At 40.1% G+C, this 461,373-nt stretch carries 409 protein-coding genes, 7 tRNA genes, 3 rRNA genes, 4 pseudogenes, 1 riboswitch and 1 other annotated feature (1 of these 425 only partly in view); of the genes and pseudogenes, 188 read left to right on the plus strand and 235 right to left on the minus strand.

Annotated elements, in window-relative coordinates:
• The 7 genes from dnaA (at position 1) to murQ (ending at position 9,494) form a co-directional block, all read left to right on the plus strand.
• The gene (dnaA, locus tag IPMB12_RS00005) at positions 1–1,383 is read left to right on the plus strand and encodes a chromosomal replication initiator protein DnaA (protein WP_166913721.1); all 1,383 of its coding nucleotides are present in this window, start codon (positions 1–3) and stop codon (positions 1,381–1,383) included.
• A gap of 18 nt (positions 1,384–1,401) precedes the next feature.
• Positions 1,402–2,505, plus strand: a complete 1,104-nt coding sequence (dnaN, locus tag IPMB12_RS00010) for a DNA polymerase III subunit beta (protein WP_166913723.1) — start codon at positions 1,402–1,404, stop codon at positions 2,503–2,505.
• Between the two features lie 54 nt (positions 2,506–2,559).
• Entirely contained in the window at positions 2,560–3,633 is a 1,074-nt protein-coding gene (gene recF, locus IPMB12_RS00015; protein WP_166913725.1) for a DNA replication/repair protein RecF, read from the plus strand.
• A 30-nt stretch (positions 3,634–3,663) separates the two neighbouring features.
• Positions 3,664–6,075, plus strand: coding sequence for a DNA topoisomerase (ATP-hydrolyzing) subunit B (gyrB, locus tag IPMB12_RS00020; protein ID WP_166913727.1), 2,412 nt, complete (start codon positions 3,664–3,666; stop codon positions 6,073–6,075).
• A 107-nt stretch (positions 6,076–6,182) separates the two neighbouring features.
• Complete coding sequence (locus IPMB12_RS00025; protein WP_166913729.1) at positions 6,183–7,361, plus strand: FAD-dependent monooxygenase; 1,179 nt, start codon at positions 6,183–6,185, stop codon at positions 7,359–7,361.
• 36 nt (positions 7,362–7,397) lie between these two features.
• Positions 7,398–8,519, plus strand: coding sequence for an anhydro-N-acetylmuramic acid kinase (locus IPMB12_RS00030; RefSeq protein WP_166913731.1), 1,122 nt, complete (start codon positions 7,398–7,400; stop codon positions 8,517–8,519).
• A gap of 48 nt (positions 8,520–8,567) precedes the next feature.
• Positions 8,568–9,494 (plus strand): N-acetylmuramic acid 6-phosphate etherase, encoded by a 927-nt coding sequence (gene murQ / locus IPMB12_RS00035; RefSeq protein WP_166913733.1) that lies wholly within the window; start codon positions 8,568–8,570, stop codon positions 9,492–9,494.
• Between the two features lie 62 nt (positions 9,495–9,556).
• Here the strand turns inward: murQ and IPMB12_RS00040 are convergent, their stop codons facing one another.
• The 4 genes from IPMB12_RS00040 to IPMB12_RS00055 form a co-directional block, all read right to left on the minus strand.
• Positions 9,557–9,682: an entericidin A/B family lipoprotein gene (locus tag IPMB12_RS00040; protein WP_166913736.1), complete on the minus strand. Its 126-nt coding sequence runs from the start codon at positions 9,680–9,682 to the stop codon at positions 9,557–9,559.
• Positions 9,683–9,753: 71 nt separating this feature from the next.
• A complete protein-coding gene (locus IPMB12_RS00045; protein ID WP_208293507.1) occupies positions 9,754–10,266 on the minus strand; it encodes a GNAT family N-acetyltransferase in 513 nt (170 codons plus the stop codon).
• A gap of 63 nt (positions 10,267–10,329) precedes the next feature.
• The gene (locus IPMB12_RS00050; RefSeq protein WP_166913738.1) at positions 10,330–10,677 is read right to left on the minus strand and encodes an antibiotic biosynthesis monooxygenase family protein; all 348 of its coding nucleotides are present in this window, start codon (positions 10,675–10,677) and stop codon (positions 10,330–10,332) included.
• 170 nt (positions 10,678–10,847) lie between these two features.
• Positions 10,848–11,882, minus strand: a complete 1,035-nt coding sequence (locus IPMB12_RS00055; protein ID WP_166913740.1) for a tagatose 1,6-diphosphate aldolase — start codon at positions 11,880–11,882, stop codon at positions 10,848–10,850.
• Between the two features lie 261 nt (positions 11,883–12,143).
• On the opposite strand from IPMB12_RS00055, the gene argR reads away from it, so the two are divergent.
• Positions 12,144–12,614 (plus strand): transcriptional regulator ArgR, encoded by a 471-nt coding sequence (gene argR / locus IPMB12_RS00060; RefSeq protein WP_166913742.1) that lies wholly within the window; start codon positions 12,144–12,146, stop codon positions 12,612–12,614.
• A gap of 75 nt (positions 12,615–12,689) precedes the next feature.
• Here argR and IPMB12_RS00065 read toward each other — a convergent pair whose 3' ends face one another.
• The 8 genes from IPMB12_RS00065 to rpmH form a co-directional block, all read right to left on the minus strand.
• On the minus strand, positions 12,690–14,015 hold the full coding sequence (locus IPMB12_RS00065; protein WP_166913744.1) for an HlyD family type I secretion periplasmic adaptor subunit: 1,326 nt from the start codon (positions 14,013–14,015) through the stop codon (positions 12,690–12,692).
• On the minus strand, positions 14,005–16,116 hold the full coding sequence (locus tag IPMB12_RS00070) for a type I secretion system permease/ATPase (RefSeq protein WP_166913746.1): 2,112 nt from the start codon (positions 16,114–16,116) through the stop codon (positions 14,005–14,007). The genes IPMB12_RS00065 and IPMB12_RS00070 overlap by 11 nt, the downstream gene beginning before the upstream one ends.
• Before the next feature lie 87 nt (positions 16,117–16,203).
• Positions 16,204–19,326: a calcium-binding protein gene (locus tag IPMB12_RS12185; protein WP_166913748.1), complete on the minus strand. Its 3,123-nt coding sequence runs from the start codon at positions 19,324–19,326 to the stop codon at positions 16,204–16,206.
• A gap of 176 nt (positions 19,327–19,502) precedes the next feature.
• On the minus strand, positions 19,503–20,294 hold the full coding sequence (gene nudC, locus IPMB12_RS00080) for an NAD(+) diphosphatase (RefSeq protein ID WP_166917628.1): 792 nt from the start codon (positions 20,292–20,294) through the stop codon (positions 19,503–19,505).
• 95 nt (positions 20,295–20,389) lie between these two features.
• Positions 20,390–22,024, minus strand: a complete 1,635-nt coding sequence (gene yidC / locus IPMB12_RS00085) for a membrane protein insertase YidC (RefSeq protein WP_166913750.1) — start codon at positions 22,022–22,024, stop codon at positions 20,390–20,392.
• 21 nt (positions 22,025–22,045) lie between these two features.
• Complete coding sequence (gene yidD, locus IPMB12_RS00090; protein ID WP_166913752.1) at positions 22,046–22,300, minus strand: membrane protein insertion efficiency factor YidD; 255 nt, start codon at positions 22,298–22,300, stop codon at positions 22,046–22,048.
• Positions 22,249–22,623 (minus strand): ribonuclease P protein component, encoded by a 375-nt coding sequence (gene rnpA, locus IPMB12_RS00095; RefSeq protein ID WP_166913754.1) that lies wholly within the window; start codon positions 22,621–22,623, stop codon positions 22,249–22,251. Before rnpA ends, yidD begins: the two co-directional genes overlap by 52 nt.
• A gap of 27 nt (positions 22,624–22,650) precedes the next feature.
• Positions 22,651–22,791, minus strand: a complete 141-nt coding sequence (gene rpmH / locus IPMB12_RS00100) for a 50S ribosomal protein L34 (RefSeq protein ID WP_166913756.1) — start codon at positions 22,789–22,791, stop codon at positions 22,651–22,653.
• A 466-nt stretch (positions 22,792–23,257) separates the two neighbouring features.
• Here rpmH and IPMB12_RS00105 point away from each other — a divergent pair, with 466 nt between their 5' ends.
• The 5 genes from IPMB12_RS00105 to IPMB12_RS00125 all read left to right on the plus strand — a co-directional run bounded on the left by IPMB12_RS00105 (position 23,258) and on the right by IPMB12_RS00125 (position 28,357).
• The gene (locus IPMB12_RS00105; RefSeq protein ID WP_166913758.1) at positions 23,258–23,506 is read left to right on the plus strand and encodes a GlsB/YeaQ/YmgE family stress response membrane protein; all 249 of its coding nucleotides are present in this window, start codon (positions 23,258–23,260) and stop codon (positions 23,504–23,506) included.
• Positions 23,507–23,780: 274 nt separating this feature from the next.
• Positions 23,781–24,557 (plus strand): 2-oxo-tetronate isomerase, encoded by a 777-nt coding sequence (gene otnI / locus IPMB12_RS00110; protein WP_166913759.1) that lies wholly within the window; start codon positions 23,781–23,783, stop codon positions 24,555–24,557.
• Positions 24,558–24,749: 192 nt separating this feature from the next.
• A riboswitch (Lysine riboswitch) is annotated at positions 24,750–24,929 on the plus strand.
• A 70-nt stretch (positions 24,930–24,999) separates the two neighbouring features.
• Positions 25,000–26,364 (plus strand): lysine-sensitive aspartokinase 3, encoded by a 1,365-nt coding sequence (lysC, locus tag IPMB12_RS00115; RefSeq protein ID WP_166913761.1) that lies wholly within the window; start codon positions 25,000–25,002, stop codon positions 26,362–26,364.
• A 165-nt stretch (positions 26,365–26,529) separates the two neighbouring features.
• Positions 26,530–27,921: a cysteine--tRNA ligase gene (cysS, locus tag IPMB12_RS00120; protein WP_166913763.1), complete on the plus strand. Its 1,392-nt coding sequence runs from the start codon at positions 26,530–26,532 to the stop codon at positions 27,919–27,921.
• Positions 27,922–28,159: 238 nt separating this feature from the next.
• Complete coding sequence (locus IPMB12_RS00125; protein ID WP_166913765.1) at positions 28,160–28,357, plus strand: hypothetical protein; 198 nt, start codon at positions 28,160–28,162, stop codon at positions 28,355–28,357.
• A 14-nt stretch (positions 28,358–28,371) separates the two neighbouring features.
• Here the strand turns inward: IPMB12_RS00125 and IPMB12_RS00130 are convergent, their stop codons facing one another.
• Positions 28,372–29,274 (minus strand): LysR family transcriptional regulator, encoded by a 903-nt coding sequence (locus IPMB12_RS00130; RefSeq protein ID WP_166913767.1) that lies wholly within the window; start codon positions 29,272–29,274, stop codon positions 28,372–28,374.
• A 316-nt stretch (positions 29,275–29,590) separates the two neighbouring features.
• On the opposite strand from IPMB12_RS00130, the gene IPMB12_RS00135 reads away from it, so the two are divergent.
• Positions 29,591–31,633: an NAD(P)/FAD-dependent oxidoreductase gene (locus IPMB12_RS00135; protein ID WP_166913769.1), complete on the plus strand. Its 2,043-nt coding sequence runs from the start codon at positions 29,591–29,593 to the stop codon at positions 31,631–31,633.
• 65 nt (positions 31,634–31,698) lie between these two features.
• Here the strand turns inward: IPMB12_RS00135 and trmJ are convergent, their stop codons facing one another.
• Positions 31,699–32,433, minus strand: coding sequence for a tRNA (cytosine(32)/uridine(32)-2'-O)-methyltransferase TrmJ (gene trmJ, locus IPMB12_RS00140; protein WP_166917629.1), 735 nt, complete (start codon positions 32,431–32,433; stop codon positions 31,699–31,701).
• A 156-nt stretch (positions 32,434–32,589) separates the two neighbouring features.
• Here trmJ and suhB point away from each other — a divergent pair, with 156 nt between their 5' ends.
• Complete coding sequence (gene suhB, locus IPMB12_RS00145; RefSeq protein ID WP_208293509.1) at positions 32,590–33,396, plus strand: inositol-1-monophosphatase; 807 nt, start codon at positions 32,590–32,592, stop codon at positions 33,394–33,396.
• Positions 33,397–33,992: 596 nt separating this feature from the next.
• Here suhB and pdxT read toward each other — a convergent pair.
• Together pdxT and pdxS are read right to left on the minus strand one after the other, a co-directional pair.
• Positions 33,993–34,562, minus strand: coding sequence for a pyridoxal 5'-phosphate synthase glutaminase subunit PdxT (gene pdxT / locus IPMB12_RS00150; RefSeq protein ID WP_166917631.1), 570 nt, complete (start codon positions 34,560–34,562; stop codon positions 33,993–33,995).
• A 5-nt stretch (positions 34,563–34,567) separates the two neighbouring features.
• Positions 34,568–35,455: a pyridoxal 5'-phosphate synthase lyase subunit PdxS gene (gene pdxS, locus IPMB12_RS00155; RefSeq protein ID WP_166913771.1), complete on the minus strand. Its 888-nt coding sequence runs from the start codon at positions 35,453–35,455 to the stop codon at positions 34,568–34,570.
• Between the two features lie 145 nt (positions 35,456–35,600).
• Between pdxS and pdxR the strand changes: the two genes are divergently transcribed.
• From pdxR to IPMB12_RS00175, 4 genes are all read left to right on the plus strand, one after another.
• Positions 35,601–37,031 carry a MocR-like pyridoxine biosynthesis transcription factor PdxR gene (pdxR, locus tag IPMB12_RS00160; RefSeq protein ID WP_166913773.1) on the plus strand — a complete coding sequence of 477 codons (1,431 nt, stop codon included), beginning with the start codon at positions 35,601–35,603 and terminating at the stop codon, positions 37,029–37,031.
• Between the two features lie 229 nt (positions 37,032–37,260).
• Positions 37,261–37,548 carry a hypothetical protein gene (locus IPMB12_RS00165; RefSeq protein WP_166913775.1) on the plus strand — a complete coding sequence of 96 codons (288 nt, stop codon included), beginning with the start codon at positions 37,261–37,263 and terminating at the stop codon, positions 37,546–37,548.
• Positions 37,549–37,633: 85 nt separating this feature from the next.
• Complete coding sequence (locus IPMB12_RS00170) at positions 37,634–39,136, plus strand: multicopper oxidase family protein (protein ID WP_166913777.1); 1,503 nt, start codon at positions 37,634–37,636, stop codon at positions 39,134–39,136.
• Between the two features lie 183 nt (positions 39,137–39,319).
• Complete coding sequence (locus IPMB12_RS00175) at positions 39,320–41,113, plus strand: ABC transporter ATP-binding protein (RefSeq protein ID WP_166913779.1); 1,794 nt, start codon at positions 39,320–39,322, stop codon at positions 41,111–41,113.
• A 273-nt stretch (positions 41,114–41,386) separates the two neighbouring features.
• Here IPMB12_RS00175 and IPMB12_RS00180 read toward each other — a convergent pair whose 3' ends face one another.
• The gene (locus IPMB12_RS00180) at positions 41,387–44,005 is read right to left on the minus strand and encodes an autotransporter outer membrane beta-barrel domain-containing protein (RefSeq protein WP_166913781.1); all 2,619 of its coding nucleotides are present in this window, start codon (positions 44,003–44,005) and stop codon (positions 41,387–41,389) included.
• A gap of 585 nt (positions 44,006–44,590) precedes the next feature.
• Positions 44,591–44,803 (minus strand): helix-turn-helix domain-containing protein, encoded by a 213-nt coding sequence (locus tag IPMB12_RS00190; RefSeq protein WP_166913783.1) that lies wholly within the window; start codon positions 44,801–44,803, stop codon positions 44,591–44,593.
• 143 nt (positions 44,804–44,946) lie between these two features.
• On the opposite strand from IPMB12_RS00190, the gene IPMB12_RS00195 reads away from it, so the two are divergent.
• Positions 44,947–45,198, plus strand: a complete 252-nt coding sequence (locus IPMB12_RS00195; RefSeq protein ID WP_166913785.1) for a helix-turn-helix domain-containing protein — start codon at positions 44,947–44,949, stop codon at positions 45,196–45,198.
• Here the strand turns inward: IPMB12_RS00195 and IPMB12_RS00200 are convergent.
• Complete coding sequence (locus IPMB12_RS00200; RefSeq protein WP_166913787.1) at positions 45,163–45,381, minus strand: helix-turn-helix domain-containing protein; 219 nt, start codon at positions 45,379–45,381, stop codon at positions 45,163–45,165. The genes IPMB12_RS00195 and IPMB12_RS00200 overlap by 36 nt on opposite strands.
• Before the next feature lie 819 nt (positions 45,382–46,200).
• On the opposite strand from IPMB12_RS00200, the gene IPMB12_RS00205 reads away from it, so the two are divergent.
• From IPMB12_RS00205 to IPMB12_RS00220, 4 genes are all read left to right on the plus strand, one after another.
• Entirely contained in the window at positions 46,201–47,076 is an 876-nt protein-coding gene (locus IPMB12_RS00205; RefSeq protein WP_166913789.1) for an integrase domain-containing protein, read from the plus strand.
• A 207-nt stretch (positions 47,077–47,283) separates the two neighbouring features.
• Positions 47,284–47,988: a hypothetical protein gene (locus tag IPMB12_RS00210; protein WP_166913791.1), complete on the plus strand. Its 705-nt coding sequence runs from the start codon at positions 47,284–47,286 to the stop codon at positions 47,986–47,988.
• On the plus strand, positions 47,981–48,439 hold the full coding sequence (locus tag IPMB12_RS00215; protein ID WP_166913793.1) for a DUF488 domain-containing protein: 459 nt from the start codon (positions 47,981–47,983) through the stop codon (positions 48,437–48,439). Before IPMB12_RS00210 ends, IPMB12_RS00215 begins: the two co-directional genes overlap by 8 nt.
• Positions 48,439–49,062, plus strand: coding sequence for a DUF4326 domain-containing protein (locus IPMB12_RS00220; RefSeq protein WP_166913795.1), 624 nt, complete (start codon positions 48,439–48,441; stop codon positions 49,060–49,062). Before IPMB12_RS00215 ends, IPMB12_RS00220 begins: the two co-directional genes overlap by 1 nt.
• A gap of 84 nt (positions 49,063–49,146) precedes the next feature.
• Here IPMB12_RS00220 and IPMB12_RS00225 read toward each other — a convergent pair whose 3' ends face one another.
• The 5 genes from IPMB12_RS00225 to tgt form a co-directional block, all read right to left on the minus strand.
• Positions 49,147–49,476: a hypothetical protein gene (locus IPMB12_RS00225; RefSeq protein ID WP_166913797.1), complete on the minus strand. Its 330-nt coding sequence runs from the start codon at positions 49,474–49,476 to the stop codon at positions 49,147–49,149.
• 36 nt (positions 49,477–49,512) lie between these two features.
• Positions 49,513–51,162, minus strand: a complete 1,650-nt coding sequence (locus IPMB12_RS00230; RefSeq protein ID WP_166913799.1) for an ATP-dependent nuclease — start codon at positions 51,160–51,162, stop codon at positions 49,513–49,515.
• Positions 51,163–51,231: 69 nt separating this feature from the next.
• The gene (locus IPMB12_RS00235) at positions 51,232–52,488 is read right to left on the minus strand and encodes a tyrosine-type recombinase/integrase (RefSeq protein WP_166913801.1); all 1,257 of its coding nucleotides are present in this window, start codon (positions 52,486–52,488) and stop codon (positions 51,232–51,234) included.
• Between the two features lie 159 nt (positions 52,489–52,647).
• Positions 52,648–52,724: transfer RNA gene (locus tag IPMB12_RS00240), tRNA-Pro, on the minus strand.
• Between the two features lie 54 nt (positions 52,725–52,778).
• Positions 52,779–53,915: a tRNA guanosine(34) transglycosylase Tgt gene (tgt, locus tag IPMB12_RS00245; protein ID WP_166913803.1), complete on the minus strand. Its 1,137-nt coding sequence runs from the start codon at positions 53,913–53,915 to the stop codon at positions 52,779–52,781.
• A gap of 234 nt (positions 53,916–54,149) precedes the next feature.
• Between tgt and IPMB12_RS00250 the strand changes: the two genes are divergently transcribed.
• Positions 54,150–54,830 carry a M48 family metalloprotease gene (locus IPMB12_RS00250; protein WP_166913805.1) on the plus strand — a complete coding sequence of 227 codons (681 nt, stop codon included), beginning with the start codon at positions 54,150–54,152 and terminating at the stop codon, positions 54,828–54,830.
• A 1-nt stretch (position 54,831) separates the two neighbouring features.
• Here IPMB12_RS00250 and queA read toward each other — a convergent pair whose 3' ends face one another.
• A complete protein-coding gene (queA, locus tag IPMB12_RS00255; protein ID WP_166913807.1) occupies positions 54,832–55,860 on the minus strand; it encodes a tRNA preQ1(34) S-adenosylmethionine ribosyltransferase-isomerase QueA in 1,029 nt (342 codons plus the stop codon).
• A gap of 134 nt (positions 55,861–55,994) precedes the next feature.
• On the opposite strand from queA, the gene IPMB12_RS00260 reads away from it, so the two are divergent.
• Positions 55,995–56,753, plus strand: a complete 759-nt coding sequence (locus IPMB12_RS00260; protein ID WP_166913809.1) for a M48 family metalloprotease — start codon at positions 55,995–55,997, stop codon at positions 56,751–56,753.
• A gap of 73 nt (positions 56,754–56,826) precedes the next feature.
• Here the strand turns inward: IPMB12_RS00260 and IPMB12_RS00265 are convergent, their stop codons facing one another.
• The 4 genes from IPMB12_RS00265 to ffh all read right to left on the minus strand — a co-directional run bounded on the left by IPMB12_RS00265 (position 56,827) and on the right by ffh (position 60,967).
• Positions 56,827–57,390: a LemA family protein gene (locus IPMB12_RS00265; protein ID WP_208293510.1), complete on the minus strand. Its 564-nt coding sequence runs from the start codon at positions 57,388–57,390 to the stop codon at positions 56,827–56,829.
• Positions 57,391–57,398: 8 nt separating this feature from the next.
• Positions 57,399–58,427, minus strand: a complete 1,029-nt coding sequence (locus tag IPMB12_RS00270) for a hypothetical protein (protein ID WP_166913813.1) — start codon at positions 58,425–58,427, stop codon at positions 57,399–57,401.
• Positions 58,428–58,523: 96 nt separating this feature from the next.
• A complete protein-coding gene (locus IPMB12_RS00275) occupies positions 58,524–59,549 on the minus strand; it encodes a hypothetical protein (protein ID WP_166913815.1) in 1,026 nt (341 codons plus the stop codon).
• Positions 59,550–59,593: 44 nt separating this feature from the next.
• The gene (gene ffh / locus IPMB12_RS00280; RefSeq protein WP_166913817.1) at positions 59,594–60,967 is read right to left on the minus strand and encodes a signal recognition particle protein; all 1,374 of its coding nucleotides are present in this window, start codon (positions 60,965–60,967) and stop codon (positions 59,594–59,596) included.
• Between the two features lie 100 nt (positions 60,968–61,067).
• Between ffh and IPMB12_RS00285 the strand changes: the two genes are divergently transcribed.
• On the plus strand, positions 61,068–61,637 hold the full coding sequence (locus IPMB12_RS00285; protein WP_166913819.1) for a hypothetical protein: 570 nt from the start codon (positions 61,068–61,070) through the stop codon (positions 61,635–61,637).
• A gap of 50 nt (positions 61,638–61,687) precedes the next feature.
• Here IPMB12_RS00285 and IPMB12_RS00290 read toward each other — a convergent pair whose 3' ends face one another.
• The 3 genes from IPMB12_RS00290 to gpmM are packed head-to-tail and all read right to left on the minus strand — an operon-like array spanning position 61,688 to position 65,297.
• A complete protein-coding gene (locus tag IPMB12_RS00290) occupies positions 61,688–62,497 on the minus strand; it encodes a divergent polysaccharide deacetylase family protein (protein ID WP_166913821.1) in 810 nt (269 codons plus the stop codon).
• Positions 62,494–63,711: a murein hydrolase activator EnvC gene (gene envC / locus IPMB12_RS00295; RefSeq protein ID WP_208293511.1), complete on the minus strand. Its 1,218-nt coding sequence runs from the start codon at positions 63,709–63,711 to the stop codon at positions 62,494–62,496. The genes IPMB12_RS00290 and envC overlap by 4 nt, the downstream gene beginning before the upstream one ends.
• A 47-nt stretch (positions 63,712–63,758) precedes the next feature.
• A complete protein-coding gene (gene gpmM / locus IPMB12_RS00300; protein ID WP_166913823.1) occupies positions 63,759–65,297 on the minus strand; it encodes a 2,3-bisphosphoglycerate-independent phosphoglycerate mutase in 1,539 nt (512 codons plus the stop codon).
• A gap of 212 nt (positions 65,298–65,509) precedes the next feature.
• On the opposite strand from gpmM, the gene IPMB12_RS00305 reads away from it, so the two are divergent.
• A complete protein-coding gene (locus tag IPMB12_RS00305; protein ID WP_166913825.1) occupies positions 65,510–66,901 on the plus strand; it encodes a hypothetical protein in 1,392 nt (463 codons plus the stop codon).
• Positions 66,902–66,903: 2 nt separating this feature from the next.
• A complete protein-coding gene (locus IPMB12_RS00310) occupies positions 66,904–67,932 on the plus strand; it encodes an SPFH domain-containing protein (RefSeq protein WP_166913827.1) in 1,029 nt (342 codons plus the stop codon).
• Between the two features lie 596 nt (positions 67,933–68,528).
• Here the strand turns inward: IPMB12_RS00310 and relA are convergent.
• Genes relA through coaD form a run of 3 tightly spaced genes read right to left on the minus strand, consistent with a single transcriptional unit; the run spans position 68,529 to position 72,621 of the window.
• Complete coding sequence (gene relA, locus IPMB12_RS00315) at positions 68,529–70,778, minus strand: GTP diphosphokinase (protein WP_166913829.1); 2,250 nt, start codon at positions 70,776–70,778, stop codon at positions 68,529–68,531.
• Positions 70,779–70,792: 14 nt separating this feature from the next.
• A complete protein-coding gene (rlmD, locus tag IPMB12_RS00320; RefSeq protein WP_166913831.1) occupies positions 70,793–72,118 on the minus strand; it encodes a 23S rRNA (uracil(1939)-C(5))-methyltransferase RlmD in 1,326 nt (441 codons plus the stop codon).
• A gap of 20 nt (positions 72,119–72,138) precedes the next feature.
• On the minus strand, positions 72,139–72,621 hold the full coding sequence (coaD, locus tag IPMB12_RS00325) for a pantetheine-phosphate adenylyltransferase (protein ID WP_166917633.1): 483 nt from the start codon (positions 72,619–72,621) through the stop codon (positions 72,139–72,141).
• Positions 72,622–72,714: 93 nt separating this feature from the next.
• Between coaD and IPMB12_RS00330 the strand changes: the two genes are divergently transcribed.
• From IPMB12_RS00330 to IPMB12_RS00365, 8 genes are all read left to right on the plus strand, one after another.
• Entirely contained in the window at positions 72,715–73,500 is a 786-nt protein-coding gene (locus tag IPMB12_RS00330) for a glycosyltransferase family 2 protein (RefSeq protein ID WP_166913834.1), read from the plus strand.
• Positions 73,490–74,290 (plus strand): glycosyltransferase family 2 protein, encoded by an 801-nt coding sequence (locus IPMB12_RS00335; RefSeq protein WP_208293512.1) that lies wholly within the window; start codon positions 73,490–73,492, stop codon positions 74,288–74,290. Before IPMB12_RS00330 ends, IPMB12_RS00335 begins: the two co-directional genes overlap by 11 nt.
• A gap of 142 nt (positions 74,291–74,432) precedes the next feature.
• Positions 74,433–74,525 (plus strand) — a sequence feature (Trp leader region).
• 22 nt (positions 74,526–74,547) lie between these two features.
• On the plus strand, positions 74,548–76,101 hold the full coding sequence (locus IPMB12_RS00340; RefSeq protein ID WP_166913836.1) for an anthranilate synthase component 1: 1,554 nt from the start codon (positions 74,548–74,550) through the stop codon (positions 76,099–76,101).
• Positions 76,101–77,729, plus strand: a complete 1,629-nt coding sequence (gene trpD / locus IPMB12_RS00345) for a bifunctional anthranilate synthase glutamate amidotransferase component TrpG/anthranilate phosphoribosyltransferase TrpD (RefSeq protein WP_166913838.1) — start codon at positions 76,101–76,103, stop codon at positions 77,727–77,729. Before IPMB12_RS00340 ends, trpD begins: the two co-directional genes overlap by 1 nt.
• Complete coding sequence (gene trpCF, locus IPMB12_RS00350; RefSeq protein ID WP_166913840.1) at positions 77,729–79,132, plus strand: bifunctional indole-3-glycerol-phosphate synthase TrpC/phosphoribosylanthranilate isomerase TrpF; 1,404 nt, start codon at positions 77,729–77,731, stop codon at positions 79,130–79,132. The genes trpD and trpCF overlap by 1 nt, the downstream gene beginning before the upstream one ends.
• A gap of 13 nt (positions 79,133–79,145) precedes the next feature.
• Positions 79,146–80,348, plus strand: a complete 1,203-nt coding sequence (gene trpB / locus IPMB12_RS00355) for a tryptophan synthase subunit beta (protein WP_166913841.1) — start codon at positions 79,146–79,148, stop codon at positions 80,346–80,348.
• Positions 80,335–81,153 (plus strand): tryptophan synthase subunit alpha, encoded by an 819-nt coding sequence (gene trpA / locus IPMB12_RS00360; RefSeq protein WP_166913843.1) that lies wholly within the window; start codon positions 80,335–80,337, stop codon positions 81,151–81,153. Before trpB ends, trpA begins: the two co-directional genes overlap by 14 nt.
• 290 nt (positions 81,154–81,443) lie before the next feature.
• On the plus strand, positions 81,444–82,931 hold the full coding sequence (locus IPMB12_RS00365) for an aldehyde dehydrogenase family protein (protein WP_166913845.1): 1,488 nt from the start codon (positions 81,444–81,446) through the stop codon (positions 82,929–82,931).
• A 127-nt stretch (positions 82,932–83,058) separates the two neighbouring features.
• Here the strand turns inward: IPMB12_RS00365 and IPMB12_RS00370 are convergent, their stop codons facing one another.
• Complete coding sequence (locus IPMB12_RS00370) at positions 83,059–83,493, minus strand: hypothetical protein (protein ID WP_166913847.1); 435 nt, start codon at positions 83,491–83,493, stop codon at positions 83,059–83,061.
• A 243-nt stretch (positions 83,494–83,736) separates the two neighbouring features.
• On the opposite strand from IPMB12_RS00370, the gene IPMB12_RS00375 reads away from it, so the two are divergent.
• From IPMB12_RS00375 to csdE, 7 genes are all read left to right on the plus strand, one after another.
• Entirely contained in the window at positions 83,737–84,192 is a 456-nt protein-coding gene (locus IPMB12_RS00375) for a DUF1097 family protein (RefSeq protein WP_166913849.1), read from the plus strand.
• A gap of 32 nt (positions 84,193–84,224) precedes the next feature.
• Positions 84,225–86,408 carry a primosomal protein N' gene (priA, locus tag IPMB12_RS00380; protein ID WP_166913851.1) on the plus strand — a complete coding sequence of 728 codons (2,184 nt, stop codon included), beginning with the start codon at positions 84,225–84,227 and terminating at the stop codon, positions 86,406–86,408.
• Positions 86,409–86,530: 122 nt separating this feature from the next.
• On the plus strand, positions 86,531–87,607 hold the full coding sequence (locus IPMB12_RS00385) for a LacI family DNA-binding transcriptional regulator (RefSeq protein ID WP_166913853.1): 1,077 nt from the start codon (positions 86,531–86,533) through the stop codon (positions 87,605–87,607).
• An 84-nt stretch (positions 87,608–87,691) separates the two neighbouring features.
• A complete protein-coding gene (ubiU, locus tag IPMB12_RS00390; protein ID WP_166913855.1) occupies positions 87,692–88,687 on the plus strand; it encodes a ubiquinone anaerobic biosynthesis protein UbiU in 996 nt (331 codons plus the stop codon).
• 31 nt (positions 88,688–88,718) lie between these two features.
• Complete coding sequence (locus IPMB12_RS00395; protein WP_166913858.1) at positions 88,719–89,594, plus strand: U32 family peptidase; 876 nt, start codon at positions 88,719–88,721, stop codon at positions 89,592–89,594.
• Complete coding sequence (csdA, locus tag IPMB12_RS00400) at positions 89,591–90,799, plus strand: cysteine desulfurase CsdA (protein WP_166913860.1); 1,209 nt, start codon at positions 89,591–89,593, stop codon at positions 90,797–90,799. The genes IPMB12_RS00395 and csdA overlap by 4 nt, the downstream gene beginning before the upstream one ends.
• An 11-nt stretch (positions 90,800–90,810) precedes the next feature.
• Entirely contained in the window at positions 90,811–91,212 is a 402-nt protein-coding gene (gene csdE / locus IPMB12_RS00405) for a cysteine desulfurase sulfur acceptor subunit CsdE (RefSeq protein WP_166913861.1), read from the plus strand.
• A gap of 19 nt (positions 91,213–91,231) precedes the next feature.
• On the opposite strand, the gene dolP is transcribed toward csdE, so the two are convergent.
• The 6 genes from dolP to IPMB12_RS00435 all read right to left on the minus strand — a co-directional run bounded on the left by dolP (position 91,232) and on the right by IPMB12_RS00435 (position 97,796).
• A complete protein-coding gene (dolP, locus tag IPMB12_RS00410; protein ID WP_166913863.1) occupies positions 91,232–91,813 on the minus strand; it encodes a division/outer membrane stress-associated lipid-binding lipoprotein in 582 nt (193 codons plus the stop codon).
• A 25-nt stretch (positions 91,814–91,838) separates the two neighbouring features.
• Entirely contained in the window at positions 91,839–92,426 is a 588-nt protein-coding gene (locus IPMB12_RS00415) for an SIS domain-containing protein (RefSeq protein ID WP_166913865.1), read from the minus strand.
• A gap of 18 nt (positions 92,427–92,444) precedes the next feature.
• Entirely contained in the window at positions 92,445–92,834 is a 390-nt protein-coding gene (locus tag IPMB12_RS00420) for a YraN family protein (protein ID WP_208293513.1), read from the minus strand.
• A complete protein-coding gene (locus IPMB12_RS00425) occupies positions 92,792–94,834 on the minus strand; it encodes a penicillin-binding protein activator (protein ID WP_166913867.1) in 2,043 nt (680 codons plus the stop codon). Before IPMB12_RS00425 ends, IPMB12_RS00420 begins: the two co-directional genes overlap by 43 nt.
• Positions 94,835–94,986: 152 nt before the next feature.
• The gene (gene rlmM, locus IPMB12_RS00430) at positions 94,987–96,084 is read right to left on the minus strand and encodes a 23S rRNA (cytidine(2498)-2'-O)-methyltransferase RlmM (protein ID WP_166913869.1); all 1,098 of its coding nucleotides are present in this window, start codon (positions 96,082–96,084) and stop codon (positions 94,987–94,989) included.
• Between the two features lie 254 nt (positions 96,085–96,338).
• Positions 96,339–97,796, minus strand: a complete 1,458-nt coding sequence (locus tag IPMB12_RS00435) for a hypothetical protein (protein WP_166913871.1) — start codon at positions 97,794–97,796, stop codon at positions 96,339–96,341.
• 593 nt (positions 97,797–98,389) lie between these two features.
• Between IPMB12_RS00435 and miaB the strand changes: the two genes are divergently transcribed.
• The 6 genes from miaB to ybeD all read left to right on the plus strand — a co-directional run bounded on the left by miaB (position 98,390) and on the right by ybeD (position 105,667).
• Positions 98,390–99,814, plus strand: a complete 1,425-nt coding sequence (gene miaB / locus IPMB12_RS00440) for a tRNA (N6-isopentenyl adenosine(37)-C2)-methylthiotransferase MiaB (protein ID WP_166913873.1) — start codon at positions 98,390–98,392, stop codon at positions 99,812–99,814.
• A 124-nt stretch (positions 99,815–99,938) separates the two neighbouring features.
• A complete protein-coding gene (locus tag IPMB12_RS00445; protein WP_166913875.1) occupies positions 99,939–100,982 on the plus strand; it encodes a PhoH family protein in 1,044 nt (347 codons plus the stop codon).
• A 16-nt stretch (positions 100,983–100,998) separates the two neighbouring features.
• Complete coding sequence (gene mrdA, locus IPMB12_RS00450) at positions 100,999–102,951, plus strand: penicillin-binding protein 2 (protein ID WP_228720381.1); 1,953 nt, start codon at positions 100,999–101,001, stop codon at positions 102,949–102,951.
• Positions 102,951–104,060 carry a peptidoglycan glycosyltransferase MrdB gene (gene mrdB, locus IPMB12_RS00455; RefSeq protein WP_166913877.1) on the plus strand — a complete coding sequence of 370 codons (1,110 nt, stop codon included), beginning with the start codon at positions 102,951–102,953 and terminating at the stop codon, positions 104,058–104,060. The genes mrdA and mrdB overlap by 1 nt, the downstream gene beginning before the upstream one ends.
• A 34-nt stretch (positions 104,061–104,094) precedes the next feature.
• Positions 104,095–105,327 (plus strand): serine hydrolase, encoded by a 1,233-nt coding sequence (locus IPMB12_RS00460; RefSeq protein WP_228720382.1) that lies wholly within the window; start codon positions 104,095–104,097, stop codon positions 105,325–105,327.
• 76 nt (positions 105,328–105,403) lie between these two features.
• Positions 105,404–105,667 carry a DUF493 family protein YbeD gene (ybeD, locus tag IPMB12_RS00465; protein ID WP_166917638.1) on the plus strand — a complete coding sequence of 88 codons (264 nt, stop codon included), beginning with the start codon at positions 105,404–105,406 and terminating at the stop codon, positions 105,665–105,667.
• Between the two features lie 351 nt (positions 105,668–106,018).
• Here ybeD and asnB read toward each other — a convergent pair whose 3' ends face one another.
• The 6 genes from asnB to IPMB12_RS00495 all read right to left on the minus strand — a co-directional run bounded on the left by asnB (position 106,019) and on the right by IPMB12_RS00495 (position 112,634).
• Positions 106,019–107,692 carry an asparagine synthase B gene (asnB, locus tag IPMB12_RS00470; protein ID WP_166913879.1) on the minus strand — a complete coding sequence of 558 codons (1,674 nt, stop codon included), beginning with the start codon at positions 107,690–107,692 and terminating at the stop codon, positions 106,019–106,021.
• A gap of 146 nt (positions 107,693–107,838) precedes the next feature.
• The gene (gene gltX, locus IPMB12_RS00475) at positions 107,839–109,269 is read right to left on the minus strand and encodes a glutamate--tRNA ligase (protein WP_166913881.1); all 1,431 of its coding nucleotides are present in this window, start codon (positions 109,267–109,269) and stop codon (positions 107,839–107,841) included.
• Positions 109,270–109,369: 100 nt separating this feature from the next.
• On the minus strand, positions 109,370–110,200 hold the full coding sequence (locus IPMB12_RS00480) for a carbon-nitrogen hydrolase family protein (protein WP_166913883.1): 831 nt from the start codon (positions 110,198–110,200) through the stop codon (positions 109,370–109,372).
• Between the two features lie 58 nt (positions 110,201–110,258).
• Entirely contained in the window at positions 110,259–110,546 is a 288-nt protein-coding gene (locus tag IPMB12_RS00485) for a GNAT family N-acetyltransferase (protein WP_166913885.1), read from the minus strand.
• Between the two features lie 156 nt (positions 110,547–110,702).
• On the minus strand, positions 110,703–111,665 hold the full coding sequence (gene pfkA / locus IPMB12_RS00490) for a 6-phosphofructokinase (protein ID WP_166913887.1): 963 nt from the start codon (positions 111,663–111,665) through the stop codon (positions 110,703–110,705).
• Between the two features lie 69 nt (positions 111,666–111,734).
• Positions 111,735–112,634: a cation diffusion facilitator family transporter gene (locus IPMB12_RS00495; RefSeq protein WP_166913889.1), complete on the minus strand. Its 900-nt coding sequence runs from the start codon at positions 112,632–112,634 to the stop codon at positions 111,735–111,737.
• Between the two features lie 201 nt (positions 112,635–112,835).
• On the opposite strand from IPMB12_RS00495, the gene IPMB12_RS00500 reads away from it, so the two are divergent.
• The 3 genes from IPMB12_RS00500 to trmL are packed head-to-tail and all read left to right on the plus strand — an operon-like array spanning position 112,836 to position 115,475.
• Positions 112,836–113,546, plus strand: a complete 711-nt coding sequence (locus IPMB12_RS00500; protein ID WP_166913891.1) for a response regulator — start codon at positions 112,836–112,838, stop codon at positions 113,544–113,546.
• Between the two features lie 33 nt (positions 113,547–113,579).
• Positions 113,580–114,953: an envelope stress sensor histidine kinase CpxA gene (cpxA, locus tag IPMB12_RS00505; RefSeq protein WP_166917639.1), complete on the plus strand. Its 1,374-nt coding sequence runs from the start codon at positions 113,580–113,582 to the stop codon at positions 114,951–114,953.
• A 21-nt stretch (positions 114,954–114,974) separates the two neighbouring features.
• Entirely contained in the window at positions 114,975–115,475 is a 501-nt protein-coding gene (gene trmL / locus IPMB12_RS00510; protein ID WP_166913893.1) for a tRNA (uridine(34)/cytosine(34)/5-carboxymethylaminomethyluridine(34)-2'-O)-methyltransferase TrmL, read from the plus strand.
• A 57-nt stretch (positions 115,476–115,532) separates the two neighbouring features.
• On the opposite strand, the gene IPMB12_RS00515 is transcribed toward trmL, so the two are convergent.
• Together IPMB12_RS00515 and sohB are read right to left on the minus strand one after the other, a co-directional pair.
• Positions 115,533–116,726 (minus strand): TPM domain-containing protein, encoded by a 1,194-nt coding sequence (locus IPMB12_RS00515; RefSeq protein ID WP_166913895.1) that lies wholly within the window; start codon positions 116,724–116,726, stop codon positions 115,533–115,535.
• A gap of 299 nt (positions 116,727–117,025) precedes the next feature.
• Positions 117,026–118,093: a protease SohB gene (gene sohB / locus IPMB12_RS00520; protein WP_166913897.1), complete on the minus strand. Its 1,068-nt coding sequence runs from the start codon at positions 118,091–118,093 to the stop codon at positions 117,026–117,028.
• 170 nt (positions 118,094–118,263) lie between these two features.
• On the opposite strand from sohB, the gene IPMB12_RS00525 reads away from it, so the two are divergent.
• Positions 118,264–119,973 carry a formate--tetrahydrofolate ligase gene (locus tag IPMB12_RS00525; protein WP_166913899.1) on the plus strand — a complete coding sequence of 570 codons (1,710 nt, stop codon included), beginning with the start codon at positions 118,264–118,266 and terminating at the stop codon, positions 119,971–119,973.
• On the plus strand, positions 119,973–120,386 hold the full coding sequence (locus tag IPMB12_RS00530) for an RnfABCDGE type electron transport complex subunit B (RefSeq protein WP_166913901.1): 414 nt from the start codon (positions 119,973–119,975) through the stop codon (positions 120,384–120,386). The genes IPMB12_RS00525 and IPMB12_RS00530 overlap by 1 nt, the downstream gene beginning before the upstream one ends.
• Before the next feature lie 203 nt (positions 120,387–120,589).
• Here IPMB12_RS00530 and IPMB12_RS00535 read toward each other — a convergent pair whose 3' ends face one another.
• From IPMB12_RS00535 to hemE, 3 genes are all read right to left on the minus strand, one after another.
• On the minus strand, positions 120,590–120,862 hold the full coding sequence (locus IPMB12_RS00535; protein WP_166913903.1) for an HU family DNA-binding protein: 273 nt from the start codon (positions 120,860–120,862) through the stop codon (positions 120,590–120,592).
• A gap of 167 nt (positions 120,863–121,029) precedes the next feature.
• Positions 121,030–121,620, minus strand: a complete 591-nt coding sequence (locus tag IPMB12_RS00540; RefSeq protein ID WP_166913905.1) for a YjaG family protein — start codon at positions 121,618–121,620, stop codon at positions 121,030–121,032.
• On the minus strand, positions 121,617–122,699 hold the full coding sequence (hemE, locus tag IPMB12_RS00545) for a uroporphyrinogen decarboxylase (RefSeq protein WP_166913907.1): 1,083 nt from the start codon (positions 122,697–122,699) through the stop codon (positions 121,617–121,619). Before hemE ends, IPMB12_RS00540 begins: the two co-directional genes overlap by 4 nt.
• 278 nt (positions 122,700–122,977) lie before the next feature.
• Between hemE and glmU the strand changes: the two genes are divergently transcribed.
• The 3 genes from glmU (at position 122,978) to argA (ending at position 127,781) form a co-directional block, all read left to right on the plus strand.
• Positions 122,978–124,342: a bifunctional UDP-N-acetylglucosamine diphosphorylase/glucosamine-1-phosphate N-acetyltransferase GlmU gene (gene glmU, locus IPMB12_RS00550; protein WP_166913909.1), complete on the plus strand. Its 1,365-nt coding sequence runs from the start codon at positions 122,978–122,980 to the stop codon at positions 124,340–124,342.
• Positions 124,343–124,386: 44 nt separating this feature from the next.
• Positions 124,387–126,216, plus strand: a complete 1,830-nt coding sequence (gene glmS, locus IPMB12_RS00555) for a glutamine--fructose-6-phosphate transaminase (isomerizing) (protein WP_166913911.1) — start codon at positions 124,387–124,389, stop codon at positions 126,214–126,216.
• Positions 126,217–126,449: 233 nt separating this feature from the next.
• A complete protein-coding gene (gene argA, locus IPMB12_RS00560; protein ID WP_166913913.1) occupies positions 126,450–127,781 on the plus strand; it encodes an amino-acid N-acetyltransferase in 1,332 nt (443 codons plus the stop codon).
• Positions 127,782–127,791: 10 nt separating this feature from the next.
• Here argA and mutH read toward each other — a convergent pair whose 3' ends face one another.
• Positions 127,792–128,481: a DNA mismatch repair endonuclease MutH gene (mutH, locus tag IPMB12_RS00565; protein ID WP_166913916.1), complete on the minus strand. Its 690-nt coding sequence runs from the start codon at positions 128,479–128,481 to the stop codon at positions 127,792–127,794.
• A 117-nt stretch (positions 128,482–128,598) separates the two neighbouring features.
• Here mutH and IPMB12_RS00570 point away from each other — a divergent pair, with 117 nt between their 5' ends.
• A complete protein-coding gene (locus tag IPMB12_RS00570; RefSeq protein WP_166913917.1) occupies positions 128,599–129,435 on the plus strand; it encodes a TerC family protein in 837 nt (278 codons plus the stop codon).
• A 63-nt stretch (positions 129,436–129,498) separates the two neighbouring features.
• Here IPMB12_RS00570 and IPMB12_RS00575 read toward each other — a convergent pair whose 3' ends face one another.
• The 5 genes from IPMB12_RS00575 to glnA form a co-directional block, all read right to left on the minus strand.
• Positions 129,499–130,044 carry an NADPH-dependent FMN reductase gene (locus tag IPMB12_RS00575; RefSeq protein WP_166913919.1) on the minus strand — a complete coding sequence of 182 codons (546 nt, stop codon included), beginning with the start codon at positions 130,042–130,044 and terminating at the stop codon, positions 129,499–129,501.
• An 82-nt stretch (positions 130,045–130,126) separates the two neighbouring features.
• Positions 130,127–130,792, minus strand: a complete 666-nt coding sequence (locus IPMB12_RS00580; RefSeq protein WP_166913921.1) for a Dps family protein — start codon at positions 130,790–130,792, stop codon at positions 130,127–130,129.
• Between the two features lie 181 nt (positions 130,793–130,973).
• Positions 130,974–132,461, minus strand: a complete 1,488-nt coding sequence (gene glnG / locus IPMB12_RS00585; RefSeq protein WP_166913923.1) for a nitrogen regulation protein NR(I) — start codon at positions 132,459–132,461, stop codon at positions 130,974–130,976.
• Between the two features lie 8 nt (positions 132,462–132,469).
• Entirely contained in the window at positions 132,470–133,519 is a 1,050-nt protein-coding gene (gene glnL, locus IPMB12_RS00590; RefSeq protein WP_166913925.1) for a nitrogen regulation protein NR(II), read from the minus strand.
• A gap of 68 nt (positions 133,520–133,587) precedes the next feature.
• The gene (gene glnA / locus IPMB12_RS00595) at positions 133,588–134,997 is read right to left on the minus strand and encodes a glutamate--ammonia ligase (RefSeq protein ID WP_166913927.1); all 1,410 of its coding nucleotides are present in this window, start codon (positions 134,995–134,997) and stop codon (positions 133,588–133,590) included.
• 418 nt (positions 134,998–135,415) lie between these two features.
• Between glnA and IPMB12_RS00600 the strand changes: the two genes are divergently transcribed.
• The 4 genes from IPMB12_RS00600 to cysE are packed head-to-tail and all read left to right on the plus strand — an operon-like array spanning position 135,416 to position 138,246.
• Complete coding sequence (locus tag IPMB12_RS00600) at positions 135,416–135,856, plus strand: rhodanese-like domain-containing protein (protein WP_166913929.1); 441 nt, start codon at positions 135,416–135,418, stop codon at positions 135,854–135,856.
• A gap of 23 nt (positions 135,857–135,879) precedes the next feature.
• Positions 135,880–136,368: a protein-export chaperone SecB gene (gene secB, locus IPMB12_RS00605; RefSeq protein WP_166913931.1), complete on the plus strand. Its 489-nt coding sequence runs from the start codon at positions 135,880–135,882 to the stop codon at positions 136,366–136,368.
• Between the two features lie 15 nt (positions 136,369–136,383).
• Positions 136,384–137,403 carry an NAD(P)H-dependent glycerol-3-phosphate dehydrogenase gene (gpsA, locus tag IPMB12_RS00610; protein ID WP_166913933.1) on the plus strand — a complete coding sequence of 340 codons (1,020 nt, stop codon included), beginning with the start codon at positions 136,384–136,386 and terminating at the stop codon, positions 137,401–137,403.
• Positions 137,404–137,451: 48 nt separating this feature from the next.
• Complete coding sequence (gene cysE, locus IPMB12_RS00615) at positions 137,452–138,246, plus strand: serine O-acetyltransferase (RefSeq protein ID WP_166913935.1); 795 nt, start codon at positions 137,452–137,454, stop codon at positions 138,244–138,246.
• Positions 138,247–138,310: 64 nt separating this feature from the next.
• Here the strand turns inward: cysE and IPMB12_RS00620 are convergent, their stop codons facing one another.
• The 4 genes from IPMB12_RS00620 to coaBC form a co-directional block, all read right to left on the minus strand.
• Entirely contained in the window at positions 138,311–139,207 is an 897-nt protein-coding gene (locus IPMB12_RS00620; RefSeq protein ID WP_166913937.1) for a mechanosensitive ion channel domain-containing protein, read from the minus strand.
• A 17-nt stretch (positions 139,208–139,224) separates the two neighbouring features.
• Positions 139,225–139,758: a nucleoid occlusion factor SlmA gene (slmA, locus tag IPMB12_RS00625; protein ID WP_166917640.1), complete on the minus strand. Its 534-nt coding sequence runs from the start codon at positions 139,756–139,758 to the stop codon at positions 139,225–139,227.
• Between the two features lie 102 nt (positions 139,759–139,860).
• Positions 139,861–140,319, minus strand: a complete 459-nt coding sequence (dut, locus tag IPMB12_RS00630) for a dUTP diphosphatase (protein ID WP_166913939.1) — start codon at positions 140,317–140,319, stop codon at positions 139,861–139,863.
• Entirely contained in the window at positions 140,303–141,511 is a 1,209-nt protein-coding gene (gene coaBC, locus IPMB12_RS00635; protein ID WP_166913941.1) for a bifunctional phosphopantothenoylcysteine decarboxylase/phosphopantothenate--cysteine ligase CoaBC, read from the minus strand. The genes dut and coaBC overlap by 17 nt, the downstream gene beginning before the upstream one ends.
• Before the next feature lie 221 nt (positions 141,512–141,732).
• On the opposite strand from coaBC, the gene radC reads away from it, so the two are divergent.
• From radC to IPMB12_RS00650, 3 genes are all read left to right on the plus strand, one after another.
• Positions 141,733–142,395: a RadC family protein gene (radC, locus tag IPMB12_RS00640; RefSeq protein WP_208293514.1), complete on the plus strand. Its 663-nt coding sequence runs from the start codon at positions 141,733–141,735 to the stop codon at positions 142,393–142,395.
• A gap of 67 nt (positions 142,396–142,462) precedes the next feature.
• Positions 142,463–142,681: a SlyX family protein gene (locus IPMB12_RS00645; protein WP_166913943.1), complete on the plus strand. Its 219-nt coding sequence runs from the start codon at positions 142,463–142,465 to the stop codon at positions 142,679–142,681.
• Between the two features lie 263 nt (positions 142,682–142,944).
• Positions 142,945–144,018 (plus strand): hypothetical protein, encoded by a 1,074-nt coding sequence (locus IPMB12_RS00650; protein ID WP_166913945.1) that lies wholly within the window; start codon positions 142,945–142,947, stop codon positions 144,016–144,018.
• A gap of 40 nt (positions 144,019–144,058) precedes the next feature.
• Here the strand turns inward: IPMB12_RS00650 and IPMB12_RS00655 are convergent, their stop codons facing one another.
• The 30 genes from IPMB12_RS00655 to IPMB12_RS00800 all read right to left on the minus strand — a co-directional run bounded on the left by IPMB12_RS00655 (position 144,059) and on the right by IPMB12_RS00800 (position 159,676).
• A complete protein-coding gene (locus IPMB12_RS00655; RefSeq protein ID WP_208293515.1) occupies positions 144,059–144,943 on the minus strand; it encodes a DMT family transporter in 885 nt (294 codons plus the stop codon).
• A gap of 249 nt (positions 144,944–145,192) precedes the next feature.
• Positions 145,193–145,579: a 50S ribosomal protein L17 gene (gene rplQ / locus IPMB12_RS00660; protein WP_166913947.1), complete on the minus strand. Its 387-nt coding sequence runs from the start codon at positions 145,577–145,579 to the stop codon at positions 145,193–145,195.
• 31 nt (positions 145,580–145,610) lie between these two features.
• Positions 145,611–146,600 (minus strand): DNA-directed RNA polymerase subunit alpha, encoded by a 990-nt coding sequence (locus IPMB12_RS00665; RefSeq protein WP_166913949.1) that lies wholly within the window; start codon positions 146,598–146,600, stop codon positions 145,611–145,613.
• A 25-nt stretch (positions 146,601–146,625) separates the two neighbouring features.
• Positions 146,626–147,246, minus strand: a complete 621-nt coding sequence (rpsD, locus tag IPMB12_RS00670; protein ID WP_166913951.1) for a 30S ribosomal protein S4 — start codon at positions 147,244–147,246, stop codon at positions 146,626–146,628.
• Positions 147,247–147,274: 28 nt separating this feature from the next.
• On the minus strand, positions 147,275–147,664 hold the full coding sequence (gene rpsK / locus IPMB12_RS00675; RefSeq protein WP_166913953.1) for a 30S ribosomal protein S11: 390 nt from the start codon (positions 147,662–147,664) through the stop codon (positions 147,275–147,277).
• Positions 147,665–147,680: 16 nt separating this feature from the next.
• Positions 147,681–148,037 carry a 30S ribosomal protein S13 gene (gene rpsM / locus IPMB12_RS00680; RefSeq protein ID WP_166913955.1) on the minus strand — a complete coding sequence of 119 codons (357 nt, stop codon included), beginning with the start codon at positions 148,035–148,037 and terminating at the stop codon, positions 147,681–147,683.
• Between the two features lie 174 nt (positions 148,038–148,211).
• On the minus strand, positions 148,212–148,325 hold the full coding sequence (gene rpmJ / locus IPMB12_RS00685; RefSeq protein WP_166913957.1) for a 50S ribosomal protein L36: 114 nt from the start codon (positions 148,323–148,325) through the stop codon (positions 148,212–148,214).
• A gap of 28 nt (positions 148,326–148,353) precedes the next feature.
• Positions 148,354–149,697: a preprotein translocase subunit SecY gene (gene secY, locus IPMB12_RS00690; protein ID WP_166913960.1), complete on the minus strand. Its 1,344-nt coding sequence runs from the start codon at positions 149,695–149,697 to the stop codon at positions 148,354–148,356.
• 8 nt (positions 149,698–149,705) lie between these two features.
• Entirely contained in the window at positions 149,706–150,140 is a 435-nt protein-coding gene (gene rplO, locus IPMB12_RS00695) for a 50S ribosomal protein L15 (protein ID WP_166913962.1), read from the minus strand.
• Between the two features lie 3 nt (positions 150,141–150,143).
• A complete protein-coding gene (gene rpmD, locus IPMB12_RS00700) occupies positions 150,144–150,323 on the minus strand; it encodes a 50S ribosomal protein L30 (protein ID WP_166913964.1) in 180 nt (59 codons plus the stop codon).
• 6 nt (positions 150,324–150,329) lie between these two features.
• Positions 150,330–150,830, minus strand: a complete 501-nt coding sequence (gene rpsE, locus IPMB12_RS00705; RefSeq protein ID WP_166913966.1) for a 30S ribosomal protein S5 — start codon at positions 150,828–150,830, stop codon at positions 150,330–150,332.
• A 14-nt stretch (positions 150,831–150,844) separates the two neighbouring features.
• Entirely contained in the window at positions 150,845–151,198 is a 354-nt protein-coding gene (rplR, locus tag IPMB12_RS00710) for a 50S ribosomal protein L18 (protein WP_166913968.1), read from the minus strand.
• Between the two features lie 9 nt (positions 151,199–151,207).
• Complete coding sequence (gene rplF, locus IPMB12_RS00715; protein ID WP_166913970.1) at positions 151,208–151,741, minus strand: 50S ribosomal protein L6; 534 nt, start codon at positions 151,739–151,741, stop codon at positions 151,208–151,210.
• 11 nt (positions 151,742–151,752) lie between these two features.
• On the minus strand, positions 151,753–152,145 hold the full coding sequence (gene rpsH, locus IPMB12_RS00720; protein ID WP_166913972.1) for a 30S ribosomal protein S8: 393 nt from the start codon (positions 152,143–152,145) through the stop codon (positions 151,753–151,755).
• A 20-nt stretch (positions 152,146–152,165) separates the two neighbouring features.
• On the minus strand, positions 152,166–152,471 hold the full coding sequence (gene rpsN, locus IPMB12_RS00725; protein ID WP_166913974.1) for a 30S ribosomal protein S14: 306 nt from the start codon (positions 152,469–152,471) through the stop codon (positions 152,166–152,168).
• An 11-nt stretch (positions 152,472–152,482) separates the two neighbouring features.
• The gene (gene rplE, locus IPMB12_RS00730) at positions 152,483–153,022 is read right to left on the minus strand and encodes a 50S ribosomal protein L5 (protein WP_166913976.1); all 540 of its coding nucleotides are present in this window, start codon (positions 153,020–153,022) and stop codon (positions 152,483–152,485) included.
• Positions 153,023–153,039: 17 nt separating this feature from the next.
• Positions 153,040–153,351, minus strand: coding sequence for a 50S ribosomal protein L24 (gene rplX / locus IPMB12_RS00735; RefSeq protein ID WP_166913978.1), 312 nt, complete (start codon positions 153,349–153,351; stop codon positions 153,040–153,042).
• A gap of 10 nt (positions 153,352–153,361) precedes the next feature.
• On the minus strand, positions 153,362–153,733 hold the full coding sequence (gene rplN / locus IPMB12_RS00740; RefSeq protein WP_166913980.1) for a 50S ribosomal protein L14: 372 nt from the start codon (positions 153,731–153,733) through the stop codon (positions 153,362–153,364).
• 199 nt (positions 153,734–153,932) lie between these two features.
• Positions 153,933–154,187, minus strand: a complete 255-nt coding sequence (rpsQ, locus tag IPMB12_RS00745) for a 30S ribosomal protein S17 (RefSeq protein WP_166913982.1) — start codon at positions 154,185–154,187, stop codon at positions 153,933–153,935.
• The gene (rpmC, locus tag IPMB12_RS00750; RefSeq protein WP_166913984.1) at positions 154,187–154,378 is read right to left on the minus strand and encodes a 50S ribosomal protein L29; all 192 of its coding nucleotides are present in this window, start codon (positions 154,376–154,378) and stop codon (positions 154,187–154,189) included. Before rpmC ends, rpsQ begins: the two co-directional genes overlap by 1 nt.
• Positions 154,378–154,788 (minus strand): 50S ribosomal protein L16, encoded by a 411-nt coding sequence (gene rplP / locus IPMB12_RS00755; RefSeq protein ID WP_024496508.1) that lies wholly within the window; start codon positions 154,786–154,788, stop codon positions 154,378–154,380. Before rplP ends, rpmC begins: the two co-directional genes overlap by 1 nt.
• 16 nt (positions 154,789–154,804) lie before the next feature.
• Positions 154,805–155,503 carry a 30S ribosomal protein S3 gene (gene rpsC / locus IPMB12_RS00760; protein ID WP_166913986.1) on the minus strand — a complete coding sequence of 233 codons (699 nt, stop codon included), beginning with the start codon at positions 155,501–155,503 and terminating at the stop codon, positions 154,805–154,807.
• Between the two features lie 17 nt (positions 155,504–155,520).
• Positions 155,521–155,853 carry a 50S ribosomal protein L22 gene (gene rplV, locus IPMB12_RS00765; protein WP_166913988.1) on the minus strand — a complete coding sequence of 111 codons (333 nt, stop codon included), beginning with the start codon at positions 155,851–155,853 and terminating at the stop codon, positions 155,521–155,523.
• A gap of 13 nt (positions 155,854–155,866) precedes the next feature.
• The gene (gene rpsS / locus IPMB12_RS00770) at positions 155,867–156,145 is read right to left on the minus strand and encodes a 30S ribosomal protein S19 (RefSeq protein ID WP_166913990.1); all 279 of its coding nucleotides are present in this window, start codon (positions 156,143–156,145) and stop codon (positions 155,867–155,869) included.
• A 17-nt stretch (positions 156,146–156,162) separates the two neighbouring features.
• Complete coding sequence (gene rplB, locus IPMB12_RS00775; protein WP_166913992.1) at positions 156,163–156,987, minus strand: 50S ribosomal protein L2; 825 nt, start codon at positions 156,985–156,987, stop codon at positions 156,163–156,165.
• 18 nt (positions 156,988–157,005) lie between these two features.
• Complete coding sequence (rplW, locus tag IPMB12_RS00780) at positions 157,006–157,308, minus strand: 50S ribosomal protein L23 (protein ID WP_166913994.1); 303 nt, start codon at positions 157,306–157,308, stop codon at positions 157,006–157,008.
• Positions 157,305–157,907 (minus strand): 50S ribosomal protein L4, encoded by a 603-nt coding sequence (gene rplD, locus IPMB12_RS00785; RefSeq protein WP_166913996.1) that lies wholly within the window; start codon positions 157,905–157,907, stop codon positions 157,305–157,307. Before rplD ends, rplW begins: the two co-directional genes overlap by 4 nt.
• A gap of 16 nt (positions 157,908–157,923) precedes the next feature.
• Positions 157,924–158,550, minus strand: a complete 627-nt coding sequence (gene rplC / locus IPMB12_RS00790) for a 50S ribosomal protein L3 (protein WP_166913998.1) — start codon at positions 158,548–158,550, stop codon at positions 157,924–157,926.
• A 32-nt stretch (positions 158,551–158,582) separates the two neighbouring features.
• Positions 158,583–158,894, minus strand: coding sequence for a 30S ribosomal protein S10 (gene rpsJ / locus IPMB12_RS00795; RefSeq protein ID WP_001181005.1), 312 nt, complete (start codon positions 158,892–158,894; stop codon positions 158,583–158,585).
• Between the two features lie 365 nt (positions 158,895–159,259).
• Positions 159,260–159,676: a copper resistance protein NlpE gene (locus tag IPMB12_RS00800; RefSeq protein WP_166917643.1), complete on the minus strand. Its 417-nt coding sequence runs from the start codon at positions 159,674–159,676 to the stop codon at positions 159,260–159,262.
• 278 nt (positions 159,677–159,954) lie between these two features.
• Here IPMB12_RS00800 and IPMB12_RS00805 point away from each other — a divergent pair, with 278 nt between their 5' ends.
• The 11 genes from IPMB12_RS00805 (at position 159,955) to IPMB12_RS00855 (ending at position 173,077) form a co-directional block, all read left to right on the plus strand.
• On the plus strand, positions 159,955–161,796 hold the full coding sequence (locus tag IPMB12_RS00805) for an SLC13 family permease (protein WP_166917644.1): 1,842 nt from the start codon (positions 159,955–159,957) through the stop codon (positions 161,794–161,796).
• Positions 161,797–161,869: 73 nt separating this feature from the next.
• On the plus strand, positions 161,870–162,820 hold the full coding sequence (gene fmt, locus IPMB12_RS00810) for a methionyl-tRNA formyltransferase (protein ID WP_166914000.1): 951 nt from the start codon (positions 161,870–161,872) through the stop codon (positions 162,818–162,820).
• A gap of 12 nt (positions 162,821–162,832) precedes the next feature.
• A complete protein-coding gene (gene rsmB / locus IPMB12_RS00815; protein ID WP_407704059.1) occupies positions 162,833–164,113 on the plus strand; it encodes a 16S rRNA (cytosine(967)-C(5))-methyltransferase RsmB in 1,281 nt (426 codons plus the stop codon).
• Between the two features lie 99 nt (positions 164,114–164,212).
• Positions 164,213–165,571: a COG3014 family protein gene (locus tag IPMB12_RS00820; RefSeq protein WP_166914004.1), complete on the plus strand. Its 1,359-nt coding sequence runs from the start codon at positions 164,213–164,215 to the stop codon at positions 165,569–165,571.
• 22 nt (positions 165,572–165,593) lie between these two features.
• Positions 165,594–166,217, plus strand: coding sequence for a penicillin-binding protein activator LpoB (gene lpoB, locus IPMB12_RS00825; protein WP_166914006.1), 624 nt, complete (start codon positions 165,594–165,596; stop codon positions 166,215–166,217).
• Positions 166,218–166,245: 28 nt separating this feature from the next.
• Positions 166,246–167,247, plus strand: coding sequence for a hypothetical protein (locus IPMB12_RS00830; RefSeq protein WP_166914008.1), 1,002 nt, complete (start codon positions 166,246–166,248; stop codon positions 167,245–167,247).
• 161 nt (positions 167,248–167,408) lie between these two features.
• A complete protein-coding gene (locus IPMB12_RS00835) occupies positions 167,409–168,719 on the plus strand; it encodes a Na+/H+ antiporter family protein (RefSeq protein WP_166914010.1) in 1,311 nt (436 codons plus the stop codon).
• A gap of 6 nt (positions 168,720–168,725) precedes the next feature.
• Positions 168,726–170,168: a serine-type D-Ala-D-Ala carboxypeptidase gene (dacB, locus tag IPMB12_RS00840; RefSeq protein ID WP_166914012.1), complete on the plus strand. Its 1,443-nt coding sequence runs from the start codon at positions 168,726–168,728 to the stop codon at positions 170,166–170,168.
• A gap of 193 nt (positions 170,169–170,361) precedes the next feature.
• Complete coding sequence (locus IPMB12_RS00845; RefSeq protein ID WP_166914014.1) at positions 170,362–171,366, plus strand: ABC transporter substrate-binding protein; 1,005 nt, start codon at positions 170,362–170,364, stop codon at positions 171,364–171,366.
• Between the two features lie 188 nt (positions 171,367–171,554).
• A complete protein-coding gene (locus tag IPMB12_RS00850) occupies positions 171,555–172,301 on the plus strand; it encodes an ABC transporter permease (RefSeq protein ID WP_407704060.1) in 747 nt (248 codons plus the stop codon).
• Positions 172,301–173,077, plus strand: coding sequence for an ABC transporter ATP-binding protein (locus tag IPMB12_RS00855; RefSeq protein WP_166914018.1), 777 nt, complete (start codon positions 172,301–172,303; stop codon positions 173,075–173,077). Before IPMB12_RS00850 ends, IPMB12_RS00855 begins: the two co-directional genes overlap by 1 nt.
• Before the next feature lie 11 nt (positions 173,078–173,088).
• On the opposite strand, the gene IPMB12_RS00860 is transcribed toward IPMB12_RS00855, so the two are convergent.
• Positions 173,089–173,718: a LysE family transporter gene (locus IPMB12_RS00860; RefSeq protein WP_166914020.1), complete on the minus strand. Its 630-nt coding sequence runs from the start codon at positions 173,716–173,718 to the stop codon at positions 173,089–173,091.
• Between the two features lie 4 nt (positions 173,719–173,722).
• Complete coding sequence (locus IPMB12_RS00865) at positions 173,723–175,183, minus strand: LTA synthase family protein (RefSeq protein WP_166914022.1); 1,461 nt, start codon at positions 175,181–175,183, stop codon at positions 173,723–173,725.
• 186 nt (positions 175,184–175,369) lie between these two features.
• Between IPMB12_RS00865 and IPMB12_RS00870 the strand changes: the two genes are divergently transcribed.
• Genes IPMB12_RS00870 through IPMB12_RS00880 form a run of 3 tightly spaced genes read left to right on the plus strand, consistent with a single transcriptional unit; the run spans position 175,370 to position 178,340 of the window.
• Positions 175,370–176,434, plus strand: a complete 1,065-nt coding sequence (locus IPMB12_RS00870; RefSeq protein WP_166914025.1) for an MJ1255/VC2487 family glycosyltransferase — start codon at positions 175,370–175,372, stop codon at positions 176,432–176,434.
• A gap of 31 nt (positions 176,435–176,465) precedes the next feature.
• Positions 176,466–176,972 (plus strand): type 3 dihydrofolate reductase, encoded by a 507-nt coding sequence (folA, locus tag IPMB12_RS00875; protein ID WP_166914027.1) that lies wholly within the window; start codon positions 176,466–176,468, stop codon positions 176,970–176,972.
• A gap of 9 nt (positions 176,973–176,981) precedes the next feature.
• The gene (locus IPMB12_RS00880; RefSeq protein WP_166914029.1) at positions 176,982–178,340 is read left to right on the plus strand and encodes an NCS2 family permease; all 1,359 of its coding nucleotides are present in this window, start codon (positions 176,982–176,984) and stop codon (positions 178,338–178,340) included.
• Positions 178,341–178,402: 62 nt separating this feature from the next.
• Here the strand turns inward: IPMB12_RS00880 and mutT are convergent, their stop codons facing one another.
• The 3 genes from mutT to IPMB12_RS00895 all read right to left on the minus strand — a co-directional run bounded on the left by mutT (position 178,403) and on the right by IPMB12_RS00895 (position 182,070).
• Positions 178,403–178,807 (minus strand): 8-oxo-dGTP diphosphatase MutT, encoded by a 405-nt coding sequence (gene mutT / locus IPMB12_RS00885; RefSeq protein ID WP_166914031.1) that lies wholly within the window; start codon positions 178,805–178,807, stop codon positions 178,403–178,405.
• A gap of 68 nt (positions 178,808–178,875) precedes the next feature.
• A complete protein-coding gene (gene secA, locus IPMB12_RS00890; RefSeq protein ID WP_166914033.1) occupies positions 178,876–181,581 on the minus strand; it encodes a preprotein translocase subunit SecA in 2,706 nt (901 codons plus the stop codon).
• A 132-nt stretch (positions 181,582–181,713) separates the two neighbouring features.
• Positions 181,714–182,070 carry a DUF2547 family protein gene (locus IPMB12_RS00895; RefSeq protein ID WP_166914035.1) on the minus strand — a complete coding sequence of 119 codons (357 nt, stop codon included), beginning with the start codon at positions 182,068–182,070 and terminating at the stop codon, positions 181,714–181,716.
• 94 nt (positions 182,071–182,164) lie between these two features.
• Between IPMB12_RS00895 and IPMB12_RS00900 the strand changes: the two genes are divergently transcribed.
• The 3 genes from IPMB12_RS00900 to IPMB12_RS00910 all read left to right on the plus strand — a co-directional run bounded on the left by IPMB12_RS00900 (position 182,165) and on the right by IPMB12_RS00910 (position 184,623).
• Positions 182,165–182,635, plus strand: a complete 471-nt coding sequence (locus tag IPMB12_RS00900; RefSeq protein WP_166914037.1) for a DUF721 domain-containing protein — start codon at positions 182,165–182,167, stop codon at positions 182,633–182,635.
• Between the two features lie 66 nt (positions 182,636–182,701).
• Positions 182,702–183,115, plus strand: coding sequence for a YhcB family protein (locus tag IPMB12_RS00905; protein WP_166914039.1), 414 nt, complete (start codon positions 182,702–182,704; stop codon positions 183,113–183,115).
• A 128-nt stretch (positions 183,116–183,243) separates the two neighbouring features.
• Positions 183,244–184,623, plus strand: a complete 1,380-nt coding sequence (locus IPMB12_RS00910; protein ID WP_166917645.1) for a Do family serine endopeptidase — start codon at positions 183,244–183,246, stop codon at positions 184,621–184,623.
• 55 nt (positions 184,624–184,678) lie between these two features.
• Here the strand turns inward: IPMB12_RS00910 and IPMB12_RS00915 are convergent, their stop codons facing one another.
• The 10 genes from IPMB12_RS00915 to nuoJ form a co-directional block, all read right to left on the minus strand.
• Positions 184,679–185,089, minus strand: a complete 411-nt coding sequence (locus IPMB12_RS00915; RefSeq protein ID WP_166914041.1) for a DUF3597 domain-containing protein — start codon at positions 185,087–185,089, stop codon at positions 184,679–184,681.
• Positions 185,090–185,245: 156 nt separating this feature from the next.
• Positions 185,246–185,321 (minus strand) — tRNA-Ala (locus IPMB12_RS00920).
• 122 nt (positions 185,322–185,443) lie between these two features.
• A complete protein-coding gene (gene secF, locus IPMB12_RS00925; protein WP_166914043.1) occupies positions 185,444–186,472 on the minus strand; it encodes a protein translocase subunit SecF in 1,029 nt (342 codons plus the stop codon).
• Between the two features lie 9 nt (positions 186,473–186,481).
• Positions 186,482–188,338 carry a protein translocase subunit SecD gene (secD, locus tag IPMB12_RS00930; protein WP_166914045.1) on the minus strand — a complete coding sequence of 619 codons (1,857 nt, stop codon included), beginning with the start codon at positions 188,336–188,338 and terminating at the stop codon, positions 186,482–186,484.
• 48 nt (positions 188,339–188,386) lie between these two features.
• The gene (gene yajC / locus IPMB12_RS00935; protein ID WP_166914047.1) at positions 188,387–188,716 is read right to left on the minus strand and encodes a preprotein translocase subunit YajC; all 330 of its coding nucleotides are present in this window, start codon (positions 188,714–188,716) and stop codon (positions 188,387–188,389) included.
• A 151-nt stretch (positions 188,717–188,867) separates the two neighbouring features.
• Positions 188,868–190,733 carry an NADH-quinone oxidoreductase subunit N gene (locus IPMB12_RS00940; RefSeq protein ID WP_166914049.1) on the minus strand — a complete coding sequence of 622 codons (1,866 nt, stop codon included), beginning with the start codon at positions 190,731–190,733 and terminating at the stop codon, positions 188,868–188,870.
• A 2-nt stretch (positions 190,734–190,735) separates the two neighbouring features.
• A complete protein-coding gene (locus IPMB12_RS00945; protein WP_166914051.1) occupies positions 190,736–192,358 on the minus strand; it encodes a complex I subunit 4 family protein in 1,623 nt (540 codons plus the stop codon).
• Between the two features lie 46 nt (positions 192,359–192,404).
• Complete coding sequence (locus tag IPMB12_RS00950; RefSeq protein ID WP_166914053.1) at positions 192,405–194,249, minus strand: NADH-quinone oxidoreductase subunit L; 1,845 nt, start codon at positions 194,247–194,249, stop codon at positions 192,405–192,407.
• The gene (nuoK, locus tag IPMB12_RS00955) at positions 194,246–194,548 is read right to left on the minus strand and encodes an NADH-quinone oxidoreductase subunit NuoK (protein WP_166914055.1); all 303 of its coding nucleotides are present in this window, start codon (positions 194,546–194,548) and stop codon (positions 194,246–194,248) included. Before nuoK ends, IPMB12_RS00950 begins: the two co-directional genes overlap by 4 nt.
• Positions 194,545–195,114, minus strand: coding sequence for an NADH-quinone oxidoreductase subunit J (gene nuoJ / locus IPMB12_RS00960; protein WP_166914057.1), 570 nt, complete (start codon positions 195,112–195,114; stop codon positions 194,545–194,547). Before nuoJ ends, nuoK begins: the two co-directional genes overlap by 4 nt.
• 221 nt (positions 195,115–195,335) lie before the next feature.
• Here nuoJ and ppc point away from each other — a divergent pair, with 221 nt between their 5' ends.
• The gene (gene ppc / locus IPMB12_RS00965; RefSeq protein ID WP_166914059.1) at positions 195,336–197,975 is read left to right on the plus strand and encodes a phosphoenolpyruvate carboxylase; all 2,640 of its coding nucleotides are present in this window, start codon (positions 195,336–195,338) and stop codon (positions 197,973–197,975) included.
• Positions 197,976–198,053: 78 nt separating this feature from the next.
• Here the strand turns inward: ppc and IPMB12_RS00970 are convergent, their stop codons facing one another.
• From IPMB12_RS00970 to rplU, 4 genes are all read right to left on the minus strand, one after another.
• On the minus strand, positions 198,054–199,178 hold the full coding sequence (locus IPMB12_RS00970) for an SEL1-like repeat protein (RefSeq protein WP_166914061.1): 1,125 nt from the start codon (positions 199,176–199,178) through the stop codon (positions 198,054–198,056).
• A 338-nt stretch (positions 199,179–199,516) separates the two neighbouring features.
• Positions 199,517–200,686: an Obg family GTPase CgtA gene (cgtA, locus tag IPMB12_RS00975; protein ID WP_166914063.1), complete on the minus strand. Its 1,170-nt coding sequence runs from the start codon at positions 200,684–200,686 to the stop codon at positions 199,517–199,519.
• A gap of 182 nt (positions 200,687–200,868) precedes the next feature.
• A complete protein-coding gene (rpmA, locus tag IPMB12_RS00980) occupies positions 200,869–201,126 on the minus strand; it encodes a 50S ribosomal protein L27 (protein ID WP_166914065.1) in 258 nt (85 codons plus the stop codon).
• A gap of 15 nt (positions 201,127–201,141) precedes the next feature.
• Positions 201,142–201,450, minus strand: a complete 309-nt coding sequence (gene rplU, locus IPMB12_RS00985; RefSeq protein WP_166914067.1) for a 50S ribosomal protein L21 — start codon at positions 201,448–201,450, stop codon at positions 201,142–201,144.
• Between the two features lie 380 nt (positions 201,451–201,830).
• On the opposite strand from rplU, the gene IPMB12_RS00990 reads away from it, so the two are divergent.
• The 6 genes from IPMB12_RS00990 (at position 201,831) to narL (ending at position 208,430) form a co-directional block, all read left to right on the plus strand.
• Positions 201,831–202,508 carry a Crp/Fnr family transcriptional regulator gene (locus IPMB12_RS00990; RefSeq protein WP_166914068.1) on the plus strand — a complete coding sequence of 226 codons (678 nt, stop codon included), beginning with the start codon at positions 201,831–201,833 and terminating at the stop codon, positions 202,506–202,508.
• A 74-nt stretch (positions 202,509–202,582) separates the two neighbouring features.
• The gene (locus IPMB12_RS00995; protein ID WP_166914071.1) at positions 202,583–203,335 is read left to right on the plus strand and encodes a nucleoside phosphorylase; all 753 of its coding nucleotides are present in this window, start codon (positions 202,583–202,585) and stop codon (positions 203,333–203,335) included.
• 27 nt (positions 203,336–203,362) lie between these two features.
• Positions 203,363–204,094 (plus strand): nicotinamide riboside transporter PnuC, encoded by a 732-nt coding sequence (gene pnuC, locus IPMB12_RS01000; protein ID WP_407704061.1) that lies wholly within the window; start codon positions 203,363–203,365, stop codon positions 204,092–204,094.
• A 145-nt stretch (positions 204,095–204,239) separates the two neighbouring features.
• Positions 204,240–205,847 (plus strand): bifunctional UDP-sugar hydrolase/5'-nucleotidase UshA, encoded by a 1,608-nt coding sequence (ushA, locus tag IPMB12_RS01005; protein ID WP_166917646.1) that lies wholly within the window; start codon positions 204,240–204,242, stop codon positions 205,845–205,847.
• A gap of 115 nt (positions 205,848–205,962) precedes the next feature.
• Positions 205,963–207,774 (plus strand): nitrate/nitrite two-component system sensor histidine kinase NarX, encoded by a 1,812-nt coding sequence (gene narX / locus IPMB12_RS01010; RefSeq protein WP_166914075.1) that lies wholly within the window; start codon positions 205,963–205,965, stop codon positions 207,772–207,774.
• Between the two features lie 8 nt (positions 207,775–207,782).
• Complete coding sequence (narL, locus tag IPMB12_RS01015; RefSeq protein WP_166914077.1) at positions 207,783–208,430, plus strand: two-component system response regulator NarL; 648 nt, start codon at positions 207,783–207,785, stop codon at positions 208,428–208,430.
• 73 nt (positions 208,431–208,503) lie between these two features.
• Here the strand turns inward: narL and cysG are convergent, their stop codons facing one another.
• Genes cysG through nirB form a run of 4 tightly spaced genes read right to left on the minus strand, consistent with a single transcriptional unit; the run spans position 208,504 to position 213,571 of the window.
• Positions 208,504–209,871: a siroheme synthase CysG gene (cysG, locus tag IPMB12_RS01020; protein ID WP_166914079.1), complete on the minus strand. Its 1,368-nt coding sequence runs from the start codon at positions 209,869–209,871 to the stop codon at positions 208,504–208,506.
• Positions 209,872–209,891: 20 nt separating this feature from the next.
• Positions 209,892–210,677 (minus strand): nitrite transporter NirC, encoded by a 786-nt coding sequence (gene nirC / locus IPMB12_RS01025; RefSeq protein ID WP_166914081.1) that lies wholly within the window; start codon positions 210,675–210,677, stop codon positions 209,892–209,894.
• A 24-nt stretch (positions 210,678–210,701) separates the two neighbouring features.
• Positions 210,702–211,031, minus strand: a complete 330-nt coding sequence (gene nirD, locus IPMB12_RS01030; RefSeq protein WP_166914083.1) for a nitrite reductase small subunit NirD — start codon at positions 211,029–211,031, stop codon at positions 210,702–210,704.
• Positions 211,032–211,042: 11 nt separating this feature from the next.
• Positions 211,043–213,571 carry a nitrite reductase large subunit NirB gene (gene nirB / locus IPMB12_RS01035; protein ID WP_166914085.1) on the minus strand — a complete coding sequence of 843 codons (2,529 nt, stop codon included), beginning with the start codon at positions 213,569–213,571 and terminating at the stop codon, positions 211,043–211,045.
• Between the two features lie 505 nt (positions 213,572–214,076).
• Between nirB and IPMB12_RS01040 the strand changes: the two genes are divergently transcribed.
• Positions 214,077–215,045: a hydroxyacid dehydrogenase gene (locus IPMB12_RS01040; RefSeq protein ID WP_166914087.1), complete on the plus strand. Its 969-nt coding sequence runs from the start codon at positions 214,077–214,079 to the stop codon at positions 215,043–215,045.
• Between the two features lie 939 nt (positions 215,046–215,984).
• On the opposite strand, the gene lysS is transcribed toward IPMB12_RS01040, so the two are convergent.
• Positions 215,985–217,496 carry a lysine--tRNA ligase gene (gene lysS, locus IPMB12_RS01045; protein WP_166914089.1) on the minus strand — a complete coding sequence of 504 codons (1,512 nt, stop codon included), beginning with the start codon at positions 217,494–217,496 and terminating at the stop codon, positions 215,985–215,987.
• Between the two features lie 10 nt (positions 217,497–217,506).
• Positions 217,507–218,605 (minus strand): peptide chain release factor 2 gene (prfB, locus tag IPMB12_RS01050; RefSeq protein ID WP_166917647.1). Its coding sequence is split into 2 segments (ribosomal slippage): positions 217,507–218,529 and positions 218,531–218,605, totalling 1,098 coding nucleotides; the frame shifts between segments, so codons are not numbered across the junction.
• Between the two features lie 128 nt (positions 218,606–218,733).
• On the opposite strand from prfB, the gene IPMB12_RS01055 reads away from it, so the two are divergent.
• Positions 218,734–220,749 (plus strand): LTA synthase family protein, encoded by a 2,016-nt coding sequence (locus tag IPMB12_RS01055; protein WP_166914091.1) that lies wholly within the window; start codon positions 218,734–218,736, stop codon positions 220,747–220,749.
• A 50-nt stretch (positions 220,750–220,799) separates the two neighbouring features.
• Here the strand turns inward: IPMB12_RS01055 and IPMB12_RS01060 are convergent, their stop codons facing one another.
• Entirely contained in the window at positions 220,800–221,423 is a 624-nt protein-coding gene (locus IPMB12_RS01060; protein ID WP_166914094.1) for a Fe-Mn family superoxide dismutase, read from the minus strand.
• Positions 221,424–221,614: 191 nt separating this feature from the next.
• Positions 221,615–222,982, minus strand: coding sequence for a nucleotide 5'-monophosphate nucleosidase PpnN (ppnN, locus tag IPMB12_RS01065; protein WP_166914096.1), 1,368 nt, complete (start codon positions 222,980–222,982; stop codon positions 221,615–221,617).
• Positions 222,983–223,288: 306 nt separating this feature from the next.
• Here ppnN and IPMB12_RS01070 point away from each other — a divergent pair, with 306 nt between their 5' ends.
• From IPMB12_RS01070 to qseC, 4 genes are all read left to right on the plus strand, one after another.
• Complete coding sequence (locus IPMB12_RS01070; RefSeq protein WP_166914098.1) at positions 223,289–224,479, plus strand: amino acid aminotransferase; 1,191 nt, start codon at positions 223,289–223,291, stop codon at positions 224,477–224,479.
• 143 nt (positions 224,480–224,622) lie between these two features.
• Complete coding sequence (locus IPMB12_RS01075) at positions 224,623–225,966, plus strand: MATE family efflux transporter (protein WP_166914100.1); 1,344 nt, start codon at positions 224,623–224,625, stop codon at positions 225,964–225,966.
• A 526-nt stretch (positions 225,967–226,492) separates the two neighbouring features.
• On the plus strand, positions 226,493–227,155 hold the full coding sequence (locus IPMB12_RS01080) for a response regulator (RefSeq protein WP_166914102.1): 663 nt from the start codon (positions 226,493–226,495) through the stop codon (positions 227,153–227,155).
• On the plus strand, positions 227,152–228,513 hold the full coding sequence (gene qseC / locus IPMB12_RS01085) for a quorum sensing histidine kinase QseC (protein WP_166914104.1): 1,362 nt from the start codon (positions 227,152–227,154) through the stop codon (positions 228,511–228,513). Before IPMB12_RS01080 ends, qseC begins: the two co-directional genes overlap by 4 nt.
• A gap of 472 nt (positions 228,514–228,985) precedes the next feature.
• Here the strand turns inward: qseC and IPMB12_RS01090 are convergent, their stop codons facing one another.
• From IPMB12_RS01090 to IPMB12_RS12200, 5 genes are all read right to left on the minus strand, one after another.
• A complete protein-coding gene (locus IPMB12_RS01090) occupies positions 228,986–229,363 on the minus strand; it encodes a diacylglycerol kinase (RefSeq protein ID WP_166914106.1) in 378 nt (125 codons plus the stop codon).
• 80 nt (positions 229,364–229,443) lie between these two features.
• Positions 229,444–231,618, minus strand: coding sequence for a YgiQ family radical SAM protein (locus IPMB12_RS01095; protein WP_166914108.1), 2,175 nt, complete (start codon positions 231,616–231,618; stop codon positions 229,444–229,446).
• Positions 231,619–232,078: 460 nt separating this feature from the next.
• Positions 232,079–233,041 (minus strand): acetyl-CoA carboxylase carboxyl transferase subunit alpha, encoded by a 963-nt coding sequence (accA, locus tag IPMB12_RS01100; protein ID WP_166917648.1) that lies wholly within the window; start codon positions 233,039–233,041, stop codon positions 232,079–232,081.
• A 163-nt stretch (positions 233,042–233,204) separates the two neighbouring features.
• The gene (gene dnaE, locus IPMB12_RS01105) at positions 233,205–236,684 is read right to left on the minus strand and encodes a DNA polymerase III subunit alpha (protein ID WP_166914110.1); all 3,480 of its coding nucleotides are present in this window, start codon (positions 236,682–236,684) and stop codon (positions 233,205–233,207) included.
• 166 nt (positions 236,685–236,850) lie between these two features.
• Entirely contained in the window at positions 236,851–237,897 is a 1,047-nt protein-coding gene (locus tag IPMB12_RS12200; RefSeq protein WP_166914112.1) for a bifunctional transcriptional activator/DNA repair enzyme AdaA, read from the minus strand.
• A 243-nt stretch (positions 237,898–238,140) separates the two neighbouring features.
• On the opposite strand from IPMB12_RS12200, the gene proS reads away from it, so the two are divergent.
• On the plus strand, positions 238,141–239,856 hold the full coding sequence (proS, locus tag IPMB12_RS01115) for a proline--tRNA ligase (protein ID WP_166914114.1): 1,716 nt from the start codon (positions 238,141–238,143) through the stop codon (positions 239,854–239,856).
• Between the two features lie 223 nt (positions 239,857–240,079).
• Here the strand turns inward: proS and hisN are convergent, their stop codons facing one another.
• From hisN to epmB, 8 genes are all read right to left on the minus strand, one after another.
• Positions 240,080–240,877 carry a histidinol-phosphatase gene (gene hisN, locus IPMB12_RS01120; protein WP_208293519.1) on the minus strand — a complete coding sequence of 266 codons (798 nt, stop codon included), beginning with the start codon at positions 240,875–240,877 and terminating at the stop codon, positions 240,080–240,082.
• Positions 240,878–240,908: 31 nt separating this feature from the next.
• Entirely contained in the window at positions 240,909–241,595 is a 687-nt protein-coding gene (locus IPMB12_RS01125) for an ABC transporter permease (RefSeq protein ID WP_166914116.1), read from the minus strand.
• Positions 241,595–242,290 carry an ABC transporter permease gene (locus tag IPMB12_RS01130; protein ID WP_166914118.1) on the minus strand — a complete coding sequence of 232 codons (696 nt, stop codon included), beginning with the start codon at positions 242,288–242,290 and terminating at the stop codon, positions 241,595–241,597. The genes IPMB12_RS01125 and IPMB12_RS01130 overlap by 1 nt, the downstream gene beginning before the upstream one ends.
• 48 nt (positions 242,291–242,338) lie before the next feature.
• Entirely contained in the window at positions 242,339–243,139 is an 801-nt protein-coding gene (locus IPMB12_RS01135) for a transporter substrate-binding domain-containing protein (protein ID WP_166914120.1), read from the minus strand.
• Positions 243,140–243,177: 38 nt separating this feature from the next.
• A complete protein-coding gene (locus IPMB12_RS01140; RefSeq protein WP_407704062.1) occupies positions 243,178–243,945 on the minus strand; it encodes an ABC transporter ATP-binding protein in 768 nt (255 codons plus the stop codon).
• A 30-nt stretch (positions 243,946–243,975) separates the two neighbouring features.
• Positions 243,976–245,112, minus strand: a complete 1,137-nt coding sequence (locus tag IPMB12_RS01145; protein ID WP_166914122.1) for an aminotransferase — start codon at positions 245,110–245,112, stop codon at positions 243,976–243,978.
• Between the two features lie 108 nt (positions 245,113–245,220).
• Entirely contained in the window at positions 245,221–246,195 is a 975-nt protein-coding gene (locus IPMB12_RS01150; RefSeq protein WP_407704055.1) for an ornithine cyclodeaminase family protein, read from the minus strand.
• Positions 246,196–246,335: 140 nt separating this feature from the next.
• On the minus strand, positions 246,336–247,355 hold the full coding sequence (gene epmB / locus IPMB12_RS01155; RefSeq protein WP_166914125.1) for an EF-P beta-lysylation protein EpmB: 1,020 nt from the start codon (positions 247,353–247,355) through the stop codon (positions 246,336–246,338).
• Positions 247,356–247,389: 34 nt separating this feature from the next.
• On the opposite strand from epmB, the gene efp reads away from it, so the two are divergent.
• A complete protein-coding gene (gene efp / locus IPMB12_RS01160; RefSeq protein ID WP_166914128.1) occupies positions 247,390–247,956 on the plus strand; it encodes an elongation factor P in 567 nt (188 codons plus the stop codon).
• A 137-nt stretch (positions 247,957–248,093) separates the two neighbouring features.
• Here efp and IPMB12_RS01165 read toward each other — a convergent pair whose 3' ends face one another.
• Positions 248,094–248,777: a hypothetical protein gene (locus tag IPMB12_RS01165; RefSeq protein ID WP_166914130.1), complete on the minus strand. Its 684-nt coding sequence runs from the start codon at positions 248,775–248,777 to the stop codon at positions 248,094–248,096.
• A gap of 477 nt (positions 248,778–249,254) precedes the next feature.
• On the opposite strand from IPMB12_RS01165, the gene xerD reads away from it, so the two are divergent.
• From xerD to mpl, 4 genes are all read left to right on the plus strand, one after another.
• Positions 249,255–250,160 (plus strand): site-specific tyrosine recombinase XerD, encoded by a 906-nt coding sequence (gene xerD, locus IPMB12_RS01170; protein ID WP_166914132.1) that lies wholly within the window; start codon positions 249,255–249,257, stop codon positions 250,158–250,160.
• A gap of 48 nt (positions 250,161–250,208) precedes the next feature.
• The gene (dsbC, locus tag IPMB12_RS01175; protein WP_166914134.1) at positions 250,209–250,919 is read left to right on the plus strand and encodes a bifunctional protein-disulfide isomerase/oxidoreductase DsbC; all 711 of its coding nucleotides are present in this window, start codon (positions 250,209–250,211) and stop codon (positions 250,917–250,919) included.
• A gap of 63 nt (positions 250,920–250,982) precedes the next feature.
• Positions 250,983–252,716: a single-stranded-DNA-specific exonuclease RecJ gene (gene recJ / locus IPMB12_RS01180; protein ID WP_166914136.1), complete on the plus strand. Its 1,734-nt coding sequence runs from the start codon at positions 250,983–250,985 to the stop codon at positions 252,714–252,716.
• A 27-nt stretch (positions 252,717–252,743) separates the two neighbouring features.
• Complete coding sequence (gene mpl / locus IPMB12_RS01185) at positions 252,744–254,123, plus strand: UDP-N-acetylmuramate:L-alanyl-gamma-D-glutamyl-meso-diaminopimelate ligase (RefSeq protein ID WP_166914138.1); 1,380 nt, start codon at positions 252,744–252,746, stop codon at positions 254,121–254,123.
• A gap of 726 nt (positions 254,124–254,849) precedes the next feature.
• On the opposite strand, the gene ettA is transcribed toward mpl, so the two are convergent.
• Positions 254,850–256,517, minus strand: a complete 1,668-nt coding sequence (gene ettA, locus IPMB12_RS01190; RefSeq protein ID WP_166914140.1) for an energy-dependent translational throttle protein EttA — start codon at positions 256,515–256,517, stop codon at positions 254,850–254,852.
• 200 nt (positions 256,518–256,717) lie between these two features.
• Here ettA and IPMB12_RS01195 point away from each other — a divergent pair, with 200 nt between their 5' ends.
• A complete protein-coding gene (locus tag IPMB12_RS01195) occupies positions 256,718–256,990 on the plus strand; it encodes a DUF2207 domain-containing protein (RefSeq protein ID WP_166914142.1) in 273 nt (90 codons plus the stop codon).
• Between the two features lie 115 nt (positions 256,991–257,105).
• Here IPMB12_RS01195 and IPMB12_RS01200 read toward each other — a convergent pair whose 3' ends face one another.
• A complete protein-coding gene (locus tag IPMB12_RS01200; RefSeq protein ID WP_166914144.1) occupies positions 257,106–258,308 on the minus strand; it encodes an MFS transporter in 1,203 nt (400 codons plus the stop codon).
• A 183-nt stretch (positions 258,309–258,491) separates the two neighbouring features.
• On the opposite strand from IPMB12_RS01200, the gene argD reads away from it, so the two are divergent.
• From argD to yihA, 3 genes are all read left to right on the plus strand, one after another.
• Positions 258,492–259,730, plus strand: a complete 1,239-nt coding sequence (gene argD, locus IPMB12_RS01205) for a bifunctional acetylornithine/succinyldiaminopimelate transaminase (RefSeq protein WP_166914146.1) — start codon at positions 258,492–258,494, stop codon at positions 259,728–259,730.
• A gap of 174 nt (positions 259,731–259,904) precedes the next feature.
• Complete coding sequence (gene mscL / locus IPMB12_RS01210; RefSeq protein WP_166914148.1) at positions 259,905–260,339, plus strand: large-conductance mechanosensitive channel protein MscL; 435 nt, start codon at positions 259,905–259,907, stop codon at positions 260,337–260,339.
• Between the two features lie 9 nt (positions 260,340–260,348).
• Complete coding sequence (gene yihA, locus IPMB12_RS01215) at positions 260,349–260,969, plus strand: ribosome biogenesis GTP-binding protein YihA/YsxC (protein WP_407704056.1); 621 nt, start codon at positions 260,349–260,351, stop codon at positions 260,967–260,969.
• A 95-nt stretch (positions 260,970–261,064) separates the two neighbouring features.
• On the opposite strand, the gene uxuA is transcribed toward yihA, so the two are convergent.
• Together uxuA and IPMB12_RS01225 are read right to left on the minus strand one after the other, a co-directional pair.
• Positions 261,065–262,249, minus strand: a complete 1,185-nt coding sequence (uxuA, locus tag IPMB12_RS01220; RefSeq protein ID WP_166914150.1) for a mannonate dehydratase — start codon at positions 262,247–262,249, stop codon at positions 261,065–261,067.
• An 85-nt stretch (positions 262,250–262,334) separates the two neighbouring features.
• Positions 262,335–263,087 carry an FCD domain-containing protein gene (locus IPMB12_RS01225; protein WP_166914152.1) on the minus strand — a complete coding sequence of 251 codons (753 nt, stop codon included), beginning with the start codon at positions 263,085–263,087 and terminating at the stop codon, positions 262,335–262,337.
• A 277-nt stretch (positions 263,088–263,364) separates the two neighbouring features.
• On the opposite strand from IPMB12_RS01225, the gene IPMB12_RS01230 reads away from it, so the two are divergent.
• From IPMB12_RS01230 to dhaK, 6 genes are all read left to right on the plus strand, one after another.
• The gene (locus IPMB12_RS01230) at positions 263,365–264,834 is read left to right on the plus strand and encodes a mannitol dehydrogenase family protein (RefSeq protein ID WP_166914155.1); all 1,470 of its coding nucleotides are present in this window, start codon (positions 263,365–263,367) and stop codon (positions 264,832–264,834) included.
• A gap of 12 nt (positions 264,835–264,846) precedes the next feature.
• Entirely contained in the window at positions 264,847–266,253 is a 1,407-nt protein-coding gene (uxaC, locus tag IPMB12_RS01235; protein ID WP_166914157.1) for a glucuronate isomerase, read from the plus strand.
• A gap of 59 nt (positions 266,254–266,312) precedes the next feature.
• The gene (locus tag IPMB12_RS01240; protein WP_166914159.1) at positions 266,313–267,620 is read left to right on the plus strand and encodes an MFS transporter; all 1,308 of its coding nucleotides are present in this window, start codon (positions 266,313–266,315) and stop codon (positions 267,618–267,620) included.
• Between the two features lie 171 nt (positions 267,621–267,791).
• On the plus strand, positions 267,792–270,167 hold the full coding sequence (locus IPMB12_RS01245; protein ID WP_166914161.1) for a glycoside hydrolase family 31 protein: 2,376 nt from the start codon (positions 267,792–267,794) through the stop codon (positions 270,165–270,167).
• A gap of 99 nt (positions 270,168–270,266) precedes the next feature.
• Positions 270,267–271,403 carry a glycerol dehydrogenase gene (locus tag IPMB12_RS01250; RefSeq protein ID WP_166914163.1) on the plus strand — a complete coding sequence of 379 codons (1,137 nt, stop codon included), beginning with the start codon at positions 270,267–270,269 and terminating at the stop codon, positions 271,401–271,403.
• Positions 271,404–271,406: 3 nt separating this feature from the next.
• Complete coding sequence (gene dhaK / locus IPMB12_RS01255) at positions 271,407–273,167, plus strand: dihydroxyacetone kinase subunit DhaK (RefSeq protein ID WP_166914165.1); 1,761 nt, start codon at positions 271,407–271,409, stop codon at positions 273,165–273,167.
• 296 nt (positions 273,168–273,463) lie between these two features.
• On the opposite strand, the gene IPMB12_RS01260 is transcribed toward dhaK, so the two are convergent.
• Together IPMB12_RS01260 and IPMB12_RS01265 are read right to left on the minus strand one after the other, a co-directional pair.
• Positions 273,464–275,848, minus strand: a complete 2,385-nt coding sequence (locus tag IPMB12_RS01260) for an autotransporter family protein (protein ID WP_166914167.1) — start codon at positions 275,846–275,848, stop codon at positions 273,464–273,466.
• Between the two features lie 211 nt (positions 275,849–276,059).
• Positions 276,060–276,281, minus strand: coding sequence for a substrate-binding domain-containing protein (locus IPMB12_RS01265; protein WP_166914169.1), 222 nt, complete (start codon positions 276,279–276,281; stop codon positions 276,060–276,062).
• A gap of 161 nt (positions 276,282–276,442) precedes the next feature.
• Between IPMB12_RS01265 and IPMB12_RS01270 the strand changes: the two genes are divergently transcribed.
• Entirely contained in the window at positions 276,443–277,429 is a 987-nt protein-coding gene (locus IPMB12_RS01270) for a zinc-binding dehydrogenase (RefSeq protein WP_166914171.1), read from the plus strand.
• Between the two features lie 106 nt (positions 277,430–277,535).
• Here the strand turns inward: IPMB12_RS01270 and IPMB12_RS01275 are convergent, their stop codons facing one another.
• The 6 genes from IPMB12_RS01275 to IPMB12_RS01300 form a co-directional block, all read right to left on the minus strand.
• Positions 277,536–279,065 (minus strand): L-serine ammonia-lyase, iron-sulfur-dependent, subunit alpha, encoded by a 1,530-nt coding sequence (locus IPMB12_RS01275; protein WP_166914173.1) that lies wholly within the window; start codon positions 279,063–279,065, stop codon positions 277,536–277,538.
• 51 nt (positions 279,066–279,116) lie between these two features.
• A complete protein-coding gene (locus IPMB12_RS01280) occupies positions 279,117–280,202 on the minus strand; it encodes a YkvI family membrane protein (protein ID WP_166914175.1) in 1,086 nt (361 codons plus the stop codon).
• 349 nt (positions 280,203–280,551) lie between these two features.
• Positions 280,552–281,106: a helix-turn-helix domain-containing protein gene (locus tag IPMB12_RS01285; protein ID WP_166914177.1), complete on the minus strand. Its 555-nt coding sequence runs from the start codon at positions 281,104–281,106 to the stop codon at positions 280,552–280,554.
• A 127-nt stretch (positions 281,107–281,233) separates the two neighbouring features.
• Entirely contained in the window at positions 281,234–281,494 is a 261-nt protein-coding gene (locus tag IPMB12_RS01290) for a hypothetical protein (protein ID WP_166914179.1), read from the minus strand.
• A 107-nt stretch (positions 281,495–281,601) separates the two neighbouring features.
• Complete coding sequence (locus IPMB12_RS01295; RefSeq protein ID WP_166914181.1) at positions 281,602–282,780, minus strand: TCR/Tet family MFS transporter; 1,179 nt, start codon at positions 282,778–282,780, stop codon at positions 281,602–281,604.
• An 89-nt stretch (positions 282,781–282,869) separates the two neighbouring features.
• Positions 282,870–283,325, minus strand: coding sequence for a carboxymuconolactone decarboxylase family protein (locus IPMB12_RS01300; RefSeq protein ID WP_166914183.1), 456 nt, complete (start codon positions 283,323–283,325; stop codon positions 282,870–282,872).
• A gap of 84 nt (positions 283,326–283,409) precedes the next feature.
• Here IPMB12_RS01300 and IPMB12_RS01305 point away from each other — a divergent pair, with 84 nt between their 5' ends.
• Complete coding sequence (locus tag IPMB12_RS01305) at positions 283,410–284,363, plus strand: helix-turn-helix transcriptional regulator (protein WP_166914185.1); 954 nt, start codon at positions 283,410–283,412, stop codon at positions 284,361–284,363.
• A gap of 306 nt (positions 284,364–284,669) precedes the next feature.
• On the opposite strand, the gene IPMB12_RS01310 is transcribed toward IPMB12_RS01305, so the two are convergent.
• A tRNA-Pro gene (locus tag IPMB12_RS01310) sits at positions 284,670–284,746 on the minus strand.
• Between the two features lie 5 nt (positions 284,747–284,751).
• A tRNA-His gene (locus IPMB12_RS01315) sits at positions 284,752–284,827 on the minus strand.
• A gap of 344 nt (positions 284,828–285,171) precedes the next feature.
• On the opposite strand from IPMB12_RS01315, the gene ptsH reads away from it, so the two are divergent.
• The 3 genes from ptsH to crr are packed head-to-tail and all read left to right on the plus strand — an operon-like array spanning position 285,172 to position 287,734.
• A complete protein-coding gene (gene ptsH, locus IPMB12_RS01320) occupies positions 285,172–285,429 on the plus strand; it encodes a phosphocarrier protein Hpr (protein WP_166914187.1) in 258 nt (85 codons plus the stop codon).
• A 46-nt stretch (positions 285,430–285,475) separates the two neighbouring features.
• Positions 285,476–287,188, plus strand: a complete 1,713-nt coding sequence (gene ptsI, locus IPMB12_RS01325) for a phosphoenolpyruvate-protein phosphotransferase PtsI (protein WP_166914188.1) — start codon at positions 285,476–285,478, stop codon at positions 287,186–287,188.
• Between the two features lie 42 nt (positions 287,189–287,230).
• A complete protein-coding gene (crr, locus tag IPMB12_RS01330; RefSeq protein WP_166914190.1) occupies positions 287,231–287,734 on the plus strand; it encodes a PTS glucose transporter subunit IIA in 504 nt (167 codons plus the stop codon).
• A gap of 56 nt (positions 287,735–287,790) precedes the next feature.
• On the opposite strand, the gene IPMB12_RS01335 is transcribed toward crr, so the two are convergent.
• The 6 genes from IPMB12_RS01335 to metA all read right to left on the minus strand — a co-directional run bounded on the left by IPMB12_RS01335 (position 287,791) and on the right by metA (position 296,105).
• The gene (locus tag IPMB12_RS01335) at positions 287,791–288,039 is read right to left on the minus strand and encodes a hypothetical protein (RefSeq protein ID WP_166914192.1); all 249 of its coding nucleotides are present in this window, start codon (positions 288,037–288,039) and stop codon (positions 287,791–287,793) included.
• Between the two features lie 177 nt (positions 288,040–288,216).
• A complete protein-coding gene (pgi, locus tag IPMB12_RS01340; protein WP_166914194.1) occupies positions 288,217–289,866 on the minus strand; it encodes a glucose-6-phosphate isomerase in 1,650 nt (549 codons plus the stop codon).
• Between the two features lie 142 nt (positions 289,867–290,008).
• Positions 290,009–290,362 carry a transcriptional regulator BolA gene (gene bolA / locus IPMB12_RS01345; RefSeq protein ID WP_407704057.1) on the minus strand — a complete coding sequence of 118 codons (354 nt, stop codon included), beginning with the start codon at positions 290,360–290,362 and terminating at the stop codon, positions 290,009–290,011.
• A 117-nt stretch (positions 290,363–290,479) separates the two neighbouring features.
• Positions 290,480–291,292, minus strand: coding sequence for a hypothetical protein (locus tag IPMB12_RS01350; RefSeq protein WP_166914196.1), 813 nt, complete (start codon positions 291,290–291,292; stop codon positions 290,480–290,482).
• Between the two features lie 9 nt (positions 291,293–291,301).
• The gene (gene metH, locus IPMB12_RS01355; protein ID WP_166914198.1) at positions 291,302–294,991 is read right to left on the minus strand and encodes a methionine synthase; all 3,690 of its coding nucleotides are present in this window, start codon (positions 294,989–294,991) and stop codon (positions 291,302–291,304) included.
• Between the two features lie 181 nt (positions 294,992–295,172).
• Positions 295,173–296,105, minus strand: coding sequence for a homoserine O-acetyltransferase MetA (gene metA, locus IPMB12_RS01360; RefSeq protein ID WP_166914200.1), 933 nt, complete (start codon positions 296,103–296,105; stop codon positions 295,173–295,175).
• A 357-nt stretch (positions 296,106–296,462) separates the two neighbouring features.
• Between metA and IPMB12_RS01365 the strand changes: the two genes are divergently transcribed.
• Positions 296,463–296,810 carry a fructose PTS transporter subunit IIB gene (locus IPMB12_RS01365; protein ID WP_166914202.1) on the plus strand — a complete coding sequence of 116 codons (348 nt, stop codon included), beginning with the start codon at positions 296,463–296,465 and terminating at the stop codon, positions 296,808–296,810.
• Between the two features lie 620 nt (positions 296,811–297,430).
• Here IPMB12_RS01365 and IPMB12_RS01370 read toward each other — a convergent pair.
• Positions 297,431–298,315 carry a helix-turn-helix transcriptional regulator gene (locus IPMB12_RS01370; protein WP_166914204.1) on the minus strand — a complete coding sequence of 295 codons (885 nt, stop codon included), beginning with the start codon at positions 298,313–298,315 and terminating at the stop codon, positions 297,431–297,433.
• A gap of 173 nt (positions 298,316–298,488) precedes the next feature.
• On the opposite strand from IPMB12_RS01370, the gene IPMB12_RS01375 reads away from it, so the two are divergent.
• Positions 298,489–299,055: a putative periplasmic lipoprotein gene (locus IPMB12_RS01375; RefSeq protein ID WP_166914206.1), complete on the plus strand. Its 567-nt coding sequence runs from the start codon at positions 298,489–298,491 to the stop codon at positions 299,053–299,055.
• Positions 299,056–299,176: 121 nt separating this feature from the next.
• Here the strand turns inward: IPMB12_RS01375 and ptsP are convergent, their stop codons facing one another.
• Positions 299,177–301,678 (minus strand): phosphoenolpyruvate--protein phosphotransferase, encoded by a 2,502-nt coding sequence (gene ptsP, locus IPMB12_RS01380; protein WP_166914208.1) that lies wholly within the window; start codon positions 301,676–301,678, stop codon positions 299,177–299,179.
• 408 nt (positions 301,679–302,086) lie between these two features.
• Between ptsP and IPMB12_RS01385 the strand changes: the two genes are divergently transcribed.
• The 6 genes from IPMB12_RS01385 to dhaL all read left to right on the plus strand — a co-directional run bounded on the left by IPMB12_RS01385 (position 302,087) and on the right by dhaL (position 308,617).
• The gene (locus IPMB12_RS01385; RefSeq protein WP_166914210.1) at positions 302,087–303,166 is read left to right on the plus strand and encodes a PTS fructose transporter subunit EIIC; all 1,080 of its coding nucleotides are present in this window, start codon (positions 302,087–302,089) and stop codon (positions 303,164–303,166) included.
• Between the two features lie 42 nt (positions 303,167–303,208).
• Positions 303,209–303,523 (plus strand): PTS fructose-like transporter subunit IIB, encoded by a 315-nt coding sequence (locus IPMB12_RS01390; RefSeq protein WP_166914213.1) that lies wholly within the window; start codon positions 303,209–303,211, stop codon positions 303,521–303,523.
• A 98-nt stretch (positions 303,524–303,621) separates the two neighbouring features.
• Entirely contained in the window at positions 303,622–305,922 is a 2,301-nt protein-coding gene (locus IPMB12_RS01395; protein WP_166914215.1) for a formate C-acetyltransferase, read from the plus strand.
• Entirely contained in the window at positions 305,888–306,784 is an 897-nt protein-coding gene (locus IPMB12_RS01400; RefSeq protein ID WP_166914217.1) for a [formate-C-acetyltransferase]-activating enzyme, read from the plus strand. Before IPMB12_RS01395 ends, IPMB12_RS01400 begins: the two co-directional genes overlap by 35 nt.
• 184 nt (positions 306,785–306,968) lie before the next feature.
• Positions 306,969–307,976, plus strand: a complete 1,008-nt coding sequence (locus IPMB12_RS01405) for a dihydroxyacetone kinase subunit DhaK (protein ID WP_407704063.1) — start codon at positions 306,969–306,971, stop codon at positions 307,974–307,976.
• 17 nt (positions 307,977–307,993) lie between these two features.
• Entirely contained in the window at positions 307,994–308,617 is a 624-nt protein-coding gene (dhaL, locus tag IPMB12_RS01410) for a dihydroxyacetone kinase subunit DhaL (protein ID WP_166917653.1), read from the plus strand.
• A 255-nt stretch (positions 308,618–308,872) separates the two neighbouring features.
• On the opposite strand, the gene IPMB12_RS01415 is transcribed toward dhaL, so the two are convergent.
• The 14 genes from IPMB12_RS01415 to fabZ all read right to left on the minus strand — a co-directional run bounded on the left by IPMB12_RS01415 (position 308,873) and on the right by fabZ (position 321,031).
• A complete protein-coding gene (locus IPMB12_RS01415; RefSeq protein WP_166914221.1) occupies positions 308,873–309,091 on the minus strand; it encodes a YccJ family protein in 219 nt (72 codons plus the stop codon).
• Between the two features lie 97 nt (positions 309,092–309,188).
• Positions 309,189–310,085 (minus strand): DUF1266 domain-containing protein, encoded by an 897-nt coding sequence (locus tag IPMB12_RS01420; RefSeq protein WP_166914223.1) that lies wholly within the window; start codon positions 310,083–310,085, stop codon positions 309,189–309,191.
• A gap of 238 nt (positions 310,086–310,323) precedes the next feature.
• Positions 310,324–310,590, minus strand: coding sequence for an HPr family phosphocarrier protein (locus IPMB12_RS01425; protein ID WP_166914226.1), 267 nt, complete (start codon positions 310,588–310,590; stop codon positions 310,324–310,326).
• Positions 310,591–310,599: 9 nt separating this feature from the next.
• Positions 310,600–311,238: a dihydroxyacetone kinase subunit L gene (locus IPMB12_RS01430; protein ID WP_166914228.1), complete on the minus strand. Its 639-nt coding sequence runs from the start codon at positions 311,236–311,238 to the stop codon at positions 310,600–310,602.
• Positions 311,239–311,325: 87 nt separating this feature from the next.
• Positions 311,326–312,342 carry a dihydroxyacetone kinase subunit DhaK gene (locus tag IPMB12_RS01435; RefSeq protein ID WP_166914230.1) on the minus strand — a complete coding sequence of 339 codons (1,017 nt, stop codon included), beginning with the start codon at positions 312,340–312,342 and terminating at the stop codon, positions 311,326–311,328.
• A 44-nt stretch (positions 312,343–312,386) separates the two neighbouring features.
• Positions 312,387–313,052 carry a class II aldolase/adducin family protein gene (locus IPMB12_RS01440; RefSeq protein ID WP_166914232.1) on the minus strand — a complete coding sequence of 222 codons (666 nt, stop codon included), beginning with the start codon at positions 313,050–313,052 and terminating at the stop codon, positions 312,387–312,389.
• A gap of 54 nt (positions 313,053–313,106) precedes the next feature.
• Entirely contained in the window at positions 313,107–315,170 is a 2,064-nt protein-coding gene (locus IPMB12_RS01445) for a BglG family transcription antiterminator (protein ID WP_166914234.1), read from the minus strand.
• Positions 315,171–315,241: 71 nt separating this feature from the next.
• Positions 315,242–316,633, minus strand: a complete 1,392-nt coding sequence (locus IPMB12_RS01450) for a PTS galactitol transporter subunit IIC (RefSeq protein ID WP_166914236.1) — start codon at positions 316,631–316,633, stop codon at positions 315,242–315,244.
• Between the two features lie 35 nt (positions 316,634–316,668).
• On the minus strand, positions 316,669–316,947 hold the full coding sequence (locus tag IPMB12_RS01455) for a PTS sugar transporter subunit IIB (protein WP_166914238.1): 279 nt from the start codon (positions 316,945–316,947) through the stop codon (positions 316,669–316,671).
• Between the two features lie 22 nt (positions 316,948–316,969).
• Positions 316,970–317,434, minus strand: a complete 465-nt coding sequence (locus IPMB12_RS01460) for a PTS sugar transporter subunit IIA (protein ID WP_166914240.1) — start codon at positions 317,432–317,434, stop codon at positions 316,970–316,972.
• 567 nt (positions 317,435–318,001) lie between these two features.
• A complete protein-coding gene (gene rnhB / locus IPMB12_RS01465; protein WP_166914242.1) occupies positions 318,002–318,592 on the minus strand; it encodes a ribonuclease HII in 591 nt (196 codons plus the stop codon).
• Complete coding sequence (gene lpxB / locus IPMB12_RS01470; protein WP_166917654.1) at positions 318,592–319,746, minus strand: lipid-A-disaccharide synthase; 1,155 nt, start codon at positions 319,744–319,746, stop codon at positions 318,592–318,594. Before lpxB ends, rnhB begins: the two co-directional genes overlap by 1 nt.
• A 25-nt stretch (positions 319,747–319,771) precedes the next feature.
• Positions 319,772–320,563: an acyl-ACP--UDP-N-acetylglucosamine O-acyltransferase gene (gene lpxA, locus IPMB12_RS01475; RefSeq protein ID WP_166914244.1), complete on the minus strand. Its 792-nt coding sequence runs from the start codon at positions 320,561–320,563 to the stop codon at positions 319,772–319,774.
• A gap of 21 nt (positions 320,564–320,584) precedes the next feature.
• The gene (gene fabZ / locus IPMB12_RS01480) at positions 320,585–321,031 is read right to left on the minus strand and encodes a 3-hydroxyacyl-ACP dehydratase FabZ (RefSeq protein WP_166914247.1); all 447 of its coding nucleotides are present in this window, start codon (positions 321,029–321,031) and stop codon (positions 320,585–320,587) included.
• A gap of 227 nt (positions 321,032–321,258) precedes the next feature.
• Between fabZ and fkpA the strand changes: the two genes are divergently transcribed.
• The 3 genes from fkpA to tusC are packed head-to-tail and all read left to right on the plus strand — an operon-like array spanning position 321,259 to position 322,801.
• Complete coding sequence (gene fkpA / locus IPMB12_RS01485) at positions 321,259–322,041, plus strand: FKBP-type peptidyl-prolyl cis-trans isomerase (RefSeq protein WP_166914248.1); 783 nt, start codon at positions 321,259–321,261, stop codon at positions 322,039–322,041.
• A gap of 33 nt (positions 322,042–322,074) precedes the next feature.
• Positions 322,075–322,443 carry a sulfurtransferase complex subunit TusD gene (tusD, locus tag IPMB12_RS01490; RefSeq protein ID WP_407704064.1) on the plus strand — a complete coding sequence of 123 codons (369 nt, stop codon included), beginning with the start codon at positions 322,075–322,077 and terminating at the stop codon, positions 322,441–322,443.
• 10 nt (positions 322,444–322,453) lie between these two features.
• The gene (gene tusC, locus IPMB12_RS01495; RefSeq protein ID WP_166914253.1) at positions 322,454–322,801 is read left to right on the plus strand and encodes a sulfurtransferase complex subunit TusC; all 348 of its coding nucleotides are present in this window, start codon (positions 322,454–322,456) and stop codon (positions 322,799–322,801) included.
• 4 nt (positions 322,802–322,805) lie between these two features.
• On the opposite strand, the gene ispC is transcribed toward tusC, so the two are convergent.
• The 9 genes from ispC to def all read right to left on the minus strand — a co-directional run bounded on the left by ispC (position 322,806) and on the right by def (position 334,045).
• Positions 322,806–323,993, minus strand: a complete 1,188-nt coding sequence (gene ispC, locus IPMB12_RS01500) for a 1-deoxy-D-xylulose-5-phosphate reductoisomerase (protein WP_166914255.1) — start codon at positions 323,991–323,993, stop codon at positions 322,806–322,808.
• 309 nt (positions 323,994–324,302) lie between these two features.
• On the minus strand, positions 324,303–325,691 hold the full coding sequence (locus tag IPMB12_RS01505) for a hypothetical protein (protein ID WP_166914257.1): 1,389 nt from the start codon (positions 325,689–325,691) through the stop codon (positions 324,303–324,305).
• Between the two features lie 723 nt (positions 325,692–326,414).
• Positions 326,415–327,917, minus strand: a complete 1,503-nt coding sequence (locus tag IPMB12_RS01510) for a hypothetical protein (RefSeq protein ID WP_166914259.1) — start codon at positions 327,915–327,917, stop codon at positions 326,415–326,417.
• Between the two features lie 562 nt (positions 327,918–328,479).
• On the minus strand, positions 328,480–329,037 hold the full coding sequence (gene frr / locus IPMB12_RS01515; RefSeq protein WP_166914261.1) for a ribosome recycling factor: 558 nt from the start codon (positions 329,035–329,037) through the stop codon (positions 328,480–328,482).
• Between the two features lie 21 nt (positions 329,038–329,058).
• Positions 329,059–329,799, minus strand: a complete 741-nt coding sequence (gene pyrH, locus IPMB12_RS01520; RefSeq protein WP_166914263.1) for a UMP kinase — start codon at positions 329,797–329,799, stop codon at positions 329,059–329,061.
• A 120-nt stretch (positions 329,800–329,919) separates the two neighbouring features.
• Positions 329,920–330,777: a translation elongation factor Ts gene (gene tsf / locus IPMB12_RS01525; protein WP_166914265.1), complete on the minus strand. Its 858-nt coding sequence runs from the start codon at positions 330,775–330,777 to the stop codon at positions 329,920–329,922.
• Between the two features lie 101 nt (positions 330,778–330,878).
• On the minus strand, positions 330,879–331,610 hold the full coding sequence (gene rpsB, locus IPMB12_RS01530; protein WP_166914267.1) for a 30S ribosomal protein S2: 732 nt from the start codon (positions 331,608–331,610) through the stop codon (positions 330,879–330,881).
• A 290-nt stretch (positions 331,611–331,900) separates the two neighbouring features.
• Positions 331,901–333,373 (minus strand): hypothetical protein, encoded by a 1,473-nt coding sequence (locus tag IPMB12_RS01535; protein WP_166914269.1) that lies wholly within the window; start codon positions 333,371–333,373, stop codon positions 331,901–331,903.
• A 165-nt stretch (positions 333,374–333,538) separates the two neighbouring features.
• Positions 333,539–334,045: a peptide deformylase gene (def, locus tag IPMB12_RS01540; RefSeq protein ID WP_166914271.1), complete on the minus strand. Its 507-nt coding sequence runs from the start codon at positions 334,043–334,045 to the stop codon at positions 333,539–333,541.
• A gap of 110 nt (positions 334,046–334,155) precedes the next feature.
• On the opposite strand from def, the gene dprA reads away from it, so the two are divergent.
• Positions 334,156–335,256 (plus strand): DNA-processing protein DprA, encoded by a 1,101-nt coding sequence (dprA, locus tag IPMB12_RS01545; RefSeq protein WP_166914274.1) that lies wholly within the window; start codon positions 334,156–334,158, stop codon positions 335,254–335,256.
• Positions 335,257–335,628: 372 nt separating this feature from the next.
• Positions 335,629–336,192 (plus strand): L-threonylcarbamoyladenylate synthase type 1 TsaC, encoded by a 564-nt coding sequence (gene tsaC / locus IPMB12_RS01550; RefSeq protein ID WP_166914276.1) that lies wholly within the window; start codon positions 335,629–335,631, stop codon positions 336,190–336,192.
• Positions 336,193–336,221: 29 nt separating this feature from the next.
• Here the strand turns inward: tsaC and IPMB12_RS01555 are convergent, their stop codons facing one another.
• The 9 genes from IPMB12_RS01555 to IPMB12_RS01595 all read right to left on the minus strand — a co-directional run bounded on the left by IPMB12_RS01555 (position 336,222) and on the right by IPMB12_RS01595 (position 347,093).
• Positions 336,222–336,995 carry a Cof-type HAD-IIB family hydrolase gene (locus IPMB12_RS01555; RefSeq protein WP_166914278.1) on the minus strand — a complete coding sequence of 258 codons (774 nt, stop codon included), beginning with the start codon at positions 336,993–336,995 and terminating at the stop codon, positions 336,222–336,224.
• Positions 336,996–337,043: 48 nt separating this feature from the next.
• Complete coding sequence (hda, locus tag IPMB12_RS01560) at positions 337,044–337,790, minus strand: DnaA inactivator Hda (RefSeq protein ID WP_166914280.1); 747 nt, start codon at positions 337,788–337,790, stop codon at positions 337,044–337,046.
• 117 nt (positions 337,791–337,907) lie between these two features.
• Positions 337,908–338,996, minus strand: a complete 1,089-nt coding sequence (locus IPMB12_RS01565) for a uracil-xanthine permease family protein (RefSeq protein ID WP_166914282.1) — start codon at positions 338,994–338,996, stop codon at positions 337,908–337,910.
• 119 nt (positions 338,997–339,115) lie between these two features.
• A complete protein-coding gene (upp, locus tag IPMB12_RS01570; RefSeq protein ID WP_166914284.1) occupies positions 339,116–339,742 on the minus strand; it encodes a uracil phosphoribosyltransferase in 627 nt (208 codons plus the stop codon).
• A gap of 99 nt (positions 339,743–339,841) precedes the next feature.
• Positions 339,842–340,453, minus strand: a complete 612-nt coding sequence (rsmG, locus tag IPMB12_RS01575) for a 16S rRNA (guanine(527)-N(7))-methyltransferase RsmG (protein ID WP_166914287.1) — start codon at positions 340,451–340,453, stop codon at positions 339,842–339,844.
• 1 nt (position 340,454) lies between these two features.
• Positions 340,455–342,359, minus strand: coding sequence for a tRNA uridine-5-carboxymethylaminomethyl(34) synthesis enzyme MnmG (gene mnmG / locus IPMB12_RS01580; protein ID WP_166914289.1), 1,905 nt, complete (start codon positions 342,357–342,359; stop codon positions 340,455–340,457).
• A gap of 886 nt (positions 342,360–343,245) precedes the next feature.
• Positions 343,246–346,053, minus strand: a complete 2,808-nt coding sequence (gene polA / locus IPMB12_RS01585; protein WP_166914292.1) for a DNA polymerase I — start codon at positions 346,051–346,053, stop codon at positions 343,246–343,248.
• An 82-nt stretch (positions 346,054–346,135) separates the two neighbouring features.
• Positions 346,136–346,780: a thioredoxin domain-containing protein gene (locus IPMB12_RS01590; protein WP_166914294.1), complete on the minus strand. Its 645-nt coding sequence runs from the start codon at positions 346,778–346,780 to the stop codon at positions 346,136–346,138.
• A gap of 43 nt (positions 346,781–346,823) precedes the next feature.
• A complete protein-coding gene (locus IPMB12_RS01595) occupies positions 346,824–347,093 on the minus strand; it encodes a YihD family protein (RefSeq protein ID WP_166914296.1) in 270 nt (89 codons plus the stop codon).
• Between the two features lie 81 nt (positions 347,094–347,174).
• On the opposite strand from IPMB12_RS01595, the gene mobA reads away from it, so the two are divergent.
• On the plus strand, positions 347,175–347,753 hold the full coding sequence (gene mobA / locus IPMB12_RS01600; RefSeq protein ID WP_166914298.1) for a molybdenum cofactor guanylyltransferase MobA: 579 nt from the start codon (positions 347,175–347,177) through the stop codon (positions 347,751–347,753).
• Between the two features lies 1 nt (position 347,754).
• Positions 347,755–348,240: a molybdopterin-guanine dinucleotide biosynthesis protein B gene (gene mobB / locus IPMB12_RS01605; RefSeq protein WP_166914300.1), complete on the plus strand. Its 486-nt coding sequence runs from the start codon at positions 347,755–347,757 to the stop codon at positions 348,238–348,240.
• A gap of 58 nt (positions 348,241–348,298) precedes the next feature.
• Here the strand turns inward: mobB and cobB are convergent, their stop codons facing one another.
• Positions 348,299–348,997, minus strand: a complete 699-nt coding sequence (cobB, locus tag IPMB12_RS01610) for a Sir2 family NAD+-dependent deacetylase (RefSeq protein ID WP_166914302.1) — start codon at positions 348,995–348,997, stop codon at positions 348,299–348,301.
• 121 nt (positions 348,998–349,118) lie between these two features.
• Here cobB and IPMB12_RS01615 point away from each other — a divergent pair, with 121 nt between their 5' ends.
• The 3 genes from IPMB12_RS01615 (at position 349,119) to typA (ending at position 352,424) form a co-directional block, all read left to right on the plus strand.
• A complete protein-coding gene (locus IPMB12_RS01615; protein WP_208293521.1) occupies positions 349,119–350,024 on the plus strand; it encodes a putative ABC transporter permease in 906 nt (301 codons plus the stop codon).
• Positions 350,021–350,485, plus strand: a complete 465-nt coding sequence (locus IPMB12_RS01620) for a GNAT family N-acetyltransferase (RefSeq protein WP_166914306.1) — start codon at positions 350,021–350,023, stop codon at positions 350,483–350,485. Before IPMB12_RS01615 ends, IPMB12_RS01620 begins: the two co-directional genes overlap by 4 nt.
• Positions 350,486–350,597: 112 nt before the next feature.
• Positions 350,598–352,424 carry a translational GTPase TypA gene (typA, locus tag IPMB12_RS01625; RefSeq protein WP_166914308.1) on the plus strand — a complete coding sequence of 609 codons (1,827 nt, stop codon included), beginning with the start codon at positions 350,598–350,600 and terminating at the stop codon, positions 352,422–352,424.
• Between the two features lie 109 nt (positions 352,425–352,533).
• On the opposite strand, the gene IPMB12_RS01630 is transcribed toward typA, so the two are convergent.
• The 3 genes from IPMB12_RS01630 to rpiA all read right to left on the minus strand — a co-directional run bounded on the left by IPMB12_RS01630 (position 352,534) and on the right by rpiA (position 355,694).
• Positions 352,534–353,343, minus strand: a complete 810-nt coding sequence (locus tag IPMB12_RS01630) for a hypothetical protein (protein ID WP_166914310.1) — start codon at positions 353,341–353,343, stop codon at positions 352,534–352,536.
• Positions 353,344–353,758: 415 nt separating this feature from the next.
• On the minus strand, positions 353,759–355,000 hold the full coding sequence (gene serA / locus IPMB12_RS01635) for a phosphoglycerate dehydrogenase (RefSeq protein WP_166914312.1): 1,242 nt from the start codon (positions 354,998–355,000) through the stop codon (positions 353,759–353,761).
• A gap of 34 nt (positions 355,001–355,034) precedes the next feature.
• A complete protein-coding gene (gene rpiA, locus IPMB12_RS01640; protein ID WP_166914314.1) occupies positions 355,035–355,694 on the minus strand; it encodes a ribose-5-phosphate isomerase RpiA in 660 nt (219 codons plus the stop codon).
• Positions 355,695–355,863: 169 nt separating this feature from the next.
• On the opposite strand from rpiA, the gene IPMB12_RS01645 reads away from it, so the two are divergent.
• Positions 355,864–356,766, plus strand: coding sequence for a LysR family transcriptional regulator ArgP (locus IPMB12_RS01645; RefSeq protein ID WP_166914316.1), 903 nt, complete (start codon positions 355,864–355,866; stop codon positions 356,764–356,766).
• A gap of 50 nt (positions 356,767–356,816) precedes the next feature.
• Here the strand turns inward: IPMB12_RS01645 and satP are convergent, their stop codons facing one another.
• A complete protein-coding gene (gene satP / locus IPMB12_RS01650; RefSeq protein ID WP_166914318.1) occupies positions 356,817–357,395 on the minus strand; it encodes an acetate uptake transporter in 579 nt (192 codons plus the stop codon).
• A 310-nt stretch (positions 357,396–357,705) separates the two neighbouring features.
• Here satP and dnaK point away from each other — a divergent pair, with 310 nt between their 5' ends.
• Together dnaK and dnaJ are read left to right on the plus strand one after the other, a co-directional pair.
• Entirely contained in the window at positions 357,706–359,616 is a 1,911-nt protein-coding gene (dnaK, locus tag IPMB12_RS01655; protein ID WP_166914320.1) for a molecular chaperone DnaK, read from the plus strand.
• A gap of 144 nt (positions 359,617–359,760) precedes the next feature.
• Positions 359,761–360,897 (plus strand): molecular chaperone DnaJ, encoded by a 1,137-nt coding sequence (gene dnaJ, locus IPMB12_RS01660; protein WP_166914322.1) that lies wholly within the window; start codon positions 359,761–359,763, stop codon positions 360,895–360,897.
• A 71-nt stretch (positions 360,898–360,968) separates the two neighbouring features.
• Here dnaJ and IPMB12_RS01665 read toward each other — a convergent pair whose 3' ends face one another.
• Positions 360,969–363,671, minus strand: coding sequence for a sigma 54-interacting transcriptional regulator (locus IPMB12_RS01665; protein ID WP_166914325.1), 2,703 nt, complete (start codon positions 363,669–363,671; stop codon positions 360,969–360,971).
• A gap of 204 nt (positions 363,672–363,875) precedes the next feature.
• On the opposite strand from IPMB12_RS01665, the gene IPMB12_RS01670 reads away from it, so the two are divergent.
• Genes IPMB12_RS01670 through IPMB12_RS01685 form a run of 4 tightly spaced genes read left to right on the plus strand, consistent with a single transcriptional unit; the run spans position 363,876 to position 366,879 of the window.
• On the plus strand, positions 363,876–364,187 hold the full coding sequence (locus IPMB12_RS01670) for a PTS lactose/cellobiose transporter subunit IIA (protein WP_166914327.1): 312 nt from the start codon (positions 363,876–363,878) through the stop codon (positions 364,185–364,187).
• Positions 364,188–364,203: 16 nt separating this feature from the next.
• Complete coding sequence (locus IPMB12_RS01675) at positions 364,204–364,506, plus strand: PTS sugar transporter subunit IIB (protein ID WP_166914329.1); 303 nt, start codon at positions 364,204–364,206, stop codon at positions 364,504–364,506.
• Positions 364,507–364,530: 24 nt separating this feature from the next.
• Positions 364,531–365,802: a PTS sugar transporter subunit IIC gene (locus IPMB12_RS01680; protein ID WP_166914331.1), complete on the plus strand. Its 1,272-nt coding sequence runs from the start codon at positions 364,531–364,533 to the stop codon at positions 365,800–365,802.
• Positions 365,803–365,820: 18 nt separating this feature from the next.
• Entirely contained in the window at positions 365,821–366,879 is a 1,059-nt protein-coding gene (locus tag IPMB12_RS01685) for a tyrosine-protein phosphatase (RefSeq protein WP_166914333.1), read from the plus strand.
• 207 nt (positions 366,880–367,086) lie between these two features.
• On the opposite strand, the gene grcA is transcribed toward IPMB12_RS01685, so the two are convergent.
• The gene (grcA, locus tag IPMB12_RS01690) at positions 367,087–367,470 is read right to left on the minus strand and encodes an autonomous glycyl radical cofactor GrcA (protein WP_166914335.1); all 384 of its coding nucleotides are present in this window, start codon (positions 367,468–367,470) and stop codon (positions 367,087–367,089) included.
• A 181-nt stretch (positions 367,471–367,651) separates the two neighbouring features.
• Between grcA and ung the strand changes: the two genes are divergently transcribed.
• Complete coding sequence (gene ung / locus IPMB12_RS01695) at positions 367,652–368,332, plus strand: uracil-DNA glycosylase (protein WP_166917655.1); 681 nt, start codon at positions 367,652–367,654, stop codon at positions 368,330–368,332.
• Positions 368,333–368,633: 301 nt separating this feature from the next.
• On the opposite strand, the gene tusB is transcribed toward ung, so the two are convergent.
• The gene (tusB, locus tag IPMB12_RS01700) at positions 368,634–368,915 is read right to left on the minus strand and encodes a sulfurtransferase complex subunit TusB (RefSeq protein WP_166914337.1); all 282 of its coding nucleotides are present in this window, start codon (positions 368,913–368,915) and stop codon (positions 368,634–368,636) included.
• A 191-nt stretch (positions 368,916–369,106) separates the two neighbouring features.
• Here tusB and tsaE point away from each other — a divergent pair, with 191 nt between their 5' ends.
• The 10 genes and pseudogenes from tsaE to IPMB12_RS01750 all read left to right on the plus strand — a co-directional run bounded on the left by tsaE (position 369,107) and on the right by IPMB12_RS01750 (position 379,010).
• Entirely contained in the window at positions 369,107–369,580 is a 474-nt protein-coding gene (gene tsaE, locus IPMB12_RS01705) for a tRNA (adenosine(37)-N6)-threonylcarbamoyltransferase complex ATPase subunit type 1 TsaE (RefSeq protein WP_166917656.1), read from the plus strand.
• An 87-nt stretch (positions 369,581–369,667) separates the two neighbouring features.
• A pseudogene (locus IPMB12_RS01710) lies at positions 369,668–370,393 on the plus strand (N-acetylmuramoyl-L-alanine amidase); the annotation flags it as partial.
• Positions 370,393–372,279: a DNA mismatch repair endonuclease MutL gene (mutL, locus tag IPMB12_RS01715; protein WP_166914341.1), complete on the plus strand. Its 1,887-nt coding sequence runs from the start codon at positions 370,393–370,395 to the stop codon at positions 372,277–372,279. The pseudogene IPMB12_RS01710 and the gene mutL, both read left to right, overlap by 1 nt.
• A 3-nt stretch (positions 372,280–372,282) precedes the next feature.
• Entirely contained in the window at positions 372,283–373,209 is a 927-nt protein-coding gene (gene miaA, locus IPMB12_RS01720) for a tRNA (adenosine(37)-N6)-dimethylallyltransferase MiaA (protein ID WP_166914343.1), read from the plus strand.
• Positions 373,210–373,474: 265 nt separating this feature from the next.
• Positions 373,475–373,735, plus strand: a complete 261-nt coding sequence (hfq, locus tag IPMB12_RS01725; protein ID WP_166914345.1) for an RNA chaperone Hfq — start codon at positions 373,475–373,477, stop codon at positions 373,733–373,735.
• A 34-nt stretch (positions 373,736–373,769) separates the two neighbouring features.
• Positions 373,770–375,065: a ribosome rescue GTPase HflX gene (hflX, locus tag IPMB12_RS01730; RefSeq protein WP_166914348.1), complete on the plus strand. Its 1,296-nt coding sequence runs from the start codon at positions 373,770–373,772 to the stop codon at positions 375,063–375,065.
• 20 nt (positions 375,066–375,085) lie between these two features.
• Complete coding sequence (gene hflK / locus IPMB12_RS01735; protein ID WP_166914350.1) at positions 375,086–376,276, plus strand: FtsH protease activity modulator HflK; 1,191 nt, start codon at positions 375,086–375,088, stop codon at positions 376,274–376,276.
• Positions 376,277–376,293: 17 nt separating this feature from the next.
• Complete coding sequence (hflC, locus tag IPMB12_RS01740) at positions 376,294–377,244, plus strand: protease modulator HflC (RefSeq protein WP_166914352.1); 951 nt, start codon at positions 376,294–376,296, stop codon at positions 377,242–377,244.
• A 32-nt stretch (positions 377,245–377,276) separates the two neighbouring features.
• Positions 377,277–378,575: an adenylosuccinate synthase gene (locus tag IPMB12_RS01745; protein WP_166914354.1), complete on the plus strand. Its 1,299-nt coding sequence runs from the start codon at positions 377,277–377,279 to the stop codon at positions 378,573–378,575.
• A gap of 63 nt (positions 378,576–378,638) precedes the next feature.
• Entirely contained in the window at positions 378,639–379,010 is a 372-nt protein-coding gene (locus IPMB12_RS01750; RefSeq protein ID WP_166914356.1) for a hypothetical protein, read from the plus strand.
• Positions 379,011–379,095: 85 nt separating this feature from the next.
• Here the strand turns inward: IPMB12_RS01750 and mdcH are convergent, their stop codons facing one another.
• The 7 genes and pseudogenes from mdcH to mdcA all read right to left on the minus strand — a co-directional run bounded on the left by mdcH (position 379,096) and on the right by mdcA (position 385,868).
• Positions 379,096–380,028 (minus strand): malonate decarboxylase subunit epsilon, encoded by a 933-nt coding sequence (gene mdcH / locus IPMB12_RS01755; protein ID WP_166914358.1) that lies wholly within the window; start codon positions 380,026–380,028, stop codon positions 379,096–379,098.
• Entirely contained in the window at positions 380,028–380,651 is a 624-nt protein-coding gene (locus IPMB12_RS01760; protein WP_166914360.1) for a malonate decarboxylase holo-ACP synthase, read from the minus strand. Before IPMB12_RS01760 ends, mdcH begins: the two co-directional genes overlap by 1 nt.
• A 167-nt stretch (positions 380,652–380,818) precedes the next feature.
• Positions 380,819–382,135: a purine/pyrimidine permease gene (locus IPMB12_RS01765; protein ID WP_166914362.1), complete on the minus strand. Its 1,317-nt coding sequence runs from the start codon at positions 382,133–382,135 to the stop codon at positions 380,819–380,821.
• Positions 382,136–382,234: 99 nt separating this feature from the next.
• Positions 382,235–383,041, minus strand: coding sequence for a biotin-independent malonate decarboxylase subunit gamma (gene mdcE / locus IPMB12_RS01770; RefSeq protein WP_166914364.1), 807 nt, complete (start codon positions 383,039–383,041; stop codon positions 382,235–382,237).
• Entirely contained in the window at positions 383,041–383,874 is an 834-nt protein-coding gene (locus IPMB12_RS01775; RefSeq protein WP_407704065.1) for a biotin-independent malonate decarboxylase subunit beta, read from the minus strand. The genes mdcE and IPMB12_RS01775 overlap by 1 nt, the downstream gene beginning before the upstream one ends.
• Before the next feature lie 90 nt (positions 383,875–383,964).
• Positions 383,965–384,189: pseudogene (locus IPMB12_RS12215) on the minus strand (malonate decarboxylase acyl carrier protein); the annotation flags it as partial.
• Between the two features lie 11 nt (positions 384,190–384,200).
• On the minus strand, positions 384,201–385,868 hold the full coding sequence (gene mdcA / locus IPMB12_RS01780) for a malonate decarboxylase subunit alpha (RefSeq protein WP_166914368.1): 1,668 nt from the start codon (positions 385,866–385,868) through the stop codon (positions 384,201–384,203).
• Positions 385,869–386,258: 390 nt separating this feature from the next.
• Here mdcA and IPMB12_RS01785 point away from each other — a divergent pair, with 390 nt between their 5' ends.
• Positions 386,259–387,698: an amidase gene (locus tag IPMB12_RS01785; RefSeq protein WP_166914370.1), complete on the plus strand. Its 1,440-nt coding sequence runs from the start codon at positions 386,259–386,261 to the stop codon at positions 387,696–387,698.
• A gap of 163 nt (positions 387,699–387,861) precedes the next feature.
• Positions 387,862–388,755 (plus strand): EamA family transporter, encoded by an 894-nt coding sequence (locus IPMB12_RS01790; protein ID WP_166914372.1) that lies wholly within the window; start codon positions 387,862–387,864, stop codon positions 388,753–388,755.
• A 60-nt stretch (positions 388,756–388,815) separates the two neighbouring features.
• On the opposite strand, the gene IPMB12_RS01795 is transcribed toward IPMB12_RS01790, so the two are convergent.
• Positions 388,816–389,736 (minus strand): LysR family transcriptional regulator, encoded by a 921-nt coding sequence (locus tag IPMB12_RS01795; protein WP_166914374.1) that lies wholly within the window; start codon positions 389,734–389,736, stop codon positions 388,816–388,818.
• A 256-nt stretch (positions 389,737–389,992) separates the two neighbouring features.
• Here IPMB12_RS01795 and citG point away from each other — a divergent pair, with 256 nt between their 5' ends.
• The 8 genes from citG (at position 389,993) to IPMB12_RS01835 (ending at position 398,860) form a co-directional block, all read left to right on the plus strand.
• Positions 389,993–390,892, plus strand: a complete 900-nt coding sequence (gene citG / locus IPMB12_RS01800; protein ID WP_166914376.1) for a triphosphoribosyl-dephospho-CoA synthase CitG — start codon at positions 389,993–389,995, stop codon at positions 390,890–390,892.
• 340 nt (positions 390,893–391,232) lie between these two features.
• Positions 391,233–392,771: ribosomal RNA gene (locus tag IPMB12_RS01805) — 16S ribosomal RNA — on the plus strand.
• A 66-nt stretch (positions 392,772–392,837) separates the two neighbouring features.
• A tRNA-Ile gene (locus tag IPMB12_RS01810) sits at positions 392,838–392,914 on the plus strand.
• Between the two features lie 96 nt (positions 392,915–393,010).
• A tRNA-Ala gene (locus IPMB12_RS01815) sits at positions 393,011–393,086 on the plus strand.
• 232 nt (positions 393,087–393,318) lie between these two features.
• A 23S ribosomal RNA gene (locus tag IPMB12_RS01820) occupies positions 393,319–396,215 on the plus strand.
• 132 nt (positions 396,216–396,347) lie between these two features.
• Positions 396,348–396,463: ribosomal RNA gene (gene rrf / locus IPMB12_RS01825) — 5S ribosomal RNA — on the plus strand.
• The 16S, 23S and 5S rRNA genes sit together here with 2 tRNA genes alongside, the layout of an rRNA operon.
• A gap of 390 nt (positions 396,464–396,853) precedes the next feature.
• Positions 396,854–397,543, plus strand: a complete 690-nt coding sequence (locus IPMB12_RS01830) for a response regulator transcription factor (RefSeq protein ID WP_166917657.1) — start codon at positions 396,854–396,856, stop codon at positions 397,541–397,543.
• 33 nt (positions 397,544–397,576) lie between these two features.
• Entirely contained in the window at positions 397,577–398,860 is a 1,284-nt protein-coding gene (locus IPMB12_RS01835) for an ATP-binding protein (protein ID WP_166914378.1), read from the plus strand.
• Here IPMB12_RS01835 and IPMB12_RS01840 read toward each other — a convergent pair.
• Positions 398,857–399,582: a M15 family metallopeptidase gene (locus IPMB12_RS01840; protein ID WP_166914380.1), complete on the minus strand. Its 726-nt coding sequence runs from the start codon at positions 399,580–399,582 to the stop codon at positions 398,857–398,859. The genes IPMB12_RS01835 and IPMB12_RS01840 overlap by 4 nt on opposite strands.
• 140 nt (positions 399,583–399,722) lie before the next feature.
• Between IPMB12_RS01840 and IPMB12_RS01845 the strand changes: the two genes are divergently transcribed.
• From IPMB12_RS01845 to IPMB12_RS01855, 3 genes are all read left to right on the plus strand, one after another.
• Positions 399,723–400,895, plus strand: a complete 1,173-nt coding sequence (locus IPMB12_RS01845; RefSeq protein WP_166914382.1) for a bifunctional tRNA (adenosine(37)-C2)-methyltransferase TrmG/ribosomal RNA large subunit methyltransferase RlmN — start codon at positions 399,723–399,725, stop codon at positions 400,893–400,895.
• A 17-nt stretch (positions 400,896–400,912) separates the two neighbouring features.
• The gene (locus IPMB12_RS01850) at positions 400,913–401,506 is read left to right on the plus strand and encodes a tetratricopeptide repeat protein (RefSeq protein ID WP_166914384.1); all 594 of its coding nucleotides are present in this window, start codon (positions 400,913–400,915) and stop codon (positions 401,504–401,506) included.
• 64 nt (positions 401,507–401,570) lie between these two features.
• Positions 401,571–402,134 carry a manganese efflux pump MntP gene (locus IPMB12_RS01855; RefSeq protein ID WP_166914386.1) on the plus strand — a complete coding sequence of 188 codons (564 nt, stop codon included), beginning with the start codon at positions 401,571–401,573 and terminating at the stop codon, positions 402,132–402,134.
• Between the two features lie 147 nt (positions 402,135–402,281).
• Here IPMB12_RS01855 and groL read toward each other — a convergent pair whose 3' ends face one another.
• The 3 genes from groL to IPMB12_RS01870 form a co-directional block, all read right to left on the minus strand.
• The gene (groL, locus tag IPMB12_RS01860; RefSeq protein WP_166914388.1) at positions 402,282–403,928 is read right to left on the minus strand and encodes a chaperonin GroEL; all 1,647 of its coding nucleotides are present in this window, start codon (positions 403,926–403,928) and stop codon (positions 402,282–402,284) included.
• 42 nt (positions 403,929–403,970) lie between these two features.
• Positions 403,971–404,264, minus strand: a complete 294-nt coding sequence (locus tag IPMB12_RS01865) for a co-chaperone GroES (protein WP_166914390.1) — start codon at positions 404,262–404,264, stop codon at positions 403,971–403,973.
• Positions 404,265–404,428: 164 nt separating this feature from the next.
• Positions 404,429–404,884, minus strand: a complete 456-nt coding sequence (locus tag IPMB12_RS01870) for an FxsA family protein (RefSeq protein WP_166914393.1) — start codon at positions 404,882–404,884, stop codon at positions 404,429–404,431.
• Between the two features lie 151 nt (positions 404,885–405,035).
• Here IPMB12_RS01870 and IPMB12_RS01875 point away from each other — a divergent pair.
• The 6 genes from IPMB12_RS01875 to IPMB12_RS01900 all read left to right on the plus strand — a co-directional run bounded on the left by IPMB12_RS01875 (position 405,036) and on the right by IPMB12_RS01900 (position 410,611).
• A tRNA-Phe gene (locus IPMB12_RS01875) sits at positions 405,036–405,111 on the plus strand.
• A 283-nt stretch (positions 405,112–405,394) separates the two neighbouring features.
• Positions 405,395–406,390 (plus strand): substrate-binding domain-containing protein, encoded by a 996-nt coding sequence (locus tag IPMB12_RS01880; protein ID WP_166914395.1) that lies wholly within the window; start codon positions 405,395–405,397, stop codon positions 406,388–406,390.
• Between the two features lie 254 nt (positions 406,391–406,644).
• The gene (locus tag IPMB12_RS01885) at positions 406,645–407,736 is read left to right on the plus strand and encodes a Gfo/Idh/MocA family protein (protein ID WP_166914397.1); all 1,092 of its coding nucleotides are present in this window, start codon (positions 406,645–406,647) and stop codon (positions 407,734–407,736) included.
• A gap of 17 nt (positions 407,737–407,753) precedes the next feature.
• Complete coding sequence (locus IPMB12_RS01890; RefSeq protein ID WP_166914399.1) at positions 407,754–408,629, plus strand: sugar phosphate isomerase/epimerase family protein; 876 nt, start codon at positions 407,754–407,756, stop codon at positions 408,627–408,629.
• A gap of 24 nt (positions 408,630–408,653) precedes the next feature.
• Positions 408,654–409,967: an MFS transporter gene (locus tag IPMB12_RS01895; protein WP_166914401.1), complete on the plus strand. Its 1,314-nt coding sequence runs from the start codon at positions 408,654–408,656 to the stop codon at positions 409,965–409,967.
• A 92-nt stretch (positions 409,968–410,059) separates the two neighbouring features.
• The gene (locus IPMB12_RS01900) at positions 410,060–410,611 is read left to right on the plus strand and encodes a gluconokinase, GntK/IdnK-type (protein ID WP_166914403.1); all 552 of its coding nucleotides are present in this window, start codon (positions 410,060–410,062) and stop codon (positions 410,609–410,611) included.
• A 115-nt stretch (positions 410,612–410,726) separates the two neighbouring features.
• Here IPMB12_RS01900 and rhuM read toward each other — a convergent pair.
• Positions 410,727–410,876: pseudogene (gene rhuM, locus IPMB12_RS12220) on the minus strand (RhuM family protein); the annotation flags it as partial.
• 264 nt (positions 410,877–411,140) lie between these two features.
• On the opposite strand from rhuM, the gene IPMB12_RS01910 reads away from it, so the two are divergent.
• Positions 411,141–411,602: a YehS family protein gene (locus tag IPMB12_RS01910; protein ID WP_166914405.1), complete on the plus strand. Its 462-nt coding sequence runs from the start codon at positions 411,141–411,143 to the stop codon at positions 411,600–411,602.
• 77 nt (positions 411,603–411,679) lie between these two features.
• On the opposite strand, the gene IPMB12_RS01915 is transcribed toward IPMB12_RS01910, so the two are convergent.
• The 8 genes and pseudogenes from IPMB12_RS01915 to IPMB12_RS01945 all read right to left on the minus strand — a co-directional run bounded on the left by IPMB12_RS01915 (position 411,680) and on the right by IPMB12_RS01945 (position 423,174).
• On the minus strand, positions 411,680–414,013 hold the full coding sequence (locus IPMB12_RS01915) for a membrane-bound PQQ-dependent dehydrogenase, glucose/quinate/shikimate family (protein WP_166914407.1): 2,334 nt from the start codon (positions 414,011–414,013) through the stop codon (positions 411,680–411,682).
• Between the two features lie 469 nt (positions 414,014–414,482).
• Positions 414,483–415,883, minus strand: a complete 1,401-nt coding sequence (locus IPMB12_RS01920) for an amidohydrolase family protein (RefSeq protein WP_166914409.1) — start codon at positions 415,881–415,883, stop codon at positions 414,483–414,485.
• A 49-nt stretch (positions 415,884–415,932) separates the two neighbouring features.
• Complete coding sequence (locus IPMB12_RS01925; protein ID WP_166914411.1) at positions 415,933–416,886, minus strand: carbamate kinase family protein; 954 nt, start codon at positions 416,884–416,886, stop codon at positions 415,933–415,935.
• 78 nt (positions 416,887–416,964) lie between these two features.
• Entirely contained in the window at positions 416,965–418,512 is a 1,548-nt protein-coding gene (locus IPMB12_RS01930; RefSeq protein WP_166914413.1) for a xanthine permease, read from the minus strand.
• Between the two features lie 159 nt (positions 418,513–418,671).
• Positions 418,672–420,093 carry a YlbE family protein gene (locus tag IPMB12_RS01935; RefSeq protein WP_166914416.1) on the minus strand — a complete coding sequence of 474 codons (1,422 nt, stop codon included), beginning with the start codon at positions 420,091–420,093 and terminating at the stop codon, positions 418,672–418,674.
• On the minus strand, positions 420,093–421,643 hold the full coding sequence (gene fdrA / locus IPMB12_RS12225; RefSeq protein WP_407704066.1) for an acyl-CoA synthetase FdrA: 1,551 nt from the start codon (positions 421,641–421,643) through the stop codon (positions 420,093–420,095). The genes IPMB12_RS01935 and fdrA overlap by 1 nt, the downstream gene beginning before the upstream one ends.
• 90 nt (positions 421,644–421,733) lie before the next feature.
• Positions 421,734–422,492, minus strand: a pseudogene (locus tag IPMB12_RS12230) (oxamate carbamoyltransferase subunit AllH family protein); the annotation flags it as partial.
• Positions 422,493–422,565: 73 nt separating this feature from the next.
• Positions 422,566–423,174, minus strand: coding sequence for an ankyrin repeat domain-containing protein (locus IPMB12_RS01945; RefSeq protein WP_166914420.1), 609 nt, complete (start codon positions 423,172–423,174; stop codon positions 422,566–422,568).
• A gap of 508 nt (positions 423,175–423,682) precedes the next feature.
• Between IPMB12_RS01945 and IPMB12_RS01950 the strand changes: the two genes are divergently transcribed.
• Both IPMB12_RS01950 and IPMB12_RS01955 read left to right on the plus strand, forming a co-directional pair.
• Positions 423,683–424,612 carry a LysR substrate-binding domain-containing protein gene (locus IPMB12_RS01950; protein ID WP_166914422.1) on the plus strand — a complete coding sequence of 310 codons (930 nt, stop codon included), beginning with the start codon at positions 423,683–423,685 and terminating at the stop codon, positions 424,610–424,612.
• A 57-nt stretch (positions 424,613–424,669) separates the two neighbouring features.
• Positions 424,670–424,885: a response regulator gene (locus IPMB12_RS01955; protein WP_166914424.1), complete on the plus strand. Its 216-nt coding sequence runs from the start codon at positions 424,670–424,672 to the stop codon at positions 424,883–424,885.
• On the opposite strand, the gene IPMB12_RS01960 is transcribed toward IPMB12_RS01955, so the two are convergent.
• Both IPMB12_RS01960 and IPMB12_RS01965 read right to left on the minus strand, forming a co-directional pair.
• A complete protein-coding gene (locus IPMB12_RS01960) occupies positions 424,882–426,204 on the minus strand; it encodes an ATP-binding protein (protein WP_166914426.1) in 1,323 nt (440 codons plus the stop codon). The two genes, IPMB12_RS01955 and IPMB12_RS01960, sit on opposite strands and share 4 nt — an antisense overlap.
• A 3-nt stretch (positions 426,205–426,207) precedes the next feature.
• Positions 426,208–426,900, minus strand: coding sequence for a response regulator transcription factor (locus IPMB12_RS01965; protein ID WP_166914428.1), 693 nt, complete (start codon positions 426,898–426,900; stop codon positions 426,208–426,210).
• Between the two features lie 228 nt (positions 426,901–427,128).
• Here IPMB12_RS01965 and IPMB12_RS01970 point away from each other — a divergent pair, with 228 nt between their 5' ends.
• The 3 genes from IPMB12_RS01970 to IPMB12_RS01980 all read left to right on the plus strand — a co-directional run bounded on the left by IPMB12_RS01970 (position 427,129) and on the right by IPMB12_RS01980 (position 432,161).
• Positions 427,129–427,917, plus strand: coding sequence for a MipA/OmpV family protein (locus tag IPMB12_RS01970; protein ID WP_166914429.1), 789 nt, complete (start codon positions 427,129–427,131; stop codon positions 427,915–427,917).
• Positions 427,918–428,055: 138 nt separating this feature from the next.
• Complete coding sequence (locus tag IPMB12_RS01975) at positions 428,056–429,135, plus strand: efflux RND transporter periplasmic adaptor subunit (protein ID WP_166914431.1); 1,080 nt, start codon at positions 428,056–428,058, stop codon at positions 429,133–429,135.
• Positions 429,135–432,161: an efflux RND transporter permease subunit gene (locus IPMB12_RS01980; RefSeq protein ID WP_166914433.1), complete on the plus strand. Its 3,027-nt coding sequence runs from the start codon at positions 429,135–429,137 to the stop codon at positions 432,159–432,161. The genes IPMB12_RS01975 and IPMB12_RS01980 overlap by 1 nt, the downstream gene beginning before the upstream one ends.
• Before the next feature lie 328 nt (positions 432,162–432,489).
• Here the strand turns inward: IPMB12_RS01980 and IPMB12_RS01985 are convergent, their stop codons facing one another.
• The 4 genes from IPMB12_RS01985 to IPMB12_RS02000 form a co-directional block, all read right to left on the minus strand.
• On the minus strand, positions 432,490–432,972 hold the full coding sequence (locus IPMB12_RS01985) for a GNAT family N-acetyltransferase (RefSeq protein ID WP_166914435.1): 483 nt from the start codon (positions 432,970–432,972) through the stop codon (positions 432,490–432,492).
• A 151-nt stretch (positions 432,973–433,123) separates the two neighbouring features.
• Positions 433,124–433,999, minus strand: coding sequence for a transporter (locus IPMB12_RS01990; protein WP_166914437.1), 876 nt, complete (start codon positions 433,997–433,999; stop codon positions 433,124–433,126).
• Between the two features lie 94 nt (positions 434,000–434,093).
• Positions 434,094–435,023, minus strand: a complete 930-nt coding sequence (locus tag IPMB12_RS01995) for an amidohydrolase family protein (protein ID WP_166914439.1) — start codon at positions 435,021–435,023, stop codon at positions 434,094–434,096.
• A 15-nt stretch (positions 435,024–435,038) separates the two neighbouring features.
• Entirely contained in the window at positions 435,039–436,247 is a 1,209-nt protein-coding gene (locus tag IPMB12_RS02000) for an MFS transporter (protein ID WP_166914441.1), read from the minus strand.
• A 323-nt stretch (positions 436,248–436,570) separates the two neighbouring features.
• On the opposite strand from IPMB12_RS02000, the gene gss reads away from it, so the two are divergent.
• Positions 436,571–438,478, plus strand: coding sequence for a bifunctional glutathionylspermidine amidase/synthase (gene gss, locus IPMB12_RS02005; RefSeq protein WP_166914443.1), 1,908 nt, complete (start codon positions 436,571–436,573; stop codon positions 438,476–438,478).
• A 154-nt stretch (positions 438,479–438,632) separates the two neighbouring features.
• A complete protein-coding gene (locus tag IPMB12_RS02010) occupies positions 438,633–439,208 on the plus strand; it encodes a hypothetical protein (RefSeq protein WP_166914445.1) in 576 nt (191 codons plus the stop codon).
• Between the two features lie 68 nt (positions 439,209–439,276).
• On the opposite strand, the gene IPMB12_RS02015 is transcribed toward IPMB12_RS02010, so the two are convergent.
• From IPMB12_RS02015 to IPMB12_RS02045, 7 genes are all read right to left on the minus strand, one after another.
• Positions 439,277–439,645 carry a NirD/YgiW/YdeI family stress tolerance protein gene (locus tag IPMB12_RS02015; RefSeq protein ID WP_166914448.1) on the minus strand — a complete coding sequence of 123 codons (369 nt, stop codon included), beginning with the start codon at positions 439,643–439,645 and terminating at the stop codon, positions 439,277–439,279.
• Between the two features lie 227 nt (positions 439,646–439,872).
• Positions 439,873–440,808 (minus strand): nitronate monooxygenase, encoded by a 936-nt coding sequence (locus tag IPMB12_RS02020; protein ID WP_166914450.1) that lies wholly within the window; start codon positions 440,806–440,808, stop codon positions 439,873–439,875.
• Positions 440,809–440,819: 11 nt separating this feature from the next.
• Positions 440,820–442,007, minus strand: a complete 1,188-nt coding sequence (locus tag IPMB12_RS02025) for an L-lactate MFS transporter (protein ID WP_166914452.1) — start codon at positions 442,005–442,007, stop codon at positions 440,820–440,822.
• Positions 442,007–443,587, minus strand: a complete 1,581-nt coding sequence (locus tag IPMB12_RS02030) for an acyl CoA:acetate/3-ketoacid CoA transferase (RefSeq protein WP_166914454.1) — start codon at positions 443,585–443,587, stop codon at positions 442,007–442,009. Before IPMB12_RS02030 ends, IPMB12_RS02025 begins: the two co-directional genes overlap by 1 nt.
• 344 nt (positions 443,588–443,931) lie before the next feature.
• Positions 443,932–445,320 carry a purine-cytosine permease family protein gene (locus IPMB12_RS02035; protein WP_166914456.1) on the minus strand — a complete coding sequence of 463 codons (1,389 nt, stop codon included), beginning with the start codon at positions 445,318–445,320 and terminating at the stop codon, positions 443,932–443,934.
• A 390-nt stretch (positions 445,321–445,710) separates the two neighbouring features.
• Positions 445,711–447,072 carry a sigma-54 interaction domain-containing protein gene (locus tag IPMB12_RS02040; protein ID WP_166914458.1) on the minus strand — a complete coding sequence of 454 codons (1,362 nt, stop codon included), beginning with the start codon at positions 447,070–447,072 and terminating at the stop codon, positions 445,711–445,713.
• A gap of 480 nt (positions 447,073–447,552) precedes the next feature.
• On the minus strand, positions 447,553–448,236 hold the full coding sequence (locus IPMB12_RS02045; RefSeq protein ID WP_166914460.1) for a FadR/GntR family transcriptional regulator: 684 nt from the start codon (positions 448,234–448,236) through the stop codon (positions 447,553–447,555).
• Positions 448,237–448,743: 507 nt separating this feature from the next.
• Here IPMB12_RS02045 and IPMB12_RS02050 point away from each other — a divergent pair.
• The 8 genes from IPMB12_RS02050 (at position 448,744) to IPMB12_RS02085 (ending at position 457,132) form a co-directional block, all read left to right on the plus strand.
• Positions 448,744–449,994 (plus strand): MFS transporter, encoded by a 1,251-nt coding sequence (locus tag IPMB12_RS02050; RefSeq protein ID WP_166914462.1) that lies wholly within the window; start codon positions 448,744–448,746, stop codon positions 449,992–449,994.
• An 86-nt stretch (positions 449,995–450,080) separates the two neighbouring features.
• On the plus strand, positions 450,081–450,560 hold the full coding sequence (locus IPMB12_RS02055) for a PPC domain-containing DNA-binding protein (protein WP_166914463.1): 480 nt from the start codon (positions 450,081–450,083) through the stop codon (positions 450,558–450,560).
• 93 nt (positions 450,561–450,653) lie between these two features.
• Positions 450,654–451,652, plus strand: a complete 999-nt coding sequence (locus IPMB12_RS02060) for a thiamine pyrophosphate-dependent dehydrogenase E1 component subunit alpha (RefSeq protein WP_166914465.1) — start codon at positions 450,654–450,656, stop codon at positions 451,650–451,652.
• Positions 451,649–452,632, plus strand: a complete 984-nt coding sequence (locus IPMB12_RS02065) for an alpha-ketoacid dehydrogenase subunit beta (RefSeq protein WP_166914467.1) — start codon at positions 451,649–451,651, stop codon at positions 452,630–452,632. The genes IPMB12_RS02060 and IPMB12_RS02065 overlap by 4 nt, the downstream gene beginning before the upstream one ends.
• 10 nt (positions 452,633–452,642) lie before the next feature.
• Entirely contained in the window at positions 452,643–453,890 is a 1,248-nt protein-coding gene (locus IPMB12_RS02070) for a dihydrolipoamide acetyltransferase family protein (RefSeq protein ID WP_166914469.1), read from the plus strand.
• A gap of 12 nt (positions 453,891–453,902) precedes the next feature.
• Positions 453,903–455,324, plus strand: coding sequence for a dihydrolipoyl dehydrogenase (lpdA, locus tag IPMB12_RS02075; RefSeq protein WP_166914471.1), 1,422 nt, complete (start codon positions 453,903–453,905; stop codon positions 455,322–455,324).
• A gap of 57 nt (positions 455,325–455,381) precedes the next feature.
• Positions 455,382–456,263: an NAD(P)-dependent oxidoreductase gene (locus IPMB12_RS02080; protein ID WP_166914473.1), complete on the plus strand. Its 882-nt coding sequence runs from the start codon at positions 455,382–455,384 to the stop codon at positions 456,261–456,263.
• A gap of 272 nt (positions 456,264–456,535) precedes the next feature.
• Complete coding sequence (locus tag IPMB12_RS02085; RefSeq protein ID WP_166914475.1) at positions 456,536–457,132, plus strand: flavin reductase family protein; 597 nt, start codon at positions 456,536–456,538, stop codon at positions 457,130–457,132.
• Positions 457,133–457,186: 54 nt separating this feature from the next.
• Here IPMB12_RS02085 and hxlB read toward each other — a convergent pair whose 3' ends face one another.
• The 5 genes from hxlB to IPMB12_RS02110 all read right to left on the minus strand — a co-directional run.
• Positions 457,187–457,747 carry a 6-phospho-3-hexuloisomerase gene (gene hxlB / locus IPMB12_RS02090; protein ID WP_166914477.1) on the minus strand — a complete coding sequence of 187 codons (561 nt, stop codon included), beginning with the start codon at positions 457,745–457,747 and terminating at the stop codon, positions 457,187–457,189.
• A gap of 111 nt (positions 457,748–457,858) precedes the next feature.
• Entirely contained in the window at positions 457,859–459,295 is a 1,437-nt protein-coding gene (locus IPMB12_RS02095) for a PTS mannitol transporter subunit IICB (RefSeq protein ID WP_166914479.1), read from the minus strand.
• 47 nt (positions 459,296–459,342) lie between these two features.
• A complete protein-coding gene (locus tag IPMB12_RS02100; RefSeq protein ID WP_166914481.1) occupies positions 459,343–459,771 on the minus strand; it encodes a PTS sugar transporter subunit IIA in 429 nt (142 codons plus the stop codon).
• 13 nt (positions 459,772–459,784) lie between these two features.
• Positions 459,785–460,993 carry a mannitol-1-phosphate 5-dehydrogenase gene (locus tag IPMB12_RS02105; RefSeq protein WP_166914483.1) on the minus strand — a complete coding sequence of 403 codons (1,209 nt, stop codon included), beginning with the start codon at positions 460,991–460,993 and terminating at the stop codon, positions 459,785–459,787.
• 20 nt (positions 460,994–461,013) lie between these two features.
• On the minus strand, positions 461,014–461,373 hold the 3' portion of the coding sequence (locus IPMB12_RS02110; RefSeq protein WP_166914485.1) for a ribulose-phosphate 3-epimerase. It continues 333 nt past the right edge of the window; only the last 360 of its 693 coding nucleotides appear in the window; its start codon lies off the right edge, out of view; the stop codon is at positions 461,014–461,016.

The following is a 461,373-nucleotide window of genomic DNA, read 5'->3' on the forward strand; positions in this document are numbered from 1 at the left end:
GTGTCAATATCTGTTTGGCAGCAGTGTTTAGCCCAATTACAAGAAGAGCTTCCAACTACTGAATTTAATATGTGGATCCGCCCTCTGCAAGCGGAGCTGGTAGATAATAAATTATATCTTTATGCGCCAAACCGTTTTGTACTTGATTGGGTAAAAAACAAATATATCCCAAAGATCTCTCAGCTTTTACATCTGTTATTTGATACTCAGGCACCATCCCTGCATATTGCAGTGGGTACTAAAGTCATAGCCGTTCAGCCGGAACCGGAACTTGCCCCCAAAAAGAGTACAGGTAACACTGAAACCAAACGTGTTATTCCTTCATGGCAGCAAAAAGAATCTGATCAGGCTGAACATACGTATCATTCAGGAATTAATCCTAAACATACCTTTGTCAGCTTCGTAGAAGGTAAATCTAACCAGCTAGCCGCAGCTGCCGCTAAGCAGGTAGCAGAAAATCCAGGTAAAGCATACAATCCTTTATTTATTTATGGTTCCACTGGTCTTGGTAAGACTCACCTGCTCCACGCGGTAGGTAATGAGCTGATGAATATTAAAAAGAACGCTAAAGTGGTTTATATGCACTCTGAGCGCTTTGTACAGGATATGGTAAAAGCCCTGCAAAATAACGCTATTGAAGAGTTTAAACGTTATTATCGTTCAGTCGATGCTCTGCTTATCGATGATATTCAGTTCTTTGCTAATAAAGAGCGCTCGCAGGAAGAGTTCTTCCATACATTTAATGCGCTGCTTGAAGGTAACCAACAAATTATCTTAACCTCCGACCGTTATCCAAAAGAGATCAACGGCGTTGAAGATCGTTTAAAATCACGTTTTGGCTGGGGACTGACAATTGCTATTGAACCACCTGAGCTGGAAACTCGTGTCGCTATTTTAATGAAAAAAGCAGAAGAGAACGGCATCAAATTACAGGAAGAAGTCGCCTTCTTTATTGCTAAGCGCCTTCGTTCTAATGTCCGAGAGCTGGAAGGTGCACTCAACCGCGTCATTGCTAATGCTAATTTCACCGGCAAAACCATTACTATCGATTTTGTTAAAGAAGCATTAAAAGATCTCTTGGCATTACAAGAAAAACTCGTCACAATTGAAAATATTCAGAAAACTGTCGCTGAATATTATAAAATTAAAGTGGCTGATTTATTATCTAAACGCCGCTCACGTTCTGTTGCTCGTCCAAGACAGATGGCGATGGCGCTGGCAAAAGAATTAACCAATAAGAGTTTACCGGAAATTGGCGATGCCTTTGGTGGGCGTGATCACACCACTGTCCTGCATGCGTGTCGTAAAATTGCCGAATTACGTGAAGAAAGCAGTGATATAAAAGAAGATTATTCTAATTTAATCAGAACCTTATCCACCTAACTGAATAAGAAATAGATTATGAAATTTATTATTGATCGTGAAAAATTACTAAAACCGCTACAACAAGTCAGCGCGCCTTTAAGCAGCCGCCCAACGCTACCTATTTTAGGTAACTTATTGTTACAAGTCAGCGATAACACGTTGTCGATGACAGGTACTGATCTCGAGATTGAGATGATCGCACGTCTGCCACTCATTGAGTCTAACGAGCCTGGTTCGACTACAGTCCCGGCCAGAAAGTTCTTTGATATCTGTCGTAGCTTACCGGGTGATGCCCAAATTTCTATTACGCTGGATGAAACTCGTCTATTGATTCAATCCGGTCGTAGTAAGTTTTCACTATCAACACTGCCGGCAGCAGATTTCCCTAATTTAGAAAACTGGCAAAGTGAAGTGGAATTTTATATTCCGCAAAAAGCACTAAAACACCTGATTGATGCAGTACAGTTTTCCATGGCTAATCAGGATGTTCGCTATTACTTAAACGGTATGTTGTTTGAAACAGAAGGTGACTTACTACGTACAGTTGCGACTGACGGGCACCGTTTAGCAGTTTGTTCACTTTCTGTCGGCCAAACTATTCCATCAAATCAGTCAGTGATCATGCCAAGAAAAGGCGTACTTGAACTGGTAAAACTGCTTGGTGATAATGAAGATCTGATTCATATTCAAATCGGTAGCAACAGCCTGCGTGCAAATCTGACTGATTTTACTTTTACTTCTAAACTGATTGATGGTCGCTTCCCTGACTATCGTCGTGTACTGCCGCGTAATCCTGATAAAACTCTGCAGGCATCTTGTGAAACACTAAAAAGTGCCTTTTCCCGTGCTGCTATCTTATCTAATGAAAAATTCCGTGGTGTACGTTTATATGTGAATAATAATCAGCTAAAAATCACAGCTAATAACCCGGAGCAGGAAGAAGCAGAAGAGATCGTTGATGTGAATTATTCCGCCACAGAACTTGAGATCGGTTTTAACGTTAACTATATCTTAGACGTATTAAATGTACTGAAGTGTGAAGAAGTACAACTGCTATTAACTGATTCGACCTCTAGTGTGCAAATTGAAGATGTTAAAGATCAGTCTGCTACTTACGTTATTATGCCAATGCGTTTATAAGACATCTACCTGCAAACTTGCCCGGCTAACGGGCAAGTGATTACCGAGCACATCATGGCGATTTCCCGAATACTGATTCATCACTTCCGTAATATTACTCAAGCTGATTTACAGTTATCACCTCATTTCAATTTTTTAGTTGGCGATAATGGCAGCGGTAAAACCAGCCTGCTGGAAGCCGTCTATATGCTTGGCCACGGGCGTGCCTTCCGCCATCAGCAATCCAATCGGGTGATTCAATATGAACAACCTGAACTGGTTCTGCACGGTAAAATTTTATTACAAGATCAGCAACATACTATCGGCTTGTCAAAGTCACGCAGCGGTGAGAATAAAGTCAAAATTGATGGTGATGAAGGATTTAAAATTGCTGAGCTGGCACAATTACTACCCATTCAACTCATTACACCAGAAGGTTTTGACCTGCTTAATGGTGGGCCTAAATACCGCCGTTCTTTTTTAGACTGGGGCTGCTTTCATCATCACCCGGCTTTCTTTAGTCTCTGGAATAATCTGCGTCGTTTAATGAAACAGCGCAATGCTGCACTCAGACAAGTCAGTCGTTATGATCAAATTAAACACTGGGATAAAGAACTTATTCCTATTGCTGAACAAGTCAGTCAAATTCGGGCTGAATATGCAGAGCAAATCGTTCCGGAAATCATAAAAACTAGCGCCAGTTTTCTGCCGGAGTATCAACTTGAATGTCAGTTTTATCAGGGCTGGGACAGACAAACATCTTATGCCGAGATTTTGGCTCACCAGTTTGAGCGGGATCGCCAACTTACTTATACCTCACTGGGTCCGCATAAAGCCGATCTGCGTCTGCGTGTTAACCATATTCCGGTAGAAGATCTCTTCTCCCGCGGGCAATTAAAGCTACTTATGTGTGCTTTACGTCTGGCTCAGGGTGAATACTATACTACTCAGTCAAAACAAGCCTGTATTTACCTGATCGATGACTTTGCTTCAGAGCTTGATCAGGATAAAAGACAGCTGCTTGCCAACCGCCTTAAAGCGACTCAGGCACAAGTATTTATCAGTGCTGTCAGTCAGGACCAAATAACCCATATGATCGATGAAAAGGACAAGATTTTTTACGTAAGATCTGGTATAATTTCCAATTAGTTTGCAGAAGAATGACTAAGTGAGAAATAAATGTCCAATTCCTATGATTCATCCAGTATTAAAGTATTAAAAGGACTTGATGCCGTACGTAAACGTCCAGGTATGTACATCGGTGATACCGATGATGGCACTGGTCTGCATCACATGGTTTTTGAGGTTGTTGATAATGCCATCGATGAAGCGTTAGCCGGTTATGCGGACGAGGTCATAGTTACCATTCACGCAGATAATTCTGTTTCTGTTATCGATGATGGTCGTGGTATTCCAACCGGTATTCACCCGGAAGAAGGCGTGTCCGCGGCTGAAGTTATCATGACGATCCTCCATGCTGGTGGTAAATTCGATGATAACTCCTATAAAGTATCTGGTGGTCTGCATGGTGTGGGGGTTTCTGTAGTAAATGCCCTGTCAGATAAACTTGAACTAGTGATCCGCCGTGACGGTAAAGTACATGAGCAAATCTACCATTTAGGTGTTCCTCAGGCACCACTTAAAGTTATTGGCGATACTGAAAAAACCGGAACTTATGTTCGTTTCTGGCCAAGTCCACAAACGTTTACTAATATCGAATTTGAATATGAAATTCTGGCTAAACGCTTACGTGAATTATCATTCCTAAATTCAGGTGTATCTATTTCTCTTATCGATGAACGTACTGACAAGCGTGATAACTTCAAATATGAAGGTGGTATTCAGGCATTCGTTGAATATTTAAATAAAAATAAAAATCCAATCCATCCAAAACCATTCTATTTCAGCGTAGAAAAAGATGGCATCGGTGTTGAAGTTTCACTCCAGTGGAATGATGGCTTCCAGGAAAATATCTACTGTTTTACCAATAACATTCCTCAGCGTGATGGTGGTTCGCACTTAGCCGGTTTCCGTGCGGCAATGACGCGTACCCTAAACAACTATATGGATAAAGAAGGTTATAGTAAAAAAGCTAAGATTAGTGCCACAGGTGATGACGCTCGTGAAGGCTTGGTGGCAGTTATATCTGTCAAAGTACCAGATCCTAAATTCTCATCGCAAACCAAAGATAAGCTGGTTTCATCAGAAGTTAAACCAGCAGTTGAATCATCAATGGCAGACAAACTATCTGATTACTTACTTGAAAACCCAAGCGATGCCAAAATTGTCGTTGGTAAAATTATCGATGCTGCCCGCGCGCGTGAAGCAGCACGTAAAGCCAGAGAGATGACTCGTCGTAAAGGTGCACTTGACCTTGGTGGCTTACCAGGTAAACTTGCCGATTGTCAGGAAAAAGATCCTGCTCTTTCAGAACTCTACTTAGTGGAAGGGGACTCTGCGGGCGGCTCTGCAAAACAAGGCCGTAACCGTAAGAATCAGGCAATTCTACCACTTAAAGGTAAAATCCTAAACGTTGAGAAAGCGCGCTTTGATAAGATGCTTTCTTCTCAGGAAGTAGCGACACTCATCACAGCTCTTGGTTGTGGTATCGGTCGTGATGAATATAATCCGGATAAAATGCGTTACCACAGCATCATCATCATGACCGATGCTGACGTCGATGGTTCACACATCCGTACTCTGCTTTTGACTTTCTTCTATCGTCAAATGCCGGAAATTATCGAACGTGGTTATGTCTATATTGCACAGCCTCCTTTATACAAAGTGAAAAAAGGTAAGCAGGAACAATATATTAAAGATGACGATGCGATGACTGAGTTCCAGATTAGTCTAGCGCTTGAGGGTGCAGCAGTACGCGTTAATGCGCATGCCCCTGCACTGGCTGGTGAACCACTGGAAAGACTGATTGCTGAGTTCCAACAGACAGAAAAACTGATCCATAAGATGGAACGTCGTTATCCAAAATCAGTTCTTAACGAGCTCGTTTACCAACCAGCATTAACCAGTGAAACACTTAGTGATCAGGCAAAAGCTGAACAATGGGCAAAATCACTCGTCGATACGTTAACTGAAAAAGAACAACATGGTAGTTCTTATAGCTACGTTATTCACCATAATCGTGAGCGTCAGTTATTTGAACCAGTGATGAAAGTGCGTACTCATGGCGTTGATACTGATTATCATATGGATCTCGCATTTGTACAAAGTAATGAGTATAAAAAACTAAATCACTTAGGTGAACAATTAAGAGGCTTGATTGAAGACGGTGCTACTGTTCAGCGTGGTGATCGTTCTCAACCAATTACCTCTTTTGAACAAGCTGTTGATTGGCTGATGAAAGAATCTCGTCGCGGTTTAGCGATTCAGCGTTATAAAGGTCTGGGTGAAATGAACCCTGACCAGCTTTGGGAAACAACGATGGATCCAAACAGTCGCCGTATGTTACAAGTGACTATCAAAGATGCTATCGGAGCTGATCAACTGTTCACGACACTTATGGGTGATGCGGTTGAACCTCGTCGTGCATTTATTGAAGAAAATGCATTAAAAGTGGCTAACCTTGACTTCTAAGGCTTGTTCGCTGAAAAAAGCTGCTTTTATGCAGCTTTTTTTATATTAATTATTTACTCATAAGCTGATAAGATAAGCGTCTGGCGAATATAACAGGTTAATGTACGGTGACAAATTTTGATGTAATTATTGTTGGTGCAGGAATGGTCGGCTTAGCGACAGCACAGGCCCTCCGTGATAGTCACCTGCGTATTGCTATCATCGATCCAAGCTCATCACTTCATGATGACTTACCACCTGAGCCCACTCTACGGGCTTCTGCTATCAATGCTGCCAGTCAGCGATATTTTAATGAACTTGGTATCTGGAATAAATTAATTCAAAGTGGCAGAGTACTTAGTTTCGATTCAATTAAAGTTTGGGAAACTACTGGTTTTGCCAAGCTGAGTGCGAAAAGTCAGGATTATCAATATCCTAATTTGGGTTATATCATTGAAAATAAACTAATTCAAAATAGTTTATATGAAAGTGTCATAGAAAATCCAAATTGCCAGCTACTTCCCTATCGTGTTAAACATATTCAAACGGATAATGAACTAAGCCAGGTAGAGCTGGATAATGGCGATAAATTATCAGCCAGACTAATTATTGCCGCAGACGGAGCTCACTCTCCGATCAGAACAGCGCTGCAGATTCCAGTGGTGCAAAGGCCTTATCGTCATCATGCGATCATTGCTACAATAGAAACAGAGTTACCACATCAAAACTGTGCCAGACAGATCTTCTATCCGGAAGGAATTATTGCTTTTTTACCTTTATGGCAACCTAATAAGCATTGTTTAGTCTGGTCGGTCAAACCCGAAGAAGCAGAAAGATTGTCAGTCTTATCACCATTACAGTTTGAACAAACACTTTCAGATTCGACCGGACTGACACTTGGACATTGCCACTTATTGAGCCCATTAGCCACCTTCCCTTTAACCGCCAGATATGCACGTCAGTTTGTTAAACATCGTCTCGCTTTAATTGGTGATGCAGCACATACTATCCATCCACTTGCTGGTCAGGGTGTGAATTTAGGATTACAAGATTCCCGTTTACTGGCAAAAACAATTAAACGTCTTCAGTCAAGCCATCTGGATATTGGACTGGTACCGAATTTACATCAGTTTGAGTCTGCACGTAAAAAAGATGCCATTATCATGCTGGCTGCTATGCAAAGCATTCAGGATATGTTCAATGGTAATGCACTCTGGAAGAAAACTATTCGCGGAGCGGGAATGAACCTGATTAACCATTTTCCGCTAGTGAAGAAAACATTAATTAAACAGGCGATGGGATTATAACTTTCACTCTATTTAAGTCAGTCGCTAAGGAAGATTATGACACAAAGTTCACTCTATATCGGTCTTATGTCTGGCACCAGCTTAGATGGCATAGACATCGCACTCATTGAATTTGATGACCATCATCTAATAAAACTTATCGCTGCCGATTGTTTTCCGATGCCTTTTGAACTGCGCGAGCAATTACTGGCAATCTGTACCAGTAAACAAACTACGTTACAACAACTGGGTGAGACAGATGCTCAGCTTGGCCATATTTATGCGAATACAGTTAATACTTTATTAGAAAAACATCAGATTGATAGACAGACAATTGGCGCTATCGGCTGCCATGGCCAGACTATTTACCATTCACCAAGTGGAAAATACCCTTTCACTATGCAAATTGGTGATGCCAATATTATTGCAGCTAAAACAGGAATTACTACTATTGCTGACTTTCGTCGTAAAGACATGGCATTTGGTGGTCAGGGCGCTCCGCTTGTGCCGGCTTTCCATCAAGAGTTATTTGCCAGCCCCACTAAAAATATTGTGGTACTCAATATTGGTGGTATTTCTAACTTTACAATTCTCTTTCCAAATCAAATGGTTACTGGTTACGACACGGGGCCTGGGAACTTATTACTGGATTCATGGACTCAGCAACATCTGCATAAACCTTATGATCAGGATGCCATGTGGGCAAAAAGTGGCAAAGTAAATCAGGAACTTCTAAAGCATCTGCTAGACGAAAAATACTTTCATCAGCCGGCTCCAAAAAGTACCGGTCGTGAACTGTTTAATTTATCCTGGCTGAACCGTAAATTAATGCCATTTAAGCTGTCACCACAAGATATTCAGGCAACTCTGGTTGATTTTACGGTAATAAGTGTGACCCATGAGCTGGAAAAACTCAGCTTTGATCAGTCCCTTCCCTGCGAACTGTTAGTTTGTGGTGGTGGTGCTAAAAACCCACTGATCATGCAACGGTTTAAAGAACAACTCCCTGACTGGACAGTGGCCTCTACTACAGAAAGAGGAGTTGATGTAGATTATGTAGAAGCAATGGCGTTTGCTTGGCTGGCATATCAAAGGCTACATAATTTACCGGGCAATATTCCTGCAGTGACAGGGGCAAGTAAATCTGTTAGTTTAGGCGTAATTTACCCGGCTGGTTAAAGCTCTATTTAGGAACTTATTTAACGGACATTTATCAGAGGTACGCTTATGACTCAATCAACGCTAATTCATGTTTTAGCTAGTCTGGTATCAGAAAACCGCAACCCGGACACTATGGATATTGATACTTTATCGCCATTAGAGCTTGTCAAAAAGCTAAATAATGAAGATAAAAAAGTCGCTTTAGCCGTTGAAAATGTTCTTCCAGAGATTGCTCAATCTGTTAAAGAAATTGTCTCTGCTTTTAAGCAGCATGGACGCTTAATCTATATTGGAGCAGGGACCAGCGGACGCCTTGGAATATTAGATGCCTCTGAATGCCCGCCAACCTTTGGTACTCCATCAGAAATGGTTGTGGGTATTATTGCCGGAGGACCAAAAGCCATTCAGTCAGCGATCGAAGGAGCAGAAGACGACGCGCAAGCTGGAGAACGAGATTTACGACAAATTAACCTGACTGATAAAGATGTCGTCGTTGGAATTGCGGTAAGTGGCCGCACGCCTTATGTTATTGGTGCACTAAATTATGCTAATCAAATTGGAGCACAAACTATTGCCCTTTCTTGTAATGCTGATTCAGAGATTACTAAAATTGCTGATATTGCTATCTCGCCAGTTGTGGGGCCAGAAGCGCTGACTGGTTCAACACGGCTAAAATCCGGTACTGCACAAAAAATGGTACTCAATATGCTCACCACTGCCAGTATGATCTTGATAGGCAAAAGTTACCAGAATCTTATGGTGGATGTTAAGGCAACTAACGAAAAGTTAATTGTACGTGCTGTCAGAATTGTTATGCAGGCAACAGGTTGTAGTGAAGCAGAAGCAAGCCAACTGCTAAAACAAACAAATTATGAAGCCAAAACTGCTATTTTAATGCAACTGACGGGCTTAAAAGCAGATAAGGCTACTCTGTTATTAAAAGAAGAACATGGTTTTTTAAGAAAGGCACTTAACAAGCATTTTCATTCATAATTTTTATCAAAAAAACCGCAATAATTGCGGTTTTATAATTTTAAACTGACAGAACAATGTCACTAGCTTGCTGCTTGTTCCAGTTTCTCACCACCGGCTTGAATATCTTGCCCAACACCTTTTACGGTATTACATGCAGTGAGTGATAGACTTAATATACATAACATAACAGCGATCCATTTCTTCATATTATCTCCTTGAATATATTAAAATTTTATCAAAAGAATAAGAACTATAACATCTATTCTCTATGTGAGTGTTACAACTTTAAAGAAACTCTCCCCATTTTGTCCTTCAATCCGTTAGGGATAAGTTCATAAGCCATCACATATTGAGTTGGAAGACCTTCCATATTATCGATGCCAAACTCAATACTAGCCCGGAAACCAAAGCGATGATAATAATTAGGGTCACCTACAACAATTACATTGGTATGCCCCATTTCTTTGGCTCGTTCAAAACTCTTTTCGATTAGTTCTGTCCCCAGTTTCTGATTTTGAAAATCAGTTGATATCGCAACAGGCGCAAGTAATAAAGATTCAAATTTCTGGGTTTTACCCTGAATAAAGAATTTGGTCAGCATAACATAACCAATAATCTTTCTTTCCCGCTCAATCACCAGTGCTAACTCAGGAATATATTTGTTACTTTTACGTAATTTGTTTACAATTTCTTGCTCAGTGCCATCTTTTACCGGCGCACTGGCAAACGAGTTCTTAACTAAATCATAAATTTGATCAAAATCTTTTTCTTGTTCAGAGCGAATTAACATATTAATTTCCTATAATCATGATGCAAATTAGACATCACTTTTAAACACTAATTGTTAATAAAATTAGTGTTTGTGATAGGATTTACTGTCTGTTGGCGCTTCCATTCTACGTTCTAAACCATAATCTCGTATAACCTGGGCGATACGTAATGTATAACCCGAAAAAATATGCTCTCGCCCAGCTTTTTGCGCTAGTCGGTGCTCCAGCGTATTACGCCAATTTACCACGGCCTCTTCATCACGCCAGAAAGAGAGAGATAATAATTTAGATGCATTAGATAAACTCTGAAAACGTTCTACAGAAATAAACCCATCCATTTTATCCAGCATTGGACGCAGCTGCGCCGCAATATCCAGATACTCACTATTTTTGCCTTCATGTATCTCTACTTCAAAAATAACTGCGATCATCCCTACGTTCCCTTTCTTTAATGTAGATTAGAGAGATAAACTAAACTCATTAATCGTTATTATATAACCATATTAGTTATGTACTTTAAAGAATACAAATACTTTCTATTTTTATGCGCTAAAGCAGTGAAAAAAATAGCGGCTAATGCCGCTATTTAAAAGAGAAATTATTAAAGGTTGGAATCAAACACTTCAATATTCTGCAAGCCACCGTAGGTATCATACCAAGGGGTAGCAAACTCTTTTAGAATCTGATTTAGCGTTTCTACGTTTTCACGACCAACAGTATCCAGCCATTTACGTAGCCCATCACGACCACCCTTAGCATAAGCATCAACACCTTCAAACCAGGTTGCACGTCCGCCTAAGATACCGCTGTATTTAGCTCCGTGTTCACCAGCAAAACGCAGTTCCTGATGGAATACTTTGGTTGGTACACCCGCACTTAAATAGATAAATGGACGAGTTGCAATATCACTGGCTTGTTTAAAGTATTGTGCAGCTTCTTTTTGCGAGTACACCGCAACTTTACCTTCATTAAAACCATCAACATAGTTGAACAGAACCGGTACTTCCACTTTTAAAATATCGATATGATATTGTGGCTTGGTGAATTCCCTGATTGTTTCAATCACTTTTCTTGGTTTGATTTTGGCAAACTCAGGACTTTTATCGTCAGTAATATCATTATCATAAACAATAGGTTCAACAAATACCGGAATATCCGCTGCACGCGCCTCTTCCCCTAAACGTTCAAGAAAAGCATGTTTTTTATCCTGAACTTCTTTTGGATCATCCGGGTTGTAATAAACCAGCACTTTTGCAGCATCTGCACCTTTCTTAATTAAGCGCTGCAAAGACTCTTCCGCCAGAAGTTCAGGTAAACGACCTGGAGTATTCACGTCATAACCGGTTTTTTCATAAGAGAGGATTAAACCTGCATTAGCGTTTTTCTTCGCCATACCTTTAAAGCCGAGTTCTTCGTCCAGCAAGATCGCACTGACATATTTGGTCAGTTCTTCAGAGACTAGCTCTTTAAACTCATAAGCCATTTCAATATTATACTTATCTTCGCCAACAGAAGCTTTTAGCATTTTGACCATCGAACCACGCTGGTCGATCGCCAGTGCAGCAATTACACCATCCTGATTAGATAATTGTTGCATACGATTAAATTTACCACGAGAAATTCTGGTTTTACTCATAAATAGATCCCTCCTTTATGTTTGGATAACTTTTATTGTATGCCTGTCAAAAGAGAACTACAACTTACTAGTGAGATAAATAATGATTTTCATTCAAGAATAGCACTAATCATTAACCCCTAAATTTTGTGAGGAAATCCATAATATTTAGCATAAAAAGGGCAATTAACGAAAATTTGTCGGGTTAACTTTGAATTATATTCATTTCTATTGCATAATTATTGCGGTTTCTATCGTTTGAACTTTAAAGGTGAATACAGTATGCGTACAGGGAGTAAGCAAGAAGATTTAGTCAAAGTATTTCGTGACCTGCTTAAGTTAGAAAAATTTAGCTCTCAACTAGAAATAGTACAAGCATTACAAGAACAAGGATTTGAAAACGTAAATCAGTCCAAAGTTTCCCGCATGTTAACCAAGTTTGGTGCTGTGCGTACTCGTAATGCCAAAATGGAGATGGTTTATTGCCTGCCGGCAGAAATTAGCGTTCCGGCTACTAGTAGCCCACTCAAAAATCTGGTGCTTGATATAGATTATAACCATGCAATGGTTGTCATTCATACCAGTCCTGGTGCGGCACAACTTATCGCGCGTTTACTTGACTCTTTAAGCAAATCAGAAGGTATTCTTGGTTCAATTGCCGGTGATGATACAATCTTTAGTACCCCAACCAAAGATTTCACTGTTGAACAGCTTTATGAAGCAATTCTGCTGGTCTTTGAGCAAGAACTTTAATCTTTTACTCATTCTAATCAATACTCTTATAAAAAGGCTTGATAACAATATCAGGCCTTTTTATATAAGCTATCATTAGCGCTGTTTACCAACATCATCCAGTGCTTCCATCATCGGACTAATCAAATAACTTAGTACAGTACGTTGCCCTGTTTTAATTTCAGCAGAAACGGCCATTCCCGGTTCAAGCTGTCGCAATGTACCTTCCACATCTAAATGATTATCTTCAAGCTCAACAACTGCTTTATAAACCAACCCCATATCTTTATCTTCAATAGCGTCAGCAGAAATATGCACTAGTTTGCCTTTAATCCAACCATAACGGGTAAAATCAAAAGTATCTACCTTCACCACAACTTCTTGTTGTCGTTGTAGAAAACCAACATCCTGATTACTGATCCAAACTTCAGCGTTAATTTTTTCATTTTCAGGCACAACTTTTAACAGCTCCTGTGGTGGTTCAACTACAGCCCCAGCATCACGATAAACTAATGATTCAATTTTTCCATTCACTGGAGACACTATCGTATACTGTTTTAAAACTGCATTCAGTTGTTTTAGTTGTGCTTCCAGCACTTCATTTTCGTTCAGTTTATCAATTCGTTCTTGTTGTGCCTGCCTGATCTTATCCGTGACATAAGATCGCAACTCTACATCAACTTTCTCATAATTTGCCTTCGATTCACTAATCTTTATTAAGGCAAAATCGACTGAGTATTTAGCTTCCAGATAAGCTTTCTTAATCTCTAACAAACTATCCTTACTGGTCATATCTCGTTTATAAAGCCCGTCTAAAGCATCATGTTGTACCTGATAAATTGGCAACAGCTCCTGAGCCATGTTGTATTGCATCTGATAACTATCAATCAACGTTTGCAGGATTCTTTTCTCTTGCTGATATACTTGCTTGGCTTCTCTGTCTGCAGCAATTTCTGCTCTTAATTGAATAAGAACCGGAGTACTTAAAGGATCATTTAATAGAGCAGGTGGAAATTGAATCTCTTCTAATTTATCTTCATACTGCAAATGAAGAGTTGCTAGTCTCTCAATATGTAAATGATTAATTCTTTGTCTGAGTTTATTTTCTTCTATCTGTGCTCGCAAGGACTCACTATTTAACTCGACGAGCACATCACCCTTTTGAACTCTATCCCCTTCTTTAACTCTTACTCCGACAATTTCGGCCAATACCGCCGTATTAACCGGACGAGATAGCTGACTCACCACAATTTTACCTCGAGTGATCGCAACAATATCTACTTTACTTTGTGAAGCCCAGATAACAGCTGTGACAATGAGTCCAATAATAATCCATAAAATAATACGCCCTAAAGGTGATGGCGGTGTTTCCTGCACCTCTAAAACAGCAGGTAAAAAATCACGATGAAATTTACTCTTCATTGACATCAACCCCATTTTGTAATTGATGCAAATTGTAATAAATTCCCTTTTGAGCAAAGAGCTCAGCATGACTACCTTGTTCTATTATCCGCCCATGTTCCATGGCAATGATACGGTGAGCTGTTCGCACTGTAGATAAACGGTGAGCTATAATGAATACAGTTCTGTTCTCACAAATTTTATGCATATTTTTTTGAATTGCTCTTTCAGATTCATAATCCAGCGCACTTGTCGCTTCATCAAAAATTAATAAGCGAGGTTTTGTAATCAATGCTCGGGCAATACCAATTCGTTGCTTTTGACCACCAGATAACCGGCTACCATTTTCACCAACTGGTGTGTCATACCCAAGAGGGAAGTCCGAAATAAACTCATTAGCGCCCGCCAAAGTTGCCGCTTCAATAACTTGTTCTAAAGAAGCATCCGGAACGGCCAAAGCAATATTGTCTCGAATTGTCCCATTAAACAGCTGCGTCTCTTGTAGAACAACACCAATTTGTTTTCTTAGCCACTGAGGGCTGGTTTGAGAAATATCGATACCATCGATAAATATTTGGCCTTGAGTTGGAATATATAAACGCTGTAGTAGTCTTGTAAGTGTACTTTTCCCTGAACCTGAACGCCCAACAATACCAATTACCTCACCTACTCGTACAGATAAGTTAACATTCTTAACCACCAGCTCTGCACCTGGTTGATAGGAAAAATCAACATTTAGAAACCTGACGGCACCTTTAATTTCAGAAAGTGTTTGCGTATTACTTTTCTCTTGTTCAGTTGGAGAATTTAATATATCCCCTAAACGTTTTACTGAAATAGATACTTGTTGAAAATCCTGCCATAGCTGAACTAATCTTAAAATTGGTGCAGTGACTTGCCCGGCAAACATATTAAAAGCAACTAAAGCCCCAACAGTTAACTCTCCAGCAATAACTTGCTGTGCACCGTACCATAAAATCGCCACGCTCGTGAGTTTACTGACATATTGAGAAATCTGCCCTGCAATATTACCTAAAGTTTGGGTCTTAAAGCAGCTTGTTACAAATGCAGCAATCTGCTCATCCCACCGGCGAGTCATATGATTTTCAACCGCCATTGCTTTAACAGGTTCAATTCCTGTAATACTTTCCACTAAAAATGCCTGATTCTTAGCACCTTGTTGAAATTGTTCATCTAAACGTTTTCTTAATACTGGTGTAATAAAAATGGATAACAAAATATAAGGAATAAGAGAAACGATAACAATTAAAGTCAGTGGAACACTATAAAATGCCATAATGATAAAAAACACAATGGCAAACAGAATATCCAGGCAAAGCGTCATTGCGCTACCAGTTAAAAACTCCCTGACAGTTTTTAGTTCATGTACTCTGGCAACAGTAATCCCAACTTGTCTTTGTTTAAAGTAGTTTAAGGGTAAAGCTAATAAATGTTTATAGAGTAAAGAACTAAGTGTGACATCAATACGTTGAGACGTGTGAGCTAGTTGATAATTTCTCAGACCACCTAAAATAATATCAAATGTGATAATGGCAAGCATTCCTATTGCTAATACATCCAGTGTAGTTAAGCTTTGATGTGCCAGAACTTTATCGACAACCACCTGAAAAAACAGCGGTGTCACTAAGGCCAGAATCTGAATAAAGAAAGAAGCTAATAAAACTTCACCCACCAGCTTTTTATAACGCATAAACGCTCTGGCAAACCACTGCAAATTGAATTCATGCTTAATCGAATCCCATGACATTCTGCGGGCAAACAAAAATGCAGCATATTGTTCCGGAGTATCCGGTTTAATTATTTCTGGTTGCTTTTGTCCTTGTGTTTGGATTAACCATTCACCATCTTTAATCGCTAACAACACAACATACCCTTTCTCAGGAATATATACGATCGCAGGTAAGGGTAATTTACCTATATTACGAGGCAGGTGTTTAATGTAACGACACTTTAAACCATTAGCTCGAACAGCACGAACAAATTGCAATTCGATATTGTGGCTTTTATCAACATAAAACTGTTCTTTTAATGCTTCTATATTAGTTGCAATACCCCAATATTGAGCAATCAGGCTATAACTGCCCCATAAATCATGATGCATGACTTTTCATCCGTCTAAAATTATTAGTTAAATATAAAAAATAGTGGTAAGACGCTCTTACCACTATGTATAGATCTTTATGATTAACTAATAACCTGGGGCATTTGCCCAGCTTTTATTAGAACTAGTCAGCATAGAGACACCAGCAGAAACATCACTACTATCATCAGAATCATTGGCCACAAAACCAACAATATTTTGTGTCAATAATTCAATTGACAGAGAACTACCTTCTATAGCAGCTACTGGTAATGCAATACCATCATTGAAATAGTTTGTGATATCTTCTTTTAACCAAGAAGTACCGTCAGAAAACTTAATCTCATCCAGTTGATAGTTATTACTTTTAAAATGATTTTTAATAGTAATCATATCATCACTACCAATAAAGCTAATGACTAAATCATTCCCGACCTTAGACAGAACTGTATTAGAATAATCAATACCGTCAGATAACTGTAGAACATCATGTGAAGCAGTTTGAGTATCATAATTATTAATAACGTCCTGCCCATCACCTTGATTAAAGATATAAGTATCTGAGCCTGATCCACCTTCAAGAGTGTCATTACCTGTACCACCAATTAAGGTATCATTACCTTTACCGCCAGTAATAGTATCATTCCCACCCTTACCATTCAGAATAGAGTCTTCATCTCCATAAGATTTCATTACCTGAGATGATTCATCGCCGGTTGAGAATATGGTTTTAATATCTTCTTGTTTCCAGATAGTGCCATCTGCAAAGTGAATTTCATCGATTTTGTAATTTTTATTAAAAAAGTAGTTCAAGATATTGATACTATCACTACTATTTTTAAAGCTAATTAAAAGGTCGTAGGTATTACGAGTAAAAATAATATCTTCAGGAGAAATACCCTCACCAAATTGAATAACATCTGTAGCCGAATCAGCATCACTGGCAAAATTGTAAATAGTATCCTGACCATCACCTACGTTAAATACATAAGTATCAGAACCAGCACCACCTTCAAGTCTGTCATTTCCGGTACCACCAACTAAAATATCATTCCATCGGCTACCTTTAATTGAATCATTACCACCCCTGCCATAGAAAGTAGTCGCTGTATCATCAAAAGCAACCATGTTTTCATCTAAGTCATTACCGGATAGGTATACTTGTTTAATATCTGCTTCTTTCCATATCGTTCCATCAGCAAAACGAATTTCATCAAGCTTATAGGCAGCACCAAAGAAATAACTCTGAATTGTGATGCTATCATTGCTTTGACCAAATTTAATGATTAAATCATACCCACTACGAGATAATAAAATATCGCTAGCGTTAATACCGAATCCTAACTGAAGGACATCAGTGGCTGAAGTGCCATCAGATGAGAAGTTAATAATGGTATCCTGTCCATCACCCTTATTAAAAATGTAGGTATCAGAACCAGCCCCCCCTTCAAGAGTATCATTACCAGTACCACCGATAAGAAGATCATTGCCTGTAGAACCCAGGATTTTATCTCCTATAATATTACTTCCGATAGAATTACTGGCAACAGCATCATATTCAAGCCATGAAAGATGAGGATATTCAGTAATTATCTCAGCTATCGATTTCTCAAAAGCCGCAATATAAGATGAAGAATATAAGCCTAAGTTCTTACAAACATCAAGGAATTCAACTAACTCATGAAAATCCTGTTTTGCCAGAATTTCTGCCTTAAATTTATCAAAATCGATATAGGTGTCATATGTTTTTGAATTAGGATCTATCGTGATAAATGAAAATGACTCTTTATTGGTATAATAGAAGAGCTGAGCTGCAGTATAATTTTTAAATTTAATAAACTCATCATGCAATACTTGTTCAGTATTAGCACCTTCAGACGTAAAACTCTCTTGAGACAGCTTTTCAATCAGCGCAACTTCTTGTGAGTTAGTTTTGATCATCTCAGCGAGAAGTACATCATCTACTTTACCCCAACGGAAAAGTATTTTTTCCAACAATAATGACCTTTGCTGTGCACTCCCTTCTTGTAAGTATTCATTTACTAGAGTAACAAGCTCATCATCTAATGCCATTTCACTCCACAAATCACGAACGTGCCCAAACCCTTTCGCATTTGGTAAAAGCTTGATTTCATCAGTAAGCTGTACATCAGAATTATCAACTCTCAGTCCTTCATCGACATCAAACCAGACATCAACGGCATCGGCGGTTGTTCCATCGGTAAATGTTACACTACCAACTTGCTTATGAGCATTACCATTAGAATCAACATATTGGGAATTAGCATAATCTACATTAATTGATTCAATACCAGCTTCTGATAAGGTCATCAACTCGCCTTCATCAGTTATGCCATTACCATTGCGATCCTGCCATACCTTTAATTCTGAAAAGATCGAATCCTTACTATCAATGATTCCATCACCATTTTCATCAAACTCAGCTAAAGCTTCGAAACCATTGCTGGCCTTACTTCCATCACTTAATAAAGTATTATTACCAAACAATTCTGAGCCATTATCAATAACTCCGTTACCATTAATATCTCTTACTAATAACCCATCAGAAGAAGATACCCAGGCAGTACTTTCTGAAAACCCATCACTACCATAGTCAAAAAAGACTCTGTCATCCACATCAGACGTACGAGCCACAGTCTCTACACCATTTTTATTTAAATCAATAATAATTGGACTGGTGACACCTGGTTTAGATGGTTCAGGTGTTTTATCTCCCGGATGTGGTTTTTCTGGATCTTCAGAATTTCCTGAATCATCAGGATTATCAGGATTGTCTGAACCATCCGAACCGTCCCCATCTTCTCCCTCTTTTTTATCTTCTTTTCTTGATTTTTCTTCTGCTTTATAGCGATCAATAAGCTGCTGAAGCTTGCCAAGTACATCGTCTCTCCACACTTGACGCAAGTCGTAGCCCAAATCCACTAATAGACTTATAGCAATTCCTGGTATCCCCAAGAGTCCGAGAGCAATATCGCGTTCGGAAGGAAATATTCCAGCTACTTCATCACCACTTGGCAAGTTGCCATTGAGCATGCCACTAAGAATATCTGCTAATTTATCTAGTTTAATCAATCCAAGGATTTTATTCTTGGTTAGCCCTACTATTCCTTGTTTAGTTGCCTCGATCAAAATATCGTTACAAAGTTTATCTATTGCTTCCTCAAGAGTCATTTTTGACTCTTTACCACCAGTTGCGACCGCTGTATTCATAATATTTCCAATTCCTTGTGATTATTTAAATTTTTGTTATATAAAAGCGTAACTAATTTAACTTAGTAGATAAAATTTTAAAACACAAAAATGAAGTATATTTTCACACAAATAAAAAGACCGAATACTAAATTAAAGTATTCGGTCTTTTTATATCTTATTAAACACTAAACCTTCTACTCACCAAACTCATCATACCGGCGGCAAAGCACAATCGTTTCTTCAATCAGACGACGGGCAATAGTGCCATAAGGAGGGATTTTTGGTAAATCATCATAGTGATACCAGTCAGCTTCCATCAGCTCACTTTTATCAATAGTGATATCACCACTATCATAATCAGCAAGATATGCCATCATTAAAGAGTTAGGGAATGGCCAGGTTTGGGAGCTCACATAACGCAGGTTTTTGATCCTGATACTTGATTCTTCAAACACTTCTCGTTTCACCGCGTCTTCTACCTTTTCACCAATCTCAATGAAGCCAGCTAATACGGTATATAAACTCTCTTGTTTGTGGCGTACATGTTTAGCTAGTAAAATCTTATTCTTATGGCGAATCGCCACAATAATAGAGGGTGAGATTTGTGGATAATAACGCTGATGACAGTTATTACACATGCAGCACCACTCAGTCGGACTTAAATACATCTTATGGCCACAGTAACCACAATATTTATGTGAGCGATAAAAGTCAGATAATTGAACGGCCCGCCCCGCTAACTGGAAGAAGCTATCATCCGTACTATCTAAAAGCGGCCTGATTGAACCCATGTATTTAGACATTTCACGGCAAATAAGCCAGGCAGTTTTACCTTCCCACTCACCAATTGGCTGAGCATCAACACCGGTAAAATTAAACTCTTTAGCTGTACCCATTGGGACATCGCCACCTGGCAGCCATAATTTACCATTCAGGCTGACAAACCAATAGCCTGACTCATCACCGGTTAATGGCAACGGTTGCATTTGCTGAACAATACTCACTTTTTTATCCCTTACTATGTACTACAAAAAAGAGCGACCAATCGATCGCTCTTGTTATTTTGTTTATTATTACGCGCTTACTTTTTCTTTCTTTCGTGTAAGCCTTTTCTTTCCAGCTCTTTATAAATAATTTGTTGCTGAACAATCGTAAACAAGTTACTCACTGTATAGTATAGAACCAGACCAGACGGGAACCATAAGAAGAATACAGTAAAGATTAACGGCATAAATGTCATTAGTTTTTGTTGCATTGGATCAGCAACTGGTGTTGGTGACATTTTTTGGATTAGGAACATCGTACCACCCATCAGTAGTGGCAGGATATAGTACGGATCCTGAGCCGATAAGTCATGAATCCAAAGTGCAAACGGTGCATGACGTAATTCAACGGTATTACCCAGCATATAGAATAATGCAAGGAAGATTGGCATCTGGATTATTAGCGGTAAACAGCCCCCCAGCGGGTTCACTTTTTCCTGTTTATACAGAGCCATTGTTTCCTGACTTAAACGCTGTCTGTCAGTCCCAAAACGTTCTTTTAGAGCCTGAACGCGTGGTTGTAATAACTTCATTTTCGCCATTGATTTGTACTGTGCGCGTGTTAGTGGGAATAAAATACCACGCACAATAAAGGTGATAATGATAATTGCCACACCCCAGTTACTCACAAATCCTTGAATAAATTTTAGTAAATGGAATAATGGCTGAGAGATAAACCATAACCAACCGTAGTCCACGATTAAATCAAGGTGCTTAGCCGTTGCTGCTAATTCGTTTTGGATCTCAGGTCCTAGCCATAATTTAGCAGAAATGGTTTGTTCGCTGTTAGGCGCAACTTCTGTATTTGCACCTTTGAAACCAATAACAGCCTGACTACCTTTATTTAGTGACTTAGTATAAAGGATAATATCTTCATCCTGAGACGGAACCCATGCAGTTGCAAAGTAGTGTTGTAGCATCGCTACCCAACCAACCTGAGTCTCAATTAGCAAGTTTTTACTCTTAATATCATCAAAGTCATATTTAGAATAGTTCTCACTTGAACTTGAGTATGCTGTACCACGGAACGCACTTAAACCAAGTCCGCCACCGCCTTCAGTCGTTGCCCCTTCAGGTAGTTCAACCGATTGCTTTAACTGACCATACATAGAAACTTCAAGCGTATTGGCTGTTTTATTATTTACAATATAATTAACACCAACTGCATAATCACCACGCTTAAGAACAAATTCTTTAGTATACACAACGCCATTCGCTGCAGTATAAGTCATCGGTACACGTAACTCGTCACTACCATCAGCTAAGGTAAATGTCGTTTGTGACACAGAATACATTGGGCGCTTACTACTGGTTTGTGTACTGTCCGGGCCATCACGACCAGCAAGTCCACTTTCTGCAACGTAAACAAAATCAGAGCGAGCATCAAGTAACTGGAATGGAGTGCCTGATTTTAATGTTTGATCATAAGCTAACAGTTGTGCTGCCTGAACATCACCACCATATGTATTAATTGATAATGAGAGTACATCACTTTTTACTGTGATTACACTACCTTGTTGGCCTGTTTCTGTATTACTTTCGTCGCCAATCACTTGCTGATTTAATTGGTTAGCACGCTCTGGTTTTGGAGCATGATCAGTTTGCCACGCTTGCCAAAGCAAGAAAGAGACAAAAAGTAATGCAATAAAAAGTATATTACGTTGAGATGTCATTAGTGTTTTTCTCTATTATTATCAATTTTTTGGTGGAACAGGATCATCACCACCTTCATGTAAAGGGTGACATTTTAATACACGTTTGAGCGTAAGCCAACTACCTTTTATCAATCCGAAGCGCCTAAGTGCAATAATTGCGTATTGTGAACAACTAGGTGTAAAACGACAATTAGGTCCAAGCAGCGGACTAATAAAGCGCTGATAGCCTCGAATCACAACGATTAAGCACTTGGCGCCGAAGGATTCTGAGCCATTCGTTTGATCCGGTTGCATAGTTTATCCAGTAGTTCAATAATTTGTTGATTACTTAATTCAAGCACAGCCGTTCTGGCCATAACCACATAATCTAAAGGCGGAAGTTCGTGCTGATGTAAGCGAAAATACTCTCTGACCAGTCGTTTGATTCGATTGCGTTCATGCGCATGCTTAATTTGCTTTTTAGCAATAGCAAAACCAACTCGTGGATGAGTGAGATTATTAAAACGCGCTAACAGAGTAATATAAGGAGAACCGGAACGCAAAGGATCCTGAAATACGAAGGTAAAGCTAGAGGGAGTCAGTAAACGTAACTCCCTGGTGAAAGTGAGCTTAACCACTCAACAATTCATGCAGCTAATTAAAAATTAGCTTGATGCAGATAAGCGCACTCGGCCTTTAGCACGACGACGAGCAAGAACTTGACGGCCGTTTTTAGTTGCCATACGAGCACGGAAACCGTGAGCACGATTGCGTTTTAAAACTGATGGTTGAAAAGTACGTTTCATGACGATTTATACCTGAATCAAATTTATTTATCGTAGAAAAGTTTCTACATTAATTAAGAGGTCGGAATTCTACATAGAAATGACCTCATAGTCAACGCTGAATTTAGATTATTGTACAAAATAAAATGCCAGCCTTGAAGTCGACACTATTATAGGCATTATGACACCTTTATGGTATCTCGTTTTACCAATTTAAAACGAGTTATTCATTTATGTAACCTTTCTCTTTGATATATCATCTCATCAACCTTCTCAGGAATAAGGCATCTGCAAATAGCCCTAAGTATTGCTATTACCTATCAAATTAATTGTATATAACCATTTGCTTTAGAACGTAAAAACAGTCTAAATATCAGTGTCTTAGTGGACTATATCTGTTATACAAAGCGTTTTAATTAATCATAACCAATTGATTAATAAGCAGATATTATATTATTTATTAACATGATTATTAAGGTAAGTTAACATGGGAATTCTTTCATGGATCGTTCTTGGCTTTATCGCCGGTCTATTAGCTAAATTTTTTATGCCAATTGCTGGTGGTTTAGGCTTCATTAAAACAATACTACTAGGTATTGTAGGCGCAATCGTTGGTGGTTATATCAGTACATTCTTCGGTTGGGGTAGTGTTAACGGATTTAACTTCTCAAGTATTCTTATCTCCTTCTTAGGCGCTGTACTTGTTCTATACGTATATCGTTTACTGAAAAAATAATATACTCACCCACTAGCCTTTCTATACAGAAAGGCTGGTTCCTCCCTCTTTATCATCCCAACTGAAATTTTATTTTGTGATATATCACAACTCTTTGTGAATCTCTCTGTTCGTTTGAATATCTCACTTCTGCTCTGAAACATTGTTTTTCCACTCTTCCCGCTCTGTCACCAAAGCACTATTAAGACTCAAAGTTATGTGAGAACAATCACATCAATGTGAAATAAGATGCCATAATATATCAGTCTCTGTTAATCACTTGCTGGTGTTATCAATGCCTAAATTTGCTGCTAATTTAACCACTATGTTTACTGAATATCCATTCTTAGAGCGTTTTAAAGCAGCAGCACAAGCAGGCTTTCGGGCTGTTGAGTTTCTTTCTCCATTTGAATATCCAGCTAGCGTTTTAAAACAAGAGCTCGATAATCATGGCTTACAATTAGTTTTGTTTAATACCACAGTCGGCAATACTGCCAAAGGGGAATGGGGACTTAATGCGTTACCGGGGCGAGAGTCAGATGCCAGAGCCAACATCGATCTGGCACTGGAATACGCTTTAGCTTTAAATTGTCAGACCATCCATGTTATGGCTGGTGTTGTGCCTGAAGGTCAGCAACAATATTTGTATGAACAAGTACAAGTCGATAATGTCCGTTATGCCGCAGATAAATATGCACCACATAATATCAGTATTGTGCTAGAAGCCCTGAGTGATGTTGTAAAACCTAACTATCTGTATGCCAGTCAGTACCATACCCTTAAGTTGGTAAAGCGCATTAATCGCCCAAATGTTTCAGTACAAATTGATCTGTTCCATGCTCAAATCGTCGATGGTAATCTGACTCATTTACTGCAAAACCTTAACGGTCATTTTGGGCATATACAGGTTGCCTCTGTACCTGATCGCCATGAACCGGATGACGGTGAAGTGAATTTTACCTATCTGTTTAACCTTTTAGATCAGCTTGGCTATTCAGGGTGGATTGGCTGTGAATATATTCCTAAGAACACAACAAAAGCTGGTCTGAACTGGATAAAACCTTATTTATAGTTCCTCACCTCTACCATACTCAACCAAACGTGATGTAAATATTTAAGCCTTCTCCATTTACCACCAACATATCTTAAACTTCAGCATTGATAATACTTACATTAAATCACAGGAAAATATCTGCTACCTATTGACACTCTTGCGATAATCATTAATGCTATATGCTGTTTACACAGGTGTTTTCACTTTAGTAAACAAAGAAGAGGCGCATTACTCAGGCAGATGATTTCAGGAGACTGGCTCCGTTTATCAATCATTCAGGGGATGTAATGCCGAGGTCAGGTAATTCCAGCTTATTACCCGATCGGCTACAAGGGCTGAATCCCTTGGGTTGTCACCTTACAATTTCTAAGGTGGAGCGCTTCCTGGTTAATGTTGTTGATCTCCTATAACCTTCGCTCTATCCTTGTACTAAATAAATGATATTCGATACGAGGAATTCATGAATAATGCTCAAATGATTATTGCCAAATTTGGTGGAACCAGCGTCGCTGACTACCCGGCAATGTGTAATAGTGCCAATGTCGTCCTTTCTAATCCAAATGTGCAGGTTGTCGTGCTTTCTGCCTCTGCAGGCGTCACTAACTTACTGGTCGCATTAGCTGAAGGCTGTAATAACGAAGTTCGTCAACAAAATATCGATAAGATCCGCGCTATCCAATACGCCATTATTGACAAGCTACCAGCAAATCCGGAGGTAAAAAAAGAGATCGACCGCCTGCTGGACAATATTACCTCTTTAGCTGAAGCCGCCAGTCTGGCGACCTCAAGTGCTTTAACCGATGAGCTGGTTTGTCATGGTGAGCTGATGTCTTCCCGCCTGTTTGTTGAAGTACTCAAAGAAAAGCAAAGCTCTGCCCGCTGGTTTGATGTTCGTCAGGTGATGAGAACAGACAGCTTCTTTGGTAAAGCGACTCCGGATTTTACTGCTATTAAACAGCTTTGTGATCAACATTTAAAACCTGTCATGAATAATAACATCATTGTCACCCAAGGCTTTATCGGTAGCGAAGCAACCGGTAAAACGACCACACTTGGACGCGGCGGCAGTGATTATACCGCAGCCCTGCTTGGTGAAGCGCTGCACGCAGGACAAATCGATATCTGGACAGATGTGGCAGGTATTTATACAACCGATCCGCGCATCACTTCCGGTGCTAAACGTATTGATGAGATCACTTTTGCTGAAGCTGCTGAAATGGCAACATTTGGTGCCAAAGTGTTACATCCGGCAACGCTGGTTCCGGCAGTCAGAAGTAACATCCCGGTATTTGTCGGTTCAAGTAAAGCGCCTAAAGATGGTGGCACTATCGTTTATAGCGCGAAAAGCATTCGCTCTGAACTACCAACATTCAGAGCACTGGCACTACGTCGTAAGCAAACACTTCTGACCTTACATAGCTTAAGTATGCTGCATGCACAAGGCTTTCTGGCTCAAGTGTTTAGTATTATGGCTAAACACAACATCTCGGTTGATCTAGTGACAACCTCAGAAGTTAGCGTGGCCCTGACTTTGGACACAACAGGCACAAGTACCGACGGTGGGCCGCTCCTAACTAAAGCACTGCTGGATGAGCTATCAACTTTGTGTCACGTACAGGTGGAAGATAACCTTTCTCTGGTTGCAATCATTGGTAATAAACTGACAGAAACCAAAGGTATGGCGAAAAAAGTGTTTGATACCATGGATCAGTTCAGTATCCGTATGAGCTGCTACGGAGCAAGTACACACAATATCTGTTTTCTGGTGAATAGTAATGATGCAGAAAACATTATTAAACAATTACATACTGCTTTATTTGAATAAATAAAAAATGCAATAAAATCAATATGTTATAATTAATTGATTTTATTGCATATTCCCTTCCTTATCGTCATTTTCCTCTTCTTCCTTTATATGCCATATTTCTTCTTACCTTAATCTTTGTTATATTGAGCGCCATCATAGAAACTTAATTATACGGATCATCTAATGCTCAAAATCTACAACACTCTGACACGTGAAAAAGAGGAATTTAAACCTATCCATGACAATAAAGTTGGCATGTATGTGTGCGGTGTCACTGTTTATGATTTGTGTCATATTGGCCACGGTCGCACCTTCGTTGCCTTTGATGTTATCACCCGTTACTTACGTTTTTTAGGTTATGACTTAACTTATGTACGTAATATTACTGACGTAGATGATAAAATCATCAAACGTGCGCTGGAAAATGGTGAAACCGGTGACCAACTGGTCGATCGCATGGCAAAAGAGATGTACGCCGATTTTGATGCCTTAAATATTCTCCGTCCAGATAGTGAACCGCGCGCAACCCAACATATTAAAGAGATCATCGAACTGGTTGAAACATTACTGGAGAAAAAACACGCGTATATCGCTGACAGTGGTGACGTAGTATTTTCTGTCGAATCTGATCCTAATTATGGTCTGTTGTCCCGTCAAAATTTAGAGCAGCTGCAAGCCGGAGCAAGGGTTGAAGTTGCTGATACCAAACAAAATCCCATGGACTTTGTGCTATGGAAGATGTCTAAGCCTAATGAGCCTTCATGGCCTTCTCCATGGGGAAATGGTCGCCCGGGCTGGCATATCGAATGTTCTGCGATGAACTGCAAAGAACTAGGCATGCATTTTGATATCCATGGTGGCGGTTCAGATCTGATGTTCCCGCACCATGAAAACGAAATCGCTCAGTCAACCTGTGCCCATGACGGTCAGTATGTAAATTATTGGATGCACTCAGGCATGGTTATGGTCGACCAGGAGAAGATGTCAAAATCACTAGGCAACTTCTTCACCATTCGTGATGTCTTAAAACATTATGATCCTGAAACTGTACGTTACTTCTTACTGTCCGGCCATTATCGCAGCCAGCTTAATTACAGCGAAGAGAACCTAAAACAAGCTCGTATGGCACTTGAGCGTCTGTATACCGCACTACGTGATACCGATAATTCTGTGGTTATCACAAAAAGTGACAGCTCATATGCAGAGCGCTTTAGTCAGGCTATGAATGATGACTTTAATACACCAGAAGCCTACTCGGTGCTATTTGAACTGGCCAGTGAAATCAATAAAGCTAAAGCAGCAAATCAAACATCTCGAGCTAATGAGTTAGCTGCTGAACTGCGCTATTTATCCAAAGTCCTTGGGCTTTTAGAACAAGATCCGGTACAGTTCTTACAAGGTGGTAACAACGATGTTGACGTGGCTAAGATTGAAGCACTCATCAAACAACGTAATGATGCCAGAGCCAGCAAAAACTGGGCGATGGCTGATGATGCCCGCGATCAGTTAAATGCCATGAATATTGTGCTGGAAGATAGTGCCAGTGGGACAACATGGCGTAGAAAGACAAACTAGTGTATATCAATGCAACAGTTATTATTCTGATTTTAGGACTTTTTTGGCTACTTGGAAGTGCACTGATAGCTTTCCTGATCTCGCTCTGTCCTATGATGCTAGATAAAACACCATGGTCATGTAAATCCTTTTTTAAAATCTACATTACGCTCTTTCTTGTTGGTCTGTTCATACTTTTAATAAGTTTAGCCGGACTCTGATTATAATAACAAATTAAATAAAAATGACAGGAGACCATATGTACCCAGATATTATTACCATTTTCTCACTATTCCTTATTGGTGCACTGGTACTTTGTTTGGTGTTTTCAGCCCTTTTCGCGTTACTCGAAATGATGATAAGAGGCGTTACTTTTGTCCCTTCTTTCGTTCGGGCGCTGGTAACAACCATTACTTTTTGTCTATTTGCCCTGATAATTACTATTGCATTTAACTAATCAATATCCGGTCACTAACTACTAATCAATAAATTAAAGAAACGATAATCGAGCAGAGATTGATAAAACCTTTGTGCAGCAGGCAGTAGCGGCCGCTCTTTCATCGTCGCAATATAGATATAACGCTGCCTTGCCTGATGTTTCAGAGGAATCACCTGTAGATTATACTCCTGAGGAATTGGGATTCTTGGCATAATACCAATACCATAATCAATCGAAGCCAGTCCGATCATGGCGTTCTCTGCTTCCACATAACAGGCCACTTTAGGCGTAATACCGGCTTCGCTAAGTAACTTATCAATAAAGGGTTTAATACCACTTTTTTCATTAAACAGAATTAATGGATAATCCGCTACCTGTTTCACATCCAACACATTGTTATACGCCAGCGGGTGATTCTTAGACATCACAAACACCAGTTCTTGCGATGTTAGCTGCTCAAAGTCGATATCCGGCTCATTCTCAACCCGGGAACAGAGCGCCATATCATATTTACCTTTCTTTAAATCTTCAATAATGCCAAGTGTAGAACTTTCATAAAATGAAAAAGTGATATTACGGTGCAATGGATTACTGATAAAAGCATTAATAATCTTTGGCAGAAAGTACGCACTTAAAGAATAGATAAACGCCAGTTCGATATGACCGTGTGACATACTGGTTAACTCTTTAATAAAACGCTCGCCATTATTAAGTTCAAGTAAGGCATTATCCACATAAGCCAGATATTGTTGCCCAAGCTTAGTCAGTTCAACATTACGTCCTTTCTTCTGAAACAGTTTAATTCCCAGCTCTTTCTCCAGCTCATTGATAGCATGACTTAAACTCGGCTGACTGATCGAAAACTGCTCTGCCGTTTGCGTATAGTGCTGTGTTCTGGCCAGTGTCTGAAAATATTGTAATTGTCGTAAATTCATCGTTACTCCTGATCATATCATCTGCCACAGAAAGAAATTATGTGATTTTTATCTCAATATTTGCATTAAATTTCAGAAATTTTCCTGCAGATTCGCTTAAAAAATTTCTTTTATAAAAACAGTGAGTTCACAAAATTTTGTGCCAAGCCTTGTCATTATAAGCCTTTCACTAAATCTGAGTTTCGCCCATCCAAAACCTATAGATATATTCTATAGGTTTTAAGGAAAATACTCATTAGTTTTATGAATAATAATCCCATAAACTTTGTGGCAATAGTTTCAGGTTAAAATTAAACATGATAATAAAGAGGAAGATATGAGCGATTTTTCAGCAATATTTCAACCTATCACCATCAAACGAACCACGATCAAAAACCGTATTGTAATGCCACCAATTGGCAGTAACTTTGCGACACTTAATGGAGAGTTTGTTGAAGAACATATTCAATACTATGAACAACGTGCCAAAGGTGGTACCGGGTTAATTATTCTTGAAAATGTGTGTATTGATTTCCCTTATGGAACAAACGGTACAACACAGTTACGTATTGATAATGACCAATATATTCCTGGTCTATATCGTTTTACTGAGCGTCTGCATAAACATGGCGCAGCTGTTGCAGTTCAAATTAACCATGCTGGAGCTTCTGCCTTCCCTGGACGTTTAAATGGCTTACAGGCTATCTCAGCGTCAAATATTCCATCTAAAACTGGTGGTGCGATTCCTCGTCCAGCGACTAAAGATGAAATTTTACATATCGTAAAACAATACGGTGCAGCAGCACATCGTGCTCAGCGTGCCGGCTTTGATGCAGTAGAAATCCATGCTGGCCACTCCTATTTACTTAGTCAGTTCTTATCTCCATTATTTAATAATCGTACTGATGAGTTTGGCGGTAGTCATGAAAACCGTGCCCGTATCATTCGCATGGTGATTGATGAGATTCGCCAATCCGTCGGACCTTTCTTCCCAATTATTATGCGTTTTAGTGCTGATGACTTTATTGCTGGTGGTAATACATTGGAAGATACCCTGCAAATTCTTGAGTACTTAACAGATGAAGTTGATATCTTTGACGTCTCTTCTGCACAAAATGATACGTTACAGTTCCAAATTGACCAGATGAATCTGCCTGATGGCTGGCGTTCATATATGGCTAAAGCAGTACGTGACAAATTTAACAAGCCGACGATTACTTCCGGTAACTTCCGCGACCCATATGTAGTTGCAAAGACCTTAGAAGAAGGTACTGCTGACTTTGTGGTGATTGGTCGAGGCCTCATTGCAGAACCTTACTGGGTTGAGAAAGTTAAAAATGGTGAACTAGATACGCTAAGAAGATGTATTTCTTGTAATATCGGCTGTGCTGATCACCGTATTGCTAAAGCAAAACCAATTCGTTGTACCGTAAATCCTGATATCGTCTCTTATGAAGACTACAAAAACTATCAGGTGAAAAAACCGTTAAATGTTGTTGTCATTGGTGGTGGTACTGCAGGTCTTGAAGCCGCATCTACCGCAGCTGAAATTGGTTGTAACGTGACTTTATTTGAAGCAAAACCATTCTTAGGCGGTTTGTCTATGATGATTTCTCGCTTCCCGTATAAGAAACGTATTGCAGATTTACCAAAATTCTTAATCAATCGCGCAAAAACATTAAAGAATTTAACTATTCATTTAAATAAAAAAGCGACGCTGGAAGATATTGAAAAACTAAGTCCTGATCTGGTGATTAGTGCAACAGGTTCTAAACCTTTACTACCACCAATCAAAGGTCTGTCAGAACAATTAACTGCACCAAATCGTAAAGTGTTCTCCATTTTTGATATCATGGAAAACTTTGAACAATTTACTGATATTCCAAATAAACGTATTGTGGTTATTGGTGGTGGAGCCGTAGGTCTGGACGTTGTTGAATACTTCTCTGAAAGTAAAGCCAAAGATGTATCAATTGTTGAGATGCAATCTGTTATTGGTAAAGACTTAGATATCATCGGTCGTATCTCTATGATGACAATGATGAAAGAAAACAAAGTCAATCAACTTGTTGATACCACTTTACTGGAAGTAAAAGAAAATAGCTTCTTAGTGAAAGATAAAGAGGGTAAACAATCCGAATTACCATTTGATTATGGATTTGTCTGCTTAGGTATGACACCAGAAAATTCATTCAGTAATACAATTGAACAACATGCTGCAGAAAAAGGTTACACCTTTGAGAAAATCGGTGACAGCCGCGCAGCACGTAAACTGATTGAAGGTATGCGTGAAGGCCGTGATATTATTGCTTCAATTCAACGTATTGAACGTGTGAAAGCTGGGGAAGTACGCGGTGTTTCACCTGTTAGTCCAGTGTAACTAGTCATTACATAGATCAAAATAGAGGCATTTGCCTCTATTTTTTTGCCTGTGATTTCTGATGATTATTTTATTTTTTTATGAATAGAGGTCAAAATCCCACGCAAAATATTGAGCTCCTGCTGCTCCACCCGGGAACGGTTAAACAAACGACGTAATCTGCCCATAATCTGTCCCGGATGATTTGGATTAATGAAATGAGTTTGTAGCAATGTTTGCTCCAGATGCTGATAAAAACGTTCCATATCAATCGTTGCCGGATATAATGATTCATCAGTATGCCCCACCTGCAGTGATAAAGGTTTGTTTTGCGCCTGTAACATCGCCATGCGGATTTCATACGTAAAAATCTGTACTGACATCGCCAGGTTCAGTGAACTGTAATCAGGGTTAGCAGAAATCCCTACATGATAGTGACATTTTTGCAGCTCTTCATTGGTAAGTCCTACCCGCTCACGACCAAAGACTAAAGCGACCGGCGCCTTAACCGCTTCCTGTACGATCTTTTGCCCGCACTCTCTGGAATCCAAATAAGGCCACTCCAAATTACGGGAACGAGCGCTGGTACCAATCACCAGTGGACAATCAGCGATCGCCTCCTCCAGTGAAGACGTGATCACCGCTTGTTTAACAATATCATTGGCACCAGCTGCTAAAGCAATAGACTGTGAGTCAGGTTTAACGACAGGGCTGACCAAATAGAGCTGAGAGAGCCCCATTGTCTTCATGGCGCGAGCAGCAGAACCGATATTGCCGGTATGCGATGTTTCGACCAGCACAATGCGGATATTATCCAGCAGAGAATTTTCTTTGTTATTCATTTAGTTATAACTTTTTACAAAAAATATAGTCGTTATCATATCACAGAGGTGGTCAAATCTCGACGATCTGTTATACTAGCGCCCGTTTACTTTGTCACTTCGACACGTTCTTTAACATCAATTGGAAGATAAAATATGAAGCACCCGATGCTAAATATCGCTATACGCGCTGCGCGTAAAGCTGGTAATTTGATTATTAAAGCCTATGAAAACCCGACATCTGTTTCTGTCGATGCGAAAGGCACTAACGATTTCGCGACTAACGTCGATCGTGCTGCAGAAGGTTTAATTGTAGAAACAATCAAACGCTCTTATCCTGACCACACCATCATTGGTGAAGAAAGTGGTTTAGCAAAAGGTAAAGACGCAGAAATACAATGGATTATCGACCCAATTGATGGCACGACAAACTTTATCAAAGGTATTCCTCATTTTTCTGTTTCCATTGCTGTGCGAATTAAAGATCGTACAGAAGTTGCTGTTGTCTACGATCCAATGCGTAATGAACTTTATACTGCAACACGTGGGCAAGGCGCACAACTTAATGGCTACCGTATCCGCTGTGGTAATGCCAAAGATTTAACCGGTACAATCATTGCTACCGCCTTCCCGTATAAATTAAGAAATCACACTGAAAGCTATTTTAACGTGCTACAAAAAGTCTTTGCTAAATGCGCAGACTTCCGTCGCAGTGGTTCAGCTGCACTGGATTTATGTTATGTTGCCGCTGGTCGTTTTGATGGTTTCTTTGAAATTGGTTTACAACCTTGGGATATTGCCGCTGGTGAATTGATTCTGCGTGAAGCGGGTGGTGTAATGACAGATTTTGCCGGTGGGCATAACTATATGGTGTCAGGGAATACTGTGGCAGCAAATCCAAAAGTGTTAAAAGATCTGATTACTACTATGCAAAGTGAGTTGAGTGATTCACTGAAGAAGTAGATTTTAGATTTATGATGTTATAAGCATGGTGTGGAGCGGGGAGCACGCCCCGCTAGCGTGATCTTTGGGTGTGGTTGTCAGTTCCATGGGTTTGATGGCCTACCACACCCAAGAGGCCCCGTTCGACAGGCTCACTAAGACCTCCAGGGTCTGGTCTCCATCAATCAAAACAAAGGATACTGGAAATAATAACTTCCTCTCTCAAGATTGACTCCTGATATGTATAAAAATTTCTTTTCTGGCTTCTTAGTTTCTTAAAATGATGTCGATTCTAATTTCTGATATATAAATAACTTATTATACGAACAATATTGATTAAATTGTTAAGTTAAATCAATTAATTGAATTAAGAAAGAGTATTTCAAAAGAATAATTTGTTGGAATAAGAAAAGGTATTTTTTTACTTTAATTTCATCTGTGAAGCTATGATTGATGGAGAGCGTACCTCATAGGTCTTAGCGAGTCCCCGAGCGGGTGCCTATGGGGTGCGGTAGGCCATCAAGTCTCACAGAATAAGCAACCACACCAACAAAAGCTAACACGATGCGGGGCGTGCACCCCGCCATAAACCCTGCTAACTACAAACACAAAACAAACTATCTTAAACACTCCCCAATAAAATACTCCATCATCCTGTCATCACCACTAAGCTCCGGATGAAAGGCCGTCACTAAAACATTACCACTTCGCGCAGCAACAATATTGTCCTCAACTTTAGCCAGAACGTCTACTCCACTTCCGACTTGAATAATCAGCGGAGCTCTGATAAATAAAGCAGGAAAAGCCTTTTGGCCAAGAACAGGAATATCTAAATCGAGCTCGAAGCTCTCTTTTTGCCGTCCAAAACCATTGCGGCGAACGGTACAATCAATCAACCCTAAACAGGCTTCCTCTTCTTCAATCCGCTCGGCGAGTAACACCAGACCAGCACAAGTACCAAATAATCCCTTATTATTACTAGCAAAAGCCTTAATCGCTTCGATAAAACCATATCTCTCCATTAAGCGGCGAATTGCCGTACTTTCACCACCTGGAATAATCAATCCATCAAGATCATTTAACTGCTCCGGTTTTTTGACTGCAATACCACGTACCTGCAAGCGGCTCAAGACGTTAAGGTGCTCTGTCACAGCACCTTGTAAAGCCAGAACACCCACTGTTTTCATCATACTCACCAGCCTCTTTCCTGCATTCTTTCTGCCGGAGCTAAAGTACTGATATCCAGCCCTTTCATCGCTTGTCCTAAATCTTTCGACAAACGACCAATTAACTCATAATCAGTGTAATGAGTTGTTGCCTGCACGATAGCACTGGCAAACTTAGCCGGGTTTTCTGACTTAAAGATGCCTGAACCAACAAATACACCATCAGCCCCCAGACTCATCATCAGTGCGGCATCAGCCGGCGTTGCAATCCCACCCGCAGCAAAATTAACTACCGGTAACTTACCAAGTGTCTTAATTTCTTTCAATAATTCATACGGAGCACCTAAGTTTTTAGCTTCTGTCATCAGTTCATCCTGACTCATTGCCACAATTTTGCGTATCTGACTATTCACTTTACGCATATGACGAACCGCTTCCACAATATTACCGGTTCCGGGCTCACCTTTTGTTCTGAGCATTGAAGCACCTTCACCAATTCGTCGCAGGGCTTCGCCTAAATCACGACATCCACACACAAAAGGTACAGTAAATTCACTTTTTAACAGATGGAACTCCTCATCTGCAGGCGTTAACACTTCACTTTCATCGATGTAGTCAACCCCCATGGCCTCCAGAATGCGAGCCTCAGCAATATGGCCAATACGGGCTTTAGCCATCACAGGAATCGATACTGCGTTCATTACCTCTTCAATAATCTCAGGATTAGCCATGCGAGCGACACCGCCAGCAGCCCGAATATCAGAAGGAACACGCTCCAGAGCCATCACCGCCACAGCCCCTGCATCTTCAGCAATTTTGGCCTGCTGCGCATTCACTACATCCATGATGACACCACCTTTTTGCATTTGTGCCATACCACGTTTCACACGATCCGTACCGACTGTTTTGTTCATCTTATTTTCCTTTTGGTTAAAGTGGATAAATTGATTGTTTTTCATACAAAAAATCTACTTTTTTTATGTTAGATAAAATAATCATTGACAAAAACAGCCAATTGGATTGTTTTTATACCATCCAATTCTAATTATAGAAAACATCATGTGGAAACTATCTGATAACCAGCATCTGCCGATTTATCAACAAATCATTAAACTGATTGAACAAAAAATTAATAGCGGCCAGCTGCTGACAGGTGAAAAGCTCCCGGCTGAACGTAAATTGGCTGAGTTACTAGGCGTCAATCGGTCCACTGTTATCAGAGCCTTTGATGAACTGGTAGAAAGAGGTGTGCTGATCCGCAGGCGTGGTAGTGGTACCACCATCAATCAGGATAAATGGGGTGTCGCTCCGCAGCAAACCACCAACTGGCGTCACTACGTTGATCAGAGCAGTTTTTTACCCGCTTCACCTTATATCCGTAAAACTCACGTTCTACTCAAAAACCCGGATAATGACATCTTAGACCTGGCCACTGGTGAACTTCCTTTAGACCTGATTCCAGAAATCACCATGCCGTCTTATTCCTGGCGGGATCTGATTGCAGAAGAAAAGAATGAAGAGATCGAAGGTTATTTCCCACTAAGGCAAACAATTCAACACCATCTGCTAAACAGGCAACAAATACTGGCACTTCCGGAGCAAATTCTGATTACCTCTGGTGCCCAACAGGCGTTGTTTATGATTACACAGTGTTTACTGCGCCCAGGAGATACAATCGCTATTGAATCACCCTCTTATTTGTATGCTCTGCCACTCTTTCAGTCTGCCGGACTGAGAATTGTGGCCCTCCCTATGGACAAAGAAGGTATACAACCTGATGATTTGGAACGGCTGTATCATAAATTTGCTATTAAGATGGTGTTTCTCAATCCGACACTCCAGAATCCAACCGGTCTGATGATGCCACAGCAGCGCAGGAAAGAGATTATTGCTCTATGTACTAAACTGAATTTACCTATTGTTGAAGATCACTCTTACGCTGAACTAAGCTTCGATCATACAGCTCAGCCGCCAACCCTTAAACAGCTCGATCATCAAAATGTACTCTATATTGGATCGCTGTCAAAAGTGATGGGATCAATGACTCGTATTGGCTGGCTGGTGGGTCCTGCTGCAGTGATTAAACATCTGGCTGAGGCAAGGCAAGAAATGGATTTTGGTTTAAGTATTTTCCCGCAGGTACTGGCAAATCATGTACTAAATAATACGTCCTTCCACCAGCATCTCACCAGACTCAGAGATACGCTTAAACACCGGTGTGATGATCTGATTAGCGCTCTGAATAATACTATTCAGGAAGATATTGATTTTGCTATTCCGCAAGGTGGGATGCACCTGTGGTGTAAACTCCATCCGTCTTATAACATCACCCGTGTAACACAAAAACTTTTGGAACAAAATATGCTGGTGATGCCAGCCGGTGTCTTTGGCAGTAAAGAAAATGCCCTGCGCTTAACATTTGCCAGACTTAATAAAGATGTGGCTCAGCTGGCAGCTTTCAGACTGCAACAGGTACTAAAAGATCCCTAAGCTGCAGCCTGACTGAATATCATAATTGGGTATCAATTATATTTTTTATAAATATTAATAGATGTCGTTTATACGCTAAAGCGCCTATAATAGAGAATATCCATTATCTCTCTTGTTATATATTCTTACTAAATTAAATATAACATATTGATTAATAAACAGTTTTTAATTAATATTTATGATAACAAAGCATATAAATATATTTCTCTTTTTGCTGCTGACATTTTTTATGTCTGTCGGTCATGCTTTGCCTGTCATTCATTCTTCATCAGGCACGTCTCCTGAGGATCATCATACTCAGCTAGTCTTCGCACAAAGTAACCATTGTGCTCAGGAACTCTCACCATCTGATAATAACTGCGCTCTGCATTGCATGACCTGTTTCTCATTATTACCAACTATTGAAGTAACAGTTAATCAACATCATCCACAAATAACCGCAACACCATTTACTGTTTACTGGACACCTAACGAGTTTCTGCCGGAACTGCGCCCGCCTAGATCCCATCAACGATAAATTTATTAATATCAAAACAACTATTTAAGGTGATATCCTGAGTAAAACGGATATTTAACACGACTTAATTAATAGGACATTTAATATGAATCGTCGAAATTTTTTAACGCGTCTGGGCGTTTTAGTCAGTACAGCTATCGTCGGGCGAGCTCTGGCTAATTCAGGTCATAATATGCCCGCAAATACCGGACATAATATGGGACACATGGGTGGTATGAACTCCATGCAAGGACATATGGGACAAAATAAGCTATTACCTGTTTCAGCCCTGCCAACAGGCACTCCACTGCCTACGCTCCCATTACTCAAAAATACCAGCCAGCAAGCTAACACTTTTGAGGCAACACTCCATGCCAGACCCATAAAGGTCACTCTGACACCAGAAATTACTACAGAATTTTGGGCTTACAATGACTCTATTCCGGGGCCATCAATTGAAGTTTTTGAAGGTGATACGATTAAAATTACTGTCAAAAATGATTTACCACAGCCTACTACCGTTCACTGGCATGGCTTACCAGTACCCGCTGATCAGGATGGTAATCCGCAGGATGAAATCCCGGTTGGTGGTTCACGCGTCTATACATTTACGCTACCGGAAGGCTGTGCCGGGACTTACTGGTATCACCCGCATGGGCATGAAACAGTAGCAGAACAAGCCTTTAGAGGGCTGGCTGGTACACTGATTGTCAGAGCTAAAAATGATCCTCTGGTACATCTGCCAGAACAACAGTGGCTGTTCTCCGATCTCAAATTAAATAGTGACGGCCAAATTGCTGATAACAGTATGATGGATTGGATGAATGGTCGTGAAGGCCAATTCACGCTGTTAAATGGCTCTCATCAGCCAAAAATCACCTTAACAGAAGCCACCCGAGTTCGGTTATGGAATGCCTGTTCCGGTCGTTATCTAAACCTTAACTTCCCGGGTTGTGACGTACAACTGGTAGGTACCGATGGAGGCCTAATGGAAAAGCCTTATGCACTTGAAATTTTACTGCTAAGCCCGGGTGAGCGTGCAGAAGTAATTGTCACACCAATTCAAACTGCAACAGCAATGCTGCAATCTTTTGCCTATGATCGCGGTAAAATGGGACCAAAAGTGATTGAAATCCCTCGCTTTCTGGCTGAAATGGGACTGACAGAATCAAAAGCACCAACACTTCCGTCAATACTGCGCCCTCTGCCACAGCTTGGCACTGCTACAGCATCTAAATACCTTGAGTATACTGAAGAGATGAAAATGGGAAGCGGTATGAAGTTCTATATCAATGGAAAGTCCCACGATATGGCTCGTATCGATCTAGTCAGTAACGCAGGTGAAGTTGAAGAATGGACAATCTTTAATAACTCCCATATGGATCATAACTTCCATATTCATGGTACTCAGTTCACTGTCGTTAATTATGAACTTGATGGCGATAAACGTTTACCAGACTATATTGGGCATAAAGATACCGTTAATCTTAGACCGTATGAAACTGTACGTATTAAAATTCGTCAGGATCTAAAAGGGCTTCGTATGTATCACTGTCATATTCTGGAACATGAAACGCTTGGTATGATGGGACAACTCAACGTTATCTAATCATTCAGCTAAAGTCGAATCCAAAGCGCACTGAGGTGCGCTTTTTTGCCAGTTTAAGATAATCGCTTTAATTCATAATCTTTACCAATTCAAAGGATTAGAAAATCTCTATTGATTACTTATAGTTATAAGAATATATTCTTACCTGTAACGTAATTTAAAGTTAATATTTGAGAAGTTATCATGTCTTTAATTGATCTGTTTCATAAACTGCGCCGATTCGTACATCCTTACAGGTTACTGGTGGTTGCTACCCTATTTCTGACTCTAGTCGGTGCTTTTACTGCACAGGTTAACGCATGGATACTGCGCTATGCAGTAGATAGTATCAGTGCGATTATCAATCATGGTCAGGGACTCAAAGCAGGTTATACCGTACTGATTACGATTACCTGTATTTTGCTCGGTAAAGAGGTGCTCAATACCTTTGTACAATTTGGGCAAAAGTACTTTGGGGAACGCCTGCGTATTCTGGTGGCTCAGGACTTAGCACAAGCCATGATCGAAAAGATCTTAACTTATCGGGTAACCTTTTATACTGATAACGATAACGAAGCCGGACGACTACAGACCCGAATTGACCGCGGTATCGCAAGTCTCACACGCCTCGTACAGATATTTTTTATTGAAATTTTACCACTGTTTGCCAACTCCATCATTGCGCTGATTATGATGTTCTACGCTAACTTCTATGTTGGCTTAATCGGACTTTGTATTATCCCGATCTATTTTTATGTCACTCACAGACAGGCACTTAAGCTTGGCAGCTGGCGACGTAAACAACGTGATTATCGTGAGACTAAAAGCCAGGGCATCATTAGTATCATTGAATCAATCATGGTGATTAAATCCTTTAACCGTGAGCAACTTGAATCCACTAAGCAACTAACTCTGCAAAAAGAGTTAACTGATAATCAGATGAAAACCCGTCACATCAGTTTTGTTTTTGATGGCATCAAATCATTTATTGAGCAGTTTGGAGTAGTACTCATCATTATTCTAACCGCTTTTTTAGTGCTTAATGGTCAGATGACGATCGGGGCTATTATGTTCCATATTTTACTGTTCAGTAACGTATCGGCACCGATTCGTCAGCTACATCGCATCTATGATGAAATGAATGATGGTCTGATTTATGCCGAAAGTTATTTTCAGATACTGGAAGCAGATAACGAAGCTGAACCATCCGGTCAGTATATTAATAAAAACCTCAAAGGTTTATTCGAACTCAAACAGGTTAATTTTACTTATCCAAATGGTAAGCAGGCCCTGCATGATATTAATATGCGTATCGAACCTAATAAAATTACAGCGTTAGTGGGGCTTTCTGGAGCCGGTAAAAGTACGTTGATTAATCTGTTAGATAAGTTCTATACCCCCGATTCCGGACAGATCTATTTAGATGGTGTTGATCTGGCTGAATATGATACTCATTTCCTGCGTGAGAATATTGGCTTAGTGTTACAACGCAACCATATCTTTAACGGTACAATTGAAGAAAATATCCGCTATGGTAATCCAAATGCCGATTTTGACACTGTGGTCGATGCTGCTAAAAAAGCCTTCATTCACGATCAAATTATGCTGCTACCCGAACAGTATCAATCTAAGGCACTGGAACTGTCTGGTGGTCAGCAGCAACGCATCGCCATCGCCAGAATGTTTATTAAAAATCCACCAATCATCTTTTTAGATGAACCCACAGCCAGTCTGGATGCTATTGCAACAGAACAGATTAAAAATAGTCTGGACGCGATTAAAAAAGATCGTACAGTGATTATTATTTCTCACAGTATTTCCCAAATCATCGATTCTGATTATATCTACGTGATGAAAGACGGCAGACTCATGGAAGGCGGTACGCATGAAGAGCTCTATGAACAAAACGGTACTTATAGTGAAATCTTTAACGCTATGGCCAGAAGTTTAAATATTGATAAAATTACTGATAAAATTGGGAAAATTCAAAATAAATAGCGTGGGAAAAAACTACAGATATTCTGATGAAAGATCCTAAGGCAAAGGTGCTCTGTCCATCCTGCAACAAAAACAATTTAGGCATAATAGATATACCAGCCGAAAAGAAAGAAGAGTTTGAACGACATATGATATGTGACCTATGTGAGATAGATAACAGATTCAGAATCACATTACCTAAATAGTGATAATCTCCACCATGGCGGTATAAAAAAACCTGTTCTCAAACAGGTTTTCTGATAAACAATTTACATTCGCTTCTTAATACCAGCTCTAGAACGCATATTTCAAGCCAAGCAATACACGAGAATCTTTATAATCATGCGAACCAATATTGTGTGAAAGATTCAACCAGGCAGAGAAGTTATCATTAAACTGGCCGTTAATCCCGGCTTTTAGCTGGAACTGATGACGGCTACCGTTTTGTTCAACTGTAATATCATCCATATTGAATGAGAAGTTAGTCGAGCGCATGATGTAGTTTGTCTCAACGAACGGCTTATAAGCGATATCGTTATATAATCCTTCCATCATAAAACGCATACCTAAGCGCCCTTCAACCGTATTATCGTGATCATAGCTAATCACGGTACCGTTTTCTTCTATGTGACCTTCCGGACGGGCATGCATCCAGATAACCTGAGCATTTGGCTGAATATAATATTTAAAGTCGCTATCACTTTGATCTAACTTAAATACATAACCACTTTCCAGAGACATATTCAGACCACGGATTTTGTATGTTTCCGTCATCAGACCTTCACCAGATACTTTATTATCAGTCCAGGCATAGTTGAACCAGCTATCAATATACAGGCCAGTTTTCTCTTCATCATTGGCAAACCAGTAACCATAAATACCTAAAGAGTAACCATCAGATGTACCAGTTGAGCGATAACCAGTGAGCTTGGAATCAGTATGACTACGTGTATAACCATAACCAGCCATTAAACCTAAATGTAGGGTATATTTTTTAGCTAAGGTAAAATGCGCCGCTTCAACACCCATTTGAGTGACTAAATAGTTACTGCGATTTTTTAATTGTTCAGAACCACTCAGGTAACTATTACGACCGGCACGTTGATTTAACCAAAATGTAGTAGTACGCACGTCTCCGGTAGCAATATCAACGTATTGACGTTCACCTGCACGATCGTTAAATGTTAAATTAAACATCGTATTGCTGGCGACTAAGTTAGTTAAATAACTACCTACTTCCGGACGGAAATTAGGATTTTGCAGATCACCACTAGTCAGATACCAGTTATTGCTGCTTGTCGCTACACCATCACCACGGGTAATGTCGTACTCATAAGCACCAGCAATAATACGACCAGACTTAGTAAATTCGCCATCTGACTGACCTTGTACTTCAATAATCTCAATACCATTTTGAGTCTGTGCGCCGGTACCACCAATATTATTAATCTTAACAGCAGTCGTTCCTGATGTATCACCAGTGATAACTAATTTATCAGAATCCGACGTATCATCACCAAGCACGGTATTTAAAGTAATTTTTGCACCATCACCATGATAATCGGTAGTCACTGTCAGTGTTTTAAAGATCCCGTCATCATGATTATAAATTAAAGAGGAATTATTCAGGCTAAGTTCTGTCACTGATGAATCACCCATCATCTCCCAGACAGAGTTGCCAGATAAATCAAAGTTAATAGTACCACCATTATTTGTCGCTGCGCCTTTTAAATAAGATGCACTATTAGCGGCAATATCAATAATGCCTGAGCTGCTAGCCAAAAAGTTACCATAAGCAACAAGACGAGCATTCTGTAACGTAATCGAGCTATTATTATCAGCAGTCATTGCTGTAATCGCGTTATTTTCTCTGTCATGCCCTAAAAAAGTATCACCATTCAGCGTGATAGAGGAATTGTTTGACGCTTGTACGTAGTAAGTATTACTAGAAAACTGATCGTCAGAGCTAACAAAGTCAATATAGGTTTTACCATTTGTAACCAATGAGCTGTTTAAAGCAGAGACAAGACCTGCCACATTGTTAACATTTTTATCCATTTGAATGGTAATATCAGTATTGTTTAGCTCAATACTGCCCTTATTATAGGCTTCAATTCCGACGGCTTCTGTGGCATTATCTTTGGCATGAATTGTCAGAAGAAAGTCACCCTCTGATTTGAATTTTCCGCCTTTATTGATACCAACCCCATAAAATGCTGTAACCGCGTCTTCACCGATAATATTAAGCTCAGTTGAACCTAATAAATTAATTTCACCACTATACGCAATAATAGCTTGTGCATATGTCACATTTTTAGCAGTTAAATTAATTAAGCTATCTTCAACAGTCAATGTGACTTTGTCAGAAGGTACGACAGCAGCTGAGGCAGCATTATCTCGAACATAATATGCCATTGCGATATACATATCTTCGACATTGAGTTCATTTTCTGTGAGACCTGTCAATGTGACATGATTAGATGTGACGTTCCCGGATGAAACCGCCGCCACAGTGGAAACATATCCACTACCACGCATGACGCCGTTATTTGAAGATTCTAAGGAAACATAGAGGTTATCCGCCTGGACAGAAGTGATCAGATTATTAAAACCACTTCTTAGACCATAAAGATAATTAGTGCCCATTTCAGTTGCATAGATTTTAGATCCACTACCTAAATCAAGTTGTCCCTGACGAACATGTACTACAGAATCATTGATTTTGGCCTGACCTTCATTAGCGACAGTAATTGAACCATTATCCTGAATAGAGTGAACGTCAGCACCGGCAACAACGATAGAATCGAGTGTATCATTATTGTCATGAACTACGACGGCAGCATGCGAAGGAATACTATAAAGAATAGCAAAAATCGCTATCGCCAGCGGACTTCTCTTTTTTTGATATTTCAATTTTCATCCAACCCGTTGTTTTTATTATTTAATAGTTTTTATTATTGATTTTGGCCGTAATTATAACATTACTTATACAAAAGTAAAAAAATGGATAGGTATTATTCTTGTTTTGAAAAGAAATTGAAAAGGTGTTTATTTGCTGAACGCTGGGAGTGTCTTAATTAAAGGAGAATGATAAAAACCCCCAATTAAACCCCCAAATGATGCATCTATTAAGCTGAAAGATGTCTTACTAACTTGGTTAATGGCTTGAGAGCTGTTAGCAAAAGGGATTACTCGTATCATCCTGATACTCGCCCTTTGGGCCGTTGCGCTGCAACGTTCAAAACTGTTCCCGACAGTTTTGTCAAACCTCCTTCGGAGGTTCTCATCCTCGGTAAACTTCAGGCGTAAAAAAACCTGCATAAATGCAGGTTTCTCAAAATTGGTCGCGAGAGAGGATTCGAATTATTCAATTAACTTATTGTTTTATTTAAATATAAAATAATTAATTTTAGCTAAAACCCCCAATAAAACCCCCATTTACTTATTTAATTGAATATTGTGATATAAATCACTCTAAGCGATTAAATAACAGGCAAATTATAGAAGTTCTTTTACATTAACGCTTAAACCCTTAGCAATAATATTAATCACTTCTAAAGTTGGGTTTCTTATGCCACGCTCAATACCACTAATATAGGTACGATCAAGCCCACACTTATCTGCGAACGCTTCTTGTGACATTCCCTGCTGTAATCGGAGTTGCCTAACTCTCTGTCCAAAAAGGACTTTTACTTTATCTGACTTTTCCATCAGATAAATATCACACTATGTTGATTATTAGACCACGGACTATAAGTCACATTTTATAAAATTCATGCTATTATGTTACTTATAGTCAACATAGTAAGTTTGACTAGTTAGAGGATCTAGCAATTCATTAAGGAGTCATCAATATGGAAAAAGTAGACTGGCATTCATCAGATATTATTGCAGCATTTAAAAAACTGGATACAAGCCTTGCAGAGGTATCTCGTGCACAAGGTTATGCACCATCAACCTTAGCAAATGCACTTGTTAGACCATGGCCGAGGGGCGAAAAAATTATTGGGGCTGCTTTAGGGATACCACCAGAAGAGATATGGCCGTCCAGATATGCCAGACGGTTAAAGCTAAAACTGAAAAAGCACGTCAAGTTTGACGTTTAAGCCATTAGCAATAGTATTAATCACTTCGAGCGTAGGGTTTCTGACTCCACGCTCAATACCGCTAATATAGGTACGATCAAGTCCGCATTTATCTGCAAATGCTTCTTGTGACATACCAGCCTGTAAGCGAAGTTGTTTAACTCGCTGCCCGAAAAGGGACTTTATTTGATCTGCTCTTTTCATGAGATCAGTATCAATTAATGATGCTTATCAGACCACGGACTATGAGTCACAAATAACTAATTGTTTTTAATCGCTCTCCTTAATTTTAAGCAGATTTATATGCTTAGAATTAAGGAGACAAATCCCTTAAATTAATTTTTAAATTTCATTTTGAATTAATTCTCCTCACCCATTCATCACTTTGTTATCTTAATCATGCACAGAAAAATCACATGACCTGAAAGTGATGCAATAGCGGTCAATCCCTCTAGCTGTAAGTGTCTCTTGAAAGAACAGCATCACTAATGTGATTGGAGACCTCTTATACATAAACTCAATCAACAGGCGAATTCTGTCTGCTGATTCACATAACCACATTGCTTTTAGCAAATATGTACCCCGTGGTGGCTTCGCTACGTCTGGTGAATGCCGTTAAGACATAACCGGCGTGTGCGTTGCCACTGAACACGACACCAAGGCGTCACTTTTAAAAGCGGTTAGCGCGAAAAGTGACGCCGCATTCACACACCGTACAAACGCCCTTGTATTCACACTTGCGGCTAAGTATGCGATTTCTGACACACGCCATTTTGCGTTATTTCAACCATCAATCAATAAGGAGTAAAGCGAATCTGATATCGAGGCAGACATAAATGTCTGGAGGATGACTTGCGAAAGCAAGCGGCTGCACAGAGTGCACAACCGATACCTCACAACACCTCAACCATTGCCGCTCTGGCGTATCGGTATCATTCGTTGTATATGGCTGTTTAGCCATGTGTTATTTGCCGTACGCCAGAGAATCAATGTTTTAAGTGAGTAGATAATTAAAGGAGAGTTATGGGAAGTTTAAAAGACGAAATGACAAAACTGGCTTATCGGGCTGGTGGGAGCTTTAAAACAGTGAATGGCCGAATCACTATTGCTAAAAGATTGAGTGAGAATTTGTATAGACTAAATATACAAATACACCATGTTAAGCATTTGAAAGCCAAGCATGTTGTTAACTATATACAAGACCGTTTAACCCAAGGAATAGGTAAACGAACGCTGCAAAATGAAATGGCGGCTATTCGTTCTATTCTGGTTCAGGCTGAACGGCATAAATTAGCAGAGTCGCCTATTCTGACTAATCAGGCTTTAGGGCTATCCCAAGCCAACAGAGACGGCACACATAAGGCTATTTCTGATAGACATTATGAACAAGTATTAATTCAGGCTGTGCAGATTAATAAAGGTTTTGCCTGCGCGCTGGAACTCGCTTATCAGATGGGTTTGCGTTCTCAGGAAGCTGTTCAATGCTCACTGTCTTTAACAACATGGTTAACTATGTTAGAAAAAGAACAAACCCGATTACCTGTGACGTTTGGCACAAAAGGCAGTAGACCACGAGAGACTCTGGTTCTCAATGCTGAGTTACTTAAACAGACTATCCAAAAAGCGCTAAGGGTAATGGAAGAACAAAAAGGTAAGTTGATTGATAAACCTGATTTAAAATCGGCTATGGCTTACTGGCGACGAACAGCCATAAAGGTAAATTTAAAAGGGGAATACTCCCCACATAGCTTACGCTATGCGTGGGCACAAAGGGCTTTACAGCATTACCAAGAAAAAGGCTTTAGTCATAAAGAATCATTGGCTTTAGTTTCTATGGATTTGGGGCATGGTGATGGGCGTGGGAGATATGTGGAGAGGGTTTATAATTTAATAAAATAAAATTTTATATATCAGATAATTAAAGAAATTAAGATCATTTTCCTTAAATATATACGATTAAATAAATTTCATGTAACTTATAACACCATAAGCTCAAATGTATACCGATTATCGTAATCAACACTGTATATAATGCAAGCTTTTATTTTAGGCTTTGATAATTTCATTAACTATCTGTTTATTAAAATTTCAAAACAAGGGAATAAGATGAGAAAAATTATTGTGACAGATTTAACAAGATTCTCCACCGATGAAAAGGTATGTATTGCAGCTATTGATATAAGCACAGGAGAATGTTTTCGTCCTATGCCATATATTAAAAGTGCTAAATGTAAAGCATTAAAAATACACCCAGGAGCAATCTTCGTTGGTGTTCTTGACTTTAAAAAACCTAAAGAAGCCCCTCATGTTGAAGATGCCAGTTATTCAAAATTAGGTTTTAGCCGAGCATGCAGTAGTGAGGAATTTAGAATGGTTCTAGAGAATTCTTTAACTAATTCAATCTCTAAAGGATTTGGTTTTACTTTTGAAAAAGGCCAAAAGCATATTCCTAGCAATCAAAAGGTTCATTGCTCAATAATTACAATTAAAATAAACCCAAAACAACTAAGTATTTTTGAAGATCAGTTTAAAGCAGGTAAAATCAAAGCCACCTTGATAGATAATGATGGGCAAGTATTTAGCTATCTACCCATAACTGATAGAGGTTTTCACGATTATGCTAAAAAGCACCAAGACAATGGAAAACTAAATGAAATTACAGAGTTTATTTCTAATCAGGAGATTATTTACTTAAGGATTGGACTAAGCCGTGCTTATCAATCACCTAATGGTAAGAGTGGGTATTGGTTACAGATTAATGGTATTTATACATATCCTAATTTTCATGAGGAAATAAGAGCATATGACTAAAGAAATAGTAGCTAATATTTATACTATAGGATTTACAAAAAAAAGTGCTCAAACATTTTTTAATTTTATAAAATTATCAAATGTGGCTACTGTATTAGATGTACGACTAAATAATATTTCTCAACTAGCAGGATTTGCTAAAAAAGATGATCTTCAGTTTTTCCTGAAAGAACTCTGCAATACAAATTACATGCATTTACCTGAATTAGCCCCAACAAAAGAAATATTAAATCCTTATCAAAAAGGTGATATTTCTTGGCTTGCTTATGAAGATAAATTTCTAAATTTGATGGCTCAACGTAATGTGGAAAAATCAATATCTTCTAAGATATTAGAGAATAGCTGTTTATTATGTAGTGAACATGAACCACATTTCTGTCATAGGCGGTTAGTTGTTGATTATTTAAATGAACATTCAAACCTTAAATTGAACGTTAGGCATTTATATTAATGAATAAAATTTTATTGCTTTACCCAAAATCATTTAAATGTTACTCAAAATTTTTTCGTAAAGTGGAAAAGATTATAAGTAAGTTAGACCTTGTGACTATATTATTTTTAGAGGATTCTAATAATTTTATTTCCAGATTATCAAAAGAAAGTATGCATATTAAGGAAATAAAAAAATTATCAAATTGGTCAATAAATAATATCACACATGCAATTATTTTTGATGATGGTGAAGAGTTTCCAGAAGAGGTAAAACAGATAGAATCTTTAAATATTCCTCTTCGTTATATTAAAATCGCCATCACTCGGGTTGTAAATATAAAAAATGAAATTGAGTACACCTCAGAAAAAAGTACCTCTACATATGAATATATAGGCAGAGGATCTTATTGGGGAAATCCTTATTCAATCTATGAAGTAGAAGATCTAGATAAAGGAGAAACCCCTAGAGAAAATGTAATCAGAAAATTCAAATATGATTTCGAACATGATTGCTTATTGAATCGAGATAAAAATAAAGTATATGAACTTGCTGGAAAACGTCTAGGTTGCTTTTGTAAACCTGAAGCTTGCCATGGTGATGTTATCGCTGATTTTTTAAACTCTTGGGATGATGAAAAGTAATTTTAAATTAATAGGATAAAATAAGCACAGTCTTGATTTTAGCTCCAGCTTGCCTTAGAGAGCACTTTTCAATATTAATTACATTTATAATGTTATAACTATTTGATAACGACCACTCATTTTTTGTGACTTACCCCAAATTATTAATGCATTATCACTTGTATTATATTCATAGGCTTGATAATCCCTTGATAAATCAAGATGAAAATTATCTGGGATCAATTCTCCACTTTCCATGAGCTGTATATTGCCACCATGGTAGCCATTTCGGATAAACTTGACTGTTGTTTTTTCAAAAGCATTTCTAATTTTACTTTTGTAGTTAATAAATCCTTCAAATTCACAGTTTCCATATGAATCTGTTCGTAGATTATTTTGGCTTATAAATTCAGTCATTGCTAATATTGATTTCATTCATCTTTCCTCGTTGTAAGGGCATCTTATCCCAACTTAACTATCTAGTTTTTCAAGCTCACTAATATCTGTATATAACCCTGAATGAGAGTTATCAATAATAGAGCTTAAGGCATTTCGAAGAAGTTCATACTTAGGAGATTCTTCAAAGTGGTCTGAATTTAAGTGTTTCATTAAATTATACGGTTTATCCTTAGATATTGACTCGTTAAAATAGAATCCCTCAAAATCTGGATAATGTACAACGGTTTGAACTCTTCCCTCCGTTTGATCTGCTGCCTCTCTGATATTTATATTGATTGTTCTCATTGGGTTTTTACGTCCGCTTTTATCATACTCCGAGTCAAGATCATGGATAGCTATTGCTGTCGCTTTAAATTGATTAAATATCTTTATAAAAGATGGAATATTAGCCTTTCCTCTACAGTTAATTACACAATGAGAATCGTTTAAAGATAGTTTATCGATAAGATATTGATATGCTAAATATTCAGTATCACCTTCAACTAAAATAGATTTCTGATAAAAGAAAAATTCATTTACTGTAGGGCAGCATCTATTCAGCATTTTTAAATTATCCTTTTCATCATCTGTGAAATTGGCTTTATCTGTTTGAAAGTAATAGATTTTATCAGGGCTATTAGACACTTTAATGAGAGTGGTGTGATTTTGTGCTAAATCGATAAATATTGGAGAGTGTGTAGTACAAATAATTTGCCAGCCGTCAACTTCAGCTAGTGCGTAAATTGCTTTTCGTGCAGCTTTTATAACTGCTGGATGCAAGTTTATTTCAGGTTCATCAATTAATAATATTTTCGGTTTATCACTACTTATCAATTTCTTACTTTGAATAAATAAATTTTCACTACATAAAGCATTTATTGCTGACCACAAAAATGCTCTCTGAACACCAGATCCTTGACTGGATAGGGACGTTGAACACCCATTACTTTGTATATTGAATTTACTTCCGTCTTTAATTATATCTTCTGTTTTTAACTTCCCAACACCGCAATCAAATGAAACAGAAATACCAGAAAAAACTTTATTTAACTCACTTTGAATTTTTTCATTAACTTGAGAAATATTACCAGATAGCTCTACTTTGACTTCTTGAGCCAGATCTTCAATTTTTTCAATAATATTTGCTAATTTAGAATTATCATTTTTGAGTTTCTCTGACACTTTTTTAGACACTAGATCTTTTACAATCTTTTCTAGGGAGTCGTAATCGTCATTGGGGTTGATTCTTATTGGAGTTGGTAACCGACTTTGTAATAATGTATCCCAACCTCCAGCCCCTCCTTTTTTCCAATCATTAGTATCTTTACTGAAACTATATTTTTGTCCTTTTTCATTAGGTGCTTCCCAACGGACTTGAAACTTAGCACAAGTTCCAAAATTAGGATCATTAGCTAAAACCCACTCTTGACCAATTGTTTTTTGATCTTCTTCTGTAATATCAACAAAAACACCAGTAATCAAGATAGTATTACTACTATCTTGATTATGAAAATATTCTATACTTAATGCCGACCCCATTGATACATACGCTTCGTATGCGTCCAGAATTGTAGACTTACAGCAATTATTTGGTCCAATCAAAACAACAATGTTATCCATCAAAATTGTTACTTCGTCGGAGATTCCTTTAAAATTAGAAATTAATAATGCAGCAAGTTTCATTTGGTATCCCTATGAATAAATGTATTATCTAAACAGTATAATAACATGAAGTTTTTATACTGTTATAATTTATTCAAACTCATAAGGCGCAACAAACCCAACTTTGTTTGCGTCTAAATAATCAGCCCACCATTGCATCATGCGTTTACGCTCATCAATAAACTGTGCCTTGTGAATATAAGCAGCTCTGACGCTGTTACGCTCTTGATGGCTCATTTGTCTTTCTATCGCATCTGTTGACCACTGCCCTGACTCATTCAGTGCACCACAAGCAATAGTCCTTAAACCATGCCCGCAAATCTCAGTTTGAGTGTCATAACCCAATCTACGCAATGCCTGATTAATCGTATTTTCACTCAATGGTCTGTGCGGTCTGCCCAAACAAGGAAAGATCAATTCATTCTCACCTGTCATTTCCTGTACTTCCCTAAACAAGCTCACCGCCTGAGTTGATAAAGGTACTAAATACTCACTCATCTTTGCGCCACGGTAAGAATATCGAACACCTTCAAGTGGCTCTCTGTTATCTGGAATAATCCACATAGCACGCTCGAGATCGATCTCATTCCAACGGGCAAGGCGTAATTCACTTGAACGAACAAACAGGTAAATATTGAGTTTTAGCGCTAATAAGGTGAGTTGTCTGGCTCTGCCTTGACTATATAGATCGATACGCTCAAAAAGCTCAGGCAAACGCTCTAATGGTAAGGCTGGATAATGCTTTTTCTTTGGTGACTGAACAGCCCCTTGCAGATCGAGCGCTGGGTTATATTCAATAATTCCATTTTGCAGAGCATAACGCATAATAGAAGTTAGACAGTATTTCAGGCGAATAACCGTATCAAGATAACCCTTTCTTTCAACCGCTTTCAAAGCCAGAAGAAGATCCTGAGTTTTTAAGCTCACCACTAGGCGATTTTTTAATACAGGAAAAAGGTAGGTTTCAATTGCCCGAACAATGGAATGTGAATAACTTTCAGACCAACCCGATAATTTACCCTGATAAATCCACCATGATCGCGCAGTTTCTTCAAAGCGTTTACCCACTTGTCGAGCTACTTTTTCTTTTTGTTTTTCAGCTCCGGGATCAATAGATTGGCTGAGTAAGGTTTTAGCCTCTTCACATAGTTTACGTGCGGCAGATAAGGAAACTGTTGGATAAGCACCATAAGCAAGGCGTTTTTCTTTTCCATCAAAACGGTACTTCTGATACCAGAGTTTCGAACCAGAGGGGTTGATTATAATGTGCAGTCCAAAACCGTCACTGAGTTTATAGGGCTTGCTTCGAGGCTTGGCATTACGGATAGCAACGTCTGTTAGCGCCATTGGGGGTCTCCTGAAAATTGGGCTGTAAAGACCCCCAATTAAACCCCCACATAGTGTGGCTGTCAAAGGTAGTTCATGGACTTTATAGGACGAAGAAGATTTGTAACTTGTTGATTTTTTTTAATCTAAGGACTTCGCTGGAAGTCCTCGGAAGAGAATTGGTCGGCGAGAGAGGATTCGAACCTCCGACCCACTGGTCCCAAACCAGTTGCGCTACCAAGCTGCGCTACTCGCCGTTAGGATGCGAATAATACTGCTCCGGATGGCAAGTGTCAAGGGGGATAGAGAAATTATCTGCTCATCGGTGCCGGATTTTTGCCAATACGCTTATAAAACTCAACCACAAACTCGTCATAACGCTGCTCTGCCACCGCCTGACGAATCTCTGCCATCAAACGCTGATAATAACGCAGATTGTGAATCGTGTTTAAACGTGCGCCTAAAATCTCACCACAACGATCTAAATGATGCAGGTAAGATTTGGTGTAATGCTTACAGGTATAGCAATCACATTCAGGATCGAGCGGTGTCGTGTCATCTTTATATTGGGCATTACGGATTTTTACCACGCCATTTGTGACAAACAAGTGACCATTACGGGCATTACGGGTTGGCATTACACAGTCAAACATATCAATACCACGACGCACACCTTCAACTAAGTCTTCCGGTTTACCCACCCCCATTAAATAGCGCGGCTTATCTTGTGGTAATTGCGGACAAGTGTGTTCAAGAATCCGGTGCATATCTGCTTTTGGTTCACCCACAGCCAGACCGCCAATCGCATATCCGTCAAAACCAATCTCAGTTAAGCCTTTAACAGAGATATCACGCAGCTCTTCATGCACGCCGCCTTGTACAATACCAAATAGGGCATTTTTGTTTTCCAACTCATCAAAACGCTGACGACTACGCTTAGCCCAGCGCAATGACATCTCCATCGATTGCTTCACATAATCCCACTCAGCAGGATAAGGTGCACATTCATCAAAAATCATGACGATATCTGAACCTAAATCGTATTGAATTTCCATCGATTTTTCTGGTGACAAAAAGACTAAATCACCATTGATTGGATTGCGGAATTTGACACCTTCTTCAGTGATCTTACGTAAATCACCTAAACTAAATACCTGAAAACCGCCGGAGTCAGTTAAAATCGGACCATGCCACTGCATAAAATCATGCAGATCGCCATGCTTACGCATAATATCCTGACCCGGGCGCAGCCAAAGGTGAAAAGTGTTACCCAGCAGGATTTGTGCACCTGTTGCCGCCACTTCTTCCGGCGTCATACCTTTTACCGTGCCATAAGTACCCACAGGCATAAATGCAGGGGTTTCAACGACACATTCGGTCCCACGACGATCAAATTTCATGCGTCCGCGACGAGCCAGACCATCGCTATTATCCAGTTCAAACTTCATATTTACCTCGCTACCAAATAAACAGTTTGGCGCTATAATTTCTTCAATAAAATCAAAGGGTTATATCACAACGTTTTTAATGTATCCCTATGATTTTATTCAATAATAATCTGATATCTTGAATATAATCTAAGATAAGCTTTTAATTATGATAGTATAACTATCAAGGGCGCTAGTCTAACGTGACAAGTTACAGACAGCAAGCCAAAATCTTTATTTATCTGCGGGCAATTTATGTTAATAAAATTCTCTCAACGCGTTTTATTATTGATAGTTATACTGCTTACAGGTTGCCAAAACCAACCAACGGTTAGCAGCTATCCGCCTGAGAATTTCGCCTCCCTGACAGAGCAGGATATCATTGAGATCAGCCGACAATTTTGTGCTGATCAAGATAGCACTGCATTTCTATTAGCCAAAGACAGTAACTATCAAAAGCGTCTAAATCACCTTGCTGACACACTTGGTTATCAGCTTCACGGGCAGACACTAAATTATCGGGTTTATCTGGATTCTAATATTAATGCATGGTCAACTGCCAGCGGCTGCATACGTGTTACGACCGGCATGCTCAAAGCCTTTACTGATAGTGAAATTCAGGCAGTGATTGCACATGAGTTTGGTCATATTGAGCTGCAACATAAACTTCGTTCTTTTCAACATGCCCAAAGAGTTGAGATGGGTAAAGACATCAACTCAATTGCTATCTATGTAGAAGAAGAATTTGCCCATAAGCTGGAGATTGAAGCCGATAATTATGCCCTCGCTTATCTGCAAAAGCATAATCTTGATGCCAGTGGTATGTTGACGATGTTTGATAAAATGCCACAAGATAATAATCAGGTATTAAGTACTCACCCGACATCGGCCGAACGCCTGAATAACATTAAAAATAAACTCAAATTAAACCAATAAGTTATTTTTTAGTAATAAACATCGCATCGCCATAACTAAAGAAGCGATATTTTTCCTGTACCGCAACCTGATAAGCATGCATGGTATGTTCATAGCCGGCAAAGGCCGAAACCAGCATAATGAGTGTTGATTCTGGTAAATGGAAATTGGTAATGAGAACATCAATAACGTTAAAGTGATATCCGGGATAGATAAAGATGCGAGTATCCGCAAAAAATGGTGCGATAGTGCCACTTTGCTGTGCGGCACTCTCTAGTGCGCGTACTGATGTAGTACCAACAGCCACCACCCGATTCCCCCGCGCTTTACAAGCCAGTACCGCATCCACGACTTCTTGTGGCACTTCAGCATATTCTGCGTGCATCACGTGCTGATAAATGTCATCCACCCGCACTGGCTGGAATGTTCCGGCTCCAACATGAAGCGTAACAAACGCCATCTCAACACCTTTATCTTTTAAGGCTTCCAGTAAAGGTTCGTCAAAATGTAAACCCGCGGTTGGCGCAGCAACAGCTCCCGGTTTTTGGTTATAAACAGTCTGATACAGCTCTTTATCCGTCTCTTCATCGGGGCGATCGATATAAGGCGGTAGCGGAATATGACCAATCTTATCTAAAATAGTCAGCACATCACCCGGAAATTGCACTTCAAATAACGTATCATGACGAGCCAGCATCATGGCAGAAACAGATTCATCTTCCCCCAAAATAAGTTCTGTACCCGGTTTTGGTGATTTAGAAGCCTTAATATGTGCCAGTACTCGGTTATTATCCAGCAGACGCTCAACTAAAATCTCAACCTTACCACCTGACGCTTTACGGCCAAACAGACGCGCTGGAATGACTCGCGTATTATTAAACACCAGCAGATCACCGGGGTTTAGCTTATTTAAAACATCAGTAAAAATACCGTGTTCAAGCGCACCACTTGTCCCATCAAGGGAAAGTAAGCGACACTGGCTACGCTTTGGACAAGGATAACGAGCGATCAGCTCATCAGGGAGATCAAAACGAAAATCAGATAACTGCATGGATGTTTTCACAATAAGACGAATATCAATAAGTAAAAATAAGTGGATTATGATACCATGAAAAAATTCAAAATAAGAGACTCACATTTAAACCATTCAGTGTCTTATCACTATTATTAGAAAGGAAAACATTTATGAAACAGAAAGTTCGTTCAATTATCGCTGCCTCAGTATTTGCGGTTATTGCCTCAGGATGCCAACAAATTAGCTCTGACAGCTTAGTGGGTCTTGGTACTCAAACCGCGCAAGTGATGAGCCTGACAAATCAAGAAGTAAAAACACTGAGTGATGATTCTTGTGCAGCCATGGATGCTGAGTCTAAAATTGCTCCGGCAAGTAGTCCATATACAGCTCGTCTGAATAAGATTGCCGATACTTTGGGTCATGACATCAATGGTACTGCGATCAACTATAAAGTTTACCTGACCTCTGATGTGAACGCATGGGCAATGGCAAATGGTTGCGTGCGTGTTTATAGTGGCCTGATGGATCTCATGACTGATAACGAAATTCAAGGTGTACTGGGTCATGAACTAGGTCACGTAGCTCTTGGTCACAGTAAGCGTTCAATTCAGGTTGCTTACGGCGCAGAAATCGCTCGTGGTGCAATCGCAGCAACCACTTCCGGTATTTTAGCTACACTAACTAAATCTCAAATCGGTGATTTAGCGCAGCAGGTTGTAACGTCTCAATTCTCACAACACCAAGAAACAGAAGCGGATAACTACTCATTTGATTTTCTGGTGAAAAAGGGAATTAATCCGGTAGGTATTGCCACAGCATTTGAAAAATTAGGTGGTGGTGAAGCGACCTTACTTAGTACTCACCCGTCATCTTCTGATCGTTCTAAAAATATTTATAACCGTATTGAGAAGCTAAACCAAAGCAAATAATCCAATAAACTGATACAAATAAGCCCTGATAATCCGATTAAGTTTATCAGGGCTATTTTATTTATCTGAATAATTAAAAGTTTGGTTTATATTCAAACCCTTGTGCTGCTTCGCTATCACTAAATACATTAAGCTTTTGCTTTTTAGTAAAATTATTGTTGATGATTGAATTAGGGAATACTTCAATTCCGGTATTAAAATCAGCAACATTACTATTAAAAATACGAATCGCTGCACCAATGTTATCTTGTTGCTCTGCGATCTCTTTCATTAAATTAGCATAAATCGTTGATGCTTTAAGATCAGGATAGTTCTCAGACACCGCATATAAGTTATTAATCAGACTACGCGTTTTAAGCTGTGCTTCTTTTAACTGAGCCACATCAACGGATTCACTGGATAAGCCCTTAAGCGCTGTTCTCAGTTCAGTAATACCATTCAGAACTGATGATTCGTGAATTTTGTATTGCTCAGCAATTCTTTCCAACTCAGGCAGTATTTTGTTCTTTTGTCTCTCCTGAGCAATCACATCAGCCCAGGCTCTTTGTGCTGAGTTATAACTTGCAATAATTTTATTATGAATGCTGATACCCATCACAACGATAATAACGGCGATCACTAATAAGACGATAATCATCTCCATGCTTATAAACCCTTCTCTCTGTTTGTATCAAAATTGTTATCAGAATAAGTCATTAATTGTTCAATGTGAACTAAAACTGCCTGTAATCCGGTTAATATTTTAGGTTCTTTGAGTTCTGCCAGAAACAGATCCGGCTGCTCTAAAGTAAATTGTTGTGTGTAATCCAGTAGATGGTTGTCATTAAATGACATACATAGTTGACTGGCTGCATTAAACTCAAAATGCAGCTCTTTATACTGGCTATATGCATTTGTTAGTGCTGACACAATCATCGGTTTTAAGAATTTAGCCGCGACCATCTCTGACTGGCCATTAACCACGTAACAACGATTAAATTCATTAGAGGCAGGTTTATAAACACCACCATTAAAAAGTCCCGGTTTATCTAAAGAAATACCAGATACATAAGGAAAATCTAAAAACACGCCATAACGATAATAATCATCATAGACAGTCTCCCTGGATATTTTCCCATCACTATCTCTGCTCGTTTCAACTCTTCTAACCACGTAATGATACTGATAATAGTGATATTTAAACTGGTGATCGGAACCTTGGTACAAACCGGAGTAGAGTTGCTTTATCTCGCGCTTATCATTACCGCGAATAAAGTCTTTAAAGCGTTGCTGTAAAGCCAGAGCCATCTCCACGCCATTAAATGTTTCAGGTGTAAGATGATTATCAAATAATACCTTTTTGAGGAAAATTTTTTTAGATGAATTGGGCATTGCGCGGCTACGTTTAAAAGCAAAAATACTTAACAAAATAACCGCTATCAGTATAAAAATCAGGAGTAATGGATAATCATTCCAGCCTTGCATAAGGCTTAGTATCATAAGCAGAAATAACAATCCACCAATGCCTATAAAAATAAAAGTGTTATTATATTTTAATGGTTTACCAAACGATTTTACCCGCTCAACTAATCGATACAGCTCTTCCGGGCTTTTTGCGTTATCAATACCCCGATCGAGTTGGTGGTAAAAATCTTTAATTTGCTCATTATGTTCAAGAATTGAAAGTATTCCCATTCCTACCCTGACTTTTTTGTTGTTATATAACACATATTCATGAACTGGTAATCAACATTAACACTAATCATCGTCTCTTTCACACTTAAGCACGCTTTACGAGCTTTCAGTATCCCTATCAAAATTAGAGTCAGAATACGTCATTAACTGTTCAATATAAGAAAGTATTGTATTTAATTTAGCAACTGCTTTTGATTCTTTTAATTCCTGTAAAAACTCAGTCGGTTTACTTAAATTATATATTGGAGAAATATTCAATAAGTTATCGTTAAACGAGACACATAATTGGTTTCTTTTACTAAAGTCAAAATGTATTTCCTTCAACTCCGGATAGATTTCCTCAAATATCTTCACCACCATCGGCTTTAAAAATTTTGCTGCCATAATTTGTGAATCACCGTTAACCGTATAGTAACGATTAAATTCATTCGATGCTGGTCGATAAACTCCCTGCGCCTTGGGTTTATCTAAAGAAATATCAGCAACATAAGGGAAAGTTAAATAGATCCCATAACGATAGAAATTATAATACACCGTTTTATATGAATGACCTTTCTCTACCTTTACCCATTCTCGCTTTTTTACCACGTAGTGAAACTGATAATAACGATAATCAAACTGATGATCTTTACCTTCATATCGTCCAGCACCAAGCATCTCTATCTCACGAGTATGATTACCGCGATTAAAATCTTTAAAACAGACTTGTAATTCAGAAGCTAGCTGCACTCCATCATACTTTTCAGGAATTAACTGGTTATCAAAGAGTATTTTTTTCTTGAAGATTTCTTTTGAGAGATCGGTAATTGGCTCATTACGTTTTAGTGCATATATACCAAGCACCATTATTGCACCTATCATAACTATAAACAGGTAACCACCGATATTAGAATCGTTATAAGCATAAGGATCAGAAACATTAAAAAGCATTATAATAACTGTAACAACAACGATACCTAACATGAGCAGATATATCGGCTTGTTGGTATATTTTAAAGGTTTACCAAAGGCGATAACCTTTTCAACTAACCGATATAAATCATCAGAATTTTTAGCTGACTCAAAATCTTTCTCTAATTGTTCGGATAACTGTTTAACTGCATTATTATGCTGAGAGTACACTTCCTGACAACCTTATTTCTTATTATTTTTATGAAGTAAATATATTAACGGCGCGGCAATCCACCAAAGCCACCGCCGCCCATCATGCCTTTCATATTACGCATCATCTTCATCATGCCGCCGCCTTTCATTTTTTTCATCATGCGTTGCATGTCATCAAATTGTTTTAACAGGCGGTTAACATCTTGTACCTGAGTACCGGAACCCATAGCAATACGGCGTCTTCTGGAACCTTTAATAATATCGGGATTAGCGCGTTCTTTGAGCGTCATGGATTGAATAATCGCTTCCATTTTTACGGTTACTTTATCATCCATTTGTGATTTAACATTCTCAGGAATCTGGCCTGCACCTGGCAACTTAGCCAGCATCGCAGTCATACCACCCATGCTTCTCATCTGTTTTAGCTGATCCAGGAAATCGGTTAAATCAAACTTATCACCTTTTTTGAGCTTAGCCGCCATTTTTTCGGCTTTTTCATGATCGACTTTACTTTGTAACTCTTCGATCAATGAAAGCATATCCCCCATACCCAGGATTCGTGAGGCTATACGATCTGGATAAAAAGGCTCAAGTGCATCAGTCTTTTCGCCCATACCTAAGAATTTAATCGGTTTACCAGTAATATGACGAATAGATAGTGCCGCACCACCACGTGCATCACCATCGACTTTAGTCAGAATCACCCCGGTTAAAGGCAACGCTTCATTAAATGCCTTGGCAGTATTCGCTGCATCCTGACCAGTCATAGCATCAACCACAAACAGCGTTTCAATCGGTTTGATCGCCTGATGTAGTTGCTTAATTTCATCCATCATGTCGCTATCAACATGCAGACGACCCGCGGTATCGACGATCAAGACATCATAGAAGTTTAATTTTGCGTGATGTAAGGCTTTATTCGCAATATCGACCGGACTTTGATCATTACTGGATGGGAAAAAATCAACATTAATCGCTTTAGAGAGTGTCTCAAGCTGTTTGATCGCAGCAGGGCGATAAACGTCAGCAGAAACCATAAGCACTTTTTTCTTCTGCTTCTCTTTTAAGAATTTAGCCAGTTTTGCCACGCTGGTGGTTTTACCCGCACCTTGCAAGCCCGCCATGAGCATAACAGCAGGAGGTTGAGTCGCCAGATTAAGCTCACTGTTGACTGCGCCCATGGCGATAGTCAGTTCATTTTGAACAATTTTGATAAATTCCTGACCGGGTGTCAGGCTTTTATTCACATCCTGACCAACAGCTTTGTCTCTGACCTGATTAATAAAGTCACGAACAACAGGCAAAGCAACGTCAGCCTCAAGCAAAGCCATACGCACATCGCGTAATGCATCTTTGATATTGTCATCGGTTAATCTACCACGGCCACTGATATTGCGTAGTGTTTGGGACAGGCGTTCAGTTAAATTCTCAAACATAAATATTCTCTAAATAAATTAAAAAATTCACTTCCTAATGATAGCAGAAAACTATAATATATTCCCGTTTAATAATAACAATAAACATAAGGAAATTATCATGCACGATATGCAAGACGTTACTCCACCACAAATCTCCGTCGAAAGACAAAACGAAGTAAAAAAAGCCAGCTTCTGGATCAGTCAGTTATTCATCTTACTTGCTACAGTATCTGGTGTTTATTTAGCAGCAAATCAAGGTTTCAAACAAGCAGTTGAGTTTGAAAATATGAATACCTATAAAGACACCTATTATTTACAAAAATCCCTACAAAATGAGCTACAAGATAACATTATTATCTTGCAGAAATATATGGAAAAAGTTCAGGATGGAGCCTATTTTGGCGCTCGTAATGAACCATTAAATTTCTATTCTCTGGTTTGGGAAAATATGAAATTTTCACCAACAACATTATCTGCAGCACCAGAAGTTCTGCGTGATGCACAACGTTTTTACCGTGAAGTAGCAAGAATTCACCAGGCAGTTGCCACTGGCAATATGTCAATTCCTAATGGTATTAAATACTTCCAGGAAGAGATCAACATTATCAATGACAATACTATTCCGATGATCGAGAAAAGTAACGCGTCGATTAAAGTTAAACTTGATGATACTAATGTAGTCTTATAAGTTTAATTTAATGTGATTAAGAGCCAGTTTGACTGGCTTTTTTTATTTGATTAACGAGAGTTCTTCTCAATAATGACTTCAAACATTGTTGATTCTATTTTGTCTTGTACCTTCTCAACAAACCCACCTAAATTCCAACGATTTTTAGCCGGCGGTAATAATGTAGTTAAGGGCACAAGCTCAATATCATCAGGTAGATTAGCAATTTTATCGCGCAAGACATTCACAGTTTGTGAATAAGGATGTCCAATAGCAACTGCACTACCATTACGGCGGGCAAGACGAACAGCTTCATTAAACTGATGAGCAATAGATTCTTCGGTTTGAGTATCATCTAAAAATACGTCACGCCCAACAGCAGGAATATCATATTCAGCAGCCGCCACCATCCCTTGGGTTTTAGCAATCGTACGACTATCTAAAAAGAACAGAGAATAATAGTTTAGTTGTCGCATCACTTTGCGCATTCCATCCAGATTACCTGTCATCAGGCTACCCATATGATTGTTGACACCAATTGCATAAGGTACTTTTTCAACCGCTTCATAAATGATACGTTGAATTTCTGTTTCTGGCATAGTGGGAAAAATGGTGTCTTTTTCTAATGGCTGCTTACTGGTTGGTGCCATTGGTAGATGAATAATTACTTCATTACCATTTTGATGAGCTTCTGTAGCCATTTGCTTAGCATGAGGAGAGTTTGGTAAGACTGCTACGGTAATTTTAGGTGAAAAATGGATAATCTGCTGCTCATTATGAACACGATAACCAAAGTCATCGATCACAATAGCCAGACGCGCTGCCTGCACACTGAAAGTACATATAAACAGAGCGCTTACTACCAGTAAAAACCGTTTCATTTCTTTAACCACGCTTGAGGATCCAAAGCTCGCCCGTCCCGACGAATTTCAAAATAAAGTGATGGTTTCCCCTGACCACCACTCGAACCAACCAAAGCAATTGGCTGGCCGGCTTTAATATTATCACCAACGTTCACTAAAACACGCTGGTTGTATCCATACAGACTCATATCCCCTTTACCGTGATCCAGTGCCACCATAAAGCCATAACCCTGCAACCAGCTTGCCAGAATAACTTTTCCTTCAGCGATCGCTTTTACTTCTGTACCTTCTTTAGCACCAATCACCAGTGCTTTCCAGTGTAGCTCACCTTGTAGAGATTCACCAAAACGATGTTCAACTTTACCATTCACCGGCCAGAGTAACTGATTTTGCGGTTTACCGATTCCGCTCACCCGCGCCATTAAAGAGCGTTCATCTGCAGTTGGTTTATAATTAGAGACTTGTTGTCTGCTACGAATCTGTTCAGCCTGACGCGCCTCCTGCTCAGCAAGCGCTCTGGCCTGACGTGCCGCATTAGCTAGCTGAGCCTGTAGCTTGGCTTCGTTCTCACGCAGCTCTTCCAGTTTTTGCTGCCCGACCTGCATAGAGGTATCTAAAGAGCTTATGGTTTTTTGACGTTCACGCTGATTCTGTTCTAGATGACTTTGTTCTTCTTTTTGCTTAGTTTGCAAAGCTTGTTGTGCCGCCAGTTTCTCTTGCAGTGCCTGCTGGCTTTGCTCTAACTTGTCGTGAGTTTCCTGTAACTCTGCGATCTGTTCTTGTCTGGCCTCATTAAAGTAGCCAAAGTAAGTAATAATTCGTTCATTGCGCTCACTCTCAGCTCCGTTAAATACCAGTTCCATACCAGAGTTTTTACCGAGCCTAAAAGCGCTTTCAAGTTGTTTAGACAGTGCTGCTTGTTGCAGAACTTGTTTAGCTTCCAGCTCTTCAATCTGTTTAGACAGGACTGACACATCCTGACTTAGTTTTTTAAGTTCAGTTTGTGTTTGTTGAATAGAACCAAGGAGTTTAGCAATCGCCGTTTCTTGCTTTTTGAGTTCTTCAACTAAAGCGATACGTTGCTTACGTTGCTGTTCAAGTTTTCTTTCTTGTTCTGCGATTGATTTTTGAATTGTTGCCAGTTGGCTTTTATCATCCGCATGAGAAATAACAGGAGCCAGTAAAGCACCTGAGATAAGAATGATGTTCAAAAATCGCATGAGATTAGTCACTAAATAATGAATCAACCCTGATATTTACCAGGGTTGATTGGTCTAGATTATTTAGTAATAAATAACGGTTTACCCGTCATTTCTGCCGGTACTGGCATACCAATAAGTGTCAGCATTGTTGGTGCTAAGTCAGATAATTTACCGCCACTGACCGCTGTTGCTGGTTTACCAACATAAATTAGTGGAACTGGTAAGTTAGTATGGGCAGTGTGTGCCTGGCCTGTTTCGTCATCACGCATTTTTTCTGCATTACCATGGTCTGCCGTAATCAGTAACTGGCCATCGACTTTCTTAACCGCTTCAACGACACGACCAATACAGTGATCAAGCGCTTCAACCGCTTTCACCGCTGCATCAAACATACCTGTATGACCAACCATATCACCATTTGGATAGTTACAAATGATTACATCATATTTAGCACTTTCAATCGCACCAACCAGTTTGTCTGTAAGCTCTTCAGAACTCATTTCTGGTTGTAAGTCATAAGTTGCTACTTTTGGTGAATTAACTAAAATACGATCTTCGCTGGTAAATGGAGCTTCAACACCACCATTAAAAAAGAAAGTCACATGAGCATATTTTTCAGTTTCAGAAATACGTAACTGAGTTTTATTGTGTTTAGCTAACCATTCACCCAATGTATTAGTCAGTGACTGAGCAGGGTAAGCAATTGATGCATCAATATTGTCAGCGTATTCAGTTAACATCACAAAATCTGCAAAATTAACTACACGGCTACGTTTGAAGCCATCAAAATCTTTATCTACAAATGTACGTGTAATTTGACGAGCACGGTCAGCACGGAAGTTCATGAAAATCATTGCATCACCGTCTTCGATCGCAGCTGAAGGTTGGCCTGCACCACGAATAACAGTTGGTTTGACAAATTCATCGTTCTCATCACGAGCATAGGCCGCTTGCAGGCCTTCTACTGCGGTAGTTGCAGTAAATTCACCTTTTGCATCAACCATTAAGTCATAAGCAAGTTGTACACGATCCCAGCGGTTATCACGATCCATAGCATAATAACGACCAACAATTGTTGCAATACGCCCCTTACCTAACTCTTTAAATTTATTAGAGAAAACCTGAAGTGTTGACTCTGCACTACGTGGTGGAGTATCACGTCCATCTAAAAATGCGTGTAAATAAATCTTTTCTGCACCACGAGCAGCAGCCAGCTCTACCATCGCTAAGATGTGATCTTCATGGCTATGAACGCCACCTGGTGACATAAGACCCATTAAATGAACCGCTTTACCGGCTTTTACAGCTTTATCCACAGCAGCACAAAGTACCGGGTTATTTTGGAATTCACCATCCATAATATCTTTAGTGACTCGGGTCAGATCCTGATAAACCACACGACCCGCGCCGATATTGGTATGACCTACTTCTGAGTTACCCATTTGCCCTTCAGGTAGACCAACGTCCATACTTGATGCAGCAATTAAGGTATTTGGATAGGCTTTCATCAAACCATCCATAACTGGTTTTTTAGCACTGGCAATAGCATTATCTTTTTGTTCTTCGCGATAGCCATAACCATCAAGAATCACTAGAACGATTGGTTTCTTACTCATTCAATTTCACCTTTTACTTTAAATTGCTAATTACTTTAAATTCTTTCAGCCCAAATATAAGCAGCATTTTACTATAAAACAGGGGGGCAGGTATAGCGAAACCCTTGGTAATTTGCGCTAACTTTTCTCTATTCCTTCGATAGTGACACTGCCTACGAAAAAATATACAATATAGACCTTATTATAAAAAGAACGATGATTTAGAAAGAACGATGGCTAAACAGATAAAAGTAATCAAATGTCCGAACTGTGGTAGCGTCCAGAAGACGGAAATAAAAGAAGATCATTATCGTTGTGATAACTGTAACACCGACTACTTTTTAGACAACGATGATATTAATATCAATATTAACCAGTCTGAAACTAAAAAACACACAATAGCATCAAACTCTACGGCTAAAACTATTGGTATTGCAGTCGGTGCCGCTGTAATTGCGCTGATTGTAGTTTTTGCATTCCTGCCGAGTAAACCAACACGAACCACCGTTACTGTCGTGACCCCAACGGTCAGAACAACGACTCCACCGACGCAAACGACCCAAACTCCATCAACGACGCCACAACAGGTTAAACCACCCGTTATCAAATACAGTACGACTTATCCTTACTGTGATACTGTCATTGATGGTGACAGAGTATATATGCTGGCTATTGAGCAGCGTTCTGCCTATGAGTGGAAAGAAGATAAGTACTATTTCATGATTTATGACTTACTGAACGAAAAAGTCATTAAAGAAAATCCAATCAGTGATGTCTTTGCAGATAAAAACCGTCAGGTAAAATGGCAATATTTAAACTATACGTCAGACAAGACCTATTTTACCTTAAACGATCGTGAAGTTTATTTGCTGGATAAAGTCAATTATAGCTTCAATAAAGTGACATCAACACTACTGGCTAAACACCCTGAATATCAGACAGGTATCGCTTCGGTTACAACATCCATTACCACTTCCGGTAATGCCCTGCATATTCTGACTAACGATGGTAAAAAAGCGTATTACTATCCGGCTATTGATCAAATTTACGCGGATAATTACGATTTCCATATGTTAAAAAATCGTCCGCCAAAACCACAGCCGGATACGGCCGAACATATCTATTATGCGTTTGCTAATAACTACGGACGTAATAACAAGCTCATTCAGTCAACCTATGTCAGTCCTGATGGTAAAAATCATTTTGAATATCGTTCATCAGAAGTAGGTGCACAGAAACTTGGTGATTACCCGCCGTCAGTTGTTCATCAGGATGAAGACTCAGCTTATGACATTATTCCGGACACAAATCTGGATACACGAATTATTAATCACAAAAACTTAACACCGGGTCGCCTCTATTTTGATCCATCTGTTATTTATTTTGACGATAACCATTTAATTATAAAAACTAAAATCAATGCTGCACCAGATGCAACCTATAACTATCAGAGTATCGATACTAAAACAGGTAATGTTTTATGGACGATCACTGATGATAAAATCACAATTCAAAGCGTTGTGCCTTTTGACGGTAATTTCATCGCCAAACAGAGCTGTAACAAATACTCCATCATTGGCGCTGATGGTCAAATTATTAAGCAAATCACATTGAAAGGTAACTAGCCATGGGATTAAAAAACTTTTTTAAACGTCAATTAAGAACTGTTATTGAGTGGAATAGTCAGGATAGCAATATCTTATTCTTTCAGTTTGAAGCCCCAACTGACGAAATCAAAACGGCGAGTAAACTGATTGTGAACCCGGGTCAAGGGTGCTTACTGGTTTATGAAGGTAAAATTATTGATGTACTAAGTGAACAAGGTACTTATTCACTTAAAACCGCTAACCATCCGTTTATTACTAATTTACTTAAAATTCTACAAAGTTTTGAAAGTGAACATAAAATGAGAATCTATTTCTACCGTAAAGCAGAAGTAGTGAATCAAAAATGGGGCACTTCAACACCGATTAAATACATGGATAGCGTGTATAAATTCCCAATTGAGCTTGGCGCTTACGGTACCTATTCACTTAATGTTGAGCTACCAAAAGCGTTCTTTGAAAACATTGTGGGTACAAAAACAGTTTATACCACTAAAGATCTGCAACAATTGATGGTTTCACGTATTATTCCTGAAATTTCGTCACATTTAGCGACAGATAGCTACTCATATCAGAATATTGATTCTCAGCTTATGAAGCTTTCTGGTGAACTCAAAACAAGTTTACAAGGAACCTTTAATCAATTAGGTTTAGCGTTAAGTGATTTCCGTATTGAAGCAACTTCATTTAATGAAGAAACAGTTGCTCGTATTAATCGTATCGCTGAGTCCCGTACTGATGCAATTGCAGCGCAAGAAGTTGGACTTGATTACGTTGATCACGAAAGACTTAAAGCGCTGCGTGATGCCGCTAAAAATGAAGGTGGTCTGGCTGGTGCAGGACTACAAATTGGCGCAGGTTTTGAGCTGGCGAAATCTTTTGATCTGAAAAAAGGTGGTGCTGGTTCAGCTGATAATCAGGCTGTAGCTCAACCAGCAGCAGAGGATCCATCAATTGCTCAATTGAAGAAATTAAAATCACTACTTGATGATGGAATTCTGACTCAGGAAGAATTTGATGCGAAAAAGAAAGAGATATTAGATCGTATTTAATTTTCATTCATTAAGAGAAAAGCAGGCTTTGCCTGCTTTTTTTATTGCTTAAGATTTTGTATATATCGATATTGTAGTGTGTGGATTGCGCGACGCAGTCGCGCTTGTAGATCTTGGTATGGTGAAAAAATTAGCCTGTATGTGAGCTTAGCAGTACTATTCCGATGCGCTGAACATGCAAGCCATGTAACGCTTACTCCATAGCACCGCTAAGCTCAGTATGCATCCAATAACATTTACTGATAAAAGATTAAGAGATTATATATTTAAAGAAAAACAGAAAAGTTAAATATAAAACCCAATAAAATCAAATATTTAATATATTTATAACTATTTGATTTTATTAGATTTTTATGTTGAGAATAGATTGAAATTGTTGTAAGTTTTTTAGAATACCAGAGTTGAATTTGATGGAGAGCGTATTCCATAGGTCTTAGCGAGTCCCCGAGCGGGCGCCTATGGTGTACGGTAGGCCATCAAACCCACGGAATAAGCAACCTCACCCAAAATATTGCGCAAGGGCGGCGCAGTCCGCCCCAAATCCAATGCCAATAACAAATAACAACACCAGAGCAGCTCACGCTGCCCACAACAAATTATGACGAAAATCTTTTCGCTTCAAGCACATCTGGTAACTGCCCTACTTTAACCAGCATCCGTCCAAGCACTTCCTGATTTGGGACTTCAATATCCATATCGATCGTTGCCAGTTGCTGTTTAAGATCGCTGCGGCTGGTTACGCCAAGCACATTGACCTTCTCATTAGCAAGAACAGTAGTAATATCCCGTAACAACCCACTGCGGTCATTAGCAATAATACGAATACTGAGTGAATAGTTATTTTCCGCGCCATGGCCCCAGACAGCTTCAACTACACGCTCCGGTGCATGGCTTCTTAAATCAATCAATTGCTCACAATCAGCCCGGTGAATTGAGATACCTCGCCCCTGAGTGATAAAACCTACAATTTCATCACCCGGAATTGGTCTGCAACAACGAGCGATGGTGTGCATTAAATTACCTACGCCTTCAACCACGATTTGGCTACTATTGCTCTTACCATTGCGCGCCTGACTGTTTTCCGCTTTTTGTGTCAGCTGTTTTAGTGCGGCTTCATCTTCTTGTGCTGCCGTTGGCTTATTAAAGGTGGCATTTAAGAAGTTACTCAGCTGATTAATACGGATGTCACCACTACCAATACTTGCCAGTACTTCCTCAAAGGAGTGAGCGTTATAACGATCGATTAAGATCTTCTCGACATCTTTTAAAGTCAGCCCGAGTTGTTCCAGCTCAGTATCTAAAGTCTGACGACCAGCCAGAATATTCTTATCCCGATCCTGCTTTTTAAACCATGCCTGAATCTTAGCACGAGCCCGGCTGCTATTCACAAACCCGGCATTTGGATTTAACCAGTCACGACTTGGGTTTGGTTGTTTTTGAGTAATCACCTCAATCTGATCACCCATTTGTAGCTGATAGGTAAACGGTACGATGCGCCCGCCAATTTTTGCCCCAATGCAGCGATGACCAATATCACTGTGAATATGGTAAGCGAAGTCCAGAGGAGTTGAATGCATGGGTAAATCAACCACATCACCTTTTGGTGTAAACACATAAACTCGATCGTCAAACACCTGACTACGGACCTCTTCACGAATCTCTCCGCTGTCAGACATTTCTTCCTGCCACGCCAGTAACTTACGCAACCAGATGATACGCTGATCATAAGCGGTCATCTTATCAGTGCTGCCCTCTTTATACTTCCAGTGAGCAGCGACACCAAGTTCTGCATCATTATGCATCTGCTCAGTACGGATCTGAATTTCAATGGTTTTATTCTGTGGCCCCAGAATGACAGTATGAATTGACTGATAACCATTTGGCTTAGGATTTGCTACATAATCATCAAATTCTTTGGCAATATGCTTATAATGAGAATGTACAATCCCCAGTGCACCATAACAATCCTCAATTTTTTGAGCGATAATTCTGACGGCCCGAATATCATAAAGCTCTTCAAATGACAGATTTTTCTTCTGCATCTTACGCCAGATGCTATAGATATGTTTGGGACGACCATAAATCTCAACCTGGATATCATCAGCCTTCATGAGTTTTTGCAGATGCTGAGTAAAATCTTCGATATAGCGTTCACGATCTAAACGGCGTTCCTGCAACTTATTAGCGATCGTGCGGTACTCTTCCGGGTGCAGATAACGGAAGCAAAAATCTTCCAGTTCCCACTTTAACTGCCCAATCCCTAAACGGTTGGCAAGTGGCGCATAAATTTTAAAACACTCTTTAGCTGCCAGAACTCTCTCTTCTTCCGACGCACCAACAATATCGCGCAGGAACATAATTCGTTCTGCCAGCTTAATAATCACACTACGGAAGTCTTTTACCATCGCCAGTAACATACGGCGAATACTATCAACTTGTTCAGTCGTGGCTGAGCCGTTATGAATAGCACGTAGCTGACGAATATTCTTCATTCGTACTACGCCATCAGCTAAATGGACGATATCTTTACTGATCTCATCTTTAATATCATCATAGCGAATGACTTTAGCATCAAGGAAAGGGAATAATAACGCTGCGCTTAAACTATCCGCATCCATATTTAATGTGGACAGGATTTCAATCATCTCAATAGCGTTATGGAAACAGAGAATTTGTTCAGGTGAGCCTGCACTGTTTTCAAAACAGAAATCCCACACTGACTTAAATTTTTTATACGCGGCCTCGTTGGCTAGTGGTAGTTCCTGCTTAGCCCACTTCTCGAAATCAAATTGTTCTAAAGCATAGTGTTCATCAATATTTTGATGAGCGCCTCTTACTGATACCATAATTTTTCATTCCATTAACGCATAAATAAGGCCATTGATTCCAGATGCTTAGTCTGTGGGAACATATCTAAAACTGATAATTTCACTAGTTTATAGCCTTGTTCCGTCAATATTTTACTGTCCCGTGCTAACGTCGCCGGATTACAGGAAATATACACAATGTGCGACAAGTCCTTTGTTGCAATTTGTGTGACCACAGTTAAAGCACCAACCCGAGCTGGATCCAGCAAGACTTTATTAATCGAGTTTTTTAACCAGACCGGATGCTTAGGTAGTTCATCCAGATTCTGCTGATAAAACTCAATATGACATGCTGAGTCCAATAAATCTTTATTCAATATAGTGTTTGTTTGCGCTTTTTCAACCAGCGCATCCACACCTTCAACACCAATCACCTGTTTTGCCACTTTTGCCATTGGCAGAGAAAAATTCCCCATCCCACAAAACAGATCAAGCACTTCATCGTTTGAACTCAGTTCCAGCCAGCTTAATGCTTGTTCCACCATCTTCTGATTTATCTGACCATTTACCTGAATAAAATCTAACGGACTAAAAGTCAGAGCCAGATCATCAATCTGGTAATAAGGTGTTTTATCTTCGGTCACACAAACCAGTTCTGTTCCGTGTAAGTACAGTGATAACTGATACTTCTGCGCAAACTGAATCAAACTCAAATAGTCAGATTCAACCAGTGGCTGAGTATGTCTTAAAACTATAATTAGACCACTTTCAACAGACAATAGTTCCACATGTCCAATCACTTGCTTACTTTTTAGCTGATTCAAACAGGTACGCAGAGGAATCAGTAAATCATCTAAAGACTTTACCAAAACAGGACAGGTTTGGATGTTAATAATGTCGCTGGAAAGTTCCTGACGAAATCCCATCTGCAACTTACCTTTTTGCCACATAACCGCTAGTCTGGCACGGCGACGATAACCATATTCGCTAGCTGCAACGACAGAGCATTGTTCTGGTGCAATATCCTGTTTTGTTTCACGGCGCATTAAGTTCAGTAAAGCCGCTTGTTTACTTTGCTGTTGTAACTTTTCAGCCACGTGCTGCATCTGACATCCGCCACACTCATCATAATGAGGACAGCGTGGAATTACTCGTTCAGGGCTATCATTATATCGTTTTAGTACTCTGGCTTTAGCAAACTGCTTTTTATCTTCGGTCAGTTGAATATCAACGGTTTCACCCGGTAAGGCATTTTTAATAAAAATGGTTTTTCCTGAGTGAGAGGCCACTCCTTGTCCAAAAGCATCTAATGCGTGTACTTCAACAGTTAATTTTTGCTTAGTAGGCTGACGCTTAGTCGGAACATAAAAATTGGCCATAACGCTATTTCACCAGAACCTTATTTGCTATTTACTTTCTTTAATAATTGTTGTTCTACATGCTTTGGTACAAGACCCGACACTTCACCTTTATGCAAGGCAACTTCACGCACGATAGACGAAGAGATAAAACCGGTCTCCGGAGATGGCATCAGAAAAATAGTATCTAAATCGGCTTTTAAGTGGCGATTCATCTCTGCCAGCTGGCGCTCATACTCAAAATCATAGGTTGTACGCACACCACGCACCAGCATTGTGGCTCCTTGTTGCGAAGCAAATTCAGCCATTAAATTGGTATAACCAATAGCTTCAACATTAGGTAAATGCTTAATCGCTTCTGCAGCAAGTAAAACACGCTCTTCCAGTGAGAATAATGTCTTTTTACTTGGGCTTGCTGCCACGCCAATAATCAGGCGCTGAAACAGTGGTGCAGCACGGGTAATCAGCTCAACATGGCCATTAGTAATAGGATCAAAAGTTCCCGGAAAAATTGCAGTTGGCATTTGTTTCATAACAAAACCTGTGTATGATATTTAGATTAGCTCTATCATACAAAATTTCTTATGAAATTGTTAGATAAATGAGACATATCACTTATGGAAAATAAAATCTCAGCGGTCATTATTACACTTAATGAAGAAAAGAATATTGGACGCTGTTTAGCCTCGCTGCAAGGCATTGCCGATGAAATTATCATTGTTGATAGTTTCTCAACCGATAAAACCGAAGAAATCTGCCAGCAATACGGTGCGAAATTTATCCGACAAGCCTGGCTGGGATATGGTAAACAGAAAAATTTTGCTGCTGAACAAGCTCAGTATGACTATATTCTCTCGCTGGATGCGGACGAAGCTCTATCTGATGAACTTAAAGCCTCAATTTTACAACTTAAATCTCAGTCAATGTCAGAAGCTTATTCCCTTAATCGCCTGACTAACTATTGTGGTAAATGGATCCGCCATTGTGGCTGGTATCCTGATCGTAAAATCCGTTTATGGAAAAAAGGTTGTGCCAACTGGACGACTCCGCGTGTACATGAAACCATTAAACTGGCACCCAATATTACACCAATTCATCTCAAAGGTGATTTACTGCACTACACTTATTACACCATAGGTGAACATATTCAGATCGCTAACAAATATACTACGCTTGTAGCTGAAGAATATGCTGATCGTGGACGTAAAGCGTCATTTATCAAAATCTTCTTAAATCCGCCATTTAGCTTTTTCCGTGATTACTTCCTGCGCCTTGGGATTTTAGATGGTTATTACGGATTTGTGATTTGTGCAGTAGCTTCCTTCTCCACCTTTTTAAAATATTCCAAGTTAAAACAGGTTCTGGAACAACGTAAACTGGAGCAACGTAAACATGATGCCTAAATCCGTTTCATTAGTTGTCACAACGTATAACTGGCCACAGGCTCTGGAGCTGGTATTAATCTCTATTCTTAAGCAATCTGTTCTGCCTGATGAAGTGATTATTGCTGATGATGGCTCTAAACAGGAAACCATTGATTTAGTTAAGCGCTATCAGACCACGTTTCCGGTTCCTTTAATCCATAGCTGGCAAGAGGATTTAGGTTTTAGAGCAGCACGTTCACGTAACTTAGCCTTTGCTAAAGCGAAAAGTGATTATATTGTGATGCTGGATGGGGATATGGTACTGCATCACCATTTCATTCGTGATCATAAAAGAGCGGCTGCGCCTAATCAGTTTATTCAGGGGCGCCGGGTTATTCTGACTAAACCGTTAACTGAACAAGCACTTGAGTCTAAACAGACACTATTTAGTATTTTTTCCAGCGACGTAAAAAATAAAGCCAATACTATTTCTTGCCCGCTGCTTTCTCCTATCATGTCTAAACTCTTTTCTAAGCAATCTCTGCGCGGTATTCGTAGTTGTAATATGGCAATCTGGAAATCGGATCTCATCAAAGTAAATGGTTTTAACGAAGCATTTGTCGGCTGGGGACGTGAAGACAGTGAATTTGTCGTGCGTCTGTTTAATAATGGACTAATACGCAAAGATCTGCGTTTTGGCGGAGTGGCGTACCACCTCTACCATAACGAAAATTCCAGACAGAATCTGGAAGAGAACGACAGACTACTGGAAGACGCAATTAAGCAAAACGTGAAATTCTGTGAACGTGGCCTGGCGGATCATCTGTAACTATCAGCGCTAACAAGCTGATTTAAATATTCTATTTATTTTTATAAATTGTCTATTGACAAATTATCACTGAACTAGTTTAATGATACAAAATAAAATTAAGTAGAATACTCCCATGTTAATACAAAATACCTTTACAGCAAACTTATGGTGGCACATCACACTTAACGGGTGATGTGTTTTGCTGTACTTAGATTTTATCTTACACAAGCCCGCAAATTGCGGGCTTTTTTATTGCTTAAAAAAGAGAAAAGATCATGAAGAGACCAATGTTAAAACAGTTTCAACAAGTCACTGAATATCATTCAGATCCGACCTCTGTCTTTTATCATTTATGTCAGAAAAAACCAGCCAGCTTGTTACTGGAGTCTGCTGAAATTGATAATAAACAAGGAATTAAAAGTTTAATGATCATTGATAGTGCTTTACGGATAACAGCACAAGGTCGAACTGTTAAAATTGAAGCATTAACTGACAATGGCTTATCGTTATTACCTTTACTAAAAGCACAACAATCCGCTTTAGTGACCACTCAGTTAACTGATAATCACCTGATACTCACCTACCCACCTATTGATGCACTACTTGATGAAGACAGTAAAATTAAAGCACCATCAGTATTTGATACGCTAAGAGATTTACTCAAACTAGTCGATTTGCCCGCTGATGCCGACCAGCATAGTCTGCTGGTTGGTGGATTATTTAGTTACGATTTAGCCACAGAGTTTGAAGCTATCGCCACTTTACCCGAATATCAGCATTGTCCTGATTACTGTTTTTATCTGTCAGAAACACTATTTACCCTTAATCATAAAACTAAAACAGCCAAGCTTTCAGCCTGTTTATTCACACCAAATGATAACGAAGAACAGCGTTTAAAAGCCCGTCTGCTGGATATTACCACCCAGCTTACCTGTTCAACGGTTTCTATTCCAAAACAAACTCTGCCATCACCCGAGCTAACAGGCTCTGTCAGTGATGAGCAATTTAAAACGACGGTTAAAAAGATGCAGGACGCGATCACTCAGGGGGAGATTTTTCAGGTTGTTCCTTCGCGCAGATTTTTTGTTCCCTGTCCTGAACCTCTTGCAGCCTATCAAACACTAAAACAGCAAAATCCAAGCCCTTATATGTTTTATATGCAGGATGAGCATTTTACACTGTTTGGCGCTTCGCCAGAAAGTGCCCTTAAATACACCAAAGAAACCAATCAAGTTGAAATTTACCCCATCGCAGGTACTCGCCCTCGTGGACGAAACCCACAGCAAAAAATTGATCCGGATTTAGATAGCCGTCTGGAACTGGAAATGCGCACTGATAAAAAAGAGCTGGCAGAGCATCTGATGCTGGTTGATTTAGCCCGCAATGATTTAGCCCGTATTTGTCAGCCTGGTACCCGCTACACACCGGAGCTGCTAAAAGTTGATCGCTATTCTCATGTGATGCATCTGGTATCGCGGGTTGTTGGTCAGCTAAGACAGGATTTAGATGCCCTGCACGCCTATCAGGCAACCATGAATATGGGAACACTAACAGGCGCACCAAAAGTCAGAGCAATGCAACTGATTGCAGAAACAGAACAAACAAGGCGTGGCAGTTACGGCGGAGCTATTGGTTACTTTACCGCAAAAGGTGATTTTGATACCTGTATTGTGATTCGCTCTGCGTTTGTAGCTAATGATATTGCTACCATTCAGGCTGGTGCAGGAGTAGTCTTTGATTCAGATCCGCAAGCTGAATCTGATGAAACTTATTACAAAGCCAAAGCAGTCATTAATGCAATTCAGACTGCTCATCAGGAGGCACGATAATGGCTAACATCTTACTTTTAGATAACATCGATTCCTTCACCTATAACTTAGCGGATTTACTACGTCAACAGGAACATCAGGTGACAATTTATCGCAATACCGTTCCTGCTGATGTGATTATCGATAAACTCAATCAGATGAGTGATCCAATTTTAATGTTATCACCAGGTCCTGGCACACCGTCGAAAGCAGGTTGCATGGCAGAGCTTATCAAACGCCTGAAAGGTCAAATTCCTATCATTGGTATTTGTTTAGGCCATCAGGCTATTGTTGAAGCTTATGGCGGAATTATTGTGCCAACAGGTGAGATTCTGCATGGTAAAGCCTCACTCATTGAACATGATAATCAGGCGATGTTTGTTGGTCTGCCCAATCCATTACCTGTAGCGCGTTACCATTCACTCAGAGGGGAAAACATTCCTAACAACCTGACGATCAATGCCTATTTTAACCGCGTTGTGATGGCAGTACGTAATGAAGCAGATCGGATTTGTGGTTTTCAGTTCCACCCTGAATCAATCCTGACCACACATGGTGCTAAACTTTTACAGCAAACTATTGAGTGGATTGCAAAACTTCCTAAAGTACTACCAGAGTCACAAAATTTAGTCGTTAAGCATCGGGCAGTGCGCCCCATTATTGACAAGCTCTATCAGGGACAATCTCTAACCCAGACAGAAAGCCAAATCTTCTTTGAACAAGTGATTCAGGGCCAAATTGCCGAAACTGAGCTGGCAACAGCCATTATCAGCATGAAAGTGCGCGGTGAAACACCTTATGAAATAGCCGGAGCAGCACAAGCTCTGCTGAATAATGCTGAAGCATTTCCGGCACCTGACTATGATTTTGCAGATATTGTCGGTACTGGTGGTGATGGCACTAACAGTATTAATATTTCAACGGCCAGTGCTTTTGTTGCTGCTTCACTTGGCTTTCCGGTCGCCAAACATGGTAATCGTGGTGTATCCAGCCAGTCTGGTTCATCAGACGTATTATCAGTACTTGGACTTAAACTGAATCTGGCGGCTGATATCTCTCGTCAGGCGCTGGATGATTTACAGGTTTGCTTCCTGTTTGCTCAGCAATACCATTCTGGTTTCCGTCACGCGGCACCTGTACGTCAGCAGCTTAAAACCAGAACCATTTTTAATATTTTAGGTCCACTGATTAATCCGGCCAGACCAAAAAGAATTCTGCTGGGTGTTTATCACCCGGCGCTGTTAAAACCAATAGCAGAAACACTGAAAATGCTGAACTACCAGCACGCTTTAGTGGTACATGGTTCGGGTTTGGATGAGGTAGCGATTCACGGTGAAACTCAGGTGGCAGAAGTTAAAGATGGCACAATTAATTATTACTCCGTCACTCCAGCTGATTTTGGCTTAGAGCAATATGCACTGGAAGATATCTGCGGCGGCACACCAGAACAAAATGGGCATATTTTACAAACGATCTTACAAGGTAAAGGTACTCTCGCCCACGAATCAGCAATTGCCGTTAACGTAGCTATGGTAATGCGCTTATTCGCTAAAGATGACCTTAGTGCTAATGCACAGCAAGCACTGGTTATGATCCGCAGCGGTCAACCTTATCAACGCTTACAACAACTTGTCGCCAGAGGTCAATAATGCCTATTCTTACTGATAATATTAAACACTCAACGGTCCTGACTAAAATCGTACAAGACAAAGCGATCTGGTTAGAGAAACAGAAACATCGTCTGCCGCTTACTCAGTTTGAGTCGCACATTAATACTCAAACTCGCGACTTTTATCAGGCACTAAAACAACCCAGACCGGTGTTTATTTTAGAATGTAAAAAAGCCTCTCCGTCTAAAGGACTGATTCGGGCTGATTTTGATGTTGAGCAGATTGGTACAGCGTATAAACCTTATGCTGATGTTATTTCTGTGTTAACTGACGACCCCTACTTTCAGGGTGATTTTAGTTATCTAAAAATCATGCATGATACCGTTCCTCAGCCGGTGCTGTGCAAAGATTTTATTATCGATCCGTATCAAATTTATCTCGCACGTTACTATCAGGCTGATGCGATTTTACTGATGCTCTCGGTACTTGATGATGAACAATATCAAATTCTGAGTCAGCTTGCTCATCAGCTCAATATGGGTGTATTGACTGAAGCCAGCACAGAGGAAGAAGTTACCAGAGCAATCAATCTTAAAGCAAAAGTCATTGGTATTAATAATCGTAATCTGCGCAACTTATCTGTAGATCTGAACCGCGTGAAACAGCTTTCAACCGCTATTCCCAAAGAAACCACGATTATCAGCGAATCAGGTATCTATACACATAAACAAGTACAGGAACTCAGTCCATTTGCTAATGGTTTTTTAATTGGTAGTGCCTTAATGGAAGAAGAGGATCTAAGTAACGCCGTACGTAAAGTGATCTTTGGTGAAAATAAAGTGTGTGGTTTAACTAATCCTCAGGATGCACAAGCTGTTTATCAGGCTGGCAGTTTTTATGGTGGTTTAATCTTTGTGAAAACATCTCCACGCGTTGTGACGGTTGATCAGGCAAGAGAGATCATTCAGTCAGTACCTCTGAACTGGGTGGGTGTGTTTCGTGATGAAGCAATTCCAACCATTGCTGATATCGCTAAGGAACTCAAATTAACCGCGGTGCAACTGCATGGGCAGGAAGACGGTCATTACATTGAATTGCTGGCTAAATCTTTACCCAAGCATTGCCAGATCTGGCAAGCCGTCACAATCAAAGATCACGTTCCAGCTTGTGATAACCCACTGGTTAAACGCTATATCTTTGACAATGGTGCCGGTGGTACCGGGCAGCGTTTTAACTGGCAATTATTAAAACATAGCCCACTCAATAGCGTACTGCTCGCCGGTGGGATTAACCCGGAGAACGTACAACAAGCACTGAGTTATGGATGTTTAGGAGTGGATATTAATTCTGGTGTTGAATCCAAGCCCGGTATTAAAGATCACCAACTATTAACACAAATCTTTACTCAATTACGCCAGTATCAGGCAAGAAGCACAGCTTAACAGGATAACTATTATGGCAAAACTTAACACTTATTTTGGCGAATTTGGCGGACAATATGTACCGCAAATTCTGATCCCGGCTCTAAACCAGCTGGAAGAGGCATTTATTGAGGCGCAAAGTGATCCTCTTTTTCAACAACAGTTCTTTGCTCTGCTACATAATTATGCCGGCAGACCAACGGCGCTCACGCTTTGTCAAAACCTGACTAAAGGAACCAAAACTAAACTTTACCTGAAACGTGAAGATTTACTCCATGGCGGTGCTCACAAAACCAATCAGGTTCTGGGTCAGGCACTGCTTGCCAAACGTATGGGTAAGACCGAAATTATTGCCGAAACCGGCGCCGGTCAACACGGGGTTGCCTCCGCACTGGCTTGTGCTTTACTTGGACTTAAATGCCGTATCTATATGGGAGCAAAAGATATTGAGCGTCAGGCACCAAACGTTTTTCGTATGAAACTGATGGGAGCAGAAGTCATCTCAGTTAAAAGTGGTTCTGCCACATTAAAAGATGCCTGTAATGAAGCACTGCGAGACTGGTCTGGCAGCTATGAAACAGCGCACTATATGCTAGGTACTGCTGCAGGCCCTCACCCATTCCCGACGATTGTCAGAGAGTTCCAGCAGATGATCAGTGCAGAAACGAAACAACAAATTCTGGTCAAAGAAGGACGCTTACCTGATGCTGTAATCGCTTGCGTGGGCGGTGGTTCTAATGCCATTGGCATGTTTACCAATTTTATTGCTGACAAACAAGTACAACTAATCGGCGTAGAGCCTGCTGGTAAAGGCATCGAAACAGGGCAACACGGCGCACCACTAAAACATGGTCATGTCGGGATCTACTTTGGAATGAAATCCCCAATGATGCAAACAGAGGAAGGACAAATTGAAGAGTCTTATTCTGTCTCTGCTGGTTTAGACTTCCCGTCTGTTGGCCCGCAGCATGCTTATTTAAACAGCATCGGACGAGCTGATTATGTCTCTATCGCTGATGACGAAGCATTGGACGCCTTTTTAGCACTCTCAAGACATGAAGGTATCATCCCGGCACTTGAATCATCACACGCATTAGCTCATGCATTAAAAATGATTAAACAGGCACCAGACAAAGAACAACTACTGGTAGTAAACCTATCCGGACGAGGTGATAAAGATATTTTCACTGTCTCAGATATCTTAAAGGCAAAAGGAGAATTCCATGACAGCATCTAATCGTTATCAGGCTTTATTCACCGGACTAAACGTTAAAAAAGAAGGCGCCTTTATTCCGTTTGTCACCCTTGGCGATCCTACGCCTCAAATATCCTTAGATATCATTGATACACTGGTAACATCAGGTGCTGACGCGTTGGAGCTGGGGATTCCGTTTTCCGATCCTTTGGCTGATGGGCCAACCATTCAAAATGCAACACTGCGTGCATTTGCCGGTGGCATTACCGTGGCTAAATGTTTTGAGATGTTGACTATAATTCGCAGTAAATACCCTGATCTACCCATTGGTGTGCTGGTTTATGCTAATTTAGTCTTTCGGGGCGGTATCGATTCATTTTATGCACGATGCGCTAAAGCAGGTGTTGATTCTGTCCTTGTTGCCGACGTCCCTCTGGAAGAGTCAGAACCATTCAGACAAGCTGCTCTGGCACATGATATTGATCCTATTTTTATCTGTCCACCTAACGCCACGCCAGAAGTTATTCAGCAGATTGCATTAAATGGCAGTGGCTATACTTATCTAGTCTCCCGCTCTGGTGTCACTGGTGCAGAAAATAGCGCGAGTCAATCTCTGACTCATCTGGTTAAACAGCTGGCTGAAGCAAAAGCGCCGCCAGCAATTCAGGGATTTGGTATATCTAAACCAAAGCAAGTAAAAGAAACCATTACGTCCGGAGCGATGGGCGCAATTTCAGGTTCCGCAGTGGTCAATATTATTGCCCGTCATCTGACTCAACCGGAACAGATGAAAACTGAACTGATGCAGTTTTGCTTACAAATGAAGGGGGCAACAAAGTATAACTAATTCTTAATATATAATTCCTTCAATAAAATCAAATACTTATAAATATAATAACTTATTGATTTTATTGAAGAAAATATTTCATTCTTATCTCAAGCTACTTTACCTATTAAAACAATCGGTTAATTTACCCATCTTTACGCTGTTTTTTCAATCTGATTACGTGTATAAATTAGTCAATATAGTTGACTAATCATATCAACTATTAGATAGTAAAAAAACAGAAGTATGACGTGTTCTTTTACTAAATATCTAATTCATACTTTTCTTTTATCAGGAAAAAGGAGTGTTCTATGAAAATGATTAAAGACTTACCAGAGCAGGTTCGTCCCCAGAAACATTATCAGTTTTTAATTAATGGTGAGTGGCGAGACGGCGCAAGCAAAAAAACGTTTGTCAGTAACAACCCGGCAACCGGTGAGCAAATTGCTACATTTGCTGAAGCTGATAAAGCAGATGTGGATTTAGCCGTAGAAAGTGCCTGGAATGCATTTAAAACCTGGAGCAAAACCAGTGTTGCTGAACGCTCTGCACTACTGTTAAAAATCGCTGACAGCCTCGAAGCACAAAAAGAACGCTTTGCTATCTTAGAAACACTCGATTCTGGTAAACCTATTCGTGAAACAAGTTCTGTCGATGTGCCTTTTGCAATTGACCATTTCCGCTATTTTGCTGGTGTCATTCGCGGTAACAGCGGTGAAGCAGATAATATCGATAACGAAACCCTAAGTTTAGTTCTGGATGAGCCAATTGGTGTGGTTGGTCAAATTGTTCCGTGGAACTTTCCACTACTCATGGCTGCATGGAAGCTGGCTCCGGCTATTGCCGCTGGTGACTGTGTGGTCATTAAACCATCTAAAGAAACCTCATTATCTCTGGTTGAACTTGGTAAGATCTTAAATGATATTTTACCTCCGGGTGTTGTAAATATCCTAACTGGCGCAGGTTCAAGAACTGGTGCTGAAATGTTAGCCCATAATGGCTTTAGTAAATTAGCATTTACCGGTTCAACAGAAGTTGGTCTGGAAGTGGCTAAAGCAGCAGCAGAAAAACTGATTCCAGCAACGTTAGAACTTGGTGGTAAATCAGCTAACATCGTATTTGAAGATGCTCAGTTTGATAAAGCACTGGAAGGTGTTTGTCTGGGAATTCTGTTCAATCAGGGACAAGTTTGTTGTGCCGGCTCACGCCTACTGTTACAGCGCTCTATCTATGATAAATTCTTAGCTGAACTGGCGTTTAAATTTGAAAATGTCAAAGTCGGTGACCCGCTTGATCCAAATACACAAATGGGTGCACAAATTGACGATCGTCAGCTAAACAAAATCTTAAGTTATGTGGAAATTGGTAAGCAAGAAGGTGGTAAAGTGATTACCGGTGGTAAACGCTTTGGTGAGCAAGGTTCATTCCTGTGTCCAACCATCATCGCTGGCGTAACCAACAAAAACCGTATTGCTCAGGAAGAGATTTTTGGACCAGTCTTAACCGTTATTCCATTTGATACCGAAGCAGAAGCCTTAGCGATTGCTAATGACTCTGAATATGGTTTAGGTGGTGGTGTCTGGACTCGTGATCTTAACCGTGCACTACGTGTTGCTAAAGGCATTCAAACCGGACGTGTTTGGGTTAATACTTATAACCAAATTCCGGCACATTCACCATTTGGTGGATACAAAAAATCAGGTATCGGTCGTGAAACTCATAAATCGATCCTTGAAGCATATACTCAGAAGAAAAATATCTATATTAGTCTGTCTGAGAAGAAACTCGGTTTTTACTAAGCGTTACTCCTGTCGTACAAACATTTGCCCGGTGACCTCTACACCGGGCCTTTTTTATTTCTCTTTTTATCTTAATTAAATATCACGCCTAATTGTCTTTTTTATCGATAAACTACATTAGCATTAATTAATCTGATTCAATTTTACAGACAGTAAACAATTTTCCGTTAATGTAGCTAAGATGTTTATAATAAACATTCTCCTCCATTCCCTGAGGTTTCTCGGTCACCTGATAGATCACTTCTTTAAACTCCTGCTGCATATAATCAGAACTATTTAAGATGTTATCTATTCGTTGTAAGGAAGAAAGAAGATAATCTTTTTGTCCAAAGACACTAATTAGACTATTTATTCGGCTTTTACACGAACTTAAACTCCGGATCAAATGTCCGATATCCGTACTCTCTGAACGAGGATGGCCAAGAATTTCAAGCACTTCTTTTTCTGTCATCCCTTCCTGAATGAGATCTACTCTGGGAGATATTTCTGTCTTAGGTGCATTATCACAGCCAGACAGCATCAGGCAGATTATGAATAATGATAATTTTATTTTACTAAACATGGTAAACCTTAAATCCAGAGAATAAATTGCCTATATCATATAACAACTTTATCCATTCGATTAATAGCTATGACCACTTTTTTAAGTCTTATTACTCATCGTTATCCTAATAGCAATAAACCATAATCAGAGATATAACATAAGTCTATTATTGCGGCATCTTTCTCAATATTTTTGCCTGTCCGGTAAAAACTGCGTACAATCAAGGCTGAAATTTTATTACTGATAACACAAAAATTTACTATGCATAAATCTATTCTGGCAGCGTTAATTACTGCTATTTTGTCCGCGGTTTTGGTTTGGTTCTCAGCCTATTTAGGTCTTCCTTTCTGGATGTGTTTACTTGGCGGAGCGGCATCTTTTGCTATCCCTAAATCAGGACTCGCTGGTTTACTGACGACATTACTGACCACATTACTTGGTGTTTTATTCGGCGTATTATTACTCAAAGGTACCCCGTTACTGCCACATTTTGCATATCAGAGAGAAATCCTCATCGGTCTGCTGGTGTTTATTTTGTATCTGAGTACACGCGCTGGTTTACTTGCCTTTTTCACCGGTTCAGTCATTGGTTTTGCTGTACTTGTTGCCTCACAAGGTAACTGGATGATTGTCTGTCAGGCGCTGGTGATTGGCGTATTATTTGGTTTTATCGCCAAATCCCTCAATCAGCTTGTGGCTGGCGAGAACATAAAATAATTGGCTAAATAGAGGAAAATCTGGTTAATTCTATGCTTATTGCTCACGTTGCGTTACCTGTTCCACTGCACAGTTTATTTGATTATCAGATTTCTGATGATCTGATATCCCGTGCTCGAGCAGGAATGCGCGTCAAAGTTCCTTTTGGAGCAAGGCATATGATTGGAATGATAGTCTCTATTGACGATAAAACCCAGTTCAAACCAGAACAATTAAAATCAGTCACCGATCTGCTTGATGATAAACCCATTTTTACTGCAAAACTGTGGCAACTATTACAATGGGCAGCAGGTTATTATCACTATCCACTGGGTGAAGTTCTGTTTCATGCTTTGCCAATTCTATTAAGACAAGGTCGCCCGGCCAGCCGTGCACCGATAACTCACTGGCAATTGACTGAACTGGGCAAAAGTACTGAACTTGCGTCACTTAAACGATCAGTAAAACAGCAGCAGTTATTACAGGCATTTTTACAGAATAATTTAGAGCCTAAAGAGCATGATTCAACAACGTTCAATGCACTGAAAAAGAAACAGCTGATCGAACAGGTCAGCACAACTCTGGAAGTTACTGACTGGCGCCCTGATTTTTCAGTTAATCCAACCCGTATCATATTAAATAACCAGCAGAAAAAAGCCATTGATCGTATTAATCAGGAAGCTCAATTTACGACCTGGCTGCTGGAAGGCGTCACTGGTTCGGGTAAAACAGAAGTCTATTTGACCGTACTGGAAAACGTGTTAGCTCAAGGTAAACAAGCTTTAGTACTGGTCCCAGAAATTGGCCTGACTCCACAGACGATTGCGCGTTTTAAACAACGTTTTAACGCACCAATTGATATTTTACACTCTGGTCTTAATGATTCAGAACGCCTCAACGTTTGGCTGCGCAGTCAGCAAGGCGAAAATGCTATCGTGATCGGTACCCGCTCAGCACTGTTCACCCCTTTTGCTGATCTGGGCATGATTATTATCGATGAAGAGCACGATAGTTCTTATAAACAGCAGGAAGGCTGGCGCTATCACGCCAGAGATTTAGCCATTGTGCGGGCTAAGCAGGAAAATATCCCAATTATCTTAGGTTCTGCGACCCCCTCGCTGGAGACTCTAAATAATGCCGAACAAAACAGATATCAATTGTTAGAACTGACGGAACGAGCCGGTGATGCACAACTGGCCAGACAACATATTTTAGATATTAAAGGATTATCACTCACCGCGGGTCTTTCCCAGCCTTTGATTCAACAAATCCGCCAGCATTTAGATCAAAATAATCAGGTGATGCTGTTTTTAAATCGTCGTGGTTTTTCTCCGCTACTTGTTTGTCATGATTGTGGCTGGATCGCAGAATGTCCACGTTGCGACCGACCTTATACTTATCACCAAAAGCAGCAACGCTTAGTTTGTCATCACTGCGATAGTGCACGGCAGGTTCCACCACAATGCCCCAAATGTGGTTCAACACATTTAGTTTCTGTTGGTTTTGGTACGGAACAGCTGGAACAACAGCTACAGCAGCTATTTCCAACTATTCCGGTGAGTCGTATCGATCGGGATTCAACCAGTAAAAAAGGTGCTTTGGAAGGCTACCTTAACGCAATCCAGCAGGGCGGTGCACATTTACTGGTTGGTACGCAAATTCTGGCTAAAGGTCACCATTTTCCAAATGTAACACTGGTGGGAATTGTTGATGTTGATGGCGCGCTATTTTCAACCGACTTCCGCGCCACTGAGCGATTTGCCCAGATTTATACTCAGGTATCAGGGCGTGCCGGACGAGAGAAGAAAGCAGGAGAAGTGATTTTACAAACCTATCATCCTGATCATCCGCTGCTGACGACTTTACTCAAGCAGGGCTACAATGCCTTTGCCAAACAGACTCTACAAGAGCGTCAGCTCACCTGTTTACCGCCATTTAGTTATCAAATGCTGATTCGGGCTGCAGATAAAAATAACCGCCGGGCACCTGAGTTCTTACAAAAAATCTATGACTGGTTAAAAGCTAACACTTCTGATAGCAATCTCTGGCTGATAGGGCCAATGCCCGCCCCCCAACCAAGAAAAGCCAGTTACTACCGCTGGCAATTACTGCTACAGCATCAAAACCGTCGTGCTTTACAGCTGATGATGGAACAACTGATTGGGCAGATTGAATTCTGGCCTGAAGCCAAAGGTATGCGCTGGAGTATTGATGTCGATCCGATTGAAAGTTACTAAATCACCGATAATTTTTGCGAGATAGTTCGATAAATTCACTTTTTCTGCATTACAACCTATCCCTTTATGATTAATCTTGTCGCCATTTTTCATGACTCTTTTCTTTCATAACAGGATTAATGATGACCAAGCCAACAATGCGGGATGTAGCAAAACATGCCAATGTTTCAGTCGCCACTGTTTCACGCGTGATAAATCTGCCACACCTGACATCAGACAGAGCTCAGCTCAAAGTCCATCAGGTGATTGAAGAACTGGGATATGACACCACGCAATTACTTAAACCTAAAGCGCCAAAATATCATCATAAAAAGATTTTAGTGATCGATAACCAGCTATTCTCTAATAGCCAAATCAATAAAGGTCTGGAAAGTAGTGCTAAAGCTGCCGGCTATAAACTGCTCTATCTGCGCTTTTTATATTTTACCGATTATGAAACTCAGCAAATCATTCATTACACTCTTAATCATAAGGTGGATGGCATTATCTTTATCAATGATTCTCCTTATCTGCACGAATTACAAAAACTCATTACCGTTTTGCCACCTATTGTAGTTCTGAATTATTTTTCCCTCGACTATTCCTGCCTCTACTTTGATCATTTGACTATTGCTTTTAAAGCGACAGAATATCTGTTGCAACAAGGGCACAATCGTATCGCTTGTTTGATTCCATCGCGGGAAAAACAAAGTAATATCTATATTCAGCAGGGTTACACGCAGGCTCTAAATCGTCTTGGACACAGTTTTAACATCGACTATTTTATTGAGGGCTGCTGCACTTTTGAAAGTGGCAGGCTGGCAGTAAAAACCCTGATGAAAAGTCGCCAGCCACCTACTGCTCTTATCTGTTTTGATAGCACTAATCTTAATTATTTAGATGAAGACTGTTTTATAGAGGCCTCATCCAGCCAACCCTCCTCAGAACAAAGTCTGCTTAAAGGCGTACTCTATCAGATCAAAAAGCTGGGTCTGGTAATACCCGGGCATCTGTCAATTATGCATACCACTCATCTGCAACAACATGAAGATTTTACTGAACCACTACTCACACATATCCATAAACCGTTGTATAAAATGGGGGAAGAGGGATTTGCACTGTTACTGACTAAATTAAAATCCTACTCTGTGGCAAATACCTCAAAATTGATTCCAACAGAACTTGTCATCAGGCATTCTGTTCTGGATAAAACTGTGTAAAAATGAGCGTTGTTTTCTATTCGCATTTTTGCCATATTTATTGCATACTATACAACTAATTTGTAAGTCAATTAGGTATATGTCATGGAACTACTCTGCCCTGCTGGTTCATTACCAGCGCTAAAAACTGCAATCGATAATGGAGCTGATGCAGTTTATATTGGTCTTAAGGATGACACCAACGCGCGTCACTTTGCAGGACTTAACTTTACCGATCAAAAACTGGAAGAAGCCTCTTCTTACGTTCACAGTCATGGTAAAAAACTACATATTGCAATTAATACCTTTGCTCACCCGGATAAATTTACCCGCTGGCAACACGCGGTTGACGTAGCTGCTGATATTGGTGCCGATGCTTTAATCATTGCTGATCTGGCAATGCTGGAATACGCTGCCGAGCGCTACCCGCATATTGAAAGACACGTTTCAGTACAAGCATCAGCCACCAACGAAGAAGCAATTAAATTTTATCATCGTAACTTTAATGTCGATCGTATCGTGTTACCACGTGTATTATCTATGCATCAGGTTAAACAGTTGTCACGCGTAACACCTGTTCCGCTTGAAGTATTTGCCTTTGGTAGCTTGTGTATTATGGCTGAAGGTCGTTGCTATTTATCTTCTTACCTGACCGGTGAATCACCAAACACTGTAGGTGCTTGCTCACCCGCTAAGTTTGTACGCTGGCAGGAGACTGAAAAAGGTCTGGAATCACGTTTAAATAACGTCTTAATCGATTGTCATAAAAAAGGGGAAAACGCCGGTTATCCGACGTTATGTAAAGGCCGCTACTTTGTTGATAATACGCTGTATCATCCAATTGAAGAGCCAACCAGTCTAAATACTTTAGAGCTGTTACCTGAACTGTTTGCTGCCAATATTGCTTCAGTCAAAATTGAGGGACGCCAACGCAGCCCGGCTTATGTCTCTCAAATTACTAAAGTATGGCGTGAAGCTATCGATCGTTATAAAGCAAATCCAGATAACTTTGCACCACAAAAACAGTGGATGGATACGCTTGATTCTATCTCTGAAGGGACGCAAACCACACTAGGTGCCTACCACCGTAAGTGGCAGTAATTTAACAATAATGTATTGCAGGTAATTAATTATGAAATACGCCTTAGGCCCTGTTCTGTATTATTGGCCTAAAACAGAAACTGAAAGTTTTTATCACGCAGCAAAAGAAAGTGAAGCGGATATCATCTATTTAGGTGAAACTGTTTGTACCAAACGTCGAGAGATGAAAGTACCGGACTGGCTGGACTTAGCAAAAGCGCTTTCCTCTTCCGGTAAACAAATCGTCATTTCAACACTAGCACTGCTGGAAGCTCCGTCAGAAATGAATGAGCTACGCCAGTATGTCAATAATGGCGATTTTTTAGTTGAAGCTAACGACCTGGCCGCAGTTAATCTGGCACAGGAATATCATTTACCTTTTGTGGCAGGACCTGCCCTCAACTGCTATAACGCTCATACGCTGAAAATCTTGTTAAAACAAGGAATGACACGCTGGTGTATGCCCGTTGAACTGTCCCGAGACTGGTTACAAAATGTGGTAACTCAGCTTGATGAGCTGCAACTGCGCAATAAGTTTGAGATTGAAGTCTTTAGCTATGGTTATTTACCGCTTGCTTACTCTGCTCGTTGTTTTACTGCACGTTCTGAAGATAAGCCAAAAGATAAATGTGAAACCTGTTGTATCAAGTATCCGCAAGGGCGCGAAGTGTTCTCACAAGAGCAACAAAAAGTCTTTGTGCTAAATGGTATTCAGACACAAAGTGGTTATTGCTATAACCTTGGCAATAATTTGGTCGATATGCATGGTCTGGTTGATGTGGTACGACTTTCCCCAAATGATGTTGGTACTTTAGATATTCTGAGCCAGTTTAAACGTAATGAACATGGCAATTCACCAATTACTGTTGAATCTGCCAGAGATTGTAATGGCTACTGGAACGGTATCGCAGGACTGGATTTAAGATGAAAATCTTTGAGCCGGTTGGTTTTCGGCAGGCATTCCCTGCTTTACAGCAACCAACCGTCTATCTGGACTCAGCCTCTACAGCACTCAAGCCTCAAACTATGATTGAGGCTATTACCGCTTATTATGCAACCAATACCGCGACAGCTTATCGTAGTCTTCACCCGCAGGCACAAGAAACGACACGTGCTTTAGAGCAGGCTCGCCTTCAGGTGGCAGATCTATTACACGCAAGCAGCTTTCAGCAGATTGTCTGGACCAAAGGTGTCACTGAATCATTAAATCTCATCGCTCAAAGCTATGCCAGAAGCACCCTGCAAGCCGGAGATGAGATTATTGTCAGTGAGCTTGAACATCATAGTAATCTGATTCCGTGGCTAATTGTGGCGCAGCAAACTGGCGCTAAAGTCATTAAATGGCAGGTAGATTCAACAGGTTCATTGAGTTTACATGATTATCAACAATGCCTAAGTACGAAGACTAAAATCGTGGCGATTAGCCAGATGTCTAATGTAACCGGTTATGCTGTTGATATAGAGAAAGTGATTAAACTTGCCCATAAGCACAGTGCGGTTGTCGTTGTTGATGCGGCACAAGGTATTGTACATCACCCCTTGAATGTGACTGAACTGGATATCGATTTTTACGCCTTTTCTGCCCATAAGTTATATGGTCCGACCGGACTTGGGGTTCTATACGCCAAAACTGAATTGCTTGCTCAAATGCCCGTCTGGCACGGTGGTGGAAAAATGTTAAAAACCGCCAGCTTTGCTGGATTTGAAGCACTACCAGCACCGCAAAAATTTGAAGCAGGTACACCGGATATTGCTGGAATTATCGGTTTTAATGCGGTACTTGATTGGTATCAGACCATCGACTGGCAACAAGCTGAACAATATACTTGTCATCTGGCTGAGCTAGCTGAACAGCGTTTATCGCAAATGAGTGGATTTACCAGCTACCGGGCAAAGCAAAGCACTATTTTATCTTTTACAATTAAAGATATTCATCACAGTGATTTAGCCCTACTGCTGGCAGAACAACATATTGCTATCAGAACAGGCGAACTCTGTGCCCAGCCTTTGATAAAAGCTCTGGGGGTTTCTGGTGTGATCCGGGCTTCTTTCATGCCATACAATAATGCAAGCGATGTCGAGCTGTTTGTCACAGCCCTGCAAAATGCGTTAGTTATTCTGACTGAAGACTAAGGAAATAATGTATGTTAACTGAGTCTGAACTCATCGCTCTGTTTGTGACACAAACTAACTGGCAGGATCGTTATCGTCTGATTATTCAACAAGCGAAGCAATTACCTGACTTAGCACCCGAGCAAAAAACAGATGAGTTATTAGTCTCAGGTTGTGAAAATAAAGTATGGATTGGAGCAAATAAACATAATGATAATACTCTCACCTTTTTTGGAGATAGCGACGGGCGCATTGTGAAAGGTTTGCTGGCGATTTTAATAACTTTGGTAAATGGTAAGACTACTGAACAGATTCAGAACTTAGATATTGAACACTATTTTGAACAGTTACATATCAAAAAAGAATTAAGCCAATCTAAACAGATTGGCTTACAGAGTTTAATCAAAAGAATCAAAGAGTTATCTATTAATTAACCCTTTGATTTTATTGAATTTATTCTTCAATATAAGTAAATGCAGTTACGACTAATTTAACACCGGCAACTTTACTGGCAACTTCCGCAGCGGTACGCGCTTCATCACGAGTCACAATACCCATCAGGAACACTTCACTATTTTCAGTCACTACTTTAATGTTACGGGCTTTAGTTTCGCTATTAGCAACAAGCTGAGTTTTTACTTTAGTAGTAATCCAGGCATCATTGGTCAGCGTGCCTGCACCAATCTTTTCACCTAAGCGAATTTGGTTATAAACCTGTACAACACCATCTGTTTCTGACGTCAGATCGGCTGCACGTTGAATTTGTGTCTCGTCCGCTGCCTGACCCGTTAACAGTACTGAACCGTTATAAGATGTCGCTACGATGCGTGCGTTTTGGAATTCACTTTCGTGATCTTTTAATTTAATACCCACACGTGAATCTAAAGTAGTATCATCAACTTGTGTACCAACTGTACGAGGATCCGAGGCAGTTTTTGCTGTCACTCCAGCAGCAGTCCCGATTGCGACCGCCACACACCCTTGCAATAACAGTGCACCCGATAAAATCATTGCAATATAAGCAAATCTTTTCATAATTATCCCTCTATTAATTATCTAACTACTCTTTATACATAAAGAGTGAATGCTCAATCAATTGGCATAAACAGTCTAAAACCAGTGTATGCATCTCTTGAATTCTTACTTTTTTGTAGGACGGGATACGAATCTCAATATCGTGTTGCCCAAGTAAACCTACAATCTCACCACCATCACAACCTGTTAATGCGATGATCGCCATATCTTTAATGACTGATTCTTGCACTGCCCGGATAATGCTAGAATTGACGCCTTCACTGGAGATAACCAGTAAAATATCCCCGGACTGGCCCAAAGCCTGTATCTGCTTGGCATAGATCTCATCATGTTGTCCACCATTAGCAATAGCACTGAGTACAACGGCATCTGAAACCAGAGAAATCGCTGGCATACTGGGTCTTTCTATCTCAACGCCATTGATCAGTTTAGACGTGAAATTCTGTGCATTAGCAGCAGAAGCACCATTACCACAAGATAAGATTTTATTACCATTTAATAGTGCCTGTACCAATTTTTGAGCGGATACTTCAATGGTTTCACTTAACGCTTCTGCAGTGACTATCTGTGTCTGAATACTTTCTGTAAAATAACTTTTAATTAAATCTTGCACAACCTATTACCTGTAAAATTAAGCCCCGAACACGTGCGTAATCCATTGTTTTTCCTGTCCTGTGATAGCAAAAATATCAAAGCGATACTCTTCAGTTTCCGGATTAAGCCCCTGACGTTGTAACCATAACATTGCCGAGGTAATCAACCGTTGTTGCTTACTACTATTTACAGTCGCTGCCGCACTACCAAAATGACTGTTACGTCTGAAACGCACCTCCACAAATACCCAACACAAACCATCCTGCATAATCAGATCGATTTCACCACCTTTGAAATAGCAATTCTGATCGATAAAAATCAGCCCGTGATGTTGTAAAAAATCACGAGCGATAATTTCAAAGCGGGTACCGATCTGTCGCTTATTTAGCGAACGGGTACCACTGTTCCGCGTCGGTATTGTTGCCAAATTAATTCCCGGGTCACATCACAGCGTTCAACGACAGACAACTTGCCGGTCATTCCTTCTAAGAAGTCTGCTTTATAAGGTTTCAACTCATCATAACGATTAGCCAGACGCCATGCATCAATACCCATCGCATAGAGACGTACTAATGAATAATCATTCTTAATATAACTTGGTAAAGTCTCCAGCATATCTGCCTGATTAACAATAAGTGGAATTTCACTAAATTGTACGCGATCCATTTCGTTACTGAAATCACCACCACTGTTCACACTATGGCTACGTGAACTACTATAAATTGGCGGCGTCGGCTTTTCTTTCATCTCTGCTTCAGGTTCTTCTTCGATCCCTTCTGTATTACCTTCTGCTATCGCCTGAGCAAGTTGTGCGGCACGCTCCGCTTGAGCTTTTTCGCGCTCTTTTTCACGTTCAGATTTCATGTCCAACATCGGTTTAATCAGTGTTAACTCATCAGCTGTGGCAAAAACATAAATGGAATCAATCTCAGGAACGATATCTTCTGCTGGTTCTGTAGAATCAACGACTGTTGAAGTATCCGGTTGCGCCTGCAAAATCAGTCCAGCCAGAGGGTCTTGCTCCATTGGATCGTGTGGTAGTTGTGATCTGTCAATGATCAGTTCACCATTCACTTCCAGACCAACACCTTTATTCATTGTACGACTTAGCTGATCAGCTGATGCAAAATATTGTACATAAGCATTAGCTTCACCTTTAAGTTCAAGCCATTGCTGAGCAAAAGCATTCGCTACGCGACGTCCAAGATCACCTTGTGGTGCAATAACCAGCGGCATCTGTTTACGTTGACTAAAAATATGGCGAGCAGCATCGCGCGCTTCATCTTCTGGTGATAGCGCAAAATAACAAACATTTGCAGCTGTTACAGAACCTGTTTCTGCCGCATCAGTACGATTTAAGGCAAGAACAGGAACATTAATGGCTAATGCTTCCATGGCTGACACGTTATTTTTAAGTAAAGGACCAACAATTAAGTTAGCACCTTGTTGCTGAGCTTGCACCGCAAGGTCGGCAATAGGTGCTGCCGTTGTATCATAAACATTGATATTCTGATTTTGTTCGGATGGATAAAACTTACTGGCATCCATATACCCTAACCTGATAGTTTCACCAAACACTTTAGAAGAACCACTTAGTGGTAAAAATAATGCGACAGTCAGGTGATTATCAGTTTCTGGCAAACGACGTGCCTCACCATAGATATTGCGCGGCAAATAAATAGCAGCAGGATTACTTGAATACTGAATTTGCCAGCCATGTATCGCATTTTTTAAGTTCAGAAAATGTTCTTGTTCTTCTGGTGTATTAAACTCACCAGTATAAGCACCACCGCTATTACGATAAGTATAAAGTAAGTCAATCCAACCTTGTAAAGTGACTTCATTAACATAGACGATGACTTTATTAACTTGAGCATCGCTTAAGCTAGTTAAAAAATCCCATGTTTCATTGATCGTTTGATGGCGCTGCTGTTCTGTCCCTAATTGTTCAAGAGTGATGTAATCACGAAGCTGTGCACCCGTATCACCCTTTTGTCCACTAACACCAATACGAATATGGTAGTAGCGTATTTTTTGTGCTTCAGAGAGGTCATCTACATTTAGCTGAGCAATATCAAATGAAGTACGTTGCTTAACCGCTAATTCACCAAGATTTAACAACTGTTCTTTTTTCTGCTCACCGCTTAAATTGTCAGGCAGCTGAGATAAGATATTTTTAGCTTGTGATAATTTATTCTCGCTAATTAAAGAACGAGCAGCCAGAAGATTCCAGTTAACTTGTTCTTTGCCAGATGAATTCTGTGCTAAGGAAAGATAATAAGCAGAACCCTTGGTCGCATCATAATCCAGCGGTTTACTCGCTGTCGTGATACAACCAGCCAGTAGTATCACCATACCAAGAGTAAGCACCGCCTTAGTCCAATAGGCAGTCTGCTTTGATAAATAACTATTGAATGAACTTATCATATTTTTCTCATCATTTTGATGGCAGATCATCTACCACAACATAAATTTTGTGCCATTATAACCTGAATTATTTGATATACATCGTATTATCAAACATCTCATCACACATAATGCTCATTTTACACGTCATCTCTGGTGAGATCTATGCTAAATTATTCAGGGACTTTCGTTCCCCAGATACATCTGACATGAACTGTTACTTCTTCCCGGTCATGATAAAGCTGTTTTGCCTGAATCAGAGCATTCACTCCATTTTCTTTGAGCTGTTCATCTAAAAAAGTCAGATTTTGTTTCACTTCTTCATAACGTTTTTTCATTGGCAGTTTCAGGTTAAATATCGCCTCACGACACCAGCCATTAACCAACCATTTAACCATCAGCTCAGTGATTCGAGCTGGTTTTTCTACCATATCGCATACCAGCCAGGTGATATTATTGCGTTTAGGCTCAAACTTAAAGCCATCTTCACGATAATGTTTAACCTGTCCGGTATCCATCAGCTTTTGGTCCATCATTCCGTTATCAACCGCCTGCACCATCATACTGCGCTGTACTAACTGATAAGTCCAGCCACCCGGGCAGGCTCCAAGATCTACAGCATGCATGCCACCAACTAAGCGCTCATCCCACTCTTCATACGGAATAAAGATATGAAACGCTTCTTCTAGCTTAAGCGTCGAGCGACTTGGTGCATCAGACGGAAATTTTAAGCGCGGAATTCCCATATGAAATGGAGAATTATTATTACTGAGGGAATATCCAACATAACAGCAACCACTGGCAATAAAAAAGACATGAATCACCGGACGGGATGCATTCTCTGTCCGTAATAAAATGCGTTTATCCCGCAATACTTGCCTCAATGGCACAGTAAATTTTCGGCAAAAAGCTGCTAACTCTTTACCTTCATTAGTATCAGGCACTTCGACTCTTAAAGTTCCTGCTTTTTGAATCACACCCTCAAGTACCGTGACAATTGGCGTAATCCGATCTTCAGTTGGCAAATGTTGTAATAAATCACCAGCAGCAAAAAACTGGCGAGCAAAAATCAAAGAGCCAAAAGGGATCTTAGCAATGAGCTTTTCTGCCTCACCTTCCTGATAGCACTCAAAGGAGACATAACCGCTATTTTCTTTAGCCTTAGCAAATCCATAGACTTCAAGCTGTGATGCTTTATCGGTAATTTCTGCTGCACACTCTTTCTCAAAACCAGAGCGGCAATAGAGGATAACTTTATTTAATTTTTGCATGATATCTTTCTGCGTAGTCATAACGTGTCTGGCAGACATATCAGCCAGATTTAAAATTTGTCTTAGTGTAGTCGATATCAGCTATCGGATCACGCAATTGTCACATTTTAGGTAAAATATTCGCCAGAAATTAAAGGATTCATTCAGTTAAATAATAAAAAAAGCCAGCATATAAAAATATGCTGGCAACCTTGGATGGTTAGGGAAAATTTAAAATAATAAAATCAAACTATAATGTTTATCTCTGTATAAACTTATAAAATACACACAGCACCAAATGCACCTGTAGTACCACTGTATTTACTAAGCGTAGATGATCCACTAGCACTATATCCCCAGATTGTTGTCCCATCAGCTTTAAGTAATTCACCAGTCCATTGCCCCGTTCTCATCTCTGATAATGGATAAGCGGTAAGAAATGTACCGCCTTGCCCCCATTCGCTGGACAAATTCACTGATTTGGGATTAGCCGCACTGGCATCACGATACGGTGGAATATTACTAAATGCTGCGGCAGGGTTCCCGCTTCCAGCTGGATACAAGGAATTATCAGCATAAGATGCCTGCACAAACTCAGATCTTAGAGGTAACCGCCCACCTTTAGCTGTACAATATGCGGCTGCCTCAGAAAAATATGCTCGATTATTTGTATTATTCGTAAAATAGGTCGGATCAAATACATCTGCATTATGGAACCACAATCTGACTGTTGAAGTATGCACCACTTCTGAAGCTGGATTAGCTTTAGAATAGGCAATATATTTAACAGTTGCCGGCCAGCTGCCTTTAGTTGGTTTCTTCATAAAGGTAAAATTACCATTCGCGTCCACTTCAATCTCTTTTGATTGTGTTCCCGCACCAGAGGTATCAGCAACGTTAATACCATTAATTTCAACCCGATAGTGATAGTCTGTCTGTGTACCACTTGCCATCACCATCTGAAACTTAGCGCCATGGAAAGCAGTTGTCGGAAACGTGGTTTTATCACGAATAAAGCCTTTGTTCGTGGTAAAGACTGCGCTATTGTAACCACCCGCTGAAGAACCATCCGTTAATGTTGTTACAGCAGACACATTCATCTGCGCAGGTTTAAGGTAACAAGAGTAGTCTCCTGTCATAGAAACAAGATAAGTCACACTTCGGTAAGCATAATCACTCGTCAGTGGATCACCATAAGCCGAATTCACCACAACACGAGTGGTTGCATCTCCCGCAGAAAGTTGTAGGCGATAAGGTGCTGCACAAATATTCATATTGTCATCTAAGCTGGTAATCACATTACCACTAGCATCAGTCCATTTACCAACTAGTGCGCCACTAATTGAAGCAATCGTGTCACCGTCAACATCCTTCCCCCACGTTAAGGGAATCGTTTGTACGGTATTATCAGGTGTCAAATTTACCATAAAATCACTAAATTTAGTCCCGATAGGAACATCAATATAAGTTGGTTTTGTCAACGTTGTATAAACTGTTCCATCTGGCGTAGTGATATTGAGCATATCAACCAGTGTTGCTTCTGCATCATTAAGCCAGAGTTTAGGCCCATTACCTTGAATAGTTGAAGCGGTGGTTGCTGATATCAAAGCCTGTGTAGGTAAAGATATACCAAACCCGGTTAATAAGGAGAAAATACACGTTAAAGAACGCATATTAAAAATATGATTATAATAACCTTTACTCTTTATTAAAAAAGCGTTGTTTTTGTTCATCCCATTCCCTTTATTCTTTTATATACTGCTTTATTTTTATAATTAATTATTTGGCTGATTCTTGGTATTATATTTACACTCTCTCGCATGTATAAACGAAAAAGTACCTAACAGAATTTATTCACCCAATATATTTTCGCTACATTTTTAAACAATCCAATAAGGCAACATTAACAAAAAATTCGGGTATATAAAGCAAGTTGCTTGATATTATTCATGATTCCTAAATAAATAAAAAATCGTTTATATCGATCAATCCGCCAACTTATCATAAATTAAATCTATCAAAAAATAAACAATCGATCGCCAATACTGATCAAAAAGATAAAAAACCGATGAAAAAGTGCAAAAAACTTGTTCATCTATAGATGCAATAAAATTAATCAATATCATAACCAGAGCGCTTCAAATCGGTGTAATTCATTCCCACCAAAGAATTATGACCCAAAATTAATCCTCAAATTGAATAACATTTATTCTTGTATTTTCCTATTTATTACTGGTCTCTACCCCCACAAATGATTACAATAGACCACGCTAAAATCACGGAATTAAAACCGTTTTCATTTTAACAATTACAATTAGAGTCACTGATGAGCAAGAAACTATATATCAAAACCTGGGGCTGCCAGATGAATGAATACGATTCATCAAAAATGTCAGACCTCCTGCAATCAACCCACGGATATGACCTGACAGAAGACGACGAAGAAGCAGATATTTTATTACTCAATACCTGTTCAATTCGAGAGAAAGCTCAGGAGAAAGTCTTCCACCAACTTGGTCGCTGGCGTAAATTAAAAAAGAAAAACCCAAACATTATTATTGGCGTCGGTGGTTGTGTTGCCTCTCAGGAAGGGGATCAGATTCGTAAACGTGCACCATTTGTGAACATTGTCTTTGGGCCGCAAACCTTCCACCGTTTACCTGAAATGATTAATCAGGTGCAGGGAACAAAAAGCCATGTTGTAGACGTGAGTTTTCCTGAGATTGAAAAATTTGACCGTTTACCAGAACCTCACTCATCAGGACCAACCGCCTTTGTTTCCATCATGGAAGGCTGTAATAAATATTGTACTTACTGCGTGGTGCCTTATACACGTGGTGAAGAAGTTAGTCGTCCATGTGATGATGTACTATTTGAAATTGCTCAGCTTGCCGCACAAGGTGTACGTGAAGTGAACCTGCTGGGTCAAAACGTGAATGCTTATCGTGGCGCCACATTTGACGATGGTATTTGTACTTTTGCTGAATTACTGCGTTTAGTAGCAACTATTGATGGTATTGACCGTATCCGCTTTACAACCAGTCATCCTATTGAGTTTACCGATGATATTATTGAAGTCTATAAAGATACGCCTGAACTGGTCAGCTATCTGCATTTACCAGTACAAAGTGGTTCTGACCGTATTTTGACTATGATGAAACGCTCACATACGGCACTGGAATATAAATCGATTATTCGTAAATTACATAAAGCTCGCCCTGGTATTCAAATCAGTTCTGACTTTATTGTTGGCTTCCCGGGGGAAACTCAGGAAGACTTCGAGCAAACGATGAAGTTAATCGCTGATGTCAACTTTGACCTTAGTTATAGCTTTATCTATTCAGCTCGTCCGGGTACACCTGCTGCCGATATGGAAGATAACGTCACAGAAGAAGAGAAAAAACAGCGTTTGTATATTTTACAAGATCGCATCAACCAACAAGCATTACAGTTTAGCCGTCAAATGCTGGGTACGGTACAACGTATTCTGGTAGAAGGGACATCAAAGAAAGACTTGATGGAACTGACCGGACGTACTGAAAGTAACCGGGTTGTCAACTTTGCCGGTACGCCAGATATGATCGGTAAATTTGTCGATCTGGAAATTACTGACGTCTACACTAACTCTTTACGCGGTAAAGTGATTAGAACGGAAGATGAAATGGGATTACGCCTGCATGAATCCCCGGAATCGGTCATCGCCAGAACACGTAAAGAAAATGAGTTAGGCGTAGGTATCTACCGCCCTTAATCACAACAACATTGCTTCCTGATTTTTTTACATAAAAAGTCAGGAAAAGTTGAACAAATAAGGTAATGTGATTGTCTAACAAAGATTGGATGAAAATAGACAAAATAACACTTAGAGGCTTGATTTGAATATTATTACTCATGATACTTTTTTAGAACCTGCTGATAATGCAAGGCTTAACAGTTTATGTGGTCCTTTTAACGAAAATATTAAACAACTGGAACGTAAACTAGGCCTTGAAATCAATCATCGTAGTAACCAGTTTTCAATCACCGGTCAGGAAGAGCTCGTACAGGCTGTTGCCCGTATGTTGCAGGAGCTGTACCGTCAAACACTGGTCAGTGGCCAGGTACGTGAAATCGAGCCAGAACAGATTCATTTAGCCATTAAAGAGAGCGGCGCAATTGCTAAGGCAGAAAGCCATATCCCTGAATATGGTAAAGCAACGATCATCAAAACTAAGCGTGGTCTTATCAAACCCCGCACTCCAAATCAGGCCCAGTACATCGCCAATATTTTAGATAATGATATCGCTTTTGGCATTGGCCCTGCCGGTACCGGTAAAACCTATCTGGCAGTGGCTGCTGCAGTTGATGCGCTGGAGAAACAAAACGTTCGTCGCATTCTGTTAACCAGACCCGCGGTTGAAGCCGGAGAAAAACTCGGTTTTTTACCGGGAGACCTGAGCCAGAAGGTCGATCCTTACCTGCGTCCTTTATATGATGCACTATTTGAAATGCTGGGTTTTGAAAAAGTCGAAAAACTAATCGAGAAAAGTGTAATTGAGATTGCGCCACTGGCTTATATGCGCGGACGGACACTCAATGACGCTTTTATTATTCTGGATGAAAGCCAAAACACGACCATCGAACAGATGAAAATGTTTTTAACTCGTATTGGTTTTAACTCTAAAGCCGTTATTACGGGTGATATCACTCAGGTCGATCTGCCTCGTAATCAGAAATCAGGCTTACGTCATGCCATTGAAGTTCTAACTAACGTTGAAGATATCAGTTTTAACTTTTTCCATAGTGAAGACGTGGTAAGACATCCTGTCGTTGCCCGCATTGTCAATGCTTATGAGAAATGGGAACAAGAAGATCAAAAACGTAAACAAGAGCAACAAGCTGAACGTAAACGTTTGGCTGAACAGCAAAAAGCCTTGTAAGGACTTCTGAAGGAGAGTGGATATCTGGTCTAAATTACCTGGTCAGGAAAGTGCGAGGCAACGTAGCAAAATCCGTGACCATTCAGCGGAAGCCAATCTGTTTTTACGCCGTGCTGTGGTTGCCTTTGTAGGTATTCTGGTGCTGGTGGTTATTCTATTGGCTACGCTGGGACATCTTCAGATCAGTCGCTTTGGCTATTATAGTACCCGCTCCAACGAAAATCGTATCAACGTGATTCCTATTCCGCCAAACCGGGGAATCATCTATGACAGAAATCATATCCCACTGGCGATTAATAACACGATTTATAAATTAGAGATCATTCCGGATAAAATTAAAAACCTGAATGAACAGCTGGAAGAACTCAAAACTATCGTTGATCTGACAGACGAAGAGATCGATATCTTCCAGAAAGAGCGTCGTAACTATCGTTCTTATAGCCCGGTCCCACTGAAAGCAAAATTGACAGAGCAGCAAATCGCTCAATTTGTAGTTAACCAGCACCGTTTCCCGTTTGTCAGTATTTCTGGTGAGCAGCATCGTTATTATCCTTATGGTGCAACACTGACCCATATTCTGGGTTATGTCTCTAAGATTAACGATCAGGATAAAGCACGACTTATTGCAGATCAGCGTTTAAACGAATATGTCGGTACCAGTAATATTGGTAAATTAGGTATCGAACGCTTTTATGAAAGTACTCTGCATGGTATGCCGGGTTATGAAGAAGTTGAAGTCGATAGCCGTGGTCGCATTGTGCGTCAGCTCGATCAGTATCCGCCACAAGTCGGGCAGGATATTTATCTCTCTATCGATTTGAAATTACAGCAGTATATTGAGAAGCTACTCAACGGACGCCGTGCTGCGGTTGTTGCTCTTGATCCTAATAATGGTGAAGTGTTAGCACTGGTATCTAGTCCTAGTTACGATCCTAACTTATTTGTCGGAGGTATCTCCGGTACAGATTATAATGCTTTGTTAACTAATCCAAACAAACCTTTATTTAACCGTGCAATGCAAGGTACTTATCCTCCTGCTTCAACCGTAAAACCCTTTATTGCCGCAGCTGCATTGACCGAAGGCGTGATTACTCGCAATACGGTGATTCATGACGTTGGCTGGTGGCAACTCCCTAATACAGATAAACGTTATCGTGACTGGAAACGCTGGGGACATGGACGAGTCGATGTCATTCGTTCTATCGAATCATCTGTTGATACATTCTACTATCAGATTGCTTATGACATGGGTATTGATCGTCTCTCTAAATGGATGACTGAATTTGGTTTTGGTGACAGAACAGGAATCGATATATCCCAAAGTGAAGAAAGCCGCGCTATCATGCCAAACCGTGAGTGGAAGTTCCAGCGCTATGAGCAATCATGGCTACAGGGTGATACGATTCCGGTTGGTATCGGACAAGGTTACTGGACTGCCACACCACTACAAATGGCAAATGCCTTAACTATACTCATTAACAATGGTAAATCCTATACACCACACATCTTACTCAATACCAAAAGCTCGGTAATTGGTCCTGAAGTTCCGGAGATTTCAGTCCCTATGGAGAGTACTCTACTCAATACAGTTGATGCTAAATCATGGCAAGCGGCTAAAGAGGGAATGTATAAAGTACTCTATGGATCACTGGGCACGGCCAGACACGTATTTGCCAAAACACCTTATCAGGCAGCGGGTAAATCCGGCACTGCACAAGTTTATGGCCTAAAAGCAGATGAAGTTTATGATGCCAATAATATCCCTGAACATTTGCGCGATCATGCGTTATTTATTGCCTATGCGCCGTATGACAAACCTAAGATTGCAATAGCTATCGTGCTGGAAAATGGTGGTAGTGGTAGTACTAATGGTGGTGCTGTGGCGCGTCGTATTTTAGATTACTATCTACTTGGTGATGAAAGTGTTACAACAGATGCATCAATATTAAAAATGAGGCTTGGTGACTAATGATTGATAAAAGTAAAACACCAATCTGGATGCGAGCTCATATCGATCCAATATTTTTATTATTAACTTTGATCTTACTCGCTTACAGCGCGTTTATTATGTGGAGTGCCAGCGGTCAAAGTATTCCAATGATGGAAAATAAATCTATTCAGATCGTACTGGGGTTAGCGGTTATGTTGGCTGCTTCTCAGTTTTCTCCGCGTTTTTATGAAAAATGGTCACCCTATCTGTATGTTATCTGTATTATCTTACTCGTCTTGGTTGATGTGTTTGGTCACACTAGTAAAGGTGCTCAGCGTTGGTTAAACTTAGGTTTTATACGCTTTCAACCATCAGAAATTGCCAAAATAGCGGTACCACTAATGGTAGCCCGGTTTATCAACCGTGAAGGATGCCCGCCGTCGCTCAAAAACACATTAATTACACTGGGAATTATCGCTGTTCCAACCTTACTAGTTGCGATGCAGCCCGATCTTGGAACATCTATTTTAGTTGCGGCTTCCGGGATTTTTATTATCTTTTTGGCTGGTATTGGCTGGCGTTTTATTACCTTCTGCTGTATTGCAATTGCCACGTTTATCCCGATCATGTGGTACTTTTTAATGCATGATTACCAGCGTGAACGTGTTCTGACGCTGTTTAATCCGGAACGAGATCCGCTTGGTAAAGGCTATCATATTATCCAATCCAAAACGGCTATTGGTTCTGGTGGTATGTGGGGCAAAGGCTGGCTGGAAGGTACACAATCACAATTAGAGTTTTTACCAGAGCGCCACACAGATTTTATCTTTTCCGTTATTGCCGAAGAGTTTGGCTTTATTGGCGCGCTACTATTACTTGGGCTCTATTTATGCTTAATCTCTCGTGGGCTGATGATCGCTGCTCAGGCGCAAACTACCTTTGGCAGAATTTTAGCCGGCGGTTTGACACTCATATTTTTTATTTACGTATTTATTAATATTGGTATGGTCAGTGGCATATTGCCGGTGGTTGGTGTACCATTACCTTTAATTAGTTATGGTGGCTCCTCACTGGTCGTATTGATGGCAAGCTTTGGCATTATCATGTCAATCCACACTCACCGTCGTTTATTATCAAAGAATATTTAACCACTTTCATTCACAATAAGTATTGGACACTGTTATGAAGAAAAAATTATCGATCTCAGTAATGAATCAAAATGTTTTTAAAGGACTTTTTATTAAAAGCGTTTCAATTGCCCTGATTGGCTTAGCCATGCAATCAACAGTTGTAAGTGCAGCCTTACCATTTCCAATTCCGGAAGCGCCAAAGCTGGATGCTGAAGCGTATATCTTGATTGATGCCAATTCCGGTGAAGTGATCACAGAATTTAATGCTGATGTGCGCCGTGACCCGGCCAGTTTAACCAAAATGATGACCAGCTATGTCGTTGGTGAAGCGATTAAGTCGAACCGCATCGCAGATACCGATATGGTCACAGTCAGTAAAGCTGCCTGGGCACCAGGGAATCCTATTCTCAAGGGCTCTTCTTTAATGTTTTTAAAGGTGAATGATCAGGTTTCTGTTGCCGATCTTAACCGAGGTATCATTATTCAGTCAGGTAATGACGCCTGTATTGCAATGGCAGAACACGTTGCCGGTAGTCAGGATTCATTCGTTAATTTAATGAATAATTATGGTCAACAACTTGGCCTAACCAATACTCACTTTGATACAGTACATGGTTTAGATGCAGCAGGTCAGTTTACTACTGCGCGTGATATGGCAACACTTGGCAGAGCGTTAATCCTGAATCTACCTGAAGAATATGCCATCTATAAAGAGAAAGAGCTGACTTATAATAATATCCGCCAGCCAAACCGTAACGGTTTATTATGGGATACAACATTGAATGTTGATGGTATCAAAACAGGCCACACTAATGCTGCCGGTTATAACCTTGTTGCTTCAGCAGTTGAAGGAAACACTCGTTTAATCTCTGTAGTACTTGGCGGCAGAACGTTTAAAGGCCGTGAAGAAGAGAGTAAAAAATTATTAACTTGGGGCTTCCGTTTCTTTGAAACAGCAATCCCTGTCAAAGCAGGTACCGAAGTTAAATCAGAGCGTTTATGGTATGGTGAACAAAATTCTGTTCGTTTAGGTTCACTTCAAGACATTTCACTCACAGTTCCACGCGGTCAGGCGGCTAATGTTCAGACTCGTACAGTACTGTCACAAGATTATTTAACAGCACCAATTGAAGCCGGTACTCAGGTTGGTTCAATTCAGTTTGTACTGGATGATCAGGTTATTTCTGAACAACCATTAGTAACACTTGATAAAGTGGATGAAGCTGGATTCTTTAGCCGTATCTGGGATTATATCAAGCTAAAATTCAACCAATGGTTTAACTAACCGCTGGTTTAGCTAATTGATATTTTAAAAACCATCCCCATATATAGTTAAACACAATGAGGAAGACAACATTATGATGAAGACAAAACTGAATGAACTGCTTGAGTTTCCTTGTTCTTTTACCTATAAAGTAATGGGCGAGGCTAAACCGGAGTTGGTAGACGAAGTCATTACCGTGATTCAACGTCATGCACCGGGTGATTACACGCCATCGGTAAAACCGAGTAGTAAAGGAAACTATCATTCTGTTTCAATAACGATCAACGCAACACATATTGATCAGATTGAGAGCTTATATAAAGAACTTGGTGATATTGAAAGCGTCCGTATGGTGCTGTAAATAGCAGTTTAGTTAGATGTAAGAAAGACCGCCTTTTGGGCGGTTTTTTATTGGGAATTTTTAAGTTCTGCTCAGGAGTGGTAATTAGCAGGGTGTGTGGCGGAGAGCACGCCCCGCGATCGTGTTTTTTGGTAATGAGTTTTATTATGAGCATTGTGTGAGGGGTGGACTACGCCGCTCCAAACCCAGTCCTAATAACAGACATCGACACAAGGAAACACGCCAGCGGGGCGTGCTCCCCGCCACACACCCTGCTAATCACCACACTAGTCCAGCCCTTGACAACTTCCCCCCAAAATCCTAAACAAAAAAACCGCCTAAGAAGACGGTTTGATCATAACTCTGAAAATCTTACGATTTCTTATAGGCATCCTGATGCACACCAATTGCAGCACGACCTGACGGATCATTAAGGTTTTTAAATTGTTCATCCCACTCAATGGCTTTCGCAGTTGAACACGCAACAGATGGTCCACCCGGTACACATTCAGCGGCACTTGGTAACGGGAATAACTCATCAAACATCTCACGGTACATATACGCTTCTTTAGACGTTGGCGTATTATAAGGGAAACGGAATTTTGCGGTTTCCAGCTGCTGATCAGAAACCTTCTCTGCTGCGATCTCTTTTAATGTATCGATCCAGCTATAACCAACACCATCAGAAAACTGCTCTTTTTGACGCCACACAATACTTGCCGGCAGATAGGATTCAAAAGCTTCACGGACGATATGTTTCTCAATTTTACCATGACCACACATCTTATCTTTTGGATTAAGTCGCATAGCAACATCTAAGAAACTCTTATCCAAGAACGGGACACGTGCTTCAACCCCCCACGCGGCCATCGCTTTATTAGCACGAGCACAATCATACATATGCAACGCTTCAAGCTTACGCACGGTTTCTTCATGAAACTCCTGCGCATTTGGCGCTTTATGGAAATACAAATAACCACCAAATACTTCATCAGCGCCTTCACCGGAAAGCACCATTTTGATCCCCATCGCTTTAATCTTGCGGGCCATTAAATACATTGGCGTTGATGCACGAATCGTTGTGACATCATAAGTTTCAATGGCATAGATAACATTACGAATGGCATCAATACCTTCCTGCACCGTAAAGTTAATTTCATGATGTACTGTACCCAAATGATTTGCCACTTGCTGAGCCGCTTTTAAATCCGGAGAATCCTTTAAACCCACCGCAAATGAATGTAGCTGTGGCCACCAGGCTTCGGTCTTTTCCTGCTCTTCAATACGTCTTGCCGCATACTTCTTAGTGATAGCAGAAATAACTGAAGAATCAAGCCCGCCCGAAAGCAGAACACCATAAGGAACATCCGACATCAGGTGACTTTTTACTGATTCCTCAAGGGCGACACGTAACGTATTGATGTCCGTCTTATTATCTTTGACGTTTTCATAGTTCATCCAGTCACGGTGATAGTAACGAGTGATTTGGCCGGTGGTGCTTGATAAATAACTCCCCGCTGGGAATTCCTGTAAAGTTTTACAAACCGGTGTTAGCGCCTTCATCTCTGACGCGACGTAGAAGTTACCGCTAGCATCATGCCCCATGTAAAGAGGAATAATCCCGATATGGTCACGTCCCACTAAGTAAGTATTTTTGACGGTATCATATAAAATAAACGCAAACATTCCCTGTAATTCATCTAAGAAATGAATACCTTTTTCCTGATAAAGGGCCAGAATAACTTCACAGTCAGAACCAGTTTGAAACTCGTAACGATCTTTATACTGATCCCGTAGCGTCTGATGATTATAAATCTCACCATTAACAGCAAGAACTAAGGTTTTATCTTTATTATAAAGTGGTTGTGCACCAGTATTAACATCAACAATTGATAAGCGTTCATGAGCTAAAATTGCATTACTCGTTGCAAAAATACCAGACCAGTCTGGTCCACGGTGACGCATTAAGCTGGACAGTTCGAGCGCTTTAGTTCTAAGCGCAGCAGGATCTGTTTTCAGATCTAAAATACCAAGGATTGAGCACATATATTTCTCCACTAAATAAAACCGACACTTTATTAGTTTGCACCAAAATAGTGTAAAAAAAACATCATAAGATTAATATACGAAAATATGCAAAAAATAAGCCAGAATGTTCTGGCTTATGAAATTATTAGATTTTAAGAAGGGAATTAACCGACAGCTTGTTCTCTTGCTTTGATATAAGCCAGCGCTTTATCAATTCTTGCCAGGGTACGTTTTTGCCCAATTGCATGTACAGTTGCATCAACAGAAGGAGACTGACCAATACCTGTCACAGCAACACGCAACGGCATACCAATTTTACCCATACCGATTTCCAGCTCATCAGCTGTTGACTGAATAGCGTGATGAATAGTCTCAACATCCCAGCTGACATCACTAATTGCAGCAATTTTTGCTTTCACAGCTTCAAGCGGCTGACTTGCCACAGGACGTAAATGCTTTTTAGCAGCGTCTTCATCAAACTCAGCGAAATCTTCATAGCAATAACGTGCGGATTCCGCCATTTCTTTCAGAGTTTTACAGCGCTCCGCAAACAATTTAACAATCGTGATTAAATCAGGACCATTATCCAAGTTATACCCATGCTGATTCATGTGCCACATTAAATGTTGCGCCACGTAATCGGCATCTAAATGGTTAATATAGTGGTGATTTAGCCAGAGTAATTTATCGGTATTAAAGGCACTGGCAGAACGACTTACGGCTTCCAGAGTGAACAGGTTTTCCATCTCTTCAATTGAGAAAATTTCCTGATCGCCATGCGACCAGCCAAGTCGTACTAAATAATTAAGCAGCGCTTCTGGCAGGTAACCATCATCACGATATTGCATCACACCAACAGCACCATGACGCTTAGACAATTTCTGACCATCATCACCTAAAATCATCGATACGTGGGCATAAGCGGGCACTGGAGCCCCAAGTGCTTTTAAGATATTGATTTGACGCGGAGTATTATTGATATGATCTTCACCACGAATTACGTGAGTAATTTCCATATCCCAGTCATCAACCACGACACAGAAGTTATAGGTTGGTGAGCCATCAGTTCGACGAATAATTAAATCATCCAGCTCTTTATTACCAATCTCGATTGGACCACGGATTAAGTCATTAAAAATTACCGCACCATCAATTGGATTAGCAAAGCGCACTACATGCGGTTCAGTGTGGCTATGCTGTTTTTGCACACTATCACAACGGCAATGACCATCATAACGCGCTTTCTCGCCACGCGCCATCTGTGCTTCACGCATCTCATCCAGACGCTCTTTAGAGCAGTAACAACGATATGCTGTTCCTTTTTCCAGCATCGTATCAATCACCTGATTATAACGGTCAAAACGTTTAGTCTGGAAGAATGGGCCTTCGTCCCATGAAAGATCTAACCAGTTCATCCCATCCATAATGGCTTCGATCGCTTCCGGCGTTGAACGCTCAAGATCAGTATCTTCGATACGTAACACAAACGTGCCTTTAGCATGACGAGCATATAACCATGAATAGAGAGCAGTACGTGCACCACCAACGTGCAAGAAACCAGTCGGACTTGGTGCAAAACGAGTTTTAACTTTCATGAATGTAGATCCTAATAGCTGAATTAATTGCGCAACATTTTATCATGCGCCGAGGATTGAGCAATATAATCCCTAAGATAAATTGCCCATTGTAATTGCTTTACTCTACCTGAGACTGAAACTTTACCTGTTTTCTGTCACGAACAACGGGTAGTGACTGACGAACCTGAGCAACCTCAGATAAATTCAGTGTTGCTATCACAACACCTTCACCTTCCGGCAAACAACCTAAAATATTTGCCCATGGATCTACAATCATGCTATGCCCCCAGGTTTGGCGGCCTGATTGATGAAGACCACCCTGTGCGGAAGCGACTACAAAACATTGATTATCAATCGCTCTGGCACGTAATAGTAATTCCCAGTGGGATCTACCTGTTTGATAAGTAAAGGCTGCCGGCAAGAGTAGAATATCAATATCCCCCATCGCTGCTAAAAACTGTGGGAAACGAATATCATAACAAATTGCCAGTCCGACACGCCCAAAAGGTAAATCTACCGTAACCACCTGATTACCGGCGACCATCGTTTGACCTTCATCATGCACCATTTGCTCAGTATGAATACTAAACAGATGCACTTTATCGTAGCGGCTATACAGAGTGCCATCAGGTGCATATAGCATCAGAGAATTAGTGACTTTATCAGTAATACCAATATCCAAAGGAATAGAACCACCAGCCAACCAGATTTGATATTTTTTAGCAATTTGACTAAGAGTATCCTGAATTAAGCCCGAACCCACTGATTCTTTAATTGCCAGTTTAGCCTTTGGATCAGCACTGATTAGACAGAAATATTCAGGCAGAACCACAAACGCAGCCCCTTGCTCGGCAGCACGTGCAATCAATTGTTCTGCTTTTAACAGATTCTGCTTTACGCACTCCCCTGACACCATTTGAATGCTGGCAACAGTAACCGCTCTTTTCATTTTAAAAACTCTAATAAAATCAAAGGGTTAATAAATTAACTCTTTGATTAATTTAATGTTATTCTTTTACCAGCAAGTGCTGTAAATGGGTTTTACGTTCAAATTGTACTTTAGCATAAGAACAGACCGGTATGATTTTACGCCCTTCCTGTTTGAGTTTTTCGACCGCCAGTTCAAACAAGTGTTCCGCAATTCCTTGTCCACGGTAATTAGGGTTAACATAGATATGATCAATAATCCCGATATTATCCCCTTCACGCTGGAAAGTCACTTCTGCCACATCTGGCTCACCTGCTAAACCCGGGACATAAAAACGATGTTTACCTTCAAGATACTGAATAGTCATTTGGTCGCTCCTTTACGTTTTATACACTGCTTATAATCAGTAAGATAAGCCTATCTCACCTTAGAATCAATCATGTTTCAAATTTCTGAGCTATTTTTTCCTGGAATAAAAAAGCCGGCTAATATAACCGGCTTTTATGCAGAATATAAAAGATACTTAGAACAGGTGTTTAGCAGTATCAAATAGTTCCTGATTAAATGGACGTTTCATGTTTTCGATCGCATCGATAATATCATGATGAACCATCTTCTCATTTTGAATACCTACACAACGACCACCAAAACCTTGTAGTAATAGTTGTACTGCATATTCACCCATACGAGAAGCTAAAATTCTGTCGTAAGGTACTGGTGAACCACCACGTTGAATGTGGCCTAAAATTGTTGCACGAGTTTCATGTTTAACTGCCGCTTCAATTTCTGCCGCCAGTTCATTCACATCACACATATGCTCAGTCACTGCAACGATAGCGTGTTTTTTGCCTTTCGCAAAGCCTTGTTTAATTTCATTAATTAAGTCTTCACGTTTAAATTCAACTTCTGGGATCACGATAAATTCACAACCACCAGCAATAGCCGCTGACAATGTTAAATCACCACAATGACGCCCCATCACTTCAATAACAGAAATACGTTGATGAGATGAAGAAGTATCACGTAAGCGGTCAATTGCCTCAACCACAGTACTTAATGCCGTAAAATAACCAATTGTATAGTCAGTACCGGCAACATCGTTATCGATTGTGCCCGGAATACCTACACATGGGAAACCTTCTTCGGTTAAGCGCATCGCACCCATATAAGAACCATCTCCGCCGATAACCACTAATGCGTCAATTTCATTCTTTCTCAAATTACCAATTGCAGTTAAACGTGTTGCTTCTTCTTTGAATTGCGGGAAACGAGCTGAGCCCAGAAATGTACCACCACGGTTAATCATATCTGAAACGCTGTAGCGATTTAATCGCTCAATACGATTCTCATATAATCCTTGGTAACCATCACGAATGCCGAATACTTCGAGTCCCTCTCCAAGTGCCGTTCTTACTACACCACGAATGGCTGCATTCATGCCCGGTGCATCCCCACCGCTTGTTAATATACCAATCTTCTTAATCATGTTAACCTCGAAAATGAATTATTTGTCTGGAACCATTATAAATACTTAATTAAACACTAACAATAGGTACTAAAACAACTCTCTTTCACGCTCGTACTCAATGCTAGAAATTGGATCCTGATGAATGATAATTTCAGAATCGGGAAACTCCTTTAGTAATGCGTGCTCAACCTTATCAGCAATACTGTGTGCATCAACTAATCGCATATTGTCATCCAGTTCAAGGTGCAGCTGGATGAATTTTGTTTTACCTGACTGGCGCGTGCGAATTTCATGCACACCATTAACCGGAGTAAAAGACTCGGCAATCTCTCTGATACGCTTATTCTCTTCTTCCGGCAGCGCACAATCCAGTAGTAATTGTATGGCTGAAAATGCAATCTTAAAAGCACTAAACAGGATATAACAGCCAATAATTATTGCTAAAATAGCATCCGCGTAAAGAAAACCATTCCAGCTAAGTACCAGTGCAATAATTACGCCAATATTCATAAATAAGTCGGACTGATAGTGTAATCTATCTGCTTTAATTGCCTGACTACCTGTCTTTTTAATCACATAAGATTGATAGCTCACCAGGCAGATAGTAAAAACCAGTGAAATACTTGTCACGATAATCCCAAATACCGGGAAATTTAGCGGCACAGGATTCATCAGATGCTTGGCACTACTGAGCAGTAAAAAGGCCGCAGAACCAACAATAAAAGCACTTTGTGCCAGTGCTGCCAAAGATTCTGCCTTACCATGACCAAAGGTATGTCCTTTATCTGCTGGCTGCAGGGCATAGCGTATAATTAATAAATTCAGTCCAGAAGCCAGTAAGTCAATACTGGAATCAAGTAATGAGGCAAGTAAGCTAATTGCACCAGTGTACCACCAGGCAATTAACTTAATGAATAACAATATTGATGCGAGCACAATCGCACTTGTTGCCGCTCGTTTGACTAATTTTTCGTATGAAGTATCCATGCTTATACTGATTCTTTTCAAATATCTGGAAAAATAGGGTGTTAATAGAAAAAACAATTATCCAATAATTAATGGACTAAATGAGCCCTTCTATTTTCTAAAAGAGCATTTGTCTATATAATAACACAAATGTAAGCAGGATTTAGTATCCAAGTCCTATTAAATGCGAAATATCCTACGAAAATGACACAGGAAGCTGACATGAATAAATTATTACTTATAGATGATGATAAAGATATCACTTCACTATTAAAGGAATTACTGGTAATAGAAGGTTTTGAGGTAGAAGTCGCAAATGATGGGCAAGAAGCATTAAAAGTATTTGATGATACTTTTGACTTAGTTTTGCTTGATGTCATGATGCCGGGTATGAATGGTTTAAGCGTATTAACACAGCTTAGACAACGTCATACCGTACCAGTTATTTTCCTGACAGCCAAAGATAGCGAACTTGATCGCGTAGTAGGCCTTGAGCTGGGTGCTGATGATTATATTATTAAGCCATTTAACGACCGTGAACTCATTGCTCGTATTCGTGCACTTTTACGCCGTCATCAATGGGATAGTTCAGTTAAAGAAAATCAGGACGATCCTTCTGAATATACCATCGATAAATTAAGAGTGAATATCAAGCAACAGGTCGCCTCTTTTGATAATCAATATCTTGATCTAACCGGTACTGAATTCTTAGTTCTGCAAAAACTGTTAGAACACAAAGGGCAAATCATTTCCCGTAATACGTTAAGTGAATCAGTACTTGGTAAGGCCTTTTCGCCACTTGATCGCTCTGTCGATGTACACGTCTCTAATTTACGTAAAAAACTGCCTCCGCGTTCTGATGGCTTGCCATGGATCAAAACATTGCGTGCCAAGGGCTATCTGTTTGTCTTTGATAAAGATGTACACGACTAAATAAATTTGAGTGATTGAGAGTCATCTATGTGGATATTTAATAGGTTAACAGTTCGTATTTTTATTGTTTTCCTGTTTACTGTGGCATTCTTTTTAATGCTGGCAATTACTTTACCTAAACTGGACTCTCGTAACCTGACTTATATTTCTAATCAGGAAAAAGAAGTTGGTATTGAACTGGCACAGTCACTTGAAACTGAACTACTGAAAATCCCGCAAAATGGTTTCCGCTGGTGGATGCGATTTATTGTGGTCATGGATAAAGCGGCTATGCCTGGACAATCTTTATTCATTGTTACACCAACAGAACAGATTCTGACTGCCAATGCAACCTACAGAGATATTGTACAGAACTTCTCGGAGCTCTCCAATAATGTCTCAGAGCCCGCTAAAAAAGTCTATGGTAGTGAAGAAGTGCTTGGTCCTTTCCAGATAGCTTACGGGCAGGAGGAATATCTGCTCTATGTGGTTCAGCCGGTCACGGCACTACAATCTCAATTTGCTAATATTTTATTCGACCATCCGTTATTACTCTTATCCTTAACGATGCTCCTGAGCTCTCCTTTACTACTTTGGCTTTCGTGGAGTTTGGCAAAACCAGCGCGCCGCCTGAAAAAAGTGGCAGATGAGGTTGCCCGTGGTAACTTACAAGAGTGGCCAGATCTGGAGTCCGGTTCTTATGAGTTTCAGGCAACCGGCGCCAGCTTTAACCACATGTTACGTGAGCTAAAACATACTCAGGAATCTCAGCAGCGTTTAATCTCTGATATCTCCCATGAACTACGTACACCGTTGACCCGCTTACGATTAGCCAGCGCGATACTTCGTCGCAAACAGGGGGAAAGTAGCGAGCTGCAACGTATTGAAGACGAATCAGGTAAGCTGGACGCTATGATTAGTGAATTACTGTCACTTGCACGTAACCAATATACAGAACAAGATATGCGCGACCTGATGACAGTTGAAGAGCTGTGGGAACTGGTTCTGGAAGATGCTGAATTTGAGGCTGAACAGCTAGGTAAATCATTTAAAGTCACAACAGATATTCCCAATGTTCGTATTTTTGGCTTTAGTCAGGCACTCAGTAGTGCGCTGGAAAACGTCATACGCAACGCGTTTCGCTATAGTGATAAGCGCATTGAAATCGGCTTTCATGTACATGATGAACAACTTATGGTTATCATTGATGATGATGGCCCGGGTGTGTCAGAAAAAGAGTATGAGCAAATATTTATGCCGTTTTACCGCACTAGTGAAGCCAGAGACCGTACATCCGGCGGTACCGGACTGGGTCTGGCAATCGTACGTAAAGCGATCAATCAGGATAAAGGTACCGTTTATGCTACAAAGAGTCCGTTACAAGGGCTCCGTGTTGTCATTACCCTTCCTCTTGCCACCAACAAATAGAAGTAAAATAAGGTTAATATCGTGTTAAATATTGTGCTGTTTGAGCCAGAAATCCCCCCTAATACTGGCAATATCATTCGTCTGTGTGCCAATACAGGCTTTGCGCTACATATCATCGAACCGATGGGATTTGATCTGGATGATAAACGTTTACGCCGAGCAGGCCTTGATTACCATGAGTTTTCGAATGTAAAACGTTACCGTAATTTTGAACAGTTTTTAACACAAAATGTGTTGAGCCTGACACCACCTGCATCAGATAAACCAGCTATATACGCGTTAACCACTAAAGGTAAATTACCACACAGTTCTGTTACTTATAAAGCCAATGATTATCTGTTATTTGGCCCTGAAACACGCGGTTTGCCACCCGTTATTTTAGATAATCTGCCACAGGAACAAAAAATTCGTATTCCGATGCTGGCTGACAGCCGTAGTATGAATCTGTCTAACGCTGTATCTGTAGTAGTTTATGAATCATGGCGTCAGTTAGGTTATCAAAACGCACTGCTCCCAAAATAAAATACACATAATAGTTATATTGATTAATTTAACTGAGGTTTATATAGCGTTAGTTCTTTACCAACGACCCGACGCTCCACCTCCGCCGCTGCGACCGCCACCGCCACTTCGGCTACTGCTACTGCGGGAACTTCCTCCACCTCCAGATCTTGAACTACCACCTGAGCGGGAAGAACCAGAACCTGTGGTTGGTTTAATAAACCCTTTATAGATACCAATAATAATAAAAAGTGTAATAACTGTCGTTATCGATACAGCAGCACCCAATGAGCCCGTTGAGAAATAAGAAAAAAGATAAACAATAGAACCAAAAATAATCCCGGGGAAAAGAGCCTTCTTAAGTTTTTCTGATTTAATCCACCTATCTAAAATCATAAGGACTCCGGCAAAAAAGCCTAGAATATAGAAGACAGAGACAACAAAACAGGTAAATATCATGACAACACTAAACCAGGCAGGGAATATCTGTAAAAACAGTAACTGTACCCAACGAGGCAAATCATTACGCAAAAAATCTTCACCAAAGGTCAGCCCATTCCATGTGGTGAGATCAAACCCACCAAAATAAGCAGTTAAGGCGATAATTCCTCCCCAAAATAGCCCCGCTCTCAAAGGAAAACGTTTTAATGTCTTCACAATAATACTTAGCCATAACAGAAGACTACCACCAATAACCAACCCTGCAACAATATCAAGAAGTCCAATGGATTCAGTTTGTTTAGTTACAATCAAAGACATCTGATCAATGGGGGGTAACTCTTCCTGTTTGACTTTAGCAATAAGTGCATCAACAGCCAACTCAATACCTTTAGCGTACTGCTCAGCTCTAAAATAGGGAATCAGATAATTTTGGATAACCTGACTGGTGAAAAGGTCAGTAATTTGCCCTTCCAGTCCATAGCCAACTTCAATCCGCATAGTGCGGTCATTCAATGCAACAATCAGTAGAACACCGTCATCAATCCCCTTGCGCCCCAGTTGCCACTGTGCAAAAATCTGACTGGCAAATTGTTCAATACTTTCGCGACCTGTGGTTGGAACAATCAGCACTGCGATTTGTGCTCCTGTTTCATGTTCCAGATCCATAATTTTGTCATTAATCAGGTTATATTCACCCGGTGATAATAGCGATATAGTGTCAGTGACACCCTCATCCATTACCGGATAATTTGATGGATTAGCCTGCACTGACAGACTTAAGCACCAACTCATTATCATAATGAAAAAACGCTTTCTGATTAATTGATTCATCCGCTCTCAGTCCTGACCACAATATTCTTACCTTATAGTTATTGTCAGTATTTTATAATGAATTGAGCATTTATCCATGCTGATAAGGAAAATTAAAAGGAAATATGTTCAATTGGTCACTAAACTTGCTACAGATCTTGTAATTCATTAAAAATAAATCATTGTTAATCAAATAAATATAAATTATTAGTAATAATCGGTTTACGTTTTGGAAGAAATTTCTTTAGCTGATAATTATAAGAGCAATTCTCTGACAGAAAATTGCTCTTATATGCAGAAGGAATTAATGACTTGAGGACTTAGAATTGTCTTCTAAATAGAACACGTTCAACACCTTTGGTCACCTGATTTGCTACTCTTTCAGAGAGTTTCTTATTACGACGATATTTGACCGACAAAATCTTATAATTCTCTAAATGAGATAAGATGTAATCGTCACTGGTGCCAATCTCATCAACCAGTCCTTTATCTTTGGCTTGCGTGGCAAACCAGTGCTCACCAGTTGCAACAGCATCAATATCTACATTTGGTCGATTCTCACGTACAAAGTCTTTAAACAGTAGATGAGTTTCGTTCAGCTCTTCCTGAAACTTTTTACGCCCTTCATCAGTATTTTCACCAAATAGCGTCAAAGTACGTTTATATTCGCCAGCTGTTTGCAGCTCTACATCAATATCATTTTTCTTAAGCAAACGATGGAAGTTAGGAATCTGCGCAACTACACCAATAGAGCCAATGATTGCAAACGGTGCAGCAATGATTTTACTGGCAGTACACGCCATCATATAACCACCACTTGCTGCGACTTTATCAACCAGCGCAATCAGCTCCACATTATGCTGTTTAAAGCGCATCAGCTGCGAAGCGGCCAGACCATAACCATGTACCACACCACCCGGACTTTCCAGTTTTAGTGCTACTTTATCTTCCGGTTTTATCACAGAAAGAACAGCTGTCACTTCCTGACGTAAATCTTCAACCTCTTTCGCATCCATACTGCCATTAAACGAGAGGACATAGAGTTTAGACTTTTCCTGAGTACTCTTTTTCGCTTCAGCTGAGTCTGTAGTTGACTCACTCACCTCTTCTTTAGACGCTTTTTTAGCCTCTAATTTTTCCTGTTTTTTCTCTAACTTACGTTGTTTCTTTTGCTGCTTTTCCCATACTTTTGCTTCAGCATCATTCATACTTGAATACTGCATCATCTCTTTTAGCTCAGTATAGTTTTCACTAATATCTTTCACTTCTAAGCTACCAGCTGGTGCTCTTTTACGCAGACTGACGATGAACAGTAATACACCAGCAATCGCAGCAACGATAGTAATGCTTTTAGCTAAAAATAATAGGTATTCAAATATCCAGCTCATAATAATCCTTATTTATCCAGTAAATGCTCTGCTCGCTATCATAGCAGATTTTTACTATAGGTTTTAGTTATCGTTACACGCAAAGATTTACAGATTGTCGCTTTATTCAGCTCCCAGTTTTCTTTATACTATTTACTTATACCAACGATCTGAATAAGAGACCTTGCCTAATGAACGATACCAAACCAACTTTACGTCCAATTACAGAAATCGCAAAGCAGTGTGGAATTGATGATAAGTTCGTCATGAGTTATGGCCAGTATGTTGCCAAAATTGATCCGGCTGTTACTAAACAAAATGCACCTAAAGGTAAAATGATTTTAGTTTCTGCTATCACTCCAACTCCTCTTGGTGAGGGAAAAACTGTCACCACTATCGGACTTAGTCAGGGTTTAAATTATATTGGTAAAAAAGCTATAGCATGTATTCGTCAGCCAAGCCTTGGACCTGTATTTGGTGTTAAAGGTGGTGCCGCAGGCGGTGGTAAGGCCGAAGTTCTGCCAATGGAAAAACTGAATTTACATCTGACTGGTGATATTCACGCGATTACGGCAGCACATGATTTAGCTTCTGCGGCTTTAGACGCACGCCTGTTCCATGAAGAGCGTTTGGGTGAAGAGTTTACTAAACAGACTAACCTGCCACTTCTCAATATCGATAAAAATCGTGTCGTCTGGAAACGTGTTATTGATCATAATGATCGAGCTTTGCGTAATATCACTGTTGGTGTTGGTGGTGGTAACAATGGCGTTGAACGTAATGACGGTTTTGAAATTTCTGCTGCGTCAGAGCTAATGGCTATTTTAGCCTTAGCTACGGACTTAAAAGATATGCGTCAGCGTATTGGTCGTATCATCCTTGCCTATGATAAATCGGGTAATCCTATTACGACAGAAGCGCTGGAAGTCGCTGGCGCTATGACAGTGCTACTGAAAGATGCAATCAATCCAAATCTGATGCAAACGGCAGAAAATACACCGGCACTTATTCATGCTGGACCATTTGCCAATATCGCGCACGGTAACTCGTCTGTCATTGCTGATATCGTTGGTCTGCAACTGGCAGATTATGTAGTGACCGAAGCAGGCTTTGGTTCTGATATGGGAATGGAAAAATTCTTTAATATTAAATATCGTCAGGCCGGGATTGCGCCTTCTTGTATCGTGATTGTGGCAACTATTCGTAGCTTAAAATCTAATAGCGGTAAATTTAATATTAAACCGGGTCAGCCTTTACCAAAAGAAGTCACCGAATCAAATGTTGAGTTACTTTCTATTGGTTGTGCTAACTTAGGCTGGCATATCAATAATGCGAAGGGTTATGGTTTACCAGTGATTGTTGCGATCAATCGTTTCCCTTATGACAATCAGGAAGAGTTAGACTTTCTACAACAATATGCCTTAAAACAAGGAGCATTCGCTTGTGAAGTTAGTGAAGCCTTCGCTAAAGGTGGTGAAGGTACGGCTAAATTGTCACAACATATCGTTAAAGCCTGTGAACAACAACATACTGTGACGCTACCATATAGTGATGATATGCCGCTGTTTGATAAGATTCAGACTATGGCTAAAAAATATGGAGCGAATCAGGCTAAACTTGCCCCTAAAGCTTTACAAGATATTGAAGAGATTAAAAAACTTAATCTTGCTCATTTACCGCTGTGTATGGTTAAAACACCAATGTCAATTAGTGCCGATCCTAATCTGAAAAATGTACCAACTAACTTTGATATTGATGTGACACATTTGCAGGTTTCTGCCGGTGCCGGATTCATTCGTGTCTATGCCGGTGATGTAATGACTATGCCAGGTCTTGGTACTCTACCAGCTTATCGTAAGATCGATCTGGATGATGCTGGAAATATCGTTGGACTCAGTTAATGACAATAGTCTTAAAAGCGTATATTGATGAGGCAAACTGTATCGGCTGTGCAAAGTGCAGCCGAAGTTGCCCAACTGATGCAATTGTAGGCAGTAAACATACTCTGCATACAATTCTACCTCAGCTCTGTACCAGCTGTAGTAAATGTATCGATGTTTGTCCAACCAACTGTATTACACTGCATACCCCAGGCGAAGAGATGAACCCGGCTGAAGAGTTACGTCTGACTGAAAGAAAACAATCACGTTTAGTGCAACAGTCCACCTTTCCTTCATCAACTGTTGCCACTATCTTTACTCCAATAGTTCACACGCCACAGCCTGTTATTTCACTTGAACAACGTAAACAGACGGTTGCTGATGCCATAGCACGAGCCAGAGCCAAGAAACTGGCTCAACAAAAGCCGGAATAGAACGTAACAAAGATATCCATTCATTATAAATTAGACACAATACGCAAAATCTAAATTATCAGTAGATTTGGATGCATATTCTATTTATGCTGCTAATCAGGGAAAAGTAGCCCAATAAGTCAGATTACAGGCAACAAAAAGCCCCGCATTAAGCGAGGCATTAAAGAAAGTAAGAACTTCCTAACTGCGATTAACGTCAGTTATTACTTAACAGTCTCTTTTAAACCTTTACCAGCAACGAATGCAGGAACTTTAGTTGCTGCAATTTTGATTTCTTTACCAGTTTTTGGGTTACGGCCAGTACGTGCTTTACGGTTGTTTACTTTGAAAGTACCAAAACCAACTAATTGCACTGGTTCACCTTTTTTAAGTGAAGCAGAGATTGCAGCTAGAGTTGCTTCTAATGCAGTTTTTGCAGCTACTTTAGTGATGTCAGCTTTGCTAGCAATAGCGTCTACAAGTTCTGTCTTATTCATGAATATGTCCTTACATTAAGTATTTAATTGTTTATAAAATAAAGCCTGCCCGATAAAAACCAAGCTCAGCCCTCCTGAAATCTTGATTGGTTATAAATGTAGTCTATATTTGTTTAAGATTAAAGCTAAATTTAATCAAAAACCTAAAATAAATCACACTTTTTGGTTTAATTGCTCAAAAAAACACCAATATTACTGATATTTGCCTCTCTGAGATCCTCTTTCAAGCCTTTAATTAACTCAATATTACGTTCTTCTTCTTCTTTCAATAATCGGAAAATTTCCCATTGAATATCTAATTCATCGATAATTGCAGGTAATATTTTGAGTTCTTCATCGGTCATTTCACGCTCAGCCTGAGTCATTTCATAGCCTGCCACAGTATTTAATGAGATTTCACTCACCGCGATCGCATGTTCAGCACTTTCACCACTCAGATAAGCATGCATTAGTTCACTGAGTGCCTGACAGGCGTCTATCGCCGGGTATACGCTATAAACATCAAAGTCACTCACTGCCGGAATAAGATCTTCAAATTTTTCCAACTGTGAATCAAAGTTTATTTTAGCCCCTTTGACGATTAAAGATTCCCAGACTAAGTCTAAGACTTTTCTGTATTGTGCAGGGTTAGCAAAATCTGTTTGCTGACAAAACAGTGCATAATTTGGATACATCCGCTCGCACAAACAGACCATAAATGTCCGGTGTTGCCACTCACTAAACTTTTCTAAACGAAGATGAATTGGATTTTTGATCATTGATGAAACCTCTTTGAACGACTATGTACAGAGGCAATTAATTGTTCGACATGCTCAACCGGAATATCCTGGTGAATACCATGACCTAAATTAAAGACATGGCCATTACCCGCACCATATTCTGTCAGAACTTGTTCAACCTGCTGGTCAATAATATTTTTTGGGGCATATAGTACAGAAGGGTCCAGATTACCTTGTAGCGCAATAGGTTTGCCATTAGTGATTGTGCGAGCGTCACTTAGGTTCATTGTCCAGTCGATACCGATTGCATCACTACCTATTCCGGTAATTTTATCCAGCCAGATACCCCCACCTTTAGTAAATACTGTGACCGGCACATAGCCTTGCGTCCCTGATTCTGGTCTTATTCCTCTGTCTAAATTAGCAATGATCTCTTGCATATAGCGCAAAGAGAAATCCTGATAACTTTGATGACTGAGCATTCCACCCCAGGTATCAAAGATCATAACAGATTGAGCTCCAGCCTTTATTTGCGCATTTAAATAAAGGGCAACGCTTTGTGCCAGCTTACTTAACAGTAAGTGTAAAGCTTCTGGTTCGGCATACATCATTTGCTTAATTTTAGTAAACGATTTACTGCTGCCCCCTTCAATCATATAAGTTGCCAGCGTCCATGGACTACCGGAGAACCCAATCAGGGGAACTTTGCCATTTAACGCTTTGCGTGTAGTACGCAGAGCATCCATCACGTAGCGCAGCTCCTGCTCCGGATCGGGAACAGGTAAATTTTTAATCTGGTCCAGTTGAGTAATAGGGCGCTCAAATTTAGGTCCTTCACCAGTTTCAAAATGTAAACCAAGTCCCATTGCATCGGGGATTGTTAAAATATCAGAAAAAATAATAGCCGCATCCAGATCAAATCGTTCAATTGGTTGCAAAGTCACTTCACAGGCTAGCTCCGGATTCTGGCAGAGATTCATAAAGCTACCGGCTTTAGCTCTTAATTCACGATATTCAGGTAAATAACGCCCTGCTTGCCTCATCATCCAGATAGGTGTGTAATCAACAGGCTGACAAAGTAATGCACGTAAATAGCGATCATTTTTTAATGCTGGCATATCTATTTCTATCCTTATAATTAACTTACCGCGTCATCATATCATTGAATCGTTGATAATAGATAATTGAAGTCAGTTTTTATTTATTCTGTTAGTCCTCTTTTTGTAATTATTCATTATATTAGAAAAGTAATTCAGACTATTTAAAATTTATACCTTGCTGCGATTCGCTTTTTTCGATACAAAAATTAATAAAATCATAGTGATTGTTCATTGTTTAACACGTTATCTTTTATTATAGTAATGAGCAATTTCCTAATCAGATTCGAGTTGCTCCTATGTCAAAACTAAGCGCTATTATCCTTGCCGCCGGTAAAGGAACCCGTATGTACTCCGACACACCAAAGGTGTTACATAAAATCGGTGGTAAATCATTGATACAACATGTTATTGATACCGTTTTAAAATTACATGCTGATCATGTTTATGTTGTTTATGGTTATGGCAAAGAACAGCTACAGGCAGAGCTCTCCTCACAGCCAGTCACATTAGTGTTACAGGAGCAGCAACTAGGTACCGGACATGCGGTACAACAAGCGATTCCACATATTAAAGACGATGAAGATATTCTAATTCTATACGGTGATGGTCCACTTATTTCAGTAGAAACACTGGAAATGCTGATCAAAAATAAACCGAAACAGGGGATCTCTTTATTAACAGTCAAGCTGGATGACCCAACAGGTTATGGTCGTATTATTCGCCACAACGACAATATTACTGGTATTATTGAGCAAAAAGATGCCACTGATGAACAGCGAAAAATTCAGGAAATCAATACTGGTATTATGCTGGTCACCGGTAAACTGTTAAAATCCTGGTTATCTAAACTGACCAATAATAATTCACAAAACGAGTTCTATCTGACAGATATTATTGCCATGTGTTACGCTGAAGGGTATGACATTACATCAACTCATCCAATCGACCTGCATGAAGTAGATGGTGTCAATAATCGCTTGCAACTAATTAATCTGGAGCGCGTTTATCAGCAGAAGAAAGCGAAAGAGCTACTGCTGGCTGGTGTCACCATTATGGATCCAAATCGTTTTGATCTACGCGGTGAATTGTATTGTGGCAAAGATGTCATCATCGACACAAATGTCATTATCGAAGGAACTGTGCGTTTAGGCGATCGTGTATATATTGGTTCTGGCTGTATCCTTAAAAACTGTACCATCGAAAACGATAGTGAGATCAGCCCTTATACTGTAATTGAAGATTCACAACTTGCTGCAAAATGTACAGTCGGGCCATTTGCCCGCCTACGCCCGGGTTCTCAACTGGCAGAAAAAGCACATGTTGGTAACTTCGTTGAAATGAAAAAAGCCACACTTGGTTATGGCAGTAAAGCAGGTCACCTGACCTATTTAGGTGACACTGAGGTAGGAAGTAACGTCAATATTGGTGCAGGTACCATTACCTGTAATTACGACGGTGCTAACAAATTCAAAACCATCATTGAAGATGATGTCTTTGTCGGTTCTGACACTCAATTAATTGCCCCTGTTACTGTGAAAAAAGGAGCCACCATTGGAGCCGGTACCACTGTAACTAATGATATTGGTGAAAATGAACTGGTGATCAGTCGGGTCAAACAACAGCATATTACAGGCTGGCAGCGACCAACTAAGAAAAAATAATTCATTTATTTACATTAATCTCTAAATATTAAGGAATCTATACAATGTGTGGAATAGTGGGAGCCGTTGCGCAGCGTGATGTAGCAGAAATATTACTGGAAGGACTCCGCCGTTTAGAATATAGAGGATATGATTCCGCAGGACTTGCGATTATTTCACCTGCAGGAGAATTACAACGCGTTCGTCGTTTGGGTAAAGTAAAAGCGCTAAGAGATGCTATTGATAGCAATCCTTTAAAAGGCTCTTCTGGTATTGCTCATACACGCTGGGCAACACATGGCGAGCCATCAGAAAAAAATGCTCATCCACACGTTTCAGATTATATTGCCATTGTCCATAACGGTATTATTGAAAATTTTGAACCCCTCAAAGAGAAGCTGATCGCTAAAGGTTATCAATTCAGTTCCGATACAGATACCGAAGTTATTGCACACATGATCCATGATGAGTTACGTCAAGGCGGTACATTATTTGATGCAGTAAGACGTGTGATTCCTCAGTTACGTGGTGCTTACGGTACTGTGATTATCGATCGCCGTAATCCAGATATTATGGTTGCAGCCCGTTCTGGTAGCCCGCTAGTAGTAGGCCTTGGTGTCGGTGAAAACTTCATCGCCTCAGATCAATTAGCCCTGCTTCCGGTTACTCGCCGTTTTATCTTTTTAGATGAAGGTGATATCGCTGAGATTTCTCATCGTACGGTAAAAGTGGTTGATCGTACTGGTCAGACTGTTGTTCGACCTGAAATTGAATCAAATGCAAAATATGATGCAGGTGATAAAGGTGAATTCCGTCACTATATGCAAAAAGAGATTTTTGAACAACCAATTGCAATTAAAAACACACTGGAAGGTCGTTTAAAACACGGTAAAATCGATTTATCTGAACTCGGCGAGCAAGGTGAACAGATCTTAAAACAAGTTGAGCATATTCAAATTGTGGCTTGTGGTACCGCTTATAATGCAGGTATGGTCGCCCGCTACTGGTTTGAGGCAATGGCAGGTATTCCGTGTGATGTTGAGATCGCTTCAGAGTTCCGTTACCGTAAACCGGCTTCACGTAAAAACAGCTTATTTATCACTCTTTCACAATCTGGTGAAACTGCTGATACACTGGCAGCACTCCGTCTGTCAAAAGAGATTGGTTACATCAGTTCACTGGCTGTTTGTAACGTGGCTGCTTCAACACTGGTACGTGAAGCAGATATGGTACTACTAACCAAAGCAGGTGCTGAGATCGGTGTTGCTTCAACTAAAGCTTTTACTACGCAATTAACGGTGCTGCTAATGCTGGTAGCTAAACTGAGTCAACTTAATAATGTACCTGTTGCTACAGAACAAGCGATAGCACACGCACTGCAAGTTCTGCCAAGTCGAATTGAACAAGTACTGACCTTTGATAAAGCGATTGAAACATTAGCCGAGAGCTTCTCTGATAAACATCATGCACTATTCCTTGGTCGTGGGGATGAATATCCAATTGCGATGGAAGCAGCGTTAAAGTTAAAAGAGATCTCTTATATTCATGCTGAAGCTTATGCTGCAGGTGAACTAAAACATGGCCCACTTGCGCTTATAGACGCCGATATGCCAGTTATTGTTATGGCTCCTAACAATGAGCTACTTGAGAAATTAAAATCAAATATCGAAGAAGTACGCGCTCGTGGCGGTATTTTATATGTGTTTGCAGAACAGGATGCTGGCTTTGTCAGCGATGATACGATGAAGATCATTGCTCTACCACATATTGAAGAGATCACCGCACCTATTTATTACACCGTCCCAACTCAGCTACTGGCCTATCATGTTGCCTTAATCAAAGGAACAGATGTGGATCAACCACGTAACTTAGCTAAATCAGTAACGGTTGAGTAACCCCCCTTTTGTTCACTACTGTGTACGCAGTAGTGAACACTCTTTATTTTATTGCTCTCTGCAAAATTGATTCTTCACTCCTCTGGCAATAAATCTGCTTTATTTTCTGATATCAAAACCATCTAATTTTGACTATCTATTTCATTGAATAAAAATCATATTATTTACTTGCTTATTTTCTTAAAATAAATAAAAATACAATTATATTGCATAATTATTCAAAAGAGAAAATTATGAAAGAGAGAACAACTGAACTTGTCGATGGCCTAAGACACTCTGTACCTTATATTAATACCCATCAGGGGAAGACCTTTGTCATCCTGCTTACCGGCGCTACCATCAAAAGTCATAACTATGCAAATATCATTAGTGATATTGGGCTCCTGCATAGCCTGGGCATTAAACTCGTCATCGTATATGGTGCCCGTAATCAGATCGATCATGAACTGAGCTCACGTAACATCAAGCCTTTACATCATAAATATACCCGTATTACTGATAGTGTGTCTCTGGATATTGTGAAGCAGGTTGCCGGACTTCTGCAATTAGATATCACTGCTCGCCTGTCAATGAGTTTAAATAACACGCCACTACAAGGTGCTCATCTTAATGTCGTCAGCGGTAACTTTGTGATTGCCCAGCCACTTGGTGTGGATGATGGGATCGATTATTGCCACACCGGTAAAATACGTCGAATTAATAGTGAGGCGATCAACGAACAATTGGATAGTCGGGCTATTGTTCTGCTTGGGCCAGTAGGTGCTTCTGTCACAGGTGAAAGTTTTAATTTAGCCTCTGAAGATATTGCTGCTGAAGTGGCAATAAAACTAAAGGCAGACAAGCTGATCAGCTATTGTGCTGAGCAGGGTGTTTTAGACAAAAATGATAATGTGATTACCGATATCTTCCCTGTTGATGCCGATAACTACGTCAAAGAGAAAGAGGAACAAGGTAAGCATCTCTCCAGCGAGTGTCGCTTTCTACGTGCAGCTTCTAAAGCGTGTAAAAATGGTGTACGCAGAAGTCACCTCGTCAGTTATTTAATTGATGGTTCAATCCTGCAGGAACTGTTTTCTCGTGATGGTATTGGTACTCAGGTTGCGATGGCACATTCAGAACAGATTCGTAGTGCAACCATCAATAATATTGGTGGCATTTTAGAATTGATCCGACCGATGGAAGAACAAGGTATTTTAGTTCGTCGTTCCCGTGAACAACTGGAGATAGAAATCGATAAATTTACGATTATTGAAAGAGATAGTATGACAATTGGTTGTGCGGCACTCTATCCATTTATCGAGGAAAGAATGGGAGAAATGGCTTGTGTTGCTATTCATCCGGATTATCGTAGTTCCTCACGCGGTGATTTATTACTAAGAAAAGTGATTGAGCGAGCCAAACAGCTTAATCTAAAAAAACTGTTTGTCCTGACGACTAGAAGTATTCACTGGTTTCAGGAGAGAGGATTTATCCCGGCTGGTGTTGATGACTTACCTATGCAGAAAAAAGCTCTGTATAATTATCGTCGTAACTCTAAGATATTAATGCTGGACATTGAAGACTAGCTCTTGAATACTAAGAGCCAGATGAAGTCATTTTACTTCTGACATAATTATGTAAAATATCGGCAGTAAATTGTTTACGTAAGTAGAAGCCTCTTGGTCTTGTAAGAATAATATTTCCATCTTCACCAATGGCTTCTGTCAGCGCCTGACCATTAGCTGCTTTAGGACGTATTTGTAGTACTTCACCTTGTCTGGCCGTGACCTTTTCAATCTGACCAAGTACAATCATATCCATCAGTTCTTGCCAATCTTGCTTCAAGATATTTTCTTGTTCAGAATCAGGCGACCATAAAATTGCAGAACCAACCCGACGCTCTGCCACTCTAATCGTTCTTTCACCTTCTACCGGAATCCAGAGCACTTTCTGCAGTTTATATTTAACATGACTACTATCCCAGGTCACACCATGATTGGCCATCAAAGGAGCAACACAGATAAATGTAGTTTCTAGAGGGTGTCCTTTAGCATCAACCGGGATCGTTTTAAGCTCAATTCCTAAATGCGCAAAATCCTGCTCAGGCTTACTTCCTGCTTTAGCACCTAAGTAAGTTTCTAGCAGATTACCTACCCAGCCTTTATCACGTTTTAGATCAGCAGGAACAGTGATATTTAGATAACTAGCAACCTCTCCAAGCGTATAACCAGCAATTAAATTTGCCCGGGCAAGAAGCTCTTGTTCGTTTACTGGTGGAGATATCATGATTTTTACTCACTATTTTGATAAGAATATAAAATAATTTATTAAGCGCATGTAGTAAAGTGGAATACAGAGTATAATCACTCTCTTAAACAAATTTATTCAGGTGTAGTCTTAAATATGTTTGAATGGCTTTCAGACCCCAGTGCATGGTTATCATTAGCAACCTTAACATTATTAGAAATTATCCTTGGTATTGATAATATCATTTTCTTATCACTTGTTGTGGCTAAATTACCAGAACGTAAGCAAAACTTTGCCCGCCGGCTAGGTTTGGGTGGCGCAATGTTGATGCGTATTAGTTTACTTGCATCTCTGGCCTGGGTAGTCAAATTACAAAATCCCTTATTCTATATCTATCAATACTACTTCTCGTTTACTTCACCAGAAACCTTAGCACAACATGGTGATTTGACTCCTCTTTTATTAGCTGTTTCAGCCAGAGACTTAGTCTTATTTTTAGGTGGCTTATTCTTAATCTGGAAAGGTACGCTAGAAATAAAAGAAATGTTCAATCCACCCGAATCTCATACTGAGTCAAGTACGCATATGACACTCACCAAAGCCATTATTCAAATCATGGTACTGGATATTGTTTTTAGTCTTGACTCAGTGATTACTGCTGTAGGCCTGTCAGAACATTTAATGATTATGATCTTAGCTGTTGTGATTGCAGTGGGGATCATGATGTTTGCAGCTAAACCAATTGGTGATTTTGTTAATACTTATCCAACCGTCAAAATGCTGGCTCTCGCCTTCTTGATTTTAGTTGGCTGGGTACTGATGATTGAAAGTTTCCACGCTCATGTGCCAAAAGGATATATCTATTTTGCCTTGTTCTTCTCACTGGGTGTGGAAATATTAAATCTGCTACGTAACCGTAGAGTGGTGAGCTTCGATTTAGGTCCAACCTCCGTTGAAGATGAGGAAGAAAATCAGGATGACAAAAAAGAGTAATCATCTGATTACTAAAGACAAAAAAGCCAGTGAACCTGGCTTTTTTATTATTTGAAAAACAACTTAGAATTTAGCTGCCCAATCCGCATATGCGTTAATAAAGCTTCCTAAGAATTGTTTGCTTTTCTCGTTGATTTGACCTTGTTCATCAAATGCTTGTGCTACGTTACCAAAATAAGCTTCTGGTTGTTGTAGGATTGGCATATCAAGGAATACAAGTGGTTGACGCAGATGATGATTTGCACCAAAACCGCCAATAGCACCCGGTGAAACAGAAATAATTGCCGCCGGTTTTTTAGCCCAGACACTTTTACCATATGGACGTGAACCAACATCAAGTGCGTTTTTGATCGCAGCAGGATAAGAACGGTTATACTCAGGTGTTACAAAAATAACGCCAGCTGATGCTGCAATTTCCTGACGGAAACGTGTATAAGCTGCTGGTGGATTTGCACCATCAATATCTTCGTTATAAAGAGGTAGATCACCAATTTCAACGATGTTTAATTTTAATGATGCTGGGGCTATTTGTTGTAATACCTTCGCAACTTTACGATTGTATGAATCTTTACGCAGACTACCGACAACTACAGCAATTGATTTACTCATATAACAACTCCTTTTTGTTATTCTAAATAAATAAAGGTAGCCGGGACTCAGCTACCTTTGATTGATAAATCCTGATAAGAAATTAGTGACCAGATGAATCCGGTTTACGGCCTGCTTCAAATAAGAACCATGCACGACGCTCTGCTTCATCTAACCAGCCATCAATAAGACCTGATGTACCTGTGTCATTATATTGATCACACACATTATGTGCTTCACGTAGACGAGAAACTAATGCAATGTTGTCCTGGCAAAGTTCAGCAAGCATATCTGAGGGCTCTACATAGTTTGCATCATTGTCATCAATACGTTGTAATTTAGCGATGTGACCAATTGAACGTAAAGTCATACCACCTAATTTACGTACACGTTCAGCAATAGCATCAGTCATAGCAAATAGCTCTGCACCTTGTTCATCAAACATTAAATGGAAATCACGGAAATGAGGGCCACTTACATGCCAATGGAAGTTTTTAGTTTTTAGGTATAACGCAAACACGTCTGCAAGGATAGCATTCATTGCCGCAGAAATATCACGAGATGCTTCTTTACCTAAATCAGTAGGGATAACTAGTGATGCTCTTTGTAAACCTTGAACTTTAGCTTTATCGATTACTTTTTTAGCTGCTGCTGGTGCTGCTTTTGCCGGTGCTGCTTTTGCTTTTACTGGCGCTGCTTTTTTTGGAGCTGCTGCTTTCTTAGCAGTAGTCTTAGCTGCACTTTTCACTGTAGTTGCACTTTTAGCCATAGTAAATCTCCTTAATATAACTTAGTGGCATTAGTATAAATTCATAAGTAATGTTAAATAACTATATACAAAATTACATCTAATTAGATCTAGTGTCCAGTAATATAAAACAATTTATGTCTATCAATGCTATATCCATAAACTATAAGCTTTATCTACTGATTTCAGTGCTTAGAAAAACTTATTTGACATCCTTTAATTCTTTAAGTTTGCGCGTGAGAGTATTACGCCCCCAGCCCAGTATCTGAGCCGCATCCTGCTTGTGTCCATGGGTATATTGTAGGGTAGCTTCCAGCATAATTTTTTCAACCTGATTTACGACTTCCGGTAGAATATTCTGTTTACCATCAGTCAGGGCCTGTTTTGTCCATGTATGTAGCAGGGTCTGCCAGGTTGCAATATCTAAATTATCAGTGATGACCGATGGTTCAGTTTTGGTTATCATACCTTCTGTAGGTCTGGTCAAAGTTTTATCCTGATAGATCTCTGGTGGTAAATCCTGTACCAAAACCTCCTGACTGGATGACATCACCGTGATCCAGCGACAAATATTTTCCAGCTGACGTACATTCCCCGGCCAGTTGAACTGACATAGCATTTCAATTGCTTCCGGACTTAATATTTTAGTTTCAACACCGAGTTCTTGTGCCGTTGTTTGTAAAAAATGCATAGCCAGTCTTGGAATATCTTCAGCACGTTCACGTAACGGTGGCAACAAGATGCGAATGACATTTAAACGATGAAATAGATCTTCCCGAAATAATCCCTCTTTAACTCTGGCTTCCAGATTTTGATGCGTTGCAGCGATAATACGTACATCAACTTTGATCGGCGCATAACCACCAATTCGATAAAATTGACCATCAGCCAGCACACGTAGCAATCTTGTCTGTACATCTAGCGGCATATCACCAATTTCATCTAAAAACAACGTGCCCCCATTTGCCTGTTCAAAGCGCCCCTGACGAATCTGGCTGGCACCGGTAAAGGCGCCTTTTTCATGACCAAAAAGCTCAGATTCAATTAAATCTTTAGGGATAGCTGCCATATTAATAGCAATAAAAGGTGCTTTAGCCCTTGGACTATGTTGATGCAACGCCTGAGCTACCAGCTCTTTACCTGTTCCTGATTCACCATTAATTAAGACACTAATTGATGACTTAGACAAACGGCCAATAATTCTAAATACATCCTGCATCGCCGGCGCTTCACCAATAATACCGGCGCTGGCTTTCGTGAACTCTGTTTGCGCGATCTTCTGCTCCTGAGAATGCAAAATTGAACGCTCAACCAGCGAGATAACTTCATCCACATCAAATGGTTTAGGAATATAATCAAACGCACCTTTTTGATAAGCACTCACTGCCGCATCTAAATCAGAATGGGCGGTCATAATGATCACAGGAATAGCAGGAAAGCTCTCTTTAACTTGTTGTAGTAAAGTTAATCCATCAATACCCGGCATACGGATATCAGAAATAATTACCGCCGGCTTGGTGCTATTATGCAATAGCACATCCAGAACCGCCTGACCGGTTTCAAAACAGACACATTGAAAACCTGCGTGAGTGAGTGCGCGATCAAGCACCCAACGAATAGAACTATCGTCATCAACGATCCAGACTGTTTGTGGGTTTGATAAAGTTGTGGACTCTATATTACGTTCCATAGTACACCTCACTGACGAATTGGCAGGTAAATAGAAAATTCTGTATGACCTGGCCAACTATTAAATTCGATTTTACCCTGATGTTGATCAATCAGATTACGAGCAATAGATAAGCCCAGACCCGAGCCACCTTCATGCCCACTCACCATAGGGTAGAACATAGTATCTTGCAGATGAACCGGAATACCCGGACCATTATCTTCAATATCAATCCGGGCACACAGACGATAACGCTGTCCATGTAATGTCACCTGAAATGCCGTTCGGGTACGCAAAATTAGCGTACCGCCATCAGGCGTTAGTGCCTGCAGGGCATTTCTGCTGATATTGAGAATAACTTGTTCCAGCTGTTCAGCATCATGTACCAGTTCTGGCAAACTAGGATCATAATCCCGAATAAGTTGTACATTAGCTGGTTTTTCTATTTTCAGTAATGCATAGATATGCTCGATAGATCTATGAATATTCTGAATTTTCTTTTCAGGTAAATGCTGTGGTCCAAGCAGACGATCGACCAGATTTCTTAACCTGTCCGCCTGAGCAATAATAATTTGTGTATATTCTTGCAACTCTTTTTGCGGTAGCTCACGTTCCAGTAACTGGGCAGCACCGCGCAGTCCACCAAGAGGGTTTTTGATCTCGTGTGCGAGACCACGAATCAGCTCTCTGGCTGCAGTTTGCTGAGCTTGTTGCAATTGTTCCTGACTGAGTCTTTTTTGGTTATTTAACTGCGACATTTCCATTAGAATTTGGCCATCACGAAGTGGCTGAGCAGTGAGAGTCAAACTATAAAACTGACCGTTTACCACCAAATTAACTTCATTATCAGTAAAACCCTGACCTTGTGCTAAAGTACTTTGTAACAGAGAAACATCTAATGATAAATAACTGAAAATATCAGGGAAATAGCTCCCTTGTAATTTTCGGGAGCTTTGCGATAAGAGTTGTTGTGCTGCCGGATTAACATATTGAATCTCTAAATGTTCATCCAGTAAAAGAATATTGGTTAACATAGAGTTAAGAATGATTTCAGCATCTGACACAGCGTCTAATGTCATCGTTCCTCCTTAACTCTGTCATCCATTTACATTATCATAAAATATTCAATAAAATCAATAAGTTACAATTAACAACTATAATACATTTCAAACTCAACCGGATGTGGAGTCATATTCACACGAGCAACATCGGCCTTTTTCATCTTAATATAAGCATCGATGGCGTCAGACGTAAATACATTACCACGCGTTAAGAATTCTCGATCCTGATCAAGTTCGTGTAGCGCTTCTTCCAGTGAGCCTGCAACAGTTGGAATTAATTTAGACTCTTCCGGCGGTAAATCATAAAGGTTTTTATCCATCGCATCACCCGGGTGAATCTTATTCATAATCCCATCAAGACCAGCCATTAATTGTGCTGCAAATGCTAAATATGGATTCGCTACTGGATCTGGGAAGCGCACTTCAATACGACGAGCTTTAGCGCTTGATACAACAGGAATACGAATTGAAGCAGAACGGTTACGTGCAGAATAAGCAAGCATAACTGGCGCTTCATAACCAGGAACTAAACGTTTATATGAGTTAGTTGATGGGTTAGTAAATGCGTTCAGTGCTTTAGCATGCTTGATGATCCCACCGATATAAAACAGCGCCATCTCAGACATACCAGCATATTTATCACCAGCAAACAGGTTCACACCATCTTTTGACAACGATTGATGGCAGTGCATACCTGAACCGTTATCACCAAACATTGGTTTTGGCATAAAAGTCGCTGTTTTACCAAATTCGTGAGCAACATTGTGTACCACGTATTTATAGATTTGTACTTCATCGGCTTTTTTGGTCAGGGTATTAAAACGACAAGCGATTTCGTTTTGACCTGCTGTTGCAACTTCATGGTGATGTGCTTCAACCACTAAACCAAGTTGTTCCATAATCAGACACATGGTGGAACGAATATCTTGTGAAGAATCGACTGGTGGAACTGGGAAGTAACCACCTTTCACACCAGGGCGATGGCCTTTATTACCTTCTTCATATTTAGTTCCTGAATTCCAGGCAGCTTCGATATCATCGATATGGACATAGCAACCCGACATCGGCGAACCAAAACGAATGTCATCAAACAGGAAAAATTCTGGTTCAGGTCCAAAAATAACGGTATCGGCAATACCAGTTGAACGTAGATACTCTTCAGCACGGCGTGCGATTGAACGAGGATCGCGGTCATAACCCTGGAATGTACCCGGCTCTAAAATGTCGCAACGAATAGTCATCGTTGAATCTTCATAAAATGGGTCAATTGCTGCTGTTTCTGTATCAGGCATTAGCACCATGTCAGACTCATTGATACCTTTCCACCCTGGAAGAGAAGAGCCATCAAACATTTTGCCTTCTTCAAAAAAATCAGCATCAATTTGGTTAACAGGAATTGTTAAATGATGTTCCTTACCTTTGGTATCTGTAAAACGCAGATCGACAAATTTAACATCATTCTCTTTAATCATTGCCAGAACTTTTTGTGTAGACATAATGTACTCTCCAAATCAGGATACTAAATAATTGTATGGGCATAATTCCGTAGTCATTGTAAATATGCAAAAACAATGCCAGCTTCATTTTTAGGCTGCGCTCTATTTGTTTTTTACCTTTTATCGTTAGCCGGAACCCTACTTTTTTTTATAAACATGCCAGTAAATATATTTTATCATGCACCAACAATATACGTAAGCACCAATTTAGTGCAATCACTTTACAAATAAGCTTAATAAATAACTTTACTGGTGGTTTTACTGCCTTTGATGTTAAAAACAAGGGTAAATAGACAAACAGAATATGAAAAGAAATACCGACATATCAATGTGCAGGACTATATTTTGGGATATAATACCGCTATAATCACTCACTTTAATTGATATAACTAATATAATCGACAGGTAAAAGAATCTTATGGACTTTGTTAATGAACTTCTTCCGTTTGTAAAAAATCATCCAATCCTATCACTAGGCTGGCTGGCAATATTCGTAGCAATTATTCATTTAACTATTAAAAGTAAATTTTCTAAAGTGACACAAATTACTAATGGCATAGCAGTTAATCTAATGAATAAAGAAGAAGCCGTGATTGTCGATATTCGTAATGCTGATAATTTTAAACGTGGTCACATTACAGGTTCACATAATATCCTGCCAGTCGATATTAAAAATAATAGTATCAAGCAGATTGAAAAATTCAAAACAAACCCAATTATTGTTACATGTGATAATGGTATGAGCGCTGTGGCCTCTGGTGAAATTTTAGCAAAACTTGGTTTTGAAAAGGTCTATGCGCTAAAAGACGGTATCGCAGGCTGGAATGGTGAAAACTTACCACTAGTCAAAAGTAAATAATAAAAAGGAATAAAGGATCAACCATGACCGAACAAACTAATACTCAACCAGAAGCTAATTTTGCCATTCAACGTATCTACATCAAAGATGTGTCTTTTGAAACGCCAAATTCTCCGGCCATTTTCCAAAAAGAATGGAAACCTGCGATGAATATTGAGATGAATTCAGCTTCTCAACAACTGGCAGAGAACGTATTTGAAGTATCTCTACGCATTACCTTAACGACCAAATCTGGCGATGACACAGCTTATATCTGTGAAGTAACTCAGGCAGGTATCTTCTCTGTCGCAGGTATCGAAGGCAATCAATTAGCTCACTGTCTAGGTGCGTATTGCCCAAATATTTTATTCCCATATGCACGTGAAACCATTGCAACTTTAGTGAATAAAGGTACGTTCCAGGCGATCAATTTAGATCCAGTTAACTTTGATGCACTATTTATGAACTACTTACAACAACAGCAACAACAAGCTGAAGGTGTACCACCTGCAGGTAATGAAAGTATTCAATAAACAAAGGCCATTAAGATGGAAAGACAAGCAACTGTAACAGTTTTAGGTTCTGGTTCTTATGGAACATCCTTAGCGATTTTACTTGCTCGTAATGGCCATCCGGTCATTCTCTGGGGACATGAACCAGAGAAAGTCGCTCAGTTAGCCGCTGAGCGCAAAAATCAACAATTTCTACCTGATATTACTTTCCCTGATCTTTTGCAAATGGAAAGTAGCCTGGAAAAAGCCGTTCAGGCCTCTTCTATTATACTTATCGTCGTTCCAAGCCACGCTTTTGGCGATGTCTTAAGTAAGATGAAGCCTTTCCTGCGCCCTGATACCAAAATTGTCTGGGCAACTAAAGGACTTGAACCAGATACTGGCCGTTTGTTACAAGACGTGGCGAGAGATATTTTAGGTAATGCTATTCCTTTAGCGGTAATTTCTGGCCCTACTTTTGCTAAAGAAGTCGCTGCCGGCTTACCAACAGCCGTTACCATCGCTTCTACTGATGCTAATTTCTTAACTGAAGTACAAGAGCTATTCCATTGCAGTAAAAGTTTCCGGGTTTATAGCAGTGCTGATTTTATCGGTGTTCAGCTTGGCGGAGCGGTAAAAAATGTTATCGCCATTGGTGCAGGCCTTTCCGATGGAATGGGCTTTGGTGCCAATTCAAGAACAGCATTAATTACCCGTGGACTGGCTGAACTCATGCGTTTAGGTACAGCACTTGGTGCAGATCCAGCAACGTTTATGGGAATGGCAGGTCTTGGTGATTTAGTCCTGACTTGTACTGATAATCAGTCACGTAATCGTCGTTTTGGTCTGTTGCTTGGTCAGAATAAATCCATTGAGGAAGCTCAGGAGATCATTCAACAAGTGGTAGAAGGTTACCGGAACACCAAAGAAGTCTGGCTGTTAGCACAAAAATATCATGTTGATATGCCGATCACAGAACAAATTTATCAAGTTTTATATTGTGGTAAAGATCCGAAAAAAGCGGCTATGGATTTACTTGGTCGTAACCAGAAAAATGAATTAAAAACAGATAAATAGTTTATCTCTACAATATACATACTAAGCATCGCTGCGGAGTGATCCTTTATGAATTTAAAAAAAGCGTCTATCGCGCCTAAACAAATCTGGCAAAGTATTCGCAAAGAGGCTTTAGAGCTGGTTGAGAATGAACCAATGCTCGCCAGTTACTTCCATGCAACACTACTTAATCATGATAATTTTGGTAGTGCGCTGAGCTATATTCTGGCTAATAAATTAAGTACTGATGTCATGCCAGCAATTGATATTCGTGAAATGATCTCTCAGACTTATAAACAAAATCCAGATATTATTCAGGCTGCTATCAAAGATATTTCAGCAGTTTATGTCAGAGACCCGGCAGTTCATTTCTATTCAACACCACTACTGTATTTTAAAGGTTATCTGGCTTTGCAGGCTTATCGCATCGCTCACTGGCTCTGGAAACAAGAGCGTATTCCGTTGGCAATTTTCTTACAAAGTCAAATTGCAGTGGTGTTGGGTGTTGATATTCACCCTGCCGCCAGAATTGGCTGTGGTGTGATGTTTGACCATGCTACAGGTATTGTCATTGGTGAAACTGCAGTGGTTGAAGATGATGTTTCTATTCTGCAATCAGTAACACTGGGTGGTACAGGTAAAGAGAGTGGTGATCGTCATCCAAAAATCCGTGAAGGTGTAATGATAGGTGCCAATGCAACCATTCTGGGTAATATCGAGATCGGTAAAGGCGCTAAAATCGGTGCCGGTTCCGTCGTACTTGAATCGATTCCACCTCATACAACTGCGGCGGGTGTTCCGGCTAAAGTTATCGGTTGCCCGGGTTGTGATAAGCCTGCTTTAGACATGAATCAGAATCTGTAATATCTTACTCGTTAATGAAAAATGCACGTGTTCACGTGCATTTTTTTATGTCTGAAAATATAAACTAATTAATATTTGGATCTGCCGCAACTGTAGTTGGATTGCCTGACACGTGTTGCATATTACCATTATCCACAGAACTGAAGTTTAACTCCATTGTTGGGTAAGGGATACCAATATTATGGTTATCCAATTCTGTCTTAATGTTTTCAAGCAGTTGAGCACGTACAGAACCGTAATTATCATTCAGCACCCAAACCTGCACGACAAAATTGAGCGATGAGCTAGCCAGCTCATCCAAACGGATGGTCACCGCCCTGTCCATCTGAATATTGTCAGTCTTATGAATAGCTTTGAGCAGGACGTCTTTGACCAGTTCAAGACTGGCGTTATATTCCACACCAATAATCAAATCAATACGACGATTAGGATCTCGACTATAGTTAATGATATTGCCAGCCACAACTTTACTATTTGGAATCACCGCTATTTTACCGTCAGGAGTAGAAAGTGTGGTTGAGAAGATTTGGATAGTCTGAACGGTACCAATAATCCCAATATCAATCAATTCACCTGATTTAAACGGACGGAAAATAATGAGTAATACACCAGCAGCAAAATTAGATAATGAACCTTGTAGAGCTAAACCAATAGCTAAACCAGCCGCACCTACAACCGCAACAATCGAGGCTGTTTGTACGCCAAGCTGTCCCAGCACTGCAATAAGTGTAAAAGCGATAATTGCATAGCGGCTTAAAGTGACAGAAAAAGAGATTAAAGTTGGTTCTACCTGCCTTCTTAACAATAACCGTTTTAAGAAACGCGAAGCAAATCCGGCAACAAAACGACCGATAATAAAAATAATAATCGCAAAGAGAATATTGAGTGCATAGCTTACAATAATGTTGTCGTATTTATCTAAGAAAGCAATCGCCTGCTGTTCTATGTTTTCTGTTTCCATAAGTGATACCTCCTGAACTAATTTAGCTGTTTGGCCAATAGTAACCAGCGAGTCTCAAACTCTTCTGTTGGCAGATGTTTAAAACCAGAACGAACATATCGAGAAATCATTCCTTCACAAAATGCAAGTAATTGACTGGCAAGTAAACGTTCATCATAAGCAAAGCCAGTGCCTTCCCTGATTTTTCGTTCACGTAACACCTGCCGAATTTGAGTTTCAATTCTCTCAAATAGCTGACTAACCCGTTCTTGCAATAGATCTTGTTCAAACATCAAAGCATGGCCTGTGATAATACGAGCCAGACCTGGATTCTTTTCTGAAAATCCTAAAATCAACGCTAAAATTAACCGGATACGATTAAAGGTATCTTTTTCATCCTGTAAAATTAAGTTGATACGGCTCAGTAAGATGTCCTCAATATAAGCAATTAAACTTTCAAACATATGCGTTTTACTCGGAAAATGCCGATAAAGGGCTGCTTCAGATACACCAACCGCTGCTGCTAGTTTAGCGGTGGTAATACGGTGCGCTCCTTCGCTGGACTCTAGCATGGTAGCCAGTGCCTGTAGGATATCTTCCTTGCGATTTTTTCTTTTACCTGTCACAATCTTTTACCTGTCACAACCTTTTATCTATCATAAATAACCCTTAAACTATTTACGTCCCGAATGGCCAAAGCCACCCGCTCCGCGTTCAGTTTCTGTAAACTCTTCAACGATGTTAAAGTTAGCCTGAACAACAGGTACAATAATAAGTTGTGCAATACGATCACCCGGTTCAACGGTAAAACTTTGCTGACTACGGTTCCACAATGGCACAAAAAGCTGTCCCTGATAATCTGAGTCGATGAGTCCGACTAAATTACCAAGTACAATTCCATGCTTAGAACCAAGCCCGGAGCGTGGTAAAACTAAAGCAGCTAAACCTGGATCTGCGATATACATTGATAGTCCTGTCGGAGTCAGAACAGTTTCATTAGGTTTAATTTCTGTTGTTTTATCAAACATAGCACGCAAATCTATGCCAGCAGAACCTGATGTAGCGTAAGTTGGTAGCGGAAACTCTTTACCTAAACGATTATCTAAAATCTTAATATCAATGTCTTTTTTCATAGTGTTCTACAATCTCTTCGATTAATTGTTTAGCCAACTGTGCTTTGCTTGTCATTGGTAGTTCTTTTTTACCATCTTTCCAATATAGCGTCAGGGCATTATTGTCTGAATTAAATCCACTGGTTGTGGATGACACGTCATTAGCACAAATTAAGTCTAAATTCTTTTTCTTTAATTTTGCTAAAGCATATTCTTCAATGTGTTGAGTTTCTGCTGCAAAACCAACAACGTATGGTCGGTATTCTGACATGGCAGCAACACCAGCCACAATATCCGGGTTTTTAACGAGCGATAAAGTTAGTGTCTCCTCACTCTGCTTTTTAATTTTATCTCTGGCAATATTTTCTGCCCGGTAATCAGCAACTGCAGCACAGGCGATAAAAATATCTGCCTGGGTGGCGTGTTCCATTACTTTTTCCTGCATTTCTAAAGCACTTTCGACATTAATACGCATAACACGTGGAGGAGTCGGTAAATTGACAGGACCTGTAACTAAAGTGACTTTTGCTCCAAGGGCCGCTGCTGCCTGAGCAATCGCAAATCCCATTTTACCCGAGCTGTGGTTTGTAATATAACGGACAGGATCCAATGCTTCACGAGTAGGACCGGCAGTAATCACTATATCAAGATGAGACAGTTTGTTAGTACTGACTAACAAATCCTGAATATGTTGTACGATACAGGCTGGTTCAATCATTCTGCCTGGACCAACATCACCACAAGCCTGAAAACCAGCATCAGGCCCCAGAATATGAACATGACGCTCTACTAATACAGATAGATTTTTTTGTGTCGCAAGCGCCTGAAACATATTTTGATTCATCGCCGGAGCAATCGCAATTGGTGCAGTTGTTGCTAAACAAAGCGTAGATAGCAGATCATCTGCAATACCTGTTGCCAATTTTGCAATGATATTAGCAGTTGCTGGTGCAATTAAAACCAGATCGGCCCATTTTGCCAGTTCAATATGTCCCATAGATAATTCAGCCGCTGGGTCAAACAAACTATTTGATACCCGATTCCCAGAAACGGCTTGTAAAGCCAACGGTGAAACAAAATGCTCAGCAGAACTCGTCATAACAACATGTACTTCAGCACCTTGTTTTTTTAACTGGCGTACAAGTTCCGGACATTTATAAGCGGCAATGCCACCAGAAACTCCCAGTACGATATGTTTACCTGTCAGACTCATAACAAACTCACTAAATAGTAGGTGATACCTAATAATACCATAGAAAAATAGTGCGAAAAAACCATTTACAGAAATAAGTTAGTTTGCACTCACTTTTTGTACTGTTACATTTGTTTCAAATAAACATTGGAAGAAAACTCGAAAAATATGATATTCACTATTTAATATCTCTTTCAATTAGCTAGGATAGCAACTTTATTAACTTACTTATTGATTTACCAATGAATCCACAATATTTGCAACCAAGGGAGAAGCTCTTATTATACGGAGTACAGTCTTTAAGTGATGCAGAGTTATTAGCAATCTTTCTGCGTACCGGCGTAAAAGGAACTAATGTACTTACTCTTTCTCAAAATCTACTTAATGAGTTTGGCTCGTTATATCACTTAATTAATGCCGATCATAAATCTTTTTGTAGTGAGCCCGGCCTTGGAACAGTGAAATATACCCAACTCAAAGCGGTCGTTGAACTCTCTCATCGTTATTTAAAAGTGCAAATGACCAAAGAAAGTTCCCTGACCAATCCAAGTCTTACACACCATTATCTGGCCAGCAGACTTGCCGATAAAGAGAGAGAAGTGTTTTTAGTGATATTTCTGGATAACCAAAATAGAGTTATCTACGCAGAAGAAATGTTTGTAGGTACTTACAATTCTGTTGAAATACATCCGAGAGAAATTATTCGGGAAGCCTTAAAATGTAACGCTGCAGCACTGATACTCGCCCATAATCACCCATCCGGTATTGCTGAACCCAGTCAGGCAGATCGTAATATTACTTATCAAATAGAACAAGCCTGTGCCTTAATTGATATCAGGGTTATTGATCACATTGTTATCGGTAAAGGAGAATATGTCTCTTTTGCTGAGCGAGGGTGGCTTTAAGCCTCCCTCTTTTACTCTTTTTTCAGGTATAATACATTACTTTACCAATTAAATGATGATAATTACTATGACCAATGAACAACTAAATCAGCGTCTGGAGTTACTTGAAACCAAAGCTGCCTTTCAGGAAGTAACGATTGAACATTTAAACCAAACGGTGATTCAGTTACAACTGGAGTCGGCTAAGCTAAAAGAACAACTCAAATTATTATCAGACAAGTACAAATCGTCTCAGGTATCGCATATTGCTAGCATGTCAGAAGAAACTCCACCACCACATTATTAAATACCTTAAGAATTATAAAAAAATACATCCCAGTAACCTAAAAACACACTTTTTAAAATTAGAAAGGCCGCCTTCTCCTGATATTATTTTACATATCAAGAAATATCTTAAATATTCGAATTAAAACTTGATAAGCCTCAGTTTTTTAACTAAGATTCACACGAAAAAATAATAAAAACTTGATTAAATAAGACAAAAAACGGATAGGGATGCTAACTATCGCCTGATAATAAGCATAACTAAAAACAATAAGAAAATTAATAATGAAAAAAATCAATATAATAACTTCAGTAGTAATATTAGCTACCGGCATTTCATGCGCTTTCGCTGCACTTAATGGTACTACCGTTAATGTAATCAGAGGTGATGCACCATACTTAACTCATATCGATACTGGCGATGTTAATGTGCCTGCTCACGTATACTTTTTTAGAATGTTAACAGATGGTACTACAGTTGATATTTCAACCCTACCTCCACCAGAAAATAAAGTTCAAGTATACGATACCTTAGCTGTACGTTTTAGGATCTATGATAACAATGGGGATCAACCTCCTAACAGCTACTTTGGTATTCAAGGTAAAAAATCACCAGATAATGAAGATATTGATACTTATTTTATATTAACGAATCCAGCTGGAGTTACCTCTACTGTTGGACCAAATGGATATAGTTTACCTGATATTTCAACAGTTAAACCATATTATACTGCAATGATGCAATATTCTATTGGCCCTGACTTACTGGGCTATAAATATGTCGGATTCAACTTAGCGGCAGTGACAAGTTACGGACTACCATATAACGGTACCATTTATAGTGGGCAAAATGCTTATAACATACCAGGTATACCATCTACAGTACCGGACCCGGAAGATCCATGGCCAATCCAGCCTAATCCACAAATAACTGTAGGAATATTTAAAGCCAGTGACATGCCAGCAGATGTTAATGGCGGACCTGCTGGAATAACGCCACTATCAGCAGCTTCATCAACAGAAACTCTAAAACTTGGTGAACGATATATTGCATTTATATGGCGAGATCGAAATGGTAATGGTTTATATGACACTGGTGAATCAATTTATCAAGACTATATGGGATCAGCACGGCTAAAATATACCTGGTCAGTTTACGATGGTAATGCTGCAGCCGGAGGAAGCGTGGCAACCGGCAGTAAAATCATTCTTGAACAAAATACCAGCACAAAAATTATCACATTACCGCAAACCAATGCTGAAGTATTTACTAAATGGCCAAGTGCTTCTGGCAATGGTCTGCCTACTACAGAAGCAGGTATTCAGGGCTTCAAACTACAAGTTGATGTTGACTGGTAAAATTAATCATAAACAGAGCCTGCAATGCAGGCTTTTTTTATTAATAAATTTTACTTCTTCGCGTTCTTAAAAAGACATACCCGCGATAAATAACCAGTGCAACAAATATCAGGGTACAACCAACCCATTTCATCCATGGCATTGGCTCATCATAGAAGACTACACTAAATAGTAGTGTCCAGATTGGTTCAAGAATCATAATGATTGCAGCATTACCAATATTTACATGTTTTTGTCCCACTGCCTGTAGTACATAACGCAAGCAGGTAGCAATAATCACACTGGCAAAGAACCAGGCCCAAATAGAAAGAGGAATTGCTTCTGGCCAGTCCTCAAATAGAAAAGAGAGCACTGAGCAGATAACAGCATTACAAAAAAATTGAATACAAGTAAGAGGAAAAATAGCAATTTTCTGTAATAGTCTGGCATTTAAAGTAAAATATAGTGCTAATGCAATCGCAGAACCTAAAAACCATAATTGTCCGATCGAGAATGTCCAGCCATTAGTTAAAGATAAAAATAACAGACCGCTAATAGCAATTGGCAAAGAGACCCAGAAAACAGACAATGGCTTCTCTTTAAATAATAACCAGACAACTAAAGGAACTAATAGGATAGACAAGCTGAGAATAAAAGCACCTTCACCTAAAGAGCTACTGGTACTCACTGCAATAACCCAAAATAGCATCTGTACGGTTTGCAAGGAACCAAGACCCACAGCTTTTGGAATGTTGGAGAAACTAATCTTTTGGTGAGTTGATATACATAAAGGAAAAATAATTACTGCAGCAAAGATGAATCGTAACGCCATAAAGCCAATAATCGGCATTCCCTGAATGGCTTCTTTAGTGAAGATCCATCCGGCAGCGGCAATTAATGTAGTCACTACTAACATCCATTCGCCATAGCGCTTCGCATCTAACAAGCTATATTCCTTATTCAATAATATATGTTCAATAAATAGATAAATTTAACCATTTGATTAATAAATACTTTTTCATTTAAGATAACAGACAAATGGATGGACTAAAATATATCTTTAAGTTAGAGCTATCATATATGAAAATTTTAAAAAATACCTTTGTCCAACCACTGAATAAGCAAATATTTTTATTCACAGATATAAAAAAACCGTTCATAAGAACGGCTTTTTCAATTCAATAATAATTACTTATTATTCAGCAGCTGCAACTTCTTCAACTACCGGGCGATCAACTAACTCAATGTAAGCCATTGGAGCATTGTCACCAGCACGGAAACCACATTTCATGATGCGAGTGTAACCACCAGCACGGTTAGCAAAACGTGGACCTAAATCCGTGAATAATTTTTTCACTGTATCGTTATCACGAGTACGAGCAAATGCCAAACGACGATTAGCTACGCTATCACTTTTGGCTAAAGTAATTAATGGTTCAACCACACGACGCAGTTCTTTAGCCTTAGGTAAAGTCGTCTTAATGATTTCGTGCTCGACAAGAGAACTTGCCATATTACGAAACATCGCTTGACGATGACTGCTATTACGATTCAGTTGACGACCACTTTTACGATGGCGCATAACTTTATCCTTCTAATAAAACTTCAAGCTATTAGTCTTCAACAATACTTGCAGGTGGCCAGTTCTCAAGGCGCATGCCTAAAGACAGACCACGTGAAGCGAGCACGTCCTTAATTTCAGTAAGAGATTTCTTACCAAGATTAGGCGTTTTTAATAACTCAACTTCAGTACGTTGTACTAAATCACCGATATAATGAACCGCTTCTGCTTTTAAGCAATTTGCAGACCGAACTGTTAACTCTAAATCATCTACTGGACGTAGAAGAATTGGGTCAAATTCAGGTTTATCTTCTTTCACTTCTGGTTGACGTACATCACGTAAATCAACGAAAGCTTCAAGCTGTTCAGCCAAAATGGTTGACGCACGGCGAATTGATTCTTCCGGATCAATTGTACCGTTAGTTTCCATATCAATAACTAATTTATCTAAGTCCGTACGTTGTTCAACACGAGCCGCTTCAACTGTATAAGCAATACGCTCAACAGGACTAAAACACGCATCAACGAGTAAACGACCAATTGGACGATCTTCGTCTTCAGACTGACTACGTGCAGAAGCTGGAACATAGCCACGACCACGTTGTACACGAATACGCATACTAATAGAGGCATTAGCATCTGTAAGATGACAAATAACATGATCTGCATTGACAACTTCAACATCAGCGTCATGAATAATATCAGCGGCAGTAACTGCACCTACACCTGATTTATTCAATGTCAGCATCACATCATCTTTACCATGAACTCGAATCGCTAACTTTTTCAAGTTTAGCAGAATATCAAGTACATCTTCCTGAACACCTTCTTTAGTGCTGTACTCATGAAGAACACCATCAATTTCGACTTCAGTGACAGCACATCCCGGCATTGATGATAATAAAATACGGCGCAGTGCATTACCTAGAGTATGACCAAAACCACGTTCTAATGGTTCAAGGGTCACCTTAGCATGCGTCGAACTATATTGTTCGATATCAACTAGGTGAGGTTTTAAAAACTCTGTTACAGAACCCTGCATTGTGTCCTCTCTTAAGTACTAAACTTTACTTAGAGTAAAGTTCGACGATCAAATGTTCATTGATGTCAGCGGATAAATCTGAACGTTCTGGTAAGCGTTTAAACACACCTTCCATTTTAGTTGCATCAACTTCTAACCATGTTGGTTTTTCACGTTGTTCTGCTAACTCTAATGAAGCTTTAACGCGTGCTTGTTTTTTCGCTTTTTCACGAACGCTGATCACATCTTCAGGTGAAACCTGATAAGAAGCGATATTTACTACACGACCATTAACTAGAACTGCTTTGTGGCTTACTAATTGACGAGCTTCAGCACGAGTTGCACCAAATCCCATACGGTAAACAACATTATCTAAACGACCTTCTAAAAGAGTAAGTAGGTTTTCACCTGTGTTACCTTTTATACGAGCAGCTTCTTTATAGTAGTTACGGAATTGACGTTCTAAAATTCCATAAATACGACGAACTTTTTGTTTTTCACGTAATTGAACGCCATAGTCAGATAAACGTGGCTTACGCGCACCATGCTGACCAGGAGCTTGTTCTAATTTACACTTGGTATCGATCGCGCGAACACCAGATTTAAGAAATAAATCGGTTCCTTCACGACGGCTAAGCTTTAGCTTAGGTCCCAAATATCTTGCCATTTTCTTTCTCCAATAATCCTAAAACGTCTTATATACGACGTTTTTTCGGTGGACGACAACCGTTATGAGGAATCGGAGTCACATCAGTAATATTCGTAATACGGAAACCCGCTGCATTTAATGCACGAATAGTTGACTCACGACCAGGACCAGGTCCCTTAATCATAACTTCCAGATTCTTAATTCCATAGTCTTTAACTGCTTCAGCACAACGCTCAGCTGCAACTTGAGCTGCGAACGGAGTCGATTTGCGAGAGCCACGGAAGCCAGAACCACCAGAGGTTGCCCAACCTAACGCATTACCTTGACGATCGGTAATCGTAACAATTGTATTGTTAAAAGAAGCGTGAACATGAGCTATACCATCAGAAACTTGTTTTTTTACACGTTTACGTGCACGAACAGGTGTCTTTGCCATTTCTTAATTTCCCCGATTATTTCTTGATAGGCTTACGCGGTCCCTTACGGGTACGAGCGTTAGTCTTAGTACGTTGGCCACGGACAGGAAGTCCACGACGATGACGTATACCACGATAACAACCAAGGTCCATTAAACGCTTGATACTCATAGTTACTTCACGACGTAAGTCACCTTCAACAGTGAATTTCGCAACTTGTTCACGTAACTTTTCAATCTGATCTTCAGATAGTTCTCTGATCTTAACATGCTCATCAATACCAGCTGCTTGGCAAATAGCTTTAGCGCGAGTATTTCCGATACCATAAATTGCTTGTAACGCAATTACAGTATGTTGTTGATCAGGAATGTTAATGCCTGCTATACGGGCCACTATGCACTCCTTTTAAGTAAAATGAAACAACCCCCATGCTGAAAAGCCCGTTTTCAGGATACTCATATAGAGGTTGTTTGATAAAAAAATATTAGGCTGGCTATTCTAGCCAGCTATACCACACTTTTGCAAGAAAAATATGTAAAACAGACAATATAAAAGTTAATTAAAAAATTAACCCTGACGTTGTTTATGTTTTAAATCAACACAAATTACACGCACGGTACCGTGACGTTTAATAATTTTACAGTTGCGACACAATCTCTTGACTGAAGCACGAACTTTCATTTTTGTCTCCGTAACTTCTCAAGCTTTCTTATCGGCCATAGCCTTTAAGGTTTGCTTTCTTTAAAACTGACTCATAACGATTTGGCATCATAAGAGTCTGAATTTGAGCCATAAAGTCCATTATAACAACAACAACGATAAGTAATGAAGTACCACCGAAGTAGAACGATACTTTCATTGCAGAAGTCATAAACATAGGAACTAAACAGACGAACGTAATATATAAAGCACCAACTAGTGTTAAACGAGTCATTACTTTATCAACATACTTAGCAGTTTGTTCCCCTGGACGTATTCCAGGTATAAATGCACCAGATTTCTTAAGCTGATCTGCTGTTTCTCGCGGATTAAATACTAATGCAGTATAGAAGAAACAGAAGAATATAATTGCAGATGCATACAGTAAAATATATAGAGGTTGCTCTGGTGATAGATATTGTCTTAATAAAACAAAAGCATATCTCCAGCCTTGACCATCCCCTTGTAACCATGAAGCCATCATTGAAGGTAACATGATAATTGTTGAAGCAAAGATAGCAGGGATAACACCAGCCATATTTATTTTCAACGGTAAATGGGTGCTTTGAGCAGCATATACACGGCGACCTTGTTGACGTTGTGCGTAGTTAACAACAATACGACGTTGACCACGTTCAACAAACACAACAAAATAGGTAATACCAATAACTAATGCAGCAACAACTAGTAGCAGAAGTGGGTGTAGGACACCTGAACGAGCCTGTTCAATAGTTTCACCAATAGCCACAGGTAAACCTGCAACAATACCAGCAAAAATAATGATAGAGATGCCGTTACCAACACCTCTTTCTGTAATTTGCTCACCTAGCCACATTAGGAACATTGTTCCTGTAACTAGGCTCACTGTAGCGATAAAGTAGAACGAAAATCCTGGGTTAATAACCACTTGGCCAAAACCCGGAATATTCGGTAAACCAGTCGCAATACCCACTGCCTGTACAATAGCAAGTGCTAAAGTACCGTAACGAGTATATTGACTGATTTTACGTCTACCTGACTCACCTTCTTTCTTTAACTCTGCTAAAGCCGGACTAATTGCTGTTAATAACTGCACGATAATCGACGCAGAAATATAAGGCATAATCCCCAGAGCAAAGATAGAAGCACGACTAAGTGCACCACCAGAGAACATGTTAAACATGCTGATGATGCCATTGTCGCTTGCAGCTTGTTTGAGCAATTCAGAAAGCTCGCCAGCATTAATACCAGGAACTGGAATAAAAGAGCCAATACGGAAGACGATAAGTGCTAAAAGAACGAAAATTAAACGTCTTTTTAGTTCACTTACGCCACCACGTGCGCTTTGATAATCTAATCCTGGTTGCTTTGCCATCTTTCTAACTATTCCTCGATTTTTCCGCCAGCAGCTTCAATAGCAGCTTTAGCACCTTTAGTAACACGAATACCACGAACAGTTACAGGTTTAGAAATCTCACCCGCAAGCATAATTTTCGCATATTCAATTTGTGTACCAATTAGTTTTGCTGCTTTCAAGCTATTCAGATCAATTACATCGCCTTCAACTTTTGCAATGTCAGCAAGACGAACTTGCGCAGTAACCATTGCTTTACGTGAAGTAAAACCAAATTTTGGTAAACGACGATATAAAGGCATTTGACCACCTTCGAACCCACGACGAACACCGCCGCCTGAACGAGAAGTCTGACCTTTAACACCACGTGTACCAGTTTTACCTAAGCCTGAGCCAATACCACGACCAAGACGCTTAGGAGCGTGTTTTGAACCTTCAGCAGGAGATAAAGTATTTAAACGCATTACTTACTCCTCAACTTTAACCATGTATGAAACTCGGTTAACCATACCGCGAACTGCAGGTGTATCTTCGCGCTCAACAGTATGACCAATGCGACGTAGTCCTAAACCAACTAATGTTGCTTTATGTTTTGGCAAACGGCCAATTGAACTACGAGTTTGTGTAATTTTGATAGTCTTTGCCATGGTTTCTTACCCCAAAATTTCTTCAACGGTTTTACCACGCTTAGCAGCGACCATCTCAGGAGACTTCATGTTCTCTAAACCATCAATAGTTGCACGAACCACGTTAATCGGATTTGTAGAACCATATGCTTTAGCAAGAACGTTACGAACTCCTGCAACTTCTAAAACGGCACGCATTGCACCGCCGGCAATAATACCGGTACCTTCAGAAGCTGGTTGCATAAATACACGAGAACCAGTATGCACACCTTTAACCGGGTGCTGTAAAGTATCGTTATTTAGTGCAACATGAATCATATTGCGACGAGCTTTTTCCATCGCTTTTTGGATAGCTGCTGGAACTTCGCGTGCTTTACCATAACCAAAACCTACGCGACCGTTTCCATCACCAACAACTGTTAGTGCAGAAAAACTAAAAATACGGCCACCTTTTACAGTTTTAGATACGCGATTAACTGCGATTAGTTTTTCCTGCAGTTCGCCAGCTTGTTTTTCGATGTTTGACATCTTTAACTCCTACCTTAGAACTGAAGGCCAGCTTCGCGAGCAGCATCTGCTAGCGCCTGGACTCGACCATGATATTGGAAACCAGAGCGGTCAAAAGAAACATCTTTGATGTCTTTTGCCAGTGCACGCTCAGCAATAGCTTTACCTACTGCAGCTGCGGCATCTTTGTTCCCAGTGTATTTAATGCTTTCGCTAATAGCTTTTTCTAAAGTAGAAGCAGCTACTAAAACCTCTGAACCGTTGGCAGCGATAATTTGCGCATAAATATGACGTGGAGTGCGGTGAACAACCAAACGTGTTGCACGTAACTCTTTAATCTTATGGCGCGCTTTCGTTGCACGACGGATACGAGCTGATTTCTTATCCATAGTGTTACCCTACTTCTTCTTAGCTTCTTTAGTACGCACGACTTCGTCTGCGTAACGAACACCTTTACCTTTATAAGGTTCAGGACGACGATAAGAGCGAATATCTGCTGCAACTTGTCCAATTAACTGTTTATCAGCGCTTTTCAGGATGATTTCAGTTTGTGATGGACACTCAGCGGTAACGCCTGCTGGTAGTTTATGTTCAATTGGATGTGAAAAACCAAGAGACAGACCTACAGCATTACCTTTTAATTGTGCACGATAACCGACACCAACTAATAAAAGTTTTTTAGTAAAGCCAGTAGTAACACCAACAACCATTGAATTAATCAATGCGCGTGCTGTACCTGCATGAGCCCAAGCATCTGCATAACCATCGCGTGGAGCGAAAGTAACAGAACCAGCTTCATGCTTAACAACAACAGCATTGTTAACTGTGCGAGATAACTCGCCGTTTTTACCTTTAATCGAAATTACCTGACCATCGAGTTTTACCTCTACGCCCGCAGGAATAACGACAGGTGCTTTTGCAACACGAGACATTTTTTTCTCCCTTACGCTACGTAGCAGATAATTTCACCACCAAGACCTGCTTGGCGTGCTGCACGATCAGTCATAACACCTTTAGAAGTAGAAACAACTGCGATACCCAATCCAGCCATTACCTTAGGTAATTCGTCTTTACGTTTATAAATACGTAGACCTGGACGGCTAACACGTTGAATACTTTCTACAACTGCCTTACCCTGGAAATATTTTAAAGTAATTTCCAGTTCAGGCTTGATGTCGCCTGTAACTTTATAGTCTTCGACATAACCTTCGTCTTTTAGCACACTGGCAATAGCCACTTTAAGCTTAGAAGAAGGCATGGTGACCGCAACTTTATTCGCAGCTTGACCGTTACGAACACGGGTCAGCATATCTGCGATAGGATCTTGCATGCTCATCTATAATACTCCCCGGATTATTACCAACTTGCTTTCTTAAGACCCGGAATCTCACCACGCATGGCAGCTTCACGAACCTTAATACGGCTTAAACCAAACTTACGAAGGACGCCATGAGGACGACCAGTTTGACGACAACGATTACGTTGACGTGATGGGCTTGAATCACGAGGAAGCGTTTGCAATTTAAGCACTGCATTCCAACGGTCTTCGTCTGATGCGTTAACATCAGAAATAATCGCTTTTAATTCTTGACGCTTAGCAAAGTATTTGTTTGCTAATTTTACACGTTTAAGATCGCGTTCAATCATTGATTGTTTAGCCATTATGCCCTACCTTACTTACGAAATGGGAAGTTAAAGGCTGATAATAATGCACGGCCTTCATCGTCAGATTGCGCAGTAGTTGTGATAGTAATATCTAAACCACGAACACGATCAACTTTGTCATAATCAATTTCAGGGAAAATGATTTGCTCACGAACACCCATGCTATAGTTACCACGACCATCGAATGATTTCGCGCTTAAACCACGGAAATCTCGTGTACGAGGTAATGCAATATAAACTAGACGCTCAAAAAACTCCCACATACGCTCGCCGCGTAGAGTGACTTTACATCCAATCGGATACCCTTGACGGATTTTAAAACCAGCAACTGATTTGCGTGCTTTAGTGATTAATGGTTTTTGACCACTAACTGCAGCTAGATCTGCAACAGCATTATCTAATAATTTCTTATCAGTAATCGCTTCACCAACACCCATATTCAAGGTGATCTTTTCGATCCGAGGGACTTGCATGACAGATTTGTAGCCAAACTGTTCTTGCAGTTTATTTACTACCTGTGCTTTGTAGTAATCATGCAGTTTCGCCATCGTATACTCCAAATTACTTAAATGATTTCATTCGTAGACTTGTAGAAGCGGACTTTTTTGCCATCTTCAATACGGAAGCCTACACGGTCAGCTTTGCCTGTAGCATTGTTGTAAATTGCAACGTTAGAAACATTAATTGCTGCTTCTTTCTCTACAATTCCACCATCTTGATTTAAAGCCGGTACAGGTTTTTGGTGTTTTTTCACCAAGTTAATACCTTCTACAATCACTTTGCCAGTAGACAAAACACTTTTAACTTTACCGCGTTTACCTTTATCTTTACCAGTTAACACGATAACTTCGTCATCACGACGGATTTTCGCTGCCATTATCCGCTCCTTACAGTACTTCTGGTGCTAATGAAATGATCTTCATAAACTTCTCAGAACGAAGTTCACGCGTGACCGGTCCAAAAATACGCGTACCAATCGGTTGCTCACTGTTATTATTTAAAATAACACAAGCGTTGCGATCAAAACGAATGACAGATCCATCTGGGCGACGAACACCCTTTCTGGTGCGCACCACTACAGCTTTCAGTACATCACCTTTTTTTACTTTACCACGAGGAATTGCTTCTTTAATGGTAATTTTGATGATGTCACCTACAGCGGCATAACGGCGATGCGATCCACCGAGAACCTTGATACACATTACGCGACGTGCGCCAGAATTATCAGCGACATCTAGCATAGTCTGTTCTTGGATCATGTTAATGCTCCACTATAAAATTTATATTGCCTAATCTACCTTCATCTGCCTCAACTACCACAGATAAGAATAGACAACCAAAAATCCCACTTACGTGAGGGCGCATAGTATAACACCACTCAAATAAAATGGGTAGTATAAAATAAACGGCTAATGGATAGCCGTTTATAATATTATGTACAATTATTAATCGATTAGATTAAATAACTGCTTTTTCAATAACTCGAACCAGAGTCCAAGACTTAGTCTTAGATAAAGGACGACACTCTTTAATTTCAACAGTATCACCAATACCACACTCATTGTTCTCGTCATGTACATGCAATTTAGTCGTACGTGTTAGAAACTTACCATATAAAGGGTGTTTTACACGACGTTCAATAGCAACAACAATAGATTTATCCATTTTGTCACTAATGACGCGACCTTGCTGAGTACGAACAGTAGTAGTCATTACGCACCCGCCTTTTCAGTTAATAAGGTTTTAACACGTGCAACATCACGACGCACTTGTTTTAACAGATGAGGCTGTTGTAACTGACCTCCAGCTAATTGCATACGTAAATTAAATTGTTCACGTAGCAAATTTAGAAGTTCAGTGTTCAGCTCTTCAACGCTTTTTTCACGCAGCTCTTTTGCTTTCATTACATCACCGTCTTAGTTACAAAGGTGGTCTTAATAGGCAGTTTTGCTGCTGCCAATGCAAATGCTTCACGAGCAACTTCTTCAGGTACTCCGTCCATTTCATAAAGGACTTTACCTGGTTGAATAAGTGCAACCCAATACTCCACGTTACCCTTACCTTTACCCATACGCACTTCAAGTGGTTTTTCTGTAATCGGTTTATCAGGGAAAACACGAATCCAGATTTTACCTTGACGCTTAACTGCACGTGTCATAGCACGACGTGCTGCTTCGATTTGGCGCGCAGTCAAACGACCACGACCAACAGCTTTCAGACCGAAAGTACCGAAGCTCACATCAGCGCCAGCAGCCAGACCACGGTTGCGGCCTTTATGCATTTTACGGAATTTTGTACGCTTTGGTTGTAACATCAGCGACGCTCCTTAATTATTTTCGGCCTTTGCGCTGCTTTTTCGGTTGAGCAGCCGGTTTTTCCGGTTGTTCAACAGCAGCCATACCACCAAGGATCTCACCTTTGAAGATCCACACTTTAACACCGATTACACCATAAGTGGTGTGTGCTTCTGAGGTGTTGTAGTCAATGTCAGCACGTAATGTATGTAAAGGTACACGACCTTCACGATACCATTCAGAACGAGCAATTTCTGCACCGCCTAAACGACCGCTAACTTCAACTTTAATACCTTTAGCACCAGCTTTCATTGCATTTTGTACAGCACGTTTCATCGCACGGCGGAACATAACACGACGCTCAAGTTGCGAAGTGATGCTGTCTGCAACTAATTTTGCATCAAGTTCAGGTTTACGAACTTCAGCAATATTAATTTGTGCTGGAACGCCTGCAAGATTTGCTACGGCATTACGTAATTTTTCTACATCTTCACCTTTTTTACCGATCACGATACCAGGACGAGCTGTATGAATAGTCACACGAATACTCTTAGCTGGACGTTCGATCACGATTTTAGAGATCGATGCTTGCGCTAATTCTTTATTAAGATATTGACGAACTTTGAAGTCACCATCTAAGTTATCAGCGAATTCTTTTGTATCTGCATACCAGGTAGATGTCCAAGGTTTGACAATACCTAATCGGATACCATTTGGATTTACTTTTTGACCCATTGCTATTCTCCAGAGCCTTAGCGATCAGACACAATCACAGTGATGTGACTTGTACGCTTTAAGATTCGATCTGCACGACCTTTAGCACGAGGCATAATACGCTTCAGGCTAGGGCCTTCGTCTACGAAAATTTTCGCGACTTTCAGATCATCAATATCAGCACCGTCGTTATGTTCTGCATTAGCAATGGCAGATTCTAGAACCTTCTTAACAAGTACAGCCGCTTTTTTATTGGTGTACGTTAAGATGTCTAATGCGTTCGACACATTCTTACCACGAATAAGATCAGCTACTAAGCGAACTTTTTGTGCAGAAGAACGAACGTGGCGGTACTTTGCTATAGTTTCCATTTCTATCTCCTACTTATTTCTTTTTAGCTTTCTTATCAGCCGCATGGCCGCGATAAGTACGAGTCGGCGCGAATTCACCTAGTTTATGACCAACCATTTCGTCGGATACAAAAACAGGTACGTGCTGACGACCATTATGGACAGCGATGGTCAAACCGATCATGTTAGGAAAGACCGTTGAACGACGGGACCAAGTGCGAATAGGCTTCTTGTCACCGCTTTCCACCGCTTTCTCTACCTTCTTCAGCAAGTGTAGGTCAATGAAAGGACCTTTCTTGAGAGAACGTGGCATAGCTTATCCTCTTGTTATTATTTCTTGTTACGACGGCGAACAATGTACTTATCAGTACGCTTGTTGCTGCGTGTTTTAAGTCCTTTGGCTTTTTGACCCCATGGAGACACAGGATGTTTACCAAAGTTACGACCTTCACCACCACCATGTGGATGGTCTACCGGGTTCATTGCCGTACCGCGAACGGTTGGGCGAATACCACGCCAACGACTTGCACCAGCTTTACCAAGTACGCGAAGCATGTGTTCTGAGTTGCCAACTTCACCAATAGTTGCGCGGCAATCAGACAATACTTTACGCATTTCGCCAGAACGAAGACGTAGGGTAACATAAGAACCATCACGTGCTACGATTTGAACATATCCACCAGCAGAACGAGCAAGTTGTCCGCCTTTACCTGGTTTCATTTCTACGTTATGCACAGTAGAACCAACTGGGATGTTACGCATAGGTAAACAGTTACCTGTTTTAATAGACGCATCAACACCTGATTGGATCTGATCTCCAGCTTTTAAGCCTTTTGGAGCTAAAATATAACGACGTTCACCGTCTTTATATAAAACGAGTGCAATATTTGCTGAACGGTTTGGATCATACTCTAAACGTTCAACAGTTGCAGGAATACCATCTTTGTTACGTTTAAAATCAACTAAACGGTATTGTTGCTTATGGCCACCACCGATATGACGAGTAGTGATACGACCATTATTATTGCGACCACCAGTTCTGCTTTTTGAATCAAGCAATGGTGCAAAAGGTTTCCCTTTATGCAACTCTGGGTTTACCACTTTAACAACGTGGCGACGACCCGGAGATGTAGGTTTACACTTAACAACTGCCATTGTTCTTACTCCTCCGAATTACTCAGCGACGCCAGCCAGGTCTAAATTTTGACCTTCAGCTAAAGTTACGTAAGCTTTTTTCCAGTCGCTACGACGACCGATTTGTTGACCACGACGTTTTACTTTGCCTTTCATGACTAAAGTATTAACATCTTTGACTTTAACTTCGAAAAGTTGTTCAACTGCGGCGTGAATCTCTTTCTTAGTAGCATCTTTAGCAACTTTTAAAACTAAAGTATTAGTTTTTTCCATTGAAATAGACGCTTTTTCAGAAACATGCGGTGCACGCAGGACTTTCAGCAGACGCTCTTCACGAATCATGCTAACATCTCCTCTACTTGCTTCACTGCATCAACAGTCATAACAACTTTATCAAATGCAATTAGGCTCACTGGGTCGATACCTGCTACGTCACGCACATCAACTTTATATAAGTTACGCGCAGCTAAGAATAGATTCTCTTCAAGTTCTGAAGTAATGATTAAAACGTCATTTAAATCCATATCTTTTAACTTTTGAACTAGCTCTTTAGTTTTAGGTGTATCAACTGTGAACTTTTCAACGATTACTAAACGCTCTTGACGCACTAGTTCAGAGAAAATACTCATCAGTGCACCACGATACATTTTACGGTTAACTTTTTGGCTGTGATCTTGTGGACGAGCCGCAAATGTTACACCACCTGAACGCCAAATTGGGCTCTTAATAGAACCTGAACGAGCACGACCTGTACCCTTTTGACGCCATGGTTTTTTGCCTGAACCGGTTACTTCAGCACGAGTTTTTTGAGCACGAGTTCCTTGACGAGCACCTGATGCATAAGCAACAACTACTTGGTGAACTAGAGCTTCATTAAAATCACGTCCGAAGGTAGTTTCGGAAACAGTCAACGCTTGCGCGTCTCTTACTACTAATTCCATGCCTATCTCCTCGACGTTAAGCCTTAATAGCCGGTTTAACAATTACATCACTGTTGATTGCGCCTGGAACTGCACCTTTTACTAATAAAAGATTACGTTCTGCATCTACGCGAACAACGTCTAGGTTTTGAATCGTTACACGTTCATTACCTAAGTGACCTGCCATTTTACGACCTTTGAACACTTTACCCGGAGTTTGGTTTTGACCGATAGAGCCATGACCACGGTGTGCCAAAGAGTTACCATGAGTAGCATCCTGAGTACGGAAGTTCCAACGTTTAGTAACGCCAGCAAATCCTTTACCTTTAGATGTACCAGTAACATCAACTGTTTTAACGTCAGTAAAAATATCAACGTTAATGCTTTGACCTACAGTAAATTCGCCTTCTTCAAAACGGAATTCCCATAGACCACGACCAGCTTCAACGCCAGCCTTAGCAAAGTGACCAGCTTCAGGCTTAGAAACATGGCTTGCTTTTTTGCTACCAGTTGTTACCTGAACTGCTTGATAACCATCGTTCTCAGCTGATTTAACTTGAGTAACGCGGTTTTCTTGAATTTCAATTACGGTTACAGGAATTGATACGCCATCTTCAGTGAAGATACGAGTCATTCCGACTTTACGACCGACTAAACCAATCATTGTTTCGACCTCTCAATCATTCAACTTAAGGATTAACCTAAGCTGATCTGCACGTCAACACCAGCAGCAAGATCTAGACGCATCAATGCATCAACTGTCTTTTCAGTTGGTTCAACGATATCAACTAGACGTTTATGAGTACGAATCTCATATTGATCACGCGCGTCTTTATTAACGTGTGGTGAAATCAATACTGTGAAACGCTCTTTGCGTGTAGGTAATGGAATAGGACCACGAACTTGCGCACCAGTGCGCTTCGCAGTTTCTACGATTTCCGCAGTAGATTGATCAATTAAACGATGATCAAACGCTTTTAGACGGATACGGATTCTTTGGTTCTGCATGAGACCAGAGCTCCAATTAAAAAAGTTATAAACAAAAGACTACTCCTCCTTCCCTGTTTCGATTGACAGGAGAGTGTAATCCGTTCTTTGCATAACCCCCAAATCGGGAGTATTGTCAGTACTTTACATTAAAATAAAGCACATTATTGCACTTGTTGTCTTATATTATGTTGCCATAAAGAGTCCAACAAAGTGGCGACAATTATACTGAAATAATTTAGGAAAACAAGGTGTAAATTACATTTGCGATCAATTTTTACAAACAAAACTGTCTTCTGAAATTAAAAATGCAGGATATAAAATGACATAAAAAATAGCTCCTTGATAAAAAGGAGCCATTTTTTAAACTTGATAAGAGCTAAAAATTAGTATTTTTTGAAAACATACATATTAGCAAAATCACCAGTAATTACTTTGCCTTCCATATCTAGTTGAGTAAGTGTACCTTCACCCACTAAATATTTATTTGGCGCACCAGAGAAATTACTAAGTGTAATAGTATTGGTCGCTTTGTCCCAGGTATAATCACCAGATTTCACGACATTACCCGCATCGATCAGCTTGCCATTGTCATAACTTGCTAAATAATTGTAATGGCCTTCAGCATCAAGTGTTAATGTGACCTTAATACCACTGACATCAGCTGCTGGTAAATAACCTTTATAGACACCAACATAACCTAATTTATCAACACCATCCTGAACTTTTGCCACAGTATCTGACTGGCCCTGGCAAGCCGCTAAAGTAAATACAGCCAGAAGTACTAATAGGTATTTTTTCATAAACCTCTCCTTGTTATTAGACCGAAAAAATAGATTTCATGCAGTTAAAATATCCTAATGACATCATAATATCAATCTATCATTATAATTAATGTTATATATTACAGTCTGTTTCATAAATTGTTTCTTCGTAAATAATTCAATATACGTTAATATAGATCCCCAATAGATATCGTGACTCATGACCACTTTCAATTTTTTCAAAAGAGCTTATCGTGGATAAATCCTCATTCTGGCAACAGCTGGGTAATAAGATAACAGGTTTACTTCCTGACTTTATGGTTACACATGGTCAGTTAATGATTGTCTGCCTGCTGCTTTTGATAGCCATCATTCTGTTTTCATTTAGTAAACTCCGCATGGATATCATCGCTCTGTTGATTATTGTTGCGATTACTATTACCGGAATTTTAACTCCGGCAGAAGCACTGGCCGGTTTTAGCGATCCCAATATTGTCCTGATTGCACTATTATTTGTTGTTGGAGAAGGACTGGTTCGAACAGGTATCTCTTACCAGATGAGCGACTATATTTTAAAAGTTGCTGGTAATAATGATATTCGCATCATCGTTTTAATTATGCTTGGTGTTGCGCTGCTAGGCTCGATTATGAGTTCTACTGGTGTTGTCGCTATCTTTATCCCGGTTGTGATTAGTATTGCTTCCCGTACTGGTCTGCATGTGAAAAAGTTAATGATGCCACTGTGTATTGCCGGGCTTATCAGCGGTATGATGACTTTGGTTGCAACAGCACCTAATTTGGTAGTAAATAGTGAATTAGAACGTGCCAGCCTCAAAGAATTTGGATTTTTCTCCATTACACCAATTGGCTTAAGTATTTTGGTGATCGGTATCATCTATTCTGTTATTTCCCGCAACTGGCTAATCCGATCTTTACCAACAAGTCCTGATAGTGATCATAAATCACGACGTAAGATGATTGATTTAATCCGGGATTATAAATTATCTGGCCGCGCACATCGTGCAGCAATTAAACCCGACTCTCCTTTTATTGGCCGAACTATCGATAGTCTGCATCTGAGAAGCCAGTTTGGCGCTAACGTCATTGGTATTGAGCGCTGGAGGAAATTCCGCAAAGTCATGATCCCAGTTACAGGAGCAACCGTTTTCCGGGAAAACGATGTTCTGTTATTTGATATGCTTAACTCTGAAGAGAATCTACGCCAATTTTTAATCACCAATGCACTGGAACCAAAAGTACTGCGTGGTGAATACTTTTCTGAACAGGCAAAAGAAGTTGGTATGGCTGAAGTCGCGTTACTTCCTGATTCTGCGCTCCTGAACAAAACAGTCAAAGAGATTGAATTTCGTACCAAATACTTTCTAAGTGTTATCGGTATTCGTCGTAACCATGAAGCAATTGAAAGCAGTCTGGTCGATGAAAAACTAGAGATGGGAGATATCTTACTGGTTTGTGGTGACTGGCGTTCTATTCAGCAAATGCAGTCACGAGCTAATGATTTTGTGTTACTGGATTTACCCACTGAAATAGACGATGTAGCCCCGGCAAGTAGTCAGGCAATTCCGGCGTTACTCTGTCTGGCACTCATGATCATGTTAATGGTCAGTGGCATTGTACCCAATGTGATAGCAGCACTTATTGCTTGTTTATTGATGGGGGCTACCCGCTGCATAGATATGACAAGTGCTTACCGTTCAATTCACTGGCCAAGTTTAATTCTTATCATCGGGATGATGCCATTTGCTATCGCTTTAAATAAAACCGGTGGTATTGCTATCGTCTCTGACTGGCTAAAAACCCACTTAAGTATCTATGGACCGCACGTTGTGCTGATGTTTATCTTCTTACTTTGTTCAACGGTAGGATTATTTCTATCAAACACAGCTACAGCTATTTTAGTAGCGCCTATTGCGATTAATATCGCCTTAGATTTTGGCTATTCACCTTATCCATTTGCCATGACGGTTGCGATTGCAACATCAGCATCATTTATTACCCCGGTTTCCTCACCAGTGAAAACCATGATAGTTGCTCCGGGCGGTTATACCTTTGGTGATTTTGTTAAAATAGGCATTCCACTGACCTTCCTGGTGATGGCTGCTGATATTTTACTGGTTCCGGTCTTTTTCCCGTTTTAATATGACGGGTCTTAATTAATAAGTTAAATAACGACGACTAAATAGCGACAATTGAATAACTACAGGAGTAATCATGAATCAAGGCAAACTACGTATCATCTTTGCAGGTACACCAGATTTTGCGGCTAAGCACCTTGAAGCTTTATTGCAATCAAATCATGAAGTGATTGCTGTGTTTACTCAACCAGACAGACCTGCAGGGCGTGGTAATAAGCTAACACCAAGTCCGGTTAAAATCTTAGCTGAACAGCATAATATACCAGTACTACAACCAGCAACGTTAAAAAAACCAGAAAACCAACAACTGGTCGCTGATTTAAACGCAGATATTATGATCGTTGTCGCCTATGGGCTAATCTTGCCTCAGGCAGTACTGGACATGCCTAAAATGGGATGTTTAAATGTTCACGGCTCACTACTACCAAAGTGGCGCGGTGCTGCACCAATTCAGCGTGCCTGCTGGGCAGGTGACACCCAAACAGGTATTACTATTATGCAGATGGATGCAGGACTGGATACCGGTGATATGTTATATAAACTGACTTGTGCCATTGAACCAACAGATACCAGCGCCAGTCTTTATGACAAGTTAGCGCGGCTTGGTCCCAAAGCGTTACTGGACACTCTTACTCTTTTAATAGCTGGTAAAATTGCTCCTGAAAAACAAGATGATACTCTGGCTACTTATGCACAAAAGCTCTCAAAACAGGAAGCAAAACTGGACTGGTCTTTATCAGCAGAGCAGTTAGAGCGTTGTATCCGAGCGTTTAATCCATGGCCGGTCAGCTACTTTGAAATCGATGAACAGATGGTAAAAGTCTGGAACAGTAATGTGGTTAATACCGACACCAATCAAGCCCCCGGCACCATTATTAAGGCGGATAAAACCGGTATTCAAATTGCTACGGCAAAAGGGATTTTAAATATCACTCAGCTACAACCAGCTGGTAAAAAACCTATGTCTGCACAGGATTTATTAAATTCTAAAAAAGAATGGTTTATCATTGGAAATAAAATTATTTAAATAAATCAAATGATTATGAAAAAAGAAAACTTACGTGCTATCTCTGCACAAGCCATTTATCAGGTACTGGAACAGGGGCAATCTTTGAGCTCTATCTTACCTGCATTACAAAAAAATTTAGATGGTAAAGATAGTGCCTTAGTGCAGGAGATCTGCTTTGGTATTATGCGAGTTCTTCCACAATTAGAGTTCTTTATTCGTCAGTTAATGGATAAAGTCCTGACCGGTAAAAGTCGTGTTTTACATTATGTCATCATGGTCGGACTTTATCAGCTGCTTTATACTCGTATTCCGGCTCACGCAGCACTGTCAGAAACAGTTGATGCAGCTATGGTCCTTAAAAAACCTCAGCTTAAAGGCTTAATTAATGGTGTGTTAAGACAATTCCAAAGACAACAACCAGAACTAATGATCCAATTCGAGCAAACTCAGGAATACTATTTTCACCCAAGCTGGCTACTTAAGCGTTTACAAAGTGCCTACCCAGAGCAGTGGCAAGATATCATCAATGCCAATAATCAGCGCCCACCGATGTGGCTGCGAATTAATCAACAGTACCACTCTGCTGAACAATATTTAACATTACTCACAGAACATGGGATTGAAGGCAAGTTACATCCAGAGTTACCTGAAGCTTTACAGCTGGTCACTCCTGCTGCTGTGTCTAAGCTACCCGGTTTTGATCAGGGCTGGGCGACAGTACAAGACCTATCAGCACAATATGCAGCTCGTTTACTGGCACCTGAAAATAGTGATCATATCTTAGATATGTGTGCAGCTCCAGGTGGTAAAACCACCCATATTTTAGAGGTTGCGCCAAAGGCTCAGATTTTAGCTGTAGATGTTGATAGTCAGCGGGTAAAACGTATTACAGAAAATCTGACCCGCTTAAAACAGCAGGCTGAAGTAAAAGTTGGCGATGGTCGCTACCCAGAACAGTGGCTTGATCAACACCAACAATTTGATCGCATTCTGCTTGATGCTCCCTGCTCAGCAACAGGTGTTATTCGTCGTCATCCTGATATAAAATGGCTAAGACGAGATAGCGATATTGCAGAACTGGTAACATTGCAGGCAGAAATTCTCACTAACATTTGGCCTTATTTAAAAACGGGTGGGATACTGGTTTATGCAACTTGCTCAGTATTACCTGATGAAAATATCAGGCAAATTGAACAATTTTTATCTGTACAAAAAAATGCTCAGTTAATAGGTGAGCCTTTGCAGTTCCTGCCCGCTCTTGATAGTGGTGACGGCTTCTTCTATGCTAAATTAACTAAAAATTCTGCTTAAACAAAAAATGAATGAAACCAGTTCACCCGATAAAGATCGACTTATGCTTTAAAAGTCATTTATAATCAAAGCTACTTTTATTTTGTAAACGATTGAGTTATGGCTTGTTGCTACCAACAGATAAAAATCATTCTATTGACCTCGCTAATTACCCTGCTTAGTGGTTGTTCTGCGTTTGTCGGTCATAAGGAGACTCTGGATGAGTATGAGCAACAACTCATTAATACTGATTGCAGCTTTACTAATATTAATTCTCAAATTAAGAGTGACCCTCTGCTCTGGTCATTAAATGGTGGGGCTCTCGCTCGCAACTGCTTACAGTACGAGAAAAGTATTACGTACTTCGATCAGGCAGAAGCCATTATTAAAGAGCAGGAAGAGGCACTCGAACTTATAGGAATGGGCCGCTCAATCAATTCCATACTAGTTAACAATAATATCAATGATTACCAAAGTCAGAATTACGAAAAGATTATGATCAATGTCTATAAGGCATTAAATTTCATGTCGCTTGATGACTTTGATAATGCCCGGGTTGAGTTTCATCGCGCACTGGACAGACAGCGCCGAGCCAAAGAATACTTTGAAGATGAGATTTTAGCCGCCACAGAAAAGCTGGAAGAATCACAATACGCTTACTCATCTGATCATCTTCAGGCAGAATCTGTCGTATTACAAAACTATCAGGGGAATCTAACTCCTGCTGTCGTCTATCCTGATTTTGTCAATCCATTAGCGACTTACCTAAGTGCTATTTTCTTCTATATTGAAGGCGATTACGATCTGGCCAGCCAATACTTTAAAGAAACTCAGTCGATGCTACCAGGTCACGCACAGGTAACACAAGATTACCAGCTGGCTGATAAAGCAGATAACAGCAGACAAAAACCTCAGCAACGTTATGTCTGGATCGTCTATGAGAATGGTCTTGGCATGATTAAGGGTTCTTTCTATTATTCATTCCCAAGCTTTTTATTCACCGATAAGATTATTGCGACATCGATAAATTTACCCACTATCTATAAACGCTCTGGCTCTTATCCTTATTTATCAATTGGTAAAACGAAAACATCTGAAATTGCCAATATGGATAGTATTGTTCAGTTAGAATTTAATAAACGCCTGCCGGCGATTGCTGCGGAAGCGATACTCAATATGATTGCTAAATCAGTGATCCAATATACGCTTGAAGAAGAACTTGGCGATTTTGGTGGAAAATGGATCGGCTTTTTCTATCAACTCGCTACAGATACTACCGATATTCGCCAGTGGCGTGCTTTGCCTAAGGACTTTCAGGTCAGCAGAGTAGCGCTTGATGGTTCGCCAATATACATATATTCACCACAAGGTGATATGATTGCGAATATTGATACACTTTCACCTGAACATGATGCTATTATCTACATCAGATCAGATAGACAAAACCATAACATTATTCATGTTATACAAAAGCAATAAACCTTTAATGAGGCTGTAAAATATGGTAACCAAAACATTCTCACGCATCACAGCACTAATCACACTAAGCGCTGCGATTATTTTATCAGGATGTTCAAACAATATTGAATATATCAATGAAGACAATGCTGACCAGGCAATTTCTTTAGGACTTGACCGTAAAGACTTTGAAAACGCAGCACAAGATGCACTTGAGTCATTACTGGCAAGCAATGCATTAAATAAAGCTGGCGGTGGTCGCTATGTTGTCGCTATTGGTAAAGTTGTAAACAATACCACACTACGTATTGATACCGACATGTTAATCAAAAAAATCCGTATTGGTATGCTGCAATCAGGTAAAGCGGTAATCACTTCTGCCGTGAGTGCCAATGGTACCGCTGACGAATTAATTTTTGATGTGCGTGAACTACGTGATAATGACGAATTTAAACAAGATACTATCGCGCAAAAAGGAACTTTATATGCTCCTGACTTCTCATTAACAGGTAAAATTTTACAACGTATCGCACGTACTGGTAATGATAAGCAAATGGTTGAATACTACTTCCAGTTAACTTTAACTGAACTTCGCAGTGGTTTAGTGTACTGGGAAAGTGAAAGTACAGTGGGTAAACTTGGCAGTAACAAAAGCGCAATCTGGTAAGTTCTGACTTGTTGAAAGGAAAATAAAGATGAATAAACGACTTGCTCTGCTTGGCTTATGTGCAGGTGTCTTTCTGTCTGCTTGTAGCTCATCAGCAAACAATGCTGATGAGAATAATACACAAGCAACAACTGAACCAACCACACAGCCAACAACGATAAATGGTTTTGGTGAAGCACAAACACAACGCTATAAAGTCGCGGTACTGCCAACTCGTGTTGATGCAGCTAACTTACCTATCCCGTCGCTATCACAAAATATTTTGTCTCAGTCTATTTCTCATGAACTATCAAGAGCGCTGAATGAGACACATAAATTTGATATCGTGGTACCTAATGCCATTCAACAGCCTGTGGCAGAAAATGTCACAGACGATGAAGAAGTGACTGAAGGTGATAATGCAGTAACTCCTGCACCAAAAGATGACAGTATTGCTGATTATCTACTGCACAGTACTTTGACTCAAATCGACGCTTCTGAGACATTACGTATCCTCAAAGCGACGGGTCAGGGAGTGAACGAGAAAGTTGTCTTTATTGCTCTGAACTATCAAATAGTTAATGCTAAAACTAATCAAGTGGCACTAACTAAAACTGTTCGTTATCAGTTAAAAGATACAGGTTACAATACTTCAGTCAAACAAACAGTTGAAAACGCAATTGGTAAAGTGGCAGATATCGTTAAAGATCAAATTATCAATGATATCTACCCGGTTCGTGTCGTGGCTGTGCTTGAAAATGGTGAAATCGTTTTAGACCAACCATTAACAGTGAACTCACAATGCCAGCTATTTACAACAGGTGCTAAAATTACCGATACCTATAGCAATCGTCTGCTGGGACATGAAGAAAAACTGGTAGGTTTAGCAACCATCTCTCGCACGACGGATGTGTTCTCATTCGCTAAAGTCAATGAAGGCCAAGCCACTAAAGAGAATATCTGTAAACTGATCCCAATTGATCAAAAAGTTGCTCTTGAGTATGTCAAACAGACAGAAGGCGGAGGCGTTCTGTTACCTTTTGATCGCTAATCAATAATCATTCTGCGGTGATTTTATCGGTCATCGCAGAATATGCTTCAATCTCTGACGAGTAATAATTTATTATCCGGCCGTTTTCCAGTATACTTTCCGCTTTCCGTAATTCTAATTGTCACTTAAGCTCTTCGCTTCATAACTAAAAGAGAAAAACAATGAACGCTGTTTTACTTGCTGTTTTTTGTATGCTCGTGCTTTCACTTTGCCGGGTTAATGTTGTTATCAGTCTTATCATTGGTGCGTTTGTCGGTGGTCTTTGCAGTAACCTCTCTTTAGATCAAACTCTGACGGCCTTTAATAATGGTATCAGTAACGGTGCAACTATCGCCCTGTCTTATGCCATGCTTGGTGCTTTTGCTGTTGCTATTTCAAAAGCCGGGCTACCTCAAGCCTTAGCGGATATCGCAATTAAGCAACTGGTTAATGATAGTGCCAAAACTAAGATTAAATGGATTCTGATCATGGTGATTGCTGCCATGAGTATTTTCTCACAAAATCTGATCCCTATTCATATCGCCTTCATTCCGTTATTAATTCCACCACTACTTTATGTGATGTCTCGCCTGCATCTGGATAGACGAATGATCGCCTGTATCATGACTTTTGGCTTAATTACGCCGTACATGTTCTTACCGGTTGGCTTTGGTAATATTTTCTTAAATCAAATTCTGTTAAAAAATATCACTAACGCGGGAATGAGTGTTGAAGGTATCAACGTGATGCACGCCATGGCGATTCCTGCACTGGGAATGTTTGCCGGACTCCTGTTTGCTATCTTTGTCAGCTATAGAAAGCCAAGAAATTATGAGTTGAATCACGTCAAAAATAGTGAATCACAGCCTAAGCTAAATCGTTCTTCCCTGATTGTTTCACTGATTGCTATTGTTCTCTCTTTTATTATTCAACTTTATACCGGTTCTATGATCCTGGGTGCATTAGTTGGATTTATCTGTTTTATTGCCACCGGGACCGTTAAGTGGGGAGAAGCAGACGTTGTGTTCACTGATGGTATTAAGATGATGGCGATGATCGGCTTTGTGATGATCTCAGCTCAGGGCTTTGCTGAAGTATTAAAAGCAACTGATGAGATTACCCCACTGGTTAATCAAAGCGTTGAACTGTTTGGTAGCAATAAAGTAGTCGCTTCTTTTGCGATGATGCTGGTTGGTTTAATTATCACGCTGGGTATCGGTTCATCATTCTCAACCGTTCCAATTATTGCCGCTATTTATGTGCCACTTTGTATGCAACTGGGTTTCTCTCCTATGGCAACTGTTTGTCTAATCGGAGCTTCTGGCGCCATTGGTGATGCCGGTTCACCGCCGTCTGATACCATCCTTGCAACCACTGCCGGTTTAAATGCTGATGGACAACACGATCATATTCGTGATAGCGTTATTCCAACGTTTCTTCATTTTAATATTCCGCTTTTTATTGCAGGATGGGCAGGATCACTAATTCTGTAGAATATAATGAACAGAGTCATTTACTTCATCGCAATCAGTTTTTTTAGCGGCGTTATCACATTCAGTCAGGCTGCTCAGATCGAGCCTGACCTGTCGCTACTACCTGCAGGCACCAATACCGCTTTATTGGTGCAACCTGTTGGAGAAGAAAGTAAACCGATTCTGGCTTATCACAACCAGCAGATGTTCTCACCCGCTAGTACCCAAAAAGTAGTAACAGCACTGGCAGCCCTGCTCGAGCTTGGTCCTGATTTTCAGTTTGTTACTTATATGAAGACCGATGGCAAAATTGAACAGGGTAAGCTCAAAGGTAATTTGATTTTACAAATGAGTGGTGACCCAACTCTGACTCGTCAAAAAGTCAGTGAAATGCTTAATGTGCTTAAGCTAAAAGGTGTGTCACGTATTGAGGGGGATATTATTATCGACACCTCAATCTTTACCAGTCATGACAAAGCTCCGGGCTGGTCATGGGATAATCTGACTTATTGCTACAACACACCACCTTCTGCAGCAACTATTGATGGTAACTGTTTCTATGCCGGTTTAGAGCCCACCAAAGTAGGAGAAAAAGCCAAAGTCACTGTTGCTGCGCAATATCCGGTCACACTAACCAGTCAGGTGATTACGACGAGTAAAGAAAGTGATGATAAGTATTGTGAACTGGATATTATTGCTAAAGATCACAATCACTATCAGCTCACCGGTTGTGTAAAGCAAGGGGAAAATAAACGCTATTTTCAATTTGCCGTACAGGACGGGGTTGATTACTTTACCGCTATTTTCCAGTCATTGCTCAAGCAGCATAATCTGACATTTACTGGTAAGTTTGTAGAAAATAAACCGTATGATCAAAAACGTCTGACACCTATTGCCGTTGCTCAGTCAGCAAAACTGCCAGATCTATTAACTGAGATGCTGAAAAAATCGAATAACCAGATTGCTGATACTGTGTTCAGAACGATAGGACATCAATATTTTAAGATGTCCGGTAGTTGGCGCAATGGTGGCGACGCGGTGAAATTAATTCTGAACGATAAAGCGGGCATTGATCTGCAAAATAGTGTCATCGTTGATGGCTCTGGCCTGTCCAGACTTAATCTGCTAAGTGCGGACAAGATGATGCAAATTCTGCAATATATCGCTGCTCATGATAAAGAGCTGCATCTTATTGCAATGTTACCCGTTTCCGGTGTTGATGGTACATTACAACACCGCAATAGCGTGCGCTATACACCACTAAAATCAGTGATTCAGGCCAAAACAGGTTATCTGCAGGGAACGTATAATCTTGCCGGTTATCTCACTACAGAAAGCGGGCAAACCTTTGCCTTTGTTCAATTCATTACTGGCTACAGCCATCCGGTAGAAGATGAAAAATTAACTAATGAAGCTGTGATGAAGTTTGAAGAAGATTTATACAAAAATTTATTTAATAAAATCAAATAGTTATATTTATCTTTGTTACACCTGTTTTTAGCGCATGGCTAGCACATCGCTGAATTTTGTATTATTAAAAGTTATCATCCCAGCTCTATTATGAATTAATCGAATGCACGCATTAAAAAACGTAATCCTCTCTGTACAAAGCTGCTCATATTAGTTTACATTGTAATATTCTCTACTGATTGGAAATTTTATAATGAAAAGATCGCCGTTTCGTTACTCTATCACTTTGCTTGCATCACTATTTATGGGTACGGTTTTCAGTGCTTCTGCTGCGCTAAATACCGACAACATTCAACCAGAATCACCAACCTTTAAAATGGGTATTCAACCATGGCTTGGCTATGGTCAGTGGTATGTTGCTCAGGAAAAAGGCCTGTTTAGTGATAATGGTTTGACTCAGGTAGAAATGCTTAATTTCTCCGAAGATAAAGACATTAATGCCGCACTTGCCAGTGGGCAGATTGATGGCGCCAATGTGGCAACTCACACAGCAATGAGTATGGTATCAGCTGGTTTACCAGTTAAAATCGTTCTGCTTCTTGATACCAGCCAAACTGCCGATGCACTGATTGTTGATAGCAGCATCAAAGCCCTTGCCGATTTAAAAGGTAAACAAGTGGCTTATGAAGAAGGCACGACTAGTGATATTCTGTTACGCAGTGCCATAGAACAAGCTGGTCTGTCATGGAGTGATATCATTCCGGTACCAATGCCTGCAGCTTCTGCTGGTTCTGCTTTAATTGCTAAACGTGTTCCTGCAGCAGTAACTTATGAGCCTTATTTAACAGTTGCCCATAATACTGACCCGACTGTTGTCACTCTGTTTAGTGGCAATGATGCTCCGGGTATTATTAGTGATGTCTTTGTTGTCAGAGATGAAGTGATCGAGAAAAGACCAAATCAGGTTCTGGCTCTAATTAAAAGCTGGGATAGTGCTGTCAATTACTATAACTCTCATAATGCAGACGGACGCAATATTATTGCTAAAGGCGTAGGTGCAGAGCCGGAAGAAGTCAGCAGTGCATTTGACGGTGTGCGTTTCTACTCAGTAGCGGATAATAAAGCAGAATTCAGTGGTCATTTTAAACAAGATATCTTCTCCCAAATTCTAAAAGCCGCCACCGATGCTGAAATGATGATGAGTCCGGTGACTTTTGAGACAGTTGTAGATAGCCAATTTGTTGAAGCATTTAAATAAAAATACACTCATCTTATTGTGATAAGTTGCCATTTATGGCAACTTTATCTTTGGTAATTTGTACGGAAAAAATATAAGTAGCTATGACCAGCCATTATCCACCCTCAAAAAAAGCGGTGACGACACCCATAAGAAAACATCGCTATAATCGCTTGTTTGTCATCGGTCGTCCCTTAAATCGACGCACTATGTTATCGATTACTATCACCGTGTTTACTGTTCTTTTTCTGCTTTGGTGGGCGACAACAACATCAGGTCTGGTAAAACCAATCTTTATGCCAACACCTACCGCTGTCTGGAATAAGCTCACTCAACTCTTGCAAAACGGAACTCTTTGGAGTGATATTAAAGTCAGTATCTACCGCATTATGGTCGCTTTTTTAATTTCTTCTGTTATGGCAATTATTGTTGGTGTACTTGCAGGATGTTTTAGTTTTTGCAAAGCTATTGTTGAACCTTTTGTTGATTTCATTCGTTATATGCCGGTAGTCGCTTTTGTTCCACTCTCTATTCTTTGGATCGGGACAGGTGATGAACAGAAATTCCTGATCATCTGGATTGGTACTTTCTTCCAGCAGGTACTCATGGTTATTGATGCAACTAAACGTGTACCAGCCGATTTTATTGGCCTTGGGCGCACATTGGGGATGAGTGAAAGTAAGATTCTGTTTAAAATTGTTCTGCCATCAGCGTTTCCAGCTATCTGGGATACACTCAGAATTAGTTTAGGCTGGGCATGGACCTGGCTTGTCCTTGCTGAACTGGTCGCGGCTCAATCAGGTCTTGGCTACCGTATTGTATTATCACAGCGCTATTTCCAGACAGATACCATTATTGGTTATATTCTGCTGCTTGGATTACTTGGACTATTTACCGATCAGATGATGCGTTTATGTGAGAAAGTCCTCTTTCGTTACAATGTGAGGGCTAAGTAATGGCAAATTTAACCATCCATCAATTAAATAAAAGCTTTGCGTTTGAAAAAACTCGCCGTGAAGTTTTAAAATCCCTCTCTTTATCGATTAAAGATAATGAATTTGTCTCCGTGGTTGGTGCATCCGGTTGTGGTAAAAGCACCTTACTGTCAATCATCGCAGGACTTGAAGATACTGATAGTGGTCAGATTCTGGTAGATGATGTACCAATTAATGGTCCGGGGCTTGATCGTGGAGTGGTATTTCAGACTTATACATTACTGCCATGGCTCACAGCGTTACAAAATATCGAGTTTGCCTTAAAAGCAGCAGGCTACTCAGCGGCAGCAAGTCGAAAAGTCGCTAGGGAGCATCTTGAACTGGTTAAACTCTCTAAATTTGCTAACGTGTATCCAAATCAACTTTCCGGTGGGATGAAGCAGCGCGTGGCAATCGCCAGGGCGATCTCTTATCGTCCTAAAATCTTGTTAATGGATGAACCTTTTGGCGCGCTCGACGCCATTACCCGTTATCAGATGCAGGAACTGTTGACCAAAATCTGGGAACAGCATCGTTTAACGGTAATGTTTATCACTCATGATGTGGAAGAAGCGATTTATCTCTCGGACAGAGTCATTATGCTGTCAGTGAAAGAGAAAGGGATTAAACAGATTTTTGATGTGAATTTACCGCGCCCAAGAGATAAAGAAGTGATGTCCAGTCAGGCATTTATTCAACTACATCGGGAAATTTTAGACAATATTCATCAGGACATCGACAGTGAGTCGCTGCTTTAGCGACTCATACTTTAAAAGCCAATAGCCACTTTAATTCCAAGTAAAATCAATATGATACCTAGTAATTTATCAATAAAAAATTGTATTTTAAAAAAGCGACGCTGTACCCATTGTGACTGGAATAAATAAACTACACACGGCCACCAAACCAGTGCCTGAGCAGTAATAATAAAGGCAATCCAGAGCTTATCACCCATAGACGAATCAGCATTCAACACTTGAGTAAAAATAGATAAAAAGAACAGTGTTGCCTTAGGATTTAACAAGTTACATAAATATCCCTGCATAAAAGCCGATTTTAGTGGCACGTCTTCTCTGACTGCTGATTCATTGTAATACGTTGCCCCACTTGCTTTGGCAAACAACGCTTTTAAACCAATCCAGATCAAATAAGCAGCCCCTGCATAACGCAGCAGAGTAAACAACCAAGGTGTGGCGGTAATAATAATAGCAATACCGGCTACACAATAAATCATATGTGTCATCACACCCATCCAGACGCCAAAAGCAGTCATCATGGCTGGTTTGCGGGTATATCTCAGACTATTTTTTAGAACGATAAAAAAATCAGGCCCGGGTGAAATCATCGCCAGTAAAGCGATAGTAAAAACAAACGCGGACATTTCCCAAAATGATTGCATAGTCTTATTCCTGTTTTACATCATCAGGCAGAACTTCTGCTGAATAGTTAATGGTTGCAATCGTATTTTTATAATGTTGAATAAATGATTGTTTATCAGTATCTTTCCCTAAATAATCGGTTAAGAATCTGGCATTAGTTTTAATCTGAGCACCATTTAAAATCAGCCTCGGTAAATCAATCTGATAAATAATATGATTAGTTTGTGCCTTTAGCTGCTCTTCCGTGGCATTAGTCATCAGGTAAAGCTGACGGGAACGTTCTGAAAGCTGTTCAATCGTTTTTGTCCCGGCGCCCATCATTAAGTGATCAGGGAAAATATAAAACACAGTATTTGCCAGTAATTTCTCTTTTTCTAAATAGTTAATAAACTGACCTAAACTATGGTCAAGAGAAGCCGCTACAAAATCCATACCTGTGTACTTATTATTAATGATTTGCGTCATGCGCTCATCTGCAAAACCATCCGGCGCATGAGTTGAAACGGTTGAAATAAATAAAGCAAAAGGCTGTTTAGCCGTACGCATCTTTTCAACTTCAAGTTTAGCGATATCAAAAATATCCCGGTCGTATAATCCAAACGGTGCTTCCGGATAAGCATTTGGGTAGTCAGCTTCAGAGATAACCGAAATCCCAAACATAGAAATAATATGCCCCATACCAGCAAAATGAGGATTACCCATAATATACCCGGTCTGATAACCTGCTTTATGCAGCACATCACCAATGCTGACTAGCTGTGTCTTTTGTGCACCAGTCAATGGAGAAGTAGTCAATCCACCAACCAAAAATGGCATTCCCGTCATATACGTATACATAGAGGCGGTCGTCCACGAGCTCCCCATTGTCATCGGAATATGGTCAAAGAAAGTATATTTATAGGACAAACGATTTAAATTAGGCGTGACCCCAAAATTAGCCAGGAATCCTCGTTCAAAGGATTCAAGAGAGATCACTACAATATTCTTACCCTTGCTTGCCTGCAAGTCTGCTTTCATCACATAATCTGTCATCCCCAGCTGCTCTAAAGCGGGCACAAAATCAGTACGACTTACAGTGGTAATCTGCCAAATCTGATATAACTTATTAATCGGACCATCTTTGTAAGAAATACTGGCAATAGCTATCACAATCAATGTACAGCGGAAAAAGATATTCGTTTTTCTGCGTAGTAAACGTGTCAATAAATAAAGCAGACAAACTAAAACAACAAAGCTACCAATAGCCAACGCAGCCTGTAATTTAAAGATAAACAGACCTGCAAAAATATCATGCAGATTAAGATTTACATAAAACTGATAGTCAACAAAACCACCACTAAAGTAGATGGAAACAAGCTCAGTCACTGAAATCACAGTAAAAAATACAATGATTGGAATTTGTATCTTTTTCTGCTTAAAGAAAGCGGCCAAAAGTGGTGCCAAAAGCAGAATAGGCAACACAAACCAGGCTGAAAATGGGATCATAGAAAACATAATATCTTTATTATTTTATTTATATAAGAATAGATAGGTGCGTAGTATAAAACCAATCTCACAATTTGTCTTGATCAATAAATCTCAGCTGATAAAAATCACGCAAAAATTCTTATAATTCGATACCGCGTCTGGTATGATATTTGCCACAATATCAGGTTAGGTAGAATAAAAATAATGCGTATTCTTTTTGGAGTACAAGGAACAGGAAACGGACATATCAGTCGCTGCCGGACACTTGCGGTAGCCTTAAAAACTGCGGGAGCAGATGTAGACTACATTTTTAGTGGTCGCCCACCAGAAGATTACTTTGATATGGAGGCTTTTGGTCACTATCGTACCTTTCGTGGTATGAGTTTTGCCACGCAAAATGGCAAAATTAACTTAAGAAAAACCGTCCAACGTATCAGGGCTTTCCGTTTAATCAAAGATGTTAAAGAACTCGATCTGTCAGAATATGACTGCATTATCAGTGATTTTGAGCCTGTTAGTGCGTGGTCAGCACGCCATCAGCATTTAGATTGTCTGGGGATTAGTAATCAGGCTAGTTGCTTATATATGCAACCAAAACAATACGGGCTGATCGCTAAAGCGATTATGAAATTCTACGCACCGGTTACCAGGCCAATTGGTTTACACTGGTTTCATTTCGGTCATCCAATTATGCCACCAATGATCGATCCGCTGGAAGCACAAGGAGAAAACGGTAGTATTGTCGTTTATCTGCCTTTTGAATCACTGCAAGATATCAAAGAATTATTAAAACATTTCCCAGGTTACTCATTTATCTGTTTCCACCCGGAGATAAAACAATATTCAGTCGAGAAGAATATTACTCTTCATCCCCTTAGCCGAACCTCTTTCACGACCGCAGTGTCTTGTTGCTCTGGTATTATCTCTAATACCGGTTTTGCTCTTATTTCAGAGGCTCTCGTGCTGGGTAAAAAGATTCTGACTAAGCCTCTGAGCGGACAATTTGAACAACTTTACAATGCTGAGTGTTTAGAACAACTAGGTATGGCAACGGTGATGTCATCGCTGGATGAACAAATCGTTACTCAGTGGTTAGCACAACCTTCTCAGGAAGCGATTATCTATCCTGACGTTGCAACTGAACTGGCTAAATGGATTGTATCCGGTCAAAAAGAGGAATTACAGGAACTCAGCCAGCGCTTATGGAAGCAAGTTAAGTTTCCTAAACATGTAGCAGAAAAGATTCAGGCACTGGGATTTAATCAATAGTCTTTAATCAGTAACTATCAGAGAGAATGACATGATAATTAGTATTATTGTTGCAATGGCAAATAATCGCGTTATTGGGCTAAATAACCAGATGCCGTGGCATCTGCCAGCTGATCTGGCCTGGTTTAAAAAAAATACTTTAAATAAACCGGTGATTATGGGTCGTAAAACCTTTGAATCGATTGGCCGTCCTCTGCCCCATCGTCACAATATTATTATCAGTCGTCAGCCAGCTACTGAACCAAAACAAACAACAGCCAATGCTGAAATTACCTGGGTCACATCCATTAATGAAGCACTACAAGTTGCGGGCAATGTACCGGAAGTGTTTATCATTGGTGGCGGTAACATTTACCAGCAAGCTCTGCCAAAGGTTAATCGTTTATATCTGACACATATTTGTGCTGATTTAGAGGGTGACACTCATTTCCCTGATTATCATGCTGAGCAGTGGCAGGTCATCACTCAGGAAAATCATCAGGCTGATGATAAAAACCCGTATAACTACCAATTTGAAATTCTGGAAAAAAATCGTTAGAGGAAAAGCATGTCTAATCTATCTTCACAAAGTTCCTTAGTAGAACGTCTGTTTAAAGTCTCTGCCAGAGGCTCAACAGTACGTCAGGAAGTTATCGCTGGTTTAACTACATTTTTAGCGATGGTTTATTCGGTCATCGTGGTGCCGGGTATGCTTGAGCATGCTGGCTTTCCGTCAGATGCCGTCTTTATTGCTACATGTTTAATCGCCGGTGTGGGCTCTATTCTGATGGGAATGTGGGCAAATTTACCAATGGCAATTGGGTGTGCGATCTCCCTTGCCGCATTTACCGCTTATAGTTTAGGGATTGGTAAAACGATCACTCTGCCGGAAGCACTTGGCGCAGTATTCTTTATGGGGGTTATTTTCACCTTAATCTCAATTACCGGACTACGTAGCTGGATCCTGCGCAATATTCCAATTGGCATTGCTCATGGTACAGGTATTGGTATCGGGCTTTTCCTGCTGATTATTGCTGTCACCAATAGTCAGGTTGGGCTGGTGATTAAAAATACCACTTCTGATATTCCGGTCGCTTTTGGTAATTTCACCTCTTTCCCGGTGCTGTGTTCACTGTTTGGACTGGCTGCAATCATTGGTCTTGAAAAGAAGAAGGTACCCGGCGCTATTTTGCTGGTCATTATTGCCATCTCAATTATTGGTTTAATCTTTGACCCTAACGTGCAATATACCAGTTTATTTGCAGTCCCTTCTTTAACTGACAGTAACGGACAGTCGCTACTGATGAGTTTAGATTTTTCTGTCATTCTCAAACTATCACTATTGCCAACTATTTTAGCACTGGTAATGACCGCTATTTTTGATGCGACAGGCACCATCCGCGCTGTTGCTGGTCAGGCTAATTTAATTGATAAAGACGGCCAAATTATCGATGGTGGTAAGGCATTAACTGCCGACTCAGTCAGCAGCATTTTTGCCGGACTACTTGGTACCTCTCCTGCTGCTGTCTATATTGAATCAGCAACAGGTACAGCAGCTGGTGGTCGTACCGGTTTAACCGCTGTTGTCGTTGGCGTACTATTTTTACTGATTATCTTTTTCTCACCACTATCTTATTTAGTCCCGGCTTATGCTACTGCTCCGGCTCTGATGTATGTCGGTTTACTGATGTTATCTAACGTCACGAAATTAGATTTCAGTGATTTTGTCGGCGCCATGTCTGGACTAGTTTGTGCGGTATTTATTGTCTTTACCTGTAATATCGTGACGGGAATTATGCTGGGTTACGCTACGCTGGTTGTTGGCAGAATTTTCTCTGGTGAAGTGAAAAAGCTTAATGTCGGTACAGTGATTATCGCTATTGTACTGGTAGTATTCTATGCCAGTGGCTGGGCTAACTTAGGTTAGAAAAGAAAAAATATAAAAATAAATCAAAGAGTTACAATTAAAAATATAACTCTTTGATTTTATTAAAGTTTTTTATCAAGATTTTTAAGCATCTCAATCAGTGAACGATTTGCATCCGGGAACTCATCTGAATTCAAATCATCCAGTTCAACCCAGCGACTATGCTGACCCTCTTTAGCAAAAGGCACACCATCCCAGTGTTCAACTAAATAAGCGTGGATAGTGATATCACGATCATCATAGCTATGCTTAACGGTTTTCAGAAAGTGCCCGTCATGTACATGAATATCGACTTCTTCAGCCAGTTCACGTACCAGAGTGTCGTACACACTTTCATTCGGTTCAACTTTGCCTCCGGGAAATTCCCAAAACCCGGCGAGGTGAGAATTTTCACCGCGCTGAGTAATAAAAATCTTACAATCCTGAGAACGAATAATACCTATCGCAATTTCAATATGTTTTCTCATATCAATGATTATCTTCCATTATGGCGCACAACACACCAAATAACTTACCAATAATTTTGCCATGCTACCTATTGAACTTGTCCATGACAATGTTTGTATTTCTTACCAGAACCACAAGGACATGGCTCGTTACGTCCGACTTTTACGCCCTGACGGACTACCGGCTGACCATTGTTATCCAGATTATCAACTTCACTATGGCTTAACTTTTGCTTTTCAGCCAGCTTTTCCATTTCAGCAATACGTTGACGCTCTGCTTCTTCCACTTCTTCCTGAGAACGAATACGTACACGGCTTAGCACACCAATTACATCATATTTCAGAGCTTCAAGCATATTAGCAAACAGCGCGAACGATTCACGTTTAAACTCTTGTTTAGGATCTTTTTGTGCATAACCACGTAAGTGAATACCCTGACGCAGGTGATCAACCGCAGCCAGATGCTCTTTCCAAAGAGTATCCAGTGTTTGTAGCATCACGCTCTTCTCAAAATTACGCAGCGCTGCTTCACCTACAATCGCTTCTTTTTCACGGTAGCGTTCAATGGCAGTATTGAGAATTCTTTCTCGGAGTGTCTCTTCATGCAGATTTGGCTCTTTATCCAGCCAGTCAGAAACAGGTAAATCTAAATCAAAGTCAGTTTTTAGTGCCTGCTCAAGCCCCGGAACATCCCACATCTCTTCCACTGATTGCGGTGGAATATATTGGCTAACCACAGTTTCAAACACGTCACGACGGATTGAGTCGATAGTATCTTTAACATCAGAATTATCTAACAGATCATTACGCTGACTGTAAATAGCACGACGCTGATCGTTGGCTACATCATCATATTCAAGTAGTTGTTTACGAATATCAAAGTTACGGCTTTCTACTTTACGCTGCGCGTTAGAAATCGCTTTGGTTACCCATGGATGCTCAATCGCTTCGCCTTCTTTCATGCCCAGCTTACGCATCATATTACCAACACGTTCAGAAGCAAAGATACGCATTAAGGAGTCTTCTAAAGACAAGTAGAAACGAGAAACACCCGGATCCCCCTGACGACCCGCACGACCACGTAACTGGTTATCGATACGACGGGATTCATGGCGCTCAGTACCTAAAATATATAAACCGCCTAACGCTAAGATCTCATCATGACGAATTTGCCATTCACGCTTGATCTCTTCAATTTGTGCTTCAGTCGGAGATTCAAGTTTAGCAATCTCCATCTGCCAGTTACCACCAAGCATAATATCGGTACCACGACCCGCCATATTAGTGGCAATTGTTACCGCACCTTTTTGACCAGCATTGGCAATAATTTCTGCTTCTTTAGCATGGAACTTTGCATTCAGTACATTATGTTTGATACCGGCTTTATCCAGCGCATGAGAAACCATCTCGGATTTTTCAATTGAAGCAGTACCTACAAGCACTGGCTGACCAGTTTTCACACAGGCCTGAATATCCGCAATAATTGCGTCGATCTTCTCTTTCTCAGTCATAAAGACTAAGTCAGGTAAATCTTTACGTACCATCGGTTTATTGGTTGGTACTACGATGGTATCTAAACCATAGATTTGGTTAAATTCGAACGCTTCAGTATCAGCAGTACCTGTCATCCCGGCTAGTTTCTCATACAGACGGAAGTAGTTCTGGAATGTAATAGAGGCTAAAGTCTGGTTCTCATTTTGAATATCCACTTTCTCTTTCGCTTCAACAGCCTGATGTAAACCATCTGACCAGCGACGACCTTCCATTGTACGACCAGTATGTTCATCAACGATGATGACTTCACCCTCTTTCACGATATAATCAACATCACGGTGGAACAAGTGGTGTGCTCTTAGCGCTGCATTGATGTGATGCATCAGGATAATATTGGATGGTGCGTAAAGTGAATCCTCTGCTTTCATCAGTCCTGCTTTAATCAGAAGTTCTTCAACTTTAATCAGACCACGCTCTGTTAAGTTAACCTGACGAGATTTTTCATCAATAGAGAAGTCACCTTCACCCTGAAACTCTTCTGAGTCTTCTTTCTCCTGACGAACTAAACCTGGGACTACTTTATTGATACGAATATATAGATCTGAACTATCTTCAGCCGGACCAGAGATAATTAAAGGTGTACGTGCTTCATCGATTAAAATGGAGTCGACCTCATCCACCAGCGCATAACTAAGCGGACGTTGCACACGAGACTCTTTAGAAAACACCATGTTGTCACGCAGGTAGTCAAAACCGTATTCGTTGTTTGTACCATAGGTGATATCGGCACCGTAAGCTTCACGCTTGGCAACCGGAGGCATATTAGGTAAGTTAATACCAACAGTTAAACCTAAAAATTCAAATAACGGGCGGTTATTTTCGGCATCACGTTGTGCTAAGTAATCATTGACGGTAACAATATGTACGCCTTTACCTGTTAGCGCATTTAAATAAGCAGGGAGTGTTGCAGTTAAGGTTTTACCTTCACCTGTACGCATCTCTGCAATACAGCGATTATTTAGTACCATACCACCAATAAGCTGCACATCGAAATGACGCATACCAAATACACGTTTACTTGCTTCACGGACAACTGCGTAAGCTTCTTCTAAAATGCCATCTAATTTTTGCCCGCTCGCTAAACGCTCTTTAAATTCGGCCGTTTTTTGCTTTAACTCGTCATCAGATAGTGCTTCCATCTGAGGTTCTAAACGGTTGATTCGCTCAACACGTTTTTTCATGGAGTTTAAAACACGGTCATTACGGCTACCAAAAACTTTTGTCAGTAATTTTAAAAACATAATCATCTCTTTTTAGTGATTACTCATCCGTTGAGTAATTTATGATAAGGAATTTTGTCAATTAACCGCTAAACGACAAAATCTAAAACATCAATATTTCAATAAAATATTCTGTTGCTGCTTATATAAAAGTTATAGAGATGATGGGCCGGCTCGAATGCCGTGAGCGATAGAAAACCAGAAACAAATAGCCAGCACAACAATTGAGAACTGGCTAACATAGCTTTGTGACAATAAAGTCTGGCTGCTAATCAGTTTAGGTTGTGTTAAATAAAATGGTTCTGCTTGAGTAGACTGGGTAGACAGTGATTCCTGCAAATGCGCTTTAGCAATTGAGGCAATCGTAATAATATTGACAGGCTGACCAGTAATTTGATTTGGCAGTGCCGACGGATTCATGGATAATCCGAAGCCAGCAGCAATCACACCTAATAATAAGTGCGATAAAAAGTAACGCTTGCTGATTTGTTGCCAATAATTAATAATCATAACGACAATATGTTACCCCATTTTTACTAGTTTGGACATGGTTATTTTTTGATCCCGTTGATATCATAAACCAACTTAATTAACGAGACTTTATATGCGCAGTAGCACACCTCAATCGCTGGAAAATCTGATTAGTGACGACTCGTCACTCAAAGCGATCCAACAACGTGCCATAGCTTTGATGAAAATTGAGCAGGAAGTAAAAAAACATCTGCCTGAACAATTACGCGCTGCATGTCGTGTTGCTAATTATCGTAATTATGTCCTGATCATCGAAGTTTCAAGTGCCGGCTGGTTAACTCGATTACGTTATGAGCAGGAAAAGCTCCTTTCGAACCTAAGACAAAGCCTGTTGCCATCGATATCTTCCATTAGTTATGTAATTAATCCGGAATTACAGACTGTAAAGCACATTATGCAAAATACTCAACTGGAAAAAGAGCGTACGCTCAGTCCACAAAGTGCCGCCATTCTGGAAGAAATTGCTAAAAATAGTCCTGCCCGCTTACAAACTCAGTTACTAAAACTGGCAAAACATGCAAAAAAATCTGATAATAAGGACTAGCCGAGAGCGGACAAGTAGGCTAATCTACACGCAAATCTATAAAGAGTAATGCAAGGAGTAAAAATAATGACAACAGAGATGATCCAATATCTGGTAATTGGTGCAGTGGTAGGTCTGTTAGTTGGACTGATTTTATCTAACATCTTAAATCCTAAATTACGTAAATATCGTAAAATTAAAAAAGAGCTAGATGATACGAAACAAGAACTGGTTAATCAGAAACAAGTAATTGCTAAACATTTTTCTCACAGTGCTGAACTACTTGATAATATGGCCAGAGATTTCCGTCGCCTTTATCAACATATGGCAGAAAACTCAAGCCAGTTATTATCTGATGCAGAGTTAAAAGAGCCAACTTATGATGGTATTGAAATTGCAGAAACTCATAAATTAGAAGAGCCTGCACTGGAAGAAGCACCAAAAGATTATTCAGGAAATCCATCAGGATTATTAAAACCTGATACAGAACATAAATCCTAATCTTGTTTTTTTAAGATCCATCCCCATAATTCTATCATTACGCCAGAGAAATCTGGCGCAATCTCAACTTTACTTTATTTAGTTTAGTTAATATTGAGTTAAGTTAATTTATGAGAGAGTGATTAATGATGAATAATTCTAACCGCAAAGGAAAACTACTCAGTGTTTTAGCATTGAGTATCGGATTAAGTTTTACTGCCCTGCCTTCTGCTTATGCATCGCTACCAGCTTTTTTAACTGGTGAAGATGGAACAGAACAAGCTATGCCAAGTCTGGCGCCTATGCTTGAACACGTACTACCTTCAGTAGTGAGTATTCAGGTAGAAGGAACCGCTCAGATGCAACCCAATATTCCGGAAGAATTTCGTCAATTCTTTGGTTATCGTGGCAATCAAGAGCGTGCCTTTGTAGGACAAGGCTCCGGGGTGATTATTAACGCAGATAAGGGCTATGTCGTCACCAATAATCACGTGATCGATAATGCCAATAAAATCAAAATCTCCTTAAATGACGGACGGGAATTTACCGCTAAACTGATTGGTCGTGATCCGCAGTCAGATATTGCCTTACTGCAAATTGAAGATGGTAAGCGTTTAACCGCCATTAAAGTGTCTGATTCCGATAAATTAAAAGTCGGTGACTTCGCTGTTGCTATCGGTAATCCTTTTGGTATCGGTCAAACGGTAACATCAGGGATTATTTCTGCCCTTGGCCGTAGCGGTTTAAATATGAATGGTTTTGAAAACTTCATTCAAACCGATGCTTCAATTAACCGTGGTAACTCTGGTGGCGCGTTAATCAACTTAAAAGGTGAGCTGATCGGTATCAATACTGCAATTATTGCCCCGGGTGGTGGTAACGTTGGTATCGGCTTTGCTATCCCAAGTAACATGGTAGAGAACCTAACCTCTCAGCTAATTGAGTTTGGTGAAGTGAAACGTGGAGTCCTTGGTATTAAAGGTAATGAGTTAACATCTGATATCGCTAAAGCCTTTGATCTGGATGTACAAAAAGGTGCGTTTGTCAGTGAAGTGATTGAAAACTCCTCTGCAGCAGATGCTGGTGTTAAAGCAGGTGACGTGATTATCTCTTTAGATGGTAAAGCCATTGATAGCTTTGCTGAGTTGCGCGCTAAAATTGCCACTATGGGTGCCGGACGTGACGTATCACTAGGTATTATCCGTGATGGTAAACAACAAACTTTAACGGCAAAACTAAAAAATAGTGATGAAGCAGTAACAGAGGCAAAATCTCTTCATCCATCTTTAGAAGGTGCCACACTGGTAAATGGTGACGCGACCGGTCAATCTGGTGTTGTCATTGAGAATGTTGCTCAGGGCTCACCGGCAGCACGTTTAAGTTTACAGGCTGGTGATGTCATTACTGGTGTTAACCGTGAACGTATTGATAACATCGCTGATTTAAGAAAAATCATCGACAGTAAACCATCTGCTATCGCGTTAAACATTGTGCGCGGCAATAGCCGGGTTTACCTCATCTTACGTTAATTAATTTTTGCATTAAAAAAGCCCTCTTATGAGGGCTTTTCTTTTAGCTATAAACTTATTTTAAGCTATCCGGCACTTTACCGCCGTTTTCAGCTAATTTACGCATCACTTGTTTGTGTAACCAAATATTCATTGATGCAGAATCGTTAGTATCGCCCTGATAATGTAATTCAGCTGCTAATTGTTTACGTGCAGGCAGGCTGCTGTCTAAGCCTAATAATTTCATCAGGTCAACGATAGATACACGCCAGTTTAATTTTTGGCCGCTTTGTTTAAGCATACCATCTAAAATACTTTCAACATCAACGACAGTTGCTGGTTGTTCAGCTTGCGGAGCTTGTTCTGCTGGTGCAGGCGCTACAGCTTCTTCGGTTTGATTGCCTTTATTTACTTTATCCGCGATATCTTTCATTGAACCAAAAGCTGGGGTAAAAATTTTAGACATAATGTCTTTAAAAATACTCATGTAATAACTCCCTTTCTATTCTTATAAAATATAATTTATAAATGATATAAATTCCTGCGCAATGTAGCGGGATTTTAAGAAATATTCAAGATTAAATGATAACTTATTGTGATAGGTGGAGTATTAAAACAGCTTCCTGACTGAAAGATATTGATTTGGTGGAGCTAACCGGGATCGAACCGGTGACCTCTTGCATGCCATGCAAGCGCTCTCCCAGCTGAGCTATAGCCCCACTATAGAAGGGAAAACTGAGCGCAATGATATGCAACTCAGAGAAAACTGTCAACAACTTTACCTGATTAAATAACAATTAAGCCGACAATCTGAGAGAATTTGTCGGCTTAATATACAGGCTTAACGCATAATTGGATCTTGATCCGCGCCTTCTGCTTCCACTTTTGGCGGCATGAAGTTTTCACGACGTGATCCTAATTTAAGTGCTGTATAAGCAGCAACATAAATAGACGATACGGTACCAAGAATAATACCAATACCCAATGTTTCAGAGAACCCTTTTAACATACTTCCACCCCAAATATACAAACAGATAACAACTGCTAGTGTTGTTCCTGATGTCATTAAGGTACGGCTTAATGTTTGAGTCAGGGAAATATTAATCACGTCATAAGGTGATGCACGACGAATCTTGGTAAAGTTTTCACGAATACGGTCAAATACCACAATGGTATCATTCAGTGAGTAACCAATGATCGACAGCAGTGCTGCAATGATGGTTAAATCCAGCTCTCTTTGGAAAAGAGATAAATAACCCACTGTAATAACAACGTCATGGGCTAGACCAATAACAGCACCAGTACCAAAGCGCCATTCAAAACGGAACCAGATATAAATAAGGATACAAACCAGTGCAGCAATAATTGCCAGTACACCGTCCTGAGCCAGTTCAGCACCAACGCTTGGACCAACAAACTCAACACGTTTTACCACTGCATCTGGATCGATATCACGATGCATCAAATTAGATAACTCCGTACCTAATTGATTACTTTCTCTCATTACCTGACTTGCATCATTCGCATCTTTTGCAACTACCGGAGGCAAGCGAATAATAATGTCACGACTACTACCATAATACTGCACGATAGGGTCATGATATCCCGCATTGCTCATGGTGCTGCGAATTTGTTCAAGTTCAACTGGTTGGCTTAATGTGATCTCAACCGATGTACCACCAGTGAAATCTAGACCTAAGTTAAACCCTTTTTGCCAGACAATAATAATAGAAGCTACCACAAGTATCATCGAAATGATAAAAGCAGGTGCCCCAATTTTTAGAAAATCAAATACACGGCGCCCGTGATTTAAATCTTCAACACTGACTGGACCTTGTTGTTCTGTTTCAGTTAACTGTGTCTTAGCCACAATAAACTCCTAAATAGATAATTTCTCAACCCGACGGCCACCATAAACAAGGTTAGCGAGTGCACGCGTACCAACGATAGAGGTAAACATTGATGTCATAACACCAATACCCAGCGTGATAGCAAAGCCTTTAATCGAGCCTGTACCTACTGCATAAAGAATCACAGCAGTAATTAATGTGGTAATATTGGCATCAAAGATACTGTTCCAGGCACCAGCATAACCTTCATTGATCGCTTGCTGTACACCGCGTCCATTACGGAGCTCTTCTTTAATACGTTCATTAATCAGTACGTTGGCATCCACCGCCATACCAACGGTCAATACAATACCAGCAATACCTGGCATACTCAGTGTAGCCCCCGGTAACAGTGACATCACACCAACAATTAGTACCAAGTTAGCGACTAAAGCCAAGCTCGCAAATACACCAAACAGACGATACATCAGTAACATAAAGACAACTGAGATCATGAGACCCCAGAAACAAGACTCCAAACCTTGAGTAATATTTTCTTGCCCCATAGTTGGTCCAACTGTACGCTCTTCAACAATTTGAATTGGTGCAATGAGCGCACCAGCACGTAGTAGTTGTGATAATTGTGAGGCTTCTGCAGCTGAATCTAAACCTGAAATCTGGAAACGATCGCTAAAATAGTCCCGGATACGAGCAACGTTAATCACTTCCTCTGTTTTTTCCAGAATTGCTTTCCCGTTTTCATCACGACGTCCACTATCTTTATACTCAACAAAAAGTGTCGCCATAAAGCTACCCTTATTGTTTTGAGTAAAGTTAAACATCGTCTTACCACCGGCGCTATCTAAAACGATATCAACCACAGGCTGACCATATTCATTAACACGAGACTGCGCTTCACGAATGTGATCACCAGTTAAAACAACACGTTTATAAACTAAAACCGCACCACCAGTACGATCATATTTGACCTCAGAACCAAATGGCGCAGTTGCACGGCCAGCAGCAATCGCATTCATATCAACTGATGTTGAAGGATTAACCTGACGAAACTCAAGGGTTGCCGTTGCACCTAAAATTTGTTTTGCCAGCGCAGTATCCTGAATACCAGGTAATTCAACAATAATACGTTCTGCACCCTGGCGCTGAACAATGGGCTCTGCTACACCTAACTGGTTCACACGATTACGCAAAATCGTAGTATTTTGTTGTACTGCTTCTGTTTTTGCGGCTTGTAAGCGCGCTTCACTCAGACTGATGACAAGTCCTGTAGTATCTTGCGAGGTTACATTAAAATCTCTTAATAAATCAATTCGTTGAGCCACTTCCTGTCTGGCTTCTGAGGTTGCAAAACGGACAATAATTTGTTGATTATTACCTTTTGCAATCGAGGTATAAGCTAATTTGTTTTCTTTAAAATCCGCTTTTAAATTTTCGATAGCTTGTGTTAGTAAATTATCGATCGCCGTCGTCATATCCACTTCCATTAAGAAGTGTACACCACCACGTAAATCGAGCCCCAGCTTCATTGGCTCTGCACCAAACATTCTTAGCCAATCAGGCGTTGCCGGAGCAAGGTTAAGTGCCACAACATAATCATCACCAAGGGCTTGTGAAAGAACTTCTTTGGCCAGTAGCTGAGTATCGTTGTTACTAACACGAATCAGAATTGTATTATTTTCAAATACGATGGATTTAGCATCAATTAGCTCTTTATCAAGGATCTGCTTGACCTTGTCTTGAGTCTCTACATTGACTTCTAAACCTCGGGTACCTGAAATTTGAACTGCGGGATCTTCACCGTAGATATTTGGAAGTGCATAAAGGAGGCCGGCGCAAATTACGACGACCAACATAATATACTTCCACAAAGGATAACGATTTAACACGATGTATTCTCTTGTGGGTTTGTTATAACTTTAATTAACGATTGTTAATTAAAGTGATTTCATTGTGCCTTTTGGAAGAACAGCAGCGATAAAATCTCTTTTAATTACAACTTCAGTTGTGTCATTAAGTTCTAATGAAACATAACCGCTTTCGCTAACTTTTGCTACACGACCGATTAATCCACCATTTGTCAGAACTTCATCACCTTTAGCAATTGAAGACATAAGCTCTCTATGAGATTTCGCACGTTTTTGTTGTGGGCGAAGAATCATGAAGTAGAAAAACAGACCAAAAACAACCAACATAATTGGGAAGAAATATGGGTTAGTTTCAGCAGCACCAGTGTCCGCATAAGCGTTAGAAATTAAAAAATCCATTACTATTCCTCTTAAATCGAATTATTTAAAAAACAGCTGAGACATAATACATGAAAAAGACTATGAATGCATAACTATCCTGTCTGAATTTGTTATGAGTCAATGCGTTTTAATCATCACATCTCAATAATTGGGATCAACTACCAGTAAATCAAGGTACTAAATAATGTGCAGCACTCACCAAAGTAAATAGTGGCTGAGGATAAATACCGCAGAACAAAATTAACAATGCCGATAATACAATGATTGTTTCACTAAAACCGATATTTTTTAATCTTAATACAACGTTATGTTCCATCCCCGGTTCTGGTGTATCAGTCGCATCGGGTTTTAGATATAAGTTAATAACCAGACGTAAATAGAAATAGAGCCCAAAAGCACTACCAATAACAATCGCTGTAGCCAGCCACCAAAATTCAGCTGTCACACTTAAAATAATCAGAGCAAATCGACTCATAAAGCCAATAGTCAGTGGAATACCTGCCAGTGATAACAGACCCACAGCAATAGACAGTGCCATTACCGGACGTCGCCAGAATAAACCTTTTAAGTCAGTATCCTGTTCCCTGTCATGACGATGGCTTGAACTTGACTCCAGACTAATCACACCAAAGACACAAATATTAGCCAGAACATAGCTCACCAGATAGATGCCGATAGTTTCCAGCGCTAAGACCTGATACTGAACAGCAATTAATGCAATAAACAGATAGCCGAAGTTAGCAATAGATGAATAAGCTAACAGGCGTTTGGTATTTGTTTGCATCAGTGCAAAGAAGTTACCCCAAATAATAGAACAAAATGCCATTAATATAAGGATGAGTCTCATCGCTTCATGATTGACAATCGGAGCAAGTAAAAATAGGCGTGCAACGGCACAGAAAATAGCCATCTTAGCCATCGTCGCCAGCAGTAAAGATACCGCTGTTGGCGCTCCCTGAAATACATCAGGTAACCAAAGCTGGAACGGTACTAAAGAGAGCTTAAACCCAACGCCGACCAGCATCAAACAAACACCGGTTAACAGTAATAAGTCAGGATGTGCCAGAATAGATAATTGATAGCTTAATCCACTAAATGTCAGCTCTCCGGTCGCCGCATAGTAAAATGCGATACCAAGTAGTAAGAACATGGTAGCAACAGCTGAGAGGATCATATATTTAATCGCCGCTTCTATCGCATTGGACTGACTATACTGGAAGCCAATAAGCCCAACCAGTGGAATAGAGATCAACTCAATACCAATAAAGAGTGAGATTAAATGACTGGCATAAACCAGAATAATGCCACCAAGTGAAGCAAATAATAAAATTAAATAGAATAACCCCTGGTCATCGGAATCCGCTTTAAACCATTGAAATGCCAATGCTGCCACAATAATACAGATGATTAAGATTAAACCAGTATAAAGCAGGCCGTAGCCATCACAGGTAAATAAGATAGTAACGTAAGAAGCCTTCCAGATATGAGCAGAAACTAGCTCAACATCACTAGTCGTTACAGAATCCTGTGTCGTTTGTGCAACAGTATCATCTGTTGCATCTAATAAATTAGTACCGACTTCTTCAGACACATTCCCTGAATTTACAATATTTTGATTTATTTGAATATTTTCAGGGTCATTAGTCTCAGTACTATCTATCACTGATTCTTCGGTAGTCGCCACCGGCAGCTCATCAGAAATCACTGTCTCAGTATCGTCAGCCACAGGTGCTGTTAGTGCAGGTGTCGGTGCAGGAATCAGTGAACCCGGATGCGTAATCTGATCCGCATCATTAAATAGATTGATTTGATAATTCTGCTGCTGAACTTCAACTGTTTTTGGAAAAGTAATAATCTGATAACCTAAAATAACAGTAGCAGCTAAAGCCGCACACAAACTGATGACTGAGAAGATAGCACAAACTTTAGTACCAACTCTTAGCAGCAATAATAAGAACAGTAAAATAACAATCGCCAACCCAATAATCAGAATGGGAGATAAATAGTAGAAATCAGAGAGTGCTATGCTCATCATAATTACACCCCTCCCTCAATTAATGCCGGTTGGGCAGTATTATAGAATTGCTGAATCTTATAAATAACTGAATAAGATGTATCCAGAATAGGTTGAGGATAAACACCTATAGCCACAAGCAGAATCAGTAAAGTAATTAATAAAAAGAGATCCCGACGACTAAGCTCACGGTAAATCACCGCGATTTTGATCGGCTCAGCAGTAGTGAGTCCATAGAATATGGGTTGCATACGCACGAGTACAGCAACGGCAATTAAAATTAATCCAATTGTCAGTAATACACTAACTAAAGAGAAATCAGCATAGCTACCAAACAGTAACATCAGATTACCGGAAAAGTTTGCCGTACCTGGCACACCAAGCACTGCTAAAGCAAAAAAGATAGTAAATGCCGGCAGATAGCGCACGTGTCCACGTAGACCGACAAATTTCTTAATATTACGGGTCAGATAACGTTCAGCCAGTAAGCCACCAATAATAAATAAGCCTACAATTGACAGACTCATTGCAATAGTCTGAATAATAATACCCTGATAAGTCAGAACATTACCAATATAGATCGCAACAGTGATAAACCCGAGTAAAGCAATATGAGTATAAGCCAGTAAACGCTTAATATCATTTTGTGAGAAAGCCAGTAACGCTGCATAAAACAAGGTACACATTCCTAAACTCACTGCAACAGGCATAAAAGCCAGAGAAGCATTTGGGAACATAGGAATAACAAAGCGTAACATACCGTAAATGGCAGTATTGGTGAGCAGACCACTAATAATCATTGAGCCTGTGGTTGAAGACTCAATATGTGCTGTTACAAACCAGCCATGGAACGGAATAAGTGGAATTCTCACCATAAATGCCACAAAGAATCCCAACATTAGGAAGAATTCAGTAAAACTGGAGATAGGTGTTTTAGTCAACAGGTAATAATCAAATGTCCATTTATTAGTTAAGCGCCAGTTGATAAGTACCAAAGAGATAATTGAAATCAACATTAACAGGCTGCTGACTTGAGTAAAGATTAAGAATTTTGTCGCACCATTAAATCGTAACTGAGCACTGGAATCCCGACGCCCCCAAAGAGCGATCAGAAAATAAAGCGGAATAGCCACCATCTCCCAAAAGAGGAAGAACAGGAACATATCCATCGCCATGAATAAGCCAATAACACCAGCTGCCATCCATAAAATACAGAAATAATAAAGCCCGATATTGGTGTGCTTCTCTTTTCTTGAATAGACAATAGTCAGTATGGTTAAAATCACCGTCAGAGTAATAAAGACTAGCGAGAAACCATCCAGTAACAGGTGGAATCGGATATTTAAGAAAGCAATCCAGGCTGTATCTTGTATCATCAACCAGGATTGTCCGGTTTTGATCACTGAGAGATTATCAACCCACAACATTGCTACCAGCGCTAAAACCACCAGCATAGTCAGCAGGGCTATCAGTGATGCGCAATGGTATATCAGATGAGTTTTCAATCTCGCCATAACAGGAAGAGTACTGACTTCTATTGAAACGAGTTTTTCAGACAATGCGGTGCGTGCTTTTAGTGTTGCAATAACACTAAACCAGCCAATAAAACCACCTATAATCGGTACAAAAATTAATAATGATAACACGATCAAAAAAATCCTTATCTTCTGTCAAAAAACACACTTAATAGAACTATAAAAATACCAGTAATAATAAAATCAATACGCCGCCACCAACAATCGAGGCCAGATACCAACGCAGATGACCATTCTCGAGCGGTACAATCACCCCGTTAATACGGTCTATTCCCCAGGTAATTGAGGTATTCCAGTTAGCCAGCGGATCTTTATGAATACGTTTAGTAATATATAAATAAGGCACCACAAAAATCGCGTGATATAACCACTCAATACGCCAGCCATGATACCAAAATTGCGTCAGTGTCTTACCTATCGGACTATTAGAAATCTCATGTATTTCTGCATGTTTACCCGCATACAACATATAGGTAATCAAAATACCCAGCGTCGTCACTGCGGCAAGTAAAATCTGAAAGCCAAATTTACCATCTTCCGGAACTTCTGTAATCGGTAAGACACCTTGTATAGGTAGAGGTAAGTACACTAAGAAACCGGTAGAAAGGAGCACCAAAATAAATAATGGGATAGTTTTTAGTCTGGTCGCAGGAACTAGCGTCTCAACTTTGGATTTATTATGAAACACTAAAAAGACCAGTCTAAACACAAATAAAGCTGACAGTAATACGCCAACTAGCCCTAGTGTACCAAAGCCCAAGCGCCCTTCACTAATCGTTTGCCAGATGATATCACCTTTAGTAAAGAAGCTGGCCGTTAACCACGGAACTGCACTTAATGACGCCCCGGCTACAATAAAGCAGAAATAGATAAATGGTAAACGTCTGGCCAGACCACCCATTTTGGTAATATCTCGCTCTCCACCACAAGCTCTGATGACAGAAGCAGACGCTAAAAAGAGTAAGGTACTGAAGGCCGCGTAATTAATTAAGTAAATGAGTGCTAACTGCCATGCCTGAACTGAAATCGCCATAAAGACATAACTAATCTGACTGAGGCTGGCATAGATAACAATACGTTTGATATCCTGTTGTACCAGTGCACAGCAACTGGCAAAGAGCATCGTCAGACAGGATAGAACCCCGATAATTAAAAAGAGGTCTGTCGACATCATAAACAAGCTATTTAAACGTAAAATTAAGTAAATGCCTACTAACATTGTCGATGCACAATGAATAAGAGTTAATGCCGGCATTGGGGCAGCGGTCGTATCTGTTAACCAGGTTTGTAGTGGCATTTGTACCGATTTACCAATAGCACCTAAAAATAGCAGGAATGTGATCCAGAAAATAATTTCAGAATCGATCGCCAGTTTATCTTTAGCGACAATAAGCAAATCCCGAATATTTAATGTCTGCAGCTCACTATAAACCAGAAATAGTCCTATCAGTAGGAAGATATCACTAATATGCATCACAATAAATGTTCTGGCTGCAGCATAACTATTTTTTAATTGTTTATGATAGAAACCCACCAGCAGGTAGGAACATAAGGTAATACCCTCCCAGCCAAGTAACATCACAAATAAGTTATCTGCCAGTAACACTATCACCATACAGGCGATCAATAAGTTACCATAAGCAAAGAAGGTATAAGCCTCTTGCTTACTGATATAGTTCACCGCATAAAGGTGTACTAAGAAACCAATCAGAATAACAACCAACAGAAAGACCAGAGAAAGTCCGTCTAATAACAGGGAAATCGAAATAACAAAGCTATCTACTGAGATCCAGCTCCATAAATAACGAGTATAAATCAAACTTGAATCTGGCTGATTATTAGCATAAAAATCGATCATCACAAAAATAGACAGAAGCAGCACTAGCCCGACAGCACTAACGCCAATAACAGCTACGCTTTCTGCACGCCAGCGTCGACCACTACACGCCAGAATCAAAAAAGAGATTAAGGGGATTAAGATTGTAAAATAGAGTAGATTCATCCTTTCATCTCACTTAATGCATCAATATTGAGTGTTTTACGTCGATGATATAACTGTAATAACAAAGCAAGACCAACACAAGCTTCCGCTAAAGCAGCACTCACCGCAAGAATTGACATAATCTGCCCATCATGTTGTTGCCAATAAATACCAGCTGAAACTAAAGCTAAAATAGCTCCATTCATCATTACCATCAGGCTAAATAGCATAAATAATAAATTTCTACGGATCATGACACCAAATAAACCAATCACAAATAATCCTGTTGATAGCATGATACTGTGCATGAGAGGAATCATAGTTTCTCCCCCAGTTGTTCATCTGTCATATCTTTATCTTCTTCATTTTTTTCTATCATTTCATCGTGTGCAGCATAAACTTCACGCGCAAAATGGTAAGCGATCACGAGCGCACCTAACAAAAGTAGTACCGCAAGTTCAATAACCAGAATATAAGGAGCCATCAGCATTTCGCCCAGTGACTCTTCTCCTGCAACAGGTACTGCATTAATTTGACCATAATCGGTATGAACAATGCTATACAGTAAAATAACTAACAGTACAAAAGCTAACATTAAAGGACCTAACCAGACTTTAGGTGTTAAACTCTTTTTTTCCTGTTCGATGGCATCTTTAGTAATATTGAGTAATGAAATGGCGGAAATAAATAAAATGGCAACAGCACCAATAAAGACAATAACCTGTAAAGCAGCAGTAAAATAAGCACCTAAGGTAAATAACACCACTGATGTTGCCAGTAATGAAACAACCAAATAGAGCAATGCGCTAAAAGGTATTGAGCTACTGATGACTTTAAAACTAGTCAGTATAGCGATGATTGCAGCGATGTAAAAAACTGATAGCATGGATTAATCCGAACCATTTTAATTTCCTATGACGTCTATTTTTATGCTTATTCGTTGAAATGTCTAGCTTATTGCGAAGATAATTATCATTCTTAACAAAAAAATATAATAAAAATAACTAACAGAAAGACTTGTATAAAATATTATAATTTAACCTTATGTGTGCTATATAGTAGAGTATTATACTTTCATCGTTACAAAACCAATCATTCGAGGCAATAATGGATAAACAATATTTATCTATGCGAAGTAATGTCAATATGCTGGGAACATTACTCGGAGACGCAATTACACGCGCAACAGGTAAAGAGACCCTAAACTTGGTCGAAAAAATTCGTCAGCTATCCAAAGTCTCACAGCAAGAAGGTGATGAAAAAGCACATGATGAGCTTCTTGAAACCATCAAAAATTTAACTGATGATGAGCTGTTACCGGTTTCTCGTGCTTTCAACCAATTTTTAAACTTAGCGAATACTGCTGCCGAATATTACGGTATTTCACCTCATGGTGAAGCAGCCAATAGCCCAAAACAACTTGCATCACTATTTACTTCATTAAGTGAGTTGAAGTTCTCTAAAGAGAATATTACTCAAGCAATTGAAAATCTTTCTATTGAGTTAGTACTTACTGCGCATCCGACAGAAATTAATCGTCGTACCCTAATTAATACCCATACATCAATTAATAATTGTCTGGCTCAACTCGATCACAATGATCTGGCTGATTATGAAAGAGATCGTATTATGCGTCGTTTACGTCAGTTGGTTTGTCAGGCCTGGTATACTGACGAAATCCGTAAGCATCGTCCGACACCACTGGATGAGGCGAAATGGGGCTTCTCTGTTATTGAAGACAGTCTGTGGGAAGGTGTGCCTCTGTTCTTAAGAGAATTCAACGATCAGTTAGTCCATGCTTTTGACCAACAACTCCCTGTTGAGCTGGTACCAGTAAAATTTACTTCCTGGATGGGTGGTGACCGTGATGGTAACCCAAATGTTACCGCCAGAATTACAGCCAGAGTGATGCTGCAAGCACGCTTAAAAGCAGTAGAATTATTTTTAGGTGATATTCATACCTTAGTGCGTGAGCTTTCCATGAGTGAGTGCTCACAAGATGTTTTAGATCTCCTTAGCAATCCTGAAGTATCAGAGCCTTATCGTGCAGTGATGAAACAACTCAGAGCCCGGTTAGTAACCACTCACGATTATCTGATTGCACTGATTAACGGTGAGTCTGTTGTTCAGCCAAAAGATATTCTTATTCATAATGATCAACTCTGGTCGCCACTTTATACTTGCTACCAGTCGCTGATTGATTGCGGTATGTCGACAATTGCCCATGGTCCACTACTTGATACATTACGCCGTATTCGTTGTTTTGGTCTACAGCTCTTACGTTTAGATGTACGTCAGGATAGCTCATTCCATACCGAAGCGTTAGATGCACTAACTAAAGAGCTTGGCCTTGGTAGTTATCAATCATGGTCAGAAAAAGAACGCCAGGCATTTTTAATTCAGGAACTACAATCAAAACGTCCGTTGTTACCACATGACTGGCAGCCGGAAGAGAGTGTTAAAGAGGTCTTTGATACCTGCCGAGTTATTGCGCTATCAGAAGCTGATTCAATTGCCGCTTATGTGATCTCAATGGCAAAATCGCCATCAGATGTGCTGGCTGTTTATCTGCTACTAAAATCTGTTGGTTGCACTAAACATATCCCGGTAGTTCCACTATTTGAAACACTCGAAGACCTGAATAATGCTAATGACATTATGAAGCAGCTACTTGATATCCCATGGTACCGTGAAAAAATTAACGGTAAACAAATGGTGATGATAGGTTACTCTGATTCTGCCAAAGATGCCGGAACCTTTGCTGCTTCATGGGCACAGTACCGTTCTCAGGAAGAACTGGTTAAAACATTTGAAGAAGAGAAGATCGATCTGACACTGTTCCACGGACGTGGTGGTACAATTGGTCGAGGTGGTGCACCTGCTCATGCTGCGTTACTTTCTCAGCCACCAGGATCATTAAAAGGTGGTTTGCGTGTCACAGAACAAGGTGAGATGATCCGCTTCAAACTGGGTCTGCCTGAAGTTGCTCTGAGTAGCTTAATGCTATACGCATCCGCTATTTTACAAGCTAATTTATTACCGCCACCGGAGCCAAAACAGAGCTGGCGGGATATCATGGACAAGATGTCTGATTCATCTTGTGCTTGCTACCGACACTTTATTCGGGAAGAACCTCAATTCGTACCTTATTTTAGAGCAGTGACACCAGAAGCAGAACTTGGTCGTTTACCTCTGGGTTCAAGACCACAAAAACGTCGTACTGGTGGCGGCGTTGAAAGTTTACGTGCTATTCCATGGATCTTCGCCTGGACACAAAACCGTCTGATGCTGCCATCATGGCTTGGGGCTGGTACTGCTCTGCAACAAGCTTTTGATGAGGGTTCTGCACCGCTATTAAAAGAGATGTACCATGACTGGCCATTCTTTACCACACGTATGGGTATGCTGGAAATGGTTTATGCTAAAGCAGATCCAAAAATCAATGCTTACTATGAGCAGCGTCTGGTAGATAAATCATTATGGCCACTGGGTGATCAGTTACGTGAACAACTGGAAAAAGATATTCAGGTCGTGCTCAGAATTACTGATGATGACAGTTTAATGGCAGACCTGCCATGGATCGCAGAGTCTGTTGCATTACGTAATACTTATATTGAGCCTCTTAACTTATTACAAGTTGAGCTGCTTGAGCGTTCACGCAATGCGAAAGAGCCTAATCCAATTGTGGAACAAGCATTGATGATTACCATCTCAGGTATTGCTGCAGGTATGCGTAACTCAGGTTAATCTAAAACTAGTTAACAAAAAAGCCCTTAACCGGGCTTTTTTTATTTACTATGATTCTGATAAGAAAAGAGTTCTTGGTTACTCTTCACTCTCGGTATCTTCTTTAAGTAGCTCAATCAGATACTCTTTTGCATCCGTATCACCCTGATCGGCAGCCTTAGTAAACCAGTAAATAGCACGACCTTTATTTTTACCAACACCTTCACCGCTCAGATATTTAACCGCCAGATTGTACTGTGCATCAACACTACCTTGCTCTGCGGCTTCCATATACCATTTAGCTGCGGTTTCATGACTCTTAGGCACACCACCACCTACATCGTACATCACGCCAATATTGTATTGAGCATCAACGTTACCTGCTTCAGCGGCTTTAGTAAACCAGTACGCCGCTTTAGAATTATCTAAGCGGGTACCAATTCCCATTGCATACATGATACCCAGATTATACATAGATTGGACGTAGCCACGCTCTGCAGATTCAGTGTAAAAATAGATAGCAGCAATGGTGTCTTCGGTAATACCATCACCTTTTTCAGACATTGTCCCTAAATAGTACTGTGCCTCAGCATTACCTTCACTTGCCGCTTTACTAAACCAGTCAGCTGCTGTTGCTTTATTTTGACGCACACCATCACCAAAGTAGTACATCAGACCAAGATTTAACAGTGCATCAATATCACCTTGAGCGCCGGCTAACTGGAATAATTCCATCGCTTTAAAGGTATCTTTTGGTGTACCTTCACCATTTTTATACATTAGACCTAAATTAAACTGTGCCATGGCCAGCTTCTGGTCAGCAGCTGATTTATATAAATTAAATGCCTGTATTAAATCGCGACTCACACCTAAACCATTTTGATACATATAAGCCAGGTTATTCTGCGCAATTGCTGAATTTTGTTCTGCCGCTTTACGGTACCAAAAAACAGCACGCACATCGCTGACTTCAACACCAATTCCTTGCTTATACATATTGGCTAAAGAATATTGCGCCTCAATATCCCCTTTTTCAGCAGCACTTCTAAGCATAGGGATGAGTACTGATGGATCTTCAATAACCAGTTCAGTCGTTGCCTGATCTTTACTTGGAATAACTGAATCGAGCCCAATCCGACCAGTATTGGCAGTAAGTGTAAAAGATAATATGGCTCCACCAACCAAAATTGCTGGCTTTAACCATAAAGATTGCAGGTGAATCATTCAACCTTCCCCAAGAATCAGTCCTAATTATCATTACATCAATGTACTAGATTATACACAATAATTTATAAATAACACACGTTGTACCATGGATATTCACTATTACTGAGATAATTTATATTGTTATTTATTTTAGGCGGGTAGAGAAAAAGGCTTTATTTTATTGAATCTACAAAATATAGATCACTAAAAGAAAAAAGCCAGCCTAAATTAGGCTGGCGAAAACATTGGAAGCAATGTTGAGCAATGTCATACTTTTCAGGATCCTGAAGAATACTGGAAAGTTTTTAAATGATAATCATTATCATTTAAAATGGCAAGTGTTATTTTATCTTTATTTAATCTTTTCGATAAATAAATTCAACACCCTCTTCATCTTCCTCATCCCAGTCGTCAAAATCATCTTCTCCGAGCATGGCTTCTTCCATTGCTTGTTTGTGGTAATCATCCCACATAAACTCTGCTTTTTCAGCCGGTTGTTCTGTTTGTTCTAACTCGCGCGGGTGCTCATTAATAAACGTCATCAGATCCCAGCAAAGGGCTTTAACGCCTTCCCGATTTACGGCTGAAATCAGGTAGTGCTTATCTTGCCAACCAAGTGCATCCACCACAGCTTGTGCACGTTTAGCAGACTCTTCTTCACCTAAAATATCCACTTTATTAAATACTAACCAACGAGGTTTTTGAGCCAACTTTTCACTATATTGCTCGAGTTCCTGAATGATCACTTTAGCATTTTCAATTGGATCAGATTCATCAATCGGCGCAATATCAATTAAATGAACTAGTACACGGCAGCGTTCTAAGTGGCGCAGGAATCTGATACCAAGCCCTGCACCTTCTGATGCGCCTTCGATCAACCCTGGAATATCCGCAATCACAAAACTTTGCTCGTTATCCATCCGCACCACACCAAGACTTGGTACTAAAGTGGTAAATGGATAATCCGCTACTTTTGGTTTTGCTGCAGAAACTGCACGAATAAAGGTTGATTTACCCGCATTAGGCAATCCAAGCATCCCTACATCAGCAAGTAAAAGTAACTCTAGTAATACGTCACGTTTTTCACCCGGCGTACCATCAGTTTTTTGACGCGGAGCACGATTAACTGAAGATTTAAAACGCACATTACCTAAGCCATGGAAGCCACCTTTAGCAACCATAATACGTTGTTGGTTCTGGGTAAGATCACCGATAATCTCACCAGTGAATTTATCAGTAATTCGGGTACCAACCGGCACTTTAACCGTAATATCATCACCGCGTCGGCCAGTACATTCAGAACCACGACCATTTTCACCACGACCAGCACGGTACATTTTTTCAAAACGGAAGTCGATCAGTGTATTAAGGTTTTCATCAGCGATGAAATAAACATCACCACCGTCACCACCGTCACCACCGTCAGGCCCACCTTTTGGAATATATTTTTCACGACGGAAGCCAACACAGCCATTTCCGCCATCACCCGCTTCAACTCGAATCGAAGCTTCATCTACAAATTTCATGCTTATCTCCATCTCTCTGGTTGATAAGTATACCTGTCATCAGGCTTTTACTACAGTAATAGACCTATCCTGATAATGATATCTCATTACACAGTTTAGCCAATTGTCTGCCAAGATCAATCTTACTACAAACAAAAAGCCCCACAACAAATTGCGGGGCTTATCATTAATTCGATTCGAAATTAGTTAGCTACTACGCTAATATAACGACGGTTTTTAGGACCTTTAACTTCGAATTTAACCTGACCATCAACTAGTGCAAATAGAGTATGGTCACGACCACAACCTACGTTATCACCTGCGTGGAATTGAGTTCCACGTTGACGAACTAAGATATTACCAGCAAGAATTTCTTGACCACCATAACGTTTAACACCTAAACGTTTACTTTGGGAATCACGACCATTACGTGATGAACCACCAGCCTTCTTATGAGCCATTGTTCGTTACTCCTATTAAGCGATTGCAGTGATCTTCACATCAGTGAACCACTGACGGTGACCTTGTTGTTTACGATAGTGCTTACGGCGACGGAATTTAACGATCTTAATTTTGTCACCACGACCATGTTCAACAATCTCTGCTTTAATTGTTGCGCCATCAACAAACGGAGCACCAACTTGGATGTTCTCACCATTTGCTACCATTAAAACTTTGTCGAATACGATCTCTGAACCTGTTTCGACTTCTAATTTTTCCAAGCGAACGACTTGTCCTTCGCTAACTCGGTGTTGTTTACCACCACTTTGGAAAACTGCGTACATACCTGACTCCGCAATATATAAGCAGACTATTTTTCACTTTTTGTCTGCATGGATTAATCATATAGGGCGTGAATTTTACGAAAAATTAAATAGACTTGCAAGCAATGTTTACGAAAAGATCAGAAAATAAATAAAAAGATCACTTATTAAGATATTTTTTTGATTCTCAGTTATATTTATCTGGCAAAGACGCATGTCTCCCATTTATGCCATTTTTTTGATCATAATTAAAATAATGCCTAAAAATAAATATTATTAGCGGACACGCGTCCTATCTTTAATAGTTATTATTTCCTATTCTATGCTTACATCATAGGTAGGTCATAATTATTTTTATTAATAATAAAAGAGATTCCAAACCTTAACTTGGGAATATCATTATGATAAAGAAAGAAAATAATCATTGGCTGCTTATTCTGGACAAACTGGAAAGTGAGTCTGAGCTTTTCGAACTGGTAAAACGTTGCCCTTTAGAAGTGATGCAACACTGGAAAGTAAATTATTTCAGTAAAGGTACCGTGATTTTTGAACAGAATAAAATCTATGATGAATTTAACATTGTTATTGACGGTAAAATAAATGTGTATGTGCAATCTGCTGATGACAGAAAGTATCTGCAAGCACAATACCAAACTGGCGATATTATTGGTGAATTAGAGATTTTTGAGCGTAAACCTTATGTTAGTACAGTCGAAGCAGCTGATGATTTGACTTTATTAAACATATCACGGGAACATTTCCTGCGTTGGATTGAGCTTGATAGTCACTTTAATCGACAACTTCTTTTAAAGTTTAGCCAACAATATTACCAGCTCGCTAAAAAAGCAGCCGAAGACAGTTTATATAGCTTACAACAAAGAGTATGCCAATACTTACTACAAGAAATGAAGCTTTCTAAACAGTCAACAATCTTTGTTAATAAGAAAAATCTCAGCGATCAATATGCTGTGACAATACGCAGCATCAACCGTGTCTTACAACAATTAAAAGAATCAGGGGCAATTGGGATCAACGGGGATAAAGTAACTATTATTAATCAACACAGACTAGAAGAATAAGAAAACTCACAATAAGAAGAAGAAAGTCTATGTTGATTAAATTACTTCTTGGTAATACATCATAGGAAACAATTATGAACAACGTACAACCTCACATCTTATTAAGTGATACGATGACTGCGGCAAAATATGTACTTTTGCCTGGTGATCATAAGCGTCTGGATAGTGTTGTGCCTTATTTAGAAAATGTTGAGCATCTTACTTTTAATCGTGAATTTCGCTCTTTACGCGGTTGGTATCACGGTATTGAAGTTCTGGTTGTATCAACCGGAATCGGTGGTCCTTCAACAGCAATAGCCTTACATGAGTTATACAATATTGGCGTCAGAAATGCGATTCGTATCGGTAGCTGCGGTGCATTACAACCCTCTTTACAACTGGGCGACTTAGTTTTAGCATGTGGAGCTGTGCGCGATGAGGGAACATCAAAGACCTACATGGATATCCAATATCCTGCCGTTCCTTGTCCTGAACTACTCCATCATCTAAGAAGCAATAGTAAAAAGAATAATTTTTCTTCTGTTACTGGCATTGTTCGTAGCCACGATAGTTTTTATACCACTAAAGAAGATAAAATTTGTGATTATTGGTCTGCTCATGGGGTACTGGCTGCAGATATGGAAACCGCGCCACTATTTGTCATTGGGCAAATGCTTGGCATGCGCACTGCTTCCATTTTAAATGTTGTGGTACGTTATCAGGAAAAAGTTGAAGAAGGTATTAGTAACTACGTCGATCAACAAAATAGCTGCCTGCAAGGCGAAAAAAATGAAATTATATTGGCATTAGACTCTATTTTGTCTGATTCAAAATCAACCACCAAATAAACTCTCTTTTAAGAGGAATATGAAATGATAGATTTACTAAGTACAAGCAATATTTTAGTCCATATACCGGTTGGTTCTGGTGGCTATGACCTGTCTTATATCGAAGCCATTGGTACTATCTGTGGGTTATTATGTATTTATTTAGCAAGTATCGAAAAAACCATTAACTATTTATTTGGTTTACTTAACGTTAGTTTATTCGCCATTATTTTCTTCCAAATCAATTTATACGCTAGCTTAATGCTACAAGTTTTCTTCTTTATTGCTAATATCTATGGCTGGTATGCATGGACCCGAGTGAAAGAAGGTACCCAAGAAGTTGAACTAAAAACTCGCTGGATGTCAGCTCCTAAACTAATTACTACCATCATTATCTGTGCAGTATTCATTGGTCTGTTAACTGTTTACATCGATCCGGTATTTAAAGTATTAACCGATATCGTCGTAAATGGCTTAAATGCGGTTGGCTTTAACATCACTATGCCTGAACTTGAGCCTGATGCTTATCCATTCTGGGACTCAACAATGATGGTTCTTTCTATTGTGGCACAAATTCTGATGACACGTAAATATGTTGAGAACTGGATCATTTGGGTTATCATTAATCTGATCTCAATTGTTATCTTCTCTCTACAAGGTGTTTACGCGATGGCAATTGAATATGCAATCCTGACATTCATCGCTCTAAATGGTGTTAAGATGTGGCAAAAATCAGCTAAAGAAAATGGCTCTAAACCACTTTCTTCAATAAATAGCTAAGAATTAATTAAGTATGAGTCAAACCGGCAGATCACCTGCCGGTCTTCTATATATAAACATAGATATATTTATTAACAAACAGAGGGCTTTTATTATGGCAATTCGTTGGCGTAAACCTTGTTTAGGTTTAATCTCGACGCTTGTGATGTTAGTCTCAATGGGTACCCAGGCGTGGGAAAAAGACAAACTTTATCAAATCACTATTTTGCATACCAATGATCATCACGGTCATTTCTGGCAAAGCGAGATCGGTGAATATGGCTTAGCAGCACAAAAAACCGTGATCGATAATATCCGTGAAGAAGTCAAAGCAAACGATGGCATCTTATTTGTGCTCTCTGGTGGTGATATTAATACAGGTGTGCCTGAGTCAGATATTCAGGACGCTGAGCCTGATTTTATGGGTATGAATCTGATAGGTTATGACGCGATGGCTGTTGGTAACCACGAATTTGATAACGATATTTCAGTGATTCGTCAGCAACAAAAATGGGCGATCTTCCCGTTTTTATCAGCCAATATTTATGAAAAAAGTACCGGTATTCGGGTTTTTGAACCTTATGCACTATTTAACCAACAAGATATTAAATTCGCGATTATCGGTTTAACCACTGAAGATACACCAGTTATCAGTGATATTAAATATACACAAGATTTCGACTTCCGTTTACCTGCGCCTGAAGCAAAAAATGTGATTGAAGACTTACGTCAGACTCAAGCGCCAGATATCACTATTGCGGTTACCCATATGGGACATTACGATAATGGTGAACACGGTTCGAATGCACCAGGTGACGTAGAACTGGCTCGTACATTACCAGCAGGTTATCTTAATATGATCATCGGTGGGCATTCACAAGATCCGGTCTGTATGGTTGCTGAAAACGTGAAAGATGCCAACTATGTTCCGGGTACTGAGTGTAAACCTGACCAACAAAATGGAACATGGATTATGCAAGCTCATGAATGGGGTAAATACGTTGGCCGTGCTGACTTTACTTTCATCAATGGCGAGCTAACACTTAACAGCTATAAACTAGTTCCAATCAATCTGATGAAAGAAGTTCAGGATGAAAATGGTGTAGGTAAACTACAATACTATACTGAACAAATTTCACAAAATCAGGATATGCTTGAACTCCTGACTCCATATCAGGAAAAAGGAAAAGAGAAGTTACTTATCGTTGTAGGTAGTATTGACGGACGCTTTGAAGGTGAGCGCAGTAAAGTTCGTTCTGAACAAACTAACTTAGGTGAACTAATTCTTGCTTCTCATATCGAAAGAACTAATGCTGATGTTGGTATTGTGACCGGTGGTATGATTCGTGATTCATTAATCGAAGGTAACATTACTTATCGTGATATTTTACGTGTTCAACCATTTGCTAATACTGTCGTTTATGCCGATATGAAAGGTAGTGAACTATTTGATTATTTAACCGTTGCTGCAAACAAATCAAAAGGTTCTGGTGCCTATGCCCAGTTTGCTAATGTCAGTTTAGTCGCTGACGGACAAAATATTAGTGATGTTAAAATCAAAGGTGAGCCACTTGATCTAAATAAAACTTACCGCTTAGTAACACAAAACTTTATCGGTTTAGGCGGTGATGGTTATCCAGCGATCAATACTCTTTCAACTTATGTTGACACCGGCTTTATGGAAGCAGATGTCATCAAACAATACTTTGAAAAACATTCGCCAATTAAAGTAAGTGATTTTGAGCCAAAAGGTGAAATCATCTATACCGAATAACAATAATAAAAATGAACCATCATATTGAGGGCCAGTAATCTGGCCTTTTTTATTTCTACCTGACCTAAATTCCGTTAAAATAACTGCTGATAATTGTTGTTACTGGAAAGTATGCATGAACAAAAAAGCCGCTTCTTCTGTTTCTATCGTCAATCGGCTCACCTTATTAGTGTTGCTGCTGGGCGCTATCGCCTTGGCTGCGCTATTTATTTCTGCTCGTATCGCTAACGAGACTAAAGGCAGTGCATACATGATCAATCAGCTGGGCTTGCTCAGAATGAAAAGTTATCAATTGCTCTCTCTGGTACCTTTAAAGCCTGATGATTATCACTATATTTCACTTTTTACCGATATTCCGCTTGAGACAGAATATCAAGAGTTACTCAGTCGTTATGAACTAATGGACGACTTTAATCAATTACAATCAGAGTGGCGTAATCAACTGGCTACTAAGATTCAAAACGCGACCAGTATCACAGAAGTCAGGAGTGAAATCGTCAGCTTCGTCGCACAAGTTGATCGTCTGGTACATGCTATTGACCAAAAAACCGAACAGCAGATCGAAACCATCCGACAGGTACAAATTGGTTTCATTATTTTTATCGTGTTATTTTTAATCGCGCTGCTTTACTATTTAAGACAGCACCTGCTTAGCCCATTAAAACATTTGATGTATCTGGCTGAGTCGATCACAAAGCACGATTTTAAGTCTCGTTTTCAAATTACTCATAAAAGACAAGATGAGTTTGATTCACTGGGACAAGCCTTCAACCGTATGTCAGACGAAATTGAGTCACAATACTCTCTTTTAGAACAACGAGTTAATGAGAAAACCAATGAACTACAAACTAAAAATGATATTGTAACGTTCTTATATCGTTCTATTCAGCAGCTACATACTCAACAGCCTATCTGTGAACGTTTTTTAGTAATTCTGCAAAACCTGGAACAACTGACACCACTAAGCCGTTTTCAGATTCGTTTTTACGAATCTAATGATCCTGAGGAATATCACTTAATCCGCTATGACCAGGATAAGAAAGAATCTTACTGTCAAAATCAACATTGTTCTGCATGCTTAATTCACTCTAAACCCTTGCCTGAGAGAGTAATAAAACGCAGCTGGTATCTACAGGATAATGACGAAAAATATGGCTTAGTCACAGCTCTACAACCAGAAGAAATGTCATTAAGTGAAGAACAAGAGCAGCTAATAACCACTGTTATCGAACAGATGACAATGACTCTCATGCTTGAACGTCAAACTGAATACCAAACACAGTTGCTACTGATGAAAGAACGCTCGGCTATCGCCAGAGAGCTACATGACTCCATTGCTCAGTCCCTTTCCTGTTTAAAAATAAATATTAGCTGCCTGCAAATGCAAAAAAGTGTTACTGATGAAGAAAGTGAACGTTTATTACAAACCATGCGTAAAGAGATCAATGTCGCTTATTCTCAATTGAGAGAATTAATCACAACCTTCAGGTTAAAAGTAAATCGCACAGGCTTTTTGGCCAGTTTACAGGACATTATTCATGAGTTTAATCAAAAGCTGGGTTTTCAAATTAATCTGGATTATCAATTACCGTTACAAATTATTGATAGTCAGCATGCAATTCACTTACTACAGATTATCCGTGAAGCACTGAATAATATTTATAAACATGCCAAGGCCACTACAGTTAATATTAAATTTACAGTGCAAGATAACCACATTATGGCACTGACCATTCAGGATAACGGTACAGGGTTACCACAAAATTGGAAAAAAGATGATCACTATGGTTTAATCATCATGAAGGATAGAACCGAACTGCTACAGGGTTTCTTTAATATTGATAGCGCACCAAATAAAGGTACAACTATTACTATTACCTTTAAAGAGCACCCTGAGCCAACCCTGATCCCGGTCAATCTTATTTAGGACATAACATGGAACAATTAGAAACCACTATTTTGCTTATCGACGACCACCCAATGCTACGTAATGGTGTTAAGCAGCTGATTAGTTCAGCCAGTCAGTTTCATGTGATTGGTGAGGCAGGGACAGGGCAAGAAGGCATTATTCAGGCAGAACAATTAGAACCGGATATCATTCTGCTGGACATTAATTTGCATGATATCAGTGGACTGGATGTTATTCTGGCATTAAGAGAAAAAAATATCACCAGCCGCATTATTATGTTTACGGTGTCTGATGATAAGCAGGATATTATTACCGCACTTAAAAACGGCGCTGATGGCTACTTATTAAAAGATATGGAGCCGGAAGACTTCTTACTTTCACTACAAAAAGTCGCTGACGGAAAAGTGATGATGAATGAAACTATCTCACAAATCATCTTTAATCATATTCGTAATAAAGAAGACCAGGAAGACGCTCACGATCTAAACCTGTTAACACCAAGAGAGCAGGAAATTTTTGATTTACTGACACAAGGCCTCTCCAATAAACTCATTGGTCGTCAGTTAAATATTATGGATAGTACTGTCAAAGTACATGTGAAAAGTTTATTGAAAAAATTAAACTTTAAATCACGTATGGAAATTACGGTCTGGTACTTACAAAATAAGAACTAACCTATTCTAATTTGCTTTAGGAGAGGGTTCCGCCTAAAGCAAATTAAAACAAGTTATTTATCTTCAAAAACGACTATGAAAACCAGTTCAGTTTCTCTCTTAAACTTACAACAGAACCAATAATCATCAAACTTGGACTATTTGCCTGTTTTGCCAGTATCGATAGCTCACTAAGTATCCCGGAAACCACTTTCTGATTAACCGAGGTGCCTTGCTCAACTATCGCGACGGGTACATCAGCAGGCATACCGCGTTTGATTAATTCTTGCTGAATAGTGCCCGCCTGAGAAAGTCCCATATAAAATACCAGCGTTTGCCTTTCACCGGCCAGACTGTCCCAATCCAGTTCTGTGCCATCTTTCACATGACCGGTCACCAATCTGACACTGTGGGCATAATCACGATGTGTCAACGGAATACCGCTATAAGCAGAACAGCCTGATGCAGCAGTAATTCCGGGTACCACCGAGAAAGGAATATCGGCATTATAGAGCGTTTCCAGTTCTTCACCGCCACGGCCAAAAATAAACGGATCACCACCTTTTAAACGTACCACGCGTTTACCTTTTTTAGCCTGTTCCAGCAAAATCTGATTAATCTGTTCCTGCGGAACACAGTGATAACCGGCACGTTTACCGACAAAAATACGTTCAGCATCCCGTCTGACCAGATTCATAATATCGTCAGAAACTAAGCGATCATAAACCACAATATCTGCCTGCTGAATCTGTTGCAGCCCCTTCAATGTTAAAAGACCCGCATCTCCTGGACCTGCACCGACTAAAACCACTTCGCCACGAGCATCTAAAGGTTGTTCAAACAGGTTTTCAGTCAGTTGTTCCACCTGATCAGCATCTTTATTTGCCAACGCCTGCGCTAATCTGTCCTGAATAAAAAGCTTTTCCCAAAAACGTCTGCGCTCAGTCACAGTCGAATAAAACTGCTTAACTTTTTGTCGTAGATGCCCGGCATATTCGGCTAACTTACCCAAATGCTGGGGTAACGTTGCTTCCAGTTTCTCGCGTAGTAATCTGGCAAGAACCGGTGAACGACCACCAGAGGACACAGCAACAATAAGTGGTGAACGATCAATAATTGACGGCATGATAAAACTGGCTTTCTCCGGCGCATCAACCACGTTACAAAATATGCGTCTTTGCTCTGCTGCCAGACTAACCTGCTTATTGACTTCATCATCGTCTGTGGCTGCTATCACCAGCCACTGCTCATCAAGCAATTCAGGAGAAAAGCTCCCCTGAACCAGTGATAATTGTTTTAGATCGCCCCAGCACTGAAACTGTTCATGAAAATCCAGCGCATTAACAGTGATTTTAGCACCTGCTTCCATCAGTAAACGGGCTTTACGTACCGCTATTTCACCACCACCAACGAGCAGGCATGAGCGGTTTTGTAATTGACAGAAAATCGGTAAGTAATCCATCAGCTACCTCCAATTTTCAGTTACTTAGTCGAGGCAGGGAAAATACGTTCAGCTTTTGGCGTTGCATACCAATAACCCAGTCCCATAAATACTGCTCCGGATACTAAGTTACCAATAGAAACCCAAAGTAAATTATGGCCAATACCTGCTAAAGTATAGCTTTCACTATGATTACCAAACCAAGATAAAGCAAATAGTGTCATGTTTGCCACGGAGTGCTCATAACCACTGGCAATAAAGGCAAGCAGACACCACCAGATAGCGATGAACTTAGCTGCACCTTCAACACGCACTGCCATCCAGATAGCCAGGCAAACTAGCCAGTTACATAAAATACCTTTAAAAAATAGCATCATTGCTGGTTGAGTTGTTTTTGCCAGCGCTGCACTATGTACCAGACTGGTATCAAACGATAACAGGCTACTACCACCCCAATAATATAAAGCAGCAACAAAAATCGAACCAAGTAAATTACCCAGCCATGTTTGAGGCAGTACACACCACATTTGTGCATGAGTAATCGTTTTAGTTTTAATCCCGAAGGTTAAAAACATGGTATGGCCAGTAAAAAGCTCTGAACCGGCAATAATTACTAAAGTTAATGCAATACCAAAGGTTGCCCCCATAACCAGCGGACGAACAGAGGGATCAAGTAAGTTACCTAAAGTAAAAATTAAAATAATCCCCAGCCCGACATAAGCACCAGCCATAGCGGAACTTATCCAAAAACCAAACGGATTTTCTTTTGATAAACGAACGATACGTGCAGCGTTAGCTCCACATTTTTGAATTGTGTCTGTAAACATAATATCTCTTCCTTAAAAATGAAATTAATTGGACTTAATCTGGACCGAACCATTCTCAACACGTACTTCATAAGAAGTCACAGAATGGCTTTGATCTTCAAGACAATATCCATCTTTAAGTCGGAACCGCTGTTTTTTCAGCGGACTGGCAACCCATAGTTCATTTTGATGCTCAGCAATCAGTCCTCGGGAAAGGACGCTTGCCTGAGCAAAAGGATCAATATTACTTATTGCATATAGTTGATCATCGCTACGCGGGCGGAAGATCGCAATATGTTTATCATCAACTAATGCACAAACCCCGGTTTGTGGCACAATGTCGTCAAGTTGACATACAGTTACCCATTGAGTCATGACGGTATCTCCTACGAATTAGAATGAGCGATAGTTCTTCTTTCTGACGGCGTAGCCGGTCGGTGCTGATCCCGTTCAGGTACAACCTGTACATTCTCATCACGTAAAGAACTATTGATAAAGTGAGCAAATCGGCGCTGAGCTTCAGTGTTTTCAACTGTCTCTTTCCATTCACAAATGACTAACTTGCGAGCACGCTCCATCTCTTTTTCTAACTCGGCATTAATACCTAATTTATCGTCAACAATCACGCTACGTAGATAATCAATACCACCATCCATACTCTCAAGCCACAGCGAAGTACGCTGCAATTTATCACCGGTACGGATATAAAACATCATAAAGCGATCAAGATAACGAACCAGAGTATCATGATCCAGATCACTGGCTAACAAATCAGCATGACGTGGTGTCATACCACCATTACCGCAAACATAAAGGTTCCAGCCTTTATCAGTTGCAATAATACCGACATCTTTACCTTGTGCTTCTGCACATTCACGGGTACAACCTGATACACCAAACTTCATTTTATGCGGAGTACGAATACCCTTATAACGATGCTCAAACTCCACACCAAGTCCGACACTATCACCAACACCATAACGGCACCATGTGCTACCCACACACGTTTTAGCCATGCGTAGTGCTTTGGCATATGCCTGACCGGTTTCAAAGCCTGCCTCAATCAGCGCCTTCCATATTGCCGGTAAATCATCTTTTTGTGCACCAAACATCGCCAGGCGCTGAGAGCCGGTGATTTTGGTATATAAATTATATTGTCTGGCAATTTTACCAACGGCGATTAAGCCTTCTGGTGTGATTTCCCCACCTGGGGAACGTGGAATGACAGAATAAGTACCATCTTTTTGGATATTGCCAAGGAAAGCATCATTAGTATCCTGCAGTGAGACAACGGCTGGTTTTAATACATATTCACCCCAGCAGGAAGCTAAGATTGAACCCACCGCTGGTTTACAGATTTCACACCCGTAACCGCTACCGTGCTTTGCCAGTACTTCACCAAAGTTTTTCAGTCCTTCCACACGGATTAAATGGAATAACTCCTGACGAGAAAACTTAAAGTGTTCACAAAGATTGTTATTAACTGCAATACCCTGTTTTGCCAGTTCAGCATTCAGAACCTGTGTAATTAAAGGCACACAACCGCCACAACCAGTACCGGCTTTAGTCACAGCTTTAATCGCAGCTACTGTATGGTTACCTTCATTAACCGCCTGAATAATATGACCTTTAGTCACATCAAAACAGGAACAGATTTGTGCTGAATCAGGTAGTGCTTCAACCCCCATAGTTGGCTTAGCACCAGCATGAGCAGGCAGGATCAAAGTATCCGGATGTTTAGGCAGATCCATATTATTTAACATCAGCTGTAATAAATTGCCATAATCAGACGTATCACCAACTAAAACGGCACCAAGTAGTTTTTGATTATCTGCGCTGACGATTAAACGTTTGTAGATTGAGTGATTTTCATCTAAATACACATAACTACGCGAACCAGCAGTACGACCTTTAGCATCACCAATGCTACCAACATCAACACCAAGTAGTTTTAATTTAGCGCTCATATCTGCACCAAGGAAGGCATTCTCTTCACCAAGAAGATGAGATACCACAACCTGAGCCATTTTATAGCCCGGTGCCACTAAACCGAACACGCGTCCGCCCCAACAGGCACACTCACCAATTGCGTAAATATCCTGATCAGAAGTCTGACAGATGTCATTAATCACAATCCCGCCGCGTGGACCGATTTCCAGTTCACACTCTTTTGCCAGTTTGTCCTGCGGACGAATACCGGTTGAGAACACGATAAAATCGATATCAAGTGAAGACCCATCAGCAAACTGCATGGTTTTGCCTTGCTTATGATGAATAATCTCCTGAGTATTTTTACTGGTATGAACAGTTACACCCATCTCTTCGATTTTGCGACGTAGCTGTTCACCGCCCATGGCATCAAGTTGCTCAGCCATCAGAACTGGCGCAAACTCAACAACATGAGCTTCCATACCTAAGTTTTTCACTGCGCCCGCAGCTTCAAGACCCAGTAGTCCACCACCGACTACAGCACCTTTTTTACTACGTTTAGCGCAAGCTTCAATCGCATCTAAATCTTCAATGGTACGATAAACAAAACAATCAGGACCATCAGAACCTTTAATTGGCGGAGTCCATGGATAGGAACCTGTTGCCATGACTAGTTTGTCATAAGCAACAATACGACCTGTTTGTGAATGAACCTCTTTACGAGCGCGATTAACCAAAATCGCTTCTTCACCGATTAAAATATTCACGCCATGTTTTGCGTAAAAGCCTTCTTTAACTAGTGTGAGTTCTTCAATGGTGTGATCAGAAAAGTAAGATGAAAGATGAACGCGATCGTATGCTACACGAGGTTCCTGACAGAAAATGGTAATTTCGAATTGATCAGACGATGCTTTGCCGAGAAGTTCCTCTACAAAACGGTGTCCAACCATCCCGTTACCAATGACAACGAGTCTGGTTTTACCCATACATTACTCCCAATTTATAATTTAAATATCAAAACTAAATCTATCAATTAAGAGTTATTCTATTAGAACCCTTGGAAAATATAACTTCCTCTAAGGTATTACCACCAAAGTGGTAGATATTAAACTGTATTGCTATGTTGATGAATTACAAATAGTATTTCTGGTAAATCATAAAAAGTAAAGGAATAAAATATGAACAAATCCAATAAGGAGATCGTCAGTTTGTGATTCAGCTCTCAGATAATTAGAATTTGGCACAATTATTTCTAGTCAGACTCCTCTTTTTATTGTGCAAATTCCCCATGTTTTTTATACACAATACCGATAACCTCTACCAATAAATTTTTATCTCGCTTCAAATTTTCTAATCTACACCAGCTCGTTTGTAATGATTGTTCGACCCGATTTGTTGATTATCAGAACAAAACTGTTGTACCTCACCCTGATAATCATTAAGTAAATTAATACGTTAAATATTAACTAGTTATTTTATCAGGAGTTGCTCATGACAAAGAAGAAAGTGGTTGTTATCTCAGAATTCCATCCCGCAGGTATTAAGCTCTTACAAGCCAGAGAAGATATCGATCTGGTGATCGTTAAAGATCCGACGCCCGAAAATATATCAAAGGCTGTCGTAAATGCTGATGTGATCACCATCAGGACTCAAAAAATAACCCGAGAACAACTTGCTTTAGCACCAAATCTAAAGCTGATTTCCCGCTATGGAGTAGGCACAGATAATATCGATATGGCGTATTGTAATGAGAAGAAGATTCCGGTCGCGATTACTGTTGGTGGAAACGATAAATCAGTTGCCGAGCACGCTTTTACCTTAATAATGAGTCTGGCAAAAGATATGAAAATGAGTGACAAAGCGATTCAGGATAGCAACTGGAAATATCGTGACACACGTAGTATTCATGATTTATATGATAAAAATGTATTAATTCTTGGTTTTGGCCGTATTGGTCAGCGTGTTGCACGTTTTTGTCAGGCCTTTAGTATGAATGTCACCGCCTATGATCCTTACCTGCCAAAATCACCAGTAGAAAATGTGAAGCTGGTGAAAGACTTTCATTCAGAGCTTGCTCACGCTGATTTTGTCACTTTACATTTACCACTGACTAAAGAGACCAACGGTTTATTTGGTAAGAGAGAACTTTCTATGATGAAAGATGGATCATTCTTTATTAATACTGCGCGCGGAGAACTGGTACATGAAGATGACCTGCTTGAGGCTTTAAACAGTAAAAAGCTCAAGGGTGTGGGGCTGGATGTTTTCTCTCATGAACCACCAGATCCTAGCCACCCATTGTTTAAACATGATCGCTCGTTCTTTACCCCACACGCAGGCGGCATGTCTGAGGAATGCACCTCCAATCTGGCTGTTATGACAGTACAACGTATTTTTGAATGTTTTGAGGGTAAGCTGGATCTTTCTTATGTGTTTAATCGCAAAGAGATAGGATCATAAAAACTCTAAATAAATCAATGGGTTAAAAAATAATTAAATTTATAGCCCTTTGATTTAAATGAAGAAAATAGTTTTAGTTGTAAACTATGACTGATAAGGACAGTGGCTTGGGATGAATTCTGGTTGCGCGACACTGTCGCGCTTTTACGTTCTTAGAACAGTGGGATATTAGTAGGGGTTTGTTTGTATTGCGCGACGTCGTCGCGCTCTAGAGATCTTAGAGTGGTGCCGGAATTAACCTGCGTGTGAGCTTACCGGTACTATTCCGATGCGCTGAACATGCAAGCCATGTAACGCTTACTCCATAGCACCGATAAGCTCAGGCTACATCCAATAGGATTCACTGATAAAAGATAAAAGATAAAAGATAAAAGATAAAAGATAAAAGTTTGGTCTAAATTTTATTGATAGTTTTAAGATTAAAATTAGTTAAAAGATTTCTTTTTAGTTCTGATGTTATTTTGAAGATTAAGGTTTTAAGGTGTTTGATATGCCCTTATTCCATCCAGAATGCCGTGATTGATGGAGAGCGTACCTTATAGGTCTTAGTGAGCCGGACGAACGGGCGCCTATAGGGTGCGCTAGGCCATCAAGTCCCATTGAACCAGCAACCACTCCAAAAATATTGCGTACGGGCGGCGCAGTCCGCCCCAATCCCAATCCCAATGCTAATAACAAACAACGACACAAAAACACACCAAGCGGGGTGCACCAGGTCATCAAGTCCCACTGAACCAGCAACCACTCCAAAAACATTGCGTACGGGCGGCGCAGTCCGCCCCAATCCCAATGCTAATAACAAACAACGACACAAGAAATACACGCTCAGTGGGGCATGTTCCCCACGCCATCACCCTGCTAATAGCAGCACTAATACTTTAAATAAAAAAGCACCAACATTAGTTGATGCTTTTACAATCTACAAAAATAATTTATATATTATTTCGCTACAGGTCTCATCGCCGGGAATAGAATCACGTCACGAATTGTATGACTGTTAGTAAATAGCATTACTGTGCGATCAATTCCGATTCCCAGACCTGCTGTTGGCGGTAAGCCATGTTCAAGTGCGACAACATAATCTTCATCGTAGAACATCGCTTCATCATCACCACTATCTTTTTGACGTACCTGATCAGCAAAACGTTCAGCCTGATCTTCAGCATCATTTAATTCCGAGAAACCATTACCGATTTCACGACCACCAATAAAGAACTCAAAACGGTCGGTCACAAATGGATTTTCATCATTACGACGCGCCAGCGGAGAAACCTCTGCCGGGTATTCAGTAATAAAGGTTGGTTGAATTAAGTTAGCTTCTGCCACTTCTTCAAAAATCTCAGTCACAACCCGACCCAGTCCCCAGCCTTTTTCAATTTCAATCCCAACTGATTTTGCAATCGCGCTCGCTTTATCAAAATCATCTAAATCAGCAACATTCGTTTCCGGGCGATAATGACAGATGGCCTCTTTCATGGTCATTTTGATAAATGGTTTGCCAAAGTCAAATGAATGCTCACCATACTGAACCACAGGAGAACCTGTTATAGATACCGCTAAACGGCGGAATAACGCTTCAGTTAAATTGATAAGATCACGATAATCTGCGTACGCCATATACATTTCCATCATAGTAAATTCCGGATTATGACGCGGTGAAACACCTTCATTACGGAAGTTACGATTGATTTCAAATACCCGCTCAAAACCACCAACCACAAGGCGTTTTAAGTAAAGCTCTGGTGCAATACGTAAATACATATCCAGATCCAGCGCATTATGGTGAGTTACAAATGGTTTAGCTGAAGCACCGCCAGGAATTACCTGCATCATTGGTGTCTCAACTTCCATAAAGTGCTGTTCAGTCATGAAATTACGGATTTCAGATACGATTTTAGAACGCGCAGCAAAGGTTTTACGTGATTCTTCATTGGTAATCAGGTCAAGGTAACGTTGACGGTAACGTGTTTCCTGATCTGCCAGACCATGGAATTTATCAGGTAATGGACGTAGTGCCTTGGTTAATAAGCGGATCTCTTCACAATGAATAGAAAGCTCACCTGTTTTAGTTTTAAACAAATAACCTTTAGCTGCTAAGATGTCACCCAGATCCCACTTTTTAAAGTGTTCATTATATAAACCTTCCGGCAAATCATCACGCGTGACATATAACTGAATTTGACCACCAACGTCTTGCAGAGAAACGAAAGAGGCTTTACCCATAATACGGCGCATCATCATACGACCAGCAACTGCAACACGAACCTTCAGACTTTCAAGTTCTTCGTTACTCTTATCACCATACTGCTTATGTAAATCAGCTGAAATCGCATCACGACGAAAATCGTTCGGGAATGCAATCCCCTGTTCACGGATAGCGGCTAGTTTTTCACGACGCGCTTGTAGTTCATTGTTTAGTTCGGTTTGATCTAGTTGTTGTTCTGTTGACATGTTAATTATCCTATAGCCCTGCTTTTAAGCTTTCTTCAATAAATTGGTCTAAGTCACCGTCAAGTACGGCTTGAGTATTGCGTGTTTCAACGCCTGTGCGTAAATCTTTAATCCGGGAGTCATCCAGTACATAAGAGCGAATCTGACTTCCCCAACCAATATCGGACTTATTATCCTCCATTTGTTGCTTGTCTGCATTCTTCTTCTGCATTTCCAGCTCATATAATTTCGCTTTCATCTGCTTCATGGCCTGATCTTTATTCTTATGCTGGGAACGATCGTTCTGACATTGGGTCACTGTTCCGGTTGGAATATGGGTAATACGTACCGCAGATTCTGTTTTATTAACGTGCTGACCACCCGCACCAGACGCACGGTAAACATCAATACGTAAATCAGCCGGATTGATTTCAATATCAATATCATCATCCACTTCTGGATAGATAAACACGGCACTAAATGAGGTATGACGACGATTACCTGAATCAAACGGGCTTTTACGTACCAATCGGTGCACACCAGTCTCAGTACGCAACCAACCAAAAGCATATTCACCCATCACTTTAATAGTCGCTGATTTAATACCAGCTACGTCACCATCCGACACTTCAATCACTTCTGTGGTAAAGCCTTTTGCTTCTGCCCAGCGCAGATACATACGCAACAGCATTTCAGCCCAGTCCTGAGCCTCTGTACCCCCAGACCCCGCCTGAATATCCAGGTAACAATCAGCACTATCATATTCACCAGAGAACATACGTCGAAACTCAAGCTGAGCAAGTTTTTCCTCAAGCTCCGCAACTTCCACATTGACTTCGTCAAATGTGTCCTGATCTTCAGCTTCAACAGCCAGTTCAAGTAGTCCTTCCACGTCATCAAGACCCTGAGTTAAAGAGTCTATCGTTTTGATCACTTCTTCCAGCGCCACGCGCTCTTTACCCAATGCCTGAGCTTTTTCCGGATTAGACCAGACATCGGCCTGTTCTAATTCACCGTTGACCTCTTCCAGACGCTCTTTTTTTAATTCGTAGTCAAAGATACCCCCGAATCACGGCGGTTCTCTCTGAAAGTTCTAGTATTTTATTTTTAACAGGATTAATTTCAAACATATCTTTATGAATAAAAAGTAGTATAATTAAAAGATTAGCTGACGACACCAAAACGCCAGTTTATCGAATTTAGCAGATAGAATATAGCGTGTCTCAAAAATAATCAAATGACTAATGGGATTTACTCTATGCGGTACGCGAAATTTAAGCAGATTTTTATCATCCTTCTCGTCGCATGGCTAATCTCATTGCTTATTCAATCTATTGCTCGCTTCTACTTTGTTAACGCCTATATCACCACTGAATTTTTCCCGCTTTCCTGTCCACATCAACTCCCTATGCTATTTTTGACAGGTTTAAAAATCGATGTGAAAATTTCTTCCCTTATTTACAGCGTGATATTGTTACTCTTACTATTACCGTTGCTCTTTTCACCAGTCAGCATTTTTAATCGCCTGTTAAAATATATCCCTATTTTACTGACACTCATTACACTGACCTTTCTATTGCTAGCTGTAATTAATATTTATAATTATACTTCATATGATAACTATATTGATGTGTTGTTATTTGGTTTATTTGGCAATACTTCCGCTATTTTGATGTCTTTTGGACAAAACTATCCTATCTTACAAGGGCTAGTCATATTTACGGTGCTTGCTTTTGGGTTACGCTTTTTTTATGCCCGCTTACAGCACTATATCACCAGGCTTACCAGACGTATGTCTTCTGCCGTTTTATTTTCAATTATCTTTATCACCTGTTTTGGTATCGCGATTTGTGTCGTTACTCCAAATAATGGTTTCCCACTCAATAAAACAGATTCTCACGTGTCCCGTTATGCGGTACTAAATATGTTTATTCCAAATGGTCAAGTTACCCTTGGCAATACTTGTAAAGATAATAAGCTAAAAACTGAATTTAAAGATATTGATGAAGAAACCGGGGCTCAATTACTCACCAACTTTTATGGTGAGGAGAAACCCGCTTCTTTAGAAATATTTCAGGATATTACTCCAGCGAACGAGTTTGTCGCTCAAAAACCACCACATATTGTCTTTTCTATTATGGAAAGTATGAGTTCTCATCTGCTTGAGCTTAGCCGTATTAATAATGATCTGTTAGGCGATTTACGCATGCACTTTCAGCAGGACTGGCGTTTTACTCGTTTTGTCTCTGAAGGTGACGGCACTATCGATTCTTTATCCCGCCTGCTCGTACGTAGCCCAATCAGTAAAATCAGTGAATCGTATCCTCCAGATATCACTTTTGAGAGCAATATGCTCAAACCATTTTTAGATCAGGGATATAAAATTGTCTTTATTACTTCTGGCAGTGGAACATGGCGTAATATAGGGAATTTTCTGCGTTATTTAGGTGTATCAGAAATTATCGAACAGGGTGATTTACACCAGAAATATCCGGAGAGCGAAATCACAACAACCGGTATACCTGATGAATATATGTTCCGCTACGCACAAGAACGTTTATCTCTGGCGGAGCAACAAGGCGAACATGTGATGATTATGATGCTCTCTTCAACAAATCATCCACCATTTAGAATTCCTCCTGGCTATCCTTATTTTAATTATCAATTAACGTCAGGTGAGCTGGAAAGATTATCGGCTCTTGGCTCACAACAAACAGTAAGTAATATTTTAAATGTGTTTCGTTATAGCAATCATAAACTGGGGCAATTTATTAGCTGGGTTAAGCAGCAGCCTTTGGGTGATAAAACCATTATTGCGGTAACAGGCGATCATAATATGCGCAGTATTAGTTATTCAAACCCTCGAGAAAAAGTGCTGGGTCACGCAGTACCATTTTATCTGTATGTACCAACCTACTACCAGATAAATACCATATTTGATCCAACCAGAGTGGGGAGCCATAAAGACATATTCCCGACACTCTATCATTTGGCGTTATCAGAAACACCTTACTACAAAATGGGATGTAATCTGGTTGGAAAAGAGTTAGATCCACTGTGGTGTAACTCAGGTTATAACCCAAATGTCGCGATAAATCAGTCCGGGGCATTCTTTTTAAAAGAAAACGAATTTAGACCATGGAATAGTAGTGGAACCTTGCAACTAGGGCAGATAACAGCCGTGGCAGGAGAAAACCATATTTTCTTACATCGCTGGCAGGATTTTACTAAAATCCAGCAATGGCAAATATTACAACAGATAAAAAATCCCTAGATATAAAAAATGGCGCTATCAGCGCCATTCTTCATTTACTATCTTACTTATTATTTTTGAGATTCAAAACGTTGTGCAACATAATCCCAGTTCACAATGTTCCAGAATGCACCAATATAATCAGCACGACGATTTTGATATTTTAAGTAATAAGCATGTTCCCACACATCTAGTGTTAATAGAGGGTAACCAGAAACACCAGCAAATTTATCACCCATGATTGGTGTATCTTGATTTGGTGTAGAAACAACAGAAAGTTTACCATTTTTAACAACTAACCAAGCCCAACCAGAACCAAAACGAGTTAACGCTGCTTTAGTGAACTCTTCTTTAAATTTATCAACAGAACCAAAATCTCTGATAATTGCATCTTTAAGCGCACCTTTTAATTCTGTACCTACTTTTAATAAATTCCAGAACAGAGTATGGTTTGCATGACCACCAACGTTATTCTTAATACCAGCTAATTTATCAGCAGGTACTTTATCCAGATTAACAAGCAGTTCTAGCTCAGACATTTTTTGTAATTCAGCTGGTAAAGTTTCCAGTAATCCGTTAGCGTTATTTACATAAGTCAGATGATGTTTATCATGATGTAAATGCATTGTTTCTGAATCGATATATGGTTCTAATGCTTCATATGCATATGGTAGTGGCGGAAGAGTGTAAGCCATGACATTACTCCTTTAATTGATTTTGTTTGATATAGGTTATCCAGCTTGAAGTATATGCTTTCATACCAATTCAGCTCAAGCTATCAATCCTATAGCCCCGGTCTATCTTTTTTATGCATTACTACGTTGTTAAATCACACTTATGAGGCACTTTTAAGTACGTTTTAAATACTAAAAGTGCCCTGAAGTCATTATAAAATGATTTCGTAGCAAGGTTTATAAGCCGTTGAGCCGGGTAGTTTCATACGATCTTGTTCAACAAAGCTACGTAATAACTTATCCAGTTGTGCCATTAACGCCGGATCACCATGTAACTTATAAGGGCCATTGGCTTCAATCTCTTTCATACCTGACTCTTTAACATTACCGGCAACAATACCAGAGAAAGCACGACGCAGCGCTGCAGCAAGCGCATCTACTGGTTGATCTTTATGTAAATCCAAAGCTGCCATATTTTCATGAGTCGGTTCAAAAGGGTGTTGCAACGCTTCATCAATTTTAAGCAGCCAGTTAAAGCCATAGGCATCACTGGTCGCTAAACGACTGGCTTTTACCGCACTGACACCTTTAACCATCACACGAGCAACTTCTTCCGGATCATCGATAATAATTTGATAATGTTTTCTGGCTTCTTCACCCAGTGTATTACAGATAAAGCTATCTAAAGCGTCGAAATATTCACGGCTCTCTTTTGGTCCGGTTAACACTAGAGGGAACACTAAATGATGATTTTCCGGATTAAGCAGAATACCCAGTACATACAATAACTCTTCAGCAGTACCCGGACCGCCAGGGAAAATAACTACACCATGTGCCATACGCACAAAGGCTTCCAGACGTTTTTCAATATCAGGCATGATAAGCAGTTCATTCACCAGAGCATTCGGTGGTTCTGCGGCAATGATTGACGGTTCAGTCATACCAATAAAACGACTTTCATGGTAACGCTGCTGCGCATGACCAACGGCAGCACCTTTCATCGGTGCTTCCATCACTCCCGGGCCGCAGCCAGTACAGATATTTAGCTCACGTAGCCCTAACTGTAAACCAACCTGACGGGCATAGTAATACTCAGTCTCATTAATTGAGTGACCACCCCAGCAAACAATCAGATTTGGCTCTTCACCAACGTGTAGTGCATTAGCATTACGTAGAATAGAGAAAACCAGGTTAGTAATGTAAGCAGAATGGTTCGAATTAAAGTTAGTGATGCCGCTAACTGCTGCAATTTGACTATTTACGAATAAAATATCACGCAAAACAGCAAACAAGTTAGCCTGAATAGAGCGAATAATTTTACCATCAACAAAAGCGGTTTCTGGTGGATTGATCAACTCTAGCTTAACGCCGCGTTCACGACTAAGTACGTTAATATCAAATGTTTTAAATTTTTCAAGAATGGCTTTACTGTCATCTGTTTGACTACCGGCATTAAGGGTAGCTAAAGAACAGTTACGAAATAGCTGATAAAGTTCACTATTGGCGGAACCTTTTAACATCGTTACTTCAATTTGAGAAAGTAAATCCATTGATCCTAATGGATTAATTGTTGTAATCAAAATCAACTCCTTTTATAAACAACTAACATTCACAATATCATTGTGTAATTGGTTTAATCTAACACAATTTTTGTGAGATCATCATATTCTCAATAAATAATTTTAGTAGAAAATAGCATAAAGCATTTTATGTCTTCTCCTATGTTTGAAATTGATAAGAAACTCACTAATTTTCGATAAAATCGGATCCTTTCTCTATTCAGTAATTATGATAAAGCGTATAATAGGAAAATTATGCTTATTACCGTCATATTTATAACTTATTAACCAATGACGGTGTTTTTATTACTACTTAAAGGGTGGAATATGTTTGAAGATTTAACCGCCGCTCCCGCAGATCCTATTCTTGGTCTGGCTGATCTATTTAATGCAGATGAGCGCAGCAATAAAATAAATTTGGGTATTGGTGTATATAAAGATGAAACAGCAAAGACACCAATCTTAAGCTGTGTAAAAAAAGCAGAATCATTTTTACTGGAGACAGAACAATCTAAAAATTATTTAGGGATTGATGGTCTGTCACTATTTGCCAGCGCTACGCAAGAATTATTATTTGGCTTAGATAGTTCAATTATCACTGAACAACGCGCTAAAACAGCACAAGCCCCAGGTGGAACGGGCGCACTGCGCATTGCCGCAGACTTTTTAGCTCGCAGAACTAAAGTAAGACGTATCTGGGTCAGTAACCCGACGTGGCCAAACCATAAAAGTGTCTTTCAGGCTGCAGGTTTAGAAGTACGTGAATATAGCTATTACAATGCTCAAAATCATAATTTAGATTTTGATGCCATGATCAGTAGCTTAAGTCAGGTTTCAGCTGGTGAAGCTGTTGTGCTACACGGTTGTTGTCATAACCCAACAGGTATTGACCCAACACCTGAACAGTGGAAGATCATCTCTGATCTGTCACTAAAAAATGGCTGGTTACCAATATTTGACCTTGCATACCAAGGGTTTGGTAATGGTCTTGAAGAAGACGTGCAAGGGCTACGTACTTTTGCGGAATCTCATCCGGAGTTATTAATTGCCAGTTCTTATTCAAAGAACTTTGGCTTATATAATGAACGTGTAGGTGCATTTACACTTCTGGCTGCAAACCATGATATTGCTGAACGTGCAGCAAGTCAGGTGAAAGCAATTATTCGGGCAAACTACTCAAGCCCACCGGCACATGGTGCCATGATCGTTTCTCATATCTTAAACGATCTCGATTTACGTGAAGAGTGGATTGATGAATTAACCCATATGCGTCAACGTATTCACAGAATGCGTCAGCTATTTGTTAAGACATTACAAGAAAAAGGGGCACAACAGGATTTTAGCTTTATAACACAACAAAATGGTATGTTCTCTTTCAGTGGGCTCACTGAAGCGCAGGTACTGGCATTACGTAATGACTTTGGTATTTATATCGTGAATTCAGGGCGTATTAACGTTGCCGGCATCACGCTGGATAACATGTCTGTTCTGTGTGAATCTATCATAAAAGTTCTATAATCCTTCCCTATAGAGACCTCATCAAAACGATGTGGTCTCATATCACTCTTATTTGTTACATGATATTTTGTAGCTATATTATATAGCTACAAAATAAGACTGTTATTTATCTCTATTTAAGGACAGCCTGTTTAGGTATTACCATGAAAAACTCGAATTCAGTGACAGAACAATCACTATTTTCACTTAGTTGGCCAATATTCATAGATATTTTTCTACATCTGGCCACATTATTTATTAACACCTATATGATCAGCCATGTGTCATTACTGATGGTTTCAGCCACGACAGTAGGTAACCAATTTTTTGATATTTTTATTCCGATTTTTAACTTCATTGGGATCGGTTGTAGTGTGGTTATCGCTCAGTACTTAGGGGCAGGTAATCGGGAACAAGCCAGAAAAGCGATTCATATCTCTATCGCCTTCAACTTTATTCTAAGTCTTTTCTGTTATCTGTTTATTTCACTCTGTGGCTATCAGGTACTGATCTGGATGAACACTCCAGCTAATCTGTTACAGATGAGTTATGACTATTTCCATATTCTGGGTATCTGTTTAATTTTTGAGGCAATCGTCATTATTATTGCTTCTTGTATCCGGGTGTACGGAAAATCCAAAGCAGTTATGTACGTATCACTGATAATGAACGTGGTAACTGTGTTTGGTAATATCTTAGTTCTTTATGGATTCTTTGGTATCCCACAAATGGGGCTAGTGGGGGTTGCGTGGTCAACAGTCATTGGACGAATTATTGGTATTATCTTACTCTTCTGCTTACTGGTATATGGGCTACGCATTAAACTGGAAATTTCACTCTTTTTCCACTGGAGTAAAGATCTTCTTAAGAAAATCTTTAAAATTGGCTTACCTTCAGCGGGTGAGAACCTGTCATGGTCAGGGCAATGTCTGGTAATGACGGCATTTATCGGTCTAATGGGAGAAATTCCATTGGCTGCTCAGGCAATTTATTTTCAGATCGCTTATTTCATGATGTTATTCTCAATCGCTATCGGAATTGGTAATGAGATCATTGTAGGTCACATGGTTGGCGCTAAACGTTTTGATGATGCTTATCACCGTACATTCAAAAGTTTGAGATTTGGTTTTATCATTACCGCCTTTGTGGTGCTTGGCTTCTTCCTGATTCGAGTTCCATTACTAACAGCATTTACTGATAATACCGAAGTACTGGAAATCTTATTACCGATCTTCATATTAGCCATTTTCCTTGAGCCAGGACGCACACTCAATATCACCATGGTCAATGCCTTACGTGCAACCGGTGATGCACGTTTCCCATTCATTACCGCTTTAGTATTCATGTGGGGCTTAGCAATTCCTGTCGGCTACATCCTCGGTGTTAAAATGGGTATGGGACTGCTTGGTATCTGGATTGGCTTCGCCTGTGACGAATGGGTGCGTGGTCTGGTCAACACATGGCGCTGGAAAAGCCGCCGCTGGCAAGCAAAAAGACTCGATATCTAATCTAAAATTGCGCGACATTGTCGCGCATTTTCTTAATCCCCACATTATCTCTTCCTTTAAAAACACAGCACTTCACATAACATAAAAACTTTGAATAAATCAATATGTTAAAATCACACTTTCTATCCCAATGTTAAGCCAGACAAGAGCTTATCAGTGCTGTGGAGTAAGCGTTTAATGCTTGCATTTCGAGCGCACCGGAACAGTGCTGATAAGCTCAACCAAGCTAATATCTGCACTGTTCTATTTCCTTAAAGGCGCGACTCCGTCGCGCAACTCTAAACTACCATAATGTTAAGTCAGATAAGAGCTTGCCAGTGCTGTGGAGTAAGCGTTTAATGCTTGCATTTCGAGCGCACCGGAACAGTGCTGATAAGCTCAACCAAGCTAATATCTGCACTGTTCTATTTCCTTAAAGGCGCGACTCCGTCGCACAACTCTCCCCAATTTAATAATTCTTTAATTTTCTTGTTGTACTCTACTTAAGTTATACTTATACCAACTAAAAACTAACAAGAGAGCAAATATGCGTATATTACTCATTGAAGACGATACCCTTATTGGTGATGGCATTTGTGCGGGTTTGAAGAAACTTGGCTTCACGCTCGACTGGTTCACAGATGGCCAACAAGGTGAAAACGCACTCACAATGGCAGAATATGATGCTGTTATTCTCGATCTCTCTTTACCTAAAAAAGATGGCCTACAAATTCTTAAACAGTGGCGTCAACAGGCTCTATCCACACCAGTGATTATTCTAACAGCCAGAGACGCCATTGAACAACGTGTCACCGGCTTACAATCTGGTGCTGATGATTATCTTTGTAAACCTTTTGCCCTGACAGAACTGGCAGCACGCCTGCAAGCTCTGATTCGTCGTAGTCATCAACAAGTCACGCCAGAACTCACTCATCTGGATATTACCTTTAACCCAGAAACCCAGCAGGTCAAACAGAATGGAAATCTGGTGATCCTAACCTCTAAAGAGACCCGATTACTGGAACTATTTATGCTAAACGCCAATAAAGTCCTGTCTCGTGAACTTATTCAGGACAAGTTATATAGCTGGTCTGATGACGTTGCCAGTAATACCGTTGATGTCTATATCCATAATTTACGTAAAAAGTTAGGCAATAATGTGATTAAAACAGTGTATGGCTCAGGCTATATATTAGGAAATGAATCGTGAAATCATTAAGTTTACGTGCTCGTTTAATCTTGCTGGTCAGTGCAGCTTTACTGCTGGCATGGTGTATTGCCACGGGTATGACCTACTTTAAAATTCAGGAGTCATTAAGAACAGTTTTCGATAGTCAGCAACTTCTGTTTGCCAAACGTTTATCCGTCCTGAGTAATCACGGCCAGATGATGCGTCACCGCGATAATGAAGGTATGGGCTTACCTAATATAAAAGCCATGGCACTCCGCGATCTGGAATATGACGATGACGCTCTGGCTTTTGCTATCTTTGATCGTCAGGGCAATATGATCCTGCATGATGGTGAAGAAGGGGAAAAATTCCGTTTCCAGCCACAAATCTTTCAGCAACCTGGCAATGTTTTAATCACTGAAACTCACAAATGGCGAATCCTGTGGCTGGTTAGTCGTGATAAACGCTCAGTGATTGCCGTTGGTCAGGAACTTGAATATCAACATGATCTACTGGAAGACTTAGTCTTTGCTCAAATGAAACCATGGCTAATCACCTTTATGGTATTAATCATCGGCCTGATCATAATGATCAGCAGAGAGTTTATCCCACTACGTCAACTGGCACAAAAAATTGCCGGCAGAGCACCGGATGATGCAACACCGATCTCACAAGAACAGGTTCCTAAAGAGATAAAACCCTTTATTACGGCATTAAATACGCTATTTAAACGCACTTCTCAGACTATTTTAAAAGAGCGTCAGTTTACTTCTGATGCTGCACACGAGCTGCGCACACCACTGGCGGCATTAAAAGTCCAGACCGAAGTTGCTCAACTCTCTGATGATGACCCGGAAACCAGAAAACATGCGCTGGATAACTTAGTTATTGGTATTGATAGAACGACTCATTTAGTTGACCAGCTATTAACATTGTCCCGACTTGATACCTTCTCTATTCAGGAAGATCTAAAGCAAGTTCACTGGCATGACGTGATTCAAAGTACATTACATGAGCTACAACCACTTGCGGATAAGAAACATATTGAGATACAATTTTTGGAAAAGAACCAACCCGTTGTATCTGGTAATGTACTACTATTAACAATATTAGTCCGTAATCTGGTAAATAACGCGATTCGTTATATTCCTGAAAATAGCCAAATTACCATTTTGCTGGAAAGTAAAAAACTGACAATTAAAGATAATGGGCCGGGTGTAGATACCGAAGTACTAAGTCGTTTAGGTGAGCGCTTTTATCGTCCACCAGGACAAAAGGTATCTGGAAGTGGCTTAGGATTGTCGATTGTAAAAGAGATTGCTACGTTGCATCATTTTTCTGCCCATTTTGGTAATGGCGAAAATGGAGGCTTTATAAGTGAAATAACCTGGCAATAATTAAATTGCCAGGTTATTTAGTTTTAAATGTCCAGTGTTGATTTATATTTTTCTTAACATAAATAACATCGACATTTAAAGGATGCGCTTTCCATAAAAGAGATTCTTCTCTTATTGCATCAAAATAAACTACCTTGTTTATTGTCCCTGATTTTGAGCACTTCCTGTGCTCAGTAAAACCAGTATCGCCTAACTATCATTACAGAATAATTACAAAATAATGATATACTCTAGACAACTGTCCCTTTTGTTTATTTTATGTGCAATTAAATAAAAAAATCTTCGAACGAAAGTGAAATTTAGCTAATGTACTGATTTTTACAGTAAAAATGAAACGTTCCAATATTTTTAATCAGGTTAAAGCTTTCGAAATATTAAAAACACCAGAAAATAATCGAGAACATTGTCTTACTCAGACAAATATTATATTTCTCAGATTAGGGGAAAAACAGAAAATGAACTGTGCGACGTATCACACTTCAGGAAAGAAATGACAAGCAAACAGATACACCCATAATACTACAGTAAGTACAATAGATAAAAATACAGCCGCCGAACCTAAATCTTTTGCGCGTCCGGAAAGTTCGTGACGCTCTTCCCCAATACGATCAACTACCGCTTCAATCGCACTATTAAGTAGCTCAACAATCATCACAAAACCAATTGAGCCAACAAGCAAAATACGTTCATAAATAGAAAAATCAATTAACATCACAATAACACACGCCACAATCAGAGCAAAAAACTCCTGACGAAATGCCGCCTCATATTTAAATGCAGCTTTAAAACCCAACATTGAATACTTGGTTGCATTAATAACTCGACGAAATCCAGTTGCTTTTGCTGCCATTGAGATATCACTCACTATTTTATAAAAGCTATATTAAAGTGCTAATAATAACATTACCAATTATAAGAAAAAACCTCTAATTATTGATTATTCTTGCGCTTTCGCTCATTTTTTGCAAAATGTTTGCCCGCTGCCGGACTGCCGGTATGTTTTGTCATAGCCGGACGACTATATCTAGCTTGCTGACGTGCCTGTTGCTGCTCTTTAATCGTTGGAGCAGGGACCAGACACTCTTTTTTACTACCAATCAAATGCTTTAAACCCATCTCTGTCAGCGCAGTTCTGATTACCGGCCAGTTTTCAGGATCGTGATATCTAAGTATCGCTTTATGTAAACGACGCTGACGATCCCCTTTAGCTGAAGCAACTTCTTCACTCTGATAATCAACTTTACCCAGTGGATTCTTACCGGAATAGTACATCGTCGTTGAATTAGCCAGTGGCGAAGGATAGAAATTCTGTACCTGATCCAGACGGAATTTATTCTTCTTGAGCCATAAAGCCAGATTGACCATATCCTCATCAGATGTTCCCGGATGAGCAGAAATAAAGTAAGGAATGAGATACTGTTCTTTACCTGCCTGTTTTGAATACTGGTCAAATAACTCTTTAAAGCGGTAATAGCTGCCCATTCCGGGTTTCATCATCTTCGATAATGGGCCCTGTTCGGTATGCTCAGGGGCGATTTTTAAATACCCGCCAACATGATGTGTTGCCAGTTCTTTAATATAACGAGGATCCTGCACCGCTAAGTCATAACGAACACCTGAAGCGATCAGAATTTTTTTAATCCCCTGCAGGCCACGGGCGCGCCGATATAACTCAATAGTCGGTTCATGATTGGTATCCATACGCGGACAAATATCTGGATAGACACAAGATGCCCGACGGCAGGTTTGCTCAGCCTTAGGATCCTGACAGCGCAGCATATACATATTGGCAGTTGGCCCACCTAAGTCAGAAATAATGCCGGTAAAACCAGGGACTGAGTCACGAATCTCTTCAATCTCACGGATGATCGAATCTTCGGAGCGGCTTTGAATAATACGTCCTTCATGCTCAGTAATCGAGCAGAATGAACAACCACCATAACAGCCACGCATAATATTGACTGAGAAACGAATCATCTCATAAGCAGGAATCCGTTTACCATCATAATCAGGGTGAGGTAAACGACGAAATGGTAGCGCAAAAACACTGTCCATCTCTTCTGTTGTCAGAGGAATTGCCGGGGGATTGATCCAAATATAACGGTCACCATGCTTTTGCATTAAAGCACGTGCGCATCCCGGATTGGTCTCATGATGCAAAATACGCGACGCATGAGCATAAAGAACTTTATCATTTTTTACCTGTTCATAAGAGGGTAATAAAATGTACTGCTTTTCCCACGGTTTTGGCTTAGGCGGCTGCACAGTAATCGTTTTAGCCGGTACACTATATTGTCCTGTCACAGCAGTCACAGGCTCTTTACCTTCCGGTGCACAATCACCATAAGGATTGGGAATAGGATCGATTTTTCCGGGTTTATCAATAATCGTTGAATCAATACCAGACCAACCCGGCATCGCCTGTTTACAGGCAAAAACGGTATTACGAATATCGGTGATTTGAGAAATCGGCTCACCGGCAGCTAAACGGTGAGATAACTCAGCTAAAGGGCGCTCACCATTACCATAAATAAGAATATCTGCTTTAGAATCAACCAGTACCGAACGGCGCACTTTATCTGACCAATAATCGTAATGCGCAATACGGCGTAAGCTAGCCTCAATACCACCAAGCACGACTGGCACATCACTATAGGCTTCTTTACAGCGCTGCGTATAAACCAGTGTTGCTCTGTCCGGACGTTTACCACCTTCATTATCCGGCGTATAAGCATCATCATGGCGTAATCTGCGATCAGCCGTATAACGGTTGATCATAGAATCCATATTACCGGCACTGACACCAAAATAAAGATTAGGCTTACCTAACTTCATAAAATCTGTTTTGCTGGTCCAGTCTGGCTGAGCAATAATCCCAACCCGAAAGCCTTGTGATTCCAAAAATCGGCCTACAATCCCGGTACCAAAACTAGGATGGTCGACATAAGCATCGCCATTAACCAGAATAATGTCACAGCTATCCCAACCAAGTTTGTCCATCTCTGCACGTGACATTGGTAAAAAGGGAGCCGTACCAAAACATTCAGCCCAATACGGAGGATAAGAAAACAGCTCTCGATCGGCCTGAATTAAAGAAGTTACCATAATCTAAAACAACCTAATAAAATAATCGGCCAATTATACTGCATTGGTCAAAAGATGTGTAGTCAACAACAGATAAGTTTGATCTGTTATTAGCAGGGTGTTTAGCGGGGAACACGCCCCGCTAACGTCGTCTTTTGATGATGTGGCAAGTTCCGTGGGATAGTCCACCATACACCAGAGGCGCCCGTTCGTCAGGCTCACTAAGACCTCTGGTATATGGTCTCCATCAAATTCAATATTTTTACTCATCATAAACCTAAATATGTCACAGATGGGTGAGCTGAATGTCACTGATTATGAATTTGTAACCTTAATAAAACCTTAAGTGCGTCTCAGGTATTGGCTTTAAAACCTGACCTAATATAAAAATGATATTTATATTAACGTATTAATTAAATGGCGGTTTTTATTCAGGCAAAAAAATATCCCTATACAGGGATATTTTTAGTCTTTTGATAAATTAACGTACATACCCATAACTCATTAAACGTTCATAACGACGTTCAAGCAGTTCTTCCTGAGTCAGTTCGCTTAACTCTTCCAGATCAGATACTAATTGTTTTTTCAAAGATGCAGCCATCTTCTCAAAATTACGGTGTGCACCACCTAATGGTTCAGGTACAACAGCATCAACTAAACCTAATTTTTTCAAACGATCAGCTGTCATATTCATCGCTTCAGCAGCGACAGGGGCTTTGTCTGCACTTTTCCATAGGATAGAAGCACAGCCTTCTGGTGAAATAACAGAATAAGTACTGTATTGCAGCATATTCACTTTATCACCAACACCAATTGCCAGAGCACCACCAGAACCACCTTCACCAATTACAGTACAGATAGTTGGTACTTTAAGGCGCGACATTTCACGCAGGTTACGTGCGATAGCTTCTGACTGACCACGTTCTTCTGCTCCAATACCCGGATATGCACCCGGCGTATCAATAAAAGTAATAATTGGCATATTAAAACGCTCAGCCATTTGCATTAAACGCAATGCTTTACGATAGCCTTCAGGCGCCGGCATACCAAAATTACGACGGATTTTTTCTTTTGTTTCACGGCCTTTTTGATGACCGATCACCATAACCGGACGACCATCAATACGTGCGATACCGCCAACAATAGCTTTATCATCAGCAAAAGCACGATCACCAGCCAGTTCATCAAAATCAGTAAACACTTCTTTAACATAGTTAAGTGTATAAGGGCGATTTGGATGACGCGCCAGTTGCGCAACCTGCCAGGCAGTTAAATCAGAAAAGATTTTCTTGGTTAATTCTTTGCTTTTTTTATGTAGTTGTTTAATTTCTTCGTCAAGATTAACATCCAACTGCATCCCTTCTGACTCTAAATGACTTAATGAGTCAATTTTTGCTTCCAGCTCTGCAATTGGTTTTTCAAAATCCAAAAAATTATTCATAATCACACTCTTTTTATGTTTGCTGACGAGAGCCAGCTCGCTTTTATAAAATTGGCTAATTTTACTATGTAATCGCCTTAGATCGCTACAAAATTAAACCAGTTTATTCTTTTAAACAATAACTAATTGATTTATATAAACAAATTTTAATCATGGTTATTCACTATTATTCAAACTCAAGTTCAACCTGCTCATTACCCAGTAATGACTTAAGATCGACCAGTAACTTATCATTTGGAGTGACCCGCCACTTGGTACCAAAACGGACTCGCGCTCTGGCATCTGCACGCTGATAATAGAGATTTACCGGCACAGTACCATTTTTATGTGGCTCGAATGTCTGCTGTAGATTCTGCATTAAAGTACGATTAATCTGAGCACTATCAAGAGAAATTGCCAGACCACGCACATATTTTTCCCGCGCTTCACTCAGATCCATCACTTCTCTGGCTGACATTCTAAAACCGCCATTAAAGTCATCGACACTCACCTGACCAGAGACAATTAAGATTTTATCTTCCACCAGCAAATGTTCATATCTTTCCAGAGTTTCACCAAAAAGCATCGCTTCAATACGACCGGAGCGGTCATCCAGCGTGCATAAACCAATACGTTTACCCGTTTTAGTGATACGTACTCTGGCGGTCAAGACCAGTCCGGCAATCGTAGTCGATTTACCCCAATCAGTTGGCACAACCTCACTTAAACGGGAACTACTGGTATAACGTTCAAGCTCTTTCAAATACTGAGTGATGGGATGACCACTTAAATAAAGCCCTAACGTCTCACGTTCACCATCTAAAATAACCTGTTCAGGTAGCGGTGGCACATTGGCGTAAGCATGTTCAACTTGTTCTGGTTGTTCTGCCAGCACTCCAAACATATCGCCTTGCCCAATTTCCATCGCTTTAGCGTGTTGCTCTGCCGCTTGTGTCGCATCATTAATACTGTGTAAAATCGCTGCTCTATGAGGTCCTAAACGGTCAAACGCACCTGCTCGTGTGAGTTTTTCCAGCACCCGCTTACCAATCCTCTTCATGTCTGACCGAGCACAAAGTTCAAAAATATCTTTAAAGTAACCACCCTGATTACGTGCTTCTACAATCGCCTCAATCGGGCCTTCACCCACACCTTTAATCGCACCAATACCGTAAACGATCTCACCACGTTCGTTGACATGGAAATGATACAGACCGCTGTTAATATCTGGTGGATTGACTTTAAGACCCATGCGCCAGCACTCATCGACCAGACTGACGATTTTATCCGTATTATCCATATCAGCGGTCATTACCGCAGCCATAAATTCAGCCGGATAGTGCGCTTTAAGCCAAAGAGTCTGGTAAGAAACCAGCGCATAAGCAGCGGAGTGAGATTTGTTAAAACCATAACCAGCAAATTTTTCTACTAAGTCAAAGATCTTCATAGAAAGTTCGCCGTCAATACCACAGCTCTCTGCACCTTCTTTAAATACTGAGCGCTGTTTTGCCATTTCCTCCGGTTTTTTCTTACCCATTGCCCGGCGTAATAAGTCCGCACCACCCAGCGTATAGCCAGACAGAGTCTGCGCAATCTGCATCACCTGTTCCTGATACAAGATAATACCGTAGGTTGGTTCTAAAATCGGTTTTAAGGACTCATGCTGATATTGATTATCCGGATAAGAAACCGCTTCACGACCGTGTTTACGGTCGATAAAGTTATCTACCATGCCGGATTGTAATGGCCCTGGACGGAACAAGGCTACCAGAGCAATCATATCTTCAAAGCAGTCGGGTTTTAAACGACGAATCAAATCTTTCATACCGCGAGATTCCAGCTGGAATACCGCAGTTGTCTCGGCTTTTAAAAGTACATCAAATGCAACCTGATCATCCAGTGGAATACGAGCAATATCAATAGGCTCTTTGCCTTCTTTCTCTAAGCGCTCGTTAATCATCTTCAGCGCCCAGTCAATAATAGTCAGCGTTCTAAGCCCTAAGAAGTCGAACTTAACCAGACCTGCGTATTCCACGTCATTCTTATCGAACTGTGTCACCGGGTGATGGCCTTCCGGATCACAATAAATTGGTGAGAAGTCAGTGATCTTGGTTGGTGAAATCACCACACCACCGGCGTGTTTACCGGCATTACGCGTCACGCCTTCTAACTGGCGAGCAATATCGATCAGCGCTTTAACTTCTTCATTGCCGTCATATAACGTTTGCAACTGTGGCTCTATTTCGAACGCTTTTTCCAGCGTCATACCCGGATCGGGTGGAATCAATTTTGAAATACGATCTACAAAGCCATAAGGATGACCCAGTACACGGCCTACATCACGGATAACTGCTTTAGCCGCCATAGTACCAAAAGTAATAATTTGTGATACGGCATCTCGACCATACATTTCTGCTACGTGATCAATAACTAAGTCCCGTTTCTCCATACAGAAGTCAACGTCAAAGTCAGGCATAGAAACCCGCTCAGGATTTAAGAATCGTTCGAATAGCAGGTCAAATTCAAGAGGGTCTAAATCAGTAATTTTTAAAGCATAAGCAACCAGAGAACCAGCACCAGAACCACGTCCAGGACCAACAGGCACACCATTATCTTTTGACCACTGAATAAATTCCATTACGATTAAGAAGTAACCTGGGAATCCCATCTGATTGATCACGTCCAGTTCAATCTTCAGACGCTCATCATATTCACCACGCTTTTCAGCCCGCACAGCTGGGTCAGGGAATAAAAATTCCAGACGCTCTTCTAAACCCTCTTCTGATTTATGTACCAGATACTCTTCGGTTGACATATCACCCGACGGAAACTGCGGTAAAAAGTTTTCACCAAGTCGGATTGAAACATTACAACGCTTAGCAATTTCAACGCTATTAACTAATGCTTCCGGAATATCGGCAAACAGCTCACACATTTCCTGTTCACTACGGAAGTATTGCTGTGGGGAGTATTTTTTCGGGCGTTTTGGATCATCTAAAGTATCACCATCATGAATAGCGACCCGAATTTCATGCGCGTCAAAGTCATCTGCACTTAAAAAACAGACATCATTAGTGGCAACAACAGGAAGTTCATACTGTTCAGCTAATTTTACAGCCTGTTCGACATAAAGTTCTTCATTTTCGCGACCTGTTCGAACCAATTCCAGATAGAAACGCTCAGGGAAATGTGTTTGATAAAACTGCAAAGCATTATCAACTAAAGCCTGATTACCACGAATGACACCAAAGCCAACATCACTTTTACGTCCGGCAAGAATAATCAGACCTTCCTGATGCTTAATCAGCCAGTCCCGGTCAACCACCGGACCATCGCCAATATAACCTCGTTGATAGGCCTCAGAGATAAGCAGAGTCAGATTTTTATAACCGGCATTATTCATTGTCAGTACAGTGACACGGTAAACTTCATCACCCAGATCATCACTACGAATATCTAAATCAGCACCGATAATTGGCTTAACACCCTGTCCAAGAGAGGTACTGTAGAGCTTAACCAGTCCACAAAAATTGGTAAAATCTGTGATCGCCAAAGCCGGCATGCGCATTTTTGCCGCTTGCTTCACAAGAGAGCTGGTTTTTGCCATACCATCAATCATAGAGAAGTCACTATGAACATGGAGATGAATAAATTTAGGTTCTGTCATGAAATCTGAATTAATTGAATCGCTGTGTTAATCAAAATTGGGGATGATTATACCAGTTTTAAAGGTGATTGTTTATTAAATCCAAAGACAACAGGTAACAGACTGATCTGTATAAATAAAATAGGGCAAGATGATAAAATGTTTGCCCTACCTATCCGAAAAGTTTTTATACTGATTTATATTTCTTTTCCAGCTCAAGTAACCAGTTTTTACGCCATAAACCGCCACCATATCCGGTTAATTTACCATCAGATCCAATAACGCGATGACAAGGAATAATAATGCTCATTCGGTTCATGCCATTGGCATTAGCAACAGCCCTGACAGCTTTTGGTTTACCAAGCAGATTAGCTTCTTGTTGATAACTCCAAAGCTCACCATAAGGAATTTTACGTAAAACCTGCCAGACTTGTTCCTGAAATTCAGTGCCCGCAGTATCAAGTGATACATCAAAGTCCCGACGTTTACCGATAAAATATTCTGCTAGCTGGGCTTTTAATGTATCAATATGCGCATTTTTACCTTGTACAATCACAGCATTAAAACGTTTTGTTAAAAACTTAAGTTCCGTTTCCAGTGATTTACGATCGGTGAATTCAAGCAGACATATCCCTTTATCAGTTGCGCCAGCAAACATGGTGCCAATAGGTGTCTCCAGACGCATTAAATTAATAATGTTTTGTTCTTTGGCCTTCGAAGGCGAGACACCAAAAATAGCCTTAAAGGAATCATTAAACCCACTTAATGACTCAAAACCATTATCATAAGCACTATCTAAAACTCCGCCACCTTCCTGAATTTTCTTAAATGCTGAATTAATACGATATGTACGTTGGTAAGCCTGAAACGTCATGCCATGATGCTTTATAAACCAGCGTCTGACCGTATGTGGCTCAATGCCTTTTTGTTCTAAATCGGCATCTTTAATTTTACGATCCGGATACTCTTCAATTTCAGCCAGTAGTGACTCGATGTAAGCGGGTGTTTCATCAGGTAAACGCTGTGGTTTACAGATTTTACATGGACGATAACCTTTTAAAATCGCCTCATGAGAATCAGCGAAATACTCTACATTTTCCGATTTTGGTTTACGCGCACTACAAGTAGGACGACAAAAAATGCCTGTTGTCTTAATACCAGCAAAAAATACACCTTCAAATGCAGGATCTTTTTCAACCAATGCTTTATACATAATATCGTCAGTGAGTTTCATATTTTTGTTCCTTGCGTCTACTCTACCGATATAGCATAAAGAAAAATAAACTATCACTACAACCGAAAAATTAACAACTATTTTTAAATTTAAATCCTCATTTACTCCCAAAGACATAACATAAATCGAAATTTCTTCCTGCTTCCCTCTTTTGAGTTCGCTTTTTGCCTGTTAAACTACTGAGTTATTAAATTTATCGCTATTTTTACTCTGAATTTATCCTGAACAGGACTGGAAAAGATTATGCGCACAAGCAAATATTTACTTTCTACTTTAAAAGAAACTCCGGCTGATGCTGAAGTTATCAGTCATCAACTTATGTTAAGAGCGGGCTTAATCCGTAAACTAGCTTCAGGTTTATATACCTGGTTACCTACTGGTGTGCGTGTATTACAAAAAGTAGAACATATTGTTCGTGATGAGATGAATAAAGCAGGCGCGATCGAAGTGCTGATGCCGGTTGTACAACCAGCCGATATCTGGCAGGAGAGCGGTCGCTGGGAACAATATGGCCCGGAATTACTGCGTTTAAAAGATCGTGGTGAGCGTGATTTCGTCCTTGGTCCAACGCATGAAGAGGTTATTACCGATTTACTGCGTAATGAAGTGAGTTCTTATAAACAATTACCAATAAATTTATATCAAGTTCAGACTAAATTCCGTGATGAAGTTCGTCCACGCTTTGGTGTAATGCGCTCACGTGAATTTATTATGAAAGATGCTTACTCATTCCATACTTCGCGTGAATCTCTGCAAGAAACCTATGACGACATGTACCGTGCTTACAGCAACATCTTTACCCGTATTGGTTTAGATTTCCGTGCAGTACAAGCAGATACCGGTTCTATTGGTGGTAGCTACTCCCATGAATTCCAGGTTCTGGCATCAAGCGGTGAAGACGATGTAATCTTCTCAACTGAGTCTGATTATGCGGCAAATATTGAGCTGGCAGAAGCCGTTGCCCCAAATGTGACTCGCCCTGCACCAACAAAAGCGATGGAGTTGGTTGATACACCAAACGCAAAAACCATTGCTGAGCTGGTTGAGCAATTTAATTTACCGATTGAAAAAACAGTTAAAACACTGATGGTTAAAGCCACTAAAGAGAGCGGCCATAAACTGGTTGCTCTACTTGTCCGTGGTGATCATAATCTGAATGAAGTGAAAGCAGAAAAAATTGATATCGTGGCATCACCACTTGAATTTGCGACAGAAGCAGAAATCCGTGCAATTGTTGGCGCTGGTCCTGGTTCTTTAGGTCCAATTAATCTGCCAATGCCAATTGTGATCGACCGCTCTGTAGCTGTGATGAGTGATTTTGGCGCCGGCGCTAATATTGATGATAAACACTATTTCAATATTAACTGGGAACGTGATGTTGCCCTGCCACGTGTTGCTGATATTCGTAACGTGGTTGAAGGTGATGCAAGCCCGGATGGTAAAGGCGTGCTACAAATCAAACGTGGTATTGAAGTAGGGCATATCTTCCAGCTAGGAACTAAATACTCTGAAGCGATGAAAGCAACGGTGCAAATGGAAGACGGCCAAAATCAAGCAATGGCAATGGGCTGTTATGGTATTGGTGTAACCCGAATTGTAGCTGCCTCTATTGAGCAAAATAACGATGAACGAGGTATTATCTGGCCAGATGCAATCGCGCCATTTAGCGTTGTTATCATTCCAATGAATATGCATAAATCACCACGCGTACAAGAAGTAGCAGAAAAACTTTATGCGGATCTGCAGGCTGCTGGTGTTGAAGTATTATTTGATGATCGTAAAGAACGCCCGGGTGTCATGTTTGCTGATGCTGAACTTATCGGTATTCCGCATATGGTGGTAATTGGTGAACGTAATCTGGATAACGGTGAAGTAGAATATAAATACCGTAAAGCTGCCGAGAAGACCATGATTAAACTTGATAGTATTCTTGATCATTTGAAGTCGAAGATTAAATAAGATCTTTATTAAATCTATTATAAGGCGTCTTTTAGAAAGGCGCCTTTTTTGTCTATCGCTTTTTAGTATTGTGGGTAATTAAAGTTTGGATTGAGGGCGGACTGCGCCGCCCATGCGCAATTTTTTGTTCTGCTATGTAATTAGCAGGGTATTTGGCGGGGAGCGTGCCCCACCCAAAACCCATGCTAAATAACAACACCAAACCAAAAACTAACGATAAAAACTATGCGCCCGCTAAAACCTTAATCACTTCCTGATGCAATTCTTTATCACCACTCGCCACCACCCGGTGACCAGAATGAATGGAAAGACGCTTCCCTTCCCAGTCGGTTAAGATTCCGCCCGCATTGCGGATTACCACATCAAGCGCACAGTAATCAAAAGGATCTAAACCACTATCAACACTGATATCAATTTGACCGGAAGACAAGCGAGCATAAACGTAACAACTTCCACCATAAACGCGCCACTTAGTCTGCTGGCAAAGCTTGGTGAAATTTGCAGTTTCGCCACTACTGAGTGATTCCGGATTACCAATAGAGACAATCGCATCAGCTAGTTTACTACACTGACGAGTAGAAACAGGCTTGTCATTATAAGTCGTAACCTGACCATCAATCCCGACCCAACGTTCGCTGGTAAATGGGTGATCGATAATACCGATAAACGGTACTCCTTTATAAGTCAGTGAAATCAACGTACCGTAAACAGGAAGACCCGTCACAAATGCTTTGGTACCATCAATTGGGTCGATAACCCAGACATAATCAGCATCGAGTTTTTCTGACTCGTATTCTTCCCCCAAAATACCATGTTCTGGATAAGACTCCGTAATCAAGTCGCGCAGTGACTTCTCAACTTTCTGATCAATGACCGTCACCGGACTTAAATCACTTTTAGTATCAAATACAATCGGATTTTTTAATGAATCTAAAATAATGCTACGACTGGTATCAGCCAGCTTTTTGGCAAAAGTCAGTAAGCTATTTTGTTCTGACACCGTTAATGGTAGTTGCGCCACAAAAACCTCTTTCAATAATATTAATGAATAATTACCAGTCTGGTAATTGTTTATTCACTCTGCCCTCAACAATTCTAAACAGACGTGTTAACACAAACGTAATCGCAATATAGAACAGCGCTGCGGTAATAAAGATCTCATAAGGCCGGTACGTATTAGAGACAATATCATTTGCCACACCAGTTAAATCCATAATCGTGATGGTACTTGCCAGAGATGTCGCTTTTAAAATAATAATGATTTCATTACCATAAGCTGGCAGAACCAGTTTAAATGCCTGAGGAAGAATCACTGTGCGGTATAACGTAAATTTACTCATACCAAATGCACGCCCGGCTTCAATCTCACCAAAAGGTACCGCTTTAATTGCACCACGAATGATGTTAGCAGTATAAGCTGAGGTATTTAAACTCAGTGCTAGTGCTGCACAAAAGAAGGGCTCTTTAAACACCGGCCACAGTAAACTGGTACGCACCCACTCCAGCTGGCCCAGTCCGTAATAAATTAAAAAAACCTGAACCAGAAGCGGTGTACCCCGAAAGAAAGTCACATAAAATACCGCTAAATAGCGGAATGGTTTATACCCTTCAACCCACATAATTGCCATTGGCAGCGCAATCACCAGACCAAATACCAAGGCACAAAGTAATAGCTGAAGGGTAACAAACAAGCCTTGTGTCAGGCTTGGTAAGCTCTCAATAATTAATTCTATACCCATTACATGGCCGCCTTTTCACTACGACGACTATGTCGTTCTAATACTTCCAAAATCACCACATTGATCAGTGTTAAAATCAAATATAGCGCAGCCGCGATAACATAAAAACGGAAGTAATGTTGGGTTTCACCGGCAGCAATAGAACTCATACGCATGAGTTCTTCCAGTCCTACGAGTGAAATTAAAGAAGTAGATTTAATTAACGATAACCAGTTATTCCCCAGAGCAGGCAACGCATAACGCCAGATTAAAGGTAACTTAACCACCATAAAACATTGGTAGCGAGAGAATCCATAAGCATACGCAGCTTCAATTTGACCTTTAGGCAGAGCAAGCATAGCCCCACGAATAGATTCTGCGGCATAACCACCAAAGATAATACTTAGTGAGAAGACACACGCAACAATTGTTGGCACCTCTACGTATTCATCTTCGCCCACCCACGCACTGACAAGGTAAGATGCCAGCATCGTACTACCAAAATAGGCAAAAAAGATAACCAGCAGCTCCGGGGTACCCCGAATCACTGTCGTATAAGTATTACCCAAAAACCGTAAGATTCTTGATTTTGCCTGCTTGGCACTAGCAACACTGACACCAATAATTAAACCAAAAAAGAGGGAAATAAACGCCACGACCAGTGTCATAACAACACCACGAGCAATTTCACTTTCCCAACCTAAAAAGAATGACATCTAAAACTCCAAATATCGGCCAGTACCTGCCCAAAGGCAGGCACTAAATTATTGCCATACTGATGGTAAGACGGTGAATGACCAGTATTTTAAGTTAATGGTTTTAAACGTTCCATCTGCATACATTGATTCAAGCGCAGCATTCACTTGTTCTTGTAACTGAACATCATTTTTACGCATTGCCGCAGCAACACCGATACCAAAATATTCTGGTTTATCTAGCTCTGGACCGATAAATTTAAAGTTTTCACCATCTGGCTCAACCAATGTCGACCATAAGTTCACACCACTACCAACAATCAAATCAACCCGACCCGCTTTTAAATCTAAGTTCATGTTATGAGCTGTATCATAACGACGCACTTCCACACCTGGGAAGTTTTCCTGAACATAACGGTCGTATGTTGATGAACGTTGTAAACCGATCACTTTACCTTCCAGTGCTTTTGGATTTGGCGTACCGTCAGCATTGAATAATTCAATATCCAAAGAAGAAGCACCCGCAAAACGTCCAATTGAAGAACGGTAAGGAATACTGAAGTTTACAGTTTTAGAGCGCTCTTCAGTGACAGAGATCGCAGTAAATAACACATCAAATTTACGTGCTTGCAGTGCCGGAATTGAACTGGCAAAAGGATTACACACAAACTCAGGTGTACGCCCCATGCGGCTAGAAACTTCACGCGCGATATCAACGTCAAAACCTTCGATATTGCCCGCTGAATCACGGTAAGTAAATGGAGGATACGTACACTCTGTACCGATTCTCAGTGGCTTTTCTGCCGCCATTGTATTAAAAGATAAAACTGCACAAATCATTAGTGACGAAAGCTGAACTAACTTTTTCATAACCTCAACCTCATAAGGGTAAAATAACGCTGTTAATCTTAAGACAAGACACTTTGTAAAAACTGACGACAACGCTCTGATTTTGGATTACCAAATACATCAGCAGAGGTACCTCGTTCTTCCACAAGTCCTTGATGAATAAATAATACCTGACTGGAAATTTCACGTGCAAAGGCAATCTCATGGGTAACCAGTACCATGGTGCGGCCTTCTTCCGCCAGGAGTTGAATGATACGTAACACTTCACCCACCAATTCCGGGTCAAGTGCTGACGTTGGCTCATCAAATAATAAAATCTGTGGTTCAACAGCTAAAGCACGGGCAATAGCACAGCGCTGTTGCTGTCCACCAGAGAGCATTGCCGGGTAAGCATGGCGTTTATCATAAATACCCACTTTATTCAGATACATCTCAGCACGTTCAACGGCTTCTTTTTTAGATAAACCAAGCACTTTAGTTGGCACAACGGTTACGTTATCTAAAATAGACATGTGGCTCCACAAATTGAAACTCTGAAAGACCATACTCACTTGCTTACGAATCGCGATAAGCTGCTTACTGTGTTGATGATGTTTACTACCATCAAACACAATCACTTCTCCATTAATATTCAATGTACCGGCATCAGGTGTTTCCAGTAAGTTTAAACAGCGCAAAAAGGTACTTTTCCCGGAGCCACTGGAGCCGATAATACTGACCACATCATGGCTGCGGGCAACCATATCAATACCTTTAAGGACTTTATGATCACCAAAACGTTTATGAATATTTTGTGCAGTTAATACTGCTTTATTAATTGGATTAATCAAACTTCATTCCTCAACTGACAAACAGACTTAAGCATTTGTCTTATTTAATGTCTTCAAAAACTCAGACATTTTTGCCAGCCCTTGTTTTAAAACATCAATATTATTTGCATAACCAATACGCACGTAGCCTTCCATCTCCATCACGCTACCCGGGCAAAGCATTACGCCGGTCGCTTCCAGTAATTTCACGCAGAAGTCCCAGGACAACATATCAAACTCAAGTTTTAATAGCGCTGTTGTGCCTGATTTTGGTTTAGTGAAAGAGATTAATGGCTCTTTTGCTACCCACTCATCAAGTACTGCTAAATTAGCGCGTGTAATACTTCTGCTACGCTCAAGGATTTTATCCACATTACTTAATGCCATTGCCGCCAGATAATCATCGATCATACCAACGCTGATGGTGTTGTAGTCACGGTGTGTTACCACTTCTTCTAAAAACTCAGGCAGATTACTCACCATCCAGCCTAAACGCAAACCTGCTAAAGAGTAGGCTTTAGACATACTGCCGGTGCTGATACCTTTTTCATATAAATCAACAATCGATGCAGTAAAGCCGTTACCCACTTGATCAAGTCCACGGTAGACTTCATCGCATAACACATAAGCATGACAAGATTTAGCAATTTCAACCAGTTCACGTAAAAACGCTTCATCCATTAAAGAACCTGACGGATTATTTGGATTGTTAATGGCAATTAACTTGGTTTTTGGTGTGATGAGTTGTTTTAGTTCGTTCAGATCAGGTAAGAAACCATTTTTTTCATGTAGTCTTAGCAGATCAACTTTAGCACCATAACTTTTAGGAATAGACTGATGCTGCTGATAAGTTGGCAGAACAGCAATCACATGATCACCTGGCTCAACCAGAGTTTCATAAACCAGTGAGTTAGCACTGATAGCGCCATGCGTGATCAGAACATTATCTTTATTTTGATTAGTGAATAATTTTGCAATACTGGTACGCAAAGATTCAGAACCAATAATCGCACCATAAGTGAGTTTCATTGGTAATAAGTCAGATAGAAACTGATCTTTTTTACCAGCAATAGTCAGCAGCTGCTCAACAGTTAATGACTCAACACAGGTTTCTGCTAAATTATATTCGCATTGGTTTTCATAAATATCCATCCAACGCTCAACACCAAATCGTTCTATTTTCATATATAACTCGTTTTATATTCTTAATATTAATTCTGATATCTGTTTATCTTTCAGATAAATAGAGTAAATTCAAACACTTAAATAAATTTCTTTAATAAAATCAATAACTTAAAATTGACTGTAAATTGCATAAGCAATGGCAATATCTTCAATTCCTAAGCCAATTGAACGGAAAAAGATGGATTTGTCATAAGCTGGTTTTATTGGACTAGGGCTACAAAGATCAGTCAGATCACCCACAATTTTACCGGCAGACCAGCCGTGATCTCTGGCAGCGAGCACCATTTCACCAGCACTGGCTGGTGTGGTCGCTTTATAGTCACAGTAAACATGCATACTATTTAATGCCTTTGGATCGATCTCATGCGCTTGTGCCACATTAGTACTGATTGAAGTAATCAGTGCTTGTTTACCAATATCATTCACATCAATCACCGGCTTACCTGATGAAGTACATAACATCACCACGTCAGACAGATGAACAGCAGCTTTTGCGCTGTCACAAACGACAATACGTGAGTCGATAGCTTTAAACGCTTGCTGTTTTTCAGTATCACGCACTAAATCCAGTGAATACAAACGAATCTCCTGCCAGTCACGCAATTTAAGTGTATGCATTAAATGGGCTTTACCAATTGCACCAGTCCCGATGATAGTCAGGATCTTACTCTCTGCCGGCGCTAATTTTTTAACTGCCAGAGCTGTCGTTGCCGCTGTTCTTTCGCGGGTTAAACGACCTGAATCACAAAGCAGTAAAGGTAAACCTGTTTCCATCGACATCAGCATCGTCCAGGCGGTAATAATTGGCGCACCAGCGGTTGGAATGTAAGGAGAAAGTTTGGCGCCAAAGACGTTAAAATGGCTGAGCGCCCCCTGATAGGTAATAAAGTCACCACGATCTTCCGGGAACAGCGTTAATGTTTGAGATGGCTGAACGACCTGGCCTTTAGCAAAAGCGGCAAAGGTTTTTTCCATAATAGAGAGAACATCAATATTTTTCAGGTATTGATCTAAATCAGCATCAGTTAATGTAACAACCGCACCAGTCTTTGCCGGATTATTATTTGGGTTTTGCATAATCATTTTCTCTTCAAAAACACCTGTTCCGCTTTATTGCGGTAACATAAAAGAGTAAATATATAATATTGCCGAAACAAAGCCAATATTTTTTGATTAATTATGCAATAAAAATTAATAAATATTTATTATTAATAGATCTACAATTAATAATGTAATGTGGTTTTACTCTTTTCACCACCGACTTCGCGGGTCAATTTTGGGACTAAATAACCAGAAACACGCTTTGCCAGTTCACGCATTAATTGACGCGCCTGTTCATCACTTATCAGAAAATGAGCAGCCCCTTGTACTTTATCCAGCACATGCAGGTAATAAGGGAGGATACCCGCTTCAAACAGCTGCACACTGAGTTTGACTAAAACATCAGCTGAATCATTCACTCCTTTGAGCAAAACACCCTGATTTAATAAAGTGACCTGATGCTGCTTAAGTTTATACATCGCCAGCTTAACACTGTCATCGATCTCATTGGGATGATTGATATGAGTGACCAGAATAATTTGTAAGCGAGATTGCATAAATCTTTCACAAAGCTCATCCGTGATACGAGCAGGAATCACCACTGCCATACGCGTATGAATACGTAGTCGTTTTACATGAGGAATCGCTTCAATTTGCGTGATCAGCCAGTCCATCTCACTATCTTTTGCCATTAAAGGATCACCGCCGGACAAAATAATCTCATCCAGCTCGGGATGATCCACAATATAATCCAGAGCCTGCTGCCAGTTGGTTTTATTACCCTGATTCTGGTCATAAGGGAAATGCCGGCGGAAACAATAACGGCAATTAATCGCACAAGCTGTTTTAGTGATAAGCAGAGCCCGGTTATGGTATTTATGCAAAAGCCCCGGAATAAAATTTTGTTGTTCTTCCAGCGGATCGCCACTAAAGCCGTCAACTACATCTAACTCTTTGTGTGAACAGAGAACTTGTAGTAACAGCGGATCGTTCCAGTCGCCTTTTTTCATCCGACTGACAAAAGCCTCAGGTACACGTAAAGGAAACTGTTTTTTAGCCAGTAAATCTTGTGCAGATAACTGAGTAATATCTAAATTAAGACGGTTAAAAAGTGTTGCCGGGTCTGTAATTACATCGTTTAGCTGTAAAATCCAATCTTCTCTATTGGGTGCTGGCATTTTTTGAAGTATAATGTTCGTCATTTTTTATTAACTGGATTTTAGTTGGGGACTTCTCATGGCGTCTGTAAGTACTAATGAGTTTAAAGCTGGCCTGAAAATAATGCAAGATGGCGAGCCTTGTGCAATTATCGAAAACGAATTTTATAAACCGGGTAAAGGTCAGGCGATCAACCGCGTAAAAATTCGTAAATTATTATCAGGTAAAACTGTTGAGAAGACTTTTAAATCTGGTGATACCGTTGAAACAGCAGACGTTATGGATATGAACTTAACTTATCTTTATAACGATGGTGAGTTCTGGCACTTCATGAATAATGCCTCATTTGAACAACTTGCAGCAGATGCTAAAGCTGTTGGTGATAACGCAAAATGGCTAGTTGAACAAGCTGAGTGTGTACTTACACTTTGGAATGGTCAGCCAATCGCAGTCACTCCACCAAATTTTGTTGAGCTGGAAGTCACTGAAACAGATCCTGGCCTCAAAGGTGATACAGCAGGTACTGGCGGTAAACCAGCAACATTATCAACAGGCGCTGTTGTCCGTGTACCACTATTTATCCAAATCGGTGAAATCGTGAAAGTGGATACCCGTTCTGGTGAATACGTATCACGTGTTAAGTAAGATATAATTTTTTAAAAGAGCGCCTGATGGCGCTTTTTTTATAACTATAACTGCATGATTTATAAAAAGCGTTATGAGTTACATGGACAAATTAGATGATAGCAACCGTGCCCTATCTATATCATTTAAAATAGTGACTACTTCTCCAGTTTAAAATAATCAAGAACCTTTGCCGGATAAATTACCTCATATAAAACCTCTGTGTCATTTTTTAGTTTTCGCCAGCAGTGAGAATGTAAACTACCATTAATATCCAAACGACCAAAACCACCAAAAATACTTTTTGATGTACCTAAATCTCTGGTAAGTACTGTATTATATTTATCGTCAAAACCAACTATAAATGGCTTTCCATCAAGACTTTCAAAAACCGGTATATTCCTTTCTGATGAAGAATATTGATTAATTTCAGCACCTTCTATGATTTTGGGGTAAACGGATAATATACACAAAACTGTAGTCTGACTTCGGTCATAATAACCAGAAGGCTTCACTGTATAAACTTTCATATATACACTACGCCAGGAAGATAAAAAATAATATGGTTTATCTTCGTCTTTGATAGACTCAACATCATCTTCCATAACTTGTTGTGCAGAAACTAAAGCACCATCTTCATCAGTAATAAATACCAAACTCTTTTTATAGTCTTCTAATTTATTGAGAATTTCCTGCTTCATTTTCTCATCCATTTCATACCCTTCTTTTACAGTGATATTAACCGGATAATTTTTTGATCCTCTAGTGCGTATCTCTATTTTCTCAATTGGCAATCCTTGCAGTGCTGTATAAAAAACCCCCTCTAGCTTTTCGCTAGTCATCTCTAGATCCAGGCCATTAGGAGGAGCCATATAATCAGGAGGTGTAATATAACCAATTACAGCTGTAGAATTATCGCACCCCCAAAGCGGGGGTAGTACACAAATTAGTAAGATAGCTTTAATACATTTCATCATATATTTTTAGAAAACGATTTATAGAATTAACAGAATCCACTCAAATACTCTAAAAAATATTCAAGCTCCAATTTTTTAGTAATTTACCCTATATGCTTAATATTATCTAATAAATTAATGTGTTATTACTTTTTAAAACATGTCGCAAAACTCAACTAAAAGAGCTTCTGAGTTCCTATTTTTACATACGAAAATACAGAAAATCACTATCAATGGGATATAAAAAAGAGGTTAATATGAATATACACAATCATGCCAATTAATAGAATTGATAACCATTACTGTCAAAAATTGCTATAATCCGGGGATATGATTTAATTTGTCGGGTAAACAGGATTTAATATGTCGCAGGATACCGTGTTAATTGAGCAATTTCTGGATTCGCTCTGGCTGGAACGTAATCTGGCAGAAAATACGGTGCAATCCTATAAACTGGACTTGCAGGCTTTAGTTAAATCACTACAGCGTCAGGAAGAGACTATTCTTTCTGCCCAAACCATGCATCTGCAAGATTTTTTGATGCAGCGAGTACAGGAAGGTTATAAGGCAACAAGTTCTGCCCGTCTGCTCAGTGCGATTCGCCGTCTTTATCAATATCTCTACCGGGAAAAGTACCGGGAAGATGATCCTACCGCACCGCTGGCATCACCTAAACTCCCTAAAAATCTACCTAAAGATCTAACAGAAAATCAGGTTGAAGCCCTATTACAGGCACCAAGTACAGCGGAACCAATCGATCCGGTTGAACTGAGAGACAAAGCCATGCTGGAAGTACTTTATGCTACCGGGCTGCGTGTTTCTGAACTGGTCGGGCTAGAAATAAATGATGTGAGTATTCGTCAGGGCGTGATTCGGATTATCGGTAAAGGTAATAAAGAGCGCCTTGTTCCTTTAGGTGAAGAGGCGATCTACTGGCTGGAATATTATTTCAAATATGGGCGCGATGACCTGCTGAAAGAAGGCCCGGTCGATGTTTTATTCCCTAGCCGTTTAGGTAAAAAAATGACCCGTCAGACTTTCTGGCATCGTATAAAATATTATGCCATACTAGCTGAGATAAATGTTGAAGCACTTTCACCTCATGTTTTACGTCACGCATTTGCTACCCATCTGTTAAATCATGGTGCAGACTTGCGCGTTGTACAAATGTTACTTGGTCATAGCAGCTTATCAACCACACAAATTTATACCCATGTAGCAACGGAGAGACTCAAGAAGCTACATCAACAGCATCACCCACGCGCATAGTGAATTCTAAGTTCGGTGGTTTAGTACATCTTAAACAGGAAAGTAAAAATGAAAAAAATTATTGTATCATTAGGACTTATTGGTTCGCTTGTAGCAGGGAATGCTCTGGCAAATGATAAAGATATTTTAAACACTCTAAATAATTTAGGTGTGCAGAGTAATGGTGTAAAAATCACCAGTTCACCGATCAGTGGTCTGAAAACAGTATTAACTCCTCAGGGCATTTTCTATGTTTCTGATGACGGTAAATATGTCTCTCAGGGACCAATTTACAACGTACAAAACGGTAATCCGGAAAATATCGCTAATAGCATTATTGCTGATTTAGTTAAATCTGTGATTAAAGATGCAATCGTTTATAAAGCGGCTAATGAGAAGTATGTCATCACGGTATTTACTGACATTACCTGTAGCTATTGTAAGAAACTGCATGACGAAGCAGATGAATACAATAAACTTGGTATTACTATTCGCTACTTAGCTTACCCACGTCAGGGACTTGATAACCAGGTAGCGAAAGATATGCAATCTATCTGGAGTTCATCTGATCGCCGCGCTGCACTGGATAATGCTTATAAAGGTGGTCGTGTTGTTGCTGCTAATAGCATGGTGCCATATGTTGCTAACCATTACCAGATTGGCCGCCAAATCGGTATCACAGGTACACCTGCGATCGTACTTGCTGACGGACAATTAGTATCAGGTTATGTTCCTCCAGCAGAATTAAAAACGATGCTTGATCGTCGTTTCGGTAATTAATTACTCTATAAAATGGCTATCAGTAACTGCTGATAGCCCAAATATGCTTTACTTGTAATACACATGAACAAAATACTACAACAGCGAGCACCACTGGTTGATAGCGCTGCTCTTTCTGATGACATACATCCACTACTGCGTCGCATCTATGCATTGCGAGGCATTCGCTCATCCGATGAACTTGAACGTAGTGCCAGTGGTTTATTAAACTACAAGCAACTCAATGGTATTGATAATGCTGTAGACGTTTTGTATCAGTCACTCAGCCAACAGCAACGAATTATGGTCGTTGGTGACTTTGATACCGACGGTGCAACCAGTACCGCTTTAATGGTTAAAGCGCTTCGTTACATGGGTGCAAAGTTTGTTGATTATATTGTTCCTGACCGTTTTGAAGATGGCTATGGTCTTGGGATCAACGTTGTTAAACGTGCTATCGAACAAAAAGCAGAGCTAATTATTACCGTTGATAATGGTATTTCCTCTTTTGAAGGGGTCGATTTTGCTCATGCCCACGGCTTAAAAGTGATTATCACAGATCACCATTTACCGGCCTTAACGCTGCCAGATGCCGATGCGATTATCAATCCCAATTTATCCAATTGTACTTTCCCATCCAAGAATCTGGCTGGTGTTGGTATTGCTTTCTATTTTATGCTGGCACTACGTGCACATTTGCGTCAAATGGATTGGTTTAGTAAAAACCAGTTAGCGGAAACTAACCTGGCTAATTTACTGGATTTAGTGGCACTTGGAACTGTAGCTGATGTGGTAGTTTTAGATAATAACAACCGAATTTTAGTACATCAGGGCTTAAGCCGTATTCGCTCAGGTTATTGCTGTGCAGGTATTAAAGCGATGCTGGATATCGCTAAAAAAGATCAAAGTAAACTAACAACCACAGATTTAAGTTTTACCTTAGCGCCACGCCTGAATGCTGCCGGACGTATGGAAACCATGTCCTTAGGAATTGAGCTGCTGCTGTGTGAAGACTATGCCAAAGCAACCGAAATGGCCACAGAACTCGATGCCTTAAACAGCACGCGCCGTGACGTTGAACAATCCATGCAGATTGAAGCAATGGCATTTGTCCAGCAGATCGAAACCACGCTGCAGGAAATTCCAAGTAGTCTGGTCATTTACCATCCAGAGTGGCATCAGGGTGTGATTGGTATTTTATCAGCCCGAATTAAAGACAAATTTTATCGTCCTGTGATCTCTTTTGCCGCGGCGGGCAATAATCAGTTAAAAGGGTCTGGTCGTTCAATTCCTGGTTTCCATTTACGAGATGCACTGGAACGTTTAGATACGCTCTATCCTGATTTAATCATGTGTTTTGGTGGCCATGCGATGGCGGCTGGTTTAACCATTGAAGAACATAAGCTCGACATCTTTAAACAACGTTTTGAACAACTGACATCTGAAATGATCGATGAAGCTATGCTCAATAACATTGTGTTATCTGATGGACCACTGGACAAAGATTGGTTTAATTGTGAAACTGCTAAAGTTTTACAAGAGGGAGGGCCGTGGGGGCAAGGTTTTCCAGAACCGATGTTTGACGGTGAATTTAAGTTGCATCAACAACGTATTGTTGGCGACAAACATCTAAAAATCGTTATCGAACCAGCGGACGGCGGGCCACTTATTGAGGGTATCGCTTTTAATGTTGATACATTACAATGGCCTGACCTCTCAATAAAAAGAATCAAATTAGCGTATAATTTAGATATTAATGATTTCAGAGGCAATCAAAACGTTCAGCTGTTAGTACGTCATTTGTGGCCGGTAGCATAATAAAATATTTAGGAAGGACATTATCTCATGCATATTCATATTCTTGGTATCTGCGGTACATTTATGGGTGGAATCGCCTTAATTGCCAGATCCTTAGGGCATAAAGTGACTGGCTCAGACCAAAACGTCTATCCGCCGATGAGCACACTGCTTGAAAAAGAAAATATTGAGGTAATCACAGGCTATGATCCTGAGCAACTCAAGCCAGCCCCTGATTTAATTATTATTGGTAATGCCCTATCACGGGGTAATCCTTGCGTTGAATACATTTTGGATAATAACCTGCCTTATGTTTCAGCACCACAGTGGTTACATGACAATGTACTGCGCGAGCGCTGGGTAATTGCTGTTGCTGGTACGCACGGTAAAACAACCACGGCAGGTATGGTGAACTGGATTTTAGAGTGCTGTGATTATAAAGCCGGCTTTGTGATCGGTGGTGTTCCGGGTAATTTTGAAATCTCTGCCCGTTTAGGTGAGAGTAATTTCTTTGTGATCGAAGCCGATGAGTACGACTGTGCGTTCTTTGATAAGCGTTCTAAGTTTGTTCATTATTGTCCAAAAACACTGATTATGAATAACTTAGAGTTTGATCACGCCGATATTTTTGATGATCTGAGTGCTATCCAAAAACAATTCCAGCATCTTGTTCGCTTGGTGCCAAGTAAAGGTAAAATTATTTCACCAAAAGATGATTCTAACCTCAAACAGGTATTAGCGAAAGGCTGTTGGAGTGAGCAGGAATTTACTGAATCAAGCACCGGGTGGGAAGTCAAACGCCTGTCACCTGATGCCAGCCATTTTAAAGTGTTCTTCAATAGCAACGAAGTGGGCGAAGTGAAATACAGTTTAGTTGGTGAGCATAATATGCATAATGCATTAATGGCGATTGCTGCTGCTCGTAACGTTGGTATTGAACCGAAAAAAGCCTGTGAAGCTTTAGGCACATTTGTGAATGCTAAACGTCGTTTAGAGCTGTATGGTGAAGTCGATACCGTGCAAATTTATGATGATTTTGCTCACCATCCAACCGCAATTTTAGCTACACTTGAAGCATTACGCAGCAAAGTTGGTGCTAATCGCCGCATTTTAGCGGTACTTGAACCACGTTCAAATACGATGAAACTCGGTATCAGTAAAGATGAACTGGCTCCATCTCTTGGGCGTGCTGATGAAGTCTTTATCTATCAACCAGAGCAGTTACCATGGCTGGTGCTTGATATTACAGAAAAATGTATTCAGCCGGCACACTGGTCGGGTGATCTGGATTTACTGGTGGATATGATCGATAAAGCGATTAAACCAAATGATGTTATTTTGGTGATGAGCAATGGTGGCTTTGGCGGTATTCATAAGAAGATTTTAAATAAACTGAAAAAAGCGAAGAAGAATAAAGAAAATAATTAAGGTTTATTTTTTGGTTATAGGTTCAGCCGCCCATGCGCAATTTTTTTCTGCGTTGTTATTAGCAGGGTTTTGAGCGGGGAGCACGCCCCGCTGGCGTGATCTTTTTAGTAATGCTGTTAGTTCTGTGAGCTTGGTGGCCTACCATACACCAGAGGCGACCGCTCGGGGACTCGCTAAGACCTCTGGAATATGGTCGCCATCAATCAAGGCAAAGTCGCTGAAAGCGGAACAGAACACTTCTTTTCTCTAGATTTACACGAGCCCTAGTAAAATATCACTTAATAATATAAATTCATAACCCATTGATTTTATTAAAGAAATTAATTTCATGTATGATATCTAACTTATTGATTTTTCATTATTAAATATTCAAAAGTTATCATCACCACATCAACATTTAATAATTATCTAACCCTCACAAATATTCTTATTGGATATTTCAGTATCTATTTAGTATTTAGGTAGTATTCTGTCAACAATGATGAGGCTTTGATTGATGGAGAGCGTACCTTATAGGTCTTAGTGAGCCTGACGAACGGGCGCCTATAGGGTGCGCTAGGCCATCAAGTCCCACGGAATAAGCAGCCACACCAATAAAACTCATTGCGCCAGAGCGGCGCACGCCGCTCGCCAACGCAATTCGAATAACTCGCAAATCCCCCGACAAACCAGCAATAAAAAAGCGCACCGAAGTGCGCTTTTTCTCACTCTAAATTAAAAGAACTCTTACTTCACCATACGCTTATATTTAGCACGCTTTGGCTCAAGTGCTTCAGCACCTAAAGTCCGTTTTTTCCACTCTTCGTACTCAGTAAAGTTACCTTCAAAGAACTCTACGTGACCTTCATCCTGATAATCCAGAATATGTGTTGCGATACGGTCTAGGAACCAACGGTCATGGGAAATGACCATCGCACACCCTGGGAACTCTAATAGGGCATTCTCAAGCGCACGTAACGTTTCAATATCAAGGTCATTGGTCGGTTCGTCCAGTAACAATACGTTGCCACCCACTTGCAATAGTTTAGCTAAATGGACACGACCACGCTCACCACCGGATAATTCACCCACACGTTTTTGCTGATCAACACCTTTAAAGTTAAAACGGCCAACATAAGCACGGCTCGGGATTTCAAAGTTACCAATACGCATGATATCCTGACCGTGAGAGATCTCCTCCCACACTGTCTTTTTACCATCCATACTATCACGGAACTGATCAACTGATGCCAGTTGTACAGTCTCACCCAAAGTAATCGTTCCTGAATCTGGTTGCTCTTTACCGGATAACAGACGGAATAACGTTGATTTACCGGCACCATTTGGCCCGATGATACCAACAATCGCACCTTTAGGAATAGTGAAAGAGAGATCATCGATCAGAACGCGATCACCATAAGATTTAGTTAAGTGCTCAACCTCGATGACTTTGTCCCCTAAACGCGCTCCAGGTGGAATAAATAACTCATTGGTTTCATTACGTTTTTGATAGTCTGAACTATTAAGTTCATCAAAGCGAGCCAAACGTGCTTTACTCTTCGCCTGACGTCCTTTTGGATTTTGACGTACCCACTCAAGTTCTTTTTCAATCGATTTACGACGTGCCGCTTCAGCCGATGCTTCTTGCGCTAAACGCTGATCTTTTTGCTCAAGCCATGAAGTATAGTTACCTTCCCAAGGAATACCCTCACCACGGTCAAGCTCTAAAATCCAGCCAGCCACATTATCTAAGAAGTAACGGTCATGGGTAACAGCCACAACAGTACCTTCATAGTCATGCAGGAAGCGCTCAAGCCACGCAACAGATTCAGCATCTAAGTGGTTGGTTGGCTCGTCCAGTAAGAGCATATCCGGCTTTTCTAACAGTAAACGACAAATCGCAACACGACGACGCTCACCACCAGAAAGGTGTTCAATTTTAGCGTCCCACGCGGGTAAACGTAGTGCATCTGCTGCACGTTCTAATTGGTTATCCAGGTTATGTGCATCATGAGTCTGGATAATCGCTTCAAGCTCTGCCTGCTCTTTTGCCAGTTTATCAAAGTCTGCATCAGGATCAGCGTAAGCTGCATAAACAGCATCAAGACGTGCTAAGGCACCTTTAGCTTCACCAACCGCTTCTTCGACTGCCTCGCGCACTGTTTGCTCCGGATTTAGCTTTGGTTCCTGTGGTAAGTAACCAATTTTAATCCCAGGTTGTGGGCGCGCCTCACCTTCAATCTCAGTGTCCACACCCGCCATAATACGTAACAGTGTTGATTTACCTGCGCCATTAAGACCCAAAACACCAATCTTAGCGCCCGGGAAGAAACTTAAAGAGATATCTTTTAAAATGTATCGCTTTGGCGGAACAATTTTCCCCACACGATTCATCGTAAATACATACTGTGCCATGATATTATCCGTTATTTTATTCTATTAGTGATAAATGAATGCCGTATATTGTAACGAGAATAAAATAAGGGTCTAGCGATATTTATGGTTAGTTATCATATTTTGAGAAGAATTTTATTTTTTATCTAAAACGTCTGAATTTGACCGGTAATACGCTATACTACGTCGCTTAAAATGAAAGGAAATAATGGAATAAAATCATGTTCGATCAGCTACTTCTTCATTATATTTCACCAAAAGGTAAAAAATATTATTGGATAGGACAAGTTTTACTTGGTATTGGAATATTAATCTTTCTTTTTAGTATCCGAAACCTACCACTATTAAGAAATCGTGGCATGTTACTGATTGTTTTTGTCTTCCTATTTTTTATCGTCACAATAGCATGGGGAATGTTATGTTCACTGATCTGGTCGGCAAAAAGAGCAGCAAAAACAAAAACTAAAAAAGAAGAAAATAGCTTAGTTAACTAAGTAATGAGTAAGTGGTTTATATTTGCATTATTTAAATCAGCCTACTGCAAACTCACAATAGGCTGATTACCGATTAAACCATTCTCCATGAGAAAAGATTAATACGACAGAATCATTACGATGTTATGTGATCTTTCGTCTTCAAATAATAAAACCAGATCAAGAGTCCAAGTACAGCCAGTGCAGAACCCGCAGCCACAATAGCTAACCAGCCAAAATGACTAAACAGATAAGTTGAACTGACTGAACCGAGCATTCCCCCCACAAAATAGCTCACCATGTAACCTGAGTTCATACGGCTACGCGCTTCTGGTCTCACCTGATAGATAGCATTTAGGCAAGAAACATGTGTCACCTGCACCGCAAAATCGATCAGAATAATACCAAAAATCAGGAGTAGTAACGAAGTCGCTGCAAATGAGAGCGGTAACCATGAAAGTAGCAATAAACTTAAACCAATAGTCGTCACCAGCACTCCCTTACCTTTGTCTGACAGGCGCCCAACGATTGGTGCACCCATTGCTCCGGCTACACCGGCAAACCCAAACAGACCAATAATAAAATCAGAATAGCCATAAGGAGAATTACTCAGCAAAAAGGCCAGTGGAGTCCAAAGCAGAGAGAACAGAGCAAACGCGATCGCACCAAGCATAGCACGGATTCGCAGAACCCGTTCTTGTACAAACAGTGTGGCGATAGATGATAACAGCTGCCAGTAATTCACACTGACGGTATTTTTATAACGTGGTAACATAAAACAAAGCAACAGGGTAATCACACACATAATGCCAGCTGCTACGCTATAAACGGTACGCCAGTCAGCCATAGTAGAAATCGCACCGGCAAATGTTCTGGCGAGTAAAATACCCAGCAGCATTCCACCCATTAAAATACCAACCATACGACCACGGTACTCTGGATTAGCCAGCGTTGCGGCAAAAGGAATGAGTACCTGAGCAACAGCCGAAAACAGGCCCGCCACAGCGGTACCAATTAACAGCCAGACTAACGAATTAGAAAACGCACTAATCAACAGTCCAAGTATGGTCAATATCATCAGAGTAATAATCAATGATTTTCGCTCTAACTTATCCCCTAAAGGCGCAATCAGAAGCATACCAAAGGCATAACTACATTGAGCCGTTGTGATAATAATTCCCGATGTATCAATAGAAATATCTAAATCATGGGTGATAGAATGAAGTAATGGCTGAGCATAATAGTTACTTGCCACAGAAACACCAACAGCAAATGCCATTAGTAGTACCAGCCAGAAAGAAAGTCCTGAACCAGTCGGAGAAGTCGTTGGAGAGGTCATACAAACACAATTAATAAAACGAAATGATGTTCGCTATTATAAGCCATTTAGTTAAGAAAGAAACATCAGAAGCTCATCTGTTAAATTGAATTATTATGCAATTATTTTGAATAAATATATTGATTTTTAATTCAACCGGTCTAAAATGGACAATTATTGTTCGATAAACCAAGGATTCTTATCATGACAGAGAATAAATCATCAACATCGAAAACCAGTGTGGACAGATCGCTTTTTGATAAAGTAATTTTACCTGTTTATGCGCCTGCGCAATTTATTCCGGTCAAAGGTCAGGGTAGTCGGGTTTGGGATCAACAAGATAATGAATATATCGATTTTGCCGGAGGTATTGCCGTTAATGCACTCGGTCACTGTCATCCTCAGCTTGTCGACGCGCTTAAAAATCAAAGTGAGAAACTCTGGCACACCAGTAATGTATTTGCTAATGAGCCATCACTTCGTCTTGCTCAAAAACTAATTCAACATACTTTTGCTGACCGTGCGTTCTTTGCTAACTCTGGTGCAGAAGCAAACGAAGCCGCATTTAAACTTGCCCGTCACTACGCGATTGAAAAGTTTAGTCCTTATAAGACCAAGATTATCGCTTTCTATCAGGCTTTTCATGGCCGAACGCTGTTTACTGTGTCTGTCGGTGGGCAGGCAAAATACGCTGATGGATTTGGTCCGAAACCAGCAGACATCGTTCATGTCCCGTTTAATGACTTAGATGCAGTAAAAGCCGTGATGGACGAGCATACCTGTGCCGTGGTACTTGAACCCGTGCAGGGAGAAGGCGGGCTAACCTCAGCCACTCCTGAGTTTTTAACTGGTTTACGTGAGTTGTGTGATAAGTATGACGCCTTACTGGTATTTGATGAAGTACAATGCGGCATGGGCAGAACCGGCTCGCTATTCACCTATATGCAATATGGCGTTGAGCCGGATATCTTAACCTCAGCTAAAGCCTTGGGTGGTGGCTTTCCAATCAGCGCCATGCTGACTACAGAGAAAGTCGCCTCAGTCATGCATCCGGGGCTGCATGGTACTACTTATGGTGGTAATCCGTTAGCATGTGCCGTGGCAGAAGTTGCTTTTGATATTATTAACTCACCGGAAGTATTAAAAGGTATTCAGGCACGTCACGACCTGTTTATTGAGCATCTGGAAGCAATTAATAAACAATTCAATGTGTTTAAAGGCTATCGTGGTAAAGGGTTATTACTTGGTGCTGAACTTCAGACTAAATATCAGGGCAGGGCCAGAGACTTTCTCAATATTGCCACTGAATATAGAGTGATGATCTTAAATGCCGGAACTGATGTACTGCGTTTTACTCCATCACTGATTATTACACCGGAAGAGATCAAATCCGGAATGGTGCGATTATCCCAAGCTATTGAAAAGATAGTCAAAGCAGAATAAAACTAATTTTTGCATAATTAATCACCCAAATACTGATATTTCAGCCCTTAACCCTTAGAAGAACACTGCTATTCTTCTAAGGGAATTGCCAATAACCCGCCTCAGTCTGTTGTTTTTATCCCATTAGTAATTATAATAAGCACCACCAAATGGTAATTAAAAAGGAGTTATACCATGAAATTTTTTCAGGAGTTTCGTGAATTTGCAGTAAAAGGTAATGTAGTTGATCTGGCTGTCGGTGTAATCATCGGTGGTGCTTTTGGTAAAATCGTATCATCACTCGTTGCCGATGTTATCATGCCTCCACTAGGTTTAGTCCTTGGCGGTATCGATTTTAAAAGTTTTGCACTAGTGCTAAAAGAAGCGCAAGACGGCGCACCTGCAGTTACATTAAACTATGGTATCTTTATTCAAAACATCTTTGATTTCTTGATCGTTGCAATGTCTATCTTCATCGCAATTAAAGGAATTAACAGATTACGTGCAACAAAAGAAGCTGAAGCAGCGGCTGCTCCGGCAGCACCACCGGCACCGACTAAAGAAGAAGTATTGCTAACTGAGATTCGCGATTTACTTAAAGCGCAAAATGATTCTCATAAATCAGCTTAGGAGTACAAGTTGACCGATAACATCCGTTCGTTAAATTATGCTAAGACGCACTTTGTAACAAGTGCGCCTGATATTTCTCATCTACCGAGTGATACGGGTGTTGAAGTTGCTTTTGCTGGTCGTTCTAATGCTGGCAAATCCAGTGCACTGAATGCATTAACCCAGCAAAAAAGTTTAGCCAGAACCAGTAAAACACCAGGTCGAACGCAGCTGATCAACTTATTTGAAGTGGAAGAAAACTGCCGCTTAGTTGACCTGCCGGGTTACGGCTATGCAGAAGTGCCAGAGGCAGTAAAACGCAAATGGCAAAAATCACTGGGAGAATATTTACAAAAACGTGAAAGTCTAAAAGGCTTAATTGTTCTTATGGATATTCGCCATCCTTTAAAAGATCTCGATCAGCAGATGATCGACTGGGCTGTTGCGGTTGGTTTACCCATATTACTGCTGTTAACTAAATCAGATAAGTTAGCTTCGGGCGCTCAAAAGCAACAGCTTAATATGGTGAAAGAAGCGATTCTGCCTTTTCAGGGTGATATCACTGTTGCCAATTTCTCCTCACTGAAAAAACAAGGACTTGAGCAGCTAAAGCAAAAGCTCAATGAGTGGTTTAGTCAGACAGAATCTTAGTCTGTACTCGAATTTAAAAAGAAGGCCTGTCAAGACGATCAGGCCTTTTGTTTGAGTACAGTTATTTACAAACAAATTGGTATTACAAATTGATATTACTCAGCAAAGAAAGCGCGTTTTACCGCAAACTCCACACCACGAATTTCCGCCAGACCTTTTAAACGACCAATAGCTGAATAACCCGGATTGGTTTTCTTTTTCAAGTCATCCAGCATCTGGTGACCATGATCAGGACGCATCGGAATTGACCGGTAATTACCTTGTTTTTCACGACGATGTTCTTCGGTAAGTAACGCTTTAACCACACCATACATATCCACGTCACCCGCTAAGTGATCACCTTCATGGAAAGATTTTGGATTCTCTTCACGACATGTTGCACGTAAATGAATAAAGTGAATACGATCAGCAAATCTATCGATCATATTAACTAAATCGTTATCAGCCCGCACACCATAAGAACCGGTACACATAGTAAATCCGTTACTGATACTATTTACTGTCTCTTTAAACCACTGCATATCTTCAATCGTTGATACAATACGCGGTAAGCCAAGAATTGGGCGCGGTGGATCGTCCGGGTGAACGGCCATAACAATGCCCGACTCTTCAGCAACCGGAATAATCTTTTTCAGGAAGTAAGCCATATTTTCACGCAGCTTAGCTTTATCAATGCCGTCATAGGTGGCCAAATGAGCACGGAACTGATCAAGCGTGTAGCCCTCTTCAGCTCCCGGTAAACCAGCGATAATATTACGTGTCAGCTTATCAATATCAGCCTGAGTCATATTGTCAAAATAGACTTTAGCCTGAACGACTTCTTGTGACGTGTAATCTTTTTCTGCGCCGGGACGTTTCAGAATATGTAATTCAAAGGCAGCAAAGGCGATCTGATCAAAACGTAGTGCTTTAGCACCGTTAGGTAGCTGATATTCAAGATCGGTACGAGTCCAGTCTAAAACTGGCATAAAGTTGTAACAAACGGTATCAATACCACATTGACCTAAGTTACGTAGTGTTTGTTGATAGTTAGCGATATGCTTTTCAAAATTACCACTATGGGTTTTGATCTCTTCGTGTACCGGAACGCTCTCAACTACTGACCAAACCAGATTTTTCTCTGCCAGCAAAGCTTTACGTTTTTCAATCTCTTCCACTGACCAGACTTCACCATTGGGGATATGGTGCAGAGCAGTTACGATACCTGTTGCGCCAGCCTGACGAATATCGTCTAACGATACGGGATCTTTAGGACCGTACCAACGCATTGTTTGTTCCATCTATATCTCCTAAATAACAGTAACTTATTAATTTACTTTGCGATATGAAGAACAAACAAGGTAGAGAATTTACTTATGTTATCCGTTAACTATCAACCGGAATCGACTCAAATAAATAGCCATCAAAATTTGGATCTTCACTATCAGAAACAGTCATGAGAGTCTGTTTTACATTTTCTAAATGTTGCCACATCGCCTGACGTGCAGCTTTTGCATCTCTCATTTGCAGCGCTTGCAGAATTTTCTCATGATCAACCAGCCACTTTTTACGATAACTGTGATCTTGAATACGGCTATGTAGCTTGTCCCACATTTTGCTCGAATAACGTTTTTGCCACAGATCATTAAGCATACTTTCCAGCACAGAATTTTTGGTCGCCTTAGCAATAGCGATATGGAACATCTCATCAGCACTGTAGTCATCAACACTACCACCATCCAGAATCAGTCTTTCCTGCTCTAAAATAGCGCGTAGTTCCATAATTTCAGATTTCACAATCTGCGTTGCCGCAAAGCTGGCAATATTACTTTCAATAAGTTGTCTGGCTTGTAGCAGCTCAAAAGGACCCACATCGGTTTCCTCGATCAACTTATCATGTTCAGACAATGTCTCATCTGGTAAACCAATTACATAAACACCTGAGCCTTTCTTAACGGTGATAAGGTTCTCCAGCTCAAGCATGATTAACGCTTCACGCACTACAGTTCGACTGACGCCAAAAGTTTCAGCAATATCACGCTCTGGTGGTAATCGCTCACCAATTTTATAAGTCCCATTCTTTAATAAAGACTTTAGTTCATTACCAATATCCTGGTAGAGACGGTTTAAAGCAACCATTTATAAATACCCTTATATCTGAAATAAGTTTGGTTGAATTATACGCTAATTATGACTTTATTCAGAAGTTTCTTAGTAAATAAATTTCAAATCACAAAATTGGCATACCAATATTTAATGTTATTTCATGATCTTTGTCAAAGAGCGAATAAAAATAAACCAAAAAATGAGATACAAATCACAAAATATGAAAAATAAGGATGAAAATTTTGAAGGCAAATGAAAGTATGTCTACCAAATATAGTGTTTTGTACATCCAATTTAATGGTGAATAATCATGTTAGAGATCTCGAAATTACCACAATCCATCAAGCATTACCCACATTACGATCGCAGCAAAATGGTGTCCCGAATAGTTCATCTGGGCTTTGGTGCTTTCCATCGGGCACATCAGGCTCTGTTTACAGACAGACTATTAAATACCGGAACCAGTAACTGGGCAATTTGCGAAGTAAACATCGTTGGTGGTGAAGAACTGGTAAACCAAATTCGTAAACAAGACCATCTTTATACTGTTTTAGAGAAAGGAGCAGCATCAAAAAAGGCGTTTATTATTGGTGCAGTGAAAGAGTCCCTTCTTGCACCTGTTGATGGAATCGAGTCCATTTTACAAAAAATGTCTGACCCGGCGATTGAGATTGTATCACTAACAGTGACTGAGAAGGGCTACTGTATGCTACCTGGTGGTGCAGGACTTGATCTAAATAACTCACTGATTAAAGCGGATTTGCAAAACCCGAGTAAACCACAATCTGCACCGGGAGTGATTGTTGAAGCATTAAATCGCCGAATGAAAAGTGGTCTGACATCTTTTACCGCCCTGTCCTGTGACAATATTCCGGAAAATGGTCTGGTTTTAAAACAAGCAGTACTGGGATTAGCCCAAGAAAGAGATCCAAATCTGGCGAAATGGATTGAGCAAAACACGACCTTCCCATGCACGATGGTCGACAGAATTGTACCGGCAGCAACACCAGAAACACTGTCAGAAATTACAAAAGTGCTGGGCGGAATGCAAGATCCTTGCGGTATTGCCTGTGAACCATTTATCCAGTGGGTGATTGAAGATAAATTTGTTACCGGTCGCCCAAACTGGAACGAAGTCGGTGCAGAGTTTGTGGATGACGTGGTGCCTTATGAAGAGATGAAACTGCGTATGCTAAATGGTAGCCACTCTTTCCTTGCTTACCTGGGCTACTTAGCCGGTTATCAGCATATCAATGATTGTATGAATGATGCTGATTATAAGAAAGCTACCAAACAATTAATGATGAAACAACAGGCGCCAACCTTACATGTCCCAGCTCACGTCAATTTACAAGATTATGCCGATAAGCTGATTGAGCGCTTTAGTAATCCATCGCTAAAACACAAAACATGGCAAATCGCCATGGATGGCACCCAAAAATTACCACAACGTATGCTTGATTCAATCCGCTGGCATATCAAACAAGGTTCAGATTATTCATTGTTAGCACTGGGTGTTGCAGGCTGGATGCGATATGTGGGCGGTATTGATGATCATAAACAAGCAATTGACGTACAAGATCCCATGATTGCCACACTGAAAACATTGGTAGCACAAAGTACCGATGGTGCTGACCGAGTGAATAAACTACTTAGCTTAGATGCTGTTTTTGGCGCTGACCTGCCAAACCATACCCAATTTAAAGCGCTGGTGACACAACATTATCTATCTTTAATGCAGCATGGTGCTAAACACACAATTCAGAATTTAACTTTTTAATCAGGTCACAATATGAAAAACTTTTTAGATGATAATTTCCTGTTACATAGCGATGCTGCACAGCGCCTCTATTTTGAGTATGCGCAGGATCAGCCTATTTATGATTTCCATTGCCATTTGCCACCAAAAGAGATCGCAGAAAACAGACAATTCCGCAATTTATCTGAAATCTGGCTGGCTGGTGATCACTATAAATGGCGCGTATTACGCACGGCAGGCATTGATGAAAACCTAATCACAGGCGATGCTTCTGATTATGAGAAATATCAGGCATGGGCAAAAATTGCTCCGATGACACTGGGTAATCCGGTTTATCACTGGACTCATTTAGAGCTGCGTCGTCCATTTGGTATTAAAAATATTCTTTTTAGTGAGAAAACGGCAGAACAAATCTGGCATCAGGCGAATGAAAAGCTGTCTACACCAGAGTTTTCTACTCGTGGCATCTTAAAACAGATGAATGTTAAAGCGGTGGGGACTACCGACGATCCGGTTGATTCACTGGAATATCACCACCAAATCGCTGCTGATACCAACTTTACCACTAACGTCAGACCAAGCTGGCGCCCGGACAAAGCATTCAAAATCGAGTTACCGGGCTTTGTTGATTATCTACAAGCACTAGGTCTGTCCGCCAATATTCATATCGACTCGTTTGAGAAGCTCACCGCGGCTCTAGAAAAGCGCCTTGATCACTTTGAAAAACACGGTTGTGAAGCCTCTGATCACGGGATCGAAGTACTACGATACGCCGATATCCCAGCAGAAAAAGTACTGGATACCATTTTAACTAAAAGGCTCACCAATCAACCACTAAATGAGCTGGAAATTGCTCAATTTAGTACTGCAGTTCTGGTCTGGATGGGCCATCAATATCATACCCGTCATTGGGCCATGCAATTGCACCTTGGTGCACTACGTAACAATAATCAACGTATGTTTGCCAAATTAGGTCCTGATGCCGGCTTTGACTCAATGGGAGACCGTAACTTTGCAGAGCCACTGTCTCGTTTACTCAATGCGTTAGATGTGACCAACCAGTTACCAAAAACTATTATTTACTGCCTAAATCCGAAAGATAACGAAATGATCGCCACCATGATCGGTAATTTCCAGAGTTCTGATATTCCAGGCAAAGTGCAGTTTGGGTCCGGCTGGTGGTTTAACGATCAAAAAGACGGTATGGAGCGCCAGATTATGCAGCTTTCCCAGCTGGGTCTGCTAAGTCAGTTTGTGGGTATGTTAACCGACTCGCGTAGCTTCCTGTCCTTTACCAGACACGAATATTTTAGGCGTATCTTATGCAATATGTTAGGTGACTGGATGACAAAAGGAGAGCTTCCGGGTGATTTTGATCTGGTTGGCAAAATGGTCAGTGACATCTGCTACAACAACGCTAAACGTTACTTCACCAAATAAATAATCAATATAAAACAATACATTAAGAATAAACTACAAAAGAACCAATAGGAGTTTGTATGCAAGACAACGTAGCTATACAAGAACCATCGGCAAAACCTAAGTTGAAAAACCTTCGATGGTATATTTTGATTCTATTTTTATGTGGTGTCACCGTTAACTACATTACCAGAAACTCACTGGGTATTCTGGCTTCAGAATTGATTGAAGATCTACAAATGACCACGCAACAGTATTCTTATATTGTTGCTTCATTCCAGTTAGCCTACACCATATTCCAACCCATTTGTGGCTGGTTTATTGACTTCATTGGTTTGAGAATAGGATTCTTTATCTTTGCTGTTATCTGGAGCGTGGCATGTATTTTCCATGCTGGTGCCGGCAACTGGATCCATCTGGCTATTTTACGTTTTGTCATGGGTGGTTCAGAAGCAGCAGCAACCCCTGCTAATGCGAAAGTCATTGCTGAATGGTTCCCTAAAAAAGAACGTCCGGTTGCAGCAGGCTGGGCTGGTGTTGGGTTCTCTATTGGTGCGATGCTTGCACCACCAATCATCGTTATTTTCCATGTTGCTTTAGGCTGGCGCGGCGCATTTATCGTATCAGGTATTTTAGCTTTGGCATGGTGTTTTGTTTGGTTAAAATTCTATAACGACCCGAATAAACATAAGAACTTAAGTGACGCAGAACGTAAATATATTGCTCAGGACCTTGAGCCGGAACAACCAAAACTTTCATTTTTCAAGTCTTTGTCTTCACTGGTAAAAATGAAAAAATTCTACGGTATCTGTATCCCGGCATTTCTGGCAGAACCGGCATGGGCAACCTTTAGCTTCTGGGTACCATTATATTTAGCACAAGAGCAAGGCATGGATATTAAACAAATTGCCATGTTTGCCTGGTTACCGTTCTTATTTGCCGATATTGGTAGTATCGCCAGTGGTTACTTAACTAAGTTATATGCCAAGTGGTTTGATTTATCACGTATCAATTCAGTCATCGCCAGCTCAGTTACCGGTGCATTTTTAATGGTTTCTTTAGCAGCAGTTGCTATCACTAAAGACCCTTATATCGCCATTCTACTGATCTCAATCGGTGGATTTGGCCATCAAGTCATCTCTTGTATGTTAAGCGCGATCGTGGTTGATAGTTTTGATAAAAATCAGGTAGCCACAATGAACGGAATGCGTGGTTCATCTGCATGGATTGCCAGTTTCATTTTCTCATTAATTATTGGAGCTTTCTCACAAACTATTGGTTTTGGTCCGTTGTTTGTCATCATGGGCTTCTTAGACTTAATCGGTGCAGTCTTCTTAATCGCACTAGTTGCAGAGAGAAGAAAGAAAAATAATCTGGTCACAAAATAGCCATTAACCATTTGATATATAAATAAAATACAGATAATTATGTTAAGTCTGTAGCACAAATTAAAAGAGATGCTGACGCTTACCGTTACCATCTCTAAAATAGAATAAATTCGGTATCCTGACGATCAAGATAGCAGTATATTGATACCGAGATAAAAAAGGATTCATCTTATGAAGACATTAAAGAATTGGCAATTTAAACAACAAGATAATGATTGTATCGAGCTCTTAGTTGATGATAAGTACAATTTTTGTATTTATGTTCTGGAGCAAAAACTATTCCGTGTTTTAATCAAACGTAATAACCAGCTCTCTTTAGACAGAACCTGGAGTATTGCTCCGACTCAAGACACCCCCATCGAAGGACGTGATCGCCTCAGTACAGAAGGGTTCTCTTTGCCTGTTTATCAGTTATCAAAAAGTGACGATAAAATTATTATCAGTACTGAGCAACTACGAGTAACTGTCACTCAACCACTGACTCTGACATGGGAATATAAAAATGCTAGCGATGAATGGGAGCTACTGGTTGCCGATCGTGGTACCGGAGCTTATCTGCTAAATGCCCACGGTGATGGTATTGCACACTATCAGCGCCGTTATAAAGATGAACAATATTACGGCCTGGGTGAAAAAGCGGGTGATCTAAACCGTGCTGGCCGTCGTTTTGAAATGCGTAACTTAGATGCAATGGGCTATAACGCCAAAGATACCGATCCACTTTATAAACATATTCCTTTTACTATCACACGTCGTAATGAGGTCAGCTTTGGTCTGTTTTACGATAACTTAAGTTGCTGCTGGCTGGATTTAGGTAAAGAGCTGGATAACTACCATCTGTCATATCGACGTTATCAGGCTGAAGCAGGTGATATTGATTACTATCTCTTTGTCGGGCCAAAAGTTCTTGATGTGACAAAATCGTTTGTACAACTTACCGGAAAAACCTTCTTTGGACCTAAATGGAGTCTAGGTTATAGCGGTTCAACCATGCATTACACTGATGCACCCAATGCTCAGGAACAACTACAAGAGTTTATTAAACTGTGTAAAGAACACGGTATTCCATGCGACTCATTCCAGTTATCATCCGGCTATACTTCAATTGGTAACAAACGTTATGTATTTAACTGGAACTATGACAAAGTGCCTCAACCAAAAGTCCTGTCTAAAGCCTTCCATGACAATGGTTTTAGATTAGCCGCTAATATCAAGCCGTGTTTATTGCAAGATCATCCAAAATATCAGGAAGCGGCAGCTCAGGGATTATTTATTAAAGATTCAGAAAGTGACAATCCTGAGCGCTCAGTATTCTGGGATGATGAAGGCTCTCACCTTGATTTCACCAACCCAAAAGCCTTTAACTGGTGGAAAACAAACGTCACTAAACAACTACTGGAAATGGGCATTGATTCAACCTGGAATGATAATAATGAGTATGAAGTCTGGGATGGTGAAGCACGGTGTTACGGTTTTGGGAAAGAGATTCCAATCAAACATATTCGTCCGGTTATGCCACTGCTCATGTGCCGTTCCTCAATGGAAGCGCAACAAAAATTTGCACCAACTATACGTCCTTATTTAATCTCTCGTTCTGGTTGTGCCGGTATGCAGCGCTACGTACAAACGTGGAGTGGAGACAACCGTACCAGCTGGCAAACACTACGCTATAACACGCGTATGGGTGTCGGCATGAGTTTATCAGGCCTGTATAACGTTGGTCATGATGTGGGAGGATTCTCCGGCAACAAACCTGATCCAGAGCTTTTTGTCCGCTGGGTACAAAACGGTATTATGCATCCTCGTTTCACGATTCACTCCTGGAATGATGATAAAACAGTTAATGAACCATGGATGTATCCGGAAATCACACCAATTATTAGAGATACAATCTGCCTGCGTTACGAATTACTCCCGTATTTCTATAACTTGTTATGGCAAGCCCATAATGATGATGAGCCAATGCTTAGACCAACATTCCTCGATCACGAGCATGATGTGAATACTTTTGCGGAGACAGATGACTTCCTGATCGGTAAAGATATTTTAGTGGCCAGCGTGGTTGAGCAAGGCCAGCGCGAAAGAACAGTTTACTTACCTGATAATGAAACAGGCTGGTACTGCTTCCATACTCATCAATGGTTCACAGGTAAGCAATCAATCACCTTACCTGCACCGCTGGAAACTCTGCCTCTACTTGTCAGAGCAGGTTCAATTATTCCGACCGCTAAACGCATGGCTTACGTTAATCATAAAGAAGATAACTACCGTGAGTTTAGAGTATTCCCGGCTAAAGGTGTAGCAAAAACAACCGGTTCATTCTTTGAAGATGACGGTGAAAGCTATGGTTACCAGAAAGATCAGGCTCTTTGGATCGACTGGAAGATGTCTTCTACCAATGAACGTATCGATTTAACGTTAAAAGTAAAAGGCAAATATGTTCCGGCATGGAAAGAACTTGCCATCACTTTACCAAAAGATGAGAAACGCCCGATTTATATCAATAATAAAGTGATGGATAAAGTAGCTTTACAGACACTGAAATAATCATCCCCGACCACCACCATGTCAAGGTGGTGGTCTATTTTAAATATCTGAAATGATTGTATGGGCTTCATAGCCTGTAATCACAGATAAGGAGCAGCTATGAGAAAGGCATTTATTTGTCCAACTAAATATATTCAAGGTGAGAACGAGTTACTTAATTTAGGCTATTTTGTTAAAGAATTTGGTTCTTCCGCGTTATTAATTGCTCATCCTGATGATATTACTCGCGTAAAATCTCAGCTGGATAGTACAGCAAAGAAATTTGCAATCACATTTGTTACCAGTGATTTTAAAGGTGAATGTTCACGACAGGAAGTAAAGAAACTCAAGGAAGTCGCACAAAATAATAAGTGTGATTGCATCATTGCTTTAGGCGGTGGTAAAGCCATTGATACTGCCAAATGCGTAGCAGAAGGTCATAATTTAATTATTGTCCCAACCATTGCAGCAACTGATGCTCCAACCAGTCACTCTGCGGTGTTATATACACCAGAAGGTGCTTTTGATGATTATGCATACTTTAAACAAAGCCCGAATGTCGTACTGGTTGATACCACAATTATCGCCAAAGCACCGACTCGCTTTTTAGTCTCAGGTATGGGTGATGCACTATCCACTTATTTTGAAGCGCGCGCAAACCAGCAATCTTATGCTAATGTGAATGCAGGCCTGCCTTGTGGCGCCCGCGTTGGTGATTGTCTACCCGCTAAACCGACACTTGCCGCTTATGCACTAGCTACACTTTGCTATGAGACTCTACTCAATGACGGTTTAAAGGCCAAGCTAGCCTGCGACCATAATGTGGTAACGCCAGCACTGGAAAATATTGTTGAAGCGAATATTTTATTGTCCGGACTTGGTTTTGAAAGCGGCGGACTGGCAGCTGCACACGCTATTCATGATGGTTTAACGATTTTAGATGAGACTCATCATTATTTTCATGGTGAAAAAGTCGCCTTTGGTACACTAGCACAGCTCGTGCTGGAAAACGCACCAATGGAAGAGATCGAGCAGGTACTAGAGTTTTGTTTATCCATTGGACTACCCGTGTGTTTAGCTGATATTGGTGTGAAAAGTATTACGGATAAACAACTGACCGAAATTGCTGAAAAAGCCTGTATTAAAGAGGAATCGATCCACGCGATGCCATTCTCAATTACTGTTGATACAGTAAAAGCTGCTATTATTACCGCAGATCAAATTGGTCAAAATTATAAGCAATGCGGAGGTCAATAATCCATGAAAAAAATCATGAATCAACCGGAAACAATGGTACTGGAAATGTGTCACGGCATTGTGGCAGCAAATCCACAACTTGAGCTTATTACCAAATATAAAACCATCAAAAAACGCCATATTGATACGAGTAAAGTGACGCTGATTAGTGGTGGTGGCAGCGGGCATGAACCTGCTCACGCAGGTTTTATCGGCTCAGGTATGCTTGATGCGGCTGTGTGCGGAGATATTTTTGCCTCCCCTTCACAAATTCAAGTTTATCAGGCGATCAAAGCAACACAAAGTGCTAAAGGTACGCTGCTTATCATCAAAAACTATAGCGGCGATATGATGAACTTCCAAAATGCGGCGTTTTTAGCTGGCATGGACGGCATTAAAGTTGATTATGTCAAAGTGGATGATGATATTGCTGTTCAGGATAGCCTTTATACCGTTGGTCGCCGTGGCGTGGCGGGAACTGTTCTGGTACATAAAATTGCCGGTGCAGCTGCCGAGAAAGGCTTATCGTTAAATGAAGTAAAAACTGTTGCCAGTAAAGCTGCCAGTCAGGTCAGAAGTATCGGCTTTGCGTTCAATTCTTGTACCGTTCCGGCTAAAGGTACTCCAACCTTTTCCTTAGCGGAAGATGAGATGGAATACGGTGTCGGGATTCATGGTGAACCGGGTATTCGTCGTGAAAAGATTGTCTCAGCACAACAGCTGGCTAATCGTATGGTGAAAGCTGTTGCCGATGATTTAAAGCTGGGCAAAAAAGATGATATCGCGGTGCTGATCAATGGCTTTGGGGCTACACCGTTACTTGAGTTATATATTTTAAATTATTACGTTTCGCAAGAACTGGTTCAGCTTGGTGTCAAGCTGGATAAAATTTTTGTCGGTAATTATATGACCAGCATTGATATGGCGGGTGCCTCACTCTCTGTCATGAAACTGAATGATGAGTTAAAAGGTTATCTGCACGCTAAATGCGTTACACCAGCGTTTAATGTTTCTGGTCAGGAGTGTTCTGATAAAGCGGACTTCCAGCCGATGTTGAGTAGTCAGCAAGCAAATCAGCAAACGATTGATCTAACTAAGACCGGCAGCGCTATTATCAAAAATAATGTCATCTCCTATGAGAATTTAAAACAGATTATTTTCCAGATGGGTGAGATTATTATCGCCAATGAGCAGGCATTTTGTGAGCTTGATTCACATGCCGGTGATGGTGATTTTGGCATGAGTGTGGCAAAGGGCTTTAAGCAACTTAAAGCAGAGTGGAATGATATAGTCTCTCAGTCAGGCGATATTGGTAGTTTCCTTGATCACTGTTCAATTGTGATAATGGAGCATTGTGGTGGCGCTTCTGGTCCGATTTGGGGCTTTGCCTTTAAGTCGGCGGCAAAAAGTTGTGAGAATAAATCTCAACTGACTGTCAGTGATTTTGCTCAGATGCTGCAAGCCAGTGTAAAAGGTATTCAGACTGTGGGAGAGAGATCGTTTGGTCGTGGTGCTGTGGTTGGTGATAAGACGTTAATTGATGCCTTAGTACCTTGTGCTGATAGCTGGACTCAGTGCAGTCAAAAGCCAACCAGTATGCAGGAGGCTTTTGTGTCAGGAGCTAAAGCGGCCGTTGATGGCGCGAAAAAGACCGAGCAGATCACCGCCAGAATGGGACGAGCAGGAACCGTTGGTGAGAGAAGTATTGGTTATCCGGATGCCGGCGCTCATGCGCTTGGCGTTATTTTCACTGAGATTACCAGCAGACTTAAGTTTGAGAGTTAATAAAGAGGTTAAGCGCTGCCGCAGTTCAGGCTGGCAGTGCTCGATTTCATCATATTTCTTATCCGCGATGTATTCGCTTTCTTCCTATCTATTTGATATATAATAAGTTTTAAATTTATAACTCTTTGATTAATAAGCAGTTTTTATATAATGTGATTTAAACAGTGAATAGCATAGCTATGTTACGCAACTCAAGACTAGCGGTGTTGTCAGATTGGCGTTTAGCGGGGAGCACGCCCCGCTGCCGTGTATCTTTTTGCAGTTCATAAAGCGCGACTATGTCGCGCAACTTATAATTAGAAGTTGTATTTTACGCCGACTTGTCCGCTGGCACCTTCGTATTGATCTTTGCCCCATTGCAAACCGATATGACTGTAAATATGCAGTTTCGGTGTGATAGCACCCTGCATACCGGCTTTCACTTCAAATCGGTTACTTGGAGTGTTATCCGCGATTTGCTCACCATTAAATCTTAAGGTGTTTTTAGCGCTGTTATAGAGCCAGTTCGCTTCTAAAAATACCTGAGCATTTTTTTGATTTAGCGCATCACGCAGGTATAAACGCCCGCCTAAACGGGTTGAGAAACCACTAGCATCATCATCAGAGACACGGACACCATTACTGTCTGTGTGATTATCTGCATCATAATAGGTGTAAGCCACCTGAGCGTGTGGCTCAATCATCCATTGCCAGCGTTCACTCTCAGCAAACTTATAGGCATAACCTGCTTCAACAGAATTAGTCCATGCACGGCTATCATATGTACTGCTTTGAGTTTCATTATCAAACCAGTTGTACATTGTCCATGCATCAACATACCAGCCTTCAGGGAGCTTTTCATTATCGTACCAGGTGAAATAGGCACCAAGACTGTAACCTTCAATATTTCCTTTCACGCGACTACCAGTAACCTGACTTTTGGTTTCAGTATCATTTTTACCATATGCCGCCATCAGACCAATGTGGTAGCGGTTATTATCATTATCTGTCCATTGAGCGATGTCACCACCTAAATGCACTAAATAGCCAGTATTATGTTGTTTGAATAGATCACCGCCCGCTAAATTTTTAGAATGTGTGGTTGCCAATCTAACCCAAGCTGATGACTGACTGTCATTATCATTTCTAAAACGCTCTGCATACTGAGGCTCACCTAATCTATCGTGTAAGCTGTGCATAAATAAACCGGTTGCTGCAGTCTGATTACCTAAATAAGTACCGATATCCGGATTGAGTTGTTCGCTGGTTGTTCTTAAATACCAGTTTTGATCGGCAGCATTAGTTGTTGAGCCCTGATGCAGAGTATATTCATAAATACCAGCACGAACAGGACTGTTTAAGGCAAAGTTGTTACTGGTTGATGTGCCATTCACTTCAACGACTTTAATCCCATCACCTGAAGTTAATCCACCTGAACCACCAGAGTTAGTGATGTTAAGTAAGTGCTGACCCGCACCACTTTGGCTAATAATGATTTTATCAGTCTCTTGAGAACTGCCGTCATCCAGTTTGGTTTGCATCCAAAATGTATGATTTGTTCCCGACAGTGTACCCATTGTTAAGGTTTTATATGCTCCTGCTGATGGCATAAAATAAATATCACTATCCGAACCACTCAGCAATGTTAGTGCTGAATTTTGGTCAAAATACCACTTAGAATCCGTAAGATTAAAATTAATTACACCGCCACTTATCAGCGCAGTATTTCCATCAATAATTGAACCTGCTACGGTACTCATATCAATCTGCGAATTGGCGCCAGAAGAGATAAAATGCCCACTCACATTGACGAGTGCATTATTAACCAGAATCTTGCCCCCATTTATGGCAAATAAGGCATAGGAGCTATCTGCTTTTGATGCAAGGATTGAGAGGGTATTGGCAATTTTTACTGTGCCAGCAGTAGAATAAACACCAATACGACTATAAGTATAGCCATTATCAATAAAATTTATGGATAAACCGTTGTTAAAATCAGCCTGATTATTAGAGTTATACATCCCATAATTATAACCAGAGAAGCTATGTGTCGCGGTCATATTAATCGAAACCGCGTCATTTAATGTCAGCTTACCATTTGTACTGGTAAAATTAAGGATACCAACAGAGCTTGTATCAATATCATTCAGATCAATTTTTACTTGTTTATCAATGGTAGTTACACCCATATTCTGGATGCCTATTGAGCCTGCCTGCACATTAACATCATCAAAACTATTTTTGGTATTGTTCCCTAAATAGATACCAAATCCAATTTTATCTGGACTAATAACATTGGCAGTGCCTGTGACATGTAATTCTGAACCTGCATCGGTGGAAGCCAGGGCAAAGTAGTCATTTCCTGCGCCGACGACTGCGGTTAATCCATTATTAAAATAGGCTTTTGCACCAGTTACAACAAGGATAGCATCTCCCATGCCATTGTTGGTTACATGGACGTGGTCATCAACAATTAATATGGCATTGAGTTCGCTACTTAAAACACCGGTATGGGCCATACTGTCGCTAAGATAGGCGGTACCAGTATTTTGAATATGAAGTGTGTTTCCGGCCCCTTTGACAAAAGTATGTCCGCGCGGAAAATCTGAATCGGTCAGAATAGTTGTGCCACTATTAGCGGTGTTTGTTAAGCATGCTAATAAAACACCAAGATAGATTGGTGTATAACGTCTTCTTTTCATTCCCTACCATTCCTTGTTAATATAAAATTAACATATTTCTTTATTATGTTTATTTAGATTGATCATATTTCTTATAGTTTATTGTGTAATAATACATGGTTATCTCAAATTTAGAAATATCGTTTACACAGAAAATTGTTGCAGATCACAATAATGAATATCTTTATCTGATAAGGGTTTGGATAGATTTAATGGTAGAAAATGATAAATCTTACGTTGTTTCTCTAGCGATCAGTTTAAATCCAACATCTACCATTTTTTGCTCAACTGCTTTCCCTTCAATTTTATCAACCAACATATCAGCAGCGTGCACACCAACTACATGTTTATCAATAAATATGGTAGAGATTGCCGGATAAGCCAGTGCTGAAGATGAGAAATCACTAAAGCCGATCACAGCCAGTTGTTCCGAAATTTTGATCTTACAGCGCATCGCTTCTGCAATACTGAGCGCTGAATAGTCATTTACCTTTTAAAGCGCCGACATCGTCGCGCAACCTGAATGGCACTTTACTTCATTTGTCTGTGCATTGTAAGATGTTGGAATATTCGATTTTAGATATTTTTCTTAGCCACCATTAATGGATAAATCATATGAAACTCACAGCAAAATCATGGACATGGCAACATAAAGGTGAACCTACCGATCTGGTTTTAAAAGATAAAGTTATTCCGACCTTAAATGATAATGAAGTATTAATTAAAAATACCGCTATCGGGCTTAATCCTGTTGACTGGAAACTTATTGAGTGGGGGCATAGTCAGTGGCAACCAGATACTGTACCGGGTGTTGACGCTGCCGGAGTGATCATTGCAACGGGTAAGAATATGCAACATTGGCGTATCGGTACCCGTGTTTGCTATCATACTGATTTATCAAAAGATGGTAGTTTCAGTACGCATACGATTGTATCCGGAATCGCTATTTTACCTATCCCTGATTATATTACTGATGAAGCAGCCGCTGCTTTCCCTTGTCCATCACTCACTGCATGGCAGGCATTTGAAAAGATCCCAGCTTTAGCCGGTAAAACAGTTCTGGTTAGTAGTGCAGGTGGTTCAGTTGGGTATCTGCTCACTCAACTACTGATTCAGGCAAATGCAAGGGTTTATGTAACGGCTAGTACCAAACATCATGCCGAATTTTTAGCGATGGGCGTCATTAAAGCTGTCGATTACAAACAGGCCGATTGGCAAAATCAAATGTTACAAGCCCTGCATGGCAACCATTTTGATGCTGCTTTTGATATGGTCAATGGTGAACACGCTGCATCTTTAGTCAAACTGCTTGGTTATTATGGGCATTTAGTTTCGGTTCAGGATCGGGTCGAGCAAAATCCAGTTCCTGCATTTACGACCTGCGTTTCACTACACGAGATTGCACTCGGAGCTTTTCATAAGTTTGCATCACCAGAGCAAATCACACGCCTGATGCGAGATGGTGACAACCTATTAAAACAAATCGGACAGGCATTTAAACAGCGTAATCTGTCCGTTGATACTTTTGATAATCTACCAAAACATTTAGCTGAGATGAAAAAAAGTCATTCATCAACAAAGTATATAGTGAAGACTGAATGACTTTAAAGAAGAGTATATTTACTCTTCGCTAGCCTCCAAAAGATGAATTTTTAGTTCATGTTTGGAGGCTTTATTATTATTTTATTACAAATAAGTTCATCTAACTTTATAACTTCTCACGTTTTATCAATAAACTTTGTGCAAGATAGTTTCCTGTTTTAGTTGTACATAATCCGCCCTGACAGGTACAACGAAAAGCTGCGGGTAGTTTCTGTCCAACGTCATACATAGAATGAATAGTTTCATCCAGTGGAATGACAGGATTGAACCCCCACATCACCATATTTGCTGATAATGCTGCATTGCTTACTGAACTTACATTACGACTAATACAAGGAATTTCAGTCAGTCCACCAACTGGATCACAAATAAGCCCAAGCATATTTTGTAATGCCATAGAGGCAGCCTGAAATGCCTGTTCAATATTCCCACCTAATAATTGTACAATACCTCCTGCGGCCATAGCACTTGCCGACCCATTCTCGGCCTGACAAGCTGCAACTTCGGCACCAAAAGAAGCATTATTTGAAATAAACGACCCAATTAACCCACTAACCAGTAACCCTTTCATAATATCTTTTTTAGGTAAATTGAGACTTTCACCAATAGTGATAATTGCAGCAGGAATAACCCCACTTGAGCCCGCTGTTGGTGCAGCAACAACAATATTATGTGCGCAGCTGTTTTCCATGACAGAAATAGCCGCTAAAGCAGCCTCATTTAACACACCTGATGGTATTGCATTAGTACTTTTAATCGCCTGTTTCATTTCCTGAGCTTTATAAGGTAAAAAACCATACATAGGTGTTTTTTCCGGATCAGGGGGAATAGTCGACAGTTTCATGATGTCATAAGTTTGTTCTGCCAATTGCCATATTTCTTCCTGCGTGACTTTGCTAATTGAAATTTCATAATCCAGAGCAATTTCCCACATCGGTTTTCCTGTTGCCTTGGCATAGGCTAATGCCCCTTCAGCATTAGTAAAAAGTGCAATAGGGTTTGGTTGTATTGCAACTGGCATAATGACTGGTGCGTATTTTACCCATAACACATTAGGTTGTTTATTAAGTGCTAAGAGTTTTTCTTTTGTTTTTTCATCAAAAGCTGATACAGCGTGTAACATCCTGCCATCTTTTGATGATGTGTTTACTATCACATCTAACTGATCCAGCATTTCAGTTATTTGCGTTGCATGACCGGACGCGGAACAGATAAAAATCTGCTCTTTAGCACCATCAATAAATACAGGTAAGCCATTTAATTCAACAATTTCAAACATTCCTCCACCGGTTGAAAATGTTAAAACAGATAATTCAATTTCATTTTTTTCATTATAGACATTAATTAAAGCCTCATTCGGATGCCTCGAAGAAAGCTTTTGTTTAGAAAACCAGATTTCTTTACCTAAACTTTTTGCTATTTCTACTGCATCTTTGACCTGAGCGTTGTCTGTTTTAAAACCCAATAATCCACCGGTAAAACCGAAATTCGACCCCTGACCAATATACGTTTCAGGATAAGAGCCACTTTCATCAAAAATAATATTGGCTTTGTTGATTTCTCGTCCAAATAGCAATCTTGTTTCTAACCCAATTCTGGCACAACCTGCAGAATGGGAACTCGAAGGGCCGCACATAATCGGCCCCAAAACATCATTAAAAATACTATGCACAATCATATAGCCTCATTATTTGCGATGTTTAGCTAAGTAAATACGAATAAATTTCACTACCATCAAAATCACGATCAGTGAACCGACATATCCACTCATGATATAAACAGCATTGATAATGACATCGAATGGCACGGCAACCGCACCCAGTAATGCAACAATAGAGACACCCCAAATGATCAATTTATGTTTTTTAGTCCCTTCATCTGAGAATTTAATCGCAATAACGTGCAGCAATGGTGTAGAGATGGTATAGATAGCAAAGAAGATTAACGCACCAAATGCAATACCTAACGGAGCCCAAATTTCTTTGGCTAAGAATAGATTGATAATTTGCCTATTGGCTACCTGATCAATATTAGAAGTAATAGCAAAAGAAGCCATGATATCAAGCAAGGCATAAATCACTAAACCAATACTTTGACCAATCACTAATGGTTTGAAATCAAATTTTGTGGCTAAATCTGCAGAGAATGCTGCTAAAAATAGTACCATTAACCCAACTAAAGAAATACCGGAAAGAAACCAATTGGGAGCAACTTTTAATAACTCAAATTCACCTTCTTCAATACGAACCGCATTCATATCGATATTACTACCATTCATCATCAGAGTGGCAATACTCACAATAATCACAAATGCAGTTAAAAATGGCATGATGATACCAAGTGACTTAAGAACTGAATTTAATCCGATGGATACCGTTCCGGCAGTGATAATAGCTGTAATGACTGCACCAATAATTAGCGGTAGACCATATTGTTCGTACAGGATTGAACCACCTGCTGCAATCTCGGCAATAAACATGGTAAAGCAGAACAACAGCGAGAACCACTCGATGACTTTGCCAACTAGCGAACCACAGAAGAAAGTGAAGACTTCCGTTCCTTTGGTACAACCGCCATACTTACCCGCATAAATAAAACCAATATTGACAAAAATAATTACTACACTAAACACCAAACCAACGCCAATAGCGTTATGCCCAAAAGGAACAAAAAACTGTATTGTTTCTTGACCACTCATAAACCCACCACCAATCAGGTAGCCTAAACTCGATGCAATAAAAATATATACCTGGCTTAAAAATAGTTTATTCATACATTATCCTCACCTAAATTTTAATATTTTTGAAATTTACACTTGGAATTATCATAATCATAAAAAAATAAGCTTAATTATTTACAATCGTAAATATAAACTATCATAATTATTATTTTGTTCTATATATATTTTCATAATAATAAAAAAATATTTATATTTGTGAATTAGATCAAATTTATATCAATATTGATGATAACTAAAAAGAATATAGTGATTTACAAACAGGATGAGTGACATGAGTTTATTAAATAAATATAAGTGGATATCTTGAAGTTTAATAACAAATGAGAAATTAAAATTATCAAGTGATATGAATGGAGGGATAGTGTACTCAAATCCCGCAAATTTATTTTTTCTTATAGAACCAGTAGCTAATACAAGTCGAATCACCTACATTTTTAAAAGTATGCAGGGTGTTTTTCTTGATATAGATAGTATCGCCTGCGTTAATAATGAATTCTTGATCTAACATCTCTATACATAAACTTCCCTGAGTGATGATAGCAAGTTCGTCATAATCATGACCCCAGGAAGTTCGTTCATAATTAATACCTTTCTCAACCGTAATACAGATGCCTTCTATATCGTTCTCACCACTATTTAGCATCTCATATTTAACTTTTCCCGCTTCTGAGAAAAAAACCTCTCTTTCACCCGCTCTAATAACAGGGCTTACTGTAGAATCATGAGCAGCCAAAATATCAGTAATGTTCACATTTAAGGCAAAACACACTTTTTGTAACTGATATATAGTTGGGCTGATTACGTTTCTTTCCAGATTACTTAAATAACCACTGGATAGACCACTTGCAGCCGATAGCTGTTGTAATGTCTTATTTTGCTGTTTCCTGATTTCTTTTATTCTTAGCCCAACATTACAATCCGGAAAATCTTCGTTCATTGATTCATTACGCCTCAGTATGACTTTATTTATCCTATAAAGATTATATCGAAATTTAACCGTGTCAAGATGTTATATTACAGGAAGTTGTCGTAGTTTACTTGCCAGGTTTTTATTTTATAATCCATCAATAATATTCTATTTCTCTGGTAGCAAATATAGACTCTGTTGGTGAATCACTATCTGTCATAATAGTCACTTTAGTCCATTCACCATACTGGTTGTAATCACTAAAAAGCATTTCACTACTCCCTTCGGATCCATCAGCTAAAGTAGCCTGCATTTCAAGTCGGCTGATGCGCATTTGATCATCATAAAAGAAAGTATTTTTTTCTCTATAGAGCTCCTGATCATTTTGAAATATGATCTCCAAAGTCTCAGCAATCATATTCTCTTGCCACTTAATTCTGTATGGCTTTCACCTGCTTCCTTACAACCTATTAACTTTCTGCTAATATTTTTATTTTTGGTGCCAATTAAAATGACTTAAATAGTTTAGATCTTCACCGTTCTGGTACTACGAATAATGAGTGGTATAGCAATAATATAAACGACCACAACCGATAGCCAAATAGCACCAGGCCAATCAGCCTGAACCACAAAGTAAAAGGTTGAAAAAACAAGCGGAGCTATGATAGAAGCTAAACTCACAGCCGATGCCAGCACCCCCTGAAACTGCCCCTGATGGTCGGGATCAACTTGTCTGGTTGCCAATGATTGCAATGCTGGTGAGCCAATGCCACCCAGGGCAAACATAGGCATGATAGCAAACACAATCCAGCTTTGTGTGGTGAAGGCTAAAATAGTCAGCGCAGTACAGGAACAGGCAACACCCACTAATACTGCGCCACGTTCACCAAATAACTTAGTTGCAGGGCCCGGTAAAAATGCCTGTACTAGCGTCTGGCACACACCAAATGCACCCAGTGACAAACCTACCCAGAGTCCATTCCACTGAAAGGTATCAAAGCCCCAAAGTGCCCAGCAGGTACCGTATACTTCTCCTGTTGCACTTAAAATGAAAAAGACCAGAACAATGGGTAGAATCCCTTTCATAGTAAAAGCCCAGCGCAGAGGTCTTAAAGGATTAAGTGAACTTAAATTAATTTTTTGACGCATTGGTGTTCTGGATTCAGGCAACACAAATAGTGCCAGCAGAAAATTACAACCATTGAGTACCGCTGCGGCAATAAATGGCAATCTTAGCCAGTAATCACCAAGGATCCCACCAAGTACCGGACCAATAATAAACCCGATACCAAACATAGCGTTAAACAGACCAAATCGTCCTGCTCGTTCATTTTCTGGCGTAACATCTGTGATATAAGCCATCGCAACCGAGACATTGGCGCTACTTAAACCAGCAATTGCCCGACCAAGTAATAACATCCAAAGATGTGGTGCAAATGCCATAATCACGTAATCAATGGCTGCACCTGCTAGTGATACCAGCAGCACCGGGCGCCGGCCGACATTATCACTCAGCGCCCCCAGTACCGGAGCAAAAATAAATTGAATCGCTGCATACAACGCCGTCATAATTCCAATGTAAGGGGCAATATTATGTGCGTGCGTGACTTCTTCAAGCAACCTTGGCAAAATAGGGAAAATAAGACCAATGCCGGCAGCATCAAGACAAATTGCAGCAAAAATAACAATCAGAGGTTTGTTCATAAATAAATTCCTTTATACCAGAACAAGTATAAAGGAACTCTCAAAAAAGCCATAACTGCATAGGTAATAAATAGTTAATATTCTTTTATTTATTCTACCGGTGCTACTTCATAACGACTGGCAATCCCGATACGATTCCAGGCATTCATGGTGACAGATAGCCATTCAACAGCCGCTACTTTTTGTTCACCTAACGTCTGAGTAGCTTTATGATAAATAGCATCAGGAATGTGATCTGCTGCAACTAGTGTGATCGCTTCAGCCAGATCAAGCGCGACCAGTTCCTCTTCAGTATAGTACTTTGTTTCATGGCGTACGCTCAGTAAGCTAATTCGTTCATAACTCTCATTGTCTTTACTGGCATCCTGCATATGTAGACGAATACAAAAAGCACAGCCATTTAATTGTGAAATATGTAATTTCAATAAGTGAGCAAAACCGGACTTAATCCCTGACTCAGCGATCATTTGATTCACTTCTTTATCCATTTGAGCCATCGCCTGATAGACCTTAGGTAGAACTTTGCCTAAATTAATTCGTGTCATTTTCTTTTTCCTTAATATTTACATCATTAGAATAACTGTTATAACCTAATAAGGTTTCAAAAACTGATACCTTTATATTTTATTATGAAAAAAATTTTACGTTTGCAGCAAATGCAGCTGTTTCTAAATGGGAAAAAGAAGTTTACTGTACAGGACATTATGCAGGAATTACAGATTTCCCGTAGTACTGCACTACGTTATATTGCCGATATGGAAGAAATCGGTATCCCTTTTTATAGTGAACGCGGTCGTCATGGCGGCTTTTTAATTGCTTCAACTTATCAACTTGCACCTATCCGTTTTAGTGCCGATGAAATTAAAGCCATGCTATTTGCGATATCCAGTATGGATGTATTCCAGTCCACACCGTTTAAACAGCAATTTAGTTTAATTAACGATAAATTAAAACAGGTTTTACCAAAAGAAGAACAAACAGCTTACCACAAGTTACAAAAACATCTGGCTGTACGTACGATTAAGCAAATTCATAAGACATTGTATTTAGATACACTATTGCAACATACTCTAAACAAACAAAACATTCGCTTAACACTCACCACCGGAAAAGTTTACAGCTTAAGACCTGTGGCACTCTGGTATGAATCCGGTAAATGGTTTGTCGCCGGTTACGCCTTTAATGTTAATGATTTACGGGTGATTCGTTGTGATCTTATTGCACGTTGTCAGATAGAAACCAATAACCTGCAAGTACCTGATTCTTTAACTTTAGATGATTATCATTTAGGAAATGTGAATACGTTAAGACAACCTCAAAAACAGCTTATGTTTTATATTCATATTCAAAATGAAGGGCTGGAACATTTTTATAGCAGAGCATTTACCCATATTCAGGTACAAAAAACTAAGCAAGGTACTATTTTATCGGCACCTTACCATGAAGAAGAATTTGAGTATGTACTGGATTATATTAACGGCTTCTCACGTTATTTAATCGATATAGAACCAGCAGAATTAAAACAACAATATTGTGAAATGGTGAAGACGAGGCTGCATAAATTACAGGTTGTGGGTGAGTGAATTAGTATTATTTGGGGGTGTCATTATTGGGGCTGGTAATAAAAAACCCCCAATTAAACCCCCAGATATGTTTGAGGAGTTTATAACTTCACTAGACACTAAAACACAACAGATTGATTTTATTAGGTTGGTTATTAATGCAAACAAAAGAGAGATTACTCGTATCATCCTGATACTCGCCCTGCGGGCCGTTGCTTTGCAACGTTCAAAATCGTTCCCGACGATTTTGTCAAACCTCCTGCGGAGGTTCTCATCCTTGGTAAACTCTGGGCGTAAAAAAACCTGCTATAAGCAGGTTTTCTAAATTGGTCGGCGAGAGAGGATTCGAACCTCCGACCCACTGGTCCCAAACCAGTTGCGCTACCAAGCTGCGCTACTCGCCGAAAGATGGGGTGGCTAATGGGATTCGAACCCACGACAACTGGAATCACAATCCAGGGCTCTACCAACTGAGCTATAGCCACCGTCGCTAAGTATAAATTTCTACTTGAAGCGGACGAAATAGTACGCATTTATAAGCACTCTGTCCAGTAGATTTTGCATAAAAGATATTTTTTGTCTATATTCTCAGCAACTCGCCTTCCTATAAGGCCAATTAAATCCCTTGTTTTTATTAAGCATTTTGTCTAAATTCAACAAATACTTGTGTCGAAGCGGATTACTAGAGATAATAGTGACTTATTTTGTAACTATAAAATGGCTGCAATGTAAGTTATTGCATTGATTAAATATCACCAGAAACTCAATGAAAAGCTAATGTGTATATTTATATCAGGTCATAATAATTAATCTCAGGAGTTAATGCATTATGTTCAAACAAGATGTCACTATTACTGCACCAAATGGTCTTCATACTCGTCCTGCGGCTCAATTTGTGAAAGAAGCGAAAACATTCAGCTCTGAAATCACAGTGACCTCAAGTGGTAAAAGTGCTAGTGCTAAAAGTCTGTTTAAACTACAAACACTTGGTTTAACTCAAGGAACACTTATTACGATTTCTGCAGAAGGCGAAGATGAGCAACAAGCAGTAGAGCATTTAGTAAAATTAATCCCAGAATTAGAATAATCTCTGCGATCCCATTTTTTAATTAACTGTTGTGAAAGGAACGATTATGGTTTCAGGTATCCTCGTATCTCCCGGCATTGCTTTTGCTAAAGCAATGTTATTAAAAGAAGAACCCGCTGTACTTAATACAAAACCTATTGCTGATACTAAAGTAACAGCTGAAATAGAACGTTTTAAATCAGCGCAAGAAAAATCAAGCACTCAGCTTCATGCGATCATGAAACGTGCAGAACAAACTCTTGGTGAAGAAAAAGCAGCTATCTTCGAAGGCCACATTATGTTGCTTGAAGATGAAGACCTTGAAGCTGAGATTGTTAATCGCATCAAAACTAAACACGAATCAGCAGATCTAGCTGCACATACCGTGTTTGAAGCGCAAGCGAAAGAGCTTGAAGCACTTGATGATGAATATCTAAAAGAACGTGCGGCTGATATCCGTGATATCGGTAAACGTTTACTTCGCAATATCCTTGGCCTTGAAATTGTTGACTTAAGCTCAATCAGCGAACCATCTATTCTTGTTGCTGTTGACTTAACGCCGTCAGAAACTGCACAACTTAACTTAGATAAAGTGCTTGGTTTTATCACTGATGTGGGTGGCCGTACTTCTCATACATCAATTATGGCTCGTTCTCTTGAGATCCCTGCTATTGTTGGTACTAAGACTGCAACGCAAAAAATTCATCACGGCGATGATCTGATTCTTGATTGTATTAACAACAAGATCTATATCAACCCTGATCACAAAACTGTTGAGAAACTGAAAACAGTTCAACAACAATATCTTGCTGATAAAGATGAATTAGCTAAATTAAAAGATCTACCGGCTATCACTCTTGATGGACATCAGGTAGAAGTCGCAGCTAACATCGGTACTGTACGTGATATCGCTGGTGCAGATCGTAATGGTTATGAAGGTGTTGGTTTATACCGCACTGAGTTCTTATTCATGGATCGTGATGCGTATCCAAACGAAGAAGAACAATTTAAAGCTTATAAAGAAGTGGCTGAAGCAGCGGGTTCATTACCTGTTATCGTACGTACGATGGACATCGGTGGTGACAAAGATGTTCCATACATGAACCTGCCAAAAGAAGAAAACCCATTCCTTGGCTGGCGTGCAATCCGTATCAGTATGGATCGTAAAGATGTATTACATGCCCAGTTACGTGCAATCCTACGCGCCTCTGCGTTTGGTAAGTTACGTATTATGTTCCCTATGATCATTTCTGTTGAAGAGATCAGAACATTAAAATCTGAGATGAATATTCTTAAAGCTCAGCTTAAAGCTGAAAACAAAAAATTTGATGAAAGCATTGAAATCGGTGTGATGATCGAGACTCCGGCTGCAGCAGTAATTGCTGAACATTTAGCTAAAGAAGTCGATTTCTTCAGTATCGGGACCAATGACTTAACCCAGTATACTCTGGCAGTAGACCGTGGTAATGATTTAATTTCTCATCTGTATAACCCACTTTCTCCGTCTGTTTTAACTTTAATTAAGAAAGTTATCGATGCTTCTCATAAAGAAGGTAAATGGACTGGTATGTGTGGTGAGCTTGCAGGTGATGAGCGCGCAACACTCTTATTATTAGGTATGGGACTGGATGAGTTCAGTATGAGTGCAATCTCTATTCCTAAGATTAAGAAGATTATACGTAATACTAATTTCAGTGACGCTAAGAAGCTAGCTGAAGAAGCATTACAAAAAGCAACTGCGAAAGAAATCGTAACTTTACTTGATAAATTTACGGCTTAATTGTTTGCATTGTAAATTTGTATTGCTTAACCAGGAGTAACTATGGGCTTATTCGATAAGTTAAAGCAGTTTGTCTCTGATGACGAATCTGCAGGGATTGAGGTGTTCTCACCTCTTACAGGCGAAATAGTCAAGATTGAAGATGTACCTGACGTTGTGTTTGCAGAAAAAATCGTTGGTGATGGCGTAGCTATCAAACCAACAGGCAGTCAAATTGTCGCTCCTATGAGCGGCAAGATTGGCAAGATTTTTGAAACTAATCACGCGTTTGCTATTGAGTCTGATGAAGGTATTGAGCTATTTGTTCACTTTGGTATTGATACTGTGGAATTAAAAGGCGAAGGTTTTAAACGTATCGCTGAAGAAGGCCAGCAAGTAAAAGCCGGTGATACAATTATCGAAATCGACCTGCCGTTTTTAGAAAGTAGAGCAAAATCTGTGTTAACTCCTGTGGTCATTTCCAACATGGATAGCATTACTGATTTAGTAAAACTATCTGGTGAAGCGGAAGCAGGTAAGACTGTGATTATGCGAGTGAAGAAATAATTACTAACACAATCAAAACTTATTAACGAGAAGGGCTGATATCAAATCAGCCCTTTTTATTTTTGTCTAATATGTATTGTTTCATCAGGCTTTTTGCCAGAGCGAGGATATATCAATTTGGCAACAAATCCCATTACGATACCAAATACAATATTTATAACACCAAGCATAGCAAAAATACCACTTATATTAATGTCTCCATGACCTCCGCCAGATGAGAAGCTGCCATCAGACAAAAAAGATAATCCGGAGATAATAAGTACAAGAGCAATTAAACCCAAAATAATAGAGAAAAAGACTCTCATAGAAAAATTCCTTCTACTTTATATGTAATACTTTGAGCGGATAATAGCTTACTGTATCATTTTTAAAGTGATTTTTCTTAATATTAAAATGGCAAAAGAATAAAATTGATGGTTAATGAGAAAGTTGCGCCGCAGATGCGGCGCAGTTAAAGAGCGACATAATCACCCTAAAAAATATTAACGCCAGGCTTTATAAAGATTAATTAACGCGTTAGTTGAACTATCGTGTGAAGAAACTGCTTTATCACCATCCAGCTCAGGTAAAATACGACCCGCTAATTGTTTACCAAGTTCTACACCCCATTGGTCAAAACTAAAGATATTTAGAATCACGCCCTGCGTGAAGATCTTATGTTCATAAATCGCAATTAACGCACCTAAACTATAAGGCGTGATTTCACGTAGTAAAATGGAGTTAGTTGGGCGGTTACCTTCAAACACTTTAAATGGTACCGTAAATTTCACGTCATCCAGTTTTTTGCCGGCAGCAACAAACTCTTTCTCAACTTCTTCTTTAGTTTTACCAAACGCTAATGCTTCCGTCTGAGCAAAGAAGTTAGACAATAACTTAGGATGATGGTCACCTAGTGGGTTATGGCTAATTGCCGGGGCAATAAAGTCCGCCGGAATCAGTTTAGTCCCCTGGTGAATTAATTGATAGAACGCATGTTGACCATTTGTACCGGGCTCACCCCAGATGATTGGACCTGTTTCGTAATCCACTTTATTACCGTTACGATCAACATATTTACCATTTGATTCCATATTCCCTTGTTGGAAATAAGCAGCAAAACGGTGCATATACTGGTCATACGGTAGAATTGCTTCAGTTTCAGAACCGTAGAAGTTGTTATACCAAAGACCAATTAACGCTAAAATGACTGGGATATTCTTCTCTGGTGCAGTTTCAGCGAAGTGTTTATCAATCGCATGAGCACCCGCTAAGAGTTGTTCAAAGTTATCGTAACCAATAGACAGAGCAATAGATAAACCAATTGCTGACCATGATGAGTAACGACCACCAACCCAGTCCCAGAACTCAAACATATTTGCTGTATCAATACCAAATGCTGAGACTTCTTTCGCATTAGTTGATAACGCCACAAAGTGTTTAGCCACAGCTGCATCTTGTTTAGCTGCTTTGAGTAACCAGTCACGTGCACTCATCGCATTGGTCATGGTTTCTTGCGTTGTAAACGTTTTTGATGCCACTAAAAACAGAGTGGTCGCTGGATCAAGTTTTTTCAGAGTCTCTACCATCTGTGTGCCATCAACATTGGACACAAAATGCATATTTAAATGATTTTTATATGGACGAAGCGCTTCAGTGATCATATATGGACCTAAATCTGAACCACCAATACCGATATTCACAACATCAGTAATTGCTTTACCGGTATAGCCCTTCCACTCACCACTAATTACACGCTGACTGAATGACTTCATTTTAGCCAGCACTGCATTCACGTCTTCCATCACATTTTTACCGTCAACAGTAATTGGTGTGTTAGACAAGTTACGTAATGCAATATGCAGCACAGCACGGTCTTCAGTACGGTTAATCTTTTTACCACTATACATCGCTTTAATAGCGCCAGTCAGATCACACTCTTTCGCTAATGCTTGTAGTTTAGTTAGAGTTTCTGCTGTGATACGGTTTTTTGAGAAATCAACAAAGATTTGATCATCAAATGTTAGGGCAAACTTCTCTGCACGTTTAGGGTCGGCAGCAAATAGCTCTTTGATAGTGACATTTTTAGTCTGTTCAAAATGAGATTGTAACGCTTTCCAGGCTGCTGTTTGGGTTGGGTTAACACTTTTTAACATCGTACTGACTCCTTCCTTTTTAAGTAATCTGACCATGATATAACGATTGAATAAAGACGCAACTATAGAAACACAAAATATAAGCTATCATTCCAATTCGTTTATAATAACAAATACCTGATTATGTGTTTAAGTAATACAACTACTTACCCCCGCCACGACAGGCTGGCGAATCAGGCGCTTTGCCTTGAGCCTGCTGCCACTCGGCACGGGTATAAAGATGTAATGCCAGCGCATGAACAGTTGATGCCAGCTCTTCTGCCAGCGCGTCATACACTAAGCGGTGACGCTGCACTAAACGTTTACCATCAAAATCATCACTCACCATAATCACTTTAAAATGAGTTTCTGACCCGGCCGGCACGTTGTGATTACCGCTTTCATTCATAATATCTAAATAAACAGGGAAAAAATGACTGTTCAGTTTATGGGTAATGCGTTGCTTCATGATCGTACTGGCCATTGATTTTTCCTGATAATGTTCAAAGTTTATCATTATAGGCAACATCTGACGCCTATCATAGTGACATCTGTCTATCACTATGATACCTGTACTTTAACTCAATAAACGCATGCTGAACTGAGTATAACCTGACTAAATAACTGAATTTGATTACCAGTATTCAATTTTTCTTTGATAAGTCATTGATTCACCATCAGTATGTTCAACCTTTTGTGTCCAGTTACCATACTCATCATAGGCAGTATACTTAATCACGGTCTCTTCTGGTAATGGTGTTTCTGAAGCTAAATAAAATACTGAGGACTGATTAAATGACGTTAACCGATGTTCAGCACTATATCCAAAACGATTTTGAATCTGTGATACATAACCATATTCGCCATAAACAATATTCTCAAATGAAGAGGATGCCAACTGACCTTGCTGATTAAACCGGAAAGAGAGCTCATAAGTTTCATCAGCCATATCAGTACCGGAACCAAGTGTCAGTACCTGGCCAGTATCATCTTTTACCCATGATTTCTCTTCCAGGAAAGACGCCGGCTGACCATTTTCTGCCTCTTCTATAATCACTTTACCATCAATAATTTTTACTGTGCGATGATAAGGGGGAACACCTGATATTTTCTGCTCGGATCGCCATTGATTAAGTTCAGGCTGAGTAACCTCAACCCTGATTGACATATATTCAGGAGAACCGGGTGAATAGCTAAATCGCCCGGAATATTTCGATAACAACCCCTGCTCATTATATTCTGCTCGTTCTTCTCCCGTGCTTTTATCGCTTGCCTGAGTAATGGATACAATGACTCTTTTCACTGGATGCTCTGGCATAAAGACGTGCGTATCACTATTATCGATCACAAAATTGATCTGCGCGGGTGTCAATTCAGAGGCATAAGTGAGACTAAACAAACCACTTAATATCACTATCATCAACATAAAACGAGTTAGTGTTTTCATAGATATCTCTTACTCTTCCGGATCATAATCAAGATTTGGTGCCAGCCAGCGCTCAACTTCACTCACTGTCATACCTTTACGATTTGCATAATCAACGATTTGGTCTTTTTGGATTTTACCCACGGCAAAATATTTACTGTCCGGGTGACTAAAATACCAGCCAGAAACAGACGCCCCCGGCCACATTGCATAAGAAGTGGTTAGCTTCATACCAATACGACGCTCAACATCAAGCAAGTCCCAAATCGCTTGTTTTTCCGTATGTTCAGGGCACGCCGCATAACCCGGAGCAGGGCGAATACCCTGATAGTTCTCACGAATTCGCTCATCATTAGACAGATTCTCATCTGGCGCATAACCCCAAATTTCTTTACGGACTTTTTCATGCAGATATTCAGCAAAGGCTTCTGCTAAACGATCGGAGACCGCAGTGACCATGATCTTATTATAATCATCACCTTTATCATTGTAGGCTGCCGCCAGATCATGTTCTTCCAGCCCGCCAGTGACTGCAAAAGCCCCCATATAATCATTTTGTTCTGCGACAAAATCGGCTAAACAGTAATTACTAAATTGCTCTTTTTCAGTTTGTTGACGCAGATGGTGCGTGACCAGTAACTGTTCCTGACGAGCCTCATCACGATACAAAATTACATCATCACCCACACGTTTAGCCGGGAACAGTCCCATAATACCTTTTGGTTTAAGTGCTTTGTTGAGACTTAATTCATCAAGCATGGCATTCGCTTCATTAAAGATTTTTTGCGCTTCTTCGCCTACTTCAGCGTGCTGTAAAATGGTCGGGTACTTACCATGTAGTCCCCACGTCATAAAGAAAGGTGTCCAGTCGATATAGTGGCGCAACATGGCAATATCTGCCTGCACTTCCTGCACGCCTAACTGATTTGGCTTTGGCGGCTGATAATCACCGGCAATCTGCCACGCATTAGCACGCGCTTGTGCTAAGGTAACGGCTGGTGTGCGTGATTTCTTACGCCCGTGCTGCTCACGCACGGTTTGATATTCTGCCCGCAGGCGTGTCACATAATCATCTCTTTGGGTATCAGAAAGCAGTGCAGAACACACAGCAACGTTACGTGAGGCATTTTGCACATAAACCACTGGACCACTGTAATTTGGCTCAATTTTCACTGCGGTATGCGCTTTAGACGTGGTTGCTCCACCAATCAATAGTGGTAATTTAAAACCTTGTCGTTCCATCTCTTTAGCAACATGCACCATTTCATCCAGCGACGGTGTGATCAGTCCTGACAAACCGATGATGTCAACATTATGCTCTTTTGCCGTACTAAGGATCTTTTCACAAGGCACCATCACACCCAGATCGATGACTTCATAGTTATTACACTGCATCACAACGGCCACAATATTTTTACCAATATCATGCACATCGCCTTTGACTGTGGCAATCAGCACTTTACCGGCCGCTTTACCTTGCTGTTTGCTGGCCTGAATATAAGGCTCTAAATAAGCCACAGCTTGCTTCATAACCCGTGCTGATTTTACCACTTGTGGCAGGAACATCTTCCCTTCAGAAAACAGATCTCCTACCGTATTCATACCGGCCATAAGCGGGCCTTCAATCACTTCCAGTGGCTTTTCTGCTTTTTGACGCGCTTCTTCTGTATCCAGCTCAATAAACTCGGTAATACCTTTCACCAGCGCATATTCAAGTCTTTTTTCAACCGTATAACTACGCCATTCTGCCTGCTGTTTATCGCCTTCCTGTTCCGTTTTAGTACCTCGATACTTTTCAGCAATCGCCAGCAGATTTTCTGTTCCTTCCGGGTGTTTATTTAAGATAACATCTTCAACGGCAGTTTTAAGCTCCGCGGGCAAGTCATCATAGATAGCCAGCTGACCGGCATTGACAATACCCATATCCATACCATTATGAATGGCATGATATAAAAATACCGCATGGATCGCCTCACGCACCGGTTCATTACCACGGAACGAGAAGGAGACGTTAGATACACCACCAGAGATCATGGCATAAGGCAACTCACGCTTAATATCAGCACACGCTTCAATAAAATCGACCGCGTAGTTGTTGTGCTCTTCGATCCCGGTGGCTACCGCAAAAATATTTGGGTCAAAAATGATATCTTCTGGTGGAAAACCCACTTCCTGCGTCAAAATCTGATAAGCACGACGACAGATCTCGATTTTACGTGCACGGGTATCAGCTTGCCCCTGTTCATCAAACGCCATCACGACAACCGCAGCACCGTAGCGACGCACCAGTTTTGCCTGTTGAATAAACTTATCAACACCTTCTTTCATCGAGATAGAGTTAACAATACCCTTACCCTGAATGCATTGTAGCCCTTTTTCGATCACTTCCCACTTGGAAGAGTCGATCATAATTGGAACTTTAGCAATATCGGGCTCACCAGCGATTAAGTTCAGATAACGAACCATGGCAGCTTCAGCATCAAGCATGCCCTCATCCATATTGATATCGATAATCTGTGCACCGTTTTCTACCTGCTCACGAGCCACATCAAGTGCTTCGTTATACTTTTCTTCTTTAATCAGACGTTTAAAGCGGGCAGAACCGGTCACGTTAGCGCGCTCACCCACGTTCACAAACAGATGGCCTTTACTGATATTAAAAGGCTCAAGTCCTGATAAACGGCAGACTTTTTCAAGTACCGGCGCTTGTCTTGGAGCTATGCCATCAACCGCTTTCGCAATCGCCGCAATATGTTCTGGTGTGGTACCACAGCAGCCACCTACAATATTTAAGAAGCCAGCACGCGCCCACTCAGCAATTTGTGTTGCCATCTCTTTGGCTTCCAGATCATAGCCACCAAACGCATTAGGTAAACCGGCATTAGGGTGCACAGAAATCGCAAATTCAGAAATACGTGACAACTCCGCCACGTACTGACGCAGCTCATCTGGACCCAGCGCACAGTTCAAACCAAAAGAGAGCGGCTGAACGTGACGTAACGAGTTATAAAATGCTTCAGTTGTCTGGCCTGAAAGCGTACGGCCAGATGCATCCGTAATCGTACCTGAAATCATAATTGGTAAAGTGACACCCAGCTCATCAAAGACACTTTCCACCGCAAACAGCGCCGCTTTGGCGTTAAGAGTATCAAAGATGGTTTCCACCATAATGATATCCACACCGCCAGCAATAAGTGCTTTAGTTGCTTCCTGATAGGCGCTCACCAGTTGATTAAAATTGACATTACGTTTTGCCGGATCGTTCACATCAGGCGAGATTGATGCAGTACGGTTAGTCGGCCCTAAAATACCTGCCACATAACGGGGTTTGTCAGGTGTTTTAGCTGTCCATTCATCCGCACAAGCCCGGGCAATTTGGGCGCCGGCATAGTTAATCTCGTGTACCAGTGACTGCATCTCATAGTCAGCCATGGCAATGCTTGTAGCATTAAAGGTATTGGTTTCAACAATATCAGCGCCGGCAGCAAAATAAGCATCATGCACATCTTTAATCAGCAGCGGTTGCGTCAGTACCAGTAAATCATTATTGCCTTTAACATCGCAAGACCAGTCAGCAAAGCGCTCACCGCGGTAATCCTGCTCCTGCAATTTATAGCGCTGGATCATCGTACCCATGGCACCATCAAGAATCAGAATTCGTTGTTTTAGCTGTGATTTTAATTGTTCTACACACTTAAGCTGGGCTTGATATTTTGACACAATAATTCCTTTGCAAATAATCTATCCTCATCATATGGAAAAACAGATCAACTGCCAATGAATTATTTAGAGCAATATGAGGATACTTAAAATTAAGAGATAAAAAATTTCTTCAATAAAATCAAAGTATTATAAATTAACGTTTTATTTATAACCCCTTGATTTTATTAGATTTAAATAACTACTCGTCGATAGTTAAATTACGAGTGGTTAAATCGTATGGTGTTAACTGGTACACGTAATAGTTGAGCCAGTTACTAAACAGTAAATAGGCATGACTGCGCCAGGTCGCACTTGGTGCTTGCTCCGGATCGTTATTTGGAAAGTAGTTTTCCGGAATATCCGGATCAAGGCCGGCTTTAAGATCCCGAATATATTCGCTGCCCAGAGTAAATGAGTCATATTCAGGGTGACCTGTAACAAATGCCATACGTTTATCAGGAGTTGCCATTAAATAAGCACCTGCTTCATCAGACTCTGCCAGAATCAGTAAATCAGTCTTTTCCCGAATTACATCACACGGGAAGTGCGCATAACGGGAATGAGGCGCAAGGAATGTATCGTCAAAACCACGGGTTAAGATCGCGCGCGGGTTGGTAATTTTATGAGAATAAACACCAGAAATTTTACTGTCACGCGTAAGCTTTGGTACACCATATAAAATATTCAGTGCCGCCTGAACCGCCCAGCAGACAAACAAGGTTGATGTTACGTGGTCTTTAGCCCACAAAATAATTTTTTGTAACTCTTCCCAGTAAACCACATCCGAAAATTGCACCTTACCAAGCGGGGCGCCAGTGATAATCAACCCATCAAAGTTTTGATCGCGGATATCTTCAAAATCACAGTAGAAACTATTGAGATGCTCAACTGGTGTATTTTTTGACTCACGCTGATCGATACGCAATAGCTGCACATCAACCTGCAATGGGGAGTTAGATAGCAGACGTAAAAACTGGTTTTCAGTTTCTATTTTTTTTGGCATGAGATTAAGAAAGAGTACTTTTAACGGCCGGATTTCCTGACGGCTGGCACGACTTGATGTCATGATAAATACATTCTCTTCACGCAGCACATCAACAGCAGGTAAAGCATCAGGAATACGAATTGGCATAACAACCTCTCAATCTCATCTTTATTATTTATTTTATACGGATATACGTTTAAACGTTTGGACGTCCAGAAATCTAAATATAACGACTTTTTAATATCTTGTCGAGCAGATTGTTTTGCTAATCAGTTTTTTATTTTTATTCAATATATTAGCGTTATCATATAAGTAGTGACAGATAAGCGATATGGCTGTCACTCACCACACTATTCATCAGCAATATATCCCCTCATTTTTTCTATCTGACTGTATAAATAGAGAATAATAGCTAATATCTAGCCTATATATGCTTTATTCCCTTGCATCTGTAGGGGTTCTAATAAATAATATGTTCCACATCCAGCAACAGGTAGAAGCAATATGGGAAAACTGAATGTTTTAGCAATCACAGCTTGTATTAGCGGCGTTGCACATACCTATATGGCCGCCGAGCGTCTGGAAAAATTAGCCAGTCAGGAAAACTGGCAAATTAAAGTTGAAACTCAAGGTGCTCTGGGGATTGAAAATCCATTCACGGATGAGGAAATCAAAGCCGCTGATGTGGTAATCATCATCAGTAATACCAATGTGAAAAAGCAAGAACGCTACGAAGGCTGTCGCCGTTTAAAAATGGATATCAGTCAGTTCTTAATTCGTCCGGAAGCGATCACCACTAATCTTAAAAAAGTACTCAATGCCCCCAAAGGGACTTGTCTGCAGGTTGTTTAATATTTAAGAAGTTATATCTTACTTAGGGCTTTTCACCAGTAAGGCTTACTTAATACATGGAGCTTATGATGCTATTAGCAAGGCGAGTGTATGAGGGGTATGTTCCGGTTGCGTATTTTTTGTATAGTGCCTGTTATTAGCATGGGGTTTAGGGCGGACTGCGCCGCCTGGCGCAATGTTTTTTGGTGATGTTGCCAGTTTAGTGGGCTTGATGGCCTACCGCACCCCATAGGCACCCGCTCGAAGACTCGCTAAGACCTATGAGGTACGCTCTCCATCAATTCAGGCAACATCATAACTATCAGATTTAAACAATAAAGACATGAACTTAATTGTTAAAATTTAATAAAATCATATAATTTAAAAACCAATTTACCTATATTCTAAGAAGTATTTTAAGGATCGAAAATTTCAGAGATGTAGAATTGACGGAGACCATATTGTAGGGGTCTTAGCGAGTCCTCGAGCGGGCGCCCCTGCTGTATGGTAGGCCGTCAAACCCACAGGATTTATCATTCCACCCTAAAATATTGCGCATGAGCGGCGCACGCCGCTCCAAACCAACTGCTAATAACAGGGCACAGATAACATTATCTATTCTGATTTTATATCCAACTTAATTAAGACTTCATCACCAGCTTACTGTGATACTGATTACGATATTCTGATGGCGAACGATCCGTTCTCTTACGAAATACCCGGCAGAAATAGTTACTATCATTAAATCCGCAGGCATGAGCAACTTCTTTAATATTCAAATCATAATTTTTTAACAACGTTTTAGCGTGTTCAAGACGTACCTGATTTAAATACTCATTCAGGCCCGTTTCGCCCTCTTTATGAAACAGATGAGAAAGGTAGTTAGGCGAGATATAGAACGTTTTGGCTAAAAACTCACGGGTGATCTCTTCCCGAAAATGAATATCAATGTAGTGGCGAATGGCTTCAAACAGACTGGTCGTGTGGGATGACGTCTCAATGTTTGTATTTAATAAATCCAGCGTATGACTGAGCAAACTCAGAATCAGTAACGGTGCAGTAGTATCTTTCTGGTAATCAGTCTTAGGCTGCTGAGGGTTGCCCCACGACAATTCATCAATCGCCTGCAAAATAAATGCCCCTACGCGTGGGCCTCGCCTTGGTGTATTGATCTGTTCAAGCACAGTAAATTGTTCACCGTCCCAGGATAATAAACTTAAGCCTAGTTGCTGTTTACCAAACAAAATACTGAGTGTCGTTGCAGGCTTTGACCATTGTGGTTGATTCCAGCTACCGCCGGGAATATATAATAAATTATTCCGGCTTAAACACTGTTGCTTACTGCTGGTTTTGTTCTCCGCCCAGCACATTTCCACCTCACCCTCGATGATAATTTCTAAACGTGGGAAATCAACCTGATAAGCCAGTGCCGGCGGGGAAATATTACCACTGGCTAAATAGAGATTAGTCACTTTCCTCTGCTGAGAGATAAACGCACTGATAATATCTGCAATAGAGTTTGTCATGCTAATAGTCCTGTTAATATTCAACGTTGTTAGCCATAAAATAATATTGATTATTCTATAGTATCAAGAATCAGCCAAAATAGTTAATTTACCCGAAAGCACATAAAATGATTCTTCTCTACACTCAACTAATCCTTTATAATGCCAAAGCATTTTATTACGAGGGATAATTTATGAAACGACTTTTTGCTCTCTTTTTCTTCGCGCTTATGCTAACGGGTTGTGCGACGCCAAAAGGGGATCGCATGGATACTAATGTTACATTCTATAATTATAACAGCTACAGTAAGGGCTATTATAAAGAAAAAACCTTTTTACTCTATTTTGAAAACAACGGTAAGCCTTATTTAAGTTATCAGGCTGAATCATCTGCCTCTGATAGCTGGTTCAAGTTAAGTGTTAATCAAGAACAGGCAGCAACCATCATTTCCATTATCGATAAATATTTTGAGTGGGAAGCTATCGCAGCTCGTGATAAAGATATGATTAATATAGAAATCACATCAGGCCTTGCACTACAAGACTGGGACTATAAGTTTTCTTTCTCAGTGATTTCACATACCCCTGAAAGTCATGTCCTCAAAATGGATCAATGTGGAACACAATTCTTCGCTCAGGTTTGTCAATATACTCACCCAATAATGTATGTTGGTACGTACGACGCCAAGATTCTTAAACAAGAATTACAAAAATTTATTGCCGGTAAGTTCCAGGCGGTTAACTATAATAAATATAATTAATAATAACTGATTATCAGAAATGCCCAGTTACTGGGCATTTTTAGTTATAACTCTGTTTAACTACAGCTATTTTTAACTATCAAAATAAATACAATACATTGATTTTATTTAATATTTTATATTATAACTCCAGCTCAGTTTTAAGTAGCTGTTCTATCTGTTCCTGACTGGTCGCATTAATCAAAGCCTGACGGAACTCTTCATGCATAATACGACGTGCCAGTTTAGAGAAGATACGCATATGCTGATCGCCTGCTGCGTGTTTATTTAGCGTTAACATAATCACAAACTGTACTTGTTCTTCGCCCCACAGAATTGGCTTCTCAAGTCTTGCCACACTAATCGTCGATTGTTCAATATGCTCTGATTTAGTATGTGGAATCGCAAATCCAAAGCCAAGCGCGGTCGAAAAGACATCTTCACGATTCCAGATATCACCCGCCAGCTGACGCGGATAACGGCAACGACCTGCCGCCAGTAAATTATCTGTCATGCCTTTGATGACTTCTTCTTTACTTTGCCAATCCGGATTAATCGCAATACACGTTGGTGTAATCAGCGGTACATCGCCCTGAACTAAACGGAACTGGGCAAGTAAATGCTCAACCTCCAGAGATGTTCGACACTGCATCGCCCTGTCAAGCAAGGCACGACAATCCAGACTATTAAGCTTAGCTAAACGGGTTTTTGTTGCAGGAATATTTGGTGAGCTCATACTGATCTCATCCAGTCCCAAACCAACCAGCAGCGGAAGTACTGAGCCTTTAGCGCCCAGTTCACCACACAGACCGACCCATTTATTGTGACGATGAACCTCTTTCACAATATAGTCTAAGCCACGTAAAAAGGCAGGATTTAAGCTGTTATAATGCTTAGTCACTTTGGCATTATCACGATCAACCGCCAGTAAATACTGGGTCAAATCGTTACTGCCGATACTGAAGAAATCAATCTCCTGACAGCATTGGTCAATAATAAACATCACTGATGGGACTTCCAGCATAATCCCCAGCTGAATTTTTTCATCAAATGGAATTTGTTTATTACGTAAATCCTGCTTAATCTCAGCCAGCTCTTCTTTCACCCACAGGATCTCTTCCATGGATGAGATCATCGGGATCATAATTTTTAATGCACCATGGGCTGAAGCTCGCAAAATGGCTCGTAACTGAGTTCTGAATAACGTGAGATATTCGCGGTAAATTCGCACCGCCCGGTAACCAAGGAATGGATTATTCTCTGCCGGAATATTTAAATAATCGACCGGCTTATCGCCACCAATATCAAAGGTTCGAATAATAATCGCTTTACCTTTAGCCGCTTCAAGTGCCTGACAAAAAGTATTATACAACTCGTCCTCTTTTGGTGCCTGATGTCTGTCCATATACAGCATTTCAGTACGAAATAGGCCGACTGATTCTGCGCCACTGGTAAAAGCAGGTTTTGCCTCAATGGAGTGGGCAATATTGGCGGCAATTTCAATACGTACGCCATCAGCAGTCGCACCCGGAATATGCAAATACGCTTTTTGTTGTTCAACAAGGCGAGCATGCAGGCAAGACTCCTGTTCATAGTAGCGGGATACTTCACACGTCAAATCATAAGCAACTAAGCCCAAATCGCCATCAACCTGAACCTGTTGCTGCACATGAGGTAACATGGTCTGCATATTCACACCAACCAGAGTTGGAATATTAAATGAGCGGGCTAAGATGACAGTATGAGATGTGCTGCCGCCATGGCTGAGCAGTAACCCTTTCAGGAAGCGTTTATCCAGCTCTAAAAACTGGCTTGGTGTCAGCTCCTCCGCTAGACAAATGGTCGGCTCAGACAGCGCTTGCTGAGACGGAAAACGCTTTTCACCATACACATGTTGCAGCAACTGGAAACAAACATCACGAATATCCAGCTCACGCTCTTTTAAGTATTCACTACCAGACTGAGCCAGTTGATCGCTAAAATATTTAGCAGTAGCAACAATCGCTTCGCCACTATTTTTACCGGTTTGTAATTCTGATTGTAGTTCGTCCCAAAATGCCGGATCACTGATGATAGCCTGATGGGCTTCTAAGATCTCAGTAGATGTTTCTGACACATAACTGAGTTGAGCTGCCAGCGCTTTTTGAAACTGCTTTAACGCCGTTTTTAAAATTGTCGTCTCTTTTTCAAGTGATTCTGCAGGCGGAAAGTCCCCGACCTGATTTAAATCAATACGGGAGATCAGTTGCAATTTACCACTCGCCACGCCACCACATACTGCTTTTGCACGAATATACTGAGGATTGAGGTTAGACAAAGAACGAGGCAGTGGCTCTTCCTGCTCATCAGAGCCCGTTGGCAGCGCGTCATCACAATGAGGAAACTCTTTTTCAATAAAGACTTTCAGACGCTCAAAAGCGACATGCTCATCCTGACCATCAATAATTAAACAGCAGGTATCATCTTTTAACGTACTGGTACCAATTAACGACAAAACACTTTTAGCGTCTGCTTTAATATCCGTGCGCTGATTATAAAGTTCAATACTTGCAGTAAAACTCTTACACACTTTCTCAATATGACTAGCCGGACGAGCATGGATACCATTAGGTAACACACAGATAAATTCAATTTTTTTGGACATTACCAGGTTCCTCTTACCTATACTTATGATTCAAATTCATGATGACTTTTATGCAGAATTGCACTTCATCGGCAAATTCAAGTAGCCATTGTTAGTATTAAGAATAAATACCTCACCTACTGAAAACTATATTAAAAAACTATTAATCACTGGATAAATGTAATATTTGAAATAATTTGTGATCACTGTCACAGCAGAGTGATCTTGATGATTAGATACAACAAAGATTTGAGCTAGATCTCATTTTTTAATCAAGAATACAAAAATCCAGTAAATAGCAAAATTGTCTACTGTGGTTATGAGAAAAGTTTCCATACTATGATTATGGATATTCATCTGAATGGATTGAAATTTAATACAAAAAGAATTTTAGTCGTAACAATGGTTTGGATTAATAAGGACGACAATGTGAATGATTTAATTAATATTCTAAAAAACACTCGTCAGCACTTAATGACCGGTGTATCACACATGATTCCGTTTGTAGTTTCCGGCGGTATTTTACTGGCTGTTTCGGTGATGTTATTTGGTGAGGGTGGTGTTCCGGATCCGGTTAATGATCCCTTTTTAAGTAATCTATTTACTATTGGTGTCGCTGGTTTAACTCTGATGGTACCATTCTTAGCCGCTTATATTGGCTACTCTATTTCTGAACGTGCAGCGCTCGCTCCTTGTGCTATTGGTGCATGGGTTGGCGCGTCATTTGGCGCAGGATTTTTTGGTGCTATTATCGCCGGTTTAGTCGGTGGTATTGTGGTTTTCTACTTAAAGAAAATCAGAGTACCTGCCGTACTGCGTTCTGTGATGCCAATCTTTATCATTCCAATCATTGGTACCTTTATCACAGCAGGTATCATGATGTGGGGGCTGGGCGAGCCAATTGGCTTCTTAACGTCATCACTGACCGACTGGCTTCGTGGCATGCAACAAGGCAGCATTATTGTACTGGCGATTATTATGGGCTGTATGATCGCCTTTGACCTTGGCGGACCGGTGAATAAAGTTGCTTATGCCTTTATGCTTATTTGTGTAGGCGAAGGCATCTATACCATTGTCGCTATCGCGGCTGTCAGTATTGCTATCCCATCATTTGGTACTGGTTTTGCTACCTTACTGAATAAAAAACTTTTTACACCAGATGAAAGAGAAACCGGTAAAGCCGCAATTGTGATGGGCTGCGTAGGTGTCACTGAAGGTGCGATTCCATTTGCAGCCGCTGACCCGTTACGTGTTATCCCATCAACCATGCTTGGTGCTGCTTGTGGGGCTGTAGTTGCTGCAGTATTTGGTGCAGAGTGCTATGCCGGCTGGGGTGGACTGATTGTTCTGCCTGTTGTCACAGGTAAACTTGGCTACGTGGCGGCGATTCTGGTTGGTTCAGCTGTGACTGCCGTTTCTATCGTGTTATTAAAACAATTTACCCGCTCAAAGAAATCTGAAAAACAGGCAGATGAGCAGGAAGTTGAAATCGAATTTGATTTGGGTTAACAACTTGTAACCCAAAAGATTGCATTATTTAGGAGAACGATTATGATTAATATTATAGCAGTAACCGCGTGCCCATCAGGTGTAGCACATACTTATATGGCAGCAGAGTCTCTTGAGCGCGCAGCAAAGGAAAAAGGCTGGAACTGTAAAGTAGAAACACAAGGCTCAATTGGGATTGAAAATGAGCTAAGTGCTGATGATGTCTCTAAGGCGCATTTTGTTATTTTAACTAAAGATATTGGTATTAAAAACGAAGAACGCTTTAAAGGTAAACCGATTGCCAAAATCGCAATTAGTGATGCAGTAAAAAAAGCAGATGTTATTTTAAGTAAAATTGAAGAACACTTAAATAAGTAAACGACAAGAAATAAGCTGCAAAATAAAAATGTTATCAGCAACAGATTCGTTGCTGATAACCAATAAAAGACCTTTTAGAACTACTTAGGGAGAATAAAATGACCCTTCCTCGTATCGAACGCTTAAAAGCACAATTATTTGAAAAAACTCGCGAAATCTCACTAGAGCGAGCGCTTCTCTATACTGAAAATCATAAACAAACAGAGGGCGAACCAACGATTATCCGCCGGGCAAAAGCAACGGCTCATATTATGGATCATGTCGCCATTTCTATCCGTGATGATGAACTAATCGCGGGTAACAGAACGATAAAACCACGTGCTGGTATTATCTCACCCGAGATGGATCCTTACTGGCTGTTAAAAGAGTTAGATGATTTTTCAACTCGTCCACAAGATCGCTTTAATATCTCTGAAGAAGATAAACAGTGTTATCGTAACGTGTTATACCCGTACTGGGAAAAGCGTTCGATGAAAGACTTTATCAACAGTCAAATGTCAGATGCTGTGCGTCAGGCGGAAAGTACCCGTATTTTTAGCGTCAATCAGACCGATAAGGGGCAAGGACATATCATTATTGATTATCCTCGTTTGCTGGATAATGGTCTGGATAAACTCATTGCAGAGCTTTCTGAGCATTGTCAGAAGAAACCTGATAATCACTTCTATCAGGCGGCACTACTGCTGCTTAATGCCTCTCAGCGTCATATTATGCGTTACGTGGAGCTGGCTAAATCAATGGCAGCAACGTGTCAGGATGCTAAAAGAAAAGCTGAATACCTACGTATTGCTGAAGTTTCTACTAATATTGCACATAATAAGCCGGCTGACTTCTATGAAGCGTGCCAATTATTCTGGTACATGAATATTATTCTGCAATATGAATCAAACGCCAGTTCTATTTCACTGGGTCGTTTTGATCAGTATATGCTGCCATTCTATCGCGCTTCTTTAGCACAAGGAGAGTCACCAGAGTTCTTACAAGAACTGCTTACCTCTTTGTGGGTGAAATGTAACGATATCGTTTTACTGCGTTCTACTTCAAGCGCCCGTTATTTTGCCGGCTTCCCATCTGGTTATACCATTTTACTTGGTGGTCTATCTGAGATCGGTCGCAGCGCAGTAAATGAGCTTTCTATGCTATGTCTGGATGCTTATCATGATGTCTGTTTACCACAGCCTAACTTAGGTGTACGTGTGAACGAATTTATCGATCGTCCATTCCTGCTTAAAACAGCAGAAACCATCCGTATGGGAACGGGTATTCCGCAAATCTTTAATGATGAAGTGGTAGTCCCTGCATTCTTAAATCGTCAGGTTTCACTGGAAGACGCTCGTGACTACTCGGTGGTTGGTTGTGTAGAGTTATCTATTCCGGGGCGTACTTACGGTCTGCATGATATTGCGATGTTCAACCTGCTTAAAGTGATGGAAATTACGTTATATGAAAACGAAAATAATCCAGATGTCACTTATGAAAGCCTGTTTGAACAAATTAAAGGCAATATTAGCTACTACGTTAAATTGATGGTTGAAGGCAGTAATATCTGTGATATTGGCCATCGTGACTGGGCACCGGTACCGTTACTTTCTTCTTTCGTGCTGGATTGTATCGATAAAGGTCAGGATATTACTGAAGGCGGTGCACGTTATAACTTCTCCGGCGTTCAGGGTATTGGTATTGCTAACTTAAGCGACTCGTTATATGCCTTAAAAGGTCTGGTATTTGATGAAAAACGTATCACCTTTAAACACCTGCTTGAAGTGCTGCGTAGCAACTTTACCACACCTGACAGTACTGAAATCCGTGCTCGTTTAATCAACCGCTTTAGTAAATACGGTAACGATATTGATGAAGTGGATATGATTAGTGCTGAACTCCTGCGCTACTACAGCAAAGAAGTCGAAAAATATAAAAATCCGCGTGGTGGTTACTTCACACCAGGTTCTTATACTGTATCTGCTCACGTACCACTGGGAGCAGTCGTTGGCGCAACTCCGGACGGGCGTTTTGCCGGCGAACAACTCGCTGATGGTGGCTTATCACCAATGCTTGGACAAGATGCGCATGGCCCAACAGCAGTACTTAAATCTGTCAGTAAACTGGATAACTACCTGCTGTCTAACGGTACACTGCTAAACGTGAAATTCACGCCAAGTACGCTGGAAGGTGAAGGTGGTTTAAATAAACTGGCAGACTTCTTACGTGCCTTTACTAAGTTGAAGCTACAACACGTTCAGTTTAACGTGGTGAATGCAGAAACACTGAAAGAAGCACAACAACGTCCGCAAGACTATGCTGGACTTGTGGTGCGTGTTGCCGGGTATAGTGCCTTCTTTGTGGAGCTATCCAAGGAGATTCAGGATGACATCATCCGCCGTACAGCGCACCAATTATAATACGATATACCTTGATCAGTCGGATGCTCTTGCGGCTGATCAAGCCCGTATTTTTAATATTCAGCGCTATTCGCTCAATGATGGCTTTGGCATACGGACAGTCATTTTCTTTAAAGGCTGTCCCCATTACTGTCCGTGGTGTGCGAATCCGGAATCTATTTCCCGTAAAATTCAGGTTGTAAAGCGTAAATCGAAGTGTCTGCACTGTGCCACTTGTTTAAACGATGCTGATGAGTGCCCAAGCGGTGCCATGGAACGGATTGGTTATGATATTTCACTAGAAAATCTGATTAAAGAAATTCTTAAAGATGATATCTTTTTCCGCTCTTCCGGTGGTGGTGTAACACTATCTGGTGGTGAAGTATTACTGCAAGCTAAATTTGCCAGTCAACTCTTGGAACGCCTGAAAAAATTGGGTATTAACACTGCCATTGAAACTGCAGGTGATATCCGTTTTGAAGACTTTTTGTCAGTGGCAAAATACTGTGATGAAGTGCTGTTTGATTTTAAAATTATGGACGAAGAGCAGGCCAAACAGGTATCTAACATTCACCTGTCACGCGTGCTGGATAACTTTGCCCGTCTGTATGAGCAAAATATTCCGTTAACGCCACGTATTCCGCTTATTCCAGGTTATACCCTTGATCAGCAAAATATCGAGCGTGTTATCGCGTTTTTAAAGCAATTTCCAAACATCAAAGAGATTCATTTACTGCCATTCCATCAGTTTGGTGAACCTAAATATGATCTGATTAAAAGACCATATACTATGGGTGAAATCAAAGCGCCAGAAGATGAAGAAGTACAACGCATTAAAGCTTATGTTGAACAACAAGGCTACACGGTTATGGTTGGCGGTTAATTTATTAGCTGTCAGCTATTTTTCACCTCTCTAAACCAACACGGTTTTATTCACATCCCACTGATGAGCAATTGCAAGGATACTTTTTGGTATCAATTGTCATAGTTCAATACCTCACTTTTTAATAGAATCTTTAGTAGATTTTATGCTATCTCGGCATCCTATTAATTATCAGTGGGGAAATATAATGCTCAAACCTAAAAAGATTTTAAATAATCCCAACCACGTCAGACAAGAGTTACTCGATGGCTTAGTTTATGCCTACCAAGGAGAGCTCACACCCATTAAAGAGTTCTGTTCAGCATACCGTAAAAGCATCGCCAGTGATCAGGTGATTATCGTCAGCGGTGGTGGTAGTGGCCACGAGCCTACATTTGCAGGCTTTATCGGTAAAGGTGGTATCGACGCTTGTGCACTAGGTGAAGTCTTTACCTCACCATCACCCGATCAAATTATTGAAGTAACTAAAGCAGCCCATAAAGGCAAAGGCGTGTTATTCCTGTATGGTAACTACTCAGGTGATAGTATGAACTTTGATATCGCGGCAGAGATTCTGGCTGAAGAAGGTATTGAAACTAAAACTGTCCGCACGACAGATGACATCGCTTCTGCACCACTGGACAGAATGTCTGACCGCCGTGGTGTTGGCGGTATTATGTTTGTCTATAAGCTCACAGGTGCTGCTGCTCAGTTTAAGCATTACGATCTGGATAAACTACAGGCAGTTGCAAAGAAAGCCAACTTTAATACCCGTACTATTGGTGTTGCACTGTCAGGTAGTGCGCTACCACAATCGAGCACATTTAACTTTGAACTGGCTGATGATGAAATTGAGATCGGGATTGGTATTCATGGTGAAGCCGGCCTGCGTCGTCAAAAACTCACTACAACTGACGAAGTCGTCAAAGAGATGATTGATAAGCTGTGTGCTGATTTACCGTTCAACCGTGGCGATAAAGTCTGTGTCGCCATTAATGACCTTGGTTCACTCAGTTATACCGAACTGCTTATTGTCAGTCGTAAAGTAGGTATGGAACTGGCTGAGCGCGGCATCACCACTTACGACATTGCGATTGGCCACTTCTGTACCTCTTTAGAAATGTCAGGCTTTTCTATTAGCTTCTTAAAACTCGATGATGAGCTGCAAGCTCTGTATGACCTGCCGTGTGAAACATTTGGATGGAGAAAGTAGTCATGAATAAAACAACCATGAATTTGGCTCAAATTCGTCAAATGATGATCTATACCTCAGAGAAGATGATTGAAAGTGAACCAACCCTTACTGCACTGGATCAAGTCATTGGTGATGGCGACCACGGGATTGGTATGCAACGTGGTTTTGCTGCTACTCTGGCTCTGCTTAATGATGACAAATTCCAGCCAACAGATATTGGTGATTTCTTTACCCAGATTGGCACTAAGCTAATGACCAGTATGGGCGGGGCGTCTGGCGCTATCTTTGGCACCTTCTTCCGTGCCGGCGGTAAAAGCCTGAATGGCCAGACAGAATTTAACAGTAAAAACCTATCTACTTTGCTGAATGAAGGCTGGGATGCAGTACACAAACGCGGCAATGCTAAACCGGGTGATAAAACCATGGTTGATGCCTTAGCTGCCGCTGCCGAAAAAGCCAGAGCGGTAGAATCAGAACCACTGGAAAAAGCCTTACCTGTTATTGCCGACGCTGCCATGGTGGGAGCTGAGAATACTAAAACTATGATCGCGGTATTTGGACGAGCAAAGAACTTAGGTGAACGAGCCATTGGCCACGTCGACCCGGGTTCGGTATCGATGGCATATATTTTAAAATATATGGGGCAGGCAATCGCTTAAGCTGTTTTACGTTAATTTGCAGGCATAAATTGTTATGCCTGCAAATCTCTGAGTATATCAGCTAACAGCAGATATTAATCTGAGCGCACAATTAAAATAATCACCAATACTTAGCCATCAGTTAAGGTTCAGTCACTATTTAAGTTATCGCTTAAACTCATATAAAACTTACCCAAAACCCCGAATGTAGCCTTAAATTCAGACTCCTGTTCAGGATTTTAGGGAAATAATAAGATTTTGATTTTATTGAATAAATTAAGAGGCGCAACCACGAGAGGCGATCTCTTTGCCCCATGACAGCTCATCTTTATCCGTACGGGAGAAAGCTATCTCCAGTACACGGTCATCACCATGTTCCCAGATTTGTTGTGCCAGTTGTTCGTCATCACCAGCCAGCTCGAAAATCGCTTCAGCAATTTCAACTGATGTTTCTCTTTTTACAGCCCAGTCTTTGATATGTAATTTTTTGTCCATGATTCCCTCCGATTTTACTGGTACAAGCCACATTGCTCATACCAGCCTTGACAAATTTAGCCCTGATCTTTCCTGATCCTTGGTTGTTGAAACAAGTTTAGTGGCGTACACCTAAATAAGTATCCCATGGCAACTGTGTCCACGGACTTTCCGGATGAGTTAATAAAACCTGCATCTCATCCCGCCACTCAGCATAATCTTTACCACCGTTCCATAAGAAACGGCCAAAAATATAACCAATACCTAACTCCGCCCAGGAGTTATAGGATTTTTGAATTTTTTCTGCTGCCTGATTAATTCTTTCCATCGCTTCTTCCGGCTGCAGGTAACCCGCATCAATACCGTAGCGGCACAGATTAATCATACGCCCAAAATCCCAAATCATCATATTTGGCGCGGATGAATCCGCAGTAAACAGACCATCCTGAGTAAATTGCTCTTTAGCATCACGCATATGACGCAGACGTTCAATCTCGGTCTCTTCATCCATATCGCCACTTACATTTTGACGGATATACTTTTTCGCTTCTGCCATATCGTACAGGCTATATAACTGCAAAATAAACTCAAAGTCATTACGATGGCCTTCTGCTTCCAGCCAGTTTAAGGTTTTTAATAACTCTTCACGGCTATCCACATCCCACCAGCTGGAGAACAGATGACGGGTACTTTGTTTATCAAGACCAGAAGCTAAAATATTTAACGGCTGACCATTACGATAAGCCAGATTAGCACCACAAGCCACGCCCCATTGTTCTGCCAGAGTCAGGTCGGTTTCTTGCTGCTCATAGAATTCATCATCTTCTTCATCGTCATCATCAAGTAGACCACCAAAGAATTCATTAAACTGATTCATATTTTGGTTGAACTCAGTCATCGCTTCCGTCATACCCAGAGTCTGAGCTAATTGTTGGCGGTAAACTTCCACCACGTCTTCTGTATAGCCCATCGCTCGCAGTTGATTTAAATATGCTTCAATTTGTTCTTCAGTCATTTATTATTCTCTTATTGAAGGGGATGTATGAGTTAACTATACCATACAAAGAAACCAGATATATATGATTTATAGGCAAATAATCATCAGAAAAGTAACATCAGAGCGGGATAGAAACGACAGACAGCCACAGACTACAAGCCGATATAAAGCAATAAAGCATAAAGCATAAAGCATAAAGACCATTGTGCTATAAATACTATATCCATGAGAATGATAGCTATAATAAAACTACGCTTTATTCTTCACCAAAACCATCAGCAAATAACGCTTCAAGTTGATCAGAAAGTGGTTTCTCATCCGGACCACGACAAATTAACTTTAGCTCAGCGCCGCCCGGAATGATGAAGCTCATCAGCTGCATAATCTTTTTAGCATCGATCGTCTGTCCTTTAAAGACAAGTTCCGCCGATGCCTGATATTGACCGGCAATTCTGACGATCATACCGGCTGGTTTGGCATGAATACCGTTATGATTTCTAACGATCAATGTCTTTTCAATCATACCGCTTTCCTATTTACAGGCCTCAGCAAATTTTGCATAACCTTCAAGCAGTAGCTGAGCTACATAAGCACCTGGATCAATCAGTGAGCGAGAATTCTCACCCCGGGTGGCAGCTCTGCCGTGTACAGCAATTAATGTCGTGGTATGCTCCACACCAGCCTGAGCAGCTTTGAGCGCTTCTTTAGCAGAATCTGTCCAGTTATTGTTTTTAGCAACGTCTGCTTTAAGCTGTTCAACAGCTGGATAAAGACCGTCTAAAAATGTTTTCTCACCCACCTGTGCCTTACCGCGCGCCTGCACACCATCAAAATAGGCCGCAAACAGAGTGGCGAAATCAGTCTCTTTCATGGAGTCCTGACCTTTAAATGCTTTACCAATTTGCATCAGACCTGACGCCATCAAAGTGCCCATTGTCGATGGCACAGCTGTCGACATACGCTTACCGGCAGCATAAAAGAATTTACCAATATCTGTTTCACTACTATTTTTGATCTCATCATATGCAGCCGTAAAACCATCACTCATGGTAAGACCGAGATCACCATCACCCACAATACTGTCCATATCGATAAGCTTATCTTTCTGGCCAGTCATAATCTCTGCCCAGTTAGCCAGTAATGGTTTTAAGTCAGAAGTTGTAAACTGCATTTCTGTCTCCTTATCTGTCAGTAACGTGTTGAAAACAAATCAATTTAAAAAAATATATTTATTAATCAAATGGTTAAATATAACTATTTACAGCTGAAACTGTTTAAAAAATGGGGTTTCTGCCTGTGCTTTAACTAAGCGTTTTAATTCATCATCCAGCTTCAATAAACTAATAGACAGACCTGCCATCTCCATCGCGGTCGCATACTCACCCACATAAACTCGGGCAATACTGATATTTTCTGCCTGCAAGATTTGATGCACACGACGGAACACCACGTATTGCTCTTCCAGCGGTGTGCCACCTAAACCATTAATGAGCACAGCCACCTCATCACCTGATTTATACGGTAGATCGTTAATAATTTGTGGCAGGATTTCATCCACAATCTCATCCGCCGGTAATAATTTACCGCGACGAATACCGGTTTCACCGTGAATGCCCATACCAATTTCCATCTCATCATCACCGATAGAAAAGCCCGGCTTGCCCACACGCGGTACAATACAAGGGGACAGCCCCACACCCATGGTTCTGACGTTATCACATGCTTTAAGCGCAACGCGTTTAACCTCATCCAGACTCATCATCTCCGCCGCTGCAGCGCCGGCACACTTATACACAAAGAAGATACCCGCCACACCGCGACGGGTATTCTTTTCACCACGATTAGCTGGTCCTGCTGAGGCAACATCATCGCCAGCTACCACAGATTCAACACGAATTTCTGCTTCAAAATCAGCCATTTCAGCAGCCATATCAAAGTTAAAGATATCGCCGTTATAATTACCATAGATATATAAAACACCGGCGCCAGAATCGATCTCTTTGGTAATTTCAAACATCTGCTCGGCACTGGGTGACTGGAATACATCACCAATTGCACAACCATCCAGCATCCCTTTGCCCACGTAGCCTAAAAATAGTGGTAAGTGACCAGAACCACCGCCAGTTGAAATACCGACTTTACCGGGCACTTTATGTTTAGAAACTAAACAGTGCAGATCGTTATTGGCATAGGTTAATTGGTCAGGGTGGGCAGCATAAATTCCCTCTAACATTTCAGCGATAAAGTTTTCCGGTTTATTGATAATTTTCTTCATGTCAGCCTCTCAGACAGATGGTTGTGCAATATTTTCAGTCAGTACTATTTATTTTTAAATTTAATTTGTGACGGATAAGCCCAGCTTTGTAGCTCTTCTGGTTTGAAGCTTGGCGGCTCTTTACCGCCATTGATCATCAGTGCGTGATAGTAAATTTCTGCCATCTCTTCGATATAAGCGGACTTCAAAACCGCATCGTATGGGTCAGCATCTACTGCGATAGCGCCGTGTTTTTCCATCAAAATCGCATCAGCACGTTTAAATGGTTCAATCACGCTGTTAGACAGATCAGGTGTACCCGGACGACCATATGGTGCAACAGGAATCACTCCATCTTTTAACTTAAGAATGGCGCACTCATAAACGACTGCCGGAATTGGTTTTGCCAGTACCGCAAAAGACGTTGCATAGATAGAGTGAGTATGAGAAACCGCAAAAATATCCGGACGAGTTTTATAAATTTCCAGATGCATTAAACATTCGCTGGTTGGGCGCAGACCTGATTCATTTTCAATCACGTTAGCATCCAAATCCATCACTACGATATCGCGCGTAGTCAGCAACTTTTTGTCTAAAGATGTTGGAGTGACAAGCACATAGCCGGTCTCTTTATCACGCACACTTGAGTTACCTGCTTTATGCTTACAAAGACCCCATTCTTCCGCTTTTTTAGCCATATCTACAACATGCTGTTTTTGAATCGTTAACATCTTGACTGCTCCTTTTATCAGAAAAAACGTAATTAATTCATTAAGATGAATTAATCATTGGTAACTATTAAATAATGCCCGAATATCCTGTCGATCTTTAGCCTGACGAATTTTGGTAGCACCATCATGAAATTCTAAAAACTCATTGAGCTGTGCTAAGGCTTTTAAATGTTTCTGCGGATTATTCGTGGCCAGCACAATAATCAAATCAGCCTGCATATATCCACAGATATCAATCTTTTCAGGTAGTCTTAATAACGACATACAGACTTGATTAACGCCGTCTTCAATCCCTGCATGAGCGATGATTAAGCCATCAACCAACATAATGTAAGGGTGATCTAAATGAATTTTATTCACCATGCGTTCAACGTAATATTCCTGAATTTGTTCAGTAGCAATAACGGGCTCTGATGCGAGGGCAATAGCTCTTTCCCAGTGAATATCTGGCTGCTCAGTAATGTGAATATTTTCCAGCGGTAACAAGTCTGAGAGTGACGGCGTTTCTGAACGCAACAGACGATTAGAGAGATCCTGGTGCTCTTCCTGATACAAGTAATTGAGCAGATCTTTTTGCAGATTTTTACGGTCATGAATGATGCCGTATTTCTCAATGATAAACATCAGGTCTTCAATCTGAATGATATTAGGGTCAACACCTTGTAGCGCACTGATCACCTGAGAGCGAAACGCGTTTTTATGGAAACTGGTCAGAGACGGATTAATAGTGAACAGCAATTTATCGGTCGTTAATGCGGTGGTAGAAAATACCACGTCATAATAGCGATTATATTTTTCAAACTCACGTTTAGACATCGCAGCAGCAAAGTGAAGCTCTGGTAGCAATACTTGTAGCGTCAGGTACAGATAAGTAGAAACAGTCGCACTGTTTTCACACACTACAATCGCGATTTTTTTAGTTTTGATTTGGTTGATCATCCCTTCACGGGTGAGCCAACCGCCAAATAATACGGTCAGGAAGGCCGCTTCTTCATCCGGAATTTCACAGTGCAGCATCGTTTCAAACGGTGCAATGGCACGTCTGACCATTTCATGCAGATGACCAAATTCTTGCAGAACAATATCGTAAACACTGTTTACGTTTGAAATATGGTAACGAATACGGTAATAAGCGGGTTTCCAGTGCTGGTAAATACGTTCAATCAGCTCACCCTTATCTTTAAACGTAATGCAGCTAATCTGTTCAAAATTATCCACAACCGTGATAACACTTTTTAGCAGTACAGTATCGATATGAAAATCCTTATCTGACACCGTCTGGATATTTGAGCTTTGTACCAGAACGGTTAAAAAAATCTGTTCTTTACGCTGGGTGATACCAAATTTTTCAATCAGTTTTTGCACTAAAGCAAAATCACGGCTATCTTCTGCTTCGATGTAGCTATCTGGTAATTGTTTGATGGTTTTCCCCATCTCAATCCGTTGCAGAATAAAACCAATAAAATAAGTCAACTCTTGTAGTTGTTGATCGGTAAATTGAATTTTGAGTCGTTTCTCAATTTCACTAAATACCTGACCTATATGCTCCAGGCGACCCACAGTAATGCTACTGTGTTGTAAAAATATTTTCTGTGCCACCGGCATATTTAAGATTTTGCGGACAATTTTAAGCAGCAAGTGACGTTTATCGATCTCTGTACCGGCAATACGATAACCATTCTCCCGGTCATAATTGACCTGCATATGGTATTGACTGAGAATACTCTGAACTTTCTTAATATCATTAATAATCGTATTTTGACTCACCATCAAAGACGATGACAGATGAATCAAAGAGAGCTTTTCACTACGTGTCAGCAAAAAGAAGACAATCAAATGTGTACGTTCATCTTCAGAGAACAGGTAACGATGAATCTTCATCGGTTCCTGTTGATTACGGAAATTATCAATCACCGGTTTTGGTACACACAATTTACCGGTTTTAAGCCGGGTGATAGGCTCAAATTGATTAGACTGCAAATAATCATTAATTTTTTGGATGGTGTAGCTCAGCTGCTTACGGGTCAGTTTAAATTGTGCTTCCAGCTCCACACCAGTGATACTTGGATCACTGACTATGGCATCCAAAACATCATGAATTCTTTTATCTACAATCATCTCGCCGGGCTCCTATCTAAGCTTCAGGCACAATCACTTGTGCCTGATTGATTATGAGAGATAGTGTTTAATTATTCTTTTACTTCCTGGCTCGCTGCTAAATCAGCTTTTTCTTCTTTTCTTAGTTCACGTGCATAGAAGAAATACCCCACTGCCCAGAAGACACCCAGAGCAAGTGGAACAAAGTTGCCTCTTAAGAAAGTGAATAAGAAAGAGAATACATAAGTGAATACCGGGGCATCGATTGAGCTATTAGAAATTAACTGACCAGCCGGAATATCGATCGCTTTAGTGGCTAAACCAAGTTCGGTAATCATCGGAGCAAATGCAGTACCAATCAGTAAGAAGAATGGTACTCCAATGATGCTTAGAATTACCATACGCAGTGTATTACCTTTAGTAATTAAGTAAGCCGGTACAATCAGCGCGATATTGATAATACCCGCAAATGGTAGAATTTTATTGCCTGGTAAAATAACTGCCCAGATTAAGGTAATTGGAATAGCAACGATCACTGCAAACCAGATTTCACTCGCACCACCCATAAATGGCCAGTCGATTCCGACGTGTAATTTACGACCAGCAAAACGTTTATTCATATACTCGCTGATCGCTTCAGAAATTGGCGATAATGCTTGCATGAACAGTTTTGAGATCATCGGGAATAGCATCAGCGCGGTTGCCGCTTGTACACCCAGCATTAAAATAGCCGCGACATCATAACCAGCAATAATTCCGAAGATAATACCAAGAATAAAACCGATCACATGATTTTCAGCAAAGATACCTACTTTTTCACGTAGTGCTGCGGCATCCATCGGGCGATTTAACGCCGGAATTTTACGTAGTAAAACGTCAAACGGATAATAAATCGCACCAAAGAAGATCATACGGTGAGTACAAGTAACACCCGGAATACCCGTTAGTTTTTCAATACGATGTTGATGAATATCGCCTGCATTAAGCTCCATAATGATTTGGAACGAGGCAATGACAAAGGCTAAAATCAGGCTTGGTACCGCACCAAAGATTGGTGTTGTTACCGCTACCACGATAAAAGCAGTAAAGATTTTACCCCAGACATTCCATAAATCGGCGTTGAAGGTATCGGTCTTTTTCAGCATTAACATGACGATGTTAATACCCACTTGTAGTGGGAACATCGCAAAAGCGTATGGCCATGCCCATGACACGTTAGCCATGGTTGTCCAGCCACCATCAATAATACTGAGTTCTAAGCCGGTTCTGGCCATCATGGTTTGTGCTGCTGCACCAATTGCACTCACCATAAAACCGATCAACATACTCATACCAACGAATGCCACACCAAGTGTGATCGCGGCTGATACGGCATTTTTCAGTTTCATTTTTACTGCCAGCCCAGCAATAAGCATGATAAAGGGTACAAAAACAGGTGCCCCGAGATTTAGAATATAATTTATAACTGATCCAAGAAACTCCATCTGTATTCTCCTGTGTTCAGAACATTGGCTGGTGCTTATTTACAAGCATCAATAATTTTTTGTAGTTCTGCATCCATGCCCATCCCAGTCAGGAATGAGATACCATTGATGACTGGGATCGGATACTCCTTATCCACTTTAGTTATAGCGATATAAGCAGCACTGTCTTTGATGTGTGTATCAAGGGATTTAAGATCGATCACTTCAACCTTAATATTGTTATGACCTTTTTCTTGCAGTAAACGCGACACTTTACTGGCAACTGTTTGTGAAGTAGCAACGCCACTTCCGCATGCAACAATAATTTTTTTCATAGATCCTTGCTCCTTTAGATAGTTAGAACTGAACAGATGACGTTAAAAATTGCACAATCTCCTCTGAAGTCTGTGCCACTTTTAAGTGCTGCATAAATTGCTCATCGCTCAGATTTCCCATAAGTGCTTGTAATAAATTGATGTGTCCGTCTTTATCCATAAAACCGAGTAGAAAGATAAAGCTCACATCAAGAATGTGATCATTGTTTGCCATCTCACACCACGGCACAGAGCCTTTCACGCGCGTAAACGCAATAAAAGGCTTAATGATATGTTCGATATCAGTATGAGGAAGTGCCACAGCATCAGGTTCGGTAGGGAGTGCGGTTGGATAGTCGTTTTCCCGTGCTTTAATAGCATCTAAAAACGAATCGCGCACATAGCCTTTCTGTTTGAGGACAGGAAAGATAAAATCAAAAAATTCATCAGAATTTTTAAACGATTTATCTAAAAAAGTTAATTCGTCAAAAAACAAATTTTTACTCATGAAGATTCTCCAATTTTATATCCCTGATGAAAGTATAAAAAAGATATCTATTCAGGATTTGTTGAAGAAATTGTAGATAAAATGCGAGCAAGTCACTAACTATATTGATACCAAAAAATATCCTACATTTTGCGCATCACAGGGACGAGGCAGATAAAATGAAATATATCAATGACGTCTGATGAGAATTGCGGGATTTAATTAATGAAAAAATAATTCAATTAATTGGGGAATACGTGCATTTCTACGGAGCATAAAAATGTTAGGTTGCGCGACATAGTCGCGCTTGTAGATCTTAGGGCGGTGAGATTTGAATTTGATGGAGAGCGTATTCCATAGGTCTTAGCGAGTCCTCGAGCGGGAGCCTATGGTGTACGGTAGGCCATCAAACTCACAGAATCTGCCATATCACCCAAACACCCTGCAAATAACACTATCAGGCCTTACGTTGCGCAAGGGCGGCGCAGTCCGCCCCACACACCATACTAAAACAAACACTACACAAAACGACACGCCAGCGGGGCGTGCTCCCCGCCAAAACACCCTGCTAATAGCCGCACAAAATCACTATTTAAGTAACTTTCTGACCGGTGCAAAACTGGTACGATAATGCTGATTAACACCGTGCAAGGTAATTGCGTCCATATGGGCTTTAGTTGGATAGCCTTTATGCTGCGCCAAACCGTATTGTGGATACTGCTTATCCAGCTCAATCATTTCACGATCGCGGGTCACTTTAGCCAGAATTGAAGCAGCACTGATTTCAGCCACTAAGCTATCACCTTTAACTACTGTTTGTGTGGCGATACCAAAAGCTGGAGCCTGATTACCATCAACCAATACAAAATCAGGCTGAATACTAAGCCCTGCAATAGCACGCTGCATAGCCAGCATGGTGGCGTGCAGAATATTGAGTTGATCAATCTCTGCTACTGATGCGCGAGCCACACACCATGCCAGTGCGTTCTCTTTAATCACATCAAACAGCATTTCACGCTTTTTTTCAGTTAATTTTTTTGAATCTGCCAGCCCACTAATTGGCTTTTTGGGATCTAAGATAACCGCAGCGGTGACCACATCACCACACAAAGGACCACGGCCCACTTCGTCTACACCTGCGATTAACTTAGCGTTTGGATACACAAATAGAGTGTTCATTAAGATTTTTGCTCAATTAAAGATAAAACTGCGTGTGCTGCCTGCTCATCAGCACCGCACCGGATCTGTTGGTGCAACTCTAAAAATAGGGATTTTAACTGACTGTCTTCATGCTCAAGCAGCGGCTGAACATGTTTGACAATATTTTCTGGCGTGCAGTCATCTTGCAGAAGTTCTGGCACAATTTCTCGCCCCGCCAAAATATTTGGTAATGAAACATACGGTGTTTTAACCAGTTTTTTAGCCAGCCAGAAAGTAAATGGCTTCATTTTATAAGCGACCACCATCGGGCATTTTGCCAGCATACATTCAAGTGCTACGGTACCAGAGGCCAGGATAGCTGCATCGCTGGCGATCATCGCTTCTCTGGCCTGACCATCAAGAAGATGAAGGGTAAAATCAGGCGCAATTTGCTGTTTAATGGCTTCAAACTCATGGCGACGTTTTTGATTTGCCAGTGGCACAACAATATGCAAATCCGGATAGCGCTCTTTTAATTGCTGCGCAGCACGAATAAATGGTTCACTAAGCAGTGTTACTTCAGCGTGGCGACTACCTGGCAGTAAAGACAAACAACGAGCATGTCCAGGAATCCCTAAATGCTGACGGGCCGCGAGTTTATCAGGGTTTAGATCGATATCATCTGCCATTTTATGACCGATAAATCTGGCCGGTACGTCAAACTTATCGTAGAAAGCTTTTTCAAACGGTAAAAAGACTAAAATCAGATCGGTATTGCGTTTGATTTTAAAGACGCGTTTTTGCTTCCACGCCCAGACAGATGGGCTAACGTAATGTACAGTTTTAATTCCGGCTTGTTTGAGTTTACCCTCTAAAGAGAGGTTAAAATCTGGCGCATCGATACCGATAAATACATCCGGCTTAAGCTGTTTAAAGCGCTGAGTAACATCACGACGAATCGCTAAAATACGGCGCAAACGACCAAGCACTTCAACAATGCCCATAACGGCTAGCTCTTCCATCTCATACCATGCTTCACAACCTTCAGCTTGCATGCGTGGACCAGCAATACCGACAAAACGGACATTAGGATTGTGTTGTTTGATGGAACGAATGAGACCGGCACCAAGAATATCGCCCGACGTTTCACCAGCAACTAATGCAATAGTGATTGGTCGGGCGCTGTCAGTCATCATCGATTGAACTTATCGACTGGATTTAACGGATAATACCGCGAGTTGAACGGGCAAAGAAATCGGTAAATAGTTTAGCATCATCATGCTCTGCCGCGATTTTCTCAATTTCTACTTTTGCTTCATCAAGCGTTAAACCACTACGGTACAGTGCTTTATAACTATTACGGATAGCGTTCATGCCTTCTTTGCTAAAGCCACGACGTTTTAAACCTTCAAAGTTAACACCAAATGGTGTCGCGTGATTGCCTTGGGCAATTACATAAGGAGGAACGTCTTGTGCCACGCCGGAACAGCCACCAACCATCGCATGCGCACCAATTACACAGAACTGATGCACCGCAGTCATGCCACCAATAATCGCAAAATCATCAACCGCAACGTGACCACCCAGTGTCGCATTGTTAGCAAAAATACAACGATTACCCACGATACAGTCATGAGCAATATGAGCATTGACCATAAACAGGTTATCACTGCCGATCTTAGTCAGGCTACCACCTTGTGTGGTACCGCGATGAATAGTCACACTTTCGCGAATACGATTACGATCACCAATCTCGGTACGAGTTGGTTCACCTGCGTATTTAAGATCTTGATTCACTTCACCAATTGAGGCAAATTGGTAAATCTGATTATCTTTACCAATCTTAGTCACACCATTAATAACAACATGTGATTTTAAAATCGTTCCATCGCCGATTTCTACATCAGCACCGATATAACAGAAAGGGCCAATTTTTACATTAGCTCCGATGATCGCCCCATCTTCAATAACTGAACTAGGGTGAATAACTGCCGTTTTATCTACTGCCATAGAATTTTCCTTTGCTCAAACTTATTTACGAGCACACATCATATCTGCTTCGCAAACCAGTTTACCATCAACTGTTGCCACACCATGGAATAATGCAATCCCACGACGCTCTTTAATGTAATCAACATCAAGTACTATTTGATCGCCAGGCACAACCGGACGTTTAAAACGAGCGTTATCAATTGAAGCAAAATAGTAAAGCTGGCCAGGTGTTAACTCTTCAATGCTTTTGAATGCTAAAATACCTGTAGCTTGTGCCATCGCTTCTAAAATTAATACACCAGGGAAAATAGGCTTGTTAGGAAAATGCCCCTGAAAGAAAGGTTCGTTGACAGACACGTTTTTAATCGCGCGCAAAGATTTGCCTTTTTCATAGCTGATGACGCGGTCAACCATTAGGAATGGATACCGGTGTGGTAATAGGCGAATAATCTCTTCAATATCAAGAGAGTTTAGTTCAGTAGTCAAAATAACGCTTCCTTCTGAAATGAATTTAGGGTGCATTATACCCGATGTTTGGTTGCTAAGGAATACGCATTAATTGCTGTATTTTTTTAGCACTTCTGTTACTAGCACCTTTATTCGTAGATAAATTGGTATATAATACTGAAAAATCATATAAATTGAGCTTTAGCTGCCATAACCAATAGCTAAAGTTAAATTCAGTCGTCCCACACCTATTTTTGGAGAATCACATGAGATCATTGGTAAAAATGACACTAGTTGGAAGTGCCATTATTTTTGCTTTAACAGGATGTAATGATAAACAGGATGCAAAAGCGCAGCTTGATACGCAAGCGCAAAAAGAATCCTATGCAATGGGCGCATCATTTGCTGGTTATGTAAAATCAACACTCGATATGCAACAACTTACTTTAGATAACGAGTATGTTATTAAAGGTTTTGCTGAAACTTTCCGTGGTGAAGGCCAATTAACTGAAGCAGATAACCAAAAAATCTTAACTGAATTTAGTCAACGTGTACAAGCAGAAGCTAAAGAACGTCAGGAAAAAGAAGCAGCTGAAAGCGTCGCTGCTGGTGATAAATTCCGTCAGGAATTTGCTGCACAACCAGGTGTAAAACAAACTGAGTCAGGTCTTTTATATCAAATCCTTGATACCGGTTCAGATCGTCACCCAACAGTTGAGGATGTTGTTATCGTTCACTATAAAGGTTCTTTAGTGGATGGCAGAGAGTTTGATAGCTCATATGCACGTTCAGAACCAGCAACATTCCCACTTATGGGTGTAATTCGTGGCTGGAGCGAAGGTATTCAATTAATCGGTGTTGGTGGCAGAATCAAACTTGTCGTTCCACCTGAACTTGCTTACGGTGAACGTAGTATCCCTGGTGGCCCGGACAGCGTTGGTATTCCATCACAATCAACACTAGTATTTGAAGTTGAATTACTAGGCATTGATGGTGATAACTCAATGCCGGGAGAAGGTGAACTTTCTCAACCAGAAGCTGCTGAGTAATTAATCACAATAGCAATGGCCAGTCATGCATCTTTGCGTTACACCATTGTGATTACGGGTCCCGCTTATGGGACCCAACAATCTTCCTGCGCTTATCAATTCATTCATACTTTACTGACACAAACTCCACACACTATTCATACAATCTTTTTTTATGAAGACGGCGTTTATAATGCTAATGATTTCATTCGCCCGGCGAATGATGAATTTAATCTGGTTCAGGCGTGGCAGAATTTAGCCAGTCAATTTAATTTATCACTGGTGACCTGTGCCTCTGCTGCTTTGCGTCGTGGTGTTATACAAGACGAAAAACACAATAACCTTACAGATCATTTTCAGGTGAGCGGTCTGACAGCGCTGAGTGCCGCTATAGCCAATAGCGATCGGGTTATCCAGTTTTAAGGGCGCGATAATGAAGAAAATTGCCATTGTTATCACAAGTCCACCACACGGTACCGCTAAAGGGCGGGAAGCACTGGACGCAGCACTGTCATTATCAGATTTAAATGAGGTTTCTCTGTTTTTTATCGGTGATGGTATCTATCATCTGTTACCAAACCAACAACCTGATAAAATCCTGGCCAGAGATTATATTGTGACCTTTGGAGTGTTAGAGCTTTATGATATTGAGCAATGTTATATCTGTGAGAATGATATGATTAATTTACCAGAAGGTAACAGAGTCATTCCGGTCATTACACTGGATCAAAATACCTTCTCTTTGAAGTTACATCAAAGTGATCATATTCTTACTTTCTAAGACGTTATCCCTTTAGCTGCCTGTTCATCTCTGCTCTTGCCCATTCATCAATAGCAAATACATCATCAATGGATGCTGGTTCAGACAGAACAGATTTAGAAAGTACCTGTTCAATATAATGAGCAATCTCCATAAAACCAATCTGATGATTTAAAAAAGCTTCAACGGCAATTTCATTAGCAGCATTGAGCACAGTTGTTGTGGCCTGACCGGCATTAAATGCATCAATAGCGAGTTTTAAACAAGGATAGCGCTCAAAGTCAGGTTGTTTGAAGGTAAGTTCTGATAAAGACAAAAAGTCGAGCGGTGGCACACCAGATTTAATCCGGTTTGGATAAGACATAGAATAAGCAATAGGTGTACACATATCCGGATTACCAAGCTCTGCGATCACAGAACCATCACTATAACGTACCATAGAATGAATAATTGATTGTGGATGAACAATAATTTCCATCTCTTGAGGGCTCGCATTAAATAACCAGCGTGCTTCAATATATTCAAGGCCTTTATTCATCATAGTCGCAGAATCAACCGAGATTTTTTTACCCATCGACCAGTTAGGATGAGCAACGGCTTGCTCTGGTGTAACATGCTTTAAATCTTCAATTGGCGTATACCGGAATGGTCCACCAGAACCAGTCAGCACAATCTTAGTGACACCGTGCTCCGCCAAAGAGGCAAAGCCTAAATTGGTTTGTACTTCAGCTGGTAAACTTTGAAAGATCGCATTATGTTCACTATCAACGGGTAATAACTCAGCCCCATATGTTTTGATGGCTTGCATAAACAAGTGGCCACAAGTGACGAGCGATTCTTTATTAGCCAGTAAAATACGCTTACCTTTTTTAACTGCTGCCAGAGTAGGCTTAAGTCCGGCAGCACCAACAATAGCAGCCATCACCTGATCAACTTCCGGTAGCTGTGCTAAATCACAAATCGCCTGCTCACCACTCAGTACTTTAGTAGTTAAATTTGCTTGTTGAAGGTTATGTTGTAATTGTTTAGCGGCATTCTCATCTGCCATAGCTGCGTATATTGGCTTAAACTCAAGGCATTGCTCAGTCATTTTCGCCACATTGACTCCACCCACTAAGGCATAAGCTTTAAATAAAGTCGGATTTTGACGAATAACCGATAATGTACTACACCCGATTGAGCCGGTTGACCCAAGAATAGTCAAATTTTTCATATACACAGATTACACAAACCAAAGATGAGGTACGATAACGCAAAGTTTTTAATTAAACAACCAATACCATCAGAAAATAATCAGGAGATAAAAGAAAGAGCTTATTCGCTCATGGGATATAGCAACTAATTCTTATCAGGCTGATAACATAAAAATAGTTGAATATAACGATAAAGATACTTCTATTACCAATGGTGTGATTACTGGTTATAAAGAACTGCTATTAATTGCTTGAGTTAATTCTGATGACAAAAAAGGCGCTAATCAGCGCCTTTGTATTTGTGCATCATTGATAAAATGACGACCTTACTATTGGCTGGCACATACCACACGTTGAGTGAATAACCCGCCACTCTGTGAAATTGCTGCCATACCTGAGTTGGTAACCCAATAAGATTGAGTCGCGCTATATTTTTCACCGGTAATGTAGTGTTGAGATGACTCATAATAGAAATCACTATCCGGGAATTTTGCTGAACTTGAGTTATAGAAAGGTGTACCCCACTCTGCAAACACCGGTCCAATAGCATGGCCAACACCCGTATCTCTCGGTGCTACATTTGGATCAGGATTCGTGCCATTATTGGCTCCGGTAATAGGATCGTATGGAGGGTAAGCTGTTGCATCTGATTGTGTTGAGTTACTCAGGTCTGCACGCGTTACCGGTCGGTATCCACTCATCGTATTACAATAATTAAGTGCATCATCAACAGATGTGGATACGCCAAAATATTTAGGGATAAACCATTTGGTAATTCGGAATTTATAAATGACTGCACTAAACGCATCTTTTACTTCAAATGTCACAGGGCCACTAAATGGTACGGGACCAAGTCCACCCGTATCACCAGAACTTGGTCCTGTGAGTGAAACATAAAGTGTCGTACTATTTTTAACAGAGACAGTTGCTGAAATATTAGAATCGCTTGGTGTTTTAGTGACCTGCCAGTTGAGATCGGGATTAGTGGCATCAAGTCCACTAATACTTACCCTAAAATAGGCCCCATTAAAACCTGTGGTTGGAAAGCTTTTTGATAAATCATCCGTGTGTGCAAAACCCCAGCCACCACCAGCTATCCAGTTTGCATCATTGACAGCACCAGTATAGCTAGTCGTCGTCGCAGAACCTGCAGCACCAAGTACTGTAATAGGGCGGAAATTAATAAAATAGCGATTCATCGCACCCTTACTAATTCCAAGGGTTTCATCCGGGTAATATCGCTCCCGAGGGTCACCAAATAGTGTACTCACCTTTAGTTTTGATTCTAATATAACGTATGGTCGAATATTAGCCGCCATTAACTGAGTAAATCGCTGGTTCATTTGCTCTTCTGTTAAAGGAATGAGTGAACCATTATTGTAGTCATAAACAGTTCCTGTCGTACTATCAATAGTCATGTTCTTCCCAAAATTATCAAGGTCTTGATCTATTACACTAGGTCGTACATAAGAACTCTCTACATGTGACATTTTCGCGACTAGAGCAGCGGGAGTCAGTAAGAGAGGACTTTCCGGAGAGAGCGCATCATCAAAATACTCTTGATAATCACCAAGGCTGGTATAGACATACCTATTACCATACTTTACGTCTAAAAAAGTGACATCTTCTTCATTTTGTAATTGTGCTTCAGTTGCTGCATCTAAACGCGGTGCATTGCCTTGAATTGTCCCGGCCGTTCCCGCAGAGAGGGCTGCCATAACCGGTGATGATAAATATAAACTGGTTATACAAAGTAAAAGAAATAAGGTAATCTTATTGATTAATTTAACATGTACCGATTTGAATAAATTGATAATACATTTTATGCACATAACGTTTCATCCTGTATTTTTATTACAAAAGATGACAACGCCGTAGCCTGCCAGCGATTAGACATACCCATTCCCCTTACATCCCCTTTAACCACATAATTATTTTTTTGTTGGCTAAACATTGTTTTCTATACTTTTGTTTACTGTTATTAATGATGCTAAATCACCATTAATTGATTTTTATCTAACTGCTTACTTAAAATAAAAAAATCGGCTAATTATCAATTAATAATCAATGAAATAAAAATCGTTTATAACGATCGATTAGATAAATTATGATAGATAAAATTGATTAATATATAAATATTGATCGTTGAAATTTATTTTAATGATATAGAAAAAAATAATAAAAATCAAATGGTAATATGCGAAAAAGTAGGAAAATCAGAACTTAATAAATTAGATGCATAAATATTGATATATTGAATAGATTTATTAGGTAAAAAATGTGCGAAGATACAAATAACCTAAAATCTGGAAAAGTAGGTGATAACTAACCAGTACTTTTATCTAAAAAGATAAATTTGTGAGACAGTAACAAGAATTTAGAAAAATAAAAAGACGCTAATTAGCGTCTTTTTATTTTTTAGCCAGATAAGATAGAATAAATTATTGACTAACACAGACAATATTTTTTACCGTAGTCGTAGGAATAGATGAACCACGATCAATACTGCCAGAATAATTCACTCGATAATAGAATGCATCACTATAACGCTCATTGGTTAAGTAACCTTCATACACTTTGCCAGCAAAGTCACTGGCAGGATAATACTTGTCACCTCCATATGATGATGGATATCCCCATTCAGAAAATAAAGGACCAATAGCATGCCCTGCGGCAACAGAGTCAGGTATTGGGTTGGTGCCATTATTTGCGCCAGTTATTGGATCATAAGCAGGGTAAGTAATCGGATTTGCATGAGCAGTATTAGTCAGCTCAGCGCGGGTCACTGAACGATAACCACTCATCGTATCGCAATAATTAAGTGCTGTCGCAATAGGTGTTGCTACGCCAAAGCTTTTAGGTATAAACCACTTTGTAATCTGAAACTTATAAGAAAGTGCATTTAACGAATCCTTTACTTCAAATGTAACTGGACCATTAAAAGGCACAGGACCCAGTCCATTTGTGTCGCCAGAGCTTGGTCCGGTGAATGACACAATCACCGTTTTACTATCCTGAACAGATACTGTTGCGTTGATATTTGAACTACTTGGGGTTTTAATCACTTGCCAGTTAAGGTCAGGATTAAGCGCATTAAATCCAGTAATATTTAATTTCATAAAAGCGCCATTAAAGCCTGTTGTTGGAAAGCTTTTAGATAAATCCGTTGTTGGAATAAAGCCACTAGTACTACCCCAGTTAGCATCATTTCCTGCACCTGATGAGTTTATGACTAAAGCGCCTGTTGCGCCTAACACACCAAGGTTAGAAAAGTTAAGGAGCACTCTACGCATAGGAGTCTGAGGAACACCAATACTGGCATCAGGATAGTACCGGACATTTGGTGTACCATATTGTGTCGTTAGCTTCACAACAGACTCTAATTTTAAATAAGTCTGGATATTAGCAGCAATTAACTGGCTAAAACGCAAATTCATCTGTTCCTCTGTTAGAGGAATAAGTGACCCGCCATTATAGTTATAAATTGTGCCTTTCGTATTTTCTACACTAAATACAAAATTACGGTCACCATCACTATCTACCGGGCTAAGAGAAACATAGGTACTCACTACATTAGAAACATCATTTAAAAATGATGCCGGTGTCATTGCAGTAGGATCTTCTTTTTTTAAGGCCAAATCAAACCAATACTGAGGATTGGAGCGTGTATCAATCAATGTACTTTTATATTGCATATTAAAAAATGGCGCATCTGCACCATTGATTATATCTGTTTCATGAGCAAAATTGATACGAGGCGCATTGCCTACAATAGAATTTGCTGTAGTTGCAGATAAAGCAGAAGCTACAGAAGGCAGCAAACATAAGCCTGTAACCAATAAAAGAGGACCATGTACTAACTTTTTCGCCTTAAATGAAATGAGTTTATTCATTCCAAATAACATAGGCTTAAAAGAATGTTTTTTATTAAAAATTATAGACATACCTTCACCTCTAATTGTAAATAGTGATTTTTATTTACAGCAGATGAAGGCAAGACGACCTGCCAACAGTTAGACATAGTTTATTTCCCTTCCATTCCATCTTGCTTAACCACATAATTGTGTTTTTAGTTGGCTAAGTTTTATTATTATAGTACTGCGTTTATTTCGACTAACAATGAACCTATATCACCATTAATTGATTTTTATCTAATTGATAATTAAAAAGATAAAATCAGCATGATTATCAGTTAATAATCAAGGAAATAAAAATCGTTTATAACGATCAATCAAATAAAATACAATAGATAAATCTTATTGATAACTTATAAATTGATCGTTGAAATTTAATTTAATAATAATGGAAAATACCATACAAATCAAATGGTAAAGCTCAAGAAAAACATAAAAAAACGAATTAAAATATTAGATATATAAAAAGAGTGGCAACATATTCTATTATAAGAGAAAACTTCATTTTTAATTAAAGAAATAGAAAGGATAATTAGGCAATAAAAAGCCCGAAAGAATCGGGCTTTTAATAAGATAGGTAATAATCTAAAAATTAGAATGCCATTAGCTCTTTTTCTTTTTCCGCTAAAATCACATCTAACTTTTTAATCATTGCGTCAGTAATTTTTTGAATCGCATCCTGTGCTTTACGCTCATCATCTTCTGAAATTTCTTTATCTTTCAGAAGTGCTTTGATTTGATCATTCGCATCACGACGGATGTTACGCACAGACACACGGCCTTGTTCTGCTTCACCACGAACAATCTTAGTTAAATCGCGGCGACGCTCTTCCGTTAATGGCGGAAGCGGTACACGGATAACAGTACCTGTTGAAGCAGGGTTTAAACCTAAGTCAGAAGCAAGAATTGCTTTTTCAACTGCCGCTGTTAGTGATTTATCAAATACGGTAATTGCCAGTGTTCTTGAGTCTTCCGCAACAACGTTAGCAAGTTGGCGTAAAGGCGTTGCAGAGCCATAGTATTCAACCTGAATACCATCCAGAATACTTGGTGATGCACGACCAGTTCTGATTTTAGAAATATGCGTATGGAAAGCTTCAAGACTCTTTTCCATACGTTGTTCAGTATCTTTTTGAATTTCATTCAGCATAATAAAAACCTTTTCTATTAATTAACAACCAGCAGGCTGATTATTAATGAGTGTACCTTCTTTCTCACCCATAATAACACGACGCAAAGCACCAGGTTTGTTCATATTGAAAACACAAATAGGTAAATTGTGATCACGAGCAAGTGTAAAAGCTGCTAAGTCCATTACTTTCAATTCATCATCCAGTACTTTAGCATAATTTAGTGTTTCATACAGTGTTGCATCAGGATTGGTTGCTGGATCAGATGAGTAAACGCCATCAACTTTAGTGGCTTTTAACACGATATCCGCTTCGATTTCAATGCCGCGTAAACACGCTGCTGAATCTGTAGTAAAGAATGGATTACCAGTACCGGCAGAGAAAATTACCACTTTGCCATGACGCAATAAACTGATCGCTTCTGTCCAGCTGTAGTCATCACACACACCATTTAATGGAATAGCTGACATTAAACGCGCATTCACATAAGCACGGTGCAATGCATCACGCATCGCCAGACCGTTCATCACAGTTGCCAGCATACCCATGTGGTCACCCACAACACGGTTCATACCAGCTTTAGCAAGTCCAGCACCACGGAACAAGTTACCACCACCAATAACAACACCAACCTGAATTCCCATTTCGATCAATTCTTTAATCTCAAGCGCCATACGATCAAGTACAGTAGCATCGATGCCAAAGCCTTCATCGCCTTGTAGTGCTTCACCACTTAGCTTTAACAGAATACGGTTATAAACGGGTTTTGTATTTGTGATCATTGTGAAATCCTGGCAAACAAATTTGTGATTGTTATTCTATTAATAAACATCTACTACGTAAATATTAATTTATATAAACAAAACCGCCAGAGCGGCGGTTTAATTTTAAAAATACTTTAATTAAGATTGCTTCGTCATTGCAGCAACTTCAGCTGCGAAGTCAACTTCAGCTTTCTCAATACCTTCACCAACTTCAAAACGGATGAAGCCAGTTACTGTAGCATTCTTCTCTTTTAGTAAATCACCAACTGTTTTGCTTGGATCCATAACAAATTGTTGACCTGTTAAAGAGATTTCACCAGTGAATTTACGCATACGGCCTTCGACCATTTTCTCTGCGATTTCACGTGGTTTACCAGATTGCATAGCGATATCAATTTGGATTTGACGTTCGTGATTAACAACCTCAGCTGAAACATCAGCAGGATTTAAATAATCAGGTTTGCTTGCAGCAACATGCATTGCAATGTGCTTAACTAACTCTTCGTTAGCGCCAGTTGCAGCTACAAGAACACCGATACGTGCACCATGTAAGTAAGAACCTACTTCACCACCAGAGATTTGAGCCACACGACGAATTGTGATGTTTTCACCAATTTTCGCTACCAGTGCCGCACGCTCATCTTCAAATTTAGCTTGTAGTGCAGTGATATCAGTGATTTTATCTGCTAGTACTGCGTCAGCTACTTTATTACTGAATGCTAAGAAACCAGCATCACTTGCTACGAAGTCAGTTTCACAGTTAATTTCTAAGATATAACCTGTTTTCTTATCTGCAGAGATACGAGTAATGATCACACCTTCAGCAGCAACACGGCCTGCTTTCTTAGCCGCTTTTGCCTGACCTGATTTACGCATATTGTCAATTGCAAGCTCGATATCGCCATTTGCTTCAACTAATGCTTTTTTACATTCCATCATACCTGCGCCAGTACGTTCACGCAGTTCTTTTACCATAGCAGCAGTTACTTCAGCCATTTTCTAATCCTCTTTTCATTTTATGCTTACCGGATAAGGTAAACTCAATAAAAAAATAGGGGTGAATTCCCCCTATTTAAAACTTAACCTTCTAAATAGTCTTACTCAGCAGCTGCTTCAGCAAAACTTGCTTCAGCCGGAGCCTGGTTTTGAGAACGACCAGCGCGCACTGCATTAGCTACAGAAGTAACATATAGTTGGATTGCACGGATTGCATCGTCGTTACCAGGGATAACGTAGTTAATACCATCTGGATCAGAGTTAGTATCAACAACAGCAAATACCGGAATACCTAAGTTGTTAGCTTCTTTGATTGCGATATGTTCATGATCAGCACCGATAACGAAAATCGCATCTGGTAAACCGCCCATGTTTTTAATTCCGCCCAAACTATTTTCTAATTTAGCCATTTCACGAGTACGCATTAACGCTTCTTTTTTCGTTAATTTTTCAAGTGTACCGTCTTGAGTTTGAGTTTCGATATCTTTTAAACGTTTGATTGATTGACGTACTGTTTTCCAGTTAGTCAACATACCACCTAACCAACGGTGATTAACGTAGAATTGGTCACAGCTTAATGCTGCTTCTTTTACTGCTTCGCTTGCTGCACGTTTTGTACCAACAAATAGAATTTTACCTTTGCGAGAAGCAATTTTGTTTAACTCAGTTAACGCTTCGTTAAACATAGGTACAGTTTTTTCTAAGTTGATGATATGAACTTTGTTACGTGCACCGAAAATGAATGGTTTCATTTTTGGGTTCCAGTAACGAGTTTGGTGACCGAAGTGAACACCCGCTTGCAGCATGTCGCGCATAGATACAGTAATAGTCATGATTTCCTCATTTGACAATTGGGGTTATGCCTCCACATATCCTGTTCAGACCGACCTTTATCAGTGATAAAAGCACCCCGGCGAATAGTGGTGATATGTGTGTGTTATAACGTTAGTTAATATTAAATAAAATTTAGGTATAAGAATACCGGAGCGTTTTATACCATAGTTACAGATAAATTACCAGCTTTAGTAAAAAATTTAGCTAAAATTCCATAACGCGTTTTATACAGAAAAAAGTTTAAACGGAAACAGGGCTGATAATATACCAGCCCATCACTCACTATTTATTATTTACGAGATGAGACACACATTGTACTCATACAAAATGGATTACTCCCCACAGAACCGCCACATAAAGAGACTCCACTCCCACCTTGCGGATCAATACCAAGACCACCATCCTCAGCATTGACATAGTAATAACGGTCACCCGCTTCACCAGGACCACATCCCCACGGGCCAGTACAGCTTGAAGGAACAGCAATCTCTTTTAATGGGTAATATTGCCCTTGCTGTGAACCATTTAGCCACCAGTCACTACCGATATAGTAGGTATTAACCGTGCTACCCCATTCTGAATAGAGTCCGCCACCAATTTCCCGGGTATAGTTACCGTAAAAATCGATCCAGTTTTCACTTGCTGAACTGACGTGTGGATTATTAGTTAAATCCTTATGATAAGGATCGGTGTAACTACTACTCAAATCACTGCAATAATTATCTAATTTGGTTGCTGAGAAATACCCGCTTGAATCACTTATCGCAGCCTGAGTTGCCGGAATAAACCACTGATCGATCTTAAATTTATAAATAGCCACATCTTTTGTACCATCGCTGGCGGTAAGAACAATATCAGAAGGAGTATAAGCCAAAGGACTTGCTTCCGACGGGCCATTTAAAACCACTTTCACGCTACTACTTGTCAGCGGAGAGATATCAACACTAATCGCACTACTTCCGGTAATATTACTGCGCCAGATTAGTGAAGACGCATTAATATTAATTAAATTCAAATTAAATGAAGCTTTATTAAAACCTGTTGTTGGGAAGTTAGCACCGGTATGTTGAACCAAAAAGCCGTATTGGGTATCCCACTGTGAGCTCGCCCCTATAAACATACCCGTACCGTTCTGTAAATTTGGCTGGGCATAACACACACCTTGCGTTTTGATGACATAATCTTTGTGCGGTTGTAAGCCAGTACCATCATCAGTATAAGTTTGTGTATCTGGATCGCCATATTGAGTAGTCACCGTTATATCAGACAAAACTCTTAACTTAAGAACACCCTGAGGGAAAGTCGTGTTACAGATATTAGACTGAGCATTTAAAGATGAAGTAATATCAGTGATAGTGCCATTATTATCCACAATCCAGCGCACACTTAGTCTGGAGAGAGACATACTATCAAATTCATCTAAATCATCATCGTACATATCACCAGACACAAACGTCGGTGCCGGATTAGCAGATGCGGTGTAGTTTAACAGAGGAATTGCCAGAGACACATTAAGTGTCGACGCATTTCCAAGTCCATCACTATAGACATTACCATCAACTTCGAAGGCAAATTTATCTAAGGCTACTGCATGGTAATTAGGATAGCTTCCTTTAATGGTTTCCACACTGGCGGTACCAATAGCAGAAAAAGAAGAAGTCGCAAAAAAGAGTAAAAAAGCAGCAATAACAGGAAAAACCAAACGATACCAAATACTCTTATTATAACAATAAGAGAGCGGCATTTGTTTCATCTCATTCATAACAATTCCCAATAATTTTATAATTATTTTAGTACGAGAAATTATTACAATTTTTTTAGAGGTAATCTATTAACAGACTGTAAAGGTTGTGAAAAAAACAGCGAGCTATCTCACTGTTTTCAATAGTGGCTTTTTATTAAAATTTGATTTTTCATAATAAGTGATTTATCTGGATTCAAGTTTTGCCATTTTTTCAAGCTTCTTCTGAATTCGCTCACGTTTTAATGGGGAAAGATAGTCCACAAATAATTTACCCTCTAAATGGTCCATCTCGTGCTGAATACAGATCGCTAACAGATCATCAGCATCAATTTCATAAGGTTCGCCGTTACGATCAAGCGCTTTAATTTTAATTTTAGCCGCGCGCGGCACAAATCCCCGACAATCAGGAATGGATAAACAGCCTTCTTCAATACCTGTTTCACCCTCTTTAGAAATGACTTCAGGATTAATGATTACATAGACATGATCGCGATTTTCAGACACATCGATAACAATAATACGTTGATGAATATCGACCTGCGTTGCTGCCAGACCAATTCCTTCTTCTGCATACATTGTTTCAATCATATCATCAGCAATACGTTGAATCTCTGGTGTTACTTGCTCAACAGGTTTTGCTTTTTTTCTTAAACGCTCATCAGGAAAACGTAACACAGGTAAAATAGCCATAAATTTTTTGAACTTCCTCTAAAAATAAAACTGACAGTTAGCGCATATTGTAATCGTTAATTATTCTCATGAATAGCCAAAATCAACTATCGTTAAGATTACATTACTTTATGACTAAATATGAATTCCTCATTCGATTATCAATGATCAATGGGAAAAAACTATCTAAATTAAAAAAATACCCCATTAACTGGCATGAGCAACTTAATCCCAAAATGTTGCTTGAGCAATGTAATTTCACGCCAGAACAGCAACAGCAGTTTTTCTCTGTAGATAAACAAATAGTCACAACATCACTAAAATGGCTGGAAGATCCTAATCATCATTTAATTGATTATTTTCATGAATATTATCCGCCACTATTAAAACAGATATCGGCCGCACCATTATCGTTATTTGTGAAGGGGGATCCAGAATTATTGTCATCACCACAAATTGCAATGGTGGGTAGCCGGCAATTCAGCGAGTACGGCGCCCACTGGGCACGTCATTTTGCAGCTGAACTGGCGATAAATGGCATGACAATTACCAGCGGTTTAGCGCTGGGAATTGATGCTATATGTCACCGTGGTGCTCTTGATGTTTCTGGCAAAACAATCGCCGTTCTTGGTAGTGGTCTAAAACATATAACACCAAGTACTAATCACAGACTGGCGAAGGATATTTTAGAACAGCACGGCGCTATTATTTCTGAATTTTTACCGGAAGAACCCGCAAAAGCACAGCACTTCCCTCGTCGTAACAGAATTATTAGTGGTTTAAGTCTGGGGACTTTAATTGTTGAGGCATCAAAACAGAGCGGATCGCTGATTACTGCACGTTATGCACTGGAGCATAACCGGGATGTATTTGCCTTGCCGGGAGAGATCGGTGGTCTTAATAGCTCGGGTACTCACTGGTTAATTCAGCAAGGAGCTTATCTGGTAACCTCCCCAGTTGATATTTTAATGCATTTAAATCATGGGCTTAGTTGGATTTCAAACATTGAACAGTTTTCAGAAACTAAAGCGACAGAAAAACAAAATCAGGCCATGAGTCTGCATCCGGAGGTTTTTACACTTATTCGATATAACCCGGTACCGGCGGATAATATCGCAGATAAACTCTCTTTGCCTATTTCTGACGTGATGATTAAACTTTTGGAGCTTGAACTAGCGGGGATGATTAAGACTGTGACTGGTGGATATGTGAGGTCTGGTGGGGATTTTTAGGGTTGTGGGGGTTAGCTAGATCTTTTGAGGGTTTGGTGGAGCTATTAGCTTGGCGTGTGGGTCGGACTGCCCGCCCAGGCACATTGGTTTATTTGGTGTGGTTGCTGATTCTGTGGTGCGGTAGGCCATCAAGTCTCACGGATTTTGCAACAAAACTTTAAATCCACGACACATATTCAAAACAAAAACTATTGCGCATGGGCGGCGCTGTCCGCCCTGCACCCCATGCTTATAACATCACCAAAACCTAACTAACCCCAGAGAACCAGTAATAAAACCAAATAAACCATCACGCCGGATGGCGCTGTCTTCCTTTATTTTTCCCAAAAATCCGTTTATATTAAGCCGACATTGTTAGCAGAGGAACACAATATGGGACAACTTTCGTCAATTGATGAAGCAATAAAACATATTCATCAACATGAAGTTATTGCCTATCCAACTGAATCTATTTTTGGTTTAGGTTGTGATCCTGATGATGAACAAGCGGTGATGAAACTATTAAAACTCAAACAGCGCCCTATTGAGAAAGGCTTGATTTTGATTGCTGATAGTTATGAACAACTACGTCCTTATATCGATGACTCAACGCTGACAGAACAACAAAAGCAGACTATTTTTGCCTCGTGGCCAGGACCAGTTACCTGGGTATTTCCTAAACGTGCAACCACACCATTCTTCTTAACCGGACAATTTGACTCTATTGCAGTCAGAGTAACAAATCACCCTTTAGTTAAAGCCTTATGTCAGAAACTAGGAAAACCTTTTGTCTCAACCAGTGCCAACCTTTCTACTTACGAGCCTTGTAAGTCAGAACAAGAAGTTTATCAGCAATTCGGTCAGGATTTTCCAGTATTATCAGGAAAACTTGGCGGAAGAGAAAAACCCTCAGAAATCAGAGATGCCAAAACAGGACAGATCATACGTTTAGGTTAAAATATAACTTATTGATTTTATTAAATAAATTATATTAAACCAAACTTCTTCAGGCCATTCGCAATACCATCATGATTATTACTATCAGTAATATATTCAGCAAGGGCTTTAATTGGCTCAACAGCGTTACTCATAGCAACCGGATGATCGACAATTTTGAACATCTCAATATCATTCATACCATCGCCAAAAGCATAAGTCGGTACATCAGCAAAATTTTTCGCTGCCAGTAATTTTTTAATACCATTACCTTTTGAACCGCCTTTATTAAATACATCAACACAATAAGGCGTATTGCGAATAAATGTGAGTTCAGGAAAGGCTTTTGGATAATCCTGCTCACCATCCTGACAAAGCAGTAGCAACATCTGTATTGGATATTTATGATGTGCATTTGCATCAACAGGCGGAGGTGACTGCCTTAAATAGCGATATAAATCGTATGCCTGCTGACTATCATCAGAGATATGCATAGATTCATCGTTATAGAAAGCAACCGGAATATTCCTCTCTTTAGAAAAGGTCACTAAACGCTCAATCACACTTTTATCAATGTCATTAGTAAAAACTTGTTCACCACGATACAAAACACACTGACCATTCATCGCGACAATAGAATCCATTTTAGTCTGATCCATGATGTGTTTAACTTCACAAACCGTTCTGCCGGTTGAGATCATCGGAATAATATTATTTTTATGAAGTTGTTGTATTGCATTAATTGAACTGGTCGCTACAGTCACATCACTGGTCAGTAACGTGCCATCTAAATCAAAAAAGACAATCGCTTGTGGTTTACTCATCTCTTATCCATTAAAAACATCAGTTAAAACTTTTGTTAGCACCTGAAACTACAACTCAAGCACCTCTTTAACAAAAGGAATAGTTAGTTTTCGTTGTTCGGTAATACTGGCAATATCCAGCTTTTCTAAATTGGTAAATAAAGTCCGCATATCTCGGTTCAGACGTTTTAATAAAAACAGACCTACTTCATCAGAGAGTTCAAATCCTCTTAGTTTTGCCCGTTGCTGCAAAGCAGCCAGTTTTTGTTGATCATCTAACTGCTGAAGGTGATAAATTTGCCCCCACTCAAGTCGTGAAGCCAAATCAGGTAAGCTTAAATTAAGCTGCTTTGGTGGCACATTACCAGCAATAATCAGGGTTGTTTGCTGATTTTCATACAAACGATTAAACAGATCAAAAATTGCTTCTTCCCACTTTCTTTGACCAGCTATAGCGTCAATATTATCTAAACAGATCAATGAACAATGTTCTAAACCTTCCAGCATTTCAGGTGCCAGCTCCTGATGCTGATCCAAAGGAATATATGTAATAATTTGATTTTCTTTAGATAATTCAAAGCAAGCAGCATGTAACAAATGTGTTTTACCCGCAGATGACGATGACCAAAAATAGACATAACGAAAATCAGGCACAGTGACTGACTCTGTTAACATATTTTTAAGTGTTTCAATCAGGATCGTATTATCACCTGTGTAGAAACTAACAAAAGTCTCATCATCAGGCAAAGAAACGGGTAATGGAATTTGCTGTGAACTGATCAGAATAGCCTCAATATATTGCTCATTTAATGTCAATAAGTATAGGTTTGCTTTAATAAAAAGCAATGATTTTGCCCAAATTAGCGTGAAATATTTAACGATATAAGTGATAGACAGCTTGTATCTTTATTCAAGATACAAGCTAAAAAGAGATTAGTGTGATTTAGGCAGGATGAGGTTTAGTACAATTGCTGCAATACCACATAAACTGATACCAGCCAGTACATAAGAACCAAAATCAAACACCATACCACCAATACCAAATACCAGTACCAGTGACACAATACACATATTTCTGGACACCGATAAATCGACTTTATGTTTAATCAAAATATTGATGCCAACAGAGGCGATAGAACCAAACAACAGAACCATAATGCCACCCATTACAACTGATGGAATAGTATGTAGGAAGGCGCCTACTTTCCCAATAAAGGACATCACCACCGCCCAGATTGCCGCCCACGTCATAACACGAGTTTTAAAGTTACGAGTCAATGTCACAGCACCAATAACTTCTGCATAAGTAATACATGGCGGTCCGCCAAAGAACCCGGCTGTTGATGTAGCCAGCCCGTCACCAAGTAATGTACGTTGCAGACCTGGATCACGCGTATAATCTTTACCAGTTACTGAACCAATCGCCATGATATCACCGACGTGTTCAATCGTTGGAGCAATAACAATTGGGATCATATACAGGACTGCCTGCCATTTAAATTCCGGGAAAGTAAAAGCTGGCATACTAAACCACGGTGCATCGATCACTGGCTGGAAGTTAACAATACCAAAGAAACAAGAAAGAACATAACCAACGATGATACCGGCAATGATTGGGATTAGTTTTAAAAATCCTTTAGCCCAGATAGCAAACACCAGTGTTGTTACCAGTGAAGCCATAGAAATAATAATTAACTGATAGCTTTCAATCGCTACCGGAAACTCAGCTACAAGTCCACCAAGTGTGGCTGGAATTCCCCACTGTGCAACCCCATAAGAAATCGGTGCAATAAACGCAAAAGATGATGCTAAAAATACCGGTACTTTACCTTTGGTCGTGATCTGAAAAATTAATGTACCAATTCCGGCAGTAAACAGTGCTACATTGGGATTAAGCCCGGTTAAAAGTGGCACTAAAACCAGTGCGCCAAAAGCCACAAAAAGCATCTGTGCTCCGGTAAAAATATCCTGCCAGGAGTGACTCTGCTTTTCTGTTAATGGTGTTGTTTCAATTGAACTCATATTATCTCTCTTTGTTAATCGCGCTTTAGATTGATTTAACGTTTGCTACTATTTACTTACAACTTACTACAAACTTCATGGACGTAAAAAAACCGGCTTAGCCGGTCTAAAAAATGAGATTATTTGGTTCCGAAGATTTTATCACCGGCATCTCCCAGCCCTGGTAATATGTATCCCTTCTCATTCAGCCTTTCGTCAATTGATGCCGTATACAATTCAACATCCGGATGGGCTTTTTCCAACGCTGCAATACCCTCAGGCGCAGCAACTAAAACTAATACTTTAATATTTGAACAACCTTGTTGTTTTAGCAGATCGATAGTCGCAATCATAGAACCACCTGTTGCAAGCATAGGATCAACAACAAGTGCAATACGATTTTCAATATCAGAAGTTAATTTTTGGAAATAAGGAACAGGCTCAAGTGTTTCTTCATCACGATAGAAACCAACAACACTAATTCTGGCACTTGGTACGTGCTCAAGCACACCGTCCATCATACCAAGACCTGCTCTTAGAATAGGAACAACAGTAATTTTTTTACCTTTAATTCTGTCCACAACAATAGGACCACACCAGCCCTGAATGGTTACTTTTTCTGTTTCTAGATCAGAGGTTGCTTCGTAAGTTAATAAACTACCAACTTCACCAGCTAATTCACGGAAATCTTTGGTACTAATATCATGTTCACGCATCAGACCAATTTTATGACGAACGAGGGGATGTTTTACTTCAACGATTTTCATTAAGAACCTCAGTAGATTAATAGCCACTGAGCGGAAATAATAGCACAATTTGCCTGTTATTGATAACAAAAAATAATAGTTTTTATCACTTATTGTTAGTTATTTGATAATAATGAGATGGCGCTCACCAACGAGTTCGGGGATATCGAGCTTAATTGATTTTTCAATTTTATAGTTTACCGGTAGCTTAGCAATTTCATCTTCTGGATAAGTGCCTTTTAATGCGTAAAAAGCTCCTTGTGAATTAGGTAAATGATGACACCACTGAATCATATCCTGCAAAGAAGCAAAAGCACGACTAATAACACCATCAAATTTTTCTTCAGTAAATTCTTCAATTCGGCTTTGTACTGGAGTCACATTTTTAATGCCCAGATCAAACTGAACCTGTTTTAAAAAACGAATCCGTTTACCTAAACTATCAACCAGCGTAAAATGGCTTTCTGGTTTAACAATCGCTAATGGAATGCCAGGTAATCCCGGACCAGTTCCTACATCAATAAACTGATTTCCAACCAGATAGGGTGCAACAACTAAGCTATCAATAATATGTTTGACCAGCATCTCTTGTGGGTCTCTGACAGAAGTCAGGTTATAAGCTTTATTCCATTTATCCAGTAACTTAACATAACCAACCAGCTGATCTATTTGTTGATCAGTGATCTTTATCTCTGTTTTGCTAAGTAACTGAATAAGTTTTGCTTTTAACATATTATTGATCTTTATTTTGACGTTCTTTATTAAGATAGTTTTTCTTTTTCAGATAAACTAAAAGCATAGAAATTGCAGCTGGTGTAACACCAGAAATACGAGAAGCCTGACCAATTGATGTTGGCTTATGCTGATTAAATTTAGCTACCACTTCATTAGAGAGGCCTGAGATATCTTCATAACGAATTTGTGTTGGGATCATCGTCTCTTCATTACGACGCTGACGTTCAATTTCTTCTATCTGGCGATCAATATAACCATCATATTTAACCTGAATTTCAACCTGTTCAGCAGCCTGAGGATCAGTTAAACCTGGGGCAAAAGCAGACAGTGAACTCAATGCCAGATAAGTCATTTCCGGACGTTTAAGCAGTTCTTCACCATTGGCTTCTTTAGAGAGATCTTTACTAAGCACGGCATTGATTTCAGCAATACTTTCAACATGAGGATGAACCCAAATTTGACGTAAACGTTGACGTTCAAGTTCAATGGATTCCATTTTTTCACTAAATACCTGCCAGCGATGATCATCAATAAGTCCAAATTTACGACTGATTTCTGTCAGACGAGCATCAGCATTATCTTCACGCAGCATTAAGCGATATTCAGCGCGAGAGGTAAACATACGATAAGGTTCTTTAGTACCAAGCGTACAAAGATCATCAACCAGAACACCTAAATAAGCCTGATCACGGGTTGGATACCAGCCTTCCTGTTCATGAGCAAACAGAGCTGCATTAAGACCAGCAAGCAGACCTTGTGCAGCCGCTTCTTCATAACCTGTCGTACCATTAACCTGACCGGCAAAAAATAGCCCTTTGATCATTTTGCTTTCCAAAGTTTGTTTTAAATCCCTTGGATCAAAATAATCATATTCAATGGCATAACCAGGTCTGACAATACGGGCATTTTCCAGACCTTTCATCGTTCTGACAAAAGCCAGCTGCGTATCAAAAGGTAAACTGGTTGAAATACCATTTGGGTAAATTTCATTACTGGTTAAGCCTTCAGGTTCTAAATAAATTTGGTGCGAATTACGATCAGCAAAACGCATAATCTTATCTTCAATTGACGGGCAATAACGCGGACCAATTCCCTCAATAACCCCTGTATACATAGGACTACGATCTAAACTATTACGAATAATATCGTGGGTATTTTCGTTAGTAGAGGTCACATAGCATGGAATTTGTCTCGGATGCTCATCCGCACTACCTAAAAATGAGAATACCGGTGCTGGCGTATCACCATATTGTGTGCCAAGTACTGAAAGATCAATAGATCTGATATCTATTCTTGGTGGTGTTCCTGTTTTTAAACGGCCCATTCTAAACGGGTATTTATGAAATGATTTAGATAAGCCAACAGAAGAAGGATCTCCGGTACGACCACCACTGTAATTTTCAAGACCTATATGGATTTTACCATCAAGGAAAGTCCCTGTTGTAATCACCACAGATTTAGCTTTAAATTTAACACCCATTTGAGTAACAACCCCAAGAATCTGATCATTTTCGATAATCAAATCTTCTACAGATTGTTGAAATAGCATTAAATTTTCCTGATTTTCCAGTGCTATTCTGACAGCTTCTCTGTATAGCGATCTATCTGCTTGTGCACGGGTTGCGCGAACAGCAGGTCCTTTACTGGCATTTAAAATTCTAAACTGGATCCCGGCTTTATCTGTCACTTTAGCCATCAGTCCACCCATGGCATCGATCTCTTTTACCAGATGCCCTTTACCAATACCACCAATGGCTGGATTACAAGACATTTGGCCAAGAGTATTGATATTATGGGTTAACAGTAATGTTTTTCTCCCCATTCTTGCTGATGCCATAGCAGCTTCAGTGCCTGCATGACCACCACCAACAATAATGACATCAAAAAGATCAGGGTAAAACATAAAAACCTCTAAATAGGATGGATAGATTAAGACTTAAATTTTTCAGGTAGAGATTGTACTCGTCTTTTAAAAATCTTCAAATGATCTTGTTTTAAGATCTTTTAATATAAAAAGGATCTTTTTAAATGAATTCTTATTTTTTTTACTATTAAGCTGCCTGTAATCTGTTGATATCTAATTTTTTCTTATTTAATTCAGGATATTAAGGTCAGTTAAATCCTGTTAATTAATTTTATTAATGTTGTTTATAAATTGGGGATATGTAAGGTATTTATCCACAGGTATATTAAAGTATAAAGTTATTCTGTTTGTAATCACAGGTTTTAAGGTCAGTTTACCACAAAGTTATCCACAAAAAATAAGGTTTGATTGCCTGTTATATAGACAAAAAGTAGAAAATAACTACTCTTTTAGTCCATAAAAAACCACCTTAACGGTGGCTTAAATTTTATTTTTGGTTTGAATTATCAAATTTGTTGTAGCTTTCTTGCATACAAAAATCAAAGTAGGAATTTTCAATATCATCACCATTATATGAATAAACAAAGCTTATCACTGGTTTCATGAGTTCTTGTTGCTGCGTTGAATTAAGCGTATTTAATAACTGACTTTCTGTACTTCCTTTGTTTTTAGCTGCATATATAAGGAACAATTCTGTCAGTTTGATAACACATATAAGCATCTATTTGAGCCTGCTTATAAATAGCTGCATTCATAACCGAGCTATACATATCAATTGAAGTGTTTTCATTTTCAGCACTAATGGCATAAAAAGGGATTAGAAATAAGGCAAGAGAAAGTTTTTTCATAGTGATGATTTGTTAAATACAGGATGATGAAATAGTATCATCATCCTGGTTAACGTCCAAATTTATGGTGTAGAAAATTAGTGGGCTTCATCCCAGTTATCACCAATTCCGGCATCGACTTTTAAAGGGGTAGAGAGTTTAAAGCAGTTTTCCATTTTGTCTTTGATTTCTTTAGATATTTGTTCAACCAGTGACTCTTTTACTTCAAAAACCAGCTCATCGTGTACCTGCATGATCATACGGATATCGTCGTTATTTCTCTGTTCTATCCATTTATTAATATCAATCATGGCTGTTTTTATGATATCTGCTGCAGTACCTTGCATTGGTGCGTTAATAGCTGCCCGTTCAGCGCCTTTTCTTTCAATAGCACTGCTTGATTTTATGCTTGGCAGATATAAGCGACGACCAGATACTGTTTCAACATAACCTTGTTCTGTTGCCAGTTGTCTGGTTTCTTCCATATAAGTTTGGATTCCCGGGTAGCGTTCAAAGTATCGGTCGATATAGAATTGTGCTTCTTTACGTGCAATTCCCAGTTGTCTGGCCAGCCCAAAGGCACTCATACCATAAATGAGTCCAAAGTTAACGGCTTTAGCATTACGGCGTTGTTCAGATGTGACTGTATCTTCCGGTATTCCCAGTGTTTCCGCTGCAGTTACGCGATGAATATCCTTACCTTGTTCAAAAGCTGCCAGCAAGCCTTTATCTTTAGACAGATGTGCCATAATACGCAGCTCAATTTGTGAATAGTCGGCAGAGATGATCTTATATCCTTTTGGTGCGATAAAAGCCTGACGAATTTTACGACCTTCTTCATTCCTGACCGGGATATTTTGTAAGTTAGGATCGCTCGAAGAGAGGCGTCCGGTAATTGTACCGGTTTGATTATAACTAGTATGAATACGGTGATCTTTAGGGCTTACCATTAATGGTAATTTATCTGTATAAGTATTTTTTAACTTAGCTAAGCCACGATATTTTAAAATAATTTTCGGTAATTCAAAGTCATGAGCTAACTCAGTTAATACCTCTTCATTGGTAGAAGGATCGCCTTTAGGTGTTTTTTTAATTACTGGAAGACTTAACTTTTCAAATAAGATTTTTTGTAACTGTTTTGGTGAAGCCGGATTAAATTCTTCACCTGCCAGAAGGTACATCTCTTCTTCTAATTGCTTAAGTTTTTCAGCCAGCTCAGCGGAGTATTCAATCAGAAGTTCTTTGTTAATCAGTACACCTGTGGTTTCCATTTTAGATAATACTTCAACCAGTGGCATTTCTATATTGGTAAAGATATCAGCCAGTTTACTGTCAGCTTTAAGCTGCTGCCACATACTATGATGCAGCTGTAATGTTACATCAGCATCTTCTGCAGCGTATTTGCTGACTTCTTCAATTTCTATTTCATCAATTGAGAACTGTTGATTACCTTTTTTGGTGAGTTCAGTATAAGTAATGGTTTGATGATTAAGATGTTTAAGTGCTAAGGTATCCATATCATGGCGGTTATTACTATTTAATATGTAAGACTCAAGCATAGTGTCATAAGTCAGGCCTTTAACAATCACTCCATATTGCGCCAGAACATTGCAATCAAATTTTAAATTTTGGCCTATTTTTTTGATCTTCTCATTTTCCATAATAGGTTTAATTTTTGCTATTACTTCACCAAGTGGTAGCTGATCAGGGACCCCTAAATAAAAATGATTAACTGGCAGGTAGGCAGCTTTACCCGGTTCAATACAAAATGATAGTCCAATCAGTAAAGTATCCGTACTATTTAAGCTGTTAGTTTCTGTGTCAAAAGCAAACTGCTCTGCTTTAGCTAGTTGATCTAACCATTTATCCAACTCTTTATGGGTTAAAATAGTTTCATAACCTTGTTCAACTTTAATCATGCTGTGTTTAACAGTAGATTCAGGTTGGTGATGAGTTACATTATTTTTAGCTGGTTGCGCAGCTACTGGTGCTGGTGGCTCTGCACCATCACCATTCAGATTGATAAATTTATTATTATTGATATCAGCGATCCAGCGATTAAATCCATAATAAGCAAACAATTCACTTAGTTGACTCATATCCGGCACTTTTGGCTGAAGTTGCTCAGCTGTAATATCCAGTTCAATATCTGTCTTTATTGTTGCCAGTTTATAAGAGAGCATTGCTTCATCTTTATTAGTCAGTAATTTTTCTTTTAAGGATTTGGCACCGCGGATAGACAGATTAGCTACTTCATCAATATTTTCATAAATACTTTTCAAACCCGGTAGTGCACTGAGTAAAGCTGAGGCGGTTTTTTCGCCAATACCAGGTACGCCCGGAATATTATCTGATTTATCACCCATCAAGGCCAGGAAATCGATGATAAGTTCTGGTGGCACGCCAAATTTATCGACTACACCTTGTGGAGTCAGTACTGAATTAGTCATGGTATTGATTAGAGTAATTTTGTCAGATACCAGCTGTGCCATATCTTTATCACCGGTACTGATAAGTACATCAATACCTCTTTGTTCACAGTGTAATGCGATAGTACCAATAACATCATCTGCCTCAACACCTTCAATACAAAAGAGTGGTAGACCCATAGCAGTTATTATTTTATGAATAGGTTCAACCTGTAGAATAAGATCGTCAGGCATTGCTTCACGCGTTGCTTTATATTCTTTGTAAAGCTCATTTCTAAATGAACCACCTTTAGCATCAAAGACAACGGCAATATGTTTAGGTTTATATTGATTGATTAAACTTCTTAGCATATTGATAACGCCGAAGATAGCACCAGTTGGTTCACCTTTAGAGTTAGTCAGTGGAGGGCAGGCAAAGAATGCACGGTAAAGATAAGATGAACCGTCGATCAGAATAATAGGGGAAGAATCTTTCATAGAATTTTCACTTCTTTTTAATAAGTTGAAAATAGGATAAAGCAAAAACGCACTTAATGTGCGTTTTTATAGAGAAAATTATTTATTTTTGCTCGACGAGATAATTAATTACCCGAACATAGTCTTTCATAATGGCTTCATTGGAAGAAGCATCTAGACCACGCTGATTTATTGCATACTTACCATTAACAAATAGTGTTGGAATAGAGGCTGGTTTTAATTCACTAATTGCTGTTGCCTGCTGAGCCATAAACATTTTAGCGGGTAAACTATTTTTGGTTTTATTGTACTCTTCTTCTGACACACCAAGTTTTACGAATACGTTTATGATATCGTCAGCTGATTTGATTGAACGCTCTTTGTGAATAGCGTTATACATAGCATCAGAAAATTTATCCTGAATATTAAGGATATTTGCTACAGCCCAACCTTCAGAGAGTGCAGCACCATTAGCACCAAAGCTTTCTAAGTTATATTTTTTGAAAACCACACCTTCAGGCAGGCTTTCTTTGATCAGTTCTGCACCTTTAACTTGTGTATCAAAGATATAACATGCACTACAGTTAAATGAGAAAATCTCAACCACTTCTTTTTGTGGAGAAGGGAATTTTTGTAATACAAAGTATTGTTTACCATCTTCAATGGGTGCGCCTGCAGCACTGTCTGCTGCATAACTGACGACTGAAAATAGTAATGCACCAATAAATACCATTAATTTTTTCATCATAATCCTCTTTTGTATTGAATATACAGTTCCGTGTATATATTAATTAATCTTTTAAAATTCCGCGAGCTCTAAGTAACGCAGTTTTAAAATCTTCTTCATAATCTTTTTTCAGACCTGGAATTGCTTCCGTCTTGTCTGTACCACGCATTTTCAGGTGATAAATTAAAATTTCATCACTCAAATCAGCCAGATTACCCTCATAGCCCGCTTCCTGAGCCAGCTTTTGTAAAAATTGTACCAGATTTAAATCACTGTCTTGTTGCCAGGCAGGTAAAATCAGTTCCATCAATTCATTGACACGATGACATTTCATTATCTATTATCCGATTAATTTACTATGGTTTATTATAGTAATCATATTTTGTTTTTTATCAATAATAGTGAGTGAATAATTATGCTAAAACCACCAATTACAGCGATAATTTTAGCTGGAGGTAAAGGTACCAGAATGGGTGGTCAGGATAAAGGCTTGATGATGCTTAAAAATCGTCCGGTTTATCTACACATTATTGATAAATTACAACCGCAAGTAAGTAGCATCATGATCAATGCTAATCGCAATCAGGATATTTATTGCCAGTCAGGTTATCCGGTTTTTGCCGATTTAATGGCTGATTATCAGGGACCTCTGGCTGGTATTTATAGCGGACTTTATTATGCTAAAACTGATTGGGTACTCTTTGTCAGTTGTGACACACCATTTTTACCCACTAATTTAGTAGACAAATTGTGGCAACAAATGGGTAAGCATAAAATAGCTTATGTTTATGATGGTGAACGTAATCACCCAACATTAATGTTAATTAATAAGTCACAAATCACGGATTTAAAAAATTATCTGGATAATAATGACAGAAAGCTACAGATCTTTTTAGCGGGTCAGGATAGTATTGCGGTAGATTTTAGTGAGCAAAAATTAAGTTTTACCAATATTAATACTCAAGAAGAACTAGATTACTGGAATAAACAATAAAATGAAATTACTCGGTATTAGTGGTTATAGCGGCTCAGGCAAAACAACACTACTTACTCAATTGATCCCGCTGTTAAAACAGGAAGGGCTTAGTGTGGCATTAATCAAACATTCTCATCACAATATGGACATTGATGTTCCCGGTAAAGATAGTTATGAACTGCGTAAAGCAGGTGCTGATCAGGTGATTGTTGCATGTGATAAACGCTGGGCCATGATAGCAGAAACTGAAAGTAAGCCAGTGTCATTGGCTGAACTGGCTGAAAAATTTTCTGATGTCGATCTTGTACTTGTCGAAGGTTTTAAAGACGAACCTATTGATAAAATTATTTGTCACCGTGCAGCAACGGGTAAAAACCCTTATGTGGATGATAAAACACTGGCTTTTGCGACAGATATTTTCCTCAATATTCCTCTGCCGCTGTTTGAAATTAATGACTATCAGGCAATTAAGAATTTTATTCTTGAATGGTATCACGTAAAGTAGATTATTAACCTAATTTAACTCTTATCTTTTTTCACAGCTAATTTAGAACATAATTCTATTATTTTTTAAACTTTTCAATTAATGTATCCACAAATTCCGGAACGACTTTACTCGCTGGACCATAAATCTTTTGATCAAATAAGTTATTACCAAGGCTGGGTTCTAAATTGAGTTCAATTGTCTTTACGTTATGTTGTCTGGCAAATTGCACAAATCCGGCTGCCGGATAAACATTGCCAGATGTACCAATAGAGATAAAATAATCAGCACGTGCTAAGGCATCATAAATATAAGACATATCCAAGGGAATTTCACCAAACCAGACGATATGGGGACGAAGATACTTGTTCCTGGTGTAATCCACATCATAATCACAAAATATCACTTCGTTAGTCATCTCATTACGGATTTTCAGTAACTCTCCATGCATATGAATAATTTGTGTTGTTCCCGCTTTTTCGTGCAAGTTATCGACATTTTGTGTTACAACTAACACATTATCCTGACCTAATTGCTGTTCTAGCTGAGCTACAGCAAAATGTGCGGCATTGGGCTGAACCTGAGGATCATTCAGTTTACGACGCAACATATTATAAAATTCATGTACCTTAATTGGATCGCGCTGATAACCTTCATAAGTGGCGACTTCATTAACGTCATGCCCTTCCCATAAGCCGTTTTGGGCCCTAAAGGTAGACAAGCCAGATTCTGCAGAAATACCGGCGCCAGTTAAAATAACAATAAAAGGTTTTTTCATGATTTTATCTCTGCTTTTAATTTGTTAGTGCAAATATTATCTTATCATAAATATTTGTTCATAAATCAGACAAAGATTTATGTATAATGATGATATCAATTCTCAAGCTAATGAGGTCAGGATGGATACCGTTTATCTGTTAAAAGTTATCCTTTATTTCTTCTTGTATAGCGTGATTGGTTGGATTTCTGAAGTTATCTACTGTTCTGTTATTGATAAAAAATTGGTCAATCGGGGGTTTTTGTTTGGCCCTTACTGCCCCATTTATGGTTTTGGTTCACTGATTATTTTAAAGCTATTACTGCCCATTGATCTGTTTCCAGTACTGTTGTTCTTTAGTGCCATTATTGCCTGTACGTTGCTTGAATATGTCACTAGTGTAGTAATGGAAAAACTCTTCAATATGCGCTGGTGGGATTATTCATCACACAAATTTAACTATCAGGGACGTATTTGCGTTTGGAATTCATTTCTGTTTGGTATTATGGGAATGGTGATTGTGTATGTTGTACACCCTTTTGTTTCTGATATTGTTGAGCATTTTTCTCAGGGTCCGATTGAGTTAATTGGTGGCGCTATTATTCTGATTATGTCAGTTGATTTTATTTTATCGTTATTCTCAGTTATTCGTCTTTCTGGCCGCCTGAAAGAAGTAAAAGTCCTGTTTGATAAACTGAAAGATTCACTGGAAGACGTTGACTGGTATATCAAAAATGATGTGGCTGAAACGATAGAACATCTGATTGAAAAGCGTGAAGCAGTAAAACATCTAACACAGGATTCTGATTTATCGTCAGCCCCTCATTTATCACCAAACTCTCAGTTATTGCTGGAAAAAATAGATGAATTTGATCCGGGTAGTAAAAATTTAAAAAAATGGCTGAGAATTTCTCGTATGGTTGATTTACAAAGGCGTCATTCGCCACTGGCGATCATTAAAACTTATGTGGAATATCCGGTACATCGATTATCACAAAAAAACACGATTGAAAAAATTAATCACTTTCAAAATAAAGATAAGTCATGATCATTCGTTCTTTTACTATGCAGGATACTAAAGCGATCGCTGATCTGTTTTATGCTGCGGTACACCAGATTCCTGATGATATCTACAATCAGGCGCAAAAAGAGGCGTGGGCACCAAAACCTGATTATGACTTATGGGCACAACGATTGTTAAAAACACAGCCTTTTATTGCTGAAAAACAAGGTGTCATCGTTGGTTTTGCTGAGTTTGATAACAGCGGATATATTGATTGTTTTTATGTGCATCCGGACTTCCAAAAACAGCATATTGGCACTTTTTTATATCAATACTTAGAGCAACAGGCGATACGACAAAATTGCCAGAATCTCACCGTATATGCATCAACAGTCGCTTATTCTTTCTTTATAAAACACGGTTTTTTATGTCTGCGAGAAAATCAGGTTATTCGCAACGATCTGATATTAAATAATTACTTAATGACAAAAAAATTATTTGAGTAACAAATGAGCAATTATTTTTTGATCTTTTTATCAATAAAATATGAGATCTTGATCAACATTTAGCCGAAATAGGTATATAATATCGCGCTTACTTTATCCTTTGGAAAAAATTGTGATTACTAATTTACGAAATATTGCCATCATCGCTCACGTCGACCATGGTAAGACGACACTAGTTGATAAACTATTAAAATTATCAGGTACCCTTGTTAATCAACGCGGTGATGATACTGAACGTGTAATGGATTCAAATGCGCTGGAAAAAGAGCGTGGAATTACTATTTTAGCTAAAAATACGGCAATCAATTGGAATGGCTATCGTATTAATATCGTAGATACCCCAGGACATGCCGACTTCGGTGGTGAAGTTGAACGCGTAATGTCTATGGTTGACTCAGTATTACTTGTGGTTGATGCGATGGATGGCCCAATGCCACAAACTCGCTTTGTAACACAAAAAGCGTTTGCTAATGGTTTAAAACCAATTGTAGTTATTAATAAAGTCGACCGTCCGGGCGCTCGTCCTGACTGGGTTGTGGATCAGGTTTTTGATCTCTTTGTTAACTTAGGTGCGACCGATGAGCAACTTGATTTCCCAATCATTTATGCATCAGCGCTGATGGGTATTGCTGGTCTTGATCATGAGACAATGGCACCAAACATGGACCCATTATTTGAAGCGATCATCAAATATGTTGAGCCACCGAAAGTAGATTTAGATGGCCCATTCCAGATGCAAATTTCTCAACTTGATTACAATAACTACGTTGGTGTTATCGGCATTGGTCGTATCAAACGTGGTCGCGTAAAACCAGGTCAACAAGTCACAATCATTGATACCGAAGGTAAAAAACATAACGGTAAAGTGGGTCAGGTTCTTGGTCACTTAGGTTTACAACGCTATGAAGTAGAAGTTGCTGAAGCGGGTGATATCATTGCAATTACGGGTCTTGGTGAACTGAACATTTCTGATACAATTTGTGATGTGAATGCTGTTGAAGCACTACCAGCACTGAGTGTTGATGAACCAACAGTAAGTATGTTCTTTAACGTCAACAACTCACCGTTTGCTGGTAAAGAAGGTAAATATGTTACCTCTCGTCAAATTCTTGACCGCCTGAAAAAAGAGTTAGTACATAACGTAGCGTTACGCGTAGAAGAGACACCAGATCCGGATGCATTCCGTGTTTCTGGTCGTGGTGAATTACACCTTTCTGTACTGATCGAAAATATGCGTCGTGAAGGTTATGAAATGGGTGTGTCGCGTCCAAAAGTAATCTATAAAGAGATCGACGGCCGTAAGCAAGAACCATTTGAACAAGTCACTATCGATATCGAAGAGCAACATCAGGGTTCTGTGATGGAAGCGCTGGGTATTCGTAAAGGCGACTTAACGAATATGGTTCCGGATGGTAAAGGTCGTGTGCGTCTTGATTATATTATTCCAAGCCGTGGTTTAATTGGTTTCAGAACTGAATTTATGACCATGACTTCTGGTACTGGTTTACTGTATTCAACATTCAGCCATTATGATGATATTCGTGCTGGTGAGATTGGTCAGCGTAACAACGGTGTTATGATTTCTAACGGTACAGGTAAAGCGCTGGCATATGCTCTTTACAGCTTACAGGATCGCGGTAAATTATTCCTTGGTCACGGTGCTGAGATTTATGAAGGCCAAATCATTGGTATTCATACACGTTCTAACGACTTAACCGTTAATGCCTTAACCGGTAAAAAATTAACGAACATGCGTGCGTCAGGTACGGATGAAGCAACAACATTATCACCACCAGTGAAAATGTCATTAGAACAAGCACTTGAGTTCATTGATGATGATGAATTAGTAGAAGTCACTCCATTATCAATCCGTTTACGTAAACGTCATTTAACTGAAAATGACCGTAAACGTGCTTATCGTAGTGGTAACAGAGACTAATATATAAAAAAGCCATAAAACCGTTAATACAATTGGTTTTATGGCTTTAAGTTGTTATGTAGCCTACCTTAAAAATCAGTTCATTTTAATACTTCATTTTTTATAATGATTAGAAGGCGATAGATGTCTTAGTCAGCTGGCCTTTTGCATCGACTAAATAATTTTGTTTACTGATATTTAATAACGTCATATTTTTATGTAAACGCGCTTGTATTGTTAAGGCGTTAAAATCATCAAACTTATCTCCGTTTAATGTCCATTCAACATTACCATTAAATGTATTCACTTTACGAATAACAAAAGCTGAACCAGTGCCGCCAATTTGCTTTGTTAAAAGAATCAGATTATTACTATCTGCATAAAGCGTTTTGGGTGTGTAGTAATTTTGCTGCGCAGTTAAGTCTTTAACATTTGGGATACGGCGGTTTGTTGAATTATCAATAGCACTGAAGCTACCATCAGAGTTTTTAATTAAGGTTACCAGTTTTGCGTCATTAGGCTCTAAACTTTGTGTAATAAATGTAGCTTTTACAATATTGTAGGTTTTATCTGCATTTGGATGATACAGATAAACCGTTCTTGGATAAGGATCTGTTGTTTGAGCCGTCGGTTTATTTTGTGTAGTTGTTGGCGTGCTTGTTCTCATATCTGGCGCAGGATCTGCCACTTGAGGCGCGTTTGTTAAAGGTCTGGTTGGTGCTTCACTGGTAACACGTGCCGTTGTGTTTGTTGAGTTATTGGTGCCTGGTGTTATTGCTGCTATTTGTTCAGCTTGTTCTGAGGCATTATCTTGTTCCATCCAGTCCATTGCTGCCAGGTAACCAGTAACGCCAATAACAATAAGCGCAATAACAATGAGCATTGGTTTTTGGGAAGATTGATTTGGTGTAGAGACTAAAGATCCACGATCTGATTTCATTATATTTTCTCTTCGTTTGTTTTTATTTTTGAGCATAATAGCATTTTTTTGTGATGAAATCAGTGATGGATGATGGGATTAAAATTGTTTAGGTTTTTAAAAGCGCGACTAAAAACCGAGATGTTATTAGCTTGGTGTTTGGCGGGGAGCACGCCTCCGTAGGCGTGTTATCTTTGGTAATGTGGCTGGTTCCGTGGGTTTGATGGCTTACCGCACCCCATAGGCACCCGCTCGTCAGGCTCGCTAAGACCTATGAGGTACGCTCTCCATCAAATTTGGCACCTTAAGGTTTGATAATTTGGCTAACCAAAGCAGTGCCTTTTCAATCTTAAATATATAACCAATTGAATAATATAAATAATATCTTTATTCTTGTTGGTATAATAAAAGCGCGACGATGTCGCGCAATTTATACTTAGAACAGGAGTCGGGCTCGGATTGTGCCGGGAACACTTTTTAGTTTGACCAGCGTGTCTTCAGCCTGTGCTTCGGTGATACTGTCGATATCAATAACCACGTAACCAATATCCGGATTGGTTTGTAAGTACTGACCGGAGATGTTTAAACCTTGTTCAGCAAATAATTGGTTGATTGAGGTCAAAACACCTGGCTGGTTTTTGTGGATATTTAAGAAGCGGCTGACACCTTTAGCCGGAATCGGTAATGATGCTTCCGGGAAGTTGACCGCAGAAAGTGTTGAGCCGGTATCTGAGTATTTGCCTAGTTTGTTAGCGACTTCAATGCCGATGTTTTCCTGCGCTTCTTCAGTTGATCCACCAATATGTGGTGTTAAAATGACATTATCAAAAACACTCAGCGGTGATTCAAATGGATCACTGTTAGTCGCTGGTTCTTTTGGGAATACGTCTACCGCGGCTCCTGCTAAATGCTTAGTTTCCAGTGCTTCAGCCAGGGCTTCAATATCAACCACTTTACCACGTGCCGCATTAATTAAGATGGCGCCTTGTTTCATCTGAGATAACTCAACTTTACTGATCATATTTTTAGTTGAGCTATTTTCTGGTACATGCATTGAGATAACGTCACAGGTACTTAAAAGTTCTTTTAAAGTGCGAACTTGTCTGGCGTTACCCATTGAGAGTTTGGTTTCAATATCATAAAAATAGACTTTCATACCAAGAGATTCAGCCAGAACGCTAAGCTGGCTACCAATATGACCATAACCAATGATACCGAGTTTTTTGCCACGCGCTTCATAAGCACCAACGGCAATTTTGTTCCACTTGCCTTTATGAGCAGAAGCATTGGCTTCTGGTACACGGCGTAGTAGTAAAATTAATTCACCAAGCACCAGCTCTGCCACTGAGCGGGTATTTGAATACGGGGCATTAAAGACCGGAATACCTCGTTTAGCTGCAGCGGTCAGATCAACCTGATTGGTACCGATACAGAAACAGCCAATCCCAGCCAGTTTTGGTGCAGCAGCGAGAATTTCATCGGTGAGTTTAGTACGAGAGCGGATACCAATAAAACGAGCATCTTTGATTGCTTCTTTGAGCTCTTCATTATCCAGAGCACCTTTATAGTATTCGATATTGGTGTAACCAGCGGCTTTTAAGGTTTCAATTGCGCTTTGATGAACACCTTCCAGAAGTAAAAACTTATTTTCATCTTTTGTTAATGCTTGAACTGCCATTTTAGAGCCTCACATATCAGTCGTTACTGATAATTTAAAGTTTTAATTCTTTGACACCGTTAGCTGTACCTATGAGAGCCACATTTGCACCGCGATTAGCAAATAAGCCTACAGTTACCACACCAGCAATATTGTTTATTTTGGTTTCCAGCGTGATCGGCTCACTGATCAACAGATCATGTATGTCTAAAATCACGTTACCATTGTCTGTGATGACGCCTTGTCGGTAAATTGGTCGACCGCCTAGTTTAAAGAGTTCTCTGGCGACATAGGAACGAGCCATTGGAATGACCTCAACCGGTAGTGGGAATTTACCCAGCACATCAACCACTTTTGACTCATCGGCGATACAGATAAATTTTTTGGCAATAGCGGCAATAATTTTTTCACGTGTCAGTGCTGCGCCACCACCTTTGATCATCTGCATATGGTGGTTAATCTCATCGGCACCATCAACGTAAATATCTAAGCTATCGACTTCATTGGCATCAAAAACAGGAATGCCATAACTCTTCAATTTAGCGGTGGATGCCTCGGAACTGGAGACGGTACCTTTAATTTGGTCTTTCATGGAAGCCAGTGCATCAATAAAATGAGATGCTGTGGAGCCTGTTCCTACACCAACAATAGTACCTGGCTGAACAAATTTTAATGCTGACCAGCCTACCGCTTTTTTGAGTTCGTCTTGAGTCATAGCCACCTCTGTAATAAAATTTAAAAGCAATCTTGATAAAGATATGGCATAGTAACCAATCAAGCAATAAAAATCATTATGAATACTCAACATAATGAGAAATAAATCGAATAACCAAGCAAAATCAATTAAAAGATAAACGACGTCCTGTCACGTCAAGGTAAATGGTATGAAACGTCCTGATTATAGAGCCTTACAGGCACTCGATGCTGTCATCTCTGAGCGCGGTTTTGAACGTGCAGCAGAGAAGTTATGTATCACGCAGCCAGCGGTCTCCCAGCGTATCAAGCAGCTGGAGAGTTTTTTTGGTCAACAATTATTAGTCAGAACCGTTCCACCAAAAGCGACCAAGCAGGGCGAGCATTTACTTGGTCTTTTGCATCAGGTTGAACTTCTTGAGCAGCAGTGGCTGGGTGATAATGACCATAATTCTATGCCACTTTCACTTGCTATTGCAGTGAATGCTGACTCCTTAGCGACCTGGTTTTTACCCGCGCTTAAACCAGTGATGGACAAAAATAATGCCCGTTTTGATCTGCAGGTAAAAGATGAGGAACACGCGCTGGATATGCTGCGTCTTGGGACAGTCGTCGGCGCTATCAGTATTCAGTCACAACCCTTACCGGGCTGTTTGTGTGACTTCTTAGGTGCGTTGGATTATATCTTTGTCGCGTCACCAGATTTTGCTAAAAAACATTTTCCAAATGGCGTGACTAAGCTGGCTTTGCTTAAAGCACCGGCTGTTGCGTTTGATCACTTAGATGATATGCATCAGGCATTTTTGCAGGAAAACTTTAGCTTAGCGCCGGGTAGTGTGTCTTGTCATATCACGACTTCATCAGAAGCTTTTGTGCAACTGGCTTTACAAGGTTCAGCATGTTGTATGATCCCACGTTTACAAGTGGATCAGGCTCTAAAAGAAGGTAAATTGATCGATTTAACGCTTGGTTTATATCAGCGTCGGATGTTGTACTGGCACCGTTTTGCGCCGGAGAGTAATACCATGGTGGCAATTTCAGAAGCGTTGATTAATTATACCCGTCGGGTACTTTGGCATCCAAATAAAGACTAGATTAGAAGTAAATCAAAGGGGTTTATAACCCTTTGATTTTATTGAATAAATTAATGATTACTACCTTTTGGAGCTCCAATTGGAAGAATAGTACGACCGTACATTTCATTTAATACTTCAGCCATCGCAAGGTAAATAGCACTTGCACCACAGATAATTCCTTCAAATCCAGCAATATTTAAAATCGCTTTGCTACCTGTGATATTACCAATTGCTAGTAAAGCAAACAGAATTGTTAAGCTACCAAAAACAAATTGCAGACCACGATTAGCTTTAAATGTGCCAAGGAACATAAAGAATGTAAAGATGCCCCATAATGCAAGGAAGATACCTAAGAAGGTATGATCAGTTGGTGCGGTTGCTGCTGAAGTTGGTAAATACCAGATACCGACTAAAGCGATCCAGAAGAAACCATAAGAAGTAAAGGCAGTTGTACCAAAAGTATTACCTTTACGGAATTCTAAAATACCAGCGATAACTTGTGCTAAACCACCGTAGAAAATTCCCATTGAAACGATTGCTGTTTCAACCGGGAAGAAACCGGCGTTATGAATGTTAAGTAAGATTGTTGTCATACCAAAACCCATCAGACCTAGTGGACCCGGGTTTGCTAACTTTGTTGTTTCCATAATTAACCTTGTTTTATCAATTGATTGAAGTGTTTTGAATTGCTGCTGAAGAATTTCAGCGAAATCGGTGCGCGCATCATAAAGGGCAACAGTTTTTCAATCAATAGATTAGTAAAAATATTTTCATTTTCCCCCTTGATGTTACTTATTTGATCCCCATCTTTATCTCAACAAGGCAATTCCCCCTAGGTTTTTTAAGGATAAAAGCTCTTTTGAACAAATAATAGACAAAAGTTACCTTGAAAAGTTGGAAAGCAGACCTATATATGGGAAATGATTGAAATCACAGTTTTTAGGAGAAAGGTTAATTATGGGTAAAATTATTGGTATCGACTTAGGAACAACAAACTCATGTGTTGCTGTTATGGACGGTGGTCAGGCTAAAGTACTTGAGAACGCAGAAGGCGATCGTACAACGCCATCGATTATTGCATATACGCAAGATGGTGAGATTCTTGTTGGTCAGCCGGCAAAACGTCAGGCTGTGACTAATCCACAAAATACATTATTTGCGATCAAACGTTTAATTGGTCGTCGTTATGAAGACGCTGAAGTTCAGCGCGACGTAAGCATCATGCCATACAAAATTGTTAAAGCTGACAATGGTGATGCATGGGTTGATGTTAAAGGTCAAAAAATTGCTCCGCCACAAATCTCTGCTGAAGTATTGAAAAAAATGAAAAAGACAGCAGAAGACTATTTAGGTGAGAAAGTAACAGAAGCAGTTATTACTGTTCCTGCATATTTTAACGATGCTCAGCGTCAGGCAACTAAAGATGCGGGTCGTATCGCAGGTCTTGAAGTTAAACGTATTATCAACGAACCAACAGCTGCTGCACTGGCTTATGGTTTAGATAAAGATGTAGGTAACCGCACTATCGCTGTTTATGATCTCGGTGGTGGTACATTTGATATCTCTATCATCGAAATCGATGACGTAGATGGTGAAAAAACATTTGAAGTACTTGCAACTAACGGTGACACACACTTAGGTGGTGAAGACTTTGACTCACGTGTAATCAACTATTTAGTTGATGAGTTTAAACGTGAACAAGGCTTTGATCTGAAAAATGATCCGCTGGCAATGCAACGTTTAAAAGAAGCAGCAGAAAAAGCGAAAATTGAATTATCTTCTGCACAGCAAACAGATATCAACTTACCGTATATCACTGCTGATGCAACAGGTCCAAAACATTTAAATATCAAAGTAACACGTGCAAAACTTGAATCTTTAGTTGAAGATTTAGTGAAACGCTCAATTGAGCCGGTTAAAGTCGCACTAAAAGATGCCGGTTTATCAGTATCTGATATTCAGGACGTGATTTTAGTTGGTGGTCAGACTCGTATGCCAATGGTGCAAAAAGCGGTTTCTGACTTCTTTGGTAAAGAGCCACGTAAAGACGTAAACCCTGACGAAGCAGTAGCCGTTGGTGCTGCGGTACAAGGTGGTGTACTTGGTGGTGATGTTAAAGACGTATTATTACTAGACGTAACTCCATTATCACTTGGTATTGAAACTATGGGTGGTGTGATGACGTCTCTGATTGAGAAAAACACGACTATCCCAACTAAACATAGTCAAGTATTCTCAACAGCTGAAGATAATCAGTCAGCAGTAACAATTCACGTGTTACAAGGTGAACGTAAACGTGCGATGGATAATAAATCATTAGGTCAGTTTAACCTTGATGGTATCCAGGCTGCACCACGCGGTATGCCACAAATTGAAGTAACATTTGATATTGATGCAGATGGTATCTTACACGTATCAGCAAAAGATAAGAACAGTGGTCGTGAACAAAACATTACCATTAAAGCGTCTTCAGGTTTAAGTGAAGAAGAGATCAAACAAATGGTTCGTGATGCAGAAATGAATGCTGAAACTGACCGTAAGTTTGAAGAGTTAGCACAAATTCGTAACCAGGCGGATCATCTAATCCACGGTACTCGTAAACAATTAAGTGAAGCGGGTAGCCAGTTACCGGAAGATGATAAGAAAGCAATCGAAGAAGCAGTAAATGCTCTTGAAACTGCAGCTCGTGGTGAAGATAAAGCTGATATCGAAGCGAAAATTCAGGCATTAGTTGAAGTGTCTAAGAAACTACTTGATATGGCACAACAAAATGCTCAGGCACAACAAGCAGGCGGTAACAATGCTGGTGCCCAGGCTGATGATAATGTTGTTGATGCAGACTTCAAAGAAGTTGATGACAACAAATAATGCGTAATGACTGATTCAAAAAACATTCGTTTTAGATAAGGGAATACATCAAAACGGGCAAGAGGTAACTCAAGCCCGTTTATCTGTTTATACAGATATCGATTTTATAACTAGATAAATAATAAGAGTTAATTAAGGTAAAGTATGGCTAAACAAGACTATTATGAACTACTTGGCGTTGGCCGCGATGCTGATGAACGAGAAATAAAGAAAGCCTATAAACGCCTTGCTATGAAATATCACCCGGATAAAAATCAGGATGATAAGGCCACGGCAGAAGCTAAGTTTAAAGAAATAAAAGAAGCGTATGAGATCTTAACCGATCCACAAAAGAAAGCCGCTTATGATCAATATGGACATGCAGCATTTGAGCAAGGTGCTGGTGGCGGAGGCTTCGGTGGTGGTGGTTTTGGCGGAGCTGGCTTTGGTGACGCATTTGGCGATATCTTTAGTGAGTTCTTTGGTGGCGGAGGCGGCGGAAGGCGTCAACAGGCCTCTCGTGGTTCTGACCTGCAATATAATATCAATTTAACGCTGGAAGAAGCTGCCAAAGGCGTGACTAAAGAGATCAAAGTACCAACCATGGTTGAGTGTGATGTTTGTCATGGCGTAGGTACTGAGAAAGCGTCTGATGTGGTGACTTGTACAACCTGTCATGGTGCGGGTGTGGTACAGATGCGTCAGGGATTCTTTGCGGTACAACAAGAGTGCCCAACCTGTCACGGGCGTGGTAAAACGATCAAAAATCCATGTAAAAAATGTCATGGTGATGGTCGTATTCAAAAAACCAAAACCTTATCAGTGACTATTCCTGCAGGTGTAGATACTGGTAATCGTATTCGTCTTTCTGGTGAAGGTGAAGCCGGTCGCAATGGTGCTCCTTCTGGTGATTTATATGTTCAGGTGCAAGTTAAACAACATGCTATCTTTGAACGTGATGATATTAACCTGCACTGTGAAGTACCGATTAATATCGTAATGGCAGCACTTGGTGGTAGTATTGAAGTGCCGACGCTGGATGGCAAAGTCAGTTTAACTATTCCGGCTGAAACACAGACTGGTAAAGTGTTCCGCCTGCGCGGTAAAGGTATTAAGTCACTACGCAGTTCAAGTGTTGGTGACTTATTCTGCCACGCAGTAATTGAAACGCCGGTTAATTTAACTAATAAACAAAAAGAGTTACTCAAAGAGTTAGGCGAAAGTTTTGGTGACGAACATAGTTCTAAGCATAGTCCAAAAGCAAAATCCTTCTTTGAAAAAGTGAAAAAATTCTTTGATTAATTAGAAGAGTAAAATGCAAAAAGCCACTAGTCATAGTGGCTTTTTTATTCTTTATAATTTGGATATATCACTTAGGCGTGATTAAAGAATTTAAGGATATAACAGATCTCATCATCCGGAATTGTGGTATTGAGTTTACGCTCAAAACGTTTTAGCTCCTGCTTGATAATATTAAATTCGCTTTGGTAGCGGTTAATGTAATTCTCTTTATCTAAGAACTTAATAGTACTTGGTTTGCCATTAACCAGCTGCTCCAGCATACAGGCGATATGCATCACTAAACCAATTAACGTATTGTTAGATAAGTGAATATTAAATTGTTTACTGATATTTTCGTTAAACAGTTTAATGTCAGACAGTAAATTACGCTGATCAATATTGCTAAGAATATTAGATAGTGTTTTCTCTATCAGTGAGTAGATTGTCTCAATATCAATAAGTTGCTGCAATCTGTTGATGTTATCTTCATACAGCAGAGAAGTCAGATCAAACTGCGCAATAGCAGTATTAAAGTTAAATGGGCTGATAATAGCTACAATTACATAATCCTGCTGAATTCGGACGATCTCTTGATAGATATCATTGTCTTTGTTGGGCAGGTCAAACGAGATAATATCCAGGATATTCTTACGATAAGAGAGTGTTTTCATCAACAGTTCTTTGGTGATATGAGTGCTCTTATTGTTAGGAATATTAATAATCAAAATCGCCAGTTTTTTATTAACAATACTCTCTTCTTTCTCGATGACTACTGGCACTTCCTGCGTGATGGAGTTCACCATGATAACATTTTGGTAGACATCTTGTAGTGAATGGCCATTAGCGGCATTTTGAATCGCTTCGATAATATGTAGCGTACTGACTAATTGAATGGTGCGGGTATTAACGTGGCAACGCTGCTCGATCTCTTCACCAAAGGTTTTCAGTGAGCCCATATCAACCAGCAGCAGAACGTCAGAGCGTCCGCCGGTTGAATGCAGATACTCAACAATCTTATCTAAGATAACTTGTGGCTGTGCATTTAATGGTACGTCAAAGGCCATGGCATATTCCATACTGAGCAGCTCGTGTGCAGTGTGCGTCATGGCTGTTGCAGTTTGAGTACCATGGGCAATCACAATAACCTGTACGTTATTATGTGGTGCAATCGTGTGATCATTACCGTAGATGAAGAACATCGCCAGGTAGGCGGCTTCATCGATTGGGATCGTGATATCCATAATGTGTTCAATAGTACGCAGACAATCCAGTGCGGCATTAAATTCACGCGGGTAATTAGTCCGGATTTTATTTAGCTGTGGATGGCTAATTGTCTGATGGTTGTTAATGCGTTTTAATGTGCTCTCAATATGGGTGGCTAAACTGTAATAAATACTGCCATTTAGCTCACGTTGTAGCGCTTGCTCGGTGTAATCGATCAGGGTTTCTGTTAAGCGCAGAATCTTAGTAGAGATAATATTTTTCAGCTTATTAATATCGTATCTTTTAGGATTGTTATACACATAAGTCTGAAAATAATCCTGAATATCCTGCTCGATCTCTTCTTCCAGCTGAGAGGTTTCAACCCCTTGTGTTTTGAGTTCTGTGATGCGACGGTTAACGATATCGTAGATATCGCTGGTCTGATTGTTCTCATATAAAATATTGTTATCTTCACCCTGGAAAATGATATTTTTACGATTGATACCAATGATCTTGTTCCAGGTCTGGCGATGCTTGGTCTCAATCAAAAGTGCAGAGCTGATATGTGGTGGTAACAGTGAGCTATTGATATAGATATGTTCTGGCTGATTGCCTGAGATATATTTAGCGTAAGCAGCGGCGCAGATAAAGCGAATATCCGATTTTAGCTGACCGATATTATTGGGGCAATCATAACCAAGCAGGGCACGCAGCGCGTTGCTGGATACCACAATCTTCTCTTTTAACTGCGCTGATTCGATATTAAAAAAGTGTTGAATCAGACTAAAACGTTCTTCAAAGCTTCTTTCCCGCAGCGGTGGTAAGGTAATCAGCATTGGAAAACGACGGGTAAACGTCCTGAGTAATGCTGAGTTTGGATCTTCTGTCGTGGCAGAGATAATTCGAACTGTGGCAGTGCGCTCTTCTGTTTCACCTAAGCGGTGGAAAATTCCCTTATCAATGAAAGTGAAGAAAATTTCTTGTCCTTCCGGAGACAGGCGATGAACCTCATCTAAAAACAGAAAACCATTATGGGCTTTTTCAATTAAACCCATGCGATCTTCAATTGCACCGCTATATGCCCCTTTTTTACTACCAAATAGTTGAGCAAGTAGTAGTTGCGGGTTACTGGCATAGTCAGCACAATTAAAGTGAATAAAGGGTGCATCATCATTAATTTTATGAATCTTTTTGGCATAGTCATAAATAAGTTCGGCAAACATCGATTTACCTACGCCAGTTTCGCCAAGTATCAGCATGTTCATGCCATTAGGTGGATAGAAAATGGCAGCTTTGGCTTGTTCAATCAGGGTATGTAAACTGGTATTGGTCTCAACAAACTTATCAAATTGATCATAATGCTGCTTAGCAGGTGAAGTTGAGTCTGACTGAGTACCGAGTGTCGGAAAATATTTAACCGGCTTACCTTTATTCTTGATGACCTTTTCTTGCTGTACCAATAAATTCAGGTCATTACTGACATTTGCTCTGGAGTAGTTGAGAAGATCAGCCAACTGCTGAGTGGTGATTCCATCGGGATAAGTAGGGGCAATTTCTTGTAACTTATTGTAAATAATATCAATTCTTAGCATATCTTATTCTTCTTAATTGTGTTTTAAAACACATTTACATTATTTCAGATAATGTGTATTAAAACACATCAAAACACATTAGCAAGCTTAATTTTTAACCATTTGTTTTATAAAGAAATTAACTGTTTTGGCACGATTCTTGAAAAGAATCAAACAGAACAAGAAGTTCTTAAATAAAAGTAACAATATAGGTTGAGGTTTTTGATGAACGAATATGAAGAGATCATTATGCAGCTAATCACTAATAGTGGTGATGCAAGAAGTAGCTGCTTAAAAGCAATTCGCAGTGCACGCAAAGGTGACTTTGCTGAGGCGGATGCTCTTTTAGCAAAGACAAAAGAGTCTTTGTCTCTGGCACATAAAACACAAACAACGTTGATCCAAAATGAGATGAAAGGTGAGAGTTTCCCGGTGTCACTGTTAATTATTCATGCTCAGGATCATCTGATGAATGCAATAACGATGCGCGATTTGGCGACAGAAATTATTGAAATTCTGAAAGCTAAAACGCACTAAGAAGAAGGAGAATAATATGGCTTATAACATTATGCTTGCTTGTATGGGAGGTTTCTCTACCAGCATGTTAGTTAAAAAAATGAAAGAAGCGGCGGCTGCACAAGGTGTTGATGCCAACATCAATGCGGTGAGTGAAACTGAGCTCGATCAATATGATGATCTCGACATCATTATGCTTGGGCCACAGGTGGAATATATCTATGAAAGCCTGAAAAAAGAGTATGACATTCCGGTTGTCGTTATCGATTCACTTGATTATGGCACGATGAATGGTGAGAAAGTTTTAAAAGCGGCATTAGCAATTCTAGAGAGCAAATAGCTCTCTCTATGAGGAATAGATGATATGGTAGACCAGAAAAAACAAAAATTGATGGGATTTAGAGCCGGTTTACAACGCGTAATCGGTACAATTCAATCAAGTTATTATGTACAGGCTGTATCCAGCGGTATGATGATGTTACTACCGGTTATGATGGTAGGCTCACTTGTTGCTGTTTTAAATAGTTTAAATATCGATGCTTATCAGGCTTTCTTAGGTCTGATCGGTTTAAAATCAATCTTTAAAGTAGCTTCAACCGTTACGATGAACGTTATTTCATTGTATGTGGTTGTAGCGATCGCTTATAAATTAGCTGAACTACATAAGAAAGATGGTATTCTTGCTGCGTTACTGGCACTAATGGCCTTCTTGTTTATCACCCCGATGGAAACTAAAGGCATTAAAGCAATTGATTTAGTGTATGTTGGTTCACGCGGTATGATCGTGGCGATGTTAACCGGTCTGTTTGCAACACGTTTTTATGTGTTCTTATTAAACCGCAAATTAACCATTAAAATGCCTGACTCAGTACCTGACTTCGTATCTAAGTCATTCTCAAGCTTAATCCCGGCATTTATTTTGGCTGCAGTATTTGGTGTGTTAAATCACTTAATTGGATTAACTTCATTTGAGAACGTGCATAATCTTATCTATGCGATCATTCAGGCTCCACTACAAGGTTTAGGTGCAAGTTTAGCGGCTGCACTATTGATTGTATTCTTAGCTGAGTTCTTATGGTTCTTTGGTATTCACGGTACTATGGCAACATCAACCATTTTGTATGCCCTATTCTATCCGTTTGATATTGCAAACTTAGAAGCATTCCAGGCTGGTACAGCGCTACCATTTATCGTAACTATGACCTTTATCAACGCACAAAAAGGTCCGCGCTACCTTGCGCTTTCAATTCTGTTACTACGTTGTAAGAGCCAGCAGATGTTAAGTCTTGGTAAAGTGGGTGTAATCCCAGGTTGTTTTGGTATCAGTGAACCGTATAAATTTGGTTTACCAATGGTACTAAACCCGATTCTATTCTTACCTTTAATTTTCGCTGGGACGATTAACGTTGCGCTGTCTTATTTTGCAACTTTATTAAACATCATTCCTCGTGTAAACGGGATGCCACTACCAGCTGCAGGTACACCTGAAATCATTAAAGGCTTTATGATCGGTGGCTGGCAAATGGCAATCTGGCACGTGTTCTTACTGTTTGTTGCGATGATGGTTTACTATCCGTTTGTTCGCTATATGGATCGTCAAAAACTAAGTATTGAGCAGGCTCCGGCGTCAGCGTAATTAACTAAGAGGTTTATAATGAAGAATAATCCAATTGTTATTGCTGATGTACAGAGATTATCTTCTGATCAGGTTCGCCTTAGCTGGCGAACCGACCCGGAAGGTCAAACTGTTAAGATCTATATTGGTAGTAGTCCGGCAAACTCTCTGACAGATAAAACATTTGTGACTTCAACCACAGAAAATCAAGTTGACTTAGCGTGTGATAATCACTCCCGTCAATACTTTGTACTTGAAGTAGCGGGTAACACTTATGTGACGGCTGAACGTGTGCTACCACTTGAAGGTGCACATAACTTCCGTGATGTAGGTGGTTATCTGGCAGAGAATAACCGACGTGTGAAATGGGGTCTGTTATATCGCTCTGATCATCTGCATAACTTAACAGATAAAGATGTGGAGTACCTGAGATCTGCGCATTTCCACAGTATCGTCGATTATCGTAATGAAAAAGAGTACGGCAAACAACCCAACCGAATCTGGGATAACCAGCTTAAGACCTTCAATGTCATTCCTGATGCTTCTTCAGCAGAACTTGCTGCTAAAGCGGGTAATGATAATGAAAAGATTATGGAGTTGATTAACTTATCTCAGAATAAGGATAACAATGTCAGAATTGATGGTTCAGGCTACATTATGCAGGAACAAAACAGAGATTTTGTGCGTAATCCTGAAACGGCAGAAGTTTACCGCGAGCTTATTGACATTATTTTAGATAACCAAAATATGCCGATGGTACAGCATTGTCGTGGTGGTAAAGATCGTACTGGTTTTGGTATCGCTATTATTCTGGCAATACTTGGTGTTAATCATCAAAGTATCTTAGATGATTATGCGATGACCGGCACGCTGCGCCATGCCAGAAATATGCGTCGTATGGGTGAATATAAAAAAGAGACTGATAATTTAGATGTACTGGCCTTTTTATATTCGATGATGGAAACGCGTAATAGTTATCTGGAAGCGGCCTTTGACGAAATGACAAAACTTTATGGCTCAATTAATGGTTATATTGAAAAAGCACTAAAAGTTACTCCATTAGAAAAAGAAAAAATTCGAGCATTATACCTCGATTAGTGATTAGCAATTTAATCACTTTATACCCTTGTCTTGCCCGGACAGGGGTTTTTTTATGGTTATTCTTTGGATGCTATAGATAGTTTATCAGCGGAAGTGATAAATAAAGTGGTGTTAGATAATATGGTTTTTACCTTATTACAGACATAAAAAAACCAGTACTTTTTGCGGTACTGGTTTTTACTCACCATCCCTGGCGAAGTTTAACTACATGCTAGTAGTAAATGTACGAGCAATAACATCACGTTGTTGTTCAGGTGTTAATGAGTTAAAACGAACGGCATAACCTGATACACGGATTGTTAATTGTGGGTATAGTTCTGGGTGTTTAACTGCGTCTTCTAATGTTTCACGACGTAATACGTTAACATTTAAGTGTTGACCACCTTCTACTTTAACAGTAGGCGCAACATCCAGAGCAACTTCACGATATTCGAATTTACCAAGGCTTTTCACTGGAACAACCTGGTCTTCTTTATATTCTGCTTTTGCTGCGACACAGCGTGCTTCTTGAGTTTCATCATCAAGTAACCAAAAAGAGTTTTGTAGTGCTGCGTTTTCAGTTTTTGTGATTTGAATACCTGTAATCATAATACTCTCCTGACATGTAGGGTTTTTTACCCATATTTATTTTGTTACTAATATAGCATATCTGTTTTTTGATAAAAATCAAATTATCCTATTAATCTGATAATCATTACCGAATGTAAGGTTTTATAATTTTTATGTAATCAGTTATAATATCGACCATAAATTATGTAGATGGGAATTGATAATGACGCAACTGACCTGGACAGATGTAATTGGTAAAGAGAAAGAACTCGATTACTTTAAAAAGATTACTGCTTATGTGGCTGCTGAACGTGCTGCCGGCAAAGTGATCTATCCACCACAAAAAGATGTGTTTAATGCTTTCCGTTTTACTGAATTTGCTGATGTTAAAGTGGTGATTTTAGGACAAGACCCTTATCACGGACCTAATCAGGCACATGGATTATCATTTTCTGTTCTGCCGGGCATTGCCCCGCCACCCTCTTTAGTTAATATGTATAAAGAATTGCAAACCGATATTCCGGGTTTTGAACGTCCAAAACATGGTTATTTGGCCTCTTGGGCAGAGCAAGGTGTGTTATTACTCAATACGGTTTTAACGGTTGAAGCAGGTCAGGCGCACTCTCATGCTAAAATTGGCTGGGAAACATTTACCGATCACGTGATTGAAGCGATTAATCAGCACCGTGAAGGTGTGGTTTTCTTACTGTGGGGTGCTCATGCCCAGAAGAAAGGCCAATTTATTGATCGCAATAAACATCATATTTTAACTAGTGTTCATCCGTCACCACTATCCGCCAGTCGTGGCTTCTTTGGTTGTAAACACTTCTCAAAAACGAATGAACTGATTCAAAAGCAAGGCGGTATGCCAATTGACTGGCAACCTAAACTACCTGCTTAAATTTTTCATAAGATGATACTTATTATTGAGTCTCATCTTGTTTTACGCTTTCTATCTTTATATAAACATGATTTTTCTTGCTTGATTCTATTTTAACTGTTTGAACTTAGAAGTGTCATAAAGAACACCAGTTGAGATTGACCTATCAGCTTCTTATGTTGGCTGTGGTCATGTACTGTTTACCGTTCTCAGAGAGAGATTATCCACTGCGAAAGAAGGCGCGATGAGTTTCTAAAAATAGTTAACACCTTGAATAAATGCAATAAAGTTTATTTTTAACTATTTGATTTTATTGAATTTTTTAATGTTTAAATTGTGGGGTGCATTGCTCTGTTACTGAGATTACTTGTGTCATTGTAATGACCTGAATATATTGCTCAAGATAAGGTGCCAGTCCTCTGGCTTGTATATCATTATCTAACGCATACACCGGAATACGTTGATTTTGTAGCTGCTTAATGAATTCCGGATGTTTCACGCCAATTAATACGCCATCCTGCCAGAGTAGTACCGCATCTTTTGCTGCCACTATCGCCAGTAGCTTGGTAATATCGATATTTGCATGACTTAGTGTATGTAACATTCGTCTCTCTTCTTTAGCCTGAATTCACCGGATAATTTAACGACTTTTTACGGCTTTGTCGATGCCATAAAATCTTCATTTATCTAAAGATAAAATAGTGAGTATGAAAAGATTTCGTAGTTAGTCTGATTTCTTTTATAATGTGCCATCATAGTATTTAGAATACATAGCAAAAAGAGTAAAAATAGCAGATTGTGAAGACGATAATTTTACCCACAGAGAATGATACAGTCGCACTTGGACGGCAAATCGCTAGTCAGTGTCAGACCCATTTAGTCAGCCATGAGCAGGCAATTGTCATTCATTTGCTTGGTGACCTTGGTGCTGGTAAAACAACGTTTAGCCGCGGTTTTTTACAACAATTAGGTCACACTGGACATGTAAAAAGTCCAACTTATACATTGGTTGAGCCTTATCAGCTTGACCAGTTAATGGTATATCATTTTGATTTATACCGCTTAGCAGATCCTGAAGAGCTCGAATTTATGGGCATTCGGGATTATTTTGATTCTCGTTGTATTTGTCTGATCGAATGGCCGGAAAAGGCTGGAGATGCTATACCACCAGCAGATATTTCAATACAACTGGATTATCAGGATTTACACAGAGTAGCAACAATCACGGCAAGTACGGATGCAGGTCGTCAGATTCTTTTGACGGAATAGAGAAGGATTCTCTGATTTAGGGTAGTTAATATGATGAAATTAATAACAAAAATAATCACCACAATATCGATGCTGGTACTGGTTTGTACCATGGCCTCTGCGAAGGTTGTGGTCGCTATTGATGCCGGACATGGCGGTAAGGATTCGGGTGCTGTTGGGCCAACTAAGTTATATGAAAAAACGGTGACGCTTTCTATTGCTAAAAAGCTGGCTGTTTTACTAAACAAAGATCCACTTTTTAAAGGTGTTTTGACACGTTCAACAGATCGCTTTATTTCTGTTTCGGCGCGTTCTGAAATAGCCAGACAACAACGAGCTAATTTGCTAGTTTCTATTCATGCGGATGCTGCACCAAATCGTAGTGCAGCTGGGGCTTCTGTCTGGGTTTTGTCAACTCGTCGGGCCGATACTGAGCTGGGACGCTGGTTGGAGCAACATGAGAAGCAATCCGAGCTGCTTGGCGGAGCTGGTGATGCACTGGCTGGTGATGATACTAATCCGTTCTTAAGCCAGGCGATTTTAGATTTACAATTTGGTCACTCACAACGTGTTGGTTATGAGCTGGCCAAAGGTATTTTAAAAGAGATGGGGAAAGTTGCGCGGTTACATAAAAGCATTCCCGAACACGCCAGTTTAGGCGTGTTGCGCTCTCCGGATATTCCTTCAGTGCTTGTGGAAGTTGGATTTATCTCTAACAGCAGTGAAGAAAAGCTGCTAAAAAGCAACGATCACCAAAATAAAATTGCCAATGCGATCTATCAGGGTTTGCGTAATTACGTTAAACAAAATCCGATTATAGAAGGACAACAATAATGCCGATTCAGGTTCTGCCTCCTCAACTTGCTAATCAAATCGCTGCTGGTGAGGTGGTTGAACGTCCGGCTTCAGTCATCAAAGAATTAGTTGAAAACTGTATTGATGCCGGTGCTGATCGTATTGATATTCATGTTGAACAAGGTGGTAGTAAGCTGATCCGGATTCGGGATAATGGCTGCGGAATTGCTAAAGATGAATTGGCTCTTGCTCTTGCTCGTCACGCGACCAGTAAAATCAGTTCTTTAGACGATCTTTCTGCCATTGTGAGTTTAGGTTTTCGCGGTGAAGCGCTGGCCAGTATCAGTTCCGTGTCTCGTTTAACGTTGACCTCCCGGACTAAAGATCAAAATGAAGCATGGCAAGTCTATGCGGAAGGCCGGGATATGCAGGCGGTTGTTAAGCCGGCAGCTCATCCAGTTGGTACCACCGTTGAAGTGTTAGATCTGTTTTATAATACACCAGCACGTCGTCGTTTTTTACGTACAGAGAAGACAGAGTTTGGTCACGTAGATGAGGTGATTCGCCGTATTGCCTTGGCTCGTCCAGATATTAGTATTAACCTGTTTCATAATGATAAGCCCATTAGACAATATCGCGCAGCAACAAGTACCGAACAAGTTGAACGCAGAATTGCCGCAGTTGGTGGACTAGCTTTTATTCAAAATGCGATCAAGCTGGAATGGGAACATGATGATTTAAATATTCGTGGCTGGATTGCCGAAACGAATAATGCTGAGTTGCAGTATTTTTATGTTAACGGGCGGATTGTTAAAGATCGTCTGTTAAATCATGCGATTAAGCAGGCTTATCAAAATCAGCCTCAAAGTGAAAATTTTGCCTATGTTATCTATCTAGATGTCGATCCTCATCAGGTTGACGTCAATGTCCATCCGGCAAAACATGAAGTGCGCTTTCATGAAGCGCGACTAGTACATGATTTTGTTCACCAAGCAATTGTGATGGCGCTGGATGCGAAGTCTCAGACTCAGCAGGATTTTATCTCTGCGCAGCCGCGTACAGTGAATGAGGTAGCGCCTAATCGTCAGGCTGCCGGCGGAAATATTTTTGATTTAGCAAAACAATCAAAACCTTATAGTCAGCCCCCTGCTTCAACTAAGAAAAATGAAGCCAGAGAAAGTTTAATTTATCAGACACTGGTAGATACTCATCGTGATACTGGTCAGTCAAAACCCTATGTAGAAAGAGTAAAAGAACCAGCAGCAGTAAATAATGTACATGAAGCCCTGTTCCCGGAAAGGCGTTCACCACTGGTTCTGCCAACCGTTGAGGTGACACCTGCTAAATCAACGACAGAACAGTTAAAATTTGGTCAGGTTTTGGCACTGTATCAGACAGATTATGCGCTACTGGCATCCGCTGGTGAGTTACAGTTATTGTCATTGCCACTGGCACAAAAACAGTTATATAGCGGTAAGCTGCTGGCACAGGTTAAACAACCGGCTGAGGTTCTGCTGATTCCTCTCATGCTGCTGTTGAATAAAAATGAGATTACGTTACTTACCCAAAATCAGGCGGTACTGACTCAATTTAATCTACAACTTAGTGTGGATAAGATGAAAGTACATCTGAACGCTGTGCCTTTATTACTCCGCAATATGAACTGGCAGCAGTTATTGCCGGATATGCTGAGTTATCTGGCCACATTAAAGGCACAACAAGTCGATCTTACTTTTGAATTGCTGGCACATTGGTTTGCAGATAGATTCTTTCAGTTTTCACAAATCAATAAGTCTGACTGGACGATGGCGCAAGTGGTGAATTTATTATCGGAACTGGAACAACTCCCAATTGATGATAAGCAGTGTCAGGCTCTGCTTAGAGTGATCGATCTGTCTGGCGTGATTAAGCAGTTTGCAGGCTAAGTGATGAACGAGTCAAAACCACAAATTATTACGTTAATGGGACCAACGGCATCGGGTAAAACAGCGCTGGCGATGGCGTTATATGATAAATACCCGATAGATATTATTAGTGTCGATTCCGCTTTGATATACAGAGGCATGGATATTGGTACTGCAAAGCCAACGAAAGAAGAACTCCTTGCCTATCCTCATGCGCTGGTCGATATTTGCGATCCAACGCAAAGCTATTCGGCCGGTAATTTTTGTACTGATGCTTTAAAGGTGATTAAGGAAAGTCTGGCCAAAGGTCGTGTTCCTTTGTTAGTTGGTGGAACGATGCTTTATTTTAAAGCATTGCTTGATGGCCTGTCTCCACTCCCTTCTGCTGATCCGGTTATTCGTCAGCAGATTGAACAACAGGCAGAAGCAGAAGGCTGGCAGGCGATTCATGCACGCTTAAAGCAGGTTGACCCGGTATCAGCAGAAAGAATTCATCCAAACGATCCGCAGCGCCTGAGCCGGGCACTGGAAGTCTATTTGATCTCTGGCAAATCACTCACAGAACATACTAAAATTGCCGGGCCTGAGTTCCCATATCGGGTATCACAATTTGCGATTGCTCCACAGGAGAGATCGACATTACATCAGCGTATTGAGCAGCGTTTTCATATCATGCTTGAGCAAGGTTTTGAGCAGGAAGTGAAAACGTTAAAAGCACGTGGTGATTTACATCCTGATTTACCTTCTATCCGCTGTGTCGGATATCGTCAAATGTGGGAATATCTGGATGGGCAAAGCACATATGATGAAATGGTGTTTAAAGGCATTTGTGCAACGCGTCAGCTGGCTAAACGTCAGATGACCTGGTTACGGGGCTGGAACGATGTTACTTGGCTGGATAGCTTAGACTTTTCCGGTGCATTTTCGACACTTGAGCTGTCTTTAAAATAAAACCTGATAAAAATCAAAAAAGTATTCATTTTGAGGAGTAGGAACTTTTTATTGTTTCCGCGGCGTCCAAAATTGGACTGTTAATGGATTTAAATTTGTTCACAATGTGTATAACTATTCAATTTTTTGCATAAAGTTTAGCAAATCGTGCAATATTTTTCCTATTGATAGTTCCCGATAGGCAAAATTTATGTTACCTTGGTGACAGGAGTCGATAATTTTTAATTATCTAGTCGTAGCTATCAATTAAGGAAGAACATTTATCATGTCAAAAGGGCAATCTTTACAAGATCCTTATTTAAATATATTACGCCGAGAGCACATTCCTGTGTCAATTTACTTGGTGAATGGCATTAAATTGCAAGGGCAAATCGAATCATTTGATCAGTTCGTTATTTTGTTAAAAAATACCGTTAGTCAAATGGTGTATAAACACGCAATTTCTACTGTTGTTCCTTCACGTCCTGTTGCTGGTTTATCTCCTCAAGTAGGGGATCAAAATAATAGCGGTAGTGAGACGGAGTAATTGTTCAACGTTGCGTAATGTTGGAGTTATCTGATTGTTTGAACGCTATGAAGGCGGAGAAAAAGCCTTATTAGTGCATGTTTTCTTCCCTCAGGAAAGTGATGAAGAGGATTTAAGAGAGTTTGAGGTTTTAGTTTCTTCAGCTCAAATTGATATTCTCAGCGTTCTTACAACCTCCAGAAAAGCACCACATGCAAAATATTTCGTGGGCCTTGGTAAGGCTCAGGAAATCGCGGATGCTGTTAAAGAACATTCAGCATCTGTTATTCTATTCAACCATTCTTTAAGCCCGGCTCAGGAACGTAATCTGGAAAAGTTGTGCGAATGTCGCGTTGTCGATCGTACTGGACTTATTTTGGATATCTTTGCCCAGCGTGCCAGAACTCATGAAGGTAAATTACAGGTAGAGTTGGCACAACTGCGTCATCTTTCTACTCGTTTAGTTCGTGGCTGGACTCACCTTGAACGTCAAAAAGGTGGTATCGGACTGCGTGGACCGGGTGAAACCCAGTTGGAAACTGACCGTCGTTTACTGCGTAACCGTATTCAATTGATTTTGGGGCGGCTTGAGAAAGTAGAAAAACAGCGCGATCAGGGACGACAATCTCGTGCTAAAGCTGATATTCCAACAATCTCTCTGGTCGGTTATACCAATGCTGGTAAATCCACCCTGTTTAATGCCATTACCGATGCTAATGTTTATGCCGCTGATCAGCTGTTTGCTACGCTTGATCCTACTTTGCGTCGTATTCAGGTTGATGATGTTGGTGAAGTTGTTTTAGCTGACACAGTTGGTTTTATCCGTCACCTCCCCCATGATCTTATTGCGGCATTTAAAGCAACGTTACAAGAAACGCGTGAAGCAGAACTATTGTTACATGTGATTGATGCAGCTGACCCAAACCTCAATGATAATATTCATGCAGTGCATGAGGTATTGGCTGAAATTGAAGCATTTGATATTCCGTCACTTATGGTGATGAATAAGATTGATTTACTGGAAAATTTTGAGCCTCGTATTGACCGGGACGATGAAGGGAAACCGATTCGGGTTTGGCTCTCTGCTCAAAATAAGCAAGGAATTGAATTATTATTTGTCGCATTAAAGGAATTACTTGCTAGACAAATAAAGGTCTGTCAATTAATCTTACCTGCTCATTTAGCAAGATTACGTAGCCGTTTTTATCAATTAAATGCGGTAGAGTCCGAAATAATCGATGAAGACGGTAGTTTTAATTTACAAATTCGTATTCCAATGGTTGAATGGAATCGGCTCTGTAAACAAGAACATGATCTGGTATACTTAGTTAAAGACACTCAAACTCACTAATTTATTATATGGAGTAATGTATGGCGTGGAATCAGCCCGGCAACAACGGACAAGATAATGATCCATGGGGTAGTAATAACCGAAAAAAGCAAACGACCTCAAATGAGAGCTTTTTTGATAAATTGAATGGTATGTTGAAAAAAGGATCATCAGGTAATAACTCTGGTGGTAAAAAACCAGTAAGTTTATCTTTAGTTGCAGCAGCCGTTGCAGTGGTTATTGTCGTAGTTTGGGGTGTGAGTGGTTTTTATACAATAAATCAAAGTGAACGTGGTGTTGTGACACGTTTTGGTCAGGTGCAACCACAAATCATTGAACCAGGTTTAAACTGGAATCCACCACTCATTGATAAAGTATATCCGGTTGATATTAAAGGGACACGAAACTTCATCGTCTCTGGTTTCATCGTAACAGCGGGTGAAAATCTGGTTTTTGTCGAGATGGACGTTCAGTATAAAGTCACTAATCCAATTAAATATCTGTTTAATGTTACTGATGTTGATAATAGCTTACGTCAGGCGGCAGATAGTGCGCTGCGTACAGTAATTGGTAGCTCAAATATGGATCAGATCCTGACTAGTGGTCGTTCTGAACTTGAGACCAGAACGAAGAGTGAATTAACGAATATCATCGCTAATTACGATATGGGTATTGGTATTGAAGTGCTAAACTTCCAGTCTGCCCGTCCACCGGAAGAAGTACAAGAAGCGTTTAACGATGCGATTAAAGCACGTGAAGACAGAGAGCGTGAGATCAATAAAGCGAATGCTGACCGGGTACAGGTTGTGCAACAAGCTGAAGGGCGTGCAGCCCGAATTCTGGCTGAAGCTGATGCTTATAAAGTAAAAATTGAGCTGGAAGCACAAGGTGATGTGGCTCGTTTTGAGAAATTATTACCTGAATATCGTGCAGCGCCAGAAATTTTGCGTGAACGTTTATATATAGAAACAATGGAAAGAGTGCTATCAAGTACGAATAAAGTCATTGTGAATGATAAGAGCGGCAACATTATGTTATTGCCATTAGAGCAAATGCTAAAAAATAAAGCAGGCGATGTGAGTAGCAATAATAACTCGACTTCATTACCTCAGATAAATTCAGGGTCTACTCGTCTGACCGATAGCTCAAGTAGTTCTACCAATAAACCAGCAACGAATACTACAACGACTCGTAGTACCAATACTGGTAATACCACGCGTACCGGACGATAGGAAAGGAGAGACTAAACATGCGTAAATTAATCATCCCTGTTCTTGTTATTCTGGTTGGTGTGTTCTTCTCTTCTGTTTATGTGGTGGAAGAAGGTAGCCGTGGTGTTGTACTTCGATTTAATAAAATTAATGCGCTATCTGAGCCGGGCTTACATTTTAAAATCCCGGGTATGGATAATGTGCGAATTATCGATGCTAAAATCCAAACGACAGATAGTTCAAATAACCAGAATTCTCAATTTATTACTTTAGAGAAGAAAGGCTTAATTGTAGACTACTACGTCCAGTGGAAAATTACTGATTTTAGCCGTTACTATGAAGCGATTGCTGGTGGTTACAGTGTTGAAAATCTGCTACTTGCTCGTCTTAATGGTCGTTTAAGAGCAGAAATTGGTAAATTAGAAATCACTGATATTATCAATGACTCTAATGATGATACCAAATCACGTAACTCACTAATGGTTGATGTTAAAGATGCGTTAAACGGTAAAGTTAAAGGTGCTGTTATTAATGATGATATTCCTTTAGATGACGCAGCGGCTCTTGATGAAAGTAAAACCAGTATGCGTGCCTTTGGGGTTGAAGTGATTGACGTGCGAATTAAGCAAATCAACTTCCCACCAGAAGTCTCTGAATCAATCTATGCGCGTATGAGTGCTGAGCGTGAAGTTGTTGCTCGTGAACAACGTTATCAGGGTATTCGTGAAGCAGAAGAGACTCGCGCTAAAGCGAATTTAACAGCGACCCAAATTCTGTCTGAAGCTGAGCGTAGAAGCCGTATTACACGCGGTGAAGGCGATGCATCTGCAGCAAAACTTTATGCTGATGCGTTTGGTAAAGATAAAGAGTTTTTCAGCTTCATCCGTAGCTTAAAGGCTTATGAACAAAGCTTTAGCAGTGATGATATTATGGTAATTAGCCCGGATAGTGAATTCTTCCGTTATATGAAGCTTTCCGGAACGAAATAAGAATAATTTAAATTTGATGAGTGAAATTAATTATGAGCAATAATGTTGTCGTATTAGGTACTCAATGGGGTGATGAAGGTAAAGGTAAAATTGTTGACCTGCTAACTGAAAGAGCACAATATGTTGTTCGCTATCAGGGTGGTCACAATGCCGGGCATACACTGGTCATCAATGGTGAAAAAACAGTTTTACATCTTATCCCATCAGGTATTTTACGTGATAATGTCATCAGTATCATTGGTAATGGTGTGGTACTTTCTCCAGAAGCCTTAATGAAAGAGATGAAGGGGTTAGAAGACAAAGGCGTACCTGTACGTAAACGTTTACTCATCTCTGAAGCTTGCCCATTAATTTTACCTTATCACTCAGCTCTTGATAATGCGCGTGAAAAAGCACGTGGCGGTAAAGCGATCGGGACAACCGGTCGTGGTATCGGACCTGCGTATGAAGATAAAGTTGCTCGTCGTGGTCTGCGTGTTGGTGATTTGTTAGATAAAGCAGCATTTGCTGAAAAATTAAAAGAAGTGATGGAGTTTCATAACTTCCAACTGGTTAATTATTACAAAGTTGAGGCAGTTGATTACCAAACAGTTCTGGATAATATCTTAAGTATCGCTGATATCTTAATTTCTATGATTGCTGATGTGCCGGGCTTACTTGAAAAAGCGCGTAAACAAGGTGATTACATCATGTTTGAAGGTGCACAGGGAACATTGCTTGATATCGATCACGGTACTTATCCGTATGTCACTTCATCAAATACTACAGCTGGTGGTGTTGCGACCGGTTCTGGTTTTGGTCCGCGTTATTTAGGTTATGTGCTTGGTATTGTGAAAGCTTACTCAACTCGTGTTGGTGGTGGACCATTCCCGACAGAACTGTTTGATGAAACTGGTGAGTTTCTATGTAAACAAGGTAATGAGTTTGGTGCAACAACGGGTCGTCGTCGTCGTACTGGCTGGTTAGATGCTGTTGCCGTCAGAAAAGCGGTGCAGCTTAACTCTGTTTCAGGTTTTTGCTTAACTAAACTTGACGTACTGGATGGTTTAAAAGAAGTTAAAATCTGTACTGGCTATCAATTACCAAATGGTGATATTACAGATGTTGCTCCGTCTTCAGCAGAAGAGTGGGCGGTGGTTAAACCTGTTTATGAAACATTACCAGGCTGGAGCCAGTCAACATTTGGCGTAAAAACCTATGCAGAGCTACCAGAGACTGCCAAACAATACATCAAACGTATTGAAGAGCTGACTGAGACACCAATTGATATTATTTCAACGGGTCCGGATCGTAGCGAAACAATGATTTTACGCGATCCATTTTCAGCATAAGATGATAAATATTTAGGGGAGGAAACTCCCCTAAATTATATCCAGCGTATGATGTATTCACCTATGCAACGATCTCTTATCCCCTACTGCTTCTTCTTTATTTCATTAATTCTGTTTTATTCTTGTGTGCCTGACTTATCTGGTTGGTATCGGGAACAATATGGTATTTCTGCTTTAGGATGCTCAACCGATATGCAAATAGAGTATCAAAGCCGACAACAAGACTTTACGATTCTATTTATGCTGGTTGCCATGGTCATGAGCTGCGCCATTTTTTTCATAATGAAGAAAATTGTTTGCCAGATTAATATCATCGTGGCATGTTTAATTGGCTTACTGACGTGTTTATTTACTGTGTTTTTGGTGATAGTGACTGCTTTTTTTCTGACATTAGAGTTTTTGCCAGTTAATTACTTTATCTTTGATATATGCTGATAAAATATTCAATAAAATCAAATGGTTATAATTTTAACTTATTGTTTTTTTACTTAGATGTCTTTAGACAATATTTATAGTCTGCTTAAGCATCGTTTTTTTGTCGTTGATAAAGCACTTGTAAGGTTGCAAGCTCAGTTTCACTTTGAGCAACAGCATAGCCATCAGCCATCACTGATTTTGATAATCTGGTTAACACCGAATTAGGCGGTACTTCAATCGCAAGACGTACGCCACGTTCATAAGCCGCAATAGTTGTTTCATGCCATAAAACACTTCTGGACATATTAAATGCTAAATCATCGATCACTTTGTCTACTGTATTACAAGGTCTGGCAGAGCTACTGCTTAAATACATAATAGCCGGTTTTTGGATAGCATAATGACTTAGGGCCTGCGCTAACTTTTTAGCTGGTTCCAGCAGGAGTTCACAATGAGAAGGTACACTTATTCTGATTCTCTTTGCGCAACTTGCCCCACTGTTTTGAGCCAGCTGCATTACTTTCTCCATGGCCTGAATACTGCCAGAGATAATAATTTGTTGCTCAGAATTAACATTAGCCAGATAGACCGGAGCTTGCTGTGAATGAACCTGTTCAACCAGCTCAGCAACCTGCCAGCGATTAAGACCGATAATAGCTGCCATACCATAACCAGTAGGATAAGCCTGTTGCATCAGAGTACCACGCAGGCTTACTGCTTTGACTGCATCGCTAAAAGAGAGTGATTTACTGATTACTGCAGCCGGGAAAGCCCCAATTGACATGCCTGACACCATATCAGGGATAATATCATTATCCATCAAAACAGCAGCGTTAATGACGCCGGTGACCAGTAAACACAGCTGTACAGCACGGGTGGAAGCAAGCGCTTCTTTACTATCCAGTGTTAGTATATCCTGCCCCAGTGCTTCACTGGCTTGTTGTAAATATTGTTGAGCTAAACGATGCTTTGGCAGATCATTTAGCATCCCTTCATATTGGTTACCTTGTCCCGGAAATGTAAACAGAACTTTCATTAGCTTTCTTCTCCCCAGGGATTGGTGGTCAGTTTTGGGCCACAATTAGTCTTTAGCATCACAGTTGGAGATTTCATCCATTCACTTAAAGAGAATCCACCAGATGGTGTTTCAATCTGTACATCAACCTGAACAGGTAGAGTGTTAATAAATGCATAGAAGTGATTAAAATACGATTTTTCAACAGGTGTATTACAACGAATGGTCAAATCCAGATCGCTCGACTCTTTGACATAAATGGTTTCTGATACAACGGAAATAGCCAGGCTACCGGTGACGCCAATCTCAAAATCCCAGCGTTGCTGTAGTAGTGTATCTAGAGCCCGATAAGCCGGGAACTTAGCCAGTTTTTGTTGAGCCTGACCAGTTTTTACTAAAGCGGTAATGTCCTGAGGAGAAAGACGTCTGATAATATCACTGGCAGTTATCCAAAATGGATGACGCTGACTCCTTTCGTGTCCACGTATCCCAACCGGAATGTGATCTGGCTTATAGTCCCGACGCACAATAACAGGCTCATGCTGATTCCAGACAGAAGTTACCCAGACAGGGAGTTCTGCTGCGGATAGCTCTGTTGATGGTTTTAACCAAAGTAAATCATGTACACCGGGTCTGTCATTCATTGTCAGTATTATTCCACATCACTAATTAGCCTTTTATACCAACTTTATTTTTTATATCAAAGAATTTTCTGCTTTATGGAGTGTTATTTTAACTAAAAAATAAAAGGGTACTGAAAGGTTAAGAGTAAGCCAGTCTGTTTGGACTGGCTTAATTCTATTAATGGAGACTATTTTTTGTCGGACTCAGCTGCCGGTGCTGCTGGTTTTGGCGCTGCTGCTGTCATACTAGGATTGATTCTATCCATTAGTACGGCGATAAAGGTACCAACGATCAAACCATTACTTAGTAGCGAAACTAGTGCCGGTGGCATACCTTTAAAGGCTGTTGCTGGCAGGAACATAATTCCGATGCCAACAAACCAGGTAAGACCCACAGTTAAGTTTCTGGCAGCTTTATTGACAGCACTTTCAATCTGGCTGATACCGATCATAAACATACCAATACCAAAGGTTGGAACGAGCGATGCAAATCCTACAGCAATGGGTAAAGCGGCAAAATAAGAAGTAATGAGTGGCGATAAACTGATTAAAATAATTAATAGGTTACCGACAATAAATGGCATACGTTCAGTGGTTTTAGTATGAGCAATAAATGCCGCTGAACCTGAAATCGGCACCGGACCAATACCACCAAATACACCTGCTAAAATATGGATAATACCTGACATAAAACTGGTTTGATTTAAACGATTTTCGTATTTTTTATTTAATGAATCAAATACGATTTGTACTACTTTAACACTGGCTACCAGATTAGTTAACAGTAACAGAGTCAGTAAGAATACATTCACAATCATACCAAGTTCAAGGCGCGGAGCACCAAATGGGAAGATTTGTGGTAGTTCAATGAATTTCTCTGTATGCATCACTGGATTAGCTTTATCAAAGATGATAAACAAAATCCAGCCACCGATAATTGAACATAAAGTTGCATAGTTACCAATAATACGGTGACGACGAACGATATAAGTGATAGCGATAGTGACTATTGATAATACAACAATTAATGGATCAATCGTCGGGTGAGATTCAGAAATTCCCATCATACCACGCATAAATGAGCCAGAGAGCTGGATAACTAACAGAACCAGATAAGCGCCCATTACAGTTGGCGTGAACAGACGAGCAATTTTTTCAACAACGCGAAGTAGTGAAAGAATAATGAAGATAATACCGCTTAGAATAAAGCAGAATTCAAGGACACGTAGTGTTTCTGTGTTTGAGCCAAACATCATAGAGCCAATGCCGGCATATAAAACGAAGATACCCCACCAAACGCCAGCAGGTCCTTCCTGAATAGGTAGTTTATGGCCGAAGCAGGCTTGTAAAATACCGGCAACGCCAAGAACAAAGAGTGTTCTTGCTACAAAAGAAACGATATCAGCCGGGTCAAGATTAAAAGAACCAGCAACGGCGACAGGAATAACGATACTTCCCATAAGCATGAATAACATCCACTGCAGAGAATTAAATAAATGCTTCATAACTTCCCCTATCCTTACAATTTGGTTGAGTGAAGCCTGGCCAATTTAATGAAAATTAGCTAAGCCTTTGTGTTTAATGGAATTTTTAGTTTATCTGTTCTACCACTGTTGGCGCATGAGTTCCCTCACTTTAGAAGAGCTTTTTCTGTTTTCAGCACCGAGTCGACCTTCTAAGTAAATTCCATGGTTTTTGGTATCAATGATGGCCTGTTCAATGATACTTTTAACCGTAGAGAGATCGTTCTCAGTGGGTTTTTGGTCGTTTTCAAGGTTGAGAAGACGCCATAATAAACCCAGCGTTTCATAGCCTTTAATGTCATATGCCATTGGAGGGATTTTTTCAGCCAGCTTTTCCAATTCATCGACACTACGTAGTGTGATTCTGGCAGCGGCAGCTTTACCCATCGCATGAATCATCACTTCTGGTGAGTTAAGCGCGATTAAGCGGTTAGCCTGATAGCCATGTGCTAAAAAAGCACCTGACATTGCCTTGCCAACAATAAGACCAATGATTGGGTGGCCAGCTAAACGAGCTTTAGCATAAGAGTCAGCAGCTGCGGCAAGAGCCTGATGGATGCCGAAGGCTTCTTCACGTCGTCCGTAAGCCTGACTGGTGACGTCAATAATGGCAACAATTGGGCGTTTAGTTGAGCGGTTTTGATCCTGCACGATTGCATCAGTAATCACTTTGGCTAGCGTCCAGCCTTCAAGTAAACCAACTTCACCATGTGCTGCGCGCGGGAAGTGATTATTTTTGTCCGGAACAACAGTGATATAGCGTACGATACCAAATTGTGGATCGGCGATATCAGTGGCTTTCACTGATGGACATAGCCCTTTAAGAGGTTGTCCTGTCTGGGTTAATTTTTGAAACCAAAAATCACCACGGCTTAAATAACTATTCATTATCGATCCTCCAGCCCAAATACAGCAGTGACACCTTCAGGAGTAATTTGTTTTGTGGTATCAACCGCGTTTAATTTATTAAGATAATAGTCAATTTGTTGTAAACGAGCCGAGTCATTATGACCACTGTTTAATTGCTTAGTTAGTGCATCACGAACCTGTTGTATTGAATCATCAACTAACGCATCAACCAGACCATTGCGATAGCGGGCTTCACCACCAGTAAAGCTCCAGATAAATGGACGATTGCGTGAGTCATACTCTTCAATGCCTGCTTCTTGTTCAATAACTTGTGGGCCGTTTAATCCTAAACGTGCTTCTTTAGTCACAATGAGAGAAGTACAAAGTGCAGCGGCAATTGACATACCACCAAAACAACCAACTGTGCCTGTTGTGATGCCAATAACTGGCGCGTAGCGTTTCATGTCAACAATTGCTGCATGAATGTCGGCAATAGCTGCAAGACCAAGGTTGGCTTCTTGCAAGCGCACGCCTCCTGTTTCCAGAAGTAGTACTACACTTGTTGGTTTACCGTTGCGGTTATCTTCTGCTGCAAGTTCTAAGGCTGCTGCCATTTTCGCGCCTGAAACCTCGCCCATACTACCGCCCTGGAATACACCTTCAACCGCAGCAATAACGACGTTTTTACCCTGAATAGTTCCTTTAGCAATCACCATTCCGTCATCAGCACTGATAACAATATTTTGTTTTTCCAGCCACTGGGAAGTGACATTATCGTAAGGATCAAGTAACTCTCGGTAGCTACCTTGATCAAGCAATGCTTTAGCACGAGAACGGGCATTGAGTTCGATGAAACTTTGTTGTTCATCGATTGTCTCTGCGGTTTTAGTTTGCTCCGCTGCATTATAAAAACATTGTTCGACACGTAGTTTAATAACACCAGGTGTTGCACCAAAGTCATGAATGACCAGTTTTCCTGCTGGTAGCTCTCTTTGCTCAGATAAACGTGCAAAAACGTTTGTCCAGACTTTTTGTAGCCCATCAACTGATGTCTCAATACTTACGGCTAAGTTTCCTGAGTTTTCAGGAAAATAAAGTACTTCCATGTCCCCGGAACCAACAACACCTGTAATTGTTTTAGTTGGTAAGGCTGCTTTGGCCGGGAAGTTCAATGTAAATATTTCCATTTCTCTCTCCTTTACCAGCTACGGAATTTAGCTGGAACGTTATAAAGACCACCTGACCATTCAACCAGTTCTGCCATACTTTTTGCAGCCAGTAGTGAGCGATTAGCACGGTTACGGTCAATGCCAAGATCTTCAGGATAGACAATCTTGCCTTCTGCTCTGAGGCGCTTTACTGTTTTTGGATCTGCAGTCATGCCGATATCTGTCACACCAGCCATTGCTGCGATCATGGCTTTTCTCTCTTCCAGTGATTTAGCCATATACAGATAAGCGATACCTTCTTCGGTTAGAAGGTGAGTGACATCATCACCATAAATCATCACCGGAGGTAATGGCATATTACTATCTTTGGCAACTTTGACTGCATCAAGCTGATTAACAAAGGTTGGATTATTTCTTGACTGGAAAGTCTCAACCATCTGAACCACAAGTTTACGTCCACGAGAGATCGTTTCGCCTTGTTGGTTATTAATCATATCCAGCCAGGCTTTAGAGGTATGACGACGACCATTTGGATTACTACCCATATTAGGCGCCCCACCAAAACCAGACAGACGACCACGAGTTACTGTTGATGAGTTACCTTCGTGATCCATTTGCAGGGTGGCGCCAATAAACATATCTACTGCATATTGTCCCGCCATTTGGCAAAATGCTCGGTTTGAACGCATACTGCCATCAGAACCGGTAAAGAAGATATCAGGGCGAGCTGCAATATAGTTTTCCATACCCAGTTCACTACCAAAACTATGCACACTTTCAACCCAGCCACTTTCAATTGCGGGAATAAGTGTTGGATGTGGGTTTAATGCCCAGTGTTTACAGATTTTGCCTCTCAGACCTAACTCATTACCATAAGTAGGTAAGAGTAATTCAATGGCTGCGGTATTAAAGCCAATACCATGATTGATGGTTTGTACCTCATGGCGGGCATAGATACCTTTAATTGCCATCATTCCCATTAGTACATGGATTGGTTTTATCTGACGCGGGTCACGTGTAAATAGTGGTTCAATATAGAAAGGTTTATCAGATTGAACAACAAAATCAACCCAGGAACCCGGAATATCAACACGTTTTAGGTCACGAGTATCTTCAACGATCTCATTTACCTGAGCAATGACAATTCCGTTTTTAAATGCGGCAGCTTCAATAATTGCTGGAGTGTCCTCTGTACTTGGTCCGGTATATAAGTTTCCTTCTTTATCCGCACTATAGGCAGCAATTAAGGCAACATTTGGAATTAAATCCATATATAGACGAGAGTACAATTCAATATAAGTATGAATATCACCAATTTCGATCGCACCATCTTCGATAAGTTGAGAGATACGTAAACTTTGCGGGCCAGAAAAGGAAAAATCCAGACGTTTGGCAATGCCTTTTTCAAAGATATCTAAGTGATCAGGTAGGCTCACTGTTGGCATAATCATATGTAGATTATTGACACTATTTGCTGATACCTTAGATAAGCTGCGTGCAAGAAAATCTGCTTGTTTCTGATTATTCCCCTCTAAAACGACACGATCGCCTGATTTAATTAGACGCTCAAGCGCCGGCACTATATCGCTAGTTGGAATGATTTTTTGTTTTACAATGCTTTGAACACTGTTAATGCGTTCAGCTTTATCCTGTCTTTTAGTATCCCATTTTTGCGAGCTGATTTTGTTACAAATCATGAAAATACCTCATATCTTACATTTTATTACTACATATATTGTCACTATACATACTATTTTCTGTTATGAATTAAATCCATTAGCCATCGATATTAACCGTTTCTATTTGGGTAATAATTCAGTCATATTAAATAATGATAGTAGATGTGATAATTAACCTGTTGATTTTTAAATAAAATATTGATTAATAATAATTTTAATTAAAAGTGTGTATCAATTGTATGTCAATAATAGTGTATTTGGAGTAACAAAAAAGTAAATCGTTTACTTTAAAGTAATGAAGTAACTCGTGGATTAATTTTCAAAGTAATTTATTACTTTTATAGTGATTAATAGCAGTATTAGCTGTTTTTTAACTGATTTTTTCTAACCATGAGAGGAAGAAGTTATATGAGTAAAATCAATAATCCTATAACAACGATGAGTGCATTAGAGCTATCTAAAGCAATTAAAGGTAAGCAAGTATCATGTGTTGAAGTCATGAATGCTTATTTAGATAAAATTGATGTGCTTAACCCGAAAGTAAATGCCATTGTTGCATTACAAGATCGTGATGATTTAGTAAAACAAGCAAAAGAGAAAGATCAAGAACTTGCAGCTGGCAAATATGCTGGATGGATGCACGGCTTCCCTCATGCTGTAAAAGATTTATCAGCAGTAAAAGGGATTGTCATGAGTAATGGTAGTCCACTGTTTAAAAACTTTGTTCCAGAAGCTGATTCAGTAATGGTAAGTCGCATCAGAAAAGCGGGCGCTATTATGATCGGTAAAACGAATACTCCTGAATTTGGTCTTGGTTCTAATACCAAAAACCCTGTTTACGGTACAACATTCAATGCTTATGACCAATCTAAAACATCTGGTGGTAGTAGTGGTGGTGCAGCAGTAGCGCTTGCATTACAAATGGTCCCAAGCGCTGATGGCAGCGATATGATGGGTTCACTACGTAATCCAGCTGCGTTTAATAACGTCATTGGTTTTAGACCAACTCAAGGCCGTGTTCCTTTTGGACCTGGTCCGGAAGTGTGGTTCTCACAACTTGGTTATGAAGGGCCTATGGGTCGTAATATTGCTGATACGGCAGAATTACTGAAAACTCAATCAGGTTTTGATTCTCGTGTTCCATTATCACTTGGTGATCCACTGGCGGAATTTGGTGTTCCACCGAAAAAACTCCGTATTGGTTGGTTAAAAGATATGGATGGTGGTTTAGACTTTGAGAAAGGGATTATTCCACTTTGTGAAAAAGCATTAAAAGTCTTTACTGATATGGGCCACATCGTTGAAGAAGTTAAACTTGATGTGACTCAGGAATTTATCTGGTCAACATGGTTAACTCAACGCCACTGGACAGTGTCTAATGGTTTACGTGTGTTTTATAACGACGCAGAAAAACGTAAATTATTAAAACCAGAAGCAATCTGGGAAATTGAAGGAGGCTTAAACTTAACGGGTCAGGACGTGTTCCAGGCAGGTGTTCGCCGTACGACAATTTATCAGGCATTTAATAAATTATTTGCATCTTATGACATTCTTGTGCTTCCAACAGCTCAAATGTTCCCATTTGATCCAACTAACCACTCACCAATGGAACTTAATGGTAAGAAACTAGACACTTACCACCGTTATATGGAAGTGGTAACGCCGGGTACATTATCTGGTTGTCCGGTTCTGAATGTACCAGTTGGATTCAACGAAAAAGGCCTGCCAATGGGTATGCAATTGATCGGCCCATATGCTAAAGATATGGAACTTCTTAACATTGGTTATGTTTATGAGCAAGCGACTCGCTGGAATCTTGATCATAAACCGGCACTATTAAAAGATTAATTAATACATAATCCTCACAACCATATCAAAAGAGCACTGCACTCTTTGCCGATATGGTTGTGAATATCTAAATATTTTAATTTATTAAATCCTATTTATTAGGTGTGGCTCTCTATTTTCGATCAACTGTAGATTGTATCGTTAGAGTAAGAGCAGGTATGTGATGAACTCAATAATCAAATATGTTTTTATGGTTGCATTTGCAGCCGCGTGTAACGGTTTACTTTCAATTATCTTCAAATTTGCCCTTAATGATCATGTCAACACAAGTTACTTATTATTAATTGGCGCAACCATCGCAGTTATCTTTTTTGCTTTAATTATTTTTATCAAAAAAAACGTCTATTTTAATCTAAGGCAGTGTTTACCTTTAGTTATTGTGGGCTTATTTCTGGGAGCAACAGCATTTACTTTTTCTAAAGCGGTGGAGAATTTATCTGCATCAATGGCGGTATTGTTGCAATTTCAGTTCACCTGGATTGCGATTGTCATCAATGCCGTTTATTGTCGGCAGATACCAAGTAAGACCAAGGTCTTTGCCATTGTACTGATTTTAATTGGTACTGTATTTGCGACCAATATTATCGGTAGTGGTGAGGCAATTCATTTATCAATAGTGGGCGTTGTATTTGGCTTATTATGTGCTAGTTGTTTTGGTTTTTATATTTTTGCTAATGAGCACATTCAGGCAGATTTACACTGGTCATTAAGAGCATTTTATATCATGGTAGGTTCATTGATTTTTACGATCATCATTACTGTGCCAGATATTATGTCTAACCCGCAAATTGAAGGTCAGGCATCTCTTGCAATAACATTAACGCATAGCTCTATTTTGGCTTTATTTGGGTATTGTATCCCGATTGTCTTTTTTGCTATTGGTATTCCAAAAGTAGGGGCGACAATTAGCGCTATGTTAAGTGCTCTGGAACTTCCGGTTGCTATTATTGCAGCCATGTTTTTACTCCATGAGAGTGTTTCGATTCTACAGTGGGTTGGGGTTATTCTGATTGTGATTAGTTTATTAATCAGAGAGCCTAAGAAAGCAACTCACTGATCATTTTTACTAATTAACGCGTATTAATCAATACGCGTTAATTTAAGTCGTACTTTTAACTTATTGTTGTGCCATAGTTCTGGCGTACATTCGACATTCAGCGGTTAACGCTAAAAGATTTGGATCGTGTTCGCGGTTACGTAAAAAAGCCAGAATAATTTTTTGTTTGGCTCGGTATTCCTGATTCAGCGGTAGTAATCGAACATTATTTTCATATACCTTTCTCATTCTTCCTGGAATAAGTGCATAACCTACACCTGCCTGTACTAAACTCAACATAGAGAATATATCATGCACCTGTACGGCAATTTTGGGCTCAAATCCAGCGATACGGAAACACTCCTGTAACTCATAATAGGAGCCAAAGCCTTCAGTGAGCGCCACAAATGATTCATGTTTAAGATTACGAAGGTCAACGGATTCATCCGGTGACAGTGCTGAATTGATTGGGGCGGCCAGAAAGATTTCATCTTCTAAAAGTGGCAGACTCTCATAACGCTGATGATCAAATGTCGATCGTGGTTGATGAATTAGTACAGCATCAAGCTGTTGTTCATCCAGCTTTGTTAATAGTTCCTGATTGGAACCCATAATCAGTTTAATTTCGGTATTAGGCCGGCGAGCTTTCATATTACTCATAATTGTTGGTACAGTTTGTAGCATGAGTGAATATAAGCAACCTAAGCGTAGTGACATTTGCCCAAAACCGGCAGAAGCACGAGTTGCCTGAATTCCACGTTCCATCAACTCTAAGATATTTCTACTATAATCAGCAAGTACAGTGGCACTATCCATCGGTAGAAGGTTACGTCCTTTATGGACAAACAGAGGGCAGCGCAGTCCTTCTTCAAGAGAATGCAAAGCGCGGTGCACACTAACTGGGCTTAAGCCAAGTTGTTCTGCACTTCGTGCAATATTTTGTTTTTCCATATAAGCTAGAAATATTTCTAATTTACGGAAAGTGATTTCGCTATCAATCATAGAGCCCTCTGCTGGACAATAAATACAGTAATAAAACTAACTTCACTTATTTAATGAGTAATTTAAATAAGTTGTTATATCTTAGTCAATAAATGAAAGATAAATTGAGTTTGAGTTAACATTATTGAACAATTTTTATTACTCTTAAGTTAACGATCAGACACAAGGTTTAATTAACATTTCAGTGAATGTTGATTGATACTATTATAGAATCGATAAGTTATTTATACGGGTTTGTTAAAATGAGTGAATATAAATGACTAATAAACAATCTTTAGAGCTCTCTCCTTCAGTCGTTTTAACCTCCTCTCCGGCCCAACTTACCGGGCAAGCTCTGCAGAGAGAAGTTGACTTAACGCCCAAACCAGGACTGGTTGATCGCAATAATTCCGGTGCTCATAAAGATATGGATTATGGATTGTTCTTATCCAGTATTAACGCAATTATTCCCTTTTTCGATCAATTTTATTATACCGGTAAGCAATACGCAGATATCCCTGTCACTGATTTTCTGGCTAAAATTCGACCTGTCGGCATTGCCTGTGAGCAAGCGATGTTTAATGCGACTAAAGGTGTTAATACCCATAAAGGCGCAATTTTTGCCTTTGGCTTATTCTGCTCCGTTATTGGTCGTCTGGATCAACAACAGAAAAAAGTGAATGTCACGTCAATTTGTGATGAAGTGGCATCAGTATGTACAGGCCTTGTTGAAAAAGAACTTAATCAAACCGTGAAAGTAAATACTGTCGGAGAACGTCTGTTCAAACAGTTTGGCTTCACTGGAGCAAGAGGAGAGGCTGCTAGTGGTTATGCTACAATAAGAGAGATTGCACTACCAACTTATATTAAGGCAAAAGCTAAAGGATATGACGAAGAAATGGTTTTATCTGAAACGCTGCTCCATTTATTTGCTTATAATAACGATACGAATGTTGTATCACGTGGTGGGCTTGCCGGATTACAGTTTCTGCAACAAAGCGCCAGAGGACTGATTCAACAGGGTGGCATGTTAAATTCTGACAATCATAAACAGTGGCAGGAATTAGATGTTGCCATGATTGAGCGCAATCTCAGTCCCGGCGGTAGTGCTGATTTACTAGCAGTAACCTGGTTCTTATCTCATTATAAAGACTCGTCTGATAGTGCATATTCTTAGGGAATTGATAGATTTCTTTGTGCGTAACATAACTTATTAAATGAGGGAAATTTAATAGATTTGTGGAAATAATGTTCAATTGAAATTTATTTACTACTTTCTCTTGAAAACAGTATTGACATAAAAAAGGGTAAGGCGTAGTATACGCAGCCCTTGGACAGCGAAAGTTGAGAAGACTTTGAATCAGCTGTCAGCTCTTTAAAAACTTGAACAGACAATCTGTGTGGGCACTTACAGGACGAAAAATATAGTCTACGGACTTAAAAATTAAGTCTTGATGAGTGACACAAGAATCATTTGAAATGAAATTTATGTCAACATTCATTGAGCATCAAACTTTAAATTGAAGAGTTTGATCATGGCTCAGATTGAACGCTGGCGGCAGGCTTAACACATGCAAGTCGAACGGTAACAGAGGAGCTTGCTCTTGCTGACGAGTGGCGGACGGGTGAGTAATGTATGGGGATCTGCCGGATGGAAGGGGACAACAGTTGGAAACGACTGCTAATACCGTATAATGTCGCAAGACCAAAGCATGGGACCTTCGGGCCATGTGCCATCTGATGAACCCATATGGGATTAGCTAGTAGGTGAGGTAATGGCTCACCTAGGCGACGATCTCTAGCTGGTCTGAGAGGATGACCAGCCACACTGGAACTGAGACACGGTCCAGACTCCTACGGGAGGCAGCAGTGGGGAATATTGCACAATGGGGGAAACCCTGATGCAGCCATGCCGCGTGTATGAAGAAGGCCTTCGGGTTGTAAAGTACTTTCGGTGAGGAGGAAGGGTGTATATCTAATAGGTGTACACATTGACGTTACTCACAGAAGAAGCACCGGCTAACTCCGTGCCAGCAGCCGCGGTAATACGGAGGGTGCGAGCGTTAATCGGAATGACTGGGCGTAAAGGGCATGTAGGTGGGTCATTAAGTTAGGTGTGAAAGCCCCGGGCTCAACCTGGGAATTGCACTTAAAACTGGTGGTCTAGAGTACTGAAGAGGAAGGTAGAATTCCATGTGTAGCGGTGAAATGCGTAGAGATGTGGAGGAATACCGGTGGCGAAGGCGGCCTTCTGGTCAGATACTGACGCTGAGATGCGAAAGCGTGGGGAGCAAACAGGATTAGATACCCTGGTAGTCCACGCTGTAAACGATGTCAATTTGGAGTTTGCTGCCTTGAGTGGTGGGCTCCGAAGCTAACGCGATAAATTGACCGCCTGGGGAGTACGGCCGCAAGGTTAAAACTCAAATGAATTGACGGGGGCCCGCACAAGCGGTGGAGCATGTGGTTTAATTCGATGCAACGCGAAGAACCTTACCTGGTCTTGACATCCATAGAACTTAGCAGAGATGCTTTGGTGCCTTCGGGAGCTATGAGACAGGTGCTGCATGGCTGTCGTCAGCTCGTGTTGTGAAATGTTGGGTTAAGTCCCGCAACGAGCGCAACCCCTATCCTTTGTTGCCAGCACGTAATGGTGGGAACTCAAAGGAGACTGCCGTTGATAAAGCGGAGGAAGGTGGGGATGACGTCAAGTCATCATGGCCCTTACGACCAGGGCTACACACGTGCTACAATGGCGCATACAAAGAGAAGCGAACTTGCGAGAGTAAGCGGACCTCATAAAGTGCGTCTAAGTCCGGATTGGAGTCTGCAACTCGACTCCATGAAGTCGGAATCGCTAGTAATCGTAGATCAGAATGCTACGGTGAATACGTTCCCGGGCCTTGTACACACCGCCCGTCACACCATGGGAGTGGGTTGCAAAAGAAGTAGGTAGCTTAACCGTAAGGAGGGCGCTTACCACTTTGTGATTCATGACTGGGGTGAAGTCGTAACAAGGTAACCGTAGGGGAACCTGCGGTTGGATCACCTCCTTACTACGAGTTTCTGTAAGTGTTCACACAGATTGTTTGTTTAACAGAAGAAAGAGAAATCACTTTATTGGGTCTGTAGCTCAGGTGGTTAGAGCGCACCCCTGATAAGGGTGAGGTCGGTGGTTCAAGTCCACTCAGACCCACCAATTCCATTTATCCCTGGTGGTTAAGTGAATTGGAGATGCAACGCGACAACATAAAAGCGAACGCAATAACAGTAAAGTGACAAACTGACGTGAAAAGGGGCTATAGCTCAGCTGGGAGAGCGCCTGCCTTGCACGCAGGAGGCCAGCGGTTCGATCCCGCTTAGCTCCACCATCCATTTCCGTTTTTATCTCTCTTTCAAACTTATCTCAAAGCACATTATGCATGAATAAAGATGTATGAGTGTGTTATGAGATAATTGCTCTTTAACAATATGGAACAAGCTGAAAAAATAACGAGTTCTCGAGCTGGTTGTGCGGTGTGTATTGGTATTTTTATTGATACGTGCGGTATGACAGAGTAAGAGAGAAGACTTATAGCTGTTAGAGACATCTAAGAGTTGTAAGGTTAAGAAATTAAGCGTACACGGTGGATGCCTAGGCAATCAGAGGCGAAGAAGGACGTGTTAATCTGCGAAAAGCGACGGTGAGCCGATAAAAGGCGCTATAGCCGTTGATGTCCGAATGGGGAAACCCAGTGTATTTTATACACTATCCTTAACTGAATACATAGGTTAAGGAGGCAAACCGGGAGAACTGAAACATCTAAGTACCCCGAGGAAAAGAAATCAACCGAGATTCCCCCAGTAGCGGCGAGCGAACGGGGAGGAGCCCAAAGCGGGTAGTATGTTATGTTAGTGGAAGCGTCTGGAAAGTCGCACGACAGAGGGTGATAGTCCCGTACACAAAAATGTAGCATATGGAAGCTTGAAGAGTAGGGCGGGACACGTGATATCCTGTCTGAAGATGGGGGGACCATCCTCCAAGGCTAAATACTCCTGATTGACCGATAGTGAACCAGTACCGTGAGGGAAAGGCGAAAAGAACCCCGGCGAGGGGAGTGAAAGAGAACCTGAAACCGTGTACGTACAAGCAGTGGGAGCTGCTACCGTTGGGTAGTGGTGACTGCGTACCTTTTGTATAATGGGTCAGCGACTTATATTCTGTAGCAAGGTTAACCGAATAGGGGAGCCGAAGGGAAACCGAGTCTTAACTGGGCGTTAAGTTGCAGGGTATAGACCCGAAACCCGGTGATCTAGCCATGGGCAGGTTGAAGGTTGGTTAACACTAACTGGAGGACCGAACCGACTAATGTTGAAAAATTAGCGGATGACTTGTGGCTGGGGGTGAAAGGCCAATCAAACCGGGAGATAGCTGGTTCTCCCCGAAAGCTATTTAGGTAGCGCCTCATGTATAACCATTGGGGGTAGAGCACTGTTTCGACTAGGGGTCCATCCCGGATTACCAACTCGATGCAAACTCCGAATACCGATGAGTTTTAGCATGGGAGACACACGGCGGGTGCTAACGTTCGTCGTGAAGAGGGAAACAACCCAGACCGCCAGCTAAGGTCCCAAAGTCATAGTTAAGTGGGAAACGAAGTGGGAAGGCTTAGACAGCTAGGATGTTGGCTTAGAAGCAGCCATCATTTAAAGAAAGCGTAATAGCTCACTAGTCGAGTCGGCCTGCGCGGAAGATGTAACGGGGCTAAACTATGCACCGAAGCTGCGGCAGTATACGTAAGTATATTGGGTAGGGGAGCGTTCTGTAAGCCTGCGAAGGTGAATCGAGAGGTTTGCTGGAGGTATCAGAAGTGCGAATGCTGACATAAGTAACGATAATGCGGGTGAAAAGCCCGCACGCCGGAAGACCAAGGGTTCCTGTCCAACGTTAATCGGGGCAGGGTGAGTCGACCCCTAAGGCGAGGCCGAAAGGCGTAGTCGATGGGAAACGGGTTAATATTCCCGTACTGGTGTATATTGCGATGGGGGGACGGAGAAGGCTAGGTTTACCAACTATCGGATGTTGGGTTAAGCGTGTAGGTGTGTGGTTAGGCAAATCCGGCCACTGTAACACTGAGGCGTGATGACGAGGCACTACGGTGCTGAAGTAACTGATGCCCTGCTTCCAGGAAAAGCCTCTAAGCTTCAGGTATACACTAATCGTACCCCAAACCGACACAGGTGGTCAGGTAGAGAATACTCAGGCGCTTGAGAGAACTCGGGTGAAGGAACTAGGCAAAATGGTGCCGAAACTTCGGGAGAAGGCACGCTGATGGTAATTGAAGTCCCTTGCGGATGGAGGTGAAGTCAGTCGAAGATACCAGCTGGCTGCAACTGTTTAATAAAAACACAGCACTGTGCAAACACGAAAGTGGACGTATACGGTGTGACGCCTGCCCGGTGCTGGAAGGTTAATTGATGGGGTTAGCGTAAGCGAAGCTCTTGATCGAAGCCCCAGTAAACGGCGGCCGTAACTATAACGGTCCTAAGGTAGCGAAATTCCTTGTCGGGTAAGTTCCGACCTGCACGAATGGCGTAATGATGGCCAGGCTGTCTCCACCCGAGACTCAGTGAAATTGAAATCGCCGTGAAGATGCGGTGTACCCGTGGCAAGACGGAAAGACCCCGTGAACCTTTACTATAGCTTGACAGTGAACATTGAGCCTTAATGTGTAGGATAGGTGGGAGACTTAGAAGTGTGAACGCCAGTTTGCATGGAGTCGACCTTGAAATACCACCCTTTAATGTTTGATGTTCTAACCTAGCATGCTGAATCGCGTGTAGGGACACTGTCTGGTGGGTAGTTTGACTGGGGCGGTCTCCTCCCAAAGAGTAACGGAGGAGCACGAAGGTTAGCTAATCCTGGTCGGACATCAGGAGGTTAGTGCAATGGCATAAGCTAGCTTGACTGCGAGAGCGACGGTTCGAGCAGGTACGAAAGTAGGTCATAGTGATCCGGTGGTTCTGAATGGAAGGGCCATCGCTCAACGGATAAAAGGTACTCCGGGGATAACAGGCTGATACCGCCCAAGAGTTCATATCGACGGCGGTGTTTGGCACCTCGATGTCGGCTCATCACATCCTGGGGCTGAAGTAGGTCCCAAGGGTACGGCTGTTCGCCGTTTAAAGTGGTACGCGAGCTGGGTTTAGAACGTCGTGAGACAGTTCGGTCCCTATCTGCCATGGGCGCAGGAGAATTGAGGGGGTTTGCTTCTAGTACGAGAGGACCGAAGTGAACGCACCACTGGTGTTCGGGTTGTGATGCCAATTGCATTGCCCGGTAGCTACGTGCGGAATAGATAAGCGCTGAAAGCATCTAAGCGCGAAACTAGCCCCGAGATGAGTTCTCCCAGTGGAGACACTGTAAGGTTCGTTCGAGACCAGGACGTAGATAGGTTGGGTGTGTAAGCACAGCGATGTGTTGAGCTAACCAATACTAATGAACCGAGAGTCTTAACCTTACAACTCTGAGGTGTTTTTGACGATAAGTGAAGACGCTGAGGGTTGACTTGTTATGTTGATATGGGGTAGCGCAGGCTATCGAGAGTATCATGACTCAGCTTGTTTTATGTTGAAGAGACAGACGGAATATGTCTGGCTGCGATAACGCAATGGTCCCACCTGATCCCATGCCGAACTCAGAAGTGAAACGTTGTGGTGCCGATGGTAGTGTGGGGAGTCCCCATGTGAGAGTAGGGAACAGCCAGGCTTTTAACTATGAATAGCCCAGTTTAGCGACTGGGCTTTTTTTATGCCTGTGATTTGGGGTGGGATGCAGGTATGATATTGGTTTCATCTGGTGACACTTTACACGGTGGATATATACCACTTCTCCTATCTTGTTCTATTTTATCTATTTTCTTAAAACAATATATCTTCCAATTCAGGTAAAATTATAAATAGATGTTTCTTTTTTGCACTACTTCATCTATTCTGATCATGTTATCGAACTACTTTTTAATTTAAGCATAAATTGCCATAATTGCTTGATTTTAAGCCGAATGTAAGATTTTAGTAAATTTGACTGACATTTGTTTATTTATTAATAATAATGGCGCTTGTATAACTGAATATAATAAAAGAAGTAGAAAATATTATGATAAATATTCTATTAATTGATGATGACGTAGAGCTATCTCAAATGTTAGGTGAGTATTTAACGAATGAAAGTTTTAATGTAAAAGTTGTGAATACAGGTTATCAGGGAATCGAAGAAGCGCTCTCTAACAAATATAAAGCAATTATTCTTGATATCATGCTACCGGATATAAGTGGTATTGATGTTTTAAAGCAAATTCGTAAAACTAGTCACCTTCCCGTCATTATGTTAACAGCCAAAGGCGACAATATTGATCGAGTCCTCGGTCTTGAACTTGGCGCTGATGATTATATCCCCAAACCTTGTTACCCAAGAGAGCTGCTTGCCAGACTTCGAGCTGTTTTGCGTCGTTTGGATGAACCCGCTTCTGAAACGACTTCAACGAGCGACAGTAAAAAGTTCTTTTATAAAGGCTTAGTTTTGGATGTTCCACAGCGTTTATGTTTATGGGATGACAAACCTATTGATCTGACTTCAACTGAATTTAATTTGTTGGCATTATTGTTGAAAAACAGCGATCGTGTGGTCACTAAAGAAGAGTTATCTGAACAAGGTCTTGGGCGTACCAGGGAATTGTATGATCGTAGTGTAGATGTTCATATTAGTAATATTCGTCAAAAATTGTCTCAGATTACTAATGGTGCAATTTCTATAGAAACAATTCGAGCTGTTGGCTATAGAATTCGTTAATATTGTTCTCACTAATACGCGTGAGTTAATGTTATGAGTAGACGCCTGTTTTGGAAGATCCTGTTAACATTCTGGGTGATCTTCGTGATCGCCTTCCAAACCACATGGACACTATTTTATATCTATGTTGAAAAGAATCGTGAAGAGTTTCATGTTTCTACTAAAATTCAGATTATCTCTCAATTAATCCACCTCTCAGGTACTGAAGAAGCTGATCGTTTTATTGCCAGCCTGCCAGAACCTGAGCGTTATTATTATGATATTCTGTTAATTCCTCTGGAAGAAACTCAAAAACAGTTTTGGGAAGATAATTATCTTTTTTATGATTATAAACAAGCGGCGACATCACCAGATGGGGTGACTTATTTGGTGGCTTTTGCTGATATTGGTGATAATAAAAAAAGCCAGTTACTCTTTAATATGCCCATACCTTTAATACTGATGGGCGGATTCAGTGGATTAATTTTTAGTGTTTTACTCACCTGGAACTTAACACGACCTTTAAAAGTTCTGCAACGTGGTTTTTCTCGCGTTGCTCAGGGTGATCTTTCTGTGAGGCTGTTTTCTAAATTACGTCGTCGCCATGATGAGCTTAGTGACGTAGCGCGTGATTTTGATCTGATGGTTGAGCACTTACATATTCTCATGACAGAAAGACAAATGTTACTCGACGATGTCTCTCATGAACTTAGAACACCATTGGCACGTTTACAACTTGCAATCGGTTTAGCCCAACAAAATAAACAGAATATTGAAAGTTCATTACAGCGGATTGAACTGGAATCACAAAGACTTGATCGACTTATTGGTGAAATATTGTCGTTTTCCCGTTCTCAGATTGAAGACCGTCTGGATGAATATTTTGACCTGAAAGACTTATTAATTATTGTGGTCAGTGATGCTTCTTATGAAGGTCAGACACAAAATATTAAAGTCAAATTTGAGGCCTCACCACTCATAAAGCATTCAATTATTAAAGGTAATGCGGAGCAAATTCGGCGGGCAATTGAAAATATTATTCGTAATGCTATGAAGTATTCTAATCGTGGTAATAAAGTCTCTATTTCATTAAAAGAAATCGGCAAGTTCTTACAAATTGATGTTAAAGATCAGGGACCGGGTGTTGAAGAGAGCAAACTATCACGTATTTTTGAGCCGTTTGTTCGTATTCCGACCCCAAATATCGCTAAAGGTTATGGACTGGGGCTGGCCATTGCACGCAAAACTGTTCAGGCACACAATGGCACAATTCAGGCTACAAATATTAGTTCCGGTGGCTTACAAGTCACGATTAAAATTCCATACTGGAGTGACTAGTAGCAATCTGTATTAACCGAAAGTACGTATTGTCCCAGCAGGGTTTTTAAATCTAACTCTTTATGACCGGCAAAATTTAATTTATTAATAATCACTTCCGGCTGTGTCTCAAGGAGATATTTATATCTGGCAATATATTGCTTTGCGATAGGCCTGTAAGACCAGTGCCACTCTTCAGGTAAGTAACCAGCGTCACGCCCTTCATTAAAAGCCTGGCAAAAACCGTATTTAGGCATATTTTCCACTAACCATTGATAAAGAATTTTACCCTTCGGATCTTGCTGGAAATAACTGGAAGATACGCTGGTAATATCTACATCAGTTCCCCAGTGATGGCGTGATGAGCCTGGCATTGACGAATATTGTAAAATATCTGCTGCTGTTTGCGTTGCATTATTATATTTAGGATAGAGACTATTCCATTTACGCTGCCAAATACCATTTTGGTAAGTGTAGTTACGTGTTGCACTGACAATCACAAAAGGGATATTGGGATGAGCCGCTTTAAAAGCGTGATAAGCTTCAATCAGCTTATTCAATGGTTCTTTTTGTAAATACATACCTGTTTTATTAACCGGTAAAATCGTTGAGTCTAGAGCTACATAATTTGGATGGCTCTTTTCATTAAATTGTCCGATTAATTCATCTAACTGAATAACTTGTTGTGTGCTCATAGAATAAAAAGAAATAGTTAGCAGTAAAGTTAAAATATATTTTTTCATAATCGATTAATAGTTTATCTCATGTCAGATAGATTATACCTAATTTTGCGGGAAGACTCGTAAAGTTTCTTTTTAATCACGAATTCTACTAGCCGACTGATAATTAAATCCGTATAATCAGCCTTCTGTTTTCTGCCATAATGTGTAATAACGAGGCACTGTATATGTCACATCTTGCAACAACACCTGTAAAAGAAAAAATTAACTTACTTGATCTTAATCGCCCGGCACTACGCGAGCTCTTCATATCGCTTGGTGAAAAGCCATTCCGTGCCGACCAAATTATGAAATGGATCTACCATTTTGGCTGTGATGATTTTGATCAGATGACGGATATTAATAAAAAACTCCGTGAACAATTAAAAGAAATTGCCGTTATTAAAGCACCTGAGATTGCTGTTGAACAGCGTTCAAGTGATGGCACTATCAAATGGGCATTAACCGTTGATGGTAATCAGCAAATTGAGGCCGTCTATATTCCTGAACGTGATCGCGCAACGTTATGTGTTTCTTCACAAGTTGGCTGTGCTTTGGAATGTAAATTTTGTTCAACGGCTCAACAAGGCTTTAATCGTAACCTGCGTGTGTCTGAAATTATTGGTCAAGTCTGGCGCGCATCTAAAGTCATTGGTAATACTGGTGTTACCGGGCAGCGTCCTATCACCAACGTAGTAATGATGGGGATGGGTGAGCCATTACTTAATCTGTCCAACGTGGTACCCGCGATGGAAATTATGCTGGATGATTTTGGCTATGGTTTGTCTAAACGCCGTGTGACATTATCTACTTCTGGCGTTGTACCGGCGCTTGATAAGCTGGCGGAACAGATCGATGTTGCTCTGGCAATATCTCTCCATGCGCCAAATGATACGATTCGTAGTCAGATTATGCCGATCAATGATAAATATAATATGGATTTATTACTGGATTCGGTGAATCGTTATTTGGCAAAATCTAATGCAAATCACGGTAAAGTGACGATTGAATACGTATTACTAAATCATGTTAATGATGGTGTTGAGCACGCTAAAGAATTAGCCGAAAAATTAAAAAACACACCATGTAAGATCAATCTGATCCCGTGGAATCCGTTCCCGGGTGCGCCTTATGATCGTAGTTCTAATACCCGCATTGACCGCTTTATGAAAACATTAATGGAATATGGCTATACCGTTATCGTACGTAAAACCCGTGGTGATGATATTGATGCTGCCTGCGGACAGCTGGCTGGTGACGTTATCGACAGAACTAAACGTACCCAAATGAATTCAACAATGGTGAAAAACAGAATTCCAGTCATGCAACGCTCATGATATACAGGAGCTTCAATATGCGCTTAATCAAGTGGACAATGATTGTTTTATTCTTAGGCAGCTTACTCGGTTGCCAGTCGATGGAACCCGCTGATTTTGATAAAGAGCGTGCTGCTCAGGCACGTTTAAAGCTGGGGCTGGCTTATTTAGCGCAGGGAGATAAACCAGAAGCCTATCAAAATTTGGCTTTGGCTATGCAATATGATCCAAATAATCGTGATGTTCAGCTGGGCATGGCGATTTATGAACAGCAAATTGGGGAATATGATATCGCTGAGCAGCGTATTCTGGCTCTGCTTGATAGCGGTAAAGATCAGGAGATTTTACTGATTCATTATGGTGCTTTCTTATGTTCAACTGATCGTTACGCACAGGCCATGGAGCAGTTTAATAAGAGTCTGGCGCTTAAGCAGTATCAGTGGCGGGAAGAAGGGCTTGAAAGGGCAGGATTATGCGCTATTGAAAATGGTGATAAAGCAACAGCAAAGCCTTATTTTACTCAACTGATAAGCTACAACCCGGCTAAAAAACAACAATTAACAGAAATAGCTGAACAATATCGACAAATGGGACAACCTCAAGTCGCACAGGATTTATTATCTGTTCTGTAAGTACAATAAATATAACAACGATAATAAATAATAATCAACATAGAGCAATGTCGGAAACAATATTATGAGTATTTTCTCACTCATATTGGTCGCTTTTGCAATGGCAACAGATGCATTTGCTATTGCTATTTGTAAAGGCGTCTCAATGAAAACGCCTCGTTTCATCGATGCGATTAAAATCGGGATCTTATTTGGTGTGGTAGAGGCGATCACTCCTGTTTTGGGCTGGTTACTTGGCTCGGCAGTAGTCGATTATATCTCGCAATGGGATCACTGGATTATTCTGGCTTTAATGCTGTTTCTTGGGATTCGTATGATCCGCAATAGCTTTGATGATAGTTGCTGTTGTGATGATGAACCTGCTCCCAATAAGAAAACTTTCTTTTTACTTGTTTTAACGGCGATTTCAACCAGTATTGATGCCTTTGCTGTCGGGATTAGCTTCGCTTTTGCCAGCGTAAATATTATTGTAGCAGCCATACTAATTGGCTGTGCAACCATGATTATGGTGACTATTGGTGTGATGCTTGGGACTCGTTTAGGTGATTTAATTGGTAAACGAGCAGAGCTGATTGGTGGCTTAGTACTTATTTTTATTGGTATCTATACTGTGATTAGTAGTTACTGATGAGCGATTAATCTATAAATGCTTAAAATCATAACCTATTGATTAATAAGCAGTTTTATTTCATTAAGTCATTGATTTATAAGTAATAAAAAAGAGCGGATAACCGCTCTTTTTTATTGTTCCTAAACAAACAGTAGCAATCAGGAATTACATCATTCCCATGCCACCCATGCCGCCACCCATACCACCAGCGCCGCCCAGGTCTACTTTATCATCTTTAGGAAGATCTGTAATCATACATTCAGTTGTAATCATCAGACCTGCAACAGATGCTGCGTATTGTAATGCTGAACGAGTTACTTTAGTTGGATCTAAGATACCCATTGCAATCATATCGCCATACTCTTCAGTTGAAGCGTTATAACCGTAGTTACCTTTGCCTGCTTTAACTGCGTTAGCAACAACAGAAGCTTCTTCACCACAGTTAGTCACGATTTGACGTAGTGGGGATTCCATCGCACGCAGAGCAACTTTAATACCTACGTTTTGATCTTCGTTATCAGCTTTTAAGTTAGCAAGAGTACCAGCAACACGAACAAGTGCCACACCACCACCAGCAACCACACCCTCTTCAACTGCTGCGCGAGTTGCGTGTAACGCATCGTCAACACGTGCTTTCTTCTCTTTCATTTCAACTTCAGTTGCTGCACCGACTTTGATCACTGCAACACCACCAGCTAGTTTAGCTAAACGTTCTTGAAGTTTCTCTTTATCGTAGTCTGATGTTGCTTCTTCGATTTGCTGACGAATTTGCGTTACGCGGCCTTCGATAAGTTTTTGATCGCCAATACCATCGATGATAGTTGTGTTGTCTTTATTGATTACAACACGTTTAGCCTGACCTAAATCTTCAAGCGTTGCTTTTTCAAGCTCAAGACCAATCTCTTCAGAAATCACAGTACCAGCAGTTAAGATTGCGATGTCTTGTAACATTGCTTTACGACGATCACCAAAACCAGGTGCTTTAACAGCAGCCACTTTCACGATGCCGCGCATTGTGTTCACAACGAGTGTTGCTAGTGCTTCACCTTCAACGTCTTCAGCAACGATCAGTAGTGATTTACCTGCTTTAGCTACACCTTCAAGAACTGGCAGAAGCTCACGGATATTAGAGATTTTTTTATCAACTAATAGGATGTATGGACTTTCTAGTTCAACAGTTGCCGTTTCTGGCTTGTTGATGAAGTATGGAGATAAATAACCACGGTCAAATTGCATACCTTCAACAACATCTAATTCATCTTCAAGGCCTGTACCATCTTCAACAGTGATAACGCCTTCTTTACCTACTTTTTCCATCGCTTCAGCAATTAGCTTACCAACAGTCTCATCTGAGTTAGCTGAAATAGTACCTACTTGTGCGATTGCTTTTGAATCTGAACATGGAACAGAAAGTTTTTTAAGTTCTTCAACTGCGGCAGTAACTGCTTTATCAATACCACGTTTTAAATCCATTGGATTCATGCCAGCGGCAACCGCTTTTAAGCCTTCATTAACAATAGCCTGAGCCAGAACAGTTGCAGTTGTTGTACCATCACCAGCTGTATCATTTGCTTTTGATGCCACTTCTTTAACCATTTGTGCACCCATGTTTTCGAATTTATCTTCTAATTCGATTTCACGTGCAACAGAAACACCGTCTTTAGTAATGGTTGGAGCACCAAATGATTTGTCTAAAACAACGTTACGACCTTTAGGACCTAAAGTCACTTTTACTGCATCAGCAAGGATATTTACACCTTTAAGCATTTTAATGCGTGCGTCGTTACCAAATTTAACGTCTTTAGCTGCCATTATCTTATTCTCCTAAGAATTCTATATGTTTAATTTATGCAATTATTCTTGAACGATAGCTAAGATATCGCTTTCTGATAGGATTAATACTTCTTCACCGTCGATTTTTTCAGTTTTAACGCCATAACCTTCATTAAAAATGACGATATCGCCAACTTTAACATCAAGCGGTTGAACTTGACCGTTATCTAAAATACGACCATTACCAACAGCAAGGACTTCGCCACGTGTTGATTTGCCTGCAGCTGAACCGGTTAACACAATACCACCAGCAGATTTTGATTCAACTTCTTTACGCTTGATAATTACACGATCTTGCAATGGACGAATTTTCATTGGAACAATCTCCTATATACTAAATATTTTGTTTAATTAGTGAGTTTTATTCATAAAGTCAGGTGGTAGATATTACCACCATTGACATAATGTAGTGCAAACTAAATGGGGCTTTTTTGACTGCCTTCAAGTCTTGGCAGACAAAAAAATGTTTAGTTGATTATTTATTCATCATCTTTGCGTGAAAACTCACCTTCAATCACATCTTGTTGATTATTTGATGGTCTTTGATAGGCAGAACCTGAACTATAAAAACGAGTAGAGACCGAAAATCTTGGCATTACATATTTACTCATTAACGCACGCGTTGGTGGCAACAGTAAAAAGATACCGATTAAGTCAGTAATAAAACCTGGAATCAGTAAAAAGAATCCGGCAAATAGTAAAGAAACACTGCGCATTAGCTCTGGCGTCGCATTTTCTCCCATCTGCATTTTTTGCTGCATTTGCATGAAGTTTTTAATCCCTTGTGAGGCGACAAGAGATAAACCAATGATTGAAGTAGCGATGATACAAATTAAAGCAAAAAAGACGCCCGTTACATCTGCAACAGCAATAAAGACATTGATCTCAACATAAGCGTAAATGAACAGAATTACGAGTGGTAGCCAAGCCAGCATAATGGTTTTCCTGATAATAAAAGGACAATTATTAATCAATATTTGGGTTGATTATCTATTTTTCAATCAAAAGATAAAAAATTTCTCAAATAATCATGAAAAGGGATTGACGAGAGGCATGCGATCGGGTTTAATACACATCCATTGTGTTGCCCGGATAGCTCAGTCGGTAGAGCAGGGGATTGAAAATCCCCGTGTCCGTGGTTCGATTCCGCGTCCGGGCACCAATTTCAAAAAAGAACACCAGCGAAAGCTGGTTTTTTTATGTCTAAAGTTTTTTACATCCACTTTTCAAGCTGTTTTCTTACTCAACTGAGTTCAACTGACATTACCCCAAATCAAGTTAAAAAAGGATATCAGCTTAATTGCTAGTTTTTTTATGTCTAACGCTTTATAGTATTATCTAAGTTTATTCAGTGTTACAAATATTATATTATGCTGACTAAAAGTAGATGGGATACCGATCAAAATATGGTAACAAGTGATTATCTTTTTTAAGGCTGGCGTTTGATGAAACAAGTTCGAGCAACATTACTAGATATAGCAAGTGCTGCGGGTGTAAGTAAAATGACTGTGAGTCGTTTTCTACGTGATCCCAGTTCTGTTTCGAATAAGTACCGCACTAAAATATCAAATGAAGTCGCTCGCTTAGGTTATATCCCTAATAAAGCGCCCAATATGTTATCCAATTCAAAAAGTTATGTTATTGGTGTTTTGGTGCCTTCTTTAAGGAATCAAGTCTTTGCTGATGTTTTAAATGGTATTGAGTGCGTAATGGACGAAAATGGCTATCATACAATGCTAGCACATACATCATATGATATTGAAAAGGAAGAGAACCAGATTCGGTCGCTGTTATCTTATAATATTGATGGCATTATTATGAGTGAGCGCTCCCATACTAAAACAACGATTGAAATGTTAAAAAATATTGGTATTCCTGCTGTGGAATTAATGGATAGTTCTTTGCCATGTTTAGATATGGCGGTGGGTATAAATACCTATGATGCAACACAAAAGATGATCGCTAAAATGCTTGAAAAAGGGTATGAACGCATTGTTTATTTAAGTGCCCGACAAGATGACAGAACCATATTGAGACAAAAAGCGTATGAAGATATCATGCGTGATAATGGTTTACCGTTTAAAACAATTGCCACAAAAGAGTCTTCATCATATTCATTAGGTAAGCAGTTACTTTATAAAGCCATTACTGAAGATCCCGCGACTGATGGTGTTTTATGTACCAATGATGATTTGGCTATTGGTGCTTTACTGGAATGTCGCGCGCTTGGTCTTGAAGTACCTAAACAAATTGCGATTGCCGGATTTCATGGACATGAGATAGGGCAAGCATTTATTCCTAAATTAGCCTCTGTACTTACGCCTCGTTATGAGATGGGTAAAATCGCTGCAAAACTATTATTAAAGAGAATCAATGGTGAGGATGTTTCTGAGCCTATCGTAGAGTTACCTGTATCAATATTGAGTGGTGGAACTATCTAATATTGGCTTGGTTTTGAGCTGTATTGATGATTCCACGAACCTATCCTATCTCTTTCTTATTTATCTTAAAAACTTAACCTCATGTTTTTTATTGATTATTTGGTCCAATAATCAGTTTTTGTTTCTATTCTTTATAAATGTGACGCGTATCAAAATTTGATGTTTTTTTTATTGAGTTAGCAATCAAATGTAAGCTACTATTGCCTTTGTAAAATGTTACCGGTAATTTTTTCTTAACATTAAAGGGCAATAAAATGAGTAAAAAAATGAAAACAGCACTAGTGGGGTGTGGAAAAGTTGGGCATTTTCATGCCAAAGCGTTTGTTAATTTAGAAGAGTCAGAATTTACTGCTGTTTGTGATCGTAACTTAGCCCGGGCTGAAGAGTTTGCCCAACAATATGGGGTCAAAGCTTACGATGATATAGAAAAAATGATAGCAGCTGAAAAGATTGATGTTGTCAGTATTTGTACGCCTCACCCGGTTCATGCTGCTATGGCTGTACCAGCGGCAAAAATGGGTTGTCATGTCTTAATTGAAAAACCATTAGCGTCTAATTTAGCTGATTGTGATGCGATTTTATCTGCGGCAAAAGAAGGAAAGGCGAAAGTAGGTACTGTTTGTCAACGTCGTTTTTATGAACCTTGTATGAGAATCAAAAAAGCCATTGATGACGGTAAACTTGGCAATCCGATTTTAGGTTCTGTCACCATGTTGGGTTGGCGAGACAAAGCATATTACGAGAGTGATCCATGGCGTGGTACGTGGACAGGAGAAGGGGGCGGCGTATTAGTGAATCAGGCTCCTCATCAATTAGATCTGCTTTTATGGTATATGGGAGAGATTGATGAAGTGTATGGTGTTTGGAAAAACTTAAATCATCCTTACATTGAAGTGGATGATACTGCGGTTGCAATTATTAAGTTTAAAAATGGTGGTATTGGCCAAGTCTTAGTCAGCAACTCTCAGAACCCCGCCTTATACGGTAAAGTTCACGTTCATGGTGATAATGGTGCGTCTGTTGGTGTACAAACTGATGGCGGTGCTATGTTTATTGCTGGCGTCTCGTCGATTACTGAACCACCTTACAATGATATTTGGACTGTCACTGGTGAAGCGGATAAACGTGAAGAGTGGCAACAAGCTGACAGTGATTTATTTAATAGTGTTGACTCAATGTACCATTATCATCAATTGCAAATTCAAGATTTTTTAAATTCGATTATTGAAAATAAAGCACCTTTAATCGATGGTGATGCTGGTCGACGCACAGTTGAGCTTATTGAGGCGATATATCGTAGCACAAAAGAAAACTGCGTCATTAAGTTCCCATTACGTTCTCAATAAGAGAAGGAAACGCATCGATGAAAATAGGGTATAACGAAGCAACGGCTATGGGGTGTTCAGACTTAGCAACCGATCTGGCTTTATGTGAGAAGAATGGCTTTGACTATATAGAATTGCGATTAGATATGTTAAAAGAGTATCTAAAACAGCACTCAGTAAGCGAGTTAAAGCAGTTTTTTCAATCGAGTAAGATAAAACCACATGCGCTCAATGCACTGTATACATTTCCTGATTTTTGTACCGGCAAAAGTCCAGATGATGACAAAATCTTGTTAGATGATTTTATCTGGGGTTGTGACATTGCCCACGAGATTGGGGCGCAATATTTCATCATTGTTCCACCCTTACAGCGAGATCCAAATGGCGGCCCATTTATCGGATCGTGGCAGGATACGCGTAATAACTGTATTCGAATTTTAGAACGCTTATCGGATATTGCAAAACCTTATGGTATCAAATTATGTCTTGAATTGGTTGGCTTTGAGCGTAGCTCAGTGAGAACCGTCGAGCAAGCTTGGGATATTGTACAGGCTGTGAGTCGAGATAATGTTGGTCTTGTGTTTGATGCCTTCAATCTTTATCTCTACAACCAACTCAATGATTTCTCTGTTATGAAGCTTGTTGATGTCGACAAAATTTATGCCGTGCATATCAATAATGGTGATGCTTCTCCTGATCATAAACCTACTCAAGCCTTACGGCGTTTCTGTGATAGTGGTGTTGTGAATGTACATCAATTTTTGGCTGTCCTGAAAGAGATGAACTATACCGGGATGGTATCCATTGAAACATTTAGGCCCGAGTATTGGGAGAAGTCACCAGAATGGGTGGTCGCTGAGGCTTATCGCACAACAAAACAACTTATGGTTGAGAGTGGCGTTTTTTGCTCTTAATTCAATTTCTATAGTGAGGCAAATATGAAAGCAACAAAATCGCGGTTTTTTGTATTATTTTTACTATTTATTGTTACCGCAATTAATTATATGGACCGGGCTAACTTATCGGTAGCAGGGACAAGTATTCAAGGTGAGTTCGCTTTATCGCCGACTCAATTAGGTCTTCTATTTTCTATGTTTACTTGGACTTATGTATTAAGTCAAATTCCTGTTGGGTATATTCTTGATAGAATTGGTGTCAGAAAACTGTATGGTGTTGCGGTTATTATCTGGAGTATCTTTACCTGTTTGATGGGATTAGCATCAAGTAGTTTATTTACCACAGCAGCTAGTTCTTTCGCTTTTTTATTGTTATGTCGAGCATTAATCGGTGTAGCGGAAGCGCCTTCATTCCCTGCTAACGCTAAAATTATTTCCACTTGGTTCCCAACGCAAGAACGCGCTAGTTCTACTGCCGTTTATGCTTGTGCCCAATACTTAGGATTAGCGCTTTTAACGCCAGTATTAGCATTTATCGTGGCTCATTATGGTTGGGAAGCTTCATTTTATGTGTCTGGTGGGGTTGGTATTATCTTTGGTATTTACTGGTTAATTAAATACCGTGATCCACTTGAAAGCTCAACGGTCAACCAAGCAGAATTAGACCACATCCGTAAAGGCGGTGGATTAGGACAAAATAAAAGTGTTAAAGAGAAAGTTGAATGGCGCGATATTAACCACGTGTTAAAACAACGCAATATTTGGGGGTTGTTTATTGCACAATTCGCGATGAACTCAACGCTCTATTTCTTTTTAACATGGTTTATTGTTTATCTAGAAAAAGGGTTGAATTTATCAATTTCTAAAGCCGGGCTTGGTGCTTCATTCCCGTATATTATGGCAATGGTTGGCTTATTGTGTAGTGGCTTCTTAAGCGATGCATTAATGAGAAAAGGTTTATCTCGTACTTTTTCACGTAAATTACCTGCAATATTAGGGCTTGGATTAGCTGGCACCATGTGTTTAGTCAACTTTTTTGAAGATCGCCCTATTATCGCCATCGCTATTTTATCCTTTGCCTTTTTTGCGAATGCTGTTTCTAATATTGGTTGGGTTATTATTAGTGATATTGTACCTACAAAAGTGGTCGGTACTATTGGTGGATTTTTTAACGTATCAGGTAACTTAGCCGGTATTGCGACACCAATTATTATGGGGGTCATCTTACAAACTACGGGGAGCTTTGCGTATTCAATGTATTACATCTCTGCGGTGTCTGTTATGGGCGCTTTATCACATATCTTTATTATTCAAAAGCTTGATACCATTAAGCTCCCTAGTGAAACTCGGTCTTAATTGAGATTAATCTCTCATGTATAAACTCTCTTACTCACGTACAGTAAGAGAGTTTTCGGTCAATTGAATGTGCGTTACATGGATTTACGACTATGAATTCAATAATAAAAAATAATCGATATATATTTGTTTTAATGGGTGTATCTGGCAGTGGTAAATCTGCCGTTGCTAAACAAGTTTCAACGGTATTAGATGCGGCTTATTTAGATGGTGATTTTTTACATCCTAAAGCAAATATTATCAAAATGAAAAGCGGGCAACCATTGAATGATGATGATCGTATTCCATGGTTAGAATTAATCAATAATGCTGCTTTTGCAATGAGTAATGTGAGTCCAATTTCGCTTATTATTTGCTCATCTTTAAAACGGCAATATCGGGATATTATTCGTCACGGAAACCAAAACATCTTTTTTATTTATCTAAAAGGTCGTTTTGAGGTTATTGCTGAAAGATTGGCTCAGCGTCAAGGGCATTTCCAAAAAACCGGCATGTTAAAATCACAATTTGATACACTTGAAGAGCCATCCAGAGAAGAGAGTGATGTTGTTGTTGTGGATATAGAACAACCATTAGATAAAGTGATTCAAGACGTCATCACAACAATTAAAGGCATTTGTCAGCAGCCAAGCGATTGTACGTAATCATTGTATGACAGTAACATGCGATGACGGTGAATGATTGCAGTATAATGACTAGTTAAAACACCGCCCATTGAGGCGGTGTTTCAGATTGCTGACAAACCTCTCAACTTTCCTAACTGGTTAATCCCATGTTAGGTTTTGATGGATAAGCTCGATTTTTAACAATTTCAGCAGCAGTATTACCATAAATGGTATAGTGAAGTTTATTTTGTACGGTAGCGTAAAAGGTTTGTGCAATAGGTGAATTTTTATCGTAATCAACGGATACAAATTCGGATATATTCTCCAGCTCAAATCCATAATCACAATAATACCAACACTTATAATGGCCTGTTCGATTTCGCGTTTCCCGATAAATTTATTCAATAAAATCAAGTTGTTATATTTTAACGGAACAGGCTTTTTTTATGTCTTTTTTCAAGTGTCGATGAAACGATGTGTGAGATATCAAAAATTAATCCCTTGTTTTTAATTGCAATCTTATTCTATAGTACGTCCAATCTATTTTGACGGTTTAACAGGAAAAGTTATGGTAAATAATTACACGTTACGCAGCATACGTTATATGCTCAGTCTTAGTGATGCCAAAATGGTTGAAATAGCTAAGTTAGGTGGAGTAGAAGTTGAACCTGAAGAGATGGTGAGTTGGTTAAAGCCTGAAGACGATCCGGATTATAAAGAGTGTTCTGATTATGTTATGGGACATTTTTTAAATGGACTAATCTTTTTCCGTCGTGGCAAAGATGACCGTTTTCCTACACCTGAAGTCGAATCTGTTATGACGAATAATATCGTGATGAAAAAGTTACGTGCTGCGTTTGCTTTGCAAGATACCGATCTTATTGATATCTATGCTTCTGTTGATTTTCGTGTTTCAAAACCAGAATTAAGTGCGATTTTCCGCAAACCTGATCATAAAAATTACCGTAAATGTGGTGACCAGTTATTACGCTATTTCCTTAAAGGGTTAACACTAAAAATTCGTAAGTAGTAGCGATGAGCTTTTTCTAAAATTATTTTTTATTCGAGTCGATAATAAGCCTCCTATGAAGGAGGCTTATTGATTAATTACTTATCAGCAGCCTTAGGCAAGCTAAACGCAATAACGTAATCGCCAACCTGATCAGAGTGCGCTGCACCACCTACCGAGATAACCACATATTGCTGTCCCGTTGTTGGTGAGATATAGGTCATTGGTGTGGCACTTGAGCCGATAGGTAATGGATATTTCCAGACTTCTTCACCAGTTGCAGAGTTATAAGCACGAATATAGTAATCTTGTGAGCCGGCAAAAAATACCAGTCCACCAGCTGTGGTCATTGTCCCTGCATAGGTTGGTACACCAATTGGCATTGGTAAATGGGATTTTAAACCAAATGGTCCTAATTGTTCGGCTGTGCCTGCCGGAACCTGCCAGGCCACTTCTCGTGATGTTAAATCAATGGCAGTGATGGTACCAAATGGTGGTTCAGAGCATGGTACGCCCAGTGCACTCATCCACATCATAGTGACTAAGCCATAAGGTGTGCCTCTTTGTGGTGAAGGTCCATGACCTGTGCCATCTGACTTATATTTTTGAGTGACAGTACTATAATCGTCTCGCTCCACCAGCCAGAACATGCTTGGAATACGGATATCATTCACATAAGCCATATTATTTAGTGGATCGACAGACACGCTACCCCAGTTAAATCCACCTAAGTTACCTGGTTGTTCAATGGTTGGATTGAAATCAATAGGCGTGAAGTCTCCCTCATAAGTTGCCTGTTTAAACTGGATACGACAAGCCAGCTGATCAAACATGGTCATACCCCACATACTATCTTCGGTGAGTCTTTGTGCTCCAATAGTTGGCATGCCAACTGAATAAGGCTGTGTCGGGGAAACATATTCGCCGGGAATATTACTCTTACTTGGTACCGCTTTTTCTTCTACTTGTGCAACAGGTTCACCAGTTGCCCGGTTGAGTAAGAAGATCTGTCCGCGTTTGGTTGTCTGTATTAGCGCAGGAACAATATTGCCCTCGTCATCAGGCACATTAACTAAAGCCGGCTGTGAGGGTAAATCGTAATCCCATATATCATGATGAACAGTCTGGAACTTCCATCTTTCACGTCCGGTGGTGACATCTAATGCAACTAATGTGTCGTTATATTCATCAGAAAAAGCAGGTCGATTAGCGCCATAGTAGTCAGGTGTTGTATTACCCAGTGGCAGATAAATTAAACCTAACTCATCATCGTAAGCGGCATGAGTCCACATATTTGGTGTTTCAAGTGTATAGGTTTCGCCCTCTGGTGGATATTTAGTAATTGATGGATTACCTAGATCCCATGCCCATTCGAGTTCTCCAGTATTGGCATTAAAGGCACGAATAACGCCTGATGGTTCGTTAGTTTCCTGATTATCAACAACCCACCCACCAATGACAATGACATCTCTTGCGACTAAAGGTGAGGATGTTTGAAAGTAAAAGCCAGGTTTTATTGGACCCATACTATCTTTTAAATTAACGGTGCCGTGATCACCAAAGTCATCACATAATTTACCGGTTTTGGTATCTAAGGCGATTAAACGTGCATCTATTGTGGTTGCTATGATACGTTCCTGACAGCTATTTGCTAATGGCGAAGATGTGACTTCCGGTACTTTATAGTAACTAACCGAACGACAGCGCTGCCACATTGGTGAACTTGCTTCAGGATCAAAAGTCCATACTGGTTGACCGCTATCTACATCTAACGCGGCAATATGGTTATTACGAGAACAGGTATACACCAGATTATCAATTTGTAGCGGTGTGTTTTGGTCAATTCCTGGCCCTGAGTCACCAGAGTGATAGGTCCATGCAATTTGTAAGTCTTTGACATTATCACGATTGATTTGGGTGAAAGAAGAAAAACGATTCCCGGCGGCTGTTTTACCGTAAGCTACCCAATTCTCGGGTTGTTCACTAACCGGGTGAGCTTTAAAGTGATCATTTGTACCATATTTTGCTTCGTGAGGAATAAATAAACCCACTAGCATTGCCACAAAAAAGACAGTGGATAATCCTCCCAGACTATATGCAACTTTTTTTACCTGAGGTGTTTTTTTAGGGAAGATAAGTGAGCAAACAATGGCTATTCCTAACGGTACCATGATTCTTGCAAGCATTGGCCAGAATGCAGTACCACGTTCATAAAGAGCCCAAATAATGGTATAAACGACAACAACATAAGTGAGGTAAAGCCCCCAGTTTTTTTGTTTATAAATAAGAATGCCGGCAATAATATAAATTATGCCCGTCACTAAATAATAAGGTGTTCCACCTAAATAGCTGAGCCAGGCCCCTGCAAGTGTTAAACATATTCCAATTAGAACTAATAAAAATTCTATAAAACATAATAATATTCGTTTCATCAGAATCCTCCTAAATTTAATATTTAAACATTATGCAAACATGGCACGTAAAAATAATGGATAGAAACTAAAATCACAGAAATATCATATACAAAAAAATAGTACTTGTTTTAAGTGAAGTGGTCAGTTTTATGAATATGTCCCCAATATACTCCTAAATATAATGTTAAATTAATCAGTTAGTGTTATTTGTAATTGTTTTGTAAATTAATTTCGGGTCTTTCTGTGTTGATAGATAAAAGGTCTGAAATCAGGAATAAGTCGTAATTTTTTGAGTGAAAAGAAAGGTTATTGCGGTAATTCATACTGGAATTAGTGTCATTGACATAAATAATTTTAAATATAAAGAGGTTAATAAATTACCTTGTTAGGTAGACATTCATTTAAATAGAGTTATGTGAATATAATCTGACAGTCACGGGTTTATTATAAAGTCACTGTCAGATTACATTAATTCTTATTGTAAGGTCTAACCAATCAAAGAAACTTCACCAGCCGCCACATTCCCCTTATAAAACGCAGCCTGTCTTGGTGAAATTCTTGCCACCGCTTCAGCAGAACAAGAGGCATCAACAAGCACAAAACTTGCATCATCTTGTACTTTTGGCCAGACTTGTGTGCCATTTTTATCCAGAGGTAAAACATCCCCGGTGGCGATCGCCAGTGAGCGGGACAAAGTAAACTCATCCGGTCTGGTGTAGAGTTGTGCATACAGATTTGCCTTTTCAAGCATATCCCCAAGGCCAAATGGCGACCAGTGATCAATCACGCTGTCGGTACCTGTCATCACAAATACGCCTTTTTCTCTAAGCAGAGACAGAGGCATATGCAGTGTCCCAATTGGAACAGTTGAGGCGATAGTCACTTGTTGTTCAGCCAGCCTTTCTGCTGTCGCCTGGATTTCTGACTCATTTAACGTGGCTAAAGCAAACGCATGGCTGATCGTTAATTTTCCTTTTAAAGATGGTGTTTTTTCTACCATATCCAACATATAGTTAACGGCAGCTTTCCCTTGTGGGCCCATCTCATGCAGGTGGATATCAATAGGTTTATTGTAGTCGAGTGCAATCTGGAACATGGTATCGAGTGATTTTTTCATATCACCATCAACATTGGTTGGATCAAGCCCACCAACATAATCAGCACCCATTGCCATCGCTTCACGCATCAGAGGTTCTGATTTAGAGAGTAATAAACCATGCTGTGGAAAGGTGACGATTTCACATGAAAATGTCTCTTTGTGGTTATCAAGAACGACCATTAAATCTTCGAGGTTTTTTAAACCTGAGGTTGGTTCAACATTACAATGGCTACGGGCAATAGTCGAACCATGTGATTGAATTAATTGAATTAGTTTGGCTGCTCGCTCCTGAGTAAAAGGTTGTAATTTAGGCAGCAAATCTTGTTCTAAGGTAATCATATCCATAATGGTTTTGCCTTGGCGTGAGCGCGGAGCTTGCCACGGTCCGCCATAAAAGGTTTTGTCTAAATGGATATGCATATCACGAAAAGCCGGCAGCATTAATTTACCGCCAGCATCATAGCGGGGAATACCTTCATTCAGTAACGCATTCTTATCTAAAATGGCAATGATTTTACCGTCTTTGATTTCAAGTGTACTTAATTCAGTTTTAGTACCGATGACCGTACTGCCTTCATAATTAAAGCCGGACTCAAGCAGGACCTGACATAAATAATAATGTTTATCGTTGATCATATTAACCGATTTACCTGTATCACAACTGGTAGAAGACGCAGGTAAATTAGCATAAACAGCGCCTGCTGTGCTACTCATTAATGCACAGGCGGCAAGGACTTTCCCACTTTGACTTAAAAACTCTCTGCGACTATTTCCATAAGCGTTAACCATCGGTGACTCCTCCTGATATCTGTAATAAATCGGTTAAATGATCTTGTGTTTAGTGATGCACAATATGTGTACCTGTTTCACCTTTCAGTGCCTGTGGCAATTTTTCTGGCGTGGTGATAATCACTTTTTTACCGCCATTTTTTAGAAACGATAAGCTCGCTTCAATTTTTGGCAACATACTCCCAGCCGGGAAGTGACCTTCTTTGGTATATTGTTCAATCTCTGCAATTGAGACGGTATCCAGTGCTTTTTGATTTGGTTTGCCAAAATGAATACAGACTTTTTCAACACCTGTTGTGATAATCAAAATGTCTGCTTTTAGCTCTTTAGCCAGTAAGGTTGTCGATAAGTCTTTATCAATAACCGCATCAATACTGTGATACTGATTGTGTTCATTACGCACGACAGGAATACCACCACCACCAGCTCCAATCACCACAAAGCCACTTTTAACTAAAGCACTGATTGCATCAGACTCAATAATTTTCAGTGGTAAAGGGGATGCTACAACGCGGCGATAGCCACGACCAGAGTCTTCAACAAATCGCCAGTCGGGATTATCTTGTTGCAGCTTTTGACTTTGTGCCTGAGTAAAAAATGCTCCGATAGGCTTGGTTGGATTTTTGAAATTAGGATCATGACGATCAACTTCAACTTGTGTCACAACGGTCACTGCTTTTTTATTATCCGGACGTGCAGATAATTTATTATTCAGCGCTTGCTGAATTAGATATCCAATACCACCCTGAGTATCTGCTACGCAGTTAGCCAGTGGAGTTAAAGGCAGGTTCTCCTGCTCATGAGCAATCTCCGAGCGACGCAGATCAAGCCCAACATGAGGTCCGTTACCATGAGTCAGAACAATATTGTAGTTTGACTGCAACATAGTAAAAACATGCTCAGCGACCTCTTTTACCGCAATCTCCTGAGCGGCAATTGACTGGCTGGCATTATCTTTGATAATACTATTGCCACCAATGGCAATGACGACAAGTTCTTTCATTTTATCATCCCTGTAATGGTATGAGAGTAACCGGTTGATGGGCTGTAAGCAGCCCATCTTATCCGTGTATTTATAACGTTATTTAGTTGTTGGTGTATCTGCAACTACGGGCTCTGCATTACGGCTGTCCAGATAGTGTTTAAGGACAAACAGGGCTGCCATCATGAGGTAAGCATAAACAAACATCATTGATGTTCCTTTTGCAAAGCCAACAGAAGGTGAATGAATAATACCAAATAGCACTAAAAATGCACCAAATGCTGCGGCAATAGCGCCACGTAGTGGTTTATCAAGAATAGCGAAGATAGCAATACAGCCCCATAACATACTGGCGAGTGGTGCACCGCTACCTAAGTGAACAAGACCCTGATAATAAACCCCTTTGCTGGCGAGTACATCTGCACCGATTTTCATGCCGGATGTTCCCGCGGCACCAAGAGCACCATTAACAATAGTCAGTGCCCAGTTAGCAATCCATGGGAACAGACAAATAAAGATCACCGGGACTTCGACTTTAGGTGTTTCCCGCACAACCTGATTAGCAGTCACAACACCAATAAAGACCAGAATTGGTACGATGGCCGTCATCGGAATAATCGCCAGCATAAAGGCACCTAAGCCAAATAGAGGCACGATGAACATAGTGATACCAGATGCAAGGGTATAACCAATGCTTGCACCCATTGCTTTCCAACCGGCATGACCGACATAAACAGTGACCGGGAATGGGTTACCAAGGAAGCATCCAATCGTTGATGAAATACCGTTAGCCAACATGACTTTGCGGGTATTGTATTCATCACCTGCAGCATGAGCACTTTCAATATTTTCTAAGTCAAAAATATAGTTCGCCAGTCCAAGTGGGACTGCTGAGGCTAAATATGGCAGAGCATGCGGCAGACCATTTAGGAAACTGTCAATATGGATACCTGGTGGGTTAAAGCCAAATGACTCCATTGAGGCTTTGATCGCTGCCGGGCTTTGTAAACCTGAGATCCATGCTAGTGCAGTACCTGCAACAAGTAGTAGTAAACCTGTTGGAATACGAGCAAAGATCGGTTTTTTACCGAACCAGTTAATAAAGATCAGCAGTAAGACGATGAAGGATACTGTCGGTGCTTCAAAAGCCTGTAACATTGGGTTCATCGCAAGCAGTAATAAACCAAGGCCAGATAAACATGATAGTAAGACAGTACGAGGAATCATTTTACGAATAGTTTCACCAAGGAATGAACCACCAACTAAAATCATTGCTTCCACAAAACACCAGACTAAAGCGATTTGAATCGCAAATTCAGCATTTTGGGTTTGTTGATAGACTGGTAAAATAACGAGGAATGTAACAGTAAAGATAGACGGGGCGCTTGGACCTGAAGGTAAAGCTGTGACATCTGAGCGTCCGGTTTCTTTAGCGAGTTGAATACCAAAATAAGCATAGCTGATACTGGCAAGTAAAACGGCTAAACCAAAAGCCGGTGCAATGCGTCCATAAACGATTTCAACAGGGATACCAACTACAAAAATTAATAGCCCCATCATGGTGAGTAAGTTGGTCAGGTTATTGGTCATGAGACCAAAATAAGCGGCCAAGTCACCGCGTTTCCATTGTAGTTTTAGTGCACTCATAAATTATCCTTAATAACGGGAATCGTAGTATTACGTGGGGTCCGTTACAATAACTCTGTGATGCTCACCTTCCTGTTAATGCATCACTAACTGACTCCACAACCTTCAATGCTCTAACCTTTATTTCATGCCCGGTAAACCAGTTACCGGGCTGTTTTTTTACTTACAATACTGCTGACAATACGTGAGTATTGCCTTCTCAAAACAATCAAATGGTGGATGAACAATACCCGCACCAATCATGCCAATCCCTGCATCTTTATGTGCAATTGCCGTGTTGATGACAGGTAAAATACCACTTGAGCCCACTTTGGTAATATCAATCGCGGTTGGAATACCCATAAAACCAAGTAATGGAATGGTAACGTTTGGATTTTCACCTAAGGTGATTTCTCGCATTTTTCTTGAGAAGTCGATCGCTTCTTCAACTGTACCTCCGACTAACGCCACAATAGCTGGCGCAGTTGCCATAGCAAAACCACCAATACCATAGGTTTCCGTAATGGCACTATCACCAATATCTAGTCCTGAGTCTGATGGTTTGTAACCAGCAAACATTGGACCGATAACTTGTTGTGCAGGACCTGTAAACCACTGACCCGGTAAGCCACTGACCCGGACACCAAACTCAACGCCGTTACGCGCCATGGTGGTGACAACGGTGCTGTATTTAATACCATGAGCGGCATCCATTGCAGCTTTACACATTGCCATCCAGGTTGGGCCAGAGAAGTAGTCACTACTTGCTACAAAGTCAAACACCTCTTTTTGTTGTTTAACGGAATAGCCGGTTTGGATGATATAAGGTGTTAATGCCTGAATGAGCAGAGTGGTACCCGCGTTATTACGGTTATGGCACTCATCACCCATATGCAGTGCTTGTGCCAGCATTAAACGCAGATCAATTTCACCAGCGAGTTTCATGGCATCACGTAGCATCGGACCCAGTACATCACGCATCCAGATTAAGCGGTCAATTACGCTTTGATCGTTGGCACCCATACGTAATATTTTGGCCATTTGCTCACTAAGGTTAGTAAAGGCACGATTACCGTATGTCTTATTCTCAACAATATGCATAAACATAGACGCTGAGGTCACACCCGCCATAGAACCAACACAATCATGTTCATGACAAGGAGAGAAAGTGATCACACCAGAAGCAGCAACGCGTTCAGCGTCTTTGAGGTCTTTCGCTAAGCCTTCAAAAACCAGAGCACCGGTTACCGCACCTTTCATCGCTCCGCACATGTTTTTCCACTCAATAGGTGGTCCGGCATGGAGGATTGTGGTTTTCGTCATCCCCGGTACAACGTTGATTGCCTGATCATAACCAATCAGTACAGGTTGTGATTGAATAATACGCTCTAAGGCTTCTGCATTAGCTTTAGCAATTTTTTCAGCCAGTGTTTTTGATTCAATTTTATCAAGTGCTTTCACGACTTCCAGATTACCTTGTCCGGGTGGAGTCCAGTCCAGTTGAGTGACAGCAATATGTTGTTTTTTCAGGTCGTCACTGAACATTTCAATGCCGACATTAATGACGTTTAAAGGTTGTTTAAACAGTGATGGACGAGTCATTATGCAGTCTCTCCTTTCCAGACAAATTCACGAGCAAGTAAACCAGTGTTGGTACTACTACTTGCCCAGGTCACGCCAGCATCGGTGAGCAATTTACATTGCTGCGCAAGTGATGGAGTATCTAAATCAGTTCCCAGTACATAGCCTAAAATTTCCAGATGGCGACCTTCTTTTTTGGCAATTGCTTTGGATTCTTTAATTGCATCAAGCATGACACCAACCGGGTTTTCGTGTGAGCCAAAACCAAGTACAAAGTCCATCACAATTACGCCAACTTCCGGATCGCGAGCTTCTTGTAATAAGCGGCTAATACGGTTAGTTGGATCGATCATTGGATGTGGTTTGCCATTGGTAAAATCATCATCACCAAAATCAAGGAAAGTATGTTTAATACTCTTATTGAGATCTTTTAAACGGTACTCAGGATTAGGCTGAATGTTGCTATAAACATCAGGATATTTAGCTAATGCAGCAAACATTGATTCATCACATAAAGTACCACCGCAGAATAAACCGCGAATATATTTTTGCTCAGGTTTTAACTTAGCACGGACTTCTTCAATCAGTGGCCAATTGAGAGGATGCAGATCCAGATCTTCCTCTTTGATGCCTGTCAGTAATACTGCTTTAAGTGCGGCCTGTTTGGTCGCTTTAGCAAAAGTCAGCCCTGGTTTGTCTGTGTAGTGCTGATTTTGTCCTAAGAAACAAACAACAACAGGTTTTTTGCATTTTTCAGCTTGCAGCAAGACCTTTTGTGCTACAGCAGGTGCAGGTGGTTTAGAAATAAGCACGATCACGCTGGTTTCATCGTCGGCTTCCAGCATTTTTAACGCATCAAGCATCATAATGCCGCCAATTTTCTCACTCAAATCACGACCTCCTGTCCCAATTAATTGAGAAATACCCCCGCCAAATTCATGGATACGGACGCTAAGTTCCTGACTCCCTGTGCCTGACGCGCCAATAATACCGATATTACCGCGGCGAACTGCATTACCAAAACATAGCGCTGCGCCATTGATGATAGCTGTTCCGCAATCAGGTCCCATCATCAGTAATCCTTTACTGCTGGCGAGTTGTTTGAGGGCGAGTTCATCTTCAATTGAGACGTTATCGGAAAATAGCATCACATTAAGATCATTCTCTAAAGCAATCCGTGCTTCCCGAGCTGCAAATGCACCGTTTACAGAGATAACAACCAGATTACTTTCCACAATGTGCTCATGTGCAGAACTGATCGTGGCGTATTTTGCTTCGTGCTTAGAACCTCCTTTGTTCTTATTAGAAAATAACTCCTCAATAGCGATTAGGCTTGCTTCATTTTCCGCATCACTGGCACCTTTAATGACAATCATTAGATCACCATTTTTAGCGCTTTCCAGTTCCGGTGTTAGTAAACCTAAATTTCGTAATACTCCCTTATTCATTTCAGTCGCCATGGCTACAAACGCTTGCTCAACCCCTTCCAGCTGGTTGGCTTTGGTCGATATAGACATTAATGAGACAGAATCAAAATAGGTGTTTTTCTTAATAACAATTTTGGTGGACATAGCTTCTCCCAAATGATGAGTCAGATAGAGGGCATCCATGATTCCATGTAGCATGTCACTCCCTGAACTCGAGCCTATATTAATTACCGTGGTTATTTCTTTACTGATACTCTTACTAAACTGGATGAAAATCTTCTCTAATAACAAATAGAGTGATTCCCGGTACTGATTGTTAATGGATTTATTAAGTGTGACTGCACTCAATAAAGTGGTATTTGCTCTATTTTCTGTTAAGACTTGTTGAAATAGAGTCTGGAATTTGTTGCCCGGATGAGCTGGCATGAAGAGTACGATACTCATGCCGGATAGATAATCATCTGCTGTTGGTGTCAGACCAACGCCAAGTCCAATCATCGCAGCTATTGTCGTTTTTACGCTCTCTGTATCATTTTCTTTCAGCGCTGTGACTAACTGTTGGCGATATTGATGCAATTGCAGTGAAAGCTGTTGATAAAATACGTTATCATCAGCGTAATTAAAGAGTGAGTTCCCTGTTTGAATCGCACTTTCAATCTCGGTTGCGATATTCAGCCAATAAGAGGTGGAATCAGGTGAAGTAAATGTTGGTGATTGAGACTGCCATAGCTTGTTTTGACTAAAGTCGATGAGATATTTATCACCAATGACCAGATATTCATTATGAGTGCTGACATTATCACCAATCTGAATATCTAAATTATCTAAATGGTTTGCAGATACGCGGCAACAATTTGGTGCATTATCTAAGGTCGAGCAAGTAAATGAGTAAAGTTCGCCAGTGTGTTGACATAATACATTGATCGCTTTACCAAATACTTGCTCTATTCGTCCCTGAAAATTCCTCTTTAGCAGAGGTGACGGAAAATCCATATCCGTCGTTAACGCATATAGTGTATGTCGGTTCTGTGGGCTGAGTTTGTTCACACATCACCTCCATAAATCGCTATTTAGCGCCTGCTGCAACAAGTAATTTGGCGATCTCCTGATAGCCTTTTTGTTTAGCCAGCTCAAGTGGTGTTTTACCGTATTTATCGGTCATATGCGGATTAGCACCGTGGTCAAGCAACAACTTCACAATTTCTTGTTGTTTCGGCCCACCATCATTTAGCACAATGGCTTCAAGTAGAGGAGTCCAGCCAACAAAGTTGGTGTGGTTCATATTGATATCAGTTTTTTCTAGTAATTCACGCACGATCTCAACGTGACCTTTTTCACTGGCTGGTGTAATGCCTACGCCACCAAAACGGGTCAGAGCATTTAAATCAGGATTTGCTTTTAAGACGATGCGAAGCAGGGTGAGATCATTGTTTAAACAACTAAGCAGGAAAGGATTAAAGCAAGTTTGATCCTGTTTATTGACATCCGCGCCGGCAGTAATTAAATAAGCGACACATTCATAATGTTTATTTAAACTGGCTATGACAATCGCTGTTCTTCCTTGACGGTTAGTAATGTTAATATCTACTTTTTTAGCCAGGCAATCTTTGAGTATTTCTAATTGCCCTTTTTCCGCAGCACTCAGAAACCTTTGGGTAAGTTCTGTTGGTGACATATATTTCTCCTTTTCCTTTTCGAAATCGATTAAAACAATGCTCTCCTTGATTAACCCAACATCGTGATGTCCGTGATGTTGTAGTTAGTGTCTAAAGAGTAGCAACGATTAATTATAAATAACATCCGTTTGAACATCATTCATCACTAAGTGAATTATTATTGATTAAGATTCAATAATCGTTTAATAATGTGCGCTATGACATATTTTTTGGCATGCAAATAATAGGGTTTATATCTGAAGAATCAAAGCAAAATTATATTTAACTTATTAATAATAAATAAATTAATATTAGTTGTTTCATTTAATAATGAGAGATAAACAGATTATTAATGTTAGATTAAAGATAATGAACCATCTGATAATATAAGAATAAAAGATGTTCAAAACTCAGACTATTTAGTATTAAATTTTAAGCTTAAGCCAGACTTTAATCAGTGGCTGGTTAATGAATCAAAATGGTGATTAGTCCTCGCTTAATTTTGTACTGTACAAGGAGGTTATTGACATGAACTCGATTTTTACTGAAGAAAACCTGATTACTTTTACGACCGCGGCAAAGCTGGGAAATTTTAGTCAGGCGGCTAAAGAGTTAGGGATGACCACTTCTGCGGTCAGTTATACAGTGAAGCGTTTGGAAACTTATCTGGATGTTGAGCTATTTGTTCGTTCAACGCGTAACGTGGAGCTTACTGAGCCGGGCTATTATTTTTATCGCAAAGCGGTTGAGTTACTAAACTCTTTCTATTCTATCAAACGTAAAGTGTATACGATTGAACAGGGGATTGAATCTAAAGTTCGTATCTGCATTAATCAGTTACTGTATACACCTTTACATACCGCTAAACTTTTACAAATACTCAAAAGCCATTTCCCAACCTGTCAGATGACGGTTACAACAGAAGTGTATAACGGTGTCTGGGACTCAATTATTAACAATCATGCTGATATTGCAATCGGAGCGCCGGGAACATTGTGGGATGGTGGTGGTATTGATTATACCGAAATTGGTGCTATACGCTGGCAGTTTGCCATCTCTCCAACTCATCCTTTAGCCTTAATGCCTGAACCGATTAAAGAAAGCAGCTTGCGTCTGTTTCCAACAATTATGGTACAGGATACTGCTAATACCATTAATAAACGTGTTGGCTGGTTGCTCTACGGGCAAGAGGCGATACAAGTCCCGGATTTTTATACCAAGTGCCAGTGCCAGATTCTGGGTGATGGAATCGGGTTCTTACCAGATTATTTAGTTCGGGATCATGTTAAAAACGGTTTATTGATTATCAAACAAGTTCAAAACCCAAGACAAGATTCACAAATGCTGCTGGCAACCCAGCAATCTAAAAATGGTCAGGTTACGCAATGGATAAAAGACCAGTTTGAACCGGGCGGCGCACTGACTGAGATTTATAAAGATCTATTACATCAGGCATAATATAGATTGTTGAGCTGTTTACTAGGGTAAATCGATTTGATTTTACTGAATGTATTTATGCCTAAGCTTGACGGATTGTCGTTATTACATCAGAGCAGAACATTACATTCACAAACTGATATCATTATGATGACTGCGGCAAGGAGTGTGGATAATATTCAATCAGCTTTAAGATTCGGTGTGATTGATTATATTGTAAAACCTTTCTCATTAAAGATACCCTCAAAAGAGGGTATCTGCCAGAAAGTGAATCAAGTCTTAAAAGTAAACTAAATATTTTTAGGGAGTTGTACAACAATCTTTGCTCCGCCAAGATGTGAGCGAGCAATTTTGATACTTCCCTGATGAACAAAAACGATTTTTTGTACAATAGAGAGACCCAGACCATAGCCACTTATTTTCTTATCCCAGGTATTTTCTAAGCGATAGAACGGTTCAAAAATACGCTCATATTCTTCTTGTGGAATCCCCGGGCCATCATCTTCAATAATGATTTGATAGTCGCCATTGGGGAGCTGATTACCGGAGAGGCAAATCTTCTGATGGGCATATTTATCGGCATTACGCAGTATGTTAGAAACGGCTCGCTCCAATAAACGTGCATCACCTTTATAAATACTCAACTTATCAGAAATTTGCGTCGTAATTTCTTTTTGCTGATTGGGATGAGATAAGGTGCGTAAGCTGGCATGTAGCATCTTGGCTAAATTAAAGGGTTTAAGGTCTGCCTGATATTGCTGACCGACTGTGGCGAGTTGCAATAATTCATTCACGAGCTCACTGAGTTCTTTCACGTCACCTTCAAGATCTTCAATTCTACTAAGAACTTCTTGAGCTTGCGTTGGATCCTGGCTCATTGGTTTAAGGAGTTCTAAGCCAAAACTGAGCCGACTAATCGGAGTTCTCAACTCGTGAGATACCGAGTGAATGAGTTCTCGCTGGCCATTGATTAAGCGCTCAATATAACTGGCCATCTGGTTAATTTTTTCTGCCATTAACCTTACACTGGAGAACTTGCTTAGGTTAGCTCGGGCAGAAAAATGGCCTTTACTGATTTGATCAGTCGCGTGCATTAACTTTTTCAGTTCATTCCAATGGAAGGCTAACCAAAATGATACAAAGAAAAGGCCGACAATAAACATCAATAAATAGATAACGAGTTCCAGACCGATAAATTCACATTCTGTATTATCTTCATCGATATAAATTAACTTGTCATAGCGTACGTCATAAATGTAGAAAGTTGGAAATATACCTAAAAATGATGTTTTTAAAGCGGCAACGTGTTGTCCATTTAACAATCGTTGCTTCTGTTCCTCTGATATATCATCGGGTAATTCTGAAAAGGGGATAACTTTAGCAGTACCAAAATAACGTTGCTGGAGATTAGCCAGACGTTGTTGCCACTCTTCTTCAGATGTACTCTGACTCATATATTCTTGAAACAAGAATAGAGCTGCGTGTGACTGGTTTATGGCAATAGTTTCCAGTTGTTTTTGAAATATTTTGGCTGAAAAAGACAGAACAATCAGCGCAGCTGCTAAAAATGACAACAAACTCAGTGGAAAGACTCGAATAAGAAGACGCCACATACTTTACTCCCAGGCTAAAGGATTAAATAGATATCCTTCGCCCCAAACAGTTTTTATTTTCTCTGAATTTTCATCATCAAAGCGCCGTCTTAATCTGGAAATATTGTTATCAATGCTGCGGTCGAGTCCATCAAACTCAATTCCACGCATTTGTTTGAGTAAATCATCACGCGATAAAACCTTGCCAGCGGACTCAACCAGAATAAGGAGTAATTTGTATTCAGTATTACCTAAATCAACAATATTATTTTTCCAGATAACCTGACGATTTTTTTCTGAAATAGTGAGTTGTCCAAACGTGATATTTTCATCAGTATTATGTATGTCTGGTGTTGTTTTTGTACGACGCAGTAGAGCTCTCAAACGCGCAAGTAAAATACGTGGTTGAATAGGTTTGTTCACATAATCATCAGCGCCTTGTTCTAAACCTGAAACCTCATCAAACTCATCTTCCCGCGCGGTTAGAATAAGAATGGGAGCTGTGCTGATATTTCTGATTTGTCTACACACAATCATGCCATCCAGCCCGGGTAGCATTAAATCCAGAATGACAATATTAGGTTGTAGTTTTTGAAACGCTTGCAGAGCCAAATCACCACGCTCAACTATGGTGATAGTGAATTCATAAGCGTTTAAATATTCTTTAACTAAAGTCGCCAATCGCTGGTCATCTTCAATCAATAATAACTTATACATTTTTCTGTGACCTCTGTGATTTGTCTCAAAGTACCACTGGTGGAATTGTCCAATTATACAAATGATTAATAAGAGAGGATACGTAAAATACAATTCGATACAATTTAGTACAAAAGCATGCAATTCAGTGCAATTTTTCAATATTTTCTTAAAAAATAGACTGATAACCTTAAGTCCGAAATCAAAACAACGACATTGTTATTTTATTTTTATCATAAGGAATTCAGGATGCGTTTTTTATCTTATAAATCAACTATCACTCTTGCCAGTATATTGGCAGTGACATTTCCTGTAGCGAGTTTTGCTCAAACTGGAGAAGAAGCAGAATCATCATTCTCACTGGGCGCCGGCATTGCAGTTCAACCAAAATATATGGGCAGTAATAAAGTTGAAGCCGGGCCTATCATACACGCCGCTTATGACTTAGGTTACGGTTTTTTTGCCAGTACTACAGATGGCTTGGGTTTTGGATATAGTCATGAGATTTATCCTGATATTAATTTACTGGCAGGAACCGCTTTTAATTACAGGATGGAGCGAAAAGATAAAGATGAACTAAAAGGCATGGGCAAGGTTAAAGGTTCACTGATGAATACTATCAAATTTGGTATTGATATTAAAAGCTATGTGACTTTAAGTATTGGTGCCAATATTGCCCTGACTGAACATGATAATGGTTCTAATTACTTTATTTCTGTTGATACACCTCTTTATCAGACCGATAAAGATGACGTTATGTTTAGTACCACGGCTTATTATTTTGATAGCAAATACAGCCAAACTTACTTTGGTGTCACTGATAAACAAAGTGGGACTTCACAATACCGTAAATATACACCGGGTTCTGGATTTGGTCAGATTGATGCCGGCGTACTTTGGTCTCATCAATTTTCACCACAATGGAGTACTGTCTCCTATGCTGGGGTTTCCCACTTAATCGGTGATGCTGCGGATAGTCCAATTGCTAAACGTAAAACTGCACCTGTTGCAGCTTTCGCGGTTATTTACAATTTCTAAATGAAAGTAACAGGAGGAACGGATGTATCCCTTTCCTCTCAAAAGTAATAAAAAGAGGTTAGGTCTGATTATATGGCGATGTTTTCAAGAAAAATAAAAAATAGAATCAAAATATTATGCGGCTTAGTCGTTTTGCTAATGGCTGTATTTATCTTAGTGCAGTTACTACAAGGCTCAGATGAATCAGAGCTTGAGCAAACATCACAACTGTCGATTAAACCTGCTTTAACGGTTGAGTGGCTTAACGCGTATCAAAAATCATGGCAGCTAAACACACGAGCAGATGGCCGAATTATGGCGTGGCATGAGGCAAAAATTAGTACTCAAACGAGTGGTTTAATGATCTCTCACGTGCTGGTCAATGTGGGGGATTTAGTCAAAAAAGGTCAGGTATTGGCAGAGTTTGAAAACGAAAAAGTAAAGCTAGACTTGGCACAGCTTACTGCGAATGTCCAAGAGGCAGAGGCTAATTATCATGAAGCCCTGCTTAACTATGATCGGGGAACACACTTACAGAAAACAAAATCAATTTCTGATAGAGAGTTCAATGAGCTTAAAGCGCTGATGTTATCGATGAAATCTCGCTTAGAAAGTGCTAAAGCAGCGCAAAATAATGGTGAGTTACGTTTTAAACAAACACAGTTGCTTGCACCTGATGATGGTGTGATTTCTGAGCGCCAGGCTTCTGTTGGCATTGTCGCTAATGCGGGTGATGAACTGTTTAAAATGATTGTGCAAAATCGCTTAGAATGGCAGGCAGAAGTCGCTGCGTATCATTTATCTTCTCTTGCTATCGGGCAGGAGGTTTTGGTCACACTAATTAATCATCAACAGGTTAGAGGGGTGGTCAGACAAATTTCACCAACCATTGATCCCATGAAAAATACCGCGGTTGTTTATGTCGATCTGGAGACGGATACATTTGCCCGGGCAGGGATGTATGTAAAAGGTGAGTTTTTAGGAAAAATAGAAACATTCTTAACATTACCACAAAGTGCTGTCAGTATGTCTGATGGTTTTTATTATGTATTTAAAATACGGGATGATTCATTTGTTCAACAGATTAAAGTTACTATTGGCGCCAGACAGAATGATCAAATCGCTATTTTAACGGGTGTTTCACCACAAGATAAATTAGTTGCCTCAGGTGTGAGTTTCTTGAAAGAGGGCGATATCGTCAATATCGTTGGACAGCTACCAATAGGAGGAAAACGATAATGAATTTTTCCTCCTGGTCTATTCGTAATCCGATCCCTGTCATTGTTCTATTTTTGGTCCTCACTGTGCTGGGGATTCATTCATTTAACAAAATGAATATTCAAAATTTTCCTGATATTGAATTTCCTATTGTTAATGTCGATGTAACCTGGCACGGAGCATCTCCTGAACAATTAGAAACAGAAGTGGTACGAAAAATTGAAGATGCTCTGGCAAATATTAACTATCTACGGCACACCTATACCACTGTGGTTGATGGTTCAGTAAAAATTATTGTTGAGTTTGAGCTAGAAAAGTCAGTCAATGAAGCGATTGAAGATGTGCGTAATGCTGTCGATAGTATTTACAATGATCTGCCGGCCGCTGTGCAAAAACCAACGATTTCTAAATTGAATATCTCTAATCAGCCTATTGCCACTTATGTAGTGAGTTCAACGAGTCTGGATAAGGTCGATTTATCCTGGTTTATTGATAATAAAATCAATAAAGCATTAATGCAGGTATCTGGTGTTGGTCAGGTTTCTCGTGTTGGTGGTGTTGATCGTGAAGTGAGAGTTGAATTAAATACGACTCAAATGAATGGGTTGGGTATAACGGCAAGTGAGGTCTCTCAGGCTATCACTCAAATGCAACAAGATGCACCAGGTGGTGTGGGACGAATTGCCGGACAAGAACAAACGATTCGTATTTTGGGTAATATCGCGACAGTTGATGAGCTAAGAGAACTAAAAATTCCGACCTCGAGTATGGCTTCGATTCGATTAGCAGATATTGCCACTGTTTTAGATACGACAGCTGAGCAAAAAAGCCGGGCACTGTTGGATGGCAATGAAGTCATAATGTTTAGCATTAATCGCAGTAAAGATACCAGTGAAGTTACCGTATTACATGATGCTCGTCAGATGATCGAGATGCTACAAGAGCAATACCCGACGATGACCATTAAAGAAATTAATGATTCAGTAAAATATGTCGAAAACCAGTACAAGGATTCCATTTGGTTACTGATAGAAGGCGCTATTTTAGCCGTTTTAGTTGTCTGGTGGTTTTTGCGTAACAATCGCGCCACTATTGTGGCGGCGGTCGCTTTACCTTTATCTATTATTCCGACATTTTGGGTGATGGATTTGATCGGGTTTAATATTAACACGATTTCTCTCATCTCGTTTTCACTGGTTATTGGAGTATTAGTGGATGATGCGATTGTTGAAGTAGAAAATATTATCCGTCATATGCAAATGGGGAAAACTCCGCTGCAGGCTGCAATAGATGGCACTAATGAAATTGGTTTAGCTGTAATTGCAACGACTATGACGTTAATTGCGGTGTTCTTACCCACTGCATTTATGGAAGGTATTATTGGAAAATTCTTTGTGCAATATGGTTGGACCACTTCTATTGCAGTGTTCTTTTCTCTTCTTGTGGCAAGGCTTCTGACACCAATGATGTGTGCTTATCTGCTAAAAGATAAGATGATATTAAGTACAGCGCACGAACACAAAGATAGCCGTTGGATGCGCAGTTATTTATGGTTAGTCAGAAAGTGTCTGACTTATCGTTGGACAACGATTACGACTGCGGGCGGATTATTTATTGCCTCCATATTATTACTCGGTGCATTACCTGCCGGGTTTATGCCCAGCAGCGATTTATCCGCGACGATTATTAATGTTCAATTACCGCCGGGCTCGACTTTATCCCAAACTCAGGAAACAGCAGAAAAGATCCGTACTACGATATTGGCCGATGAGCCCAGTATTAGAGATGTGTATAGTGTTATTGGTAGTGATGAGGTGAATCATGCGGATATACACGTTTTATTGGTCGAGCCTAAGATGCGACAAGAGAGCCAGCAAGATATTGAAAAACGGTTACGTGATAAAGTACAAGCTATTGCGGGTGCAAGGATTACGGTTAATAGTGTAGATAGTGGTGAAGCTAAGTTTGAATTCTCACTCGTGGGTGAGAATACGCAGTTGCTCGAACAAACAGCTAATCAGCTGGAAAAAGAAATACGTACTATTTCTGGTCTTGGTGCCGTGACATCCAGTGCGAGTTTACTGCGACCACAAGTGATTATTCGTCCCGATTATGCCAGAGCATCTATTGCAGGTGTCACGACTGAAAATTTGGCGAACATCATCCGCATTGCAACCAATGCAGATTATAGCCAGACGTTACCCAAACTCAGTTTACCAGAAAGGCTGGTGCCTATTGCAATTAGAATGATGGATTTTGATCGTGAACATCTTGATACCATTGCTGATTTGCGTGTATCTGGTCATAACGGGCTGGTGCCACTTGCCAGTGTTGCAACTGTTGAGTTATCAATGGGAGCGATATCGATCACTCGGTTAGATAGAAAACGTAATATTGATTTTTCAATTGAGCTTAATGATATTCCACTAGGTGATTTGGTGAATCAAATACAACAATTATCCACCATGCAGCATCTGCCAGATGGCGTAGAATATCAAGATTCGGGTAATGCTCAAATGATGTTAGAGCTTTTTACTGGGTTTGCTACCGCAATGATTATTGGAATTTTAGCGGTGTATCTCATCCTGATTTTACTTTTTCATGACTTTTTACAACCTATCACCATTCTGTCGGCTTTACCTTTGGCAACAATTGGGGCTTTTATTGCGCTATTCCTTTGTCAATTTGCTATTTCAATGCCGGCATTGATTGGCATCATTATGCTAATGGGGATCGTAACCAAAAACTCTATTTTATTAGTGGATTATATTTTAATCGCTTATAAAGAGGGTGCGGGGCGTTTAGAGGCAATTATTGATGCCTGCCATAAACGTTCACGACCAATCGTTATGACGACTATTGCTATGGTTGCTGGTATGTTACCGACAGCTCTTGGATTTAGTTCAGATCCTAGTTTCAGTGCGCCAATGGCTGTCGTTGTCGTGGGTGGCTTGCTGACATCTACTTTGCTTAGTTTGATTGTTATTCCGGTGGTTTATTCTGTCATTGATGATATGAAGATAAAGGTAAAATCAATTGTTTATTAATTAATAAATTAATATTAATCAATGGGTTGTATTTTATGGGTTGATGCTTGTTGGTTATACGTTTGACAAGCATTTTGCTTTGTAACCGCAAGTTTTAACTCAGTCATCACTAATATTATATAAAATATCGTCTTTAAAATTGATTATAAATCATATTAAAATCAAGGTAATCCGCTAATTGAATTCAAAATCTAACAGCAAATTTGTGATGTTTCAATGTTGCTTAATACTGATTTTTTTAGGAAAACTGCTAATGTTCAAGTGCCATACTATAAATATCAGATTTTAAGCTCTGGGCTTTCATATTAAAATGGCAAGGTCACAACGCTTAGTTCACCGTGTCAGACTCAAGGCGCATCGCACATCGTTCTTCTTTTGGAAGACCTAATTCTGTTTCTTTCTCTAATATCGTGATGAGCCGTAAATTTAATTCAGATTCCCCCAGAATATGAAAGCCAAATTTAGTATAGAGCGGTGCATTCCATGGTACGTTTTTAAAGGTGGTTAAAGTAACTTTTTTATTATCAGTCCGGGCTTGAGTAATGATAAATTGCAATAATTGTTTGCCAACTCCCTTGCCTTGATAATCAAAGTCAACATCTAATTCTTTGATATGTATGGTGTTTTCTGATTCTATCTGCTCAGTGCATATAAAACCAATGATAATTGATTTATGCAGTGCCACCCAACACTCATTTTTCAGAATAGACTGTCGGTAAATATCAAGATCATTACCAGCAATCGTATCCGGTAATTTAGCCAGAAAATGATCAGGTAATGATTCAAATACCTTTGCCGCAGTTGTTTCCACGTTAGATATCTGCGGTATATCAGCGAGCGTGGCTAGTCTAATTTGATACGCGTTCATCAATTTTATAGAGTTATCTCTGGTGTAAAATATCTTTATATTACACCAGAGTGATTGAAACAGAAAAATGCATTTTTAGCTGCTTAACTTTACTTTAAAACCCATGAATAAATCGTATCTGAAAATGGTTGCCCTGAAATGAGTTTTTAGCATCAACGTCTCGGGTATAACCAAAGAGCAGATGATTGCTTTTAAACAGGGCATGACCATATTCCACGCCAATTTGAGTAAGTTTGGTGTGAGTATCATCAAGTTTTTGTCCATCCAGTTTAGTCTTTCCACCTATGCCATAAATAACACGGGCAGCAACGTAGTTTGCCGGATCGATTTCATAGGAGAGGTAAGATTTAATTTTATAGATTGGTTTTTGACGATATGACATACCCATATAATCACTGTTGCGGGTATAAAATTGCGCCTCGGCCTCCAGCTCCATCGTCCACTTTTCTGATAATGCCCAGGTATTGTTAAGGTTTAGATGAAACTGCCAACGGTTGCCACCGGGTGAGACTCCGGGATTATTCTCATCATATTGTCCAACAGGAATGATAACAGTTGGTAAGATACCCATAAAACGGCGCTCTTCCGGTTTGTTGATAAACCAAAAACCAGCACCTAAACTGACATCACCAATGCCAGTTTTACTTTTACTATCAGGTGCTCCCGGTCCTTGAATATCCATATGTAGCGCAGGAATAACAATTTGCGGGGAACACATAAAACCACCGCAATCAGTAAAACGTACTAAGCGATGGACAAATGAACCTATTTTTAAGTTGGCATTATTATTGGTATCGGCAGGGCCTCGAAAATTACTGGCATGGTCATAACCTAAATAAGATACGCTAGACCATGCACCGGCAGGTTGAGTAAAAAAGTCTCTGGCGTTCATATCAACTGCATAAGTACTTGATATCGTACAACCAAACAGACTGACCAGAAGACGAATAAGAACTTTGTTTGTTTTCATAGCGTCATCCTCTTAAAAATGAAGAGGTCAGGTACTCCTCAAGTGAATTGTAAGCAGGCATAAAGCCTGCCTTTTCTTTATAGAGTAGCTCGTGTTAATAGAGTTGCAATAGATCTGCTGCATTTTGATAAATGACTTTTTTATAGAGATCGCTCCCTTCACCAAATGCTTCTTTGACCGTTTCAATACACGCACCGCGTGGGCTAAATGGACTATCCGAACCAAATAGCACTCGATCAGCACCAAAATATTCAACTTGTTTGCGCATATCTTCTGCTGATCTGAATGTGGTATCTACCCAAAGATTTTCGCAGTTTGGTAAGGCCTGATGAAGAACCTCCATCTCATCACCCATTAGTCCACCGGCATGTGCTGCAACCATTTTTACTTTTGGGCACTGCTTAACCAGCCAGATGAAATGTTGCACGTCGCCATATTCCGGACATTCCAGTTTTTGCATCTCTGGTGTGTCATAATAGGCATTAGCGCCACAATGGCTGACTACAGGGAGTCCGGTCAGTGACCAATATTCATTGAGGACATCTTTAACCAGCGGATCACGCAAGCTAATTGGTTGTAACACAGGATGGATTTTTAACCCTCTGGCACCGTGTTCTACATCTTTGAGTAGCTTACGGCCGATAGTATCTTTGTCTTTGCTCCAATCTGCTGAAGTAAACGGGATAATTCTTGGCTCAAATCGAGATGCTGCCAGATAATCTTCAAAACCAATATGTGGGTAGATAGGGTAGAGGCAGACGTAGGTAATATTATCTTCATCCAGTTCTCTGGTCAGGACTTCCAGCGTATAGTTACGGCAGGCTTCAACCGTTGCTGCTTGTAAATTTTCTAGTGCTCCAGGTGTGGTTGGATCGACAAACGCACCCTGAAATTTTTTATCAGCAAACGCTTTAAATGGATTGTGGATATTATCAGGAAATTTTCGACCTAATTTGTAAATAACATTTTTTTGATAAGCAAAGATGTCACCTAAGTGGTTATGAAAATCGATAATCTTTTGCATAGTTACCTCCAAAAATTAGATTCTTCTTAATTTAATTAAGAACAGACAAAGTGCGGCTAGTACGGTTCCCAGTGCTAAGGTCAGAGCGCCGGCTGTCCAGCCAAAATTCTCTATGACGGCACCTGATATTGGTGGACCTAATAAAATTCCGACGTTGATACCAAGCGTCATTAAGGCCAGAGCCACTTCGGAATGTTCAGGTTTTTCGGCAGTTTGTGGGCAAATTGCGTAACATACGCAGGCACCTAAAGTGTCAAAGAATGGGTAAATAATCACAAAGGCCATTACAACCAGTACTGATGTTGTGGTAAAACACATATAGACAAGTACGGTAAAGATAAGAAAGCCAACAATACCAATGAGCCGGTGGTTTAAGAATTTATTTAAAATAAAGCCAATAATGACGGCATAGGCGATTTCAAGCAAATAGATAAAGCTGACCGCATTACCAATTGTTGCAGGGGACCAGCCGGTAAATGTTGACCAGTAAGGTGCAACCCAGCTGACAAAACCAAAACTGGAAAAGCTAAATGTCATGAAAGCAAGGCCAAGCAGCCAGGAATTAAGCGTCTTAATACCGCCAAACATATCTATTTTTTTAATGGTTACAGGTTGGTTTTTTTGAACTGCAGAAATCGCAAAATTTGATTCATCAGGAGGTAAATTACCAAACATAGAGAATGTAATACCAGCAAGTACGCTAAGGATTAGTGTGAAAGCCCACAACCCTTGCCAGCCAAAGCTCGACAATAGTGGCGCTGCGACCATAAATGAAATCGCTTGTCCAACCATCATAAAGGCTGCCCAGATAGCCATTGGCAGGCCTCTTTTATTTGGCGGGAATAACATGATAACTAAAGCAGGACCAGCGATAGTCATAATACCAACCCCAAAGCCTTCTAAAATACGGGAAAACATTAACAAATAAATATGGCTGGAGAACGTGCCAATAGTGGTACCCAGGCAGGCAATAAACAGGGCAGTTAACATTGCCTTTTTAATACCAAATTTTTGTACTAGTGCAGCACCGGGGAACGCCATAATAATCCCGGTGACTGAGAAGATAGAAACAAGCAGTCCAGCTGTTCCCATATTAATATCAAAATATGTCATCAATGTGGGGATTGCCGGAGCCGCCTTATTTTGAATACAGGCTAGTGAGAGTCCGGCAAACCAGCCGGTAAAAAAGACTATCCATGCTTTGCTATACATTTTCTTTTCCATAATAATCTCCTTACGTAGGACAGATTCTGTGAAAGTCAATGAGCGACACGGTATGTCACGATTTATTATGAATGAATAGGTTAGATCGGTCTTACAGTTTTGAGAAACTTAATTGTAAAGAAATTGAAAAATATTTAATGTTATATTAAACCGATATATATGAATTATTTATATATTTATTACGTTAAATTGTTAATAGTGGTTTCTTAATAAGCTGGTAGAGATCCATAACAAACTGATTTATAATAGCTTCAGAGAGTATATTGTAAGTAAATGCCAGTATTATCAGTTATTTACATCCTATTATGTACAAGGTCGTTACTATGTCTGTTACTACATCTGCTGAAGTAAAAAATAAACATGAACCTTTTGGAACTTTGCTTGGCCACGCGCCGGGTGGGGTGGCGATCTATTCGTCTGATTATTCTACGGTTGATCCCAAGGAATATCCGAATGATGCGTCATTTCGTAGTTATCTGGGTCGTGAATATATGGGGTATAAGTGGCAGTGCGTAGAGTTTGCCCGTCGCTTTTTGTATCTTAACTATGGTGTGGTGTTTACTGATGTGGGGCGTGCTTATCAAATTTTTGCCCTACGTTTTTTACGTCAGGTCGTTAATGATGCCCTTCTGCCGTTACAAGCCTTTGCTAATGGCAGTAAGAAAGCCCCTATTGCTGGTTCACTGCTTATCTGGCAGGAAGGTGGCGAGTTTAAAGGAACAGGTCACGTCGCAATTATTACCGAAGTATTAGACGACAGAGTCAGAATTGTTGAGCAAAATGTCACTCATACTCGTTTGCCCGCTGGCCAACAGTGGACACGGGAGCTCATGATGCAGGTGACTGATGCGGGTTACCGTATTCAGGATACGTTTGATGATACTGAAATTTTAGGCTGGATGATCCAAACTGATGATACTCAGTATAGCCTGCCACAACCAATGACAGATCCCGAATTACTGACGATTCATAGTGATCGTTTAGAAGATCGCGGTCAGTTTGCTGGTAAATGGCTGAATGAAAGTGATCCGCTGGAAGGTGCTTATGTTGCAGCTAATGGTCATGTGGTAAATAGTGATGATTCGTATCGATACTTTACTATTTCAAAAAGTGCTGAGCAGGAGTTAATTCGGGCAACGAACGAACTGCATCTGATGTATCTGCACGCGACAGATAAAGTACTCAAAGAAGATGAATTACTTAAACACTTTAATATCCCTGAAATTCTGTGGCCACGTCTGCGTCTTTCATGGCAAAACCGTCGTTATCAAATGATCACAGGTCGTTTAGATTTCTGTATGGATGAACGTGGTTTAAAAGTATATGAATATAATGCTGATTCCGCCTCTTGCCATACTGAAGCAGGCTTGATTCTGGAGAAATGGGCAGAACAAGGCGGGCTGGAAATCGGCTTTAATCCTGGTGAGCGCTTGCTTGGTGCGCTAAGTGATAGCTGGGTGCATAGCGATGCTAAACCATTTGTACATATCATGCAGGATAATGATATTGAAGAGAACTATCATGCGCTGTTTATGCAAAAAGCGCTGTTTGAAGCCGGATTTGAAAGTAAGATTCTACACGGCTTAGATGAACTGCACTGGGATAAACGCGGACGTCTGGTTGATGGTGATGATCGTGTTGTGGATTGCGTCTGGAAGACCTGGGCATGGGAAACGGTGCTTGAGCAACTACGCGAAGAAAGTGAGGAACAAAATACTGTATCTCATAGTGCTCCTCCAATTCGTACAGGTCATCCAGAAAATCATGTACGTCTGATTGACGTGTTACTGCGTCCGGAGGTGAATGTGTTTGAGCCACTGTGGACAGTGATTCCAAGTAATAAGGCTATTCTACCAGTACTTTGGTCACTATTCCCAAATCATCGCTACTTGCTGGAATCAACGTTTGAGCTAAACGATCATTTAATCCAGAACGGTTATGCGATTAAACCAATTGCTGGTCGTTGTGGCAGTAATATTGAACTGGTAATTGAAGATCAAACGCTGGATAAAACTGCTGGTAAATTTGCGCAGCAGGAAAATATTTATCAGCAACTGTGGTGCTTACCTAAAGTCGCTGAACGCTATACCCAAATTTGTACCTTCACTGTAGGTGGTCATTATGGCGGAACCTGTTTACGTTCTGATCGCTCTCTGGTAATTAAAGGGGAAAGTGATATGCAGCCGCTGCGTGTGTTAGCGGATAAAGAATTTCTTAAAACTAAAAAATAATCACTAAGTAGCCTTTAATGTATGAATAAAGGCTGCTTATTTATTGATAGTTGCTTCATTTTCACTATTTCTATCTGATAACATGACACGTAAAATACTCACTCTGTTTTCACTATTTTTGTTAACATCCTGTTCTTCCAGTTTCTGGGGGCCATTGCCTTCCCAGAAAGTCATTTATGAAGCTATGACGGAGATGGTTGGGCTGAAACTTGAAAATGAGAGAGAAGTCCTGACATTTGATGAAGCAGTTAGTTATATGCTTAATCCTGAAACAATAACTAAAGATACACCACGATTTTCACTGACTTCTTTTGAGGTTCATGATGAAAAATATGTGCTTTATACGATGGGATATAGTCGATTTTATCTGGGGTTAGATCTTTTCACTGATGACCAATATGAGCATTACGGTATTAAGAACCGTGAGCATCTTATTGGCTACACTTATGTTTATCGTGGTACTGTCAGAGGCTTTAAATATGTGACCCCACATATGGTTTACGGTGAACATTATCGGGGTTCTATGATTTTGAAAACGAAACCGCTAATGCCGTATAAAGTGACGATGTTGTACGATAATGGTGATACTTACGAGTTTGAGTTTAAATCAACTGAAACAATATTTGGTTTTAATGGTAAGCCTCACAGATATATAACCGGTAGCTTTAACGGTGAGTTTTTTATGAGTATGCCGCTTAACAGAACTTATGAATTAGGTGCTCCGATGTAAGTGTTTTTGACAAAAGAAAAAGCGCGAATTATTCGCGCTTTGATTATATCGTTAGAAAAAACTAAGAATTAATTTGTTACTTTAATGATGCGATCTACATCAATTTTAATCGATGTCCAGTCCTTGTCTATCTCACCATAAATTTCAACTGTATCTTCTGGGTTTACCGTTATACCTCTCCATACATCGTGATCGATTTCTACGGTAATCTCACCTGAACTGTCTTTAAAAGTATAATATTCACCGCCCTGAGCGCTAATGATATTACCTTGTAAAATTACTTTAGCATCATCACCACGTTGTTTAGCTTCAGCTACTGTTACTGAACCAGCAGAAGGTCCATTAAATCCTCCCTGACTTCCACCTGTATAGTTAGCAAATGCTGAGGTTGAGGCTAAAAGAATGGCTGCTGTTAAAAGTGTTAATTTAGTTTTCATGTTTATCTCCTTGGTTTACATGGTAAATATTAATCGGGAAATATTAAGAAAATATTAAAACACTGAAATAATTAAAGAACTAATGAAATTATTCGAATAGTGAGTGGAAAAATACTTGATGTGATAAGTGAGACTGACTAATAAAGATTAAACTGTTTAAACAATAAAAAGCGCGGCAAAAGCCGCGCTGAGATTTTAGCTGTTACTAATTAGCAATTAAAAACTAATTAGAAATCAAAACGATTGCTTAATGTTGCAGCAATTTGTTTAGCTTGAGCAAATGCTTCTTCAATGATTTGTTTAGCTGGTTTAACCTGAGTTAAAATACCACAGATTTGACCCGCCATGATTGAACCATTTTCCATATCACCTGCAGCAGCTTTACGCGCAGAGCCCATGGTTAATGCTTCAAGTTCATCACGTGATGCATTTTCATTTTCAAGACGGATATAGGTCTCAATCATTTTATTTTTGATACTACGTACTGGAGCACCGCCTTTGCGTCCTGTTACAGCGGTTGCTGTATCATTAGCAGCGATAACAAATTGTTTGAAGTTGTCCGGAACCGGGCACTCTTCAGCAACTAAGAACATAGTACCCGCTTGAATGCCTTGTGCACCAAGTGCATAAGCGGCAGCGATACCACGACCATCACCAATACCACCTGCAGCAAGAACCGGAATCTTAACTGCCTGTGTAACTTGTGGAACTAGTGCCATAGTTGAGATATCGCCGATGTGACCACCCGCTTCTGAACCTTCACAAACCAGTGCATCTGCACCCAGTTCTTCCATTTTTTTCGCGATAGAAACATTAGGTACTACCGGAATAACTTTAATGCCGTGTTGTTTGAAGATTGGCATATAAGGTTTTGGTGTACCGGCACCGGTCGTCACAACTTTCACGCCTTCTTCAATCAATACATCGATCAGTTCAGGAATATTATGCATCATCAGCATCAGATTCACCGCAAATGGCTTATCTGTTTTAGCTTTACATTGACGCACTTCATCACGCAGTTGTTCAACGCTCATCCCGCCTGAAGCAATAATACCAAGACCACCAGCGTTAGATACCGCAGCAGCTAACTGGTGCTTGGATATTTGTGCCATAGCGCCTTGAAAAATAGGATATTTAATATTTAATAATTTAGTGATACTCATCGACAAACTCCTTAAGCTCTTTTTATTTTTCTATAGATAAAATTAATAATAATACCAACAGCCACAAGGCTGATAGCGATATAACATGCCTGGCTATAGTCACCGTTATTTTGTTCAGCAATTTTCGCTGTCATTGATGGTGCGAAGAAGGCAGCCACGGAATAACCAACAAACACGATACCGTAGTTAACTCCCTGATTTTTAGGACCGAAGTTATCCATAACCAGTGATGGGATAACACCCATGATACCGCCAAAGCAAAGACCAAGACCGACGATCGATACGGCAAAGCCCATAGAACCACTTAATGTGGTCATGCCAAGCATAGAGAGAATAATGACGACAAAGATGGCAAGTAATGTATTAATACGGCCAATTTTGTCAGATACCATGCCCCAGAAAATACGACCAAAGCAGTTCATGAATGCATATAAACTGACAAATGTTGCAGCCACAATCGGTGTTAATTGGAACATCGATACACCAATACCTGAAGCATTAGATGCAATCATCAGGCCAGAGAAGCCACCTAAACCAAACATCAGTGCAATCGCGTAGAATGCCGGTGTTTTCAGCATTTCAACCCAGCTTAAGCTGGTAGCTGCTGGTTTGCTTGCTGTAGTACCTGCAACAGGTGCTGGCGCTGCCTGAATAAAGAACCAGCAAAGTACAGAGAAGACTAAATAGAAACAACCCAGTGCTTTAAATGTGAATAACACATCGAATGATTCAATCAAATAGTTAGCCAGTGGTGCACTAATCATCGTACCCATACCCATACCTGCGGTAATTAAACCAGAACACAGGCCTTTTTTATCCGGGAATAAACGCAGCACGTTACTCAGACAAGCAGAGTAAGCGATGTTTAAACCGAAGCCGCCAAGCAGACCAAAGTAGAGATAAAGTAAAATGATATTACTGGTAAAGCCGGTAAGTACGAATGATAGTCCGTACATGATGGCACCAACTAAAATCACCAGACGGGTTTTCCCTTTATCAGAGAAAAGACCACCTAAAATCATTGGAATTGGTGATAAAGCGATGGCGATAGTAAAGGCTATCATAATATCCGGGCGAACCCAGTTATTCGTTGCTGCCAGTGGTGTAACGAACACACTAAATGCGTACATACCACCAAAGCAGAGCAAAATACCCATTGAGCAGATTAATGTAAGCCAGCGATTAATTGGTTTATTCATTATTTAGCTCCCTTGTGTTGCTTCTCTGCAATAATAGAAGATAGTTTGTTCCAGCTCTCTTTAAACAGGTCAACTGACATTGTTTTAAGATCTGTTGCGATCTCTGGCTTGAACTCCATTTGATCTAAAATATCTTTTTGTAGATCAACACCTGGGGCAATTTCAGTTAAACAAAGTTTGCCATTTTTTAGTTTAAATACAGCACGTTCGGTAACAAACATGACTTTTTGTGAACCTTTTGATGCATACTCACCACTGAAAGTAATTTGATTCACTTTAGAAACAAATTTCTTACTTTTACCTTCTTGTTTAATCACTAACTTGCCATCTTCTACTGCTACATCAAGGCCGCCTGCGGTGAAAGTACCTGTGAAGATAATTTTCTTAGCAGTTTGAGAGATATTGATAAAGCCACCACAACCGATAACGCGTGAGCCTAGTTTACTGACGTTTACGTTACCAAACTGGTCAGCCTCAGCCAGACCAAGTACTGACAGGTCAAGACCGCCACCATCATAGAAGTCAAATTGTGCATGGTGCTCAACGATTGCTTCACTGTTATAAGCGTGGCCAAAGTCTTTTAGTCCGGCAGGAACACCACCGACTGAACCGGCTTCTGTAGTCAGAATGATTTGATCAGAAATGCCTTCTTCTGCCGCAACGATTGATACGTTAACCGGAATACCCACACCTAAGTTTAGAATTGTTTTTGGCTCAAGCTCCATCGCTGCACGGCGTGCAATAACTTTACGCTCATCAAGTGGCAGAGTTGGCACGCTATCTAGTGGTACTTTGATCTCACCAGAGAATGCTGGATTATAGTAAGTTGTACCTGTCTGGAAATGATTTTCTGGTTTAGAAACAACCGCATAATCAATTAAAATCCCCGGAACACGAACTGCTTTTGGATTGAGTGAACCTGCTTTTGCTACGTGCTCGACTTGTGCAATAACAATACCACCAGAGTTATGTACCGCCTGAGCAATAGGTAACACTTCCATATGCAGGCCTTCATGGTCGAGCGTTAGGTTACCGTTTTCATCAATTGTGCTGCCACGAATTAAACCAACCTGAATTGGGAATGACGGATAATGTAGCCACTCTTCACCATTAAGTTCGATCACTTTCACGATATCTTCTTTGGTTGAAGCTGACATTTTACCGCCTTCAACACGTGGATCGACGAAAGTCCCTAAACCTACTTTAGTGATAACACCCGGACGTTTTGCTGCGATTTCACGGTAAAGCTGTGTGATAACACCTTGTGGTAAGTTATAGGCTTCACATTCATCTTTTTGTATCATTTCTGATAATTTAGGTGAAGAAGCCATCACGATACCACCGATCCAGCGTTTTAATAGGCCCGGATAACTCAGGTGAGTCATACCTTTAGTCTGGCGATCGCCAAGACAGCTTGCATGCATGATGGTTAAGTTTTGTGGTGTGTTTTCCGCCACAAATTGCTTTTCAAGAGCAATCATGACTTCTTCGTTAGCACAGGCAAGCTCAAAGCCGCTAAGTGCTACCGTATCACCGGACTTAATCAGTCGAGCTGCTTGTTCAGCTGTGATAATTTTCATAGTAAGTTCCTTAGATTGTTTATGATTCAACTAAGCTTTATATTGCAAGGGCTGTGCCAATAAATTGATTTTTATAACCTTTTGATTTATTTGAATAAAACATTTTAACTATCAGTCCAATTGTTAATATAAATGACACCTTAAAAAAAACTGTTAATGGTTTTTACATTCAAGATTTGAGAACGGTTTTACTGAATAAATATTTTATCTGGCAGGAAGGTAATAATGAGGTAAATGAGAGGAGAGTTTGATACATGAAAGATATAGTCACTACAAAAAACAGACACAAAAAAAGTGTAACCTGTATAAGCGCTACACTAATGTTAGGAACTTTTAAAACTGTATTATTTATTCGTCTCGTTAATTGATAAAAAGTAATAAAGAACGGCAGGAATAATCCAGCCAATCATCCATGAGATATCGGTATTATGCAGATAGCTGACTAAAACCCCGGTATAAAATGGTGTATGAATAAAGAGTAACTGAATCAAAATACCAAAGATATATACGCCCATACCGACTTTGTTCCATTTACCATATAAACCATTTGTATCAAACAGTGACGGAATATCGTAGTGTTTCTTTTTAACCAGATAATAGTCGACCAGATTGATCGCACTCCATGGTGTGAAAAAGGTCAGTAAAAAGAGCAGAAAGGTCGAGAAGTTACGTAAAAAATCACCACGGCCAAGCAGCGCAATCATGATTGAAAGTCCAACCATGACTAAGATATAAATCAGACGTGAGCGCTGGGATAAAGTATGATTTTTACGTAGCCCGCTGATAATTGTCGTCATCGACATAAAGCTACCATAAGCATTGAGCGTCGTGATAACGACTTTACCAAAGGCAATGCTGAAATAGAGTAGCAGGGCGACAAAGCCAACGCCACTAAGCTCAACGATATAACTCACTTCATTATATCTAAACTGACCGCCGGTTTGAGCGGCAAGTCCGGCAACCAGTACACCAAACACCATCGCAATTTGGGTGCCAATAACACTACCACTGCCAATAGCAAAGAATGTTTTTACCATTGGAGTATTGGTTGGCAGGTAACGGGAGTAGTCAGCAGCATAAGGGCCAAAGGCGATTTGCCAGGAGGTTGATAGAGCAATGGCGAGCGAAAAGTTAATCCACGAAAAATGGCGAATCGATAACAGCTCAATAATATTATGCTGAGTGATAAGAATATAGAACATATAGAAAAAGGCGACAATCCCAACCAGACTGGCCACTTTACCAATACGGTGAATTGTTTTGTAACCACAGAAGGTGAAGCCAATTAAGCAGGCACCAAAAAGTAAAATACCGGCACTATCAGAAACGCTCAGTAGTCTGGCAACGGCTTGTCCGGCCAGAACTGAACCACTGGCAGAAAAGCCGATATACATAATACAGACCAGAATAATTGGCAGCATCGCGCCGTATATACCAAATGATGCACGGGACATCACCATTTGTGGCAGCCCAAGTTTAGGACCCTGAGCACCGTGCAGAGCCATAATGCTGCCACCGAGTAGTTGTCCGATAAAGAGCCCGATAATTGACCAGAAAATATCCCCGCCAAAAACAACAGCAAGGGCTCCGGTGATAATTGCAGTGATTTGTAGATTGGCGCCAAACCACAGGGTGAATTGGCTGAGTAATTTACCATGACGTTCATTTTCTGGAATGTAATCAATGGCATGCTGCTCAATAATATTATTTAATTGATACTTTTTATGTGTCATGTCATACCTCAGAAGACAGTAATAATCTGCTAGTTATAACTAGCGGATAGCACCAATCGACCTATAGAAATAATCTAGAGGTTAATTGTTATATTGTGTACCGCTGCGCTATATGTAATAGGCTAATTAGTTTGTCTAATGGGGATGTCATCATAAAAAGCTAAGCTTACTTGAGTGTTCATATTGATACCTTAATTTTTATATTTTTAAATTCAACTGCTGATATCATTGCAATCAATATGCCATTATTTAATTATTTGATTTAACATAATTTTGTTTATTTTAGTGTTAATCTGGTTTACATTTTGATACGTCTTATTCTGTGAACTGTTAATATTATTTACAAATTTAACTTAAGCCTTGTGTCAGTTGCATGACACAAGGGTGAGTTTATTTGACGGTAATATTTAACTGAGCAAGACGTTTATAGAGATAGGGGCGACTAATACGGCACTCTTCTGCTGTTTTACTGATGTTATAGTTATTTTCCTGCAGTTTCTTTTCAAGATAATGTTTTTCTACTTGTGCCAGATAATCTTCTAAATGATGTTCTGACTTGTGTACATAGTAATTATCTAAATGATCGTTTTCATTCTTCGTGGTATTTTGTGAATCACTATGTCCGGAAAGACCATTAAGTATTACTAAACGTTCAATATAATTCTTTAGTTCCCGGATATTACCTGGCCAATTATAAGTTAGCAGATATTTTGAAATATCGCCGTCGATCTCTACTCTTTTGGTATATTTCTGGTTATATCGCTGCAAAAATTGATTAGCTAAAATCAGAATATCTTTGGTACGCTCTCTTAGTGGCGGAATGTAAACTGGAATCACGTTGATACGATAGTAGAGGTCTTCTCTGAACTTACCTTGTGCGACCAGCTGTTCAAGATCACGGTTAGAGGCAGACATCAGCCGGAAATTGACTTTAATGCTTTCGGAACTACCCAATGGGCGGAACTCCATAGTCTCAAGCACGCGCAGAAATTTAGTCTGTACAGAGAGCGGCATCTCTGAGATCTCATCTAAAAACAGCGTACCACCGTTGGTCTCTTCCAAAATCCCTTTTTTGTTGTGATCGGCACTGGTAAAAGCCCCTTTTTTGAAGCCAAACAGTTCAGATTCAAATAGATTTTCCGGAATAGTGGCACAGTTAATCGCAATAAAGTTACCATTTGCTGCTGAGCTGTGGTCATGAGTAAATTTTGCCAGTACCTCTTTACCAACACCGGATTCGCCATAAAACAAGATACGGCTATCATAAGGTGCAATTTGTCGACACATAGAGATCAGGCGACGCATAATGTTACTTTCAGCAATAATCCCGGCGTGATCTTGCTCAATTTGCTGTTCTTGTTGCTCCAGCTGTTGCCATTTTTGTATTCCTCCCCATTGTTCTAACTCTTTTTGGGTCAGTGGTGCTGATTTGGTTAAAACTAAATGGAGCGAACCATCAGGACGTAAGATTGGAGTAGAGTTAGACTGAACCTGAAAACCTTGGTTGGTTAATAAGGTGACTTGTGAAGGTTGTTTAGTTTCAATCGTTTGAATGGTGGCTGACGTATTATATGCACCTGATTTCACCAGGTCATACACATTAGCCGTCAACAGTTCTGATAATGACATACCAAGAGTCATTGCAGTAAATTCATTGGATAATAAAATATTACCCTTATCATCTGTGACAAAGAGTGTGGATGGTGTTTCATTGTCGAGATTTAATGAATCGTATAAGGCTTTCTTTTCCATACTTTATACCCCATTGCTTATTTAATGAGTTAGATGACTGTATGGCGAGGCGATATACGCTGGCATAATAGGTATACAAGGAGATATTTATTGCGTACTTACCTAGTTGATTAGTAATGTGACCCATCTCTAGCTGCTATTTATTTAGCATAAACGGCAGATAGATTTCATTCTTGCCAGTAATAACACCAGTACTGGTTTTGTCAGGATTACTAATTTTTGTTCGGTATTTAAGCCAATGAATATTTTTTATTGTAATTCTATTAATGTCGCTAAACATTATTCATGTTAACTATTACCAAAATAAACAAAATTTAAATTTAATTATTGCGGGCAGTATAGCAATAATCACAGCGTGAATGAAAGGTAATTTGGTGGAGCTGCGGTTTTGTTGGTTATTGAAGGGATTAGGCACTAAATTACTTGCATCTGGCTCACCAGAAAACCCCATATGGGGTTTGGCAGATTCGATTTTAATAATTAGTCAGTGACTGCAGAAAAATTACCGATATTTTTCAGGTGTTTAATCATCTCTTTTTCGGCCAGAGTTTTATTTTGTGCTTTAACTGCTTCAAAAATGGCTTTATGAGACTCTAATGTTTTTTGGTGATAGTCAGAAATAGCAAAGAAACGAATTCTTAAATCCATAATCATGCTGTTTACCAACTCAATTGAGGCAGCCAGTAAAGCATTGTGACTTGAATTAGCCAGTGCAGTATGGAAGTCACAGTCAGCCAGAGCATCAGTCGGATCCTGAGCTAATTTATTGACATAATATTCAAGTTTAAGCAGATCTTCCATCGTCGCCCGGTCACAGGCCAGTCTGACGATCGCAACTTCAATAATACGACGATATTCCAGAAAATCATCCAGCAGCTCAGTTTGCTGTGATAGCTGTAGTAGTGAGATCGCTTTTTGAATATAAGCCGGATCTTTCACCACTACTTTACGGTTTCCACGCAACTCAATAATGCCTAAAAACTCCAGAATCGCTAAACTCTCTCTTAAAGAACTACGACCAACACCAAGCGTTGCCGCCAGCTCCCGCTCAGGTAATAAATCTTCGTCGAGTTTGATTTTACCTTCATTAATGGCATTGAGAATAGCCTGCATGACTAATTCGGATATTTTTGGCGCTTTATTTTCTATCTTGGCTAATTGCATCTCTGTTCCAAAAATTAAACACTTTATTACGATATTTTAGCATGAATAACTATTTTTGTTCAAAATACCTGCATTAGAACAGATGTTGGAAACCAACAAAATTTTACTAAATTGAGTTTTCTATCGTTACATTTATTTCTCTTTTGAGTCTGAAGCAATTCATACGGGTTAGTTTTATTTTATGTAGGACAGGACAGGCTTTATGGATAATTATGTTCATTCAAAATAACCTAATTTAAATTAAATAAAAATAAAACAATTAGTTATATTTATTTTCTACATGCTTTCGTGATTGTTATCACAATTATGAAATGTGCTGATTGATGTTTTTTTATAATGCGCTTAGTCTTGGTTCATTGGTCAGACCATGATCATGGTATGTTAGTAAAGCGTAAATTTATTCAAAATATTTTAGGAGAAAAAGCGAAGTATTAAAAGCCAGACCAATCATTATCAAATTGTAAGTGTAGTGGAGTTAACTCAATTTAAATTATAGAAGGAGTTATTATGAAGCGACGTTGGTTAATGTTATTTTTGTCATGGTTAATCTTTTTTGTAGCCTTTCTCGATCGAGTCAACCTGTCTGTAGCGATGCCGTTTATTGCTGATGAATTTCAAATGACACCGGAACAAAGTGGTTTTGTTTTAGGTGCTTTCTTTATTACTTATATGTTATTCCAGATTCCGGGTGGGATTCTTGGCGATAAAATTGGCCCGAAAAAGGTGATGACATTTGCCTTTATCTGGTGGTCTGTAATGACCGTAGCAACAGGTGTGGCGCGTAGCTTTGGTCAGTTTTATATTATCCGTTTGTTGTTTGGGATCGGAGAAGGTGTTCACCCTCCGTGCGCATTTAAACTCAATAGCAACTGGTTCCCGGATAGAGAACGGGCAACAGCGAATGCTATTTTCACGTCGGCTAACTCAATTGGTCCTGCTGTGGCGCCGCCTATTGCAGTAGCTATTATCGCTACATGGGGATGGCATTCAATATTCTTTATCTTTGGTGCGCTAGGCATCATCTTAGTACCTATCTGGATGTATGTTGGCCGCGATAGTCCTGAACAGGATGAAAAGATCAGTCCGGAAGAGTTGAAATACATCAAAAGCGGCCAGAAAGAGCAAACCAGTGCCGATGATGATGAAGTCGCAACAGAAAAAGTCGGGCTCTCCAGCATTTTCAAAAATCCTAATACCTGGTTACTGGCGGTCGCTTACTTCTTCTTCCTGTGTGTGTTTTACGGCTTAATGACATGGCTGCCAAGCTACTTAGTTCAGGCACGTGGTTTTGCAATGGTCAAAATGGGTATCTTTGCTGGTCTGCCATTCCTGGCTATCGGGATTGCTCAGCCTTTAGGTGGTCTGATCTCTGACCGTTTACTACATAGTCGACGTAAACCTCTTATCGTGGTTGCCGCTCTTGGTGCTGCTCCGCTGTTATATGGTGTTGTTGCAGCAACGACGGAAGCGGGTGCTATGGCTTCTCTTATCTGCGCCGGATTTATCTTTGGTTTAGCATTTGGTCCTTTCTTTGCGCTGCCTATGGAGTGTGTAAAACGCAAATTTGCGGGTACATCATCTGCAGTTATGAATACCGGCGGCAGTATCGGTGGGGTGATTTCACCTATTATTATCGGTTTTTTAGTCGGAACATTTGGTTATAACGCAGTGTTTATTTATATGGTGATCGCTTTGATCCTTTGTGTTGCTGTGATCTTATTTGTTAAAGAGCCGGAAAAGGTTAAAGCCAATGCGTAGCAATTTGTTGGGGAACAAATCACTACTCAAAAGTCAGATAAATGTTAATTAATCAGCTTTTAAACAGTTATTCAGAGGTGAATATCATGAGTAAAACAATGCGAATTCAATCCGTTGTGGGGAGCCTTGGCAGAACCATTATTGCCCGTCTTTTACCGGGTACCGATATGCTGGAAGGGATTGAAGAAACCTGTCGCCAGCATGGGGTAAAAAATGGTGTGATTTTATGCGCCATTGGTTCATTGAGTCAGGCAACGTTCACTTATCCAATATCTGATGCCAGTGCCAAAGTTGGCATTGTGTATTGTGACCCGATTGTTGTGCCCGGCCCCGTCGAATTTTATGGCGGGCAAGGCATCATCTGCCAGTCTGAACAAGATGAATATCTGATCCATTTTCACGCTTCTGCCAGTGACGAAAGCGCTAAAGTCTTTGGCGGACATTTTTTAGTTGGTAACACCATTTTGGCTACGCTGGATTTAATTATCAGTGAAGTTCAGGACGTCAAAATGTTGCGTCTGTTTGATGAAGAGACAGGATTTGTGCAATTTAGTCCGGAAAGATAATTTATTTAATAAAATCAAATAGTTATATTTTATGAGTTATTAAGAAATAAACTCGATAAATACTCATCATGAAGATGAGTTTTTGGAGGAAGTATGGCAAGCAAAGTACGTTATTCAAAAGAGTTTTTACTCGGCTTATATCAAAAAATGATACGTGTCAGATATTTTGAAGAGAAGGCAGCAGAATGTTTCACTAAAGGCATGTTAGCTGGGAATATCCATCTGTGTATTGGTCAGGAGTCGAGTGTAATTGGCAGTTGTGCTGCACTGGAAGAAAGGGATTTCATTACATCTACCCACCGGGGACATGGACATTGTATTGGTAAAGGTGCCAAAACAGATAAAGCCATGGCTGAGTTGTTTGGTAAAAAAACAGGCTATTGCAAAGGCAAAGGCGGATCGATGCATATTGTTGATGCAGACAAAGGAATACTAGGTGCTAACGGCATTGTGGGTGCTGGTATTCCTATTGCTGCAGGTTCTGCTTTAGCATCCAAAATTATGGGAACAGATGAAGTGACCATGTGCTTTTTTGGCGATGCAGCTGCTAATCAGGGCACATTCCATGAAGCTATCAATATGGCTGCAGCCTGGAAGTTACCAGTAGTATTTTTATGTGAAAACAATGGCTATGGTGTGTCTGTTGCCATTCAGGGTGTGACTAACACCGAGACGATTGCTGTGCGGGCTAAAGCCTATGATATCCCGGGTGTCACTGTTGATGGCAGTGATGTATTAAATGTTTATGAAACTGTCAAAAAAGCGGTTGAACATGTTCGTTCCGGTAAAGGTCCTTCACTGGTTGAAGTAATGGTCTATCGCTGGCAGGGGCATTACTGTGGTGATCCGGCTTCTTATCGACCAAAAGAATACGTTGAGAATGCACATCTGAAAGATCCTATCAAGCTGTTTAAAGACAAGCTCATTAGTACTAAGCAAGCTTCCAAAGCTGAACTCGAAAAGCTGGAACAAGAGATATTTGCAGAGATTGAACAGGCAGAAAACTTTGCCGTAAATAGTGATTATCCTGATATATCAGAAGCCTTTACCGATGTGTACTCTAGTGACAATGAAAGGAGTGTAGCAAGATGAGCAAATTAAGTGTGAGTAAAGCCCTCAGAGAAGGCCTCTATGAGGAAATGAAGCGTGATGAAAACATCATTGTGCTGGGTGAAGACATGGCGGTGATGGGTAGTGTTTTTGGTATTACTCAAGGCTTTTTAGAAGAATTTGGTCCTTTGCGTGTGATTGACACTCCAATTAGTGAGAGCGGTTTTACTGGCATGGCTGTAGGTATGGCCATGCGAGGTTTACGACCTGTGGTTGAGTGGATGTATAACGACTTTATCACTTGTTGTTTAGATCCGGTGATGAATCAGGCGGCTAAATTGCGTTATATGACTGGTGGGCAGCTTAGTATTCCGGTTGTTTTCCGTGCTCCAATGGGAGCGGGGAGACGTAATGCGGGTCAGCATAGCCAGTGTCTGGAAGCACTCTTTACTCATATTCCCGGCTTAAAGGTGGTTTGTCCTTCAACCGCTGCAGATGCTAAGGGTTTATTAAAGGCAGCGATTCGGGATGATGATCCGGTGGTTTTTTTAGAGCATAAACTCCTGTATGCGAAAAAAGAAGAGGTACCAGACGGTGATATTGTGATTCCACTGGGTGTGGCTGATATTAAAAGATCCGGTAAGGATGTCACGATTATTACCTGGTCGCGTCAGGTTTATTTCTCCCTCGAAGCAGCAGAACTGCTGGAAAAAGAGGGGATCTCAGTTGAGGTGCTTGATCTGCGGACACTGGTTCCACTTGACTGGGATGCGATTAAAGCCACCGTCTTAAAAACCCATAACGTGGTGATTGTGGAAGAAGGTGTGCTGCGTGGCGGTGTTGGTGCTGAGCTGTCTGCACAGATTACTGAGAAACTCTTTGATGAACTGGATGCACCGGTGGGTCGTGTGGCAGGGGCGAATGTAGTGTCACCTTTTTCACCACCTTTAGAGGATGCAGTATTCCCGCAGGTGCAGGATATTGTTGCCGGCGTTAAACAAACACTGGGTCTGGCCCGTTAAGGAGAAAATAATGGCTTATGAAATTAAAATGCCACAACTAGGGCTCACCATGACAGAGGGAACTGTTGGACGCTGGCTTAAACGTGAAGGTGAAAGTGTCAATAAAGGTGATGTTTTAGTTGAGATTGAAACAGATAAAATCGCCACAGAAATCGAAAGTGAATTTAGTGGTACTTTATTAAAAATTTTGCAGCAGGAAGGCGAAGAGGTGCCAGTGCAGGGTATTCTTTGTCTGATCGGTGAAGCAAATGAAAATGTTGCAGGAGTTACAGAAACCGTGGCAACTTCTGTACCTGAAGTTGTTCAGTCTGAACCGATGATAAATACCGCCATTAAACCTGCGGTATCCGCTCCCGTTGCTAACTCTTCTGTAAATGGAAGAGTCAAAGCTTCACCACTGGCTAAGAAGATGGCTATGGATAAAGGCATCGACTTATCGGTAGTCTCTGGTTCTGGCCCGGGTGGGCGTATTGTGAAGCAGGATATTTTAAATCATAAATCCACGAGCAGCCCGATCCCGGTCGGTGGGAATGAATCTGTATCGAAAAAAGCTGATTTTGTGGCTAATACCTCTGAACGCAGAGAAAAAATGAAATCTATGCGTAAAACAGTAGCAAGCAGAATGCTACAAAGTCATTTAGAAATTCCGGGCGTGACTCAAACAGTTAAAGTGGATGTGACTTGTCTGCTGGCGCTGAGAAAACAGCTCAATGCTGAGAGAGATGAGTCACAACGCTTTTCTATCAACGACTTTATTCTTAAAGCGACCAGTAAAGCACTCTGGCTTCATAAAGAGATGCTAATAAGCATCGATGGAGACGAGATTATCTATCACGATCACGTTAATTTAGGTATGGCTGTGAGTGTGGATAGCGGTTTGATTGTTCCTGTGATCCGTCAGGCTGAGTCACTCACGCTGGAGAGCCTTTCTGTTCAGGCTAAAGAGTTAGCGAAAAAAGCCCGGGAAGGAACATTGTCTGCTCAGGAATATCAGGGTAATACCTTTACGATTTCAAATTTAGGTATGTTTGGTATTGAATCATTTACGCCAATTATTAATCAGCCTGATGCTGCCATTCTTGGTGTTTGTGCAGTGCAGGAGGAATTAGCATTAAGTCAAAGTGATGAACTGCTCAAAAAGCAAGTGATGCGCTTATCACTGACCTTTGATCACAGGCTACTTGATGGTGTCGTGGTGGCTAAATTCCAAAAAACACTGACTGAACTGTTAGAAAATCCAATGAATATGTTGCTATAAAAGGAGCTGAATATGTCGATTGGAACTACGGCAAAGGTAAAAATTGCCATTATTGGTGGTGGACCGGGGGGATATGTGGCTGCGATACGTGCAGCCCAGCTAGGTGGTGATGTTACGGTTATTGAAAAACATAAACTGGGTGGGACGTGTTTAAATGTCGGGTGCATACCCACTAAAGCATTGTTACATGCAGCAGAGTTGTTAGAAGACGCTTCCCACAACGCCGCCGCTTTTGGTTTAGATATTAAAGTCAACAAAGTAGACTGGAATAAGGTTCAAACCAAAAAAGAGTCTATTGTTAATACATTAGTTTCTGGCGTTTCCGGTTTAATGAAGATGAATAAAATTAAGGTTGTTAATGCTGAAGCGAGTTTTATCAACGCAAATACATTACTGCTTAAATATCTTGATGGAAGCGTGGATAAAGCCAGTTTTGATAAAGTGATTATTGCAGCAGGCTCTGTCCCAAGCTTGCCACCCATTCCAGGCATTGAAAATAAATCAATCTGCATTGATTCTTCCGCAGCTTTATCTTTGAGCCAGATTCCGTCATCACTGCTGATTATTGGTGGTGGCGTTATTGGTATTGAAATGGCTGGCATATATTCCACCTTTGGCACCAAAGTCACGGTAGTAGAAGCTTTGCCAAATATCTTGCCAACTATGGAGCAGGAGCTGGTTGCACAGCTACACCATAAGTTAGCACAAAGCGGTGTTACGATTTATACCGATGCAAAAGTCATAAAAATAGAGAGTTCTGCCACTCAGGCTAAAACAACGATTAGCCGGCAGGGGAAAGAAGAATCGGTCATTACTGATAAAGTCCTGTATGCAGTGGGCAGAAAAACGGACACGTTGAATCTGGATTTAGATAAAGCTGGCGTTAACACCGATAAAGGTAAGATTCTGGTTAATGATGAGATGCAAACAAACATTGCCGGAATTTACGCAATTGGTGATTGCTTAGGACAAGTGATGTTGGCGCACGTGGCCTCTGCTCAGGGTGAAATTGCTGCTGAAAATGCACTGGGTCACCACGCAAAATATGACGGAAAATCTGTGCCGTCGTGTGTGTATACCATTCCTGAGCTGGCCGGTGTGGGGCTGACAGAAGAAGCCTGTAAAAAGCAAAACATTGACTATGTAACAGGTAAATTTCCCTTATCTGCTAATGGTAAAGCATTGATCATGAATGATGGCTTTGGTGTGGTTAAAGTCATTTTAGATCAGCGCTATAAATCACTACTCGGTGTACATATTTTGGGACCAAGAGCTACCGATCTGATCGCAGAAGCTGCGCTGGCTATTGAGATGGAAGCAACAGCAGAAGATCTGATTGCCACTATCCATGCTCACCCAACCATTAGTGAGGCTATTCGGGAAGGCGTACTTGCTGCAGAAGGACGAGCCATCCATATGCCTAATAAAAGATAATTATAACATATTGATTTATTTAAATAAATATTTTTTAAATACTGATAAGGATATATTATGATGAAAACAATTGGGTTTCTCGGATTGGGTGTGATGGGATTACCGATGGCAATCAATCTCACTAAAAAAAGTCAGTATCGAGTCATTGGTTATGATGTATTTAAAGAGCGTTCAGATATGCTGGTAGCACAAGGTGGCATAGCTGAAACAGATCCCTCAATTATTTTTGAAACCTGCGATATTATATTTTTGTGTATGCCGACTAATGAGCTCCTTGCTGCTAACGTAGAAAAAATTATTCAGCTGGCAAAACCAAATACTGTTGTAGTTGATTTTGGTTCTACCTCACCAGATATTATTCAAAAGCTACATAAGCAAGCATTAGCAAAAAATATTTACCTGATTGATTCGCCAGTGAGTGGAGGAGAAATTGGAGCGATTAATGGTTCTTTAGTCCTGATGTGTGGAGGCGAAAAAGAAGTTTTTGATAAGATAAAACCTTTACTCGAATGCGTAGGTAGTACAGTGACATATATGGGGGCGAGTGGTTTTGGGAGTATTGCAAAACTGGCCAATAACATTATTGTAGCTTGTAATATTGCTTCAGCCTGTGAAGCGTTTGCCTTTGCGGTAAAAGCAGGACTTAATCCTACAACGCTGTTTGATGCAATTAAAAATGGGTTTGCTGGTAGTACCATTATGAGCGTGAAAATTCCTAAAATTATCAGTCGTGATTTTTCCGCCAGTGCCAGAATTGCGGTGCACATGAAAGATTTAAAGAATGCTAAACAGTTTTCTGAAACATTAGGTGTTGATATTCCTCTTTCTAATCAAGTTCTTGGTTATATGCAAGAGCTTGAGCTAAAAGGTTATGTCAATGAAGATCAGGCTGCACTAGCCAGAATTTATGAAGAGCGTATGAAGGTAAAAATTAAGTAATGTGGTAGTAAATAGTGAGAGAAGAGAATAAATACTCCGGCTGCTTACTCCTTGAGCAGCCTTTAATTTTTAACCATAAATAGCTGTAAGAGCAAAATAAAAAGTGATAAGGTAATTTATATTGATTTAATCAGTGGATACAGGCTGGCAGGTCAGGGTTACTCATTGAGATATCTGCCTTGATGGCGTCATGAAGCGGTTATCCATTTTAAGTCAACAGATCGCTATTGAGTCAAAATATTCTACATAATTGTGTAGTAAGGACTTCTCTTATGTCGACACTAAATACACAGCAATTTATCGCTCCTATTGCGCTTGAAAAAGCTTATCGTCTGTTAAATCATGGACCAACCACACTTATCTCTGCCCAGTGCGGTGAAGATCGTGATGTGATGGCTGCTGCCTGGGTTAGCGTGCTGGATTTTAACCCAAGTAAGGTGACAGTGGTGATCGATAAAATCAGCCATACCCGTACACTGATTGAGAAAAGTGGTTTTTTTGCGGTACAAATTCCGACAGCGGCACTACTAAAACTGACCGTGAATGTGGGTTCAGTGAGTATGAAAGATGATCCCAATAAACTTACTAAACTTAAAGTCCCTTTGTTTTATCAAAATGACTTTAATATTCCACTGGTTCAGGGCTGTGCCGGCTGGATGATCTGTAAATTAATCAAAGAACCGCATAACCAGCAAACTTACGATCTATTTATTGGTGAAGTGGTCGCCGCATGGTCAGATACCCGTGTCTTTAAAGATGGGCACTGGCATTTTGAAAATGCAGATAACAGTTTACGTACTATTCATCATGTTGCGGGTGGTCACTTCTATTTAATTGGTGAGCCGGCGGATGTGGATTTTGATTCTTAACTCTTAGCCATCACACTTTCATATTTTGATGAAAGTGTGATGTGGTTAGGAGGCTTACTCTAAATTAGCATGTTGAGTTGCCACCTGTTCTGGTGTTAAGCCTTTACGTCTGGCGATTTCAAGGCAAATCAGATCACCAAAAATCATAAGTGCCTGTTCAAACAGCGTCGTCATTGGTTGAATCGTTTTAATCCCATCACCTGATTTTGAATTACAATGAAAATCCACAATCACATCAGCCATTTGAGCAATGCTACTTTTTGGTGATGAGGTTAAATGGGCGATTTTGGCATGATATTTTTGAGCACAGATAGCAATATTTTTAGGGAACAAAGACTCACCAGAACCAGAACCCACTAAGAGCAGATCATTGCTACCAATCGGTGGTTCATTCACATCACCAACTAACCAGGTTTTAATGCCCAAATGATTGAGTCTTTTTGCAAAAGCAGAAAGTGAGATTTTTACCCGACCAACACCAATAATAAATACTTTTTCTGCTGCAAGTAGCGCTTGAAGCAGTTGTTCAATTTCCTGTTCGCTGATACTTTTTAGAACGGTATCGAGTTCTGTAATAACACATTTTTGGTTATGACTATAGTGACTTTCTGACATAGTTAGTTCCTTCACGGTAATTTATGCAAAGTGGGTTAGATAATTTGGTATGGTTACATTATTTTTCGTATCCCTTTGAATACGTTTTAAATAATGTAACCATCAAGGTTATTAACTATTTTTAGCAGTGATACTTGTTAATAACTGTTCAAGTTGTGGGTCTTCCAGGTAGCTGGTGATCTCAATAATATTGATATCGCTATGATTAAGTTTTGCCCGATCAGCCAGATTCTTATGAACTACGATTAAATCAGAATCCTTTGGTACATCTTCTATTCGATAATGTTGTACATCGATATCTGTAATACCAGCCTTTTCGAGCTTTCTTCTAAAAACTGAGGCTCCCATGGCGCTGCTACCAAAACCCGCATCACACGCAAAAGAGATTTTTTGTAGTGAGCCGATTTGTTGAACAGCTTCATTCTCTAATAGTTTTTTACCTTCAGATTTCATCTGTTTAGATTTTTCAATAAACTCGTCCAGATTTGACTCTTCACCACTTTTTTCTTTCTCTTTTTGTAATTTCAAAATAAATGAAGTCACTAAGAAAGACACAATTGTTGCCACCAGTACGCCAGCGATGACACCAATGAAGTTACCCTTTGGTGTTAAAGCCAGGTAAGAGAAGATCGAACCTGGGCTTGGGCCGGCAACCAGTCCTACACCAAATAGCTGGAATGTGATAATGCCAGACATAGCTCCAAGGATCATGGCAATAATGGTAATTGGTTTCATCAGCACATACGGGAAGTACAACTCATGAATCCCGCCGAAGAAGTGAATGATAATCGCTCCCGGTGCTGTCTTTCTGGCGATTGAATTACCAAAGAAAGTATAACCAAGTAACAGACCAAGACCCGGCCCAGGGTTAGATGCCACCATAAAGAAGATCGATTTACCCTGTTCTAAAGTTTGTTGCATACCCAGTGGATAGTACACACCCTGATCGATTACGTTATTTAAGAATAAGACTTTAGCTGGTTCATTAATTAAAGAAAGCAGAGGCAGACCGCCAGTTGCTACTAAACCTTTAATCGCAAGAGTTACCAGATTATTGGCATACTCAATAATTGGACCGATGACAGCGTAAGATACAAGTAACAGGAAAAAGCCAACAATACCGATTGAGAAGTTATTGATCACCATCTCAAAACCAGCCGGGATATAGCGATGTAATAGTTTATCGACTTTCTTGATAATATAACCGCCCAGAGGACCGACAATCATTGCTCCTAAGAACATTGGTATATTTGAACCAATGATGAGTCCCATGGTTCCGATAGTGCCCATGACCGCACCGCGGGTACCTGCGATCATATGCCCGCCAGAGTAAGCCAGTAACAGCGGTAATAAGTTGGTAATGGTTGGGCCGACAAGTTCACCAAAGAACTCATTAGGGATCCAGCCAGTCGGGATAAAGAGGGCTGTTAATAAACCCCAGGCGATGAAAGCACCGATATTGGGTAGCACCATGTTAGTCAAAAAGCCACCAAAAGCCTGAACCTTGGCTCTGACGGTCGGCTTTGTTTGCGTACTCATGTTATTCATAATACCTCCGCATAATTTAGTTAATGAAGCTCATCAACTAAATACAATTAATTAAAAATAGTGAGTATTTGTTCTTTCGTTGTTGCCGTTTTTAATAAGTGTTGTTGTTCTTTATCAGTCAGTGTCTCTGCAAATTCGACCAGCACATCTAAATGCCCGTCATTATCCGCACTGGCTAACACCAACATGACTGAGACTGGCTGCCCGTCAGGAAATATGACCGGATTGTTGAGTTTTAAGAAAGACATAGAAGTCTGAGAGACATTGCCGTTACTCCTTGCATGGGGCAGGGCAATCTCCGGTACTAAAACGAGATAGGAACCATTGGTTTCAATATTTTTGACGATATCATCAACATAGTTTTGTGTAATGTAACCCTGATCAAGTAGTGGCTGAGAGGCGAGTGTGATCGCATCCTGCCAGGCTAATTGCTGGTTTGAAAAATGAATGTTATCTGCCAGTAATTCTGTGAGCATTCATATCTCCCGATTATTGGTTAAATAAAAAGTGCTCAATTCGTGTCAGAAAATGTGTACCCGAATCGTTTTGAATTATGGCGTTAAGTGTTGTGTAGTAATCTGCGATTACTTGTATCAGCGCCTGATCAGTTATCTGGCAATAATGCTTAATAGCAGCCTCAATACCATGTTGTTGGATAAAATCCTGTAAAGTGATGGCTTCCGAATCTTGCTGATCACTAAACAGAAGCGCCATTGCTACTACTTTAGATAGATTATGTGTTGGTAGTTTTCTTGATTGTAATTGCGACAATGGGCCGATAAGACGCTCATTAACACCCAATTTGCGAATGGGGGATTTAGCAACTCTCAGTACACTGTCTTTTATATGAGGATTAGCAAAGCGGCTTAAGGTATCTTCGATATAATCAGCCAGTGTTTGTTCTGCAAATTGATATTCAGCGATTAAGTATCTGGCTGAGTCGGACATCACATTTTTAACAAATTGTCTGAATACCGGAATCGAAAGTACATCTAAAATTGTGGTTTTATTCGCAATAAACCCCAAGTAAGCCAGAGAAGCATGCCCAAGATTAACGATATAAAGCTTCTTCTCAATATAAGGCTGTAGATCATCTACGTAGGTGACACCTTGTATTTTAGGTAAGTTATTTTCTACCATCTCTTTTTGATTAATCACCCATTCCCAGAAAGGCTCAACTGCAGTGATTGTTGTGCCATTATAAGTGGTTGAAATGGCTTGCCGGTCAATGGCTGAATTAACAAAACCAACCTGAGTTAATATCTGCTGCTCTGAAGTTGGTAATTGTTGGGTTATTGCCTGTTTTAGAATATTGGTGGCATTGATCGCATTCTCATTGGCAATGATATTAACAGGTGTTCTATGACGTTTAAATCTCTCTATAAGCCCTTGAATAATAAGAGGTGCTATACGTGGTAAATTATTGACACCAACCGATGTCGTGATTAAGTCAGCCTGACAAATTTGTTCAACAATTTGTGTTTGCTCATGAATACTATCCAGAATCGAAACATTATTGACCTCTACAAAGTAGGGTTTAGTATCTAAAACTTCGATAAGGTATTTGTTTTCTTTTCTGATGGTAGCGATATTGGTTTGATCAACATCGACAAAACAGATATGAAAACCATTATGAGATAACACATTGGCAATAAAGCCTTTACCAATATTACCTGCACCAAAATGAATAACATTCATGGGAGACCTCTTGCTGATGATTAACCAAGTACGTTTGTGATAATTGCATCCAGTGCAGCTTTATTTTCCTGTAAGGTTTTACCTGGAATATAAAGGCTGGTACTACCCAGGACTAAATTATCTGCACCGGCTTTTAGCAGGTCAGGAATTTTTTCCAGTGAAACGCGACCATCGACCTGAATTTGGGTGTTAAGATTCTTGTTAATAATGAGCTGTTTAAGATCTCTCACTTTTTGTGCGGCATAAGAAACTTGTTGTTCATTCTTATCTGTGGCAAATCCCGGATTAATCAGCATTAGCAGAATTTGATCACATTGTGGTAGTACATAATCAAGTACTGACAGAGACGTTGCCGGATTGAGTGCTACGCCCGCTTTGAC

It is taken from the genome of Zophobihabitans entericus, from assembly GCF_011745665.1.
Taxonomy (GTDB): Bacteria; Pseudomonadota; Gammaproteobacteria; order Enterobacterales; family Orbaceae; genus Zophobihabitans; species Zophobihabitans entericus.

What these genes read in the sequence shown, in the direction of transcription:
- dnaN (WP_166913723.1), top strand. Translation starts at nt 1,402, where the DNA reads ATGAAATTTATTATTGATCGTGAAAAATTACTAAAACCGCTACAACAA.
- recF (WP_166913725.1), top strand. Translation starts at nt 2,560, where the DNA reads ATGGCGATTTCCCGAATACTGATTCATCACTTCCGTAATATTACTCAA.
- gyrB (WP_166913727.1), top strand. Translation starts at nt 3,664, where the DNA reads ATGTCCAATTCCTATGATTCATCCAGTATTAAAGTATTAAAAGGACTT.
- IPMB12_RS00030 (WP_166913731.1), top strand. Translation starts at nt 7,398, where the DNA reads ATGACACAAAGTTCACTCTATATCGGTCTTATGTCTGGCACCAGCTTA.
- murQ (WP_166913733.1), top strand. Translation starts at nt 8,568, where the DNA reads ATGACTCAATCAACGCTAATTCATGTTTTAGCTAGTCTGGTATCAGAA.
- IPMB12_RS00040 (WP_166913736.1), bottom strand. Translation starts at nt 9,682, where the DNA reads ATGAAGAAATGGATCGCTGTTATGTTATGTATATTAAGTCTATCACTC.
- IPMB12_RS00045 (WP_208293507.1), bottom strand. Translation starts at nt 10,266, where the DNA reads ATGTTAATTCGCTCTGAACAAGAAAAAGATTTTGATCAAATTTATGAT.
- IPMB12_RS00050 (WP_166913738.1), bottom strand. Translation starts at nt 10,677, where the DNA reads ATGATCGCAGTTATTTTTGAAGTAGAGATACATGAAGGCAAAAATAGT.
- IPMB12_RS00055 (WP_166913740.1), bottom strand. Translation starts at nt 11,882, where the DNA reads ATGAGTAAAACCAGAATTTCTCGTGGTAAATTTAATCGTATGCAACAA.
- argR (WP_166913742.1), top strand. Translation starts at nt 12,144, where the DNA reads ATGCGTACAGGGAGTAAGCAAGAAGATTTAGTCAAAGTATTTCGTGAC.
- IPMB12_RS00065 (WP_166913744.1), bottom strand. Translation starts at nt 14,015, where the DNA reads ATGAAGAGTAAATTTCATCGTGATTTTTTACCTGCTGTTTTAGAGGTG.
- IPMB12_RS00070 (WP_166913746.1), bottom strand. Translation starts at nt 16,116, where the DNA reads ATGCATCATGATTTATGGGGCAGTTATAGCCTGATTGCTCAATATTGG.
- IPMB12_RS12185 (WP_166913748.1), bottom strand. Translation starts at nt 19,326, where the DNA reads ATGAATACAGCGGTCGCAACTGGTGGTAAAGAGTCAAAAATGACTCTT.
- nudC (WP_166917628.1), bottom strand. Translation starts at nt 20,294, where the DNA reads ATGCAACCGTTGCCATTAACCGGTGATGAGTCAGGCTATTGGTTTGTC.
- yidC (WP_166913750.1), bottom strand. Translation starts at nt 22,024, where the DNA reads ATGACATCTCAACGTAATATACTTTTTATTGCATTACTTTTTGTCTCT.
- yidD (WP_166913752.1), bottom strand. Translation starts at nt 22,300, where the DNA reads ATGCAACCGGATCAAACGAATGGCTCAGAATCCTTCGGCGCCAAGTGC.
- rpmH (WP_166913756.1), bottom strand. Translation starts at nt 22,791, where the DNA reads ATGAAACGTACTTTTCAACCATCAGTTTTAAAACGCAATCGTGCTCAC.
- IPMB12_RS00105 (WP_166913758.1), top strand. Translation starts at nt 23,258, where the DNA reads ATGGGAATTCTTTCATGGATCGTTCTTGGCTTTATCGCCGGTCTATTA.
- otnI (WP_166913759.1), top strand. Translation starts at nt 23,781, where the DNA reads ATGCCTAAATTTGCTGCTAATTTAACCACTATGTTTACTGAATATCCA.
- lysC (WP_166913761.1), top strand. Translation starts at nt 25,000, where the DNA reads ATGAATAATGCTCAAATGATTATTGCCAAATTTGGTGGAACCAGCGTC.
- cysS (WP_166913763.1), top strand. Translation starts at nt 26,530, where the DNA reads ATGCTCAAAATCTACAACACTCTGACACGTGAAAAAGAGGAATTTAAA.
- IPMB12_RS00125 (WP_166913765.1), top strand. Translation starts at nt 28,160, where the DNA reads ATGTACCCAGATATTATTACCATTTTCTCACTATTCCTTATTGGTGCA.
- IPMB12_RS00130 (WP_166913767.1), bottom strand. Translation starts at nt 29,274, where the DNA reads ATGAATTTACGACAATTACAATATTTTCAGACACTGGCCAGAACACAG.
- IPMB12_RS00135 (WP_166913769.1), top strand. Translation starts at nt 29,591, where the DNA reads ATGAGCGATTTTTCAGCAATATTTCAACCTATCACCATCAAACGAACC.
- suhB (WP_208293509.1), top strand. Translation starts at nt 32,590, where the DNA reads ATGAAGCACCCGATGCTAAATATCGCTATACGCGCTGCGCGTAAAGCT.
- pdxT (WP_166917631.1), bottom strand. Translation starts at nt 34,562, where the DNA reads ATGAAAACAGTGGGTGTTCTGGCTTTACAAGGTGCTGTGACAGAGCAC.
- pdxS (WP_166913771.1), bottom strand. Translation starts at nt 35,455, where the DNA reads ATGAACAAAACAGTCGGTACGGATCGTGTGAAACGTGGTATGGCACAA.
- pdxR (WP_166913773.1), top strand. Translation starts at nt 35,601, where the DNA reads ATGTGGAAACTATCTGATAACCAGCATCTGCCGATTTATCAACAAATC.
- IPMB12_RS00165 (WP_166913775.1), top strand. Translation starts at nt 37,261, where the DNA reads ATGTCTGTCGGTCATGCTTTGCCTGTCATTCATTCTTCATCAGGCACG.
- IPMB12_RS00170 (WP_166913777.1), top strand. Translation starts at nt 37,634, where the DNA reads ATGAATCGTCGAAATTTTTTAACGCGTCTGGGCGTTTTAGTCAGTACA.
- IPMB12_RS00175 (WP_166913779.1), top strand. Translation starts at nt 39,320, where the DNA reads ATGTCTTTAATTGATCTGTTTCATAAACTGCGCCGATTCGTACATCCT.
- IPMB12_RS00190 (WP_166913783.1), bottom strand. Translation starts at nt 44,803, where the DNA reads ATGGAAAAGTCAGATAAAGTAAAAGTCCTTTTTGGACAGAGAGTTAGG.
- IPMB12_RS00195 (WP_166913785.1), top strand. Translation starts at nt 44,947, where the DNA reads ATGGAAAAAGTAGACTGGCATTCATCAGATATTATTGCAGCATTTAAA.
- IPMB12_RS00200 (WP_166913787.1), bottom strand. Translation starts at nt 45,381, where the DNA reads ATGAAAAGAGCAGATCAAATAAAGTCCCTTTTCGGGCAGCGAGTTAAA.
- IPMB12_RS00205 (WP_166913789.1), top strand. Translation starts at nt 46,201, where the DNA reads ATGGGAAGTTTAAAAGACGAAATGACAAAACTGGCTTATCGGGCTGGT.
- IPMB12_RS00210 (WP_166913791.1), top strand. Translation starts at nt 47,284, where the DNA reads ATGAGAAAAATTATTGTGACAGATTTAACAAGATTCTCCACCGATGAA.
- IPMB12_RS00215 (WP_166913793.1), top strand. Translation starts at nt 47,981, where the DNA reads ATGACTAAAGAAATAGTAGCTAATATTTATACTATAGGATTTACAAAA.
- IPMB12_RS00220 (WP_166913795.1), top strand. Translation starts at nt 48,439, where the DNA reads ATGAATAAAATTTTATTGCTTTACCCAAAATCATTTAAATGTTACTCA.
- IPMB12_RS00225 (WP_166913797.1), bottom strand. Translation starts at nt 49,476, where the DNA reads ATGAAATCAATATTAGCAATGACTGAATTTATAAGCCAAAATAATCTA.
- IPMB12_RS00230 (WP_166913799.1), bottom strand. Translation starts at nt 51,162, where the DNA reads ATGAAACTTGCTGCATTATTAATTTCTAATTTTAAAGGAATCTCCGAC.
- IPMB12_RS00235 (WP_166913801.1), bottom strand. Translation starts at nt 52,488, where the DNA reads ATGGCGCTAACAGACGTTGCTATCCGTAATGCCAAGCCTCGAAGCAAG.
- tgt (WP_166913803.1), bottom strand. Translation starts at nt 53,915, where the DNA reads ATGAAGTTTGAACTGGATAATAGCGATGGTCTGGCTCGTCGCGGACGC.
- IPMB12_RS00250 (WP_166913805.1), top strand. Translation starts at nt 54,150, where the DNA reads ATGTTAATAAAATTCTCTCAACGCGTTTTATTATTGATAGTTATACTG.
- queA (WP_166913807.1), bottom strand. Translation starts at nt 55,860, where the DNA reads ATGCAGTTATCTGATTTTCGTTTTGATCTCCCTGATGAGCTGATCGCT.
- IPMB12_RS00260 (WP_166913809.1), top strand. Translation starts at nt 55,995, where the DNA reads ATGAAACAGAAAGTTCGTTCAATTATCGCTGCCTCAGTATTTGCGGTT.
- IPMB12_RS00265 (WP_208293510.1), bottom strand. Translation starts at nt 57,390, where the DNA reads ATGATTATCGTCTTATTAGTGATCGCCGTTATTATCGTTGTGATGGGT.
- IPMB12_RS00270 (WP_166913813.1), bottom strand. Translation starts at nt 58,427, where the DNA reads ATGGGAATACTTTCAATTCTTGAACATAATGAGCAAATTAAAGATTTT.
- ffh (WP_166913817.1), bottom strand. Translation starts at nt 60,967, where the DNA reads ATGTTTGAGAATTTAACTGAACGCCTGTCCCAAACACTACGCAATATC.
- IPMB12_RS00285 (WP_166913819.1), top strand. Translation starts at nt 61,068, where the DNA reads ATGCACGATATGCAAGACGTTACTCCACCACAAATCTCCGTCGAAAGA.
- IPMB12_RS00290 (WP_166913821.1), bottom strand. Translation starts at nt 62,497, where the DNA reads ATGAAACGGTTTTTACTGGTAGTAAGCGCTCTGTTTATATGTACTTTC.
- gpmM (WP_166913823.1), bottom strand. Translation starts at nt 65,297, where the DNA reads ATGAGTAAGAAACCAATCGTTCTAGTGATTCTTGATGGTTATGGCTAT.
- IPMB12_RS00305 (WP_166913825.1), top strand. Translation starts at nt 65,510, where the DNA reads ATGGCTAAACAGATAAAAGTAATCAAATGTCCGAACTGTGGTAGCGTC.
- IPMB12_RS00310 (WP_166913827.1), top strand. Translation starts at nt 66,904, where the DNA reads ATGGGATTAAAAAACTTTTTTAAACGTCAATTAAGAACTGTTATTGAG.
- relA (WP_166913829.1), bottom strand. Translation starts at nt 70,778, where the DNA reads ATGGTATCAGTAAGAGGCGCTCATCAAAATATTGATGAACACTATGCT.
- rlmD (WP_166913831.1), bottom strand. Translation starts at nt 72,118, where the DNA reads ATGGCCAATTTTTATGTTCCGACTAAGCGTCAGCCTACTAAGCAAAAA.
- coaD (WP_166917633.1), bottom strand. Translation starts at nt 72,621, where the DNA reads ATGCCAACTGCAATTTTTCCGGGAACTTTTGATCCTATTACTAATGGC.
- IPMB12_RS00330 (WP_166913834.1), top strand. Translation starts at nt 72,715, where the DNA reads ATGGAAAATAAAATCTCAGCGGTCATTATTACACTTAATGAAGAAAAG.
- IPMB12_RS00335 (WP_208293512.1), top strand. Translation starts at nt 73,490, where the DNA reads ATGATGCCTAAATCCGTTTCATTAGTTGTCACAACGTATAACTGGCCA.
- IPMB12_RS00340 (WP_166913836.1), top strand. Translation starts at nt 74,548, where the DNA reads ATGAAGAGACCAATGTTAAAACAGTTTCAACAAGTCACTGAATATCAT.
- trpD (WP_166913838.1), top strand. Translation starts at nt 76,101, where the DNA reads ATGGCTAACATCTTACTTTTAGATAACATCGATTCCTTCACCTATAAC.
- trpCF (WP_166913840.1), top strand. Translation starts at nt 77,729, where the DNA reads ATGCCTATTCTTACTGATAATATTAAACACTCAACGGTCCTGACTAAA.
- trpB (WP_166913841.1), top strand. Translation starts at nt 79,146, where the DNA reads ATGGCAAAACTTAACACTTATTTTGGCGAATTTGGCGGACAATATGTA.
- trpA (WP_166913843.1), top strand. Translation starts at nt 80,335, where the DNA reads ATGACAGCATCTAATCGTTATCAGGCTTTATTCACCGGACTAAACGTT.
- IPMB12_RS00365 (WP_166913845.1), top strand. Translation starts at nt 81,444, where the DNA reads ATGAAAATGATTAAAGACTTACCAGAGCAGGTTCGTCCCCAGAAACAT.
- IPMB12_RS00370 (WP_166913847.1), bottom strand. Translation starts at nt 83,493, where the DNA reads ATGTTTAGTAAAATAAAATTATCATTATTCATAATCTGCCTGATGCTG.
- IPMB12_RS00375 (WP_166913849.1), top strand. Translation starts at nt 83,737, where the DNA reads ATGCATAAATCTATTCTGGCAGCGTTAATTACTGCTATTTTGTCCGCG.
- priA (WP_166913851.1), top strand. Translation starts at nt 84,225, where the DNA reads ATGCTTATTGCTCACGTTGCGTTACCTGTTCCACTGCACAGTTTATTT.
- IPMB12_RS00385 (WP_166913853.1), top strand. Translation starts at nt 86,531, where the DNA reads ATGACCAAGCCAACAATGCGGGATGTAGCAAAACATGCCAATGTTTCA.
- ubiU (WP_166913855.1), top strand. Translation starts at nt 87,692, where the DNA reads ATGGAACTACTCTGCCCTGCTGGTTCATTACCAGCGCTAAAAACTGCA.
- IPMB12_RS00395 (WP_166913858.1), top strand. Translation starts at nt 88,719, where the DNA reads ATGAAATACGCCTTAGGCCCTGTTCTGTATTATTGGCCTAAAACAGAA.
- csdA (WP_166913860.1), top strand. Translation starts at nt 89,591, where the DNA reads ATGAAAATCTTTGAGCCGGTTGGTTTTCGGCAGGCATTCCCTGCTTTA.
- csdE (WP_166913861.1), top strand. Translation starts at nt 90,811, where the DNA reads ATGTTAACTGAGTCTGAACTCATCGCTCTGTTTGTGACACAAACTAAC.
- dolP (WP_166913863.1), bottom strand. Translation starts at nt 91,813, where the DNA reads ATGAAAAGATTTGCTTATATTGCAATGATTTTATCGGGTGCACTGTTA.
- IPMB12_RS00425 (WP_166913867.1), bottom strand. Translation starts at nt 94,834, where the DNA reads ATGATAAGTTCATTCAATAGTTATTTATCAAAGCAGACTGCCTATTGG.
- rlmM (WP_166913869.1), bottom strand. Translation starts at nt 96,084, where the DNA reads ATGCAAAAATTAAATAAAGTTATCCTCTATTGCCGCTCTGGTTTTGAG.
- IPMB12_RS00435 (WP_166913871.1), bottom strand. Translation starts at nt 97,796, where the DNA reads ATGAACAAAAACAACGCTTTTTTAATAAAGAGTAAAGGTTATTATAAT.
- miaB (WP_166913873.1), top strand. Translation starts at nt 98,390, where the DNA reads ATGAGCAAGAAACTATATATCAAAACCTGGGGCTGCCAGATGAATGAA.
- mrdB (WP_166913877.1), top strand. Translation starts at nt 102,951, where the DNA reads ATGATTGATAAAAGTAAAACACCAATCTGGATGCGAGCTCATATCGAT.
- IPMB12_RS00460 (WP_228720382.1), top strand. Translation starts at nt 104,095, where the DNA reads ATGAAGAAAAAATTATCGATCTCAGTAATGAATCAAAATGTTTTTAAA.
- ybeD (WP_166917638.1), top strand. Translation starts at nt 105,404, where the DNA reads ATGAAGACAAAACTGAATGAACTGCTTGAGTTTCCTTGTTCTTTTACC.
- asnB (WP_166913879.1), bottom strand. Translation starts at nt 107,692, where the DNA reads ATGTGCTCAATCCTTGGTATTTTAGATCTGAAAACAGATCCTGCTGCG.
- gltX (WP_166913881.1), bottom strand. Translation starts at nt 109,269, where the DNA reads ATGAAAGTTAAAACTCGTTTTGCACCAAGTCCGACTGGTTTCTTGCAC.
- IPMB12_RS00480 (WP_166913883.1), bottom strand. Translation starts at nt 110,200, where the DNA reads ATGAAAAGAGCGGTTACTGTTGCCAGCATTCAAATGGTGTCAGGGGAG.
- IPMB12_RS00485 (WP_166913885.1), bottom strand. Translation starts at nt 110,546, where the DNA reads ATGACTATTCAGTATCTTGAAGGTAAACATCGTTTTTATGTCCCGGGT.
- pfkA (WP_166913887.1), bottom strand. Translation starts at nt 111,665, where the DNA reads ATGATTAAGAAGATTGGTATATTAACAAGCGGTGGGGATGCACCGGGC.
- IPMB12_RS00495 (WP_166913889.1), bottom strand. Translation starts at nt 112,634, where the DNA reads ATGGATACTTCATACGAAAAATTAGTCAAACGAGCGGCAACAAGTGCG.
- IPMB12_RS00500 (WP_166913891.1), top strand. Translation starts at nt 112,836, where the DNA reads ATGAATAAATTATTACTTATAGATGATGATAAAGATATCACTTCACTA.
- IPMB12_RS00515 (WP_166913895.1), bottom strand. Translation starts at nt 116,726, where the DNA reads ATGAATCAATTAATCAGAAAGCGTTTTTTCATTATGATAATGAGTTGG.
- sohB (WP_166913897.1), bottom strand. Translation starts at nt 118,093, where the DNA reads ATGAGCTGGATATTTGAATACCTATTATTTTTAGCTAAAAGCATTACT.
- IPMB12_RS00525 (WP_166913899.1), top strand. Translation starts at nt 118,264, where the DNA reads ATGAACGATACCAAACCAACTTTACGTCCAATTACAGAAATCGCAAAG.
- IPMB12_RS00530 (WP_166913901.1), top strand. Translation starts at nt 119,973, where the DNA reads ATGACAATAGTCTTAAAAGCGTATATTGATGAGGCAAACTGTATCGGC.
- IPMB12_RS00535 (WP_166913903.1), bottom strand. Translation starts at nt 120,862, where the DNA reads ATGAATAAGACAGAACTTGTAGACGCTATTGCTAGCAAAGCTGACATC.
- IPMB12_RS00540 (WP_166913905.1), bottom strand. Translation starts at nt 121,620, where the DNA reads ATGATCAAAAATCCAATTCATCTTCGTTTAGAAAAGTTTAGTGAGTGG.
- hemE (WP_166913907.1), bottom strand. Translation starts at nt 122,699, where the DNA reads ATGCCAGCATTAAAAAATGATCGCTATTTACGTGCATTACTTTGTCAG.
- glmU (WP_166913909.1), top strand. Translation starts at nt 122,978, where the DNA reads ATGTCAAAACTAAGCGCTATTATCCTTGCCGCCGGTAAAGGAACCCGT.
- glmS (WP_166913911.1), top strand. Translation starts at nt 124,387, where the DNA reads ATGTGTGGAATAGTGGGAGCCGTTGCGCAGCGTGATGTAGCAGAAATA.
- argA (WP_166913913.1), top strand. Translation starts at nt 126,450, where the DNA reads ATGAAAGAGAGAACAACTGAACTTGTCGATGGCCTAAGACACTCTGTA.
- mutH (WP_166913916.1), bottom strand. Translation starts at nt 128,481, where the DNA reads ATGATATCTCCACCAGTAAACGAACAAGAGCTTCTTGCCCGGGCAAAT.
- IPMB12_RS00570 (WP_166913917.1), top strand. Translation starts at nt 128,599, where the DNA reads ATGTTTGAATGGCTTTCAGACCCCAGTGCATGGTTATCATTAGCAACC.
- IPMB12_RS00575 (WP_166913919.1), bottom strand. Translation starts at nt 130,044, where the DNA reads ATGAGTAAATCAATTGCTGTAGTTGTCGGTAGTCTGCGTAAAGATTCA.
- IPMB12_RS00580 (WP_166913921.1), bottom strand. Translation starts at nt 130,792, where the DNA reads ATGGCTAAAAGTGCAACTACAGTGAAAAGTGCAGCTAAGACTACTGCT.
- glnG (WP_166913923.1), bottom strand. Translation starts at nt 132,461, where the DNA reads ATGGAACGTAATATAGAGTCCACAACTTTATCAAACCCACAAACAGTC.
- glnL (WP_166913925.1), bottom strand. Translation starts at nt 133,519, where the DNA reads ATGACATTAGACGCTGTGTCAGATGCTGAAATCATTCTTAACTCTATG.
- glnA (WP_166913927.1), bottom strand. Translation starts at nt 134,997, where the DNA reads ATGTCTACACAAAAAGTTCTGGCAATGATTAAAGAGAATGATGTTAAA.
- IPMB12_RS00600 (WP_166913929.1), top strand. Translation starts at nt 135,416, where the DNA reads ATGGACTTTGTTAATGAACTTCTTCCGTTTGTAAAAAATCATCCAATC.
- secB (WP_166913931.1), top strand. Translation starts at nt 135,880, where the DNA reads ATGACCGAACAAACTAATACTCAACCAGAAGCTAATTTTGCCATTCAA.
- gpsA (WP_166913933.1), top strand. Translation starts at nt 136,384, where the DNA reads ATGGAAAGACAAGCAACTGTAACAGTTTTAGGTTCTGGTTCTTATGGA.
- cysE (WP_166913935.1), top strand. Translation starts at nt 137,452, where the DNA reads ATGAATTTAAAAAAAGCGTCTATCGCGCCTAAACAAATCTGGCAAAGT.
- IPMB12_RS00620 (WP_166913937.1), bottom strand. Translation starts at nt 139,207, where the DNA reads ATGGAAACAGAAAACATAGAACAGCAGGCGATTGCTTTCTTAGATAAA.
- slmA (WP_166917640.1), bottom strand. Translation starts at nt 139,758, where the DNA reads ATGCTAGAGTCCAGCGAAGGAGCGCACCGTATTACCACCGCTAAACTA.
- dut (WP_166913939.1), bottom strand. Translation starts at nt 140,319, where the DNA reads ATGAAAAAAGACATTGATATTAAGATTTTAGATAATCGTTTAGGTAAA.
- coaBC (WP_166913941.1), bottom strand. Translation starts at nt 141,511, where the DNA reads ATGAGTCTGACAGGTAAACATATCGTACTGGGAGTTTCTGGTGGCATT.
- radC (WP_208293514.1), top strand. Translation starts at nt 141,733, where the DNA reads ATGAATCCACAATATTTGCAACCAAGGGAGAAGCTCTTATTATACGGA.
- IPMB12_RS00645 (WP_166913943.1), top strand. Translation starts at nt 142,463, where the DNA reads ATGACCAATGAACAACTAAATCAGCGTCTGGAGTTACTTGAAACCAAA.
- IPMB12_RS00650 (WP_166913945.1), top strand. Translation starts at nt 142,945, where the DNA reads ATGAAAAAAATCAATATAATAACTTCAGTAGTAATATTAGCTACCGGC.
- rplQ (WP_166913947.1), bottom strand. Translation starts at nt 145,579, where the DNA reads ATGCGCCATCGTAAAAGTGGTCGTCAACTGAATCGTAATAGCAGTCAT.
- IPMB12_RS00665 (WP_166913949.1), bottom strand. Translation starts at nt 146,600, where the DNA reads ATGCAGGGTTCTGTAACAGAGTTTTTAAAACCTCACCTAGTTGATATC.
- rpsD (WP_166913951.1), bottom strand. Translation starts at nt 147,246, where the DNA reads ATGGCAAGATATTTGGGACCTAAGCTAAAGCTTAGCCGTCGTGAAGGA.
- rpsK (WP_166913953.1), bottom strand. Translation starts at nt 147,664, where the DNA reads ATGGCAAAGACACCTGTTCGTGCACGTAAACGTGTAAAAAAACAAGTT.
- rpmJ (WP_166913957.1), bottom strand. Translation starts at nt 148,325, where the DNA reads ATGAAAGTTCGTGCTTCAGTCAAGAGATTGTGTCGCAACTGTAAAATT.
- secY (WP_166913960.1), bottom strand. Translation starts at nt 149,697, where the DNA reads ATGGCAAAGCAACCAGGATTAGATTATCAAAGCGCACGTGGTGGCGTA.
- rplO (WP_166913962.1), bottom strand. Translation starts at nt 150,140, where the DNA reads ATGCGTTTAAATACTTTATCTCCTGCTGAAGGTTCAAAACACGCTCCT.
- rpmD (WP_166913964.1), bottom strand. Translation starts at nt 150,323, where the DNA reads ATGGCAAAGACTATCAAAATTACACAAACTCGTAGTTCAATTGGCCGT.
- rpsE (WP_166913966.1), bottom strand. Translation starts at nt 150,830, where the DNA reads ATGTCAAACATCGAAAAACAAGCTGGCGAACTGCAGGAAAAACTAATC.
- rplR (WP_166913968.1), bottom strand. Translation starts at nt 151,198, where the DNA reads ATGGATAAGAAATCAGCTCGTATCCGTCGTGCAACGAAAGCGCGCCAT.
- rplF (WP_166913970.1), bottom strand. Translation starts at nt 151,741, where the DNA reads ATGTCTCGTGTTGCAAAAGCACCTGTCGTTATTCCTGCGGGCGTAGAG.
- rpsH (WP_166913972.1), bottom strand. Translation starts at nt 152,145, where the DNA reads ATGAGCATGCAAGATCCTATCGCAGATATGCTGACCCGTGTTCGTAAC.
- rpsN (WP_166913974.1), bottom strand. Translation starts at nt 152,471, where the DNA reads ATGGCTAAACAATCAATGATTGAACGCGATCTTAAACGTGTAAAATTA.
- rplE (WP_166913976.1), bottom strand. Translation starts at nt 153,022, where the DNA reads ATGGCGAAACTGCATGATTACTACAAAGCACAGGTAGTAAATAAACTG.
- rplX (WP_166913978.1), bottom strand. Translation starts at nt 153,351, where the DNA reads ATGGCAGCGAAAATCCGTCGTGATGACGAAGTTATCGTGTTAACTGGT.
- rplN (WP_166913980.1), bottom strand. Translation starts at nt 153,733, where the DNA reads ATGATCCAAGAACAGACTATGCTAGATGTCGCTGATAATTCTGGCGCA.
- rpsQ (WP_166913982.1), bottom strand. Translation starts at nt 154,187, where the DNA reads ATGACTACTACTGTTCGTACTCAGCAAGGTCGCGTCATTAGTGACAAA.
- rpmC (WP_166913984.1), bottom strand. Translation starts at nt 154,378, where the DNA reads ATGAAAGCAAAAGAGCTGCGTGAAAAAAGCGTTGAAGAGCTGAACACT.
- rplP (WP_024496508.1), bottom strand. Translation starts at nt 154,788, where the DNA reads ATGTTACAACCAAAGCGTACAAAATTCCGTAAAATGCATAAAGGCCGC.
- rpsC (WP_166913986.1), bottom strand. Translation starts at nt 155,503, where the DNA reads ATGGGTCAAAAAGTAAATCCAAATGGTATCCGATTAGGTATTGTCAAA.
- rplV (WP_166913988.1), bottom strand. Translation starts at nt 155,853, where the DNA reads ATGGAAACTATAGCAAAGTACCGCCACGTTCGTTCTTCTGCACAAAAA.
- rpsS (WP_166913990.1), bottom strand. Translation starts at nt 156,145, where the DNA reads ATGCCACGTTCTCTCAAGAAAGGTCCTTTCATTGACCTACACTTGCTG.
- rplB (WP_166913992.1), bottom strand. Translation starts at nt 156,987, where the DNA reads ATGGCAGTTGTTAAGTGTAAACCTACATCTCCGGGTCGTCGCCACGTT.
- rplW (WP_166913994.1), bottom strand. Translation starts at nt 157,308, where the DNA reads ATGATTCGTGAAGAGCGTCTGCTGAAAGTCCTGCGTGCACCGCATGTT.
- rplD (WP_166913996.1), bottom strand. Translation starts at nt 157,907, where the DNA reads ATGGAATTAGTAGTAAGAGACGCGCAAGCGTTGACTGTTTCCGAAACT.
- rplC (WP_166913998.1), bottom strand. Translation starts at nt 158,550, where the DNA reads ATGATTGGTTTAGTCGGTCGTAAAGTCGGAATGACTCGTATCTTCACT.
- rpsJ (WP_001181005.1), bottom strand. Translation starts at nt 158,894, where the DNA reads ATGCAGAACCAAAGAATCCGTATCCGTCTAAAAGCGTTTGATCATCGT.
- IPMB12_RS00800 (WP_166917643.1), bottom strand. Translation starts at nt 159,676, where the DNA reads ATGAAAAAATACCTATTAGTACTTCTGGCTGTATTTACTTTAGCGGCT.
- IPMB12_RS00805 (WP_166917644.1), top strand. Translation starts at nt 159,955, where the DNA reads ATGGTTACACATGGTCAGTTAATGATTGTCTGCCTGCTGCTTTTGATA.
- fmt (WP_166914000.1), top strand. Translation starts at nt 161,870, where the DNA reads ATGAATCAAGGCAAACTACGTATCATCTTTGCAGGTACACCAGATTTT.
- IPMB12_RS00820 (WP_166914004.1), top strand. Translation starts at nt 164,213, where the DNA reads ATGGCTTGTTGCTACCAACAGATAAAAATCATTCTATTGACCTCGCTA.
- lpoB (WP_166914006.1), top strand. Translation starts at nt 165,594, where the DNA reads ATGGTAACCAAAACATTCTCACGCATCACAGCACTAATCACACTAAGC.
- IPMB12_RS00830 (WP_166914008.1), top strand. Translation starts at nt 166,246, where the DNA reads ATGAATAAACGACTTGCTCTGCTTGGCTTATGTGCAGGTGTCTTTCTG.
- IPMB12_RS00835 (WP_166914010.1), top strand. Translation starts at nt 167,409, where the DNA reads ATGAACGCTGTTTTACTTGCTGTTTTTTGTATGCTCGTGCTTTCACTT.
- dacB (WP_166914012.1), top strand. Translation starts at nt 168,726, where the DNA reads ATGAACAGAGTCATTTACTTCATCGCAATCAGTTTTTTTAGCGGCGTT.
- IPMB12_RS00845 (WP_166914014.1), top strand. Translation starts at nt 170,362, where the DNA reads ATGAAAAGATCGCCGTTTCGTTACTCTATCACTTTGCTTGCATCACTA.
- IPMB12_RS00850 (WP_407704060.1), top strand. Translation starts at nt 171,555, where the DNA reads ATGTTATCGATTACTATCACCGTGTTTACTGTTCTTTTTCTGCTTTGG.
- IPMB12_RS00855 (WP_166914018.1), top strand. Translation starts at nt 172,301, where the DNA reads ATGGCAAATTTAACCATCCATCAATTAAATAAAAGCTTTGCGTTTGAA.
- IPMB12_RS00860 (WP_166914020.1), bottom strand. Translation starts at nt 173,718, where the DNA reads ATGCAATCATTTTGGGAAATGTCCGCGTTTGTTTTTACTATCGCTTTA.
- IPMB12_RS00865 (WP_166914022.1), bottom strand. Translation starts at nt 175,183, where the DNA reads ATGATCCCATTTTCAGCCTGGTTTGTGTTGCCTATTCTGCTTTTGGCA.
- IPMB12_RS00870 (WP_166914025.1), top strand. Translation starts at nt 175,370, where the DNA reads ATGCGTATTCTTTTTGGAGTACAAGGAACAGGAAACGGACATATCAGT.
- folA (WP_166914027.1), top strand. Translation starts at nt 176,466, where the DNA reads ATGATAATTAGTATTATTGTTGCAATGGCAAATAATCGCGTTATTGGG.
- IPMB12_RS00880 (WP_166914029.1), top strand. Translation starts at nt 176,982, where the DNA reads ATGTCTAATCTATCTTCACAAAGTTCCTTAGTAGAACGTCTGTTTAAA.
- mutT (WP_166914031.1), bottom strand. Translation starts at nt 178,807, where the DNA reads ATGAGAAAACATATTGAAATTGCGATAGGTATTATTCGTTCTCAGGAT.
- secA (WP_166914033.1), bottom strand. Translation starts at nt 181,581, where the DNA reads ATGTTTTTAAAATTACTGACAAAAGTTTTTGGTAGCCGTAATGACCGT.
- IPMB12_RS00895 (WP_166914035.1), bottom strand. Translation starts at nt 182,070, where the DNA reads ATGATTATTAATTATTGGCAACAAATCAGCAAGCGTTACTTTTTATCG.
- IPMB12_RS00900 (WP_166914037.1), top strand. Translation starts at nt 182,165, where the DNA reads ATGCGCAGTAGCACACCTCAATCGCTGGAAAATCTGATTAGTGACGAC.
- IPMB12_RS00905 (WP_166914039.1), top strand. Translation starts at nt 182,702, where the DNA reads ATGACAACAGAGATGATCCAATATCTGGTAATTGGTGCAGTGGTAGGT.
- IPMB12_RS00910 (WP_166917645.1), top strand. Translation starts at nt 183,244, where the DNA reads ATGAATAATTCTAACCGCAAAGGAAAACTACTCAGTGTTTTAGCATTG.
- IPMB12_RS00915 (WP_166914041.1), bottom strand. Translation starts at nt 185,089, where the DNA reads ATGAGTATTTTTAAAGACATTATGTCTAAAATTTTTACCCCAGCTTTT.
- yajC (WP_166914047.1), bottom strand. Translation starts at nt 188,716, where the DNA reads ATGGATTTTTTAATTTCTAACGCTTATGCGGACACTGGTGCTGCTGAA.
- IPMB12_RS00940 (WP_166914049.1), bottom strand. Translation starts at nt 190,733, where the DNA reads ATGATGAGCATAGCACTCTCTGATTTCTACTATTTATCTCCCATTCTG.
- IPMB12_RS00950 (WP_166914053.1), bottom strand. Translation starts at nt 194,249, where the DNA reads ATGAATCTACTCTATTTTACAATCTTAATCCCCTTAATCTCTTTTTTG.
- nuoK (WP_166914055.1), bottom strand. Translation starts at nt 194,548, where the DNA reads ATGATTCCTCTCATGCACAGTATCATGCTATCAACAGGATTATTTGTG.
- nuoJ (WP_166914057.1), bottom strand. Translation starts at nt 195,114, where the DNA reads ATGCTATCAGTTTTTTACATCGCTGCAATCATCGCTATACTGACTAGT.
- ppc (WP_166914059.1), top strand. Translation starts at nt 195,336, where the DNA reads ATGGATAAACAATATTTATCTATGCGAAGTAATGTCAATATGCTGGGA.
- IPMB12_RS00970 (WP_166914061.1), bottom strand. Translation starts at nt 199,178, where the DNA reads ATGATTCACCTGCAATCTTTATGGTTAAAGCCAGCAATTTTGGTTGGT.
- cgtA (WP_166914063.1), bottom strand. Translation starts at nt 200,686, where the DNA reads ATGAAATTTGTAGATGAAGCTTCGATTCGAGTTGAAGCGGGTGATGGC.
- rpmA (WP_166914065.1), bottom strand. Translation starts at nt 201,126, where the DNA reads ATGGCTCATAAGAAGGCTGGTGGTTCATCACGTAATGGTCGTGATTCC.
- rplU (WP_166914067.1), bottom strand. Translation starts at nt 201,450, where the DNA reads ATGTACGCAGTTTTCCAAAGTGGTGGTAAACAACACCGAGTTAGCGAA.
- IPMB12_RS00990 (WP_166914068.1), top strand. Translation starts at nt 201,831, where the DNA reads ATGATAAAGAAAGAAAATAATCATTGGCTGCTTATTCTGGACAAACTG.
- IPMB12_RS00995 (WP_166914071.1), top strand. Translation starts at nt 202,583, where the DNA reads ATGAACAACGTACAACCTCACATCTTATTAAGTGATACGATGACTGCG.
- ushA (WP_166917646.1), top strand. Translation starts at nt 204,240, where the DNA reads ATGTTAGTCTCAATGGGTACCCAGGCGTGGGAAAAAGACAAACTTTAT.
- narX (WP_166914075.1), top strand. Translation starts at nt 205,963, where the DNA reads ATGAACAAAAAAGCCGCTTCTTCTGTTTCTATCGTCAATCGGCTCACC.
- narL (WP_166914077.1), top strand. Translation starts at nt 207,783, where the DNA reads ATGGAACAATTAGAAACCACTATTTTGCTTATCGACGACCACCCAATG.
- cysG (WP_166914079.1), bottom strand. Translation starts at nt 209,871, where the DNA reads ATGGATTACTTACCGATTTTCTGTCAATTACAAAACCGCTCATGCCTG.
- nirC (WP_166914081.1), bottom strand. Translation starts at nt 210,677, where the DNA reads ATGTTTACAGACACAATTCAAAAATGTGGAGCTAACGCTGCACGTATC.
- nirD (WP_166914083.1), bottom strand. Translation starts at nt 211,031, where the DNA reads ATGACTCAATGGGTAACTGTATGTCAACTTGACGACATTGTGCCACAA.
- nirB (WP_166914085.1), bottom strand. Translation starts at nt 213,571, where the DNA reads ATGGGTAAAACCAGACTCGTTGTCATTGGTAACGGGATGGTTGGACAC.
- IPMB12_RS01040 (WP_166914087.1), top strand. Translation starts at nt 214,077, where the DNA reads ATGACAAAGAAGAAAGTGGTTGTTATCTCAGAATTCCATCCCGCAGGT.
- lysS (WP_166914089.1), bottom strand. Translation starts at nt 217,496, where the DNA reads ATGTCAACAGAACAACAACTAGATCAAACCGAACTAAACAATGAACTA.
- IPMB12_RS01055 (WP_166914091.1), top strand. Translation starts at nt 218,734, where the DNA reads ATGCGGTACGCGAAATTTAAGCAGATTTTTATCATCCTTCTCGTCGCA.
- IPMB12_RS01060 (WP_166914094.1), bottom strand. Translation starts at nt 221,423, where the DNA reads ATGGCTTACACTCTTCCGCCACTACCATATGCATATGAAGCATTAGAA.
- IPMB12_RS01070 (WP_166914098.1), top strand. Translation starts at nt 223,289, where the DNA reads ATGTTTGAAGATTTAACCGCCGCTCCCGCAGATCCTATTCTTGGTCTG.
- IPMB12_RS01075 (WP_166914100.1), top strand. Translation starts at nt 224,623, where the DNA reads ATGAAAAACTCGAATTCAGTGACAGAACAATCACTATTTTCACTTAGT.
- IPMB12_RS01080 (WP_166914102.1), top strand. Translation starts at nt 226,493, where the DNA reads ATGCGTATATTACTCATTGAAGACGATACCCTTATTGGTGATGGCATT.
- IPMB12_RS01090 (WP_166914106.1), bottom strand. Translation starts at nt 229,363, where the DNA reads ATGGCAGCAAAAGCAACTGGATTTCGTCGAGTTATTAATGCAACCAAG.
- IPMB12_RS01095 (WP_166914108.1), bottom strand. Translation starts at nt 231,618, where the DNA reads ATGGTAACTTCTTTAATTCAGGCCGATCGAGAGCTGTTTTCTTATCCT.
- dnaE (WP_166914110.1), bottom strand. Translation starts at nt 236,684, where the DNA reads ATGACAGAACCTAAATTTATTCATCTCCATGTTCATAGTGACTTCTCT.
- IPMB12_RS12200 (WP_166914112.1), bottom strand. Translation starts at nt 237,897, where the DNA reads ATGAAACTCACTGACGATATTATGTATAAAGCATTGGTTGAAAAAGAT.
- proS (WP_166914114.1), top strand. Translation starts at nt 238,141, where the DNA reads ATGCGCACAAGCAAATATTTACTTTCTACTTTAAAAGAAACTCCGGCT.
- IPMB12_RS01125 (WP_166914116.1), bottom strand. Translation starts at nt 241,595, where the DNA reads ATGGGTATAGAATTAATTATTGAGAGCTTACCAAGCCTGACACAAGGC.
- IPMB12_RS01130 (WP_166914118.1), bottom strand. Translation starts at nt 242,290, where the DNA reads ATGTCATTCTTTTTAGGTTGGGAAAGTGAAATTGCTCGTGGTGTTGTT.
- IPMB12_RS01135 (WP_166914120.1), bottom strand. Translation starts at nt 243,139, where the DNA reads ATGAAAAAGTTAGTTCAGCTTTCGTCACTAATGATTTGTGCAGTTTTA.
- IPMB12_RS01145 (WP_166914122.1), bottom strand. Translation starts at nt 245,112, where the DNA reads ATGAAAATAGAACGATTTGGTGTTGAGCGTTGGATGGATATTTATGAA.
- IPMB12_RS01150 (WP_407704055.1), bottom strand. Translation starts at nt 246,195, where the DNA reads ATGATTATGCAAAACCCAAATAATAATCCGGCAAAGACTGGTGCGGTT.
- epmB (WP_166914125.1), bottom strand. Translation starts at nt 247,355, where the DNA reads ATGACGAACATTATACTTCAAAAAATGCCAGCACCCAATAGAGAAGAT.
- efp (WP_166914128.1), top strand. Translation starts at nt 247,390, where the DNA reads ATGGCGTCTGTAAGTACTAATGAGTTTAAAGCTGGCCTGAAAATAATG.
- IPMB12_RS01165 (WP_166914130.1), bottom strand. Translation starts at nt 248,777, where the DNA reads ATGACTAGCGAAAAGCTAGAGGGGGTTTTTTATACAGCACTGCAAGGA.
- xerD (WP_166914132.1), top strand. Translation starts at nt 249,255, where the DNA reads ATGTCGCAGGATACCGTGTTAATTGAGCAATTTCTGGATTCGCTCTGG.
- dsbC (WP_166914134.1), top strand. Translation starts at nt 250,209, where the DNA reads ATGAAAAAAATTATTGTATCATTAGGACTTATTGGTTCGCTTGTAGCA.
- recJ (WP_166914136.1), top strand. Translation starts at nt 250,983, where the DNA reads ATGAACAAAATACTACAACAGCGAGCACCACTGGTTGATAGCGCTGCT.
- mpl (WP_166914138.1), top strand. Translation starts at nt 252,744, where the DNA reads ATGCATATTCATATTCTTGGTATCTGCGGTACATTTATGGGTGGAATC.
- ettA (WP_166914140.1), bottom strand. Translation starts at nt 256,517, where the DNA reads ATGGCACAGTATGTATTTACGATGAATCGTGTGGGGAAAATTGTTCCG.
- IPMB12_RS01195 (WP_166914142.1), top strand. Translation starts at nt 256,718, where the DNA reads ATGTTCGATCAGCTACTTCTTCATTATATTTCACCAAAAGGTAAAAAA.
- IPMB12_RS01200 (WP_166914144.1), bottom strand. Translation starts at nt 258,308, where the DNA reads ATGACCTCTCCAACGACTTCTCCGACTGGTTCAGGACTTTCTTTCTGG.
- argD (WP_166914146.1), top strand. Translation starts at nt 258,492, where the DNA reads ATGACAGAGAATAAATCATCAACATCGAAAACCAGTGTGGACAGATCG.
- mscL (WP_166914148.1), top strand. Translation starts at nt 259,905, where the DNA reads ATGAAATTTTTTCAGGAGTTTCGTGAATTTGCAGTAAAAGGTAATGTA.
- uxuA (WP_166914150.1), bottom strand. Translation starts at nt 262,249, where the DNA reads ATGGAACAAACAATGCGTTGGTACGGTCCTAAAGATCCCGTATCGTTA.
- IPMB12_RS01225 (WP_166914152.1), bottom strand. Translation starts at nt 263,087, where the DNA reads ATGGTTGCTTTAAACCGTCTCTACCAGGATATTGGTAATGAACTAAAG.
- IPMB12_RS01230 (WP_166914155.1), top strand. Translation starts at nt 263,365, where the DNA reads ATGTTAGAGATCTCGAAATTACCACAATCCATCAAGCATTACCCACAT.
- uxaC (WP_166914157.1), top strand. Translation starts at nt 264,847, where the DNA reads ATGAAAAACTTTTTAGATGATAATTTCCTGTTACATAGCGATGCTGCA.
- IPMB12_RS01240 (WP_166914159.1), top strand. Translation starts at nt 266,313, where the DNA reads ATGCAAGACAACGTAGCTATACAAGAACCATCGGCAAAACCTAAGTTG.
- IPMB12_RS01245 (WP_166914161.1), top strand. Translation starts at nt 267,792, where the DNA reads ATGAAGACATTAAAGAATTGGCAATTTAAACAACAAGATAATGATTGT.
- IPMB12_RS01250 (WP_166914163.1), top strand. Translation starts at nt 270,267, where the DNA reads ATGAGAAAGGCATTTATTTGTCCAACTAAATATATTCAAGGTGAGAAC.
- dhaK (WP_166914165.1), top strand. Translation starts at nt 271,407, where the DNA reads ATGAAAAAAATCATGAATCAACCGGAAACAATGGTACTGGAAATGTGT.
- IPMB12_RS01260 (WP_166914167.1), bottom strand. Translation starts at nt 275,848, where the DNA reads ATGAAAAGAAGACGTTATACACCAATCTATCTTGGTGTTTTATTAGCA.
- IPMB12_RS01265 (WP_166914169.1), bottom strand. Translation starts at nt 276,281, where the DNA reads ATGCGCTGTAAGATCAAAATTTCGGAACAACTGGCTGTGATCGGCTTT.
- IPMB12_RS01270 (WP_166914171.1), top strand. Translation starts at nt 276,443, where the DNA reads ATGAAACTCACAGCAAAATCATGGACATGGCAACATAAAGGTGAACCT.
- IPMB12_RS01275 (WP_166914173.1), bottom strand. Translation starts at nt 279,065, where the DNA reads ATGTGCGGCCCTTCGAGTTCCCATTCTGCAGGTTGTGCCAGAATTGGG.
- IPMB12_RS01280 (WP_166914175.1), bottom strand. Translation starts at nt 280,202, where the DNA reads ATGAATAAACTATTTTTAAGCCAGGTATATATTTTTATTGCATCGAGT.
- IPMB12_RS01285 (WP_166914177.1), bottom strand. Translation starts at nt 281,106, where the DNA reads ATGAACGAAGATTTTCCGGATTGTAATGTTGGGCTAAGAATAAAAGAA.
- IPMB12_RS01290 (WP_166914179.1), bottom strand. Translation starts at nt 281,494, where the DNA reads ATGATTGCTGAGACTTTGGAGATCATATTTCAAAATGATCAGGAGCTC.
- IPMB12_RS01295 (WP_166914181.1), bottom strand. Translation starts at nt 282,780, where the DNA reads ATGAACAAACCTCTGATTGTTATTTTTGCTGCAATTTGTCTTGATGCT.
- IPMB12_RS01300 (WP_166914183.1), bottom strand. Translation starts at nt 283,325, where the DNA reads ATGACACGAATTAATTTAGGCAAAGTTCTACCTAAGGTCTATCAGGCG.
- IPMB12_RS01305 (WP_166914185.1), top strand. Translation starts at nt 283,410, where the DNA reads ATGAAAAAAATTTTACGTTTGCAGCAAATGCAGCTGTTTCTAAATGGG.
- ptsH (WP_166914187.1), top strand. Translation starts at nt 285,172, where the DNA reads ATGTTCAAACAAGATGTCACTATTACTGCACCAAATGGTCTTCATACT.
- ptsI (WP_166914188.1), top strand. Translation starts at nt 285,476, where the DNA reads ATGGTTTCAGGTATCCTCGTATCTCCCGGCATTGCTTTTGCTAAAGCA.
- crr (WP_166914190.1), top strand. Translation starts at nt 287,231, where the DNA reads ATGGGCTTATTCGATAAGTTAAAGCAGTTTGTCTCTGATGACGAATCT.
- IPMB12_RS01335 (WP_166914192.1), bottom strand. Translation starts at nt 288,039, where the DNA reads ATGAGAGTCTTTTTCTCTATTATTTTGGGTTTAATTGCTCTTGTACTT.
- pgi (WP_166914194.1), bottom strand. Translation starts at nt 289,866, where the DNA reads ATGTTAAAAAGTGTTAACCCAACCCAAACAGCAGCCTGGAAAGCGTTA.
- bolA (WP_407704057.1), bottom strand. Translation starts at nt 290,362, where the DNA reads ATGATAAACTTTGAACATTATCAGGAAAAATCAATGGCCAGTACGATC.
- IPMB12_RS01350 (WP_166914196.1), bottom strand. Translation starts at nt 291,292, where the DNA reads ATGAAAACACTAACTCGTTTTATGTTGATGATAGTGATATTAAGTGGT.
- metA (WP_166914200.1), bottom strand. Translation starts at nt 296,105, where the DNA reads ATGCCAATTCGTATTCCTGATGCTTTACCTGCTGTTGATGTGCTGCGT.
- IPMB12_RS01365 (WP_166914202.1), top strand. Translation starts at nt 296,463, where the DNA reads ATGGGAAAACTGAATGTTTTAGCAATCACAGCTTGTATTAGCGGCGTT.
- IPMB12_RS01370 (WP_166914204.1), bottom strand. Translation starts at nt 298,315, where the DNA reads ATGACAAACTCTATTGCAGATATTATCAGTGCGTTTATCTCTCAGCAG.
- IPMB12_RS01375 (WP_166914206.1), top strand. Translation starts at nt 298,489, where the DNA reads ATGAAACGACTTTTTGCTCTCTTTTTCTTCGCGCTTATGCTAACGGGT.
- ptsP (WP_166914208.1), bottom strand. Translation starts at nt 301,678, where the DNA reads ATGTCCAAAAAAATTGAATTTATCTGTGTGTTACCTAATGGTATCCAT.
- IPMB12_RS01390 (WP_166914213.1), top strand. Translation starts at nt 303,209, where the DNA reads ATGATTAATATTATAGCAGTAACCGCGTGCCCATCAGGTGTAGCACAT.
- IPMB12_RS01395 (WP_166914215.1), top strand. Translation starts at nt 303,622, where the DNA reads ATGACCCTTCCTCGTATCGAACGCTTAAAAGCACAATTATTTGAAAAA.
- IPMB12_RS01400 (WP_166914217.1), top strand. Translation starts at nt 305,888, where the DNA reads ATGACATCATCCGCCGTACAGCGCACCAATTATAATACGATATACCTT.
- dhaL (WP_166917653.1), top strand. Translation starts at nt 307,994, where the DNA reads ATGAATTTGGCTCAAATTCGTCAAATGATGATCTATACCTCAGAGAAG.
- IPMB12_RS01415 (WP_166914221.1), bottom strand. Translation starts at nt 309,091, where the DNA reads ATGGACAAAAAATTACATATCAAAGACTGGGCTGTAAAAAGAGAAACA.
- IPMB12_RS01420 (WP_166914223.1), bottom strand. Translation starts at nt 310,085, where the DNA reads ATGACTGAAGAACAAATTGAAGCATATTTAAATCAACTGCGAGCGATG.
- IPMB12_RS01425 (WP_166914226.1), bottom strand. Translation starts at nt 310,590, where the DNA reads ATGATTGAAAAGACATTGATCGTTAGAAATCATAACGGTATTCATGCC.
- IPMB12_RS01430 (WP_166914228.1), bottom strand. Translation starts at nt 311,238, where the DNA reads ATGCAGTTTACAACTTCTGACTTAAAACCATTACTGGCTAACTGGGCA.
- IPMB12_RS01435 (WP_166914230.1), bottom strand. Translation starts at nt 312,342, where the DNA reads ATGAAGAAAATTATCAATAAACCGGAAAACTTTATCGCTGAAATGTTA.
- IPMB12_RS01440 (WP_166914232.1), bottom strand. Translation starts at nt 313,052, where the DNA reads ATGTTAACGATTCAAAAACAGCATGTTGTAGATATGGCTAAAAAAGCG.
- IPMB12_RS01445 (WP_166914234.1), bottom strand. Translation starts at nt 315,170, where the DNA reads ATGATTGTAGATAAAAGAATTCATGATGTTTTGGATGCCATAGTCAGT.
- IPMB12_RS01450 (WP_166914236.1), bottom strand. Translation starts at nt 316,633, where the DNA reads ATGGAGTTTCTTGGATCAGTTATAAATTATATTCTAAATCTCGGGGCA.
- IPMB12_RS01455 (WP_166914238.1), bottom strand. Translation starts at nt 316,947, where the DNA reads ATGAAAAAAATTATTGTTGCATGCGGAAGTGGCGTTGCTACTTCACAA.
- IPMB12_RS01460 (WP_166914240.1), bottom strand. Translation starts at nt 317,434, where the DNA reads ATGAGTAAAAATTTGTTTTTTGACGAATTAACTTTTTTAGATAAATCG.
- rnhB (WP_166914242.1), bottom strand. Translation starts at nt 318,592, where the DNA reads ATGAACACTCTATTTGTGTATCCAAACGCTAAGTTAATCGCAGGTGTA.
- lpxB (WP_166917654.1), bottom strand. Translation starts at nt 319,746, where the DNA reads ATGACTGACAGCGCCCGACCAATCACTATTGCATTAGTTGCTGGTGAA.
- lpxA (WP_166914244.1), bottom strand. Translation starts at nt 320,563, where the DNA reads ATGGCAGTAGATAAAACGGCAGTTATTCACCCTAGTTCAGTTATTGAA.
- fkpA (WP_166914248.1), top strand. Translation starts at nt 321,259, where the DNA reads ATGAGATCATTGGTAAAAATGACACTAGTTGGAAGTGCCATTATTTTT.
- tusC (WP_166914253.1), top strand. Translation starts at nt 322,454, where the DNA reads ATGAAGAAAATTGCCATTGTTATCACAAGTCCACCACACGGTACCGCT.
- ispC (WP_166914255.1), bottom strand. Translation starts at nt 323,993, where the DNA reads ATGAAAAATTTGACTATTCTTGGGTCAACCGGCTCAATCGGGTGTAGT.
- IPMB12_RS01505 (WP_166914257.1), bottom strand. Translation starts at nt 325,691, where the DNA reads ATGGCAGCCCTCTCTGCGGGAACGGCCGGGACAATTCAAGGCAATGCA.
- IPMB12_RS01510 (WP_166914259.1), bottom strand. Translation starts at nt 327,917, where the DNA reads ATGTCTATAATTTTTAATAAAAAACATTCTTTTAAGCCTATGTTATTT.
- frr (WP_166914261.1), bottom strand. Translation starts at nt 329,037, where the DNA reads ATGCTGAATGAAATTCAAAAAGATACTGAACAACGTATGGAAAAGAGT.
- pyrH (WP_166914263.1), bottom strand. Translation starts at nt 329,799, where the DNA reads ATGATCACAAATACAAAACCCGTTTATAACCGTATTCTGTTAAAGCTA.
- tsf (WP_166914265.1), bottom strand. Translation starts at nt 330,777, where the DNA reads ATGGCTGAAGTAACTGCTGCTATGGTAAAAGAACTGCGTGAACGTACT.
- rpsB (WP_166914267.1), bottom strand. Translation starts at nt 331,610, where the DNA reads ATGACTATTACTGTATCTATGCGCGACATGCTGCAAGCGGGTGTTCAC.
- IPMB12_RS01535 (WP_166914269.1), bottom strand. Translation starts at nt 333,373, where the DNA reads ATGAATGAGATGAAACAAATGCCGCTCTCTTATTGTTATAATAAGAGT.
- def (WP_166914271.1), bottom strand. Translation starts at nt 334,045, where the DNA reads ATGGCTATTTTACCTGTGTTACGTTTTCCTGATGAGCGTTTAAGAAAA.
- dprA (WP_166914274.1), top strand. Translation starts at nt 334,156, where the DNA reads ATGACTAAATATGAATTCCTCATTCGATTATCAATGATCAATGGGAAA.
- tsaC (WP_166914276.1), top strand. Translation starts at nt 335,629, where the DNA reads ATGGGACAACTTTCGTCAATTGATGAAGCAATAAAACATATTCATCAA.
- IPMB12_RS01555 (WP_166914278.1), bottom strand. Translation starts at nt 336,995, where the DNA reads ATGAGTAAACCACAAGCGATTGTCTTTTTTGATTTAGATGGCACGTTA.
- IPMB12_RS01565 (WP_166914282.1), bottom strand. Translation starts at nt 338,996, where the DNA reads ATGAGTTCAATTGAAACAACACCATTAACAGAAAAGCAGAGTCACTCC.
- upp (WP_166914284.1), bottom strand. Translation starts at nt 339,742, where the DNA reads ATGAAAATCGTTGAAGTAAAACATCCCCTCGTTCGTCATAAAATTGGT.
- rsmG (WP_166914287.1), bottom strand. Translation starts at nt 340,453, where the DNA reads ATGTTAAAAGCAAAACTTATTCAGTTACTTAGCAAAACAGAGATAAAG.
- mnmG (WP_166914289.1), bottom strand. Translation starts at nt 342,359, where the DNA reads ATGTTTTACCCTGATCTTTTTGATGTCATTATTGTTGGTGGTGGTCAT.
- polA (WP_166914292.1), bottom strand. Translation starts at nt 346,053, where the DNA reads ATGAAAGATTCTTCCCCTATTATTCTGATCGACGGTTCATCTTATCTT.
- IPMB12_RS01590 (WP_166914294.1), bottom strand. Translation starts at nt 346,780, where the DNA reads ATGATGAAAAAATTAATGGTATTTATTGGTGCATTACTATTTTCAGTC.
- IPMB12_RS01595 (WP_166914296.1), bottom strand. Translation starts at nt 347,093, where the DNA reads ATGAAATGTCATCGTGTCAATGAATTGATGGAACTGATTTTACCTGCC.
- mobA (WP_166914298.1), top strand. Translation starts at nt 347,175, where the DNA reads ATGCTAAAACCACCAATTACAGCGATAATTTTAGCTGGAGGTAAAGGT.
- mobB (WP_166914300.1), top strand. Translation starts at nt 347,755, where the DNA reads ATGAAATTACTCGGTATTAGTGGTTATAGCGGCTCAGGCAAAACAACA.
- cobB (WP_166914302.1), bottom strand. Translation starts at nt 348,997, where the DNA reads ATGAAAAAACCTTTTATTGTTATTTTAACTGGCGCCGGTATTTCTGCA.
- IPMB12_RS01615 (WP_208293521.1), top strand. Translation starts at nt 349,119, where the DNA reads ATGGATACCGTTTATCTGTTAAAAGTTATCCTTTATTTCTTCTTGTAT.
- IPMB12_RS01620 (WP_166914306.1), top strand. Translation starts at nt 350,021, where the DNA reads ATGATCATTCGTTCTTTTACTATGCAGGATACTAAAGCGATCGCTGAT.
- IPMB12_RS01630 (WP_166914310.1), bottom strand. Translation starts at nt 353,343, where the DNA reads ATGAAATCAGATCGTGGATCTTTAGTCTCTACACCAAATCAATCTTCC.
- serA (WP_166914312.1), bottom strand. Translation starts at nt 355,000, where the DNA reads ATGGCAGTTCAAGCATTAACAAAAGATGAAAATAAGTTTTTACTTCTG.
- rpiA (WP_166914314.1), bottom strand. Translation starts at nt 355,694, where the DNA reads ATGACTCAAGACGAACTCAAAAAAGCGGTAGGCTGGTCAGCATTAAAA.
- IPMB12_RS01645 (WP_166914316.1), top strand. Translation starts at nt 355,864, where the DNA reads ATGAAACGTCCTGATTATAGAGCCTTACAGGCACTCGATGCTGTCATC.
- satP (WP_166914318.1), bottom strand. Translation starts at nt 357,395, where the DNA reads ATGGAAACAACAAAGTTAGCAAACCCGGGTCCACTAGGTCTGATGGGT.
- dnaK (WP_166914320.1), top strand. Translation starts at nt 357,706, where the DNA reads ATGGGTAAAATTATTGGTATCGACTTAGGAACAACAAACTCATGTGTT.
- dnaJ (WP_166914322.1), top strand. Translation starts at nt 359,761, where the DNA reads ATGGCTAAACAAGACTATTATGAACTACTTGGCGTTGGCCGCGATGCT.
- IPMB12_RS01665 (WP_166914325.1), bottom strand. Translation starts at nt 363,671, where the DNA reads ATGCTAAGAATTGATATTATTTACAATAAGTTACAAGAAATTGCCCCT.
- IPMB12_RS01670 (WP_166914327.1), top strand. Translation starts at nt 363,876, where the DNA reads ATGAACGAATATGAAGAGATCATTATGCAGCTAATCACTAATAGTGGT.
- IPMB12_RS01675 (WP_166914329.1), top strand. Translation starts at nt 364,204, where the DNA reads ATGGCTTATAACATTATGCTTGCTTGTATGGGAGGTTTCTCTACCAGC.
- IPMB12_RS01680 (WP_166914331.1), top strand. Translation starts at nt 364,531, where the DNA reads ATGGTAGACCAGAAAAAACAAAAATTGATGGGATTTAGAGCCGGTTTA.
- IPMB12_RS01685 (WP_166914333.1), top strand. Translation starts at nt 365,821, where the DNA reads ATGAAGAATAATCCAATTGTTATTGCTGATGTACAGAGATTATCTTCT.
- grcA (WP_166914335.1), bottom strand. Translation starts at nt 367,470, where the DNA reads ATGATTACAGGTATTCAAATCACAAAAACTGAAAACGCAGCACTACAA.
- tusB (WP_166914337.1), bottom strand. Translation starts at nt 368,915, where the DNA reads ATGTTACATACACTAAGTCATGCAAATATCGATATTACCAAGCTACTG.
- mutL (WP_166914341.1), top strand. Translation starts at nt 370,393, where the DNA reads ATGCCGATTCAGGTTCTGCCTCCTCAACTTGCTAATCAAATCGCTGCT.
- miaA (WP_166914343.1), top strand. Translation starts at nt 372,283, where the DNA reads ATGAACGAGTCAAAACCACAAATTATTACGTTAATGGGACCAACGGCA.
- hfq (WP_166914345.1), top strand. Translation starts at nt 373,475, where the DNA reads ATGTCAAAAGGGCAATCTTTACAAGATCCTTATTTAAATATATTACGC.
- hflK (WP_166914350.1), top strand. Translation starts at nt 375,086, where the DNA reads ATGGCGTGGAATCAGCCCGGCAACAACGGACAAGATAATGATCCATGG.
- hflC (WP_166914352.1), top strand. Translation starts at nt 376,294, where the DNA reads ATGCGTAAATTAATCATCCCTGTTCTTGTTATTCTGGTTGGTGTGTTC.
- IPMB12_RS01745 (WP_166914354.1), top strand. Translation starts at nt 377,277, where the DNA reads ATGAGCAATAATGTTGTCGTATTAGGTACTCAATGGGGTGATGAAGGT.
- IPMB12_RS01750 (WP_166914356.1), top strand. Translation starts at nt 378,639, where the DNA reads ATGCAACGATCTCTTATCCCCTACTGCTTCTTCTTTATTTCATTAATT.
- mdcH (WP_166914358.1), bottom strand. Translation starts at nt 380,028, where the DNA reads ATGAAAGTTCTGTTTACATTTCCGGGACAAGGTAACCAATATGAAGGG.
- IPMB12_RS01760 (WP_166914360.1), bottom strand. Translation starts at nt 380,651, where the DNA reads ATGAATGACAGACCCGGTGTACATGATTTACTTTGGTTAAAACCATCA.
- IPMB12_RS01765 (WP_166914362.1), bottom strand. Translation starts at nt 382,135, where the DNA reads ATGAAGCATTTATTTAATTCTCTGCAGTGGATGTTATTCATGCTTATG.
- mdcE (WP_166914364.1), bottom strand. Translation starts at nt 383,041, where the DNA reads ATGAATAGTTATTTAAGCCGTGGTGATTTTTGGTTTCAAAAATTAACC.
- mdcA (WP_166914368.1), bottom strand. Translation starts at nt 385,868, where the DNA reads ATGATTTGTAACAAAATCAGCTCGCAAAAATGGGATACTAAAAGACAG.
- IPMB12_RS01785 (WP_166914370.1), top strand. Translation starts at nt 386,259, where the DNA reads ATGAGTAAAATCAATAATCCTATAACAACGATGAGTGCATTAGAGCTA.
- IPMB12_RS01790 (WP_166914372.1), top strand. Translation starts at nt 387,862, where the DNA reads ATGAACTCAATAATCAAATATGTTTTTATGGTTGCATTTGCAGCCGCG.
- IPMB12_RS01795 (WP_166914374.1), bottom strand. Translation starts at nt 389,736, where the DNA reads ATGATTGATAGCGAAATCACTTTCCGTAAATTAGAAATATTTCTAGCT.
- citG (WP_166914376.1), top strand. Translation starts at nt 389,993, where the DNA reads ATGACTAATAAACAATCTTTAGAGCTCTCTCCTTCAGTCGTTTTAACC.
- IPMB12_RS01835 (WP_166914378.1), top strand. Translation starts at nt 397,577, where the DNA reads ATGAGTAGACGCCTGTTTTGGAAGATCCTGTTAACATTCTGGGTGATC.
- IPMB12_RS01840 (WP_166914380.1), bottom strand. Translation starts at nt 399,582, where the DNA reads ATGAAAAAATATATTTTAACTTTACTGCTAACTATTTCTTTTTATTCT.
- IPMB12_RS01845 (WP_166914382.1), top strand. Translation starts at nt 399,723, where the DNA reads ATGTGTAATAACGAGGCACTGTATATGTCACATCTTGCAACAACACCT.
- IPMB12_RS01850 (WP_166914384.1), top strand. Translation starts at nt 400,913, where the DNA reads ATGCGCTTAATCAAGTGGACAATGATTGTTTTATTCTTAGGCAGCTTA.
- IPMB12_RS01855 (WP_166914386.1), top strand. Translation starts at nt 401,571, where the DNA reads ATGAGTATTTTCTCACTCATATTGGTCGCTTTTGCAATGGCAACAGAT.
- groL (WP_166914388.1), bottom strand. Translation starts at nt 403,928, where the DNA reads ATGGCAGCTAAAGACGTTAAATTTGGTAACGACGCACGCATTAAAATG.
- IPMB12_RS01865 (WP_166914390.1), bottom strand. Translation starts at nt 404,264, where the DNA reads ATGAAAATTCGTCCATTGCAAGATCGTGTAATTATCAAGCGTAAAGAA.
- IPMB12_RS01870 (WP_166914393.1), bottom strand. Translation starts at nt 404,884, where the DNA reads ATGCTGGCTTGGCTACCACTCGTAATTCTGTTCATTTACGCTTATGTT.
- IPMB12_RS01880 (WP_166914395.1), top strand. Translation starts at nt 405,395, where the DNA reads ATGAAACAAGTTCGAGCAACATTACTAGATATAGCAAGTGCTGCGGGT.
- IPMB12_RS01885 (WP_166914397.1), top strand. Translation starts at nt 406,645, where the DNA reads ATGAGTAAAAAAATGAAAACAGCACTAGTGGGGTGTGGAAAAGTTGGG.
- IPMB12_RS01890 (WP_166914399.1), top strand. Translation starts at nt 407,754, where the DNA reads ATGAAAATAGGGTATAACGAAGCAACGGCTATGGGGTGTTCAGACTTA.
- IPMB12_RS01895 (WP_166914401.1), top strand. Translation starts at nt 408,654, where the DNA reads ATGAAAGCAACAAAATCGCGGTTTTTTGTATTATTTTTACTATTTATT.
- IPMB12_RS01900 (WP_166914403.1), top strand. Translation starts at nt 410,060, where the DNA reads ATGAATTCAATAATAAAAAATAATCGATATATATTTGTTTTAATGGGT.
- IPMB12_RS01910 (WP_166914405.1), top strand. Translation starts at nt 411,141, where the DNA reads ATGGTAAATAATTACACGTTACGCAGCATACGTTATATGCTCAGTCTT.
- IPMB12_RS01915 (WP_166914407.1), bottom strand. Translation starts at nt 414,013, where the DNA reads ATGAAACGAATATTATTATGTTTTATAGAATTTTTATTAGTTCTAATT.
- IPMB12_RS01920 (WP_166914409.1), bottom strand. Translation starts at nt 415,883, where the DNA reads ATGGTTAACGCTTATGGAAATAGTCGCAGAGAGTTTTTAAGTCAAAGT.
- IPMB12_RS01925 (WP_166914411.1), bottom strand. Translation starts at nt 416,886, where the DNA reads ATGAAAGAACTTGTCGTCATTGCCATTGGTGGCAATAGTATTATCAAA.
- IPMB12_RS01930 (WP_166914413.1), bottom strand. Translation starts at nt 418,512, where the DNA reads ATGAGTGCACTAAAACTACAATGGAAACGCGGTGACTTGGCCGCTTAT.
- IPMB12_RS01935 (WP_166914416.1), bottom strand. Translation starts at nt 420,093, where the DNA reads ATGACTCGTCCATCACTGTTTAAACAACCTTTAAACGTCATTAATGTC.
- fdrA (WP_407704066.1), bottom strand. Translation starts at nt 421,643, where the DNA reads ATGTCCACCAAAATTGTTATTAAGAAAAACACCTATTTTGATTCTGTC.
- IPMB12_RS01945 (WP_166914420.1), bottom strand. Translation starts at nt 423,174, where the DNA reads ATGTCACCAACAGAACTTACCCAAAGGTTTCTGAGTGCTGCGGAAAAA.
- IPMB12_RS01950 (WP_166914422.1), top strand. Translation starts at nt 423,683, where the DNA reads ATGAACTCGATTTTTACTGAAGAAAACCTGATTACTTTTACGACCGCG.
- IPMB12_RS01955 (WP_166914424.1), top strand. Translation starts at nt 424,670, where the DNA reads ATGCCTAAGCTTGACGGATTGTCGTTATTACATCAGAGCAGAACATTA.
- IPMB12_RS01960 (WP_166914426.1), bottom strand. Translation starts at nt 426,204, where the DNA reads ATGTGGCGTCTTCTTATTCGAGTCTTTCCACTGAGTTTGTTGTCATTT.
- IPMB12_RS01965 (WP_166914428.1), bottom strand. Translation starts at nt 426,900, where the DNA reads ATGTATAAGTTATTATTGATTGAAGATGACCAGCGATTGGCGACTTTA.
- IPMB12_RS01970 (WP_166914429.1), top strand. Translation starts at nt 427,129, where the DNA reads ATGCGTTTTTTATCTTATAAATCAACTATCACTCTTGCCAGTATATTG.
- IPMB12_RS01975 (WP_166914431.1), top strand. Translation starts at nt 428,056, where the DNA reads ATGGCTGTATTTATCTTAGTGCAGTTACTACAAGGCTCAGATGAATCA.
- IPMB12_RS01980 (WP_166914433.1), top strand. Translation starts at nt 429,135, where the DNA reads ATGAATTTTTCCTCCTGGTCTATTCGTAATCCGATCCCTGTCATTGTT.
- IPMB12_RS01990 (WP_166914437.1), bottom strand. Translation starts at nt 433,999, where the DNA reads ATGAAAACAAACAAAGTTCTTATTCGTCTTCTGGTCAGTCTGTTTGGT.
- IPMB12_RS01995 (WP_166914439.1), bottom strand. Translation starts at nt 435,023, where the DNA reads ATGCAAAAGATTATCGATTTTCATAACCACTTAGGTGACATCTTTGCT.
- IPMB12_RS02000 (WP_166914441.1), bottom strand. Translation starts at nt 436,247, where the DNA reads ATGGAAAAGAAAATGTATAGCAAAGCATGGATAGTCTTTTTTACCGGC.
- gss (WP_166914443.1), top strand. Translation starts at nt 436,571, where the DNA reads ATGTCTGTTACTACATCTGCTGAAGTAAAAAATAAACATGAACCTTTT.
- IPMB12_RS02015 (WP_166914448.1), bottom strand. Translation starts at nt 439,645, where the DNA reads ATGAAAACTAAATTAACACTTTTAACAGCAGCCATTCTTTTAGCCTCA.
- IPMB12_RS02020 (WP_166914450.1), bottom strand. Translation starts at nt 440,808, where the DNA reads ATGAGTATCACTAAATTATTAAATATTAAATATCCTATTTTTCAAGGC.
- IPMB12_RS02025 (WP_166914452.1), bottom strand. Translation starts at nt 442,007, where the DNA reads ATGAATAAACCAATTAATCGCTGGCTTACATTAATCTGCTCAATGGGT.
- IPMB12_RS02030 (WP_166914454.1), bottom strand. Translation starts at nt 443,587, where the DNA reads ATGAAAATTATCACAGCTGAACAAGCAGCTCGACTGATTAAGTCCGGT.
- IPMB12_RS02035 (WP_166914456.1), bottom strand. Translation starts at nt 445,320, where the DNA reads ATGACACATAAAAAGTATCAATTAAATAATATTATTGAGCAGCATGCC.
- IPMB12_RS02040 (WP_166914458.1), bottom strand. Translation starts at nt 447,072, where the DNA reads ATGGAAAAGAAAGCCTTATACGATTCATTAAATCTCGACAATGAAACA.
- IPMB12_RS02045 (WP_166914460.1), bottom strand. Translation starts at nt 448,236, where the DNA reads ATGCAATTAGCCAAGATAGAAAATAAAGCGCCAAAAATATCCGAATTA.
- IPMB12_RS02050 (WP_166914462.1), top strand. Translation starts at nt 448,744, where the DNA reads ATGAAGCGACGTTGGTTAATGTTATTTTTGTCATGGTTAATCTTTTTT.
- IPMB12_RS02055 (WP_166914463.1), top strand. Translation starts at nt 450,081, where the DNA reads ATGAGTAAAACAATGCGAATTCAATCCGTTGTGGGGAGCCTTGGCAGA.
- IPMB12_RS02060 (WP_166914465.1), top strand. Translation starts at nt 450,654, where the DNA reads ATGGCAAGCAAAGTACGTTATTCAAAAGAGTTTTTACTCGGCTTATAT.
- IPMB12_RS02065 (WP_166914467.1), top strand. Translation starts at nt 451,649, where the DNA reads ATGAGCAAATTAAGTGTGAGTAAAGCCCTCAGAGAAGGCCTCTATGAG.
- IPMB12_RS02070 (WP_166914469.1), top strand. Translation starts at nt 452,643, where the DNA reads ATGGCTTATGAAATTAAAATGCCACAACTAGGGCTCACCATGACAGAG.
- lpdA (WP_166914471.1), top strand. Translation starts at nt 453,903, where the DNA reads ATGTCGATTGGAACTACGGCAAAGGTAAAAATTGCCATTATTGGTGGT.
- IPMB12_RS02080 (WP_166914473.1), top strand. Translation starts at nt 455,382, where the DNA reads ATGATGAAAACAATTGGGTTTCTCGGATTGGGTGTGATGGGATTACCG.
- IPMB12_RS02085 (WP_166914475.1), top strand. Translation starts at nt 456,536, where the DNA reads ATGTCGACACTAAATACACAGCAATTTATCGCTCCTATTGCGCTTGAA.
- hxlB (WP_166914477.1), bottom strand. Translation starts at nt 457,747, where the DNA reads ATGTCAGAAAGTCACTATAGTCATAACCAAAAATGTGTTATTACAGAA.
- IPMB12_RS02095 (WP_166914479.1), bottom strand. Translation starts at nt 459,295, where the DNA reads ATGAATAACATGAGTACGCAAACAAAGCCGACCGTCAGAGCCAAGGTT.
- IPMB12_RS02100 (WP_166914481.1), bottom strand. Translation starts at nt 459,771, where the DNA reads ATGCTCACAGAATTACTGGCAGATAACATTCATTTTTCAAACCAGCAA.
- IPMB12_RS02105 (WP_166914483.1), bottom strand. Translation starts at nt 460,993, where the DNA reads ATGAATGTTATTCATTTTGGTGCAGGTAATATTGGTAAAGGCTTTATT.